Source organism: Pseudomonas sp. I3-I5, assembly GCF_022699445.1.
GTDB classification, from domain to species: Bacteria; Pseudomonadota; Gammaproteobacteria; order Pseudomonadales; family Pseudomonadaceae; genus Aquipseudomonas; species Aquipseudomonas fulva.
The window spans coordinates 4,180,001-4,636,337 of sequence record NZ_CP093940.1 but is presented as its reverse complement, the minus strand read 5'-3'; the positions used below and the strand labels follow the sequence as shown (position 1 = coordinate 4,636,337).

Annotated in this window: 410 protein-coding genes, 1 tRNA gene, 1 rRNA gene, 1 other RNA gene and 7 pseudogenes (2 of these 420 cut by a window edge); 213 read left to right on the top strand and 207 right to left on the bottom strand. The window is 62.1% G+C overall.

Translation table 11 applies throughout. The features are described from left to right. Both hexR and MOP87_RS20835 read left to right on the top strand, forming a co-directional pair. Positions 1–577: the 3' portion of a transcriptional regulator HexR gene (gene hexR, locus MOP87_RS20840; protein WP_023532857.1), read on the top strand. The gene continues 290 nt to the left of window position 1, outside the view; the window shows 577 of its 867 coding nt (coding positions 291–867); the start codon falls outside the window, past its left edge; it ends in the stop codon at positions 575–577. A gap of 122 nt (positions 578–699) precedes the next feature. After that, positions 700–918: a hypothetical protein gene (locus tag MOP87_RS20835; RefSeq protein ID WP_080992801.1), complete on the top strand. Its 219-nt coding sequence runs from the start codon at positions 700–702 to the stop codon at positions 916–918. On the opposite strand, the gene MOP87_RS20830 is transcribed toward MOP87_RS20835, so the two are convergent. Beyond that, positions 860–1,822, bottom strand: a complete 963-nt coding sequence (locus tag MOP87_RS20830) for a LysR family transcriptional regulator (protein WP_027913330.1) — start codon at positions 1,820–1,822, stop codon at positions 860–862. The two genes, MOP87_RS20835 and MOP87_RS20830, sit on opposite strands and share 59 nt — an antisense overlap. Before the next feature lie 190 nt (positions 1,823–2,012). On the opposite strand from MOP87_RS20830, the gene MOP87_RS20825 reads away from it, so the two are divergent. Continuing rightward, complete coding sequence (locus MOP87_RS20825) at positions 2,013–3,428, top strand: acetyl-CoA carboxylase biotin carboxylase subunit (protein WP_027913331.1); 1,416 nt, start codon at positions 2,013–2,015, stop codon at positions 3,426–3,428. 97 nt (positions 3,429–3,525) lie between these two features. Next, positions 3,526–5,334: a sodium-extruding oxaloacetate decarboxylase subunit alpha gene (gene oadA / locus MOP87_RS20820; RefSeq protein ID WP_196110271.1), complete on the top strand. Its 1,809-nt coding sequence runs from the start codon at positions 3,526–3,528 to the stop codon at positions 5,332–5,334. Positions 5,335–5,390: 56 nt separating this feature from the next. On the opposite strand, the gene MOP87_RS20815 is transcribed toward oadA, so the two are convergent. Both MOP87_RS20815 and MOP87_RS20810 read right to left on the bottom strand, forming a co-directional pair. Continuing rightward, positions 5,391–6,083: a GNAT family protein gene (locus MOP87_RS20815; RefSeq protein ID WP_242809954.1), complete on the bottom strand. Its 693-nt coding sequence runs from the start codon at positions 6,081–6,083 to the stop codon at positions 5,391–5,393. A 6-nt stretch (positions 6,084–6,089) separates the two neighbouring features. Further along, positions 6,090–6,536 (bottom strand): GNAT family N-acetyltransferase, encoded by a 447-nt coding sequence (locus MOP87_RS20810; protein WP_027913334.1) that lies wholly within the window; start codon positions 6,534–6,536, stop codon positions 6,090–6,092. 124 nt (positions 6,537–6,660) lie between these two features. Between MOP87_RS20810 and MOP87_RS20805 the strand changes: the two genes are divergently transcribed. After that, positions 6,661–8,190, top strand: a complete 1,530-nt coding sequence (locus MOP87_RS20805; protein ID WP_242809953.1) for a PLP-dependent aminotransferase family protein — start codon at positions 6,661–6,663, stop codon at positions 8,188–8,190. A gap of 49 nt (positions 8,191–8,239) precedes the next feature. Here the strand turns inward: MOP87_RS20805 and MOP87_RS20800 are convergent, their stop codons facing one another. The 4 genes from MOP87_RS20800 to aspA form a co-directional block, all read right to left on the bottom strand. Beyond that, positions 8,240–9,343, bottom strand: a complete 1,104-nt coding sequence (locus MOP87_RS20800) for a polyamine ABC transporter substrate-binding protein (protein ID WP_028686790.1) — start codon at positions 9,341–9,343, stop codon at positions 8,240–8,242. Beyond that, complete coding sequence (locus MOP87_RS20795) at positions 9,343–10,386, bottom strand: histone deacetylase family protein (protein ID WP_242809952.1); 1,044 nt, start codon at positions 10,384–10,386, stop codon at positions 9,343–9,345. The genes MOP87_RS20800 and MOP87_RS20795 overlap by 1 nt, the downstream gene beginning before the upstream one ends. Positions 10,387–10,535: 149 nt before the next feature. Beyond that, positions 10,536–11,528: an AraC family transcriptional regulator gene (locus MOP87_RS20790; RefSeq protein ID WP_028686789.1), complete on the bottom strand. Its 993-nt coding sequence runs from the start codon at positions 11,526–11,528 to the stop codon at positions 10,536–10,538. A gap of 177 nt (positions 11,529–11,705) precedes the next feature. After that, positions 11,706–13,130 carry an aspartate ammonia-lyase gene (gene aspA / locus MOP87_RS20785; protein WP_023532531.1) on the bottom strand — a complete coding sequence of 475 codons (1,425 nt, stop codon included), beginning with the start codon at positions 13,128–13,130 and terminating at the stop codon, positions 11,706–11,708. Between the two features lie 182 nt (positions 13,131–13,312). Here aspA and MOP87_RS20780 point away from each other — a divergent pair, with 182 nt between their 5' ends. The 5 genes from MOP87_RS20780 (at position 13,313) to MOP87_RS20760 (ending at position 17,007) form a co-directional block, all read left to right on the top strand. Next, positions 13,313–14,230 carry a LysR substrate-binding domain-containing protein gene (locus MOP87_RS20780; RefSeq protein ID WP_027913339.1) on the top strand — a complete coding sequence of 306 codons (918 nt, stop codon included), beginning with the start codon at positions 13,313–13,315 and terminating at the stop codon, positions 14,228–14,230. A 257-nt stretch (positions 14,231–14,487) separates the two neighbouring features. Continuing rightward, entirely contained in the window at positions 14,488–14,979 is a 492-nt protein-coding gene (gene purE / locus MOP87_RS20775; protein ID WP_023532690.1) for a 5-(carboxyamino)imidazole ribonucleotide mutase, read from the top strand. Between the two features lie 10 nt (positions 14,980–14,989). Further along, positions 14,990–16,072 carry a 5-(carboxyamino)imidazole ribonucleotide synthase gene (locus MOP87_RS20770; protein ID WP_049695281.1) on the top strand — a complete coding sequence of 361 codons (1,083 nt, stop codon included), beginning with the start codon at positions 14,990–14,992 and terminating at the stop codon, positions 16,070–16,072. Positions 16,073–16,180: 108 nt separating this feature from the next. Continuing rightward, positions 16,181–16,426 (top strand): GlsB/YeaQ/YmgE family stress response membrane protein, encoded by a 246-nt coding sequence (locus MOP87_RS20765; protein ID WP_023532347.1) that lies wholly within the window; start codon positions 16,181–16,183, stop codon positions 16,424–16,426. 47 nt (positions 16,427–16,473) lie between these two features. Next, positions 16,474–17,007 (top strand): DUF3299 domain-containing protein, encoded by a 534-nt coding sequence (locus MOP87_RS20760; protein WP_049695282.1) that lies wholly within the window; start codon positions 16,474–16,476, stop codon positions 17,005–17,007. 15 nt (positions 17,008–17,022) lie between these two features. On the opposite strand, the gene MOP87_RS20755 is transcribed toward MOP87_RS20760, so the two are convergent. After that, on the bottom strand, positions 17,023–17,928 hold the full coding sequence (locus tag MOP87_RS20755; protein WP_088522814.1) for a D-hexose-6-phosphate mutarotase: 906 nt from the start codon (positions 17,926–17,928) through the stop codon (positions 17,023–17,025). Between the two features lie 70 nt (positions 17,929–17,998). Beyond that, a complete protein-coding gene (locus MOP87_RS20750; RefSeq protein ID WP_003253317.1) occupies positions 17,999–18,397 on the bottom strand; it encodes an acyl-CoA thioesterase in 399 nt (132 codons plus the stop codon). Positions 18,398–18,749: 352 nt separating this feature from the next. Between MOP87_RS20750 and MOP87_RS20745 the strand changes: the two genes are divergently transcribed. The 8 genes from MOP87_RS20745 to MOP87_RS20710 all read left to right on the top strand — a co-directional run bounded on the left by MOP87_RS20745 (position 18,750) and on the right by MOP87_RS20710 (position 29,194). After that, positions 18,750–20,039 carry an MFS transporter gene (locus MOP87_RS20745; protein ID WP_023532734.1) on the top strand — a complete coding sequence of 430 codons (1,290 nt, stop codon included), beginning with the start codon at positions 18,750–18,752 and terminating at the stop codon, positions 20,037–20,039. Between the two features lie 158 nt (positions 20,040–20,197). Beyond that, positions 20,198–21,196: a phosphate ABC transporter substrate-binding protein PstS gene (locus MOP87_RS20740; protein ID WP_088522815.1), complete on the top strand. Its 999-nt coding sequence runs from the start codon at positions 20,198–20,200 to the stop codon at positions 21,194–21,196. Between the two features lie 137 nt (positions 21,197–21,333). Continuing rightward, positions 21,334–23,622, top strand: a complete 2,289-nt coding sequence (locus MOP87_RS20735) for an ABC transporter permease subunit (protein ID WP_242809951.1) — start codon at positions 21,334–21,336, stop codon at positions 23,620–23,622. Between the two features lie 71 nt (positions 23,623–23,693). After that, positions 23,694–25,310 carry a phosphate ABC transporter permease PstA gene (gene pstA, locus MOP87_RS20730; RefSeq protein ID WP_173645903.1) on the top strand — a complete coding sequence of 539 codons (1,617 nt, stop codon included), beginning with the start codon at positions 23,694–23,696 and terminating at the stop codon, positions 25,308–25,310. A 104-nt stretch (positions 25,311–25,414) separates the two neighbouring features. After that, complete coding sequence (gene pstB, locus MOP87_RS20725) at positions 25,415–26,248, top strand: phosphate ABC transporter ATP-binding protein PstB (RefSeq protein ID WP_027913346.1); 834 nt, start codon at positions 25,415–25,417, stop codon at positions 26,246–26,248. Positions 26,249–26,354: 106 nt separating this feature from the next. Next, the gene (gene phoU, locus MOP87_RS20720; protein WP_027913347.1) at positions 26,355–27,125 is read left to right on the top strand and encodes a phosphate signaling complex protein PhoU; all 771 of its coding nucleotides are present in this window, start codon (positions 26,355–26,357) and stop codon (positions 27,123–27,125) included. A 165-nt stretch (positions 27,126–27,290) separates the two neighbouring features. After that, on the top strand, positions 27,291–28,187 hold the full coding sequence (locus MOP87_RS20715) for a response regulator (RefSeq protein WP_242809950.1): 897 nt from the start codon (positions 27,291–27,293) through the stop codon (positions 28,185–28,187). A 110-nt stretch (positions 28,188–28,297) separates the two neighbouring features. After that, positions 28,298–29,194, top strand: a complete 897-nt coding sequence (locus tag MOP87_RS20710) for a M23 family metallopeptidase (protein WP_027913349.1) — start codon at positions 28,298–28,300, stop codon at positions 29,192–29,194. Between the two features lie 33 nt (positions 29,195–29,227). On the opposite strand, the gene MOP87_RS20705 is transcribed toward MOP87_RS20710, so the two are convergent. The 3 genes from MOP87_RS20705 to phoB all read right to left on the bottom strand — a co-directional run bounded on the left by MOP87_RS20705 (position 29,228) and on the right by phoB (position 32,819). Continuing rightward, the gene (locus MOP87_RS20705) at positions 29,228–30,568 is read right to left on the bottom strand and encodes a hemolysin family protein (protein ID WP_027913350.1); all 1,341 of its coding nucleotides are present in this window, start codon (positions 30,566–30,568) and stop codon (positions 29,228–29,230) included. Between the two features lie 139 nt (positions 30,569–30,707). Continuing rightward, complete coding sequence (gene phoR / locus MOP87_RS20700) at positions 30,708–32,015, bottom strand: phosphate regulon sensor histidine kinase PhoR (RefSeq protein ID WP_027913351.1); 1,308 nt, start codon at positions 32,013–32,015, stop codon at positions 30,708–30,710. A gap of 114 nt (positions 32,016–32,129) precedes the next feature. After that, entirely contained in the window at positions 32,130–32,819 is a 690-nt protein-coding gene (gene phoB / locus MOP87_RS20695) for a phosphate regulon transcriptional regulator PhoB (RefSeq protein WP_023532543.1), read from the bottom strand. Between the two features lie 172 nt (positions 32,820–32,991). Here phoB and MOP87_RS20690 point away from each other — a divergent pair, with 172 nt between their 5' ends. Then, a complete protein-coding gene (locus MOP87_RS20690) occupies positions 32,992–33,363 on the top strand; it encodes a hypothetical protein (protein ID WP_242809949.1) in 372 nt (123 codons plus the stop codon). A gap of 94 nt (positions 33,364–33,457) precedes the next feature. Here MOP87_RS20690 and ubiA read toward each other — a convergent pair whose 3' ends face one another. Continuing rightward, positions 33,458–34,348: a 4-hydroxybenzoate octaprenyltransferase gene (ubiA, locus tag MOP87_RS20685; RefSeq protein WP_028686782.1), complete on the bottom strand. Its 891-nt coding sequence runs from the start codon at positions 34,346–34,348 to the stop codon at positions 33,458–33,460. Continuing rightward, a complete protein-coding gene (locus MOP87_RS20680; protein WP_088522817.1) occupies positions 34,348–34,905 on the bottom strand; it encodes a chorismate lyase in 558 nt (185 codons plus the stop codon). Before MOP87_RS20680 ends, ubiA begins: the two co-directional genes overlap by 1 nt. Before the next feature lie 167 nt (positions 34,906–35,072). Between MOP87_RS20680 and MOP87_RS20675 the strand changes: the two genes are divergently transcribed. The 4 genes from MOP87_RS20675 (at position 35,073) to MOP87_RS20660 (ending at position 37,413) form a co-directional block, all read left to right on the top strand. Further along, a complete protein-coding gene (locus MOP87_RS20675; protein WP_023532601.1) occupies positions 35,073–35,240 on the top strand; it encodes a rubredoxin in 168 nt (55 codons plus the stop codon). Positions 35,241–35,254: 14 nt separating this feature from the next. After that, positions 35,255–36,403, top strand: a complete 1,149-nt coding sequence (locus MOP87_RS20670; RefSeq protein WP_027913355.1) for an FAD-dependent oxidoreductase — start codon at positions 35,255–35,257, stop codon at positions 36,401–36,403. Positions 36,404–36,592: 189 nt separating this feature from the next. Continuing rightward, a complete protein-coding gene (locus tag MOP87_RS20665) occupies positions 36,593–36,892 on the top strand; it encodes an HU family DNA-binding protein (protein ID WP_023532344.1) in 300 nt (99 codons plus the stop codon). 146 nt (positions 36,893–37,038) lie between these two features. After that, entirely contained in the window at positions 37,039–37,413 is a 375-nt protein-coding gene (locus MOP87_RS20660; protein WP_110606339.1) for a helicase, read from the top strand. Between the two features lie 32 nt (positions 37,414–37,445). Here MOP87_RS20660 and MOP87_RS20655 read toward each other — a convergent pair whose 3' ends face one another. The 6 genes from MOP87_RS20655 to exbB all read right to left on the bottom strand — a co-directional run bounded on the left by MOP87_RS20655 (position 37,446) and on the right by exbB (position 44,150). Beyond that, positions 37,446–38,849 carry an aminoacyl-tRNA deacylase and HDOD domain-containing protein gene (locus tag MOP87_RS20655; RefSeq protein WP_027913357.1) on the bottom strand — a complete coding sequence of 468 codons (1,404 nt, stop codon included), beginning with the start codon at positions 38,847–38,849 and terminating at the stop codon, positions 37,446–37,448. Positions 38,850–38,924: 75 nt separating this feature from the next. Beyond that, the gene (recG, locus tag MOP87_RS20650) at positions 38,925–41,003 is read right to left on the bottom strand and encodes an ATP-dependent DNA helicase RecG (RefSeq protein WP_128610025.1); all 2,079 of its coding nucleotides are present in this window, start codon (positions 41,001–41,003) and stop codon (positions 38,925–38,927) included. 3 nt (positions 41,004–41,006) lie between these two features. Continuing rightward, positions 41,007–41,933 carry a hydrogen peroxide-inducible genes activator gene (locus tag MOP87_RS20645; RefSeq protein ID WP_023532770.1) on the bottom strand — a complete coding sequence of 309 codons (927 nt, stop codon included), beginning with the start codon at positions 41,931–41,933 and terminating at the stop codon, positions 41,007–41,009. Positions 41,934–42,027: 94 nt separating this feature from the next. Beyond that, a complete protein-coding gene (locus MOP87_RS20640; RefSeq protein WP_027913359.1) occupies positions 42,028–42,759 on the bottom strand; it encodes an energy transducer TonB in 732 nt (243 codons plus the stop codon). Continuing rightward, positions 42,756–43,184, bottom strand: a complete 429-nt coding sequence (exbD, locus tag MOP87_RS20635) for a TonB system transport protein ExbD (protein WP_027913360.1) — start codon at positions 43,182–43,184, stop codon at positions 42,756–42,758. Before exbD ends, MOP87_RS20640 begins: the two co-directional genes overlap by 4 nt. 3 nt (positions 43,185–43,187) lie before the next feature. Beyond that, the gene (exbB, locus tag MOP87_RS20630; RefSeq protein ID WP_145278789.1) at positions 43,188–44,150 is read right to left on the bottom strand and encodes a tonB-system energizer ExbB; all 963 of its coding nucleotides are present in this window, start codon (positions 44,148–44,150) and stop codon (positions 43,188–43,190) included. Positions 44,151–44,315: 165 nt separating this feature from the next. On the opposite strand from exbB, the gene MOP87_RS20625 reads away from it, so the two are divergent. Beyond that, positions 44,316–45,167, top strand: coding sequence for an SDR family oxidoreductase (locus tag MOP87_RS20625; protein ID WP_242809948.1), 852 nt, complete (start codon positions 44,316–44,318; stop codon positions 45,165–45,167). Positions 45,168–45,227: 60 nt separating this feature from the next. Here MOP87_RS20625 and MOP87_RS20620 read toward each other — a convergent pair whose 3' ends face one another. The 5 genes from MOP87_RS20620 to MOP87_RS20600 form a co-directional block, all read right to left on the bottom strand. Next, positions 45,228–45,959: a hypothetical protein gene (locus MOP87_RS20620; protein ID WP_027913363.1), complete on the bottom strand. Its 732-nt coding sequence runs from the start codon at positions 45,957–45,959 to the stop codon at positions 45,228–45,230. Positions 45,960–46,016: 57 nt separating this feature from the next. After that, positions 46,017–46,397, bottom strand: a complete 381-nt coding sequence (locus tag MOP87_RS20615) for a RidA family protein (RefSeq protein WP_009684531.1) — start codon at positions 46,395–46,397, stop codon at positions 46,017–46,019. Between the two features lie 23 nt (positions 46,398–46,420). Then, positions 46,421–48,529, bottom strand: coding sequence for a bifunctional GTP diphosphokinase/guanosine-3',5'-bis pyrophosphate 3'-pyrophosphohydrolase (gene spoT, locus MOP87_RS20610; protein ID WP_027913364.1), 2,109 nt, complete (start codon positions 48,527–48,529; stop codon positions 46,421–46,423). A 59-nt stretch (positions 48,530–48,588) separates the two neighbouring features. Continuing rightward, entirely contained in the window at positions 48,589–48,852 is a 264-nt protein-coding gene (gene rpoZ, locus MOP87_RS20605; protein WP_012312123.1) for a DNA-directed RNA polymerase subunit omega, read from the bottom strand. Positions 48,853–49,089: 237 nt separating this feature from the next. After that, positions 49,090–49,962 carry a LysR family transcriptional regulator gene (locus MOP87_RS20600; protein WP_242809947.1) on the bottom strand — a complete coding sequence of 291 codons (873 nt, stop codon included), beginning with the start codon at positions 49,960–49,962 and terminating at the stop codon, positions 49,090–49,092. Between the two features lie 206 nt (positions 49,963–50,168). On the opposite strand from MOP87_RS20600, the gene MOP87_RS20595 reads away from it, so the two are divergent. Then, complete coding sequence (locus MOP87_RS20595) at positions 50,169–51,551, top strand: glutamine synthetase family protein (protein WP_242809946.1); 1,383 nt, start codon at positions 50,169–50,171, stop codon at positions 51,549–51,551. A 109-nt stretch (positions 51,552–51,660) separates the two neighbouring features. Continuing rightward, positions 51,661–53,201: pseudogene (locus MOP87_RS20590) on the top strand (APC family permease). Between the two features lie 63 nt (positions 53,202–53,264). Here MOP87_RS20590 and gmk read toward each other — a convergent pair. Beyond that, entirely contained in the window at positions 53,265–53,885 is a 621-nt protein-coding gene (gene gmk / locus MOP87_RS20585) for a guanylate kinase (RefSeq protein ID WP_197873936.1), read from the bottom strand. 13 nt (positions 53,886–53,898) lie between these two features. Beyond that, positions 53,899–54,762: a YicC/YloC family endoribonuclease gene (locus MOP87_RS20580; protein ID WP_027913369.1), complete on the bottom strand. Its 864-nt coding sequence runs from the start codon at positions 54,760–54,762 to the stop codon at positions 53,899–53,901. Between the two features lie 225 nt (positions 54,763–54,987). Between MOP87_RS20580 and rph the strand changes: the two genes are divergently transcribed. Then, positions 54,988–55,710 carry a ribonuclease PH gene (rph, locus tag MOP87_RS20575; RefSeq protein WP_023532860.1) on the top strand — a complete coding sequence of 241 codons (723 nt, stop codon included), beginning with the start codon at positions 54,988–54,990 and terminating at the stop codon, positions 55,708–55,710. Between the two features lie 22 nt (positions 55,711–55,732). Next, positions 55,733–56,101, top strand: a complete 369-nt coding sequence (locus MOP87_RS20570) for a DUF4870 domain-containing protein (protein ID WP_023532399.1) — start codon at positions 55,733–55,735, stop codon at positions 56,099–56,101. A gap of 34 nt (positions 56,102–56,135) precedes the next feature. Here the strand turns inward: MOP87_RS20570 and MOP87_RS20565 are convergent, their stop codons facing one another. Then, positions 56,136–56,915, bottom strand: coding sequence for an exodeoxyribonuclease III (locus MOP87_RS20565; RefSeq protein WP_023532406.1), 780 nt, complete (start codon positions 56,913–56,915; stop codon positions 56,136–56,138). An 80-nt stretch (positions 56,916–56,995) separates the two neighbouring features. Here MOP87_RS20565 and pyrE point away from each other — a divergent pair, with 80 nt between their 5' ends. After that, positions 56,996–57,637 carry an orotate phosphoribosyltransferase gene (pyrE, locus tag MOP87_RS20560; protein ID WP_027913370.1) on the top strand — a complete coding sequence of 214 codons (642 nt, stop codon included), beginning with the start codon at positions 56,996–56,998 and terminating at the stop codon, positions 57,635–57,637. Positions 57,638–57,739: 102 nt separating this feature from the next. Here pyrE and argB read toward each other — a convergent pair whose 3' ends face one another. The 4 genes from argB to coaBC all read right to left on the bottom strand — a co-directional run bounded on the left by argB (position 57,740) and on the right by coaBC (position 61,861). Beyond that, positions 57,740–58,648 carry an acetylglutamate kinase gene (argB, locus tag MOP87_RS20555; RefSeq protein WP_023532327.1) on the bottom strand — a complete coding sequence of 303 codons (909 nt, stop codon included), beginning with the start codon at positions 58,646–58,648 and terminating at the stop codon, positions 57,740–57,742. A 29-nt stretch (positions 58,649–58,677) separates the two neighbouring features. Further along, positions 58,678–60,069 carry a phosphomannomutase/phosphoglucomutase gene (locus tag MOP87_RS20550; protein WP_144435232.1) on the bottom strand — a complete coding sequence of 464 codons (1,392 nt, stop codon included), beginning with the start codon at positions 60,067–60,069 and terminating at the stop codon, positions 58,678–58,680. A gap of 119 nt (positions 60,070–60,188) precedes the next feature. Continuing rightward, a complete protein-coding gene (gene dut, locus MOP87_RS20545; protein ID WP_027913372.1) occupies positions 60,189–60,644 on the bottom strand; it encodes a dUTP diphosphatase in 456 nt (151 codons plus the stop codon). Between the two features lie 5 nt (positions 60,645–60,649). Next, entirely contained in the window at positions 60,650–61,861 is a 1,212-nt protein-coding gene (coaBC, locus tag MOP87_RS20540) for a bifunctional phosphopantothenoylcysteine decarboxylase/phosphopantothenate--cysteine ligase CoaBC (RefSeq protein ID WP_023532606.1), read from the bottom strand. A gap of 123 nt (positions 61,862–61,984) precedes the next feature. Here coaBC and radC point away from each other — a divergent pair, with 123 nt between their 5' ends. Beyond that, positions 61,985–62,665, top strand: coding sequence for a DNA repair protein RadC (radC, locus tag MOP87_RS20535; protein WP_242809945.1), 681 nt, complete (start codon positions 61,985–61,987; stop codon positions 62,663–62,665). A gap of 100 nt (positions 62,666–62,765) precedes the next feature. Here radC and MOP87_RS20530 read toward each other — a convergent pair whose 3' ends face one another. After that, positions 62,766–64,355, bottom strand: coding sequence for an ABC transporter substrate-binding protein (locus tag MOP87_RS20530; protein WP_242809944.1), 1,590 nt, complete (start codon positions 64,353–64,355; stop codon positions 62,766–62,768). A gap of 361 nt (positions 64,356–64,716) precedes the next feature. Here MOP87_RS20530 and rpmB point away from each other — a divergent pair, with 361 nt between their 5' ends. After that, entirely contained in the window at positions 64,717–64,953 is a 237-nt protein-coding gene (gene rpmB / locus MOP87_RS20525; protein WP_003253504.1) for a 50S ribosomal protein L28, read from the top strand. Positions 64,954–64,964: 11 nt separating this feature from the next. Further along, on the top strand, positions 64,965–65,120 hold the full coding sequence (rpmG, locus tag MOP87_RS20520; RefSeq protein ID WP_003253507.1) for a 50S ribosomal protein L33: 156 nt from the start codon (positions 64,965–64,967) through the stop codon (positions 65,118–65,120). Positions 65,121–65,203: 83 nt separating this feature from the next. Here the strand turns inward: rpmG and MOP87_RS20515 are convergent, their stop codons facing one another. Then, positions 65,204–65,563 (bottom strand): cupin domain-containing protein, encoded by a 360-nt coding sequence (locus MOP87_RS20515; RefSeq protein WP_028686773.1) that lies wholly within the window; start codon positions 65,561–65,563, stop codon positions 65,204–65,206. A 193-nt stretch (positions 65,564–65,756) separates the two neighbouring features. Between MOP87_RS20515 and MOP87_RS20510 the strand changes: the two genes are divergently transcribed. After that, a complete protein-coding gene (locus MOP87_RS20510; protein WP_023532569.1) occupies positions 65,757–67,250 on the top strand; it encodes an aldehyde dehydrogenase in 1,494 nt (497 codons plus the stop codon). A gap of 181 nt (positions 67,251–67,431) precedes the next feature. Beyond that, positions 67,432–68,571 carry an MFS transporter gene (locus MOP87_RS20505; RefSeq protein WP_242809943.1) on the top strand — a complete coding sequence of 380 codons (1,140 nt, stop codon included), beginning with the start codon at positions 67,432–67,434 and terminating at the stop codon, positions 68,569–68,571. Between the two features lie 10 nt (positions 68,572–68,581). Here MOP87_RS20505 and MOP87_RS20500 read toward each other — a convergent pair whose 3' ends face one another. Both MOP87_RS20500 and MOP87_RS20495 read right to left on the bottom strand, forming a co-directional pair. Further along, the gene (locus tag MOP87_RS20500; protein WP_242809942.1) at positions 68,582–70,135 is read right to left on the bottom strand and encodes a phospholipase D family protein; all 1,554 of its coding nucleotides are present in this window, start codon (positions 70,133–70,135) and stop codon (positions 68,582–68,584) included. A 58-nt stretch (positions 70,136–70,193) separates the two neighbouring features. Then, positions 70,194–71,624, bottom strand: a complete 1,431-nt coding sequence (locus MOP87_RS20495; RefSeq protein WP_242809941.1) for a PLP-dependent aminotransferase family protein — start codon at positions 71,622–71,624, stop codon at positions 70,194–70,196. Between the two features lie 176 nt (positions 71,625–71,800). On the opposite strand from MOP87_RS20495, the gene MOP87_RS20490 reads away from it, so the two are divergent. Then, positions 71,801–72,031: a DUF1127 domain-containing protein gene (locus MOP87_RS20490; RefSeq protein ID WP_027913378.1), complete on the top strand. Its 231-nt coding sequence runs from the start codon at positions 71,801–71,803 to the stop codon at positions 72,029–72,031. A gap of 6 nt (positions 72,032–72,037) precedes the next feature. Here MOP87_RS20490 and MOP87_RS20485 read toward each other — a convergent pair whose 3' ends face one another. Next, positions 72,038–73,330, bottom strand: a complete 1,293-nt coding sequence (locus MOP87_RS20485) for an FAD-binding oxidoreductase (protein WP_027913379.1) — start codon at positions 73,328–73,330, stop codon at positions 72,038–72,040. A 102-nt stretch (positions 73,331–73,432) separates the two neighbouring features. Here MOP87_RS20485 and MOP87_RS20480 point away from each other — a divergent pair, with 102 nt between their 5' ends. Beyond that, positions 73,433–73,786, top strand: a complete 354-nt coding sequence (locus MOP87_RS20480) for a YkgJ family cysteine cluster protein (protein WP_027913380.1) — start codon at positions 73,433–73,435, stop codon at positions 73,784–73,786. A gap of 22 nt (positions 73,787–73,808) precedes the next feature. On the opposite strand, the gene dadR is transcribed toward MOP87_RS20480, so the two are convergent. Next, the gene (dadR, locus tag MOP87_RS20475) at positions 73,809–74,297 is read right to left on the bottom strand and encodes a transcriptional regulator DadR (RefSeq protein ID WP_003258963.1); all 489 of its coding nucleotides are present in this window, start codon (positions 74,295–74,297) and stop codon (positions 73,809–73,811) included. 154 nt (positions 74,298–74,451) lie between these two features. Between dadR and dadA the strand changes: the two genes are divergently transcribed. The 5 genes from dadA (at position 74,452) to MOP87_RS20450 (ending at position 80,232) form a co-directional block, all read left to right on the top strand. Continuing rightward, entirely contained in the window at positions 74,452–75,756 is a 1,305-nt protein-coding gene (gene dadA, locus MOP87_RS20470) for a D-amino acid dehydrogenase (RefSeq protein WP_027913381.1), read from the top strand. Positions 75,757–75,836: 80 nt separating this feature from the next. Next, entirely contained in the window at positions 75,837–76,910 is a 1,074-nt protein-coding gene (gene alr, locus MOP87_RS20465) for an alanine racemase (protein WP_027913382.1), read from the top strand. Between the two features lie 94 nt (positions 76,911–77,004). Further along, positions 77,005–77,553, top strand: a complete 549-nt coding sequence (locus tag MOP87_RS20460; protein WP_023532512.1) for a cupin domain-containing protein — start codon at positions 77,005–77,007, stop codon at positions 77,551–77,553. A gap of 109 nt (positions 77,554–77,662) precedes the next feature. Further along, complete coding sequence (locus MOP87_RS20455; protein ID WP_225806663.1) at positions 77,663–78,112, top strand: c-type cytochrome; 450 nt, start codon at positions 77,663–77,665, stop codon at positions 78,110–78,112. A 263-nt stretch (positions 78,113–78,375) separates the two neighbouring features. Further along, the gene (locus MOP87_RS20450) at positions 78,376–80,232 is read left to right on the top strand and encodes an acetyl-CoA hydrolase/transferase C-terminal domain-containing protein (protein ID WP_111475527.1); all 1,857 of its coding nucleotides are present in this window, start codon (positions 78,376–78,378) and stop codon (positions 80,230–80,232) included. A gap of 60 nt (positions 80,233–80,292) precedes the next feature. Here MOP87_RS20450 and xpt read toward each other — a convergent pair whose 3' ends face one another. Together xpt and rep are read right to left on the bottom strand one after the other, a co-directional pair. Beyond that, positions 80,293–80,865: a xanthine phosphoribosyltransferase gene (gene xpt / locus MOP87_RS20445; RefSeq protein WP_023532789.1), complete on the bottom strand. Its 573-nt coding sequence runs from the start codon at positions 80,863–80,865 to the stop codon at positions 80,293–80,295. Positions 80,866–80,927: 62 nt separating this feature from the next. Further along, on the bottom strand, positions 80,928–82,937 hold the full coding sequence (gene rep / locus MOP87_RS20440; RefSeq protein WP_027913385.1) for a DNA helicase Rep: 2,010 nt from the start codon (positions 82,935–82,937) through the stop codon (positions 80,928–80,930). A 291-nt stretch (positions 82,938–83,228) separates the two neighbouring features. Between rep and MOP87_RS20435 the strand changes: the two genes are divergently transcribed. Beyond that, the gene (locus MOP87_RS20435; RefSeq protein WP_088522820.1) at positions 83,229–84,896 is read left to right on the top strand and encodes a bifunctional diguanylate cyclase/phosphodiesterase; all 1,668 of its coding nucleotides are present in this window, start codon (positions 83,229–83,231) and stop codon (positions 84,894–84,896) included. Positions 84,897–84,946: 50 nt separating this feature from the next. Here MOP87_RS20435 and MOP87_RS20430 read toward each other — a convergent pair whose 3' ends face one another. Next, positions 84,947–86,335: a NorM family multidrug efflux MATE transporter gene (locus tag MOP87_RS20430; RefSeq protein ID WP_027913387.1), complete on the bottom strand. Its 1,389-nt coding sequence runs from the start codon at positions 86,333–86,335 to the stop codon at positions 84,947–84,949. Positions 86,336–86,489: 154 nt separating this feature from the next. Here MOP87_RS20430 and MOP87_RS20425 point away from each other — a divergent pair, with 154 nt between their 5' ends. Both MOP87_RS20425 and MOP87_RS20420 read left to right on the top strand, forming a co-directional pair. Then, positions 86,490–87,416: a LysR substrate-binding domain-containing protein gene (locus tag MOP87_RS20425; protein ID WP_027913388.1), complete on the top strand. Its 927-nt coding sequence runs from the start codon at positions 86,490–86,492 to the stop codon at positions 87,414–87,416. A 155-nt stretch (positions 87,417–87,571) separates the two neighbouring features. Continuing rightward, positions 87,572–89,470, top strand: a complete 1,899-nt coding sequence (locus MOP87_RS20420; RefSeq protein ID WP_242809940.1) for a methyl-accepting chemotaxis protein — start codon at positions 87,572–87,574, stop codon at positions 89,468–89,470. Between the two features lie 38 nt (positions 89,471–89,508). Here the strand turns inward: MOP87_RS20420 and MOP87_RS20415 are convergent, their stop codons facing one another. Together MOP87_RS20415 and MOP87_RS20410 are read right to left on the bottom strand one after the other, a co-directional pair. Beyond that, a complete protein-coding gene (locus tag MOP87_RS20415; protein WP_145278797.1) occupies positions 89,509–90,903 on the bottom strand; it encodes a VOC family protein in 1,395 nt (464 codons plus the stop codon). Between the two features lie 136 nt (positions 90,904–91,039). Next, the gene (locus MOP87_RS20410) at positions 91,040–91,930 is read right to left on the bottom strand and encodes a LysR family transcriptional regulator (protein ID WP_049695297.1); all 891 of its coding nucleotides are present in this window, start codon (positions 91,928–91,930) and stop codon (positions 91,040–91,042) included. Positions 91,931–92,063: 133 nt separating this feature from the next. Here MOP87_RS20410 and MOP87_RS20405 point away from each other — a divergent pair, with 133 nt between their 5' ends. Both MOP87_RS20405 and MOP87_RS20400 read left to right on the top strand, forming a co-directional pair. Continuing rightward, complete coding sequence (locus MOP87_RS20405) at positions 92,064–93,554, top strand: aldehyde dehydrogenase family protein (protein WP_145278799.1); 1,491 nt, start codon at positions 92,064–92,066, stop codon at positions 93,552–93,554. A 159-nt stretch (positions 93,555–93,713) separates the two neighbouring features. Further along, positions 93,714–95,000 (top strand): FAD-binding oxidoreductase, encoded by a 1,287-nt coding sequence (locus tag MOP87_RS20400; protein WP_242809939.1) that lies wholly within the window; start codon positions 93,714–93,716, stop codon positions 94,998–95,000. A 29-nt stretch (positions 95,001–95,029) separates the two neighbouring features. Here MOP87_RS20400 and MOP87_RS20395 read toward each other — a convergent pair whose 3' ends face one another. Next, on the bottom strand, positions 95,030–96,457 hold the full coding sequence (locus tag MOP87_RS20395; protein WP_027913394.1) for a mechanosensitive ion channel family protein: 1,428 nt from the start codon (positions 96,455–96,457) through the stop codon (positions 95,030–95,032). Positions 96,458–96,691: 234 nt separating this feature from the next. Between MOP87_RS20395 and ycaC the strand changes: the two genes are divergently transcribed. The 4 genes from ycaC to MOP87_RS20375 all read left to right on the top strand — a co-directional run bounded on the left by ycaC (position 96,692) and on the right by MOP87_RS20375 (position 100,770). Then, complete coding sequence (ycaC, locus tag MOP87_RS20390) at positions 96,692–97,321, top strand: isochorismate family cysteine hydrolase YcaC (RefSeq protein ID WP_027913395.1); 630 nt, start codon at positions 96,692–96,694, stop codon at positions 97,319–97,321. Between the two features lie 113 nt (positions 97,322–97,434). Further along, positions 97,435–98,001 carry an antibiotic biosynthesis monooxygenase gene (locus tag MOP87_RS20385; protein WP_027913396.1) on the top strand — a complete coding sequence of 189 codons (567 nt, stop codon included), beginning with the start codon at positions 97,435–97,437 and terminating at the stop codon, positions 97,999–98,001. Between the two features lie 37 nt (positions 98,002–98,038). Continuing rightward, positions 98,039–98,857 (top strand): alpha/beta hydrolase, encoded by an 819-nt coding sequence (locus tag MOP87_RS20380; RefSeq protein WP_027913397.1) that lies wholly within the window; start codon positions 98,039–98,041, stop codon positions 98,855–98,857. 71 nt (positions 98,858–98,928) lie between these two features. Next, positions 98,929–100,770, top strand: coding sequence for an amidohydrolase (locus MOP87_RS20375; protein WP_049695298.1), 1,842 nt, complete (start codon positions 98,929–98,931; stop codon positions 100,768–100,770). Positions 100,771–101,055: 285 nt separating this feature from the next. On the opposite strand, the gene MOP87_RS20370 is transcribed toward MOP87_RS20375, so the two are convergent. The 6 genes from MOP87_RS20370 to MOP87_RS20345 all read right to left on the bottom strand — a co-directional run bounded on the left by MOP87_RS20370 (position 101,056) and on the right by MOP87_RS20345 (position 106,592). Then, on the bottom strand, positions 101,056–101,967 hold the full coding sequence (locus MOP87_RS20370; RefSeq protein WP_110606350.1) for a LysR substrate-binding domain-containing protein: 912 nt from the start codon (positions 101,965–101,967) through the stop codon (positions 101,056–101,058). 128 nt (positions 101,968–102,095) lie between these two features. Next, positions 102,096–102,893: an SDR family oxidoreductase gene (locus tag MOP87_RS20365; RefSeq protein WP_028686766.1), complete on the bottom strand. Its 798-nt coding sequence runs from the start codon at positions 102,891–102,893 to the stop codon at positions 102,096–102,098. Further along, a complete protein-coding gene (locus MOP87_RS20360; RefSeq protein ID WP_027913400.1) occupies positions 102,893–103,669 on the bottom strand; it encodes an alpha/beta hydrolase in 777 nt (258 codons plus the stop codon). Before MOP87_RS20360 ends, MOP87_RS20365 begins: the two co-directional genes overlap by 1 nt. 180 nt (positions 103,670–103,849) lie before the next feature. Beyond that, on the bottom strand, positions 103,850–104,425 hold the full coding sequence (locus tag MOP87_RS20355) for a PIN domain-containing protein (protein WP_242809938.1): 576 nt from the start codon (positions 104,423–104,425) through the stop codon (positions 103,850–103,852). Beyond that, positions 104,422–104,889 (bottom strand): helix-turn-helix domain-containing protein, encoded by a 468-nt coding sequence (locus tag MOP87_RS20350; protein WP_242809937.1) that lies wholly within the window; start codon positions 104,887–104,889, stop codon positions 104,422–104,424. The genes MOP87_RS20355 and MOP87_RS20350 overlap by 4 nt, the downstream gene beginning before the upstream one ends. A gap of 212 nt (positions 104,890–105,101) precedes the next feature. Then, positions 105,102–106,592 (bottom strand): YifB family Mg chelatase-like AAA ATPase, encoded by a 1,491-nt coding sequence (locus tag MOP87_RS20345; RefSeq protein ID WP_242809936.1) that lies wholly within the window; start codon positions 106,590–106,592, stop codon positions 105,102–105,104. A gap of 232 nt (positions 106,593–106,824) precedes the next feature. Here MOP87_RS20345 and MOP87_RS20340 point away from each other — a divergent pair, with 232 nt between their 5' ends. Continuing rightward, a complete protein-coding gene (locus MOP87_RS20340; RefSeq protein ID WP_110606422.1) occupies positions 106,825–108,834 on the top strand; it encodes a DUF4034 domain-containing protein in 2,010 nt (669 codons plus the stop codon). 35 nt (positions 108,835–108,869) lie between these two features. On the opposite strand, the gene MOP87_RS20335 is transcribed toward MOP87_RS20340, so the two are convergent. Then, positions 108,870–109,127, bottom strand: a complete 258-nt coding sequence (locus MOP87_RS20335) for an accessory factor UbiK family protein (protein WP_027913405.1) — start codon at positions 109,125–109,127, stop codon at positions 108,870–108,872. 363 nt (positions 109,128–109,490) lie between these two features. Between MOP87_RS20335 and glnK the strand changes: the two genes are divergently transcribed. From glnK to sutA, 3 genes are all read left to right on the top strand, one after another. Continuing rightward, the gene (gene glnK / locus MOP87_RS20330; protein WP_002555808.1) at positions 109,491–109,829 is read left to right on the top strand and encodes a P-II family nitrogen regulator; all 339 of its coding nucleotides are present in this window, start codon (positions 109,491–109,493) and stop codon (positions 109,827–109,829) included. A 47-nt stretch (positions 109,830–109,876) separates the two neighbouring features. Continuing rightward, positions 109,877–111,208, top strand: a complete 1,332-nt coding sequence (locus MOP87_RS20325; RefSeq protein WP_023532646.1) for an ammonium transporter — start codon at positions 109,877–109,879, stop codon at positions 111,206–111,208. 516 nt (positions 111,209–111,724) lie between these two features. Next, positions 111,725–112,054: a transcriptional regulator SutA gene (sutA, locus tag MOP87_RS20320; RefSeq protein ID WP_023532471.1), complete on the top strand. Its 330-nt coding sequence runs from the start codon at positions 111,725–111,727 to the stop codon at positions 112,052–112,054. Between the two features lie 77 nt (positions 112,055–112,131). On the opposite strand, the gene MOP87_RS20315 is transcribed toward sutA, so the two are convergent. From MOP87_RS20315 to MOP87_RS20290, 6 genes are read right to left on the bottom strand one after another with little or no spacing between them, the layout of a single operon-like run. Continuing rightward, positions 112,132–112,827 carry an HAD-IA family hydrolase gene (locus tag MOP87_RS20315; RefSeq protein WP_242809935.1) on the bottom strand — a complete coding sequence of 232 codons (696 nt, stop codon included), beginning with the start codon at positions 112,825–112,827 and terminating at the stop codon, positions 112,132–112,134. Beyond that, positions 112,827–113,723 carry a tyrosine recombinase XerC gene (xerC, locus tag MOP87_RS20310; protein WP_027913407.1) on the bottom strand — a complete coding sequence of 299 codons (897 nt, stop codon included), beginning with the start codon at positions 113,721–113,723 and terminating at the stop codon, positions 112,827–112,829. Before xerC ends, MOP87_RS20315 begins: the two co-directional genes overlap by 1 nt. Then, the gene (locus MOP87_RS20305) at positions 113,723–114,433 is read right to left on the bottom strand and encodes a DUF484 family protein (protein WP_023532867.1); all 711 of its coding nucleotides are present in this window, start codon (positions 114,431–114,433) and stop codon (positions 113,723–113,725) included. Before MOP87_RS20305 ends, xerC begins: the two co-directional genes overlap by 1 nt. A 13-nt stretch (positions 114,434–114,446) precedes the next feature. Then, positions 114,447–115,277: a diaminopimelate epimerase gene (gene dapF, locus MOP87_RS20300; RefSeq protein WP_027913408.1), complete on the bottom strand. Its 831-nt coding sequence runs from the start codon at positions 115,275–115,277 to the stop codon at positions 114,447–114,449. A 4-nt stretch (positions 115,278–115,281) separates the two neighbouring features. Further along, positions 115,282–116,529: a diaminopimelate decarboxylase gene (lysA, locus tag MOP87_RS20295; RefSeq protein ID WP_028686762.1), complete on the bottom strand. Its 1,248-nt coding sequence runs from the start codon at positions 116,527–116,529 to the stop codon at positions 115,282–115,284. Between the two features lie 9 nt (positions 116,530–116,538). After that, on the bottom strand, positions 116,539–116,754 hold the full coding sequence (locus MOP87_RS20290; RefSeq protein ID WP_033694875.1) for a lipoprotein: 216 nt from the start codon (positions 116,752–116,754) through the stop codon (positions 116,539–116,541). A gap of 244 nt (positions 116,755–116,998) precedes the next feature. Between MOP87_RS20290 and cyaY the strand changes: the two genes are divergently transcribed. The 3 genes from cyaY to rnk all read left to right on the top strand — a co-directional run bounded on the left by cyaY (position 116,999) and on the right by rnk (position 118,182). Next, on the top strand, positions 116,999–117,331 hold the full coding sequence (cyaY, locus tag MOP87_RS20285) for an iron donor protein CyaY (RefSeq protein WP_023532439.1): 333 nt from the start codon (positions 116,999–117,001) through the stop codon (positions 117,329–117,331). A gap of 1 nt (position 117,332) precedes the next feature. Continuing rightward, on the top strand, positions 117,333–117,554 hold the full coding sequence (locus MOP87_RS20280; protein ID WP_033694876.1) for a DUF1289 domain-containing protein: 222 nt from the start codon (positions 117,333–117,335) through the stop codon (positions 117,552–117,554). A 217-nt stretch (positions 117,555–117,771) separates the two neighbouring features. Next, complete coding sequence (gene rnk / locus MOP87_RS20275; RefSeq protein WP_023532559.1) at positions 117,772–118,182, top strand: nucleoside diphosphate kinase regulator; 411 nt, start codon at positions 117,772–117,774, stop codon at positions 118,180–118,182. A 32-nt stretch (positions 118,183–118,214) separates the two neighbouring features. On the opposite strand, the gene MOP87_RS20270 is transcribed toward rnk, so the two are convergent. Further along, positions 118,215–121,070, bottom strand: a complete 2,856-nt coding sequence (locus tag MOP87_RS20270; RefSeq protein ID WP_242809934.1) for a class I adenylate cyclase — start codon at positions 121,068–121,070, stop codon at positions 118,215–118,217. Between the two features lie 153 nt (positions 121,071–121,223). Here MOP87_RS20270 and MOP87_RS20265 point away from each other — a divergent pair, with 153 nt between their 5' ends. Next, the gene (locus MOP87_RS20265; RefSeq protein ID WP_027913411.1) at positions 121,224–121,676 is read left to right on the top strand and encodes a YaiI/YqxD family protein; all 453 of its coding nucleotides are present in this window, start codon (positions 121,224–121,226) and stop codon (positions 121,674–121,676) included. Between the two features lie 54 nt (positions 121,677–121,730). Here the strand turns inward: MOP87_RS20265 and elbB are convergent, their stop codons facing one another. After that, positions 121,731–122,390, bottom strand: coding sequence for an isoprenoid biosynthesis glyoxalase ElbB (gene elbB, locus MOP87_RS20260; protein WP_027913412.1), 660 nt, complete (start codon positions 122,388–122,390; stop codon positions 121,731–121,733). Positions 122,391–122,491: 101 nt separating this feature from the next. Further along, complete coding sequence (locus MOP87_RS20255; RefSeq protein WP_023532679.1) at positions 122,492–123,076, bottom strand: DedA family protein; 585 nt, start codon at positions 123,074–123,076, stop codon at positions 122,492–122,494. A gap of 213 nt (positions 123,077–123,289) precedes the next feature. On the opposite strand from MOP87_RS20255, the gene ppk1 reads away from it, so the two are divergent. Beyond that, positions 123,290–125,533: a polyphosphate kinase 1 gene (gene ppk1 / locus MOP87_RS20250; protein ID WP_027913413.1), complete on the top strand. Its 2,244-nt coding sequence runs from the start codon at positions 123,290–123,292 to the stop codon at positions 125,531–125,533. Here ppk1 and ppx read toward each other — a convergent pair. Next, positions 125,520–127,022: an exopolyphosphatase gene (gene ppx, locus MOP87_RS20245; protein WP_027913414.1), complete on the bottom strand. Its 1,503-nt coding sequence runs from the start codon at positions 127,020–127,022 to the stop codon at positions 125,520–125,522. The two genes, ppk1 and ppx, sit on opposite strands and share 14 nt — an antisense overlap. Positions 127,023–127,278: 256 nt before the next feature. Between ppx and trxA the strand changes: the two genes are divergently transcribed. The 5 genes from trxA (at position 127,279) to MOP87_RS20220 (ending at position 132,673) form a co-directional block, all read left to right on the top strand. Further along, positions 127,279–127,605: a thioredoxin TrxA gene (trxA, locus tag MOP87_RS20240; protein ID WP_242809933.1), complete on the top strand. Its 327-nt coding sequence runs from the start codon at positions 127,279–127,281 to the stop codon at positions 127,603–127,605. A gap of 225 nt (positions 127,606–127,830) precedes the next feature. Continuing rightward, a complete protein-coding gene (rho, locus tag MOP87_RS20235) occupies positions 127,831–129,090 on the top strand; it encodes a transcription termination factor Rho (protein WP_023532437.1) in 1,260 nt (419 codons plus the stop codon). Positions 129,091–129,321: 231 nt separating this feature from the next. Further along, positions 129,322–130,788 (top strand): 4-hydroxy-3-polyprenylbenzoate decarboxylase, encoded by a 1,467-nt coding sequence (gene ubiD / locus MOP87_RS20230; RefSeq protein WP_027913415.1) that lies wholly within the window; start codon positions 129,322–129,324, stop codon positions 130,786–130,788. Next, entirely contained in the window at positions 130,788–131,756 is a 969-nt protein-coding gene (locus MOP87_RS20225) for a CDP-6-deoxy-delta-3,4-glucoseen reductase (protein WP_242809932.1), read from the top strand. Before ubiD ends, MOP87_RS20225 begins: the two co-directional genes overlap by 1 nt. Positions 131,757–132,022: 266 nt before the next feature. Continuing rightward, positions 132,023–132,673 carry a gamma-glutamylcyclotransferase gene (locus tag MOP87_RS20220; RefSeq protein WP_242809931.1) on the top strand — a complete coding sequence of 217 codons (651 nt, stop codon included), beginning with the start codon at positions 132,023–132,025 and terminating at the stop codon, positions 132,671–132,673. On the opposite strand, the gene MOP87_RS20215 is transcribed toward MOP87_RS20220, so the two are convergent. Then, positions 132,674–133,657, bottom strand: a complete 984-nt coding sequence (locus MOP87_RS20215) for an NADPH:quinone oxidoreductase family protein (protein ID WP_242809930.1) — start codon at positions 133,655–133,657, stop codon at positions 132,674–132,676. 158 nt (positions 133,658–133,815) lie between these two features. On the opposite strand from MOP87_RS20215, the gene MOP87_RS20210 reads away from it, so the two are divergent. Continuing rightward, positions 133,816–134,220 (top strand): flagellar basal body-associated protein FliL, encoded by a 405-nt coding sequence (locus MOP87_RS20210; RefSeq protein WP_027913419.1) that lies wholly within the window; start codon positions 133,816–133,818, stop codon positions 134,218–134,220. A 71-nt stretch (positions 134,221–134,291) separates the two neighbouring features. On the opposite strand, the gene MOP87_RS20205 is transcribed toward MOP87_RS20210, so the two are convergent. Beyond that, complete coding sequence (locus MOP87_RS20205; protein WP_049695304.1) at positions 134,292–134,741, bottom strand: EVE domain-containing protein; 450 nt, start codon at positions 134,739–134,741, stop codon at positions 134,292–134,294. 178 nt (positions 134,742–134,919) lie between these two features. On the opposite strand from MOP87_RS20205, the gene MOP87_RS20200 reads away from it, so the two are divergent. After that, positions 134,920–135,072, top strand: a complete 153-nt coding sequence (locus tag MOP87_RS20200; RefSeq protein ID WP_023532702.1) for a hypothetical protein — start codon at positions 134,920–134,922, stop codon at positions 135,070–135,072. Between the two features lie 15 nt (positions 135,073–135,087). On the opposite strand, the gene MOP87_RS20195 is transcribed toward MOP87_RS20200, so the two are convergent. The 4 genes from MOP87_RS20195 to MOP87_RS20180 all read right to left on the bottom strand — a co-directional run bounded on the left by MOP87_RS20195 (position 135,088) and on the right by MOP87_RS20180 (position 136,471). Continuing rightward, on the bottom strand, positions 135,088–135,696 hold the full coding sequence (locus MOP87_RS20195) for a 5-formyltetrahydrofolate cyclo-ligase (RefSeq protein WP_242809929.1): 609 nt from the start codon (positions 135,694–135,696) through the stop codon (positions 135,088–135,090). A 78-nt stretch (positions 135,697–135,774) separates the two neighbouring features. Then, a non-coding RNA gene (gene ssrS, locus MOP87_RS20190) (6S RNA) lies at positions 135,775–135,954 on the bottom strand. Positions 135,955–135,971: 17 nt separating this feature from the next. Beyond that, a complete protein-coding gene (locus MOP87_RS20185; protein ID WP_023532287.1) occupies positions 135,972–136,292 on the bottom strand; it encodes a cell division protein ZapA in 321 nt (106 codons plus the stop codon). Continuing rightward, positions 136,289–136,471: a TIGR02449 family protein gene (locus MOP87_RS20180; protein ID WP_033693939.1), complete on the bottom strand. Its 183-nt coding sequence runs from the start codon at positions 136,469–136,471 to the stop codon at positions 136,289–136,291. Before MOP87_RS20180 ends, MOP87_RS20185 begins: the two co-directional genes overlap by 4 nt. 181 nt (positions 136,472–136,652) lie before the next feature. Here MOP87_RS20180 and MOP87_RS20175 point away from each other — a divergent pair, with 181 nt between their 5' ends. From MOP87_RS20175 to gcvH, 9 genes are all read left to right on the top strand, one after another. Beyond that, a complete protein-coding gene (locus MOP87_RS20175) occupies positions 136,653–137,207 on the top strand; it encodes a YecA family protein (protein WP_027913422.1) in 555 nt (184 codons plus the stop codon). A 19-nt stretch (positions 137,208–137,226) separates the two neighbouring features. After that, positions 137,227–138,561, top strand: a complete 1,335-nt coding sequence (pepP, locus tag MOP87_RS20170) for a Xaa-Pro aminopeptidase (RefSeq protein WP_028686758.1) — start codon at positions 137,227–137,229, stop codon at positions 138,559–138,561. Next, positions 138,558–139,757 carry a 2-octaprenyl-6-methoxyphenyl hydroxylase gene (gene ubiH / locus MOP87_RS20165; RefSeq protein WP_242809928.1) on the top strand — a complete coding sequence of 400 codons (1,200 nt, stop codon included), beginning with the start codon at positions 138,558–138,560 and terminating at the stop codon, positions 139,755–139,757. The genes pepP and ubiH overlap by 4 nt, the downstream gene beginning before the upstream one ends. Continuing rightward, the gene (locus MOP87_RS20160) at positions 139,754–140,236 is read left to right on the top strand and encodes a DUF4442 domain-containing protein (RefSeq protein WP_027913425.1); all 483 of its coding nucleotides are present in this window, start codon (positions 139,754–139,756) and stop codon (positions 140,234–140,236) included. The genes ubiH and MOP87_RS20160 overlap by 4 nt, the downstream gene beginning before the upstream one ends. 3 nt (positions 140,237–140,239) lie before the next feature. Continuing rightward, complete coding sequence (locus tag MOP87_RS20155) at positions 140,240–141,463, top strand: 2-octaprenyl-3-methyl-6-methoxy-1,4-benzoquinol hydroxylase (protein ID WP_027913426.1); 1,224 nt, start codon at positions 140,240–140,242, stop codon at positions 141,461–141,463. A gap of 142 nt (positions 141,464–141,605) precedes the next feature. Further along, positions 141,606–142,607: an extracellular solute-binding protein gene (locus tag MOP87_RS20150; protein WP_242809927.1), complete on the top strand. Its 1,002-nt coding sequence runs from the start codon at positions 141,606–141,608 to the stop codon at positions 142,605–142,607. 74 nt (positions 142,608–142,681) lie between these two features. After that, positions 142,682–144,304, top strand: a complete 1,623-nt coding sequence (locus tag MOP87_RS20145) for an iron ABC transporter permease (protein WP_242809926.1) — start codon at positions 142,682–142,684, stop codon at positions 144,302–144,304. 135 nt (positions 144,305–144,439) lie between these two features. After that, positions 144,440–145,522: a glycine cleavage system aminomethyltransferase GcvT gene (gene gcvT / locus MOP87_RS20140; RefSeq protein ID WP_104926625.1), complete on the top strand. Its 1,083-nt coding sequence runs from the start codon at positions 144,440–144,442 to the stop codon at positions 145,520–145,522. 51 nt (positions 145,523–145,573) lie between these two features. Next, positions 145,574–145,957 (top strand): glycine cleavage system protein GcvH, encoded by a 384-nt coding sequence (gene gcvH / locus MOP87_RS20135; RefSeq protein ID WP_028686751.1) that lies wholly within the window; start codon positions 145,574–145,576, stop codon positions 145,955–145,957. A gap of 93 nt (positions 145,958–146,050) precedes the next feature. Here the strand turns inward: gcvH and MOP87_RS20130 are convergent, their stop codons facing one another. The 3 genes from MOP87_RS20130 to MOP87_RS20120 all read right to left on the bottom strand — a co-directional run bounded on the left by MOP87_RS20130 (position 146,051) and on the right by MOP87_RS20120 (position 148,567). After that, entirely contained in the window at positions 146,051–146,365 is a 315-nt protein-coding gene (locus MOP87_RS20130) for a DUF2388 domain-containing protein (protein ID WP_027913431.1), read from the bottom strand. An 84-nt stretch (positions 146,366–146,449) separates the two neighbouring features. Then, positions 146,450–148,123 (bottom strand): GspE/PulE family protein, encoded by a 1,674-nt coding sequence (locus MOP87_RS20125; protein ID WP_049695305.1) that lies wholly within the window; start codon positions 148,121–148,123, stop codon positions 146,450–146,452. A 132-nt stretch (positions 148,124–148,255) separates the two neighbouring features. Further along, the gene (locus tag MOP87_RS20120; RefSeq protein WP_104926624.1) at positions 148,256–148,567 is read right to left on the bottom strand and encodes a hypothetical protein; all 312 of its coding nucleotides are present in this window, start codon (positions 148,565–148,567) and stop codon (positions 148,256–148,258) included. Positions 148,568–148,692: 125 nt separating this feature from the next. Between MOP87_RS20120 and MOP87_RS20115 the strand changes: the two genes are divergently transcribed. After that, positions 148,693–149,163, top strand: coding sequence for an Lrp/AsnC family transcriptional regulator (locus MOP87_RS20115; RefSeq protein WP_242809925.1), 471 nt, complete (start codon positions 148,693–148,695; stop codon positions 149,161–149,163). 5 nt (positions 149,164–149,168) lie between these two features. Here the strand turns inward: MOP87_RS20115 and MOP87_RS20110 are convergent, their stop codons facing one another. Next, on the bottom strand, positions 149,169–150,536 hold the full coding sequence (locus tag MOP87_RS20110; protein ID WP_104926623.1) for a CYTH domain-containing protein: 1,368 nt from the start codon (positions 150,534–150,536) through the stop codon (positions 149,169–149,171). A gap of 114 nt (positions 150,537–150,650) precedes the next feature. On the opposite strand from MOP87_RS20110, the gene argE reads away from it, so the two are divergent. Both argE and argA read left to right on the top strand, forming a co-directional pair. Continuing rightward, positions 150,651–151,793, top strand: a complete 1,143-nt coding sequence (gene argE, locus MOP87_RS20105; protein ID WP_242809924.1) for an acetylornithine deacetylase — start codon at positions 150,651–150,653, stop codon at positions 151,791–151,793. Positions 151,794–151,916: 123 nt separating this feature from the next. Beyond that, positions 151,917–153,218 carry an amino-acid N-acetyltransferase gene (gene argA / locus MOP87_RS20100; RefSeq protein WP_027913437.1) on the top strand — a complete coding sequence of 434 codons (1,302 nt, stop codon included), beginning with the start codon at positions 151,917–151,919 and terminating at the stop codon, positions 153,216–153,218. A gap of 59 nt (positions 153,219–153,277) precedes the next feature. Here the strand turns inward: argA and MOP87_RS20095 are convergent, their stop codons facing one another. Continuing rightward, complete coding sequence (locus tag MOP87_RS20095) at positions 153,278–154,654, bottom strand: glutamine synthetase family protein (RefSeq protein WP_023532636.1); 1,377 nt, start codon at positions 154,652–154,654, stop codon at positions 153,278–153,280. A 573-nt stretch (positions 154,655–155,227) separates the two neighbouring features. Between MOP87_RS20095 and MOP87_RS20090 the strand changes: the two genes are divergently transcribed. From MOP87_RS20090 to MOP87_RS20005, 18 genes are all read left to right on the top strand, one after another. Beyond that, a complete protein-coding gene (locus MOP87_RS20090; RefSeq protein ID WP_023532328.1) occupies positions 155,228–156,586 on the top strand; it encodes a glutamine synthetase family protein in 1,359 nt (452 codons plus the stop codon). Between the two features lie 48 nt (positions 156,587–156,634). Beyond that, on the top strand, positions 156,635–157,996 hold the full coding sequence (locus MOP87_RS20085; RefSeq protein ID WP_049695307.1) for an aspartate aminotransferase family protein: 1,362 nt from the start codon (positions 156,635–156,637) through the stop codon (positions 157,994–157,996). A gap of 160 nt (positions 157,997–158,156) precedes the next feature. Then, a complete protein-coding gene (locus MOP87_RS20080) occupies positions 158,157–159,254 on the top strand; it encodes a polyamine ABC transporter substrate-binding protein (RefSeq protein WP_027913439.1) in 1,098 nt (365 codons plus the stop codon). Positions 159,255–159,412: 158 nt separating this feature from the next. Beyond that, positions 159,413–160,507, top strand: a complete 1,095-nt coding sequence (locus MOP87_RS20075; RefSeq protein WP_027913440.1) for a polyamine ABC transporter substrate-binding protein — start codon at positions 159,413–159,415, stop codon at positions 160,505–160,507. A gap of 68 nt (positions 160,508–160,575) precedes the next feature. Then, entirely contained in the window at positions 160,576–161,718 is a 1,143-nt protein-coding gene (potA, locus tag MOP87_RS20070) for a polyamine ABC transporter ATP-binding protein (RefSeq protein WP_027913441.1), read from the top strand. Further along, on the top strand, positions 161,715–162,635 hold the full coding sequence (locus tag MOP87_RS20065; protein ID WP_027913442.1) for an ABC transporter permease subunit: 921 nt from the start codon (positions 161,715–161,717) through the stop codon (positions 162,633–162,635). Before potA ends, MOP87_RS20065 begins: the two co-directional genes overlap by 4 nt. After that, the gene (locus MOP87_RS20060; protein WP_023532426.1) at positions 162,632–163,522 is read left to right on the top strand and encodes an ABC transporter permease subunit; all 891 of its coding nucleotides are present in this window, start codon (positions 162,632–162,634) and stop codon (positions 163,520–163,522) included. The genes MOP87_RS20065 and MOP87_RS20060 overlap by 4 nt, the downstream gene beginning before the upstream one ends. A gap of 1,391 nt (positions 163,523–164,913) precedes the next feature. Next, positions 164,914–166,002 (top strand): efflux RND transporter periplasmic adaptor subunit, encoded by a 1,089-nt coding sequence (locus MOP87_RS20055; RefSeq protein ID WP_242809923.1) that lies wholly within the window; start codon positions 164,914–164,916, stop codon positions 166,000–166,002. Next, complete coding sequence (locus tag MOP87_RS20050; RefSeq protein WP_145278874.1) at positions 165,999–167,066, top strand: efflux RND transporter periplasmic adaptor subunit; 1,068 nt, start codon at positions 165,999–166,001, stop codon at positions 167,064–167,066. The genes MOP87_RS20055 and MOP87_RS20050 overlap by 4 nt, the downstream gene beginning before the upstream one ends. Next, the gene (locus MOP87_RS20045) at positions 167,063–170,116 is read left to right on the top strand and encodes an efflux RND transporter permease subunit (RefSeq protein WP_028686747.1); all 3,054 of its coding nucleotides are present in this window, start codon (positions 167,063–167,065) and stop codon (positions 170,114–170,116) included. Before MOP87_RS20050 ends, MOP87_RS20045 begins: the two co-directional genes overlap by 4 nt. Positions 170,117–170,496: 380 nt before the next feature. After that, positions 170,497–170,679: a sulfur starvation response protein OscA gene (oscA, locus tag MOP87_RS20040; protein ID WP_003248957.1), complete on the top strand. Its 183-nt coding sequence runs from the start codon at positions 170,497–170,499 to the stop codon at positions 170,677–170,679. Between the two features lie 49 nt (positions 170,680–170,728). Next, positions 170,729–171,736 (top strand): sulfate ABC transporter substrate-binding protein, encoded by a 1,008-nt coding sequence (locus MOP87_RS20035; RefSeq protein ID WP_027913446.1) that lies wholly within the window; start codon positions 170,729–170,731, stop codon positions 171,734–171,736. An 83-nt stretch (positions 171,737–171,819) separates the two neighbouring features. Then, the gene (cysT, locus tag MOP87_RS20030) at positions 171,820–172,638 is read left to right on the top strand and encodes a sulfate ABC transporter permease subunit CysT (protein ID WP_242809922.1); all 819 of its coding nucleotides are present in this window, start codon (positions 171,820–171,822) and stop codon (positions 172,636–172,638) included. Positions 172,639–172,649: 11 nt separating this feature from the next. Further along, positions 172,650–173,522 (top strand): sulfate ABC transporter permease subunit CysW, encoded by an 873-nt coding sequence (cysW, locus tag MOP87_RS20025; RefSeq protein WP_023532630.1) that lies wholly within the window; start codon positions 172,650–172,652, stop codon positions 173,520–173,522. A 3-nt stretch (positions 173,523–173,525) separates the two neighbouring features. Next, the gene (locus MOP87_RS20020) at positions 173,526–174,515 is read left to right on the top strand and encodes a sulfate ABC transporter ATP-binding protein (protein WP_145278878.1); all 990 of its coding nucleotides are present in this window, start codon (positions 173,526–173,528) and stop codon (positions 174,513–174,515) included. A gap of 156 nt (positions 174,516–174,671) precedes the next feature. Further along, on the top strand, positions 174,672–175,253 hold the full coding sequence (locus tag MOP87_RS20015; RefSeq protein ID WP_027913448.1) for an alpha/beta hydrolase: 582 nt from the start codon (positions 174,672–174,674) through the stop codon (positions 175,251–175,253). A gap of 61 nt (positions 175,254–175,314) precedes the next feature. Then, positions 175,315–176,145 carry a sigma 54-interacting transcriptional regulator gene (locus MOP87_RS20010; protein ID WP_145278881.1) on the top strand — a complete coding sequence of 277 codons (831 nt, stop codon included), beginning with the start codon at positions 175,315–175,317 and terminating at the stop codon, positions 176,143–176,145. Positions 176,146–176,321: 176 nt separating this feature from the next. Beyond that, positions 176,322–177,107 (top strand): MetQ/NlpA family ABC transporter substrate-binding protein, encoded by a 786-nt coding sequence (locus MOP87_RS20005; RefSeq protein ID WP_027913450.1) that lies wholly within the window; start codon positions 176,322–176,324, stop codon positions 177,105–177,107. Positions 177,108–177,233: 126 nt separating this feature from the next. Here MOP87_RS20005 and MOP87_RS20000 read toward each other — a convergent pair whose 3' ends face one another. Then, a complete protein-coding gene (locus MOP87_RS20000; protein WP_242809921.1) occupies positions 177,234–178,052 on the bottom strand; it encodes an alpha/beta hydrolase in 819 nt (272 codons plus the stop codon). 250 nt (positions 178,053–178,302) lie between these two features. Between MOP87_RS20000 and MOP87_RS19995 the strand changes: the two genes are divergently transcribed. Further along, a complete protein-coding gene (locus MOP87_RS19995) occupies positions 178,303–178,869 on the top strand; it encodes a sugar O-acetyltransferase (protein ID WP_028686743.1) in 567 nt (188 codons plus the stop codon). On the opposite strand, the gene MOP87_RS19990 is transcribed toward MOP87_RS19995, so the two are convergent. After that, positions 178,848–179,417, bottom strand: coding sequence for a DUF6436 domain-containing protein (locus tag MOP87_RS19990; protein WP_027913453.1), 570 nt, complete (start codon positions 179,415–179,417; stop codon positions 178,848–178,850). The genes MOP87_RS19995 and MOP87_RS19990 overlap by 22 nt on opposite strands. A gap of 123 nt (positions 179,418–179,540) precedes the next feature. Here MOP87_RS19990 and MOP87_RS19985 point away from each other — a divergent pair, with 123 nt between their 5' ends. Then, positions 179,541–180,467, top strand: coding sequence for an alpha/beta hydrolase (locus MOP87_RS19985; protein WP_145278885.1), 927 nt, complete (start codon positions 179,541–179,543; stop codon positions 180,465–180,467). Here MOP87_RS19985 and MOP87_RS19980 read toward each other — a convergent pair whose 3' ends face one another. Further along, positions 180,468–181,220, bottom strand: coding sequence for a DUF2059 domain-containing protein (locus MOP87_RS19980; protein WP_027913455.1), 753 nt, complete (start codon positions 181,218–181,220; stop codon positions 180,468–180,470). Positions 181,221–181,340: 120 nt separating this feature from the next. Between MOP87_RS19980 and MOP87_RS19975 the strand changes: the two genes are divergently transcribed. Continuing rightward, entirely contained in the window at positions 181,341–181,964 is a 624-nt protein-coding gene (locus MOP87_RS19975; protein ID WP_059183548.1) for a 2OG-Fe(II) oxygenase, read from the top strand. A gap of 47 nt (positions 181,965–182,011) precedes the next feature. Here MOP87_RS19975 and MOP87_RS19970 read toward each other — a convergent pair whose 3' ends face one another. Further along, a complete protein-coding gene (locus MOP87_RS19970; RefSeq protein ID WP_027913457.1) occupies positions 182,012–182,500 on the bottom strand; it encodes a transporter substrate-binding domain-containing protein in 489 nt (162 codons plus the stop codon). 203 nt (positions 182,501–182,703) lie between these two features. Next, positions 182,704–183,933 (bottom strand): phosphoglycerate dehydrogenase, encoded by a 1,230-nt coding sequence (gene serA, locus MOP87_RS19965; RefSeq protein WP_023532441.1) that lies wholly within the window; start codon positions 183,931–183,933, stop codon positions 182,704–182,706. A 171-nt stretch (positions 183,934–184,104) separates the two neighbouring features. Between serA and MOP87_RS19960 the strand changes: the two genes are divergently transcribed. The 4 genes from MOP87_RS19960 to MOP87_RS19945 all read left to right on the top strand — a co-directional run bounded on the left by MOP87_RS19960 (position 184,105) and on the right by MOP87_RS19945 (position 188,258). After that, the gene (locus MOP87_RS19960) at positions 184,105–185,502 is read left to right on the top strand and encodes an FAD-binding oxidoreductase (protein ID WP_242809920.1); all 1,398 of its coding nucleotides are present in this window, start codon (positions 184,105–184,107) and stop codon (positions 185,500–185,502) included. Between the two features lie 24 nt (positions 185,503–185,526). After that, the gene (locus tag MOP87_RS19955) at positions 185,527–186,192 is read left to right on the top strand and encodes a fumarylacetoacetate hydrolase family protein (RefSeq protein ID WP_027913459.1); all 666 of its coding nucleotides are present in this window, start codon (positions 185,527–185,529) and stop codon (positions 186,190–186,192) included. 162 nt (positions 186,193–186,354) lie between these two features. Beyond that, complete coding sequence (locus tag MOP87_RS19950; RefSeq protein WP_242809919.1) at positions 186,355–187,269, top strand: SdiA-regulated domain-containing protein; 915 nt, start codon at positions 186,355–186,357, stop codon at positions 187,267–187,269. A gap of 86 nt (positions 187,270–187,355) precedes the next feature. Beyond that, complete coding sequence (locus MOP87_RS19945; RefSeq protein ID WP_197874170.1) at positions 187,356–188,258, top strand: SdiA-regulated domain-containing protein; 903 nt, start codon at positions 187,356–187,358, stop codon at positions 188,256–188,258. Positions 188,259–188,321: 63 nt separating this feature from the next. Here the strand turns inward: MOP87_RS19945 and rpiA are convergent, their stop codons facing one another. Beyond that, complete coding sequence (gene rpiA / locus MOP87_RS19940; RefSeq protein WP_023532306.1) at positions 188,322–188,996, bottom strand: ribose-5-phosphate isomerase RpiA; 675 nt, start codon at positions 188,994–188,996, stop codon at positions 188,322–188,324. 133 nt (positions 188,997–189,129) lie between these two features. Here rpiA and ilvA point away from each other — a divergent pair, with 133 nt between their 5' ends. The 4 genes from ilvA (at position 189,130) to ptsP (ending at position 194,115) form a co-directional block, all read left to right on the top strand. After that, on the top strand, positions 189,130–190,644 hold the full coding sequence (ilvA, locus tag MOP87_RS19935) for a threonine ammonia-lyase, biosynthetic (protein WP_197874171.1): 1,515 nt from the start codon (positions 189,130–189,132) through the stop codon (positions 190,642–190,644). A 113-nt stretch (positions 190,645–190,757) separates the two neighbouring features. Beyond that, complete coding sequence (locus tag MOP87_RS19930) at positions 190,758–191,183, top strand: DUF2269 family protein (RefSeq protein ID WP_128610038.1); 426 nt, start codon at positions 190,758–190,760, stop codon at positions 191,181–191,183. 150 nt (positions 191,184–191,333) lie between these two features. Continuing rightward, entirely contained in the window at positions 191,334–191,813 is a 480-nt protein-coding gene (locus MOP87_RS19925; RefSeq protein ID WP_023532670.1) for an RNA pyrophosphohydrolase, read from the top strand. A 22-nt stretch (positions 191,814–191,835) separates the two neighbouring features. Further along, a complete protein-coding gene (ptsP, locus tag MOP87_RS19920) occupies positions 191,836–194,115 on the top strand; it encodes a phosphoenolpyruvate--protein phosphotransferase (protein ID WP_027913464.1) in 2,280 nt (759 codons plus the stop codon). A 57-nt stretch (positions 194,116–194,172) separates the two neighbouring features. Here the strand turns inward: ptsP and MOP87_RS19915 are convergent, their stop codons facing one another. Further along, positions 194,173–194,919 carry an NRDE family protein gene (locus tag MOP87_RS19915; RefSeq protein ID WP_028686736.1) on the bottom strand — a complete coding sequence of 249 codons (747 nt, stop codon included), beginning with the start codon at positions 194,917–194,919 and terminating at the stop codon, positions 194,173–194,175. Positions 194,920–195,046: 127 nt separating this feature from the next. Here MOP87_RS19915 and MOP87_RS19910 point away from each other — a divergent pair, with 127 nt between their 5' ends. From MOP87_RS19910 to MOP87_RS19900, 3 genes are read left to right on the top strand one after another with little or no spacing between them, the layout of a single operon-like run. Then, positions 195,047–195,829, top strand: coding sequence for a sulfite exporter TauE/SafE family protein (locus MOP87_RS19910; protein ID WP_028686735.1), 783 nt, complete (start codon positions 195,047–195,049; stop codon positions 195,827–195,829). Between the two features lie 16 nt (positions 195,830–195,845). Next, a complete protein-coding gene (gene lgt, locus MOP87_RS19905) occupies positions 195,846–196,652 on the top strand; it encodes a prolipoprotein diacylglyceryl transferase (protein WP_242809918.1) in 807 nt (268 codons plus the stop codon). Between the two features lie 50 nt (positions 196,653–196,702). After that, positions 196,703–197,674: a thymidylate synthase gene (locus MOP87_RS19900; RefSeq protein WP_242809917.1), complete on the top strand. Its 972-nt coding sequence runs from the start codon at positions 196,703–196,705 to the stop codon at positions 197,672–197,674. A gap of 144 nt (positions 197,675–197,818) precedes the next feature. Here the strand turns inward: MOP87_RS19900 and cadR are convergent, their stop codons facing one another. Further along, positions 197,819–198,262: a Cd(II)/Pb(II)-responsive transcriptional regulator gene (gene cadR, locus MOP87_RS19895; RefSeq protein ID WP_027913469.1), complete on the bottom strand. Its 444-nt coding sequence runs from the start codon at positions 198,260–198,262 to the stop codon at positions 197,819–197,821. Positions 198,263–198,342: 80 nt separating this feature from the next. Between cadR and MOP87_RS19890 the strand changes: the two genes are divergently transcribed. Then, complete coding sequence (locus tag MOP87_RS19890) at positions 198,343–200,601, top strand: heavy metal translocating P-type ATPase (protein WP_242809916.1); 2,259 nt, start codon at positions 198,343–198,345, stop codon at positions 200,599–200,601. Between the two features lie 21 nt (positions 200,602–200,622). Here MOP87_RS19890 and MOP87_RS19885 read toward each other — a convergent pair whose 3' ends face one another. Then, positions 200,623–201,987, bottom strand: coding sequence for a GTPase/DUF3482 domain-containing protein (locus MOP87_RS19885; RefSeq protein ID WP_110606372.1), 1,365 nt, complete (start codon positions 201,985–201,987; stop codon positions 200,623–200,625). Further along, a complete protein-coding gene (locus MOP87_RS19880) occupies positions 201,980–203,371 on the bottom strand; it encodes a DUF2868 domain-containing protein (protein ID WP_049695311.1) in 1,392 nt (463 codons plus the stop codon). The genes MOP87_RS19885 and MOP87_RS19880 overlap by 8 nt, the downstream gene beginning before the upstream one ends. A 54-nt stretch (positions 203,372–203,425) precedes the next feature. Between MOP87_RS19880 and MOP87_RS19875 the strand changes: the two genes are divergently transcribed. Continuing rightward, entirely contained in the window at positions 203,426–203,941 is a 516-nt protein-coding gene (locus MOP87_RS19875) for a dihydrofolate reductase (protein WP_028686704.1), read from the top strand. A 49-nt stretch (positions 203,942–203,990) separates the two neighbouring features. On the opposite strand, the gene MOP87_RS19870 is transcribed toward MOP87_RS19875, so the two are convergent. Beyond that, positions 203,991–205,382 (bottom strand): L-cystine transporter, encoded by a 1,392-nt coding sequence (locus MOP87_RS19870; RefSeq protein WP_023532302.1) that lies wholly within the window; start codon positions 205,380–205,382, stop codon positions 203,991–203,993. A gap of 241 nt (positions 205,383–205,623) precedes the next feature. Between MOP87_RS19870 and MOP87_RS19865 the strand changes: the two genes are divergently transcribed. Next, the gene (locus tag MOP87_RS19865) at positions 205,624–206,679 is read left to right on the top strand and encodes a haloacid dehalogenase-like hydrolase (protein WP_242809915.1); all 1,056 of its coding nucleotides are present in this window, start codon (positions 205,624–205,626) and stop codon (positions 206,677–206,679) included. A gap of 95 nt (positions 206,680–206,774) precedes the next feature. On the opposite strand, the gene ilvD is transcribed toward MOP87_RS19865, so the two are convergent. Further along, complete coding sequence (gene ilvD, locus MOP87_RS19860; protein WP_027913475.1) at positions 206,775–208,616, bottom strand: dihydroxy-acid dehydratase; 1,842 nt, start codon at positions 208,614–208,616, stop codon at positions 206,775–206,777. A 474-nt stretch (positions 208,617–209,090) separates the two neighbouring features. Here ilvD and MOP87_RS19855 point away from each other — a divergent pair, with 474 nt between their 5' ends. Continuing rightward, positions 209,091–209,747 carry a magnesium transporter gene (locus MOP87_RS19855; RefSeq protein ID WP_145278907.1) on the top strand — a complete coding sequence of 219 codons (657 nt, stop codon included), beginning with the start codon at positions 209,091–209,093 and terminating at the stop codon, positions 209,745–209,747. Positions 209,748–209,781: 34 nt separating this feature from the next. Here the strand turns inward: MOP87_RS19855 and MOP87_RS19850 are convergent, their stop codons facing one another. Together MOP87_RS19850 and MOP87_RS19845 are read right to left on the bottom strand one after the other, a co-directional pair. Beyond that, a complete protein-coding gene (locus tag MOP87_RS19850) occupies positions 209,782–210,978 on the bottom strand; it encodes a class I SAM-dependent rRNA methyltransferase (RefSeq protein WP_027913478.1) in 1,197 nt (398 codons plus the stop codon). Positions 210,979–211,044: 66 nt separating this feature from the next. Next, a complete protein-coding gene (locus tag MOP87_RS19845; protein ID WP_027913479.1) occupies positions 211,045–211,581 on the bottom strand; it encodes a type 1 glutamine amidotransferase domain-containing protein in 537 nt (178 codons plus the stop codon). Between the two features lie 190 nt (positions 211,582–211,771). Between MOP87_RS19845 and MOP87_RS19840 the strand changes: the two genes are divergently transcribed. After that, a complete protein-coding gene (locus tag MOP87_RS19840; RefSeq protein ID WP_173645904.1) occupies positions 211,772–212,590 on the top strand; it encodes an HDOD domain-containing protein in 819 nt (272 codons plus the stop codon). Between the two features lie 3 nt (positions 212,591–212,593). Further along, positions 212,594–213,406 carry a bifunctional DNA-formamidopyrimidine glycosylase/DNA-(apurinic or apyrimidinic site) lyase gene (mutM, locus tag MOP87_RS19835; RefSeq protein WP_027913480.1) on the top strand — a complete coding sequence of 271 codons (813 nt, stop codon included), beginning with the start codon at positions 212,594–212,596 and terminating at the stop codon, positions 213,404–213,406. A 68-nt stretch (positions 213,407–213,474) separates the two neighbouring features. Here the strand turns inward: mutM and MOP87_RS19830 are convergent, their stop codons facing one another. Beyond that, positions 213,475–213,726 (bottom strand): YfhL family 4Fe-4S dicluster ferredoxin, encoded by a 252-nt coding sequence (locus tag MOP87_RS19830; protein WP_023532594.1) that lies wholly within the window; start codon positions 213,724–213,726, stop codon positions 213,475–213,477. Between the two features lie 109 nt (positions 213,727–213,835). Continuing rightward, positions 213,836–214,315, bottom strand: a complete 480-nt coding sequence (coaD, locus tag MOP87_RS19825; RefSeq protein ID WP_023532462.1) for a pantetheine-phosphate adenylyltransferase — start codon at positions 214,313–214,315, stop codon at positions 213,836–213,838. A 199-nt stretch (positions 214,316–214,514) separates the two neighbouring features. Between coaD and MOP87_RS19820 the strand changes: the two genes are divergently transcribed. Together MOP87_RS19820 and MOP87_RS19815 are read left to right on the top strand one after the other, a co-directional pair. Continuing rightward, positions 214,515–215,180: a TetR/AcrR family transcriptional regulator gene (locus tag MOP87_RS19820; protein WP_027913481.1), complete on the top strand. Its 666-nt coding sequence runs from the start codon at positions 214,515–214,517 to the stop codon at positions 215,178–215,180. A gap of 37 nt (positions 215,181–215,217) precedes the next feature. Then, positions 215,218–216,075: a sulfurtransferase gene (locus tag MOP87_RS19815; RefSeq protein WP_242809914.1), complete on the top strand. Its 858-nt coding sequence runs from the start codon at positions 215,218–215,220 to the stop codon at positions 216,073–216,075. Between the two features lie 8 nt (positions 216,076–216,083). Here MOP87_RS19815 and MOP87_RS19810 read toward each other — a convergent pair whose 3' ends face one another. The 6 genes from MOP87_RS19810 to MOP87_RS19785 form a co-directional block, all read right to left on the bottom strand. After that, positions 216,084–217,076, bottom strand: coding sequence for a hydrolase (locus tag MOP87_RS19810; protein ID WP_028686698.1), 993 nt, complete (start codon positions 217,074–217,076; stop codon positions 216,084–216,086). 87 nt (positions 217,077–217,163) lie between these two features. Then, positions 217,164–218,564 (bottom strand): pitrilysin family protein, encoded by a 1,401-nt coding sequence (locus MOP87_RS19805; protein ID WP_242809913.1) that lies wholly within the window; start codon positions 218,562–218,564, stop codon positions 217,164–217,166. Continuing rightward, complete coding sequence (locus MOP87_RS19800) at positions 218,561–219,904, bottom strand: pitrilysin family protein (protein ID WP_049695317.1); 1,344 nt, start codon at positions 219,902–219,904, stop codon at positions 218,561–218,563. The genes MOP87_RS19805 and MOP87_RS19800 overlap by 4 nt, the downstream gene beginning before the upstream one ends. Before the next feature lie 70 nt (positions 219,905–219,974). Then, positions 219,975–220,577 carry a 16S rRNA (guanine(966)-N(2))-methyltransferase RsmD gene (rsmD, locus tag MOP87_RS19795; protein WP_027913486.1) on the bottom strand — a complete coding sequence of 201 codons (603 nt, stop codon included), beginning with the start codon at positions 220,575–220,577 and terminating at the stop codon, positions 219,975–219,977. Continuing rightward, positions 220,577–222,067, bottom strand: coding sequence for a pitrilysin family protein (locus MOP87_RS19790; RefSeq protein ID WP_027913487.1), 1,491 nt, complete (start codon positions 222,065–222,067; stop codon positions 220,577–220,579). Before MOP87_RS19790 ends, rsmD begins: the two co-directional genes overlap by 1 nt. Continuing rightward, on the bottom strand, positions 222,060–223,415 hold the full coding sequence (locus MOP87_RS19785; protein WP_027913488.1) for a pitrilysin family protein: 1,356 nt from the start codon (positions 223,413–223,415) through the stop codon (positions 222,060–222,062). The genes MOP87_RS19790 and MOP87_RS19785 overlap by 8 nt, the downstream gene beginning before the upstream one ends. 230 nt (positions 223,416–223,645) lie before the next feature. Here MOP87_RS19785 and ftsY point away from each other — a divergent pair, with 230 nt between their 5' ends. The 4 genes from ftsY to rpoH all read left to right on the top strand — a co-directional run bounded on the left by ftsY (position 223,646) and on the right by rpoH (position 227,817). Continuing rightward, a complete protein-coding gene (gene ftsY, locus MOP87_RS19780) occupies positions 223,646–225,151 on the top strand; it encodes a signal recognition particle-docking protein FtsY (RefSeq protein WP_140174935.1) in 1,506 nt (501 codons plus the stop codon). 2 nt (positions 225,152–225,153) lie between these two features. Beyond that, positions 225,154–225,825 carry a cell division ATP-binding protein FtsE gene (gene ftsE / locus MOP87_RS19775; protein WP_023532835.1) on the top strand — a complete coding sequence of 224 codons (672 nt, stop codon included), beginning with the start codon at positions 225,154–225,156 and terminating at the stop codon, positions 225,823–225,825. Continuing rightward, positions 225,822–226,850: a permease-like cell division protein FtsX gene (ftsX, locus tag MOP87_RS19770; protein WP_027913490.1), complete on the top strand. Its 1,029-nt coding sequence runs from the start codon at positions 225,822–225,824 to the stop codon at positions 226,848–226,850. The genes ftsE and ftsX overlap by 4 nt, the downstream gene beginning before the upstream one ends. A gap of 112 nt (positions 226,851–226,962) precedes the next feature. Beyond that, complete coding sequence (gene rpoH / locus MOP87_RS19765; RefSeq protein ID WP_023532728.1) at positions 226,963–227,817, top strand: RNA polymerase sigma factor RpoH; 855 nt, start codon at positions 226,963–226,965, stop codon at positions 227,815–227,817. A gap of 81 nt (positions 227,818–227,898) precedes the next feature. Here rpoH and mtgA read toward each other — a convergent pair whose 3' ends face one another. Further along, the gene (gene mtgA / locus MOP87_RS19760; RefSeq protein WP_027913491.1) at positions 227,899–228,609 is read right to left on the bottom strand and encodes a monofunctional biosynthetic peptidoglycan transglycosylase; all 711 of its coding nucleotides are present in this window, start codon (positions 228,607–228,609) and stop codon (positions 227,899–227,901) included. Between the two features lie 63 nt (positions 228,610–228,672). On the opposite strand from mtgA, the gene MOP87_RS19755 reads away from it, so the two are divergent. The 4 genes from MOP87_RS19755 (at position 228,673) to trmB (ending at position 230,927) form a co-directional block, all read left to right on the top strand. Further along, on the top strand, positions 228,673–229,044 hold the full coding sequence (locus MOP87_RS19755; protein WP_028686692.1) for a DUF423 domain-containing protein: 372 nt from the start codon (positions 228,673–228,675) through the stop codon (positions 229,042–229,044). A gap of 102 nt (positions 229,045–229,146) precedes the next feature. Further along, positions 229,147–229,347: a sulfur carrier protein ThiS gene (gene thiS, locus MOP87_RS19750; RefSeq protein ID WP_033728350.1), complete on the top strand. Its 201-nt coding sequence runs from the start codon at positions 229,147–229,149 to the stop codon at positions 229,345–229,347. A gap of 53 nt (positions 229,348–229,400) precedes the next feature. Then, entirely contained in the window at positions 229,401–230,195 is a 795-nt protein-coding gene (locus MOP87_RS19745; protein ID WP_023532295.1) for a thiazole synthase, read from the top strand. A gap of 9 nt (positions 230,196–230,204) precedes the next feature. After that, entirely contained in the window at positions 230,205–230,927 is a 723-nt protein-coding gene (trmB, locus tag MOP87_RS19740; protein ID WP_028686691.1) for a tRNA (guanosine(46)-N7)-methyltransferase TrmB, read from the top strand. A gap of 128 nt (positions 230,928–231,055) precedes the next feature. On the opposite strand, the gene MOP87_RS19735 is transcribed toward trmB, so the two are convergent. The 9 genes from MOP87_RS19735 to MOP87_RS19695 all read right to left on the bottom strand — a co-directional run bounded on the left by MOP87_RS19735 (position 231,056) and on the right by MOP87_RS19695 (position 237,610). Then, complete coding sequence (locus MOP87_RS19735; protein ID WP_023532330.1) at positions 231,056–231,382, bottom strand: DUF3392 domain-containing protein; 327 nt, start codon at positions 231,380–231,382, stop codon at positions 231,056–231,058. 9 nt (positions 231,383–231,391) lie between these two features. Then, entirely contained in the window at positions 231,392–232,567 is a 1,176-nt protein-coding gene (hemW, locus tag MOP87_RS19730; protein WP_027913495.1) for a radical SAM family heme chaperone HemW, read from the bottom strand. Further along, positions 232,564–233,160, bottom strand: coding sequence for an RdgB/HAM1 family non-canonical purine NTP pyrophosphatase (gene rdgB, locus MOP87_RS19725; RefSeq protein WP_242809912.1), 597 nt, complete (start codon positions 233,158–233,160; stop codon positions 232,564–232,566). Before rdgB ends, hemW begins: the two co-directional genes overlap by 4 nt. After that, entirely contained in the window at positions 233,157–233,591 is a 435-nt protein-coding gene (locus MOP87_RS19720) for a DUF4426 domain-containing protein (protein ID WP_242809911.1), read from the bottom strand. The genes rdgB and MOP87_RS19720 overlap by 4 nt, the downstream gene beginning before the upstream one ends. A gap of 18 nt (positions 233,592–233,609) precedes the next feature. Then, positions 233,610–234,230, bottom strand: a complete 621-nt coding sequence (gene metW, locus MOP87_RS19715) for a methionine biosynthesis protein MetW (RefSeq protein ID WP_023532733.1) — start codon at positions 234,228–234,230, stop codon at positions 233,610–233,612. Between the two features lie 7 nt (positions 234,231–234,237). Beyond that, on the bottom strand, positions 234,238–235,377 hold the full coding sequence (locus MOP87_RS19710; RefSeq protein ID WP_028686690.1) for a homoserine O-acetyltransferase: 1,140 nt from the start codon (positions 235,375–235,377) through the stop codon (positions 234,238–234,240). A gap of 88 nt (positions 235,378–235,465) precedes the next feature. Then, on the bottom strand, positions 235,466–236,056 hold the full coding sequence (locus MOP87_RS19705; RefSeq protein WP_023532686.1) for a YggT family protein: 591 nt from the start codon (positions 236,054–236,056) through the stop codon (positions 235,466–235,468). Positions 236,057–236,066: 10 nt separating this feature from the next. Next, the gene (gene proC / locus MOP87_RS19700) at positions 236,067–236,885 is read right to left on the bottom strand and encodes a pyrroline-5-carboxylate reductase (RefSeq protein ID WP_242809910.1); all 819 of its coding nucleotides are present in this window, start codon (positions 236,883–236,885) and stop codon (positions 236,067–236,069) included. Positions 236,886–236,923: 38 nt separating this feature from the next. Next, positions 236,924–237,610, bottom strand: a complete 687-nt coding sequence (locus MOP87_RS19695) for a YggS family pyridoxal phosphate-dependent enzyme (protein ID WP_027913500.1) — start codon at positions 237,608–237,610, stop codon at positions 236,924–236,926. A gap of 64 nt (positions 237,611–237,674) precedes the next feature. Here MOP87_RS19695 and MOP87_RS19690 point away from each other — a divergent pair, with 64 nt between their 5' ends. Beyond that, positions 237,675–238,670 carry a PilT/PilU family type 4a pilus ATPase gene (locus MOP87_RS19690; RefSeq protein WP_027913501.1) on the top strand — a complete coding sequence of 332 codons (996 nt, stop codon included), beginning with the start codon at positions 237,675–237,677 and terminating at the stop codon, positions 238,668–238,670. Positions 238,671–238,744: 74 nt separating this feature from the next. On the opposite strand, the gene MOP87_RS19685 is transcribed toward MOP87_RS19690, so the two are convergent. Next, positions 238,745–239,374: a C40 family peptidase gene (locus MOP87_RS19685; protein WP_027913502.1), complete on the bottom strand. Its 630-nt coding sequence runs from the start codon at positions 239,372–239,374 to the stop codon at positions 238,745–238,747. 166 nt (positions 239,375–239,540) lie between these two features. On the opposite strand from MOP87_RS19685, the gene MOP87_RS19680 reads away from it, so the two are divergent. Then, positions 239,541–239,960, top strand: a complete 420-nt coding sequence (locus tag MOP87_RS19680) for a TM2 domain-containing protein (protein WP_023532338.1) — start codon at positions 239,541–239,543, stop codon at positions 239,958–239,960. A gap of 56 nt (positions 239,961–240,016) precedes the next feature. On the opposite strand, the gene MOP87_RS19675 is transcribed toward MOP87_RS19680, so the two are convergent. The 3 genes from MOP87_RS19675 to MOP87_RS19665 form a co-directional block, all read right to left on the bottom strand. After that, entirely contained in the window at positions 240,017–240,715 is a 699-nt protein-coding gene (locus tag MOP87_RS19675; RefSeq protein ID WP_023532748.1) for an SPOR domain-containing protein, read from the bottom strand. A gap of 1 nt (position 240,716) precedes the next feature. Then, positions 240,717–242,453 (bottom strand): arginine--tRNA ligase, encoded by a 1,737-nt coding sequence (argS, locus tag MOP87_RS19670; protein ID WP_027913503.1) that lies wholly within the window; start codon positions 242,451–242,453, stop codon positions 240,717–240,719. A gap of 188 nt (positions 242,454–242,641) precedes the next feature. Beyond that, positions 242,642–244,861, bottom strand: coding sequence for a primosomal protein N' (locus MOP87_RS19665; RefSeq protein ID WP_088522831.1), 2,220 nt, complete (start codon positions 244,859–244,861; stop codon positions 242,642–242,644). 166 nt (positions 244,862–245,027) lie between these two features. Here MOP87_RS19665 and rpmE point away from each other — a divergent pair, with 166 nt between their 5' ends. The 3 genes from rpmE (at position 245,028) to MOP87_RS19650 (ending at position 247,513) form a co-directional block, all read left to right on the top strand. After that, on the top strand, positions 245,028–245,246 hold the full coding sequence (gene rpmE / locus MOP87_RS19660; RefSeq protein ID WP_023532368.1) for a 50S ribosomal protein L31: 219 nt from the start codon (positions 245,028–245,030) through the stop codon (positions 245,244–245,246). After that, on the top strand, positions 245,246–246,067 hold the full coding sequence (locus MOP87_RS19655) for a thermonuclease family protein (protein ID WP_110606385.1): 822 nt from the start codon (positions 245,246–245,248) through the stop codon (positions 246,065–246,067). Before rpmE ends, MOP87_RS19655 begins: the two co-directional genes overlap by 1 nt. A 177-nt stretch (positions 246,068–246,244) precedes the next feature. Continuing rightward, complete coding sequence (locus MOP87_RS19650) at positions 246,245–247,513, top strand: malic enzyme-like NAD(P)-binding protein (RefSeq protein ID WP_023532374.1); 1,269 nt, start codon at positions 246,245–246,247, stop codon at positions 247,511–247,513. Positions 247,514–247,720: 207 nt separating this feature from the next. On the opposite strand, the gene MOP87_RS19645 is transcribed toward MOP87_RS19650, so the two are convergent. Beyond that, positions 247,721–250,171 (bottom strand): penicillin-binding protein 1A, encoded by a 2,451-nt coding sequence (locus tag MOP87_RS19645; RefSeq protein WP_027913506.1) that lies wholly within the window; start codon positions 250,169–250,171, stop codon positions 247,721–247,723. A 175-nt stretch (positions 250,172–250,346) separates the two neighbouring features. On the opposite strand from MOP87_RS19645, the gene pilM reads away from it, so the two are divergent. The 11 genes from pilM (at position 250,347) to MOP87_RS19590 (ending at position 265,367) form a co-directional block, all read left to right on the top strand. Continuing rightward, positions 250,347–251,228, top strand: a complete 882-nt coding sequence (pilM, locus tag MOP87_RS19640) for a pilus assembly protein PilM (protein WP_110606386.1) — start codon at positions 250,347–250,349, stop codon at positions 251,226–251,228. Next, the gene (locus tag MOP87_RS19635; RefSeq protein WP_110606387.1) at positions 251,225–251,761 is read left to right on the top strand and encodes a PilN domain-containing protein; all 537 of its coding nucleotides are present in this window, start codon (positions 251,225–251,227) and stop codon (positions 251,759–251,761) included. Before pilM ends, MOP87_RS19635 begins: the two co-directional genes overlap by 4 nt. After that, positions 251,758–252,774: a pilus assembly protein PilP gene (locus tag MOP87_RS19630; RefSeq protein ID WP_088522832.1), complete on the top strand. Its 1,017-nt coding sequence runs from the start codon at positions 251,758–251,760 to the stop codon at positions 252,772–252,774. The genes MOP87_RS19635 and MOP87_RS19630 overlap by 4 nt, the downstream gene beginning before the upstream one ends. Continuing rightward, a complete protein-coding gene (locus MOP87_RS19625) occupies positions 252,698–253,963 on the top strand; it encodes a secretin N-terminal domain-containing protein (RefSeq protein ID WP_042138980.1) in 1,266 nt (421 codons plus the stop codon). Before MOP87_RS19630 ends, MOP87_RS19625 begins: the two co-directional genes overlap by 77 nt. Before the next feature lie 4 nt (positions 253,964–253,967). Continuing rightward, on the top strand, positions 253,968–254,486 hold the full coding sequence (gene aroK / locus MOP87_RS19620; protein WP_027913510.1) for a shikimate kinase AroK: 519 nt from the start codon (positions 253,968–253,970) through the stop codon (positions 254,484–254,486). Positions 254,487–254,585: 99 nt separating this feature from the next. Further along, a complete protein-coding gene (gene aroB / locus MOP87_RS19615; RefSeq protein ID WP_110606388.1) occupies positions 254,586–255,683 on the top strand; it encodes a 3-dehydroquinate synthase in 1,098 nt (365 codons plus the stop codon). Between the two features lie 15 nt (positions 255,684–255,698). Continuing rightward, positions 255,699–257,288: an AAA family ATPase gene (locus MOP87_RS19610; RefSeq protein ID WP_242809909.1), complete on the top strand. Its 1,590-nt coding sequence runs from the start codon at positions 255,699–255,701 to the stop codon at positions 257,286–257,288. A gap of 372 nt (positions 257,289–257,660) precedes the next feature. Further along, positions 257,661–262,106, top strand: a complete 4,446-nt coding sequence (gene gltB, locus MOP87_RS19605) for a glutamate synthase large subunit (protein WP_242809908.1) — start codon at positions 257,661–257,663, stop codon at positions 262,104–262,106. A 121-nt stretch (positions 262,107–262,227) separates the two neighbouring features. Beyond that, a complete protein-coding gene (locus MOP87_RS19600) occupies positions 262,228–263,646 on the top strand; it encodes an FAD-dependent oxidoreductase (protein ID WP_027913514.1) in 1,419 nt (472 codons plus the stop codon). 175 nt (positions 263,647–263,821) lie between these two features. Beyond that, positions 263,822–264,886 (top strand): uroporphyrinogen decarboxylase, encoded by a 1,065-nt coding sequence (hemE, locus tag MOP87_RS19595; protein ID WP_111475144.1) that lies wholly within the window; start codon positions 263,822–263,824, stop codon positions 264,884–264,886. 130 nt (positions 264,887–265,016) lie between these two features. Continuing rightward, on the top strand, positions 265,017–265,367 hold the full coding sequence (locus MOP87_RS19590; RefSeq protein WP_023532560.1) for a NirD/YgiW/YdeI family stress tolerance protein: 351 nt from the start codon (positions 265,017–265,019) through the stop codon (positions 265,365–265,367). Positions 265,368–265,440: 73 nt separating this feature from the next. Here the strand turns inward: MOP87_RS19590 and MOP87_RS19585 are convergent, their stop codons facing one another. Beyond that, positions 265,441–266,691, bottom strand: coding sequence for an MFS transporter (locus tag MOP87_RS19585; protein WP_028686679.1), 1,251 nt, complete (start codon positions 266,689–266,691; stop codon positions 265,441–265,443). Between the two features lie 108 nt (positions 266,692–266,799). Here MOP87_RS19585 and MOP87_RS19580 point away from each other — a divergent pair, with 108 nt between their 5' ends. After that, entirely contained in the window at positions 266,800–267,693 is an 894-nt protein-coding gene (locus tag MOP87_RS19580) for a LysR family transcriptional regulator (RefSeq protein WP_027913517.1), read from the top strand. 27 nt (positions 267,694–267,720) lie between these two features. Here MOP87_RS19580 and MOP87_RS19575 read toward each other — a convergent pair whose 3' ends face one another. Genes MOP87_RS19575 through MOP87_RS19470 form a run of 22 tightly spaced genes read right to left on the bottom strand, consistent with a single transcriptional unit; the run spans position 267,721 to position 286,635 of the window. Further along, on the bottom strand, positions 267,721–268,167 hold the full coding sequence (locus MOP87_RS19575; RefSeq protein ID WP_027913518.1) for a hypothetical protein: 447 nt from the start codon (positions 268,165–268,167) through the stop codon (positions 267,721–267,723). A gap of 15 nt (positions 268,168–268,182) precedes the next feature. Then, positions 268,183–268,614 (bottom strand): hypothetical protein, encoded by a 432-nt coding sequence (locus tag MOP87_RS19570; RefSeq protein WP_027913519.1) that lies wholly within the window; start codon positions 268,612–268,614, stop codon positions 268,183–268,185. A 21-nt stretch (positions 268,615–268,635) separates the two neighbouring features. After that, the gene (locus tag MOP87_RS19565) at positions 268,636–269,862 is read right to left on the bottom strand and encodes a beta-ketoacyl-ACP synthase (protein ID WP_027913520.1); all 1,227 of its coding nucleotides are present in this window, start codon (positions 269,860–269,862) and stop codon (positions 268,636–268,638) included. Next, on the bottom strand, positions 269,862–270,590 hold the full coding sequence (gene fabG / locus MOP87_RS19560; protein ID WP_027913521.1) for a 3-oxoacyl-ACP reductase FabG: 729 nt from the start codon (positions 270,588–270,590) through the stop codon (positions 269,862–269,864). The genes MOP87_RS19565 and fabG overlap by 1 nt, the downstream gene beginning before the upstream one ends. Next, positions 270,587–271,054: a hotdog family protein gene (locus MOP87_RS19555; protein ID WP_027913522.1), complete on the bottom strand. Its 468-nt coding sequence runs from the start codon at positions 271,052–271,054 to the stop codon at positions 270,587–270,589. Before MOP87_RS19555 ends, fabG begins: the two co-directional genes overlap by 4 nt. Then, complete coding sequence (locus MOP87_RS19550; RefSeq protein ID WP_027913523.1) at positions 271,051–272,244, bottom strand: beta-ketoacyl-[acyl-carrier-protein] synthase family protein; 1,194 nt, start codon at positions 272,242–272,244, stop codon at positions 271,051–271,053. The genes MOP87_RS19555 and MOP87_RS19550 overlap by 4 nt, the downstream gene beginning before the upstream one ends. After that, positions 272,241–272,726, bottom strand: a complete 486-nt coding sequence (locus MOP87_RS19545; RefSeq protein ID WP_088522835.1) for a hypothetical protein — start codon at positions 272,724–272,726, stop codon at positions 272,241–272,243. The genes MOP87_RS19550 and MOP87_RS19545 overlap by 4 nt, the downstream gene beginning before the upstream one ends. Continuing rightward, entirely contained in the window at positions 272,723–273,454 is a 732-nt protein-coding gene (locus MOP87_RS19540; protein ID WP_028686677.1) for a class I SAM-dependent methyltransferase, read from the bottom strand. Before MOP87_RS19540 ends, MOP87_RS19545 begins: the two co-directional genes overlap by 4 nt. Then, complete coding sequence (locus MOP87_RS19535) at positions 273,451–274,698, bottom strand: NAD(P)/FAD-dependent oxidoreductase (RefSeq protein ID WP_027913526.1); 1,248 nt, start codon at positions 274,696–274,698, stop codon at positions 273,451–273,453. Before MOP87_RS19535 ends, MOP87_RS19540 begins: the two co-directional genes overlap by 4 nt. Then, positions 274,685–275,842, bottom strand: a complete 1,158-nt coding sequence (locus MOP87_RS19530) for a sodium:proton antiporter (RefSeq protein WP_242809907.1) — start codon at positions 275,840–275,842, stop codon at positions 274,685–274,687. The genes MOP87_RS19535 and MOP87_RS19530 overlap by 14 nt, the downstream gene beginning before the upstream one ends. Then, on the bottom strand, positions 275,839–278,160 hold the full coding sequence (locus MOP87_RS19525; RefSeq protein ID WP_242810559.1) for a hypothetical protein: 2,322 nt from the start codon (positions 278,158–278,160) through the stop codon (positions 275,839–275,841). Before MOP87_RS19525 ends, MOP87_RS19530 begins: the two co-directional genes overlap by 4 nt. Continuing rightward, the gene (locus MOP87_RS19520; protein ID WP_242809906.1) at positions 278,150–278,764 is read right to left on the bottom strand and encodes an outer membrane lipoprotein carrier protein LolA; all 615 of its coding nucleotides are present in this window, start codon (positions 278,762–278,764) and stop codon (positions 278,150–278,152) included. The genes MOP87_RS19525 and MOP87_RS19520 overlap by 11 nt, the downstream gene beginning before the upstream one ends. Continuing rightward, on the bottom strand, positions 278,761–279,186 hold the full coding sequence (locus MOP87_RS19515; RefSeq protein ID WP_027913530.1) for an acyl-CoA thioesterase: 426 nt from the start codon (positions 279,184–279,186) through the stop codon (positions 278,761–278,763). Before MOP87_RS19515 ends, MOP87_RS19520 begins: the two co-directional genes overlap by 4 nt. Next, a complete protein-coding gene (locus tag MOP87_RS19510; protein ID WP_027913531.1) occupies positions 279,179–280,717 on the bottom strand; it encodes an aromatic amino acid ammonia-lyase in 1,539 nt (512 codons plus the stop codon). Before MOP87_RS19510 ends, MOP87_RS19515 begins: the two co-directional genes overlap by 8 nt. Continuing rightward, the gene (locus MOP87_RS19505) at positions 280,704–281,642 is read right to left on the bottom strand and encodes a glycosyl transferase (protein ID WP_049695324.1); all 939 of its coding nucleotides are present in this window, start codon (positions 281,640–281,642) and stop codon (positions 280,704–280,706) included. The genes MOP87_RS19510 and MOP87_RS19505 overlap by 14 nt, the downstream gene beginning before the upstream one ends. Next, positions 281,639–282,373, bottom strand: a complete 735-nt coding sequence (locus MOP87_RS19500) for a glycosyltransferase family 2 protein (protein ID WP_027913533.1) — start codon at positions 282,371–282,373, stop codon at positions 281,639–281,641. Before MOP87_RS19500 ends, MOP87_RS19505 begins: the two co-directional genes overlap by 4 nt. Next, positions 282,366–284,045 carry an AMP-binding protein gene (locus MOP87_RS19495; protein ID WP_027913534.1) on the bottom strand — a complete coding sequence of 560 codons (1,680 nt, stop codon included), beginning with the start codon at positions 284,043–284,045 and terminating at the stop codon, positions 282,366–282,368. Before MOP87_RS19495 ends, MOP87_RS19500 begins: the two co-directional genes overlap by 8 nt. Further along, complete coding sequence (locus MOP87_RS19490; protein ID WP_028686671.1) at positions 284,042–284,587, bottom strand: membrane protein; 546 nt, start codon at positions 284,585–284,587, stop codon at positions 284,042–284,044. The genes MOP87_RS19495 and MOP87_RS19490 overlap by 4 nt, the downstream gene beginning before the upstream one ends. After that, positions 284,584–284,838, bottom strand: a complete 255-nt coding sequence (locus MOP87_RS19485; RefSeq protein WP_027913536.1) for an acyl carrier protein — start codon at positions 284,836–284,838, stop codon at positions 284,584–284,586. Before MOP87_RS19485 ends, MOP87_RS19490 begins: the two co-directional genes overlap by 4 nt. Positions 284,839–284,847: 9 nt before the next feature. Continuing rightward, positions 284,848–285,120 (bottom strand): phosphopantetheine-binding protein, encoded by a 273-nt coding sequence (locus tag MOP87_RS19480; RefSeq protein WP_027913537.1) that lies wholly within the window; start codon positions 285,118–285,120, stop codon positions 284,848–284,850. Beyond that, entirely contained in the window at positions 285,089–285,907 is an 819-nt protein-coding gene (locus MOP87_RS19475; RefSeq protein ID WP_242809905.1) for a lysophospholipid acyltransferase family protein, read from the bottom strand. Before MOP87_RS19475 ends, MOP87_RS19480 begins: the two co-directional genes overlap by 32 nt. Next, positions 285,883–286,635 (bottom strand): beta-ketoacyl synthase chain length factor, encoded by a 753-nt coding sequence (locus MOP87_RS19470; protein WP_242809904.1) that lies wholly within the window; start codon positions 286,633–286,635, stop codon positions 285,883–285,885. The genes MOP87_RS19475 and MOP87_RS19470 overlap by 25 nt, the downstream gene beginning before the upstream one ends. Before the next feature lie 267 nt (positions 286,636–286,902). Here MOP87_RS19470 and MOP87_RS19465 point away from each other — a divergent pair, with 267 nt between their 5' ends. Further along, positions 286,903–287,676, top strand: a complete 774-nt coding sequence (locus tag MOP87_RS19465) for a ParA family protein (protein WP_027913540.1) — start codon at positions 286,903–286,905, stop codon at positions 287,674–287,676. 72 nt (positions 287,677–287,748) lie between these two features. On the opposite strand, the gene trxC is transcribed toward MOP87_RS19465, so the two are convergent. The 7 genes from trxC to MOP87_RS19430 form a co-directional block, all read right to left on the bottom strand. Continuing rightward, the gene (gene trxC, locus MOP87_RS19460) at positions 287,749–288,183 is read right to left on the bottom strand and encodes a thioredoxin TrxC (protein ID WP_236166772.1); all 435 of its coding nucleotides are present in this window, start codon (positions 288,181–288,183) and stop codon (positions 287,749–287,751) included. A 26-nt stretch (positions 288,184–288,209) separates the two neighbouring features. Beyond that, complete coding sequence (gene selO / locus MOP87_RS19455; protein WP_242809903.1) at positions 288,210–289,670, bottom strand: protein adenylyltransferase SelO; 1,461 nt, start codon at positions 289,668–289,670, stop codon at positions 288,210–288,212. A 121-nt stretch (positions 289,671–289,791) separates the two neighbouring features. Continuing rightward, on the bottom strand, positions 289,792–293,100 hold the full coding sequence (gene mscK / locus MOP87_RS19450) for a mechanosensitive channel MscK (protein WP_104926594.1): 3,309 nt from the start codon (positions 293,098–293,100) through the stop codon (positions 289,792–289,794). A 35-nt stretch (positions 293,101–293,135) separates the two neighbouring features. Continuing rightward, entirely contained in the window at positions 293,136–294,878 is a 1,743-nt protein-coding gene (locus MOP87_RS19445) for a potassium/proton antiporter (protein ID WP_023532459.1), read from the bottom strand. A gap of 193 nt (positions 294,879–295,071) precedes the next feature. Further along, positions 295,072–296,250 (bottom strand): choline ABC transporter ATP-binding protein, encoded by a 1,179-nt coding sequence (gene choV / locus MOP87_RS19440; RefSeq protein WP_023532472.1) that lies wholly within the window; start codon positions 296,248–296,250, stop codon positions 295,072–295,074. Further along, a complete protein-coding gene (choW, locus tag MOP87_RS19435; protein WP_173645905.1) occupies positions 296,247–297,095 on the bottom strand; it encodes a choline ABC transporter permease subunit in 849 nt (282 codons plus the stop codon). Before choW ends, choV begins: the two co-directional genes overlap by 4 nt. 82 nt (positions 297,096–297,177) lie before the next feature. After that, positions 297,178–298,125, bottom strand: a complete 948-nt coding sequence (locus MOP87_RS19430; protein ID WP_023532510.1) for a choline ABC transporter substrate-binding protein — start codon at positions 298,123–298,125, stop codon at positions 297,178–297,180. A gap of 440 nt (positions 298,126–298,565) precedes the next feature. Between MOP87_RS19430 and MOP87_RS19425 the strand changes: the two genes are divergently transcribed. Together MOP87_RS19425 and MOP87_RS19420 are read left to right on the top strand one after the other, a co-directional pair. Continuing rightward, positions 298,566–299,942, top strand: a complete 1,377-nt coding sequence (locus tag MOP87_RS19425) for an L-serine ammonia-lyase (RefSeq protein ID WP_088522843.1) — start codon at positions 298,566–298,568, stop codon at positions 299,940–299,942. A 447-nt stretch (positions 299,943–300,389) separates the two neighbouring features. After that, the gene (locus MOP87_RS19420) at positions 300,390–301,496 is read left to right on the top strand and encodes a GlxA family transcriptional regulator (RefSeq protein ID WP_023532694.1); all 1,107 of its coding nucleotides are present in this window, start codon (positions 300,390–300,392) and stop codon (positions 301,494–301,496) included. A 94-nt stretch (positions 301,497–301,590) separates the two neighbouring features. On the opposite strand, the gene MOP87_RS19415 is transcribed toward MOP87_RS19420, so the two are convergent. Then, the gene (locus MOP87_RS19415; RefSeq protein ID WP_027913547.1) at positions 301,591–301,848 is read right to left on the bottom strand and encodes a hypothetical protein; all 258 of its coding nucleotides are present in this window, start codon (positions 301,846–301,848) and stop codon (positions 301,591–301,593) included. A gap of 421 nt (positions 301,849–302,269) precedes the next feature. On the opposite strand from MOP87_RS19415, the gene MOP87_RS19410 reads away from it, so the two are divergent. Next, entirely contained in the window at positions 302,270–304,033 is a 1,764-nt protein-coding gene (locus tag MOP87_RS19410; protein WP_242809902.1) for a reprolysin-like metallopeptidase, read from the top strand. A gap of 303 nt (positions 304,034–304,336) precedes the next feature. Here MOP87_RS19410 and MOP87_RS19405 read toward each other — a convergent pair whose 3' ends face one another. The 4 genes from MOP87_RS19405 to choX all read right to left on the bottom strand — a co-directional run bounded on the left by MOP87_RS19405 (position 304,337) and on the right by choX (position 307,765). Continuing rightward, positions 304,337–304,822 (bottom strand): thioesterase family protein, encoded by a 486-nt coding sequence (locus tag MOP87_RS19405; RefSeq protein WP_049695328.1) that lies wholly within the window; start codon positions 304,820–304,822, stop codon positions 304,337–304,339. Between the two features lie 10 nt (positions 304,823–304,832). Then, a complete protein-coding gene (locus MOP87_RS19400) occupies positions 304,833–305,798 on the bottom strand; it encodes an L-carnitine dehydrogenase (protein ID WP_027913550.1) in 966 nt (321 codons plus the stop codon). 18 nt (positions 305,799–305,816) lie between these two features. Continuing rightward, positions 305,817–306,701: a 3-keto-5-aminohexanoate cleavage protein gene (locus MOP87_RS19395; protein WP_028686664.1), complete on the bottom strand. Its 885-nt coding sequence runs from the start codon at positions 306,699–306,701 to the stop codon at positions 305,817–305,819. A 119-nt stretch (positions 306,702–306,820) separates the two neighbouring features. After that, complete coding sequence (gene choX, locus MOP87_RS19390; protein WP_028686663.1) at positions 306,821–307,765, bottom strand: choline ABC transporter substrate-binding protein; 945 nt, start codon at positions 307,763–307,765, stop codon at positions 306,821–306,823. 142 nt (positions 307,766–307,907) lie between these two features. Between choX and MOP87_RS19385 the strand changes: the two genes are divergently transcribed. Continuing rightward, positions 307,908–308,864 (top strand): GlxA family transcriptional regulator, encoded by a 957-nt coding sequence (locus tag MOP87_RS19385; RefSeq protein WP_027913553.1) that lies wholly within the window; start codon positions 307,908–307,910, stop codon positions 308,862–308,864. Positions 308,865–308,952: 88 nt separating this feature from the next. Here the strand turns inward: MOP87_RS19385 and MOP87_RS19380 are convergent, their stop codons facing one another. After that, complete coding sequence (locus MOP87_RS19380) at positions 308,953–309,354, bottom strand: lysozyme inhibitor LprI family protein (RefSeq protein WP_027913554.1); 402 nt, start codon at positions 309,352–309,354, stop codon at positions 308,953–308,955. A gap of 285 nt (positions 309,355–309,639) precedes the next feature. Between MOP87_RS19380 and MOP87_RS19375 the strand changes: the two genes are divergently transcribed. From MOP87_RS19375 to MOP87_RS19345, 7 genes and pseudogenes are all read left to right on the top strand, one after another. After that, positions 309,640–310,617 carry a dipeptidase gene (locus MOP87_RS19375; protein ID WP_023532386.1) on the top strand — a complete coding sequence of 326 codons (978 nt, stop codon included), beginning with the start codon at positions 309,640–309,642 and terminating at the stop codon, positions 310,615–310,617. Between the two features lie 76 nt (positions 310,618–310,693). Further along, entirely contained in the window at positions 310,694–311,224 is a 531-nt protein-coding gene (locus MOP87_RS19370) for a DUF5943 domain-containing protein (RefSeq protein WP_023532428.1), read from the top strand. A 15-nt stretch (positions 311,225–311,239) separates the two neighbouring features. Continuing rightward, a complete protein-coding gene (gene dgcA / locus MOP87_RS19365) occupies positions 311,240–313,300 on the top strand; it encodes a dimethylglycine demethylation protein DgcA (RefSeq protein WP_027913555.1) in 2,061 nt (686 codons plus the stop codon). A gap of 206 nt (positions 313,301–313,506) precedes the next feature. Beyond that, positions 313,507–315,462, top strand: a complete 1,956-nt coding sequence (gene dgcB, locus MOP87_RS19360; protein ID WP_027913556.1) for a dimethylglycine demethylation protein DgcB — start codon at positions 313,507–313,509, stop codon at positions 315,460–315,462. Next, on the top strand, positions 315,462–316,694 hold the full coding sequence (locus tag MOP87_RS19355; protein ID WP_110606400.1) for an electron transfer flavoprotein subunit alpha/FixB family protein: 1,233 nt from the start codon (positions 315,462–315,464) through the stop codon (positions 316,692–316,694). Before dgcB ends, MOP87_RS19355 begins: the two co-directional genes overlap by 1 nt. Before the next feature lie 10 nt (positions 316,695–316,704). Beyond that, positions 316,705–317,475 (top strand): electron transfer flavoprotein subunit beta, encoded by a 771-nt coding sequence (locus tag MOP87_RS19350; protein WP_027913558.1) that lies wholly within the window; start codon positions 316,705–316,707, stop codon positions 317,473–317,475. Positions 317,476–317,794: 319 nt separating this feature from the next. Further along, a pseudogene (locus tag MOP87_RS19345) lies at positions 317,795–317,983 on the top strand (RHS repeat-associated core domain-containing protein); the annotation flags it as partial. Positions 317,984–318,523: 540 nt separating this feature from the next. Here MOP87_RS19345 and gbcA read toward each other — a convergent pair. Then, positions 318,524–319,816, bottom strand: a complete 1,293-nt coding sequence (gene gbcA / locus MOP87_RS19340) for a glycine-betaine demethylase subunit GbcA (protein WP_028686661.1) — start codon at positions 319,814–319,816, stop codon at positions 318,524–318,526. Between the two features lie 294 nt (positions 319,817–320,110). Between gbcA and gbcB the strand changes: the two genes are divergently transcribed. The 3 genes from gbcB to MOP87_RS19325 all read left to right on the top strand — a co-directional run bounded on the left by gbcB (position 320,111) and on the right by MOP87_RS19325 (position 321,943). After that, positions 320,111–321,211: a glycine-betaine demethylase subunit GbcB gene (gbcB, locus tag MOP87_RS19335; protein WP_028686660.1), complete on the top strand. Its 1,101-nt coding sequence runs from the start codon at positions 320,111–320,113 to the stop codon at positions 321,209–321,211. A gap of 202 nt (positions 321,212–321,413) precedes the next feature. Next, a complete protein-coding gene (locus MOP87_RS19330; protein WP_027913561.1) occupies positions 321,414–321,644 on the top strand; it encodes a hypothetical protein in 231 nt (76 codons plus the stop codon). Further along, a complete protein-coding gene (locus MOP87_RS19325; RefSeq protein ID WP_027913562.1) occupies positions 321,641–321,943 on the top strand; it encodes a cell division protein ZapA in 303 nt (100 codons plus the stop codon). Before MOP87_RS19330 ends, MOP87_RS19325 begins: the two co-directional genes overlap by 4 nt. Before the next feature lie 179 nt (positions 321,944–322,122). On the opposite strand, the gene MOP87_RS19320 is transcribed toward MOP87_RS19325, so the two are convergent. From MOP87_RS19320 to MOP87_RS19305, 4 genes and pseudogenes are all read right to left on the bottom strand, one after another. Next, positions 322,123–322,458 carry a hypothetical protein gene (locus MOP87_RS19320; RefSeq protein WP_027913563.1) on the bottom strand — a complete coding sequence of 112 codons (336 nt, stop codon included), beginning with the start codon at positions 322,456–322,458 and terminating at the stop codon, positions 322,123–322,125. Between the two features lie 87 nt (positions 322,459–322,545). Continuing rightward, a pseudogene (locus tag MOP87_RS19315) lies at positions 322,546–322,671 on the bottom strand (threonine aldolase); the annotation flags it as partial. A 133-nt stretch (positions 322,672–322,804) separates the two neighbouring features. After that, a complete protein-coding gene (locus tag MOP87_RS19310; RefSeq protein WP_125921859.1) occupies positions 322,805–323,542 on the bottom strand; it encodes a hypothetical protein in 738 nt (245 codons plus the stop codon). 85 nt (positions 323,543–323,627) lie between these two features. Then, the gene (locus MOP87_RS19305) at positions 323,628–324,668 is read right to left on the bottom strand and encodes a low specificity L-threonine aldolase (RefSeq protein ID WP_028686658.1); all 1,041 of its coding nucleotides are present in this window, start codon (positions 324,666–324,668) and stop codon (positions 323,628–323,630) included. A gap of 383 nt (positions 324,669–325,051) precedes the next feature. On the opposite strand from MOP87_RS19305, the gene MOP87_RS19300 reads away from it, so the two are divergent. The 7 genes from MOP87_RS19300 to fdhA all read left to right on the top strand — a co-directional run bounded on the left by MOP87_RS19300 (position 325,052) and on the right by fdhA (position 334,061). Further along, positions 325,052–326,305 carry a serine hydroxymethyltransferase gene (locus MOP87_RS19300; protein WP_023532571.1) on the top strand — a complete coding sequence of 418 codons (1,254 nt, stop codon included), beginning with the start codon at positions 325,052–325,054 and terminating at the stop codon, positions 326,303–326,305. 15 nt (positions 326,306–326,320) lie between these two features. After that, positions 326,321–327,571 carry a sarcosine oxidase subunit beta family protein gene (locus tag MOP87_RS19295; RefSeq protein ID WP_023532460.1) on the top strand — a complete coding sequence of 417 codons (1,251 nt, stop codon included), beginning with the start codon at positions 326,321–326,323 and terminating at the stop codon, positions 327,569–327,571. Between the two features lie 14 nt (positions 327,572–327,585). Further along, on the top strand, positions 327,586–327,921 hold the full coding sequence (locus MOP87_RS19290; RefSeq protein WP_027913567.1) for a sarcosine oxidase subunit delta: 336 nt from the start codon (positions 327,586–327,588) through the stop codon (positions 327,919–327,921). Next, positions 327,918–330,935, top strand: coding sequence for a sarcosine oxidase subunit alpha (locus MOP87_RS19285; RefSeq protein WP_028686657.1), 3,018 nt, complete (start codon positions 327,918–327,920; stop codon positions 330,933–330,935). Before MOP87_RS19290 ends, MOP87_RS19285 begins: the two co-directional genes overlap by 4 nt. Before the next feature lie 184 nt (positions 330,936–331,119). Then, positions 331,120–331,752 carry a sarcosine oxidase subunit gamma family protein gene (soxG, locus tag MOP87_RS19280; protein ID WP_027913569.1) on the top strand — a complete coding sequence of 211 codons (633 nt, stop codon included), beginning with the start codon at positions 331,120–331,122 and terminating at the stop codon, positions 331,750–331,752. Between the two features lie 11 nt (positions 331,753–331,763). Further along, positions 331,764–332,621 (top strand): formyltetrahydrofolate deformylase, encoded by an 858-nt coding sequence (gene purU / locus MOP87_RS19275; protein WP_028686656.1) that lies wholly within the window; start codon positions 331,764–331,766, stop codon positions 332,619–332,621. Between the two features lie 240 nt (positions 332,622–332,861). Beyond that, entirely contained in the window at positions 332,862–334,061 is a 1,200-nt protein-coding gene (fdhA, locus tag MOP87_RS19270) for a formaldehyde dehydrogenase, glutathione-independent (RefSeq protein WP_023532721.1), read from the top strand. A 66-nt stretch (positions 334,062–334,127) separates the two neighbouring features. On the opposite strand, the gene MOP87_RS19265 is transcribed toward fdhA, so the two are convergent. The 3 genes and pseudogenes from MOP87_RS19265 to MOP87_RS19255 form a co-directional block, all read right to left on the bottom strand. Beyond that, positions 334,128–335,039 (bottom strand): RHS repeat-associated core domain-containing protein, encoded by a 912-nt coding sequence (locus MOP87_RS19265; RefSeq protein WP_197874367.1) that lies wholly within the window; start codon positions 335,037–335,039, stop codon positions 334,128–334,130. Positions 335,040–335,201: 162 nt separating this feature from the next. Beyond that, a pseudogene (locus MOP87_RS19260) lies at positions 335,202–335,333 on the bottom strand (DUF3077 domain-containing protein); the annotation flags it as partial. Between the two features lie 847 nt (positions 335,334–336,180). Further along, positions 336,181–336,375: pseudogene (locus tag MOP87_RS19255) on the bottom strand (RHS repeat-associated core domain-containing protein); the annotation flags it as partial. 289 nt (positions 336,376–336,664) lie between these two features. On the opposite strand from MOP87_RS19255, the gene MOP87_RS19250 reads away from it, so the two are divergent. Continuing rightward, positions 336,665–337,240 carry a DUF2780 domain-containing protein gene (locus tag MOP87_RS19250; RefSeq protein ID WP_049695333.1) on the top strand — a complete coding sequence of 192 codons (576 nt, stop codon included), beginning with the start codon at positions 336,665–336,667 and terminating at the stop codon, positions 337,238–337,240. A gap of 102 nt (positions 337,241–337,342) precedes the next feature. Here the strand turns inward: MOP87_RS19250 and MOP87_RS19245 are convergent, their stop codons facing one another. Both MOP87_RS19245 and MOP87_RS19240 read right to left on the bottom strand, forming a co-directional pair. Further along, entirely contained in the window at positions 337,343–338,695 is a 1,353-nt protein-coding gene (locus MOP87_RS19245) for an APC family permease (RefSeq protein ID WP_088522852.1), read from the bottom strand. A gap of 217 nt (positions 338,696–338,912) precedes the next feature. Continuing rightward, the gene (locus MOP87_RS19240; RefSeq protein ID WP_145278938.1) at positions 338,913–339,794 is read right to left on the bottom strand and encodes an acyltransferase; all 882 of its coding nucleotides are present in this window, start codon (positions 339,792–339,794) and stop codon (positions 338,913–338,915) included. 182 nt (positions 339,795–339,976) lie between these two features. On the opposite strand from MOP87_RS19240, the gene MOP87_RS19235 reads away from it, so the two are divergent. Next, a complete protein-coding gene (locus tag MOP87_RS19235; protein WP_028686654.1) occupies positions 339,977–340,477 on the top strand; it encodes an ATP-dependent zinc protease in 501 nt (166 codons plus the stop codon). Between the two features lie 97 nt (positions 340,478–340,574). Here MOP87_RS19235 and MOP87_RS19230 read toward each other — a convergent pair whose 3' ends face one another. The 5 genes from MOP87_RS19230 to aceE form a co-directional block, all read right to left on the bottom strand. After that, positions 340,575–341,198: a glutathione S-transferase gene (locus tag MOP87_RS19230; protein ID WP_028686653.1), complete on the bottom strand. Its 624-nt coding sequence runs from the start codon at positions 341,196–341,198 to the stop codon at positions 340,575–340,577. Between the two features lie 2 nt (positions 341,199–341,200). Beyond that, the gene (gene msrA, locus MOP87_RS19225) at positions 341,201–341,866 is read right to left on the bottom strand and encodes a peptide-methionine (S)-S-oxide reductase MsrA (protein ID WP_028686652.1); all 666 of its coding nucleotides are present in this window, start codon (positions 341,864–341,866) and stop codon (positions 341,201–341,203) included. A gap of 153 nt (positions 341,867–342,019) precedes the next feature. After that, the gene (locus MOP87_RS19220; RefSeq protein WP_027913577.1) at positions 342,020–344,707 is read right to left on the bottom strand and encodes a GGDEF and EAL domain-containing protein; all 2,688 of its coding nucleotides are present in this window, start codon (positions 344,705–344,707) and stop codon (positions 342,020–342,022) included. A gap of 323 nt (positions 344,708–345,030) precedes the next feature. After that, entirely contained in the window at positions 345,031–346,692 is a 1,662-nt protein-coding gene (aceF, locus tag MOP87_RS19215; RefSeq protein ID WP_028686650.1) for a dihydrolipoyllysine-residue acetyltransferase, read from the bottom strand. A 13-nt stretch (positions 346,693–346,705) separates the two neighbouring features. Further along, complete coding sequence (gene aceE, locus MOP87_RS19210) at positions 346,706–349,351, bottom strand: pyruvate dehydrogenase (acetyl-transferring), homodimeric type (RefSeq protein WP_027913579.1); 2,646 nt, start codon at positions 349,349–349,351, stop codon at positions 346,706–346,708. Between the two features lie 384 nt (positions 349,352–349,735). Here aceE and glnE point away from each other — a divergent pair, with 384 nt between their 5' ends. The 8 genes from glnE (at position 349,736) to MOP87_RS19170 (ending at position 359,785) form a co-directional block, all read left to right on the top strand. Further along, a complete protein-coding gene (glnE, locus tag MOP87_RS19205; RefSeq protein ID WP_242809901.1) occupies positions 349,736–352,669 on the top strand; it encodes a bifunctional [glutamate--ammonia ligase]-adenylyl-L-tyrosine phosphorylase/[glutamate--ammonia-ligase] adenylyltransferase in 2,934 nt (977 codons plus the stop codon). Positions 352,670–352,824: 155 nt separating this feature from the next. Next, positions 352,825–353,874 carry a lipopolysaccharide heptosyltransferase II gene (gene waaF / locus MOP87_RS19200; protein ID WP_242809900.1) on the top strand — a complete coding sequence of 350 codons (1,050 nt, stop codon included), beginning with the start codon at positions 352,825–352,827 and terminating at the stop codon, positions 353,872–353,874. Continuing rightward, the gene (waaC, locus tag MOP87_RS19195; RefSeq protein ID WP_028686647.1) at positions 353,875–354,933 is read left to right on the top strand and encodes a lipopolysaccharide heptosyltransferase I; all 1,059 of its coding nucleotides are present in this window, start codon (positions 353,875–353,877) and stop codon (positions 354,931–354,933) included. It abuts the gene before it with no gap. Further along, the gene (locus MOP87_RS19190) at positions 354,933–356,057 is read left to right on the top strand and encodes a glycosyltransferase family 4 protein (protein WP_027913583.1); all 1,125 of its coding nucleotides are present in this window, start codon (positions 354,933–354,935) and stop codon (positions 356,055–356,057) included. Before waaC ends, MOP87_RS19190 begins: the two co-directional genes overlap by 1 nt. Continuing rightward, entirely contained in the window at positions 356,054–356,860 is an 807-nt protein-coding gene (rfaP, locus tag MOP87_RS19185) for a lipopolysaccharide core heptose(I) kinase RfaP (RefSeq protein WP_027913584.1), read from the top strand. Before MOP87_RS19190 ends, rfaP begins: the two co-directional genes overlap by 4 nt. Further along, entirely contained in the window at positions 356,860–357,594 is a 735-nt protein-coding gene (locus MOP87_RS19180; protein WP_027913585.1) for a lipopolysaccharide kinase InaA family protein, read from the top strand. Before rfaP ends, MOP87_RS19180 begins: the two co-directional genes overlap by 1 nt. Continuing rightward, complete coding sequence (locus tag MOP87_RS19175; protein WP_059183569.1) at positions 357,591–358,343, top strand: lipopolysaccharide kinase InaA family protein; 753 nt, start codon at positions 357,591–357,593, stop codon at positions 358,341–358,343. The genes MOP87_RS19180 and MOP87_RS19175 overlap by 4 nt, the downstream gene beginning before the upstream one ends. Beyond that, a complete protein-coding gene (locus tag MOP87_RS19170; protein WP_145278946.1) occupies positions 358,343–359,785 on the top strand; it encodes a lipopolysaccharide kinase InaA family protein in 1,443 nt (480 codons plus the stop codon). Before MOP87_RS19175 ends, MOP87_RS19170 begins: the two co-directional genes overlap by 1 nt. On the opposite strand, the gene MOP87_RS19165 is transcribed toward MOP87_RS19170, so the two are convergent. The 3 genes from MOP87_RS19165 to MOP87_RS19155 form a co-directional block, all read right to left on the bottom strand. After that, positions 359,758–362,556 carry a DUF6543 domain-containing protein gene (locus tag MOP87_RS19165; protein WP_088522857.1) on the bottom strand — a complete coding sequence of 933 codons (2,799 nt, stop codon included), beginning with the start codon at positions 362,554–362,556 and terminating at the stop codon, positions 359,758–359,760. The genes MOP87_RS19170 and MOP87_RS19165 overlap by 28 nt on opposite strands. A gap of 108 nt (positions 362,557–362,664) precedes the next feature. Further along, a complete protein-coding gene (locus tag MOP87_RS19160) occupies positions 362,665–363,375 on the bottom strand; it encodes a 3'-5' exonuclease (protein ID WP_027913589.1) in 711 nt (236 codons plus the stop codon). Further along, positions 363,372–365,309 carry a putative nucleotidyltransferase substrate binding domain-containing protein gene (locus tag MOP87_RS19155; protein WP_027913590.1) on the bottom strand — a complete coding sequence of 646 codons (1,938 nt, stop codon included), beginning with the start codon at positions 365,307–365,309 and terminating at the stop codon, positions 363,372–363,374. Before MOP87_RS19155 ends, MOP87_RS19160 begins: the two co-directional genes overlap by 4 nt. A 209-nt stretch (positions 365,310–365,518) precedes the next feature. On the opposite strand from MOP87_RS19155, the gene MOP87_RS19150 reads away from it, so the two are divergent. Further along, on the top strand, positions 365,519–365,971 hold the full coding sequence (locus tag MOP87_RS19150; protein WP_027913591.1) for a response regulator: 453 nt from the start codon (positions 365,519–365,521) through the stop codon (positions 365,969–365,971). A gap of 67 nt (positions 365,972–366,038) precedes the next feature. On the opposite strand, the gene MOP87_RS19145 is transcribed toward MOP87_RS19150, so the two are convergent. Then, positions 366,039–368,216 (bottom strand): malate synthase G, encoded by a 2,178-nt coding sequence (locus tag MOP87_RS19145; protein ID WP_027913592.1) that lies wholly within the window; start codon positions 368,214–368,216, stop codon positions 366,039–366,041. Between the two features lie 444 nt (positions 368,217–368,660). Here MOP87_RS19145 and MOP87_RS19140 point away from each other — a divergent pair, with 444 nt between their 5' ends. Continuing rightward, positions 368,661–369,179 (top strand): ACT domain-containing protein, encoded by a 519-nt coding sequence (locus MOP87_RS19140; protein WP_027913593.1) that lies wholly within the window; start codon positions 368,661–368,663, stop codon positions 369,177–369,179. Positions 369,180–369,424: 245 nt separating this feature from the next. Here the strand turns inward: MOP87_RS19140 and rarD are convergent, their stop codons facing one another. The 4 genes from rarD to MOP87_RS19120 all read right to left on the bottom strand — a co-directional run bounded on the left by rarD (position 369,425) and on the right by MOP87_RS19120 (position 373,027). Further along, positions 369,425–370,312 carry an EamA family transporter RarD gene (gene rarD / locus MOP87_RS19135; protein ID WP_049695338.1) on the bottom strand — a complete coding sequence of 296 codons (888 nt, stop codon included), beginning with the start codon at positions 370,310–370,312 and terminating at the stop codon, positions 369,425–369,427. Between the two features lie 62 nt (positions 370,313–370,374). Beyond that, complete coding sequence (locus tag MOP87_RS19130; protein WP_028686641.1) at positions 370,375–371,349, bottom strand: serine/threonine protein kinase; 975 nt, start codon at positions 371,347–371,349, stop codon at positions 370,375–370,377. A 96-nt stretch (positions 371,350–371,445) separates the two neighbouring features. Continuing rightward, positions 371,446–372,210, bottom strand: coding sequence for a TOBE domain-containing protein (locus tag MOP87_RS19125; protein WP_027913596.1), 765 nt, complete (start codon positions 372,208–372,210; stop codon positions 371,446–371,448). An 82-nt stretch (positions 372,211–372,292) separates the two neighbouring features. Further along, on the bottom strand, positions 372,293–373,027 hold the full coding sequence (locus MOP87_RS19120; RefSeq protein WP_028686639.1) for a ComF family protein: 735 nt from the start codon (positions 373,025–373,027) through the stop codon (positions 372,293–372,295). Between the two features lie 87 nt (positions 373,028–373,114). On the opposite strand from MOP87_RS19120, the gene bioB reads away from it, so the two are divergent. From bioB to MOP87_RS19075, 9 genes are all read left to right on the top strand, one after another. Then, a complete protein-coding gene (gene bioB / locus MOP87_RS19115) occupies positions 373,115–374,173 on the top strand; it encodes a biotin synthase BioB (RefSeq protein WP_023532484.1) in 1,059 nt (352 codons plus the stop codon). 1 nt (position 374,174) lies between these two features. Continuing rightward, positions 374,175–375,347, top strand: coding sequence for an 8-amino-7-oxononanoate synthase (bioF, locus tag MOP87_RS19110; protein WP_027913598.1), 1,173 nt, complete (start codon positions 374,175–374,177; stop codon positions 375,345–375,347). Beyond that, positions 375,340–376,071, top strand: coding sequence for an alpha/beta fold hydrolase (locus tag MOP87_RS19105; RefSeq protein WP_049695340.1), 732 nt, complete (start codon positions 375,340–375,342; stop codon positions 376,069–376,071). Before bioF ends, MOP87_RS19105 begins: the two co-directional genes overlap by 8 nt. After that, positions 376,064–376,882, top strand: coding sequence for a malonyl-ACP O-methyltransferase BioC (bioC, locus tag MOP87_RS19100; protein ID WP_059183576.1), 819 nt, complete (start codon positions 376,064–376,066; stop codon positions 376,880–376,882). The genes MOP87_RS19105 and bioC overlap by 8 nt, the downstream gene beginning before the upstream one ends. Positions 376,883–376,891: 9 nt before the next feature. Further along, positions 376,892–377,572 (top strand): dethiobiotin synthase, encoded by a 681-nt coding sequence (bioD, locus tag MOP87_RS19095; protein ID WP_027913601.1) that lies wholly within the window; start codon positions 376,892–376,894, stop codon positions 377,570–377,572. A 172-nt stretch (positions 377,573–377,744) separates the two neighbouring features. Further along, complete coding sequence (locus MOP87_RS19090; protein WP_027913602.1) at positions 377,745–378,041, top strand: hypothetical protein; 297 nt, start codon at positions 377,745–377,747, stop codon at positions 378,039–378,041. A 263-nt stretch (positions 378,042–378,304) separates the two neighbouring features. Then, positions 378,305–380,110 carry a phenylacyl-CoA dehydrogenase gene (locus MOP87_RS19085; protein ID WP_027913603.1) on the top strand — a complete coding sequence of 602 codons (1,806 nt, stop codon included), beginning with the start codon at positions 378,305–378,307 and terminating at the stop codon, positions 380,108–380,110. Positions 380,111–380,262: 152 nt separating this feature from the next. Further along, positions 380,263–381,546 (top strand): GGDEF domain-containing protein, encoded by a 1,284-nt coding sequence (locus MOP87_RS19080; RefSeq protein WP_028686634.1) that lies wholly within the window; start codon positions 380,263–380,265, stop codon positions 381,544–381,546. 122 nt (positions 381,547–381,668) lie between these two features. Continuing rightward, positions 381,669–383,447, top strand: a complete 1,779-nt coding sequence (locus MOP87_RS19075) for an acyl-CoA dehydrogenase C-terminal domain-containing protein (RefSeq protein WP_145278954.1) — start codon at positions 381,669–381,671, stop codon at positions 383,445–383,447. A gap of 310 nt (positions 383,448–383,757) precedes the next feature. On the opposite strand, the gene MOP87_RS19070 is transcribed toward MOP87_RS19075, so the two are convergent. Then, positions 383,758–384,681 (bottom strand): LysR family transcriptional regulator, encoded by a 924-nt coding sequence (locus tag MOP87_RS19070; protein ID WP_028686632.1) that lies wholly within the window; start codon positions 384,679–384,681, stop codon positions 383,758–383,760. A gap of 202 nt (positions 384,682–384,883) precedes the next feature. On the opposite strand from MOP87_RS19070, the gene MOP87_RS19065 reads away from it, so the two are divergent. After that, the gene (locus MOP87_RS19065) at positions 384,884–386,128 is read left to right on the top strand and encodes an aminotransferase class III-fold pyridoxal phosphate-dependent enzyme (RefSeq protein WP_145278955.1); all 1,245 of its coding nucleotides are present in this window, start codon (positions 384,884–384,886) and stop codon (positions 386,126–386,128) included. A gap of 143 nt (positions 386,129–386,271) precedes the next feature. Further along, a complete protein-coding gene (locus MOP87_RS19060) occupies positions 386,272–386,430 on the top strand; it encodes a YqaE/Pmp3 family membrane protein (RefSeq protein ID WP_012316587.1) in 159 nt (52 codons plus the stop codon). 37 nt (positions 386,431–386,467) lie between these two features. Here MOP87_RS19060 and MOP87_RS19055 read toward each other — a convergent pair whose 3' ends face one another. From MOP87_RS19055 to MOP87_RS19005, 11 genes and pseudogenes are all read right to left on the bottom strand, one after another. Continuing rightward, positions 386,468–388,294, bottom strand: coding sequence for a S9 family peptidase (locus MOP87_RS19055; RefSeq protein ID WP_242809899.1), 1,827 nt, complete (start codon positions 388,292–388,294; stop codon positions 386,468–386,470). Further along, positions 388,260–389,419 (bottom strand): annotated as a pseudogene (pqqE, locus tag MOP87_RS19050) (pyrroloquinoline quinone biosynthesis protein PqqE). The gene MOP87_RS19055 and the pseudogene pqqE overlap by 35 nt, the downstream one beginning before the upstream one ends. Beyond that, a complete protein-coding gene (gene pqqD / locus MOP87_RS19045) occupies positions 389,391–389,666 on the bottom strand; it encodes a pyrroloquinoline quinone biosynthesis peptide chaperone PqqD (RefSeq protein WP_023532357.1) in 276 nt (91 codons plus the stop codon). The pseudogene pqqE and the gene pqqD overlap by 29 nt, the downstream one beginning before the upstream one ends. Then, entirely contained in the window at positions 389,663–390,418 is a 756-nt protein-coding gene (gene pqqC / locus MOP87_RS19040; protein WP_023532576.1) for a pyrroloquinoline-quinone synthase PqqC, read from the bottom strand. The genes pqqD and pqqC overlap by 4 nt, the downstream gene beginning before the upstream one ends. A gap of 41 nt (positions 390,419–390,459) precedes the next feature. Continuing rightward, complete coding sequence (pqqB, locus tag MOP87_RS19035; protein ID WP_027913610.1) at positions 390,460–391,371, bottom strand: pyrroloquinoline quinone biosynthesis protein PqqB; 912 nt, start codon at positions 391,369–391,371, stop codon at positions 390,460–390,462. Between the two features lie 84 nt (positions 391,372–391,455). Next, positions 391,456–391,527 carry a pyrroloquinoline quinone precursor peptide PqqA gene (pqqA, locus tag MOP87_RS19030; protein ID WP_003243383.1) on the bottom strand — a complete coding sequence of 24 codons (72 nt, stop codon included), beginning with the start codon at positions 391,525–391,527 and terminating at the stop codon, positions 391,456–391,458. A gap of 127 nt (positions 391,528–391,654) precedes the next feature. Next, a complete protein-coding gene (gene pqqF / locus MOP87_RS19025; RefSeq protein WP_242809898.1) occupies positions 391,655–393,982 on the bottom strand; it encodes a pyrroloquinoline quinone biosynthesis protein PqqF in 2,328 nt (775 codons plus the stop codon). Between the two features lie 47 nt (positions 393,983–394,029). Beyond that, positions 394,030–394,836 (bottom strand): carbon-nitrogen hydrolase family protein, encoded by an 807-nt coding sequence (locus MOP87_RS19020; RefSeq protein WP_242809897.1) that lies wholly within the window; start codon positions 394,834–394,836, stop codon positions 394,030–394,032. Between the two features lie 13 nt (positions 394,837–394,849). Further along, positions 394,850–396,532 (bottom strand): NAD(P)/FAD-dependent oxidoreductase, encoded by a 1,683-nt coding sequence (locus MOP87_RS19015; protein WP_027913612.1) that lies wholly within the window; start codon positions 396,530–396,532, stop codon positions 394,850–394,852. 184 nt (positions 396,533–396,716) lie between these two features. Next, positions 396,717–397,178 carry an Lrp/AsnC family transcriptional regulator gene (locus MOP87_RS19010; RefSeq protein WP_242809896.1) on the bottom strand — a complete coding sequence of 154 codons (462 nt, stop codon included), beginning with the start codon at positions 397,176–397,178 and terminating at the stop codon, positions 396,717–396,719. Positions 397,179–397,277: 99 nt separating this feature from the next. Further along, entirely contained in the window at positions 397,278–398,402 is a 1,125-nt protein-coding gene (locus MOP87_RS19005; protein WP_242809895.1) for a Fic family protein, read from the bottom strand. Positions 398,403–398,685: 283 nt separating this feature from the next. Between MOP87_RS19005 and MOP87_RS19000 the strand changes: the two genes are divergently transcribed. After that, positions 398,686–399,651, top strand: a complete 966-nt coding sequence (locus MOP87_RS19000) for a tetratricopeptide repeat protein (RefSeq protein ID WP_027913615.1) — start codon at positions 398,686–398,688, stop codon at positions 399,649–399,651. Between the two features lie 71 nt (positions 399,652–399,722). Here the strand turns inward: MOP87_RS19000 and MOP87_RS18995 are convergent. From MOP87_RS18995 to rpsU, 5 genes and pseudogenes are all read right to left on the bottom strand, one after another. Then, a tRNA-Ile gene (locus MOP87_RS18995) sits at positions 399,723–399,799 on the bottom strand. Positions 399,800–399,815: 16 nt separating this feature from the next. Next, positions 399,816–402,773, bottom strand: a pseudogene (locus tag MOP87_RS18990) (EAL domain-containing protein); the annotation flags it as partial. A 339-nt stretch (positions 402,774–403,112) separates the two neighbouring features. Continuing rightward, entirely contained in the window at positions 403,113–404,960 is a 1,848-nt protein-coding gene (gene rpoD, locus MOP87_RS18985) for an RNA polymerase sigma factor RpoD (RefSeq protein WP_027913617.1), read from the bottom strand. Positions 404,961–405,027: 67 nt separating this feature from the next. Continuing rightward, positions 405,028–407,004: a DNA primase gene (gene dnaG, locus MOP87_RS18980; protein WP_027913618.1), complete on the bottom strand. Its 1,977-nt coding sequence runs from the start codon at positions 407,002–407,004 to the stop codon at positions 405,028–405,030. Positions 407,005–407,305: 301 nt separating this feature from the next. Beyond that, entirely contained in the window at positions 407,306–407,521 is a 216-nt protein-coding gene (rpsU, locus tag MOP87_RS18975; protein ID WP_003255575.1) for a 30S ribosomal protein S21, read from the bottom strand. Positions 407,522–407,725: 204 nt separating this feature from the next. Between rpsU and tsaD the strand changes: the two genes are divergently transcribed. Continuing rightward, the gene (tsaD, locus tag MOP87_RS18970) at positions 407,726–408,751 is read left to right on the top strand and encodes a tRNA (adenosine(37)-N6)-threonylcarbamoyltransferase complex transferase subunit TsaD (RefSeq protein ID WP_027913619.1); all 1,026 of its coding nucleotides are present in this window, start codon (positions 407,726–407,728) and stop codon (positions 408,749–408,751) included. A 3-nt stretch (positions 408,752–408,754) separates the two neighbouring features. Here the strand turns inward: tsaD and plsY are convergent, their stop codons facing one another. After that, positions 408,755–409,324 (bottom strand): glycerol-3-phosphate 1-O-acyltransferase PlsY, encoded by a 570-nt coding sequence (gene plsY, locus MOP87_RS18965; RefSeq protein ID WP_027913620.1) that lies wholly within the window; start codon positions 409,322–409,324, stop codon positions 408,755–408,757. 74 nt (positions 409,325–409,398) lie between these two features. Between plsY and folB the strand changes: the two genes are divergently transcribed. Together folB and folK are read left to right on the top strand one after the other, a co-directional pair. Beyond that, on the top strand, positions 409,399–409,755 hold the full coding sequence (gene folB, locus MOP87_RS18960; RefSeq protein WP_027913621.1) for a dihydroneopterin aldolase: 357 nt from the start codon (positions 409,399–409,401) through the stop codon (positions 409,753–409,755). Further along, on the top strand, positions 409,746–410,255 hold the full coding sequence (gene folK, locus MOP87_RS18955; protein ID WP_027913622.1) for a 2-amino-4-hydroxy-6-hydroxymethyldihydropteridine diphosphokinase: 510 nt from the start codon (positions 409,746–409,748) through the stop codon (positions 410,253–410,255). Before folB ends, folK begins: the two co-directional genes overlap by 10 nt. A gap of 93 nt (positions 410,256–410,348) precedes the next feature. Here folK and MOP87_RS18950 read toward each other — a convergent pair whose 3' ends face one another. The 11 genes from MOP87_RS18950 to MOP87_RS18900 form a co-directional block, all read right to left on the bottom strand. Beyond that, entirely contained in the window at positions 410,349–411,455 is a 1,107-nt protein-coding gene (locus tag MOP87_RS18950; protein ID WP_059183585.1) for a multifunctional CCA addition/repair protein, read from the bottom strand. 54 nt (positions 411,456–411,509) lie between these two features. Next, the gene (locus tag MOP87_RS18945) at positions 411,510–413,078 is read right to left on the bottom strand and encodes a SpoVR family protein (protein WP_027913624.1); all 1,569 of its coding nucleotides are present in this window, start codon (positions 413,076–413,078) and stop codon (positions 411,510–411,512) included. Continuing rightward, on the bottom strand, positions 413,075–414,346 hold the full coding sequence (locus tag MOP87_RS18940) for a YeaH/YhbH family protein (RefSeq protein ID WP_028686621.1): 1,272 nt from the start codon (positions 414,344–414,346) through the stop codon (positions 413,075–413,077). Before MOP87_RS18940 ends, MOP87_RS18945 begins: the two co-directional genes overlap by 4 nt. A gap of 138 nt (positions 414,347–414,484) precedes the next feature. Beyond that, a complete protein-coding gene (locus MOP87_RS18935) occupies positions 414,485–416,407 on the bottom strand; it encodes a PrkA family serine protein kinase (protein ID WP_027913626.1) in 1,923 nt (640 codons plus the stop codon). Between the two features lie 282 nt (positions 416,408–416,689). After that, positions 416,690–417,019, bottom strand: a complete 330-nt coding sequence (glpE, locus tag MOP87_RS18930; RefSeq protein ID WP_023532468.1) for a thiosulfate sulfurtransferase GlpE — start codon at positions 417,017–417,019, stop codon at positions 416,690–416,692. Continuing rightward, positions 417,016–417,900, bottom strand: a complete 885-nt coding sequence (locus MOP87_RS18925) for a symmetrical bis(5'-nucleosyl)-tetraphosphatase (RefSeq protein WP_028686620.1) — start codon at positions 417,898–417,900, stop codon at positions 417,016–417,018. Before MOP87_RS18925 ends, glpE begins: the two co-directional genes overlap by 4 nt. Beyond that, positions 417,900–418,280 carry a Co2+/Mg2+ efflux protein ApaG gene (gene apaG / locus MOP87_RS18920; RefSeq protein WP_023532682.1) on the bottom strand — a complete coding sequence of 127 codons (381 nt, stop codon included), beginning with the start codon at positions 418,278–418,280 and terminating at the stop codon, positions 417,900–417,902. Before apaG ends, MOP87_RS18925 begins: the two co-directional genes overlap by 1 nt. 172 nt (positions 418,281–418,452) lie before the next feature. Then, positions 418,453–419,253, bottom strand: coding sequence for a 16S rRNA (adenine(1518)-N(6)/adenine(1519)-N(6))-dimethyltransferase RsmA (gene rsmA / locus MOP87_RS18915; RefSeq protein WP_028686619.1), 801 nt, complete (start codon positions 419,251–419,253; stop codon positions 418,453–418,455). Beyond that, complete coding sequence (gene pdxA, locus MOP87_RS18910) at positions 419,250–420,239, bottom strand: 4-hydroxythreonine-4-phosphate dehydrogenase PdxA (RefSeq protein WP_027913629.1); 990 nt, start codon at positions 420,237–420,239, stop codon at positions 419,250–419,252. The genes rsmA and pdxA overlap by 4 nt, the downstream gene beginning before the upstream one ends. Next, the gene (gene surA, locus MOP87_RS18905; protein WP_088523757.1) at positions 420,236–421,561 is read right to left on the bottom strand and encodes a peptidylprolyl isomerase SurA; all 1,326 of its coding nucleotides are present in this window, start codon (positions 421,559–421,561) and stop codon (positions 420,236–420,238) included. The genes pdxA and surA overlap by 4 nt, the downstream gene beginning before the upstream one ends. Further along, positions 421,536–424,346, bottom strand: coding sequence for an LPS-assembly protein LptD (locus MOP87_RS18900; protein ID WP_027913631.1), 2,811 nt, complete (start codon positions 424,344–424,346; stop codon positions 421,536–421,538). Before MOP87_RS18900 ends, surA begins: the two co-directional genes overlap by 26 nt. Positions 424,347–424,476: 130 nt before the next feature. Here MOP87_RS18900 and MOP87_RS18895 point away from each other — a divergent pair, with 130 nt between their 5' ends. From MOP87_RS18895 to djlA, 3 genes are read left to right on the top strand one after another with little or no spacing between them, the layout of a single operon-like run. After that, a complete protein-coding gene (locus tag MOP87_RS18895; RefSeq protein ID WP_028686618.1) occupies positions 424,477–425,496 on the top strand; it encodes a phosphotransferase in 1,020 nt (339 codons plus the stop codon). Further along, a complete protein-coding gene (murU, locus tag MOP87_RS18890; RefSeq protein WP_027913633.1) occupies positions 425,493–426,164 on the top strand; it encodes an N-acetylmuramate alpha-1-phosphate uridylyltransferase MurU in 672 nt (223 codons plus the stop codon). The genes MOP87_RS18895 and murU overlap by 4 nt, the downstream gene beginning before the upstream one ends. A gap of 1 nt (position 426,165) precedes the next feature. Next, entirely contained in the window at positions 426,166–426,933 is a 768-nt protein-coding gene (gene djlA, locus MOP87_RS18885; RefSeq protein WP_027913634.1) for a co-chaperone DjlA, read from the top strand. A gap of 42 nt (positions 426,934–426,975) precedes the next feature. Here djlA and MOP87_RS18880 read toward each other — a convergent pair whose 3' ends face one another. Further along, on the bottom strand, positions 426,976–427,974 hold the full coding sequence (locus MOP87_RS18880) for an alpha/beta hydrolase family protein (protein WP_027913635.1): 999 nt from the start codon (positions 427,972–427,974) through the stop codon (positions 426,976–426,978). Positions 427,975–428,069: 95 nt separating this feature from the next. On the opposite strand from MOP87_RS18880, the gene MOP87_RS18875 reads away from it, so the two are divergent. The 9 genes from MOP87_RS18875 to trpE all read left to right on the top strand — a co-directional run bounded on the left by MOP87_RS18875 (position 428,070) and on the right by trpE (position 438,931). Then, positions 428,070–430,472, top strand: coding sequence for a sensor histidine kinase (locus tag MOP87_RS18875; protein WP_242809894.1), 2,403 nt, complete (start codon positions 428,070–428,072; stop codon positions 430,470–430,472). Then, positions 430,469–431,098, top strand: a complete 630-nt coding sequence (locus MOP87_RS18870; protein WP_058603047.1) for a response regulator transcription factor — start codon at positions 430,469–430,471, stop codon at positions 431,096–431,098. Before MOP87_RS18875 ends, MOP87_RS18870 begins: the two co-directional genes overlap by 4 nt. A gap of 291 nt (positions 431,099–431,389) precedes the next feature. Then, a complete protein-coding gene (locus tag MOP87_RS18865) occupies positions 431,390–432,514 on the top strand; it encodes an ABC transporter ATP-binding protein (RefSeq protein ID WP_027913638.1) in 1,125 nt (374 codons plus the stop codon). 40 nt (positions 432,515–432,554) lie between these two features. Further along, the gene (locus tag MOP87_RS18860; protein ID WP_023532618.1) at positions 432,555–433,589 is read left to right on the top strand and encodes an ABC transporter substrate-binding protein; all 1,035 of its coding nucleotides are present in this window, start codon (positions 432,555–432,557) and stop codon (positions 433,587–433,589) included. 60 nt (positions 433,590–433,649) lie between these two features. Beyond that, positions 433,650–434,897: an ABC transporter permease gene (locus tag MOP87_RS18855; RefSeq protein WP_027913639.1), complete on the top strand. Its 1,248-nt coding sequence runs from the start codon at positions 433,650–433,652 to the stop codon at positions 434,895–434,897. Positions 434,898–434,908: 11 nt separating this feature from the next. Then, entirely contained in the window at positions 434,909–435,736 is an 828-nt protein-coding gene (locus MOP87_RS18850; protein WP_023532438.1) for an ABC transporter permease, read from the top strand. Positions 435,737–435,890: 154 nt separating this feature from the next. Then, positions 435,891–436,565, top strand: a complete 675-nt coding sequence (gene rpe, locus MOP87_RS18845) for a ribulose-phosphate 3-epimerase (RefSeq protein ID WP_027913640.1) — start codon at positions 435,891–435,893, stop codon at positions 436,563–436,565. Beyond that, positions 436,562–437,380, top strand: a complete 819-nt coding sequence (locus tag MOP87_RS18840) for a phosphoglycolate phosphatase (protein WP_027913641.1) — start codon at positions 436,562–436,564, stop codon at positions 437,378–437,380. Before rpe ends, MOP87_RS18840 begins: the two co-directional genes overlap by 4 nt. A gap of 69 nt (positions 437,381–437,449) precedes the next feature. Then, positions 437,450–438,931, top strand: a complete 1,482-nt coding sequence (gene trpE, locus MOP87_RS18835; RefSeq protein WP_242809893.1) for an anthranilate synthase component I — start codon at positions 437,450–437,452, stop codon at positions 438,929–438,931. A gap of 245 nt (positions 438,932–439,176) precedes the next feature. Here trpE and estP read toward each other — a convergent pair whose 3' ends face one another. After that, on the bottom strand, positions 439,177–441,057 hold the full coding sequence (estP, locus tag MOP87_RS18830; RefSeq protein ID WP_242809892.1) for an esterase EstP: 1,881 nt from the start codon (positions 441,055–441,057) through the stop codon (positions 439,177–439,179). A 368-nt stretch (positions 441,058–441,425) separates the two neighbouring features. Here estP and MOP87_RS18825 point away from each other — a divergent pair, with 368 nt between their 5' ends. From MOP87_RS18825 to MOP87_RS18810, 4 genes are all read left to right on the top strand, one after another. Further along, positions 441,426–442,019 (top strand): aminodeoxychorismate/anthranilate synthase component II, encoded by a 594-nt coding sequence (locus MOP87_RS18825; RefSeq protein ID WP_027913644.1) that lies wholly within the window; start codon positions 441,426–441,428, stop codon positions 442,017–442,019. A 9-nt stretch (positions 442,020–442,028) separates the two neighbouring features. Continuing rightward, complete coding sequence (gene trpD, locus MOP87_RS18820) at positions 442,029–443,078, top strand: anthranilate phosphoribosyltransferase (protein ID WP_145278973.1); 1,050 nt, start codon at positions 442,029–442,031, stop codon at positions 443,076–443,078. Then, positions 443,075–443,908 carry an indole-3-glycerol phosphate synthase TrpC gene (gene trpC / locus MOP87_RS18815; protein WP_242809891.1) on the top strand — a complete coding sequence of 278 codons (834 nt, stop codon included), beginning with the start codon at positions 443,075–443,077 and terminating at the stop codon, positions 443,906–443,908. Before trpD ends, trpC begins: the two co-directional genes overlap by 4 nt. 136 nt (positions 443,909–444,044) lie before the next feature. Beyond that, a complete protein-coding gene (locus tag MOP87_RS18810; protein WP_027913647.1) occupies positions 444,045–444,749 on the top strand; it encodes a lipoate--protein ligase family protein in 705 nt (234 codons plus the stop codon). Here the strand turns inward: MOP87_RS18810 and crp are convergent. Then, on the bottom strand, positions 444,746–445,390 hold the full coding sequence (gene crp / locus MOP87_RS18805) for a cAMP-activated global transcriptional regulator CRP (RefSeq protein WP_027913648.1): 645 nt from the start codon (positions 445,388–445,390) through the stop codon (positions 444,746–444,748). The genes MOP87_RS18810 and crp overlap by 4 nt on opposite strands. 187 nt (positions 445,391–445,577) lie before the next feature. On the opposite strand from crp, the gene MOP87_RS18800 reads away from it, so the two are divergent. Continuing rightward, on the top strand, positions 445,578–446,000 hold the full coding sequence (locus MOP87_RS18800; RefSeq protein ID WP_023532673.1) for an OsmC family protein: 423 nt from the start codon (positions 445,578–445,580) through the stop codon (positions 445,998–446,000). Positions 446,001–446,036: 36 nt separating this feature from the next. Here MOP87_RS18800 and MOP87_RS18795 read toward each other — a convergent pair whose 3' ends face one another. The 5 genes from MOP87_RS18795 to hemJ all read right to left on the bottom strand — a co-directional run bounded on the left by MOP87_RS18795 (position 446,037) and on the right by hemJ (position 449,578). After that, on the bottom strand, positions 446,037–447,077 hold the full coding sequence (locus MOP87_RS18795; protein WP_027913649.1) for a hypothetical protein: 1,041 nt from the start codon (positions 447,075–447,077) through the stop codon (positions 446,037–446,039). A gap of 9 nt (positions 447,078–447,086) precedes the next feature. Further along, positions 447,087–447,734, bottom strand: a complete 648-nt coding sequence (gene coq7, locus MOP87_RS18790) for a 2-polyprenyl-3-methyl-6-methoxy-1,4-benzoquinone monooxygenase (RefSeq protein ID WP_027913650.1) — start codon at positions 447,732–447,734, stop codon at positions 447,087–447,089. A 65-nt stretch (positions 447,735–447,799) separates the two neighbouring features. Further along, entirely contained in the window at positions 447,800–448,138 is a 339-nt protein-coding gene (locus MOP87_RS18785; protein WP_027913651.1) for a histidine triad nucleotide-binding protein, read from the bottom strand. A gap of 64 nt (positions 448,139–448,202) precedes the next feature. After that, positions 448,203–448,985: an SDR family oxidoreductase gene (locus tag MOP87_RS18780; protein ID WP_027913652.1), complete on the bottom strand. Its 783-nt coding sequence runs from the start codon at positions 448,983–448,985 to the stop codon at positions 448,203–448,205. Positions 448,986–449,152: 167 nt separating this feature from the next. Then, positions 449,153–449,578 (bottom strand): protoporphyrinogen oxidase HemJ, encoded by a 426-nt coding sequence (hemJ, locus tag MOP87_RS18775; RefSeq protein WP_023532455.1) that lies wholly within the window; start codon positions 449,576–449,578, stop codon positions 449,153–449,155. 141 nt (positions 449,579–449,719) lie between these two features. Between hemJ and argC the strand changes: the two genes are divergently transcribed. Both argC and erpA read left to right on the top strand, forming a co-directional pair. Continuing rightward, positions 449,720–450,754: an N-acetyl-gamma-glutamyl-phosphate reductase gene (gene argC, locus MOP87_RS18770; RefSeq protein WP_027913653.1), complete on the top strand. Its 1,035-nt coding sequence runs from the start codon at positions 449,720–449,722 to the stop codon at positions 450,752–450,754. 132 nt (positions 450,755–450,886) lie between these two features. After that, positions 450,887–451,237: an iron-sulfur cluster insertion protein ErpA gene (gene erpA / locus MOP87_RS18765; protein ID WP_023532751.1), complete on the top strand. Its 351-nt coding sequence runs from the start codon at positions 450,887–450,889 to the stop codon at positions 451,235–451,237. 63 nt (positions 451,238–451,300) lie between these two features. Here erpA and MOP87_RS18760 read toward each other — a convergent pair whose 3' ends face one another. Together MOP87_RS18760 and MOP87_RS18755 are read right to left on the bottom strand one after the other, a co-directional pair. Then, positions 451,301–452,392 carry an anhydro-N-acetylmuramic acid kinase gene (locus tag MOP87_RS18760; protein ID WP_242809890.1) on the bottom strand — a complete coding sequence of 364 codons (1,092 nt, stop codon included), beginning with the start codon at positions 452,390–452,392 and terminating at the stop codon, positions 451,301–451,303. Positions 452,393–452,396: 4 nt separating this feature from the next. After that, entirely contained in the window at positions 452,397–453,818 is a 1,422-nt protein-coding gene (locus MOP87_RS18755) for a peptidoglycan DD-metalloendopeptidase family protein (protein ID WP_027913655.1), read from the bottom strand. A 213-nt stretch (positions 453,819–454,031) separates the two neighbouring features. Here MOP87_RS18755 and tyrS point away from each other — a divergent pair, with 213 nt between their 5' ends. Beyond that, complete coding sequence (tyrS, locus tag MOP87_RS18750) at positions 454,032–455,231, top strand: tyrosine--tRNA ligase (protein WP_027913656.1); 1,200 nt, start codon at positions 454,032–454,034, stop codon at positions 455,229–455,231. A gap of 564 nt (positions 455,232–455,795) precedes the next feature. Continuing rightward, positions 455,796–456,337: ribosomal RNA gene (locus MOP87_RS18745) — 16S ribosomal RNA — on the top strand (it continues 995 nt past the right edge of the window).

Sequence of the window (456,337 nt, the reverse complement as noted above, 5' to 3'; positions counted from 1 at the left end):
GATATTCGACACGACCTTGCATACCCTGATGGAGGTACGCGAGCACCTTGACCCACAGGCGCTGCAGCAGGCCGTCAGCGCCATGGCACAGGCGCAGCGTGTGGAGTTCTATGGTTTCGGCGCGTCCGGGGCCGTGGCAGCAGATGCCCAGCACAAGTTCTTCCGTTTGCTGCTCAGCGCGGCGGCGTACTCCGACCCGCACATGCAGGCCATGTCTGCGGTGACGCTCAAGCCTGGCGATGTGGCGGTGTGCATTTCGCAATCAGGCCGTTCGAAGGACTTGCTGATCACGGCCAACCTGGTCCGCGAAAGCGGCGCCAATCTGATCACGCTGTGCCCCAGCCAGACCCCGTTGGCCGAACTGTCCACGGTCAACCTGGCCATTGACGTTCACGAAGACACCGAGATCTATACGCCCCTGACCTCGCGCATTGCCCATCTGGTGGTCATCGACGTGCTGGCCATGGGCGTTGCCATGGCGCGCGGGCCAAGCCTGGTCAACCACCTCAAGAGCGTGAAGCGCAGCCTGCGTAGCCTGCGACTGTCGCCCAAGTCGATCAAGGCTCATGACGACTGAGGCCTGCTTCGGTTCTTCGAGTAGAAGCCATCATCGGTCACGACGCTGTCATCATCGCGCCTCCAAACGGTAAAACCGCTGGGTCAGTCTGAGCCTTCCGCATCCTTTCTGGGAATCAGGCAATGGCTCGTGACCACGACGGTATCTACCAACCTAACGCCAAGGCTCGCAAGCAGCAGGAAAAGGACCAGCGACGCATGGCGTATCGCCGCGCCATCGAAAGCTACTGTGACCAACGGCAGCTCCTGCGTGATGTCGCCGATTACCCTGACTTCGAAGGGCTCACTGCCTGGCAGACAGCGGCACCGACTGACCTGAAAATCGCTCGACCAATGCGCTGATCAGTGACCGCTCGCTGCGTATGAACGCCTGAAAGGCGAGTGCGACCGGCGATTGCCGCTTGGCCTTGGATTGAACGACGCACCAGCTGCGGTACAGCGGTAATTCTTCGACGGGCAGTTCGATTAGGTTTCTCGTGGCCAGCTCCATGTTCACGGCATGGCGGGTCAACAACGCGATGCCCAGCCCGGCGATCACGCATTCACGCTGGGCATCGGCCGAGGCCACTTCGAGGGTTTGCGTGAAGTGCACGCGCTTTTCCTTGAAATATTCCTCACAGGCCTTGCGTGTGCCTGAGCCTTGTTCGCGTACCAGCAGCGTGTGGGGCTCGAGGTCCTGCAGGCGCAGCTGCGGCAGCCTGCACAGGGCATGCTCGGGCGGTGCGACGGCGATGATCGGGTTGTTCAGGAACGGCAGGAAGTCCAGCCCCATGTCCTGCGGCACCATGGACATGATGATCAGGTCATCACGGTTATCGGACAGCCGCCTGATGGCCTGTGCCCGGTTGACCACGGTCAAGGTCAAGTTGACCTCCGGATGGCGCTGCTTGAATGCCGCGAACAGATGCGGCACGAAGTACTTGGCGCTGGACTCGATCGCCAGCTTCAACTGCCCTTGCAAAGACCCCTGCATGTCCGACAACTGCATATCCAGGCTTTCCAGACGCCCGAAGATGTCGTGACTGGCGCGTTGCAGCGCTTCGGCGGCTTCCGTGAGGTACAACTTCTTGCCCACGTATTCGAACAACGGCTGGCCAATCAGCTCTTCGAGTTGGCGGATCTGTAGACTAACGGCGGGTTGCGTGAGTGCCATCTCTTCGGCCGCGCGGCTATAGGAGCGAAGGTCACACACCTCATTGAAGATCTGCAACTGGCGCAATGTCATACGCATCAAGGACTTACGCATTTTATTCGTCTCGTCGGCAATACCTTGTAACTTCACTATAAGCTTTTGCTAATACTGCCCCTAACAAATATTGATTTTTGTTTATCGACCTACAGCGCTAGGGTGAATCTGCGACTGGCCAAACAACAACGGGTCACGCGCCGACCGGTAGAACCGTGTCGACTGTTCATACGGCTTTGGGAAGAATCCAGTGATAAAAAAAATCCTGATCGCCAACCGAGGTGAAATTGCAGTTCGGATCGTGCGCGCTTGCGCCGAAATGGGCATCCGCTCGGTAGCGATCTTTTCCGACGCCGACCGGCATGCGCTGCATGTAAAGCGTGCAGACGAGGCTTACAGCATTGGCGCAGAGCCACTGGCCGGTTATTTGAACCCGCGCAAGCTGGTGAACCTGGCCGTGGAAACGGGCTGCGATGCCCTGCACCCTGGCTATGGTTTTCTCTCGGAAAACGCGGAGTTGGCCGAGATCTGCGCCGAGCGCGGGATCAAGTTCATCGGGCCCGCTGCCGACGTGATTCGCCGCATGGGCGACAAGACCGAAGCGCGCCGCACCATGATCGCCGCAGGCGTTCCGGTCACCCCTGGCACAGAGGGTAACGTCGCCGACATTCACGAGGCGCTCAGTGAAGGCGACCGCATTGGTTATCCGGTCATGCTCAAGGCGACGTCGGGCGGTGGCGGCCGTGGTATCCGCCGCTGCAACAGCCGTGAAGAATTGGAGCAGAACTTCCCGCGTGTGATCTCCGAGGCCACCAAGGCATTCGGTTCAGCAGAAGTGTTCTTGGAAAAGTGCATCGTCAACCCCAAGCACATCGAGGCGCAGATTCTCGGCGACAGCTTTGGCAACGTCGTGCACTTGTTCGAGCGCGACTGCTCCATCCAGCGGCGTAACCAGAAGCTCATCGAAATTGCTCCGAGCCCTCAACTCACGCCCGAGCAACGCGCGTACATCGGCGACCTGGCAGTGCGTGCAGCCAAGGCGGTGGACTACGAGAATGCCGGTACCGTGGAGTTTCTGCTGGCCGATGGCGAAGTGTACTTCATGGAAATGAACACACGCGTGCAGGTCGAGCACACCATCACCGAGGAAATCACCGGTATCGATATCGTGCGTGAGCAGATCCGCATCGCATCGGGCCTGCCCCTGTCGGTGAAGCAGGAAGATATCCAGCACCGTGGTTATGCCCTGCAGTTTCGGATCAATGCCGAAGACCCGAAGAACAACTTCCTGCCCAGCTTTGGCAAGATCACCCGTTATTACGCGCCGGGTGGCCCAGGTGTACGTACCGATACCGCCATTTACACCGGCTACACCATTCCACCGTTCTACGACTCGATGTGCCTGAAGCTGGTGGTGTGGGCATTGACGTGGGAAGAGGCCATGGATCGCGGCCTGCGGGCCTTGGATGACATGCGCGTTCAGGGGGTCAAGACCACCGCGGCGTACTACCAGGAAATCCTGCGTAATCCGGAATTTCGTAGCGGTCAGTTCAACACCAGCTTCGTTGAGACCCACCCGGAACTGACCAACTATTCGATCAAGCGCAAACCCGAAGAGCTGGCCCTGGCCATCGCTGCCGCCATCGCCGCCCACGCAGGCATTTGAATACAGCTGCACGCTGCGAACCCAGATTGCCAGCCGGCGCCAACGCGTCTGTGCAGGCCGACTGAGGCGCGAAGCTTGCCGCGACGAGGAGATAACAATGTCCAAGAAGATTCACGTAACCGATACGATCCTGCGCGACGCCCACCAGTCCCTGTTGGCCACCCGCATGCGCACCGAAGACATGCTGCCGATCTGCGAGAAACTCGACAAGGTCGGTTATTGGTCACTGGAAGTCTGGGGTGGCGCCACCTTCGATGCTTGTGTGCGTTTCTTGAAGGAAGACCCGTGGGAGCGCCTGCGCAAGCTGCGTGCAGCACTGCCCAACACGCGCCTGCAAATGCTGCTGCGCGGCCAGAACCTGCTGGGTTACCGTCACTACAGCGACGATGTGGTCAGGGCATTCGTCGCCAAGGCCGCCGTCAATGGCATCGATGTATTCCGCATCTTCGACGCCATGAACGATGTGCGTAACCTGCGTGTGGCCATCGAGGCGGTCAAAGCCTCGGGCAAGCACGCCCAGGGGACCATCGCCTACACCACCAGCCCGGTGCACACCATCGAGGCGTTCGTGAATCAGGCCAGGCAGATGGAGGCCATGGGTTGCGACTCGATCGCCATCAAGGACATGGCCGGCCTGCTCACCCCGTTTGCCACCGGCGAGTTGGTCAAGGCACTCAAAGCCGAGCAGTCGCTGCCGGTCTTCATTCACTCGCACGACACCGCGGGCCTGGCTGCCATGTGTCAGCTCAAGGCTGTGGAAAACGGCGCTGATCACATCGACACCGCCATTTCCAGCTTCGCCTGGGGCACCAGCCATCCGGGTACCGAGTCCATGGTGGCGGCGCTCAAAGGCAGCGAGTTCGATACCGGGCTGGACCTGGAGCTGCTGCAGGAGATCGGCCTGTATTTCTATGCCGTACGCAAGAAATATCACCAGTTCGAAAGCGAGTTCACTGCCGTGGATACCCGCGTGCAGGTCAACCAGGTGCCAGGCGGCATGATTTCCAACCTGGCCAACCAGCTCAAGGAGCAGGGCGCGCTGAACCGCATGAACGAAGTGCTGGCGGAAATCCCGCGTGTGCGTGAAGACCTGGGCTTTCCACCGCTGGTTACCCCCACTTCGCAGATCGTCGGCACCCAGGCATTCTTCAACGTACTGGCCGGTGAGCGCTACAAGACCATCACCAACGAGGTGAAGCTGTACCTGCAAGGCGGTTACGGCAAGGCGCCGGGGGTGGTCAACGAGCAACTGCGTCGGCAAGCGATCGGCAGCGAAGAGGTGATCGATGTACGCCCGGCCGATCTGCTCAAACCGGAGATGACCAAGCTGCGTGCCGACATCGGGGCCCTGGCGCGCTGTGAAGAGGACGTGCTGACGTTCGCCATGTTCCCGGACATTGGCCGCAAATTCCTGGAAGAGCGCGAGGCCGGCACCCTGGCCCCCGAAGCGCTGCTGCCTATCCCTGAAGCCGGCGCCGTTTCCGCCCCGGGCGGAGAAGGCGTACCAACCGAATTCGTGATCGATGTGCACGGTGAAACCTACCGCGTGGACATCACCGGTGTAGGCGTCAAGGCAGAGGGCAAGCGTCACTTCTACCTGTCGATCGACGGCATGCCGGAAGAGGTGGTGTTCGAGCCGCTCAACGAGTTCGTCAGCGGCGGTAGCAGCAAGCGCAAGCAGGCCAGCGCCCCGGGCCATGTCAGCACCACCATGCCTGGCAACATCGTCGATGTGCTGGTCAAGGAAGGCGATACGGTCAAAGCCGGGCAGGCTGTGCTCATCACCGAGGCGATGAAAATGGAAACCGAAGTGCAGGCGGCTATCGCGGGCAAGGTCGTGGCCATCCACGTGGCCAAGGGCGATCGCGTGACGCCGGGCGAAATCCTGATCGAGATCGAGGGCTGAACCTGATCCCTTGACCATGGGTTAACCTCGGGGGAGCGCAATGCTCCCCTTTTTTATCAGGGTACGTTGCTACAAGGGCTTGCCAGGCGGCATGCCTCGAGCGTTCGCAACTGACCTGCCGGGCTTTGGTTCTCAGCGCTCAACCAGCGCTCGAAAGCGGCGGCCACCTGCGGCCACTCGTCATCGGTAATCGAATACCAGGCGGTATCCCGGTTGTGATCCTTAACCACCAGATGCTTTCGAAACACGCCTTCGAAAACGAAGCCCAATCGCTCAGCTGCGCGTCTGGAGCGAGCATTGGCGTTGTTGCACTTCCATTCGAGGCGTCGGTTACCGAGCGCAAAGCCAAGTCTTGCCAGCAGATACACCGCCTCGGTGCCCTTGGGCGTTCGCTGCATCGCGGCTCCGAAGGCAACGTGACCAATCTCGATGCGACCATGATCGGGCACGATCGACATCAAGCTGAGCAGCCCCTGCGCCTGGCCCGAGGTGCGATCGATGACGGTGAAGAACAGTGGGTCTGTACCCGCAGCGTTGGCTTGCAGCCAACGGTCGAACCCAGCGCGCTCGGCAAATGGGCCATAAGGCAGGTAGTCCCACAGCGCTGGATCGGCAGCCGCACCTTGCAGCACCTCCCATAGATCGTCGCCATGCCGTGCAGGCTCGAGTTTCTCCAGGCGAATGAAATGCCCATCGATAGGCTGCGCCGTGGGCGCGCTGGCCGGCTTCCAGTTCAATGCATCGCTCATGCTGGCCTAAACCCCTTTACGGAATTGAATGAACCCTGAGCGCTCGGCTACCCGCTCATACAGGTCGATGGCAGTGGAGTTGGTTTCATGGGTTAACCAGTGCACCTTGGTGCAGCCGTCCGCGCTCGCCGCCTGATAGACGTGCTGAATCAGTTGGCGGCCAATACCCAAGCCACGCTGCTCGCCAGCCACGTACAGGTCTTGCAGGTAGCAGGCATTCTCGATGCTCCAGTTGGAACGATGGTAGATGAAGTTGACCATGCCCACCGCTTTCTCATCCAGCCAGGCGAGCGCCGAGTGCGTGGGCTCGCGAGTATCGAGCAGACGCCCCCAGGTCGTGAGACTGACCGTCTCGGACAGTTCTGTCTTGTAGAACTGCAAGTAGGCCTGCCACAGGGCAAGCCAAGTGGCGTGGTCGTTGGCAGTTACCGGGCGTACGGTAATGTTCGTCATGGTCTATCCCTTGGCGGCTGGCACGTGTGCGCAGCCTGTTCGATTGCAGGTATAAGGGTGATGCTATGCACAAGATTGGCTCTCGGTAAGAGCCATTTACTCCGCTTTTGATAGAGCCAATGCCGTGAGCGAGTTGCATCACGATCTTTCCTTCGACCCTGCCGGGATCACGCTAGACCGCCGTCTGGGGCTCAGCCAGCAGTTGTATCAAGCCCTACGGGAACGCATGCTCGATGGTCGCCTGGGCAGCGGTACTCGGCTGCCTGCAACCCGGGAAATAGCCAGGATGTTGGGCATTTCGCGCAACAGCGTTGTCCAGGCCTACGAGCAGCTTCACGCGGAGGGTTTCATCGAGTCGCGGGTCGGTGATGGGACCTATGTAGGAACCTCGAGCAAACTGTCCACACACCTATCCACAGGCTTATACCCTGGGTTATCAACAAGTTTATCCACAAACTCTTCGTCTGATACTGAGGATTTATCCAGTTACAGCCGTGCTGATGCCGCCTTGCAACTGCTCGAAAAACATCATCTGGCACCCCCCAGAGGTGGCAAGCCACGAGCGTTTCGCGTCGGCCTGCCCGCGTTCGACCTATTTCCTTTCGACGTCTGGGCCAAGCTGCAAGCGGCTTTCTGGCGTAATCCGTCTCCAGCCAGGTTGAGCTATGGGGACCCGGCGGGTGAACCCGCCTTGCGTGAGCTGATCGCTACTTACATGCGCCGTTCGCGAGGGCTGAATTGTACAGCTGCACAAATTGTGATCACCCATGGCGCACAGGACGCTATCAGTCTTTGTTCACAGTTGCTGCTAGGCGCTGGCGATACCGTGGCTGTGGAAAACCCGGGCTATCGCGCCGCGGGCCATGCCTTTGCTTTGAGCGGAGCTGAGGTAAAGGGTATCGCCGTTGATGCACAGGGAATGGATTGCACCGAGCTCGAACGGCTGGAAAAATGTCGGCTGGCCTACGTGACTCCGGCTCACCAGTACCCGACAGGTGTCACCATGAGCCTGGCCCGACGCCTACAGCTGCTGGCTTGGGCCCGCCGTACCCAGGGCTGGATCATCGAAGACGATTACGACGGCGAGTACCGTTACAGCGGTGCGCCCCTGGCGCCCTTGGCTGCGCTGGACCAACATGGACGGGTCCTGTACGTCGGTACCTTCGGCAAGATCGCTTTCCCAGCCCTGCGCCTTGGTTATCTTGTGTTGCCGCCCGCATTGGCCAAACCCTTCAGCCAGGGCAGGGCGCTGGCCTCCCGGCATTCGGAAATCAGCAGTCAATGCGTGATGGCGGAGTTCATGGCGCGTGGGCATTTTCAGCGGCATATAAGGCGCATGCGCAAGGCCGCCCTTGCACGGCGCGACGCGATACTGGCCGGGTGGCCTACCGGCATCCTAGGCATGGGCGCCATGCCGGATATCGCAGCTGGCCTGCATGTCACACTGGCTGTGGATAACGTCAGCCGGGAAAGGGCGTTGGTGGCCCAGGCCGAAGCCGTTGGCGTGGAAGTGACGCCCTTGAGCCATTTTTGGCTGGATGACAGCACGTGCCCTGTGGATAAACGGGCAGGGCTGGTAGTGGGCTTTGCGGCAGTGCCTGAAAGGGAAATCGCCGAGGCCTTGCTGAAGCTACGCAAGGCCTGGCGGTCTTGAACGGCGCACCGTGAAGAGCGGCTGGGGCCACGACCCCAGCCGCAGGTGGTCATGATCCGGACTTGATGCGTGTCCATGCCCGTGTGCGTGCGCGCTCTGCATCGCGAGCCAGTGGCTTTAGCGTATACAGCTTGGTCATTGCATCGGCGGTTGGATACAAGTTGGGGTTGTTGCGAATCGCTGGGCTCACCTTGTCCGTAGCGTCTTTATTCGGGTTCGGATAGCCCACGAAGTCACTGATCGGCGCAATCACTTCAGGCCGGAGCAGGTAATTGATAAAGGCGTGAGCGTCCTGCGGATTGGCAGCATTTTTTGGAATTGCCAGCATGTCGAACCAGATCGGCGCCCCTTCCTTGGGCAGGCGCATGTCCACCACGACACCGTTGTTGGCCTCGCGGGCACGGTTGGCAGCCTGCGAGAAACTGCCGCTGTAGCCCACAGCGACGCAGATGTCACCGTTGGCCATGTCTGCCATGTACTTGGAGGAGTGGAAGTAGGTGACGGATGGGCGAATTTTCAGCAACAGGGCTTCGGCTTTCTTGTAGTCCTGCGGGTTTTCGCTGTTGGGCGGCAGGCCCAGGTATTGAAGGGCCAGCGGCATGATCTCGGAGGGTGAGTCGAGCAGGGCCACGCCACATTGCTTGAGCTTGGCGATGTTCTCTTCCTTGAAGATCAGGTCCCAACTGTCCACAGGTGCGTTTTCCCCCAACGCAGCCTTGACCTTGGCCGGGTTGAAGCCGATCAGTATGGTGCCGTACATGTACGGCACGGCAAAGCGGTTACCGGGGTCATTGGCTTCGATCAACTTCATCAGGGCCGGGTCCAGGTGCTGCCAGTTCGGCAGTTTGCTGCGATCGAGCGGCTGGAATACGCCGGCCTCGATCTGCTTGGCCAGAAACACGTTGGACGGCACCACCACATCGTAACCAGAGTTGCCGGTCAGCAACTTGGCTTCCAGCGCTTCATTGGTGTCGAAGATGTCATACACCAGCTTCACACCGCTGTCCTTCTGGAAGTCGGTCAGCGTCTGCGGGGTGATGTAGTCGAACCAGTTGTACACGCGCAGCGTGCGCTGTTCGGCCTGGGCGGGCAGGGTGCCTGCGCACAGTACCGCAGCGACGAGAGGGGCGAGTAGCTGTTTGATCGTGGCCATTATCGAGCTCCGGGTTGTGCGCGCTGGAAGCCTTCGAGCACGTTGACGGCGTTGATGCCGATTTCTTCCACGGCATAGCCACCTTCCATTACGAACAGGGTGGGCTTGCCGAGCTGCGCGATGCGCTTGCCCATCTCCAGGTAATCAGGGCTGTCGAGCTTGAACTGGGAGATCGGATCATCCTTGAACGTGTCCACCCCCAGCGACACCACCACTACCTCAGGCTCATACGCGGCGATGCGTTCGCAAGCGTCTTCCAGGGCTGCGCGCCAGGTCGACCATTCACTGCCCGCCGGTAGCGGATAATTCACATTGCAGCCCTCGCCGGCACCCGCCCCGGTTTCGTCGGCATAGCCCAGGAAGAAGGGGAATTCGTCCTGAGGATCACCATGGATGGAGGCGAAGAAAACATCGGCGCGGCTGTAGAAAATGTCTTGGGTACCATTGCCGTGGTGGTAGTCCACGTCGAGGATGGCAACCTTTGCCCGTCCTTGGTCGATGAAGGCCTGGGCAGCGATGGCTGCATTGTTCAGGTAGCAGTAGCCCCCCATGACGTCGCCTGCCGCGTGATGCCCCGGTGGACGACACAATGCGAACGCGGCGTGGGCACCCTGCTCGATGGCCGCTTGCGCCGTGAGCGCGACCTGGGCTGCGCTGTAGGCGGCCTGCCAGGTGCCTGCCGTGATCGGAGCACCTGCATCGAAGCTGTAGTAACCAAGCTCGCCGTGCAACCCTGTAGGCTTGACCGCCCGCAGCGTGCGAGCAGGCCAGGTATAGGGGAGCAGATCGCCCTCCTGGCCCATGGCCGCCCAGCGCGCCCAGGCGCCTTCGAAGAAGTCGAGATAATCGGCGCTGTGCACGCGCAGCAATGGCGTACGGCCAAAATCATCAGGGCCTTTGACCTCACCCAGCTCGCGTTTGCGGACTTGGGCCAGGACATGGTCGGCACGCGAAGGCATCTCGAAGCAAGGCATGAGCTTGCCATCGATCAGCTCGCAGCGGCCATGGTGCAGGCGGTGATCATCGGAATAGATCGTCAGCATTGTTGTTCTCCGGTGGGTACTGGCGTGCCTTCATTGTCACGAACGGGGCCGCTCAGCGAGAACATCTGAACCGGCCAAAAGGGGATAGATATGGCCAACGTCGAACACCTTCATCGTGTGAGGCAGCTACCCTAGGCCTACCAGCAGGCTTACCCGCGAAACCGAGTCGGCGCCACGCCACTCCAGCGCACAAAGGCGTGACGGAAACTGGCCGTCTCGCTGTACCCAAGCGTTTCGGCAATGCGGTGGATCGGCATGTGCCCGTCGGCGAGCAGTTCCTTGGCCCGTTCGAACTTCAACTCATCGAGCAATTGCTGATAGCTGCTGCCCAGCGCCTGCAGGTGACGGCGAAGTGTACGGGACGAGCAATTCATCTGCCGTGCCAGGCCCTCCAGGCCCGGCGCCGCTTCCAGTTGGTTGACAAGCAGTTGGCGAACGCGCCCCAACCATGCCTGCCGGCCGGTGAATTCTAGGTTCAGGCGTCGGCATCGCTCCTTCATGGCCTTGTGGGTGATCGGGTCGGCCAGAGGCAGTGGCGCGTTCAGCCAGTGCCGCTCGAAGGCGAAGGCGTTGTCAGGCGAGGCGAAGGTGATTGGGCACTGAAACAGGCGCCTGTAGCGCGCGTGGTAACCGGGGCGCAGGTGCTCGAAGCGCGCCCCGAGCAGCGGCAGATCATGGCCTAGCAAGTCGTCGCAGATGACCTTCAACGACACCAGGCAGAATTCGGCGTTGAAAGCGCTCAGCGCAGGACTATCCCGGTAATCGCTGGCGCTGAGCCAGACACGGTGGCCGTCGTCGAGCAGGCGCAAGGTGAAAACTGTTCCCAGCAGTGCCGGATACTGCAATGCCAGGCCCAGGGCGTCACCCAAAGTGGCACTGGACAGCAGCGCGTACCCCAGCATGCCGTAGGCAGACACGCGCATGCGCTGGCCCAACTCCAGGCCAATGTCCTCCCGGCGGGCCACGGCGTTGGCACAGACCTGCAGTTCCTGCTGGGTCGTGATGCGTGCATCGGCATGGCCAAGGTCCGCTGGGCCTATGCCGCTGCCGGCTAGCAGCTCCGAGGCCTCGCAGCCTTGGGCCTGAAAGACGTTGAGGATCAGCGAAACCGCGTTGAGGGTAGTCAGGTGGCTGTGCAGCATGCGGAGTGGTCCCGTGGGTCTGGGACGCATTATCGAGCAAGTTGTATGCCGAGTGTCGTCGATGGCTGCCAATCGGCACCGGGCGGGCAAAAAAAAGCCCGAAGCATACGCCCGGGCTTAGGAAAGGTTGAGAGGTGTCTAGTCCCTCGACCTGGTGAGACGGTTACAGCGTTCTGGTCAGGCCTTCAGCGGAACCAGACGCGGGGCGATCATGTTTTCCGGACGCAGGATGTCGTCGAGCATCGCGTCGTCCAGCAGCTTCTCTTCACGCACCAGTTCAAGCACACCGCGGCCGGTTTCCAGGGCAACGCGAGCGATACGGGTGGCGTTTTCGTAGCCGATGTAAGGGTTCAGGGCGGTGACCAGGCCGATCGAGTGCTCGACCAGTTCACGGCAGCGCTGTTCGTTGGCGGTGATGCCGACGATGCAATGCTCGCGCAGCATGTCCATGGCGCGTTGCAGCAGGCGAATCGAGTCGAAGATCTTGTAGGCGATCAACGGCTCCATCACGTTCAGCTGAAGCTGGCCGCCTTCGGCCGCGACGGTCAGGGCCAGGTCGTTGCCCATGATGGCAAAGGCCACTTGGTTTACGGCTTCCGGGATCACCGGGTTCACCTTGCCTGGCATGATCGAGCTGCCGGGCTGACGAGCCGGCAGGTTGATCTCGTTGATGCCGGTACGTGGGCCGCTGGACAGCAGGCGCAGGTCGTTGCAGATCTTCGACAACTTGACCGCGGTGCGTTTGAGCATGCCGGAGAACAGTACGAAGGCGCCCATGTCGGAGGTGGCTTCGATGAGGTCGGCAGCCGGTACCAGCGGCTGGCCACTGATGGTTGCCAGACGCTGTACAGCCAGGGCCTGGTAGCCCGGGTCGGCGTTGATGCCGGTACCGATCGCGGTGCCACCCAGGTTGATCTCGGTGAGCAGCTCAGGTGCCAGCGAGCGCAGACGCTGCAGGTCTTCGGTCATGGTGGTGGCGAAGGCGCGGAATTCCTGGCCCAGGGTCATCGGCACAGCATCCTGCAGCTGGGTGCGACCCATCTTCAGTACGTGGTCGAATTCCTTGCCTTTGGCGGCGAAGGCCTGGATCAGGCTCTCAAGGCTGGCCAGCAGGGCGTCGTGACCCAGCAGCAAGCCCAGGCGAATAGCAGTGGGGTAGGCGTCGTTGGTCGACTGCGCCATGTTCACATCGTTGTTGGGGTGCAGGTACTGGTACTCACCTTTCTGGTGACCCATGGCCTCCAACGCGACGTTGGCGATGACTTCGTTGGCGTTCATGTTGGTGGAGGTACCGGCACCCCCTTGGATCATGTCGACCACGAACTGCTCGTGGTAGTCGCCCTTGATCAGACGGGCGCAGGCTGCACTGATGGCAGCGTGCTTGGCATCGCTCAGGTGGCCCAGCTCACGGTTGGCGTCGGCAGCGGCCTGCTTGACCATGGCCAGGGCCACGACCAGCTTGGGGTAGTGCGACAGAGGAACGCCAGAGAGGTGGAAGTTGTTGGCAGCGCGCAGGGTCTGGATGCCGTAGTAGGCATCAGCAGGAACTTCAAGGGTGCCCAACAAATCTTTTTCGACGCGGAACGATGCAGCAGCGGACATGATAAATATCATCTCGAGTTTGACCCGGCACATGCCGGAATGGCGCCAATCCTAGGCCCTAAGGTGTTTTTGCGGCCAATGCTGTTGCACGCTAACCTATGCACAAACGGCATAGTGATAGATGTGACGCCGATTGATTTTCGAGCGTGTTCCATTTTGGTGCACGGCAGGGGAGCGGCCCGATGAACCTAGAAAGCAAATGGCTGGAGGACTTCAGTGCCCTGGCCTCGACCCGCAGTTTTTCCCAGGCGGCTGAGCGGCGCTTCGTCACACAGCCGGCCTTCAGCCGGCGGATTCGTAGCCTGGAGGCGGCCCTGGGCCTTACCCTGGTCAACCGATCCCGCACCCCCATCGAGCTGACAGAGGCGGGCCAGCTGTTTTTGGTAACGGCCCGCACGGTTGTCGACCAGCTGAGCGAAATTCTTCGCCATTTGCATCATCTTGAAGGTGGTCAGGGCGAAGTGATTCAAGTGGCAGCCGCGCACTCGCTCGCATCGGGCTTCTTCCCACGCTGGGTGGCCCAACTGCGCAACGATGGGCTGAACATCGCCACCCGGCTTGTTGCCACCAACGTCGGCGATGCAGTGCATGCCTTGAGGGAAGGCGGCTGCGACCTGATGCTAGCGTTCTACGACCCTGACGCAGCCTTGCAGATGGATGCCGAAATCTTTCCCTCGCTGCACATGGGCACCACCGAAATGCTGCCCGTTTGTGCCGTGGATGCAGAAGGCAAACCGTTGTTTACCCTGGAGGGTGAAACCAGCGTGCCATTATTGGCCTACAGTGCCGGTGCCTTCCTGGGTCGTTCGGTGAACTTGCTGCTGCGCCAGCGCAATCTGCGTTACACCACCGTCTATGAAACCGCCATGGCTGACAGCCTCAAGAGCATGGCCCTGGAGGGGATGGGGGTGGCATGGGTACCGCGCCTGTCCATGCGCGGCGAACTGGAGCGTGGAGAACTTGCGATCTGTGGTGGCAGCCAGTGGCACGTGCCGCTGGAAATTCGCCTGTACCGCTGCGCCTTGGTCCGCAAGGCCAACGTCCGTTTGCTGTGGCGCAAACTGGAGTCGACCGGCGTTCAGGGCGAGGCATCAATTTGAAGTGTATTTCAGATAATCCGCGATTCTTGTCGCTCTAGCCATAGCCGTTCGAGCGGGAAAACTTGTCCCGCGAGACAGCTTGCCCTTTGATCCGGCATGTGCTTATGGGGGTGGGCGCTCCCTCCATGAATACGCTACAATCCTGCGCCTTCGGCCGACCCGGTCGATTCATAATCCGTATGACGAGCCACGCCGGTCCACCTGCGTGGCTTGTTGCTTTTAGCGCGCCAGAAGGCGCTTGCAGGAGAGGCTCGACGATGAGTGCACTGGTTGGCGTGATCATGGGCTCCAAGTCCGATTGGTCCACCCTTAGCCACACCGCCGATATGCTGGAAAAACTCGGCATTCCTTACGAGGTGAAGGTGGTTTCCGCCCACCGTACGCCGGATCTGCTGTTCCAGTACGCCGAAGAGGCTGATGGCCGGGGCATCGAGGTGATCATCGCCGGTGCCGGTGGTGCAGCCCACTTGCCTGGCATGTGCGCGGCCAAGACCCACCTGCCGGTGCTGGGCGTGCCAGTGCAGTCGTCGATGCTTTCGGGCGTTGATTCGTTGCTGTCGATCGTACAGATGCCTGCCGGCGTGCCGGTTGCCACCCTGGCCATCGGCCGCGCGGGCGCAATCAATGCCGCGCTGTTGTCGGCCAGCATCCTTGGCGCCAAGCACCCTCAGTACCACGCGGCGTTGAAGCAGTTCCGCACGGAACAGACCGACACCGTGCTGGACAATCCAGATCCGCGTCAGGCTTGAGGTTCAACCCATGAAAATCGGTGTAATCGGTGGCGGCCAGTTGGGCCGCATGCTAGCACTGGCGGGTACTCCGCTGGGCATGAACTTCGCCTTCCTCGACCCGGCGCCCGATGCCTGTGCCGCCTCTCTGGGCGAGCACCTGCGCGCGGGCTATGGCGACCAGGAACACCTGCGTCAGCTGGCCGATCAGGTTGACCTGGTTACCTTCGAGTTCGAGAGCGTTCCGGCCGAGACCGTGGCGTTTCTTTCGCAGTTCGTGCCGGTGTACCCAAGTGCCGAGGCCCTGCGCATCGCCCGTGACCGCTTGTTCGAGAAAAGCATGTTCCGTGACCTGGGGATCCCCACCCCCGCGTTCGCCGACATCCTGTCCCAGGCAGACCTGGACGCCGCAGTGGCGAGCATCGGCCTGCCAGCGGTGCTCAAGACCCGCACCCTGGGCTATGACGGCAAGGGCCAGAAAGTCCTGCGCACCGCGCAAGACGTGGTCGGCACCTTTGCCGAACTGGGCAGCGTGCCGTGCCTGCTCGAAGGCTTCGTACCCTTTACCGGTGAAGTATCGCTGGTCGCGGTCCGGGCCCGCGATGGTGAAACGCGGTTCTATCCGCTGGTGCACAATACGCACGACAGCGGCATCCTGCACCTGTCGGTCGCCAGTCAGGCGCATCCGTTGCAAGCGCTGGCTGAAGACTACGTCGGTCGCGTGTTGCAACAACTCGATTATGTCGGGGTCATGGCGTTCGAATTCTTCGAGGTCGACGGTGGGCTCAAGGCCAATGAAATTGCACCGCGCGTGCACAACTCCGGGCACTGGACCATCGAAGGCGCCGAGTGCAGCCAGTTCGAAAACCACGTGCGTGCCATCGCCGGTTTGCCATTGGGTTCGACTGCCAAGGTCGGAGAGAGCGCCATGCTCAACTTCATCGGTGAAGTCCCCCCAGTGGAGCAGGTCGTGGCCATCGACGACTGCCACCTGCACCACTATGGCAAGGCGTTCAAGGCCGGACGCAAGGTTGGCCATGCCACATTGCGGTGCCAGGACATGGCCACACTCGAGCACAAGATTGCGCAAGTCCAGGCGCTGATCGGCAACTGATCGAGCGCCAATTCGAACTTCTGCATCCGGCTGGCCCTCTGAAGTGGCAACAAGCCAAAGCGCTGCCTAGGCTTTGGCTTGTTCCATCTTTACTGCAAGGGGATTGCCATGGGTATCATCGGAACCATCTTCATCGGCCTCATCGTCGGCCTGCTGGCTCGTTTCATCAAACCGGGCGACGACAGCATGGGCTGGATCATGACCATCCTGCTCGGTATCGCGGGCTCGCTGTTGGCCACCTATGGCGGTCAGGCGCTTGGTATCTACCAGGCAGGTCAGGCAGCCGGCTTCTTTGGCGCACTGGTAGGCGCCATCCTTCTTCTGGTGATCTACGGATTCATCAAGAAACGCTGAATACTGGTTAGAATGCCGGCAATTCATCCCGAGTTGCCGAGCATTCCATGCGTGCCTTCTTCATTGCCCTCCTGTTGTCGGCCAGCTCCCTGGCCCATGCCGAATTGCCCGAGACCGACTGGCTGGAACTGATGCCCAAGTCGGACCAGAAGGCGCTCGAGCAGATGCCCGAAATCGACCATAACTCTCCCGAAGCCATGGGCACCTTCACCGCCAAAGGTGGCTTGAAGCAGAGCAAGGGGCTGCCTGCGGTCATGTACTCGACGAAAACCGTGCCCGCCCTGAACGGCAAGAGCATTCGCCTGGGTGGCTACCCCGTGCCGCTTGAAAGCGATGCCAAGGGCCACAGCACCTTGTTCTTCCTGGTGCCATACCCAGGTGCATGCATCCACGTCCCGCCACCGCCACCCAACCAGCTGGTGTTGGTGCGCTATCCAAAAGGGCTGAAGATCGATGACATCTACACGCCGCTGTGGGTCAGCGGCACGCTGAAGGTGGAAAAGGTCAGCAACGACCTGGCCGACGCGGCCTATGCCTTGGACGCCGCGAAGGTGAGGGTAGTGGTGGACGCCGATCTTTGAGGCGTGTCCGAGTGGCTAGTCGCGCGGGGTCACTTCACAATCGATCCTGACCCCCAGCGAACTGCTGGCCCCGGGCTGCAACTGCACCACGTCGTCCCAGACGTTCGCCGTCTCGATGCACAGCATGCGTTGCCAGCCGTCATCGGCCATGTCCGGCAATTCCTTGGCCCGTGCGGTCCAGGGGTTCCAGATCACCGCCGAGCGGGATCCACTGCTGGTCAGGATGATCCGCCTGCCCCAGGCCGGGTCGACGATGCTCAGCGTTGGCGGCGTATCCAGATAGATCCGGTCCGTCTCGCCGGTAAACGCCAGCGCACCCTGCTGCAGGCGCTGTTGCCAGTCGGCCAGGGTTTCGATGTAAGCCAACCCCTCGACACCGTCGACCTTGGCCTGGCGCACATCACTGACGGCAAAATAATTGTGCAGGGCCTGGCTGATAGTGACCGGGCTATCGCCAAGGTTGCGGCTGGTCAGTTGCAGCGTCAACGCCTCGTCCAGCACGACCACCAGCTTCAGCGCCACGGTGTGCGGCCACCCGGGCAATCCACCTTGCGCTTCGGCCATTTCGAACTCGATCCGCAGGGTTTCGCCCACTTCCTCCAGGCTCAGCAATTGCCAGTCACGCGTGCGGACAAGGCCGTGGGCTGGCGCTTGTTCAGCGTGGTACATGGACTGGACGGTTTCAGGATTGCGCTGCAGGTCGCCAAACCATGGCCAGCACACAGGCGCCCCTGCCCGAACCGACTTCCCCTGGCGGAAAATGGCCTTGTCGCTCAACCACAGCAACGGCGGCTCGCCTGTGCGCTGGTAGCTGAGGACCTGTGCACCCTGGCGGGCGATCAGTAGTTCGGCGAAGCTGCTGCGGATACGCCAGCAGTGAAGCTCGCCATGTTGCTCGGTCGTTACCTGGAAGGTGGCCATTGCGTCATCTCATTGGTTGCCAGTGGGCCTTGGACCCGGGCGCAGGCAATGAGTTTACCGCCGGCAGGCCTCAGCGACGAGGGACGGAACGGGTGCGGCCGCTGCCATCGATTGCGACGAAGACGAAGACGGCTTCGGTCACCTTGCGCCATTCGCTGGACAGTGGATCGTCGCTCCATACCTCGACCATCATCTGGATGGAGCTGCGCCCGATCTCCAGCGTCTGGGTATAGAAGGACAACTGTGCGCCCACGGCCACCGGTACCAGAAACGCCATGCGATCTATCGCCACGGTAGCGACGCGGCCACCGGCAACACGGCTGGCCATGGCGGTACCTGCCAGGTCCATCTGGGCGACCAGCCAGCCGCCGAAGATATCGCCAAAGCCGTTTGTTTCGCGTGGCAGTGCGGTGATCTGCAAAGCAAGGTCACCCTGCGGAATTGGATCTTCTTGTTCGAGCTCAATCATGCGGTGGGGCCTCTGACCCGTGACGCTTTTCCTGGATGCGGCGCTTAGGCCGGTAAACGATTCAGCTGACAACATACTACGCCGATTCGTATGACGAGACGGCCGTGGGAAATGCTTCGAAACCGTCTGAGTATAGTGACCGGAGTTTTCGCACAATATCCCACGCTAGCAGGACACATTTCGTACGAAACGCCAGTATATAGAGCATCTACGCAAGCGACGACCATGCGTTCTTGCAGGTCGGTATGGATTGCGTGTCGCTTTCAGCCGCGTTCGGCAATTTGCTATCTTCGCCTTCGCCTTGAACAAGCCGCATCCCGTGTGGCCTTGCCCTATAAAGAGAATAACCGTGATGACTTCCGCGCCGAGCAGTATCGAGCAGGCCCCGCGGCCGCTGACCCGCAGTGACTACAAGACCCTTTCGCTGTCTGCGCTGGGCGGGGCGCTGGAGTTCTACGACTTCATCATCTTCGTGTTCTTCGCCACCGTGGTCGGCAAGCTGTTCTTCCCAGCCGACATGCCAGAGTGGCTGCGGTTGATGCAGACGTTCGGCATTTTTGCCGCAGGCTATCTGGCGCGGCCCCTGGGCGGCATCATCATGGCGCATTTCGGCGACCTGCTGGGCCGCAAGAAGATGTTCACCCTGAGCATCTTCATGATGGCCCTGCCCACCCTGATCATGGGCCTGCTGCCGACCTACGCGCAGATTGGCCTGTGGGCGCCGATCCTGTTGCTGTTGATGCGGGTGATCCAGGGGGCGGCCATCGGCGGGGAAGTGCCGGGCGCCTGGGTATTCGTCTCGGAGCACGTGCCGGCGCGCAATACCGGCTATGCCTGCGGCACGCTCACTGCCGGTTTGACGGCCGGTATCTTGCTGGGCTCGCTGGTCGCGACCTTGATCAACAGCGTCTACAGCGCCGAAGAAGTGGCCAGCTATGCCTGGCGAATTCCGTTTCTGCTGGGCGGTGTGTTCGGTCTGTTTTCGGTCTACCTGCGCCGTTGGCTGCATGAAACCCCGGTGTTCGCAGAAATGCAGCAACGCAAAGCCTTGGCCGAAGAGCTGCCGCTGCGGGCGGTGCTGCGCGATCATCGCGGGCCCATCGTGCTGTCCATGTTGCTGACCTGGATGCTGTCGGCAGGCATCGTGGTGGTGATCCTCATGACGCCAGCCTTGTTGCAGAGCATCTACCACATCAGCCCTACCGACTCGCTCAAGGCCAACAGCCTGGCCATCGTGCTGCTGAGCCTGGGTTGCATTGGCGCCGGTAGCCTGGCCGATCGCTTCGGCGCGGGCCGTGTGTTCGTGGTCGGCAGCCTGATGCTGTTGGTCAGTTCCTGGGCGTTTTACCACAGCTTGCCCACACGGCCCGAGCTGTTGTTCCCGTTGTATGCGGTGACCGGCCTGTGCGTGGGCGTGATTGGCGCAGTGCCCTACGTGATGGTCAAGGCATTTCCGGCTGCGGTGCGCTTCAGCGGCTTGTCGTTTTCCTACAACGTCGCCTATGCCATTTTTGGCGGCCTGACGCCGATGGCGGTAACCGGGCTTCTGAAGGTCAGCCCCATGGCGCCCGCTTACTATGTGGCTGTCCTGTGCATGGTCGGCTTTTCGGTAGGTCTGTACTTGCTCGCCAACAAGCGTTGAATCGCCTTGGCCACTGACACTTGCTCCCTGTAGCAGCGCTTCGACACGATGATGGCATTTCATCCAATTGTCACAATCAAGTCATATCGTGTTCATGCGCGCTGCAGATACTGGCCCCCGTTCCCTCTCTGCACCCCCATTCCAGCTAGGAGCAAGGCATGAAATTGAAGCGTTTGATGGCGGCCCTTACCTTTGCCGCCGCTGGCGTTGCAACCGCCAACGCAGTGGCCGCTGTCGATCCTGCTATCCCGACCTACACCAAGACCACGGGTGTTTCGGGCAACCTCTCCAGCGTCGGCTCCGATACCCTCGCGAACCTGATGACCCTGTGGGCCGAGGCCTACAAAAAGGAATACCCGAACGTCAACATCCAGATCCAGGCAGCGGGTTCGTCCACTGCGCCACCGGCGCTGACCGAAGGCACCGCCAACCTCGGCCCCATGAGCCGCAAGATGAAGGACGTCGAATTGCAGGCGTTTGAGCAGAAGTATGGCTACAAACCGACCGCCATTCCGGTTGCGGTCGACGCCCTGGCGGTGTTCGTGCACAAGGACAACCCGATCAAGGGTCTGACCATGGCCCAGGTCGATGCTATTTTCTCTTCGACCCGCCTGTGTGGTGGCAAGGCCGAGATCAAGACCTGGGGCGATGCCGGAGTAACCGGCGACCTTGCCAACAAGCCGATTCAGCTGTTCGGCCGTAACTCGGTGTCCGGCACGTATGGTTACTTCAAGGAAGAAGCCCTGTGCAAAGGTGACTTCAAGCCCAACGTCAACGAGCAACCTGGTTCCGCCTCGGTGGTGCAGTCCATCAGCTCGTCGCTCAACGGTATCGGCTACTCGGGTATCGGCTACAAGACGGCCAGCGTCAGGACCGTGCCGCTGGCCAAGAAGGAGGGCGGCGAGTTCGTCGAGGACAACGAGACCAACGCCCTGAACGGCAGCTACCCGCTCTCGCGCTTCCTGTACGTTTACGTCAACAAGGCGCCGAACAAGCCGCTGGCCCCGCTGGAGGCCGAGTTCGTGAAGCTGGTACTGTCGCAGGCCGGCCAGCAGGTGGTCGTCAAGGATGGCTACATCCCGCTGCCTGCCAAAGTCGTCGACAAGACCCTGGCCGACCTGGGCCTGTCCCACGCCGGCAACGTCGCCAAGCAGTAATCGAACCCTGCAGGGGCAAGCCGTTGGGCTAGCCTCTTCAGCACTCCCAGCCCGGGGCCAGCCTTACTGTGCTTCGGGCTTTCGTGCGTCACTGCATTGTCATGTTTTTGTCATACGGGACCGCTAGGGTGTGCCCCATGAATGATCTGGCCAACTCCACAATGACCCAAGATTCCCAGCCTGCACGCATCGATTTCAACACGCCGGAGTTGCAGCGCAAGCGACGCCTGCGTGCGCTCAAGGACCGCCTGACGCGCTGGTATGTGCTGGTGGGCGGGCTGGCTGTGCTGGCCGCGATCACCTTGATCTTCTTTTACCTGGCGTATGTGGTCCTTCCGTTGTTCCAGGGCGCGGAACTGACCAGCAGGCAGGCATTGCAACCTGCCTGGCTCAAAGAGAAGGCGGGCAAGCCGTTGATGATCGCCCTCGAGGAGCAGAACCTGGTTGGCATGCGGGTTTCGGACCAGGGCCAGGTGCTGTTCTTCGACACCAAGACCGGCGAAGCGCTCGAGCGCGTCGACCTGCCCATCCCTGCCGGCGTACAGGTCTCTTCGATCGGTACCGACCAGCCAGGCAGCTCGATGGTGATGCTGGGGTTGTCCAATGGCCAGGCGTTGGTGTTCACCCATACCTACAAGATCACCTACCCCGACAACAAAAAAACCATTACGCCGACCATCGACTACCCCTATGGCAAACAGCCTTTCGTGCTGGATGAACAGGCGCGGGTGCTGGAGCACGTCAGCGCCAGCGTCAATGGCGACACGCTGTTGCTGGCTGGCTCCACGGGGGCGCACCTGCAGGTCATCGCGTTGACGCGCAGCGAAAACATGATGACCGCCGAAGTCACGACCGAGCAGACCCGCATCGAGCTGCCGCAAATGACCGAAATGGTAAAGAACATCTTCATCGATCCGCGCCAGCAGTGGCTGTACGTGATCAATGGTCGCGCCACTGCCGACGTGTTCAGCCTGCGCGACAAGAGCCTCAACGGGCGCTACACCCTGGCGCAGAGCGCTGATACCGAAGTGACGGCCACTGCGCAGCTGGTAGGCGGCATTTCACTGATCATCGGTGACTCACACGGTGGGCTGGCCCAGTGGTTCATGGCCCGTGACCCGGACGGGGAATCCCGTTTCAAGCAGATTCGTACCTTCCAGCTGGGCACGTCGCCCATCGTGCAGATTGACGCCGAAGAGCGCCGCAAGGGCTTCATCGCCCTGGACGCAGAAGGCAAGCTGGGTGTTTTCCACAGCACGGCGCACCGCACCCTCTTGGTCGAGTCCGTGGCCCAGGGCCCAGGTATCCTTGCCCTGTCACCGCGCGCCAACCGGATCATGATCGAAGAGCCCGGCAGGTTGCTGCCATTGAAGCTGCACAACCCCCATCCGGAAGTGTCTTTCAGCGCGCTGTGGGGCAAGGTGTGGTACGAGAATTACGACGCGCCCAAGTACGTGTGGCAGTCGACCGCGTCCAATACCGATTTCGAGCCCAAGCTGAGCCTTTCGCCGCTGACCTTCGGTACGCTCAAGGCTGCCTTCTACGCCATGATCCTTGCCGCGCCGCTGGCCATTGCCGCCGCGATCTACACGGCCTACTTCATGGCCCCTGGCATGCGCCGCAAGGTCAAGCCGGTGATCGAACTGATGGAGGCGATGCCCACGGTCATCCTGGGGTTCTTCGCGGGGCTGTTTTTGGCGCCGTACCTGGAAGGCCACCTGCCAGGGGTCTTCAGCCTGTTCCTGCTCATGCCGGTCGGCATCCTGCTGGCAGGGTTCACCTGGAGCCGGCTGCCTGAATCCATTCGCCTGCGGGTACCGGATGGCTGGGAGGCGGCCATTCTTATCCCGGTCATTCTACTCACCGGCTGGTTTGCCCTTGGCATGAGCCCGTACCTTGAAAGCTGGCTCTTTGGCGGCGACATGCGCCTGTGGATCACCAATGACCTGGGTATCACCTATGACCAACGCAATGCACTGGTGGTCGGGATCGCGATGGGTTTTGCCGTCATTCCCAACATTTACTCGATTGCCGAGGACGCCGTCTTCAGCGTGCCGCGCAGCCTGACGCTGGGCTCCCTGGCACTGGGTGCAACGCCTTGGCAGACCCTCACCCGGGTAGTGATCCTGACCGCCAGCCCCGGCATTTTCTCGGCGCTGATGATCGGCATGGGCCGGGCTGTCGGTGAAACCATGATCGTGCTGATGGCCACCGGTAACACACCGGTGATGGAGATGAACCTGTTCGAAGGCATGCGCACGCTGGCTGCCAACGTAGCGGTGGAAATGCCGGAATCCGAAGTCGGGGGCAGTCACTACCGGGTGCTGTTCCTCGCCGCGTTGGTGCTGCTGATGTTCACCTTCGTCATGAACACCTTGGCCGAGCTGATTCGCCAGCGTCTGCGCAAGAAATACTCGTCGCTTTGATAGAAAGGTAGCGATCCGTGAAAAAGGATTCCCTCAAAGGCTGGTTCAAGAGCGGTGCCCCCGGTGTATGGATGAGTGGCGGCGCGGTGGCCATGGCGGTGATCATGACCGTTGGCCTGCTGGCAGTGATCGCCGTACGCGGCCTGGGGCATTTCTGGCCGGCCGATTTGATCCAGGCCACCTACGCCGTGCCGGGCCAGGCCCAGCAGACGGTCATCGGTGAAGTGGTACAGCAGGAAGAAGTGCCGCGTGCGCGCCTCAAGGGCGCCGGTTTGCCCGTGCCCGACCAGGGCCCGGAGTTCATGACACGCGAATTGATCAAGGTCGGAAACCGGGACCTCAATGGCAGCGACTTCACTTGGGTCGTGGGCGACTGGCTTGTCGATCAGCAGCGCCCCGAACAGCTGATGGCCCTGGAACGCCGCGAGTGGGGCAACTTCTATGGCTATCTGGTGAGCGTCAAGGAACAAGGCCGAGTGGTGGCGCAAGGGGCTGCGGCCTGGGGTGAGCTGCAAGCGCGCCTGGCCCGGGCCAGCGAGCTCAACAAGACGCTGCAAGCGCTGGAGAAGAAAGACATCGGTGCCATCAACCATGGCCTGGAGCGGTTGCGCCTGCAGGCGCGCAAACTCGAGCTCGAAGGCAAGCTGGACGCAGCGGCCCAGGCTGACATCGAGGCTGACCGCGCCGAGCTCAACAGCCGCTACAAAGCCATCGAAGATCGCCTGACCACGCTTCATCGGGATTTTGCCCGCGACACACTGGTGGCGCGCGATGGCAATGGCCGTGAAGTCGAGATCAACCTCAGCAAGGTGGTCCATGCCATCCAGCCCAACGGCATGTCGACCCTGGCCAAGCTGGGGGTGTACTTCGCCAAGGTGTGGGAGTTTCTCAGCGACGACCCGCGTGAGGCCAACACGGAGGGCGGTATCTTCCCGGCCATCTTCGGCACGGTGATGATGACCCTGATCATGGCCGTGATCGTCACGCCCTTTGGCGTGCTGGCAGCGGTCTATCTGCGCGAGTATGCCCGGCAGGGGCCGGTGACACGCCTGATCCGCATCGCCGTCAACAACCTTGCCGGTGTACCGGCCATCGTCTACGGCGTTTTCGGCCTGGGCTTCTTCGTGTACGTGCTGGGCGGCTCGATCGATCGCCTGTTCTTCGCCGAAGCCTTGCCGGCGCCCACCCTGGGCACGCCGGGCCTGTTGTGGGCGTCACTGACACTGGCATTGTTGGCCGTGCCGGTGGTGATCGTGGCCACCGAGGAAGGGCTGGCGCGCATTCCGCGCACCCTGCGCGAGGGTTCGTTGGCCTTGGGTGCCACCAAGGCCGAAACGCTGTGGAAGATCGTTCTGCCCATGGCCAGCCCGGCCATGATGACCGGCATGATCCTGGCCGTTGCTCGCGCCGCGGGTGAAGTCGCACCGCTGATGCTGGTGGGCGTGGTCAAGCTGGCGCCGTCGCTGCCGGTGGATGGCAATTACCCCTACCTGCACCTGGATCAGAAGATCATGCACCTGGGCTTTCATATCTACGATGTGGGCTTCCAGAGCCCGAACGTGGAAGCGGCGCGGCCACTGGTGTACGCCACGGCACTGCTGCTTGTGATGGTCATCGCGACACTGAACCTGTCGGCCGTGTGGATCCGTAACCACCTTCGTGAGAAATACAAGGCGCTCGACAGCTGAGCCAGGCGTCGAACGTTCAAGCGGCGTCGCCGACGCGAGGCGTCCGCTTCGTCCCAACGTGCTACTGGCGGCCATACGCCGGCAGCTCCCAATGGAGTGAGACCATGCAGCAACAACCGCCTAACCACGGCATCGACATGTCCGCCCTGGGCCGCAGCAAACAGGGCCTGCGCCTGGCCGAGGAAACGGTTGCCATCGAAGTGCCTGGGCTGAGCCTGTTCTACGGTGACAAGCAGGCCCTGTTCGATGTCAGCATGAATATTCCCAAGCAGCGCGTGACGGCGTTCATTGGCCCGTCCGGCTGCGGCAAGTCCACCTTGCTGCGCACCTTCAACCGCATGAACGACCTGGTAGACGGCTGCCGTGTGCAAGGCGCCGTCAACCTGTACGGCCATGACATCTACCGCAAGGGCGAGGACGTAGCCGAGCTGCGTCGCCGCGTGGGCATGGTGTTCCAGAAACCCAACCCCTTCCCCAAGACCATCTACGAGAACGTGGTCTATGGCCTGCGGATTCAAGGCATCAATAAAAGGCGGGTCCTGGACGAGGCCGTAGAGTGGGCCCTCAAGGGCGCGGCACTGTGGGACGAAGTCAAGGACCGTCTGCACGAGTCGGCGCTGGGTCTGTCCGGTGGGCAGCAGCAGCGCCTGGTCATCGCACGCACCATCGCGGTAGAGCCCGAGGTCCTGTTGCTGGACGAGCCTTGCTCGGCGCTGGACCCGATTTCCACGCTCAAGGTCGAAGAGCTCATCTACGAGTTGAAAACCAAGTTCACCATCGTCATCGTGACCCACAACATGCAGCAGGCGGCCCGGGTATCGGATTACACCGCCTTCATGTACATGGGCAAACTGGTGGAATTCGGCGACACCGATACCCTGTTCACCAACCCCGCCAAGAAGCAGACCGAAGACTACATCACTGGCCGATACGGCTGAAGAAGCACCGCGCACTGCTGCTCGCCGGGTGGAGGCACTCGGCGCAGGCAGGGGCACGCCTCGAACGACTTGAAGCTCGCAGCCAGCAGCTTCGCGGAGCCACAGCATGATCAACAAAGAAAGCCTGACGCATCATATTTCCCAGCAGTTCAACGCCGAGCTCGAAGAGGTTCGCAGTCACCTGCTGGCCATGGGCGGGCTGGTCGAGAAACAGGTCAACGATGCGGTCACTGCGCTGATCGAGGCCGATTCCGGCCTGGCTCAGCAGGTGCGCGAGGTCGACGAGCAGATCAACCAGATGGAGCGCAACATCGACGAGGAATGCCTGCGCATTCTGGCGCGTCGCCAGCCGGCGGCATCGGACTTGCGCCTGATCATCAGCATCTCCAAATCGGTGATCGACCTTGAGCGTATCGGTGACGAATCGACCAAGATCGCCCGGCGGGCCATCCAGCTCTGCGAGGAGGGTGAATCCCCGCGGGGCTATGTAGAAGTTCGGCACATCGGCGATCAGGTGCGCAACATGGTGCGCGACGCACTCGACGCCTTCGCCCGCTTCGATGCCGACCTGGCCTTGTCGGTGGCTCAATACGACAAGACCATCGACCGTGAATACAAGACAGCCTTGCGCGAGCTGGTGACCTACATGATGGAAGATCCCCGCTCGATCTCCCGTGTGCTGAGTGTCATCTGGGTCCTGCGCTCGCTGGAGCGCATCGGCGACCATGCACGCAACATCTCCGAACTGGTGATCTACCTGGTGCGCGGCACCGATGTACGCCACATGGGCCTCAAGCGCATGACCGCGGAGGTGCAGGGTCGAGCCAGTGTCGATGGTGAAATACCTAATGTTCCAGCCGAAGCGGACGATAAATAAAGTTCTCTCCGAGCATCGGCGCCCGGCTTGTGCCGGGCGTTTTCGTTAGTCCGCCTGGAGGTGCCAGAGACCATCGACCGGCTGTAGATGACCCGGCGTAACACACAGGTGGTAGCAAGTGGCCAGCAAATGGCAGTAGGCTAGTCGGGTTCAGAAGGAGTATCGATGAGTAAAGTGAATGTGCTGGTGGTGGATGACGCGCCATTTATCCGTGACCTGATCCGTAAGTGCCTGCGCAACGCGTTTCCTGGCATGACCGTGGAGGATGCCGTCAACGGTCGCAAGGCCATGGCCCTGTTGAGCAAGGAAGCGTTCGACCTGGTGCTGTGCGACTGGGAAATGCCGGAAATGTCGGGCTTGGAGCTGCTCACCTGGTGCCGTCAGCAACCTGAGCTGAAAGGCCTTCAGTTCATCATGGTGACCAGCCGTGGCGACAAGGAAAATGTCATCCAGGCGATTCAGGCCGGCGTGTCGGATTTCGTCGGCAAGCCGTTCACCAACGAGCAGTTGCTGACCAAGGTAAAGAAGGCCTTGGCCAAGATCGGCAAGCTCGACAGCCTCATGAGCCCAGGGCCTGCGCGGGCCAATGCCGCGTTCGCCAATGACTCGCTCAACGCCCTGACGGCTGGGCGGCCCGAAGCCGTCAAGGTGGCTGCGCCAGCACCTGTTCCTGCCAAGGTGGCCGCCACCCCTGGCAAACCCAGCGCAGCGACACCCGCACCCAGCGGTCGCGGCCAGGGCCAGCTGCGTTTGGCGAGCGGCATGCAGGCCTGCGTGATCAAGGCGTTGAGCCTGAAGGAAGCCCTGCTGGTCGTGCGGCGCAGTGAGACACTGCCGCAGGTACTCGAAGGCGCTGTGCTGAACCTGGAGCAGGGCGAAAACGCAGAGGTGGCGCGTTTGAACGGTTATCTGCACGCGGTGGCGGCCTTCGAGCCCAAGCCGGACAGCGACTGGCTGCAATTGACGTTCAAGTTCGTCGATCAAGACGCCCAGAAGCTGGATTACCTGTCCCGCCTGATCGCCCGCGGCACTGCCCAGAAGCATTTCACGCCAGGGGCCTGACGGGCCGCCGCAACAGCGAGCTGGCCAGCAGCATCCGACCAACTGTCATGGTGAACAGGGTGCCTGCTGCTAGGCTTGGACAGGTCCTCCACTGTCAAAAAGCCATCATCATGCATCTGCGCTTTCTGCTGCTGTGTACGTTAACCCTGGTCAGCGCCTCTAGCCTGGGGGTGACACTGCACCCCGTCACCGACGAAACGGGCAGGGTTTCCTATGCGCAGCGACCCGGCCCGGGCATCAAGCCCACGGTCGTGGATGAGTCCACCGTGGAAATCAACGAACACGACGTGCGCCTCAACGCGATCGTGTTTCAGGGCGGTGTGAGCTTCTCGGCCCGCAACGAATTGCCAGTCGCGGTGCAGGTGGAACTGCGCCTGGATAATCTGGTGAATGCGCAGGGTGGCGATGCGCCGCGAACCGTGCGGCGTCTGTTGCCGCCGCGATCGACGCAAGTACTCAGCATCGTCCGGGGACAGCCAGGCAAGTTGCTCAACTACCGTTCGACGCTGCTGCAGGCCATGGGCGACCCCGGCAAGCGCCCGCAAGGTTATCGTTATGCGTTTCCATGGGTGGGTGGGCCGTTTCGGGTGACCCAGGGGCCCAATGGCAGGTTCAGCCACTTCGGGCCCAAAGGGCGCTATGCAATGGACATCGCCATGCCCGAAGGCACGACCATTGTGGCGGCACGCGAAGGGGTGGTGGTGAGCACGCGTAGCGAGCAGAGCGGGCGAGGGGACAATCCCTCGGGCAACTTTGTCCGCATCCTGCACCCTGACGGCACCATGGGGGTGTACCTGCACTTGATGAGGGGGTCGATCGTGGTCGCGTCTGGGCAGCGTGTGCGCCAAGGGCAGGTGCTGGCCAGGTCGGGCAACACGGGTAACAGCACCGGGCCCCATCTGCACTTCGTGGTTCAGCGCAACGTGGGGCTGGCGCTCGAGTCGATTCCCTATCGGTTCGACCGGCCGATCAGTGGGCTGCCCGACTACACCGCAGGCAACCCCTGATCAGGGCTGGACCGAGCCAGGGGTTTTATAAGCTCAGTCCAGCTTGAGCACTTTGGCCAGCACGATCTTGGGGCCTTTCATCTTCTTGACGATGATGCGCAGCCCTTCGACCTCGAGCACTTCTTCTTCTTCCGGTACGCGCTTGAGCGTTTCGTAGACCAGGCCGGCCAGTGTTTCTGCCTCGATATGGTCCAGGTCCACGCCCAGCAAGCGTTCGACCTTGAACAGCGGGGTATCGCCGCGCACCAACAGCTTTCCTGGCTGATAGGCCAGGATGCCGCGCTCGGTCTTGCGGTGTTCGTCCTGGATGTCGCCCACCAGCACTTCCAGCACATCCTCCATGGTCAGGTAACCGATGACCTTGCCATCGGCCTCCTCGACCAGCACGAAATGCGCACCGCCCTTGCGGAACTGCTCGAGCAACTGGGACAGCGGCATGTGCCTGGAAACGCGCTCCAGGGGACGAGCCAGGTCTTCCAGGTCAATGGTTTCTGGCAGGTGCTCGAGTTCGGCGAGTTCGAGCAGCAGGTCCTTGATGTGCAGCAGGCCCGTGAACTCCTCACGCTCGGTGTCGTACACCGGGTAGCGGCTGAACTTGTGACGACGGATCAGGGCCAGTATCTGCTTGAGCGGGGCATGGGCATCAATGATGACCATGTCTTCGCGAGAGTTGGCCCAGTCCACCACCTCCAGTTCACCCATTTCCACGGCGGATGCCAGCACGCGCATGCCTTGATCGCTTGGGTCCTGGCCACGGCTGGAGTGCAGGATCAGCTTGAGCTCTTCCCGGCTGTAATGATGCTCGTGGTGCGGGCCGGGTTCGCCCTGGCCGGCAATGCGCAGGATGGTGTTGGCGCTGGCATTGAGCAGGTAGATGGCCGGGTACATCAACCAGTAGAACAGGTACAGCGGTACTGCGGTCCACAGCGACAACAGTTCCGGCTTGCGAATGGCCCACGATTTGGGCGCCAGCTCACCGACCACGATGTGCAGGTAGGAGATCACGAAGAAGGCGACGAAGAACGAGACGGCCTTGATCAGCTCGGGGGTATCGACGCCAAAGTAGGCCAGCAGCGGTTCGAGCAAGTGCGCGAAGGCCGGCTCGCCCACCCAGCCCAGCCCTAGCGAAGCCAGGGTGATGCCGAGCTGGCATGCCGAGAGGTAGGCATCGAGCTGGTTGTGAACCTTGCGCAGAATGCTGCCGCGCCAGCCGTGCTGCTCGGCGATGGCGTCCACGCGGGTTGCGCGCAGCTTGACCATGGCGAACTCGGCGGCGACGAAGAAGCCGTTGAGCAGCACCAGGACCAAAGCAAAAATGATCATGCCGAAATCGGCGAACAGGGAGGTGAAGCTGATACCAGGGGAAGGGTCCATGATGGAGTTTTTACGGGATCCGTCTTGAAGATGAGAAAAGTGCCGGCTCCAGCCGGCGCAAGGGATCAAATGTAGCGGCTAGGGCCGCAAAAGCAAAGGGCAGCCCATTGATCGGTGCTGCAAAGTGGCCCGAACGGCCTCAAACCGTGCCCGTGATCTGTTGCGCCGCTGCAAAATGGCAGGTGAAGGTGCTGCCGTGGCCTGGCACGCTGCTGATCTCCAGGCGCCCGCGGTGGCGCATCAGCACATGCTTGACGATGGCCAGCCCAAGGCCCGTACCACCGGTATGGGACGCACGGCTCGAATCCACCCGATAGAACCGCTCCGTCAGCCGTGGCAGGTGCTTGGCATCGATGCCGGGCCCTGAGTCCTGCACCGACAGATGGGCGCCCTGGGCATCGGCCCACCAACGAATGCGAATGCTGCCCTCGTCCTGCGTGTACTTGACGGCATTGAATACCAGGTTGGAAAAAGCGCTGCGCAATTCCGACTCGCTGCCTTTGAGCCAGATGCCTGGCTCGGCTTCCAGGGTGATGCGCTGATTGCGGGGCCCGGACAACGCCTGCGCGTCCTGCTTGATCGCATTGAGCAGGGTGTCCACGGCCACTGGCTGGTTGTCGGATGGGTAGTCGGTGGCCTCCAGCTTGGCCAACAGCAGCAGGTCGTTGAGCAGCGTTTGCATGCGCGAGCCCTGTTGGCTCATCTGCTGCAACGCTCGACGCCAGCGGGGGTTCACATCCTCGACGTTATCCAGCAGGGTTTCCAGGTAGCCGGCGATCACGGTCAGCGGCGTTCGCAGTTCGTGGGACACGTTGGCTACGAAATCCTTGCGCATCTGTTCGAGCTGGTGGATGCGGGTCACGTCCCGAACCAGCATCAGGTGCTCGTTGTTGCCGTAGCGTGTGATGTGCAGTTGCACCCGCATGCGATCATTGATGGGTGAGGGAATCTCCAGTGGCTCGACATAGTTCTCGGCTTCGAAGTATTCCTTGAAGCGCGGATGTCGCACCAGGTTAGTGACCTGCTGGCCGCCGTCCTGGGGTGTCTTGAAGCCCAGGAGCGTCTCGGCTGCGCGGTTCCACCACTCCAGGTTGCCGTGGCTGTCGAGCATGATCACCGCGTCACGTAGCGCCGCGGTGGACTCCTGAACCCTGTCGATCACTGCTTGAAGCCTGCCACGCACACGCTGATCCCGGCGTTGCAGATGGTAGATGCTGTCGAACACCTCGCCCCACAGGCCGTAGCCGTCAGGCGGTGCTTCGTCCGGTTGGTGATTGCGCAGCCAAGCATGCAGGCGCAGCAGTTGCTTGAGCGTCCAGCCCAGGTAGAGGGCCAGGCCAATGGCCAGGCTCCAGCCATAGTAGCCACTGATCAGGCCACCGATCAGGCAGAGGGTGATCAACAGCAGCAGGTGGCGGATCAGGGTCGCATGCCAGTTCTGGTTCAATTGGGGATCCTTCGAATCCAGCGATCAACAGCAAGTACGAACCTGCACGCAGAAGCGGATCGGTAGCGCGTTCACGTCCATTCGACGGCCTTGAGCCGAGAGCTGCGTTTCAGGTCAGACCTTGGTCGAAAAGCGGTAGCCTGTGCCGCGCACCGTTTGTACCAGATTTTCATAGGCCTCACCCAGCGCCTTTCGCAAGCGGCGAATGTGGACATCGACCGTGCGTTCCTCGACGTAGACATTGCCCCCCCAGACCTGGTCCAGCAACTGGCCGCGGGTATAGGCGCGTTCCTGGTGGGTCATGAAGAATTGCAGCAGGCGGTACTCGGTAGGCCCCATCTCGGCCGGCTTGCCATCGATGGTGACGCGATGGCTGATAGGGTCCAGCAGCAGTCCGCCGACCTCGATGGGTGTCTCGCCATCACTGGGGCCGGTGCGTCGCAGCACTGCCTTGAGGCGGGCCACCAGTTCACGCGGCGAAAACGGCTTGGTGATGTAGTCGTCCGCACCCACTTCCAGGCCTTGGATCTTGTTGTCTTCCTCGCCCTTGGCGGTAAGCATGATGATCGGAATGTCCCCGGTCAGCTCGTCGCGCTTCAGCCGCCGGGCCAGCTCGATGCCCGAGGTGCCGGGAAGCATCCAGTCCAGCAGGATCAGGTCCGGCTTACGGTCGACGATGATGGCATGGGCCTGTTGGGAGCTTTCTGCTTCCAGGCACTCATAACCTGCCATCTCCAGGGCCACGGCAATCATCTCGCGGATGGGCGCCTCGTCGTCGACGATCAGAATATTCCTGCCAGCCATGCTCAAAACCTCTCCTGGATTCGCTGTCTTGGCCCCGCATTAGATAACGGAATTATTGCAGCTGTGTGACAGGGTATTGGCGGTTCTCGCGACATTCAATGACTGGGCTAGGCTTCACAGGGCGGCGGTTGCGCCTGCAACCGAACCTTTTCCTCACGATACGGTGAATCCAATGACACGACATACGCTGAGCTGGATGGCCCTTTGCGCGGCCTTTTCGCTACCGGGCATCGCCTTGGCCGAGCCGGCCATGGAAAAGGAGGGCATGTGGGTGAATGACCAGGGCATGACGCTCTATACCTTCGACAAGGACACCGGTGGCAAGTCGATGTGCAACGGCGAGTGTGCTAGCAATTGGCCGCCCTTGATGGTCAAGGCCGAGGATCAGGCAGCCGAAGGCAAATGGACCGTGGTCATGCGTGATGACGGCAGCAAGCAATGGGCCTATGCCGGCAAGCCGCTGTATACCTTCGTCAAGGACAAGCAGGCGGGGGACAGGCACGGTGACGGGCTCAAGGACGTCTGGCACATTGCCAAACCCTGATGGGTTAGCCACACGGCCTCTCACCTGAACAGGTCGCCATGCGGTGTGAACCACGCGGACCTTGCTGAGGCGGTACCGCGCCTCAGCGCACCGCTCAACGCAGCGCGTAATCCAGTACCACGCCCATGAACACCAGCAACCCGGCCCAGTGGTTGTGCAGGAACGCCTTGAAGCATGCCTCTCGGTCCAGGCGGCGTGTGGACCAGAATTCCCAGACGAAACAGCACGCGGCGCCCAGCAGGCCCAGGTAGAACCAGCCGCCGAGGGCGAAGCTGCTGCCGGCCAGCATCAGGCAGCCCAGCGAAAGCCCCTGCAAGCTCAGGATGATCACCCGGTCAGCCTCGCCAAACAGGATGGCCGTGGACTTCACACCGATCTTCAGGTCATCGTCGCGATCGACCATGGCGTAGTAGGTATCGTAAGCCACCGTCCACAGCAGATTGGCGATGTACAGTAGCCAGGCGGCGGCCGGCAGCTCACCTCCGGCCGCGGTGAAGGCCATGGGAATGCCCCATGAATAGGCGGCGCCCAGCACCACTTGTGGGTAATAGGTGTAGCGCTTCATGAAGGGGTAGCAGAACGCGAGCGCGACCGCCGCGAACGAAAGCCAGACGGTTTCGCTGTTGGTGCACAGCACCAGCAGGAAACTCACGCCCACCAGGACGGCAAACAGCGTCAGCGCTTCGCGTGGGCGTACACGCCCACTGGCCAAAGGTCGATCAGCGGTGCGCTTGACGTGCCCATCCACTTTGCGGTCGGCAAAATCATTGATGCAGCAACCGGCGGCGCGCATGAGCACCACACCCAACCCGAAGATCAGCACATTGGCCAACGTCGGTGAACCCTGACCGGCAATCCACACCGCCGACAGGGTTGGCCAGAGCAGCAGATAAATGCCGATGGGCCTGTCCATACGGCTTAGCTGGACAAAGTCCCAAGCGCGCGGGTGAAGGCGGTTCAACGACTTGAGCAGTTGCACGTACATCAACGGGTATCCTCGCGTGCCGCCTGCCACAACGCCGGCAGAAATACTTCGGCGACGAGCAGGTCGAGTCCATCTCGGGAGAAGCGTGAACGGCGTCCCCACAGGCCTGGGCTTGCGACTTCAGCGGGCAGCCAGGTTTCGGGGTAATGGCATACCTGCAAGGGGTGGCGGGTGAACGCTCTGTCGCAGAACAGCAGCTCGCCCAGCGAGCGACTGCCGAGCGACTCGAGGTCCAGGCCGCCACGTTCCAGCGCCACACGGCTGGCCACGCTGCGGGCAAATACCCACGGCTGACCATGCCCGCGCAGGAACACCTCCCTGACCCAACCCTGGGCGCCGGGCGCGATGCCAAGGGCCAGGCATTCATCTTCGCGCAGCGGCTGCCAGCCTTCGAACAGTGGCGTTACGCAGAAATCGTCGCCGGACAGTCGAGTCAGCCGACGTGTGAGCGAGCCCTCATCGAATAACCAGTCCAGCATGGAGGTGGCGAGGCTGGCCTGCACCTGTGGATACGCTAGCCACGCGACAGCGGCTGCGTGCGGGGTTGGGTACGACACGTCGGTCTGCTTGTTACAACCAAAGAGGCCGCGAGCTTAGCATGAATGCCCCGACTGCTTGCATACTGCCGGCAGGGCCGCTACAAAGCCTTTCGATTGCACCTTGGCCCGTGAAGAGGCCGCAAGTTCAAACCCAAGCCGAGCCTGAACCGAGGAAACCCGTTCCGATGAAAAAGTGGCAATGTATTGTCTGCGGTCTGATCTATGACGAAGCCGATGGCTGGCCGGATGATGGAATCGCACCCGGCACGCGCTGGGAAGACGTACCCGAAGACTGGCTCTGCCCGGACTGCGGGGTTGGCAAGAGCGACTTTGAAATGATCGCCATCGGTTGATCGAGGAAACCCCTATGACGCCTCCTATAGTCATCATCGGCACCGGGCTTGCGGGCTACAACCTCGCCCGGGAATTGCGCAAGTTTGATGCGCTCACACCCGTGCTGATGATCACTGCCGATGATGGGCGGTCCTATTCCAAGCCCATGCTTTCGACCGGCTTTGCCAAGCAGAAGGACGCCGAGGGGTTGTGCATGGCCGAGCCCGGCGCCATGGCCGAGCAATTGAACGTCGAGGTGCGCACGCATACGCGCATAACGGGTATCGACCCAGGCCACAAGCGCCTGTGGATCGGCGAGGAGGCAGTGCCCTATCGTGACCTCGTCCTGGCGCTGGGTGCACAGACCATCAGCGTGCCTGTCGAAGGGGATGCCAGCGACCTGATGTTCCCGATCAACGACCTTGAAGACTACGCGCGCCTGCGTGCTGCGGCTGACGGCAAGCAGCGGGTGTTGATCCTGGGCGCCGGTCTTATCGGCTGTGAGTTTGCCAACGACATGCGTCTTGGCGGCTTCGAGGTCGACGTGGTCGCGCCCTGCGAGCAGATCATGCCCACCCTGTTGCACCCGGCGGCGGCACAGGCGGTACAGGGCGGGCTGCAGGGTATCGGTATTCGTTTTCATCTCGGGCCCGTGCTGACGCGCTTGCAGCGCCAGGGTGACGGCGTGTGCGCACAGTTGTCCGACGGCCAGGTCATCGCATGCGATCTGGTCGTGTCGGCCGTAGGCCTGCGCCCCCGAACGGACCTGGCTGCCGCAGCGGGCCTGCAGACGGGGCGGGGTATCCGTGTGGACCGGTTTCTGCGTACCTCTCATGCCAATATCCACGCCTTGGGCGACTGCGCCGAGGTGGACGGCATCAACCTGCTGTACGTCATGCCGTTGATGAGTGGTGTTCGAGCACTGGCGCAGACGCTGACAGGCACCCCCACTGCCGTCAGCTATGGGCCCATGCCCATCACGGTCAAGACGCCTGCCTGTCCTCTGGTGGTTTCGCCACCACCGAATGGACAAGTCGGGACGTGGCAGGCGGAGGGGGAGGGCAATGACGTCAAGGCGCTCTGCCATGCAGCCGATGGCCAGCTGATCGGGTACGCCCTTACGGGCAATGCCGTGATGGAACGACTGACCCTCAATCGCCAGCTGCCACCGGTTATGGCGTAAATGGCGCCCGAACTGTCGTGTATGCCTTTTTTGCGCATGCATTATGGCCGTACCGATACTGGCGCGGTACTCAAGCGCGTGCCATTCTCACACTCGTCTGCTGCGGCTTAGAGCCTGTGGCGCCTTGAACGCTGCCCACGAGGCGGCACGGCATAACAACAAGAATCCCGTCAAAGAGGCTTCATCATCATGCGCAAACCAGAACTCGCCGCTGTCATCGCCGAGAAGACCGACCTGACCAAAGACCAGGCCAACCAGGTGCTGAACGCGATCCTCGAAAGCATTACCCAGGCTGTGAACAACGATACAGTGACGCTGGTGGGTTTCGGCACCTTCGAGAAGCGTCATCGTGGGGCGCGGACCGGTAAAAACCCGCAGACGGGTGAGCCCGTCAAGATCAAGGCAAGTAACACGGTAGCCTTCAAGCCAGGCAAGAATTTGCGCGACAGTATCAACGTGCCTGCCAAGCCTGCCAAAAAGACGAAATAACCCAGGCCTGTCAGCGTCATGACGATCGAACGGGCGCTGACAGCGCCCGTTGCCGTTGCATGCGAAAAAAGATTCGTTGAGCCCCTGCAAAGCATATAAAGCGGATAAACTGGCGCTCACAGTCACTTTTTATACGAGACGCTTGAATGAAGTTCCGCTTACTTCTCTGGGTCATGGGCCTGCTGATGGCCAGGGCAAGCCGAAACAATCCGGCTTTCCAGCAGCAGCTCAAGGGCAAGGATCTGGTATTCCAGATGCAGACCCTCGATGGCAAGATCGCCCGTCATTTCATCGTCGCCAACGAACGCATCCGTAGCAAAAGTGGCGCGTTCGCGCAGCCTGCCTTCGCCATCGCCTTCAAGGACGCTGCCTATGGCTTCACTACCTTGCAGGCGCGCAACAAGCAGCTGGCATTCATGCAGGGCATCCAGGACAAGGCGATCCAGATCAAGGGCAACCCGGCTTTGGTGATGTGGTTTCAGGGCCTGATGAAGTACCTGAAACCAAAAAAGAAGCATTGACCGCGCAGGGGCCGAGCTAGCGTCCCTGTCAGTCAGTGCGGCGCCGCGAACTGAGAGGCAAGCTCGCGCAGCAAGGCCTCGGCATCGAGTACCTTGTTTACGGCATCCTCGGCCTTGTCGCGGGAAAGCCCGAGCCGCTCAAGCAATGCATCGGGAATCTCCTCTTTCGGGCCCGAACCGATACCCCGTGAGCGAAGCAATCGGGTGGCGAGGAAAACCAGGTTGGGAAAGGCTGCATAATCGCCGTCGTAGGTGGGGTCATGCTGGAAGCGCAGCGCCGTGGACAACTCCTCGGGCATGTCCCACAGCTTCATCAGCCAGGCACCAATCTGCTCGCGGCTGATTCCCAACAGGTGGCGCTCCACATAGGTGTGGCATAGATGTGGGTTGACCTCCAGGTGCCGGCAGATCAGCGAAAAATGCGGCGGAAACACATGCGCCAGCAGCAAGTACCCGAAATTGTGCAGAAGGCCGGCAAGGTAGGTGAGCCCTGCCTCGGGTCGTTCGGCACGGGGCATTGCACGAGTGAGGCCCTCGATGACAGCTGCCGTGTAGATAGAGTGCTGCCAGTAAGGCGTCGCTTGCTGAGGCTGGTCCTTGGGCAGGCTGAGCGTCTTGCCCATCGCCAGGCCCAAGGCCAGGTTGATCACCAGATCGAAACCCAGCACCCTGACAATCGCATCTTCGACCGAGCGTACCTTGCCGGGCGAGGCGTAATAGGGCGATGCCGCCCAGCTCACGACCTGCGCCGCCAGTGCCGGGTCGGTTTCCACCACGCCGGTGATATCGTCGATGCTGGCATTGGGGTCGACACGCAGCTTCATGATCTTCTGCGCGGTATCGGCCAGAGGCGGAATTTCAATGGTTTCTTCGAGCCGCTTCTGAATGCGTCGCGCAGTGAAGGCCTGAACTGCCTGGTTGATCTCGCGGGTGTCATCGTCCGGGCGGTCCAGGTTGAGGGTAATGGCCTGCACCTCCTGCCCGAAGGCACTGGCGCTGGCTTTGCTCAGCAGGCGTTTGAACGGGTCACGGTCGATGGCCAGCAGCAGGCCCTCTTGGCCTGACTGGATGAATACGGTCGCCGGTTCGAGCAGGCTTTTTTCGTACTGGCAAGGTGAGCTGGTCAGCGCCGGTATGCCCGGGAGAACCTTGAGATGGTGTTTTTCCAGCATTTGGCGCAAGCGGGGCACCGGCACAGCGGTGAGCGTGCGGCCGGTCAGCTCGGTAAGCCGGCTCAGGTCCAGCAGTTGGCTTTGCGGCAGCAGCACCATGAGTGCGCCCACCTCGTCGTCCAGTAGCACCGCCTGCACACAGGCCTGAGCCGGCGGGCGTGAATGTGCCAACACCTCACGGTAGGCGACGCCGAGCTTGTCGAGCAGCAACCGGATAACCGACGGTGTTTGTGGGGTTGCGGTGTCCAAGGCAGCTTGAGTCATGGTCCGTGTCCACTGATTCCTAAAAGCGAAGTATAACCAGCCTCGCCGGGAGGCTGGATCCATTGACCACTTGGGTCAGACTTGGCCGTACTGCTGCCCGTGACGCAGCCAGCGTTCAAGCAAGGGGCTGACATGTTCCGGCCAGCGGGCCACCAATGCCTGGGCTGCATCACGAACGGCCGGAAGCAGATCGGCATCGCGCATCAGGTCAGCGACCTTGAACTGCAGCAGGCCCGTCTGGCGCGTGCCGAGCATCTCGCCAGGGCCGCGCAGCTCCAGGTCCTTTTCCGCGATGATGAAGCCATCGTTGGTTTCGCGCATGATGCCCAGGCGTTCGCGGCCCACCTGTGACAAGGGCGGGTGATACAGCAGGACGCAGTGGCTGGCAGCGCTGCCACGGCCCACCCGCCCACGCAACTGGTGCAGCTGGGCCAACCCCAGGCGTTCCGGGTTTTCGATGATCATCAGGCTGGCGTTGGGCACATCGACGCCGACTTCGATCACGGTCGTGGCAACCAGCAGTTGCAGATCACCGGCTTTGAATTGGGCCATGATCTCGGCTTTTTCTGCCGGTTTCATGCGCCCGTGAATCAGCCCGACCCGCAACTCGCCCAGGGCGCTGCCAAGTTCCTCGTAAGTGCTCTCGGCGGCCTGGCAGGTCAACTCTTCAGACTCTTCGATGAGGGTACAGACCCAATAGGCCTGACGGCCTTCAGCGCAGGCAGCGCGTACCCGTTCGACCACTTCGAAGCGGCGGCTGTCGGCCACCAGCACCGTGTTGACCGGTGTACGCCCGGGAGGCAATTCGTCCAGCACGGACGTATCCAGGTCAGCATAGGCGCTCATGGCCAACGTACGCGGAATGGGCGTCGCCGTCATGATCAGCTGATGCGGACACAACTCGCCATTCACACCCTTTTTGCGCAAGGCCAGGCGCTGCTGGACGCCAAACCGGTGCTGCTCGTCGATGATGGCCAGGGCGAGGTGCTTGAACTTGACCTCTTCCTGGAACAGGGCATGGGTACCCACCACCATTGGCGCACCGGCGGCGATCTGCTCCAGTGCACTGGCCCGGGCCTTGCCCTTGAGCTTGCCAGCGAGCCAGGCGACTTCGATGCCCAGTGGCTCCAGCCAGCGCTTGAAGGTGATGTAGTGCTGCTCGGCAAGAATCTCGGTAGGCGCCATCAGCGCAACCTGGTAACCCGCCTCCAACGCCTGAAGGGCTGCCAGTGCCGCAACCACGGTCTTGCCGGCCCCCACATCACCTTGAACCAGGCGCAGCATGGGTTCGTGCTGGCTGAGGTCGTAGGCAATTTCATTGGCGACCCGCTGCTGCGCCCCGGTAGGCTTGAAGCCGAGATTGGCCAGGTACTCGTCCTGCAGGCGCGAGGGCTTGGGCAGCACCGGCGCGCGCAGGCTGCGCAGGCTTTCGCGCAGTCGCTGCTGCGACAGCTGGTGGGTCAGCAGTTCTTCGAACGCCAGGCGGTGCTGGGCCCAGTGGTGGCCTTCGGCAAGCTCATCGAGGTCGGCGTCAGCCGGCGGGTTGTGCAAGTAACGTATGGCATCGTCCAGCGGGGCCAGCTGATAATCGCGTGCAAGCTCCTCGGGTAGCCAGTCCGGCAAGCTGCGCGGCCCGAGCAGGGCGAGGCTCTGTTGGCAGAGCAGGCGCAGCCGTTGCTGGGTGAGCCCCTCGGTGGACGGGTAAATCGGGGTAAGCGTCTGTTCGACCGGCGGCGGCGGTTCGTCGCCGTTCAGCGCACGGTATTCCGGGTGATAGATCTCCAGGCCCGACGCGCCCGGCCGGGCTTCGCCGTAGCAACGCAGGTGGGTGCCGCGTTTGAGCCCTTCCTTCTGTGCGTTGCTGAAATGGTAGAAGCGCAGGCTCAGCACGCCGCTCCCGTCGCCGAGACGAACGACGAGGCTACGTCGTTTGCCCATGGTCACGTCCGCGCCGCTGACCACGCCCTCGATCACCGCATCCTGCCCCGGCCGGAGTTGCCCGATCGGCACCACGCGGGTGCGGTCCTGGTAGCGCAAGGGCAGGTGGAACAACACATCCTGCAGGTTCTCCAGGCCCACCTTGGCAAGCTTCTGCGCCATGGCGTCTCCGACACCCTTGAGTACCGTGACCGGTACCTTCGACAACTCACTCATGGCTCAGGCAGTTTGCTCAGTGGGCGTTTTGGCGACCGAGCACAGGCGGATCGAGTCGGCAAGAATCTCGATGGCTTTGGGCCGCGGGAAACTGGCGCGCCACGCGATCGCCACGGTACGAAATGGCGCTGGTGCAGTCAGCGGGCGCACCTCGATCACGCCCGGTGCATAGTGATGGCTGTGCACGGCCGACAGCGGCAGAATAGAGACCCCCAGCCCAGAGGCCACCATGTGGCGAATGGTTTCCAGCGAACTGGATTCGACCGTGGTGTGGCGTGCGCCTTCACCGCCCTTGTTCAAGGTGGGGCACGCCTCCAGCACCTGGTCGCGGAAGCAGTGACCCTCGCCCAGCAGCAACAGACTCTTGTCGTTTAGCGATGCCGCATCGATGGTTTTCTTCGCCGTCCATGGGTGGTCGGCTGGCATCAGTGCGCAGAAAGGCTCGTCGTAGAGCGGCAGGGTCAGCACGTCGGCCTCGTTGAAGGGGAGGGCGACGATCACCGCATCCAGTTCACCGTTACGCAGCTTCTCACGCAGCACATGGGTGAAATTTTCCTCGATGTACAACGGCATCTGCGGTGCCACGCGGTGCAGCTGTGGGATCAGGTGAGGAAAGAGGTAAGGGCCGACCGTGTAGATCGCGCCCACCTTGAGCGGAGCGGTCAATTGGTTTTTGCCGGCCTGGGCCAGCTCGCGGATGCCCTGAGCCTGTTCGAGAACTTTCTGAGCCTGGGCCACGATGCCTTCGCCAACCGGCGTGAGGCGCACCGCGCTCTTGCTGCGCTCGAAGATCAGTACGCCGAGCTCATCCTCGAGCTTCTTCACACCCACCGAAAGGGTAGGCTGGCTCACGTGGCAACGCTCGGCTGCATGGCCGAAGTGCTGTTCCTGGGCGAGTGTGACGATGTAACGGAGTTCTGTGAGGGTCATAACGTGCGTCCATGAAGTTGCGAGCCCAGCATAGCGGCTGCAATCGATAGACGCACGTTATCAGACTTGCCGATTTGTGACAGAAACAAAAGCGTCAGCGGCGGTCCAGTGAGTACACGAACGGCGCGACGACTTCGATCGTCCCGTTGTTCAGCAGCTCAGCCGGCGGTTTGGGCACCTTGCCCGCTCGCCGAATCATTTCCATGGTCGCCCGGTCCAGTGACGCGCTACCCGACCCCCCGGCCAGTGAATACGACACGACCTTGCCCTCGGCATCGACCACGAAGCGCAGGCGATTGATGCCCTGCAAGCCTCTGCGGCGCGCGTCTTCCGGGTATCGCTTGTACTTCGCCAGGTGGCGCAGCAGGTCACTCTGCCAGGTCGGCAGTGCGGTGCTGTTGGATGCGACGCTCGGTGCCGGTGCTGCGGATTTCTGCGGCGGCGTATTGCTGGGTGGTGCGTCTACCGTTTCCTTGGTAGGCGGCGCTTCCTTCGGCGGCTCAGGCTTTTTCTCAGGCTTGGGCGGCTGTGGCTTGGCCTTCGGCTTGGGCGGCTTGGGAATGGCGATTTTGGGTTTAGGGGCTTCCACTACCTTCGGCAGCGGGGGTTCTTCGACCGGCGCCGGTGGTTGGGGAACTGCTTTGGGAGGAGGTGGTGGCGCAGGCTCCGGCAGTGGTGCCAGCTCGACCATCATGGCTGCCGGGGGCAGCTCGATGGCCTGGGGCACCGACCAGTTGAGCATGAGCAGCACAGCGACGGCATGGACACCCAGCACGAGCGCCAGGCTGCCGCTGTAACGCGCCAGATTGTGCCGCGTCTTCGTCATTTCTTGGCTGCCGTCTCAAGACCTACCAGACCGACTTTGAGGTAGCCGGCCGCGCGCATGTTGTTCATCACTTCCATCAGGTCACCGTAATCCACGCCTTTGTCGGCCTGGAAGAAAATGGTGGTGTCCTTGTCACCCTTGGTCTTGGCATCCAGCATCGGGCCAAGGCGCTCGGGCGCCGGAACCGGGTCATCGCCGACATAGAGCTTCTGGTCGGCCTTGACGCTGACGAAGACAGGCTTCTCGGGCCTGGGCGCCGGCTTGGCCGTCGAGGCAGGCAGGTCGACCTTGATGTCGACCGTGGCAAGGGGCGCTGCGACCATGAAGATGATCAGCAGTACCAACATCACGTCGATGAACGGCGTCACGTTGATTTCGTGGTTTTCGGCGAGGTCGTCGCCACCTTCGTTCAGATGCAGGCCCATGGCTTACCCCACTTTCACCATGTGCGGGGCGGCGCGATCGCTGCCCTGATGGTCCAGGTCACGGCTGACCAGCAGCAGTACCTGGGCCGACGCGTCGGACACCTGCGCCTTGTAGCCGGCGATAGAGCGGGCGAAGACGTTGTAGATGACTACGGCGGGGATGGCGGCAACCAGGCCCAGTGCAGTGGCCAGCAGCGCTTCTGCAATACCCGGGGCGACCACGGCGAGGTTGGTGGTCTGGGTCTTGGCGATGCCGATGAAGCTGTTCATGATGCCCCACACGGTGCCGAACAGGCCCACGAAGGGCGCAGTGGAGCCGATGGTGGCCAGCACGCCCGTGCCGCTGCTCATGTTACGTCCGCTGGCGTGGACCAGTCGTTCCAGACGGAAGCTCACGCGCTCCTTGATGCCTTCCTTTTCACGGGCATTGGCCGACAGGCGCATTTCCTCGAGCGCATCGTGAACCAGGGTGTGGGCCAGGGTGCCTTCCTTGTTGGAGACTTCGCTGGCTTCCTTGAGGCTGGCCGATTTCTTCAGGCGGGCGATTTCCCCGCGCAGGCGGCGCTTGGCACCCATCAATTCGAAGCCTTTGGCGATCCAGATGGTCCAAGTGATGATCGAGGCGATGGCCAGGCCGATCATGACGGCCTTGACCACGACATCGGCGTTTTTGTACATGCCCCAGGGCGACAGGTCATGGGCCATGCCGAGCGAGGTATCTTCCACCAAGGCTTGCACGTTAGGGTCTGCAGCAACAGGAGCCGGTGCGACGGTACCCGGTGCCGCTTCGCCGGCCGGAGCGCTAGCGGGCGCTGCAGCGCTGGCCGCCGGGGCCGTTACCGGAGCGGTGGCATTGGGCTCATCGGCCATGGCGACCGGGGCCAGCGCCAGGCCGAGAATCAGCGCAGCGGTGGCGCGCCAGGCGCGCGATGGGGTTGGCGAAGCGGAAGGTTGGGTACGTGTCATGCTGGCCGGACCTGATGAAGATGATGGGTGAGCGTTCTTCAAGGCCTCGAGGCAGGCCGAGAACAATTTGGCCGCCATTATTGCAAGTAATTCTTGTTAACAAAAGTAATATTGTTGCTTTTTCTCCTGCAGGCGGGCTGAGTAATCGGCCCTAGAGGGCTTCAGATGTCTGACTTGAGTGTGTTGATCGTAGGATGTGGTGACGTCGGTAGTCGCCTCGCGCGACAAATGCTAGCGCGTGGTTGGCAGGTCAGCGGTTTGCGCCGTTCGGTGGCGCAGTTGCCTGAAGGTGTAGTGCCGATCGCGGCTGATCTGTCGGACCCGACCATTCCAGCCGCCTGGCCTGAGCAGGCACCTGACTACCTGGTGTATTGCGTGGCTGCCAGCCAGCATGACGAGGCAGGTTATGAGGCGGCGTATGTCCAGGGGTTGCGTCATGTGCAGCGCTGGCTGGCCGAGCGAGGGCAACGACCACGACGCCTTTTGTTCGTATCCAGCAGCAGCGTATTTGGGCAAAAGGGGGGCGAGTGGGTTGATGAGCAATCGGCCACCGAACCTGACGGCTACTCGGGGCGCATCATGCTCGAGGCTGAAAGGCTGGCGTTATCCGGTGCTGTCCCAGCCAGCGTGGTTCGCCTGACCGGCATCTATGGCCCAGGCCGCGAGTGGCTGTTGCGTCAGGTGCGTCAGGGTTATCGCGTCGCCGAGCAACCGCCTTTGTATGGCAACCGCATTCATGTAGACGATGCTGCCAGTCTGCTGGCATTCCTGCTGCAATGCGACAGCGAAGGCAAGGCGCTGGACGATTGCTACATCGGCGTGGACGACAGCCCGGCGCCACTGGCCGACGTCGTAACTTGGCTGCGTCATCAGCTGGGGGTCACGCAGTGGTCCGATGAAGAGCGAGTGCGTCGCACGGGCAGCAAGCGCTGCAGCAACGCCCGCGCACGGGTGCTAGGCTGGTCGCCGCAGTACCCCAGCTACAAGGAAGGCTACGGGGCAATCCTTGGGCAGTGATCGCCTGGCTGACGCTCAGGTAGCCTGCGTGCTACCTGAGCGCTGACTGGACGGGTAGGGTCAGTTGTGCTGCAGGAGCCACTGACGCTTGCCGGCGGCCAGCATCGGCATTTCATCCGGCTGGGCGCGGTTTACCGCCTGGAAGATTTCCAGCTGGTTGCCATTGCGCTTGATGATGAATGGCGCCCCGCGCTGGTTGCGCTCCAGCCATAGGCTGTCATTGCTGCCGCCCATCGTTGCGCAATCACCGGCCAGGCACAGGGCAAAGCGATCCGGACCAGGTAGGCCGGTGACGTTGCCGCTGTCGCTGAACGTCACGTTGGCACCCTTGCCTGGGCCCTCCATGATCGTCCAGGCGCCGCCGAGCCAGGCCTGATACAGCGCCTGCTCGAAGCTGCTGCCCAGTGGCGCATTGTTGCCACTGGGCGTCTTGGCGCGCTCGAAGCGCTGTTTGGCGCCCTGCTGGTCGACCGTTTGCAGTTCGTCGCCGTCCAGCGACAATTGCTCGGTGGCACCGCCTTCGAAGGTGGCCAGCCACTGCTTGTCATTGGCGCTGAGCTGACCGTCCGAGGCCTCGAACCCATTGCTGTAGCTGGCGCGCTGGGTGGCAACATCGAGCTTCCACTCGAACACCGGGCCATGCTCGTTCAGGGCCTGGCGAAGGTTGCCTTGCTTGACGGCCGCAGTGATGGCGTCCTGATTGATCCAGGTGCCGTTGAAGTCTTCAGGTTTGTGGCTGGCGCAGCCGCCCAGAACCAGGGCTGCCAGCGTGAGAGGCAAAGCTATGCGCATGACGGGAACCTTTCAGGAGAGAGAGGGCGGCGAGGGCAATGCTCGCCGCCTGGGGCATCACTCGATGACGAGGATGGCGTCCATCTCGACCTGCGCGCCTTTTGGCAGCGCGGCTACGCCAATGGCGGCGCGAGCGGGATAAGGCTGCTCGAAGTAGCGACCCATTACCTCGTTGACCTTGGCGAAATGGCTCAAGTCGGTCAGGAAGATGTTCAGCTTGACGATGTCCTTGAACGAACCGCCTGCGGCTTCGGCCACAGCCTTGAGGTTCTCGAACACCTGGACGGTCTGGGCCTCGAAGCCTTCGACCAGTTCCATGGTCTTGGGGTCCAGCGGGATCTGGCCAGACATGTACACGGTGTTACCGGCCTTGATCGCCTGCGAGTAGGTGCCGATGGCGGCAGGGGCCTTGTCGCTGTTGATGACGGTCTTGCTCATGATGACTCCTTGCGGTTGGCGGACTACGTACGCATGCGGGTGATGCGAACTACACCAGTCAGGGTACGCAGCTTCTTGATCACACGCGCCAGGTGCACGCGGTCGTGCACGCTGACCACCAGTTGGACCACGCTGATACGGCCGTCGCGTTCGTCCATGCTGATCTTCTCGATGTTGCCATCGGCCGCGTTGACGCTGCTGGCCAGCAAGGCGATCAGGCCGCGCTGGTGCTCCAGCTCTACGCGCAATTCGACGTTGAATTCGCCAGTGATGTCCTTGGCCCAGGAAAGCTGGACGCATTTCTCGGGATTGTGACGAATTTCACTGATGTTTCGGCAGTTCTCAAGGTGCACGACCATACCCTTGCCCGCCGAAAGGTGGCCCACGATCGGGTCGCCCGGAATCGGCGTACAACACTTGGCATAGCTGAGCACCAGGCCTTCGGTGCCGCGAATCGCCAGCGGGCCTTCAGGGGCCGGCAGTTGCTCGCCTTCTGCAGACAGCAGGCGGCGAGCGACCACGTAGGCCATGCGGTTGCCCAGCCCGATGTCTTCGAGCAGGTCTTCGATCAACTCCAGGCGGTATTCGCTGAGGATGGCCTGCACGCGCTCGCGCGGAATCTGTTCCAGCGCGCTGTCGAAACCGGTCAGCACCTTGTTGAGCAGCCGCTCGCCCAGGCTGATGGATTCGGAGCGGCGCTGCTGCTTGAGCGCATGGCGAATATGTGTGCGCGCTTTGCCGGTGACCACGAAATTGAGCCAGGCCGGATTGGGTCGGGCCCCTGGTGCGCTGACGATCTCTACCGTCGAGCCACTCTGCAACGGCTCGGAGAGCGGTGCCAGGCGCCGGTTGATACGGCAAGCGATGCAGCTGTTGCCGACGTCGGTGTGCACCGCGTAGGCGAAGTCCACGGCAGTGGAGCCCTTGGGCAGCTCCATGATGCGGCCTTTGGGCGTGAAAACGTAAACCTCGTCCGGGAACAGGTCGATCTTGACGCTCTCGATGAACTCCAGCGAGTTGCCTGCACGCTGCTGCAATTCAAGAATGCCTTTGACCCACTGCCTGGCACGGGCATGGTTGCCCTTGGGCTGCTCATCCCCATTGGCCTTGTACAGCCAGTGCGCAGCGATACCGTTGTTGGCCATCTCTTCCATTTCGCGCGTACGGATCTGGATTTCGATGGGCACGCCGTGCATGCCGAACAAGGTGGTGTGCAACGACTGGTAGCCGTTGGCCTTGGGAATGGCGATGTAGTCCTTGAACCGCCCTGGCAGCGGCTTGTACAGGTTGTGCACGGCACCGAGGACGCGGTAGCAGGTATCGACCTTGTCGACGATGATGCGGAAGGCATACACGTCCATGATCTCGTTGAAGGCGCGACGCTTGCCGCGCATCTTCTTGTAGATGCCATAGAGGTGTTTTTGTCGACCACTGATCTCGCCTTCGATACCGTCGGCAGCCAGGCAGTTGGCCAGCGACTGCTCGATCTTGGCGACGATTTCCTTGCGGTTGCCCCGTGCGCTCTTGACGGCGCGATGGATCAGCGACGAGCGCATCGGGTGCATGGCCTTGAAGCCAAGGTCTTCGAACTCGACGCGTACCGTGTGCATCCCCAGGCGGTTGGCGATGGGGGCGTAGATCTCGAGGGTTTCCTTGGCGATCCGGCGCCGTTTCTCGCCGGACAGCACTTCCAGGGTGCGCATGTTGTGCAGGCGGTCGGCCAGCTTGACCAGGATCACGCGAATGTCGCGTGCCATGGCCATGGCCATCTTCTGGAAGTTCTCGGCTTGCGCCTCGGCCTTGGTTTCGAAGTTCATCTGGGTCAGCTTGCTGACCCCGTCCACCAGCTCGGCAACCGTCTCGCCAAATTGCTGGCTGAGGGCTTCCTTGGCAATACCAGTGTCTTCGATCACGTCATGGAGCATGGCCGCCATCAGGCTTTGATGGTCCATGTGCATGTCGGCAAGGATGCTGGCCACGGCCAGCGGGTGCGTCACGTAGGGCTCGCCGCTGCGACGACGTTGCCCATCGTGCGCCTGTTCGGCGTAGAAGTAGGCGCGCCGTACCAGGTTGACCTGTTCGGGGCCCAGGTAAGTCGACAGCCGTTCGGCCAAGGCCTCTATACCCGGCATGGCTTAGCCTCCTGCCGAGATAGGGGGCCTTGCGCCTCGCGACGTCGACCGGGCATCAATCAGACAGCCTCGTTCGACTCGTCCTCGAACGCGGCAAAGACCGGATCCTCGGTGACAATTTCTTCAGCGGCGATGAATTCGTTGGTCACTATGCCTTCGGCGATTTCGCGCAGGGCGACGACGGTAGGCTTGTCGTTTTCCCATGCAACGCGTGGCTCTTTACCGCCGGTCGCCAGCTGGCGAGCGCGCTTGGTCGAGAGCATGACCAGCTCAAAACGGTTATCCACGTGTTCCAGGCAGTCTTCAACAGTTACGCGGGCCATGGTCTTCCTCAGTAGCAAATGCGGTAGGCGTGCAGCCCATTAGTGGGCAGGCGGACTCGATAGTATAAAAATTCACCAGCCAATAGGGAAGCGCTGTTTTGTCGAGCGTCGCCGTGCGGTGCGGTGCGAATCATTCAGGTACTTCGATGCATGTCCGCGTTTGCCAGGCCTGATCATACCGCTGGAACGCAGTGCAAGGACCGCCATAGACGCCTTGCAATGGCCCTGACAATAACCTCAGAGCATTGCGTCACGCAACCGTGGGGTGAGCTCCTCGAAGAGGGTCTGCACCGAGCGCAGCGCGCGGCAGTCCGGTCGGGTCAAGAGCCACAACTGGGTGTCGCAACCCGGCAACGGCCCGCTGAGTGCATCGACCCCTGGCAGGCTATGCACCATGTAGTCCGGCAGCGCTGCCACGCCCAGGCCAGCGGTGACCAGTTGGGCAATGGTGGACATACCGCTGCACTGGTAGCGCGGGCTCAGGCCAGGGTGTTGCTGGTTGCGCCAGACCACCGTCGGATGGTCCTGCATGGCGTCATCCGGCGCGATCCATGGCACCGCGCTGGCGCTTTCACCGAGGCGGTCGCGCCAGTGGGGTTGGCCGCATATCACATAGGAGGTCGAACCCAGTTTGCGCCCCACCAGGTGCTCGGGCGGCGTGTTGGTCAGGCGCAGGGCGATGTCTGCGTCTCGCCGGCTGAGGTTGGCGAACACATTGGAGGTGCCCATCTCCAGCGACAGCGCGGGGTAATTCTGCATGAAGTCGGCCAGTGCAGGCAGCAGCAGGCTGTGCATGACGGCCTCCGTGCAGGTCAGCCGCACGGTACCACTGACGACCTGTTCACCGCTGGTCATGGCAATGCGCGCCGCCTCGAGTGCCTGTTCTGCGCGCTCGGCCTGCTCGGCCAGGGCCTGTGCAGTGTCGGTGGGCAAGTAGCCTTTGCGGCTCTTGACGAACAGGGCCGTGCCCAGCGCTGATTCCAGGCGACGTATCGACCGGAAAACGGTCGACACGTCCACCTTGAGCAACTCGGCCGCCTTGGCCAGAGAGCGCCCGCGTTCCAACGCCAGGACCAGCGAAAGGTCGGCATGGGTAATTTGATATTGCATCGGTGCACGCTCTCGTTGCCGAATTGCCAATGTCTGTTGCGTCAGGGCCATTTTATAGTGAAACGACCCCCGGGAATCAATGCGCCCGCTGCGGTTACCGATCCCCACGATGGGAAAGTGAAAACAACAACAGCTGCAACCATCGTCGCCTACCAGGCGCCAGCCGTCTCTCCACATCGCCGCAGCCAAGCAAAGGATGTACAGCCATGACGTCGCTAGCCCCGTGCGCCCGCTTCTCACGCGAGATGAATGACTTCCTGCAGGCACACCCCGACACCCAATACGTCGACTTGCTGATTGCCGATATGAATGGAGTCGTGCGTGGCAAGCGCATCGAGCGGGCGAGCTTGCACAAGGTGTATGAGCGAGGTATCAATCTGCCAGCATCGCTGTTTGCGCTCGACATCAACGGCGCTACCGTGGAAAGCACTGGACTGGGCCTGGACATGGGCGATGCCGATCGCATCTGCCACCCCATTGCCGGTACGCTTGCGCATGAACCTTGGCAGAAGCGCCCCACCGCCCAGTTGCTCATGACCATGCACGAACTGGACGGCCAGCCGTTCTTCGCCGATCCGCGCGAAGTCTTGCGTCAGGTCGTGGGCCGGTTCGAAGCGCTTGGCCTGACCCTGCGCGTTGCATTGGCGCTCGAGTTTTACCTGATCGATCAGGACAACCTCAATGGGCGACCGCAGCCGCCGCGCTCGCCATTGTCCGGAAAGCGTGCGCATTCGACCCAGGCCTACTTCATCGACGACCTGGACGAGTACGCCGACTGTTTGCAGGACATCCTCCAAGCGGCAAAGGCCCAAGGCTTGCCTGTCGATGCCATCGTCAAGGAAAGCGCGCCTGCGCAGTTCAAGGTCAATCTGCATCACGTGGCCGACCCTCTGAAAGCCTGTGATCAAGCGATCCTGCTCAAGCGCCTGATCAAGAACGTTGCCTACGACCATGAAATGGACACGACATTCATGGCCAAGCCCTATCCCGATCTGGCGGGCAATGGTCTGCATGTTCACCTGTCGCTTGTAGAAAAACACAGCGGCAAGAACCTCTTTGCAAGCGACGACCCGCTCAGGTGCGAAGCGCTGCGCCATGCCATCGGCGGTGTACTGGAGACACTTCCCGCGTCGATGGCCTTCCTGTGCCCGAACATCAATTCGTATCGCAGGTTCGGCGCCCAGTTCAATGTGCCAAACGCTCCAGGCTGGGGCTTGGATAACCGTACCGTGGCCCTGCGTGTGCCCACAGAAAACAGCCACAGCGCCCGCCTGGAACATCGCGTGGCAGGTGCAGACGCCAACCCTTACCTGACGCTTGCGGTGATTCTTGCTGGCGTTCACCATGGCCTGACCCATCAGATCGAGCCGCAGGCGCCCATTGAAGGCAATGCCTTCGAGCAACTGGAACAGAGCCTTGCGAACAACCTGCGCGACGCGTTGCGCGCGCTGGAAGACAGCGAAGTGCTCAAGCGGTACATCAGTGCGCATTACATCGATATCTTCGTGGCCTGCAAGGACAGCGAGCTGGCCGAATTCGAGGTGTCGATTTCCGACCTCGAATACAACTGGTACCTGCACACCGTGTAGCGCCAAGGCGCCTGCATGAAGCCAGGGGAAGGTATTGCAGCGGGCTCTGAGTGGGCAGGCCTTGGCGAGAGGCTTGTTAAAAACAATTCCAACACTACGGCTGATATTCATGAGCGATTACACAGAAGCCGGCCGCCCACCCGATGTGGCGGCTGGCGAAAGCATCCAACAGGGTGGCAAGGGCCTGGCCAAAGGCCGGTTAGGGCTGTTGGCCAGCGTGGTGCTGGGCATCTCCACCATCGCCCCGGTCTACACCCTTACCGGCGCCTTGGGCCCGACCGTGCGCGAGGTCGGCGCTCACCTGCCGGCGGTGTTCATCGTCGGGTTCCTGCCCATGCTGCTGGTCGCCCTGGGCTATCGCGAGCTGAATTCGGCCGAGCCGGACAGCGGTACGTCGTTCACCTGGTCGGCGCGAGCCTTCGGCCCGATGATTGGATGGATCGGCGGTTGGGGGCTGGTGGTGGCGACCACCATCGTGCTGTCGAACCTGGCCGGTGTGGCAGTGGACTTTTTCTACCTGTTCCTCGGCCAGATCACAGGCAACCCTGGACTGGCGGCGCTTGCCGACAACTTGCTGATCAATATCGTGACCTGTTGCGTGTTCATCGCCTTGGCCGTGTGGATCTGTTGCCGGGGCATGACCACGACCATGACCGTGCAGTACGGTCTGGTGGCGTTGCAACTGCTGGTACTGGTGGGTTTCGCCTTCGCAGCATTCGGCGAAACGACGGCGCCACCGCCCCTGGCATTCGATTTCGCTGGTTCAACCCGTTCGGGGTCGAATCCTTCTCGGCGTTCGCCGCCGGGCTGTCGTTGTCGATCTTCATTTTCTGGGGCTGGGACGTATGCCTGACCGTCAGTGAAGAATCGGTAGGCAGCGAAGAGGTTCCGGGCAAGGCGGCCACCTGGACCGTGTTGTTGATTCTGGGGCTGTACTTGCTGACGGCCATTGCCACGTTGCAGTTCGCCGGCATCAGCGAGTCGGGGCTGGGCCTGAACAACCCGCGCATCCAGGAAAACGTGTTCGCCCATCTGGCCGGCCCGGTCATGGGGCCGCTGGCGATCCTGATGTCCATCGCGGTACTGGCCAGCACCGCTGCTTCCCTGCAATCGACCTTCGTTTCGCCTGCGCGCACCTTGCTTGCCATGGGCTATTACGGGGCGGTACCGCAGAAGTTTGCCAAGGTCTGCCCGCGCTCGCAGACGCCGCGTTACGCCACGGTATGCGCCGGGGTGGCCGCCGGGCTGTTCTACGTCACCATGCGCACGCTCAGCGAAAACGTACTGGCCGACACCATCACCGCCCTGGGCATGATGATCTGCTTCTATTACTCACTCACGGCGTTCGCCTGCGTCTGGTATTTCCGCAGCAGCCTGTTCGGCAGCCTTCGGCATTTGCTCATGCGCGGGCTATGCCCTTTGGTGGGCGGTGTCATCCTGTCGGTGATCTTCGTGCGCACGGCCATCGACAGCGCCTCGCCGGACTTCGGCAGTGGCTCGCACGTCGGCGGGGTCGGGCTGGTCTTCGTGATCGCGGGGATTATTTCCGTCCTGGGGATCGTGCTGATGCTGATGTCCCGGCTGCGAGCCCCCGCCTACTTCCTGGGAGCCACGCTGCGTCAGCACGCTACCTTGCCGTTGCAGGACTGACCAGGGCCACTACCTGCGACGTGCAGAAGATTGCGCGAGGGCCTTCCGGAAGGCCCGCGCGCGTCAGCCGATCAACTGCTCGAGCAGCGCCCCATGGCGGTGTTGCTGCTTCTTCAGGAGCAGGCGATTGGCGCGGAACACGGCTTTCAAGTCCGCCAGTGCCGTATCGAAAACATCGTTGATGATCACGTAGTCGTACTCGTCGTAATGCACCATCTCGCTGACGGCCTCTTTCATGCGCCCGGCGATGATCGCGTCGCTGTCCTGGCCGCGGCCATCGAGGCGCTCGCGCAATGCGGTCTGGCTTGGCGGCAGGATGAAGACCGACAACGCCTGTGGCATCAGCTTGCGTACCTGCTGCGCGCCTTGCCAGTCGATTTCCAGGATCAGGTCGAAGCCTTGGTCCAGCGTCTGCTGCAATGCACTGCGAGAGGTGCCATAGAAATTGCCGAACACCTCGGCATGCTCCAGAAAATCGCCCTGTTCGATCAGTGCCCTGAACGCGTCATGCTCGACGAAGTGGTAGTTCACACCATGCTGCTCGCCAGGACGCATGGCCCGGGTGGTGTGCGAGACGGAAACACGAATCTGCTTGTCGTCCTGGGTCAGGGCGTTGACCAGGCTGGTCTTGCCGGCGCCGGACGGAGCGGAAACGATGTAGAGGGTGCCGCTGGTGTGGTTCATGGTCGGTGTGGCCTTACTCGATGTTCTGTACTTGTTCACGCATCTGTTCGATCAGGACCTTCAGGTTGACCGCCGCCTGCGTGCTGCGGGGATCGAAGGCTTTGGAACCGAGCGTGTTGGCTTCGCGATTGAGCTCTTGCATCAGGAAATCCAGGCGGCGCCCGGCGGCACCTGCACCCTTGAGTACGCGCCGTACTTCGGCGACATGGGTGTCGAGGCGATCAAGCTCCTCGGCCACGTCGCTCTTCTGGGCCAGCAGGACCATTTCCTGCTCCAGGCGCTGCGGGTCGATTTCGGCCTGAAGGTCGTTGAAGCGATCCAGGATCTTCTGGCGTTGCGCGGCCAGCATCTGTGGCACCAGCGCTCGCAGCGTCGTGACCTCTTCGGCCATGCTGTCCAGGCGCTCGTTGATCAGACGGGCCAATTCCTGGCCTTCGCGCTGACGCCCGGCCTTGAGTTCGGCAAGCGCGTCGTTGAACAGCGCCATGGCTTGGGCATTGAGTGCCTGTGGGTCGCTGGCGTCAGCGACCAGTACGCCCGGCCAGGACAGCACTTCCAACGGGTTGAGCGGCGCCGGCTGCTGGATCAGCGCTGCCACTTGCTCGGCGGCGGCCACTAGCTGCGCAGCGCGCTCGCGGTCGACCTGCAACGGCTTGCCGCTGCTGTCCTCGTTCAGGCGCAGGGTGCATTCCACCTTGCCTCGGGAAAGGCCTTGGCGCAGGCCTTCGCGCACGCCACCTTCAAGGTCGCGCAGGGCGTCGGGCAGACGCAGGTGCGGCTCCAGGTAACGATGGTTGACCGAGCGCAGCTCCCAGACCAGGGTGCCTTGGCTGCCGGCGCGCTCGACCCGCGCAAACGCGGTCATGCTGTGCACCATGGGGGTACCTCGCATAAAGATTGGACATGGCAGCCTGCTGGCTGCGAGGCGCAGGATTGTAGCGCACTGGGGCCTTGCGACCCAATGCGCCAGTGCGCCTGAGCGACGGACAGGACCGTCGCAAATGCAGGCGCGCACGACCGTCAGCGACGATAGGCGTGTCCTCACTAGGCTACGGGCTCTATAATGCCTGCCAGATTCAATGTCCCAGTACAGGTATCCCAGATGAAACGTCCAAGTGGTCGCGCCGCCGATCAGCTCCGCTCGATCCGCATCACCCGCAACTACACCAAGCACGCCGAAGGGTCGGTACTGGTCGAGTTCGGTGACACGAAAGTCATCTGCACGGTCAGCGTGGAAAACGGCGTGCCGCGCTTTCTCAAAGGCCAGGGCCAAGGTTGGTTGACCGCCGAATACGGCATGCTGCCGCGCTCGACGGGCGAACGTAACCAACGCGAAGCCAGCCGTGGCAAGCAAGGCGGTCGCACGCTGGAGATCCAGCGCCTGATCGGCCGCTCACTGCGCGCAGCGCTGGACATGAGCAAGCTCGGTGACATTACGCTGTACATCGATTGCGATGTCATCCAGGCCGATGGCGGCACCCGTACAGCCTCCATCACCGGTGCCATGGTTGCCGTCTGCGATGCCCTGGCCGTGATCAAGAAGCGTGGTGGCCTGAAGGCGGGCAACCCGCTCAAGCACATGATCGCCGCCGTGTCGGTGGGCATGTATCAGGGTGAAGCGGTGCTCGACCTGGACTACCTGGAGGACTCGGCAGCCGAAACCGACCTGAACGTGGTCATGACCAGCGCTGGCGGTTTCATCGAGGTGCAGGGTACGGCAGAAGGTGCGCCGTTCCAGCCAGAAGACTTCAACGCCATGCTCGCCCTGGCGCAGAAGGGCATGGATGAGATCTTCCAGCTGCAGCAAGCCGCGCTGGCAGACTGAACCTGATCAGGAGGGTGCAGGCATGACCGATCCGAATCTTTCGATCATCCCGCCCAGTGCCGAGGTCAGGCAGTGGGCGATGCTCTGTCACCTTTCCGCGCTCCTTGGCCTGGTGATCCCGCTCGGGCACCTGCTGGGACCGTTGGTGCTGTGGCACCTCAAGCGCGAGCAGGACCCGTTCATCGATGCGCAAGGCAAGGAAGCGCTGAATTTCCAGATCAGCGTGACCGTGGCAGGGTTCATCTGCCTGCTGCTGATATTCGTGGTGATCGGGCTGGTGCTGTTTGCCGTGCTGTCAGTGGCGGTGATGATTCTGATCGTCATCGCTGCGGTACGCGCCAACGAAGGCAAGCCTTACCGCTACCCGATGATCTGGCGACCGATCAAATAGCCAAGTGGGGCTGCAAGGCAGCCCCACTGGTTGTTCAGATAGTCAGCGTCCAGTCGTAGTCGACGATCAATGGCGCATGCTGGGAGAAGCGCGGCTGGCGTGGCAAGCGCGCGTTGCGCACGAAGCGGCGCAGGCCTGGGGTTAGGATCTGGTAGTCGAACCGGTAGCCCAGGTTCAGCATTTCGGCCTGCTCGTTGTCCGGCCACCAGCTGTACTGGTCACCCTCACGGCTGACTTCGCGCAGGGCATCCACGTAACCCATCTCGCCGGTGATGGCATCCATCCAGGCACGCTCTGGCGGCAGGAAGCCCGGCGACTGCTGGCTGTCACGCCAGTTCTTGATGTCGAGCTTCTGCTGGGCAACATAGAACGACCCACAGTAGATGTACTCACGGCGCTTGCGACGCTGCTTGTCCAGGTACTTGGCGAAGTCGTCCATCAACTTGAATTTCTGGTTCAAGTCTTCATCCCCGTTCATGCCCGAAGGCAGGAGCAGGCTGGCAATACTGACTTTGTCGAAATCTGCTTGCAGGTAACGCCCGTAACGGTCGGCTGTCTCGAAGCCCAGGCCGGTGATGACTGCCTTGGGCTGCATGCGCGAATAAAGGGCCACACCACCTTGGGCAGGCACCTCCGCGTCGCAGGCATAAAGGAAATAGCCATCGAGCTGGAAAGCTGGGTCATCGAGTTCAAAGGCCGAGGCGCGGGTATCCTGAAGGCAGATGACGTCGGCATTCTGGGCTTGTAGCCAGCTGAGCAAACCACGCTCGGCCGCAGCCTGAATGCCATTAACGTTCACACTGATGATCCGCATAAATGGCCCCATAAATCTCGTGCGTGTATGATACCCGAGCTCAACCCATTTAGCTAAATCCGTGGTGTCCGGGACTTTCCATGCAGCCGTATCAGCGCGACTTCATCCGTTTTGCCATCGATCGCGGGGTCCTGCGTTTCGGTGAGTTCACTCTCAAGTCCGGGCGTACCAGCCCGTACTTCTTCAACGCTGGCCTGTTCAACACAGGTTCGGCACTGGCCGAGCTGGGGCGTTGCTACGCCGCCGCCATCGTCGACAGCAAGATCTCGTTCGACGTGCTGTTCGGCCCGGCCTACAAGGGTATTCCCCTGGCCGCGACCACTGCCGTCGCGCTGGCTGACCAGCATGGGCAAGATGTGCCCTGGTGCTTCAACCGCAAGGAAGCCAAGGATCACGGCGAGGGCGGCAGCCTGGTCGGTGCGCCTCTGGCAGGCGATGTGCTGATCATCGACGACGTGATCACTGCCGGTACCGCCATTCGCGAAGTCATGCAGATCATCAAGGCGCAGCAGGCCAACGCCGCTGGCGTGCTGATCGCGTTGAACCGCGAGGAGCGTGGCAATGGCGAGCTGTCGGCCATCCAGGAAGTGGAGCGCGACTTCGGCATACCGGTGGTCAGCATCGTCTCGCTGACCCAGGTGCTGGAGTTCCTGGCTGACGACCCGCAACTCAAGCAGCACCTGCCTGCGGTCGAGGCCTACCGGGCGCAGTACGGGATCTGACCCAGGGTCTGAAAGCGAAAAAGGCGACCTCGGTTTGAGGTCGCCTTTTTTGTGCCGCCAGTTCTGGCCTGTCGCCGGCTTGGCGGCGACAGGCCTGGCAGGTCAGGAAAGCGACTTGTGGTTGGTGATCAAGGTGCCCACGCCGCTGTCGGTGAAGATTTCCAGCAGCACCGCGTTCGGCACGCGGCCATCGATGATGTGCGAGCTGTTCACGCCGCCTTGCACCGCATCCAGGGCGCATTTGATCTTCGGAAGCATGCCACCGTAGATGGTGCCGTCGGCGATCAGTTCGTTGACCTGTTCTGTGGTCAGACCGGTCAAGACCTGGCCCTGCTTGTCCATCAGCCCGGCGATGTTGGTCAGCAGCATCAGCTTCTCGGCCTGCAGCGCTTCGGCCACCTTGCCTGCTACCAGGTCGGCATTGATGTTGTAGGACTCGCCATTGATGCCGACGCCGATGGGGGCGATCACCGGGATGAAATCACCCTTGACCAGCATGTTCAGCAGGTCGGTGTTCACGCTCACCACTTCACCCACATGGCCGATGTCGATGATCTCGGCGGTGGTCATTTCCGGCGTCTGGCGGCTGACGGTGAGCTTGCGTGCACGGATCAGTTCCGCGTCCTTGCCAGTCAGGCCGATGGCGCTGCCACCGTGCCGGTTGATAAGGTTGACGATGTCCTTGTTGACCTGGCCGCCCAGTACCATTTCCACAACGTCCATGGTCGCCGAATCGGTCACGCGCATGCCGTCGATGAAATGGCTTTCGATGGAAAGCCGCTTGAGCAGATCACCGATCTGCGGGCCACCCCCGTGCACTACCACCGGGTTGATGCCCACGGCCTTCATCAGCACGATGTCGCGGGCGAAGCCCGTCTTGAGCTCCTCGCTTTCCATCGCGTTGCCGCCGTACTTGATCACCAGCGTCTTGCCGACGAAGCGGCGAATGTAGGGCAAGGCTTCGGACAGAACTTCGGCTACGTGGGTGGCGGCATCGCGATCGAGGGTCATGCAGGGCTCCTGTGAGGCCAGATAGTCGGTCAGAACGGCAGTTGCAGGTCAGGTTCTACCCGCAGCAACTGAGTGCGGAAAACATCCTTGATACGCTGCAACTCGGCGTCGCTGTCGGCCTCGAAGCGCAGTACCAGAACCGGTGTGGTGTTGGAGGCACGCACCAGGCCCCAGCCCTGTGCATAGTCCACCCGCACACCGTCGATGGTGGTCAGGCGCGCGTCACCCCAATCGGCGTCGCGTTGCAGTGCATCAATGATGCTGAATTTACGTTCATCGGTCACATCAATATTGAGTTCCGGCGTGGAAATATCATCAGGAAAAGCGGCGAACACGGTTTCGGCGCTCTGTTCGGTCTTGCTGAGGATTTCCAGCAGGCGCGCAGCACTGTAGATGCCGTCGTCGAAACCGTACCAACGTTCCTTGATGAAGAGATGACCGCTCATCTCGCCAGCGAGCAAGGCGCCGGTCTGATGCATCTTCTTCTTCATCAACGAATGACCGGTCTTCCACATCAGGGCACGGCCGCCCAATCGTTCGATCAGGGGAATGAGGCGTCGGGTGCACTTGACGTCGAAGATGATTTCGGCGCCTGGGTTACGAGCCAGGACATCCTGGGCGAACAGCATCAGCAAGCGGTCGGCGTAGATGATGCTGCCGGCCTCGGTCACCACGCCGACGCGATCCGCGTCGCCGTCAAATGCCAGGCCGAGGTCCGCACCCGTGCGCTTGACCGTGTCGATCAGCACCTGAAGGTTCTGCGCCTTGCTGGGGTCGGGGTGATGGTTCGGGAAGTTGCCATCCACTTCGCTGAACAGCGCAATCACCTCGCAACCCAACGCTTCGATCAGTTGCGGGGCGATCACGCCAGCGACGCCGTTGCCACAGTCCACGACCACCTTGAGCCTTCTGGCCAGCTTCACGTCACTGACGATCCGCTGGAAATAGCGCTCCAGAATCGCTACCTGCTGCACGTGCCCTGTGCCCAGGGTCAGGTCATTGGCCTGCAAGCGGCCGAGCAGCGCCTGGATCTGCTCGTTGGCCAGGGTGTCGCCTGCAATGACGATCTTGAAGCCGTTGTAGTCCGGGGGGTTGTGACTACCGGTGAGCATCACGCCCGATTTGCCGCCCAGTTCGTGAGTGGCGTAGTACAGCGCCGGCGTGGGTACCAGACCAAGGTCGTTCACATGGCAGCCTGCTTCGACCAGGCCGCGGATCAGCGGCTCGACGAGCAGCGGGCCGGACAGGCGACCATCGCGGCCCACGCTGACCTGGGGTTCGCCCATGGCCAGGCTCTGTGCGCCGACGGCGCGGCCTATCCAGTAGGCGGTATCAGCGTGCAGCGTCTTGCCGACGATGCCGCGGATGTCGTAAGCGCGAAAAATACCAGGCGGCAAGTGGGCGCGGCCCGCCGGGGCCATGTCGTTCATCTGGAAAACCCCATCAGTCAGAAGCGCTCGGTTGCAGGCGCACGCAGAGCGCTTGGACGAAGGTTGCGGCCCGGAGTTCGCCATCCATGGCGAATTTGCTCATGTGCGGTTCAACGGGTGCCGGAGTGACCGAAGCCACCGGCGCCGCGCTGGCTTTGATCGAACGATTCGACGATCTCGAACTGCGCCTGTACCACGGGCACGAGCACCAGCTGGGCGATACGCTCACCGACAGCGATGGTGAAGGCGGTGGTGCCGCGGTTCCAGCACGACACCATCAGTTCGCCCTGGTAGTCCGAATCGATCAGCCCGACCAGGTTGCCCAGCACGATGCCATGCTTGTGGCCCAGGCCCGAGCGCGGCAGCACGAGTGCGGCAAGACCCGGGTCGCTGATATGGATGGACAGGCCCGTTGGAATCAGGACCGTCTGACCGGGTTCGAGCACCGTGTCCTGCGTGAGCAGCGCGCGCAGGTCAAGGCCGGCGGAGCCCGGAGTGGCGTACTGCGGCAACGGGAATTCGGTACCCAGGCGTGGGTCGAGGATCTTGGCTTGTAATGCGTGCATGTAACTTACTGAACCTGATTGAGCCGTTCGGCGATGAAGGCAACCAGCTGACGGGCGATCTTGCCCTTGCTGGTCTGCGCGAAGAGGGTCTGGTGCTGCTGGCGATCGATCACGGTCAAGGCGTTCTCTTCACTGTTGAAGCCGATGCTGGGGTTGGCCACATCGTTGGCGACGATCAGGTCGAGGTTCTTGTCCTTGAGCTTGCGCGTGGCGTAATCGAGCAAGTGTTCGGTCTCGGCGGCGAAGCCGACACTGAAAGGGCGGTCAGTGCGACCGGCCAGGGTGGCAAGGATATCGGGATTGCGCACCATCTGCAGCAGCATGCCATCGCCAGTCGTAGGATCTTTCTTCAGCTTTTGTGGCGCTATGACCTCTGGGCGGTAGTCCGCCACCGCCGCCGAAGCGATGAACAGGTCGCATGGCATGGCCGCCTCACAGGCTGCCAGCATGTCCCGCGCGCTGACCACGTCGATACGGCTGACCCGGTCGGGGGTAGGCAGGTGGACGGGACCGGTCACGAGGGTCACCCGAGCCCCGGCTTCGGCGGCCGCCTCGGCCAGGGCGAAGCCCATCTTCCCGGAGCTATGATTGGTGATGTAGCGCACCGGGTCGATGTTCTCCTGAGTGGGGCCGGCGGTGATCAGCACGTGCTTGCCGGTCAATGCCTGGCGCTTGAAGCTTTCGGCGGCGCACCAGGCTAGGTCGGTGGCCTCGAGCATGCGGCCCAGGCCCACGTCGCCACAGGCCTGGCTGCCCGAGGCAGGGCCGAACACCTGAATGCCTCGGCTCCTGAGCACTTGGAGGTTGGCCTGGGTGGCAGCGTCACGCCACATGGCCTGGTTCATGGCGGGGGCGACGGCGACGGTGGCGTCGGTGGCCAGCACCAGGGTCGTCAAGAGGTCATCGGCCATGCCCTGGGCCAGGCGTGCCATGAGGTCGGCGGTGGCCGGAGCGATCAGCACCAGATCAGCCCATTTGGCCAGCTCGATATGGCCCATGGCCGCCTCTGCTGCCGGGTCGAGGAGGTCCAGGTGCACCGGATGGCCGGACAACGCCTGCAAGGTCAGCGGCGTGATGAATTCGGCGCCACCGCGGGTCATGACGACACGCACTTGGGCGCCGTGCTCCAGGAGTCGGCGGATCAGTTCGGCGCTCTTGTAGGCGGCGATGCCACCACCGACGCCAAGAACGATGCGCTTGCGATACAGCCGCTGCATAGGGTTGCCTTTTTCCAGTGAAAGCGGGCGGCGACAGAAACTGCGTGCGGCAGAACGTCGCATGTACGAGGGCAAATAGATTAACACAGGGCCGAAATGGGCCGCAGCAAGGGCAGGGACGCGATGAGCATCAGGGAATGGCCGGTTCAGGATCGGCCAAGGGAAAAGCTGCTGCAGCGTGGGGCGGCGGTGCTGTCTGACGCCGAGCTGCTGGCTGTGCTGCTGGGGTCAGGCGTTGCAGGGCACAACGTGCTCGACTTGGCGCGCGGCTTGTTGGTGCGTTTTGGCGGCTTACGGCCGTTTCTGGAGGCCGATCGGCGGGCCGTCTTGCGCGAGCCTGGCATAGGGGAGGTCAAATACGCACAGCTGCAGGCATTGCTGGAAATCGGTCGTCGCTACCTCGATGAGGGGATCACCCGCGCAGCGGCGTTGGAGGACCCCCAGGCCGTACGACGCTACCTCAAGGCCATGCTGCGCCATGAACCCAGCGAGGTGTTCGGCTGCCTGTTTCTGGACACCAAGCACCGGCCACTGGCGTTCGAGATTCTGTTCAGGGGTACCATCGACCGAGCCAGTGTCTATCCGCGGGAAGTCGTGCGACGGGCATTGATGCACAATGCCGCGGCGCTGATCCTGTGTCACAACCACCCTTCGGGGAACAGCGAACCGAGCAAGGAGGATGTGCACCTGACCTTGTCGCTCAAGCGTGGGCTGGCCTTGATCGATGTGCGTGTGCTGGATCACATCATCATTGGCGACGGGGAGCCGCTGTCCATGGCCGAGCAAGGGTGGGTCGTGGCTTAGGGCACGCCGCTGTGGTAGCGGTGCTGTCCAGGACGACCTGTCATGACCGGGGAAGGGGCGCCTTCCCCCGTTCATGACAAGGGCGAGGCGTGGCCAGGGCTTACTTGGTCACGCTCACCTTGCTGAAGTCCAGCCGGCCGAACGGGTTGACCTGATAACCCTCGACACCCTGGCGCAGCAGGGCCGCCGCATTCGGATGCGCCAATGGCACCCACAGCGCCTGCTGCTGGATCAGGGTCTGCGCCTGCTGGTACAGCCGGCTGCGCACGCTCTGATCATTGGTGGTGCGACCGGCACTGATCAGCTGGTCCAGGCGATTGTCACAGAACCGCGCGAAGTTGGTCCCGGACTTGACCGCTGCACAGGAGAACTGCGGGGTGAGGAAGTTATCCGGGTCACCGTTGTCACCTGCCCAGCCCATGAACAGCAGGTCGTGCTCGCCGGCCTTGGCGCGGCGGATCAGCTCGCCCCATTCAATCACCCGAATGTCAGCCTTGATGCCCACCTTGGCGAGATCAGCCTGCAGCATCTGCGCGCCCAGGCTGGGGTTGGGGTTGAGCAGGCTACCCGAAGGACGTGTCCAGATCGTCGTGCTGAAGCCGTCCGCCAGGCCGGCCTTGACCAGCAAGGCCTTGGCTTTCTTCACATCCAGTGGGTAACCGGGCAGGTCCTTGGCATAGCTCCAGGTATTAGGCGGGTACGGGCCATTGGCCGCGATGGCCGAGTCTTCGAAAACAGCCTTCACGTAGGCCTGTTTGTCGAAAGCCAGGTTGATGGCCTGACGCACCTCTGGCTTGTCCAGGGGGGGGTGCTGGCTGTTGAGCGCGATGAATGCCGTCATGAACGCTGGCGTGCTGGCCACCTTGAGGCTGCTGTCCTGGCTGGCCTCGGCAATGTCCAGTGGCTTGGGCGACAGGGCTACCTGGCACTCATTGCGTTTGAGCTTCTGCAGGCGCACGTTCGCATCGGTGGTGATGGCGAAGATCAGCGGGTCGACGGCCGGTTTGCCGGCAAAGTAGTCAGGGTTGGCGTGATAGCGCACCACCGCATCCTTCTGGAATCGCTGGAAGACGAATGGCCCGGTGCCGATGGGTTGGCTGTTGAGCTTCTCGGGAGTGCCTGCCTTGAGCAACGTGTCGGCGTATTCGGCGGAGTAGATCGAGGCAAAGCCCATGCTCAGGGTAGCCAGGAAGGTCGCATCCGGGTGGGTGAGGGTAAAGCGCACGGTATTGGGCGCTGGTGCGTCGATCGTTTTGATCAGGCTGCCCAGTTGCAGCGACTGGGCATGGGGGTAGCCGCCGGGTGCCGTCTTGTGCCAGGCGTGGGCGGGGTAGAGCATGCGCTGGAAGCTGAACAGCACGTCGTCGGCATTGAGCGTACGGCTGGGCTTGAAGTAGCCGGTGGTATGGAATTTCACGTTGTCGCGCAAGGTGAAATCGTACACCAGGCCATCGGCCGACACCGTCCAGCTGGCGGCCAGGCTCGGCACCACTTTGCCTTTGCCGGCATCGAACTCCACCAGGCGGTTCATCAGGACATCGGCCGTGGCATTGGTGGTAGTCAGCGAATTGTACTGCACCACGTCGAAGCCTTCGGGGCTGGCTTCGCTGCAAACGCTCAGTGGCGCTGCCTGGGCTGCACCCACGGCAAGCAGGGATGTGAACAATAAGGAAAGAGCGGCGGCACGCATGGTGGCTCCTTGGCTGTCAGTGGCCCATCTGCCAGTGCAGTCTGGAAAAGGCCTACCCTAGTGTGACTGCCGGAAAATGACCACACTCTTTTTTACAATCTTGGCGACGAGCGGTCAGCGTCCGATAGGGCCTGCGGCCGTGCCGCCCGCGGCGGTTCGCCCCGGCTCGAATGTTGATCAGGTATTGTTGCAATCGAGTCTTTCTGGTATAAAGCAGCGCTCTTTTCTAGGGGCTCGGCCTGTCGCATCAGCGAATCCGGTCGATAAGACCTCCAGAATCACGGCGCCTCGGCGCCAAAGACTGAGAGATTAAGCGGCCAACCCATGCCGGGTTGGGCATGTGGTTTTAGAGGGCTGAGTCATGTCGAGAGTCTGTCAAGTTACTGGTAAGGGTCCAGTAACCGGGAACAACATTTCCCACGCAAACAACAAAACCCGTCGTCGTTTCCTGCCAAACCTGCAGCACCACCGTTTCTGGGTTGAATCCGAGAAGCGTTTCGTGCGTCTGCGCGTTTCCGCCAAAGGCATGCGCATCATCGACAAGCGCGGCATCGATGCCGTTCTGGTTGACATCCGTAAAGCTGGCGCCAAGGTTTAAGGGAGAGCATCATGCGTGAATTGATCCGTCTGGTTTCGAGTGCCGGTACCGGCCACTTCTACACCACCGACAAGAACAAGCGCACCACCCCGGACAAAATCGAGATCAAGAAATACGATCCCGTTGTTCGCAAGCACGTGGTGTACAAGGAAGCCAAGATCAAGTAATTGATCGGCGACCTGAAAAAAACCCGCCTCTGAACAGAGGCGGGTTTTTTTATGCCTGGCCGAAAGGGTGGGCAGGCCAGGGGTTACTTCTGCTCGAACAATGCATAGATCTTGCGGCAAGGCTCCAGCACTTCCCATGTCCCTTTGAACCCGGCGGGTATGACGAACCGATCACCCGCACGCAGTGTCTTGCTGGCGCCTTTTTCGTCACGCAGCACCGACACGCCCTGCACGATTTCGCAGTACTCATGCTCGGTGTAGTTGACCTTCCACTGGCCGACTTCCCCCTCCCAGACGCCAGCGGCAAACTGCCCGCAGGGGCTTGCATAGTGGTTGTACACGGCCTGGTCCGGCTCGCCCTTGAGAACCTTTTCAGCTGCGGGGCGATAGCGCTCGGCCTCGGTAATGGCCTGGGCGAAGTCGATGATGCTGTCGATGCTCATGAGGGGGCTCCTGTATGTTCAATAAAATTAACATCGCTGGGCGTTTGAGCCGATAGTGTCAAATATATTGATAGTTTGAAAGGGCTGGTTTAGGGTATTGCATGCCTGTGTGCGCCTGTCGCACGCCCGGACCCCGACAACGCCTGCAAGTCCTCAGTGCAGCGTTGCACCTAAACAAGAGGAGGAGTTTCGTATGACCACCCTGACTCGTGCAGACTGGGAACAACGTGCCCAGCAACTGAAGATCGAAGGCCGCGCCTTCATCAACGGCGAATACACCGATGCCGCATCCGGTGAAACCTTCGAATGCCTGAGCCCGGTCGACGGACGCTTCCTGGCCAAGGTTGCCAGCTGCGACCTGGCCGACGCCAACCGCGCGGTCGAAAACGCCCGCGCGACCTTTAATTCGGGCGTATGGTCACAGCTGGCTCCGGCCAAGCGCAAGGCCATTCTGATCCGCTTCGCCGACCTGCTGCGCAAGAACGTCGAAGAGCTGGCGCTGCTTGAAACGCTGGACATGGGCAAGCCAATCGGTGACGCCTCCAGCATCGATATCCCAGGCGCTGCCAATGCCATTCACTGGACAGCCGAAGCCATCGACAAGGTGTACGACGAAGTCGCTCCTACGCCTCACGATCAACTGGGCCTGGTCACCCGCGAGCCGGTAGGCGTGGTGGGTGCCATCGTCCCGTGGAACTTCCCGCTGCTGATGGCGAGCTGGAAGTTGGGCCCCGCATTGGCTACGGGCAACTCGGTTGTGCTCAAGCCTTCCGAGAAATCGCCGCTGACGGCCATTCGCATCGCTCAGTTGGCGGTGCAAGCCGGCATCCCGGCAGGTGTGCTGAACGTGCTGCCTGGCTATGGCCACACCGTGGGCAAGGCCCTGGCCCTGCACATGGACGTCGACACCCTGGTATTCACAGGTTCCACCAAGATCGCCAAGCAGCTGATGGTGTATGCAGGCGAATCGAACATGAAACGCATCTGGCTGGAAGCCGGTGGCAAGAGCCCGAACATCGTCTTTGCCGACGCGCCCGACCTTGAGGCCGCCGCCCAGGCTGCTGCCAGCGCCATCGCCTTCAACCAGGGTGAAGTGTGCACCGCAGGTTCTCGCTTGCTGGTGGAGCGCTCGATCAAGGACACCTTCCTGCCCATGGTGGTCGAGGCCCTCAAGGCCTGGAAGCCCGGCAACCCGCTGGACCCGCAGACCACCGTTGGTGCCCTGGTCGATACCCAGCAGATGAATACCGTGCTGTCGTACATCGAGGCCGGCCACAAGGACGGTGCCAAGCTGCTGACCGGTGGCAAGCGGACGCTGGAAGATACCGGCGGCACCTACGTCGAGCCGACCATCTTCGATGGCGTGACCAATGCCATGAAGATCGCCCAGGAAGAAATCTTCGGCCCCGTCCTGTCCGTGATTGCTTTCGACACGGCCGAAGAGGCGGTTGCCATCGCCAACGACACACCCTATGGGCTGGCGGCGGGCATCTGGACTTCGGACATTTCCAAGGCGCACAGGACGGCCCGCGCCGTGCGCGCCGGCAGTGTCTGGGTCAACCAATATGATGGCGGCGACATGACCGCGCCATTCGGTGGCTTCAAGCAGTCGGGCAACGGCCGTGACAAGTCGCTGCACGCGCTGGAGAAGTACACCGAGCTCAAGGCCACCTGGATCAAGCTGTAATTCCAGCAGCCTGTAGCAGGCAATTCGGCTTCCAAGGGCCTGGTATCGCTGTTGCGAGCTGAGCAGGGCCTGAGGCAGCTCGATTGCACGCGGGGCGGACACTCCACCACTGGCCGGGGCGGCTCATACCGTCCCGGCTTCGTTGTTTCTGTCATACAACAATGCTGCCTGGGAGGCCGTCATGCGTTGGGGAACCTATTTTGCCGTGCTGGCGTCGGTGCTGAGCGTCGGGCTCGCATTGGGTGTGAGCATGCCGTTGGTGTCCTTGCGTCTGGAGGCCTGGGGGTATGGCGGCTTCGCCATTGGCGTCATGGCCGCCATGCCTGCTCTGGGCGTGCTGGCCGGCGCCAGCCTAGCCAGCCGTCTTGCCGGGTGGGTAGGCGTGCCTGCGGCCATGCGCCTGTGCCTGTGGGGCGGGGCATTGTCCATCGGCCTGTTGGCCCTGCTGCCAAGCTACCCGCTTTGGTTGCTGCTGCGGCTGTTGATCGGCATGGCGTTGACCGTGGTGTTCGTGCTGGGTGAGAGCTGGATCAACCAACTGGTGGTCGAGCAGTGGCGCGGACGGCTGGTAGCCCTGTACGGGAGTAGCTATGCGCTGAGCCAACTGGCAGGGCCGTTGGTGCTGGGCATGCTGGGGTCGGACGACGACTTCGGCTTCTGGGCGGCGACCGGTCTGCTGCTGGTGTCGCCCTTGCTGTTGCTGGGCCGCGGTGGCGCGCCCTCTACGCAAGCATGCAATGTCACCTTTGCCGACCTGTTTGCCTTCTGCAGAAGGCTGCCCGTGATCGCCTGGGCCATCGCATTGTTCGCTTCGTTCGAAGCCATGATCCTGACCCTGCTGCCGATATACTGCCTGCAACAGGGCTTGAGCACGGAAATCGCGTTGTTCATGGTCAGTACGGTGGTGGTCGGCGATGCGGTGCTGCAGTTGCCCATTGGCGCACTGGCGGACCACATGCCGCGGCGCGCGCTGTTCACCGGTTGCGCCTCGGCATTGTTGGGGTCGAGCCTTGCCATCCCCCTGCTGTTGCACACCTGGGCGATCTGGCCTGTGTGGGTATTGTTCGGCGCAAGCGCCGGTGGGTTGTTCACCTTGTCGCTGGTGTTGATCGGTGAGCGCTACCGAGACGATGCCCTGGTGCGGGCCAATGCCCACGTGGCCCAGCTGTGGGGCATCGGTTGCCTGCTGGGGCCGTTGCTGGCCGGCGCAGGTAGCCAGTGGATCAGTGGGCACGCCTTGCCGCTGCTGATGGCAGCAGGCGCCGCTGGGCTTGTGGTGCTGACCCGGCGGCCCGGAGCGTTCGAGCCTGCGGCGGCGTGACTGCGCAGCGCTAGAGCATCTTTTCCAGCCCGACCGCCTTGCTGATCCAGGCATTGAACCGCCGCCACAGGCTACCAGGCTCTGACGTGAGCACCCGCCGCTGTCCGTCCTCCTCGGTCACCCAGACCAGCTTGCCGCCGACGAGCTCAGGCTGGTAGCTCAGGGCCGGTGCCATGCCCTGCACCGCCAGCGCACGGGTGTATTCGGCAAGTTCGGGGCTGTGGACCAACACGCCGACTTCGGTGTTCCACAACACCGAGCGCGGATCGAAATTGAACGAGCCAATGAACGTCTTGTGACGGTCGAACACGATCGCCTTGCTGTGCAGGCTGGAATTGGAGCTGCCATGAAAACTCAGCTTGCCCGCGCTGGGGTCCCCGGGTTGGCGGCGCATTTCGTATAGCTTCACCCCGTGCTCCAGCAATGCCTTGCGGTAAGGGGCATAACCGCCGTGTACGGCAGGCACATCGGTAGCCTCCAGCGAGTTGGTCAACAGCTTTACCGAAATGCCCGCGTCGGCGCTCTGAGTGAGGTAAAGCAGCCCTGGTTCGCCGGGCACGAAATAAGCCGAGACCAGAATCAGTTCGTGACGCACATCGCGCAGGTCAGGGCCAAGTTGCCGTGTCAGCAGCAGCTGTGGGTCAGGCTCGTCATCGGCCAGCACCTTGCTGGGTGCGTCCCACAGCGCCTGGGCATGGGCCCATATGAGTTCGTTGCGCCAGGTGTCCAGCCGCGGCTGGGATTGATAGGCCATCAGGCGGTCATACAAGACCTTGCGCCGAGTTCTGGCTTCGGCCAGCGAGACCTCCAGCCGATGGCGGCTGGTGCGCAGGTCGCTGGCATTGGGCTGGTGCCAGAGGAAGTCGGTGATCGGGCGGCTCAGGGCGCTGTTCCAGTACTGATCGAAACTGTGTCCCAACTGCTCTGCTATAGGGCCCACACCCAGCAGATCGATGTCGGTGAAGTTCAGGTTGGGCTCGGCATCGAAGTACTCGTCGCCCAGGTTTCGCCCGCCGACGATGGCCATGCTGTTGTCCACCAGGAACAGCTTGTTGTGCATGCGCCGGTGCTGACGCGACAGGTTGAGCAACCGGCCCATGGCGCGCGTGACCCCGGTGGCGCGTCCCAGGTGCAGGGGGTTGAACACGCGGATCTGGATGTTCGGGTGGGCGGCGAGGGTGCCCATGATTGCATCCAGGCCGTCACTGGTGGTGTCGTCCAGCAGGATGCGTACCCGCACCCCCCGGTCTGCCGCCCGCAACAGTTCATGGACCAGGGCGCGGGTGCTGAGCCCGTCATGGACGATGTAGTACTGCACGTCGATGCTGGCCTGTGCATTGCGTATCAGCTCGGCGCGCGCCCGGAAAGCCTCGTTGCTGTTGGGGAGCAGGCGAAAGCCGGAACGGCCTTCATAAGGTGCTGCCTGGCGCAACACCGAGCGGCCGAACGCCGAACCATCGGCCGGCAGGGCTTGGCTGGTTTGGCGCGGCGTATCGACGCTGGCGCAGCCGCCGACGCCGAGCAGCAGCGTCAGCAGCAAGGGTAGGGCTCGCTGGAGTTTCAACGGTGGATCGTCCTGTGCAGCAGGGCTTTGGGGTTGGACAGTGGCAGGCAACGCAAAGTTACGTCGCGACGATGTCCTCGTCCAGCAAGCGTTGGGCGGTCTCACCCACCTTGCGCACCGCCGCCTCGATTTGCGCTGTGGGCCTGGCGGCGAAGTTCATGCGCAGGCAATGACGGAACTTGCCGGAAGCGGAAAAGATGCTGCCCACGGCCACTTGTACGCCCTGTTCCAGTAAGGCGTGATTGAGTTGCAAGGTATCGAAATGTTCCGGCAATTCCACCCACAGCATAAAGGCGCCTTGCGGACGGCTTACGCGGGTGCCGGGTGGGAAATACCGGGTCACCCAGTCGCTCATCAACTCACGGCTGCGTTGGTACTGGCTACGCATCCGTCGCACATGGGGCTGGTAGTGCCCGTTGGCGATGAAGTCCGCCACCGCCAATTGAGGCTGACTGGCGGTGCTGCCTGTGCTGATGTACTTCATGTGCAGGACCCGCTCCAGGTAGCGTCCGGGCGCTACCCAACCGACACGCAGGCCGGGGGCAAGGGTCTTTGAAAATGAACTGCACAACAGCACGCGGCCTTGCATATCGAATGACTTGACCGTTCGTGGCCGAGGGTAGGTGTAGGCCAGGTCACCGTAGACATCGTCCTCGAGAATGGCCACGTCGTAGCGCTGTGCAAGCTTCAACAGGGCCTTTTTTCGAGCCTCGGGCATGATGTAGCCCAGCGGGTTGTTGCAACTTGGGGTGATCTGGATGAGCTTGATCGGCCACTGCTCGAGGGCCAGTTCGAGCGCCTCGAGGCTGATGCCCGTCACCGGGTCCGTGGGGATCTCCAGCGCCTTCATGCCCAGGCCCTTGAGCGTCTGCATGGCGCCATGGAAGCTGGGCGAGTCCACCGCAACGATATCGCCAGGCTCGCACACGGCGCGGATGCTGCACGACAGGGCTTCGTGACAGCCTGTCGTCACCACCAGCTCCGAGGGGGAGAGCCTGCAACCGGAGTCCAGGGCCAGGCGTGCCACCTGTTCACGCAAGGCCAGGTTGCCGTGGATATTGTCGTAATACAGCCCGGGCATGTCCTGCCGACGGCTGAGTCGGGCGAGGCTGCGCAACAGCGGCTTGAGGGTAGGGCTCTCGATGTCTGGCATGCCCCGTCCAAGCTGTATCACCCCTGGCTGCGGAGTACTGCGCACCAGTTCCAGTACCTGCTCCCACTGGGAGATGTCCACGGGGCGCTGGGCGGGTCGGCTGACCGCAGGCAAGGCCGGCAGGTGGCGGTGATCGCTCACGAAATAGCCGGATTTTGGCCGTGGCGAGACCATGCCACTGTCTTCGAGCATGCGGTAGGCCTGTTGCACGGTGCTCAGGCTTACCCCGTGCTCCACGCTTAGTGCGCGCACCGATGGCAGCCGCTGGCCGGGGCGATAGAGGCCCTGTTCGATGCGCGCGCCGAGTACCTCGGCAAGGTTCAGGTAGAGCGTCACGTCATACTCCTGGGCTGCGCCGGGTAACGCACCATACAGATTGATTGAAAAGGCTGCATTCAGTTACCTGGAAGCCCGATCTGTATCCAAATAATAACGCTTTTTTGGATCTGTATTGTCAGGCCATGCACCCTGCATGCTGTCCCCACATTGTCATCGAAAGGGAGACAGCAGCGATGGGAAGCTTGAGCGATGTGCGCATTGAACCGTCGGTAGGCGATAAAGAGGCCCTGCAGCGAAGCGAAACCCACGCTACGCCAAAGGCTTCGAGTCGCTTGCAGTTGATGCTGCGCCGCTGGCACACCCGCAGGGCGCTGCTCCAGTTGAGCGACCATGAATTGCGTGATGTGGGGCTCAGCTGGCAAGAGGCGCGCTCGGAAGGCCGCAAGCCGTTCTGGAGGCCTTGACCGCTTTCAGGCCAGCTCCTTGAGCCTGTGCCACAGCATGCCCAATGCCAGTAAAGGTGAGCGCAAGTGCTTGCCGCCTGGGAACGTCATGTGTGGCACCTTGGCGAACAGGTCGAAGCGCCCGCTTTGCTGGCCACTGATGGCCTCCCCGAGCAGCCGGGCGGCCAGATGGGTCGCGTTCAGCCCGTGGCCTGCGTAGGCCTGGGCGTAGTAGACGTTGGGCTGATCGGGCAGACGGCCTACCTGGGGCAGGCGGTTGGCGCCGATCCCGATCATGCCACCCCACTGGTAGTCGATGCGGACGTCCGCCAGTTGAGGGAACACCCGCAGCATCTTGGGCCGCATGTAGGCGGCGATATCCTTTGGGTCGCGCCCGGAATAATGGCAAGCGCCGCCGAACAGCAACCGGTGATCTGCGCTCAGGCGGTAGTAGTCCAGCGCCACCCGCTGGTCGCACACGGCCATGTTCTGTGGCAGCAGCGAACGTGCACGCGCTTCACCCAGCGGCTCGGTAGCGATGAGGTAACTGCCGGCGGGCAATACCTTGCCGCCCAGCTCACCGTGCAACCCATTGAGGTAGGCGTTGCAGCACAGGACCAGCGTTTGCGCCCGGACCCGGCCTTGGGCAGTGTGTACCTGCACCTGGGGGCCATAGTCGATGCGGGTCACCTCGGACTGCTCGTGGAGTTTCACGCCCAGGCGCGCGGCTGCCGCGGCTTCGCCCAAGGCCAGGTTGAGGGGGTGCAAGTGGCCAGAACCCATGTCCACCAGCCCGCCTGCATAGCGCTGCGAGCCCACCACGTCGTGAATGTCATCCTTTGCGACCAGCCGCAGTTCGTGGGCGTAACCCAGGCTGCGCAAGTGTTCGGCCTCTTCGGCCAGGCCCGCCATTTGCGCCGGCTTGTTGGCCAGGTCGCAATAGCCCCAGACCAGGTCACAGGCGATGGCGTGCTGCGCTACACGGTCGCGCACGATCTGCACGGCCTCCAATCCCATCCGTTGCATGTCGCGAACGCCCTGCTCGCCGATGACCGGCAGGAACTGCTCCAGGCCATGGCCGACCCCGCGGATCAACTGCCCACCGTTGCGCCCACTGGCGCCCCAGCCGATCTTGCGCGCTTCGAGCAGGATCACCGAGAAGCCACGCTCGGCCAACTCCAGGGCCGTGTTCAGACCAGAGTAGCCACCGCCGACGATGCACACATCGGCGGTGTGATCACCCTGCAGAAAGGCATGATCAGGGTGAGGCGCGCTGCTGGCGGCGTAATAAGAAGCGGCGTGCTGCGCGCTGTGGATCATTGGACGCGTCCTGGTGCATGGGCTGGAACGGGAGGATAAGCCGCAGGCCCAGGGCGGGCAACCGGCCTATAATGGGCGAACATTTTCAGCCTGTGCCTAGTCATGTCCTGCGATCGCCACAAAATCCACTTCCTGCGCGAACTCATCCCGTCGTTCGAATGCGAGCCCGGCTGCCATGACTGCTGCGGACCGGTCACTACCTCGGCGCAAGAGATGGCTCGGCTGCCGCGCAAATCCCAGGCCGAACAGGACGCTGCCCTGGAGCGCCTGGACTGCGTGCATTTGGGGCCCCAGGGCTGCACGGTATATGAAGAGCGGCCAATGATCTGCCGCCTGTTCGGCACCACCCCACGCCTGGCCTGCCCACGCGGTCGTGGGCCCGAACCCATGATCGACCCTGCGGCCGAGCAGCTGGTGCACCAGTTCATTGCTACCACCCGGCAAGTGCTGGTCTAGGCGTTCGCGGTAGAGCCCGGCGTCAGTCCGGGATTGGCAGGCAGAGGCTTTCCTTCACCTCCTCCATCACGATGTAGCTTTTGGACTCACGCACGTGGGGCAGCTTGAGCAGGATGTCGCCAAGCAGCTTGCGATACGAAGCCATTTCCGAAATGCGCGCCTTGACCAGGTAGTCGAAGTCGCCGGAAACCAGGTGGCATTCGAGCACGTGCGGCAGCTTGAGCACTGCCCGACGAAACTCCTCGAAGGTATCGCCAGACTTGTAGTCCAGGCTGATTTCCACGAACACCAGCAGGCTGCCCTTGAGGTGCTGTGGGTTCAGGCGCGCGTTGTAGCCCATGATGATGCCTTCACGTTCCAGCCGACGTACGCGCTCGGTGCACGGCGTGGTGGAGAGGCCGACCTTCTCGCCCAATTCGGTGAAGGAGATACGCCCGTCGTTCTGCAGGATGCGCAGGATGTTCCGGTCGATCTTGTCCAGCTCACGCTTACTTTGATGCTGGGTTCTCATAGGGGATGCCCCTCCGTGAAAGGCCATTGTGCCGAGAATTCTCGCCAATAATAGGCTTTTATATAGTGAATTGCACTGCTCACGAATTCCTATACTTCGCCCATCAATGGCAGTCCAACAACACACTGCGGCAGTGCGCGAGGGGAAAGAAACGATGCGAGTTCTGGTACTTGGTAGCGGCGTGATTGGAACCGCCAGTGCCTATTACCTGGCCCGGCAAGGGTTCGAAGTGACGGTGGTGGACCGCCAGCCAGCGGTGGCCATGGAAACCAGCTTCGCCAACGCCGGCCAGATCTCGCCCGGCTATGCCTCACCGTGGGCGGCGCCAGGGGTGCCTCTAAAAGCCGTGAAGTGGTTGCTCGAGCGTCACGCTCCGCTTGCCATCAAGCTGACCGGTGACGTGGACCAGTACCTGTGGATGGCGCAGATGCTGCGTAACTGCACGGCCAACCGCTATGCCGTGAACAAGGAGCGCATGGTGCGGTTGTCCGAGTACAGCCGCGACTGCCTCGACGAACTGCGCGCCGAAACCGGAATCGCGTACGAGAACCGTAGCCTGGGCACTACCCAGCTGTTCCGTACCCAGGCCCAGGTCGATGCAGCTGCCAAGGATATTGCCGTGCTCGAGCAATCAGGCGTGCCTTATGAATTGCTCGATCGCGATGGCATCGCCCGCGTCGAACCTGCCCTGGCCAGTGTGAAGGGCATCCTCGCCGGCGCCCTGCGCCTGCCTAACGACCAGACCGGCGATTGCCAGTTGTTCACCACCAAGTTGGCGGAAATGGCCCGGAACCTGGGCGTGGAGTTCCGCTTCGGGCAGGATATCCAGCGTCTGGATCATGCAGGTGACCGCATCAACGGTGTCTGGATCGATGGCAAGCTCGAAACCGCCGACCGCTATGTGCTGGCATTGGGCAGCTATTCGCCGCAGATGCTCAAGCCCTTGGGTATCAAGGCGCCGGTCTATCCGTTGAAGGGTTACTCCCTGACCGTGCCCATCACCAACGGCGACATGGCGCCTGCCTCGACCATCCTCGACGAGACCTACAAGGTCGCCATCACCCGTTTCGACAACCGTATCCGTGTTGGGGGCATGGCTGAAATCGCGGGCTTTGACCTGTCGCTCAACCCCCGTCGACGTGAAACGCTGGAGATGATCGTCAACGACCTTTATCCTCGCGGCGGTGATTTGAGCCAAGCCAGTTTCTGGACCGGACTGCGTCCCGCGACGCCAGACGGTACCCCCATCGTGGGTGCAACCGCCTTCAGTAACCTGTTCCTCAACACAGGGCACGGCACGCTGGGCTGGACCATGGCCTGTGGCTCGGGTCGCCTGCTGGCTGACCTGATCGCGCGCAAGAAACCGCAGATCAGTGCACAAGGGCTGGACATCTCGCGCTATGGCAGCAGCCGCGAAGTGGCCCGTCACGGGCATGGTTCGCCTGCCCATCAGCAGTAAGCCATCCATTGGGGTGCTCGCGAATGACCTGCGCGTGCCCCAGCTTCGATTTCAACCCGTATGACTTTTAAGGCAGCCGCATGCGCCCCGCCCGTGCCCTGATCGACCTCCAGGCCCTGCGCCATAATTACCGTCTCGCCCGTGAACTGACCGGCGCCAAGGCGCTAGCCGTGATCAAGGCCGACGCCTACGGTCACGGTGCCGTGCGCTGCGCGTTGGCGCTCGAGCCCGAGGCGGACGGGTTTGCCGTGGCCTGCATCGAAGAGGCACTGGAGCTGCGTGCGGCCGGCATCAGGAGCCCAGTACTGCTGTTGGAGGGCTTCTTCGAAGCCAGTGAGCTGCCATTGATCGTCGAACATGACCTGTGGTGCGTCGTGCATTCGGCCTGGCAGTTGGAGGCCATCGAGAAAAGCCCGCTGCACAGCCCACTCACCGTCTGGCTCAAGCTCGATACCGGCATGCACCGTGTAGGGCTGCATCCCAAGGATTATCGCGATGCCTATGAGCGCCTGCTGGCCAGCGGCAAGGTAGGGCGCATCGTGCTCATGAGCCATTTCGCCCGTGCCGATGAATTGGATGCTAAGGCCACGAGCGAGCAGATTGCCGTGTTCGAAACCGCGCGCCAGGGCTTGGCTGCAGAGTGCAGCCTGCGCAACTCCCCAGCCGTGCTGGGTTGGCCCCAGGCAGCCGGTGATTGGGTACGGCCAGGCCTGATGCTCTATGGCGCCACGCCGTTCGACATGCCTCAAGCACACGCCCAACGCCTGCAGCCGGTCATGACACTGCAGTCGCGGGTCATCAGTGTGCGGGAGCTGCCGGCCGGCGAGCCGGTGGGTTACGGCGCCACGTTCGTCAGCACGCGGCCCACCCGTGTAGGCGTGGTTGCCATGGGCTACGCCGACGGTTACCCGCGCCAGGCGCCCAACGGCACGCCGGTCATCGTTGCCGGCAGTCGAGCCCCGCTCATTGGTCGCGTGTCGATGGACATGCTGAGCATCGACCTGACCGACGTGCCCCAAGCGACGGTCGGCAGCCCAGTCGAACTGTGGGGCAAGCAGGTCCATGCCACTGAGGTGGCGAGCCAGGCCGGTACTATCCCTTACCAGATCTTCTGCAACCTCAAGCGGGTGCCCCGGGAATACGTGGGGGACTAAGGCGTCAGGGCGGGTGGTGTGTTGTAAATACTGAACGGCGTTGCCATGATATCGTTCACATCCACCCGCATACCCGTCTCAGGAGGCTCCAGCTTTGGACGTCGGCGAACGACTGCAAGCCATCCGCACGCTCAAGGGCCTGTCCCAGCGTGAACTCGCCAAGCGCGCGGGCGTTACCAACAGCACCATCTCGATGATCGAGAAGAACAGTGTGAGCCCATCGATCAGTTCGCTGCGCAAGGTACTGAGCGGCATTCCCATGTCCATGGTCGAGTTCTTTTCCGTCGAGCTCGAACCCGAGAGCCCTGCGCAAATCGTCTACAAGGCCCACGAACTGATCGACATCTCCGATGGTGCGGTGACCATGAAGCTGGTTGGCAAATCGCACCGTAACCGCGCCATCGCTTTTCTGACCGAGGTGTACCCGCCTGGCGCCGACACCGGCGCCGAAATGCTGACCCATGATGGCGAAGAGACCGGCATCCTGCTCGAAGGCCGCCTGGAGTTGGTGGTCGGTACCGAGCTGTTCATTCTCGAAGCAGGCGACAGCTACTACTTCGAAAGCACCCGCCCGCACCGTTTTCGCAACCCGTTCGAACAGCCAGCACGCTTGATCAGTGCCGCTACCCCCTCGAACTTTTGATCCAGCGCAGTGCATTGACGCGTCAATACCCCTTTCCTGTGTAGGGTCGTTTCCCGGCCTCGGGCTTGTCGTTATACTTTTCGGCGCTCGAGGATCCGTGGCCGCGAGCATGATTAGCCACCATGAGGGTGTTCGCGTGAATCAAGTCAAGAAGATGCTGGCCATCCCGGCCGCCGTACTGGCCCTGTGGGCAATCACCGCTACCGCTGCGACCAACGACGATATCGCCAAGCGCCTGGAGCCGGTCGGCAAGGTGTGTATCCAGGGCCAGGAATGCAAGGGCATGGCCGTGTCCGCCAGCACGGGTGCCGGGTCTGCCAGGACGCCGGATGACATCATCGCCAAGCATTGCACGGCCTGCCATGGCACGGGGCTGCTCGGCGCGCCGAAAGTGGGCGACAACGCAGCCTGGAAGGAGCGTGCCGACCACCAGGGTGGGTTGGATGGCATCCTGGCCAAGGCCATCACGGGCATCAACGCCATGCCGCCGAAGGGCACCTGCGCGGATTGCTCGGATGATGAGCTCAAGGCCGCTATTCAGAAGATGTCTGGCCTGTAAATACCGCAATGTGCCGCGTAGCAGTCCCAGTATTCTAGCTTCGCCTCTTGCCTTGCCGGGGCCGCTTCGCGGCCCATCGCGGCCGGTCCGGCGCCCCGGCGAGAGCGCTCAGGCACCGCGTACGCGTGGACCTACGCTGTGGCTGAAGACCACCGAGTTATCCAGACCCCAGGTGGCTGCGGCTTCCTCTTACCGTCCAGGCAACCAACCTGTCTACCTGCCTGTCGAACCTCCTGAACCCAAGCACGAACCAGGAGGCCTCGATGCACCTCAGCTCCATCGACCAGGCCGTCGAACAGATCCTGTCACGCCTGCCAACCCATATCCACATGGGCCTGCCGCTGGGCCTGGGCAAACCCAATGCTTTCGTCAACGCCCTCTATGCCCGCATCCGCGAATTGCCCGAACGCCGTCTGACGATCTATACGGCCCTTTCCCTGGGTCGACCGGCGCTCGGGGATGGCTTGCAGCGACGCTTGCTCGAGCCCTTCGTGGAGCGCGTGTTCGGCGACTACGAAGAGCTTCACTACCTGGCCGACCTGCGCAATGACAGCCTGCCGCCAAACATTCGCGTAGAACAGTTCTTCATGCAGCCCGGCAGCCTGCTTGCCAGTGAATCGGCCCAACAGGATTACGTCAGCAGCAACTACAGCCATGCCGCGCGAGACATCAATGCCAAGGGCCTGAACCTGATCGCCCAACTGGTGGCGGCTACGCCGGAGCGGCCCGTCCACCTGAGCCTGGCCTGCAACCCGGACATCACCCTGGACCTGTTACCCATGGTCGAACGCCGCCGCGCCGCTGGCGAGACCATTCTGATGCTGGGCCAGGTGCATGCGCAGTTGCCGTACATGCCCGGTGATGCCGAGCTGCCAATGGATGCCTTCGACCTGCTGTTGGACGAAGCCGAGCAGCGCCAATTGTTTTCGACGCCCAACATGCCGGTCACCACGCAGGACCACTGCATCGGCCTGCATGCCAGCAGCCTGGTGCGTGACGGGGGTACCTTGCAGATCGGGATTGGTGCCATGGGCGATGCGGTTGCCGCCGCGCTGCTCGCTCGCCAGAGCGATAACGTTGCTTACCGCGCAGCGCTCGACAGCCTTGGCGCGAGTACCGCGCAGGCCTTGATCGAGCGGGAAGGCGGGCTCGCGCCCTTCGAGCATGGGCTATATGGCTGTAGCGAGATGTTCGTCAACGGGCTGCTGGCGCTGGCCGAAGCAGGCTTGCTGCGGCGTGCTGTCGATGAGCAAGGGGTAGTCCTGCACGGAGGGTTCTTCCTCGGCCCGCAAGCGTTCTACCAGCGCCTGCGCGACATGAGCCTGGAGCAGCGTGCGCGGTTTGCCATGACCGGTATCGGCTTCGTCAATGAGCTCTACGGTGATGAACAGCTCAAGCGTGCTCAGCGACAGGACGCACGCTTCATCAATACGGTGTTCGGCATGACCCTGCTCGGCGCGGGTGTGGCCGATCAGCTCGAAGACGGGCGCGTGCTGAGCGGGGTAGGTGGGCAGTACAACTTCGTTGCCCAGGGGCACGCGCTGGAAGGTGGCCGCTCGATACTGCTGCTGCGCAGTTGGCGCGAAGCGGGTGGCGAGGTTTCATCGAACATTTTCTGGAACTACGGCCATTGCACCATTCCCCGCCACCTGCGCGATATCGTGGTGACCGAATATGGCATCGCTGACCTCAGGGGGCAGACCGACAGTGAGGTCATTGCGCGATTGCTTGCGGTGTGTGACTCCCGGTTCCAGCAAAGCCTCATCGAGCAGGCCAGGGACGCTGGCAAGCTGGCGGAAGATTTTCAGCTCGACAGGCGTTTTGCCGATAACACGCCGCAGCGCCTGGCCGCAGTCCGGGCGCAGCATCCACAGCTGTTCCCGGAGTACCCCATGGGGACCGACTTCACGGCTGAAGAGCAGGACTTGTTACGGGCGCTGAACTGGTTGAAAAGCAAGTTCAAGCTCAGCGAGGCGCTTGAGCTGGGCAAAGCCGCGCTGGACGCGCCAGGGCCCCAAGGGTATGAGCGGCATCTGGCACGGATGCAGCTTGACCAGCCTCAGGGGCTCAAGGAAGAGCTGTACCAACGGTTGCTGTTGGCAGGCCTGGCGGCGACCTGAAGACGACAGGGGCTGCCGCGCAGCCCCTTGTGGCCCGGATGTAAGCGAGCCAGTGCCGCCTCACTCGATGAAGCTGACCACACCGCCTTCCAGCGATTTCACCCGCGCCAGCGACTCCACGCGATAGCCTTGGCGATCCAGCTCGGCGCGCCCGCCCTGGAACGATTTCTCGATCACGATCCCCAGCCCTACCACGGTCGCTCCGGCCTGCTTGATGATCGAGATCAGCGCCTGGGACGCCTTGCCGTTGGCCAGGAAGTCATCCATGACCAGCACCCGGTCGCTGCTGCTCAGGTGGCGCGGCGAAATGGCCACGGTGTTCTCGGTCTGCTTGGTGAACGAATACACAGAAGCCGTCAGCAGGTTCTCGGTGAGGGTCAGCGACTGGTGCTTGCGTGCGAAGATCACCGGCACACCCAGCTTCAGCCCGGTCATCACCGCAGGCGCGATACCCGACGCCTCGATGGTGACGATCTTGGTCACGCCGGCATCGGCGAACAGGCGGGCGAACTCGTCACCGATCAGCTGCATCAGCGCCGGGTCGATCTGATGGTTGAGAAACGCATCGACTTTGAGAACCTGGTCGGAAAGCACGATGCCTTCTTCGCGAATCTTCTGATGCAGTGCTTCCACTATGGTATTCCTCGGAACAAAAATGGCCGCAAACAGCGGCAGTGTTTAAGAGTAATGGTTGATCAGCGTTTGAGCATCGCCCGGATGTCGGCCAGGGCATTGTTGCCGCGTGCGGCCTTGACCTCGACCGGGGCATCGTCCAGTCCTTCCCAGGACAGGTCTTCGGGGGGCAGCTCGTCGAGGAAGCGACTAGGCGTGCAGTCGATGATTTCCCCGTATTGCTTGCGTTTGGCGGCGAAGGTGAACGCCAGCGTCTGGCGTGCGCGGGTGATGCCCACGTAAGCCAGGCGGCGCTCTTCCTCGATGGTGTCGGCCTCGATGCTGGAGCGGTGAGGCAGGATCTCCTCCTCCATGCCCATGATGAACACGTAGGGAAATTCCAGGCCCTTGGACGCGTGCAGGGTCATCATCTGCACACCGTCGGCGTTTTCTTCCTCTTCCTGCTGGCGTTCGAGCATATCGCGCAGCACTAACTTGCCGATGGCGTCCTCGATGGTCATGTCACCCTCTTCGTCCTTCTCGAGGGTGTTCTTAAGCGCTTCGACCAGGAACCAGACGTTGCTGATGCGAAACTCCGCTGCCTTATCGCTGGCGGTCTGCTGGCGGATCCAGTTCTCGTAGTCGATGTCGCGGATCATTTCATGCAGGGCGGCGATGGGATCATCCAGCGCCACCTTGTGGCGCACGCCGTCCAGCCAATGCTTGAAGCGCTGCAGGCGCTCGGTGTAGCGCGCATCCAGGTGCTCGCCCAGCCCCAGTTCCTCACTGGCGGCATACATCGAGACACCCCGGCCGGTGGCATAGTTGCCGAGCTTTTCCAGGGTGGTCGAGCCGATTTCCCGGCGCGGCACGTTGATGACCCGCAAGTAGGCGTTGTCGTCGTCAGGGTTTACCAGCAGGCGCAGATAGGCCATGAGGTCTTTGACTTCCTGACGGCCGAAGAAGCTGTTGCCGCCGGAAAGACGGTAAGGCACTTGGTGGTGCTGCAACTTCAGCTCGATCAGCTTGGCCTGGTAGTTACCGCGGTACAGGATGGCGAAATCGCTGTAGGGACGGTTGGTGCGCAGGTGCAGCGTGAGGATTTCCATCGCCACGCGTTCGGCCTCGGCGTCCTCGTTCTTGCAACGGATCACCCGGATCTCGTCACCAACGCCCATCTCGCTCCAGAGCTGTTTCTCGAATGCGTGCGGGTTGTTGGCGATCAACACGTTGGCGCAACGCAGGATGCGGCTGGTGGAGCGGTAGTTCTGCTCCAGCATGACCACTTTCAGGGAGGGGTAATCCTCCTTGAGCAGCATCAGGTTCTCAGGACGCGCGCCGCGCCAGGCGTAGATCGACTGGTCGTCGTCGCCCACGACGGTGAACTGGTTGCGCATGCCGATCAGCATCTTCACCAGCAGGTACTGACTGGCGTTGGTGTCCTGGTATTCGTCGACCAGCAGATAACGCACGCGGTTCTGCCAGCGCTCGAGCACCTCGGGGTTTTCCTGGAACAACTTGACCGGCTGCAGGATCAGGTCGTCGAAGTCCACGGCGTTGAACGCCTTGAGCGTGCGCTGATAGTGGGTGTAGACGACCGCAGCGGTCTGCTCGCGCGGGTTGCGTGCCTTCTCAAGGGCCTCGGGAGGCAGGATCAGGTCGTTCTTCCAGGCACCGATCATGTTCTTGATTTCGTCGATGCCGTCGTCGCCGGAGTACTCCTTCTGCATGATGTCCGACAGCAGGGCCTTGATATCCGATTCGTCGAAGATCGAGAACCCAGGCTTGTAGCCCAGGCGGTCGTGCTCCTTGCGGATGATGTTCAGGCCCAGGTTGTGGAACGTGCAGACCGTCAGCCCTCGGCCTTCGCCCGGACGCAGCAGGCTGGCAACCCGCTCCTTCATCTCGCGGGCGGCCTTGTTGGTGAAGGTCATGGCCACGATGTACTGGGCGCGAATACCGCAGTTCTGGATGAGGTGGGCAATTTTGCGCGTGATGACGCTGGTCTTGCCCGAACCTGCACCGGCGAGCACCAAAAGAGGGCCGCCGACATAGTCACGGGCTTCCTGCTGCCGGGGATTGAGTCGGGACATGCTAGAAACCGGGGGTCGCCAGAAAATAGCCGCGCATTCTAACAGGCATGCGTGTTCGTGGCGTGACCGTCTGACGTTCGAGTCAGACTTTCGAAACGATCATTAGCGTCACTAATACTTGCGCCTGAAAAAATCGTATTTGCCGGTTTGTCCGCTTTCGCGCAGGATGCACGACAAAATACGTCGGACCAGGCTGTCCAAAACCGCTTTTAAGAGTGAAAATCATTTCCATTAATTGCGTTGGGCTCATTATCGGTCAACGTTTGCATCGTCGAGCTTTAAGGAGCCGTCTTGTCCGCGCCTGTCGAACCTATGCGTTTGCTGCTGTTGGCCAGTGAGCCCGAGTGGGCGGCCTTGCTGCACGCGTGCATGCCGGCCTTGAAGGGCACGGCCGTACTGCTCACGGCACCCGACTGGGATGCCGTCGACAGTCTGTTCAGCCGCGACCGGCAGGCCGTGGTGCTGACCACGCCGGCCTTGCGGCCAGCACCCGGTCGCTGTGACCTGCCGACCATCCTGCTGCTGCACAGCGAACCCGAGGCGGCGCCAGGCGGCGTCAGTGACTGGCTGGTGAGCGACCAACTCAATGGCGACAGCCTGCGTCGCTGCCTGCGCCACGTGCGCGAGCGAGGTGCACTGGTGGCCACCCTGCAGCGCTTGGCCGAACAAGACCCTTTGACCGGCATCGCCAACCGCCAGGGCTTTCAGGCCTTGCTGGCCACGCGCCTGGCCGACCATGACGGGCGCGGCGTTGCCTTGGGGCATCTGGACCTGGACAACTTTCGCCACGTCAATGACGCCTTGGGGCACCAGAGTGGGGATCGCCTCATTCTGCAGGTGGTGCTACGTCTGAAGCATCAGCTCGAAGCAGGCGACCAGCTGGCACGCCTGGGCAGTGACGAGTTCGCCTTGCTGATCGACACCCGCCGCGACCCAGGGCGGGCCGAGTGGATGGCCGAGCGCATCGTGGAGGCATTGGCCGAGCCCTACTGGGTCGATGGCGAAAGCCTGCTGCTCGGCTGCAGCCTGGGGCTGGCCCACGCCCGCGCCCAGGGCGGCGCCGACCCGCTGATGTGGCATGCGCACATCGCCATGCGCCAGGCCAAGGCCATCCAGGGCTGTACCTTCCATGTCTTCAACGAGCGCATCAATCGCCACGCACGCAGCCTGGCCGATCTCGAAAGCGAGCTGCGCCGGGCCTTGCGCCGTGACGAGCTGGAACTTCACTATCAGCCGCGCCTGAACCTGGCGGATGGGCGGGTCGTCGGTCTCGAAGCGCTGGTGCGCTGGCGCCACGCCGAACGGGGCTTGCTGCCGCCCAGTGAGTTCGTGCCGCTGGCCGAGCAGAGCGGGCTGATCGTGCCGCTGGGTTACTGGGTCATCGCCCGTGCTCTGCGCGACATGCAGGCCCTGAACACCCAAGGGCTTGCGCCATTGCACATGGCGGTCAACCTCAGTTTCCGGCAGTTCCAGGACAGCCAGCTGCTGGCGACCTTGAGCCGGCTGATCGCCGAGTACGGTGTCGATGCTCACTGGCTGGAATTCGAGCTGACCGAAACGGCCGTGATGCGGCGCAATGAGCGGGTGCGTCAGACCATGGATGCACTGGGGCGCCTGGGCGTGCGCTTCTCGCTGGACGACTTTGGCACAGGGTTTTCTTCGTTCGTGCACCTCAACAGCCTGCCGATCACCTTGCTCAAGGTGGACCGCAGTTTCGTTGCGCAGATGGAAATGCGCGAAGAGAACCGCAAGCTGGTGCATGCCATGATCAACCTGGCCCACAATCTCAACCTCGAAGTGGTGGCCGAGGGCGTCGAAAGCGAAGCGCAATTGGCGTTGCTGCGCGGGTTTGGCTGCAACCAGGTACAGGGTTTCCTGGTCAGCAAGCCCCTGCCGGTAGACGCGCTGATCCCGTTCCTGCGCCAGGCGTCCCATCGCCAGGTGGGGTTTGCAGGCTAGCCAGCCGCGCCCCCTTGGCCAATGCGCAAATCCACATCAAGTCGTTGACATCAGGCAGGTGTGGCCGTTGCGGCGCTTGTCCCGGCGTGGCGTAGCAACCGCCGCATGCGCCACTCGAAGCCGAAGGTCAGTGCCACCGAGGCGCACGCCAGCCCCAATGCCAGCCCCCACCAGACGCCCACCGCGCCCCCGCCGAAGACGAAGGTGAACAACCAGGCGCTGGGTGCCCCGATGAGCCAATAGCACACCAGCCCGATCAGGAACGTGGTCTTGGCGTCCTTCAACCCGCGAATAGAGCCCATGGCGATGGTCTGCACGCCATCGAAGAGCTCGAACCAGGCGGCGACCATCAGCAGCTGGACCGCCAGTTGGAAGATGGCGGCAAACGCCGGGTCGGCCCGGTCGATGAACAGCCCTACCAGTGCGTCTGGCAGCAACCAGAACAGGGCAGCGAAGGCGAACATCAGCATGGCTCCGAAGCCGATACCCACCCGGCCTGCGCTGCGCGCTGCGAGCAAGTTGCCCGCGCCGTAGTAATGGCCCACGCGCATGGTCACGGCATAGGACAGGCCAGTGGGCACCATGAAGGCGGTCGACACGATCTGCAGGGCGATCTGGTGCGCGCCCAACTCGGTACTGCCCAGCACGCCCATGCACAGCGCCGCGAAGGCGAACAGCCCTACCTCCACCATGTAGGTGCCGCCGATCGGCAGGCCCAGCCGCCACAGCTCGCCCAACGCTGGCAGCGATGGCCGTGACAGGCCTTTGCGCAGTGGGTAGGCCGCATAGGCCGGGTGCCAGCGGATATACAGCGCCAGGGCAATGGCCATGCCCATCGAGACCACCGCAGTGACCAGGCCGATGCCCATCAAGCCAAGCTTGGGCAGGCCGAACATGCCCTCGATCAGTGCAACGTTCAGCAAGTAGTTGAGTACGGTACCCACTAGGCTGATGACCATCACCGGCGTAGAGCGGCCCAGGGCGCTGGTGAAGCCGCGCAAGGCCATGAAGGTCAGGTAGCCCGGCAAAGCCAGCGGCAGCAGGGTGAGAAACTCGGCCGCCGAGGCCACGTTGTCAGGCTGTTGCCCGAAGAGCAGCAGGACAGGTTCGAGGTTCCACAGCACCAGCGCCGCGAACAGGGCCAGGCCCCAGGCCAGCCACAGACCGCTTTGCGCCAGCCGTGTGGCGCCCTCGATGTCATTGGCGCCCCTGCGGAAGGCTACCAGGGTGCCAACCGCCGCGATGACGCCCAGGCAGAAGATGGACACGAACGAATAGCCCGCCGCGCCCAATCCGCCCCCGGCCAGGGCCTGCGGGCTGATGCGTGCCATCATCAGGGTGTCGGTCAGTACCATGAGCATGTGCGCCAGCTGCGAGGCGATCAGTGGGCCTGCCAAGCGCAGTAATGCCTTGAGCTCGAGCGTAGGTGCGACGTGCATGGATGTGATCCTTGGCAAAGACAATGGCGGACGAAGGGCGATTCTGAGGCTTGGGTCAGCTTTTAACAAAAGGATAAATGCGATCATTGGCATGAGTTTTAATCATGGCGATATGATGCGCAGGTCGCCGCTTCTCCACCGAACAAGGAATCTCATGACCCGCAAGCTGCCGCCCCTGTATGCGCTGCGTGCATTCGAAGCCGCGGCGAGATTGAACTCATTCACCCGTGCTGGCGAAGCGTTGTCCATTACCCAAAGCGCGGTCAGCCGGCACATTCGCACGCTGGAGGATCACTTTGCCTGCCGCCTGTTCACGCGCAGTGGCCGCAGCCTGCAACTGACCGAAGCGGCGCGGGTGCTGCTACCGGGTGTGCGCGAAGGCTTTGCCGCGCTTGAGCGTGCCTGTGACACGTTGCGCGGTGAAGACGACATGCTGCGCATGAAGGCGCCGTCCACCCTGACCATGCGTTGGTTGCTGGCCCGGCTGAGCCGCTTCCGTCGGCTGCAGCCTGGCAATGAAGTGCAACTGACCAGTGCCTGGATGGACGTCGACCATGTGGACTTCAACCAGGAACCTTTCGATTGCGCGGTGCTGCTGGGCGATGGGGTGTTCCCGGCGGAGTGGGAGGTGCGCAAGCTGTTCCCCGAACTGCTGGTGCCGGTGGGCGCACCAGGGCTGCTGGATGACGGGCCTTGGTGCGCGGCGCGCCTTGCGAGCAGCGAACTGCTGCACCCCACAATGGACAAGCGCGACTGGCGAGTGTGGCTGGAACGCCTGGGCCTGGGTAGCAGGGTTTCGCTCAAGGGCGGCCAGGTGTTCGACACGCTGGAACTGGGCATGATTGCAGCGGCCCGTGGCTACGGTGTTTCGATTGGCGACCTGATCATGGTGGCCGAAGATGTGGCGCAGGGGCGCATGAGCCTGCCATGGCCCACGGCGGTCCCCAGCGGCTTGGACTACTACCTGGTATGGCCGCGGACCCGACCGGGCGGCGAGCGGCTGCGCCGCCTCAGTGCCTTCCTGCAAGCAGAGGTGGCTGCCATGGCGCTACCCGAGGTGGTGATCCTGCCAGCCCTTTGATTGCGAGCGCTATATCCCGGTCCGACACTCAAGTATTCAGCACCAACGCCGATCAAGTGGCACCAGCGTCCCGGAAGAGGGCGCGCTTTCCGTCAAATAAAAGCGGGCGGTCAGCGTGATCAGGATGATCCCGGCCTCTTGCCAGGAGCTTGTTCATGCCTCAACCGCGTGCCCGGATTGCCTCGCAACTCGGTATCGCCCTCGCCATCGTGCTGGCGCTGGTGATTTCCGGCAGTACCCTTTTTGCCCTGCGTTCACTGGACGATGCCAACCTCGCCACGCGTCAGGCCCACCTGGCCAGTGAGGCGCGCTTGCTGGCTGACCAGCTTGACACGTTCCACGGCTCGCTCAAGGACAATACCCAGCGCTTGAGCGGCTTGTTCGAGCGACGCTTTGCATCAGGGCTGTCGGTGCATGCAGGGCAGACCGTGCAGATCGCAGGGCAGGCAACGCCGGCCCTGTACCTGGGCGATCAGCTCTTGAACAATGACTTCCAGCAGGTGGACGACTTCCAGCAGATGACGGCCGGTATCGCCACGGTGTTCGTGCGCAGTGGCGACGATTTCGTGCGCATCAGCACCAACCTGAAGAAACAGGACGGCAGCCGCGCCATCGGTACCCAGCTCGACCGCCAGCACCCCGCCTACACCAAGTTACTGGCCGGGCAGCTGTACGTTGGCCGTGCCGTGTTGTTCGACCGCAACTACATGACGCGCTACGTGCCGATGACCGACGGTAATGGCCGGGTGATTGCGGTGCTGTTCGTGGGTTTCGATTACACCGATGCGCAGAACGCCCAGTTCGCCAACCTCAAACGCTTCCGCATTGGCCAGACCGGTTCATTGGCACTGCAGGATGAAAAGGGCCAGTGGCTGGTGGCGCCGGCCAATGCCGAGCAGCCGCTGTACAGTGCGACGGCGCCCTTTTCCGAAGGGCCCTGGACGGTGGTTGCGAGCATGCCCCTGGCGGAGATCCGCGAGGTAACCTGGAGCGTGGGCCTGCGCCTTGCCGTCGGCAGCGTGCTGGCCATGCTCATGGCCGTGGCTGCCACGCTGTGGTTGCTCAGGCGCAAGCTGCGCCCGCTGGATGACTTGGTACGGCAGGCCCAAGCGCTCGGAGCGGGTGACCTTAACGCACGGCTGAACGTGACCAGCCACGATGAAATCGGACAGTTGGCACGCAGCTTCAACACGATGGGTGAAGCGCTCTCAAACATGGTCGAGCACATCCGCAGTGCCTCCGAGCAAGTTAGCACCCGCGCCCGCTCGCTGTCAGGCCTGTCGGCTGGCGCCTGTGTGGGCATGGACCAGCAATCGGGCGAAATCACCAGCATGGCAGGCGCGGTGGAAGAGTTCAGCGCCACGTCCATGAACATCGCCGACAATATGGCTGGCACCGAGCGCATGGCCCGCGACAATGCCCAGCAGACCCGCGTGGGCCGCGGCGCCATGGAAGAAGCGTCGCACTCGCTCAAGCAGATCGCCGATGCCCTGGGTGGTACCGCCACGGTCATGAACAGCCTGGGTGCATGTTCGCAAGAGATCGGCAGCATCATCAGCGTCATCACCGCCATCGCTGAGCAGACCAACCTGTTGGCCTTGAACGCTGCCATCGAAGCGGCCCGTGCCGGTGAGCAGGGGCGTGGCTTTGCCGTGGTGGCTGACGAGGTGCGTGGCCTGGCAGCGCGAACCCGCCAGGCCACCGATGAAATATCCGGCATGATCACCAGCATCCAGCAGCAGACCGGGCACGCCATCACCACACTGGAGCAGAGTAACCAGCTGATGCAGGACGGCCTTGAGCGTAACGACAAGGTCGCGCAAGCACTTGCCCGCATCGACGAACAAAGCCGTGCGGCGGGTGAGCAGTTTGCCGTGATCAGTACGGCGACCCAGGAGCAAAGCAGCACAGCGACCGTGCTGAGCCGCAATTTGCAGAGCATCGCCCAGGCTAACGGTGAGCAGCGCGAGGTGGCCAACGAGCTGGCACTCACAGCGCGGGAGCTGGAAGGATTGGCTGCGCAGTTGCGTCAGGAAGTGGACCGCTTCCGCTGACACGCTGGGGCACCCACGTGCCCCTTCACTCTGTCGCCTTACAGCGATACCAGGTTCAATGCCTGGGCGCAGGCCTGCAGCGAGCGGCGCTCGCTTTGCGCATACAGCGCCAGTTCATCCTGCACCTGCAGCCCCAGCGCCGCTTCGAAGGCCGCGCGGTTGGCGTTGCTGCCGTACTCGGCCTGGGCATCGTCGCCCAGGTTGGACTGGAAGATCCCTGCGGCGCTTACCGGCAAGAAATCCTCGTACACCAGCGCCTCGAAATGCACGTGGTCTGCGTCGATCAGCCCTTGCAGGGTAGTTGGCCTGCCTTGCTTATCGCGCGCGGCCAGGCCTTTCTCGGTGGCGAAGTAGCGAAAATACGCCAGGCCCTGTTCACGCATCTGCGCCAGGTCGTCCGGGAAGGCGGCGAAGGTGTCGGTGAGTATCGCCATGTACCGTGCGGCATTGGCCTCGACGGGCGCACCCCCCAATGCGACACGCGTCGTGTCGAGCAGCTTGTCATAGAGCTGGCGCCCCTTCGGTGTCAACGCCGCGCCACGTTGCTCGATTTCCCCAAAGCGCGCGGTGTGGCTGCCTTCGCTACCGTGCTGACCGCAGAATGCGACCTTTTCCTGCAGGGCCTTGAAGCTGGTCTGGCGCAGCAGGATTGGGTGGCGGCGGGGAGGGGGGCCTTCGACCACGGCCTTGGGCGTGATGCCCTTGGCTGGCATGCCGAGCTGGATGGCATCGATGTCCAGGGTGCGCGGAGTCAGGTGGTTGATGTGCGGACCCCTGAACGCGACCACATCGGCAAGCAGGCGGTGCTGGTCGTGCAGCTGCTGGTATTGCTCGGCGGTGACGGTGGCGTCGTGGTGCCAGCGGAAGGTCTGCAGGGCTTGCTGTACGAAAGCCTGAGCATCTGCGGCATTCAAGCCGCCATCGCGTTCGTGCTGCTCGATCAGATGGAGTACGCGAGGGGTGAAGATCTGGCGTTTGGCCAGGATATCCTTGGCCATTTCCCGCAACTGCAGGTTGTCGATCAGCTCCAAGCGCAACAGCGAGGTGAAGACGCGGAACGGGCTGACGTGCAGCGACTGCTCGTGCACGGCACGGAACGCGGTGGAGTGCACCGGCACCCCAGCACTGCTGAGGTCGTAGTAGCCCACCGGCTGCATGCCCATGACCGCAAAAAGTCGCGCGATGGTCGCCAACTCCTGGGCCGTACCTACTCGGATGGCCCCGTGGCGTTCATGGTCCAGCCGTTCGAGCTCCCCGGTCCAGCGCAGCGCCTGCGTCACTTCTGGCTGCTCGGCCATCACCTGCTGGTTGATTTCGCTCACCAGCGCAAGCAGCGTGCCGTACAACGGCACTTCCTGTTTGTACATGAGCGACATGGCGGCAGAAAACTGCGCACGGATGCTGTCGGGGCTGACGAAATCATGGGCGGGCATCGCTGGATTCCTGGTTGATGGCTGACCTTTACATGAAAGCGGGGAATGCACCCGGTCTACAAGCGAAAAAAAGTAGGTGTGTCATTCCTTTTTTGATCGACGTAGGCGGGCTAGGGCGCTACGCCTGTCTAGAGCATCAGGCCTGCAACTGCTCACCGATCCAATCCACCAGCGCCCGCACCTTGGGCACTTCTGCGGCATGTTCGGCGTACGCCAGGTAGTGCGCGCCGGCACTGCGCATCGCATGGTTCCAAGGCATGACCAGGCTGCCTTCGGCCAACTCCTTTGCGACCAGGTAGCGCGGCACCAGCGCTACCCCGCAGCCGGCCTGGGCAGCGCTCAGTGCCATGTAGAAGGTGTCAAAGCGTGGGCCGTGGTAGGCGCTGACGCTTTGCAGGTCCTGCTCCAGGAACCATTCGTGCCAGGCTTCCGGCCGTGAAGTGCTTTGCAGCAACACCAGGTCGGTCAATGCCTCGGCACTGGCCAGGTCACGGCCGGCCAGTAACTCTGGCGAGCACACCGGCACCACTTCTTCACCGAACAGCTCGATGCAGCTGGCCCCCGGCCAGGTGCCCTGGCCGTAGAAGAACACGACGTCGGCCGAGCCCTGCAACAGCGAGAAGGGCTCCATTTCGTTGCGGATGTCCAAGTGAATGTTGCTGTGCCGCCGGCCGAAGCCCTTGAGGTGGGGGATCAGCCACCGCACACCAAAGCTCGGCTGCGTCGCGACCTTCAGGATCTCGGTCTGCTCCCCGTAGGTCAGCACATAGCGGCTGGACATATCGACCTGCGTGAGGATCTTGTTCACCTCGGCCAGATAGAGGCTGCCGGCTGGCGTGAGTTGTAAACGTCGGCGAATGCGCAGGAAAAGATGGTGACGCAACAGGTCTTCAAGCTGCGCGACCTGCTTGCTGACCGCACTCTGGGTCAAGTGCAGCTCTTCGGCGGCTCGGGTGAAGCTCAAGTGACGGGCTGCAGCTTCGAAGCACTGCAGGGCGGTCATGGAAGGCACCAGACGTTTTGACATAGCGTTCTCAAGGGCTCGAGTCATTACCTGACGGAATGATATGCGGAATAAAGGTCGTTTGTTGCGCTTAACTGATCGGATTAATACTGATCCACATCATATCCAACCTGTCCACCGATGTAGGAGAACACCAATGGTTGCTGCATTGCTCGAGCGCCTGGGGGTTGCTGCCCAGGCTTACACGCAAGGCGATTACGCTGTACACACGCCCATCGACGGCAGCCAGATCGCTTCGGTGACACTGCTCGGTCAAGCCGAGACTACCGCGCGCATCGAGCAGGCTCAGCAGGCCTTCGAGGCATGGCGCAGCGTGCCAGCCCCTCGCCGGGGTGAGCTGGTGCGCCTGTTCGGCGAAGTGCTGCGCGAGCACAAGGCAGACCTGGGTGAACTGGTTTCGATCGAGGCAGGCAAGATCACCCAGGAAGGTCTGGGCGAAGTGCAGGAAATGATCGACATCTGTGACTTTGCAGTGGGGCTGTCACGCCAGTTGTACGGCCTGACCATCGCCTCCGAACGCCCGGGTCACCACATGCGCGAAAGCTGGCACCCGCTGGGTGTGGTCGGTGTGATCAGCGCATTCAACTTCCCGGTGGCGGTCTGGTCCTGGAACACCGCCCTGGCCCTGGTGGCCGGCAACTCGGTGGTGTGGAAGCCCTCCGAGAAAACGCCATTGACCGCCCTGGCGTGCCAGGCGTTGTTCGACAAGGCGTTGAAAGCCTTCGGCGATGCGCCGGCAGGTCTCGCGCAGCTGGTCATCGGTGGCCGTGAAGCAGGCGAAGCCCTGGTCGATGACCCCCGCGTGGCCCTGGTGAGTGCCACCGGCAGCACGCGCATGGGCCGTGAAGTCGGGCCGCGTGTAGCCGCACGTTTCGGGCGCAGCATCCTGGAACTTGGCGGCAACAATGCCATGATCCTTGCACCCAGCGCCGACCTGGACCTGGCCGTGCGGGGCATTCTCTTCTCGGCAGTCGGCACTGCCGGGCAACGCTGTACCACGCTGCGCCGCCTCATCGTGCACCGTTCGATCAAGGACGAAGTGGTGGCTCGGGTCAAGGCCGCCTACGGCAAGGTGCGCATTGGCGACCCGCGCAAGGACAACCTGGTTGGGCCCCTGATCGACAAGGCCTCATTCGATGCCATGCAAGGCGCCCTGGCCAAGGCTCGCGACGAAGGGGGCCAAGTGTTCGGGGGCGAGCGTCAGTTGGCCGACCAGTATCCCAATGCCTATTACGTGTCGCCTGCCATTGCCGAAATGCCTGGGCAAAGCGAGGTGGTGCGCCATGAAACGTTCGCGCCGATTCTCTATGTACTGGCTTACGATGACTTCGACGAAGCCTTGCGGCTGAACAACGAAGTCCCGCAGGGCTTGTCGTCCTGCATCTTTACCACCGATCTACGCGAGGCTGAGCGTTTCCAGAGCGCGGCTGGTAGCGATTGCGGTATCGCCAACGTCAACATCGGCACCAGCGGTGCCGAAATCGGCGGGGCGTTCGGGGGTGAGAAGGAGACCGGTGGTGGCCGTGAGTCCGGTTCAGATGCCTGGAAAGGCTATATGCGCCGTCAGACCAACACCGTGAACTACTCCCGTGAGTTGCCACTGGCGCAAGGCATCGTGTTCGACTGATCAGCGTAATGGTGTAGAACCAGGGGCACGGCCCCTGGTGGGCGACCAAGCCCGCGGCCATCAGGATCGGTGTGCTTGCACCGCTATCTGGCCATGCGGGCTTGGCTGCGAAAGGCCGCATGGCGGTCTCGAACAAGAATAAATTGCGGGAGCCGGGCCATGTCCGAACTGCGTCAAGAATGCTTGTGGGAATGCGTCACCGTGCCGAGCGTGACTGTCCAGGCCGTGGCGGGGGAGTACCACGCCGATGTCTGCGTGATCGGCGGCGGCATTACCGGATTGTCAGCAGCCATTCACCTGCTCGAGCAGGGCAAGTCGGTGATCGTACTGGAGGCCTGGAAAGTGGGCCACGGCGGCTCCGGCCGTAATGTCGGTCTGGTCAATGCCGGTACCTGGATTCGCCCGGATGATGTCGAGGCCACCCTGGGTCAGAAACAAGGCAGCCGGTTGAACACGGTGCTGGGTCAGGCCCCGGCCGATGTGTTCGCCATGATCGAACGCCTGGGCATCGACTGTCAGGCGCGGCACCAGGGCACCCTGCACATGGCACATAACGCGACCGGCATCGCCGATCTGCAGGCCCGCCACGAGCAATGGCGACGGCGCGGTGCCGATGTCGAACTGCTGACCGGCGCACAGTGCCAGGAATATTGCGGCACCGACAAGATCGCCGCCGCCCTGCTGGACCGGCGCGCCGGCACCATCAACCCGATGGGCTACACTCAGGGCCTGGCAGCTGCCGTGGTGCGCCTGGGTGGCAAGCTGTTCCAGCAGTCCGCAGTCCAGGGCCTAAAGCGCGAAGGTGACAGCTGGCGTGTGCAGACTGCACGTGGTTCGGTTCGCGCCGAGAAGGTGGTGATCTCCACTGGCGCCTACACCGAAGGGGACTGGAGCAACCTGCAAAAGCAGTTCTTCAAAGGCTATTACTACCAGGTCGCCTCCAAGCCATTGCAGGGCGCGCAGGCCGACAAGGTACTCCCTCACGGCCAAGGCTCCTGGGATACCCGCACCGTGCTCAGCAGTATCCGTCGCGATGATCAGGGCCGTTTGCTGCTCGGTAGCCTGGGCCGGGTCGACAATAAACCCGCGTGGTTCGTGCGCAGCTGGGCCGACCGTATCCAGCGTCACTACTACCCGACGCTTGGCAAGGTCGAATGGGACATGCACTGGACCGGCTGCATCGACTTTACGCCCGACCACCTGATGCGTTTGTTCGAACCCGCCCCAGGGTTGGTGGCGGTCACCGGCTATAACGGGCGCGGCAATACCACTGGCACCGTCATTGGCCGGGCGTTCGCCGAGTTTCTGTCCAAAGGGGAAGCCGCCAACCTGCCGATACCGTTCTCGACCATGAAAGGCGTGAGCGCGACCTCACTGCGCACCGCGTTCTACGAGTCCGGGTTCTCGCTGTACCACGCCGGCCAGTGCCTGCGCGTGGTGCTGTAAGGCAACGCTCCGCAACGGCAGGTGACGCGTCATTTGTGCAGCCAGCTCAGGAAACCGCCTTTCTTGATGGAAGCAGGCTTGTGCAAGAGCAGCGAATCGCGACCCTGACGTCGGACGCGTTGCAGTTTGCCCAAGGCGGTCTGCACATCGCCGTGCTGCTGCAGATACGCTTTGACCCGTTGCTTGTCGATGCGATACAGCAGGCAACTGGTCAAGGTTCTGAACTCCACCAGCGAGTCGTCTTCATCGACGAGCCCGTCGATACCCAGTACTTCACCTGGGCCCATGCGTCCGGCCTCCAGGCGCTTGCCATCTTCCAGCACCGCCGCTGATACGACACCTCGCCCTATGACCAGCACGTGTTCGGACTGCTTGCCCACCTCCAGGATCGTTGTGTCAGCCAGGTACTCAACAGCGATCATGTGTTGGCTCAGTGCGTCGCGCTCTTCATCACTCAGCGCGCGGAACACCCGTACTTCGTCCAGCACCTCCCGTTGACGGCTTCGCGGCGCCGTCGCCAGGTCCTGGTTCCAGATGACCCCGTTCGCTTCCAGGTGCCGATGGGCCAGGTCGAACAACTGGTTGCGCGTAGCGTTCTTGGCGCTCATATCGGCGATGAAACCGCTGGCTTCGTATTCCACCGAATCGAGCGTCGCGGTTTTCACGGCCACCTTGGGGGCAGGTGAAGGAAGGAGCGCACGGGTACCGCGCAGCGCCTTTTCCAGCGCATCGAACACTTTGCCAGGGCGCACGCTTGCAGGCACGACCACGCTGATCGACACGCCATGCACATCAGTTGGACGGCTATGGTTGAGCAAGCGGGCCTTGGCAGCCACGGAGTTCGGGATGACCGCCAGGCTACCGCTGCTGGTGAGCAGCCGCGTGGCACGCCAGTCGATATCCAGCACCTTGCCCTCCGTGCCATCGATGGAAACGGCGTCACCGATCTGATAGGGCCGCGTGGTGTTGAGCACGATGCCGCTGAACACGTCCGCCAGGGTGCTCTGCAAGGCCAGGCCGATGACGATGGCCATCACTCCCGATGTGGCCAGCAGCCCTTTGACGGGCAATTGCAGTACATAGCCGGCCGCCGCCACCACCGCGGCGATGAAGATCAACGCCCCGAGCACATCCTGCAGCAACCGGCCGCCGTGGCTGCCGCGCGCCACCAACAGCAGGCCGAAAACCACCGTGACGGTGCGCGCGCCAAACAGCCACCAGGCGATGGCAAGCACCGTGGCCAACAAGTTACGGGCAACGTCGTCGGCCCAGGGCGCGGGCTGTAGCGGGCTCATCCCTGCCGCCACCAGCACCAGGCTGAAGAGCAGGAACAGGGTCAGCCGCGCGGCTATTCGCCAGGCATGGCGCTGTGCCGGGATCAGCTGCCAAACGATCAAGTCGAGCAGCAACAAGGTGGTGCCGAGCAGCAGTGGGGAGGACTGGATGAACGCCAGCATGATGGTCTCGGGACAGGGAAGGGCTGCCGGTAGTAATAGAGCAGGTTCACGCAGGAGGCAATGGGCATGGCGTTGCATAGAACCGGCCCTACAGGGCGCTGAACCATCGTTCACAAAATAGAACGCTAAAGCCAAAAAACGCTATCTACCGCCGAAAACTGGATGGTTTTAATCTTCTCCCATCAACGCGAAACACCCCACCTACTGCAAATCACGACTACTGGAGCTACCGCCATGACTCAATTCAAATACAACCGCCTGAACAAAGACGACGCTGCCGTTCTGCTGGTCGATCACCAGGCTGGGTTGCTGTCGCTGGTGCGCGATATTGAGCCCGACACCTTCAAGAACAATGTGCTGGCCCTGGCGGACTTGGCCAAGTTCTTCAACCTGCCGACCATCCTGACCACCAGCTTCGAGCAAGGCCCCAACGGCCCATTGGTGCCAGAGCTCAAGGCCCTGTTCCCGGACGCGCCTTACATTGCGCGTCCTGGCCAGATCAACGCCTGGGACAACGAAGACTTCGTCAAGGCGGTGAAAGCCACTGGCAAGAAGCAGCTGATCATCGCGGGTGTCGTCACCGAAGTGTGCGTGGCCTTCCCGGCCCTGGCCGCCCTGGAGGAAGAATTCGAGGTGTTCGTGGTGACCGACGCGTCCGGCACCTTCAATGCCATGACCCGCGATGCCGCCCACGACCGCATGAGCCGTGCTGGCGCGCAGTTGATGACCTGGTTCGGCGTAGCCTGCGAACTGCATCGTGACTGGCGCAACGACGTCGAGGGCCTGGCCGCGCTGTGCTCCAACCATATCCCTGACTACCGCAACCTGATGACCAGCTACAACGCCTTCAACGCCAGCAAGTAACCCCATCGCCGCGGGCACCCCGGCCGGTGCCCGCCGGGCCGCACACCTCGATAACGTTCAGCCCATCCACTGTTGCCCAGCGCAAGCGGGCAGGCTCAGCCCAAGGAATGCAGATGAACACCGCCGCCCAAGACAACCGCGACGTGGTTACCCTGGTGATCCAGCACAAGGTCCGCGCCGCGTCACTGAACGACTACGAAGTGTGGCTCAAGCATGCAGTAGGCACCGCCCGCCGCCAGGCGGGGCACTTGGACGTCAATGTCATTCGACCCGATGAGGGCGGTCTACACTTCACCACCGTGGTCCGGTTCGCCAACGCCGACCTGTTGCAGGCGTGGGTCAACTCAGCAGAACGCCAGGCGATGGTCCGGGACGTGCTGCCGCTGCTCGACGGTGGTGACAGCCCTCAGGTCCATGAGGACCCGGAATTCTGGTTCACACCACCCGGCACCCGCGCCGTACCACCACCGCGTTGGAAACAGGCGGTGCTGACGTACCTGGTGATCTGCCCGATGACGTTGGTGGTGCCGCACCTGCTGGCCCCGTTATTCGAACGTTTGCCACAACTGGCTGGCCCGGTCAGAGGCACCCTGATCGGTAACCTGTTTGTCATCTTGCCTGTGGTGTTCTACATCATGCCCTGGATCACCCGCCGTTGCGCCCATTGGCTGCGCGGCTGAACAAGCCTTTTTCCACGTACCACTAGGAGATACCGATATGAGCACGTTCCAAACGCGTGATGGCACTTCGATCTATTTCAAGGACTGGGGTACTGGCAAGCCGGTACTGTTCAGCCATGGTTGGCCGCTGGATGCCGACATGTGGGACACGCAGATGGAGTACCTGGCCAGCCGCGGCTACCGGACCATCGCCTTTGACCGCCGTGGCTTTGGGCGGTCGAGCCAGCCGTGGACCGGCTACGACTATGACACCTTCGCCGATGACATCGCGCAATTGATCGAGCACCTGGACCTGCGTGAGGTCACCCTGGTGGGCTTTTCGATGGGGGGCGGTGATGTCAGCCGCTATATCGGTCGCCACGGTACCGGGCGGGTGGCCGGGCTGGTGCTGCTGGGGGCCGTCACGCCTGTATTTGGCAAGCGCGCAGACAATCCGGACGGGGTGGACCTGTCGGTGTTCGAAGGGATCGAGGCCGGGCTGCGGGCCGACCGCGCCCAGTTCATCGCCGACTTCGCGGCCCCGTTTTACGGGCTGAACCAGGGGCAGCAGGTGTCCCAGGGCGTGCAGACGCAGACCTTGAACATCGCGCTGCTGGCCTCGCTCAAGGCCACGCTGGACTGCGTGACGGCGTTCTCGCAGACCGATTTCCGGCAGGACCTAGCCAAGGTCGACGTGCCGACCTTGGTGATTCACGGCGACGCCGACCAGGTCGTGCCCTTCGAGACCACCGGCAAGCGCGCTGCGCAGTTGATCGCCGGCGCCGAGTTGAAAGTGTATGCCGGTGCGCCGCATGGGTTCGCAGTGACCCATGCGCAACAACTGAACGAAGACCTGCTGGCGTTTCTCCAGCGCTGAGCCAGACAGGCAAGCGGCGTCGCGACGACGCCGCTGCGCCTGACCTATGAACTCCATTCCAAGGAGGCCCTATGGACGCCGATCTGATTCTGTTCAACGGCAAGCTGCACACCGTCGACCGCGAGAACCCCAACGCCACCGCCGTGGCCATCAAGGATGGCCGTTTTATCGCCGTGGGCAGCGATGCCGAGGCCATGGCCCACAAAGGAACGGCCACTCAGATTGTCGACCTGCGCCGGCGCACCGTCATTCCCGGGCTCAACGACTCGCACCTGCACCTGATCCGCGGGGGCCTCAACTACAACTTGGAGCTGCGCTGGGAAGGGGTGCCGTCGGTGGCCGATGCCCTGCGCATGCTCAAGGACCAAGCCGCACGTACGCCGACCCCGCAATGGGTCAGGGTGGTGGGTGGCTGGAACGAGTTCCAGTTCGCCGAAAAGCGCATGCCCACCCTCGAGGAAATCAACCAGGCTGCCCCGGATACCCCGGTGTTCCTGCTGCACCTGTACGACCGGGCGTTGCTCAATCGTGCAGCGCTCAAGGCTGTGGGCTATGACAAGACCACGCCCAATCCGCCTGGCGGGGAAATCCAGCGTGACACGTTCGGCAATCCCACGGGCATGCTGATCGCGCGGCCGAACGCCATGATTCTCTACGCCACGCTGGCAAAAGGCCCCAAGCTGCCACTCGAATACCAGGTCAACTCCACGCGCCAGTTCATGCGCGAACTGAACCGATTGGGGCTGACCAGCGCCATCGATGCCGGTGGCGGCTACCAGAATTTCCCGGACGATTATTCGGTGATCCAGGAGCTGGCCGACAAGGGTCAACTGACGGTGCGCATCGCCTACAACCTGTTTACCCAGAAGCCCAAGGAAGAGCTGGACGATTTCCGCAAGTGGACTGCCAGCGTCAAGCTGCACAGTGGCACCGATTTCCTGCGTCACAACGGTGCGGGCGAAATGCTGGTGTTCTCGGCGGCTGACTTCGAAGACTTTCTGGAACCGCGCCCGGACCTGCCGCAGACCATGGAGCAAGAACTGGAGCCGGTGGTGCGGCACTTGGTCGAGCAACGCTGGCCGTTCCGTCTGCATGCGACCTATGACGAGTCGATCACACGCATGCTCGACGTGTTCGAGAAGGTCAACCGCGACGTACCGTTCAACGGCTTGCCGTGGTTCTTCGATCATGCCGAAACCATCACGCCCCGTAACATCGAGCGGGTACGCGCCCTGGGTGGCGGCATTGCCATTCAGGACCGCATGGCCTTCCAGGGCGAGTATTTCGTCGACCGCTATGGCGCCCAAGCGGCGCAGCAGACACCACCGATCAAGCGCATGCTGGAGATGGGGGTGCCGGTAGGGGCGGGCACCGATGCGACCCGCGTGTCCAGCTACAACCCGTGGACTTCGCTGTACTGGCTGGTCAGCGGCAAGACCGTTGGCGGCATGGCACTGTATCCCGAAGGGTTGAGCCGGGACACGGCCTTGCAGCTGTTCACCCAAGGCAGTGCCTGGTTTTCCAGTGAGCAGGGCAAGAAGGGGCAGATCAAGGTCGGTCAGCTCGCCGACCTGGCGGCGCTGTCGCAGGATTTCTTCTCGGTGGAGGAAGAGGCGATCAAGGGTATCGAGTCGGTGCTCACCCTGGTAGACGGCAAGGTCGTGTACGGCGCCGCCGAGTTCGACAAGCTGGGGCCACCGCAGGTGCCTGTGTTGCCTGAGTGGTCACCGGTCGCCAAGGTGCCCGGCCACTGGCGCGTGGGCACCCCCTCGCTGGCAGCCATGGCACACCAGTGCTCGGGCCCGTGCGGTGTCCATGCCCACAGCCATGAAAAGGCCCGGCATTCCAGCGTGCCGGTCAATGACTTCCAGGGGTTCTGGGGCGCGCTGGGGTGCTCGTGCTTTGCCTTCTAGGCCGAGATGCTGAGGGCTGTGCAGCAACCCGTTGCAGCCAGCCTGCAAGTACAGCGCAGGCCTCAACCCGCTTAACTCTGTGAAAGCGGCCTTGCCGGGGCGACGAACCGACCGCAATGGGCCGCACAGCGGCCCCAAGATTTCAGCTTGGCAGCTCATCTTGCCGGGGCCGCTTTGCGGCCCATCGCGATCAGTGAGCGCCCCCATCACCAGCCGCCCACTCCCCCTGAAACTGTAGCGGCGGGACATTTTGGGCGCTCGCCATGGGCGTTGCAGGCTCGAACCTCAAGCCATGTCGCAAAGCGCAAATTCGTCCGCCAGGTGATCGATCAATGCCCGCACCGAAGGCAGCAAGCCGCGTCGTGAGGGGAAGATCGCGTGCACGATGCCACTGCGCGGGTACCAGCCTGGCAGCAACTCCACCAGGCGGCCCGCTGCCAGGTCGTCACGCACGGCCACCCGTGGCAGGTGCGCAATGCCGATACCCGCCACTACGAAATGGCGCAGGGCGAACAGGTCGTCGGTGACCATGCGCGGCATGTGCGGTATGACGATGCTCTGGTTGTTGTCACCGTCTCGGGACAGCTCCCAGTGATACTCCCGCTGGGCACTGCCCCAATGCAGGCTGGGCAGCGTGCCCAGTAGCTGAGGATCGAAACCGTCGGGCAATTGCGCCAGGTGGTGGGGATGGCCTACCAGGCACTGGGTGCTGTCGCTCAGCACCTTCATCACCATGTCCGTGTTTTCCAGCGGCGGAAAACGAACACGCAGGGCAATGTCGAAGCCTTCATGCAAGAGATCGACGCGCCGGTTGGTGCTTTCGATGAACAGCTCCACCTGCGGGTACTTGAGCATGTAGCGCGTCAACATCGGCCCGACCCAAGCGTTGAGCAGGGTGGTCGGGCAACTGATGCGCACCAGCCCTCGTGGTTCGCTGCGGTTGCGCTCGATGATCTCGGCCGCACCCTCGGCTTCGACGCGCATGGCCAGGCAGCGGTTGTAATAAGCCTGGCCGATCTCGGTCAGTGCGAAGTGGCGGCTGGTGCGCTGCAGCAAGCGCACGCCCAGACGCTCTTCGAGCTCGGCAATGCGTCGGCTGAGTTTCGACTTTGGCATGTTCAGCGCCCGACCCGCCGGGGCGAAGCCACCGTGCTCGACCACCTGCGTGAAGTAGTAGAGCGAGTTGAGGTCTTCCAAGAATGCGTCTCCACAGAACCCGCCAAGGGCGGCCTGCGCAGTTTAGCGTTCCTGGAAGCTGGATGCCGCATCTGGCGCTTGGGCCGCAGCGCGTGCGTGCTTGCCCTGGCCCGAGCGCCAGTGCAGGTTCAGTTCTGGACGCTTTGCACCGAGCCGCCATCGACCCGCAGGTTGCTGCCATTGATGAACGAAGCCCGCTCCGAAACCAGCAGCGCGATCGCGGCCGCGACCTCTTCTGGCTTACCTCGGCGCTTCTGTACGATGCCGGGTCGTTCCTCTTCCAGGAAGCTTTCGATGGCCTCCTCGAAGCTCACGCCTTTCTCTTCGGCGCGCTGCTTCATCATGCCATCGGTCATGTTGGTTTCAATAAATGCCGGCGATACCGTGTTGCACAGCACCCCATGCGCCGCTTCCTTGTAGGACAGGTTCTTGATGAACGCGGCCAGTGCGGCCTTGGCGACGTTGTACACCGCCTCTTCCCAGTAAGGCTGCACGGCATTCTCGGAGGTGATGCACACCAACCGCCCCCAGCCCCGTTTGCGCATCGCCGGAACGGTGGCCCGCGCCACGCGCACGGCGGTGAAGAAGTCGGTATCCCAGGCTTCCTGGTAATCCTCGTCCTTCATTTCCAGCGGGTCGCCTTTGGCGCCTGTTACCCCCGTGGTATGCACCACGATATCCACCTGGCCATAACGCTCTTCGGCTTGCCGGACCAAGTTATCCACCTCGTCCTGACTGGTCATGTCCGCCGCGATGAGCAAGGGCGCGCCACCCAGCGCCTTGACGGCATCTTCGAGCTTGTCCTGGTCGATGTCAGTCAACACCAGCTTCACACCTTCCTCGGCGAGGAGGTGGGCAGTGGCCAGGCCAATGCCGCCAGCTGCGCCGCTGATCAGGGCCACACGGTTTTTCAAACCTAAATCCATCAACGATCTCCCAGGGAAAGTTCAGCAGCGATTGGTCTTGCGAAATCAAGCATCGGCTCGGCCAATGCCTGAGGGGTCTGGTAAGGCATCAGGTGGCCCGCACCGGGCAGGGTAAGCAAGGTGCCGTTGGGGAAGTGCGACAAGGTGGTACGCCGCTGCTCTTGGGCGTCGGGCACCTGCTGGTCATCGGCGCCGCAGATCAGCAGGGCCGGATAGGGCAGCAGGCCGATGCGATCGCTCCAGTCCTCGCGACTGCCGTGATCGACCCAGGCACGCCAGGCGTCAAGGTTGACGGCCTGGGCGTCGGCGATGGCGACTTCGCGCAGCGCATCGGGCAGCCTGTGGTAGCTCGAGTCGTCGACGAAGGCTTCGGCTTGCTCCCGGCTGGCGGTGTAGGCCCGTTGCTGGTCGCGGTCTTCATCGCTCATCGGCTGGGGGCCGGGAGGCGATGGGGCCACCAGGATCAGGCCCCGAAGGTAGTCCGGGCGACGAGCGGCCAGCACGACCGCGACTTTGCCGGTCATCGAGTGGCCAACGAGGATGCAGTGCTTGAGCCCAAGCTCACGGATGCTCGCATCGACCTGATCGGCCATTTCTTCAACGGTATAGCCGGTGACGGCATTGGCATCGCCGTACCCGGGTGTGTTCAGGGCGATGCAGGCATGCGCTCGGTCTAGGTAAGGGACCGTGGCGGACCATGTTCGGTGCGAACCACCCAAAAAATGCATCAACACGAAGGTAACGGGACCGCGGCCTTGCTGGCTGTGTGGGAGCATCGAGCACCTGAAATCGTTCGCTTTGTAGATGGAAAGCGAAGCGGCTGGGGAAGTTCATTCAGGCATTGAGGGCGCTGGACAGCCTTGTTTCTGCCGGGGGGGCGGGGACCAGGGTTCGCCCCTCAACCACTCCCGGGACGGTACTGCAGGGCCTCAGCCAGGTGCGTCCGGTCAAGATGGTTAGATCAGCAGCTCGTGGTTCGAGAGGTGCTTGACGGTCTCTGGGAGCCGCTGCTTGAGGAGGATGTCCAGCAGCTCGCGGGGTGAGTAAACCGGATTGTTAAGGGCTGCGCGCTGCTTCTGGACGGCCTTGAGCACAGCTGCGTGATCAAGGTCCCAGATGTCGGAGAGGAATACATCGGGATGCAACGCCTCGATCTCAAAACGTTTCAGAATCTCGGTCGGAAAATCTTTGAGGTTGTACGTGACAATCACCGAGGCGCCACATTTGATCGCTGCTGCCAAGACGTGTCTATCGTCTTCGTCTGGAAGGTCAAGCCCCTGCACAAGTGGCTCGTAGTCATTTACCAGAGAGTCAGGAATCGCCCGATTCATGAGTCCGACTGTGCGATAAAGCTGTGTTTCTGACACGTCGGGACGGCTTCTTAACACGTTTCGTGTCCATTCATCGTGGATTTGCTCGGACCCGCGCGCGCGATACACGCCAGTCAGAGCCAGATGCATCAATAGGTCACGCAATGGTGCTGGATAAAGCACGCAGGCGTCGTAGATAACTGTAAAAGGTGAGTGCCTCATTGATAGCCCATATTAAGTTCTTGGGCTTGTGCAGCCAGTTCATCCATGGCGGCCTGGCTTGCTTTATCACGATCGGCCTTGTAGGCCATTAGGTCAGTAAATTTTACACGGCGGTGGCTGCCGGTTTTGGTGTGTGGGATTAGCCCCTCATCCAGCAGCTTGACCAGGTGAGGACGCGAGACACTGAGCATATCGGCGCCCTCCTGGGTGGTCAGTTCCGCATGGATAGGCACCACCTTTACGGTGTTGCCCAAGGCCAGCTCGTTGAGTATGTCGCCAAGCAATCTGAGCGCGAACGTTGGCAGTTCAACAGTCTGCCGTTGCTGGGCTTCATCTACCAACTCAATGCGCTGAGTATCCAACTTGGTTGAGACGAACGCGGCAATCTGGCGGCTTGACTCAATAGCCGCGGTGATCGCTTTTTCATCTGGAAGGATGGCTTGAGCGAGATCGGCGGTAGTCATGGGTTGTCTCCAGTCGTTAAAAAGAATTCCGGCGCCTAGTACGACAGATAGCCAACTTATATTCGAAACAAACGAAATGCACAATATTCGAAACAAACGAAACGGCGAGTAGTGCTTGGGGAGGAGCGTCTACCCACCTGGAGGTTGATGCGATGTACAGGAGGTGAGGTGCTCCGGCCTGGTCAAATGCTTCCAGCTACCGCGTTCGCCTCTCAACCACTCCCGGGACGGTACTGCAGGGCCTCAGCCAGGTGCGCCCGGCCAATTGCCGTGCATCCCTCGAGGTCTGCCAGTGTTCTGGCGACCTTGAGCAATCGGTGTGCTGCTCGCAGCGACAACGTCAATCGTTCACAGGCGCCTTCCAACCAAGCCTGATCAGGTGCTGCCAAGCTACAGTGCTGGCGCAGGCCATCGAGGTTGAGAAATGCATTGGCGCACCCTTGCCGACGTTGTTGCACCTCCCGGGCGTGCGCGACTTGAAGGGCGACGTCGGCGCTGCTTTGCCCGCAAGGCTGGTTGTTGAGCGTGGTGCTCTCGCGCGCCACGGTCAGGTGCAAGTCGATCCGGTCCAGTAGCGGGCCTGACAGTTTGTTGCGATAACGGGATATCTGCTCGGTGCTGCAGCGGCATCGCCCTGTAGGGTCGCCCAGGTAGCCGCAAGGGCAGGGGTTCATGGCAGCGACGAGCTGAAAGCGGGCGGGAAAGCGCACTTTATCCCGCGCCCTGGCGATTACGATCTCGCCAGATTCCAGGGGTTCACGCAGCACTTCCAGTACCCGGCGCTCGAATTCGGGCAACTCGTCCAGAAACAGCACCCCGTGGTGGGCCAAGGTGATTTCCCCGGGCTGCGGCCGGCTTCCGCCACCCACCAGCGCAGGTCCGGAGGCGGAATGATGAGGGTGGCGAAACGGCCGTTGTGGCCAGCTGTTCAGCGGGGTGTGCCCGCTGACCGACTGGATGGCGGCGACCTCCAGCGCTTCATGCTCATCCAGCGGTGGCAGCAGGCCCGGCAGGCGGCTGGCCAACAAGGTTTTGCCAGTACCTGGCGGCCCGGTGAAAAGCAGGTTGTGCGCCCCGGCAGCGGCCAGTAGCAGCGCGCGTTTGGCCGCCAGTTGCCCCTGCACCTCGCTCAGGTCGGGATAGGGGCAAGGGTTCAGGAGCAAGCCATTGGCGGCATAGGCAGCTAGCGGTACCTGTCCGTTCAGGTGGGCCACCAGCTCCAATAGATGGCCTACGGCATACACCACCAGGCCACTGGCAAGGCTGGCTTCCTCGGCATTTTCACGGGGCACTACCAGTGCCCGCCCCGCCTGGCGTGCGGCAAGCGCTGCGGGCAAGACGCCCTGTACCGGCCGCAACGCGCCCGACAGTGCCAGCTCGCCCAGGCATTCGAGCTCGGCCAGGGTGGCCACGGGCACCTGGGCATCGGCCGCCAGGATGCCCAGGGCGATGGCCAGGTCGTAGCGGCCACCGTCCTTGGGCAGGTCGGCCGGAGCGAGGTTTTGCGTGATGCGCCGGGCTGGGTAGTTCAGGCCACTGTTGACGATGGCACTGCGCACGCGGTCCTTGCTTTCCTTGACCGTGGTTTCGGGCAAGCCGACCAGTGTGAGATGAGGCAAGCCATTGGCCAGGTGGGTTTCAACGCTGACGGCCGGGGCCTGCACGCCTACCTGGGCGCGGCTGTGAACAAGGGCTAAAGACATGGGCGCTCCATTCGCTGCCAAGACCGCTTCCTGCGGATGGACCCAGCATAGCGAGCCGAGACGGGGCAAGGGATGCCAGTGTGCTTCTGATCATTTCTACCTGTGCACCGCCTAGAAATGGATCCAATAGTTTTGCGCAGCGGCCTTCTTTGGCTTAGTGTTGTTCAAGCAAACCACCGATGCCATGGGATGGCACCGCTTCGACCTTGAAATGGACTTGAGGTATTGCGCTGTGCAAACGCTCACCCACACCCGTGAGGTTATTCGCGAACTGGTTCAGACCAACGCGTTCGTCGAGCTCAATCGCTATTTCGATTCCCTGGAGGCTCGCTGGTACCAAGCGCCCCCGGGTGAGTTCCCGGCCTATCTCTCAGCCGTCGAGAGCCATCTGCTGGTCGACCCGGACCAGGGGGACAGGGCGCTGAGCCAAGTGCTTCGCGCCTGGATCGATGCTTGCCCCAGGGCCTATCACCCGCAGGTCGTCATGGGCTTCTACTGCCTTAGCCGTGCCTGCCAGGTGGACCAAGGCGGCGCCCGCACACCGGCACGCTGGCTGGCGATCGAGCAAATGTGCGAAACCGCCACTGCCCATTTACTCAGAGCCTTGGCCCGTTCGCAGCGGCCGGTCGCGGCTGCCATAGGCTTGCAGTTGCTCAGTGCCAGGTTTCGCGAGCCGGGCTGGCTGGTCGAGCTGTTCAATGAGCAGCCAGCCCGCTTCAGGCCCAGTACACATGCGGACGTGGAGGTGCAGGAGGCTGCCGCACCGTATTTGGTCAGGCATGGCGTGATGCCTTTGGCCGAGCTGCCTCGGATGTTGCCCGATGGACTTGAGCCGCGCACAGAGCGCCAGGAGCCGCAGGCCTATTGGCTGAGCCAGGCACTGGCCGCACGGCCGGGCTGCTTCGAGGCCATCAAGGCCCACGCGTTGTATCTATTGCAGGACCGACGTGGGCAAGTCGAGTCCATAGAACGGTTGGTCAACATGCCGGCTTGCCGGGGCTGGAGCGAGCCGTTGCGCAACGCGCTGCGATGGATGGCCGTGGAAGCACGCTTGAAACGCCCAAGTGCCGAACGCCCAAGCGCAGTGGCCAAGTACCAGCAATTGTTCGAAGACTGGGCCGTGCGCCCACTGCGGCCTAGGGAGACTGCCGTATTGCTGGCATGGCGCGGTGCGTTGCAGGCGAGCGTTTGGGGCGACCATGACAAGGCACTGGCCGATTTTACCCAAAGCCTTGCATGCCCTGCCGACCTGGGCGGCATCCAGGCGCTGGGACCACCGCTTCGGCATTTGGTCATCACGGCTTTGACACGCAGCACTGCGCACGAGCAGGCACTGCTCAATACCGCGATTCTTCGCCTGAGCGATGGCCGCTCCCACGCCGCTGCCTGCGCGCTGCGGGCCGCGGGACATCACTTTGGCTTGTGGGGCCTGGCGCGCAGCGGCGATCAAGCCAAACGCTGGCTGACGATTGCGATCAAGCGCCAGCGGGCGGGTCAGGCTCCCGGCCTGAAAATCCTGGAACTGGCCCGCTTGCTCTGGTCCCATGATCGGCATGAGGTTGCCTACTATTTGCTTCAAGGCGGTGCCGAGCAAGCCCTGTCAGGTGCGGCGTTGAGCCTGTTCGAGCTTCACCAGGGTGAGTGGAGCGATACCCCTGGGCGATACAGGGACTGTGAAGTGGCTGAGCAATGGTTGCTGCGCGCCGTCCAGACAGGGAGTCGCCAGGCCAAATACCGGTTGGCCTGCTTGCAGATGCAAGGGGGGACGAACCTGGGTGATCGAGAAAAAATGCTCGAGGTCAGGCGCCTGTTGATAGACGCCCTGGGCAATGCTCAGACCAATGCCTGCGCACGGTTGCACCTGGGCATATTGCTGCGCCAGTTTGGCCAGCCGCGTGAGCGAGCCGAGGCGGTCGCCTACTTGCTGAGCCTGGTGGAGCACCCGGACAGCGCTATTGCAGCACGTGCCAGTGCCGAGCTGGGGCTTGCCTGGATGCAGGGGCAAGGTACACGCAGGCAAAGCCGCTATGCAGCCATTGAGTGGGTGACCCATGCGGCGAGCCTGCGACCTGGCGACACAGCCATCGAAGACATTCACGCCGAAGTCCTCAATTCGCGCAACAGGGTACGGACGCTGTTCACGCAATACGGCGCCGCGTTGTTCCGGGGCACCCTACGCCCCAGCGAACTGCCGCCCAAACCTGGCCTGGATCGACCGGCCAGCAGGCTTGAAGCTCGCTGAAAGTCGATAGGAGGCTGGGTCACGCAGCTTTGGTGTCAGCGCTTGCCTTCCAGGCGCGCTTCGAGTTCTGCGACTTGTTGTTCCAGCGCCTCCAGGCGAGCCCGGGTGCGTGCCAGCACCACCATCTGACTGTCGAACTCCTCGCGGCTGACCACGTCGAGCTTGCTCAAAGCGCCTTGCATCAAGGCCTTGAACTGGCTTTCCAGCTCGGCCCGAGGCTGGGTGTTGTCGCTGCTGAACAGGCGCGAGGCCTGGTCGCTCAGGGCGTCGAGAAGGGCTTTGGGCGCGAGCATGAGGGTGTCCACCAGTGTCGAGAAATGGCGGCCAGTGTAGCACGCACCCTTGTGCCTCCCATGACGAGGCGGTGTTGCACGTTTTTCGCGCAAAGCCTGAACCAGCCTCGCACCGTATGGGTGCACAGGTTGAGTGCTGGCGATTAGCCAAAGCTGTAACGTCGGGCCAAACCCCTGATTTCCCTGGTGTTCACAGACCTGGCAAGGTTTCTGCAAAGTGCTAAGCGAGCCATGCACTGATGCAGTTCCTTGTGACCAGGCAGTGCGCATGCCGACGACGCGTTACAAAAGGCAACCGCTGCGCTTAGACTTGAGACGGGTTTGTTTTCCTGGGGCAAGTCCACCAAATCGGGAGAGAGTTTCATGAAGCTAGTCACAGCCATCATCAAGCCGTTCAAGCTGGACGACGTGCGCGAGTCACTGTCGGAAATCGGCGTGCAGGGCATCACCGTCACCGAAGTCAAAGGCTTCGGGCGTCAAAAGGGTCACACCGAACTGTATCGCGGTGCCGAATACGTGGTCGATTTCCTGCCCAAGGTGAAGATCGATGTTGCTATCGATGACAAAGACCTGGATCGGGTAATCGAGGCCATCACCAAGGCTGCCAACACCGGCAAGATCGGTGACGGCAAGATCTTCGTGGTGAATCTGGAGCAGGCGATCCGCATCCGTACCGGCGAGACCGATACCGACGCGATCTAAGCAGCAACACAAGCCTCACCAAACCCAACGCCCCAGGAGAAAACAACATGACTCTGCGTAAGATCGCAGGGCTAGGAGCCCTATTGTCCTTCGTCATGCCAGGGCTCGCCCTTGCAGAGGAGGCCGCGCCAGCACTCAACTCCGGCGACACCGCCTGGATGCTCACCGCCACGGCGCTCGTGCTGTTCATGACCATCCCAGGCCTGGCGCTGTTCTACGGCGGCATGGTGCGCTCCAAGAACGTGCTGTCGGTGATGATGCAGTGCTTCGCCATCACTGGCTTGATGAGCATTCTCTGGGTCGTCTACGGGTACAGCATGGCCTTCGATACCACCGGTATGGAGAAGGGCGTACTCAATTTCAACTCCTTCGTCGGCGGCTTCTCCAAGGCATTTCTCAGCGGCGTGACGCCTGACAGCCTGACCTCGGCCACGGCGCTGTTCCCTGAAGCGGTGTTCATCACCTTCCAGATGACGTTCGCCATCATCACCCCAGCCTTGATCGTGGGTGCCTTCGCCGAACGCATGAAGTTCTCGGCCATGCTGGTGTTCATGGGCATCTGGTTCACCCTCGTCTATGCCCCGATCGCCCACATGGTGTGGAGCGGTGACGGTGCCCTGATGTGGGATTGGGGCGTGCTGGACTTCGCGGGCGGCACCGTCGTGCACATCAACGCCGGTATCGCAGGCCTGGTCTGCTGCCTGGTACTGGGCAAGCGTAAAGGCTACCCGACCACACCCATGGCACCGCACAACCTGGGCTATACGCTGATGGGTGCGGCCATGCTGTGGATCGGCTGGTTCGGTTTCAACGCAGGTTCGGCGGCTGCGGCCAACGGCACTGCGGGCATGGCCATGCTGGTCACCCAGATCGCCACGGCTGCCGCGGCATTGGGCTGGATGTTCGCCGAATGGATCGGTCACGGTAAGCCCAGTGCGCTGGGTATCGCCTCGGGCGTGGTCGCTGGCCTGGTTGCCATCACGCCAGCAGCGGGCACGGTGGGGCCGATGGGCGCGCTGGTCATCGGGCTGGCATCGGGCGTGATCTGCTACTTCTGCGCCACCAGCCTCAAGCGCAAGCTGGGCTACGACGACTCCCTGGATGCGTTTGGCGTACACGGCATCGGCGGTATCGTCGGCGCCATCCTGACCGGCGTGTTCGCAGCCCCGGCGCTGGGTGGCTTCGGCGCGGTCACCGATATCGGCATGCAGGTCTGGGTGCAGGCCAAAGGCGTGATCTTCACCGTGGCCTACACCGCCATCGTCACCTACATCATCCTCAAGGTCCTGGACCTGGTGATGGGGCTTCGGGTCAACGAAGAAGAAGAATCCGTTGGTCTGGATCTGGCGCAGCACAACGAACGCGGCTACAACCTCTAACAACGACGCTGCAGAAATGTGCCCGGCTCGCCGGGCATTTTTTCGTCTTGTGTTTAAGGTCGGCCTGATCAAGCGTGCGCGCAGGGGGCTGGCAAGGCGCTCACAAGCGGCACCTGTTGCCATTTTTTTGATCACTTGCCCAGCATTTTCACGTGCGCAAACGGTTTATCCCGTCTATTTGTGACACGGGTACAAAACTTACAAAAGTTGGGGCATTCATGGCGCTTTGCTTTTTCTGCGAGCGCGCTAGAATGCGCGCCGAAGGGTGCTGGAACGTACATTCATCACCCCTACCGGCCTTTGCCAGGCTGGCTAAAAAGCGCGTGGCCCAGCAGGGGTCACAGGTTTTGTGCGGCACTGCCACGTGCAGGCCCACCCGGGTACAGCCGTCCGTCAGATGCGTTGGCCCAAAGGCCGTGGTCGAACCCACGGCCAGTGGAATTTTCACCAGAAGCTGCCGGTCTACGGCAGCACTGGTCTCTAACTAACCTGCTTTTGCACGTCATGAGGTAGAACATGAGCGACGACGATCTGGAAAATGATGACCTCGAGGTCGGTGATGAAGACGAGGCTGATGACGGCCTTGAAGCGGCTGCTGATGATGTTGCAGAAGACGCTGGCGACGACGACAGCAGTCCTGCACCCGCTGCCAAGGGCAAATCCAAGGCGGCTGTCTCGGTAGACGAGATGCCCAGCCTGGAAGCCAAGCAAAAGGAGCGTGATGCCCTGGCCAAGGCCATGGAAGAGTTCCTGTCGCGTGGTGGCAAGGTTCAGGAAGTCGAGGCCAACGTGGTCGCCGACCCACCCAAGAAGCCGGACAATAAATACGGCAGTCGCCCTATCTAAGCGATGCCTTCGAAAAACCCGCCGTCGCTGCGGGTTTTTTTATGCCTGGCTTGCACAGGGAGGTGCTGTCGGCAAGGTCATTGCCAGCGGGCGAGCACCTCGTGCAGTTGCGACAGGCGCTGAATTTCGGCGTCGGGTGCTTGCTCACCGGGCCACGCCTTGGCCTGGGGGTTGAACCAAACCGCGCGCAGCCCGGCGCGCTGAGCACCGGCAATGTCATCGCGAGGATGATCGCCGACGTGCACCGCTTCGCTGGCAGGCACGCCGCTGCGGCGCAGGGCCTCTACAAACGGGGCCGGGTCGGGTTTGCCGATGCCCAGGTCCTCCGCGCACAAGGCGAAGCGGAAATAATCGGCCAGCCCCAGCCGGCTGACATCGGCATTGCCATTGGTGATGACACCCAGGGCGTAATGCTGGCTCAGCAATTCCAGCATCGGTTGAACTTCCGGGAATATCTCGACCTTGTGCCTGGCCTGCAAGAACACTTCGAACCCCTGCTCGGCCAGTTGCTGTGCCTGCATCTGGCCGTAGCCCACGTCTTCGAGGGCGCGGGTCAGCACGCGGCGGCGTAAGGCGCTGATGCGGTGCTTGAGCTCGGGCTCTGCCAGGACGATCCGTTCCCGGATGGCGAACAGATGTTCGACAGGCACATCGCCCAGTAACGGGGCATTGGCTTGAAGCCAGTCGCGTAGCACGACTTCGGCACTGGCAATGACCGGCGCTGTGTCCCAAAGGGTATCGTCGAGGTCGAAGGTGATCAGCTTGATGTTCATCAGTCGTTGCCTTTGCTGCGTTTGGCCCTGGGATGGGCGCTGTCGTACACCGTTGCCAGGTGCTGGAAATCCAGGTGCGTATAGATTTGCGTCGTGCCGATGTCGGCGTGTCCGAGCATTTCCTGTACAGCGCGCAGGTCCTGGGACGATTCCAGCACGTGGCTGGCAAAGGAATGGCGAAGCATGTGTGGGTGCAGGTGCTGGCCCAGCTCGCGTTCCCCGGCCACCTTGACCCGCTGTTGCACGGCGCGTGGGCTGATGCGATTGCCTTGCCGGGTGATGAAGACGGCGCGATCCCTGGGGTTGCCGGCGCCGCGCAGGCGGTACCACGCCTGCAGCGCCTCCCGCGCCTTGCGCCCTACCGGCAGCACGCGGGCCTTGCCGCCCTTGCCCAGCACCTGTACCAGGCCACCGGCCAGGTCGACATGGTCGAGGTCAAGGTTGGTCAGCTCCGAAAGGCGAAGGCCCGAGGAATAGAACAATTCGAGAATGGCTTGATCGCGCAGGGCAATGAAATCATCGTCCACGCCGCCATCGAGCAGTTGCAAGGCACGGTCGGTGTCGAGCACCTTGGGCAATCGACGCTCCCCCTTGGGGGCGCTCAGGCCATTGGCAGGATCGTGCTGGCAGATCTTTTCGCGGTTGAGGTAACGGTACAGGCCCCGCACCGCCGATAGCAGCCTGGACAGGCTGCGCGAAGACTGGCCCTGGTGATGCTGGCGCGCGATCAGCTGGCGCAGGTGTTGAATCTGCAAGGCTTGCCAGCCACCAATAGCCTGCTCGCTGCAGTACGCCATGACCTTCTCCAGGTCCCGGCGGTAGCCCACAAGCGTGTGCTCGGAGACCTGGCGCTCATTGCGCAGGTGTGCGCAGTAAGCTTCCAGCTGGCGCTCCATCAGCGCACCGGGCGCAGGCTTTGGCTGACGCGGGGGACCACACGGCCCAGCACCTCGGCGATATAGCTCAGGAACAGTGTGCCGACACTGCTCTTGTAATGCTGCGGGTCGCGGCTACCAATGGCCAGCACCCCATGCAGCCCCTGGTGCTCCAAGGTCGCCACCGCGCTGGAGCCCACGTCGCGGCGTTGCTCCTCACCGAACAGAAACGCCAGCTCGTGCTCGCGCAGGCTGCCGCTGACGGTCTTGCCGCTACCGAGCAGCGGGCCGATCGCTTGCTGGGCTTCGGCGTTGCTGACCCAGCGCCCCACCGGCGCTACGTTGTCGCCAAACAGGATCAGGCTGACGAAAGGTACCTGGAACTCCTGACGCAGGCTGTCTTCGACGACCATCACCACGTCTTCCAGCGTGGTTGCATCGAGCAGGTCCAGGATCAGGCGTCTGGTCTTGTCGAACAACCGATCGTTGTCGCGGGCCACGTCCATCAACTGCGAAAGGCGGTGGCGCATCTCGATGTTGCGGTCGCGCAGCAACTTGAGCTGGCGCTCGACCAGCGAAACACTGTCACCGCGCTGGTGGGGAATGTGCTGCTCGACCAAGAGCTCATCATGCTCGGTGAAAAAGGTTGGATGAGCACGCAGGTAGGCGACCACCGCTTCGGCATCGAGCTCAGCGGCCTGCTGGGGTATATCCTTGGGGTGATCGGTCATGACGGTTACTCGCTTAGAATCGAACCTGTCCTTCGTAGACGCGTACGGCCGGGCCGGTCATCACCACCGGCTTGCCTGGCCCGGCCCACTCGATATGCAAGCGCCCGCCCGGCAGGTCAAGTGCGACGGGCGAGTCCATCCAGCCTTGGCTGATGGCCGCCACGGCAGCTGCACAGGCGCCAGTGCCACACGCCTGGGTTTCCCCAGCACCGCGCTCCCACACGCGCAAGTTGCCGCGATGGCGGTCAATGACCTGCAGGAAGCCGGCATTGACGCGCTGGGGGAAGCGCGGGTGGTGTTCGATCTTCGGCCCCAGCTGATGCACAGGGGCGCTGACCACGTCGTCCACGCGCAGTACGGCGTGAGGGTTGCCCATGGACACCGCGGCAATCGAATGCACCTGATCGTCTACCTCCAGCGGGTAGCTCACCGACTGCTCGTCGGCGACGAACGGGATGTCGGCAGGGACGAAGCGTGGCGGACCCATGTCGACACTGACCTGGCCGTCGTTCTGTACGTCCAGCACGATGATGCCGCTCTTGGTTTCCACGCGTATGCGCTTCTTGGCGGTCAGGCGCTTGTCGAGCACGAACCGCGCAAAGCAGCGTGCCCCGTTGCCGCACTGTTCCACTTCGGAGCCGTCGGCATTGAAGATACGGTAGCGGAAATCGACTTCCGGGTTATTCGGCGCCTCGACGATCAGCAACTGATCGAAGCCGATGCCCGTGTGGCGATCGCCCCACTGCTTGGCGTGCTTGGGCTGGATGTGGGCGTGCTGGCTTACCAGGTCCAGGACCATGAAGTCGTTGCCCAGCCCATGCATCTTGGTAAAACGCAGCAGCATGGGCTTACTCCGGCAGCAGGCTTTCGCCAGCGTACAATTCGGCGATGGTTTCGCGGCGGCGTACTTCGAAAGCCTGGTCGCCGTCGACCAGTATTTCCGCACAACGGCCACGGGTGTTGTAGTTGGAGCTCATCACGAAACCATAGGCGCCCGCTGACTGAACGGCCAGCACGTCACCCTCGGCAAGGTTCAGAACCCGGTCCTTGCCCAGGAAGTCGCCGGTTTCGCAGATCGGGCCGACCAGGTCATACGGGCGACCTTCGCCTTCACGCGGCTTGACTGCACAGATGCCCATCCAGGCCTGGTACAGGGCTGGGCGGATCAAGTCGTTCATGGCCGCATCGATGATGGCGAAGTCCTTGTGTTCGGTGTGCTTGAGGTACTCCACACGGGTCAGCAGTACGCCAGCGTTGGCCACGATGTAGCGCCCCGGCTCGAATACCAGCGCCAGGTCCCGATCGCCCAGGCGCGCGCGGATGGCCTGAATGTAATCGGCTACCAGCGGTGGTTCTTCGTCGCGGTAGCGCACGCCGACCCCGCCACCCAGGTCCAGGTGGCGCAGGTGGATGCCGCACTCTGCGAGGCGGTCGACCAGTACCAGCAAGCGGTCCAGCGCATCGAGGAAGGGCTCCACGGTGGTCAGCTGCGAACCGATATGACAATCGACCCCGACTACGTCCAGGTTGGGTAACTGAGCGGCCCGCACGTAGATGGCCTCGGCATCGGCGATGGCGATGCCGAACTTGTTTTCCTTGAGCCCGGTGGAAATGTACGGGTGGGTACCTGCATCCACGTCCGGGTTGACCCGCAGCGAGACGGGCGCAACCTTGCCCATTTCGGCGGCCACCTGCTGCAAACGCTCCAGCTCATCGGTGGACTCGACGTTGAAGCAATGCACGCCCACTTCAAGCGCGCGACGCATGTCTTCGCGGGTTTTGCCCACGCCGGAAAACACCACGCGGTCAGCGCGCCCGCCGGCAGCCAGTACGCGCTCAAGTTCGCCACCGGAAACGATGTCGAACCCTGCACCCATGCGCGCCAGTACATTGAGCACGCCCAGGTTCGAGTTGGCTTTCACCGCGAAGCAGACCAGGTGTTCGCAACCTTGCAAGGCATCGGTGTAGCTACGGTACTGGGCCTCGATGTGGGCACGCGAGTACACGTAGGTGGGGGTGCCGTGACGCTCGGCGATTGCCGACAGGGACACCCCTTCCGCGAACAGTTCACCGTCGCGGTAATTGAAGACGTTCATCCGATTCCCTTACTGCTCAGGCGACTGCTCAGGCTCGGACTGCAGCGTGTCTTGCTGCTCCTGGGTCTGTGCTGACTTGGCTTTGGTCTGGTGCTGGTGCGCCGAGTGGGCGTCTTTGCGGTCCTTGCCGTCATCGGGCAGGTACAACGGGCCTTTCTGGCCGCATGCAGAAACGAGGCAGGCAACAGCGACCAGCGCCGCGAGGGAGGAAATCAGGCGCTTCATGGATGAAATCCTTAGAAAAATGCAGTATTGAGCCCGAGTATACCGAGCGACCGGCGGCTTGCCTATGCAAGTACCGGCCCGCCGGGCAGGCTATTCTGGGTGCCGAGCCGCACTTGTTTGCCATCAGGGCCGCGTTGCAAGCGAAGTGGCCTGCAAGGACCCTGGCTAAACCTTTGCATTCATCGGCAAGCGCCCGTATCGTGCCCGGCTTGCCTGTCACGCCGCCAATTTCGAGGTTCCTGCAATGAGTTTGAGTGAAGCGCGTTTCCATGATCTGGTCGACGCTACCCAGCAGGCGCTGGAAGACCTGTTCGACGAAAGCGGGCTGGATCTGGACATGGAGAACTCCGCTGGAGTGCTGACCGTGAAGTTCGAAGGTGGAGCCCAGCTGATCTTCAGCCGCCAGGAGCCTCTGCGCCAGCTGTGGCTGGCCGATCGGTCCGGCGGCTTCCACTTCGACTATGACGAAGAGAGCGGCAAGTGGGTGTGCGAGAAGAGCGAAGAGCTGCTGGGTGAAATGCTTGAGCGCATCGTGTGGGAGCGAGCCGGCGAAAAGCTGGATTTCGACGACATCTGACATGAGCACTGCACCCGTTCGGCCCCCCAAGCCGCTTTACAGCAACGTCAGCCCAGCGGTGCCATCGCCGTGCATCAGCATCTGCCGCCTTGACGAACAGCGCGTGTGCACCGGCTGTCATCGGCATGTTGAACATATCCGCGAATGGCGCTCTGCCGATGATGAGCGCCGTCGGCAGATCTGCCGCGAGGCCACTGCGCTTCGCGACCTTAAGGCACACTGATAGCAAGGGCTTGAGTATTTGCCCCGCTGTGGTAGTGTCGGGGCTTGCGTCGATGACGCCAAAGCATTCGAAAACCCCGCCTTTGGGCGTAATGCTGGTCACTTAGGGCTGCTCTGCAGCCCAAACACTCTCAAGTGAACAGCACTACGCGCATAGGGCGGGGTTTTGCTTTATCTGTGCATCGAAAACTGCCTGTTCAAAGGAGTCTGACTGGATCATGAGCACCAAGCCTTCCCTTATCCTCACCCGTTTGGATGTACAACGTCTGGAGCGTCTGCTCGATAGTCTCGACGAAAGTACCCCTGGCGTGCTCGCGCTCAGCGGCGAGCTCGACCGCGCCGAGCAGGTGGTGGGGCATGATGAGGTGCCGGCAGGTGTGGTGACCATGAATTCGCGCGTGCATTGCCGCGAGCTAGCCAGTGGCAAGGACTACCATTTGACCTTGGTCTACCCCAAGGATGCCGGGCCAGACGGCAAGGTCTCGGTCCTGGCGCCCATCGGCTGTGCCTTGCTCGGGTTGTCGGTGGGTGAGCAGATCGACTGGCCGGCGCCAGGGGGCAAGACCCTCAGGCTAGAGTTGCTGGAAGTCGAGTATCAGCCGGAAGCGGCGGGCGATTTCGACCTGTAATGCTTTCAACGCGCCTGTGGCGTGGCCAGTGCCTAAGCCTGGCCAGCCAGCACCTGCTGTAGCCCCTCATTCAAGGCCTGCTCAAGTGTCCGCTTGTAGTTCAGGTAAACCTGCGTCGTGGCCTGGCGGCCATCGAGTAACCCGGAAACATCCAAGTCGGTGATGTAGCACCGATACAGGCCTGCACTTCGCCGCTGGGCGATGATTTCTCGTGCCACCACGCCATACAGGCTCGGCCCATGGTCGAGCTCGGAGAACTCCTGTTGTTCGCAGAACAAGGTCACGTGCGTGGCACCGTCGGTGTCGGCGTGAATCATGGCCTGGACGTCGTAGTAGGGCTGCACGTTCCCCGCATCCGGTGCCGCCCTCTGCTCCAGGCCCCGTGCCCTGGCCGATCCAGACCCAAGCAGCTGCGCGTACACGATGTCCAGGCGTGCTGCTTGCCTTGCACCATAAGGCAACTGCGCCTCGCGTCGGCGCAAGACCGAAGCCAGAAAGCGGTGCAGCGGCAGCAGAAGGTGAGGTTCGTCCTGCAACGGCACGCGCTGGTGCCACAAAGCGTTGCATTCATCCAGCACGTAGAGCTCGGCCCAGCTGTCGAACAGTCGATAGAAGACCTGGACGCAGTCGCGGCGGCCTTGCTCGAGCACAAGGCCCACATCGGTGTCCGGCAGGGCATTGGCATCCAGGCACACGGGGCTGTAGGTACTGCGCTCCTGGCCCATGAACGTGAGTAGCGCATCATGGTCGTCAAGGCTCGTGAGGACGACCTTGCCCTGGAGCCACTCCAGCACATGAACCTGGTGCGCCACCTGCACTAGGTAACGGCCGGGAACGTCCTGTGCGTGCAACTGCCGCGCAGTCTGGAAGAGCTCGGCCACACGCTGACTGATGGCCTGCGCCCGGTGCTGGGCAAAGCAGTGCGCCCGCACATTGGGCCAGCCGCTTGCCTGTTTCGGCAGGTTGATGAAATCGCGCAGGCATCGCATCAGCGCATGCTCGCCGTCGTAGCGATGTACCAGCACCTCGTTCCAGGAGTTGACCGTGACCTGGTCCACTGTCAATACCAGGTTTTCCCGCAGGCCACCGTAGCTGAGCGAGTCGGTACGCTCGGTGGTCAGCAGGATATCCAGCTCACGGTGGTGGGGCAGGGGGTCAATGCCCACGTTGATCAGCAGCAGCACATCCTCGGCGACGCTTGGCTGCAACAGGCTCACCTCGCTGACGGCGGGCAGCGGCAACACGATGAGCTGCTGCAGGCTCGCGAGCAGGCCCTGCAATTCAGGCTCTTTCAGATCGCTGATACCCGGATGAAGCGCCAGTCGTGTATGCCTGTCTATCACGCCATTGCAATGGGCCCAGACCAACAGCTCCACAAGGTGCCAGCAGCGCTTGATCGGGTTGGCGAGTTCCATTTCATGGCCATGCAGATTGCCGCTGTAGAGTGCCCAGGGGTGGCCACCTGGCGCTCTGCGGCTGGGTGACTGGGCCAGCGTCACAGTTTGCTCGGCCAGGTCGCAGGCACGGTCGCTCTGGAGGATTTCCACCTTGTCCGCACGGCGCTCGAATGCTGCCTGCAATCGCCGTCCCAACAGGTTGAGCTCGCGCAAGTCGGCGCGGCTGGTCGCGTCATGTGTGCGCGCGAACTGCACCAGGAACCGGTAGCTGCGGCTGAGCTCGGCCACCCGTTCTCGGCGCTCCAGGGTAACCTGGTGCACGCCCCAGCCAGGGCGACCATCGAGCAGGGCCAACTGCGCGCCTCCCCATCCCCACTCGTCGGTCAGGCTGCGCAGCAGGCGGCGTTGCCAGCCTTCGGCGCGGCCCTGTTCGCTGAGCTTGCTGTTCACTTTCAGGTACAAGCTGCGCCGCACCAGTTCCAACCGAGCCTGCTCACGGCGTTGCATCAGGTAGCGCTCGATCCGTCGGTAGACCATGACGTAAGGATCGAGACGGTCAAGGTCGAGCTGATTGGCGAAGACCGCTTGCTTGTAGTCCAGGCTCAGGCAACGCACGGCGGGGTATTCGCTGGCATAGGCTTCGGTCAGCAGCAACTTGAGCAAGGACTTGTGAGGGGCATCGATGCCCTTGAACAGCTGCCAAAGCCCGGCGCCGACGAATTCGTGGCCTGGGATCTGCGCCAGGTGACCCAGGTCCAGGGCTTCCCCAGGGCGTACGAAACGCTTTGCCAGCAGGGCCTGGGCGTAGGCCGGGTAACCGTTCTCCTGGTCGGGCGGCACCAGCCACCACAGCGGCGTCCGCCCTGCCAGCCAAAGGGTCGTGCGGTAGAACTCGTCCAACAGAAGATAATGCTGCGTAGTGCCGCAATCATCGGTGCCGAGTTGGCCTGTGCGCTGGCCTTGAGCGAACGCCTGGGTGTCAATCAGAAAGATGTGCGTATCGGCGCCCTGGCTCGCGGCCCAGGTTTCCAGCAACTGGCATTTGCGCTGTAGTGCCTCCAACGCTTCGCGCTCCAGGTCGCTGGTATGGCATACCCATACATCGATGTCGCTGTCCTCAGCCTGGGCAAGCGTGCCCAGGCTGCCGATTAGAAACAGCCCGTCGATGGGGCGTAGTGAGGTGTTGTCGCGGGCTTTGTAGCTGAAGGCGCGTGCCAGGCGCTGAGCTTCGAATACCTGATCGGCGCTTGGCTCGAAGTCGCAGATGCCTGCCGGCGTCGTCGACGAAACATAGCCGGGCAGTAGCGGATGATTTACATGGAACAGCACGGGCAGCACCGTCAGGACCTGCTGCTGGCGGGGGGACAAACCGGCCATTGCTCGCTGCAGGCGGCCTGCGTTGATCTGTAGGTAGCGCCCACGCAAGTTGGCCAGCAGCTTACGGTCGATCCCGTTGTCCAGGTCCAGTTGGATCTCGTCGGGACAATTCATTTTGCGCTCATCAGTCCGCTGAAGCTGGGGCGAGTGTAGCCTGAACGGTACGGCTCACACAGGCTCATTCAGTTCTGGGGCTATTTGCGCGAGTTCCTGCAACCTGTCGGGGTAGTGCATCATGACTGGCTAAATGACAACGTGAGGTCAATCATGCGTGTTTGGATCGATGCCGACGCTTGCCCCAAGGCTGCCAGGGACCTGATCGTCAAGTTCGCCCTCAAGCGCAAGTTCGAAGTGGTCATGGTCGCGGGCCAGGCGGTGGCAAAGCCAGCATTCGGCATCGTACGACTGATCGTGGTACCCAGTGGCATGGATGCGGCCGACGATTACCTGGTCGAGCATGCCGTACCCGGCGAGTTGGTCGTCTGCAGCGACGTGCCTCTGGCCGACCGGCTTGTGAAGAAGGGCGTAGCGGCGCTGGACCCGCGCGGGCGCGAGTTCGACGAGCGCAACATGGGCGAGCGCCTGGCTACGCGCAATCTGTTCACCGAGCTGCGTGAACAAGGCCAGTCAGGTGGCGGGCAGGGGCCTTATGGGGATCGCGACAAACAGGCGTTTGCCAATGCGTTGGACCGGATCATCGCTCGGCTGTCGGCGCTTTGATAGCCAATGGAGCGCCAATCGCCTGGTCAGGCGCTCCAGCCGGGCAAGCGGCGCTTACTCGTGGGTCAGTTCCAGCACCCGATCAACCAGCTTGTAGATCCCGCCAGCGGCTTCGCTGATGGTCTTTGCCGACATGTAGGCAGGGGTGGTCACCAGTTTGCGCTGCGGGTCCTCGACGATGTCGTGCACGTCGCATTCTTCGTGGGTACCGCCCATCTTGACGACGGCCTCGGCGGTGTCGGCGTCGTTGCCGATGGTGCAGACCACGCCAGGGCCATAGATCTTGGCAGCCAATGCAGGCGAGATACAGATCAGGCCAACTGGCTTGCAGGCGGCGGCGAACGCCTCGGCCAACCCCAGGACATCCGGATTGACAGTGCAGTCTGCGCCTTTCACGGCAAAGTCCGAGAGGTTCTTGGCTGCGCCAAAGCCGCCCGGTACGATCAAGGCGTCGAAGTCCTCGACGCGCGCCTCACGAATGTCTTTCACATCGCCACGCGCGATACGGGCAGATTCCACCAGCACGTTGCGCGACTCGGGCATTTCTTGGCCTGTCAGGTGGTCGATGACATGCATCTGTGCGATGTTCGGTGCAAAGCACTGCACCTGCGCGCCGCGTTGGTCCAGGCGCAGCAAGGTGATCACGCTTTCGTGAATTTCTGCGCCGTCATAAACGCCACAGCCGGAAAGAATCACCGCCACTTTTTTTGTCATGCTCATTACTCCAGGTCGAAGCGCTTGATACCCGTCAGGCTGGCAGCGCGGCGCAGTGCGGGATGGTCCATGTCTGTTGGAGTGTGCACAGGTGCAGGTGTTCAGTCCTGGGACTCGCGCGCAGCCCGGCGCTCTGCCCGCAGCGTGCGAAAGCGCCGGTGCAGCCACAGGCCTACGCCAAGCACCAGCAAGGCGCCCAGTACCCACAATTCGTAGCGCTTGATATTGCCCAGCAGGCCTTCGAGGATTGCGCCGAAATGATAGGCCGCAGCACCCAGGGCGATGGCCCAGATCGCGGCCCCGATGCCATTGAGCAGCAGGTAGCGCCGCGGCGGATAGCCCGAGAGACCAATCGCGACCGGCATTACCGTGCGAAGCCCGTAAACGAAGCGGAAGCTGAGCACCCAGATATCGGGATGGCGACGGATGTGGCCCAAGGCGCGGTCGCCCATTGCCTGCCAGCGAGGCTTGCGCGCCAGGATCTTGCGCCCATGGCGACGACCCATGAAATACCACAACTGATCACCGGCATAGCTGCCCATGAATGCCACCAGGCATACCAGCTTGATGTCCATGTAATCGCGGAACGCAAGAAAGCCTGCAAGGACCAGAATGGTCTCGCCTTCGAAGAAGGTGCCTAGAAAAAGGGCAAAGTAGCCGAAATCCTGCAGGAATTGTTGGAGCATTTTCTGAGGTGCTGGCGAAATGAACGCGCAGCCTACCCCTTCGCGTGCGTTCGGGAAAGTGTCCAAATGTGTCTCGACGTGAACAGTGCCCGCTACCACAATGTCTGCAACCGTGTGCCATGGCTTGCCCTGGCGTGTAACACAGGCGTCATAATGGGCGCTTATCTTGCCGCTCAATTGATGATAGGGCGTTAACGTCCTCAGGACCGCCAGATGAATAACGAAGTGCTTCCCCCTGTCTTGATCAAGGATGCCAAGGAGCTTCCAGAGGAGTTGGTGCAGACCCCGCCTGATCTGCCACCTGCGTCTCAGGTCGCTGTGGAACCTGCAGCGGAGTCAGCGGCGCCCACGCCGGCCCCCGCCCCGGCCATCGTCGTGCCTGGCCTGGACGATACCAGCCTGTACATTCATCGCGAACTGTCCCAGCTGCAGTTCAACATCCGCGTACTGGAGCAGGCGCTGGATGAAAGCTACCCGTTGCTCGAACGCCTGAAGTTCCTGCTGATCTTCTCGAGCAACCTGGACGAGTTCTTCGAGATTCGTGTGGCCGGGCTGAAAAAGCAGATCAACTTTGCCCGCGAGCAGGCCGGTGCCGACGGCTTGCAGCCGCACCAGGCCCTCACGCGCATCAGCGAACTGGTGCATATCGAGGTCGATCGCCAGTACGCGATTCTCAACGATGTGCTGCTTCCGGAGCTGGAAAAACACCAGATTCGATTCATTCGCCGCCGTCACTGGACACCCAAGCTCAAGACATGGGTGCGTCGCTACTTCCGCGACGAGATTGCGCCCATCATCACCCCGATCGGCCTGGACCCTACCCATCCATTCCCGTTGCTGGTGAACAAGAGCCTGAACTTCATCGTCGAGCTTGAAGGCGTCGATGCGTTCGGCCGCGATTCAGGCCTGGCCATTATTCCGGCACCGCGGCTGCTGCCACGGGTCATTCGCGTGCCTGAGGAGGTGGGTGGCACCGGTGCCAATTACGTCTTCCTTTCGTCGATGATCCACGCCCACGCCGACGACCTGTTCCAGGGTATGAAGGTGAAGGGGTGCTACCAGTTCCGCCTGACCCGTAACGCCGACCTGGCGCTGGATTCCGAAGAGGTCGATGACTTGGCCCGGGCGCTTCGTGGCGAGCTGTTCTCGCGCCGCTACGGCGATGCCGTGCGCCTGGAAGTCGCCGATACGTGCCCCAAGCACCTGTCGGACTACCTGCTCAAGCAGTTCAGCCTGAGCGAAAGCGAGCTCTACCAGGTCAATGGGCCGGTCAACCTGACGCGGTTGTTCAGCATCACTGGGCTGGACAGCCACCCCGAACTTCAATACGTACCGTTCACCCCGGCCATCCCGAAGTTGCTGCAGAACGCCGACAACATCTTTAGCGTGATCAGCAAGCAGGACATCCTGCTCATGCACCCCTTCGAGTCGTTCACGCCGGTCATCGACCTGTTGCGCCAGGCGGCCAAGGACCCGCACGTTCTGGCCGTACGTCAGACGCTCTACCGCTCCGGCGCCAACTCGGAAATTGTCGATGCGTTAGTCGATGCAGCGCGCAACGGCAAGGAAGTCACCGCCGTGATCGAACTGCGCGCACGCTTCGACGAGGAGTCCAACCTGCAGATGGCAAGCCGCCTGCAAGCGGCAGGCGCGGTGGTGATCTATGGCGTGGTCGGTTTCAAGACGCACGCCAAGATGATGTTGATCCTGCGCCGCGAGCAGGGCGAGATCGTTCGCTATGCGCACCTGGGGACCGGCAACTACCACGCTGGCAATGCCCGCTTATACACCGACTACAGCCTGCTCACCTCCGACGATGCGCTCACCGAGGACGTCGGCAAGTTGTTCAGCCAGCTGATCGGCATGGGCAAGACCCTGCGCATGAAGAAACTGATGCATGCGCCGTTCACCCTGAAAAAGGGCATGCTGGACATGATCGCCCGCGAAACCCAGTTCGCCCTGGACGGCAAGCCGGCGCACATCATCGCCAAATTCAACTCGCTGACCGATGCGAAGGTCATCAAGGCCTTGTACAAGGCCAGTCAATCGGGGGTGAAGATCGACCTGATCGTGCGTGGCATGTGCTGCCTGCGTCCAGGTATTCCAGGGGTTTCACACAACATCCAGGTGCGCTCGATCATCGGCCGCTTCCTGGAACACACCCGTGTGTTCTACTTCCTCAATGGCGGTGAAGAGCAGATCTACCTCTCCAGTGCGGACTGGATGGAGCGCAACCTCGACAAGCGGGTCGAGACCTGCTTCCCGGTCGAGGGCAAGAAACTCTTGCTGCGGGTGAAAAAGGAACTGGAGGCGTACCTGACCGACAACACTCACGCCTGGACCCTTCAGCCCGACGGGCGCTATGTGCGCAGCAGCCCGACGGGTAACCAGAACCCCCGCAGTGCCCAGGCGACCTTGCTGGAGCGCCTGAGCAACCCGGTCCTCAACGTACGCTGAGGACGAAGCCGACCCGGGCCAGCCACTCCGCTTCGTTGGCGAAGTCGGCCTGGGTCAGCTGGTTCTGCTCGAGCCAACCTTCCGGGAATACCACTTCCAGGCGGTTATCGGCCGCCTTGAGCTCGACTTTGGGCATCTGCTGCGTGCCCCGGATGTGATGAAACAGGATGGCAAAGCGCAGCAGCACGCACAGGCGCAGCAGCTTGACCCCATCATCCCCCAGCTCGGCATAACGGTCCTTGGGGATGTTGCGGCGGTGGCCGCGCACCAGCAAGGCCATCATCTGCTGATCCTCGCGCGAAAAGCCTGCCAGGTCGGAGTGCTCGATCAGGTACGCGCCGTGCTTGTGGTAATGATAGTGGGCGATGTCCAGGCCGATCTCATGGACCTTGGCTGCCCAACCCAGCAGGTCGCGCCAATTGCCGTCCTGCAGGTCCCAGGCTACGGCCACCTGGTCGAAGGCATGCAGTGCCTTGCGCTCGACCCGGGCGGCCTGGCCCTGATCGACGTGGTAACGCTCCATCAGCGAGTTGAGGGTACGCTCGCGTACGTCTTCATGATGATGCCGGCCAAGCAGGTCGAACAGCACACCTTCACGCAGCGCACCGTCGCAGTGGTCCATGCGCTGCAGCTCCAGCGCATCGAAGATCGCTTCGAGGATGGCCATGCCCGCCGGGAATATGGTGCGCCGATCCGGCTTGACCCCTTCGAAATCGATCCTGTCGACTTCGCCCAGCTTGAACAGCTTGCGCTTGACCCAGGCCAGCCCTTCGGCGTTTACCTCGCCATTGCCCAGGCCTGCACCCCGAATGGCGGCGCCGATGGCGCGAATGGTACCCGACGAACCGATGGCTTCATCCCAGGTCAGGCGGTGCAGGGCATGCTCGATGCTCATCAACTCAAGCCGGGCGGCCGTATAGGCCTGGGCATAGCGCGCAGGGGTGATCTTGCCGTCACGGAAATAGCGCTGGGTGAAGCTGACGCAGCCCATCTGCAGGCTCTCGCGCAACAGCGGCTCGAAGCGCTGGCCAATGATGAATTCGGTGCTGCCGCCGCCGATGTCCGCCACCAGGCGCTTGCCCGCGGTGTCGGCCAGCGTATGGGAAACGCCCAGGTAGATCAGGCGGGCCTCTTCGCGGCCTGAGATGACTTCTACCGGATGGCCAAGAATGGCTTCGGCACGCTGGATGAAGATGTTGCGGTTGCGCGCTTCACGCAAGGCGTTGGTGCCGACGATGCGCACCGAGCCTGCGGGCATGCCGTTGATCAGCTGAGCGAAGCGCTTGAGGCACTCCAGGCCGCGCTCCATGGCTTCTTCACTGAGCCTGCGCTCCTCGTCGATGCCGGCGGCCAGCTGTACCTTCTCGCCCTGCCGCTCGAGAATGCGGATTTCGGTGTGGTGGGCCTTGGCCACGACCATGTGGAAGCTGTTGGAGCCGAGGTCGATGGCGGCTATCAGGGACAGGTTCTTCGCGGTGGTATGCGGCATGATCTGGAAGTTCTCGGTCGTTAACCTGGCAATCGTGCCACGATAGCAGGCTGGTCGCCAACGCGTGGCACCTGGCCTGCGCGATGCGCTTGATATACGGCAATGTGCCATTCGATTCTATGAAGACGATGTGACAGTTTTGATTCGAGTGCTCTTGCACAACTATAGTTACACTCAATCGTCTGCGGCTTCCTGTCGACCGCGGGGGCGGCTATGATGGGCAACGTTTTCCGTGCTTACGACCTTGGAGATTTCCATGAGCGACAAAATCAAACACGTCACCGACGCCACCTTCGATGCTGAAGTGCTTCAGGCTCAAGGCCCGGTGTTGGTCGACTACTGGGCTGAATGGTGCGGCCCATGCAAGATGATCGCTCCGGTTCTGGATGAGATCGCCTCTACGTATGAAGGCAAACTGGTCGTCGCCAAGCTGAACATCGACGAAAACCAGGAAACCCCAGCCAAGCACGGCGTGCGTGGTATCCCGACGCTGATGCTGTTCAAGAACGGCAACGTGGAAGCCACCAAGGTCGGTGCCTTGTCCAAATCGCAGCTGGCAGCGTTCCTCGACGCCCACCTGTGATAAAAAAGCCCCGCAAATGCGGGGCTTTTCTTTTTCAGAGCACTAGACGCACAAAAAAGCAAGTGTTACATTCGGCCTCGCACTGCTTCTTCAGTGCCCTCTACATGCCGTCGCCGAAGCATCCCCAATTCGAATCAGTACGCGATCCTTTCGCCATCTAGCGGCGCGGCTTCATTAAGCCAGAAGCTTAATTCTCCCTTCTTACATGATTACGTCATTCCCCTTATGAACCTGACTGAACTCAAGCAAAAGCCGATTACCGATCTTTTGGAAATGGCCGAACAAATGGGCATCGAGAACATGGCCCGTTCGCGCAAACAGGACGTGATTTTCTCCCTGCTGAAAAAGCATGCGAAAAGCGGCGAAGAGATCTCGGGTGACGGCGTGCTGGAGATTCTCCAGGATGGTTTCGGTTTCCTGCGTTCTGCTGATGCGTCCTACCTGGCCGGCCCAGACGATATCTACGTTTCGCCTAGCCAGATCCGCCGCTTCAACCTGCGTACCGGCGATACCATCGTTGGCAAGATCCGCCCGCCGAAGGAAGGGGAGCGCTACTTCGCCCTGTTGAAGGTCGATACCATCAACTTCGACCGGCCGGAAAACGCCAAGAACAAGATCTTGTTCGAGAACCTGACGCCGCTGTTCCCCAACAAGCGCCTGAAGATGGAAGCCGGCAACGGCTCCACCGAAGACCTGACCGGCCGGGTCATCGACCTGTGCGCCCCGATCGGCAAGGGCCAGCGTGGCCTGATCGTCGCCCCGCCCAAGGCGGGCAAGACCATCATGCTGCAGAACATCGCAGCCAACATCACGCGTAACAATCCCGAGTGCCACCTGATCGTTCTGCTGATCGACGAGCGCCCGGAAGAAGTGACCGAGATGCAGCGTACCGTACGCGGCGAAGTGGTTGCCTCCACCTTCGACGAGCCGCCAACCCGTCACGTGCAAGTGGCCGAAATGGTCATCGAGAAGGCCAAGCGCCTGGTCGAGCACAAGAAGGACGTGGTCATCCTGCTCGACTCCATTACCCGTCTGGCACGTGCCTATAACACGGTCATTCCAAGCTCGGGCAAAGTGCTGACCGGTGGTGTCGACGCTCACGCCCTGGAGAAGCCCAAGCGCTTCTTCGGTGCCGCCCGTAACATCGAGGAAGGCGGTTCGCTGACCATCATCGCCACCGCGCTGGTCGAAACCGGTTCGAAGATGGACGAGGTGATCTACGAGGAATTCAAGGGCACCGGCAACATGGAACTGCCCCTGGACCGTCGTATCGCTGAAAAGCGTGTGTTCCCTGCCATCAACATCAACCGTTCGGGTACTCGCCGCGAAGAGCTGCTGACCGCCGACGACGAACTGCAACGCATGTGGATCCTGCGCAAGCTGTTGCACCCGATGGACGAAATCGCTGCCATCGAGTTCCTGGTCGACAAGCTCAAGCAGACCAAGACCAACGACGAGTTCTTCCTGTCGATGAAGCGCAAGTAAGCGTTTCAGGTCTAGATCGAATGGGGCCGCTTCGCAGCCCATCGCGGCTGGTCCGATGCCTTTGCAAGGCCGTTCCTACAGGGATAGCGTAATCCTGTAAGAACGGCTTTGCCGGGGTACCGGACCGGCTGCGATGGGACGCGACGCGGCCCTGATCAGTTTTGACCATTGCGCTCTGAACGGCGCTACACTCTGAACCCCCGACCGATACGGCCAACACGAGGCTCATGCATGCAGTATCGCGACTTGCGCGACTTCATTCGTGGCCTGGAACAGCGCGGCGAGCTCAAGCGCATCCAGGTCCCGATCTCCCCAGTGCTGGAAATGACCGAGGTCTGCGATCGCACGCTGCGTGCCAAAGGCCCTGCGCTGTTGTTCGAAAAGCCGACCGGCTTCGACATTCCCGTGCTGGGCAACCTGTTCGGCACGCCTGAGCGGGTGGCCATGGGCATGGGTGCCGAGTCGGTCAATGAGCTGCGCGAGATCGGTAAGCTTCTGGCGTTTCTCAAGGAGCCTGAACCCCCGAAAGGGCTCAAGGACGCCTGGTCCAAGCTGCCGATCTTCAAGAAAGTGGTATCGATGGCGCCGAAGGTGGTCAAGGACGCCGTTTGCCAGGAAGTGGTGCTCGAAGGAGAGGACGTGGACCTTGGCGCATTGCCGATTCAGCATTGCTGGCCGGGCGATGTGGCACCGCTGATCACCTGGGGCCTGACCGTCACGCGCGGTCCGAACAAGGACCGCCAGAACCTGGGCATCTACCGGCAGCAGGTAATTGGCCGCAACAAAGTGATCATGCGTTGGCTCAGCCACCGTGGCGGCGCCCTGGACTACCGTGAGTGGTGTGAAAAAAATCCCGGCCAGCCGTTCCCAGTGGCCGTGGCGTTGGGGGCAGACCCTGCCACTATCCTGGGTGCAGTGACCCCAGTGCCCGATACGCTTTCCGAATACGCCTTCGCGGGCCTGTTGCGGGGTAATCGCACTGAGCTGGTCAAGTGCCGCGGCAGCAATCTGCAGGTGCCGGCCACGGCCGAGATCATCCTCGAAGGGGTAATCCACCCAGGCGAGATGGCGCCTGAAGGCCCCTATGGGGACCATACCGGTTACTACAACGAAGTGGACAGCTTCCCGGTGTTCACCGTCGAGCGCATCACCCACCGGCAAAACCCTATCTATCACAGCACCTACACCGGCCGGCCGCCGGATGAACCGGCGATTCTTGGCGTGGCGCTGAACGAAGTGTTCGTGCCGATCCTGCAGAAACAGTTCCCGGAAATCGTCGATTTCTACCTGCCACCGGAGGGGTGCTCCTACCGCATGGCGGTGGTGACCATGAAGAAGCAGTACCCGGGGCATGCCAAGCGCGTGATGCTGGGTGTGTGGTCGTTCCTGCGACAGTTCATGTACACCAAGTTCGTTATCGTGACCGACGACGACATCAACGCCCGCGACTGGAACGACGTGATCTGGGCCATCACCACACGCATGGACCCCAAGCGTGATACGGTGATGATCGACAACACGCCGATCGACTACCTGGACTTTGCCTCTCCAGTGTCGGGGCTGGGATCGAAAATGGGCCTGGATGCCACGCACAAGTGGCCGGGCGAGACTACACGCGAGTGGGGGCGGGTCATCGTCAAGGACGAAGCCGTCACCCGGCGTATCGATGAGCTGTGGGATCAGTTGGGAATAGATTGATGCAGGTAACGTTGCAGCCGTCCGGAGCAGTGCTGACGCTAGAGCCCGGGGAACGGATCCTGGAAGGTGCGCGTCGGCTGGGTTATGACTGCCCCAACAGCTGCCGTAATGGCAACTGTCATGTCTGCGCTGCGTTGCTGGTCGAAGGCAGTGTGCGCCAGAACGGAGAAGTCCGGGACCATGGCGAATTGTTCACCTGCATCGCCGAGCCGCTCGAAGATTGCATCCTGCTATGGGACGGCGTGCTGGCCTTGGGCGAGCTGCCGGTGCGCAAGCTGACCTGCACGGTCAGTGAATGCCGTGAAGTGGGTGGCGACGTTTGGCGCGTGCGCCTGTTGGCGCCTGCGGGCAAGCCGCCGCGCTACCATGCCGGGCAGTATTTGATGATCGAACGTGAAGCGGGCAAGCCGACCGCCTTTTCGCTGGCCTCCGCTCCCCATGCAGGGCGCGAGCTTGAATTGCACGTGCTGGCGCGCGAGCCCAGCGCCGTGCAGTTGATCGAGCAATTGCAGCGCGAGCGCTTGGCTCGTATCGAAATGCCCTTCGGCGATACCCATCTGGCCGAACTGCCCGACGGCCCCTTGGTGCTGATCGCCGCCGGTACCGGCATGGGGCAGATGCACAGCCTTGTGGAACACTGCCGCGCTCAGGGCTTCAAACACCCTGTTCACTTGTACTGGGGCGTACGACGCCCGGAAGACTTCTATCAGATCGAGCATTGGGATCAGTGGCTGAGTCTGCCCAACCTGTCCCTGCACCAGGTGGTCAGCGACCTGTGTGGCTGGGAGGGCCGTTGTGGGATGCTGCACGAAGCGGTTTGCGAGGACATTGCCGACCTCAACGGCGTACACGTGTACGCCAGTGGCTCGCCGAACATGATCTACGCCACGCTCGATGCGCTGGTGGACGCCGGCATGGATGCGCACCGCATGCGTGCGGACGTGTTCGCTTACGCGCCTCGCGGCTGAAGCATCCCCTCGCGGTGCGCGGCGCCCGTCAGGCTGCCCGCGCCACCCCGTACGCACTTGACGCGCTGCACGGCCGGTCGTCGGCGCCTGGCGTGAAAAGCTCTGCATGCACTTGTTCAGCCCCTTGCCCTGACTTAGCTTATACACCGCCTGGCGCGACTGCCGTAAATGACTTGCCTGAGGGCTCTGGTCAACGACCCAGTGGCTAACGCATCAGGCTCGGCCACGTTACATGCTTTGTTCACAGGGAATCATAGCGGCAGCTTATGTCGGCGCTCGAACGTTCATCCTGGCAAGTCCCATACCCCCCTTCGCTCGATTTTGGTCAGCAACTGACCCACGAGCAACTGCATCACTCCATGCAAGCCGCCATGTCCAGTCACCAGGGCGGGCCAGTGTGGCTGTTCGCCTATGGCTCCTTGATCTGGCGGCCCGAGTGCAGCGCGGTGGAGCGTCGACGTGCGCGGGTGCACGGTTACCACCGGGGCTTGTACCTGTGGTCGCACGAGCACCGTGGCACGCCTGAAACCCCAGGTTTGGTGTTCGGTCTGGATCGAGGCGGCTCGTGCAGCGGCTTTGCCTACAGGCTGGACGATGCCACCCTCGATGCGTCGCTTCGTGCCCTGTGGCAGCGCGAAATGCCTTACCCGGCCTACCGCCCGCACTGGCTCAACTGCCGGCTCGACGATGGCAGCAAGGTACAGGCCCTGGGCTTCGTGCTGGAGCGGCATCTGCCTTGCTATGCGGGCAATCTGCCGGATAACGTGCTCAGCCACATACTGGCCAGCGCTAAAGGGCGGTATGGCACCACGCGTGATTATGTCGAGCAGACCCTTCACGCCCTGCGCAGCCATCACATGCCTGATCGCAACCTGGAGGCGCGCTTCAGGCGCTGTCATGACCTGCGCGAACGGTGATCAGGTGCCAGGCGGCACCACCACCAGCTTGCCGACCGCCTGGCGCTGGCCCAGTGTTTCGATGGCCGTACCCGCGTCGGCCATGGTGTAGGTTTGTGAGACGAGCGGCTTCAATTTGCCCTGCGCGTGCCAGGCAAACAGCTGCTTGAAGTTGGCTGCGTTATCCTCCGGTTGGCGCTGTGCAAACGCGCCCCAGAACACGCCCAGCACCGCCGCCCCCTTGAGCAGCACCAGGTTGGCTGCCAATTGGGGAATGCTGCCGCTGGCAAAACCTACCACCAACAGCCTACCGTTCCACGCCAGGCCCCTCACGGCGTGCTCGAACAGCTCGCCGCCGACCGGATCGTAAATCACATCCACACCCTTGCCATCGGTCAGGCGCTTGATGGCCTCGCGCAGATTTTCCTGGCTGTAGTCGATCAGATCATCAGCACCGGCGGCACGGGCCACCGCGAGCTTTTGCGCGCTGCTGGCAGCCGCGATAACCCGCGCCCCCATGGCCTTGCCGATCTCAACCGCTGCCAGGCCCACCCCGCCGGACGCACCCAATACCAGCAAGGTTTCGCCGGCTTGCAATCGACCGCGCTGGCGCAAGGCATGCATCGAGGTGCCGTAGGTCATACCGAATGCGGCGGCGGTAATGAAGTCCATGCCGGCTGGCACGGGCATTACGTTGTAGGCGGGCGCTGCCACTTGCTCGGCGAAAGCACCCCAGCCGGTCAGCGCCATGACGCGGTCACCCACCTTGAAGGCGTCCACCTTGGTGCCGACGGCTGCGACCGTGCCCGCCGCCTCTCCACCCGGAGAAAAGGGCAAGGGCGGCTGAAACTGGTATTTGCCTTCTATGATCAGGGTATCGGGAAAGTTGACCCCTGCCGCCTGCACGTCCAGCAGCACTTCGTTGGGCTTGGGCGTTGGGCTGGGCACGTCTTCCAGGACCAGGTCGCGGGCCGGGCCCAGGTGCTTGCAGAGCAGCGCTTTCATCGTGGCCTATTCCTTTGCGGGTAATGGCCGATAAGTGTAGGAGGGCCGCCAGTCGGGTCAACGAGCATGGCTTGTCCTGATGAGCCGGCATAAGCCCAGGCTTGGGTTTGAATGATGTGCTGGTTAAGCTGGCGCCACCTGAATAGAGGAGCGATTTCGTGAAAGCGTGGATATTGATGGTGTTGGCACTGGTGTTACCCGCCGCAGCCGTGGCCGAGGAGGCCAAGGAGGGCGCGCCCAAGGTGGCCTATATCACGCTGACACCGCCGTTCGTAGGTAACTATGCGCTCGATGGTGGTCCGCGGTTGCGGGTGTTCAAGGCCGATGTCGCGTTGCGAGTGACCGGGGATGAGGCCGCCAAGGCGGTACAGCACCATGAACCGCTGATCCGCAACCAGCTCGTCGCACTGTTTACCCAGCAGACCGTGGACAGCATGAGTAATGTGGAGGCCAAGGAGCATTTGCGCCAGGAGGCGCTCAAGCAGGTTCAGCAGGTGATGGAGACCGAGGAGGGCAAGCCGATCGTCGAGGACCTGCTGTTCAACAACCTGATCGTCCAGTGAGCGGCTAACCCGGTCTTCGGTCAGCCACTGAAGGCTGGGTTTCATGGGAATGTCGGAGCGGGGCAGGTGCCTCAATCCATCGGCAGGATGGCAGTCCATTGCTCGGCCGTTACCGGCATGACCGACAGTCGACTGCCCTTTTGCACCAGCGCCAGTTCGGCGAGGGCTGGCTGTTGTTTCAACCAGCCCAGCTCAAGCACGCGTGGCAATGTCCGCACGTGAGCCACGTCTACCGCGCTCCACGGGTTCTTGTCGGGCGTGGCCTTGGCATCGTGGTAAGGGCTCTGCGTGTCCAGCGCAGTGGGGTCCGGATAGGCTGCGCGGATGACCTTGGCAATGCCGGCGATGCCAGGTTGAGGGCAGCTGGAATGGTAGAAGAAGAACATGTCTCCCGCGCTCATCGCACGCAGGAAATTGCGCGCCTGATAGTTACGCACACCGTCCCAGCGGGCTTCGCCAAGGTGAGCCAAACCTTCGATGGACAGTTCGTCGGGCTCGGACTTCATCAGCCAATAGGCCATGTTGTTTGCTCCAGAAATGCTTTGAAATAACTCGTTCAATCAAACCGACGACTGGTTGACGTCAACGTTTGCGTGGTGGCTCAGGTTGTCGGAGAATGCGCCCCGTTTGAGGTGCGATGCTCAGGTACGACCCAGAAGTCGCCGAGCACTGAACAGTTTGCCTGGGGGGCAATCGTCGATGAATCAACGTAAAAAGCCGGACCTACTGTGGGTCCTGGTGTTCATCTTTGGCTTGGGTGTGGTTACCACCGGTTATGCGCAGGGGATTTGGGAGCGCAAGCTGGATAACGCCTACCAGATGCCGTACGAAGCCGGTCAGGCGCAACGCTGACCCTCCCGGCACCGCTCAGCGTGGTGCCACGTACCAGTGACGATCCGAGACCGTTCCCTGCAAAGGCACGTCCCAGCTGGCCTGTGCTAGCCGTTCGACCTTCTGGCACTCATGCGCCAGGCCTAGCAGCCGTGGTTTTTTCCAGGTCTGCCGGCGAGCCAGGTAAGCCAGGCTGCGATCATAGAAGCCACCTCCCATGCCCAGTCGCCCTCCCGCGTCGTCGAAGCCCACCAGGGGCAGCAGAATCAGGTCCAGTGCCCATACGGGGCGTTGACGCCTGCGGTCGGTGGTCGGCTCAGGGATTCGGAACCGGTTGGGCGTGAGTTTCTCGCCCTTCTCGAATCGCTGAAACACCATGCGGGTGCGTGGCCATGGATGCAGCACCGGCAAGTAGGTGCGCTTGCCGCGTCGCTGCGCCTCGCGCAGCAGCAATGCAGGGTCGATCTCGCCATCTTTGGGCAGGTACAAGGCGATATGCCTGGCCTTGCGAAAGAGCGGGTGCTGTGCCAGCAGACGGTACAGGCCCGCAGCGGCCTGACGCTGTTGCGCGGGCGTGAGCGCCCTGCGCGCATTGCGCAAGTGCCTGCGAAGTTGAGGGCGGGTGAGCGTCGCGGTGTCGGTCATGGCACGGGCGATCCGAGGGTGCTGGCCATTGCTGTTGGCCAAAACGATTTGCCCGCTGGGAGGCGGGCAAAGGAATTCGGGCTCCCCGATAAGACCGCTATCGGTGTAGCCCTTGAACCCGAAAGTTCAAGGTGGAGATTGCAGGGGACATTAAGGCTTTCCGTCGAGCGGACATGCACACCTGCCCCAGCGTGCAACCCCCGTGGTTGTGCGTATCGGCTCAGGGACATAACCGACTGGCGCATCCACCAGGGAGTGGCGCCAGTATAACAACCTCAGTTTTTTTTGGTACCCGTCTCGTCGGACAGCGCCTGGTCGACCCGGTCCAGCAAATCGCGCACCTGCTCGCGCGTGGCCCCGCCGGCCGGAGCAGCGCTGCGGTCTTCCTGGCGATGGAGCATCTCGTGGGTAATGTTCAACGCCGCCATGACCGCGATGCGGTCGGCACCGATCACCTTGCCGCTGCTGCGAATCTCGCGCATCTTGCTGTCCAGGTAGTGAGCTGCACTGACCAGGTTGTTGCGCTCTTCGGGCGGGCAGATGATCGAGTATTCCTTGTCGAGGATCTGCACGGTGACGCTATTGCTTGAACTCATGAGTCTTGCTCCAGGGCCTTGAGACGCAAGATCATCGACTCGACCTTGCGTCTGGCGATCTCGTTCTTTTCGATGAGGTGGGCGCGCTCTTCGCGCCAGGACTTTTCCTGAGCTACTAGGAGTGCATTTTGCCGTTTAAGTTGCTCGACACGCTCGATCAGCAGCTCGAATCGGCTCATCAGGGCCTGCAGGTCGTTCTCTTGCGTGGGTTGCACTCGATTCGCTCCGTCATTGACTCATCTTGCGATGATGCCTCTCCCTGGGCCGTGGCTGCCAGTGCCGATGGTCTTGGCGCGCCTGCCGGTGCTAGGATACAAGGCCTTCATTCTAGTCATTGCGCCCTCCGGCGCCTAGCAGCCCATGCCCAATACTCAATCGCCCTACGTTGCCTTCGCCATGCTGCTTTCCAGCAATGGCCACCCCGTCACACCCGCCGAACTGCACGGCCTGCTCATCGGCCGCAGCTGTGCGGGCGCCGGCTTCGATGCCGACGGCTGGCTGGCCGATGCGGCCCAGTTGCTGGAAACCGAACCGCAAGACGCTGTGCGTAATGCCCTGATTGGCCTGCAGGAAATGGTCAAGGGCGAGCTTACCAGCGACGATATGGCCATCGTGCTGCTGCTGCCGTCCGACGACGCTGCGCTGACCGATCGCGCCACCGCCCTGGGGCAGTGGTGCCAGGGCTTCATCACAGGCTTCGGCCTGAACGCCGGTGGCAAGGACCTGTCCATCGAGGCCAAGGAAGTGCTCCAGGACCTGGTGGCCATCTCCCAGGTCCAGGAAGCGCTGGAAGAATCCGAAGACGGCGAAAGCGACTACATGGAAGTGATGGAATACCTGCGCGTCGCGCCGTTGCTGCTGTTTTCCGAACTGGCCAAGCCTGCAGCGCCTGCGCCCAAGCCTTCTCTGCACTGAACCACGGGGTAGCCTGCCCATGAGCCGCATTCCCAAGGCCGAATATGCCCGCCGGCGCAAGGCGCTGATGGCGCAGATGGTCCCCAACAGCATTGCCATCTTGCCTGCCGCCGCCGTTGCCATCCGCAACCGTGATGTCGAGCACGTGTACCGCCAGGACAGCGACTTTCAATACCTCAGTGGTTTTCCCGAGCCCGAGGCGGTGATTGCGTTGATACCTGGCCGCGAGCATGGCGAATATGTGATGTTCTGCCGCGAGCGCAACCCTGAGCGCGAGCTGTGGGACGGCTTGCGGGCCGGCCAGGAGGGTGCGGTGCGCGATTTTGGCGCTGACGATGCGTTTCCCATCGCCGACATCGACGAGATCCTGCCGGGGCTGATCGAAGGCCGCGAACGCGTCTACAGCGCCATGGGCAGCAATCCCGAATTCGATCGCAGGTTGATGGACTGGATCAACGTGATTCGCTCCAAGGCCCGCCTCGGTGCACAGCCCCCGAACGAATTCGTTGCCCTGGATCACCTGCTGCACGACATGCGCCTGTATAAATCGGCGGCGGAAGTGAAAGTGATGCGCACGGCCGCCGAGATTTCTGCCAAGGCCCATGTGCGGGCGATGCAGGCTTGCCGCCCGGGCCTTCATGAGTACAGCCTTGAAGCCGAACTCGATTACGCCTTCCGCCAGGGCGGGGCAAAGATGCCGGCGTATGGGTCGATCGTCGCCGCAGGGCGCAATGGTTGCATCCTGCACTACCAGCAGAACGACGCGCCGCTCAAGGAGGGCGACCTGGTCCTGATCGACGCGGGCTGCGAAATCGATTGCTATGCCAGTGACATCACCCGCACGTTTCCCGTCAGCGGGCGGTTTTCATCCGAGCAGAAGGCTATCTATGAGCTTGTTCTGAGCGCCCAGGCAGCGGCGTTTGCCGAAATCGCCCCGGGCAAGCACTGGAACCATGCCCATGAAGCCACCGTGCGGGTGATCACCGAAGGGCTGGTTGAACTGGGCCTGCTCAAGGGCGACGTGCAGTCGTTGATCGAGAGCGAGGCGTACCGGGCGTTCTACATGCACCGTGCCGGCCACTGGCTGGGCATGGATGTGCATGACGTGGGCGATTACAAGGTGGGCGGTGAGTGGCGGGTGCTCGAGCCAGGCATGGCCTTGACGGTCGAGCCCGGCATTTACATAGCAGCCGACAATGAAAGCGTGGCCAAGAAATGGCGCGGCATCGGCATTCGGATCGAGGATGATGTGGTGGTCACCAGGCAAGGCTGTGAAATCCTGACATCGGGCGTTCCCCGCACCGTCGCCGAGATCGAGGCGTTGATGCACGACGCGCGTCAGGCCAGCCTATGACCCAGGTGAATCTCGCCATCATCGGCGGCGGGCTGGTTGGGGCCAGCCTGGCGCTGACCCTGCAGGCAGGCGCCAAGGCGCGTGGTTGGAAAATCCTTCTCATCGAACCCTTTGCCCCCGGCGACAGCTTCCAGCCCAGCTACGATGCGCGGTCCTCGGCACTGTCGTTCGGGACCCGCCAGATCTACGATCGACTGGGCCTGTGGCCTGCCATCGAGCGGCGTGCTGAACCGATCGCACAGATTCACGTCTCGGACCGAGGACGCTTTGGTGCCACCCGCCTGGACGCGAGGGAGGAAGGTGTTCCGGCCCTGGGCTACGTGGTCGAGAATGCCTGGCTCGGGCAATGCCTCTGGCAGGGCCTGGACAGGGATGTGGTCAGCTGGCGCTGCCCGGCCGAAGTGACGTCGATGCAGGCTATGGAGGGCGGTTACCGCTTGCGCCTCAATGACGACACGCACATTGACTGCGACCTGGCGGTGCTGGCCGATGGTGGGCGCTCGGGGCTGCGTGAGCAACTGGGCATTCACGTCTGCCACACGCCTTATGAGCAGAGTGCATTGATCGCCAACATCACCCCCGGCGAGCCTCACCGCGGCCAGGCCTTCGAGCGCTTCACCGAAGCCGGTCCCATGGCCTTGCTGCCGTTACCGGAAAACCGCTGCGCGCTGGTCTGGACACGGCAGGGCATGGATGCGCAGCGCCTGGCCGACATGGATGAGCGCAATTTCCTGCGTGAATTGCAGGGCGTCTTCGGTTACCGCCTGGGGACCCTTCGCCAGGTAGGCGTGCGGCACCTGTACCCGCTGTCGCTGATCGAGGCGCAGGAGCAGATCCGCCCCCACCTGGTTGTGCTGGGCAACGCCGCACACAGCCTGCACCCCATCGCAGGCCAGGGGTTCAACCTGTCGCTGCGGGATGTGCAGTCCCTTGCCGAGGCGCTGCTTGCAGGGCCGCAGCGGCCAGGCGACCTTGCGACCTTGCGGGCTTACGGTAAGCGCCAGCGCCTGGATCAAACGCTCACCATCGGGTTTTCCGATCAGGTAACACGGTTGTTCGGCAGCGGCCAGCCTTTGCTCGCCGCGGGCCGTAACCTGGGTTTGCTGGGCCTGGACCTGCTTCCACCGGCCAAAAGCTGGTTCGCCCGCCAGGCCATGGGCCTGGGTACGCGTTCCGATGTACGGGGCAAGGCATGAGCAACCCGCGCAAACTGGCCCGGCGTGCGCGCGTTCTGCGCTGGATGCTGAACCTGTATCCGCCCTACTTGGGCGCCGGTATCCGTGTGCAGCACATCAGCCCTGACATGCGCAGCATCCGGGTGGCGATGAAACTCACCCGCTGGAACCGCAATTACGTGGGCACCCAGTTCGGTGGCAGCCTCTATGCCATGGTCGATCCGTTCTACATGCTCTTGCTCATCGAACGGCTGGGGCGCGACTACATCGTCTGGGACAAGGCCGCCAGCATCGATTTCATCACCCCTGGCAAGGGCCCGGTGTATGCCGAGTTCCATGTCGATGACGCGCTGCTGGACGACATCCGCCAGCAGACCGCCACCGGCAAGAAATGCCTGCCCCGTTTGCAGGTCGATATCCGCGACGGCGCAGGTGAACTGGTGGCGCGGGTCGATAAAACCCTATACGTGCGGCTCAAGCCGCAAGCGAGGCTGGCGTAAGGCATGGAAACACGCGCAGATGTTCTGATCGTAGGTGCCGGTATGGTCGGCAGCGCGCTGGCGCTCGCCTTGCGCCATAGCGGTTTGCAGGTGCTGCTGCTCGATGGCGGTCCCCTGGCCGTCAGGCCGTTCGACGCCCAGGGGCCGTTCGAGCCGCGGGTCAGCGCGTTGTCGGCCGCCAGCCAGCGTATTCTCGACCGCCTGGGGGCTTGGGAAGGCATCGCACGGCGGCGCGCGACGCCCTATTCGGATATGCAGGTATGGGATGGCAGCGGCACCGGGCAGATCCACTTTTCCGCCGCCAGCGTGCATGCGCAGGTGCTGGGCCATATCGTCGAGAACAAAGTGGTCCAGGATGCCTTGCTCGAGCGCCTGCACGACAGCGACATCGGCCTGTTGCCTAATGCGCGCATGGAACAGCTGCGCCATTCCGGCGACGACTGGCTGATGACGCTGCACGACGGCCGGCAGCTGCGTGCGCCGCTGGTCGTCGCAGCCGACGGTGCTCATTCCGCGGTTCGCCGCCTGGCAGGTTGTGAAACGCGCGAGTGGGACTACTTGCACCATGCCATCGTCACCAGCGTGCGTTGCGCTCAGGATCACCAGGCCACCGCCTGGCAACGTTTCACCGACGATGGTCCGCTCGCCTTCCTGCCATTGACCCGCGACGGCAAACAGGACTGGTGCTCGATCGTGTGGTCAACCACGCCGGCCGAGGCCGAGCGGCTGATGGCGCTGGATGAGCCAGCCTTCCTCAAGGCGCTGGAGCGTGCATTCGAAGGCCGCCTCGGGACGGTGCTGCAGGCTGACCCGCGGCTGTGCGTACCGCTGCGCCAGCGACATGCAAAACGCTACGTGGAACCCGGCCTTGCGCTGATCGGTGATGCGGCCCACACCATTCATCCGCTGGCAGGGCAGGGGGTGAACCTGGGGTTCCTTGACGCGGCGGTACTGGCCGAAGTCCTGGTGGATGCCTGCAAGCGCGGAGAAAGGCTGGCCGATGTCAAGGTGCTGAGCCGCTATGAGCGTCGTCGCATGCCGCACAACCTGGCGCTGATGGCAGCCATGGAAGGGTTCGAGCGGTTGTTCCAGGCCGACAAGTTGCCGCTGCGTTGGCTGCGCAACAGTGGCTTGAAGCTGGTTGAGCAGCTGCCAGAGGCCAAGGCTGTGTTCGTGCGACAGGCACTGGGCTTGAGTGGCGATTTGCCGGATTTGGCCAAGGTGTAAAGGCTGCTCTTGGCGCGTTGGCGAGAGCGGATGCGTGGCGGGCCCTGGCACATTGCAACATCCAGTAACGGCAATGGGGGTGAGCCTTCAAATGGGATTCACTACCATCTGCGCCTCTCTAATCGATCGAGGAGCGCCTTCCATGTTGCCACGCAAGTCCCTACTGGCCGCCCTGGCCCTGAGCGTTGTCGGTGGTACCGTGCAGGCCGCTGACGAGGTCGTGGTCTACTCCTCGCGTATCGATGAGCTGATCAAGCCGGTGTTCGACGCCTACACGGCCGAGACCGGCGTCAAGGTCAAGTTCATCACCGACAAGGAAGCTCCCCTGATGCAGCGCATCAAGGCCGAGGGCGAGCAGGGTGTGGCGGATCTTCTGCTCACCGTCGATGCAGGCAATCTGTGGCAGGCAGAGCAGATGGGCATCCTGCAGCCGATCCGATCCGACATCATCGAGCGCAACATCCCGCCTCAGTACCGTGCCTCGTCCCACGACTGGACCGGCCTGAGCCTGAGGGCGCGTACCATCATCTACTCCACCGAACGGGTCAAGCCGTCGGAGCTCAGCACCTATGAAGCCCTGGCAGACAAGCAGTGGGAAGGTCGGCTGTGCCTGCGCACGGCGAAGAAGGTGTACAACCAGTCCCTGACCGCCACCCTGATCGAAAGCCACGGCGAAGCGAAGGCCGAGCAGATCGTCAAGGGTTGGGTCAACAACCTCTCCACCGACGTGTTCTCGGATGACAACGCAGTGATCCAGGCCGTCGAGGCGGGTCAGTGCGACGTGGGTGTTGTGAATACCTACTACTACGGCCGGCTGCACAAGCAGAATCCTAACCTGCCGGTAAAGATTTTCTGGCCCAACCAGCAAGACCGTGGCGTGCACGTGAACCTCTCCGGCATCGGCCTGACCAAGCACGCGCCTCATCCTGAGGCCGCAACGAAACTGGTGGAATGGATGACCGGTGAACAGGCGCAGAAGTTGTTCGCCGACCTCAATCAGGAGTTCCCGGCCAACCCTCAGGTCAAGCCTTCGGACGAAGTCGCCGCGTGGGGCGACTTCAAGGCCGACAGCATTGCGGTGGAAGTGGCCGGCAAGCGACAGGCCCAAGCCATCCGCCTGATGGACCGTGCCGGCTGGAACTGAGCGCCACATCCCGCTCGAGAGGCCTGCAAAGGTCTCTTCGTGGGTCGAGCTGCGGCCCGTCATAGAGATCTAAAGTGCCCTACACCCACCGTCGTCGCTGGTACCTCCCCGTCACCCTGATCGCTGGCCTAGTGCTGCTGCCCCTGAGCGTGCTGCTGTTGTCGTGGCAGTCGATCGACCTGCAGATCTGGTCCCACCTGCTCGACACGCAGATGGGGCGCTTGCTGGGTAACACCGCCACCTTGGTGGTGGGGGTCGGTCTGGGCGTCTCCTTGCTCGGTGTCAGCCTGGCCTGGCTCACCAGCCTGTGCGAGTTTCCGGGCCGCCGCTGGCTGGATTGGGCGCTGATGTTGCCGTTCGCCATTCCGGCGTACGTCCTGGCCTTCGTCTTCGTAGGTTTGCTGGACTTCGCCGGCCCAGTGCAGAGTGCCCTGCGTGAGGCTTTCGGGCCCATGCGCCTGCCACGGGTGCGCTCCACCGGCGGCGTGATCACCGTGCTGGTGCTGGTCTTCTATCCCTATGTTTACCTGCTGGCACGCACAGCGTTCCTTGCCCAGGGCAAAGGGTTGATGGAGGCCGCCCGGGTATTGGGGCTCTCCCCCTGGCAGGCATTCTGGCGTGTGGCCCTACCCATGGCGCGGCCTGCCATTGGGGCGGGTATCGCCTTGGCCCTGATGGAAACCCTCGCTGACTTCGGCGCCGTGGCGGTCTTCAATTTCGACACGTTCACGACCGCCATCTACAAGACCTGGTATGGCTTCTTCAGCCTGTCCAGCGCTGCGCAATTGGCCAGTTTGCTGCTGCTGGCCGTCATGCTGGTGCTGTACGGTGAGCGCCGTGCGCGGGGCGCCAACCACAGCGCCAGTGAACGCCCCAGAGGCCAGGCGCTGTACCGACTGCAGGGTGGCAAGGCGCTGCTGGCCAGCGGCTGGTGCCTGTTGGTCTTCGCCTGCGCATTTGTCATCCCATTGCTGCAACTGCTGGTGTGGTTCTGGCAGCGCGGGCGCCATGATCTGGATGATCGCTACATCGGCCTGGTGCTCCACACCCTGTATCTGGGCGGCGTTACAGCGCTGGTGACGGTCTGCGTGGCGCTGCTGCTGGCCTTCGCCCGTCGCCAGGCACCTACACCGGGTATCCGCATCGGCGTAGGGCTTGCCAACCTGGGCTATGCCTTGCCCGGCTCGGTACTGGCGGTGTCGATCATGCTGGCCTTCAGTTACCTGGACAGTCAGGTCGTCGCGCCGCTGTCCAGCTGGTTGGGAGGCGCTGGCAGGCCATTGCTGCTGGGCAGCCTTGCGGCGTTGCTGCTGGCCTATGTCATTCGCTTCATCGCCGTGGCCTACGGCCCGCTGGAGAGCAGCCTGGATCGGATTCGTCCCTCGCTGCCGCAGGCATCACGCAGCCTGGGTGTGGGCGGGGTAGGGCTGTTCATCAAGGTGTACTTGCCGCTGCTGTTGCCAGGCGCACTGAGCGCGTCGTTGCTGGTGTTCGTCGATGTGCTGAAGGAAATGCCGGCAACCCTGCTGATGCGCCCATTTGGCTGGGATACGCTGGCGGTACGGGTGTTCGAGATGACCAGCGAGGGTGAATGGGCGCGGGCGTCGCTGCCAGCATTGACGCTGGTGGTGGTAGGGCTGCTGCCGGTCATTGGCCTGATCCGCCGCTCGGCGCGCAGGCCCGGCCATTCCTACTAAGGGTGCCAGCATGCGCCCTTGCCGCTACAATGCGCGGCACTCGCGCAGCAGGCAATCAAAACAACGCTGTTCACACAGCTGAAGGCCATGAGCCCTCCACTGCTGCCGCTTCGCCACGCCCGGAAGGAGAAACCCATGGGACAGCGCACGCTTTTGTACGACCTGCATCTGGCGCTTGGCGCCAAGACGGTCGATTTCGGTGGCTGGGACATGCCGCTGCATTATGGCTCGCAGGTCGATGAGCACCACCAGGTGCGCAGTGACTGTGGGGTCTTCGACGTTTCCCACATGACCGTCATTGATATTCAGGGCGATGCGGCCACGGCCTGGTTGCAGCGGTTGCTGGCTAACGATGTCGCCCGGCTCGATCAGGTTGGCAAGGCACTTTACAGCCCCATGTTGCATGAGCAGGGCGGGGTGATCGACGACTTGATCGCCTACCGCACGGCGACGGGTTACCGCCTGGTCACCAACGCAGCTACCCGAGCCCGGGTGCTCGCGTGGCTGGACCAGCAGCGTGACGGGCTTGCCGTCGACGTTCAGGTTCGTCCGGACCTCGCCATTCTTGCCGTTCAGGGCCCGAACGCGCGCGAGAAGGTAGCTGCTTTGGTCAGTGCCTCGCGGGCCGCGCTGATACGCACGCTACGCCCCTTCGAAGGCGTGATGGACGGGGAGTGGTTCATCGCGCGCACCGGCTACACCGGCGAAGATGGCTTGGAGATGATCTTTCCGGGTGACCAGGCCGTGACCTTTTTCAACGACCTGGTCGGCGCCGGTATTGCACCCAGCGGCTTGGGGGCTCGCGACACGTTACGGCTCGAAGCCGGCATGCACCTTTACGGGCAGGACATCGACGAGCAGCACACGCCGTTGTCGTGCAACCTGGGCTGGAGCATCGCCTGGGAGCCGGCGAGCCGAAACTTCATCGGGCGCGCGGCATTGTTGGCGGAAATCGAGCGGGGCGTACAGGAAAAGCTCGTGGGTTTGGTACTGGAAGAGCGCGGTGTACTGCGTGCCCACCAGGTGGTCCGTGTGGCGGGGATTGGCGAAGGGGAGATCACCAGTGGTAGTTTCTCACCTACGCTGAGCAAGTCCATTGCCCTGGCACGCGTCCCCATGGCCACGGGCGACCGGGCCGAAGTGGAAATTCGTGGCAAATGGTACCCGGTGCGCGTGGTCAGGCCGACTTTCGTGCGCCATGGCAAGATTCTGATCTGATCCATCATCAAACGGCGGGCGTACCGCTGAGCCAATCGAGGAATTCAAGACATGAGCAATATCCCCGCCGAACTTCGTTTTGCCGAAAGCCATGAATGGGCCCGCCTGGAAACCGACGGTACCGTCACGGTAGGCATCAGTGACCATGCGCAGCAAGCGCTGGGTGACGTGGTGTTCGTCGAGCTGGCCGAGGTGGGCAAGGTGTTCACCGCAGGCGACGCGGCCGGTGTCGTGGAGTCGGTCAAGGCCGCTTCCGACATCTATGCCCCGGTCAGTGGCGAAGTGATCGCCGTCAACGAGGCATTGGCTGACAGCCCTGAGCAACTGAACGAGCAGCCCTACGACGCATGGATCTTCAAGCTCAAGCCGAGCAGCCAGGCTGATCTGGATAAACTGCTGGATGCGGCTGGCTACAAGGCCGTGATCGGCGAGTAAGCCGTCCGGCCATCACTGGCATGAGCACTCGCAGCCAGGGGGTGAAGACCTCCCGGCGCGAGCTTGCCAGCGATGGGGCCGGCGCTGTATCGATCAGTCGACTACTGCATGCTCGGCCAGAATGGCATTGGCCAGTTCCATGTCGGACGCGTGAAGGCCTGGATGTTCCGCACGCACCTGCTTGATTGCCGACTCCAGGAATGGCCCACGGATGGCGCCTTCACTGGCTACGAAGCTGCCGGCATCATCCTGCGCCGCCATCACCAACTTGTGGTCGCGCGAGGTCAGGTAGGTCGAGCCGGTGGTTGCCCCGGAGGAGATCACATTACGCCAGAAGGAATCGGCCATGGCCGAACCCATGGGCAGCGCGAGCAGGGCTGCGGCAGCGATGGCAGTGTTGAGACGCATGATGAGACACCTCGAAGGTGAGCGTTGAAGATGTGCGGTTGGATGCTCGCGGGCCTGCCAAGTTCCGGGACTTGCCGCTTCTGATCAGCTGCATGTACGCAGGACTTCTTCTGCCAGGGTTCGCCCACACGCAACCTTGGCTTCGCCGCAGCGGAGCAGGTCCACAAGACCATCTGCCTGGGCTTGGCGTCGCAATTGCGCAAGGTCTGTATCAGGGCCGATCAGAGCCCGCAGGTTGTCGCTAGGCTCGAGTAATTCGAACAAACCTGTACGCCCGTGAAAGCCCGTGCCGCGGCACGTTCTGCAGCTGGCTGCCTCGCGCCCCTGGCACTGGCTGCACACCGTACGCACGAGCCGCTGAGCCATCACCGCGATCAACGTCGCTTTGATCAGGTAGTCAGCCACACCCAGTTCTTGCAGGCGGATGATTGCGGCACAGGCGTCGTTGGTGTGCAGGGTAGACAGCACCAGGTGCCCGGTAAGGGCGGCCTGCACGGCCACCCGTGCGGTATCGGGGTCTCGTATTTCGCCAATCATGATGATGTCCGGGTCCTGGCGCAGCATGGCGCGCACGCCGTTGGCAAAGCCCAGGTCCAGTGCCGGCTGCACCTGAAACTGGTTGAACGCGGGTTCGAGCCGTTCGATGGGGTCCTCGATGGTGCACAGGTTCACCTGCGGGGTGGCCAACAGCTTGAGACTGGCGTACAGCGTGCTGGTCTTGCCTGAGCCTGTGGGCCCTGTGACCAGGATGATGCCCTGGCGCCGTTGCAGCAGGCCTTGCCAATGGCTCAATTGCTGCCCCTGAAGGCCGAGCCGATCAAAGCTCTCGTGCAACTGCTGCGGGTCGAACAGGCGCAAAACCAGCTTCTCACCAAAGGCAGTGGGCAGGGTCGACAACCGGAGCTCCACCTCGCTCCCGTTTGGCAGGCGGCTTTGCAGTCGGCCATCCTGAGGCCTGCGTTTTTCCGCGACGTCCATGCGCCCAAGGTGCTTCAGGCGGCTGATCAGGGCCACCATGACTGCGCCGGGGAACACGTAGACGGTGTGCAACAGGCCATCGATGCGATAGCGCAAGTGCCCTTGGTCGCGGCGTGGCTCCAGATGGATGTCGCTGGCGCGCTGGTCGATCGCGTAGTGCAGCAGCCAGTCGACGATATGCACGATGTGCGCGTCATCCGCACTGGCCTGCAGGTGGCGTTTGCCCAGCTCCAGCCACTGCTCGAGCTCGCCGAAGCGGTTCGATTGCTGATGATGCGCGCCCTTCACCGACTGGGCCAGGCGCTGGAAGGGTTCACCGGCCTGACGCAGTTGCACAGGGCTTGCGAGCACCCGCCGTACGGTTCGTCCAAGGCTCAGGGCAAGATCGGCCTGCCAGCGGCACTGATAGGGCTGTGCGCTGGCCACGGTGACGCTCGCGGCGTCAGCCGCCACGATGAGAATGCCGTGGTTTTGCGCAAAGGCCGGCGACACCAGCTCAGCCACCTGCTGCAGGTCGATTTGCAGCGGATCGATACGCAGATAGGGCAGACCCGCCTTGGCAGCCAGCCATTGGCAAAGCCGATCCAGGTCCAGTATCTGCCCCGGGTGGAGGCGGTCGACAAGGTTGCAGGCGGCCACCTGCTCCAGCGGATGATCAGCGGGGTGATCGACGGCCTGCTCAAGGACACGCACGCTATCGCTGGCATGCAGGCGCTGATCGATAAGCAGGGCTTCGAGCACCCGGTGCAGGTCGAGTGCCAGGGTATCTGGGTTATGCATGAGGCGTCCGTGCCTGATCAAGAAGACCTGATCAAGGCTAGCTCAGCCTTCGCCCAAGCCGGATCGGAAGGGTTTCAGGGTTTTGCCTGATGGTGACGCTTGCTCCGCGCCTCAATGCGTTGGCAGGCGCCGTTAGGCGTGCACTACTGACAGCTCCACACGGTGTTGCGGGGCCATGTGCACATCGGCCACACACACCATGTTGCGCAATTTCTGAGCAATCACCTCGGCGCGATGCCAGCTCAACCCGCCAATGCCGATGTCGATGGTCAACCAGTCATCCTGTTGAATGACCTGCATGCTGTGCGGTGTGAGCATTTGCAAGGCGAACTGATTGAGTATCCGGCACAAGCTGTCGGGCTCGGCTTCGGCCTGCAAGCGATACAGCACGGTGGTGTGGGCATTGTTGTTGGCCCATACATCGGCACGCGGCAGTGAGTTCATGCGTCATCCTCGTTGAATGCAGAAAGTTTTGCATGCCTAGGCCGGAATTTTTTCGCTAAGATTCGACCCAATGAGTCTTTTTTTGCATAGCTATTATCGATGCGGGTCGATCTGGAGAATTGTTCATGCACAACGCATTGGATGCTTACGACCGTCGTATCCTCGAGTTGCTACAAGAAGACGCTTCGCTGTCCAGCGCCCAGATCGCCGAACGCATTGGCTTGTCCCAATCGCCGTGCTGGCGACGGATTCAACGGCTCAAAGAGGAGGGGGTGATTCGCGGGCAGGTCACCTTGCTGGACCGCAAGAAGATCGGGCTGAACACCCAAATATTCGCCGAAGTAAAATTGAATGCCCACGGCCGTTCGAACTTCACCGAGTTCACGGAGGCGATTCGCGGGTTTTCGGAAGTGCTGGAGTGCTACGTGTTGATGGGCTCGGTGGACTTCCTGCTGCGTATCGTCACCCCGGACATCGAGGCGTACGAGCGGTTCTTCTTCGAAAAGCTCTCGAACGTGCCCGGCATTCAGGAGGTGAACTCGATCGTGGCCCTCTCAGAGATCAAGTCCACCACCAGCCTGCCGCTATCGGGCTGAGGGCATCACGCTTTGAGCAGATGTTTCCAACCACGGCTCTGATCGACGGCACGTGCCTGCTCGATGCGGGCTTCGAGTACCTCATTGCCGATCGGTTGCTCAGCCAGTTCGTGCAACTTCTTCATGTCGCCGTACAGGCGGTCCATTTGTGGTGCGTCCAGCACATGGCGGGCATGGTGCAGCCAGGCCATCAATTGCTCGATGCGCGGCAGTTGCTCTGCCAGGTCCTCGGGGCGCTGGGTGTACAGCGACAACTTCAGGGCGCGGCCTTCCTCGGCAATCAGGTGTGCAAGCCAGCTTGCCAGAAGCGCCTTGCCCTGGCGCTCGCCACGGCCCTTGCGTTCGGCAGTCCAGGCACGCGACAACAGCCAACGTGAGGTTTCCAGGGAGAACTGGCCCCAGCGAGGATCATCCAGCTCTTCTGCGAACTGCTCGGGCGCGGCGCGGCGGATGTCTTCGTCATCGTTGCCGGCTTGCACCAGTGGACGCCAGTCTTCGAGCAGGGCATCCAGGCGCGCGCGCAGGTCACGGGTAGCCGCGCGGGGGGCGGCCTGGCCCAGGCTGGCGGTGATTGCGCGCAGCTCGATGAGGTTCTGCACCCAGTCCTGCAGCGACCGCCAGTGGCCGCTGTGGCGGTATTGCTCGGCCAAGCGCTGGCTGTTGCCCAGCAGTTGCCAGGCCAACGCAGCATAGGCGTCGTCCAAGGCCATGTCCGCTTCGAGGTCGGCGACGCTCAGATCCAGCTCGAAACGCTCTGGCTCCAGCAGACGATAGCCGCGCTCGGCCTTGCTGATATCGCAGGGCATCAGCGCAACGCTTGTGGTCAGCTCGGCAGCCAGCTCCAGCAGCGCCGCCGGCTCACCTTCACGCAGCTCCAGTTCCAACTCGCATATCGCTTCCTTGCGCTTGCCGGCAATTACGAAGCCTTGGTCCAGCGCAGCCTCGATTACCACCTTGGCCTTGCCACGGCCCCAAGCGATTTCGGCATATTCGCGGGTGAAATCGGTGGTGAACAACGGTTTGATGGTCTTCTTGTCCAGGTCGGCCAGTTGCGCCGGCCAGCAGCTGTCATCCAGCTTCTTGAGGTCCAGCTTGACCTTGTCCAGTTGCCATTCGTGCTCGTTGCGCTCGGACAGGCCAGCCACACTGGTTCCGCGGCACTTGAGGGTCTGGATGACGGTATCGCCGTCACGGCGCAGGCGCAGGGCAACGCGTGCCTCGGCCAGCGCGCGCTCAGGCGTGTCGAAATACTGGTTCAGCAGTTCGCGGGTCTGCCAGCCAGACTTGTTGCGCTTTTTCAGCAGCGGGTGCTCGCGCAAGGCGGCGAGGGTCTCGGGGCTGGCGCGCAGCTTGAGTTCGGTTTCTTTGGGCATCACAGGCTCGAAAGGGGGCGTGGTCGATGCAGAGTCTACAGCAGTAGGCCGTCAACGGTTTATTCCAGACGGCGGATGGTCCTATGATGGGCAATGCTTCCGAGGAGTAAACGCATGCCGTTGCCGACGCTGAAAGACCAATTTGCCGCCTTGATCGCCGCGCCTTCGGTCAGTTGCACCCAGGCCTCGCTTGACCAGTCCAACCGTCAGGTCATCGACCTGTTGGCTACTTGGCTGGGCGATCTGGGCTTCACCTGCGACATTCAGCAGGTGACCCCCGGCAAGTTCAACCTGCTGGCCAGCCGCGGCAGCGGCCCGGGGGGCCTGGTGCTGGCCGGCCACAGCGACACCGTGCCCTATGACGAGCAGCTCTGGAGCAGCGACCCTTTGAAGCTGACCGAAGTCGAGGGTCGCTGGGTGGGGCTTGGTAGTTGCGACATGAAGGGCTTTTTCGCATTGGTGATCGAAGCCGTCATTCCGTTGCTGCAGCACGACTTCAAGCAGCCGCTGCTGATTCTGGCCACCTGCGACGAGGAAAGCTCGATGTCTGGCGCCCGTGCCCTGGCCGATGCTGGCCAGCCCCTGGGGCGCGCGGCGATCATCGGCGAGCCGACCGGGCTGCGGCCGATCCGCATGCACAAGGGCATTCTCATGGATCGTATCGACATCCTGGGACGCAGTGGTCATTCCTCGGACCCAAGCCTGGGCCGTAGCGCCATGGACGCCATGCATGCGGTCATGGGCGAACTGATGGGCCTGCGCCAGCAATGGCAGAAGGCCTATAACAACCCGCAGTTCACGGTGCCGGCACCCACCATGAACTTCGGTTGCATTCACGGTGGCGACAACCCCAACCGGATCTGCGGTCAGTGCGCCCTGGAGTTCGACCTGCGCCCATTGCCGGGCATGGACGTGGAGCAGTTGCGCGCTGCCATCCGTGCAAAACTGGTTCCGGTGGCCGAGCGCCATGACGTGCGTATCGACTACGCGCCGCTGTTCCCCGAAGTGCCGCCGTTCGAACAGGCGGCCGACAGTGAACTCGTCCAGGTGGCAGAACGGCTCACCGGCCACCGTGCCGAAGCGGTGGCATTCGGCACCGAAGCACCTTATCTTCAGCAGCTTGGCTGCCAGACCATCGTGCTCGGCCCTGGTGACATCGCCTGCGCACACCAGCCTGGCGAATACCTGGACATGTCACGTATCGAGCCGACCGTGTGTCTATTGCGTGACTTGATCGGGCACTATTGTCTGCATTAAACGTCCACCCCATTCATTCGTTTCTGCCTAGAGGAGACCGCGCGTGACCGCAAGCCTGTTCCGACGATGATCCTGAACGCCCCTGTAACGCCGTTCTCCGTCCACTTATCCACAGGCCCTGTCATGCACGATTACGTCAACTGGCTACGCCACGCTTCTCCTTACATCAACGCCCACCGCGACTGCACCTTCGTGGTGATGCTTCCCGGCGATGGGGTCGAACACCCTAACTTCGGCAACATCGTCCACGACCTGGTGCTGCTGCACAGCCTTGGGGTACGCCTGGTCCTGGTGCACGGCTCTCGTCCGCAGATCGAGAGCCGCCTGGCTGAACGTGGCCTGGCAGCGCATTACCACCACGGCCTGCGTATCACCGATGCCGCTACCCTGGATTGCGTCATCGACGCGGTCGGCGCGTTGCGCCTGGCCATCGAAGCGCGGTTGTCGATGGACATCGCCGCCTCGCCCATGCAGGGCTCGCGCCTGCGGGTGGCCTCCGGCAACCTGGTCACCGCGCGGCCGATCGGCGTGCTCGAAGGCGTGGATTTTCATCACACCGGCGAAGTGCGTCGGGTAGACCGCAAGGGCATCAGCCGCCTGCTCGACGAACGCTCCATCGTGTTGCTCTCGCCGCTGGGCTATTCGCCAACCGGCGAGATCTTCAACCTCGCCTGCGAAGACGTGGCCACCCGTGCGGCCATCGAACTGGGTGCAGAGAAGTTGGTGTTGTTCGGTGCAGCACCTGGTCTGTTGGATGAGCATGGCCGCCTGGTGCGCGAACTGCGCCCCCAACAGGTTGCGCCGCACTTGCAGCGCCTGGGCAGTGATTACCAGGCCGAGCTGCTCGATGCCGCTGCCGAGGCGTGCAAAGGCGGCGTGGCACGCAGTCACATCGTCAGCTATGCCGAGGACGGCGCGCTGCTGACCGAACTGTTCACCCGGGGCGGTGGCGGTACGCTGGTGTCCCAGGAGCAGTTCGAGATCGTGCGAGAGGCCACCATCGAAGACGTCGGCGGCCTGCTCGACCTGATCAGCCCGCTGGAAGAACAGGGCATCCTGGTGCGCCGTTCACGGGAAGTGCTGGAGCGGGAAATCGAGCAGTTCAGTGTGGTGGAGCGCGAAGGCATGATCATCGCGTGCGCAGCGCTGTATCCGATTGCAGAGTCCGATGCTGGCGAGCTGGCATGCCTGGCGGTGAATCCGGAATACCGCCATGGCGGGCGCGGGGACGAGCTGCTGGCGCGTATCGAAAGCCGGGCACGGGAGATGGGGTTGAGCACCCTGTTCGTGCTCACTACACGCACGGCGCACTGGTTCCGCGAACGCGGCTTCTCGCCCAGTGGTGTCGAGCGGCTGCCGGCGGCACGGGCTTCGCTGTACAACTTCCAGCGCAATTCGAAAATCTTCGAAAAGCCGTTGGGGTGAGGCGTTCTGCGCCTGCGCGCCTGAAATGAAAACGCCGCCTTCAAGGGCGGCGTTCTGGTTTACACGGTGTGCAGATACCAGTTGTACTCGAGGTCGGATATCGAATGTTCGAACTCCTCCAGCTCGCTTTCCTTGCACGCGACGAAGATGTCGATGTACTTCGGATCGATGTACTTGTTCAGGATTTCGCTGTCATCCAACTCGCGCAGCGCATCACGCAGGTTATTCGGCAGGCTCTGTTCCAGCTGCTCGTACGAGTTGCCTTCGATAGGCTCGCCCGGCTCGACCTTGTTGGTCAGGCCATGGTGAACGCCTGCCAACACGGCCGCCATCATCAGGTACGGGTTGGCGTCAGCACCCGCCACGCGGTGCTCCAGGCGCACGGCATCCGGGGATCCGGTCGGTACGCGCAACGCCACGGTGCGGTTGTCCAGGCCCCAGCTTGGCGCATTGGGCACATAGAACTGCGCGCCAAAGCGGCGATAGGAGTTGACGTTCGGGCACAGGAACGCCATGGACGCGGGCAGGGTCTCGAGCACACCGCCGACAGCGTGACGTAGCGCGGCGTTCTGCTCGGGATCCTCGCTGGTGAAGATGTTGTTGCCATCTTTGTCCAGCACGGAAATGTGTACATGCAGACCATTGCCTGCCTGCCCTGGGTAGGGCTTGGCCATGAAGGTGGTGTCCATTTCATGGTCGTAGGCGATGTTCTTGATCAGGCGCTTGAGCAGCACGGCGTAATCGCACGCCTTGAGCGGGTCCGGCACATGGTGCAGGTTGACTTCGAACTGAGCCGGGGCGCTTTCCTTGACAATGGCGTCGGCAGGGATGCCCTGTTCCTTGGCCCCTTCGAGGATGTCCTGCAGGCAGTCGGCATACTCGTCCAGGTCATCGATCAGGTAGACCTGGGTCGATTGCGGACGCTTGCCGGAAATGGGCGAGCGCGGCGGCTGTGGGCGGCCGTTCACGTTCTCCTGGTCAATCAGGTAGAACTCCAGCTCGAAGGCGGCGCAGATGGTCAGGCCCATGTCGTCGAACTTGCTCACCACCTGGCGCAGTACTTCACGCGGGTCGGCGAAGAAAGGTTCGCCCTCGAGCTCGTGCATGGTCATCAGCAACTGGGCAGTCGGGCGCTTTTGCCACGGCTCGTTGGAGAGGGTGTCGGGGATCGGATAGCAGATGCGGTCTGCATCGCCGATGTCCAGGCCCAGCCCGGTGCTTTCGACGGTGGAGCCATTGATATCCAGTGCAAACAGGGAGGCCGGCAGGTTGATGCCTTTCTCGTAAACCTTGTGGAGGCTGGTGCGCTCTATGCGCTTGCCACGCACCACACCATTCATATCTGCAATCAGAAGGTCAACGTAGAGAACCTCAGGATGTTCCTTAAGGAACGCGTTCGCTTCGTTAAGCTGAACGGCACGCGGGGGTACCGACATGATGCAACACCTTTGTTGTTAAAAATATCAATCAAGGGGGGCTTGCAGGACCAGTCAATCGAAAAGCCATACTGATGTCAAGCCAACCCCATGATGCCCTGAAATGGCACGTCTACGGCAGATTTGCTGCATATCGGGGCACGGCATTATCCGCTATTTCTCTGGAAAAGCGCTATCGCGAGCACTGCGTCGTTTATTTTTTACGCAGGTGTTGTGTAAAAAAATGAACGGCGCTAAGCTCCGATTCAACCCAAAACAGAATAATACGAGGGTCTCATGGTCCGCCTGCCGCGACCTGGAAGCGCTGCCAATGCAGTGCAATCAGGCTGTTCAGTCACGTTAGCCTGGCCTGCCAATCCCATGGCGGCAGTGCTCGCAATAATTGACGTCTGGCATGTTCGGCCCCGCCTTCATGGCACCTCATCTCCACGCTTCGCTTCTTTCTGCCATTACGAATCACTTAGGACACACGTCATTTCAGTGTATCCACCGTCCGCCTGCGCGGGGGTTTTGCTTTAGCCATCCACTGCATCCAGAATCAAGTCGCGGACCACCTTACCTCCTGAGGTATTTATGAGTAACAACCTCGACCAGCTCACCGATTGGTTGAAAGAGCACAAGATCACCGAAGTCGAATGCCTGATCAGCGACTTGACCGGCATCACGCGCGGCAAGATTTCGCCTACCAACAAGTTCATCGCCGAGAAAGGCATGCGCCTGCCCGAGAGCGTGTTGCTGCAGACCGTGACCGGCGACTATGTCGACGACGACATCTATTACGAGCTGCTGGACCCTGCAGACATCGACATGATCTGCCGGCCTGATGAGAATGCCGTGTTCCTGGTGCCATGGGCCATCGAGCCGACCGCGCAGGTCATCCACGATACCTATGACAAAAAGGGCAACCCCGTAGAGCTGTCGCCGCGCAACGTGCTCAAGAAGGTGCTCAAGCTTTACGCCGACAAGGGCTGGCAGCCCATCGTCGCGCCCGAGATGGAGTTCTACCTGACCAAACGCAGCGAAGACCCTGACTTCCCGCTGCAACCGCCAGTGGGCCGTTCGGGCCGGCCTGAAACCGGGCGCCAGTCCTTCTCCATCGAAGCTGCGAACGAATTCGACCCGCTGTTCGAGGATGTCTATGACTGGTGCGAATTGCAGCAGTTGGACCTCGACACGCTGATCCACGAAGACGGCACGGCGCAGATGGAAATCAACTTCCGTCACGGCGATGCCCTGCACCTGGCCGACCAGATCCTGGTGTTCAAGCGCACCATGCGTGAGGCGGCGCTCAAGCACAACGTGGCAGCCACCTTCATGGCCAAGCCCATGACCGGCGAGCCTGGCAGTGCGATGCACCTGCACCAGAGCGTGGTCGATGTGACCACCGGGAAGAACATCTTCAGCAATGAAGACGGCAGCATGAGCACGCTGTTCCTGAACCACATCGGCGGTTTGCAGAAATTCATTCCCGAAGCGTTGCCGCTGTTTGCGCCCAACGTGAACTCGTTCCGCCGCTTCCTGCCGGATACCTCGGCGCCAGTGAACGTCGAGTGGGGCGAGGAAAACCGTACGGTAGGCCTGCGCGTCCCGGATGCCGGCCCGCAAAGCCGCCGGGTGGAAAACCGCCTGCCGGGTGCGGATGCCAACCCGTATCTGGCCATCGCCGCGAGCCTGCTGTGTGGCTACATCGGCATGGTCGAAGGTATCGAGGCCAGCGCACCGGTCCAGGGCCGGGGTTACGAGCGTCGCAACCTGCGCCTGCCGCTGACCATCGAAGACGCCCTGGAACGCATGGAAATCAGCCGCGCCCTGGAGCAATACCTGGGCAAGAAATTCATCGCCGGTTACGTGGCCACCAAGCGTGCCGAGCACGAGAACTTCAAGCGCGTCATCAGTTCCTGGGAGCGTGAATTCCTGCTGTTCGCAGTTTGATCAACCTCGGCCCCGCAGACGCGCGGCCGTCCGTCAACGGAGAACCACATGAGCCTGAACAACCCGCAAACCCGTGAATGGCAAGCCCTCAGTGGCGAGCATCACCTCGCGCCTTTCAGCGACTACAAGCAGCTGAAGGACAAGGGGCCGCGCATCATCACCAAGGCGCAAGGCGTGCATTTGTGGGACAGTGAGGGGCACAAGATTCTCGACGGCATGGCTGGCCTGTGGTGCGTGGCCGTGGGGTATGGACGGGAGGAGCTGGTTCAGGCGGCAGAGCGGCAGATGCGTGAGCTGCCCTACTACAACCTGTTCTTCCAGACCGCCCATCCTCCGGCGCTGGAGTTGGCCAAGGCGATCACCCAAGTGGCGCCCGAGGGCATGAGCCATGTGTTCTTCACCAGTTCAGGCTCCGAGGGCAACGACACCGTGCTGCGCATGGTTCGCCATTACTGGGCACTCAAGGGCAAGCCGAGCAAGCAGACCCTGATCGGTCGGGTCAACGGCTATCACGGCTCCACCGTGGCCGGTGCCAGCCTGGGCGGCATGAGTGGCATGCACGAGCAAGGCGGCTTGCCCATTCCGGGCGTGGTGCATATCCCTCAGCCGTACTGGTATGGCGAGGGCGGTGACATGACACCGGAGGCGTTCGGGGTCTGGGCTGCGGAGCAACTGGAAAAGAAAATTCTTGAAGTCGGCGAGGACAACGTCGCCGCCTTCATCGCCGAGCCTATCCAGGGCGCCGGTGGCGTGATCATCCCGCCAGACACCTACTGGCCGAAGATCAAGGAAATCCTGGCCCGGTACGACATCCTCTTTGTGGCCGACGAAGTCATTTGCGGTTTCGGACGAACAGGGCAGTGGTTCGGCTCGGATTTCTATGACCTCAGGCCCGACCTGATGACCATCGCCAAGGGCCTTACCTCCGGTTACATCCCCATGGGCGGTGTGATCGTGCGTGACAAGGTTGCCAAGGTGCTTAGCGAAGGCGGGGATTTCAATCACGGCTTCACCTATTCCGGGCATCCGGTGGCTGCCGCGGTAGGCCTGGAAAACCTGCGCATCCTGCGCGACGAACAGATCGTCGAGAAAGCGCGCACCGAAGCGGCACCGTATTTGCAAAAGCGTTTGCGTGAGTTGCAGGACCACCCGTTGGTGGGCGAGGTGCGCGGTGTTGGCCTGCTCGGCGCGATCGAGCTGGTGAAGGACAAGGCGACACGCAGCCGTTTCGAGGGCAAAGGTGCTGGCATGATCTGCCGTAATTTCTGCTTCGACAATGGCCTGATCATGCGGGCCGTCGGCGACACGATGATCATCGCGCCACCTCTGGTCATCAGCCCGGCGCAGATCGACGAGCTGGTGGAAAAGGCACGCAAATGCCTGGACCTGACACTCGAGGCGATTCGCTGACAGCTAGCGATGTGACATTAAGTCGTTACAAGGGCCAGGTTTCCTTGAAACCGGGCCTTGTAACTTGCCAGACTAGCGGCTGCTTCAGTCGCCCACACGCGTGTACTGCGGGACCCGGCTTCTGAACGGATGGCTAATCGAACACTCTGGAGCATGACGCATGAAGAATATGGGCAAGACGTTGTTGGCCGCTGCGCTGATGGGCGCAGTGGTCGGGGCTGTACAGGCTGAAGACAAGGTACTGAACGTCTACAACTGGTCGGACTACATTGCTCCGGACACCATCGCCAAGTTCGAGAAAGAGTCGGGCATCAAGGTCAAGTACGACGTGTTCGACAGCAACGAAACCCTGGAGGCCAAGTTGCTGGCAGGTAAGTCGGGCTATGACATCGTGGTGCCTTCCAACAACTTCCTGGCCAAGCAGATCAAGGCGGGCGTCTACCAGGAACTCGATCGCACCCAGCTGCCCAACTGGAAGAACCTCGACGAGGATCTGCTCAAGGCCGTGGGCGATGCCAGCGACCCGGAAAACAAGCATGCCTTCCCCTACATGTGGGGCTCGATCGGCATCGGCTACAACCCCGAGAAGGTCAAGGCTGCGCTGGGCGTGGACAAGATCGATTCCTGGGACGTGGTCTTCAAGCCAGAGAACATCGCCAAGCTCAAGAGCTGTGGCGTGAGCTTCCTTGATGCCCCAACCGAAATGTTGCCAGCGGCCCTGCATTACCTGGGCCTGCCGACCAACAGCACCAAGAAGGAAGACCTCAAGGCTGCCGAAGACCTGTTCCTCAAGATCCGTCCGTCGATCACCTATTTCCACTCCTCCAAGTACATTGGCGACCTGGCCAACGGCAACATCTGCCTGGCTGTCGGCTACTCGGGTGACCTGGAGCAGTCCAAGACCCGCGCCCACGAAGCGGGGGACAAGGTCAAGCTGGACTACGTGATCCCGAAAGAAGGCGCCGGCACCTTCTATGACATGGTTGCCATGCCCAAGGATGCCGAGCACAAGGAAGCGGCCTACAAGTTCATGGACTTCCTGATGCAGCCGCAAGTCATGGCCGAAATCACCAATGCCGTGCGCTTCCCCAACGGCAACAAGGCCGCGACCGCCTTTGTGGACAAGGACATCACCAGCGACCCAAGCATCTATCCGTCCGCTGAAGTGAAAAAGAATCTGTACGCCATTGCCGCCCCTGAAGCAGCAGTGCAACGGGTAATTACCCGCAGCTGGACCAAGATCAAATCGGGCAAATAAGCCTGATGTAGCATTTTCGGACCGGGTATTCCCGGTCCGAAACCAGTGAAAGGCAATTGAGCATTGCGGCATCGAAGCTGCGAAGGTAAGTTGCGCGCCGGTTTTGCGTGTGCGGCAGCATTGTCGCTATCCAGACACTGATTGTGAGGACCACCCACTTGTCCAATTCTGTATTACGCAAGGCCGTGATGGCTGCAGCGAGCCTGACGCTGGCATGCAGCGTCCAAGCGGCGCCTACGGTGCATTTCTACAACTGGTCCGACTATATCGGCCCCGACACGCTCGCAGGCTTCGAGAAAGCCACGGGCATCAAGCCGGTGCAGGATGTCTTCGATTCCAACGAAACCCTGGAAGGCAAGCTGCTGGCCGGCAGGACCGGCTACGACGTGGTCGTGCCCTCCAACCATTTTCTGGGCAAGCAAATCAAGGCGGGCGCTTTCCAAAAGCTCGACAAGGCACTGCTGCCCAATTACGCGAACCTTGAACCTGCGTTGATGAAGCGCCTGGAGAAGAACGACCCGGGTAACCTGTATGCCGTGCCTTACCTGTGGGGCACCAATGGCATCGGGTACAACGTCGACAAGGTCAAAGAGGCGCTTGGCGTCGATACCATCGACTCCTGGGCGGTGCTGTTCGAACCCGAGAACATGAAGAAGCTGTCCAAGTGCGGCGTGGCCTTCCTCGACTCGGCGGACGAAATGCTTCCGGCCGTCCTCAACTACATGGGCCTGGATCCCAACAGCACCAACCCCAAGGATTACGCCAAGGCCGAGCAGAAGCTGCTGGCGGTACGCCCCTACGTGACGTATTTCCATTCGTCCAAGTACATCACCGATCTTGCCAACGGCAACATCTGTGTCGCGGCAGGTTTCTCGGGTGATGTGTTCCAGGCCAAGGCCCGCGCCGAAGAGGCGAAGAAGGGTGTGAACCTGGCTTATGCCATTCCCAAAGAAGGCGGCAACCTCTGGTTCGACGTGCTGGCGATTCCCAAGGACGCCAAAAACGTGGAGCAGGCGCATGCCTTGATCAACTATTTGCTGAAACCTGAGGTTATCGCCCAGGTCAGTGATTACGTCGGTTATGCCAACCCTAACTCGAAGGCTGGCGACCTGATGGACCAGGCCGTGAGGACTGACGCTGCGGTTTATCCACCGCAGGATGTGCTGGACAAGATGTTCGTGAACTCAGAGCTGCCGCCCAAAGTGCAGCGCCTGATGACCCGCAGCTGGACCAAGGTCAAGTCGGGCAAGTAATCCACCTCACCCGCGCGGCCTGCCTGGCAGGCCGCGCGGGCACAAAAAACTTGTTGGGAGTTTCACTCATGGCAGTTGCCTCCGGCGCCTATAAGAAAGCCCTCGAGGGTGGCCAGCAACCCAAGCAGGTGCTGGTCAAGATCGACCGGGTCACGAAAAAATTCGACGAAACGGTAGCGGTGGACGATGTGTCCCTGGAAATCCGCAAGGGCGAAATCTTCGCCTTGCTTGGGGGTTCCGGCTCCGGTAAGTCGACCTTGCTGCGCATGCTGGCAGGCTTCGAACGCCCCACCGAAGGACGCATCTTCCTGGACGGCGTGGACATTACCGACATGCCGCCCTACGAGCGGCCGATCAACATGATGTTCCAGTCCTACGCCCTGTTCCCGCACATGACCGTGGCGCAGAACATCGCCTTCGGCCTGCAGCAGGACCGCTTGCCCAAGGCCGAGGTCGACGCCCGCGTGGCCGAGATGCTCAAGCTGGTGCACATGACTCAGTACGCCAAACGCAAGCCGCACCAGCTCTCCGGTGGCCAGCGCCAGCGCGTGGCCTTGGCTCGTTCCCTGGCCAAGCGGCCTAAGCTGTTGCTGCTGGACGAGCCGATGGGTGCCCTGGACAAGAAGCTGCGTTCGCAGATGCAGCTGGAGCTGGTGGAAATCATCGAGCGCGTCGGCGTGACCTGCGTGATGGTGACCCACGACCAGGAAGAAGCCATGACCATGGCCCAGCGCATTGCCATCATGCACCTGGGCTGGATCGCTCAGATCGGCTCGCCGGTAGACATTTACGAAACCCCGACCAGCCGCCTGGTCTGCGAATTCATCGGCAACGTCAACCTGTTCGATGCCGAGGTGATCGACGATGCCGAAGGCCACGCCCTGATCGCCTCGCCTGAACTTGAGCGCAAGATCTACGTCGGGCACGGTGTCTCCACCTCCGTGGAGGACAAGCACATCACCTATGCACTGCGCCCGGAAAAGATGCTGGTCACCACTGTCCAGCCTGATTTCCAGTACAACTGGTCGCGCGGCAAGATCCATGACATCGCCTACCTGGGCGGGCATTCGGTATTCTACGTGAAGCTACCCAGTGGCAAGGTGGTGCAGTCCTTCGTCGCCAACGCCGAGCGCCAAGGCGCGCGCCCTACGTGGGACGATGAAGTCTTCGTATGGTGGGAAGACGACAGCGGCGTGGTACTGCGGTCATGAAGCTGCGCAAGCTCAAGCGAGCGTTCCGGCGCATCACCCCTGAAGGGCGGCACCTGGTGATCGGTGTTCCTTTCGTGTGGCTGTTCCTGTTCTTCATGCTGCCGTTCTTCATCGTCCTGAAGATCAGCTTCGCCGAAGCCGACGTTGCGATCCCGCCGTACACCGAGATCTACAGCTACGTCGAGGACAAGATCCAGTTGGTGCTCAACCTGGCCAACTACGGTTTGCTGACCGAGGACGAACTGTATATCTCGGCCTACCTCGGTTCGCTGAAGATGGCGTTCATCAGCACGCTGCTCTGCCTGCTGATCGGCTACCCGATGGCCTATGCCATCGCCAACGCCAAGAAGGAAACCCAGACCGTCCTGCTGCTGCTGATCATGATGCCGACCTGGACCGCGATCCTGATCCGCGTGTATGCCTGGATGGGCATTCTGAGCAACAACGGTTTGCTCAATGGCTTTTTGATGTGGACCGGGCTGATCGACCAGCCGCTGCAGATACTCAACACCAACCTGGCGGTGTACATCGGCGTGGTCTATTCCTACCTGCCGTTCATGATCCTGCCCTTGTTCGCCAACCTGGTGAAGCATGACCCAAGCCTGCTCGAAGCGGCATCCGACCTGGGGTCGAGCACCTTCAACAGCTTCTGGAAAATCACCGTGCCGCTGTCAAAAAACGGCATCATCGCCGGTTGCATGCTGGTGTTCATCCCCGTGGTGGGCGAGTTCGTGATTCCAGAACTGCTTGGCGGACCGGAAACCCTGATGATCGGTAAAGTGTTGTGGCAGGAGTTCTTCAACAACCGTGACTGGCCGGTAGCCTCCGCGCTTGCGGTGGTGATGCTGGCGATCCTGATCGTGCCCATTTTGCTGTTCAACCGCAGCCAGGCCAAGGAAATGGAGGGCAGGGCATGAAGCGCTTCGGTTTTTCCAAGCTGATGCTGGTGTTCGGCTTGCTGTTCATCTACTTGCCGATGGTGATTCTGGTCATCTACTCGTTCAACGCCTCCAAGTTGGTGACGGTGTGGGGCGGGTGGTCGGTCAAATGGTATGTCGGCTTGCTGGACAACACTCAGCTGATCGGTTCGGTGATGCGCTCGCTGGAAATCGCTTGCTACACGGCGGTAGCGGCTGTCGCGTTGGGCACCATGGCGGCTTTCGTACTCACCAGGGTCACCCGGTTCCGCGGGCGTACCTTGTTCGGTGGCTTGGTCACTGCACCGTTGGTCATGCCTGAAGTCATCACGGGTCTGTCGCTGCTGCTGCTGTTCGTGGCCATGGCGCAATTGATCGGTTGGCCGCAGGAGCGTGGCGTTGTCACCATCTGGATTGCCCACACCACCTTCTGCGCGGCCTATGTGGCCGTCGTCGTGTCGGCCCGGCTGCGTGAGCTGGACCTGTCGATCGAAGAGGCGGCCATGGACCTGGGGGCCAAGCCTTGGAAGGTGTTCTTCCTGATCACCATCCCCATGATTGCGCCTTCGCTGGCGGCAGGTGGCATGATGTCGTTCGCCTTGTCGCTCGATGACCTGGTATTGGCCAGCTTCGTGTCCGGGCCAGGCTCGACCACGTTGCCGATGGAAGTGTTCTCGGCGGTACGCCTGGGCGTGAAACCTGAGATCAACGCCGTGGCCAGCCTGATTCTGCTGTCCGTCTCGTTGGTGACATTCTTCGTCTGGTACTTCAGTCGCCGTGCCGAAGAGCGTCGCCGCAAGGCCATACAGCAGGCGATTGAAGAAGGTGCGGCGGCCAATGCGTCGCAGCCTCAGGTACGGCGCCCGGCGCCGGTAGCGCCGATCTGATCGAGGTATGGCTGCTCGTTACGCTTTTGGAGCGAGCAGCTGTTCCACACTTACGCTTGCGCCGTGCGGAGAACTGAATGTGGCCGCATAAACGTATCGTTTGTGACGAATTGCTACGGCGAGGTCACTGGACACTTAAGCGCCGAACTCTATTCATAATTCGCTGTGGCTCGATATGTGGGGGGAGGCTGTTCCTGTGCGACAAGCTTCCTCCAGTTGAGTCCTGGTTGGGATAAAGATCCAAATAGCTGGGAAGCTCGTCCAGACCTGGCGCTTGAAGGTTTAAACTCGAATAGCTGGGAGGCGGGGCCGGAACTACCGGTTGCGTTGTTAAATGCGAGCCACCAAATCTTCTATTCGTATGGACACGTGGAGGTACCAAGGTCACATCCGCTGATGAAAAGCTCTGTACAGGGTCATGCACGTTTCGTCGGTCGCTGCCTCCCACTGTAGTCGAGAACCGTGCTCCATATGACGAGTCGGCTCTGAGCGTACTCATATATTTTTCCCGGACGAATAAAGCGGCGACAAGCGATGACCCACCAATATAAACGCCGATCGCCACTCCGATAAGGTTATCGTCATTTTTCGAAGCACCGACGACAGCAAGGGCTGTGCCTGCTGTTAAGGACGCAGCGGCTGTGATCCAGCTTGCATACTTGATCAGGCTTCTCACCGCGAAGTGGCCTGATGGATCACTTTGATTGACAGGGTCACCCAGGCAGTAGGCATACGCATTGAGCATCCCCTGTCCAAAAGGGCTCAGGTTGTCAGGGGCGCCAAACCGCATGAGTGCCGGTCTATACAGTCGATAGCCGTTGCCCAGTGGATACCCATCCAATAGTGCATCCAGTCGCTCACCGTGATACGCCCATGGCGTGTCCGGTTCATTCAAACGGGCCCTTTGGCCGTAAGGCGTGTAGGAAAAGCGAGCCAGGCAGTTGGTGTGGGGCTCGGCCATTACGGTGTTGCCCCTGTCTACCGCGCTTACTGAAGGCGTCCGCTTATCGCCTGCAAGATGGCCTAGAAAGCGTGCCTGACCTCGGAACACCGAGCGTTTGACGTCGTCACCCAGTTCCGTGACGAGTTGGCCGGCTTGATAGAACGCGTGGACCCTGCCAGATTTGTCCATACCAACATCCCCGGATGAATAAGACCGACCGTCTGCAAGCAGTGGTAGGTTGGAAGTTTCGCGTCAGGCGACAGTATCGTGATCTTGAAAGCGTGGGCTACTGACAGAATTGCCAGGGTTTGCCAACACCTGGCCTGACGAAGCCACCCACGAGGCTGGAGGGGGCAGGGCGTCTGGCGTCTACAGCAAGAATTATGGAACCCTGGCCTGCTTGGCGAATCGCATGCATGAATCTTTTGCGCGCAAGAAAGGAGCCTCCATGACGTTGTCGCGTGCGCTACTGGTCACGGGCTTGGGGCTGCTGGGCATGCTCACCGGCTGCAGCAAGGAAGAGCTGCCTGAAACGCTGCCCCGTGTAGGGGTACAGAATGTCCAGTCCGCCGATTTCGCAGCCCGGGTGACGCTGACTGGCGACATCCAGGCGCGGGTGCAGACGGACCTCTCATTCCGCGTAGGCGGCAAGCTCATTTCGCGCAGTGTAGATGTAGGCGATCACGTAAAGACCAAGCAGGTACTGGCCCGGCTCGACCCTAAAGACTTGCAGAACAACGTGGCTTCGGCCAAGGCCGAAGTGTTCGCGGCACAGGCACGGGTGACCCAGACCCAAGCTGCCTTCGTTCGTCAGCAGAAGCTGTTGCCCAAGGGCTATACCAGTCAAAGCGAATATGATGCTGCCCAGGCCTCGTTGCGCAGCAATCAAAGCGCGCTGAAGGCTGCGCAAGCTCAACTGGCCAACGCAAACGAGCAATTGAGTTATACCGCGCTGGTCTCCGAAGCCGACGGGGTGATCACCGAGCGTCAGGCCGAGGTAGGGCAAGTGGTGCAAGCGACCATGCCCATCTTCAGCCTGGCCCGTGACGGCGAGCGTGATGCGGTGTTCAACGTGTACGAGTCGCTTCTGGCGGGCACGCCCAGTGATGCCAGCGTCGTGGTCAGCCTGTTGGACGATCCGAAGGTCCAGGCCCGTGGAGCGGTGCGTGAAATTACCCCCACTGTCTCGGCTCAAAGCGGCACGGTGCAGGTCAAGGTCGGATTGCAGGACGTTCCGCCTGCGATGCAGTTGGGCGCGCCCGTCACCGTGACCACCCAAGGGCGGGGCAAGCCGAGTGTCGAGCTGCCCTGGTCGGCACTGACCAAAGGCTTGAAGAAACCCGCCGTGTGGATCGTGGGCGAGGGGGACAAGGTGCAGTTGCGGGAAGTCGAAGTAAGCCGCTACCTGACCGGCACTGTGGTCATCGGCAAAGGTCTCGACGGTGGCGAAGTCGTCGTGGTAACCGGCGGGCAGCTGCTGCACCCCGGTATGAAAGTTGAAAAAGTACCCGCCAAAGCGCCGGAGAGCCCGCTATGAAGCCTTGGCTGACGTTGATGTGCGCCGGTATTTTGCTTGTCGGGTGCGGCAAGGAAGAGCAGCCGCCGGAGCCGGTTCGTCCAGTGCTGTCGGTAGTGGTGCAACCTCAGTTGCAGGCCCGCTTGGGCCGCTTTGCAGGCGTGATCGAAGCGCGTTACGAAAGTACCCTGGGCTTTCGTGTGGGCGGGCGCATCGCTCGCCGCTGGCTGGACGTCGGGGCCCAGGTCAAAGCGGGCGATACGTTGGCCACGCTGGATCCGACCGACCAGCAAAATCGGCTGCGCGCTGCCGAAGGCGATCTGGCCAGGGTGCAGGCGCAGTGGATCAACGCGCAGTCCGACGCCCGCCGGCAACAACAGTTGTACGACCGCGGCGTGGGTGCTCAGGCCCAGTTGGACATCGCCCAGACCAACCTGAAAACAGCCGGCGCCACGCTGGAGCAGGCTCGTTCCTCGGTCAGTCAGGCCCGTGACCAGCTGGGCTATACCACGCTGCGCAGCGATCATGCGGCGGTGATTACTGACTGGCAGGCCGAAGCCGGGCAAACCGTCACCGCTGGGCAGGCTGTGGTCACGCTCGCCAGGCCGGACGTGAAGGAAGCGGTGATTGACCTGCCCATCGGCATTGCCGAGCAGTTGACACCGGACCTGACCTTCACTGTCGCCTCGCAGCTCAACCCCGCCGTCAACACCACCGCCACCCTGCGCGAGCTCGAGCCCAAGGCCGATGCCACCACCCGCACGCGGCGTGCGCGGCTGACCTTGGCCAGCACCCCTGAAACGTTCCATCTGGGAACTGCCGTCAGCGTCACTCTCAGCTCGCAGGTTTCTCCTCGCAGCGAGCTGCCGGTCAGCGCGCTGCTGGAGCGCGATGGCAAGACACAGGTATGGGTCGTCGACCCCCAGCAGAAAACCGTCGCCTTGCGCGACGTGACCCTGATCGACCGAAACGAAGACCGCATCGTCGTCTCATCAGGCGTACAGCCTGGGGAGCGGGTGGTGATCGCCGGCGTCAATAGCCTCAAGCCTGGCCAGCAGGTCACCTTCGACGAGGATGCGCAATGAAAGGAAGCTTCAACCTGTCCGAATGGGCGCTCAAGCATCAGTCGTTCGTGTGGTACCTGATGTTCGTCGGTTTGCTCATGGGCATCTTTTCGTACTTCAACCTGGGTCGTGAGGAGGATCCGTCCTTCACCATCAAGACCATGGTGATCCAGACCCGCTGGCCTGGCGCTACCCAGGAAGAAACGCTGCTGCAGGTCACCGACCGGATCGAGAAGAAGCTCGAGGAGCTCGATTCGCTCGATTACACCAAGAGCTATACCCGGCCTGGTGAATCAACGGTGTTCGTCTACCTGCGCGACACTACCAAGGCAGACGACATACCGCAGATCTGGTATCAGGTCCGCAAGAAGATCCAGGACATTCGCGGCGATTTCCCCGAGGGCTTGCAGGGCCCCGGCTTCAACGATGAATTCGGCGATGTGTTCGGTTCCATCTACGCCTTCACCGCCGACGGGCTAAGCCTGCGCCAGCTGCGTGATTATGTGGAGCAGGCGCGGGCCGAGGTCCGCGAAGTACCCAATATCGGCAAGATCGAAATGGTCGGTATCCAGGACGAAGTGCTCTACCTGAACTTCTCCACCCGCAAGCTCGCCGCCTTGGGTATCGACCAGCGTCAGGTGATGCAGGCTCTGCAGGCGCAGAACAGCGTGACGCCAGCGGGCGTGATCGAGGCCGGGCCGGAGCGCATCTCCGTACGGACAAGTGGGCAGTTCGCCTCGGAAAAGGACCTTGAGAACGTCAATCTGCGCATCAACGATCGCTTCTTCCGCTTGGCAGACATCGCCGAGGTCGAACGCGGCTACACCAACCCGCCTGCGCCGATGTTCCGCTACAACGGCAAGACGGCCCTGGGCCTTGCCATCGGCATGCAGAAGGGCGGCAACATCCAGGAGTTTGGCAAGGCGCTCAAGCAAACCATGCAGCGCATCACCAACGAGCTTCCGGTAGGCGTCGATGTGCACACGGTGTCCAACCAGGCGACGGTGGTGGAGAAGGCCGTCGGTGGCTTCACCAGTGCATTGTTCGAAGCGGTGATCATTGTTCTGGCCGTGAGCTTCGTCAGCTTGGGTGTGCGTGCAGGCCTGGTGGTGGCGTGCTCGATCCCGCTGGTACTGGCCATGGTGTTCGTATTCATGGAATACAGCGGCATCACCATGCAGCGTATCTCGCTAGGTGCACTGATTATTGCGCTGGGGCTGCTGGTGGATGACGCCATGATCACCGTGGAGGTGATGGTCACGCGCCTGGAGATGGGCGAGAGCAAGGAAGACGCTGCTACTTTCGCTTATACCTCCACGGCATTCCCAATGCTCACCGGTACGCTGGTGACTGTCGCAGGTTTCGTACCGATTGGCCTCAACGCAAGTTCGGCAGGTGAATACACCTTCACCCTGTTCGCGGTCATTGCCGTTGCGCTGTTGGTGTCATGGGTGGTGGCCGTGTTCTTCGCCCCCGTGCTTGGCGTGCACATTCTCAACGCCCGCAAAGTGAAGTCCCATGATGACAAGCCGGGCAGGGTAGCCCGGGTCTTCGAGCATGGCCTGCTGTGGAGCATGCGCCACCGTTGGATGACCATCATCGGCACTGTGGTGCTGTTCGCCCTGGCCGTGTTCTGCATGCGCTTCGTGCAGAACCAGTTCTTCCCTGCTTCGGACCGCCCGGAAATCCTGGTCGATCTGAACCTGCCACAGAACGCGTCTATTCAGGAAACCCGCAAGGTGGTCGACCAGCTGGAGGCCACGCTCAAGGATGACGAAGACATCGATCACTGGAGCACCTATATCGGTCAAGGTGCGGTGCGCTTCTACCTGCCGCTGGACCAGCAACTGCAGAACCCGTACTACGCCCAATTGGTCATCGTCAGCAAAGGCCTGGAAGAGCGCGGTGAGCTCATCACTCGCCTGCAGAAACGTCTGCGAGAGGACTTCGTCGGTATCGGTTCGAACGTTCAGTCGCTGGAGATGGGGCCACCTGTGGGGCGACCGATCCAGTACCGCGTCAGCGGCAAGGACATCGAGCAGGTGCGCAAGCATGCCATCGAGCTGGCGACCCTGTTGGACAAGAACCCCAACATCGGCGAAATGATTTACGACTGGAACGAGCCGGGTAAAGTGCTGCGCATCGATATTGCCCAGGACAAGGCCCGCCAGTTGGGGCTTTCTTCGGAAGATGTGGCCAATGTGATGAACAGCATCGTCACCGGCGTGCCCGTTACCCAGGTCAACGATGATATCTACCTGATCGACGTGGTGGCCCGCGCCGTGGATAGCGAGCGGGGCTCGCCCGATACGCTGCAGAACCTGCAGATACTTACACCCAACGGCACTTCGATACCCTTGCTGTCATTCGCCACGGTGCGCTACGAGCAGGAGCAGCCTCTTGTGTGGCGGCGCGATCGCAAGCCTACGATCACGCTCAAGGCGTCGGTCAACGGGGATATTCAGCCTACGGACCTGGTGGCTCAGCTCAAGCCAGACATCGAAAAGTTCGCCAGCGAGTTGCCCACCGGCTACGAAGTGGCCACCGGCGGCACCGTGGAGGAGAGCGGCAAGGCACAGGGGCCCATCGCTAAAGTGATCCCGCTGATGCTGTTCCTGATGGCCACGTTCCTGATGATCCAGTTGCACAGCGTGAAGAAGCTGTTCCTGGTGATCAGCGTCGCGCCGTTGGGCCTGATCGGTGTGGTGTTGGCGCTGGTGCCGACGGGTACGCCGATGGGCTTCGTGGCGATCCTGGGCATCCTGGCGCTGGCGGGCATCATCATTCGTAACTCGGTCATTCTGGTCACCCAGATCGATGAATTCGAAGCTCAGGGGTATTCACCATGGGATGCCGTGGTCGAGGCCACCAACCACCGTCGCCGGCCAATCCTGCTGACAGCTGCGGCTGCCAGCCTGGGCATGATTCCGATTGCTCGCGAAGTATTCTGGGGGCCAATGGCGTACGCCATGATTGGCGGCATCATTGTGGCAACCTTGCTCACCTTGCTGTTCTTGCCAGCGCTCTACGTAGCGTCCTACAAGATCCGCGAGCCGCATCAGGAAGGTTGAGGCGCCTATCGCGCCGCTTGCCATGCGGGGCCGTTCTGCGGCCCATCATGGCCGCTTTGGCGCCCCGCAGACGCCGCGCCTACGAGGCGAACCTGCACCCCTCAACTGCACACCTAAGCCACGACCTGGAAGCCAGCGACCCTGCGCGTAAAAGCCGACTTTTCGGCGATGGACTCTACGCGCAAACACGTCAACTAGCGCATGGCCTGCGCTAATACGTCCATTGAGGAAGCGCATCCAGACAATCTTGTAAATGGTTATATAAAAATGCCCAAACAGTATTTTTAAGAATAATCCGCCCCCACTACTATTGCCCTCACGCCAGGCGCAAACCCTCATTCAAACCTCTGCCCGGCAATCTCACTCCAAGGAGAACGAGCATGAGTGCATCGCTGCGCAGTATCGACGGTCAGGACGAAGCCACCATCTTGCGTGAGATCCAGAGCGCGCTGCGCGATCTGCGCTTTGGCGCTGTGGAAATCACCGTGCACAACGCCCAGGTGGTGCAGATCGAGCGCAAGGAGAAGTTCCGCCTGCAGCAGCCTGGCAACAAGCCCGGCTGAACACGCCCCACCTTCCAGAACTAGAAAAATGCCAATCGGGAGCTTCACCATGTCCATCCGTCGTTATGCGCTTGCCGCTCTGGCCAGTGCTATTTTTGCCGGTTCCGCCATCGCCAAGGATTACGAACTGCTGAACGTGTCCTACGACCCGACCCGTGAGCTGTACCAGCAGTACAACGCCGAGTTCATCAAGCACTGGCAGCAGGCCCATCCAGGCGATAAGGTGAAGATCCAGCAGTCCCATGGCGGCTCGGGCAAACAGGGCCGTGCGGTGATCGACGGTCTGCGCGCCGACGTGGTGACCCTGGCCTTGGCCGGCGACATCGACGAAATCGCCAAGCTCGGCAAGACCCTGCCGGAAAACTGGCAGACGCGTTTGCCGGACGCCAGCACCCCCTACACCTCGACCATCGTATTCCTGGTACGCAAGGGCAACCCCAAAGGCATCAAGGACTGGGGCGACCTGATCAAGAAGGATGTGTCGGTCATTACCCCGAACCCCAAGACTTCCGGGGGCGCGCGCTGGAACTTCCTCGCCGCCTGGGCCTATGGCCTGAAAACCGGCGGTAGCGAGGACAAGGCAAAAGCCTACGTGCAGGAACTGTTCAAGCACGTGCCAGTCCTGGACACCGGCGCCCGCGGATCGACCATCACCTTCGTCAACAACGGTCAGGGCGATGTGCTGCTGGCCTGGGAGAACGAAGCCTTCCTGGCGTTGAAGGAAGACGGTGGGGCTGACAAGTTCGACATCGTCGTGCCGTCGCTGTCGATTCTGGCCGAGCCGCCCGTGGCGGTGGTCGATAAGAACGCCGAGAAAAAGGGCAATACCGAAATCGCTACCGAGTACCTGAAACACCTCTACAGCCCGGCCGGACAGAAGATCGCCGCCGAGAACTTCTACCGCCCGCGTGACGAGAAGGTGGCGGCTGAATTTGGCAAGCAGTTCCCCAAGCTGGACCTGGTGACCATCGACAAGGACTTCGGCGGCTGGAAGATCGCCCAGCCAAAATTCTTCAATGATGGCGGTGTGTTCGACCAGATCTATCAGGCACAGTAAGGGCCAAGGAACAACACACAATTCGGACGCCTACCACGGCCCGGGATGGTTCCCGGGCCACGTGCATTCAACCAGGGATCTCTATGTCACGTCGCATTTCCCCCGTCATACCCGGCTTCGGGCTGACGCTGGGATACACCTTGGTGTACCTCAGCCTGATTGTGCTGATACCGCTGGCGGCCATGTTCATCCATGCCTCGCAGCTGACCTTCGAACAGTTCTGGATCATCATCAGCGCGCCGCGGGTCATCGCTGCGCTGAAACTGAGCTTTGGCACCGCCCTGTTTGCCGCGATCATCAACGGTGTGATCGGGACGCTGCTGGCCTGGGTGCTGGTGCGCTATACCTTCCCCGGGCGCAAGATCATCGACGCGATGATCGATTTACCTTTCGCCCTTCCAACGGCAGTGGCCGGCATCGCGCTCACCGCGCTGTACGCGCCGGCGGGCTGGGTCGGCCAGTTCGCGACCGACCTGGGTTTCAAGATCGCCTATACCCCCTTGGGCATCACCCTGGCGCTGACGTTCGTCACCCTGCCGTTCGTGGTGCGCACGGTACAACCAGTGCTGGCAGACATCCCGCGCGAGGTCGAAGAAGCCGCTGCCTGCCTGGGCGCCAGACCGCTGCAGGTGTTTCGCCACATCCTGGCCCCGGCCTTGCTACCGGCCTGGCTCACCGGCTTTGCCCTGGCGTTCGCCCGTGGTGTGGGTGAGTACGGTTCGGTCATTTTCATCGCCGGCAACATGCCGATGAAAACCGAGATCCTGCCCCTGCTGATCATGGTCAAGCTCGACCAGTACGACTACACCGGCGCTACCGCCATTGGCGTGTTGATGCTGGTGGTTTCCTTCATTCTGCTGCTGCTGATCAACCTGTTGCAGCGCCGCATCGAAACCCCTTGAAGGAGGTCGGCATGTCCAGTTCTTCCCTGAATGCAACCGCCGCCGCCAACGCCGCCCGCCGCGGCAGCGCCACATCGCGGCGGTTACTCATCGGCCTTGGCTGGCTGGTGTTTGCACTGTTTCTGCTGTTGCCGCTGGTCATCGTGGTTTCCCAGGCCCTGAAGAATGGGTTCGGCACTTTCTTCGAAGCCATCTTCGAACCCGACGCGTTGTCGGCCCTGAAACTCACCCTGCTCGCCGTTGCCATTTCGGTGCCGCTGAACCTGGTGTTCGGGGTCAGTGCGGCATGGTGCGTGAGCAAGTACAGCTTCCGCGGCAAAAGTATTCTGGTCACCCTGATTGACCTGCCGTTCTCGGTGTCGCCCGTGATCGCCGGCCTGGTCTACGTGCTCATGTTCGGTGCCCAGGGCCTGTTCGGGCCCTGGCTGCAGGATCACGACATCCAGATCGTCTTCGCCCTGCCGGGCATCGTCCTGGCCACCATCTTCGTGACGGTGCCGTTCGTAGCCCGTGAGCTGATTCCGCTGATGCAGGAACAAGGCACCCAGGAAGAAGAAGCTGCCCGGTTGCTCGGTGCCAATGGCTGGCAGATGTTCTGGCATGTGACGCTGCCGAACATCAAGTGGGGCCTTATCTATGGCGTGGTGTTGTGTACAGCGCGGGCGATGGGCGAATTCGGCGCGGTGTCGGTCGTTTCCGGCCATATTCGTGGCGTGACCAACACGCTGCCGCTACACGTGGAAATTCTCTACAACGAGTACAACCACGTGGCGGCCTTCAGCGTGGCCAGCCTGTTGCTGATCCTGGCGCTCTTCATCCTGCTGCTCAAGCAGTGGAGCGAGAACCGTATTAACCGTCTGCGCCATAGCGCTGCGGAGGAATGATTCATGTCGATCGAAGTTCGTAACGTCAGCAAGCGTTTCAACAGTTTCCAGGCGCTCGATGATATCAACCTGGACATCAACAGCGGTGAGCTGGTAGCGCTGCTGGGCCCATCCGGCTGCGGCAAGACCACGCTGCTGCGCATCATCGCCGGCCTGGAAACACCTGATCAGGGCAATATCGTATTCCATGGCGAGGACGTATCTGGCCATGACGTTCGTGATCGCAACGTCGGATTCGTATTCCAGCACTACGCGCTGTTCAGGCACATGACCGTATTCGACAACGTCGCCTTCGGCCTGCGCATGAAGCCCAAGGGTGAGCGCCCGAGCGAAAGCAGCATTGCCCATAAAGTGCACGAGCTGCTGAACATGGTGCAGCTCGACTGGCTGTCCGATCGCTACCCGGAGCAATTGTCCGGTGGTCAGCGTCAGCGTATCGCCCTTGCCCGCGCGCTGGCCGTGGAGCCCAAGGTGCTGCTGCTGGACGAACCCTTCGGCGCACTGGACGCCAAGGTGCGAAAGGAGCTGCGCCGCTGGCTGGCCCGCTTGCACGAAGATATCAACCTGACCTCGGTATTCGTGACCCATGACCAGGAAGAGGCCATGGAAGTGGCTGACCGGATCGTGGTCATGAACAAGGGCGTGATCGAGCAGATCGGCTCGCCGGGCGAAGTGTACGAACAACCCGCCAACGATTTCGTCTACCACTTCCTGGGGGATTCCAACCGCCTGGCCTTGAGCGAGGGTCAGCATGTGCTGTTCCGGCCCCATGAAGTGTCGTTGTCGCGTCATGAAACCGAGGGCCACCATGCCGCCGAAGTTCGGGATATTCGCCCGTTGGGTGCCACCACGCGGGTGACCTTGAAAGTCGAGGGCCAAAGCGAGCTGATCGAAGCTGAGGTGGTCAAGGACCACGACAGTCTGACAGGGCTGGCAAGGGGCGAAACGTTGTTCTTCCGGCCGAAGGTCTGGCAGAAACTGCCAGCCATTTGAGGCAGTACGGTTGATGGGAATAACGCGGCGTCGCAAGGTCACGTCGGCTGGTTATTTACTTAAAGGTTATAAACAAATTTCTTTTTATTCCTTTAAGTATATATAGGCCACCTTATACTGGGTTTCCAAGCACGCAAGCTACTGGAGACCCACTTCATGCGTAACGAATCAGTTCGCTACCTGATCATCCCAGGCTGGCAGGGATCGCCGGACAATCATTGGCAAAGCCACTGGCAGCGTACGCTGCCCAACAGCGCACGCGTGGAGCAGCGCGATTGGCTGACACCGCTCTGCCAGGACTGGGTGAAGGCGCTGGATACCGCCATCGCTGCCGAGCCCGGCCCGGTGATCCTGATTGCCCATAGCCTGGGCTGCATCACGGTGGCGCATTGGGCCGAACAGGCCGCTGCCGCTCTGCTCGGTCGCGTGCGTGGCGCCTTGTTGGTGGCGCCGGCGGATGTCGAGCGACCAGGGTGCGCGCCGGCGCTGCGCAATTTTTCGCCCATCCCGCAGGCGCCGCTTCCCTTTCCGAGTCAGGTGGTCAGCTCGGACAACGATCCCGCTGTCAGCGTCCCGCGCGCCTTGCACATGGCCCAGCAGTGGGGTGCAGAAGCAGGGCTTCTGACCGGCGCCGGCCACATCAACGTGAAATCCGGCCATGAATGCTGGGAGCAGGGGTTCGCCTACCTGTATCGCCTGCAAGGCCGCATCGAACAACGCGCGCTGCGCCGCGCCTGAACGGCGTCCGTTTCCATCCGTCACACGCCCGGCCGCCGCAGGCCAGGGGCGGGAGCTCGTCATGACGTATCAGAACCCCTTCGGCCAGCCATTGCTGACATTCCCCGAACTCGACAAGAGCCCGCTGAGCATTCGCGCCAAGGCGCTGGTCTTCATCGACCCGCGTTCCCAGCGATTGCGCACGGAGCTGGAGCACCTGGCGCCGCTGCCGCTGCCGGTGCTGATCCGAGGCGAAACCGGCACCGGCAAGGAGTTGCTGGCCCGCCAGATTCACCGCGCCAGCGACCGCACCGGCCTGTTCGTGTCGGTCAACTGCGCCGCCATCAGCCCAACCTATGCCGATGCAGAGCTGTTCGGTTATAGCGCCGGTAGCCATGGCGGCACTGCCAGCAGCCGCGCTGGCTGGTTCGGATCGGCCAACGGCGGCACGCTTTACCTGGACGAGATCGCCGACTTGCCACAGGCCATTCAGACCAAGCTGCTGGCAGCACTGGAAAACCGCGAAGTCACCCGCGTAGGCGCACACCAGGCGCAGCCGGTGGATGTACGACTGGTGGCGGCCACGAGCATTGACCTGGCGCGGGTGGTGAAGGCAGGGCGCTTCAGCGAGCGGTTGTATCAATATTTGCGCGAGGGCGCCCTTGAATTGCCGCCGCTGCGCGAGCGGCCGGGGGACATCCTTGCGTTGGCGGAATACTTCGTTGGCATCTACAGCGGGCGTTTGCAGCGGCCCGTGCCGTTGATAAGCGAGGCTGCACAGAGCCTGCTCGAGCAGCATCCTTGGACCGGCAATACCCGTGAGCTGGAAAACGTCATCCACTTCGCCCTGCTGGTCAGTGATGGACCGGAAATCCTGCCCGAAGACCTGGACCTGCCCGACGTTCCACGCTAGAGGCAGCTCATAAGCAAACACGCTGGTGGCATTTTGGTTTTGGAATAAGCAACGAAATAAAAGATATTGTTCGGGAATAAAAATTATCGGTATTGTCCGCTTCACGCCCGTCATCGCATTGCGTTGGGCGCCCCATTTGCCATCTTCGATGGCTCAGATGCAGAACAAGGATCACCATGAAGAAGACCCTGCTGACCACTGCCCTGGCTGCCGCCCTGTCCTTTAGCGGCCTGGTCGCCGCCGCCGAAAAACTGGTGGTTGCCGCAACGCCGGTGCCCCATGCCGAGATCTTGGAGCTGATCAAGCCGACGTTGGCCAAAGAAGGTGTCGACTTGCAGATCAAGGTATTCACCGACTACGTGCAACCCAACGTGCAGGTTGACCAGAAGCGGCTGGATGCCAACTACTTCCAGACCCTCCCGTACCTGCAGAGCTTCAACGAGGGCAAGGGTACGCACCTTGAGACCGTGATCGGCGTGCATGTCGAGCCGTTTGGTGGCTACTCGAAGAAGGTCAAAAGCCTGGATGAGCTCAAGGAAGGCTCAACCGTTGCCATTCCTAACGAGGGCAGCAACAGCGGCCGCGCACTGCTGCTCTTGCAGAAGGCGGGGCTGATCACCCTCAAGGACCCGAAGAACGCCCTGGCCACCCCGAAAGACATCGCCGAGAACCCGAAAAACCTGAAGTTTCGCGAGCTGGAGTCGGCCATGTTGCCGCGCGTGCTGGATCAGGTCGACCTGGACATGATCAATACCAACTACGCGCTGGAAGCCGGCCTGAATCCTGCCAAGGATGCCTTGGTCATCGAAGGCAGCGACTCGCCTTACGTCAACTTCCTCGTGGCGCGTCCTGACAACAAGGACAGCGATGCCATTCAGAAGCTGGCCAAAGCCTTGACCAGCCCTGAAGTGAAGGCATTCATCGCCAAGAAATACCAAGGTGCCGTGCTGCCTGCATTCTGATGCACCGGCTGCCTTCGGGTGGTTTCCAATCGCGACCTGAGGGCGTCTCCACCTGAGCCCAACCCTATTGGGCTCAGGTTACCGCGTTGCAAGAATGGTCAGCTGCTTGAAACAGGCCAGCAGGCTTCAGCAGTGTCGCGGTAGCCAATTCAAGAGAAACTGGTTCACCACCTCAGGGTTTTCCAGGCACGAGATATGCCCCGCAACGGGGATCTGAGCGGCCAGGCAATTGATGATCTGCGCCATCTCGTTGGCTTCAGCCGGTGGCCTGGGGATGTCCTGGTCGCCACACACCACGATGGTTCGTTCGCTACAAAGGCCCCCTAATTGCGCCAGTGCGTCCGCTCGGCCAAATATGATGCGGCCCATTGGGTCATAGCTGTCGCGGATAGTGTCGGCGGACGTGGCCCTCAATGTTGCTCGAAACCGTTCACGCAGTGCTGGCACTGTATGGCCGCCGGGATGAAAGAAGATGGGTACGATGACGTCCAGCAGCTCATCGTCGAACGCACCTGCGGCAGACGCAGCATTCAACAAGGCGAAATACTTGCGTTTGGTGGCGTCCGGCTCTGCGCCCAGGTAGGTATCCATCAGCACCAGGCGGTCAACCCGCTCGGGATGCTCGGCGGCCAGCAGTGCCCCCCACATCCCCCCGACCGATAGCCCCACCAGGTGGCAGCGTTCAATCCCCAGCTTGTCGAGCAATTGAATGTGCTGACGCGCCAGATCAGAGGTGGTTCTGGTCGTAACCGGCGGAGCATCGGAGTCGCCGTGCCCCCAGAGCTCTGGAATGATGACTCGAAAATGCCGGGACAGCGCGTCGAGCTGCTCACTCCACATGTCAGCTGACCACAAATAGCTGTGGCCAAGGAGTACTGGAAAACCTTGGCCCTGGTCGATGTAGCTCAGCCGTGCGCCATCGATTTCCATGAATCTTTTATGCATAGGTCATTTCTCTTGAGAAAAAATGCATGCAGTAAGCGCGTAGGCCTGCTCGTTACATGCGCTTGTCTGATTAGTGGATGCACACCAGAACGTATCCTTTAGCAAACGCGTTGCCATCGGCGGGTTCTGATAGCGCGCTGCACAGCCGCTGCGGGGTTGAGCAGCACGCCGTTTTCATGCGACGCGTTGGGAAGTCTGGTTCATCGTGAGGTCTGACGATCAGTAGCATAACGAGCCGCCAGGAGTTTCCATGTCCAAAAGCGAAAAACAGAAAATGCTGACAGGCGAGCTGTATCACGCCACGTGCCCCGAGTTGCAAGCCGAACAGGCGGCCAACAAACACTGGATGCACCGCTACAACAACAGCGTGGAGCTGACGGCCCAGGCGCGGCATGCATTGCTGGCAGGGCACCTCGGCCATGCGGGTGAGGGTGTGGTGCTGCGTGCCCCTTTCTATTGCGACTATGGATACAACATCAGCGTGGGCCGCAATACGTTCATGAACTTCAATTGCGTGATCCTTGACGTGCTGCCTGTGCACATCGGCGAGGACTGCCAGATCGGCCCCAATGTGCAGATCTACACGGCCGACCACCCGCTCGACCCGCAGCTGCGGCGCACGGGCCTTGAGAGTGGGCGGCCGGTCAGCATTGGCAATAACGTGTGGATTGGTGGCGGTGCCATCATTCTTCCAGGGGTGTGCATCGGTGATGATGCAGTGGTCGGCGCAGGCAGTGTCGTTACCCGGGATGTTCCGGCAGGGGCGACGGTGGTGGGCAACCCTGCTCGCATACATCAGTCTGCCCAGGGGCAGTAACAGCCGATCGCCAGGGTGTTGGAGGCGCTGACAGGGCGGCCGTCGAGCAGCGCGGTGAGTATGGGCTCGATGAAGCTGTTGGCAGCGTTGCATACCGCGCCTTCGCTGTACGGGCCGAAGTAGGCCAGGTGCCCTTGGCGATCCCAGATGGCTACCGCGGGCGACGCTGGCATATGTTCACTGCCAGGCAGGTTGCTTAGTGGTTCCAGCGCAGCAAGGTCGTCCGGCAGATAGCCCCGTGTGCCGGGTTTGTGCAAGACGTGAAAGCTGACGCCCCGGTTCGTGAACTGCTTCATCAGGTCGGCCAGGTGCTGTTGGTTGCCAACGTTACACGGGCAGGCTGGGTCCCAGAAATGCACGACCCGCACGGGTCCGGGGCCGGCCAGTTCGGTAGGTAGCTGTAAGTGCGAGCCGTCGAACAACGTGGCCTGGTTGTCGAACGGGCGTAAATAGCGGACCTGGAAGGTCGTGTACGCCTGCCAGATGATGACCGTCCCGGCCACGACGCCGAGCATCATGCTCAGCCATTTGAGAGTTCGCAGGTTCATGAAAGGCCGATTGCTGCTCCCACGGGCAGTGGGAGGTGGGTTGCTGGTACGGCCAGCTTGCCACGGCGCGTCGATGAGCTGAATATCTCAGGTCAATACTTGCTTCACGCCGGACCCACCAAAATGCCTGCAAGCTTCCATCCAGACCTCCTGCGCACAAGCCTGGCCCCGCTGAATGCGCGTAATCCGCTGTGCACCCATGCGAAGGCCTACCAACGCTTCTATGGGCTCGATCTGCCTGTCCACAGCTGGCTTGGGCAGTTTGCGGTTGCCGGATTCGAGGTGGTTGCGCAGGTGTGGTGTCCACAGCAGCCCAAGGCTACCTTGCTGCTGTTGCACGGGTACTACGACCACATGGGCTTGTACAGGCATCTGGTGGCATGGGCATTGAAGCGCGGTTATGCCGTTGTCAGCTGCGATTTACCCGGCCACGGCCTGTCTAGCGGCGAACGCGCCAGCATCGATGATTTCGCGATCTACCAGCAGGTACTTGAGTGCCTGTTCGAACAGACGCGCAGCTTGCAGCTGCCTCATCCATGGCACCTGTGCGGGCAGAGCACAGGTGGGGCCATTGCCGTGGATCACCTGCTGCACAACCCACAGACAAGCCCCATCGATGGGCAGGTATTGCTGCTTGCCCCATTGGTACGCCCCTGTGCCTGGCGCTGGTCGAAGCTCAGCTATCACGTGTTGCGCCACTTCGTGAACGGCATCGAGCGGCGTTTCACCGAAAACAGCACAGACCCTGCATTTCTACCGTTTCTTGAAGCTGATCCGCTTCAGCCCAGGCGGCTACCAACGGCATGGGTTGGCGCACTGATCGATTGGATCACACGCATCGAGGCGGCGCCCGTCAGTACCCGGCAGCCCTTGATTGTGCAAGGAGAGGCCGATGGCACGGTCGACTGGCCTTACAACCTTCAGGTGCTGAGGGCTAAGTTCGCGCAGCCGCAGGTCATGATGCTACCCGGGGCCCGACATCATCTTGCCAACGAACTGCCTGCCATTCGACAGCGCTATTTCGACTTCATCGACCAGCACTTGGGTTGATCAATTCAGCTCGCCGGTACTTTGGCCAACCGCCAGGCCGGCGCGAATGGCTGCCAGCGCAGCTCGATAGTAGGCTTTGCCGTCGTTGGATTCGGCAAAGGTTGCAAACGCTTCGAGTTCTGCGTCCGTGAGGTCACGGTATACATACAGCAGGGTGTTGTTCAGGTCCTGGCCGATCTGCTTCATAAGGCGTTGGCGCTGGCCGTCGAGCAGACCTTGGGCCTGCCCACCGCCCAACAACCCCGGAATCATCGAGCTCAGGCTGTCGGCAGCCATGCCGGCAATGGCAAGGCTCACCTCGGCCCCTGCCTCACGGGCGGGTAGCGCCTGGGCCAGGTGCCCAATGATCAGCATGCGATCATCGCTGGCCTGAATCTTCGGGAGCCCATCGGCGTTCTTGGCCAACTCATCCTTGCGGGTAGCCCGCAATTCGGCCGCGACGATCTTGCGCCCTAGCGGCGACTGGAAAAAGGCCAGCGCCGGTGATGGATTGGGCAGTGCCGAGCGCAGTTGCGCCAGTGCACGGCGGTCCACGGCCTGGGCCTGGAAGCGCTGGTTGCTGTTGCTCACCAGCGCCTGGTAAACGGCAGGTGGCAAGCTGTTGCGGTAGCGCTGCTGGGCGGCGTTCAAGGCGTCGGTGAAATGGGCGCGTTGCTCGGGCCAGCCAGCGGTCTTGTACAGCTGATCCAGGCTATCTGCCCAGACAGGCAACGTGCAGCTCATCAGCAGAATCAGGGAAAACAGACGGCGCATTCAGGACTCCTGTCGGCAGAGGGCTATTGTCTGTGGGGCAGCGCCGGTTTGTCGAGATATCCACGCGCTTCTCAGCCAAGTGGCGCTGTGCGCCGACGGGGCGAATGGATATGATGCGCCATGCACATTTCCCCCCAACACCCAATGCTTGCGGCCGTCGTCGACGATTTGGCCACCCATGGCTGGTCCCAGCAGGCACTGTTCCTGCCGGCGGACCTGGTCGGCGCGCTGGCAAACGAATGCCGACGCCGTTATGCCGAAGGGGAGCTCAACCCCGCAGGGATTGGACGGGGGCCTTCCCAAGAGGTGCGCGAGGCCATCCGTGGGGATCAGATCCAGTGGATCGATCCAGGCCAGGCGCACGCCTGCGACCAGTACCTGGCAGCCATGGACCAACTGCGCCTGGCAATCAACCAAGGGCTCTTCCTGGGCCTGGAAGACTTCGAATGCCACTTTGCGCTTTACCCACCCGGCGCCTTCTACAAACGGCATCTGGACCGTTTTCGCGATGACGACCGGCGCATGGTTTCGGCCGTGTTCTACCTGAACGAAGACTGGACGCCCGCAGACGGGGGACAGTTGCGCATGTTCCTGGCCGATGGGGTGGAGCACGATGTTCAGCCCGTCGCGGGGTGCCTGGTGGTCTTCCTGTCCGGCGAAGTCCCTCATGAGGTGCTGCCGGCCGGTCGCGAGCGCCTGTCATTGACTGGCTGGTTCAGGCGCCGTGGCAATGATCCCTTCTGAGCGGGCGAGCATGCTGATCAGCACCTGCCACGGTTGACTGCGGCACGCTACCGAGTCGCTGCGGCCTGCTGCTCGTCGGCAAGCCACTTGTGTTCCAGTTCGGCCGTACGCCCGCTGTCCTTCAGGCGTTGCAGCGCGTTGTTCACGGCGCTTTCGAAGGCTGGGTTGTCCTTCTGGAACGGCACCACCAGCTGTTGCTTGCCAAAAGGCTGGCTGGTGTCGAGCGGGCTATCGCCTTGCGGTATTGCCGTGACAGGCAGCAACGCGATGTCGTATTTACCACTTTCAACGCCGGGCAGGGTTTGCGCCTCGGGTGCTTCGACGAACTCCACGCGCAGGTCGAGCTCCGAGGCCAGGGCCTGGCCGAACTCCACATCGAACCCTGTCAGGTGGTCATCCTGCTTGAAGGCGTATGGTGCGTTGTCACTCTGCACAGCGATGCGCAGTTCACCGCGATCGGCGATTTCGTCCATCAGCTCTGCCTGAGCCAATGGGCTGATCAGTACTGCCAGCAGTACCCCTATGGTCGAACGCATGAATGCCCCTTTTCGTTTAGCGAATGAATAACCGTCGCCACGGCTTTATTCCTCGCCATGGTCGAGCGCAGCCTATGACCTTGAAGTCGCGGCATCGTTTGACGTGCAGCCTGGTTTTTTTGTGCTCGCCGTCCGCCGCTGTGGTGGCCCCATAACGAAAAGGGAGGCCACCTGGGCCTCCCTCGATTCACGCTGGCCGCGTGTTAGAACAGTACGCGCGAGCGGATGGTGCCCTTGACCTGTTGCAGCTTCTCCTGCGCAAGGTCCGAGTATTCGGCGTCGACGTCGATCACCACATAGCCCACTTTCTCGTTGGTCTGCAGGAACTGACCCGAGATGTTAATGCCGTTTTCGGCAAATACCTTGTTGATTTCGCTGAGAACACCCGGGATGTTTTCGTGGATGTGCAGCAGGCGGTGCTTGCCAGGGTGAGCAGGCAGGGCCACTTCCGGGAAGTTGACCGACGACACGGAGGTGCCGTTGTCGCTGTACTTGACCAGCTTTTCGGCCACTTCCAGGCCGATGTTGGCCTGAGCCTCGGCAGTGGAACCGCCGATGTGCGGCGTCAGGATCACGTTGTCCAGGCCGCGCAGCGGGCTTTCGAACTCTTCATCGTTGGAGCGTGGCTCGACCGGGAACACGTCGATGGCAGCGCCGATCAGGTGCTTGTCCTTGATGGCTGCAGCCAGGTGATCAAGTTCGACCACGGTACCGCGGGCAGCGTTGATCAGGATGGAGCCCTTCTTCATCGCTCGGATTTCCTTCTCGCCGATCATCCACTGGGTAGATGGCAGCTCAGGCACATGCAGCGAGACGATATCGGCCAAGCCGAGCAATTCGTGCAGGTTGGTCACCTGGACAGCATTGCCCAGCGGCAGCTTGGTCAGCGGATCGAAGAAGTACACCTGCATGCCCAGGCTTTCGGCCAGTACAGACAGTTGGGTACCGATGGAGCCGTAACCGACGATGCCCAGTTTCTTGCCGCGAATCTCGAAGGAGTTGGCTGCGCTCTTGATCCAGCCGCCACGATGGCACGAGGCATTTTTTTCCGGAATGCCGCGCAGCAGCAGAATGGCTTCGGCCAGTACCAGCTCGGCTACCGAACGGGTGTTGGAGTACGGCGCGTTGAACACCGCGATACCGCGCTGACGGGCCGCTTCCAGGTCAACCTGGTTGGTACCGATGCAGAAGCAACCGACGGCGACCAGTTTCTTGGCGCAGTCGAAGATTTCTTCGGTCAACTGGGTGCGTGAGCGGATGCCGATGAAATGGGCGTCGGCGATCTTTTCCTTCAACTCTGCTTCGGGCAACGAACCAGTGAGGTATTCGATGTTGGTGTAGCCGGCAGCCGTCAGGGTATCGACCGCGTTCTGGTGTACACCTTCAAGAAGAAGGAACCGGATCTTGCTCTTGTCGAGAGAAGTCTTGCTCATCTGCGTAAACCTGTATCCCGGAGAAAAGTGGCGAGGGTGATGCCAGGCGCCCGTGGGCAGCTCTAGCATGAACAGCGGGGGCGCTATGCTAGCATACGCGACACAATCTGAGCTTATCCCGACAGGTGAAGAGTGCTCAGGGTGACCATGAATAAAGCGAGAGTTCAGGCGATGACCCAGCCCGCTGCATTGGATGAGTTGATGACCCTGGTCGACCCCGGCAAGGTGTTGACCGACCCCGAGTCCCTGCAAGCCTATGGCAAGGACTGGACGCGCCATTACCCGCCTGCGCCCAGCGTCATCGTCCTGCCCCGGACGATCGAACAGGTGCAGGCCATCGTGCGCTGGGCCAATGCCCATCGTGTGGCGCTCGTGCCTTCCGGGGGGCGTACCGGATTGTCCGCGGGCGCCGTGGCCGCCAGCGGGGAGGTGGTCGTCGCCTTCGATTACATGAACCGCATCCTGGATTTCAACGCCTTCGACCGCACCGTGGTCTGCCAGCCAGGGGTCATTACCCAGCAGGTGCAGGCGTTCGCCGAGGAGCAGGGCCTGTATTACCCAGTGGACTTTGCCTCCAGTGGCTCCAGCCAGATAGGCGGCAACATCGGTACCAATGCCGGTGGCATCAAGGTGATCCGCTACGGCATGACCCGCAACTGGGTCGCGGGCCTCAAGGTGGTCACCGGCAGCGGCGAGTTGCTGGAATTGAACAAGGGCCTGATCAAGAACGCCACCGGCTACGACCTGCGCCAGCTGTTCATTGGCGCCGAAGGTACGCTGGGGTTCGTGGTCGAGGCCACCCTGCGCCTGGACCGTGCACCGCGCAACCTCACCGCCATGGTGTTGGGCACGCCTGATTTCGACTCGATCATGCCGGTACTTCACGCGTTTCAGGGCAAATTGGACCTGACGGCGTTCGAGTTTTTCTCCGACAAGGGCCTGGCCAAGATCCTGGCGCGCGGTGACGTGCCTGCGCCCTTCGAAACGCCATGCCCGTTCTATGCCTTGCTGGAGTTCGAGGCCGGCACCGAAGCGGTGGCCAACGAAGCCTTGGCCACCTTCGAACACTGTGTCGAGCAAGGTTGGGTGCTCGATGGCGTGATGAGCCAGAGCCAGACGCAGCTGAAGAATTTGTGGAAGCTACGCGAATACCTGTCCGAAACCATTTCGCACTGGACGCCGTACAAGAACGACATTTCCGTGACCGTCTCGAAAGTGCCGGCCTTCCTGCGCGACATCGACGCCGTCGTCCAGGCGCATTACCCGCACTACGAGGTGATCTGGTACGGGCATATCGGCGACGGCAACCTGCACCTGAACATCCTCAAACCCGAGCACATGAGCAAGGATGACTTCTTCGCATCCTGCACCGAGGTCAATAAGTGGGTGTTCGAGATCGTCCAGCGCTACGACGGTTCGATCTCCGCCGAGCACGGTGTGGGCATGACCAAGCGCGACTATCTGGGCTACAGCCGTTCCCCTGAAGAAATCGCCTGCATGAAGGCGATCAAGGCGGTGTTCGACCCTGCGGGCATCATGAATCCGGGTAAGATCTTCGCACCTGAATAAAAAGCGGTATCCAGAGGAGTGGCCATGAACTACCAGCACCAGTATGCAGACGGCACGCGCATTCATTTTCCACTGGGCAAGGTGGTATGCATCGGGCGTAACTACGCCGAACATGCCAAGGAGCTGGACAATCCCATTCCGACCGAACCCCTCCTGTTCATCAAACCGGGCAGTTGCGTGGTGCCGGCCGAGGGCGGGTTCAAGATTCCTGCCGACCGAGGGTCGGTGCATTACGAGGTGGAAATCGCGGTATTGCTGGGCAAGTCACTGTCCACGCGGCCGAGCCAGGAAGAGGTGCTCGATGCCATTTCCGGCTTCGCGCCGGCCTTGGACCTGACCCTGCGGGACGTGCAGGCCAAGCTCAAGGAAAAGGGCTTGCCTTGGGAGTTGGCCAAGTGTTTCGACGGCGCCTGCGTGTTGCCGCCCTTCGTGTCTGCCGCCAGCTTCGAAGACATCACGGCCATCCCGGTGCGCCTGACGGTAAACGGCGAAGTCCGCCAGGACGGCTCCAGTGCAATGATGCTCAACCCGATCGTGCCGATGATCCAGCACATGGCTGCGCAGTTTTCGCTGCAGGCCGGCGACGTCATCCTGACCGGCACCCCAGCAGGCGTAGGCCCCTTCAACGTGGGCGATGACGTGGTTCTGGAGCTGCCAGGGATTAGCCGCTTCGAGAGCCGGGTGCTCTAAGCCGCTACCCACTCGGCTTTTCGCGGATGATCCGCCTTGGCCACGGCAGCGGTCAGGCGGCCCACCTCCGCGTCATCTGCGAATGCCCGGGCGGGTTGACTGTTTTTTCACACGTCTTCTGGATAATGCGCAGACCTTTGCTTCTTTCCCCAGGACGCCTCGATGCAATCAAACGCCCCTGCCTCCTTCAAGCGCCCGTTCTACCTGCGCTGGCCGTTCGGCTTGGCCGTGGGCGTGGTGATTACCTATGGCGTGGCCTTCGCCATGCATTGGGACAATCGGGCAGCGTTGTGGATCAAGGAAGGTTTCGAAAGCACGGCCGAGCGCAGTGAAAGCGTGTGGCTGCCGGACTACACGGTGGATATCGATGCCAAGCCCTTGCCGGCAATGGCCGACTACGAGGCATCGGACCTCGCGTACAACCCCAGTACGCGTACGCTATTCGCCGTCATGGGCAAGCAACCCTTCCTCACCGAGCTGAACCTGGACGGCGACGTACTGCGCAACATTCCCCTTAATGGCTGGGCAAACCCGGAAGGCGTCACGGTCATGGACGGCGGCTACCTGGCAATCACGGACGAGCGGCTGCATGACCTGACGGTGGTGAAAGTCGATGCCACCACTACCGTGCTCAACCATGCGGACTTCCCCAGCCACGACCTAGGGGAGTCGCCAAACGGAAACAAGGGCTATGAGGCCGTGGTGTGGGATGCGTCGAAGCAGCGGCTGGTCATCGGCGAGGAGCGGCCGCCGCGCCTTTACGAATGGAAGTCCAATGGGCAAGGCCAAGTGACGGGCGAGAAAACGCCGCTGCCCAGTGATTCGCTCGACCTGCGAAACCTGTCGGCGTTGGGTATTGACCCGCGAACGGGGCACCTGCTGGCGCTGTCTGCCGACTCCAACATGCTGCTGGAACTGGACGAGCAGGGTGAGCAGGTCAGCTTCATGACGTTGCTGGGGGGCTTCAATGGCCTGCAGCACACCATCCCTCGGGCCGAAGGTGTGGCAATGGATGACCAGGGCACCCTGTACATAGTCAGCGAACCGGCATTGTTCTACCGCTTTACCAAAGGCTAGGTTTTTCTTGCTATTAAAATGATGGCATTAAGCTTTATTTCAGTTGTTTGTGGTTAGATTCGCCATCCTCCGTCGAGTCTGCCTTCATGCACCGTTATCTGCGTCTGTCACTGGTTCCTGTCGTTCTAGGCCTGCTGTTGCTGGGCTGGGTCGGGCAGGAATTTCGTCTGTTCGAACGTGCCTGGTTCAACCTCACCACGTGGTGGCAGCCGGCGGAGCAAAGCATTGGCTTGAATCGCTATCAGGTGGTGGTCGAGGGGCGGCCGATCGAAGGGCTGGATGACGATGTCTCGGCGCTGACCTACGACCCTGACCGCAAGAGCCTGTTCACCGTGACCAACGCCCGCTCGGAGCTGATCGAGCTGTCGCTGGACGGGCGAATCCTGCGGCGCATCGCGTTGCACGGTTTCGGTGATCCCGAGGCGGTGGAGTACATCGGTCCCAACAGCTACGTGATTACCGACGAGCGCCAGCAGCGGCTGATCCGTGTGCGGCTCACCGAGGACACCTTGTCCCTGGACGCTACCCAGGCCGAGCAATTGACCTTGGGCATCGGCCTCAACGGTAACAAGGGTTTCGAGGGGCTGGCCTTCGACTCGGTGGGCAAGCGGCTGTTCGTGGCCAAGGAGCGCGACCCGATGCTCATCTATGAAGTGCACGGGTTTCCTCATGACGATCCGCAACAACCCTATGCCGTGAACGTTGTCCAGGACCGAAAGCGCGATTCGCGCCTGTTCGTGCGCGACCTGTCGAGCCTGCAGTTCGACGAGCGCAGTGGGCACCTGCTGGCGCTGTCGGATGAATCACGCCTGGTCCTGGAGCTGGATGTGCAAGGGCGGCCACTGAGCACCTTGTCATTGCGCAAGGGGTTCCAGGGGCTCAAAGCGACAGTCCCGCAGGCGGAGGGCATTGCGATGGACGAGACCGGGACCATTTACATGGTCAGTGAGCCGAACCTGTTCTACGTATTCAAGCAGCCGGCGCCATGACCATATCGGCGCTCGGCAAGCCCCGGACGGCGCAACCGTACCCGGGCATGCCGGCTTGTATGGTTACTCGGCCTTCAGGCTCTTCACGCCGTCGGCAGTGCCCAACAGCAGCAGGTCGGCAGGCCGTGCGGCGAACAGGCCATTGGTGACCACGCCCACGATGGCATTGATCTGGGCTTCCAGCTCCACCGGGTTGGTGATCTGCAGGTTATACACGTCGAGGATCACGTTGCCGTTGTCCGTGACCACGCCCTCACGGTAGACCGGGTCACCGCCCAGCTTGACCAACTGGCGAGCGACGTGGCTGCGCGCCATCGGGATCACCTCCACCGGCAACGGGAAGTTGCCCAGAACCGGTACCAGCTTGCTGCCATCGGCGATGCAGATGAACGTCTTGGCCACGGCGGCAACGATCTTTTCCCGAGTCAGGGCCGCGCCACCCCCCTTGATCAGGTTCAGGTGCTCGTCGCTTTCATCGGCGCCGTCCACATAGAACTCCAGCTCGCTGACGCTGTTGAGCTCGTAGACCGGGATGCCATGCCCCTTGAGACGCTGGGCCGTGGCTTCGGAGCTGGCGACCGCGCCGTCGAAGGCCGTCTTGTGCTGCGCCAGGGCGTCGATGAAGAAATTGGCGGTCGAACCGGTGCCAACGCCAACGACGCTTTTGTCATCGAGCTTGGGCAGAATGAAGTCGACGGCAGCCTGGGCAACGGCCTGTTTGAGTTGGTCCTGGGTCATGCGGGCTCCGAGAGGGGGCAGGGCGGATGTAAAGGCGACCAGTATAACGGCAAGCGCGGCTTGGCTGTGGTCGTCCGACATAACGCTGGGGTAGACTCCGAGCCCTTGTCCCGCGGCCAGTGATGCTTTCCCGATGCTCGAACAGTACGTCAAGAAGATCCTCACCTCGCGCGTCTATGACGTTGCCGTCGAAACCCCCTTGCACAGCGCCGGGCAGTTGAGCAAACGCCTGGGCAACCAGATTCTGCTCAAGCGCGAGGACCTGCAGCCGGTGTTCTCGTTCAAGATCCGCGGGGCCTACAACAAGCTGGCGCAGTTGACCGCAGAAGAGCTGGCTCGCGGTGTGGTCACCGCGTCGGCAGGCAACCATGCCCAGGGGCTGGCCCTTGCTGCGCGGGAAATGGGCATCAAGGCCACCATCGTGATGCCCAAGACCACACCTGAAATCAAGATCGAAGGTGTGCGCTCGCGCGGCGGCAAAGTGGTCCTTCACGGTGACTCGTTCCCCGAGGCATTGGCGTATTCGCTGAAACTGGTCGATGAAAAAGGCTTCGTCTACATCCATCCCTACGATGATCCGCACACCATCGCGGGCCAGGGCACCGTGGCCATGGAAATCCTGCGCCAGCACCCTGGTCGGCTGGACGCCATTTTCGTGCCGGTCGGCGGCGGCGGTCTGATCGCCGGCATCGCCGCCTACGTGAAGTACCTGCGCCCGGAAATCAAGGTGATTGGCGTTGAACCGGACGATTCCAATTGCCTGCAGGCCGCCATGGCCGCTGGTGAGCGGGTGGTGCTGCCGCAGGTAGGGTTGTTTGCCGACGGCGTGGCGGTGGCCCAGGTTGGCCAGCATACCTTCGACATCTGCCGCCAGTACGTGGACGAAGTCATCACCGTCAGCACCGACGAAATCTGCGCGGCGATCAAGGACATCTACGACGATACCCGTTCGATCACCGAGCCTGCGGGGGCACTGGGGGTGGCGGGTATCAAGCGTTACGTGGAGATGTACGGGGTCAGCGGCCAGACCCTCGTCGCCATCGATTCCGGGGCGAACGTCAATTTCGACCGCCTGCGCCATGTCGCGGAGCGGGCAGAGCTGGGTGAAAAGCGCGAAGCTATCATCGCGGTCACCATCCCGGAGCGCCCCGGTAGCTTCAAGGCCTTCTGCGAAGCGGTGGGCAAGCGCCAGATCACCGAATTCAACTACCGCAAACACACCTCCGATGAAGCGCACATCTTCGTGGGCGTGCAGACCCATCCGGAAAACGACCCCCGCGCGGCATTGGTGCAGCAGTTGATCGACCAGGGCTTCCCGGTCACGGACCTTACCGACAATGAGCTGGCCAAATTGCACATTCGCCACATGGTGGGCGGGCACTCGGCCGGGGCGAGCGATGAAATGGTGCTGCGTTTCGAATTCCCCGAGCGGCCAGGGGCACTGTTTAACTTCCTCGACAAGCTGGGCGGGCGCTGGAACATCTCGATGTTCCACTACCGTAACCATGGCGCGGCAGATGGCCGTGTGGTGGCGGGGCTGCAGGTCCCTGAGGACGAGCGCCACCTGGTGCCGGCCGCGCTGGCGCAGATTGGCTACCCCTACTGGGATGAAACCCAGAACCCGGCCTACACGTTGTTCCTTGGCTGAACGGCTAAGCTCTTACCCACGGGGCGCGCCGCTTCGCAGTGAACAGGCGGCGCAGCCTGGCGGCCTTGCTCGCTCGCAGCCCCCTGTAACGCAACCAGCCCAGGACGAGTGACATGGAACACCTCAACACCCTCAAAGCCTTGCACGTGATCGGCACCGCATTGTTGTTGCTGGGTGCTCTGGGCTTGGCGATCTGGACGATGCGCGCCCGCCGACAGGGTGGCGGGACGGTGTATGACAGGTTGATGCAGCGGCCTCTGGTCTTCGTCTGGTTGGTGATGGGTATCAGCCTGATCAGCATGCCGTTCACCGGTTGGTGGCTGGTGCACCTGGTGGGTTGGCCGCTGGGTCAGACCTGGCTACTGGCGTCGAGTGCGCTGTATACCGTGGGCGCGTTGGCCTGGGTATGGCTTGTGGTGCGCCTGAATCGGCTGCGCAGGACACCTGCACAGGGTGCTCGGCTAACACTGGCGTTGGCCGTGTTCAGTGCCGTGTGCCTGCTGTCCATCGCCGGATTGATGGGCGCCAAGCCCGTCTGATCCTCGCCAAGGTATCCACCGATTGCCTGTCGGCAAAGCCTGGTTCACAGACTTGCATAGCGCTGACGGTATATAAGCACCGCAGGCGCGTTGCTGCGCTCGCAGGCTTTGTGGAACAATGCGGTGACATGCGTTTGCGAGGTTGCTGCCGTGATCGACCCGGATGGTTTTCGCCCCAATGTCGGGATCATTCTCACGAATGATGCCGGGCAGGTGCTATGGGCTCGACGGATCAACCAGGATGCCTGGCAATTTCCACAGGGCGGTATCAACCCTGACGAGACGCCAGAAGACGCCCTGTACCGCGAGCTGAACGAAGAAGTTGGCCTTGAACGCGATGATGTGGAAATTCTTGCCTGCACCCGTGGTTGGTTGCGTTATCGTTTACCCCAGCGACTGGTGCGCACCCACAGCCAACCGTTGTGCATCGGCCAGAAACAGAAGTGGTTCCTGCTGCGTCTGATCAGCAATGAACAACGGGTGCGTATGGACCTGACCGGCAAGCCGGAGTTCGATGGCTGGCGCTGGGTGAGCTACTGGTACCCGCTGGGCCAGGTTGTGACATTCAAGCGCGAGGTCTATCGGCGCGCCCTGAAAGAGCTAGCACCGCGTCTTCTGACGCGCGACTGACGACGGAGTTCGACCCCGAGCCATGCTCAATACGCTGCGCAAGATCGTCCAGGAAGTAAACTCCGCCAAAGATCTCAAGTCGGCGTTGGGGATCATTGTCTTGCGTGTCAAAGAGGCCATGGCCAGCCAGGTCTGTTCGGTCTACCTGCTGGACCCGGAAACCAACCGGTTCGTATTGATGGCCACCGAGGGGTTGAACAAGCGTTCGATCGGCAAGGTCAGCATGGCCCCCAACGAAGGCCTGGTCGGGCTGGTGGGCACCCGCGAAGAACCCCTGAACCTCGAAGATGCCGCCGCACACCCGCGTTACAGGTACTTCGCCGAGACCGGCGAGGAACGCTTCGCTTCCTTCCTGGGCGCCCCGATCATCCACCACCGCCGCGTGGTGGGGGTCCTGGTCATTCAGCAGCGCGAGCGTCGCCAGTTCGACGAAGGCGAAGAGGCCTTCCTGGTGACCATGAGTGCGCAATTGGCGGGGGTGATCGCCCATGCCGAGGCCACTGGCTCGATTCGCGGCCTGGGTCGCCAGGGCAAGGGTATTCAGGAGGCGCGGTTCGTTGGTGTGCCTGGCTCGCCTGGTGCTGCCGTAGGGCGGGCGGTGGTGATGCTGCCACCGGCCGACCTGGAAGTGGTCCCGGACAAGACGGTCGAGGACATCGACGCCGAACTGCACCTGTTCCATGCGGCCCTCGAAGGTGTGCGCGCCGACATGCGCAAGCTGTCGGCCAAGCTGGCCACCCAACTGCGCCCCGAAGAGCGGGCGTTGTTCGATGTCTACCTGATGATGCTCGAGGACGCTGCCCTGGGCGGCGAGGTGCGGGAGGTCATCAAGACCGGCCAATGGGCGCAGGGTGCCCTGCGCCAGGTGGTGGGCGAGCACGTCAACCGCTTCGAACTGATGGACGACGATTACCTACGCGAGCGGGCCTCCGACGTCAAGGACCTGGGCCGACGCTTGCTCGCCTACCTGCAACAGGCCCGCTCGCAGTCGCTGGTGTATGCCGACAACACCATTCTGGTCAGCGAAGAGCTGACCCCGGCCATGCTGGGCGAAGTGCCCGAAGGCAAGCTGGTGGGCCTGGTCTCGGTATTGGGCTCGGGCAACTCGCACGTGGCCATTCTGGCCCGCGCCATGGGCATTCCGACCGTGATGGGCCTGGTCGACCTGCCTTATTCGAAGGTCGATGGCATCGAGCTGATCGTCGATGGCTACAAAGGGGAGGTCTTTACCAACCCAAGCGATGTGCTGCGCAAACAGTACAGCGACGTGGTCGAGGAAGAGCGCCAGCTGGCACAGGGCCTGGACGCCTTGCGCGAGCTGCCCTGCGTGACCCCTGACGGGCACCGCATGCCGCTGTGGGTCAATACCGGCCTACTGGCCGATGTCGCTCGCGCCCAGCAGCGTGGCGCCGAAGGGGTAGGCCTGTACCGCACCGAAGTGCCGTTCATGATCAACCAGCGCTTCCCCAGCGAAAAAGAGCAGTTGGCGATTTACCGCGAACAGCTGGCGGCTTTCCATCCACTGCCCGTGACCATGCGCACGCTGGACATCGGCGGCGACAAGGCACTGTCCTACTTTCCGATCAAGGAAGAAAACCCCTTCCTGGGCTGGCGTGGCATTCGCGTCACGCTCGATCATCCCGAGATTTTCCTGGTGCAGACGCGGGCCATGCTCAAAGCCAGCGAAGGCTTGAACAACCTGCGGATTCTGCTGCCGATGATTTCCGGCGTTCAAGAACTCGAGGAAGCGCTGCACCTGATTCACCGTGCCTGGGGCGAGGTGCGCGACGAAGGCACCGATGTACCGATGCCGCCGGTGGGCGTGATGGTGGAAATCCCGGCCGCGGTGTACCAGACCCGTGAACTGGCGCGACAGGTGGACTTCCTGTCAGTGGGGTCCAATGACCTGACCCAGTACCTGCTGGCTGTGGACCGTAACAATCCTCGGGTAGCCGACCTCTACGATTACCTGCATCCAGCCGTGCTGCAGGCGGTCAACACCGTGGTCCGCGATGCTCATGCCGAAGGCAAACCGGTAAGTATCTGCGGCGAAATGGCGGGCGACCCGGCAGCTGCCATCCTGCTCATGGCCATGGGCTTCGACAGCCTGTCGATGAACGCCACCAACCTGCCGAAGGTGAAGTGGATGCTGCGCCAGGTGAACATGAGCAAGGCTAAAGAGCTGCTGCAAGAGGCGCTGAGCCATGACAACCCGCAGGTCATCCACAGCTCGCTGCAGCTGGCGCTGAAGAACCTGGGGCTTGCACGAATGATCGGGCCCGGGGCCAACAAGCCGCTCTGAGCGCCATGTGTACCGGCGCCTAGTGAGTTGACCTGCATACAAGGTCGGCCTGGGTGATCAAACCGAGAGTTTCACCTCCCCGAGAAGGGATCCGAACGGGCCGAAGCTGCGTTCGATGAACTGCCTTTGGCCTCGATTATCGACAATCAGCACGGTACTGGCGCGTGTGCCGTAGTGCTGACTGGCGATGAACGCGCTCGACAACAGTTTCTCGGTGGCCAGGCCCACGCCTGTTTCCGGCAACAGGGCGTCGACCACAGGCTCGTCATCTGCCAACAGTCCCAATAGTCGGTCAGGGGCTGGTTTTTCCAACAACTCCGCCAGGCGGCTGCGCGCCTTGACCAGCTTCGGCCACGGGGTATCAAGCTGCGCATTGGAAAGCCCGTACACGCCCGCCTCAAGCAGACGTGGCACTGCTTCCCTGGCATTGACGTACCCCAGAGCATGCTGATCGCCAATGAGCAGGTTGAAGCCTGAATACTGGTCGGCTCGGCTTGCCACCTGATTCAGATAAGTTTCTACGGTTTGCTCACCCTTCAGAAAAGCGGCCACCAACTCGCCACGCGAATGCGATCCCAGTGGCTGTCTGGGGTCACGGATATTGGTCAACGCGGCGAACCTTCCCTGTGGGCCGACTCCCAGCCAAGTCCCGCCAGCCTCCAGGTCTCTGCCCGCGTACACCTGCGGTGCGTCTTCCCACGGTGCCAACGCCAGGGTAGGGCGGGCATAGAATTCATCACGGTTGGCTGCCACGATCAACGGCAGGGCATGCCCTGGCCGCCAGGCGAACACGATCAGGCACATTTTTCCGGTCCTGTGTTTTCTTCCACTGTACCCAGGCAGCGCGGCAGATCCAACCTGACACAGACTTCACTAGAGCCGCGAACCCAGCTTCCGTTACCATGCCGGATTGATTTTTCGGGGAAGCCGAATGGAATTCGTGCTCTATCTGGTCTTGGGTGCATGTGCAGGGGTGCTGGCTGGCCTGTTTGGCGTGGGCGGGGGCATCATCATCGTGCCTGTGCTCGTGGTCAGCTTCACGTTGCAGGGTTTTGACGCTTCGGTGTTGACGCACCTTGCGGTAGGCACCTCCCTGGCCTCCATCGTCTTCACCTCCATCAACGCCGTGCTCGAGCATCACCGCAAAGGCGCGGTGCAATGGCCGATCTTTGCCTGGATGACCCTGGGGATCCTGCTGGGTGCCGGTGTCGGGGCCAAGACGGCGTCGCTGATCCAGGGGCCCATGCTGCAGAAGATCATCGGCGTCTTTGCCTTGGTGATTGCCGCGCAGATGGCACTGGACCTCAAGCCCAAGGCCAGCCGCGGTGTGCCCGGCAAGGCTGCACGGGTGGCAGCGGGGGGCGTGATCGGCTGGGCCTCGGCCATTTTTGGCATCGGCGGCGGCTCGCTGACCGTGCCCTTCCTGACCTGGCGCAGCCTGCCCATGCAGCAGGCCGTGGCGACGTCGTCAGCGTGTGGCCTGCCCATTGCGATCGCCAGTGCAGTGGGGTTCATGGTGCTGGGCTGGCATGAACCCCAGTTGCCGCCGCACAGCGTGGGTTACGTCTACCTGCCGGCGATGGTCGGCATCGCCGTGACCAGCATGTTTTTCGCACGTTACGGGGCGCGGTTGGCTCACAGACTGTCACCGCGCCTGTTGAAGCGCCTGTTTGCGGCCCTGTTGTTCTGTGTAGGCCTGAGCTTTCTGATTTGAATCGAGAGGATGTTAAATGCTGCCTTACCCGCAGATAGACCCCGTGGCACTGGCCATCGGACCGCTGAAAATCCATTGGTACGGCCTGATGTACCTGATCGGCATTGGCGGGGCCTGGTTGCTGGCCACCCGCCGCCTCAACCGGTTCGACCCTACCTGGAGCCGCGAAAAGCTCTCCGACCTGGTCTTCTGGCTGTCGATGGGGGTGATCGTGGGAGGGCGGCTGGGCTATGTGCTGTTCTACGACCTGCACGCATACCTGGCCAACCCGACGCTGATCTTCGAGGTCTGGAAAGGCGGCATGTCGTTCCACGGCGGTTTCATTGGCGTGATGCTCGCTGCATTGTGGTTCGGCAAGCGCCACAACAAGTCGTTCTTCGAACTCATGGACTTCGTCGCCCCGCTGGTGCCGATCGGCCTGGGTGCCGGGCGTATCGGCAATTTCATCAATGCCGAGCTGTGGGGCAAGCCGACCGATGTGCCATGGGGGATGGTCTTCCCACCGTTCAGCGACCCGGCCCAGTTGCCGCGCCACCCTTCGCAGCTGTATCAGTTCGCCCTCGAAGGCGTGGCGCTGTTCGTGATTCTCTGGCTGTACTCGCGCAAACCTCGGCCCACCATGGCCGTTTCCGGAATGTTCGCGTTGTTCTACGGTATTTTCCGTTTCATCGTCGAGTTCGTGAGAGTTCCGGATGCCCAGCTCGGTTACCTGGCCTGGGGATGGCTGACCATGGGTCAGATTCTGTGCATCCCCATGATCGTGGCTGGCCTTGCGCTCATCTGGTGGGCTTATAATCGCAAGCCTACGGCGACACCCGCCTGATCACTCTCCCGGCAGGGGAGATCCCCCTGCCGTCTAGCTACAGGTAAGCCATGAAACAGTATCTGGACCTGGTCCGCGACGTTATCGAAAACGGCACGTTGCAGGAAAACCGTACCGGCATCCGCACCATCAGCCTGCCAGGGGCGATGCTGCGCTTCGACCTGCAGAAGGGGTTCCCCGCCATCACCACGCGCAAGCTGGCGTTCAAGTCGGCGATCGGCGAAATGGTAGGTTTCCTGCGCGGGGTTCGCAATGCAGGCCAATTCCGTGAGTTGGGTTGCAAGGTCTGGGACCAGAACGCCAACGAAAACGCCCAGTGGTTGGCCAACCCGTTCCGCCAGGGCCATGACGACCTGGGCGAGATCTACGGGGTCCAGTGGCGGCAGTGGCCGGGCTACAAGCGCATCCCCCTGAGCAATCGAGCCGCGATCGAGATGGCGGAGAAGGCCGGGTTCCGTCAGATTGCCCAGGATGAAGAGGATGGCGTGGCGTTTGTCATCCTGTACAAAGCCATCGATCAGGTCCGTCAGTGCCTGGACACCATCGCAAACGACCCTGGCAGCCGGCGCATCCTGTTCCATGGCTGGAACTGCGCCCAGCTCGATGAAATGGCCTTGCCGCCTTGCCATCTGCTGTACCAGTTCCACCCCAATGTGACAACGCGCGAGCTCTCGCTGACGCTTTATATCCGTTCCAACGATCTTGGCCTGGGTACGCCATTCAACCTCACCGAAGGGGCGGCATTGCTGGCGCTGTTCGGTCGGCTGACCGGCTATACCCCGCGCTGGTTCACCTATTTCATCGGCGATGCCCATGTGTACGAGAACCATCTGGACATGCTCAACGAGCAGCTCAAGCGCGAGCCGCTGGAAGCGCCGAAGCTGGTGATCAGCGATCGGGTGCCGGCGTTCGCCAAGACGGGCAAGTACGAGCCGCAGTGGCTTGAACAGATCGAGCCGAGTGATTTCTGGCTCGAAGGGTATGAACATCATGCCCCGATGACGGCTCCGATGGCGGTTTGAAGGTGGCGCCTTCATACCCCCGGTGAACGATCCCGGGAGCGGTCTTGCCGGCGCCCCGGCAAGGCCGCCCCGAAATTCGCTAGCCTTCAGATGCGGCGCAAGACAGTTGTTCTGGCAGGGTGACCGACAGGCTGGTCACGCCCACTAATGCCCATGGCTACGTCCAACATGTGAATGCTCGATATCCGGCACCGTCACCGCGCCGTTGGTTTCCAGCTGCTGCAAAATCGCGCATTGCGCGCCTTCTTCGCTACACCGTCTTCGCAAATCCATCAGTTGCGCCTGTAACGCCACCAATCCATCGAGCCGGGCCTGGACGTGCTCGATATGCTCGTCGATCAAGGCATTCACGCTGCCGCACGAGGCCTGGGGGCTGTCACGCAGCTGCAGCAGGCTGCGGATTTCATCCAGCGTCATGTCCAGCGTGCGGCAGTTGCGGATGAATGTCAGGCGCTCGACATGCGCTTGCGTATACATCCGGTAGTTGCCCTCGCTGCGCGCAGGCTCTGGCAGAAGCTTCTCGCGTTCGTAATAACGAATGGTCTCGACAGCGCAGTCTGTCGCCTTGGCAAGGTCGCCGATCTTCATGTTGGAAACTCCTGGCATTCGCTTGACCCTATAGTGGCTACAGGGTGTTCACTTGGCAACAGGCTCAATAAGGATGACCCATGAACAAGTCTGTCAGCCCCGAACACTCGCATCATCATGAGCACAATCATGACCATGCCCATGACGGCGTGGGCCATGGCGATCAGGGTCATGCCTGTTGCAGCACGCAGGCGGCGCCTGCTCATGTGCAGTTGACGTCCCGGCCCAGCAAGCAGGCTCAGCTCAGCCGTTTTCGGATCGAAGCCATGGATTGCCCGACCGAGCAGACGCTGATCCAGGACAAGCTGGGTAAGATGGCCGGCATCGAGGCCCTGGAGTTCAACCTCATCAGCCGCGTTCTTGGGGTCAGGCACACGCTCGATGGCACGTCCGAGATCGAACGGGCCATCGACAGCCTGGGGATGAAAGCCGAGCCGCTCGTGGGGGATGCCGATAGCGCTGCCGCGCCAGCGCCGCCGCCCAGACAGGCTTGGTGGCCGCTGGCGCTGTCCGGTCTGGCAGCCCTGGGCGCCGAAGTCGTGCACTTCGCCCAGCTCGCACCGCAGTGGGTGGTGGCCGCGCTGGCACTGGCGGCGATCCTGGGTTGTGGTCTGGGTACCTACAAGAAAGGCTGGATCGCGCTAAAAAACCGAAACCTCAACATCAATGCCCTGATGAGCATCGCGGTCACCGGTGCGCTGCTGATCGGCCAATGGCCGGAAGCAGCCATGGTGATGGTGCTCTTTACCGTGGCCGAACTGATCGAGGCCCGCTCGCTGGACCGTGCACGCAATGCCATTGGCGGGCTCATGCAGCTGGCGCCGGACATGGCAACCGTGCAACAGGCCGATGGCCAGTGGCGCGAAGTGGAAGTGCGTGAAGTCGCTGTCGGCGCGACGATGCGAGTACGGCCAGGCGAGCGGATCGGGCTCGATGGCCAGGTGATCAGCGGGCAGTCCAGCGTCGATCAGTCACCGATCACGGGTGAAAGCCTGCCGGTGGAGAAGGTCCAGGGCGACAAGGTCTTCGCCGGTACCATCAACCAGACAGGCGCACTGGAAATCCAAGCCACCGCAGTAGCTGGTCAGTCCACGCTGGCGCGCATCATCAAGGCCGTCGAGCAGGCGCAAGGGGCGCGGGCGCCAACCCAGCGCTTCGTCGACCGGTTTTCGCGGATCTATACGCCGGCAGTGCTGGCCCTGGCGTTGGCCGTGGCGATCATCCCGCCGCTCCTGCTGAACGGCACGTGGTTCGACTGGGTGTATCGCGCGCTTGTGCTGCTGGTAGTGGCATGCCCCTGTGCACTGGTGATCTCGACCCCCGTCACCATCGTCAGTGGCCTGGCGGCGGCAGCGCGCAAAGGCATCCTGATCAAGGGCGGGGTGTACCTCGAGGGCGGGCGCCACCTGGACTTCCTGGCCCTGGACAAGACCGGCACGATCACCCACGGCAAGCCGGTCCAGACAGACTTCAAAGCCCTGCAACCGGCGTTCGAGCATCGTGCGCAGGCCCTGGCATCGAGCCTGGGTGCACGCTCCGATCACCCCGTGTCCCGAGCGATAGCCCAGTTCGGCCAGGACAACGACCTGCCCCACCTTGAGGTCCGGGATTTCACCGCGCTGGCGGGCCGTGGCGTGCGTGGCAAACTCGAGGGTGAGGTGTTGCATCTGGGCAACCATCGTCTGGTCGAGGAGCTGGGATTGTGTTCACCAGAACTGGAGGCCCAGCTGGATGCCTTGGAACAGCAGGGCAAGACAGTGGTGTTGCTGCTCAACGCATCAGGCCCCCTGGCATTGTTTGCAGTGGCCGATACCGTCAAGGAAAGCAGCCGGCAAGCCATTGCCGAGCTTCATGCGCTGGGCATCCAGACGGCCATGCTGACCGGCGACAACCCGCACACCGCTGCGGCCATCGCGCGTACAGTAGGCATTGATCGGGCCGAAGGTAACCTTCTGCCAGCCGACAAGCTCAGTAGTATCCAGGCGCTGTACGACCAAGGTCATCGCGTTGGCATGGTCGGGGACGGCATCAACGACGCACCAGCGCTGGCCCGGGCCGAAATCGGCTTCGCCATGGCGGCGGCTGGCACCGATACCGCCATCGAAACGGCCGATGTGGCGCTGATGGACGACGACTTGCGCAAGATCCCTGCGTTCATCAGGCTGTCGCGGCATACCGCAGCGATCCTCAAGCAAAACATCGTGCTGGCCTTGGCGATCAAGGCGATCTTCCTGGGCATAACGTTCGCCGGGCTGGCCACCATGTGGATGGCCGTATTCGCCGACATGGGCGTTAGCCTGCTGGTGGTGTTCAACGGCCTGCGCTTGTTGCGCAAGTGACCGTCGACTCAAAGGCCAGGCCTAGAGCTGCTGCACCAGCGCTTCGAGCTGCTCCTGGCGCTGGGCCTGGTTCGGTTTAGCACCGGGATTGAGCGTGGACCATTGTGGATGCGCGCGAGCCCGCACCAGCGGTTCGGGCAGCTTGCCCTGACGCCAGGTCTTTTCATCCAGCTGGCCCAGGCGAATACTGTCCTGAGCGGCGTGCCCACGGTGGTCCAGTGCCACCATCAGTTGTTGCTGACGCAGGGCCAGCAAGCGCAGGACGGTATCGTCGACGGTGAGCTCGCGTTTGCCCTTGAGCTTGCCCATCAGGCGCGCGCCATAGCCGCGAGCCGTCTGCAGGGCACCGCCGGCGATGGCCCCGGCCAATGCTGCGACCCCCAGGGTCAGCCCACCTGCCAGCAGGTCCACCCCGGCACCGGCCGCCGCGCCTGCCGCCACCCCGCCGCCTACCCGCACCCCAAGCTGCTTCAGGGTCTCAGGATTGAACAGATCGTCTCCCCAGCGCCCGTCCAGCAACGGCAGGTCACTGGCGTGCGCATCGTCGCGCCGGAACGCATAGAGCTTGAGCAGGGCCTCCACGCAGCGCTGTTCACGCTGGCGTACGGCCTGGTGAAGCGCCTCGATGGCCTGTGCCTGGGCAGACGGTTCACCTTCCACGCTGCGCCGACAAGCGGCGCAGTCCAGCAGCAATTCGGCGATCAGACGCTTGCCGCCTTGCTGACGAGCTACCCGTTGGGCCTGCTGATCGTCGATCAGGCGCTGCAAGCTGGGGCGCGCCTCCTCCAGCAGCAGGGCCAGGCTCTCGTACAGGCGGCGCTCGCCATCTTCTGGCGGGGCCACGCTGTCGAATTTCACCAATGCATGAAGCCCAAGCCGGGCGAGTGCTTCACGCCACTGCGGTTCGCGATGCGGATGGCTGGAAACGAAGTTGAGCACCGGTAGAAGTGGCTTGCCGCAGCTTGCCAGCACGTCGAGTTCGTCACGGTACTTGGCCAGCACCGGCTCGCGGGCGTCGATGACATAGAGCCCGGCGTCGCTGGCCAGCAGCTGGCGCAGCACCTTGGCCTCCTGCTCGAAGCGCTGGCGGGCCTCGCTGCCCTGAAGAAACCGCTCCAGCCGCGCCGGGCCATCCAGGCGCTCGCCAGGGCGCTCAAGGCGTTCGAGGTAGTCGAGCAGGGCAATTGCGTCTTCCAGTCCCGGTGTGTCGTAGAGCTCCAGCAGAGGCTGCCCGTCCACGGACAAGCGAGCGCCTTCCACATGGCGTGTGGTGCTGGGACGATGCGAGACCTCCCCGAAACCGACGTCGCGCGTGAGGGTGCGTAGCAGCGAGGTCTTGCCCACGTTGGTGTGGCCTACCACGGCCAGCTTCAAGGGCTCAGTCATGAGCGTGCTCCAACCAGGCCAGCGGTAGGGTGTCGGCATAGGGAAGCCCCAGGCGATCCAGGGCTTCACGCCAGTCATTCAGGCGCCGCTCATCGCGAGGCTGATCAGCGGCGGCAGGCAACAGCCAGATGCGCGTACTTCCGGCATTGCGCGCCAGCTCGGCGAGCAAGGCCAGGCTGCCGCGATCCGGAGAGCGCTCAGGGTCAAGGGCAATGGCCAGGCGTGCGGGTGGAAAACGCCCCAGTTGTTCGAGCAGACGATGCCGCGACTCCCGGCTGTCCAGTACGCCGGCATCGGCGACGTTGGCGGGCAATGACGGCGGCCAGGGGCGCTGATCGTCCAGCTCGACGCCAACCAGCAGTGCGCCGGCATTTTCGATGAGTGACGGCTCGGCCTTGAACTGCGGCAGTGTGTCGGGTGCATCGTCTTGGACGCCCAGGCGCTCGCTGTTGGGCATCAGCCTGTCGCGCAGCGGCATGTAGCCTGGCAGGTTCGTGTCCAGCGCCAAATGTTCGCGCCCTTGCCGCCAGCGCCACAGGCACACGCCGGCCAAGAGCAGGCGCGGCAGCACGCCATAGACCAACACCACGCCCAGCAGCCAGCTGGCCCATGCCTGGCGCGTCATGGCCAGGGCCGGCGCGGTGTCGCCGCTGGCACGGATCATGGCCGGGTCAGGCACCGCAAAGCCCAGCAGCGCGGGCAGGGCGCCCAGGGCCTGGGTCATGGCGATGAAGGGTTCGGCCGCCAACAACGTGGTTTCCCAGACGAAGCCATAGCGCCGGGTGGCCAGCAATGTCAGCAGCACACCTACCGCGCTCAGCATGGCCACCAGCCACAGGCTGTGGACCAGCAAACCCAGCAACCAACGGCCCAGGCGTTGGCGTCCCAGCAGCACTAGCAAGGCCGGCGCCAGGTGGGCGGCACGGGCGTCGCGGGCCAAGCGTTCGCTCAACCACAGCCAAAGCCGCCCCAGCAGCGCGCCGTGCTCACCGCTCAGGAACAAGCCGATCAGCCAGCCCAGCAGCATGACCAGGTTCAGCCCCAGCAGGCTGCCCAGCGCCCAGAAGACATTCACCGGCCGCTGCCCGTCACCCAGGGCGGCCAACGCCAGGCCCCCGCCACTGAGCACCGCCATCACCAGCATCGCCAACAGCGCCAGGCGCGCCCCTTGCTTCCAGCGCCACAACGCGGCGGTCATGCCGTCGCGTTCGGCCAACAGCAGCGCACGGGTCTCGATGCGCAAGGCCAGGCTGCCGCCTTGCTGGCGAGCACGGCGGTTGGCTTCCTGATCCTCGAGGGGGCCGGCATGTTCCTCGCGCAGGCGTATCGCCTCGGTGAGCCAGCGCTTGTCCAGCAAAGAAGGTGCAGTCACAGGGTCTTCCATTGCACAGGTCGTGGCAGCAGCATAACTCACCCGTGCGGTGCTATTCTCGCTGGCATGAACACATTACTGCCCCTGAGCCTGATCGTGGCCTGCGCCGAAAACCGCGTGATAGGCATCGACAATTCCATGCCCTGGCATTTGCCGGGGGACTTCAAGTACTTCAAGGCCACCACCTTGGGCAAGCCCATCATCATGGGCCGCAAGACCTGGGACTCGCTGGGAAGGCCGCTGCCTGGGCGGTTGAACATCGTGGTCAGCAGGCAGCCCGGGCTGGAACTGGCCGGTGCCGAGGTTTTCGCTTCACTGGAAGAGGCGCTGGTGCGGGCCGATCAGTGGGCGCGCGAGCAAGGTGTCGACGAACTGATGCTGATCGGTGGTGCGCAGCTCTACGGGCAGGCGCTCGAGCAAGGGCTCGTCAGCCGCCTGTACGTGACACGGGTCGAGCTGTCGCCGCTGGGCGATGCCTGGTTCCCGGATTTCGATCGCAAGCAGTGGACGCTCACGTCCAGCCAGGCGCAGGCTGAGGAAGGCAAGCCGCGGTATCACTTCGAGGTGTGGGACAAGGCCTGAACGCCTGTTGCGCCAGGAAGGGAGCCGCGCTGTGCGGCCCCATCTGCACTCAGGTATGGCTCAATTCTGCGTGTTCATCATCGGCCAGTACCTGCTTGTCGGTTTCCTTGAGCAGCTGGCTGGTTACCACGCCTGCCGTCATCGAACCGTTCACGTTCAACGCCGTACGGCCCATGTCGATCAACGGCTCTACCGAAATCAGCAGTGCCACCAGCTCCACCGGCAAGCCCATGGCCGGCAGCACGATCAGCGCGGCGAAGGTGGCGCCGCCGCCAACCCCGGCCACCCCGGCTGAACTGAGCGTGACGATGGCCACCAAGGTGGCGATCCACAGCGGGTCGAAGGTATCGATGCCAACCGCTGGCGCGACCATCACTGCCAGCATGGCAGGATAGAGCCCGGCACAGCCATTCTGGCCGATGGTGGTCCCGAACGAGGCGCTGAAGCTGGCGATCGACTGCGGCACGCCCAGCCGGCGCGTCTGGGCCTCGATGTTCAGCGGGATACTGGCAGCGCTCGAACGGCTGGTGAAGGCGAAGGTCAGCACCGGCCACACCTTGCGGAAGAAGCGCAGCGGGCTGACCCCGATTGCCGCCAGGATGAGCGCGTGAACCACGAACATCAGCGCCAGGCCCAGGTAGGACACGACCACGAAGCTGCCCAGCTTGAGGATGTCTTCCATGTTCGAGCTGGCCACCACCTTGGTCATCAACGCCAGCACGCCGTAAGGGGTGAGTTTCATGACCACGCGCACCAGACGCATTACCCAGGCTTGCAAGGTATCGATGGCCGACAGTGCACGCTGACCCTTCTCGGCGTCGTCCCTGATCAACTGCAAGGCGGCCAGGCCGACGAAAACGGCAAAGATGACCACGCTGATGATCGATGTCGGCTTGGCCCGCGCCAGGTCGCCGACCGGGTTGCTGGGGATGAACGAGAGCAGCAGTTGCGGGATGTTGAGGTCGGCGACCTTGCCTGCATAGTCGCTGTGGATCACCTGCATGCGTGCGCTCTCCTGGGCGCCTGCCACCAAGCCTTCGGCACTGAGGCCAAAGAGGTTGGTCAGCAGGATGCCGATCAGGGCAGCGATCGCCGTGGTCAGCAGCAGCGTGCCGATGCTCAGGACGCTGATGCGCCCCAGGGAAGAAGCATTGTGAAGACGCGCCACGGCACTGAGGATGGAGGCGAAAATCAGCGGCATGACGATCATCTGCAACAGGCCTACGTAGCCGTTGCCGACCAGGTCCAGCCAGGTGATGGTGGTCTTGAGCACGGGGTGCCCTGCGCCATAGATCGTGTGCAGTACCAGGCCGAAGCCCACGCCCAGTGCCAGGCCCAGCAGCACTTTCTTGGCCAGGCTCCAATCGGTATGACGGGTCTGCGCCAGCCCCAGCAACAAGGCCAGGAACGCCAGCAGGTTAAGCAGCAGTGGCAGGTTCATTAAAGCTCCGGAAACGAGAGGATGAGTCGCCGCCTCTATGTGCGATTGCGAGTGGAAATGCTAACAGCCTGAAAACAAAGGAATTTATACCCAAATGGAATTTGTATAGTCGTAAATGGAATATCGAGACGTCGCGGATTGCAATGAACACGGCGTTTACGGGGGCATAAAGGTCGCAATCGAGCGTGACCGACGGGTCTCACTCGACTAGCGTCTGTCAGTCGTCTCAGGAGATTCGTACATGAACGTTGCGCTCAAAACCGCTGCCATTGGCCTATCCCTGCTGTTGAGCCTGAAAACCTTCGCTACCGAGCTTGATCATTGGCCAGCTGAAGCCGCCACACAGCTCGACCGCATGATCACCGCCAATGCCCACAAAGGTAACTACGCGGTGTTCGACATGGACAACACCAGCTATCGCTATGACCTGGAAGAGGCCTTGCTGCCCTTCATGGAGAACAAAGGGCTGCTGAGCCGCGACAAGCTGGACCCTTCGCTGAAACTCATCCCCTTCAAGGACAGCGCCGAGCACAAGGAGAGCCTGTTCAGCTACTACTACCGACTGTGCGAGATCGACGACATGGTCTGCTACCCCTGGGTGGCGCAAGTGTTTTCCGGCTTCACCCTCAAGGAACTGAAAGTACAGGTGGATGAACTCATGGCGTCTGGCAAGCCTGTGCCCAGCACCTATTACGAAGGGGGTCAGGTCAAGGCCATCGAAGTGCAGCCGCCCAAGGTCTTCAAGGGCCAGGCCGAGCTGTACAACAAGTTGATGGAGAACGGCATCGAGGTCTACGTGGTATCAGCCGCTTCCGAAGAGCTCGTGCGCATGGTCGCCTCCGACCCCAAGTACGGCTACAACGTGAAACCGCAGAACGTGATTGGAGTCAGCCTGCTGCTCAAAGATCGCGCCACAGGACAATTGACAACGGCACGCAAGCAGATCAGCGCTGGGCACTACGATGCCAAGGCTAACGAAGGGCTTGAACTGACCCCTTACCTGTGGACACCAGCCACGTGGATGGCGGGCAAGCAAGCGGCGATCCTGACCTACATTGATGAATGGAAGAAGCCCGTGCTGGTGGGCGGCGATACCCCGACCAGCGATGGCTACATGCAGTTTCATGGCGTGGATGTCGGCAAGGGCGGTCTCCACCTGTGGATAAACCGCAAGCCCAAGTACATGGAGCAGCTCGAGGGGATGATCGCCAGCCAGGCAGCTGCCCAGGCCAAGGAAGGGTTGCCGGTGACGGCAGACAAGAACTGGGTGATCGTGACGCCTGAACAGATTCAATGATGCAGGCCGTGGTTCCATGCTGTATAAGCCCCATCGCCGTTTCGGCAAAAAAAACCGGCGCTCAAGGCGCCGGTTCTTGTACAGCTGGACGGGTATCACAGCCCTTCGAGCATCGCCTTGTTGCGCACGGCACCTTTGTCGGCACTGGTCGCCAGCAGGGCGTAGGCCTTCAAGGCTGTCGTCACCTTGCGCGGGCGTACTTCAGCCGGTTTCCAGCCCTTCTTGTCCTGCTCGGCGCGGCGCTCGGCCAGCTCGTCATCGCTGACCAGCAGGTTGATCGAGCGGTTGGGTATATCGATCAGGACCTTGTCGCCGTCTCGTACCAGGCCGATGGCGCCGCCTGCGGCGGCTTCCGGCGAGGCATGGCCAATGGACAGGCCCGAGGTGCCCCCCGAGAAGCGGCCGTCGGTGAGCAGGGCGCACGCTTTGCCCAGGCCCTTGGACTTGAGGTACGACGTGGGATAGAGCATTTCCTGCATGCCCGGGCCACCTTTCGGGCCTTCGTAGCGGATGATCACGATGTCGCCGGCTTTTACTTCGTCGGCGAGGATGCCACGCACGGCGCTATCCTGGCTTTCGAAGATCTTGGCCGTGCCTTCGAACACGTGGATCGATTCGTCGACACCGGCGGTTTTCACCACGCAGCCGTCCAGGGCGATGTTGCCGTACAGCACGGCCAGGCCACCCTCTTGTGAATACGCGTGCTCGAAGCTGCGGATGCAGCCGTTCTCGCGGTCGTCATCCAGGGTTTCCCAACGCGTCGACTGGCTGAACGCGGTCTGGGTCGGGATGCCGGCCGGACCCGCCTTGAAGAAGGTGTGGACTGCTTCGTCGTCGGTCTGGGTGATGTCCCACTTGGCGATGGCTTCTTCCATGCTGCGGCTGTGCACGGTAGGCAGGTCGGTGTGCAGCAGGCCGCCACGGGCCAGCGAACCCAAGATGCTGAAGATACCGCCAGCGCGGTGCACGTCCTCCATGTGGTACTTCTGGATGTTGGGCGCCACCTTGCACAGTTGCGGCACCTTGCGCGACAGGCGATCGATGTCGCGCAGGTCGAACGCCACTTCGCCTTCCTGCGCCGCCGCCAGCAGGTGCAGGATGGTATTGGTCGAGCCACCCATGGCGATGTCCAGCATCATGGCGTTCTCGAACGCCTTGAAGTTGGCGATGCTGCGCGGCAGGACCGATGCGTCGTTCTCGCCGTAGTAACGTTTGCACAGCTCGACGATGGTGCGGCCGGCGGTCAGGAACAACTGCTCGCGGTCCGAATGGGTAGCCAGGGTGGAGCCGTTGCCCGGCAGGGCCAGGCCCAACGCCTCGGTCAGGCAGTTCATCGAGTTGGCGGTGAACATGCCCGAGCACGAGCCGCAGGTAGGACAGGCGCTACGCTCGTATTCGGCGACCTTTTCGTCGGAGGCCGTGCTGTCGGCGGCGATGACCATGGCATCGACCAGGTCCAGGCCATGGCTGGCCAGCTTGGTCTTGCCAGCTTCCATCGGGCCGCCGGAGACGAAGATCACCGGAATGTTCAGGCGCAAGGCGGCCATCAGCATGCCGGGGGTGATCTTGTCGCAGTTGGAGATGCAGACGATGGCATCGGCACAATGCGCGTTGACCATGTACTCTACCGCGTCGGCGATGATTTCACGGCTGGGCAGCGAGTACAGCATGCCGTCGTGGCCCATGGCGATGCCGTCATCGACCGCGATGGTGTTGAATTCCTTGGCCACGCCACCGGCGCGCTCGATCTCGCGAGCGACCAACTGGCCCAGGTCCTTGAGGTGCACATGGCCCGGCACGAACTGGGTGAAGGAGTTGGCGATGGCGATGATCGGCTTCTTGAAGTCTTCGTCCTTCATGCCGGTGGCACGCCACAGGGCGCGTGCACCTGCCATGTTGCGGCCGTGGGTGGAAGTCTTGGAACGATAATCAGGCATGAAACACTCCTGGCGGCTTAATCAGGTCACAGAAAGAGGAGTGAGCTTCTCTTGTCCTCTGTACCGCAGGCCGGTTGCCACTGGCACGGATGGGGCCGAAGACCGCGCGGGATCGCCGCGTGCTTGGCCAGAGCTCATAAACCCGCCGGGGGATGACTGGCGATGAATAGCCCGATTCTACACCGCTGGCGCCGGGAAGGCATGACGATGTGCCCAGGTGGCGTTTTTGGGCAAAACCCGAAGTTGTAGGAACCGTCTGAAACGATCCGTGTGAGGCTGACCTGCACCTGACTTGCCATTATCATTCGGCCGCCGCATGTGCGGCTTGACGAGATAACCCTCAATGGACCTTCCCAGTTACCGGTTCACCATGAACTGCAATCTGGCACTGAGCGCGCCGCCGCCAGGGCTGCCTAGGGCTTGAGTCTGCGAGGCTGAAGCCTGCAGGCGCCTGGTCGGCGCCTGGAGAACTTCATGCAAAACCCTATCGATAAAAACACCGCTGTTTGTGCCGTAGACGCTGCGCTCGATACGCAACGGCGGCAAACCACCGAAAGCTTCCACAAAGGCGCCTCCATCACCAATACTATCGGTGACCTGCGGCATGCGACCCTCGGGTTGCTGTACCGCAAGCGTGTGCTGTGGCTGGTGCTGCTGGTGTTCGGCAACCTGTTCTCAGGGGCCGGCATCGCGGCCTTCGAAGAAACGATTGCCGCGCACATCGCGCTGGTATTCTTTCTGCCACTGCTGGTGGACAGCGGCGGCAATGCCGGCTCGCAGTCGGCTACTCTCATGGTCAGAGGTCTGGCCACAGGCGAGGTCACGCTGAGCGACTGGGGAAGAATGCTGGGCCGTGAATTTGGCGTCGCGCTGCTGCTGGGCTGCACCATGGCGGTGGCCGTGGCATCGCTTGGGCTGCTGCGGGGCGGCCCGCAGATCGCCTTGATCGTGGCCAGCAGCATGGTGGTGATCGTGCTGGTCGGCAGCCTGATCGGCATGAGCCTGCCGTTTCTGCTGAGCCGGCTCAAGCTGGACCCTGCCACGGCCAGCGGGCCGCTGATCACCTCGATTGCCGACGCAGCAGGCGTATTGGTGTACTTCGGGATCGCGACCCAGGTGCTTGGGCTTTAAAACGATCGGGGGCCACCCAGGCCCCCGTCTTGGTTTAGCTGTTAGGCAGCAACCGGCAGGTAATGCTCTTGATGTAGCGGGTTTCACCAATCGCCGGGTGCACCGGATGGTCAGGGCCCTGACCACCGCGCTCGAGCAACTGCATGTTGCGGTCCAGGTGACGGGCACTGGTCAGCAGGATGTTGTGCAGGTCGTCTTCGGGTAGGTGCATCGAGCAGGAAGCACTGACCAGAATGCCGTCCTTGTTCAGCATGCGCATGGCCTGCTCGTTGAGCCTGCGGTAGGCAGCCTCGCCGTTCTTCAGGTCTTTCTTGCGCTTGATGAAGGCGGGCGGGTCGGCAATGATCACGTCGAAGCGTTCCTCGGCTGCCTTGAGTTCGCGCAAGGCTTCGAAGACGTCGCCCTCGATGCAGGTCAGCTTGTCACCGATACCGTTGAGCTGGGCGTTGCGTTCAACGCCATCCAAGGCAAAGCCCGAGGCATCGACGCAGAACACTTCGCTGGCGCCGAAGGCACCTGCCTGCACGCCCCAACCGCCGATGTAGCTGAACAGGTCGAGTACGCGCTTGCCCTGAACATAGGGGGCCAGGCGTGCACGGTTCATGCGGTGGTCATAGAACCAGCCGGTTTTCTGGCCTTCACGGACCGGGGCTTCGAAACGGACACCGTTTTCTTCCAGCGGTACCCAATCCGGGACTTCACCGTAGACGGTTTCCACATAGCGCTGCAGGCCTTCGGCATCGCGGGCTGCCGAATCGTTCTTGAACAGGATGCCGCTTGGCTTGAGCACCTGGACCAGCGCCGCGATGACCTCATCCTTGTGCGCTTCCATGGTTGCCGATGCCAGTTGCACCACCAGAATGTCGAAGAAGCGATCGACGACCAGCCCCGGCAGCCAATCGGAATCGCCGTAGACAAGTCGGTAGCACGGCTTGTCGAACAGGCGCTCGCGCAGGGACAAGGCCACGTTCAGGCGGTGCACCAGCAGCGATTTGTCCAGCGGCAGTTTAACGTCGCGTGACAGCAGACGGGCGCAGATCAGGTTATTGGGGCTCAGGGCAACGATGCCCAGTGGTTTGCCGTTGGCGGCTTCGAGCACGGCCTGCTGACCGGCCTGCAAGCCTTGAAGCGGGGTGGCGGCAACGTCCACTTCGTTGCTGTAGACCCACAGGTGGCCTGCGCGCAGGCGGCGGTCGGCATTGGCTTTAAGGCGAAGACTGGGCAGGGACATGACGTCGCTCCGGAAAAAAGAGCGGGAGTATAACCCCTACCCAGCCTTATTGCTGAGCGCCAGCGGTCAGGACGACAGGGCCTGGATCAGTGCCTTGTTGAAGGCAGGGATGTCATCGGGCTGCCGGCTGCTGATCAGGTTCCCGTCAACCACCACTTCTTCGTCGACCCACTCGGCGCCAGCGTTGCGCAGGTCATCCTTTAGGGTCTTGAAGCTGGTCATGCGCTTGCCCTGGGTCAAGCCGCTCGAAATCAGCAGCCAGCCGCCGTGGCAGATCACGGCAATCGGTTTGCCGGCTGCGTCATGGCTTTTGACGATTTTCTGGGCGCCTTCAACTAGGCGAATGGTGTCCGAGTTCTGTACGCCGCCTGGCAGGACCACGGCATCATAAAGCTCGCTGGCGCTGTCGAAGGTGCCGTCGACCTTGAACTCGTCCGCGGGCTCGTCGTGGTTCCAGCCGCGCACCGTGCCTTGCTTCTCGCTCAGCACGTGCACCTGCGCACCTGCCTGCTGCAGGGCGTCACGCGGGCCTGTCAATTCCACCTGTTCGAAGCCATCAGTCACCAGGATGGCCACGCGCTTGCCGTTCAATTCAGTACCCATGGGCCTTGCTCCTTTACTCGATGAATATGATAAACAGGCCCGTCCGCGCTTGTGAAAGTTCAAGTTCACTGATCCAGCGGTTAGTTCTGTGGGGTGCATCGCGGTAGAATTGGCAGTCCCATACGAGTGTGCACGCATGTCCCAAGAACTCACCGCCGAACAGATCCAGCAAGCCTTGCAAGGCATCACCATCCCGCCGCAGCCGCAGATCATGGTCGATTTGCAGTTCGAGCAGTACATGCCTGATCCGGACCTGGAAACCATCGCCAAACTGATCGCACAGGACCCTGGGTTGTCGGGCGCCTTGCTCAAGCTGGTCAACTCGGCGCACTTTGGCCTGTCCAACAAGATAGGCTCGATCCAGCGTGCGGTGAACTTGCTGGGTAGTCGTTCGATCATCAACTTGATCAACGCGCAGTCGATCAAGGGCGAAATGAGCGATGAAACCATCGTAACGCTCAACCGGTTCTGGGATACCGCGCAGGATGTGGCGATGACCTGCCTGACGCTGGCCAAGCGCACGGGTATTCAGCCTGCCGACGAAGCCTATACCCTCGGCTTGTTCCACGACTGCGGCGTTCCGCTGATGCTAAAGCGCTTCCCCACGTACATGGATGTGCTCGAAGAAGCCTATGCAAAAACCGACGAGCAGACCCGCGTCGTGGACACGGAGAACCGCGCCTTCAACACCAATCATGCCGTCGTCGGCTATTTCACGGCCAAGTCCTGGCGCTTGCCCGAACACCTGACCGGGGCCATCGCCAACCACCACAACGCGCTGGCGGTGTTTCGCGATGACAGCGCCCGCAACAACCAGAGCCAGATGAAAAACCTGTTGGCGGTGCTCAAGATGGCCGAGCATATCTGTGCCTCCTACCGGGTATTGGGCAACCAGTCGGTGGATCAGGAATGGAACGTAGTGGGGCCGCTGGTGCTCGATTACATAGGCTTGTCGGAATACGACTTCGACAACCTCAAACAGAACATCCGAGAACTAGGTGGGCACTGATACATGCCTGAGTTACCCGAGGTAGAGACCACCCGGCGCGGTATTGCACCGCACGTCGAAGGTCAGCGCGTCAGCCGCGTGGTCGTGCGTGACCGCCGCTTGCGCTGGCCGATCCCGGAAGACCTGGACGTGCGGCTCTCCGGGCAGCGCATCGTCACGGTCGAACGCCGGGCCAAGTACCTGCTGATCAATGCCGAAGTGGGCACCCTGATCAGCCACTTGGGCATGTCGGGCAATCTACGGCTGGTGGAGGCGGGCTTGCCGGCTGGCAAGCATGAGCACGTGGACATCGAGCTCGAATCCGGTCTGATGCTGCGCTATACCGACCCGCGCCGCTTTGGCGCCATGCTCTGGAGCCAAGACCCGCTCAACCATCAATTGCTGCTGCGGCTCGGCCCCGAACCGCTGACCGAGCTGTTTGACGGTGAGCGATTGTTCCAGCTGTCCCGAGGCCGTTCGATGGCGGTCAAGCCCTTCATCATGGACAACGCCGTGGTCGTTGGGGTGGGCAACATCTATGCGACCGAAGCACTGTTCGCTGCCGGCATCGATCCGCGCCGAGCGGCCGGTGGCATCTCGCGGGCGCGATACCTGAAGCTGGCCATCGAGATCAAACGCGTGCTGGCGGCCGCCATCGAGCTGGGCGGCACCACGCTGCGCGATTTCATCGGCGGTGATGGCCAGCCAGGGTACTTCCAGCAGACACTGTTCGCCTACGGGCGCGGCGGCTTGCCCTGCAAGGTGTGTGGCACCGAGTTGCGGGATGTGAAGCTTGGGCAACGCGCCAGTGTGTTCTGCCCGCGCTGCCAACGCTGAGGCCGTGCGCGCTTCGGGATGATCGCCATGGAGAGGCCGATGCGCGAGGATGCCGACGGCCGGCAGCGTCAGGCCTTGCCAGTGATCTTGAGGTACTTGGCCATCAGTTGCTCTTCGCTTTCCGGGTGCGCCTCATCCAGTGGGATGCAGTCGACCGGGCAGACCTGCTGGCACTGCGGCTCGTCGTAATGACCCACGCACTGGGTGCACAAGTTGGGGTCGATCACGTAGATCTCTTCGCCTTGGGAGATGGCCTCGTTGGGGCACTCGGGTTCGCAGACGTCGCAGTTGATGCAATCGTCGGTGATGATCAGGGACATGGGGGCTCCGGCCGGGGCTCAGCGCCCGGGCATGTTCAACGCAATGGGCACAATTGTGCCGCATTCGCGCCTGCAGTGCACGCAGGCGCGACGATCTGGAACAGCGGCTTTACTTCTTGAAGCGTTCAGTCAGCGCATCGGCCACGGCCGGGTGCACGAATTTGCTGATATCGCCCCCCAGTGCGGCTATTTCGCGGACCAGGGTCGACGAGATGAACGAGTACCGCTCCGACGGCGTGAGAAACAGGCTCTCGACGTCGGGTGCCAGTTGACGGTTCATGTTCGCCAGCTGGAACTCGTATTCGAAGTCCGACACTGCACGCAAACCCCGAAGGAACACATTGGCACCTTGCTCCTTGGCAAAATGCGCCAGCAACGAGGAAAAGCCGATGACTTCGACATTGGGCAGGTGCCTGGTGACCTCACGGGCCAGCTCCACGCGTTGTTCCAGCGGGAACAAAGGGTTTTTCTTGGGGCTGGCGGCCACTGCAATGATCACGGTGTCGAACAGCCGCGAGGCGCGCTCGACCAGATCGCCATGGCCTTTGGTAATGGGGTCGAAAGTACCCGGGTACAACACTCGGTTCATCGCGTCATCCTGGCTGGAGTGCGTTGGGGAGTCGGATGGTAGCGCAGCGACTGCGCCCGGCCAAGTCATGCGGCCGGCCAAGGCACTATACTTTGGGCCAGCCAATGGTGCGAGGGCACGGCGCTTTGATACGGTGCAACGCCTTGGCAATACCTCGTACCATGGCGGTTTTCACTGCTCCGTAGACAGGATGCTGGACATGGCCCGGCCCATCAAGACCCGCGAGAGAATCGTTCAGAGCAGCCTTGAGCTGTTCAATCAGTCGGGCGAACGCAGCGTCAGCACCAACCATATCGCGGCGCACCTGGGCATCTCGCCAGGCAATCTCTATTACCACTTCCCCAACAAACAGGCGATCATCGCGGTTTTGTTCAGCCAGTACGAAACGCACGTAGACAGTTTTCTGCGTCCGCCGCAGGGGCGCCCGCTGGCGGTGCAGGACAAGCGGTTCTACTTGCAGGCGCTGCTGGCTGCCATGTGGAACTACCGTTTCCTGCACCGGGACCTAGAGCATCTGCTGGGCAGCGATGCTGAGCTGGCAGCCCGTTATCGGCGCTTCTCCGCACGCTGCATGCGTCAGGGCAAGGCCATTTACCGCGGCTTCGTCGAGGCGGGTATTCTGGCGATGAACCCCGCGCAGCAGGAGTCGCTGACCATCAATGCCTGGATCGTGCTCACCTCGTGGGTGCGCTTTCTCAGCACGACCCGGGAGCATGCAACGCACCTGGGTGAAGAAGCGTTCAAGCGGGGCGTCTATCAGGTGCTGGCCCTTGAGCTGGGGTTCGTCACCGAGCCTGCGCGCAATGCCGTGCAGGCCTTGTGCAGCGAGTTTCACGTACCGTTCATTCAGGCGCTTGAGCACTAGCGCCCGGGCCCGGGATTACATCGATCAGGAGATTGTCATGTCACTTGCGCAGTTGATCACCCCGCAGCAGTTGGCCGGGCGGCTGGATTCACCCGGCCTTGTCATTCTCGACTGTCGTTTCGCCCTTGAGGATGTGGATTACGGTCAGCGCAGTTACGCCTTGGGTCACATCGAAGGGGCGCACTTTGCCGACCTTGAGCGAGACTTCAGCGGCCCGGTCAGCAAGGGTGTGACAGGGCGACACCCGCTGCCTGATCCAGAAAAGCTGGTAGCGCGCCTGCGCGAATGGGGCGTAGATAACGAGAGCGACGTGGTGCTGTACGACGACGGTACCGGTGCCTATGCGGCGCGAGGCTGGTGGCTGCTGGCCTGGCTGGGCAAACGCAGTGGCGTTGCAATCCTGGACGGCGGCCTGACCGCCTGGCACGCCGCGCACCTGCCATTGAGCCTGGATCCCCCGGCCCGGCGCGAAGGCAACTTCGGCGGCCAGCCCGATGAGGCCATGCTGATCGATGCCGAAAGCCTGGTTCAGCGCCTGGGCAGCTCAGACCTGACCCTGCTGGATGCGCGCGCATTGCCACGTTTTCGTGGCGACATGGAACCCATCGACCCAGTGGCAGGACACATCCCTGGCGCACGCTGCGCCGCCTTCACCGAGAACCTTGGCAGCGACGGCCGGTTTCTTCCGCCCGAGCAACTCCGGCAACGTTTCGAGCAGCAGCTGCAGGGACGCGCGCCTGAGCATCTGGTTGCGTACTGCGGTTCAGGGGTAACGGCGTGTCATAACCTGTTCGCGCTGGCATTGGCCGGTTACCCGCTCGGCAAACTGTATGCAGGCTCATGGAGTGAGTGGATCACCCGCCCTGAGCATGCAGTGGCAACGGGCGACCAGTAGGCCCTCCACTACAGGCCTTCGCGTAACCATTGCGGAATTCGGCGCTCCAGGTAATAGCCCGGTTTTCGCAGGCTGCCGTCGACGAACCCGACATGGCCACCCTGAGCGTGCAGCTCAAGCTCGGTCCCTGGGGCCAGCTCATCTGCCGTCGGCACGCTCAGAGGCGAGACGAAGGGGTCGTCGCTGGCCTGGATGATCAGGGTCCGGGTACGATTATGGCTCAGGTAGAAGCCACTTGAAGCGCGGCGATAATAGTCGTGCACATCCTGAAAACCGTTCAGCGGTGCAGTGACCTTGGCATCGAAATCCCAGAACGTGCGCAAGCCATGCAGTGGACCGAGCTGCTCCAGGATTGCCAGCCGTTCTGGGTGACCATGGTCTTTGAACAGGCGCTGCTTGACCTGCACATAGGCCAGCATCTCGCGCATGAAATGCGCCTGGTACACCTTCGAAAACCCCAGGCCGATACGATCGGCACACTGATCCAGGCGAAAAGGCACGGAAACGGCGACTGCCGCCTGCAACCGGCTGTTGTCACCCTGTTCGCCCAGGTATTTGAGCAGGACATTGCCTCCCAGGGAGTAGCCCACCGCGTACAGGGGCGCCAGCGGCCTTTTGGCACACAGGTGACTGACGATCTCAGCCAGGTCCTCACTGGCGCCGGAATGGTAGCTGCGGGGCAGCAGGTTCGGTTCCCCAGAGCAGCCCCGCCAGTTCGCCGCGACGCTCGCCCAGCCCAGTGCGTGCAGCGCCTGTTGCAAGCCTTTGACATAGGGTGAGCCCGATGACCCCGTCAACCCGTGAAGCACCAGCACCAGCGGCGCATGGGGCTGGTGCGGGCCATGCCAGTCAAGGTCGATGAAGTCCCCGTCCGCCAGCCAGATGCGTTCGCGCTCGCGTTGCAGCGTCGGCGTCTTGCGCCACAGCGGTCCCCACAATGTTTGCAGGTGAGGGTTGGAAAGGCCTTTGGCAGGATGAAACAGGGCGCTGGAACTTGGCATGCTGGGCAACTCGTGATGTGCCCGGCTAGAGTGCCATGAAACAGCGCTTGTATCAGCCTTCACTGACTCGCCTTACCCCGTGCTCGCCTATCGCTGGGCTGGCTCCGGCGCAGGCAAGGGGGACTGCTCAGCGTCGGGGCCGAGGGTGACGAATACCTGAGGTGCCTTTCGCCACCACACCTGCGCCACTTCACGAAGGTATGCAGGGGTCAATGAAGCAAGCCTGTCCAGATGGGTGGTCAGGTAATCGGCGGGCAAGCCCTGATGGCTGTGCGTGGCCAATGTCGCTGCCAGATGTGCGCTGTCGGCCAGTTGGCGGTGCAGCCGGGCAGCGATCTGATTGACGGCCATGTCGCACTCGACCTGAGTTGGCCCACGTGTGTGCAGGCAGTCCAGCATCCCTGCGACCAGTGCATGTGAAGCTTCCCGGTATCGGGGGGCGACGTCCCAGTGTATGTGCAGCAGTGTTCCAGCATCCAAGTGCCTGAGTTTGGTGGTGACCGTGTAGGTCAGCCCTCGCAGATGGCGCAGTTCCTGAGGCAAGCGCGCTTCGTGGTTGCCGCCCAGAATCTCGGTCAGCAACTCCAGTGCAGCATAGACCGGGTCGCTGGGTAGCACAGGAACGGCCACTGTCAGCATTGCCTGAGTTGCACTGCCAGGGTGCGTGATATGGTGTGACAGCGGCGACTGCTCAGCCAGCATGGACGGCGGCTGCGCTGCCCACTGCTGCGGCAAATCACGTGTCAGGTCATTGACCAGTTGCTCTGCGTCGTCCCGGCTAAGGTCGCCAACCAGCCCTATGTCGAGGTTATTGGCCGAGTAGGCCTTTGCATGAAAAGCCCGCACTTGGTCAGTGGTCAAGGGGCCGATGATCCCAGCATCGGCGTGCGACGCGTACGGATGGCCGCTGAAGACATGACCGGTGGTTGTATTGATCAGGCGTGCCAGCGGATTGAGTTTTTGCCGGCCTTGGTAGAGCGCTATTCGATCACGTATCTTCGTAACGTCCTCTGGGCGAAACGCAGGGCGAGCCAGCATCTGCGCCAGCGTTTGCGAAACTGCTCGCAGCAAACCGGGTGTGCTCAGGCACCTTAGCGTGATCGTGGCTTTTTCTTCGCTCAACGAGCGTCCCACGATGGCGCCCCTTGCAGCCATTTGCTCGGCAAATTGCGCCGCGCTCAGGGTTGCCGTGCCCTGATCAAGGCTGTAGAGCGTCAGCGCGGCCAGCCCTGGGTGATCGCCATCAAGTGCGCTACCTGCCCGGAATCGCAGCACCAGATCAATCATGGGGCGATCATGCGTAGCCATGAAACTGACCTTCGTGCCTTGCGCCGTCTCCCACCGCTCAGCCGTGGCCAGGAGTGCAGGAGGCTGGTCGAGTTCGACACGCTGGGTCGAGCTCAGCCTTGCCATCGCTTGCCGCGCCGTATCGATGGCAGGCCCTTGGCACAGCACAGGTGCTGGTTGGCGTATCTGATCGTCGTTCATGCTTGCGCTCCTGGTAGAAGAGAGGTGGTGGTCAGCCGCTCACGCCCCAGATAAGTGCGCGCTACCTGCTGCACCTGAGCACTGTCGATGATCGATATCAGGCGCGCATGTTCGTCGATCAGGCTTGCTGGTTGCCCTGTCGCGGCCATGGCGCCGATTTGCGAAGCTTGGGCCGTTGCGCTGTCGAGAGAGAAAAGCTGGCGGGCGAGCAGTCGCAGCTTTATCTGCTGCAACTGTTCAGCCGACAAGGCTTCGGTTTGCAAGCGTGCTATCTGCTCATAAGTCGCTTCAGTAGCTTGTTCGAGGGTCGCATTCAGTGTGTTCACGTAGGCTGAGAAGGTGATTACGGTGTCGCCACGTACAAGGGGGTCATAGGTTGCGGCAACGCCTGTCAGCAGGCCCCGTCCCCTGACAAGTTCGGCATACAGCCAAGCGCTGGAGCCCTCGGCCAGCACTTCACAGATCAGCTCGAGGGTTTTGCTCGTGAGTGCATCGTTGGCTGTGGCACAACTGGGGACGTTGAAGGACATCAGCAGGCCATGGCTAAGGCCGGGCAAGCTAACGGCCTGGCTGCGTTCCGCCATTGGAGCGTCTGAGCGGGGAAAAGGCGAGTCTGGCAGCTGACCGCGCTCCAGGTGCGCGAAGTACGTTTCGACCTGCTGTTTCAACGTTTCCAGTTCCACGTTGCCCACCACGACGAGCGTGGCGTTGTTAGGCCGGTAGCGGGTGGTGTACCACTGCCGCAGCGTTGGCAGGTCGATGTTCTGTAGATCTATCGCCGAACCGAAGCTTGGGGTCGCATACGGGCTGCTGCCGTGAGCCAGGGCCAAGTGACGGTCGTAGGCTTGCTGGATGGGCTGGGCGTCTACTTTCAGGCGTCGTTCGTCAGCGATCGCCTTGGCGCCTCGTGCCAACTCGGGCAACCCGAATGTGGCCGTGTCCATGGCATCTGCCAACAGTTCGAGCGCAACGGGCAGGCGCGATGCAGGCAACAACATGTCGAAAGAGGTGGCATCGAGGAGAGTACTGGCATTGGCCTGTCCCGCAAGGCGGGCAACGACTTTCGCGTACTGCCCAGGCTCAAGCTTGCGGCTGCCTTCGAAGATGACGTGTTCAAGCAAGTGCGAGAGGTTAGTCTGCCCTGCTGGCTCGTGACGGGTACCGACGTTGTACCAGAGCTGGACGGCGGCGAGGGCATTTCGGCTCTGCTGTCTCAGGTAGACGGACAGGCCGTTTTCAAGCGTGAAATGCTGCACAGGGGAGGGGCTGGCGCCTGCAAGAGAGGCAAGCGCCGCCGAGACATCATCGGCCAGTGAAGGCGCGGAGAGCGATACGGTCATGCTGAGGTGCTCGGATGGCTAGAGACCCGAGCAGCATCAGTCAACGTGGGGCGCCAGCTGCGCTAAATAGTTAGCCCCGTTGCCAAAGTGCGTAATGCACCTGTCCGGTTTTCTTCTCCCGGTGCAGTCGCCAGTTGGCAGGTAGCTGCAAGGTCGACGGAGCCGCTTCGCTCTCGGTATATACCCACGCTTGCTCGCTCAGCCACTGGTTCTGTTCGAGCAGGTTGCAGGTGTCTGCCAGCAACTGCTGATGAAAAGGTGGGTCCAGGAATACCAGGTCGAATTGCTTTTTGGCAGGGCCTTGCAGATAGCGCAAGGCATCGGTCTGAAGGATCTGCCCCCGTGGACAGCGCAGGATCTCGAGGTTGTGCTTGAGGTTGGCGATGGCGGCAGAATTGCTGTCCAGTGCCACGGCATCCTCGGCCCCGCGAGACAGGGCCTCCAGTACCAACGCCCCGCTGCCGGTGAAGGCGTCGAGCACGTGCGCGCCCTCAATATAGGGGGCCAGCCAGTTGAAAACCGTCTCGCGTACCCGGTCAGGTGTAGGGCGCAAGCCCTCACCATCGGGCACGGCCAGACGACGGCTGCGCCATTGGCCCGCGATGATGCGCAGGTGGCCCTGGCCCTTGCTCTGGCCCGGTTGCTGGCGGGCGGGAGGGTTGGATCTTGGCATTAGTGCTCCGGTACCCCGAGCGGTTGCCCGGAGGGTTTGTCAGTAGGGGCTGGCAGTGGCTTCTGCGGCACCTTCGGACCGACTGTGACGATGACCAGCTTGTCGGCGGACAAATGCTTGTTCATGGCGTCCTTGACCTGTTCGACGGTCAGGGCCTGGGACTGCTGCATGAAGTCTTCCAGCCAGCTCAATGGCAGGTTGTAGAAGCCGATGGCGCCCAGTTGCCCGACGATGCTGGCATTGCTCGCATTGGAAAGCGGGAAGCTTCCAGCCAGCTCGCGCTTGGCATCGTCCAGTTCCTGCTGGGTAGGGCCGCTGCGCAGATAGTCGGCCAGAATACCCTGAACCAGCTTCAATGTCCCTTCGCTGAGTTCGGCGCGGGTTTGCAGGTTGATCATGAACGGGCCGCGCACTTGCATCGGGCTGAAGGCCGAATAGACACCGTAGGTCAGACCGCGCTTTTCACGCACCTCACTCATCAGCCGCGTGCCGAACGCGCCGCCACCGAGGATCTGATTGCCCAGTGACAAGGCTGGCCAATCCTTGTCCTGGCGATCGATACCCAGCTCTGCGAGCATCAGGTGTGTCTGTTGGGACGGAAACTCGATGTGGGTGAAGCCTGCCTTGGGCGCTGTCGGCTGGGCTGGGGCAGGCAAGGCCGGGCCTTTGGGCAGGCCGGCTGAAACCTGCGCGGCAATTGCCTCGGCTTCGCTGCGGTTCAGGTCGCCCACCAGTGCAATGACGGCATTGCCCGGTGTGTAAGCCTTGGCATGAAACGCACGCAACTGCTCAAGGGTAATGCCGGTGATGCTTTGCGGTGTCCCATCGCTGGGATGCGCATAAGGGTGTTCGCCGTACAGGTGGGTGAACAGCGTCTTGCCTGCAAGCTTGCCGGGGTTCTGCTTATCGTACTCGAAGCCGGCCAGCATCTGGTTCTTGAGCCGTTTGAGCGCCTCGTCCGGGAAGGTGGGCTTGCCTGTGACCTCGGTAAACAGCTTCAAGGCCGGTTCGCGCTTGTCCTTGGCACTGAGGCTACGTAGCGAAGCGACGGCCATGTCGCGGTACGAGCCGTTGCCGAAATCCGCCCCAAGGCCCTCGAAGCCTTGGGCGATGGCAGTCACATCCTTGCCCTTTACGCCTTCGTTGAGCATGGCGTTGGTCAGGGCCGCCAGGCCTGGTGTGTCACCGTCCTGGCTGCTGCCGGCGGCGAAGGTCACGCGCAGGTCGAACATCGGGAGCTCGCGGGCCTCGACGAACAGCACCCGCGCGCCTTCAGCCGTATTCCAGTGCTGGATGTTCAGCTGGCGGGTGGTGGGCGCCTTGCCGTCAAGCTCGGCCAGGGACTGTAGCGTGTTGGCCTGCCGGGCTTGTGCATTGCCAGCCTTGGCAGCGTCCTCGGCCAGTGCCGGTACGGCCAGCGCAGCCGTCAATGCCCAGGTACAGATACCCGTAGCCAGCCAGTGGGGACGATGCAAGCGACGGTCACTCATGAGCGGACTCCTCGGGCAGTACATGGGCAACGCTCAGGCGTTCGCGGGTGAAATAGGTACGGGCAGCTTGCTGGATGTCCTGAGGGGTAACGCGCTTGAGTTCGTCCAGCTCGCTGTCGATCAACTTCCAGGACAGGCCGACGGTTTCCAGCTGGCCGATGGTGGTTGCCTGGCTGCTGATCGAGTCGCGGTCATACACCAGCCCGGCGATGACCTGGGCGCGCACGCGCTCGAGCTCTTCTGCCGTCGGCGGTGTGGTCTTGAGTTCATCCAGCAGTTGCCAGATGCCCTTTTCCACGTCTGCCAGGGTTTTTTGTTTCTGCACGTTGGGCGTGGCTGAAATCAGGAACAGGCTGTCGCCGCGCGTGAAGGCGTTGTAGCTGGACGAGGCCCCGGCCACCAGCTCCTGCCCGCGCTCCAGTCGTGCGGGCATGCGTGCACTGTAGCCGCCATCGAGCAAGGCCGAGATCAGGCGCAAGGCATGCACCGTGCGAGGGTCCTGGGCCGTGGGCAGGCCAGGTACGTTGAAGCCGTAGATCAGGCTCGGCAGCTGGGTGCGCACGTGCAGGGTCAGCTGTCGCTGGCCGGGCTCTGCCAGCTCCAGCGGCAGCTTGGCCGCAGGTGTGTCCCGGCGAGGAATAGCGCCGAAGTACTTCTGGGCCAGGCCCTTGACTTCGTCGGCGGTAACATCGCCCACCACCACGAGCGTGGCGTTGTTGGGTGCGTACCACGAGGTGTACCAGTGGCGCAGCTCCTCGACTTTCATGCGCTCCAGGTCAGCCATCCAGCCGATGGTTGGGGTGTGGTAGCCGCTGGCCGGGTAGGCCATGGCACGAAACAGCTCGAACGCCTTGGCATTGGGCTGGTCGTCGGTGCGCAGGCGGCGCTCTTCCTTGATGACCTCGATTTCACGGCTGAACTCGTCGGCCGGCAGACGCAGGCTGGCCAGGCGATCGGCCTCCAGCTCGAAGGCGACCGGCAAGCGATCGCGCGCCAGCACCTGATAGTAGGCGGTGTAGTCGTCGCTGGTGAACGCGTTCTCTTCGGCGCCCAGATCCCGCAGGATGCGCGAGGCTTCGCCAGGGCCGACCTTGGCACTGCCCTTGAACATCATGTGCTCGAGCGCATGCGAAAGGCCGGTCTGGCCAGGCGTCTCGTAGCTGGAGCCGACCTTGTACCAGATCTGCGAGACCACCACCGGGGCGCGATGGTCTTCGCGCACGACCACTTTGAGGCCGTTATCCAGGATGAATTCGTGAGTGGGTTGCACATCGGCGGCGAAGGCCGCAAGCGGGAGGCACAGCGTGCCGAGCAACAGGCCAGCGGCGCGGCGGGCTAGAGCATTCATACGGTGTTTAACCTGTTCGGCGGCCCGCTGGGTTTAGCGTCGGCAGGCCAGGAGGTGCTAGGATACTGATCCGGTTGCCTGGCGACCATGCCTGTCGCCGTTCTGGCCTGCAGGACATCAAGACAAAACGTTGCGCATGAACCAGCCGGCTTCTAGATAGTCTGTTCTGCGTAGAAAGAATTCCTGATGCGCCCTAGCGGGCCATCGCTACCCTGAGATAGCCGTCTTCCATGTTTGGTTCCAACGACGACAAAAAAGCGCCGGCCGAGGCTGGCGAGAAGAAAGGCCTGTTCGGCTGGTTCCGCAAGAAGCCGCAGCCACCTGCGCAAGCGGACGTGCCGACGGAAAAATCCCCTGCTGTCCAAGCGCCCGCGCCAGCGACACCCGATCAAACGGATGGGCCTGCACCGCTGGCCGAGCAAGCTGCCCCGGCCGTAGCGCCGACTGCGGAGCCGACACCCCCAGTTCAGGTGACGCCTGCGCCCTTGCCCGAGGTCGCTGTGCCCGTGGCACCCGCGCCGGTCGCCGACCCTGCACCACACGTGCCTGCACCTGCACCTGCACCTGCACCAACGCCTGCTGCTGTGCCTGAAGTGGAAGTTCCTGCCCCCGTGAGCAACCTGGTGCTGCCGGTTGCAGAAGAACCCGTGGCGCTGGTGCCCGATCTGCAAGCCAAGGCGCCACCAGTGATTCCGGATCGCCCGGCGCCTGCGCCGGCAGTCCAGCCCGTTGCAGAGCCGGCCAAGGTCGATTTGCACATCGAGGCCGAGGCTGCCCCGTCCGTCGAAGCCGCTCAGTCCGAGCCTGTGAAAGCAGGCTTTTTCGCCCGCCTCAAGCAGGGGTTGTCCAAGACCAGCGCCAGCATTGGCGAAGGCATGGCCAGCCTGTTCCTGGGCAAGAAAGTCATCGATGACGATTTGCTCGACGAGATCGAGACCCGCCTGCTGACCGCCGACGTCGGCGTGGAGGCCACGTCCACCATCGTTCAGAACCTGACGCAGAAGGTGGCCCGCAAGCAGCTGGCCGACGCCGACGCGCTGTACAAGTCCTTGCAGGAAGAGCTGGCCGCGTTGCTCAGGCCTGTCGAGCAGCCGATGGTCGTGGCGGCGCAGAACAAGCCTTATGTGATCCTGGTGGTAGGCGTCAATGGCGCCGGCAAGACCACCACCATCGGCAAGCTGGCCAAGAAGCTGCAGATGGAAGGCAAGAAAGTGATGCTGGCTGCAGGCGATACCTTCCGGGCCGCAGCGGTCGAGCAGTTGCAGGTGTGGGGTGAGCGTAACCGCATCCCGGTGATCGCGCAGCACACTGGCGCCGACTCCGCCTCGGTGATCTTCGACGCGGTGCAGGCAGCCAAGGCCAGGGGCGTGGATGTGCTGATCGCCGACACTGCCGGGCGCCTGCACACCAAGGACAACCTGATGGAGGAGCTGAAGAAGGTCCGCCGCGTCATCGGCAAGCTCGATCCCGATGCGCCGCACGAAGTGCTGCTGGTGCTCGACGCCGGTACCGGCCAGAACGCCATCAGCCAGGCCAAGTATTTCCACCAGAGCGTGGAGCTGACCGGTCTTGCGCTCACCAAGCTCGACGGTACCGCCAAGGGTGGTGTCATCTTCGCCCTGGCCAAGCAATTCAAGCTGCCTATCCGGTTCATCGGTGTCGGTGAAGGGATCGATGACCTGCGCACCTTTGAAGCCGAGCCGTTCGTCAAGGCCCTGTTCGCCGAGCGAGACTGACCATGATTCGATTCGAACAGGTTGCCAAGCGCTACCCCAACGGCCACGTGGGGCTGCACGAGCTGAGTTTCCGGGCGCGTCGGGGCGAATTCCTGTTCGTCACCGGGCATTCGGGTGCAGGTAAAAGTACGCTGCTGCGCCTGCTGCTGGCCATGGAGCGTCCCACCAGCGGCAAACTGATGCTGGCCGGGCAGGACCTGGGTCAGATCAGCAATTCGCAGATCCCGTTCCTGCGCCGCCAGATAGGCGTGGTGTTCCAGAACCACCAGTTGCTGTTCGACCGCACGGTCTTCAACAACATTGCCTTGCCCCTGCAGATACTGGGCTTGTCCAAGGCCGAGATCGCCAAGCGCGTGGACTCGGCGCTGGAGCGGGTGTCTCTGGTCGACAAAGGCGAGTTGTACCCTGCCGACTTGTCGACCGGCCAACAGCAGCGCGTGGGTATCGCCCGCGCCATCGTGCACCAGCCAGCCTTGCTGCTGGCCGACGAGCCAACCGGCAACCTCGACCCGCGCCTGGCCGCAGAGATCATGGGTGTTTTCGAAGACATCAACCGACTGGGCACAACGGTCTTGATCGCCAGCCACGACCTGGCCCTGATCGCGCGCATGCGTCACCGCATGTTGACCTTGCAGCGCGGCCGTTTGATCGGCGACGGGGAGGCCGGACAATGAGCACCACACGTTCACCAAAAGTTTCCGAGCGCGTCGCGCCCAAGCCTGCCGACCCCCAGCCTGCCAAGAAGCGTGGTGCAGGCGCCGACGATGACGGCCCGGACCTGCGTACTCTTATGCACGCCTGGCTTGAAAGCCATCGCGCCAGCCTGGCGGACAGCTTGCGGCGACTGGGCAAGCAACCCATTGGCAGCTTCTTCACCTGCATGGTGATGGCCGTGGCGCTGAGCATGCCCATGGGGCTGTCATTGCTGCTCAAGAACGTCGAGCAATTGGGCGGGTCCTGGCAGCGCGCCGCGCAAATCTCCCTGTACCTCAAGCTCGATGCCAACAGCCGTGACGGCGAGGCGTTGCGCGATGAAATCAAGGGCATGCCGGGCGTAGCAGAGGCGCAGTATGTGAGTCGCGAGCAGGCACTGCAGGAGTTCCAGCAGCAATCGGGCCTCGGCGAGGCGCTGCGAGAGTTGCCCGACAACCCACTGCCCGGCGTGGTCGTGGTGACCCCGACCGAAGTCGACAAGCCGGCTCTGGAAGCGCTGCGTCAGCGCCTGTCCGAGTTGCCGCGCGTCGATGTGGCGCAGCTGGACCTGGTATGGGTCGAGCGACTGGCGGCCATCCTCAAGCTTGGGGACCGGTTCGTATTCGGGCTGGCCGTCATGCTGATTTCCGCGCTGCTCTTAGTAATTGGTAACACAATTCGTCTACATATCGAGAACCGCCGTGTCGAGATCGAGGTGATCAAGCTGGTGGGGGGCACCGATGCCTACGTACGCCGGCCTTTCCTGTACATGGGGGCCTTGTACGGCCTGGGTGCGGGCCTGTTGGCCTGGGCTATCCTGGCGTTTGGCCTAGGGTGGCTGAACGAGGCCGTGGTGAGCCTTTCTGGTCTGTATGGCAGCGATTTTGCCTTGGGTGGCGTACCGGCCTCCGATGGTCTTTCGCTCTTGATCGGAGCGGTGCTGTTGGGGTATATCGGTGCATGGATTGCAGTCGCCCGCCACTTGAACGAGCTGGCGCCGCGATAGTTTTTATTTGCCAGCATTGGCCTGGGCGCGCCCGTTGGAACTTGTACCTGGGCCCCAGGTCTATGTAGGCAGCGCCTGAAAAGCGCGAGTTCAGTAAGTCGGAGGTTCTTTAATGACCACATCGTTGCAACCTGCGTATGCCCTGGTACCCGGTGCAAACCTGGAGTCCTACGTGCATACGGTCAACAGCATCCCGCTGCTGACTGTCGAGCAGGAGCGGGATCTGGCTGAGCGTCTCTATTACGAGCAGGACCTCGAAGCTGCTCGGCAAATGGTAATGGCCCACCTGCGGTTCGTCGTGCACATCGCCCGCAGCTATGCCGGTTATGGGCTGGCCCAGGCCGACCTGATCCAGGAAGGCAACGTCGGCCTGATGAAGGCCGTCAAGCGATTCAACCCGGAAATGGGCGTGCGCCTGGTGTCGTTCGCCGTGCACTGGATCAAGGCCGAAATCCACGAGTTCATCCTGCGCAACTGGCGCATCGTCAAGGTGGCGACCACCAAGGCCCAGCGCAAGCTGTTCTTCAACCTGCGCAGCCAGAAAAAGCGTCTGGCCTGGTTGAACAACGACGAAGTGCATCGGGTTGCCGAAAGCCTGGGGGTCGAGCCTCGTGAAGTACGCGAGATGGAAAGCCGTCTGAGCGGTCACGACATGGCGTTCGATCCGGCGGCCGAAGCCGACGACGACAGTGCCTTCCAGTCGCCAGCGCATTACCTGGAAGACCACCGTTACGACCCGGCGGTACAACTTGAAGACGCAGACTGGAGCGACAACTCCACCAGCAACCTTCATGAAGCCCTGCAGGGCCTGGATGACCGTAGCCGGGATATTCTGTACCAGCGCTGGTTGGCCGAAGAGAAAGCCACCCTGCATGAGCTGGCCGAGAAATACAGCGTGTCGGCCGAGCGTATTCGCCAGCTGGAGAAGAACGCGATGAACAAGGTCAAGGCCTTGATCGCTGCCTGATCGTTCTCTGTTCGACAAAAAGCCGCTGCCCTGCAAGGGGACAGCGGCTTTTTCATGCCTGCTCTGTATGCGGTGACAGGCTCAGGGCCTGCGTGATGTGTCCAGTTGCATCAGGTAGCTGGGCCCGCCCAGCTGGCTCATCTGGCGGCGAATCCAGCTCGCGCGGCTGGCCACGTAGGTGCTTGGCTTGCCAGCATTCCACTTGAGGGGGCTGGGCAGCACGGCGGCCAGTTGTGCGGCTTGCTGCCGGCTGAGTTGACTGGCTTCCACGCCAAAGTGATAGCGAGCGGCTGCCTGGGCACCGAATACCCCTTGGCCCCACTCGGCACTGTTGAGGTAGACCTCGAGAATGCGCTGCTTGGTCCAGAACAGTTCCATCAAGCCAGTGAACCATGCTTCCAGACCCTTGCGCAGCCAGCTACGCCCTGGCCACAGGAACAGGTTCTTGGCCACCTGTTGGGTCAGGGTGCTGGCGCCGCGCACGTTACCGCCACGCTCGTTGAAGGCCAGGGCTGCCTGGATGGCGGGTATGTCGAAGCCCCAGTGGCTGGCGAATTTCTGGTCTTCACCGGCAATGACAGCCACCTTGAGGTCATCGGAGATATGGTCCCAACTCACCCATTCGCGCTGCAGGTCAATCGGTTCGCCGCTTACCCACGATTGCACCTTACGCTCGAGCATCAACGCCGTGCCGGGCGGAGGTACCCAGCGAAACACCAGGACCAGCACGATACTCACGGCGGCAAACCAGAGCAGAGCGCGCAGAAGACGTCGGAGAAGGTTTCGCAGCATAGGGTGGCTTGGCCGGACGTTGGGGAAGGGCCATTATACAGACCCGATCCGAGGAGTCGTCCCATGCTTCGCAGCTTCCTGATGCTTGCCGCTTTTTTCGGTTTTACCGGCGTGGCCCTGGGCGCCTTTGCAGCCCACGGCCTGAAAAATCGACTCAGCGCTGACTACCTGGCTATTTTCCACACCGGAGTCACCTACCAACTGGTTCACGCGCTGGCGCTGTTTGGCGTGGCATTGCTGGCGGTCCATCTGCCTGGCCGGCTGGTGGGTTGGGCCGGTTATCTGTTCGTGCTGGGTATCGTGCTGTTCTCCGGCAGCCTGTACCTGCTGACACTGACGGGCATCAGCAAGCTGGGCATGATCACGCCCATCGGCGGCCTATGCTTCCTGGCAGGGTGGGTCTGCCTAGGGCTCGCCGCATGGCGACTGGGCTGACCGCCCAGTCCACATTAACGACTAATGGCGTGCGGTGGCCTTGGGTTGCGCGGCCTTTCGGCGCTAGAATGCGGGCCCCAAAGAACAATGGTGGCCGTGAGCATGCGTATCCAACTGAACGGTGAACCCTACGAATTGCCTGCTGGCGAAAGCGTCGCTGGGCTACTGGCACGCCTTGAGCTGGCTGGCCGCCGCGTGGCGGTTGAGCTGAATCAGGACATCGTGCCGCGCAGTCAGCATGACACCACCGCGCTGAGCGATGGCGACCAGGTCGAAGTGGTGCACGCCATCGGTGGCGGCTGACCGCTGTCGGCAACCCAACCGCAGGCCCAGCAACCTTTTCCCGAGGAACAACGATGAGCAACGTTCGCAGCGACAAGCCCTTCACCCTGGCCGGGCGCACCTTCCAGTCGCGCCTGCTGGTAGGCACCGGCAAGTACCGTGACATGGAGCAAACCCGCCAGGCCATCGAGGCCTCGGGTGCCGAGATCGTGACTGTCGCGGTGCGCCGCACGAACATTGGTCAGAACCCGGGCGAGCCGAACCTGCTGGACGTACTGCCGCCGGACCGCTACACCATTCTGCCCAATACTGCCGGCTGCTATGACGCCGTCGAGGCGGTGCGCACCTGCCGTCTGGCCCGGGAGCTGCTCGATGGGCACAACCTGGTCAAGCTGGAAGTGCTGGCCGACCAGAAAACCCTGTTCCCCAACGTGATCGAAACCCTCAAGGCCGCCGAAGTGCTCGTCAAGGATGGCTTCGACGTGATGGTCTACACCAGCGACGACCCGATCATCGCCCGCCAGCTGGCCGAAGCCGGCTGTATCGCCGTCATGCCCCTGGCTGGCCTGATCGGTACGGGGCTTGGCATCTGCAATCCTTACAACCTGCAGATCATCCTCGAAGAATCCAAGGTACCGGTACTGGTGGATGCTGGCGTAGGCACTGCCTCCGACGCCACCATCGCCATGGAAATGGGCTGCGAGGCGGTACTGATGAACTCGGCCATCGCCCATGCCCAGCAACCGGTACTGATGGCCGAGGCCATGAAGCACGCCATCGTGGCGGGTCGCATGGCATACCTGGCCGGTCGCATGCCCAAGAAACTCTATGCCAGCGCCTCTTCGCCGCTGGATGGTCTGATCAAGTAAGAGCCCCTGATGACTGATTCACAAGATCTGCCGAACGCCGCCGACGGCGACGCCCGCCCGCACCGCCGCATCAAGAGCTTCGTGATGCGTGCCGGGCGCATGACCGAAGGCCAGCAGCGCGGCCTGGACCAGGGTGGGCCGCTGTACGTCCTGCCGCTGGCGGACAGCCCGGTCGACTATGACCAGGTCTTCGGCCGCTCGGCACCGCGCACGCTGGAAATCGGCTTCGGCATGGGTCACTCCCTGTTGGAAATGGCGGCCGCTGCACCTGAGCAGGACTTCATCGGTGTCGAGGTCCATCGCCCAGGCGTAGGAGCACTGCTCAACGGCGTGCTCACCCAAGGGCTGACCAACCTGCGGGTATATGACTGCGATGCCATCGAAGTGTTGAATCGTTGCGTGGCCGACGACAGCCTCGACCGCCTGATGCTGTTCTTCCCCGACCCTTGGCACAAGGCGCGTCACCACAAGCGTCGCATCGTCCAGCTGGAGTTCGCCGAGTTGGTCCGGCGCAAGCTCAAGCCAGGCGGCGTGTTCCACATGGCCACGGACTGGGAACCCTATGCCGAGTACATGCTGGAAGTGATGAATGCAGCCCCTGGCTATCGTAACCAGGCAGCGGACGGTACCTACGTGCCGCGCCCAAGCGAGCGGCCGATCACCAAGTTCGAACGCCGCGGCGAGCGCTTGGGTCATGGTGTGTGGGACCTGAAATTCGAAAAGACCGCGTGAGGCGATGAACCGTACGCTGTGCTGATAGACAAAAAACCGCCTCGAAAGGGCGGTTTTTTTTGGTTGCTGAGCCGCTAGGCGGCCTTACGCTGAAGCGTTGCGCATAAGGCGCCTGGACTGCTACAGCTTCAGCCGCGACGATCCGCTACCACACCGATCAGCGCCAAGACCACCAGCAGCACAGGCGCCAACGCGTAGTTGTTGAACTGGCTCAGCCCCTTCAGGACCCAAGGTGTGGCGTAGATCAAGGCCGCGCCGCTGCCGATCATCACCAGCAATGCCATCAGCGGTACCCGCAGGGCCCCTGTCAGCCCTCCCAGGCGCTGTTCAGCCCAGGCCTTGATGTCCGTCCCGAACAGCACCAGCAGACAGCCTACCAACGCCAGAGAAATTTCCGACAAGTTGCTGCGGCTCCAGCGGGAAATCGTCGCGAGCAGGTCGAGTACCAAATCCATGGGTCATCCTTAGGTCAAGAAATACTGCAGCAAGTCATTGAGGAACAGTTGGCCCCTGGGCGTTGCCACCAGTCGATCCGGTTCGACCTGCAAAAGCCCTCTTTGTTCTGCAAGGCGACGGGCTTGGGCCAGCCGTGCGAGCGGCAATCCCGTGCGCTCGGTGAACAGCTGCGCTTCCACACCCTGGGTCAGGCGCAGCGCGTTCATCAGGAACTCGAAGGGCAATTCGTCATCGGGCAACTGTTTTTCGCCGGCCTTGAACGGCTTGGCCAGGTTCAGGTAGTCCTTGGGCAACCGGGTTTTCCAGGTGCGTACGATGCGCCCGTCGGCGTAGGTGAGCTTGCCATGGGCGCCGGCACCGATACCGATGAAGTCCCCGAAGCGCCAGTAGTTGAGGTTGTGGCGAGCAGCGCGCTCGGGCTGGGCGTAGGCAGACACCTCGTACTGGCCAAACCCGTTGGCCGCCATCAGGCCCTGGCCGGCCTCCTGAATGTCCCAGAGGATATCGTCCTCGGGCAGCTCGGGCGGCTGGTTCCAGAATACGGTGTTGGGTTCTACCGTCAGCTGATACCAGGACAGGTGCGTGGGCCCAAGCTCAATTGCCTGACGCAGATCGCCCAGGGCGTCGTCCATCGTTTGGTCGGGCAAGCCGTGCATCAGGTCCATGTTGAAGTTGTCGAAGCCTGCGGCCCTTGCCATGCCAGCGGCGCGGATCGCTTCCTCGCCGTTGTGGATGCGGCCCAGTGCTTGCAGCTTGGCCGGTTGGAAACTCTGCACGCCAATGGACAGGCGGTTGATGCCGGTCTGGCGATAGGCCTTGAACTTGTCCTGTTCGAACGTTCCCGGGTTGGCTTCCAGGGTGATCTCGATGTCCGAAGCGAACGGGATGCGTTGCTCGACGCCGCGCAGCAACCGGCCCAGGGCATCGGCGCTGAACAGGCTGGGTGTGCCACCACCGAAGAAGATCGAGGTGATGACGCGGCCCTGGACTGCGGCCAGTTCCTGATCAAGGTCGGTCAGCAGCGCCGCCACGTAGGCCGTTTCGGGCAGTTCAGGCCCGGCGGCATGGGAATTGAAGTCGCAGTAGGGGCATTTGCGCACGCACCACGGGATATGGATGTACAACGCCAACGGCGGCAGCTGGCTGATGCCGGGTGCCTGGATGAGCGGCGACGTCAGGGTCATGCCAGGCCCAGACGTTGACGCAGCAGCGCCATGGCGCGGGCACGGTGGCTGATCTGGTTCTTGTCAGCCGGGGTCAGGTCGGCGCTTGAGCAATCACGTTCTGGCACCCAGAACAGCGGGTCGTAACCAAAACCATGTTCGCCGCTCGCCTTGAACAGGATGCTGCCCTGCCACAGGCCTTCGCACAGGATTGGCAGCGGATCATCGGCGTGACGCACCAGCGCCAAGACGCAGACGAACTGCGCAGTGCGCTCGGCCTGCGGCACGTTCTTCAGCGCGTCGAGCAACTTGGCGTTGTTGGCGGCATCGCCCTGGCCATCGGCATAACGCGCCGAGTAGATGCCCGGTGCACCGCCCAGGCAGTCCACGGCCAGACCAGAATCGTCCGCCAAGGCGGGGAGCCCGGAAATACGCGCGGCATTGCGGGCCTTCAAGATGGCGTTCTCGACGAACGACAGACCGGTTTCTTCCGGCTCGACCTTGCTGAATTCGCCGATCGATCGCAATTGCACGGATTGACCGAGCATCGCCTGCAGTTCCTTGAGTTTGCCGGCGTTATGGCTGGCCAATACGAGTTGCTGGAAATTCATCATTCGCCTGGGAAAACGTCCTGGTTGAAGCTGAAGGAGTGACTGACACCACCGGCTTGGACGCCTAGCTCGAAGACGACGGTCTCAGGTTGTTCGATCGTGAATTGGGCGACGTACGACGCGGTGCCGTGGTCGGTCACCTGCTTGAAGGCCAGGGGCTGCTTGCGCCCGGTCAGGTCCTTGACCGCGCCGCTGACCACGGCCGTAATCGGCTTGCCGTCTCTGAGTACGGTAAGGCTCAGCACGCCCTGGTCACGGCTGCGGACCAGCCCCGTGGCCGCTGCGACCTGCGGGGTGAGCATGCTCGAGGTGAACGCGCCGTAGTGCACCGTGATATCGCCAAATACTTCTTTGCGAGCAGCGCGTGCAGTATCGGCTGCCACTACTGGCAACGCCAGACACAGGCCGATCAAAAGCAGGGCAAGGCGACGCATGGCGCAGATTCTCCTGGGTCAGACCGCGACTTGATGTGCCTGCAGGCCGGGGCTGCTGACGCGGTAGATACCGATTTCGCCAAGCAGGTTGGGCCACAGCCGGCCGCCCAGGCCGTTGCGGTGCATATGGTCCACCGCCAGCCGGTCCAGCACCTTGGCCTTGCGCTCGTGAACCAGCTCTTCGAAATCGGCGAAGGTGCAGAAGTGGATGTTGGGGGTGTTGTACCAGGTGTACGGCATGAAGTCCGAGACGGGCATGCGGCCTTTGGTCGCGAGGTACCACCGGCAGCGCCAGTGACCGAAGTTGGGGAAGGTGATGATGCACTGGCGACCGACGCGCAGCATTTCGTCCAGGATGCGGTCGGGGTACTCCACCGCCTGCAAGGCCTGGGTCATGATCACCACGTCGAAACTGTCGCTGGCGAAATTGCCCAGGCCTTTGTCCAGGTCCTGCTCGATGACGTTCACGCCCTTGGCCACGCAGGCGGCGATGTTGTCCCCGTCGATCTCCAGGCCGTAGCCGGTGACCTGCTTGCGGTCGCGCAGCGAAGCCAGCAGCTCGCCGGTACCACAGCCCAGGTCCAGTACCCGGCTGCCGGCGGGAATCCAGTCGTGGATGATTTCCAGATCGGCTCTCATGCTGTCCTCAGATGGCAATGCGGTTCATGTAGTTCGAGAAACCCTGCATGTAGCGAGGCGTGGGAATCAGGAAGGCATCGTGGCCGTAGGGCGAGTCGATTTCCAGGTAGCAGACGTCCTTGCGCGCCGCCATCAGGGCATCGACGATTTCCCGCGAACGGGCCGGCGAGAAGCGCCAGTCGGTAGTGAACGACATGATGCAGTAGCTGGCCTTGACGTGGGCCAGGGTCGCGGCCAGATCGCCGTTGTGAGCCGCAGCCGGGTCGAAGTAGTCCAGGGCCTTGGTCATCAGCAGGTACGTGTTGGCATCGAAGCGCCCGGAGAATTCTTCGCCTTGATAGCGCAGGTAGCTTTCGACCTGGAATTCCACGCTGTGGAAGTCGTAGTTGAGCTTGTCACTCTTGAGCTCGCGGCCGAATTTCTCACCCATCGAGTCATCCGACAGGTAGGTGATATGCCCGACCATGCGTGCCAGCATCAGGCCCCGCTTGGGAATGACGCCCTGGTCCTGGAACGAGCCGCCATGGAACTCGGGGTCGGTGAGAATGGCCTGGCGCGCCACCTCGTTGAATGCGATGTTCTGCGCGGACAGCTTGGGCGCCGAGGCGATATCGACACAATGGCGCACGCGTTCGGGATAGCTGATGGTCCACTGCAGCGCCTGCATGCCGCCCAAGCTACCACCCACCACGGCTGCCCACTGCGCGATGCCCAGGCGCTCTGCCAGGCGGACCTGGCTGTGAACCCAGTCTTCGACGGTCAGGATCGGGAAGTCGGCGCCATAGGCCTTGCCAGTGGCCGGGTTGATGCTGCTCGGCCCGGTGCTGCCATTGCAGCCACCCAGGTTGTTCAGGCTGACCACGAAGAAGCGATTGGTGTCGATGGGCTTGCCTGGGCCGATGCAGCTGTCCCACCAACCCGGCTTGCGGTCAGTGGCAGCGTGGTAACCCGCGGCATGGTGATGCCCAGACAGGGCATGGCAAATCAGTACCGCATTGCTCGCGCTGGCGTTCAGCGTGCCATAGGTCTCGTAGACCAGCTCATAGCGGTTCAGTGAACGGCCGCAGGCCAGAGCCAGCGGCTCGTCGAACCGGGCGGTCTGGGGTATGACCAGACCGACGGAATCTTCGGGAAAGACAGTGGACATCGACCCTGCTCACGCTTGACGGAGGCGTAAGTCTAAAGAGCACCACCCCCAGCGGCAAGCGAAGGCTTGTCGCCGGGGTGCTGTCGGGTCAGATCATCCGCCACAGCTCTTGCGGCATGCCAGCGTAGGCGGCCAATGGCGGCATGACGAACGACTGGATGACCTGGATGGCCAGGAACGCGAAGATCGGCGAAATATCCAAGCCCCCAAGGTTCGGCACGATACGGCGGAACGGCGCCAGCACCGGCTCGCTGATCTGATACGCAAGCTCGGCCGCCGGGTTGTGGCTGTTGGGCGCTATCCAGGAAACGATCACCATGACGATCATGGCCACCCAGAAGATTTTCAGGAACAGCGAGGTGATACCGATGATGGCCCACAACAGCAGGTGCAGCACATCACCGAAGGTACCGTAGGTCACCATCAGCACGAACCCCATCAGCAGGGCCTGTATGACCACGGCCAACAGCAGCGACGAGGTATCCAGCCCGGCGATGCTGGGTACGATTCGGCGGATCGGCTTGAGCAGCGGCTGGGTCGCGCGCACCGTGAACTGGCTGAGCGGGTTGTAGAAGTTGGCCTTGACCAGTTGCAGCACAAAGCGCAGCAGGACGATCACCAGGTACAGGCTGACCAGGGTTTGCACCACGAAGATCGCGGCGCCGGACAGTGCATTCATCTGAAACTCCTTATTTGCCCAGTTGCTCGGCCAGCTCTGCAGAGCGCGTGGCTGCAGCCCGCAGCGCCTGCTCCACGATGGCCTCGAAGCCACTGGCCTGGAACGATTTGATGGCGGCTTCGGTGGTGCCGCCAGGTGAGGTCACGCGGCGGCGCAATTCGGCGGCATCCACATCGCTGGCAACCGCCATGCGGGCGGCGCCCAGCGCCGTGTGCAAGGTCAACTCGGTGGCGGTCTCACGGGGCAGGCCGAGTTTTTCGCCAGCCGCCGTCATGGCCTCGATCAGCAGGAAGAAATACGCAGGGCCGCTACCGGAGACGGCGGTCACTGCATCCAGTTGTTGTTCCTGTTCGAGCCAGAGCGCCGTCCCTACCGCCGACAACAGTCGCTCGGCCTGCTGGCGTTGCTCGGCCGTGACTTCGGCTGTGGCGTACAGGCCACTGACACCCTGGCGCAGCAGCGACGGCGTGTTCGGCATGCAACGCACCACTGGGCGGCTGCCCACCCAGCTCTGCAGGCTGGCGCAGGTGATACCTGCAGCGATGGACACGATCAACTGGCCGTCCTTCAGGTCGGCGCGCAAGGCCTGGCACACGGTCTTCATCACCTGCGGCTTGACCGCCAGCACGATCACATCGGCGCCTTCGATGGCCTGTGCGTTGTGCTCGAAGGTTTCGATGCCCTGTTCGGCCTGAAGGCGGGTACGGGTTTCGGCACCGGGGTCGCTGGCGCGGATGTGCGACGCCTCCACGCCCTGGGCACGCAGACCACCGATCAGGCTTGCGGCCATGTTGCCGGCGCCGATAAAGGCAATACGTGTCTTGCTCATGTCAGGTCCTTGTTAGGAAAAGTGAGTTAAGCATGTCATCAAGCGTTGCCGTAGTCGCGGGCACCAAACAGGGCGGTGCCGATACGGACCCAGGTCGCGCCTTGAGCAATTGCAGCTTCCAGGTCATGGCTCATGCCCATGGACAGGGTGTCCAGGCCCAGCCCTAGCGCGTCCTGTAGCTGACGCAACTGGGCGAAGGCGGCTTCCTGGTCGTTGCGATCATCGGTAGGTTCGGGGATTGCCATCAGCCCCCGCAAACGCAGGTTAGGCAGGGCAGCCACGGCCGTCACCAGGGCGGGCAGTTGCGCGGGTGCGCAACCGGCCTTGCTGGCTTCACCGCTGACGTTCACCTGCAGGCAGATGTTGAGCGGCGCCAGGCCAGCTGGGCGCTGTTCTGAAAGGCGTTGGGCGATTTTCAGGCGATCCACGGAGTGCACCCAGTCGAAATGCTCGGCAATGGCCTTGGTCTTGTTCGACTGAATCGGGCCAATGAAGTGCCAGGTTAGAGGCAGGTCGATGAGTTGCTGTTGTTTCGTCAGCGCCTCTTGTAGGTAGTTTTCCCCGAAATCATGCACGCCCGCGGCATGGAGTTCGCGTATGGCGGCGGCCGGCTTGGTTTTGCTGACAGCCAGCAGCCGGACGTCGGCGGGATCACGCCCGGCAGCCTGGGCGCCCCGCGTGATGCGGTCGCGAATCGAGGAAAGGTTGTCTGCTAGGGTGGACATAGATCGACGCCGGCAACTGAAGGTTCGCCGCATTTTACCTGGTTGAAGGCAGATGGGGAGTCTCATGGAGGTGACAGACCTGCTGGCGCTTGCCTTGAAGGCAGGTGCCAGTGACATGCACCTGGCTGCAGGTCAGGCACCGGCGATGCGCGTGCATGGCGTGCTGCAACGCCTGCCGGTACCGATGGCAACGCCGGATGAATTGATGCGAAGCATGGAATCGTTGCTCGATGCCGACCCGTATCGACAGTGGGCTGCCGGTCACGACCTGGACGTGGCACTGGAGCTGCCCGCGCTCGGGCGGTTTCGCGTGAACCTGTTCAGGCAGATGAACGGCCCCGCGCTCACTGTCCGCTTGATCCCCGCGCGCATCGCCTGCGCTGAGGCGCTTGGCCTGGGCGAGATCGTCCGAACCACTGGCCGATACCGTGACGGTCTGGTCCTCATAGGCGGGCCGACGGGCAGTGGCAAGACGAGCACATTGGCAGCCCTGCTCGATCAGATGGGCCGCGAGCGTGCGCTGCACATCGTCACCCTCGAGGATCCGATCGAGGTCGTCCATGCCAGCCATCAAGGTGTGGTCAACCAGCGCGAAATCGGCCGCGATTGCTGCAGCTTTGCTCAAGGCCTGCGCAGCGCATTGCGCCAGGATCCCGACGTGATCGTGCTGGGCGAGTTGAGGGACCTGGAGACCATTCGTCTTGCACTGCGTGCCGCCGAAACGGGTCATCTGGTACTGGCAACCGTTCATACACGGTCAGCGGTGAACAGTGTCGACCGGGTGGTGGAGGTATTCCCAGCGCAGGAAAAGCCTTGGGTGCGCGCGATGCTGGCGGACTCGCTGCGAGTGGTTGTGGCGCAAGTGCTGGTCGGCCGGCGGGGCGGGGGCAGGGTCGCGGCGCGAGAAGTGCTGGTGGTGAACGATGCGGCCCGCAACCTGATCCGCGAAGGGCGCATGGCCCAGCTTCATTCGGTGATGCAGACCGGCGCGGCAGAGGGCATGCAAACCCTGGCCGGGGCCATGAAGCAACTTCAAGCGGGCGGGCTGCTCGCCGAGTGATGCAACCCGTGCCGCCGCCCATTACCCAAGGTGGGCAAGTGAGCGGCGGCGTACGAGATTGGGATGAGGTTCGATTAGCGCTTGGCCAGGCTTAGCTGTTGCTTTTCCTTGGGCAGTACGCGTTTGGCGACCACGTAGTGTTTCTGCCAGTAGGGCTTGCTCAGGTTATCGATGCTCACCCGCTTGCCGCGACGCGGCGCATGAATGAAGCGGTCATTGCCCAGGTAGATGGCAACATGGTTGACGCGGCGGCTCTTGATGTTGAAGAAGATCAGGTCGCCTGGCTTGAGGTCGCCCTTGGCGACCTTGGTACCGTGACCGCTGGCCATGGCGCTGGAGGTGCGAGGCAGGTTGACCTCGGCCACGTCGTTGAAGGCGTAGCGAACAAGGCCGCTGCAATCGAACCCTTTTTTCGGGCTGGTGCCGCCCCAAACATAAGGGGTGCCGAGCATGTTAACGGCACGATCGAGCACAGCGCTGCTTTGCTTGCTCGACGCGGCTGCCACCGTCTTGCCACGCGTGGTGCTGGCAGCGTTGCCAGGACGGGCGTGCAGGGTGGTCTGCTTGATAGGCGTGCGCTTTACCGAAGCGTTGGTGGTGTAGCCGGTAAAGCCGTTGGGAAGACGTTGCTCACGGTTGGTGGCGTGGGCGGCCAGGGGCAATAGTAGGCAGAGGGTCAGCCATGTCTTGATCAAAGGCGGCATAGATGAAGCTCTTATGAATAGTTGTGTGTTGGGCGCGCAACTTTATAACAGCTTTTTGTTCAAATTTTGATCCGTTGGTCGATTTTCGCTTACCATCCGTCGGCCTTGGCGGAAAAAGTCACAACTTTTTTTAGAAAATTTAATCAGCAACCCACGAGGGCCATGCATGAACACTTATCAACAGGGCGCGCCCTTCCATGACACCCACAGCAAGGTGATCGGCTATTTGCTGTGGATTTTCGGCTTCACCGGCTCGCACCGTTTCTACTACGGCAAGCCCATCACCGGGACAATCTGGTTCTTCACCTTCGGGCTGCTGGGCATTGGCTGGCTCATCGACCTGTTCCTGATCCCGGCCATGGACCGCGAAGCCGACCTGCGTTTCCACTCTGGCCGCATCGACTACAACATCGCCTGGATACTGCTGACGTTCCTGGGCATCTTCGGCCTGCACCGCCTTTACCAAGGCAAGTGGATCACCGCCATCATCTATTTCTGCACGGGCGGGTTGTTCCTGGTGGGCGTCTTGTACGACTTCTGGACATTGAACGGGCAGGTGTCCGAGCGCAATGCCGGCCAGCGCTGACCGTCAGACCCTCTGGCGCGGCCTGGACAGGCCGCGCCAACCGCGCTGCACCAAGGCTATTGGCGGGTCTGACGCTGTTGCAGCAGCAGGTTACTGAAGCCTGCGCCTGCCAGTTGCTTCTGGGCCACGGTCAACTGCTCGCGGTTGCTGAACGGCCCGACCAGTACCCGATACCAGGTTTCGTCCTTCACCGTACCGGACTCCACTTTCACGCTCTGCCCCAGCAGGATGATCTGCGCGCGCACCTTGTCCGCATCGGCCTGCTTGCGGAATGAGCCTGCCTGCAGGAAGAACTGCGTGGTTGCCGCCGGCTTGATCACCGGAGGGGCAGGCGGTGGCGTCTGGCCCAGCAATGCAGCCTGGGCGCGTGCGGTGTCGATCTTGGCGGCCTCTGCCGGGGTCACTGGGGTGACGGGCTGGGCTGGCACAGGTGGCGTTTTCTCGGGTACGGCCTCAGGCGGCACGATGACTTCCGACTCCGGCAGCAAGGTGTAGAAATCGTACTTGGGCTTTACCGGCTGTTGCGGTGTGGCCTGGGTCGACTTCCCGGCTTCGACCGTCTTTTCGGTTTTCTGCTGCTCGGGCTTGGTGCGCTTGATATCGCCGCCACCGGGTTCGAGCTTCATCAGGAACACGATGAACGCACCGATGGTCAGGCCGACTGCAAGCCATACCCAGCCGGGCATGGGCTGCTTGGCGGGCGCCGTCTGGCGACTGGCGCCACGTTTGGGAGCAGGTTTCTTCTTGGCAGCCACCTTACATGCGCTCCAGGGTTTCCAGGCCGAGCAGTTGCAGACCTTGCTTGAGGGTGCGCCCGGTCAGGGCTGCCAGACGCAGGCGGCTTTGTTGCTGCTCGGGCGTCTCGGCAGCCAGGATCGGGCAATTTTCGTAGAAGCTGGAGAACAGGCCTGCCAGGTCGTACAGGTAGCTGCACAAGACGTGCGGCGTACCCTTGTCGGCTACGTTATTGAGAATTTCTCCAAACTGGGCCAGGCGCGCGGCCAGGTCCTGCTCATGAGGCGCTTGCAGCACGATAGTGCCTTCGACTTCGTCAAAGCCCTTGCCCAGCTTGCGGAACACACCGGCCACGCGGGTGTAGGCGTAAAGCAGGTAGGGGGCAGTGTTGCCTTCGAAGTTGAGCATCAGCTCGAAGTTGAAGCTGTAGTCGCTGGTACGGTGCTTGGACAGGTCGGCATATTTCACCGCACCAATGCCCACCACCTCGCCGATGCGACGCAGGTCCTCTTCGGGCAGGCCTGGGTTTTTTTCCTTCACCAGCGCATACGCACGGTCCTTGGCTTCATTGAGCAGGTCGATCAACTTGACCGTGCCGCCGTCACGCGTCTTGAACGGGCGACCGTCGGCGCCGTTCATGGTGCCGAAGCCCATGTGCTCCATCTGCATGGGGTGGCCCAGGAAGCCGGCGCGGCGAGCGACCTCGAACACCTGGTTGAAGTGCAGCGCCTGGCGTTGGTCCACGAAATACAGGGCGCGATCTGCCTTGAGTACGTTGCTGCGGTAGCGCACCGCGGCAAGGTCCGTGGTTGCGTACAGGTAGCCACCATCGGCCTTCTGCACGATCACGGGGAGCGGTTCGCCCTCGCTGTTCTTGAATTCTTCCAGGAACACGCACTGAGCACCCTGGTCTTCGACCAGCAGGCCTTTGGCCTTGAGTTCGGCAACGACATTGGCCAGGTCATCGTTGTAGGCGCTTTCGCCCATCACGTCGGCCATGGTCAGCTTGACGTTGAGCAGTTCGTAGGTCTTCTGGCAGTGCGACAGCGAGATGTCCTTGAACCGTGTCCACAAGGCCAGGCAGTCCGGGTCGCCCGCCTGCAGCTTGACCACCAGCCCCCGCGCGCGCGTGGCGAAGGCTTCGGATTCGTCGAAGCGCTTCTTGGCCGCACGGTAGAAGTTTTCCAGGTCGGAGAGTTCGTCGCTGGTGATCGGGTTCTCTTCAAGGTAGGCCAGCAGCATGCCGAACTGGGTACCCCAGTCGCCTACATGGTTCTGGCGGATCACTTGATCCCCCAGGAACTCGAGCACCCGCGCCACGCTGTCGCCGATGATGGTCGAGCGCAGGTGGCCGACGTGCATTTCCTTGGCCAGGTTGGGCGCCGACAGGTCGACCACCACTGTCTGCGCTGGGCCAGCCTTGCGCGCGCCAAGCCGGGGATCGTCAAGCGCCGCGTCCAGGCGGGCCGCCAACGCGGCGGTGTTCTGGAAGAAGTTCAGAAAGCCCGGACCTGCGATCTCGACCTTGCTGATGTCGGCGCTGGCCGGCAGGGCCTGGATCAGTTTTTCGGCCAGGTCACGTGGCTTCATGCCGGCCGGCTTGGCCAGCATCATGGCAATGTTGCTGGCGAAATCGCCGTGGGTCTTGTCCCTGGCGTTTTCCACCTGGATCGCCGGCGACAGCCCGTCAGGCAACACACCGTCGTTGACGAGTTGGGTGAGGGCTTGCTGGATCAGCTGGCGAATGGTGTCTTTCATAGGAATCTCTTTTCGACCGCAAGCGCGGCGGGCGCCTGGATGCGCTGGTGGAAAAACTGAGCATTATCCGTGGCTGGGCGCGCGTTGCCAACCTTGGCAGGCATGTGCCCAGGCATGGAGCCGTCTGAAAACCGCCGTTGGGCCCGCCCGCAGCCTTGCCGTTCGCGGCTTGGCGCTTGAAACCGCCCTCAGTAAAGATCCACCGGGTCGACGTCTACCGACCAGCGCACCTGGCGCCCGCTCGGCAGTTGCTCCAGCACCAGCAGCCAGGCGCTGATGAGGCGGTGCAAGGGCGCGCGGGTGCTGGCCTGCAGCAGCAACTGAGCGCGAAAACGCCCGGCTCGGCGCTCCATGGGGGCGGGTACCGGGCCAAGCAGCTCGATGCCGGGCAGGTGCTGCTGCGCCATCAGGCGCTCGGCTGCCGTGCAGGCTTCATCCAGAAACGCCTCGGCCTGCCCCGGCTTGTGCGCTTCGGCGCGCAACAGGGCCAAGTGCGAAAAAGGCGGCAAACCGGCGGCGCGGCGTTCGTCGAGCGCCTGCTTGGCAAAGGCAAAATAGCCCTGCTCGGTCAGTTGAACCAGCAGAGGGTGGTCAGCCAAGTGCGTCTGGATGATGACCTTGCCGGGTTCTTCCGCCCGTCCTGCACGGCCTGCGACCTGCACGATCAGCTGGGCCATGCGTTCACTGGCGCGGAAGTCACCGGAAAACAGACCGCCATCGGCATCGAGAATGGCAACCAGCGTCACCCGGGGGAAGTGGTGCCCTTTGGCGAGCATCTGCGTGCCGACCAGCAGGCTTGGCTGGCCGCGCTGAATGGTTGTGAACAGTTGGTGCATCGCGTCCTTGCGCGAAGTGCTGTCGCGGTCCACGCGCAGCACGGGATAGTCCGGGAACAACACCTTCAGGCGCTCTTCGGCGCGCTCGGTGCCGGCCCCGACAGGGCGCAGGTCCACGTGCTTGCATTGAGGGCAGTGATGCGGCAGCCGCTCGTCGTAGCCGCAGTGGTGGCAACGCAGCACGCCGGAGCGCTGGTGAACCGTCATGCGCGCATCGCACCGCGGGCATTCGGACAGCCAGCCGCAATCGTGGCACAGCAGGGTTGGGGCGAAGCCACGGCGATTGAGGAACACCAGTACCTGTTGTCCCGCCTCCAGGGTCTGGCCAATGGCCTGCTGCAAGGGGCCGCTGATGCCGCTGTCCAGCGGCAGGCTTTTCACGTCCAGGCGCAACATGCGTGGTGCGCGTGCACCGCCTGCGCGTTGGGTCATGTGCAGCAGGCGGTAGCGGCCGCTCACTGCGTTGTGCAGGGTTTCCAGGGACGGGGTGGCCGAGCCAAGCACGATCGGCACGTTCTCCTGGTGCGCGCGCACCAGCGCCAGATCCCTGGCGTGGTAGCGCAAGCCCTCCTGCTGTTTATAGGAGCCGTCGTGTTCCTCGTCGATGATGATCAGGCCTGGGTTCTTCATTGGCGTGAACAACGCCGAGCGGGTGCCGATGATGATGTCTGCCTCGCCGTCACGCGCGGCCAACCAGGCATCGAGGCGCTCACGGTCGCTGACGTTCGAGTGCACGAGGGCAATGCGGGCGTTGAAGCGCTGCTCGAAACGCGCCAGTGTCTGTGGCCCCAGGTTGATCTCCGGGATCAGTACCAGGGCCTGCTTGCCTGCCTCGAGCGTTTCGCGGATCAGTTGCAGGTAAACCTCGGTCTTGCCGCTTCCTGTGACGCCCGCCAGCAGAAAAGCGCCAAACTGCCCGAAGCCGCCGAGCACGGCATCGAAGGCATCACGCTGTTCTTCGTTCAGTGGCAACTCCGATTGCGCCAGCCAGTGCTCACGCCGTTCTGCCGGGCGTTGGCGGCGTATTTCCACGCACACCAGCTCCTTGGCCAGCAGCAGATCAAGGCTGTCCTTGTTGAGGTTGAGCTTCGACAGCACACTGTGGGCCACCCCATGCGGGTGCTGAGCCAGGGTCTTGAGCGCATCACGTTGGCGAGGGGCGCGTGCGATGCGTGGGTCTTCAAGGCGAGCGCCCGGCGCTGCATGCCAGAAACGTTCCTGGCGCATCTCGGCAGGTTCACCCTGACGCAGTAGGGTAGGAAGCGCCCAGCTCAAGGTGTCGCCCAGGCTGTGCTGATAGTACTGGGCGGTCCATAGGCACAGCTTGAACAGCGACGCCGGAATGGGCGATACCGGGTCGAGCAGGGCGCTGGCTGGCTTGAGTTTGTCAGCCGGCACCTCGCTTTCGGCACACACTTCTACCAGAACACCGATCATCTCGCGCCGCCCGAACGGTACGCGCAGGCGCATGCCTGGCACCCATGTCTGGTTCGCCATGCCGACCGGCGCCTTGTAGTCGAACAGGCGGCGCAGCGGGGAGGGCAGGGCAAGGCGCAGGATGACGTCGGGCACGCTAATGGTCTCGGGGGGCGTTTCAGAACTGGCGAGCCTAGCAGACGACGGTCGGTACAAGCGACAACTTGCGCTGGCGCCATGCTCTGGTATTATTTGCCGCCTAATTACGTGCGGTATTCAACAATTGGTGTTGGATGGCGGCACGCAGCTCGAGGAAGTGACCATGAAAGCTGATATCCATCCGAACTACGAAGCAGTTGCTGTCACCTGCAGCTGCGGCAACAAATTCGAAACCCGTTCGACCCTGGGCGATACCCTGTCGATCGACGTTTGCAACCTGTGCCACCCTTTCTACACCGGTAAGCAGAAAGTCCTGGACACCGGCGGCCGCGTACAGAAGTTCGCCGATCGCTTTGGCATGTTCGGTGCCAAGAAAGGCTGATGCGCATGGCGAACCCTTCGGGTTTCGCAGCGTTGCAGAAAAAAGCGCCCCTTGTGGGCGCTTTTTTTATGCTCGCTTGTTGGGTATCCCAGGCGCAGGCTTTCTGCCCGGCGCCGTCACGTGCTCAATGGGTGGCCGTACGGCATGTGGTCGATGGTGACACCGTGCGCTTGGTCGATGGCCGCAGTGTGCGTCTGATCGGGATCAATGCCCCCGAAATCGGCCGCAAGGGACAAGCGGATGAGCCTCTTGCCCAGGCTGCCCGCAAACGCCTGCAAGCATTGATCAAAGCCAGTGACGGGCGCGTTGGCTTGGTACGCGGCAAGGAGGGCAAAGATCGGTACGGTCGCAGCCTGGCCAACTTGTACAGCCGTGAAGGGCATAATCTTGAGGCGCAGCTGCTCAGCGAAGGGCTTGCATACCGTATTGCCATTGCACCCAATACTGAGCTGAGCGGTTGCCAGCAGCGCGCCGAGTCAGTCGCGCGCCGGGCGGCTGTCGGTGTGTGGAAACGCTCACCGGTGATGCCTGCCCATGCAGTGCGTAAACCAGGTTTTGCGCTGGTGTCAGGCCGCGTCACCGCCATCGAACGCAGTCGTACGGGGGTTCGATTGACCCTCGACAGCGCCATGACGCTGCACATACCCGCTCGTCTGCGCCGTGCATTGCCCGCGGGTTTCTTCGATAACCTCAAAGGGCAAAAGGTCGAGGCCAGGGGTTGGATTCGCAGCCATTCACGTAAAGTGCCCTACATGTCGGGTCAGCGACGCTGGCAGATGACCCTTACAGACGTCAGCATGCTCGACCGCCTGCAAAGATAAAAGATGTAGACATTTCTACACCAGATTGTACACACTGAAGCCTGCATGCCCCGTGGGTTGTAGCATAAAGTCTTAGGCTAGAGGCCTTGACACGAGTGACCGGCCAGTCTTGTGACGGCTGGACTCTTTGCGTATCCTCGGCGGTCCGTCAGAACAGCCAATAGCGGAATGCCCAACATGTCAGACCTGAAAACCGCCGCTCTCGAATATCACGCTCATCCTCGCCCAGGGAAACTGAGCGTCGAGCTCTCCAAGCCCACCGCCACCGCCCGTGACCTCGCCCTGGCCTACAGCCCAGGTGTGGCAGAGCCTGTGCGCGAGATCGGTCGTGATCCGGAGCTGGCCTACAAGTACACCGGCAAAGGCAACCTGGTTGCAGTGATTTCCGATGGTACTGCCATTCTCGGTCTTGGCGATCTGGGTCCGCTGGCGTCCAAGCCTGTCATGGAAGGCAAGGGTGTTCTGTTCAAGCGTTTCGCCGGTATCGACGTGTTCGACATCGAAGTCGAGTCCGAGAGCCCGCAGGCCTTCATCGATACCGTGCGCCGTATTTCGATCACCTTCGGTGGCATCAACCTCGAAGACATCAAGGCGCCAGAGTGCTTCGAGATCGAACGCACCCTGATCGAGCAGTGCGACATTCCGGTTTTCCACGATGACCAGCACGGCACCGCCATCGTAACGGCCGCCGGTATGATCAACGCCTTGGAAATCGCCGGCAAAACCCTCGAAGACGCCAAGATCGTCTGCCTGGGCGCAGGTGCAGCGGCCATTTCCTGCATGAAGCTGCTGGTCAGCATGGGTGCGAAGGTCGAGAACATCTTCATGATCGACCGCAGCGGCGTCATCCACGCTGGCCGTGACGACCTGAACCAGTACAAGGCACAGTTCGCGCACGCCACCGACAAGCGTACGCTGGCCGATGCCCTTGAAGGCGCTGACGTGTTCGTGGGCCTGTCCGGTCCAAACCTGTTGAGCGCTGAAGGCTTGAAGTCGATGGCCGCCAACCCGATCGTGTTCGCCTGCTCGAACCCCGATCCTGAGATCGCCCCTGAGTTGGCACACGCCACGCGCGACGACGTGATCATGGCGACGGGTCGTTCCGACTATCCGAACCAGGTCAACAACGTGCTGGGCTTCCCGTTCATCTTCCGCGGCGCGCTGGACGTTCGAGCCAAGCGTATCAACGAAGAAATGAAGATCGCCGCTGCCATCGCGCTGAAAGACCTGGCCAAGCAGCCGGTTCCCAAGGAAGTATGCGAAGCCTACGGCGTGGACGGCCTGGAATTCGGTCGTGAGTACATCATTCCCAAGCCGCTGGATGCACGCCTGATTACTGTCGTCTCCGACGCCGTGGCCAAGGCTGCTATCGAGTCGGGCGTCGCTACGCTGCCGTACCCGAAGCATTACCCGCTCAAGAACGTTGATGACGTGTTCAACGGCTGATCGTCGTTCTGCACCAATAAACCCGGCTGTCATGGCCTGATGCTGTTTACGTAGGGCCGCGAAGCGGCCCAACGATATCAAGACAGTATCAAGCCATGACAGCCGGGTTTTTTCATGGCTGTAGAACAAAGGGGCAGCGGGAATTCGCCGGCATCGAGCCGTAATGCCAGGGCCGCCTTGCAGCCCTGTCAGGGTACCGGTCAGGTATCAGAAGAGATCCATTGGCGTTGCTTCATCGGCTGGAAGCGGGCTACCCGGTGCAGTCCCGTTACCCAGTTCGTCCACCGACGGTGGCGAGTCCTCTGCCTTGAACAGCTCGAAATAGGCATTGGGCGTGCTTGCCGAGGCAGCACGGCCACTGACGGGATCGACCCTCAGGCTCAGGATGCCTTCAGGCTGCGCGGGCGGGTGCTCAGGCCGGCCTTGGAGAGCCGGGCCCATGAAGCCCATCCAGATCGGCAGTGCGGCAGTGCCACCGTATTCCCGACGACCCAGGGTTTCGGGCTGATCGAAACCAACCCACACCGTGGTCACGTAATCGGCGTTGTAGCCCGAGAACCAGGCATCCTTCGATTCGTTGGTGGTACCGGTTTTGCCCGCAAGGTCGGTGCGTCCCAGTGCCAGCGCTCGGCGGCCCGTACCGCGTTTGATGACGTCCTGCAGCATGCTGGTGAGGATATAGGTGGTACGGCCGTCGATGATGCGCTCGGCCACTGCCGGGGCTTGTGGTGCGGGCGCCTGATCGAGCGAAGTGGAGGGCTCACCCGGCACTTGACCAGTGCTGATGGGCTGCTCGGGAGCGGCCAGCCCGGCATTGTCTTCCGAACCTTGAGGAACGCGTGGCGGATTGGCCGTGAACAGCGTCTCGCCATTGCGGCTCTCGATACGGTCGATCAGGTACGGCGAGATCTTGTAGCCGCCATTGGCGAACGTACTCCAGCCGGTGGCGATCTCCATCGGTGTCAGTGTGGCAGTACCCAGTGCCAGCGACAGGTTGCGTGGCAGGTCCTGCTTGTTGAAACCGAACTTGGCGATGTAGTCGATGGTGCGGTCGATGCCCATGGCCTGCAGCAGTCGGATCGAAACCAGGTTGCGCGACTTGTACAGGGCTTCGCGCATGCGAATCGGGCCGAGGAACGTATTGGTATCGTTCTTGGGGCGCCAGACCTTGTCCACCGATTCGTCGACGAACACGATGGGTGCGTCATTGACCAGGCTGGAGGCGGTGTAGCCGCTGTCGAGCGCTGCGCTGTAGATGAAAGGCTTGAAACTCGAACCGGGCTGGCGCTTGGCCTGCATGGCACGGTTATAGTTGCTCTGCTCGAACGAGAAACCGCCGACCAGTGCGCGGATGGCGCCGCTGGTAGGGTCCAGGGTGACGAGCGCGCTCTGGGCGCTGGGCACCTGGCTGAATTTGAACGACCCGTCATCCAGCCGCTGCAGGCGCACCAGGTCGCCGACTTGGGCAACGTCTGCCGGCGACTGGGGCGCACGGCCTTGGGCATTGGTGTTGATGAACGGACGCGCCCACTTCATCGTGTCCCAGGCTACGGTTTGTTCCTTGCCATTGCGGGTCAACACCTGAAGGCCGGTCTTCTCGACGCGGGTAACGATTGCCGGTTCCAGCCCCCCCAGTGTGCGCTGCCTGGCCAGTTCGTGAGTCCAGGCTGCCACGGTGCGGCCTGGGAAGCGTGCCTCGGGGCCGCGGTAGCCATGGCGTTGGTCGTAGTCGGTCAACCCTTTGAGGACCGCCTTGTTGGCGATTTCCTGCGTGTCGCTAGGCACGGTGGTAGTCACACGCAAGCCTTCGGTGTAGGCGTCGCTGCCGTAGCGGCCGACCATTTCGGCACGGGCCATTTCGGCGACGAAGGGCGCATTCACCTCAGGGGTGGGCACGTGATAGCGGGCGTTCAGCGGCTCGGCCAGGGCGGCCTGGTAGCTTGCCTCGTCGATCTTGCCGAGCTTGTACATGCGGCCCAGGATCCAGTCACGGCGCTCCTTGGCGCGGACCGGGTTGGCCAGCGGGTTGAAGCGTGACGGCGCCTTTGGCAGGCCCGCGATCATCGCCATCTGCGCCAGGCTCACGTCACGGATCGACTTGCCGTAGTAAACCTGGGCGGCGGCATCAATGCCGTACGCACGGTTGCCCAGGTAGATCTTGTTCACGTACAGCTCGAGAATTTCGTCCTTGGTCAGCTCGCGCTCGATCTGCAGTGCCAGCAGGATCTCGTTGGTCTTGCGCGAGAAACTGCGTTCGCTGGTCAGGAAGAAGTTCTTCGCCACCTGCATGGTGATGGTGCTGCCGCCGGTCTGGATGTGTCCGGTCTTGACCAACTGTGTGGCCGCGCGCATCAGGCTGCTGGGGTCGACGCCATAGTGGTTGAGGAAATTGTCGTCCTCGGCCGACAGAAGTGCCTGAATGAACTGTGGCGGAATCTCCGAGAAGCGGATCGGGGAGCGGCGCATTTCGCCAAATTCCGCGATCAGCTTGCCGTCGCTGCTGAACACCTTGAGGGGGATCTGCAACTGGATGCTTCTGAGCGAATCGACCGAAGGCAGGTTGGGGCTAAGATACAGAAACGCGCCGCTCACACCGAGTACGAGCGCGCAGATGGCTGCGACGGAAGACCACCAGAAGAACTTAAGCAGACGTATCAAGGCTTTTCGGTGTCCAGGTTGTGAATGGGTTGCACGCAGGCCCGGCGGGCCGGAAAACGCCGGGCATTATAAGCATTTTTCGCCACGCCGGGGTTACCGCCCGGGCTGCTCGTCGTCTGGCGGCGGCCAGGTCCAGGGGGTGCCCCAGGCAGCATCGAGCGCAAGGGAGGCCGCGATGCTTGGACGCTTCAGCAAGGATGCCGGTTCATTTACAGGGATTGAAATCGTCGAGAATGCGGTGCGGGTGGTTCAGTTGCGCAAGCGCAAGCGGCGCTTTGAGGTGCTGTGCCAGGCACAGGAACCCTATCAGCAGCCAGCCGACACCACCTGGATGGTTCAGCCAGCACATGCTGCAGCGGCGCTGCGCCGTGCCTTCGAGCGTCACGGTGTATGCCCGCATCGAGTGGCCATGGCGTTGGCAGCCGACCAGGTGATTTGCAAGCCGTGCCGCGTGCCGCGTCAGGCGTGCGAGGAGCAGATCGAAGCGCAGTTGCTCGCCGAAGCCGAGCGGCTACTGCCTTTTGCGCTGGATGACCTGGCCATGGATTTCCATGTGCTGGGTCCCTGCTCTGATGAGCCGAACAGTGTCGACGTGATGGTGGCGGCTTGCCGGCAGAGCACGCTGGCACTGGTGCAATCGGTGGCGAGGCACGCGGGGCTGCAACTGGAAGCCGTCGAGGTCGATACGATTGCCCTTACCCGGCTGTTACCACCTGCCTGTTCGGATCAATCCGCCGTGTTGCGGATCGATCTGCAAAACATCGCCCTGCATCGCTGGCAGCGCCAAGGCGTCTGCCAACGATGGGCGTGGACGTCGACTGAACCCATGTTGTCGGGTGAGCTGCCAGAGCAGGTCGTCTTGGCGCTCGTGTCGCAGGGCCTGCCGGCGGACCTGTGGGTGTCCAGCGGCGCCTGCATGACCCCTCGGCAGCTGCACGCGATGAGCGAACGGCTCAACGTGCGTTGCCGGCCGTTACCCTCACCCGGCGGGCTCGAGTGTCTCGGTGGTCCCATGCTGCTTGCCAGCACGCTGGCGGCAGGTGGGTTACGGGCATGATCAGGTTCAACCTGCTTCCTTGGCGCGAGCGGCAGCGGCAAGCGGCCATTCGGCGCTTTCGCAACCAGCTGTTGGCAAGCGCCTTGGCGGCCCTGTGCGCCGTGACGATGGTCGATCAGCTGGCGCGTCAACGGGCCCAGTTGCAGACGACCGATAACAGGCAGCGTGCGGCGGCATTGGCGGCCCTGAATGAGCCGACAGCGTCGAGGGCGCAGCTGCAGGACCAGTACGCCACGTCGTCGAGTCAGCTTGCCCGGTTTGAGACGCTGCGCGCTGAACAGCGCATCCTGGAGGGGCTGTTCACGGACCTTGAGCGCGCCCTGCCGACCACTGTGCAGTTGTTGGGCCTGCAACTCGAAGCCAGCCACCTGCAGATTACGGGCCTCGCTCCCTCTGGCGCCGTGATCGCCCAGTTCATGCGGGACCTGGGTCGCTCTGGCATGTTGATCGACCTGCAACTCAAGCAGATCAAAAGCCTGCCCCGTGCCGATCAGTTCCTGCTGACGGCACGCGTCGCTGCGTCCTGGTCATGAAACTGCAGGCGCACTTGGATCGAGCGGCGCTGCTCGGGCAGTCCGTGCGGGCCAAGCGCATGGCGCCAGTGCTGCTGGCCGTTTGCCTGTTCGCCTTGGGCTGCGCGATACGCCTGCCCGCAGCGCTGCAGCAAATGGACCAGGAGCAGGCCAAGTCCCAGGCACTGGATGAGCAGCAATCGGCTTTGAATGGAGAACGCGCAACGCTCGACAGCCTGCGCGCCTCGGTGGCAGGGGCTGAGCAACGCCTGCAGGTGGCCCTGTGGAACATGGCCGCCGGCCAGGACATGAGCGACCTGGTGGACCACATCTCGGCGTTGGGCCGTGCCCACGGCTTGCTCATCGAGCTGCTGCGGGTGCAAGAGGCGCAACCCCATGGTGAGTACCAACAGGTGCCGCTGGAGCTGCGGGTCAAAGGCGAGTATGCCGGCGTGCGGCAATGGTTATTGGAGTGGCTTGGCCAAGCTCGGCTGCTGCGCACTGGCGACATGAGCCTGGAGCCTGTCGCCGGGCAGCCTGGCATGGTGCAGCTACGGCTGCAGGTCGATGCCTTTCAGGCAACTGTCCCGACGCTGCAACCACAGACATTGGCCCAGCTGCCGGCAAGCGTGCCCGCGGCGGCACCACAGGTCGATCCGTTCAGGCCGCAGCAGGACCGGCTGCCTGATCGCGGGCTGGCAAGCGTGCCGCTGTCCCAGGTGCGCATGGTTGGCAGCCTGTCACGGGCACAGGCTAACGAAGCGCTGTTAATGGCGGCCGGTAAGGTTCATCGGGTGCGGCTGGGCGACCGGGTCGGGCGCGATCAAGGGGTCGTTACGCATATCGATTCGGTTCAAGTGGAAATCCGCGAACACTGGTTCATGGACGGTGCATGGCACGAGCGCGTTGCGTTTATCTCTATGGCAACACCTGTGGGCAAGGAGGCCCTGGTCCTGGATGAGCAAGACATGGAAATGGCTATTGGCAACCCTGCTGCTGCCGTTGACGGCAATGGCGGCCCCTTACCAGGGTGAGCGGCTGTCACTGAATTTTCAGGATGTCGAGGTACGCGCCGTGCTGCAGGTGCTTGCCGATCATGCCGGCATCAACCTGGTCGCCAGCGACGACGTACAAGGGAGCGTCACCTTGCGACTGGAAGATGTGCCTTGGGATCAAGCGATCGACCTGGTATTGCGCAGCAAGGGCCTGGGTCGACGCCACGAAGGCAACGTGCTGCTGATCGCACCGCTTTCTACCCTGAGCGCGCAGTCGTTCGAGGGCACCTCGAACCCACTCGACACGCAATCACAACCCATGCGTCGGGAACTGATGCGTATCCACTACGCCAAGGCCGCCGATTTGTCCGAGCTGTTACTGGCGAGCCTGTCTGAGGACGGCATTCTTGCCGGCAGGGGCAGCCTGGGCGTGGATGAGCGCACCAACACGCTGGTGGTCCACCAGCCGGCGAATCGACTCGCCGAGATTCGGCAACTGATCGCCCAATTGGATGTGCCCGTGCGTCAGGTAGCGATCGAGGCCCGTATCGTGGAGGCCAACGTCGACTACCAGAAAGGCCTGGGGGTGAGATGGGGCGGCGACCTGTACAGCGCCGCACCGAGAGCGGGCAAGGACCTGTTCGTTGACCTGGGCGTCGAGCGGGGCGGCAGCAGCCTTGGCGTTGGTCTGTTGCGCGGCGACGTGCTCCTTGACCTTGAGCTCAGTGCCATGGAAAAGAGCGGTGAGGGCGAGATCATCTCCCAGCCCAAGGTAGTGACCGCCGACAAGGAGACGGCGCGGATACTCAAAGGTACCGAGGTGCCTTACCAGCAGTCCAACAAGAATGGCGCGACAACCGTGTCGTTTCGCGAAGCCTCGCTTTCACTGGAGGTGACGCCGCAGATCACGCCGGATGACAGTGTCGTCATGACCGTGAGAGTGACCAAGGACGAACCTGACTACGTCAATGCCCTCAATGACGTCCCGCCCATTCGCAAGAACGAGGTCAATGCCAAGGTCAGGGTCGAGAACGGGCAGACTATCGTGATCGGTGGCGTCTACTCCACCACGCAAAACAATGTAGTGGACAAGGTGCCATTTTTTGGCGATCTGCCGTATGTTGGACGGCTGTTTCGACGCGATGTACTACAAGAGAAAAAATCCGAGCTGCTGGTCTTCCTGACTCCGCGTATCATGAGTGACCAGACGATTGCTGTGAGTCGTTGATTCTGTGCGAAATTTGATACTTGTGGGGCCCATGGGTGCTGGTAAAAGCACCATCGGGCGCCTATTGGCCAAAGAGCTGCGCCTGCCATTCAGGGATTCCGACAAGGAAATCGAACTGAGGTGCGGTGCCAACATTCCGTGGATCTTCGACAAGGAAGGCGAACCGGGTTTCCGTGACCGCGAGCAGGCCATGATTGCCGAATTGTGCAGCCTTGATGGCGTGGTCGTTGCCACCGGTGGCGGGGCGGTCATGCGCGAGGCCAATCGCCGCGCGCTGCACCAGGGCGGGCGGGTGATCTACCTGCATGCCTCGGTCGAGCAGCAGGTCGGCCGCACCGCTCGGGATCGCAACCGGCCATTGCTGCGTACCGCCAACCCGGAGGCGACCCTGCGCGCCTTGCTCGAAACCCGAGACCCGCTCTACCGTGAAATTGCCGACCTGGTGGTGCAAACCGACGAGCGGCCACCGCGAATGGTGGTGATCGACATTCTCGAGCGCCTGCAGCAGTTGCCGCCCCGTTAACCCGGGACTATTCTCGGCCTCCTGCGCCGAGGCGAGGCTCAACGATACCGCGTGGCTTGCCTGCCAAAGGCGCCGTGCACCAGCTCATTGTGGGGATACATGCAGACACTGAAGGTCGACCTGGGCGAGCGCAGCTACCCGATCTACATTGGCGAAGGCCTGCTGGACCAGCCTGAGTGGCTGACGCCGCATATCGCTGGCCGTCAGGTTGCCATCGTTTCCAACGAGACCGTGGCGCCGCTCTATCTGGAGCGCCTGAGCAAGACTCTGGGGGCTTACAGCGTACTGCCGGTGGTCCTGCCCGACGGTGAGGCCCACAAGAACTGGGAAACGTTGCAGCTGATCTTCGATGGCCTGCTGACGGCCCGCCACGATCGGCGCACCACCGTTGTAGCGCTCGGTGGTGGCGTGATCGGCGACATGGCCGGTTTTGCTGCGGCGTGCTATCAGCGCGGTGTGGATTTCATCCAGGTACCCACCACCCTGCTGTCGCAGGTGGATTCGTCGGTCGGCGGCAAGACCGGCATCAATCACCCACTGGGCAAGAACATGGTCGGGGCGTTCTACCAGCCCAACGCCGTGGTGATCGACACCACGACCCTCGGGACCCTGCCAGCGCGTGAGCTGTCTGCCGGGTTGGCCGAAGTCATCAAGTACGGTTTGATCTGTGACAAGCCTTTCATGGCCTGGCTCGAAGAAAATATGCCGGCGCTGCGCAGCCTCGACGCCGTCGCGTTGACCGAAGCCATCCGCCGCTCGTGCGCGGCGAAGGCAGCCGTCGTGGGGGCTGACGAGCGCGAGTCGGGTGTTCGCGCCACGCTCAACCTTGGCCATACCTTCGGCCATGCCATCGAAACCCATATGGGCTATGGCGTCTGGCTACATGGCGAAGCCGTGGCAGCAGGTACGGCCATGGCGCTGGAAATGTCCATGCGTCTGGGCTGGATCACGCAGGCCGAACGCGACCGCGGCATTGGCTTGCTGCTGGAGGCAGGCTTGCCGGTGGTGCCCCCGCAGGAAATGACCCCAGCGCATTTCATGGAACACATGGCGGTCGACAAGAAGGTGCTGGACGGCCGTCTGCGCCTGGTGCTGTTGCGCCAGCTAGGCGAGGCCGTGGTCACCGACGACTATCCCTATGAGATTCTCCAGGCCACGCTGTCGGCGGATTACCGCGCGATCGTGGCCCAGCTTTGAGGTTGTGACAGCGCAATGACCAGTTTGCACGCCGATGAGGCCTTTCTCGACCATTACCAACTGAGCCATGACCCGTTCGCACCGCGCGTACCGGGCTTCAAGTTCTTTCCCGCCCAGCGCAAGCCGGTTCTGGCGCAGCTGCACCACCTGGCTCGCTACAGCCACCTGATGCTGGTGGTCACCGGGCCTCTGGGCAGCGGCAAGACCTTGCTGCGCCAGGCGCTGGCGGCCAGCACCAACAAGCAGTCGGTGCAGAGCGTCGTGGTTTCGGCCCGCAGTGCCGGCGATGCTGCCAGTATCCTCGGCCAGATTGCGCAGTACCTGGATGTGGCCGAGCCGCAGGTCCAGAGCATCCTGTCCAAGATGGTGCAACTGGCCCTGACTGGCCAGGAAGTGTATCTGCTGGTGGACGATGCGGAACAACTGGACGAGTCGGCACTCCAAGCGTTGCTGGAATTGGCGGCAGGCGTTCCCGAAGGGCGTCCGCATGTATTCCTGTTCGGTGAGCCATCGCTGATCGCAGGGCTCGATGAGTTGAATATCGAGGAAGAACGCTTCCACATCATCGAACTTGCGCCGTACAGCGAGGAGGAAACCCGCGAGTATCTCGAACAGCGCCTGGTGGGTGCCGGCCGGGGTATCGAGGTGTTCAGCCGGGAGCAGATCGCCGATATCCATGAAAATGCCGATGGGTGGCCTGGCACTATCAACCAGGTTGCCCGTGACACTCTGATCGAAGCCATGATCGCCAGCCGCTCGACGGCAAAGCGACCAGCCATGGGGTTCAAGATGCCTAAAAAACACGTACTCGCGCTATCCGCCGTGGTCGTCGTCGCCGTGGCCGCGGCGGTGTTGATGCCCCGCAAGGGCGACAAGGCCCCTGAAGATGCACCCGCAGCCCAGGCCCAGTTGCCCCTTGGCGACGGCAATTCCAGCGCGGCAATCGAGTTCTCCGGCTCGTCCCAGCCCAAGCCCCTGCCGCTGGGCGGGCAGTCGCAACCGGTCATGCGTGAACCGTTGGCCCAGGCAGCAGGCATGGGCGAGGGCGAAGAAGGCAGCCCGGCGGGTGATACCGCGTTGCAACCGGGCAACCCGCCACCCACGGTAACCACCATCGCACCGCCACAGGGCGTGTCTGCTGGCCCAGCGCCGGCGCCTGCCCAGCCGGTGACCTCCACGCCCAAGCCGGTCACGCAACAGCCCAAGCAAACCACGCCGGCCAAGCCTGAGCCTGCACCTACCCAGGTGGCGGTGGCCAAGCCCGCGCCCAAGGTCGCCGAGAAAGCTGCTGAAAAACCAGCGTCAGGTGACAGCGGCAACAGCAGCTGGTACACCGGTCAGAAGCCGGGCAACTACGTGGTGCAGATTCTGGGGACCAGCTCCGAAGCATCCGCCCAGGCCTTCGTGAAAGCCCAAGGTGGCGACTATCGCTACTTCCGCAAGTCCCTGCAGGGCAAACCGCTTTACGTGGTCACTTACGGTAACTTCGCCAACCGCGATGCAGCTGTGGCTGCCATCAAGAACTTGCCAGCGAAGGTCCAGGCTGGTAAACCTTGGCCACGTACCGTCGCCAGCGTCCAACAAGAGCTGGCTTCGGCCCGCTGATACCTTCCGGGCAGCACCACCCCGCTGCCCTGTAGCCAAGCGAATTCTGGTTTTCGTCTAGCCTGCTGCGCCTGAGCGCGGCAGGCTTTTCTGTCCCGGGCTGCCGGCCACAAGCCGCCCATGCAGTCCTGGCTGAATCGCTTCAGAGTCCAGCGAAGTTGCCACATGGTTGGCGGCATCAATACATTCAAAAATGCGACATAAATTTTCAATGGTGAGACATGAAAATTTGTGAGTGTCGCTGTCGCTGTGCAACAATGGTTTTCCATGGCCACCGCAAAAAAGCTGGCGTTTGATCGGCGTGGATGGTAAGTGGTTGTTAAAAAAAGAGATTTGCCTCCGTTGAGGGGTGAACCTGGTGAGAATGTGTCTATGAAAACAGGTCTGTACCATCCCGAAGAATTCAAGGACAACTGTGGTTTCGGCCTGATCGCCCATATGACGGGCGAGCCCAGCCACCACCTTCTGCAAACCGCCATGCAGGCATTGACCTGTATGACGCACCGCGGCGGTATCAACGCCGACGGCAAGACCGGCGACGGTTGCGGGCTGTTGATGCAGAAGCCCGATCAGTTCCTGCGTGCCATGGCCCAGGAACATTTTGCCGTCGAACTGCCCAGGCAGTACGCCGTCGGCATGGTGTTCTTCAACCAGGATCCGATAAAGGCAGAAGCGGCCCGCGCCAACATGGACCGTGAAATCCGCGCGGCCGGCCTGCAACTGGTGGGCTGGCGCAAGGTGCCGATCGACACCAGCGTGCTGGGTCGCCTAGCCCTGGAACGCTTGCCGCAAATCGAGCAGGTGTTCATCGGCGGCGACGGCCTGAGCGACCAGGAATTGACCATCAAGCTGTTCAGCGCCCGCCGCCGTTCGTCGGTAGCCAATGCCCATGACGCCGACCACTACATTTGCAGCTTCTCGCACAAGACCATCATCTACAAAGGCTTGATGATGCCGCGGGACCTGGCTGCGTTTTACCCGGACCTGAGCGACGAGCGCCTGCAAACCGCGATTTGCGTGTTCCACCAGCGCTTCTCCACCAACACCCTGCCGAAGTGGCCGCTGGCGCAGCCCTTCCGCTTCCTTGCCCATAACGGCGAAATCAATACCATCACAGGTAACCGCAACTGGGCCATGGCCCGGCGTACCAAGTTCGCCAATGACCAGATCCCCGATCTCGAGGAGCTCGGCCCGCTGGTCAACCGCGTCGGCTCAGACTCGTCGAGCATGGACAACATGCTCGAACTGATGGTGACCGGCGGTATCGATCTGTTCCGTGGCGTGCGCATGCTGGTGCCGCCAGCCTGGCAGAACGTCGAAACCATGGATGCCGACCTGCGCGCCTTCTATGAATACAACTCCATGCACATGGAACCCTGGGACGGCCCGGCCGGCATCGTGATGACCGAAGGTCGCCACGCAGTGTGCCTGCTCGATCGCAATGGGCTGCGTCCGGCGCGTTGGGTCACCACCACCAACGGCTACATCACCATTGCCTCGGAAATCGGGGTGTGGGGCTATCAGCCCGATGAAGTACTGGCCAAAGGCCGCGTCGGACCCGGGCAGATCCTGGCGGTGGACACCGAAACCGGACAGATCCTCGACACCGATGCCATCGATGACCGTCTCAAGTCCCGCCACCCGTACAAGCGCTGGCTGCGTCAGCACGCCACGCGGATTCAGGCGACCCTGACCGACGACCAGGGTGTGGCCAGCTACGACGCTGACCAGCTCAAGCAGTACATGAAGATGTTCCAGGTCACTTTCGAGGAGCGTGACCAAGTGCTGCGCCCCTTGGGAGAACAGGGCCAGGAAGCGGTCGGTTCGATGGGGGACGACACGCCGATGGCCGTGCTGTCGCAGCGCGTGCGCTCGCCATACGATTTCTTCCGCCAGCAGTTCGCCCAGGTCACCAACCCGCCGATCGACCCGCTGCGCGAAGCGATCGTGATGTCGCTTGAGATCTGCCTGGGCGCCGAGCGCAACATTTTCCAGGAGTCGCCGGAGCATGCCTCGCGCGTCATCCTGAGCTCGCCCGTCATCTCGCCGGCCAAGTGGCGCTCGCTGATGAACCTGGAGCGTGACGGCTTCGAGCGCCAGCTGATCGACCTGAACTACGAAGAGGCCGTTGGGCTGGAAGCGGCTATCCGCAACATCGCCGACCAGGCAGAAGAAGCCGTGCGCGCGGGCAAGACGCAACTGGTACTCAGCGACCGCCACATCGCCCCTGGCAAGCTGCCGGTGCATGCTTCGCTGGCCGTAGGTGCAGTGCATCACCGCTTGACCGAGCAAGGCCTGCGTTGCGACAGCAACATCCTGGTGGAAACCGCCACCGCCCGTGACCCGCACCACTTCGCCGTGCTGCTGGGCTTCGGGGCTTCGGCGGTGTACCCGTACCTGGCCTATGAAGTGCTGGCCGACCTGATCCGCACTGGCGAAGTGCTGGGCGATCTGGACGAGGTGTTCAAGTACTACCGCAAGGGCATCTCCAAAGGCCTGCTCAAGATCCTGTCGAAGATGGGCATCTCCACGGTCGCCTCCTACCGGGGCGCTCAGTTGTTCGAAGCCATCGGTCTTGCCGAGGAAGTGGTCGGGCTGAGCTTCAAGGGTGTGTCGAGCCGTATCAAGGGTGCGCGCTTCGTCGATCTGGAAAGTGACCAGAAGCTGTTGGCTGCCGAGGCCTGGAGCGTACGCAAGCCGATTCAGCAAGGTGGCTTGCTGAAGTTCGTCCATGGTGGCGAATACCACGCCTACAACCCCGACGTGGTCAACACCCTGCAGGCCGCCGTGCAGCAGGGCGACTTCGCCAAGTTCAAGGAATACACCACGCTGGTCGATCAGCGCCCGGTGTCGATGATCCGCGACCTGTTGAAGGTCAAAGTGGCTGACCAGCCGTTGCCGCTGGAGCAGATCGAACCGCTCGACGCCATCCTCAAGCGCTTCGACTCTGCCGGTATCTCGCTGGGTGCGCTGTCTCCAGAAGCTCACGAAGCCTTGGCCGAGGCGATGAACCGCCTGGGCGCGCGCTCCAACTCCGGCGAAGGCGGAGAAGACCCGGCGCGCTATGGCACCCTCAAGAGTTCCAAGATCAAGCAGGTGGCAACCGGCCGCTTTGGCGTGACCCCTGAATACCTGGTCAATGCCGAAGTCTTGCAGATCAAGGTGGCCCAGGGCGCCAAGCCCGGCGAGGGCGGTCAGCTGCCCGGCGGCAAGGTCAACGGCCTGATCGCCAAGCTGCGCTACGCCGTACCGGGCGTGACGCTGATCTCGCCTCCACCGCACCACGACATCTACTCGATCGAAGACTTGGCGCAGCTGATCTATGACCTCAAGCAGGTCAATCCGCAGGCGCTGGTTTCGGTCAAGCTGGTGGCCGAGGCGGGTGTCGGTACCATCGCCGCTGGCGTGGCCAAGGCCTATGCCGACCTCATCACCATCTCGGGCTACGACGGCGGCACGGGTGCGTCGCCACTGACCTCGATCAAGTATGCGGGCGCGCCATGGGAACTGGGCCTGGCCGAGACTCATCAGACCCTGCGTGGCAACGATTTACGCGGCAAGGTGCGGGTGCAGACCGACGGCGGCCTGAAAACCGGCCTGGACGTCATCAAGGCGGCCATCCTGGGGGCCGAGAGCTTCGGCTTCGGCACCGCGCCAATGATCGCGCTGGGTTGCAAATACCTGCGTATCTGTCACCTGAACAACTGCGCAACCGGCGTGGCTACCCAGAACGACAAGCTGCGCAAGGATCACTACATCGGCACGGTCGACATGGTCGTCAACTTCTTTACCTTCGTTGCCGAGGAAACCCGTGAGTGGCTGGCAAGGCTAGGCGTACGCAGCCTTGGGGAGCTGATCGGGCGCACCGACCTGCTCGAAGTGCTGCCGGGCGACACCGAGCGTCAGCACCACCTGGACCTGACCCCGCTGTTGGGCAGCTCGCACATTGCGGCCGACAAGCCGCAGTTCTGTGAGGTGGACAGGAACCCGCCTTTCGACAAGGGCGAGCTTGCCGAGAAGATGGTCGAAATGGCCATGCCGGCGGTGCGTGACCAGGCCGGTGGCGAGTTCGCGCTCGACATCTGCAACTGCGACCGTTCCATCGGTGCGCGTGTGTCCGGTGAGATCGCGCGGTTGTACGGCAACCAGGGCATGGCCGGTACGCCGATCACGTTCCGTTTCAAAGGCACCGCAGGCCAGAGCTTCGGCGTCTGGAACGCCGGTGGCCTGAACCTGTACCTCGAGGGTGATGCCAACGACTACGTCGGCAAAGGCATGACTGGTGGCAAGGTCACCATAGTGCCGCCGGCCGGCAGCCCGTTCGAAACCCAGCACAGCGCAATCGTCGGCAACACCTGCCTGTACGGCGCCACCGGTGGCAGGCTGTTCGCTGCCGGTACGGCGGGCGAGCGCTTCGCTGTTCGCAACTCTGGTGCCCACGCCGTGGTAGAGGGCACTGGTGATCACTGCTGTGAGTACATGACCGGCGGCTTCGTCTGCGTCCTGGGCAAGACCGGTTACAACTTCGGCTCTGGCATGACGGGCGGCTTCGCCTACGTGCTCGACATGGACAACAGCTTCGTCGACAAGCTCAACCACGAACTGGTGGAAATCCAGCGCATCAGTGGTGAAGCGATGGAGGCTTACCGCAGCCACCTGGCGCGGGTTCTTGCCGAGTATGTGGATGAAACCGGCAGCGAGTGGGGGCGCGAGCTCTCCGAAAACCTGGACGACTACGTACGACGTTTCTGGTTGGTCAAGCCCAAGGCCGCCAACCTCAAGCAACTGCTGTCCAGCACCCGCGCCAACCCGCAGTAAACAGCTGCACGTGACCAACCCTGGGCGCTCGACCGGAGCAGCCCAGGGTTTGCCCGGCTCAAGTGATCGTCTTGCGGCTTGCAGCGTGTAGCGTGCGGCTGCTGTTAAGAGGTTTTGAAAAATGGCTGAACGTCTGAACAACGACTTCCAGTTCATCGAAGTGGGCCGCAAGGACCCGAAGAAAAAATTGCTGCGCCAGCGCAAGAAAGAGTTCGTGGAAATCTACGAACCCTTCAAGCCGCAGCAGTCCGTTGAACAGGCGCACCGTTGCCTGGGCTGCGGTAACCCGTATTGCGAGTGGAAGTGCCCTGTGCACAACTTCATCCCCAACTGGTTGAAGCTGGTGTCCGAGGGCAACATCCTGGCGGCCGCCGAGCTGTCGCACCAGACCAACACCTTGCCCGAAGTCTGTGGGCGCGTATGCCCACAGGACCGTCTGTGTGAAGGCGCCTGCACCCTGAACGACGGTTTCGGCGCCGTGACCATCGGCTCGGTGGAGAAGTACATCACCGACACGGCCTTCGCCATGGGCTGGCGCCCGGACATGTCCAAGGTCAAGCCTACCGGCAAGCGCGTGGCCATCATCGGTGCCGGCCCGGCTGGTCTGGGCTGCGCAGACGTGCTGGTGCGCGCTGGCGTGACGCCCGTGGTGTTCGACAAGAATCCTGAAATCGGCGGCTTGCTGACCTTCGGTATCCCTGAGTTCAAGCTCGAAAAGAGCGTGCTCAGCAATCGCCGCGAAGTCTTCACCGGCATGGGTATCGAGTTCCGCCTCAACACTGACGTGGGCACGGACGTGACCATGGAACAGTTGCTGGCCGAGTACGACGCGGTCTTCATGGGTATGGGTACCTATACCTACATGAAAGGCGGCTTCCCTGGCGAAGACCTGCCAGGGGTGCACGATGCCCTCGATTTCCTGATCGCCAACGTCAACCGCAACCTGGGCTTCGAGAAGTCGCCTGAAGATTTCGTCGACATGAAGGGCAAGAAAGTCGTGGTCCTGGGCGGTGGCGACACGGCCATGGACTGCAACCGTACCTCGATTCGCCAGGGTGCCCAGACGGTGACCTGTGCCTACCGCCGCGACGAAGCCAACATGCCGGGTTCGCGCAAGGAAGTGAAGAACGCCAAGGAAGAAGGGGTGAAGTTCCTCTACAACCGCCAGCCCATCGCCATCGTTGGCGAGGACAAGGTGGAGGGCGTGAAGGTGGTCGAGACCCGTCTGGGCGAGCCTGATGCGCGCGGGCGCCGCAGCCCGGAGCCAATCCCGGGTTCTGAAGAGATCCTGCCGGCCGATGCGGTGGTGATCGCGTTCGGCTTCCGCCCCAGCCCCGCCTCCTGGTTCGAGCAGCACGATATCCAGCTCGACAGCCAGGGCCGTGTCGTGGCGCCGGAGAAGAGCAGGTTCAAGCATCAGACCAGCAACCCGAAAGTGTTCGCCGGTGGCGACATGGTGCGCGGGTCGGACCTGGTCGTGACCGCGATTTTCGAAGGGCGTACCGCTGCAGAAGGCATTCTGGACTACCTGGAAGTCTAAGCGCCCTGGCAGGTAAGGTGGGGTCGCTGGGCGGCCTCATTTGCCTGGGGCAGACGCCCGGGCTTGCCCGGGAATGCTTGACCTGAAGCACGCAAAAAACAAAACGCATGGCCCCGACCGTGCCTTTTGTGTCGGTGTCTGAGAAAATGCCCCCACTATTTTTCCGGATGCCGACATGACTGCCCTGAAGAACGACCGTTTCCTGCGTGCTCTGCTCAAGCAACCCGTTGACGTCACCCCGGTATGGATGATGCGCCAGGCCGGCCGCTATCTTCCGGAGTACCGCGCCAGCCGCGCCAAGGCCGGCGACTTCATGAGCCTGTGCAAGAACCCGCAGTTCGCCTGCGAAGTGACCCTGCAGCCGCTGGATCGTTACCCGCTGGATGCGGCGATCCTGTTCTCGGACATCCTCACCATCCCGGACGCCATGGGCCTGGGCCTGTATTTCGAAACCGGTGAAGGTCCGCGTTTCCGGAAGGTGGTCAGCACCCCGGCCGACATCGAGGCGCTGCCTGTTCCCGACGCGCAGAAAGACCTGGGCTATGTGATGGACGCGGTCAGTACCATCCGCCGCGAACTCAATGGCCGCGTGCCGCTGATCGGCTTCTCCGGCAGCCCCTGGACCCTGGCCACCTACATGGTCGAAGGCGGCTCCTCCAAGGATTTCCGCAAGACCAAGGCCATGGCCTACGACAACCCACAGGCACTGCACCTGTTGCTGGACAAACTGGCGCAGTCGGTAACCACGTACCTCAATGGGCAGATCCTGGCCGGTGCCCAGGCCGTGCAGATCTTCGATACCTGGGGCGGCAACCTGTCGTCGGCGGCCTATCAGGAGTTCTCCCTGGCCTATATGCGCAAAATCGTGAGCGGCCTGATTCGCGAACATGACGGGCGCAAAGTCCCCGTCATCCTGTTCACCAAGAACGGCGGCCTGTGGCTGGAAAGCATTGCCGATGCCGGGGCCGATGCCCTGGGGCTGGACTGGACCTGCGACATCGGCGATGCCCGTCGCCGGGTAGGTGACAAGGTCGCCTTGCAGGGCAATATGGACCCGACCGTCCTGTATGCCCGGCCGCAGGCCATTCGTGCGGAAGTGGCGCGCATCCTGGCCAGCTACGGCCATGGCAGCGGCCATGTGTTCAACCTGGGCCACGGCATCACGCCGGAGGTCGACCCTGAAAACGCGGGCGCCTTCATCAATGCCGTGCACGAGCTGTCGGCGCAGTATCACCAGTGAACCGGTTGTGACAGCGCATTACGCTGCATGGCCCGACTGGGGCTGAATGCAGCGAGGCTGTCGCATTAAGTTTCAATTCAGCGGTGCTCGCTAGGCTGGTCCTACTCCAACACAGATAGGACCCGCCCCCATGAAAGCACGCTATCTTGCCCTGATCCTTGCCCCCCTGTTCAGCACCGCTGCATTGGCTTCAGGTGGCTACACCGGCCCTGGCGCGCAGTCGATTTCCACCGTGGCCGCTGCCAGCGAGGCCGCAGACGATACCCCGGTGGTCTTGCAGGGCTACGTAACCCGCAAGCTCGACAACGATGACAAATACGAATTCAAGGACAGCACCGGCACCATCACGGTCGAGATCGATGACGAGGATCTGCCAGCCACGCCATTCAATGACAAGACCAAGGTCAAGCTCACTGGTGAAGTCGAGAAACACTTGATGAGCCGCGAGGTGGACGTGGACCGTGTCGAGATCATCAACTGATCCAGCACTCCTGTCGCAGGCAGGCCGGTTCTTGGCGAGTCCACCGCGCCGTGAACCGGCCTGCCCCCAGCCTTCAGGCGGCCTTTGGCGCCAAGGTGCTCAGGCGCAACGCCACCATCAGGGCCACCGCCAGCAAGCTCCCAATGAACAGGCCAATACCATTCCAGCCCCAATGATGCCAGAACACCCCGCCCGCCGTGCCCGCCACGCTTGAACCGGCGTAATAGCAGAACAGATACAGCGAAGAGGCCTGGCCCTTGGCTTTCAGCGCCCGGCGCCCGATCCAGCTGCTGGCCACCGAGTGAGCCCCGAAGAAGCCGAAGGTGAAGACGAGCATGCCCAGGATGATCAGTGACAGCGGCTGGGTCAGGGTCATGAGCAAGCCGCCGCCCATGACCACGATGCTGGCCCAGAACACCTTGCGCCGCCCCAGCCTGTCAGCCAGTGCGCCCACCTGGGCCGAACTGTAGATGCCGGACAGGTAGACGACCGACAGCAAACCCACCAGGGCTTGGTTCATGTGATAAGGCTCGGCCAGCAAGCGGTAGCCGATGTAGTTGAACAGGGTGACGAAGGCGCCCATGAGCAGGAAGGCTTCGAGAAACAGCCAGGGCAAGCCGGCGTCCTTGAAGTGCATGAGGAACCCGTTGACCAGCGTGCGTGGGTTCAGGGTCTGGGGCTGGAAGTTGCGCGACTCGGGCAATGCCTTCCAGAACACGATCGCCGCCAGCAGCGCCAGGCTTCCCAAGGTGAGCAGTGCCGCGTGCCAGCTGACGAAATCGATCAGCACGCCAGTGATCAGGCGTCCGCACATGCCGCCGATGGCATTGCCGCCGATGTACAGGCCCATGGCCAGGCCGATGTGCTGTGGGTGGATTTCTTCACTGAGGTAGGTCATGGCCACCGCCGCCAGCCCGCTCAACGACAACCCGACCAGTGCCCGGGTTGCCAGGACCAGCTCCCAGGTCGGCATCACCGCGCTGGCTATCGTGGACAAGGCCGCGCAGCCCAGCGCCGCCACCATTACCGGCTTGCGGCCGATGCGGTCGGAAATCGGGCCTGTGACCAGCAGACCGAGCGCCAGCATGCCGGTCGAAACCGAAAGCACCAGGCTGCTCTGTGCAGCGTTGATGCCGAACTCCTTCGACAGCAAGGGCATCATCGGTTGGACGCAGTAGAGCAGGGCAAAGGTAGCGAAGCCGCCGCTGAACAGCGCCAGCACCGTTCTCATGAAGGCCGGCGTGCCTTTTTCGATCCAGGCGTCGTTCGAGGTCATGGGCTCGGGTTCGGGTTTGGTCGCTACAAGGGCTACAGCGGTTTTCACAGGCAAGTACCTCAGAGGCAGTGAAAAAATCATATAGCTGGCTAATAATTAGGTCCAATATATTGTTCGACCTAATTAAGACGTTTCACGACCTATGAGGGGTGGGTGATGGAGCTGCGCCATTTACGCTATTTCGTCGCGGTTGCCGAAGAATTGCACTTCGGCCGGGCGGCTCAGCACCTGGGCATTTCGCAGCCGCCGCTTAGCCAGCAGATTCTGGCGCTCGAGCAAGAACTCGGGGCGCGGCTGTTCGAGCGGACCAACCGCCGTGTCGAGCTCAGCGAGGCCGGGCGACTGTTTCTGGAAGAGGCTCGCCAGGTGCTGGCGCAGGTCGAAAAGGCCGCCGATGTCGCCCGGCGCGCACAGTTGGGCGAACTGGGTGAGATGAAGATCGGCTTCACCTCCTCGGCACCGTTCACATCGAAAATTCCCAAGGCGATTCATGCATTCCGGCAGCGCTTTCCTGCCGTGCACCTGAACCTCATGGAAATGAGCAGCCGCGAAGTGGCGCAGGGCGTATTCGACGAGTCCATCGAAGTGGGGCTAATGCGGCCCATGCCGCTGGCAGACGGCCTGGTGGCGACCGAGCTGTTTCGTGAGCCCTTGGTGGCAGTGATCAACGCCTCTCATGCGCTGGCCAACGGCGCCGAACAGGGTGTGCACCTGGCAGCGTTGGCCCACGAGCCCTTCGTGTTCTTTCCGCGTAGCTACGGCAGTGGTTTGTACGCGCAGTTACTGGAGCTGGCGCGCCAGGCGGGTTTCAGTCCCCACTTTGCGCAGGAGGCAGGGGAGGCCATGACCATCATCGGCCTGGTGTCGGCGGGGCTTGGGGTGTCGGTGCTGCCGGCGTCCTATCAGCGCATGCGCATTGAGGGCGTGGTGTATCGCACCTTGCTGGACGAGCAGGCCACCTCGGCGGTCTGGCTGGTACAGCGCCAGTCCCGCAGGTCAGCGATGGCTCAGGCGTTTGCCGAGCTGCTCACCGGGCAGGTTCAGGGGTGAAACCTGACCGTTGAGCAGAGCGGATCATCAGTTGACGCGGGCCAGGTCACCCTTGAGCGCAACACCGGCAATCACTGCACCGGCGTGGCATTCGTAAGTGGAAGCGTCCTTGCGTTCGTTGCGCTTGTAGTAGCTGGCGATGTTCGTCACCGCATTGGCGTTGGCCTTGCGGGCAGCGTCCTGCAAGGTCAGCAACGCGGACTGCAGGGCCCACTCGCAGGCAGCCTCGTCACTCTTGTTGAAGGCGTTGGTTTTCTTGTTGGTGACCGAGTTGGGGCTGATCACGGTGACCTTGCCGCGCGGCTTTACGCCGGCCAGGTAGAATTTGACCGAGCCATCGAGCTTCTTCTCGGCAAGCATCTGCTGCACCACCTTTTCGAACGGCAGGTACAACGCCGTGTCGCGGGCCTGGCTCAGGCCGGGCAGGGCAGCCAGCAGCAGGGCGGTAGCGGCGGTCAGGGTTTTCAAGCGCATCGGGTTCTTCCTTGGTCAGTGGTTGGATGAGGCGTTGCTGCGTTGCAGAAGCTGATCGGCGGACAGTGCGTTGAGCTGGCGCACGATGCTGCGGTCCAGGTTGTAGACCCAGCGGTTGTAGTTACGGTGGATCTTGCCGCCGTCATACCCCAGTTCGCGGCTGTCGCGATAATCGATGCGGAACTGGCTGGCGCTGTAGTGGATGTCCACGGCGGCGTAGAAGGTATTGCGCACGGTGATGTCAGCCTGAATGACCGAAGCGCCGACCGACCGGGCCGTCCAGCCACGCTCGACGATGGCCTTGAGGATCGCCTGCTGGACCTGCTGCTGGGTGTAAGGGGTGGCAGCAGCCAATTGTTCCGAGGGGTTGAGCACCGGTTTGGAGGTACAGCCGGCAATGCCGGCCAGTACCAGCCCTAGTGCAGCGGCGCGTAGCAGTGAGGACATTCCTTGCGCTCCTATCGAGGGTCAGGGCCAGCGGCGGAAGATCAGCGATGTGTTGACCCCGCCAAAGGCAAAATTGTTGTTCATCACAAACCCATGGTTCATATGGCGAAACTCACCCCGCAGGTAATCCAGTTCGCCGCAGCGAGGGTCTACCGCGTCCAGGTTCAGCGTGTGCACATAGCGGTCGCTGTTCATCATCTCGATGCTGAACCAGGACTCCAGTGCACCGCACGCCCCCAGCGTATGGCCCAGGAAGCTCTTCTGCGAACTGATGGGCATGCGTGGGCCGAACAGGCCGCTGGTGGCCAGGGTTTCGGCGATGTCGCCTTGCTCGGTGGCGGTGCCATGGCCGTTCACATAGCCAATCGCCTCCGGGGCCAGGCCTGCGTCTTCGAGCGCCAGCTCCATGGCCCTGCGCATGGTCGACTGTTCAGGCCGGGTCGTGTGCTGACCGTCGGCATTGCTGCCGAAACCGATGATCTCGGCATGAATCTTCGCGCCCCGCGCCTGTGCATGCTCAAGCGCTTCGAGCACCAGCATGCCGGCACCTTCGCCGATCACCAGGCCATCCCTGCCGCAGTCGTAGGGGCGCGGGCTGAGGTGCGGTGTGTCGTTCTTGAGGCTGGTGGCATAGAGCGCATCGAAGACCATGGCCTCGGTCGGGCACAGCTCTTCGGCACCGCCGGCCAGCATCATCGGCAAGCGGCCGTACTTGATGGCTTCGTAGGCATAACCGATGCCTTGGCTGCCGCTGGTGCAGGCACTGGACGTGGGGATCAGGCGCCCGGTCAGGCCGAAGAAAATGCTGATGTTGGCGGCGGTCGTGTGCGGCATCATGCGCACATAGGAGTTGGCATTGAGCCCGTCGGCCACCGAGTTGAGCAGCATGTTGCCGAACGCCTTGATCTCGTCGGTGCTGCCGGTGGACGAGCCGCAGGCCACGCCCATGCGGCCGTCGCGAATGCTCGGGTCGCCGAGCAGGCCTGCATCGGCAAGGGCCTGTTCGGCGGCGCCAACGGCCAGGCGGGACACCCGGCCCATGCTGCGAAGCTGCTTGCGCGTCCAGTGCGCCGGGACCTTGAAATCATCGATGGGCCCTGCCAGGCGCGTGTTCATTTCCTCGAAGCGGTCCCACTCGTCCATGCGGCGGATACCACTGCGTTGGCTGGCGAAATGACCGGCAATGGTTGCCCAGTCGTTGCCCAGCGAGGTGATGCCGGCCATGCCGGTGACGACCACGCGACGCATCAGCACAGCCCCCCGTTGACCGCCAGCACCTGGCGGGTAATGTAGCTGGCCTCCGGCGACATGAGGAAGTTGACGGCGCCCGCTACCTCTTCAGCGGTGCCCATGCGCCCGGCAGGGATCATCTTCATCAGTTCGTCTACCGGCACATGTTCGTCGAGCATGGCGGTGTCGATCAGCCCGGGCGCTACGCAGTTGACGGTGATGCGCCGCTTGCCCAATTCGATTGCCAGGGCCTTGGCCGCCCCGATCAGGCCCGCCTTCGACGCGCTGTAGTTGACCTGCCCGCGGTTGCCGATGAGCCCCGAAACCGAGGTGATGCAGACGATGCGACCCGGCGCACGGCGGCGGATCATGGGCATCGTCAGCGGCTGCAGCACATTGTAGAAACCGTCCAGGTTGGTCCGCAGCACCTGGTCCCAATCCTCGTCGGTCAGCGCCGGGAAAGCGCCGTCGCGGGTCAGGCCGGCATTGCACACCACGCCGTAATAGGCGCCGTGGGCCTCCACGTCGGCTTCGAGCGCTGTGCGGCAGGCGGCACGTTCGCCGATGTCGAACTGCAATACCCGCGCCTGCTGCCCCAACGCGCGCACTTGATCGGCCACCGCGTCGGCGTCGGCCCGGCCGCTGCGGCAATGCAGCACCAGGTCGTAGCCCGAGCGGGCCAAGCGCAGGGCGATGGCGCGGCCGATTCCACGGCTCGAACCGGTCACCAGAATGGTATCAGTCATGACAGGGGCTCCTCAGGGCCCGCTTCGGCCAGGTAGCTGGCCGCTTGCGGCGGGCGGTACACATTCAGGCGGGCGGTGGCGTGGATGCCGGGGCCGCGCAGGTGACATTCGAAAACGCCCATGCCGTTCTCGTCTTCGAGCGAACGCTGGGCGTGCACATGCAATTGGGCGCCGGCCGGAAAAGACTCGACATCGCACGAGTACTTGCGGGCACCGAGCAGGAAACCCAGCTCGACGGCTTGCCCATTGCGCCGTGCCCGACAGCCGGCATAGGCGGCCACGCTCTGGGCCATCAATTCGATGCCGAACCAGGCCGGCAGGCTGCCATCGGCGCGATTGAACAGTGCGCCGGGCCGTACGGTGGTGCGGGTGCTGATCTGCTCCTCGTCACAATGCTCGATGTGATCGATCAGGATCATGTCGCCAGCATGGGGCAGCAGCTCGGCCAGGGGCCAGGTGATCATGCGGTGTCTCCAAGAATCAGGCTGACGTTGTTGCCGCCGAAGGCGAACGAGTTGCTCATCAGTCGGCGTGGGCCATGGGTTGCCAGGCGCTGGCTGCCGTCGACCAGGGTCAGTTCAGGCAGGGCAGGGTCGGGCTGACCGTCCCACACGTGCGGCGGCAGCAAACCCAACGGGTTGTGCCTGCTCAGGCTCAGCCAGCAGAACGCTGCCTCGAGCGCACCGGCAGCGCCCAGGGTGTGGCCCGTCATCGGCTTGCTGGATGAGCAGGGCAGGCCGGCGCCGAACAGGGTATCGACGGCCAGGCTTTCCATGGCGTCATTATGGGGCGTGGCGGTGCCGTGCAGGTTCAGGTAATGGATGTGCGCGGGCTCAAGCCCCGCATTGTCCAGCGCTTTGCCCATGCACTGCAAGGCACCGGCGCCAGTTGGGTCGGGCGCGGAGATGTGGTGCGCGTCGGAACTGGCGCCCGCGCCGAGCAAGGCGATGCGCTCGCCTTGCGCTTCGGGTGTGCGGGTCATCAAGAACAAGGCGGCGGCCTCGCCGATATTGATGCCGTCGCGGTTGGCCGAGAGCGGATTGCAGCGGTGCTCGCTGATCGCTTCCAGAGCGCTGAACCCATTGAGCGTGAGGTGACAGAGGCTATCCACGCCGCCGCACAGCACTGCATCGCACACGCCCAGGTCCAGCAGGCGCCGAGCGCTCAGCAGTGCTCGGCCGCTGGAGGTACACGCGGTTGAAATCACATAGGCCGGGCCGCCGAGTTGCAGCCAGTCGGCGAGAAAGTCGGCCGGCGCGCTCAACACTTGCTGGTCATAGTGATAATCGGCCGGGAAGTGGCCGCCCGCCAGGAAGTGGCCAATGGCGGCACTGCCTTCGGCGATGCCCGAAGTGCTGGTGCCCAGGACCACCCCAACACGGTGGGCGCCGTATTGTGCGATCGCCTGGCGCAGGGCGGGCTCTATCTGCAACGCGGCGGCGTACAGCAGCTGGTTGTTGCGACTGTGCTGCTCCGGCAAGGGGACGGCTGGCAGTGGCTGCATCACGGCTCCCACCGGAGGCTGGCGCTCGGGGATCCAGCCTGCGGCCGGCCGCATTCCTGAGCAGTCGCCGGCGAACAGGCGTGCGGCGACCTCGGCCTGGCCATGGCCAAGGGCGCAGATCAGGCCCAGGGCATTGAGGTAGGCGGTCATGGTGTGTGCTCACGGGGCAGGGGGTCGACTACATAGCGCAGGCCTTGGTCCAAGTGCAAGTCGAAGGCGTGGGCCGTGCGGTAGGTCACTCGCCAGCGCTTGCCCAGCCAACGCTGCCCCTGCTCCTGCCGGGCCTGGGGATACGACCGGGCCAACTGGTCCTGTGGCGTGAGGGCGAACAGCACGGCGGCGAACAACTCGCGGGCCGCCGGGTCGGGTGGCAGCAAGCCGTCGGCCTGCCACTGCTGGCCGTCCAGCACTTGTCGCGCCTGGGGAATACCCAGCAGGTCGAGCAGCGACCAGCGCAGGCGGCCACCCTCGTCCTGGATCACCAGCAGCCAGTCCTGGCGCTGACCGGCCTGGGTACGCTCCACATGCAGTTGCTGCGGCAGGGCAAGCGCCGGGGGGGATGCGGGCAGCGGGGCCCTGGCGGCGCAGGCACCGAGCATCAGGCAAAGGACTAGCGCCATCCAGGTTTTCATGCGTGCTCCAAGGGCTTGCGAGCCACGACATTGACCAGCGTTTCATCGCGTTCGCCAACGGGAGGTGGCTTGCGCAGGCCCAGACGCTCCAGCAGGCCGAAGTCCTTGGCCCGGCTCCACCACAGGTAGGGATAGGACACGTTGTCGGACCCGAACGCGAACCCCTGCATGCGCAGCATGTGCAGATAACCTTCGGCGCTTTTCTGCACGTGCATGGGGTGACGGAAGAACCAGCGAATCACCCAGGTATCGATATAGGCTTGGGTGGATTCTGCGAACAGCAGGTAGCCGCCCGGTCTGAGTACGCGGTAGAACTCGGCCAGGGCCTTTTCCTGTTCGACCAGGTGATGAAAGGTCTGATGGCAGAACAGCACATCGATGCTGGCATCGGGGTAGGGCAGGCTGGCGCAGTCACCGCCAGACAATTCCACCTCGATGCCCAGCCGCTTGGCCTCGGCTGCGCTGAGGTCGAGGCTGTGCGGATCGGCGTCGGTGCCCAGCAGCCTGGAGGGGGCGAATACCCGCTGCAGGTGTTTGAACGACTTGCCCTGCCCGCAGCCGGCATCGAGCAGAACCGGCGCCTGGGGAAGGGCGCCTGCGAAGAGTCGGGCGAGGTCATCGATCGCCACCCGCAGCACGTGATGCTGCCAGGTGTGGCTGCTCAGGAAGCGAAACCCGATGCGGGTTTCTTCCACGTAAGTCTCGCTCAGGAACGGGCGCTGGGTCATGGGGTGTCCCTTGCGCACAGTTCAGCCAGGGTACGCAGCCGGCGCCGAGGCTCGGCGACGAACGGGTTACGTGTATCCCAGGCATACCCGGCCAGTATGGAGCTGATCATGGCGCGAATCTCCGGTGAGCTGCCGGGGTGATAGATCACATCCTGGAAGCTGCCGTCGTACCAGCCCTCCACGTAGACACGGAAGGTGTCGACGCCACGCTGCAGCGGCTCGGCAAATGCGCTCTGCCAGTCCACTGCCTCCCCTTGCAGTTGGCGATGCAGCAGGCCTGCAGCCATGCTGGCAGAGCGCATGGCGATGGTGACCCCGGAGGAGAACACCGGGTCGAGGAACTCTGCGGCATTGCCCAGCAGCGCATAACCCGGCCCATGCAGGGCTTTCACGTTGGCCGAGTAGCCGCCGATGGTGCGAGCCGGGGTGTCCCAGACTGCATTGGCCAGCACCTTGGCCAGGGCGGGCGCTTGCGCCACGAAGTGCTTCAGGCACGCATCGAGGTCGTCAGGGGCAGTGGCAAAGCGCTCAGCGGCAGCCACTACCCCCAACGAGGTGCGGCCATCACTGAAGGGGATGGTCCAGAACCAGATGTCACGGTGCTCGGGGTGGGTGGTGATGAGGATCTTGTCGCGGTCGAAGCCGGGGTGGTCGATGCGGTCTTCGATGTGCGTGAAGACCGCCTTGCGTACTGGGAAGGCGGACGGGGCTTCAAGGTCCAGCAGACGCGGCAGCACGCGGCCATAGCCACTGGCATCCAGGACGAACTGTGCCTGGAGCACGTACTCGCTGCCATCAGGCCGGCGCACACGCACCTGTGGCTGTAGCCCGCCCATGTCGGCGCTGACCACCTCATGCTCGTAGCGGATCTCCACGCCCTGCGCTTGGGCCTGGTCGGCCAGTATTTGGTCGAAGCGAGCACGCTGCACCTGGAAGGTGCTGGTCTTGCCTGGCGTGAAGGTCTGCCCGAAGTCGAAGGCGGTGTATTCGTCGCCCCATGCGAAAGCAGCACCATTCTTGTATTGGAAACCTGCCGCCTGCACGGCATCCAGCATGCCCGCCTCTTCGACGAAGTCCAGGCAGTGCGCCAGCAGGCTTTCGCCGATGGAAAAGCGCGGGAAGCGCTGACGCTCGATCACCAGCACGTCGTGCCCGCTGCGCTTGAGCAAGGCCGCCGCGATGGCACCGGAAGGCCCGGCGCCGATGACCAGGACCTGGCGTTGTTGGGTTTCAAGGGTTGGCATGCGGGCTCCTTGCCATGGGTTCTGTGTTGAGCGGAAGGCGATGAAGGCCGGCCAGCGCCGGCATCAGAGTGGCGACCAGGCTCATCAGCATGAGCGCGAAGTACACCGCTGGGGTAATCAACTGCTGGGACAGCAGCAGGTTGAGAAAAACGATTTCACTGAGGCCGCGAATGTTCAGCAGCAGGCTTTCGCGCCATTTGCCGTCAGCGCCGGGCGACGCAGCAGCCCAGCACAGGCCCAGCCAGTTGCCCAGCAACTTGCTGGCGATCGGAAGCACCAGCAAGGCGACTAGCTGCCACGCGTCCAACTGCCCCAGGGCCTGGTGGGCATCGATCTGCACCACGCCGTAGGTCAGGATCATGGGGACCGCCAAGCCCTGTTGCACGCGGCGGTTGTACCGCTCTGGCAGCGGCAATGCCGCCGCGACCTTGAGCCAGGCCAGGCACGCCAGGTAGCCAACCCCCAGGATCAGTGCGTTGAGCTTGTAGTGTTCGGCAATGAACAGCAGCACCAGGAACAACGCGCCATACAGCGAAGGCGCGCGCAGACCCAGCGCGTGCAACGGCCATGGCAGCAGCGCCGCCAACATCGGCAAGGCCAGTGTGCCGGGATCGAGGCTGCCTTGGCCCACACCTAGCAATAGCCAGCACGCCAGGTCGATCAAGATGGCAGCCTGCAACAACCGCCGGCTGGCCGACGGGGGATAGTCGATTGCCTGGAGATAGAGGTAGAGCACCGGTATGGCGGTGATTGCGAACACCAGGCCAAGTGCCAGTGCACCGACCCCGCTCAGGCCTATCACCCAGATCGCGCAGGCGATACCGCAGAGGAACGGCAGCAGAAAGCTGGGCACGGCAAGTTTCAGCGCCTGTCGGTCCGGGCGCAGCGCCAGCACGTCGATCAGGATATGACCGAGCAACAAGGCGAAACTGCCGCCGTAGAGGGCTTTTACCCATGCTGGTGCGATTAACGCAGTGCCCTCCAATTGCCAGTGCGGCGTTACCCACAGACCCATCAAGGCAGGGAGTACCAGTGTTGCCAGCAACAGATGGCTGACGATCGGGATCAGCCCGAGGCGCTTGCCCAGCCTGCTGGCCAGGGTGAAGAGCGCCAGCGCCAGCGCCCAGAAGACGGCGATCATCATGAGCGGTCGTGCGCTCCCTCGCGAGGCGCTGCCCAAGGCGCCAGCAGGAAGCTGAACACCAGGCCCAGGCTTACCGCCATGCCGAAGTTGCTGACTGCCGGCGTACTGGACAGGGCCAGCAGGCCGAACGACAGCCATGTGGTCAACGCAGCCAGCAAGGTTCCGAGCAGGCTCACCGCGGCGCCGCCGATGCGCTCATGCATGAGGATGGCGTAGTCGACGCTGATGGCCGTCACCAGCAGCAATCCGAACAGGCTGAACAGTGTCAACGGCTCGCCCAGCCAGCCGAGGCTCGCCAGGCTGCACAGAGCAGCCAACAGCGGCAGGGCAACGATGCGCAAAGAACCCCGCAACCCGAAAGGCACTGCCAGCAGCATCAGAATCAACGCACACGAAAGCAGTTTGAGTTCCGCTGCGCTGACCTGGGTGGCGGCGAACAACTGGTTCAGCTCGCCAAGACGATCAACCAGCTGTACACCGGGCAGGCCCTGCGCCTGCAACTGCAACAGGGCGGCGTCAGACAAGCCTTGCAGGCTGACGATGGCAGCCACGCCGTCACCTGTGCTGCCCAGCCACAAGGGCCGCCATGCCTCGCCCAACGGGCCTGCCAGCACGTCGTCGATACGCTGCAGTGGCAGTGCGCGCAGTTGCGCGACTTCAGCGGCCAAGGCCGCCTGGGGAACGCCGAGCGTCACCAGCGGCTGCCAATGCGCCGTTAGCGTGGCCAGGGCCTCGCGCACCTGTGCTTGCTCGGCAGGGGTTGCGACCAGCTGTCCGAGGCTCAGGTAGCCCTTGAGTTTGCCCAGCGCGACCAACTCATCGAGCTTGGCCCCAAGCTGTTGGGTGCGTTCGAGCAATTGCTGCTGGTCGGCAGCCCGCACCAGGTAGAACTGGCTGGTGGGCTGGTAACCGGTGATGCGTGCCACTGCCTGGGCTTGCTGCAACAGTTGCGGCGGCGTGCCCACCCATTGGCGGATGTCGTTGTGGGTCTGCAGGTGCCAGAGGCCGCTGGCGCAGAACAACAGCAGCAGGGCCAACAGCGCTGCGCTCGGCACTTTGCGCAGCAATGCCTCACGCCAGCGGGTGAGCGCCTGGGCGATACGCATTGGCCAATCGGCAGGTTGCAGCTGCGCCTTGCTCAGCAGGGCCGGGACCAGGCACACCGCACTGAGGTAGGCGCCGAACAGGCCAGCGGCGGAGAAAACGGCAATCTGGGTCAGCGCCGGGAACGGGGTGAAGGCCAATGCCAGGTAGCCGATGCAACTGGTGGCCAGGCTCAGGCTCATGCCTGGCAGGGTCAGGCGCACGGCCGTCCAGCTTTGCCAGGGCTTGAGGCTCCAGCTCTTGGTCAGGTAGTGCAGGGGGTAGTCGATCGCAACGCCGATCAGGCTGGAGCCCAGCACCAGGGTCATGACGTGCATCTGGCCGAACACCGCCACGCACACCACTGAACCGAACAGCATGCCGACCAGCACGGGTAGGAACGCCAGCAGCGCACGCACGCTGCGCAGGGCCAGCAATAGCAACAGCAAGATGCCCAGCGTTGCCCCGCCGCCTACCCAGGTGATCTCCCGGCTGGCTTGCTGCTGGCCGGCGGCCGCGTGCAGCAGGCCGCTGGCGGCCAGCAACTGCGCATCGACAGCGCTTGCCTGCACACGCGCCTGGGCCAGCAAGTCCGCGACCTGCAGGGGCAGGTGCATGTCGAAGGCATTGCCCAGGGTGCGCGCGCGCACCAGCACCCAATAATCCCCTTCGGCCTGGGCAATCAAGGCACCGCTGGCGGTGTCCAGTTCCACGTTCGCGGGCTTGGGCTGGGCATTCTGGATACGCCCGGTCAGGCCTAGCCAGTCATCCTGGCCTGGCACGAGGCTGAACCCTACGAAGGGATCGACCAGGCTCTGGACGCGCTGCGCCACGAAGGCGTCCGGCTCCTGCTGCAATTGTTGCCGGTCAGATGACGGCAGCATGGCCAGGCGGCCTTTGAGCAACTGATCACGCACTGCCTGCAGGTCGGTGTCCAGGCTCCACTGCACCTTTTCGAACAGGCCAGTGGCCTGCCACTGTTCCGCCAACCGTTGTGCCAGCGCCACTGCCTGTTGACGCTGAGCGTGGCCGACCAGAAGCAGCAACTCGCGGTTCAGCGGTTCCTGCATCCGCTGCTCGGCCTGTTGCACCAGCGGATCCTGGGTCGCTCCGGGTACCAGCGTCATCAAGTCGGCGGACAAGGGCGCGCCGCGGTGCCACTGCCAGCCGGCCACGGCCAGCATGATCAGCAGCAGGCAGACGAACAGGCGCGGCAACTGGCGTTCAGTCGGCAAAGTCACTGCGCTCCATGTCGCTCAGCTCGGCAGCGCCGGTGCTTTCAGGCAGGCGCAACACCGTGCTGTCGCCTTGGGTCTCGCTCAGCTCGATGCGCTGCACAAAACGCCCGCCGCTGATATCGATGCGGCTGAAGATTTGCTTGAGCAGCAACGAGCGTGGGATCAGACGCAGTTGCCACTGGGTTGAATCGCCGCTCAAGGCCAGTTCGAAATCACGCTGCAGCCCGGTGCTGTCACCTTGCAGCACGGCAAAGAACAGCTGGTTTTGCTGTGCACCGGCGCTGCGGCTCGGCAGCACTTGCCAGCCGCTCGGGTCGCGCCGGGCAATGCCATGGGCGTCGATCCGGTAGTCCTGACGCAGTGGCGTATGCAGCATCCAGAGCAGGCCATGATCACGGGCAAGCACGAACTCACCTTCGCTCAGCAAGGGCTGGGGCAGGGCACGCAGGTGTTTTTCCTGAATGAAGGGGCCCTTGACCACCGCAGGTGCGCTGAGCTGGCGTTGCAGGGCGTCCAGGTCGAAGGCTGCGCTCAAGGGGCTGACGATCAGCACCGCCAACGTTGCCAGCACGCAGGCCAGCCGTTTTAGCGCAGCACTCATGACAACACCTGCTGCACGGCGTCGAGCATGACCTGCGGCGAGGCCAGCTGCATCTCGCCGCTGTCGATGTGCACGGCCACCTGAACCGTACTGGCACGGGTCATGCGCTCGCCGGTCACGGCATCGCTGATCAGGTAATGCAGCTTCAGGCGGTTTTCCCATTCCACCAGGCTGGCCCGCACCACCAGGCGCTGACCGAACGTGGCGCCGCGCATGTAGCGCAGCTGCAGGTCGATCACCGGCCATGCATAGCCGCTGGCCTGCATCTGCACATAGTTGTGCGCCAGGCGGTCGAGCAGGGCGCACCGCGCCACTTCCAGGTACTTCACATAATGGCCATGCCAGACCACATGCATACTGTCGACATCGAAAAACGGCACGATGACTTCGGTGTCGACGTGGAAAACGCCAGGGTTACGCATGCAGCCTCCAGTGACGTTGGCCGATGCGCACCAGGCAGTGGCGCAGCTCGCCTTCCAGCGCCCGGTCTTCGATGACCGGCGCGAACTCCTGCAACAACGCCTCGTGCATCTGCGCCAGCGCAGGGGGCAGCGCGTGTGCCTGGGGCTGCTGGCTGCGCAGCCAGACGCCCTGGTTGGCGGCCAGCAACGCAGCGGCGGCGACTTGCTCGGTCAGCTCCAGGACCCGCAGGGCATCGCGGGCGGCAATGGTGCCCATGCTCACCTTGTCCTGGTTGTGGCATTCGGTGGAGCGCGAAAACACGCTGGCGGGCATGGTCTGCTTGAGCGCTTCGGCAGTCCAGGCGCTGGCCCCGATCTGCACAGCCTTGAAACCGTGGTTGATCATGGCGCGCTCGGCCGGTGCGCCCGACAGGTTGCTCGGCAGGCCGTGGTTGTAACGCACATCCACCGCCAGCGCGAGTTGTCGGTCGAGCAGGTCGGCCACGTTGGCGACGAGGGTTTTCAGGCTGTCCATGGCAAAGGCGATGTGCCCGCCGTAGAAATGACCACCGTGCAGCACGCGCTCGGCATCACCGTCGATGATCGGGTTGTCGTTGGCACTGTTGAGCTCGGTCTCGATGAAACCACGCAACCAGCCCAGGCTGTCGGCCAGCACCCCCAGGACGTGCGGCGCGCAGCGCAGCGAATAGCGGTCCTGCAGGCGGTGCAAGGGCGGCAGGGGTGCGTCGATCGCCAAGTCCTGGCGCAGCCAGGCGGCGACCTGCGCCTGGCCAGGGTGTGGCTTGGCGGCGAACAGGCGTTCGTCGAAATGCTCGGGGTTGCCTTGCAGGGCAACCACGTTCAGTGCGGTGATGCGGGTTGCCAAGTGCAGAAGATAATCGGCGCGGGCAAACGCCAGGCACGCAAGGCCGGTCATCACTGCCGTGCCGTTCATCAGGGCCAGGGCTTCCTTGGGCCTGAGCACCAGGGGCTGCCAGCCCAGTTCGCGGTGCACGTCGGCGCTGAGGCGGCGCTGGCCCTGGAACATCACCTCGCGCTCGCCCGAGAGCGTCGCGGCCACGTAGGACAGCGGGGTGAGGTCGCCACTGGCGCCTACCGAACCCTCTTCGGGGATCAGCGGCAGGACGTCGTGGGCAATGAAGTCGCGCAGGCGCTCGAGCAGTTCCAGGCGAACACCGGATACCCCGTGGCTGAGCGAACGCAGGCGTGCAGCCAGCACTGCGCGTGTGGCCGAGGCGTCCAGCAGCTTGCCGAGGCCGCAACCGTGGAAGGTGTAGAGGTGGCGTGGCAGCGCCTCGACGTGTTCCAGCGGCACGGCCACGACACAGGAGTCGCCGTAGCCGGTGGTCACGCCGTAGATCACCCCTTCCTTGTCGAGCAGGGTGTCGAGAAAGCGCGCCCCGCGGGCAATGCGCTCGCGGTAGGCGGCATCGCCCTGCAGGTGTGCCGTGGCACGGCCTTCGGCCAGCGCCACGACGTCTTCGATAGCCAGCGGCGATTCGCCGAACGTGACAGGTTCATGCGCTTGCATCGTCATCGGTCTTCCAGAAAGGGTAGAAATTGAACCACTGCAGGGGCGCGCGCGTGCAGTAGTGGCCCAGGCGATCGGCGTAGCGGGCGGCCCACTGGGCGATGACTTCATCGCGCTGGCCGCGTCGCCATTGCAGGCGTTCGGCAAAGGGCTCGAGGGTGACGTGGTAGCGGCCGTCGTGCTTGAGGCAGAACAGCAGGTTGAGCGGGCATTCGAGCATGCCCGCCAGCAACCAGGGGCCCTGCGGGAAGGCGGCGCGGTGGCCCAGGAAGTCCACCTCGACGGTACGCCCGCCATGCAGCGGCACGCGATCACCCGCGATGGCCAGCCATTCACCGCGCTCCAGGCGCTCGGATAGTTGCAGCATCACCGCAGGGTCCAGCTCGCTGACCTGGATGAGCCGCAGGTTGGTGGCGCCCGCCTCGCCCAGCAAGCGGTTGAAGCGCTCGGCATGGCGGGTGTGCACCAGCACGTTCATGGTCACCTGCTCGCCGATTTCGGCCAGGGCCCGGCAGACTTCCAGGTTGCCCAGGTGGGCGCCCACCAGCATCTGCCCGCGTGCGCCGCGCAGTTGCTGACGCAGGCCGGCAGGGTCGTGGATTTCGATATCCTCGATGCGCAGCTTGCCGTTCCACACGTCAAGCTTGTCCAGCAGGGCCTCGGCAAAGGCCATGAACTGACGAAAGACCTGCCATGAGCCAGGGGCAGGCGTCTGCCCGGCGTTCCACTGGCGCAAGCGTTGCTGGTACTGCCACGCGCTGCGGCGGGCACGGCGGCCGAACAGGAAGAAGTAGGCGACGATCAAGTGGATCAATGGGCTGAGCACGCGGCGGCCTAGCAACCGTACCAGGGCGGCGGTCAGCTTCATCAGCCAGAAGCTGCCCCGCTCCTGGTGGTCGGCCCAGTGCTGCGACGGTTCGCTCATGACCGCCACCGACGCCAGAGGATCGCCGGTGCGCGCACCAGCATGCCGAAGAACAGCTTGGCGTGCATCTTGGAAATCAGTGCGTTGTCGTGGACCAGGCGAAAATGCGACAGGCCATCCTGTGGATAATGTACCCGCGTCGGCAGCCAGCGCATTGGTTGGTTGCGCCAGGCCAGGCGCACGAGAATTTCCGGGTCGAAGTCCATGCGCTTGCCAAGTCGCACGGTGTCGATCAGGGCCAGCGTGGCTGGCAGCGGATAGACCCGAAACCCGCACATGGAGTCGGGAATCTGCAGCGACAGGCTGTTGATCCACACCCAGACGTGGGTTAGGTAGCGCGCGTACAGCCGCCCTTTGGGCACACTGGCATCGTACTGTGGATAACCGCACACCAGTGCCTGGGGGGCATGACGCGAATGTTCCAGAAACGTCTGCACATCGCCCAGGTCGTGCTGGCCATCGGCATCGACCTGCAACGCATGACTGAAGCCCAGTCGCGCTGCCTCGCGCAGGCCGGCCATGACTGCACCGCCCTTGCCCTGGTTGACGGGCAGGGTGACCAGAAACACGTTCGTCTGTTCGGCCAGCCGGGCGAGCACCTGCGCGCAGCCTGCGTCGCTGGCATCGTCGACCAGCACGCAGGGCAGGCCCGCGCGCAGCAAGTCGTCCACGACCGCCGGAACGGCCTGTTCATGGTTGTAGACCGGGATCACCGCGCAGGGCTTATGCACAGGCGTTCTCCAACAGAACCCGGCCGCTCGAGCACGGTTGACCGGCACAGGTGAAGGCGAAGTAAAGCTTACCGCGGGCCTTGTCCAGGCGAAGGCTCAGCGCCAGCTCATCGCCGGGCCGCACCAACTGCTGGAACTTGAGCACCTCCATGCCTGCAAAGCGCAGCGGCGACTCGGTCAGCTCAGCGGCCAGCGCGACGGCCCAGTCGATCTGGACCACACCGGGCAACACGGGCGTGCGGGGAAAATGCCCCGGGAAACAGGCAAGGTCCAGGGGCACGCCGAGCTTGAGCTGGAGTTCGTCACCCTCGCGGTGCTGCTCCAGCACATGCGGCGCCATGCTGCGAGGCGCCAGCAGCAATGCCTGCAGCGCAGCCTGGGTCAGCTTGCCCTGGCTGTTGAGCGGCAAATGCTGCACCAAGCGCCAGCGGCGGGGGAGTGCCAGCGCCTCACAGTGGCCTGCCAGGTGGCTGCGCAGGGCCTCGACCAAGGCCCGCCGCCCCTGGTTGCGCAGGGCGTGCAAGCCTGCGGGGGTCGGCACCAGCAGGGCGCCGAGGCTGGCCCGGCCGTTTTCGATCATGCCAAGGCGTGCTTCAGACACCCATGGATGTGTGCACAAGGCCTGTTCGAGCATGGGCAGCGAAATGCGCTTTTCTTCGAGTTTGACGATCCGATCCAGTCGCCCCAGCAAGCGAAAGCGCCCATCTGATGAGAATTCGACAGCGTCGGCGCTGTGTTCCACATGCCCCGCAGGGAGGTAGGGCGAGGCGATGCACAGCGCGCCCTGTTCATTCTGGCTGACCTGTACCCCGGCAAACGGCTGCCACAAGGGCTGCCCCTGGCGCCAGGCGATCCCGCCGGTCTCCGAGCTGCCGAGGATCTCTGCCGGCCATTGGCCGAGACGCTGGTGCAGGCGCTCGGCCGCATCGGCGGGCAACTCACCGCCCGACGAGAACACCTTGCGCACCGGTTGCAGGGCTGGCCAGTCGAGGTTTTCCCCCATGCGCTTGAGCAGCGCCGGGCTGGCGACCCAGGCAAAGGCCGGGTGGGCGCGGCTGGCCCGTTGCAGGTCTTCGGGGAACGGCAATTGACGGCGCTCGAAACCACGCCCGGCGCACAAGGGCCACAGCACGCGGAACAAAAGGCCGTAGATGTGCTGGGTGGCGACGCTGCCGATGATCCAGGCAGGGCCCAGGGCCTTGCCCCACAAGTGCTCCAGCGCGTTCACCTCGCTGGCCAGTTGCGTGAGCTGCTTGTCGATGCGCTTGGGCTCGCCGCTGGACCCGGAGGTACACAGGCTGATGCGGCACCGGGCCAAGTCCAGAACGGCAGGTGGCAAGGGCGCGTCGAACAGGTCGTCGGGCAGCGTATCCTCAGCCTGATCCGTGAGCCACAGGTCTACGTGGGCATTCCAGCGCTCGCGTGTGGCCGGTTGCAGGTCGGCCGGCAGCAAGACCTCAACCTCGGCCCGCCATGCACCGAGCAGGGCAGCGGCCAGTTGCGCGGCGTCCTCCAGGTGCACCGCCAATCGGCGAACACCCCGCGCACGCAGGCCACCGGCCAGGCGCAGTGCCTGCTGGCTCAGTTCGGCATGGTCCAGGACAGGGGCTTGGGTCACCTGGCGCGGCGCATCCAGCGGCAGCAGCAGGTGTTGGAGGTTGATCCAGTTCATGAGCGTCCTCGCACACGTTGTCTAATCAGCCATTCGAGGGCGAACAGCACGCCCATCGCGGCATAGGCGATGACGCCGTTGTAGAGCGTCCACCAGGCCAACGGCGCCCACAGCGTAAGCGCGGCCGCGATCAGGCCGTTGAGCAAAAAGAACAGGCACCAGGCCTGGGTGACCTGCCGGGTATAACGCACCGCGCGCGGTGGCAGCGCTGGGTCGCTCAAGCGTGCCAGGCGTTCGGCCACCGGCATGCCGTGCAGCAGGCTGCTACCGAACAGCCCCAGCATGAAGGTACTGATGAGCACCGGATACCAACGCAGCAGTGCCTGGCTGTCCGACAGCCCCAGCAGCCCACAGAACAGCAGGGCGGCAATTGCCATCCACAGGCTGCCGGGCCGACGAGGGGCGCTGAGCGCACGTGCCAGCCAAAGGCCGCCGAGCAGCAGGCCAAATTGCCAGGGGGCGTAGTGCGCCATGCCGAAATGCACGGCGAACGGATACAGCAGCCCGGCAATCAGCAGGCCGGCGCCGATCAGTCGCTTCATGCCTCCGGGTTCACCAGGCGGAACACGGCCTCGACCACGTCGTTGACGGTACGCACCGACTTGAACTCGTCAGCGGCTATCTTCTTGCCTGTCTGGCGCTTGATGTGATCGATCAGGTCCACGGCGTCGATGCTGTCGATTTCCAGATCCTGGTAAAGGTTGGCGTCCAGGCTGATACGCTCAGGCTCGAGCTCGAACAATTCGACCAAGGCGTCGCGCAGGATGTTGAAGATGTCTTCACGGGTTTGCATGATGCGATCTCAGGCGGCCTGACGGGCAGTGACGAACGCCGCCAGGGCGGCGACACTGCTGAAATGGTTGCGGGTGTCCTTGGCATCGGCGTCGATCTTGATGCCATAACGCTTCTGGATGGCCAGGCCGAGCTCGAGCGCATCAACCGAATCCAGGCCCAGGCCTTCGCCGAACAGGGTCTGTTCGTCGTCGATGTCCTGGATGCTGATGTCCTCCAGGCCCAGGGCGTCGATGATCAGTTGCTTGAGATCACGGTTGAGGTCTTGCTGTGGCGCGCTCATCGGCGGCGAGCTCCTTGATGTAGTAGTTGTGCAGGTAGTCGTTGAGCAGGCGGGAAGCTTTGGGTGCAGGGCCCAGCGCTGCGTAGGCGTCGGGATGCACGTCCGGGCCCACCGAAAGGGTGAAGTGCACACGCCTGCGAGGGATGCGGTACCAGGGTTCGTTCTTGGTCAGCGTGGTTGGGCTGACCTTGATGGTGACTGGGGTGATGACGCTTGCACCGCGTAGGGCAATCGCAGCCGCGCCGCGGTGAAAGGCCGGCGGCTGGCCTGGCGAGGTGCGCGTGCCTTCCGGGAAAATCACCAAGGTCTGGCCCTGCTGCAGCGAGGCGACGGCGGCGTCGAGCATGTCCATGCTGCCATCGTTGCCGATGTATTGCGCCTCACTGACCGGCCCGCGTGTGAACGGGTTGTCGAACAGGCTCTGCTTCACGACGCAGTTGGCCTGGCGTACCAGGCCGATCAGGAATACCACGTCGATCAGGGAGGGGTGATTGGCAATGATCATCTGACCCGGCCGGCCCAGGCGCTCGGCCCCTTCGATTTCGTACGTCAGCACGCCCATGGCGCGCATGAACTGCACGAAGCGCCAGAACAACCAGCTGATGGTGCGCCGGGCCCGCTCGCGGTGGCGCACCCGGCCACCGGGCAGGCAGGCCAGCAGCGGAAACACGAACAGCCGCAGGGTCAGGCAGCCCATGCCAAACAGTATAAAGCTCGTCGCGGTGGCCAACAGGCGCCAGATGAAGGCATCGCCTGACCTGCTCACGGCTGTCGGTGCCAGTTCCATGTACGACGCTTCCCTGTGTGAGTGAAATCGGTGCGGCCGTTGAGCATGGCCTTGAGCCAGGCCAAGCCGTGAGGCAGCCCAGGCACTGCCGGTGATGCGGCGACCTGGCCGGGCGCCAGCTGCCATTGCTGGCCTGGGGTCAGCAACAGGCCGAGCGCATAGGCGAATGGGACGTCGTCTATCCAGGGGCCATAGGCCGGCGGCGGCTGTTCTTCGGTAACGATCAACAGCACGGCTGGGGCACCATCAGCCATGAGCGCTGCGGCTTCCACCACGCCCTGCTCGAAACCATCCCCCGCGGCGGCCAGTGCCGTCATCTCGCAGGTGGAACCGCGCAGGATCGACCACAGGCCGATGACCGCGTTGTGCACCGAGAGGCTGAACTGGGTAGGTGACAGCGGCTGCCCCGCAGCCAGTTCGCCCAGAATCGAAAACGTACGGGGTGTTTCACCGTGGCGTGACACGAAGACCAGCGGCAGCGGCGGCTGGCCCTCTGCCAATGGCCAGGCCACCGCGAACGCCATGCGCGCCATGTGGCTCAGCCGACGGCGTTGCATGGCCGGCAGAAAGGCCACGTCAGGCGCACAGGCGTCAGCACCCGATGGCGAATTGCCACTGGCCCAGGCGTGCCAGTCGGCAGGCGCCGAAAGGCCCGGAGCCCATGCACGCCATTGGGTGATGTTGAAGGTGATCACGGTGGTTTTCTTCCCGCCCTGAAGGGCTTCCATGCCGAGCGAACGTGTCGGCGCCTGCCTGTCAGGGGTGGTGCGTTCATCGAGTGGCGCGCATTATCCCGGTGCGGCGGTGATGTAGCAATGGATTCGGATCCAAAGAGACAACGCCTTCAAGCGGATGTGGCGTGGTCCGATTGAATAGTTTCCTTTTTCCGACAGTCGGCACAGCGCCATGTCTGGTGCGCAGCCGCTGTAGCAGCGCTGGCCATGGGCACGGCGTCGCCACATACTCGGCAACTCGTCCCTATCCGGAGGTCAATCATGCGACGCGTGGTGTTCAATCAGAAAGGCGGGGTGGGCAAATCCAGCATCGCCTGCAACCTGGCAGCGGTAAGCGCCCATGAAGGCTACCGAACCTTGCTGATCGACCTGGATGCACAGGCCAACTCGACCCAGTACCTCACCGGGCTGGTGGGCGAAGACATTCCCATGGGCATCGCCGATTTCTTCAAGCAGAGCCTGTCCAGTGGGCCCGGGGTGAAGAAGAATAAGGTCGATATCCACCAGACACCGTTCGAAAACCTGCATGTGGTCACCGCCACCTCGGAGTTGGCCGACCTGCAACCCAAGCTCGAAGCCAAGCACAAGATCAACAAGCTGCGTAAATTGCTCGACGTCTTGAGTGAAGATTACGAGCGGATTTACATCGACACCCCGCCGGCCCTCAACTTCTATGCCGTCTCGGCGCTCATCGCAGCGGACCGAGTGCTGATCCCGTTCGACTGCGACAGCTTCTCGCGTCAGGCCCTGTACGGGTTGCTGGCCGAGATCGAGGACATCAAGGAAGACCACAACGAACACCTGGTCGTCGAGGGCATCGTGGTGAACCAGTTCCAGCCCCGTGCCAGCCTGCCGCAGCAGATGCTGGACGCGCTACTGGCCGAAGGCTTGCCGGTGCTGCCGGTGTACCTGGGCAGTTCAGTGAAGATGCGGGAGTCGCATCACGCCAGCCTGCCCCTGATCCACCTCGACCCCCGTCACAAACTGACCCAGCAATTCGTGGCGCTGCATGATTTGCTGGGTGGGGATGAGTAGGTGCAGCTTGATCAGACGTCTGCACGAGGGGCTACGTATCCCCTATGAGTCGCTGCTTGCAGGTACCTGAGGTCAAACCCCCTGGCTGCGCAGCCACTCCAGCAGTGGCTGAAGGGGAAGTGCCCCTGCCTGGCGCGCGATCTCGCGGCCGTTGCGCATCAGTATGAGGCTCGGGATCGAGCGAATGCCCAGTTGCCCGGCCAGGGAGCGGTTGGCTTCGCTGTCGAGCTTGGCCAGGCGGCAGCGGCCAGTCAGTTGGCGGGCCGCTTGTTCGAAGACTGGCGCGAAGGCCTTGCAGGGGCCACACCAATCGGCCCAGACGTCGATCAGCAAGTGCAGGTCGCCTTTGACCTGGCTTGCATAGCTGCTCTCGGTCAGCACGAACGGCGCCTGGAGCACCACTTGCTGCTTGCAGCGGCCACACTTGGGCGCATCGCCCAGGCGGTCGGCGGGCAAGCGGTTCAGGCCGTTGCAGTGAGGGCAAGGGACAATTAGCGGATCGGTCATTGCATCTCCGTTGGCGTCTGTGGGCTTCAGGACGAGCAACTGATTTCCAAGTGCTTGCCCCAGGCAGGTGGCGGCGCTGCATAGGCCTGCATTCCGGCCTGTTCCTCGAACGGGCGGCTCAGCACCTCATGCAAACGCCTGACCTCAGTGTAGTCGCCTGCCTCGGCCGCTTCGATAGCGTTCTGCGCCAGATAGTTACGCAGCACATACAGCGGGTTCACGGCGTGCATGCGCTCACGCCGCCCGGCAGCATGGTTCGGTTCACGTTCGCAGCGCGCTTGATAGTCGACAGCCCAGGCGTCGAAACCCGCCAGGTCGATGAAGGCCTCACGTACCGATTGCAGCGCGTCGGCCAGCGGTTGATCGCCCAGGCGGCGGAAGAACAGGTTGTAGTCCACACCACCGCTCTGCATGCGTTGCAGCAGACGCTCGACCAAGGCCATGTCTTCGTCCTCGGCGGTAGTCAGGCCGAGCCGGCGACGCATCAGGTCCAGGTAATGGGCCTGGTACAGGGGCAAGAACAGCGCCAGTGCCTGCTTGAGCGCTTCGACCTCGACCACCGTGGTCAAGGCCTGGGCCAGCGCGCTGAGGTTCCAATGGGCGATCGGTACCTGGTTGGCATAGCTGTAGCGGCCGCGGTCGTCGGAGTGGTTGCAGATGAAGTTGGCATCGAAGTCGTCAAGGAAAGCGAACGGGCCGAAGTCGAAGGTGATCCCCAGAATCGACATGTTGTCGGTGTTCATCACGCCGTGACAGAAACCGTACGCTTGCCAGCGTGCGATCAGCTCGGCATTGCGCTCGACGATGGTCTGGAACATGGCCAGGTAAGGCTGCTCGGCGTCTTTGCACTGCGGGTAATGCTCATCGAGTACATGGTCGATCAGCACGCGCTGCTGCTCGGGCTGCTGGGTGTAGTAGAAGTATTCGAAATGGCCAAAGCGGATATGGCTCTGGGCAAGGCGGGTGAGCATGGCGGCGCTTTCCTGGGTTTCCCGCCACACCGGGGTGCTGGAGCCGATCACACACAGGGCTCGGCTGCTGGGGATACCGAGGGCATGCAAGGCTTCGCTCGCCAGAAACTCACGAATCGAGGAGCGCAGCACGGCACGGCCATCGCCCATGCGCGAGTAGGGGGTCTGGCCGGCGCCCTTGAGGTGCAGGTCCCAATGTTCACCGGCATCGTTGACCACCTCGGTCAGTAACAGGCCGCGGCCGTCACCCAGGCGCGGGTTGTAGCCGCCGAACTGATGGCCGGAATACACCATCGCTCGTGGATCGGCGCCTTCCCAGAGCTTGTGGCCACTGAACAGTTCGGCGAACAACGGCAGCTCGGCCTGGGCCGGGTCGAGGTCGAGCAGCGCCATGGCCGATGCACTGGCGACCACCAGGCGAGGGTCTGCGATCGGCTCGGGCAGTACCTGGGTAGAGAATGCATCCCCCAGGCGGGCGAAGCGGTTGTCGAAGGTGAGCTGGTCGAGGGCTTTCACGGGGCTGCTCCTGAGTCGAGGTGGCAAGCGGCCGCTGCGTGGCCCTGTGCGGGCGGACCGGCCGTGAGCGAGGGCCAGGCCCTCGCGGGTTGAACGGGCGTCTCTGCCCTATGGAGTCCAATCACACCGGTTGAGTGCCATCGGATTTGGGCGAGTCCATCGGTATCAACTGTTGTTTGCCGGCTTTGGGGTCCATCAGGAACACCTCGACCTGGCGTACGGAGATCTTGATATCGTGCGCCTTGAACTCCCGGTTGATGTAGCGATTGATCTCGTCCAGCGTCGGGTTGCGATCACCCAGGTCACGGACGTGCATGCGCAGTTCGTGGTCCAGTGAGCTTTCGCCGAATTGCAGGAAGTACACCAGAGGTTCCGGGTCCTTCAGCACTCGCGGGTTCTCATGCGCACCCTTGAGCAGCAGGTCGCGGACCAGGTCCAGGTCCGAGCCGTAGTCGATGCCCAGTTTCAGGGTCACGCGGGTAACGGTATCGGTGAGCGACCAGTTGATCAGTTGCCCGGTGATGAACGTCTTGTTGGGGACGATGATGTCCTTGCGGTCGAAGTCGGTGATGGTGGTGGCGCGAATGCGGATCTTGCTCACCGTGCCCGACAAGTTGCCGATGGTGATGGTGTCGCCGATACGCACCGGGCGTTCGAACAGGATCATGATGCCCGAAATGAAGTTGGCGAAGATTTCCTGCATGCCGAAACCCAGGCCTACCGACAGCGCGGCGACCAGCCACTGCAGCTTGTCCCAGCTGACCCCCAGGGTGGAGAGGGTACTGACGATGCCGACGCCGACGATGGTGTAGGACAGCAGCGTGGTGGTGGCGTAAGCACTGCCTTGGGCCAGATTAAGCCGCGACAGTACCAGCACCTCCAGCAGGCCGGGCAAGTTGCCGGCCAGGGCGAAGGTAATGCCCACGATCACCAGTGCGCCGAGCAGGTCACCGAGGCTGATGGGGACCATGCTCGCCGCAGCGCCCGTACCGCTGGTGTATTCGTACAGCACGAAGTTGTTGAGGTAGGCGAATACCGAGAGCAGGTCCGACCACACCCAGTACAGGCCGGCGATGAAACCGCCGAGCAGGGCCAGGCGGATAAGGCGCAGGGACTGCTGATTGACCTGTTCGATGTCCAGCGTCGGTTCTTCGACGACGACTTCGCCATCGAGCCCTTCCTTGGCTGCAGCCCGCTTGCTGAGCGCGCGCTGGTAGGCCAGGCGTCGGGCGGCCACGGAAAGCCCGCGCACGAATGCCGCCTCGATCACCAGCCAGAACAGCAGCAGGTAGAGGGTGTAGATCAGGCGGTCGGTGAGTTTCAGCGCCGTGTAGTAGTAGCCGAAGCACACGGCGATGAACAGGGCGATGGGCAAGGCCGTGAAGGCCACGCCCACTGCTTTGCGAAACAGCGAGGTGTCGCGGTGGGCAGGGCTGCTCAGCAACAGGCGGCTGAGCAACCAGGCCATCAGTGCGTAGCAGGTCAGCACAACGCCAATCCCCAGCACGTCGTCGGCCAGCGCCGAGGGCTGGTGCTCGGCCACCGCCACCACCCCCACCAGTGCCAGCACCACAGTGCCCAGCCGCCGAACCCAGCCGCGCAAGAACTCCACTTGGGGCTTGTACCAGCGGAAGTGAATCTCGGCCACCCCGCCAGGCGAGAGGATGCGGTAGGCCGTATAGAACACCAGCCAGGCCTGGGCCAGTTGCCACAGTGCCGCGCCAAGGTTGGCGTTCTGGCCGCGAGCGTCGATCTGCAGGGCGTAGCTGCACAGCGCCAGGCCCAGGCTCACCGGCATCGCCAGCAGGATGTTGATCAGGATCGCCTGCGGGGTGTGCCACTGGCTGTCGCGACGGAAATGGCCGATGTCCTGGTGCACCTTGCCCAGGCGCTGGTACAGGTACTTGCGTCGCCACAGCAACGCGCCGATCACCAGCAACAGCGGCAGGAACAGCAATGGGCGCTGGCTCAACCCGTCAGCCAGCTCCTTGAGGCCCGAGCTCCACGGCAGGTCCGCCACCTGGTCGGCCAGGCGTTGCGGCACATAGGCCAGCCAGTCCCAGTCCAACGGCTTGTTGCTGGGTATCCAGAACATCTGCTCGTCCAGCGTGGTGCGCAGGCTTTGGGCAGTGCCCAGTAGCTGCTTCTGGTTCAGTTGCAGGGTAATGGATTCGTTGAGCAGCGCCGACAGCTCCCGGTTCAGGCGTTCGAGCAAGTCGCTGCGGGTGATGGCCACTTCCAGCAATGCCTTGCGCAATTGGGGGGTGACGGTTTCGGGGGGCTGTGCAGCCAGCAGTTTGTCCACGTAGCTGACCGGGCTGCTCATCTGCTCGCGCTGCTGATTGACTTCGAACTGGTACAGGCGCGTGTCGGCGATCTGGTCAGCCAGGTCACGGTCGAGCTTGAGGTGCGGCAGAGTCTGTTTCTGTTTGTACAGGATCTTGGACAGCAGCAGGCTGCCCTTGAGTACGCTGATCTGCTCGTCCAGCGCCTGATCGGCCTGGGTCAGGGTGTCGAGCTGCTGCTTGGTCCGCAGGTTCTGCTGGGTCAGTTCGTTGAGCCGGTCGGTGCTTCTGAGCAGGTAGTCGGACAGCTTGAGGTTGGCCGCGCTTTCGGTGGCCAGCAGGCTGCTGCCGCCGGCTTTCTGGGCTTCGATCGACTGCTGCGTGACGGTTTCCTGGGACTGGGCCAGGCGTTTATCGTTGATCAGGGTCTGCAGGTCCTGGATTTCCTGCTCCAGGCGTGCCGTGCGCTCGATCAACAGGTCATGGCGGGCATTGCCCAGGTCTTGCAGCACGCTGTTGCCGGCCAGCTCCTGGCGGCGTAATTGGGTGAGGGCGTTGAGCGAGGCCAGTTCGGCGTTGAGCTGGTTGCGCAGGTCGGCGCTGATGGGCTTGCCCGCATCCTTGCCGCTTTTGAGGATGCTGTTGATCTGCTGGGCCCGCGCCTGGCTGCTGCTGATCTCGGACTGAGCCCGTTCGGGACGGGTCTGCGAATTGATGATCAGGCTGTTGGCTTCGGACAGCGCCTTTTGCAGCTCGCCTTGCTGGGTGGTGCGTTCACTGAGCATCTGCTCGAGCTGCGGCACGCCAAGGCTGGCGTAGCGCTGGGCCACCGACTGCACCGAGCTCTGCTTGAGCCTTGCCAGCTCTTTCTGGCTGTCGCTGGTTTCCTTGGGCGCGCTGGCCAGCTGCTGCTTGAGGGCGGTCAGCTTGCGTTCGTTGTCTTCCTTGCTGGCCAGCAGGCTGAGGGTTTGCTCGAGCACTTGCTGCAGGGCCTTCTGATCGGCTTCGGGCAGCTTGCGCTCGGCGATCTTGTCCAGGCTTTCCTGGACGCTGGCGGTGGTGGGGGCTTCAGCGGCGGCGACCGCCAGGGGAAGGCAAAGGCACAGCCCGAGCAGGGCTGTGCGAAGGTGCAGGCGAAAGGACATAGGCAGACTACTTGTGGATCAGGCAGAAACGAAGTTTAGAGGAACAATCCTGGTCCTGGTCGCGATCCTTCCGGGAATCTGACGCCCACTTTCTGAATCTTGTTCCCGTCCATGGTCGCCACGGTCCAGATCGTGCCATGCCATTCGACCTGGTCGCCTACCACTGGCGCGCCTCCGACCTTCTGTCGGATGAACTGCGCCAGCGGCATGTGGGCATCCTGGCTGTCGACGTTGAGGCCGTAGAGCGACGCCACGGCGCCGAGTTCGGCATCGCCTTCGAGCACGAAGTCGCCGAAGAAGCGCAGGTCCAGGCCGCGTTGGGGCGCCTGGCTGAAGAGTTTGCCCAGTGCAGGCAGGTTGTGCTCATGGCCGATCACGCACAGCATGTCGTCCACTTCCAGCACGGTACTGCCCGAAGGGTGCAGCAGCTGTTCGCCACGGAACAGCGCGGCGATGCGCGTACCCTCAGGCATCTTCAGCTCCCTGAGCGCCGCTCCAATGCACCACTTTTCGGCGCCCAGGCGGTAGACGAACATCTCCCATTCGCTGGTGATGTGCACTTCCAGTGCCGAGCGAGAGATGGGCGCCGGGTCTGGCGGCACCGTCACCTTGAGCAGTTTGGCCATCCAGGGCAGGCTGGTGCCCTGCACCAGCAGCGAAACCAGGACGATGAAGAACGCCAGGTTGAAGAACAGCTGGGCGTCCGGCAGACCGGCCATCAGCGGGAATACCGCCAGGATGATGGGCACGGCGCCGCGCAGGCCTACCCAGGAAATGAAGGCTTTCTCGCGGTCGTGGAACGCCTTGAAGGGGAGCAGTGCGGCAACGACCGACAACGGGCGTGCGATCAGAATCATCCACAGGGCAAGGCCCAGTGCCGGCAGGGCGATAGGCAGCAGGTCGTGAGGCGTCACCAACAGGCCCAGCACCAGGAACATCCCGATCTGGGCCAGCCACGCCATGCCGTCGAGCATGTGCAGAATGCCGTGCCGGCTGCGGATCGGCTTGTTGCCCAGCACCAGCCCGCACAGGTAGACCGCAAGGAAACCACTGCCGTGCAAAGCGTTGGTCAGCGAGAAGACCACCAGCCCACCGGCCACGACCAGAATCGGGTAAAGGCCGCCTGCCAAGTTGATGCGGTTGACCAACTGCAACATCACCCAGCCGCCGCCCAGCCCCAGCAATCCGCCGATGCCGAACTCGCGCAACAGGTGGCCCAGCAGGCTCCAGTGCAGCCCGGTCTGGCCACTGGCGATCATGTCGATGAGGGTCACGGTGAGGAACACCGCCATCGGGTCGTTGCTACCCGATTCGATTTCCAGTGTGGCGGTGACCCGTTCGTTCAGGCCTTTACCGCCCAGCAGTGAGAAGACCGCTGCGGCATCGGTGGAGCCCACGATGGCGCCAATCAGCAGGCCCTGGATCAGGCTCAGGTCGAACAACCAGGCCGCCACCATGCCGGTCAGCGCCGTGGTGATCATGACCCCGACCGTTGCCAGCGAAAGCGCCGGCCACAAGGCGACCCGGAAGCTTGCCACCCGCGTGCGCAAACCACCGTCGAGCAGGATCACGGCAAGCGCGAGGTTGCCCACCAGGTAGGCGGTTGGGTAGTTGTTGAAAATGATGCCACCCCCGTCCACGCCAGCGATCATGCCGACGGCCAGGATGATGACCAGAATCGGGATGCCAAGCCGCGACGACAGCGAACTGACCAGGATGCTTGCCCCCACCAGCAATGCGCCGATCAGGAACAGGCTATTGATGGTACTGGCATCCAAAGGCAGGTACTCCGGGACAACGAGGAGGGAAGACGTGATAGCGCGGATTCGGTGTTTGCTAGCAGGTCGCGTGCCAACCGATTCTAACCTGATGAATTGGCAGCCTGTAAAGCGTTTCTGAAGATGTAGGCAAGCCAGCCCGCAGCGCGCGCCGCCTTTAAAGAAGAGGGCCGCGAATGCGGCCCTCGTGCAATCAACCGTGGTTCTTGCCCAGCAAGGCGTGATAAAGCTCGGTGTCTCCCAGAATCCCCACGACTTTGTCGTTTTCCTGCAGCACCAGCTTGTTGCCGGTCTGGTAGCGAATCTGCAGGGCCTCACGCATGCCGATATCGGCATGCACCAGGGTTGGCCTGCGGCTCAGGCCTTCCACTGCCTGCCCTGGCGCCCAGTTCTGCATCTCCAGCCCGTTCTGGCCTTGCCGTGCACGCTTGATCGAATTGCCTTCACCCAAGTCCAGCCACGAATCGCCACCGGGGTCCAGGCAGACCGAGCCGTTGACGCGCTTGCAGTTGTCGAGCGAGCGCATCAGGCTGCGTCCGCACAGTACGTTCAGCGGATTGGTATGGGCCACGAAGGTGCGCACGTATTCATCGGCCGGGTTGAGCACGATTTCCTCGGGCTTGCTGTACTGGATGATCCGGCCGTCCTTCATGATCGCGATCCGGCTGCCCAGCTTGAGCGCCTCGTCCAGGTCGTGGCTGACGAAGACGATGGTCTTGTTCAGCTGGCTCTGCAGGGTCAGCAATTCGTCCTGAAGGCCTTGGCGAATCAAGGGGTCCAGGGCCGAGAACGGTTCGTCCATCAGCAGGATGTCGGCATCCATGGCCAGCGCGCGTGCCAGGCCGACGCGCTGTTGCATGCCGCCGGACAATTCATCGGGCTTCTTGTTGCGCCACTGTGCCAGGCCTACCAGTTCGAGCTTTTCGTCGACCAGCTTGCGACGCTCCTTCTCGGGGCGGCCCTGCATTTCGAGGCCGAAGCTGATGTTCTCGCGCACCGTGAGCCAAGGCATCAGGGCGAACTTCTGGAACACCATGGCGATACGCTTGGTGCGCATCATCTTCAGTTCAGCCGGGGTGCAGTGGGCGATATCGATGTGCTTGCCTTCGTGCTCCACGAACAGCTTGCCGCGGCTCACGGTGTTCAGCCCGTTGATACAGCGCAGCAGGCTGGACTTGCCCGAACCGGAAAGGCCCATGAGCACGCAGATCTCGCCTTTCTGGATGTCCAGGTTGGCTTTCTCGACGCCGACCACAAGCCCGGTCTGCTTGAGAATCTCTTCGCGGGTCTTGCCCTGGTCCAGCAGCGACAGCGCTTCGCGTGGCTTGTTGGAGAAGATGACGTCGACGTCTTCGAATCGAATGATACTCATGCTTCACTCCTGGCCGGCAGCTCCGGTTGCTTGCAGATACGGTCGAGCATGATCGCCAGCAGCACGATTGCCAGGCCCGCTTCGAAGCCCAAGGAAATATCGGCGGTGTTCAGTGCGTTGACCACGGGTTTGCCCAGGCCGTCGGCGCCCACCAGGGCGGCGATCACCACCATCGACAGCGACAGCATGATGCATTGGGTGACGCCTGCGGCGATGCTCGGCATCGCATGGGGCAGTTCGATACGGGTGAGCAGTTGACGGCGCGAGCAGCCAAAGGCCTTGCCGGCGTCCATCAGTTCCTGGGGCACATCGCAGATACCCAGGTAGGTCAGGCGGATGGGGGCGGCGATGGCGAATACCACCGTCGAGATCAACCCAGGCACCACGCCCAGGCCGAACAGGGTAAGGGTAGGGATCAGGTAGACGAAGGTGGGGACCGTCTGCATCAGGTCGAGCACCGGCCGCATGGCGGTGTAGAACATCGGCTTGTGTGCGGCGACGATACCCAGCGGCACGCCGATGGCCACGCAGACCACGGTGGCGAAACTGACCTGGGCCAGGGTTTCCATGGTTTCCTGCCAGTAGCCCAGGTTGAGGATCAGCAGAAAGGACACTGCGACGAAGGCGGTCAATGCCCACTTGCGCTGGATCAGGTGCGCCAGGGCAGCGAATAGCGCGATGAGCACGAGCGGGTTGAACCAGGTCAGGGTACTGGTGACCCCATGGATCATGAACTCCAGGCCTTGGGCGATGGCGTCGAAATAATTCGCGCCGTGCTGGGTCAGCCACTCGACGAACGAGGACATGTACTGGCCCAGGGGTATTTTCTGATCGATAAGCATGATAGCGAGCTTCCACCTGCGTAGATTGAAATCAACCCGGGGCGGGCACGGTCCTGCCCCGAGGTAGCGCTACTGCGTAGTTCGGTTATTGCGTCAGCTTGGCCTTGGCCGCCTCGAGACCAGGTTTGCCATCCACGGTGGTCACGCCTGCCAGCCAGGTGTCCAGCTTGCCAGGATTGTCCTTGAGCCATTTGCGCGCGGCGGCGTCGGGCTTCATCTTGTCGTCCAGGACATAGCCCATCATGGTGCTTTCGTCCTTGAGCTCGAACGACAGGTTCTTCAACAGTTGGCCGACGTTGCTGCATTCCTGCGCATACCCCTTGCGGGTATTGGTGTACACCGTCGCCTTGCCGAAATCGGGGCCGAAGAACTCGTCCCCACCGGTCAGGTATTGCATCTTGAACCGAGTATTCATCGGGTGCGGCTCCCACCCCAGGAACACGATGGCTTCGCCACGTTTCTGCGAGCGATCCACCTGAGACAGCATGCCGGCCTCGCTGGACTGGACGATCTTGAAGCCGGCGTCCTTCAGGCCGAAGGCGTTCTTGTCGATCATGCTCTGGATGGTGCGGTTGCCATCATTGCCCGGCTCGATCCCGTAGATCTTGCCGCCTAGCTCATCCTTGAACTTGGGAATGTCGCTGAAATCCTTCAAGCCCTTGTCGTACAGGGCTTGCGGTACTGCCAGCGTGTATTTGGCGTTTTCCAGGTTGGCGCGCAGGGTTTCGACCGTACCGGCGTCGCGGTACTGCTTGATGTCGTTCTCCATGGTCGGCATCCAGTTGCCGAGAAACACGTCCAGGTCCTTGCCGGCCGCCAGCGACTTGTAGGTCACCGGCACCGAGATCATGGTGGTGTGCGTCTTGTAGCCCAAGGCGTCGAGCACAGCGCTGGTGGTGGCCGTGGTTACCGTGATGTCGGTCCAGCCGACATCCGAAAACCGCACCGTCTGGCACTGCTCGGGTTCTGCAGCCTGGGCCAGTACCGGTGCGGACAGCAACGCGACCAGCAACAGCGAGGGTGAACCTTTCATGGGTGGACTCCTGTGATTTTGTCTTCGGGTTCGCGTGGTTCGTCGGACGTTCTGAGGGTCCGATCGATCAGGCCTGCAGAGGGCAGGTTGCGTGGCCGTGCTTTACGAGTCGCTTTCGATAATCCTCCAGCGCCGAGCAATCGCCTACTGGTGGAGTCGTATCCAGTACGCAACGGGTCGCATCCAGTATGGGCAATGTCGCTTATGGGTTCTTCTACCCATCCTGCCGCTTTTTTGCGTCACCAAGGCGCCGGAAAGCGGCGCGCTGGGCCTGCAAAACAGGCGGCGCGGCTGGACAAGACTACGTCGGTTGCAGACGGCGAGCAGGGTGGCAAAAGCCCGATGATGCGTGCATTGAAGGCGGCCTGCAGTTCAGCCTAGCAGCTGCCCCGCCCTGCGCATTGCGCGCACAGACAAGCCCAGCAAGAGGTGATTCGACAATGGCCATCAGCGTGTTCGACCTGTTCAAGATCGGTGTCGGGCCTTCCAGCTCGCACACCGTCGGCCCCATGCGTGCCGGTGCCCTGTTCGTCCAAGGGCTGCGCGAGCGCGGCGAGCTGGAACAGGTAAAGCGGATCGAGGTGCGCCTGTATGGTTCGCTGTCGGCTACCGGCATCGGCCATGGGACCGACAACGCCACCATCATGGGGCTGATGGGCGAATGGCCAGACGCCATCGACCCTACCCAGATCGTCCCGCGTATTGCCGACCTGCGTGAAACCCAGGTGCTCAAGCTCGATAACCGCCTGCCCATCGACTTCATCTGGGCCCGTGACATGCTGCTGCTCGAGGAGAACCTGCCATACCACCCGAACGCCATGACCCTTGTGGCAGAAGGCGAGAAGGGCGAAATTCACCGCGATACCTACTACTCGGTCGGCGGTGGCTTCGTGGTCGATGCCGCCCAGGCCGCCAGTGGCGTGCTGGACGCCGACCAGACCGTGCTGCCTTACGATTTCAACAGCGCGGCTGAACTGTTGCGCCTGTGCAAGCAAAACGACCTGAGCGTGTCGCAATTGATGATGGCCAATGAACGGGTCTGGCGCAGCGAGGCGGAGATTCGCGCCGGCCTGCACACGCTTTGGGATGCCATGCAGGAGTGCGTCAACAATGGGCTCAAGTACGAAGGCACGCTTCCGGGCGGGCTGAACGTGCGCCGCCGTGCTGCCAAGCTGCACCGCAGCCTGCAGGAGATCGGCAAGCCCAACGTGATCGGCTCGACCATGAGCGCCATGGAGTGGGTCAACTTGTTCGCCTTGGCCGTGAACGAAGAGAACGCCGCAGGCGGGCGCATGGTCACCGCGCCTACCAACGGCGCGGCCGGCATCATTCCGGCGGTGCTGCACTACTACATGCGGTTCAGCGACGAGGTGGACGAGTCCAGCGTGGTCGATTTCTTCCTCGCAGCCGCCGCCGTGGGCATCCTGTGCAAGAAGAACGCCTCGATCTCAGGTGCCGAAGTGGGCTGTCAGGGTGAGGTAGGCTCGGCATGTGCCATGGCCGCGGCAGGGCTTGCCCAAGTACTGGGTGCTACCCCGCCCCAGGTTGAAAACGCAGCCGAAATTGCCTTGGAACACAATTTGGGCCTGACCTGCGACCCGGTAGGTGGTTTGGTGCAGGTGCCCTGCATCGAGCGCAATGCGATTGCTGCGGTGAAGGCCATCAACGCCGTGCAGATGGCGTTGCGCGGTGATGGCGAGCATTTCATCTCCCTCGACCAGGTGATCCGCACCATGCGTGATACAGGTGCCGACATGCACGACAAGTACAAGGAAACCTCGCGCGGCGGCCTTGCCGTCAGCGCCATCGAGTGCTGAGGCACTTCTTCGATCTGCAGTGTCATCGGCGCGTAATCAGCGTTGGCACTGCGCTCATCATAACGGTGCAAAGCACCACCTCGTGACCTTAAAACGTGCAAGACGATGCCTACCGTCAGTCGGATGTCGTGATCGGTGCAGGCATTGTCGGTGACACTCAAGAGTGTCGTTTCTGGGCAACTTGGGGACCACGTGTCACCAAAGTGCTCAGGGGTTACACGCATACCGCCTAGAACGCCTGTTTGAGCGCTGTAACAGACTTGTAGGAAAGTCCTGATTTTGATGACTGAGTAGGTCGTTTTCAGGTTTTTTCGGATAGCTGTTCAATTTCAGGCACGGCGTTTGCGTAGTGATAGACAACCAAGCCCCGTGGACGACCCTGGGGCAATAACAAGAAATCAGTGCCCGCCTGAGGCACACCCTGCATTTGTGTGAGGAGAAATCGCGATGACGTCGTACACCTCCGGGAATCCAACCCAGAACCGCACAACCCCCCAGTCCATCGGGTTTCTTCTCCTGGACAATTTCACGCTCATTTCCCTGGCGTCGGCGGTCGAGCCCCTGCGCATGGCCAACCAGCTGTCCGGCCGTGAGCTGTACCGCTGGCATACCCTGACCGTCGATGGCGGCCAGGTCTGGGCCAGTGACGGCCTGCAGATCACCCCCGATGCCGCCATGCACAGCGCGCCCCCCATGGACACGGTCATCGTCTGTGGCGGTGTGGGTATCCAGCGTACCGTGACACGTGAGCACGTGACCTGGCTGCAAGCCCAGGCTCGCCAATCGCGCCGCCTTGGAGCGGTGTGCACCGGCAGCTGGGCACTGGCCTGTGCCGGCCTGCTCGACGGCTTCGATTGCAGCGTGCACTGGGAGTGCCTGGCGGCCATGCAGGAGGCCTACCCACGGGTCAACATGAGCACCCGCCTGTTCACCCTCGACCGCAACCGCTTCACCAGCTCTGGCGGCACTGCGCCGTTGGACATGATGTTGCACTTGATCAGCCGCGATCATGGTCGGGAATTGTCGGCGGCCATTTCCGAGATGTTCGTCTACGAGCGCATCCGTAACGAGCAGGATCACCAGCGCGTACCGCTCAAGCACATGCTGGGCACCAACCAGCCGAAACTGCAGGAAATCGTCGCGCTGATGGAAGCCAACCTCGAGGAGCCGATCGACCTGGACGAGCTCGCCGTCTACGTATCGGTGTCGCGTCGGCAGCTTGAGCGTCTTTTCCAGAAGTACCTGCACTGTTCGCCTTCGCGCTACTACCTCAAGCTGCGTCTGATACGCGCACGTCAGCTGCTCAAGCAGACGCCGATGTCGATCATCGAGGTGGCGTCGGTCTGCGGCTTCGTGTCCACGCCACACTTCTCCAAGTGTTACCGCGAGTACTTCGGCATTCCACCGCGCGACGAGCGTGTTGGCTCCAATACGACCCAGCAGGTGGCGATGATGCCGATTCCACAGGCCATCACCCTGTCGCCCCACAGCGGTCCCATGGCGGCATTGAGTCAGGCGCGCAATGAGTCGACGTTTGCCAGTGTGAGGCTCTAAGGGTCCGGGGCGGCGTCTCAACCCACTCGCCGGCATGGCGCGGCCCCTGTAGGGGCCGGCTTGCCGACGATCACGCCTGCATCGCAGCGTTTGCTCAGGTGCGGTTATTGAATTGCGCCAAGGCTGGCAGCAGCTGTTTATCAATCGCCTGCCGCACGGCCGGTAACAAGGTGGCGCTGCCCGCGTACATCTGCTCGACCATCCCCTTGAGCGCCCGCGCGTTTGGTTCGGTGAGCCCGCGTACCACGGCCTCACATGCCTGCTCGGCACTGGCACCGGCCGGAATCTCGAACCCGCGTGCTCGCAGGTGGCCCGCCAGGTCGTCTTGATCAATCAAATCGGCATGCATCATGGCTGTTGTCCCTTTTATCGCATAGAGAGTGCTGCAGTGATCACGACCGATTCTGTGACGCCGCCGTCATGCTCGCAACCTCGAAAGGGCGGGGTGGCTGCTTTGGCTATGAACAGGTCGTTTCCGGCTAAATCCGCTGCCCAGGAACTGCGCACACTCTAGTCATCTACCGAAGCGGAGGGTTTGGTCACCCTCACTCGTGCACAGTGGATGTTGCTCGCTCTTGGCCCCGGACGCTCACGGCTTTCCGGGGTTTTTTTGTTTCTTGCCTCGCACAGCGCAGGCGTGCTGATACAAAACTAACCGCACCCTAGGCCTAGACGTTCGTTCAGGCGTATCTTCAGGCCTGATAAATTTGCCAGTTTACCGAGACTAGAAACCAGGCAGTAATTAGGCTTCAAGTGCCTTTGGAGCGTAAGCGATGAAATGCAGAGCCTGGTTTATTTCGATGGTGTTGTTTTTAACGGCGTGTTCAGGGCTGCCTGCACCAGATCGACAGGTGGACGCCTCTTCCGCTCAGCCGCTTTTTGACATGGCTAAGCCAAAAAACATGCAGGCCCTCAAACAGAGCAAGCGGACGTATCGCTTATTGAATGATGTGCTGAAAGATCCCGCCACAGAGGAGGTGCAGTGGGTGGATGTGGATGCTTCATTGATCAACGAAGCCACCAAAACGTTAAGTGTACGGTTGGCGCAAGGCAAGGCCATTACATTTCGGTTGCGGCGCAGCGATCCGCCCGCCCCGGGCATGGTGGGTTGGGTGGGGGACTCAGTGGCTGAGTTAGAGAAGAACGCGGACACGGACATTGATTTCAACCCATTGACCTGGATCTCGATAGTGCGAGACGGCGAGCAGCTGGCGGGCGCTATTCACATTGAGGGCGTGTCTTATGATTTGCACTATGTTGGGGCCGGGCAGCATGTAGTGGTCAAAGTCGACGAGGCCAAGCGGCCTTTTGAACAGGCAACTGATCTGGAGCACCTCCAGCAATATGCTGTTGCTGGCAAGGCCCCGCGCGCTGCCTCCAGCACGATCCGCGTGCTGTTTTTCGCAACCAATGAACAACGTGCCAAGAATCCGAGTTATCGCGCGACCATAGCCAGGGTAGTCCAGGATGCCAACCAGGTGATGATTAACTCACAGGTCCCGGTCACCGTCAGCATCGCGGGGTTCATAGAGCTAGACTACGCAGAGGGCGACAAGACCGGGGTTGAGCAATTCAAAGATTTCAGAACACCGGGGCGCGACCTGAATAATCAGGTGAGCCGCTGGCGCGACTATTTCTCTGCCGATGTGGTCACCCTTTACACCTCCTATCCGGGTACAGGTGGTGAAGCCGCTACCGGCGGGTATCTCATCGTCGGTGCAGTTGACGCCTTCGCTCACGAGATGGGGCACGTGCTGGGAGCTGGCCACGGGTGGAACGGGTCATCGGGGGGTTACCATCACGGTTATAAACGTGACAATCCGACATTCCACACACGTATGGTAACCACCTGGGGGTCCATACCTTATTTTTCTAACCCTAGGCTTTCTTATCAGGGCGTGCCTATAGGAACGATGGCACACCACGATGTGGCACGCACAATTAATGAAAACCGAGAGCGTGTTGAGAATACCTATGATCCCTTCCGGGGTGTCGAGCTCACCCTCTACAGTGGAACCAATCTCCAGGGCAGTTCGTGCCCAGTGAGTATTCGACTCACTAGCCCAGTCAACGTTGCGAGCCAATGCTCAGGCCAGGCGGTACGCTCTTTCAAGGTACGGGGGTATGAGGGGGGAGAGAAATTATGTTTCTACAATGGACCCGGTGATCGGCATGTCTGTTATCGCGGAGGGGCGTCATCTCCCCGAGAGTTCGTTGTGGTCGATATAGATAGTACCAATGTACCTCAAGGATTTGTCCGTACGTTCAAGGGGGGAGCGCTGGCAGGCCAAGTTGTTGATGCGCTGTACGGGAGTCACGGGGTACTCCTGTTCGCAGCAGCTGACTTCAAAAAACCGATTTGTGGGTTCAGCACGTATTTGGCCAATCATCTCATTGCTGATCTGCCAGGTTGTGTAAAGGGCGGAGGCTTGGCGCGATCTGCACGGGTCTTTAGTCAAGACGTGATCACCACCAATTATAAATGGTGTTTTTTAACCAAGACCGCACCCGTACGTTGTGCTTCGAAGGAGAGGTAAGAGGAAGATTTGATATCGCCAATTTCGACTCTACGCGGGGTATTCCACCCACTCTTAAAAGAACTCAATCTGGTAGTTATATGAATGGAAATGTCCATCGGTTTCAGAAGAGCATCGTCCCCAAATGACCATTCAATGGCACCCTGCGTAACGCTGCATTAATGCCCAACCGTTAGGGTTGTGTGCGTTTAGCAGGCAAAGGCTTGATGGATACTCAGGTTTACGCGCTGTAGCAGGAAAAAGCCCGTTTCTGGCACGGCCTGCCGCCTCGCCGCGGCATGGCCTGTGCCAGCCCTTCATGCGTCATTGGGCATTGTTGCCATTTGGTAACTGGATGGTTTTGCCCACGTGCTCAGGCTTGTGTACGTCTCGTTGCTGTGCGGTCACCCGCTCCAGGCGTTGCAGTGTTCGTGAACTAAAAGGTGTCGACCTCGGACCTGCTATGTCCACGTGCAGTAACAGTTGTTCGCTCGCAGCCAAGATTTCTTCAAGACCGTGCCGATGCAGACTGTGATAAACATGCAGACGTTTTTGATCAAAGCCGATGATTTGGGTCTGCACCCATACCTCAGTATCGAGTTTTACCTCCTGCAGGTAGTTAATGTGCGCCTCCAGGGTAAACAGCGAATGACCGTTCCGTCCACGGCTGTCGGCATCCAGCCCGATCTGCTCCATCAGCGCATCGGTGGCATAGCTGAAGATCAACAGATAGAAGGCATCGCGCAGATGCCCGTTGTAGTCGACCCAGTCTGCTTTGACTGGGGTGCGATAGGTGATCAGTGCAGGCATCGTGCTCTCCTCATTCGCTGAACGGCATGCCGTGTCTGGCTTTGCTGATCTTTACCGCTTCCAGCACCGCCAGCAGTGAGTCATCCCGGTAGCGTTCCAGCGCGGCGATGCTGCGATCACCCAATTGCTGCGACGTACCTTCCACCACATCGTCGATCAGCTTGTCGGTCAGCTCAGGCGCCGGAAGGTAGGTCCACGGCAGCTTCAATGCCGGCCCGAATTGCGACATGAAGTGGCGCATGCCGGCATCGCCCCCCGCCAGGGTATAGGTCAGGAAGGTGCCCATGAACGACCAGCGCAGGCCCGCGCCAAAGCGGATGGCGTCGTCGATTTCACCGGTGGTGGCGACTCCGTCGTTGACCAGGTGCAGCGCCTCGCGCCACAGCGCTTCGAGCAAACGGTCGGCGATGAAACCGGGGACTTCCTTGCGCACGTGCAGCGGGCGCATGCCAAGGGCGGTATAGACGGTGCTGGCCGCCTCGACGGCCTGCGGCGCGGTCCGCATGCCGCCGACGATCTCGACCAACGGCAGCAGGTACACCGGGTTGAAAGGATGCCCCACCACACAGCGCTCAGGGTGGAAGGCCGAGGCGTAGAACTCGCTGGGCAACAAGCCCGACGTGCTGCTGGCAATGATCGCATCGGGTTTGGCTGCGGCGCTGATCCGTGCATGCAGGTCGAGTTTCAGGTCCAACCGCTCAGGCGCGCTTTCCTGGATGAAATCAGCGTCGCGCACGCACGCTTCAACGGTGTCGACAAAGGCCAGTCGGGCTTGTGACGCGCCCGGCGCAAGGCCCTGTTTCTCCAAGGCAGGCCAAGCGTTGGCGATACGTTTGCGCAGGGCCTGTTCGGCGCCTGGCGCCGGGTCCCAGGCGATCACGTCCAGCCCGTGGGCAAGGGCGCGTGCAACCCAGCCGCTGCCGATCACGCCGCTGCCTAATGCCGCGAATGTCTTGATGTCAGTGATGAAGTTCATGCGGGTCTCCAGAAGCGATCAGCGACGGTTCAGGTTCATCTTTGCCCGGCCTTCGGCGGGGCTCAGCACACGGGCGCCCAGGCGTGAAATGATCTCTACCGCGCGCTCGACCAACTGGCCGTTGCTGGCCAGTACGCCACGGTCCAGGTACAGGTTGTCTTCCAGGCCGACCCGCACGTTGCCGCCGAGCAACACGGCCTGTGCGGCCATGGGCATCTGCATGCGGCCGATGCCAAACCCGGCCCAGGTCGCATTGGCGGGCAGGTTGTCGACCATGGCTTTCATGGTGGTGGTATCAGCGGGTGCGCCCCACGGGATTCCCAGGCACAGCTGGAACAAGGGGTTGTCGAGCAGGCCCTCTTTGATCATTTGCTTGGCGAACCACAGGTGGCCGGTATCGAAGATTTCCAGCTCTGCCTTGACCCCCAGTTCCGTGATGCGCCGGGCACCGGCGCGTAGTTGCGCGGGCGTGGAAACGTAGATGGAATTGCCGTCACCGAAGTTGAGAGTGCCGCAGTCCAGGGTGCAGATTTCCGGTAACAACGCCTCGACGTGGGCCAGGCGTTCGAGCGGGCCGATCAGGTCAGTGCCCTGCCCGAATGCCATGGGGTTTTCATCGGGCCCGATTTCCAGGTCGCCGCCCATGCCGGCGGTGAGGTTGACGATGATGTCCACGTCGGCTTCGCGAATACGCTCCATGACTTCGCGGTACAGGGCCACATCACGGCTGAAGCGGCCCGTTTGCGGGTCGCGTACATGGCAGTGCACCACGGTGGCGCCGGCCTTGGCGGCTTCCACGGCCGCTGCGGCGATCTGCTTGGGTGTGACTGGGACCAGATGGCTTTTCGAGGCGGTGTCGCCGGCGCCGGTCAGGGCGCACGTGATGATGACGTCGTGGTTCATAAGGGATCCTGTGCGATCTGTTGTGGGCTTTTCGCCGGCAAGCCGGCCCCTGCACGGTCCTGGACGAACCTCGGTGTGCAGGGAGCTGTAGGGGCCGGCTTGTTGGTGATGGGGCGGTATCAGTTGGCGGTAAGCTTGAGGTTGTCGGCGGCCGGCTTGCCATCGAAGGTGGTCACCCCCTCAAGCCAGCGGGCCTTGTCCTCGGGGTGATCCTTGAGCCATTGGCGCGCCGATTCCAGCGCGTCCTTGTGGTCGAGCAGTGGCTGCATCATGCGGCTCTCGTCTTCGGCACTGAAGCTCAGATTGGCCAGCAGGCGGTTGGCATTGGGGCAGCGCGCTGCGTAATCGGGCGCGGTTACGGTCCACACCGTCGCGCGACCTTCGTCAGGGCCGAGCGCATCCTGGCTATCGCCGAGGTAAACCATGTCGATGTTCACGTTCATGGGGTGTGGGGTCCAGCCGAAGAACACCACGGCTTCCTTGCGCCGTACTGCGCGGTCCACGGCGGCCAGCATGCCCGCTTCGCTGGACTCGACCAGCTGGAATTTGCCTAGGCCGAACTGGTTCTTGGCGATCATGGCCTTTATTTGGGTGTTGGCACCGGAACCCGGCTCGATGCCATAGAGCTTGCCGCCCAGTTCCTTCTCGAATTTGTGTATGTCGGCGAAGGTGCGCAGCCCCTTGTCCGCCAGGTACCTGGGCACTGCCAACGTGGCCCGGGCGTCTTCGAGGCTGGCTTTGTCCATGACTTTGACCTGCCCGGCCTCGATGAAGGGAGTGATGGTCTGGGTCATAATCGGGTTCCAGTACCCCAGGAACATGTCCAGGCGTTTGTCGCGAATGCCAGCGAAGATGATCTGCTGCGACGCGCTGGTTTGCTTGGTGGTGTAACCCAGGCCATCGAACAATGCCTGAGCGATGGCGCTTGTCGCGATCACATCGGTCCAGTTGACCACGCCCAGACGGACATTCTTGCAGGCAGCGGCATCGGCTGCGTAAAGCGAGGGGGTAACAAGGCTGGTCAGGGCCAAGGTCAACAGGCTGCGGCGGATCAAGCTGTGCATGGTGGCTCTCCATCGGCAGTACAGATTGTTATGGTGGCGGTCTCTGCGGACCGTGTGAACACGCTACGCTGGTGGCACTATTGAAAATCGCACGCCGGCGACCAACATTTGCACGCAGGCGACCTGTTCTCTGGAGCACGCCATGGCGCAGATCATCCACTTCCTGTTATTGCCCGGTTTCTCGGCCATGGGGTTCATCAGTGCCCTGGAGCCCCTGCGCGTGGCCAATAGGTTCAAAGCCCAGGCGTACCACTGGCAGGTGTTGAGCCTGGATGGGAGCGCCGTGAACGCCAGCAATGGCATGTCGGTCAATGCCGACGCAGCGCTGGGTGCGCAAACGCCCTGCGGTACGTTGCTGATCGTGGCAGGCTTCGAACCCCTGCGCTGCTACGCCCCCAAGCTCCAGCAAAGCCTGCGACGCCTGGCTCACGAGGGTGGCATGCTAGGCGGGATCGATACTGGTGCTGTGGTGCTGGCCGAGGCAGGCTTGCTCGATGGCCATCGTGCGACCGTACACTGGGAGGCGCTGGATGCGTTCAGGGAAAACTACCCCAGCCTGCAGGCCACCCAGGAGCTGTTCGAAATTGACCGGCAACGCATTACCTGTGCGGGCGGCACCGCTTCAATCGACTTGATGCTCGATCTGATTGCCCAGGCCCATGGCGCCGAGCTCGCCGTGCAGGTTTCCGAGCAGTTCGTGTTGAGCCGTATTCGACCGCGCCAAGATCATCAACGCATGCAGATCGCTGCACGCTATGGCATCAGCAACCGCAAGCTGGTGCAGGTGATCGGTGAGATGGAAAAGCACACCGAACACCCCCTTGGCACAACGGAACTGGCCGCGCGCGCGATGATCACCCGTCGCCAGATGGAGCGCCTGTTCAGGTTGCACCTCAACGACACCCCCAGCGGCTTTTACCTCGGCCTGCGCCTGGACAAGGCTTGCCAGTTGTTGCGCCAAACCCAGATGACGATCACCCAGGTCAGCGTGGCATGCGGTTTTGAACTGCCGTCGTACTTCACCCGACGTTACAAGCGCCGCTTCGGGCGCTGCCCGCGCGAGGAGCGAAGGGTCGTGAAGCCGTCACCGCCGAATTAGCCCTGCAAAATGTCGTTGCCCACACGTTGGAGCTTGAGGTTGGTGCGATGAATAAGCCGCAAACTTTTCCTGACCAGGCAGTCTCGCGCTACTGTTGCAGAATCGATTGCAGGTACTCGGACCGATCATCGGTGCGTTGCGCCACGCAGGTGTCCCAGGCGGCCTGGTAAGCTTTGCCGTTGGTTGGCAGGGTGAGGGTTTCCACCTTGCAATCGGCATCGCGAAGCTGCGTCCACAGCCCCTGAGCCTGCTTCAAGCGCTCGATCATTGTTGCTGCAACGCTGCCTTTGTCGTCGAACGCGTCATGAACGCGCTGGAGAAGTTCGTCATAGGCCGATTTCAGCTCCCGTTCGGAGGCTTGCTTGTTAAACGCTGCGCAGGCGTGGGCTTGCGCCTCGGTCTCGACGTTGTCGCACGGGGTATTTTCTTCCTCACCGGCCTGGGCTGCGGCCACCACGGCCAGCAGTACCATCCCTGCCATCGCTTTCATTCGTTGTTTCCTCCACCGGCTGACGAATCCTGACGATTCTCGCGCACTCTCGGCGCGTACGGTATCACCTGGGCAGATTGTTCATCAAAGGGCCCTCGATGGTCGTTATCGAGACTGTGTCTCATCGCCGCAGGCCGCGCCAGAGGCCGGCTTGTCGCGCATTGACGCTTTCGGCAAACCCCCTGTCGTTTTTGCATCGGGGCGCCTCGGGGCACAGGCATATGCTGGCCCCAAAGCGCCGGCACAAGGTTTGGCGCCAGCCCATTCAATAAAAGGGGACGCCTGATGAGCCCAGCCGAATTACACGCCGACAGCATCGTCATCGATGGCCTGATCATCGCCAAGTGGAACCGCGAGCTGTTCGAAGATATGCGCAAAGGAGGCCTTACCGCCGCCAACTGCACCGTGTCGGTTTGGGAAGGTTTCAAGGCAACCGTCGACCAGATCGCTGCAAGCCAGAAACTGATCCGCGAGAACAGCGACCTGGTGATGCCCGTGCGCACCACGGCCGACATTCGCAAGGCCAAGGAACTGGGCAAGACCGGTATCCTCTTCGGCTTCCAGAACGCCCATGCCTTCGAAGACCAGATCGGTTATGTGGAGGTGTTCAAGCAGCTGGGCGTGGGCATCGTGCAGATGTGTTACAACACCCAGAACCTGGTAGGCACTGGCTGCTACGAGCGTGACGGCGGCCTGTCGGGCTTTGGTCGCGAAATCGTTGCCGAAATGAATCGCGTCGGCATCATGTGCGACTTGTCCCACGTCGGCTCCAAAACCTCCGAGGAAGTCATCCTCGAATCGAAAAAGCCGGTGTGCTACTCCCACTGCCTGCCATCGGGCCTTAAAGAGCACCCGCGCAACAAGTCCGATGAAGAACTGAAGTTCATCGCCGACCACGGTGGTTTCGTTGGCGTGACCATGTTTGCACCGTTCCTGGCCAAGGGTATCGACTCGACCATCGACGACTATGCCGAGGCCATCGAGTACACCATGAACATCGTAGGTGAAGATGCCATCGGCATCGGCACCGACTTCACCCAGGGTCACGGCAAGGAATTCTTCGAATACCTCACCCACGACAAGGGCTACGCCCGTCGCCTGACCAACTTCGGCAAGATCATCAACCCGCTGGGCATTCGCACCGTGGGCGAGTTCCCCAACCTCACCGAAACCTTGCTCAAGCGTGGCCACTCCGAGCGCGTGGTTCGCAAGATCATGGGCGAGAACTGGGTCAACGTATTGAAAGACGTCTGGGGCGAATAAGCCGCTCTCAAGCTTCGAGCCCCTGCCAGCAACGCCGGGGCTACCCAATAAAAATTTTTTCTGGAGTTGAGTTTCCATGGCCAAGATCGCCCCGCAATTGCCAATCGAAGTCGACAGCGAGACCGGTGTCTGGACCAGCGACGCCTTGCCGATGCTGTACGTGCCACGCCATTTCTTCGTCAACAACCACATGGGCATCGAAGAAGTACTGGGCGCCGACAAGTACGCCGACATTCTCTACAAGGCGGGTTACAAGTCGGCGTGGCACTGGTGCGAGAAAGAAGCCGAGTGCCATGGCCTGGAAGGGGTCGCGGTCTTCGAGCACTACATGAAGCGCCTGAGCCAGCGTGGCTGGGGGCTGTTCGAGATCCAGGACATCGACCTGGACAAGGGCACGTGCAGCGTCAAGCTCAAGCACTCGGCCTTCGTCTACGTCTATGGCAAGTGCGGCCGCAAGGTCGACTACATGTTCACTGGCTGGTTCGCCGGTGCCATGGACCAGATTCTCGCTGCCCGCGGCAGCTCGATCCGCACCGTTGCCGAGCAGGTGTACGGTGGGTCGGAAGAAGGCCACGAAGATGGCCTGTTCGTAACGAAGCCGTTGTAAGCCGGAGATAGCGTCATGGCATTCGAAGCAATGTTCCAGCCGATCCAGATCGGCAAACTGACCGTCCGCAACCGCGTGCTCAGCACCGCGCACGCCGAGGTCTACGCCACTGACGGCGGCATGACGACCGACCGCTATGTGAAGTATTACGAAGAAAAGGCCAAGGGCGGCATCGGCCTGGCCATCTGCGGCGGCTCGTCCGTGGTGGCCATCGACAGCCCGCAGGAATGGTGGTCGTCGGTCAACCTGTCCACCGACCGTATCATTCCGCACTTCCAGAACCTGGCCGACGCCATGCACAAGCATGGCGCCAAGATCATGATTCAGATTACCCACATGGGGCGTCGCTCGCGCTGGGATGGTTTCAACTGGCCGACCCTGATGTCGCCCTCGGGCATCCGCGAACCGGTGCACCGTGCCACCTGCAAGACCATCGAGGTGGAAGAGATCTGGCGTGTGATCGGCAACTACGCGCAGGCAGCCCGCCGCGCCAAGGAAGGTGGCCTCGATGGCGTCGAGCTGTCGGCGGTGCACCAGCACATGATCGACCAGTTCTGGAGCCCGCGCGTCAACAAGCGTACCGACGAGTGGGGCGGCAGCTTCGAAGGCCGCATGAAGTTCGGCCTGGAAGTGCTCAAGGCCGTGCGTGCCGAAGTGGGCGACGACTTCTGCGTGGGCATGCGGATCTGCGGCGACGAGTTCCACCCCGATGGCCTCAGCCACGAAGACATGAAGCAGATCGCTGCCTATTACGATGGCACCGGCATGCTCGACTTCATCGGGGTAGTGGGCTCGGGTTGCGATACCCACAACACCCTGGCCAACGTCATCCCGAACATGAGCTACCCGCCAGAGCCGTTCCTGCACCTGGCAGCGGGCATCAAGGAAGTGGTCAAGGTCCCGGTCCTGCACGCGCAGAACATCAAGGACCCGAACCAGGCCACCCGGATTCTCGAAGGTGGTTATGTGGACATGGTCGGCATGACCCGTGCACACATGGCCGACCCCCACCTGATCGCCAAGATCAAGATGGGCCAGATCGACCAGATCAAGCAGTGCGTCGGCGCCAACTACTGCATCGACCGCCAGTACCAAGGCCTGGACGTGCTGTGCATCCAGAACGCCGCGACCTCGCGTGAGTACATGGGTGTGCCGCACATCATCGAGAAGACCACCGGCGCCAAGCGCAAGGTCGTCATCGTCGGTGCCGGCCCTGCAGGCATGGAGGCGGCGCGCGTGGCCGCCGAGCGTGGCCACGATGTGACCCTGTTCGAAAAACGCGACCAGATCGGCGGTCAGATCACCATCGCGGCCAAGGCGCCGCAACGTGACCAGATTGCTGGTATTACCCGCTGGTACCAATTGGAGTTGGCCCGCCTGAAGGTGGACCTGCGCCTGGGGACCGCGGCCGATGTAGACACCATTCAGGATCTGCGCCCGGACATCATCGTGCTGGCTGTGGGCGGGCATTCGTTCCTGGAGCAGAACGAACACTGGGGTGCGGCCGAAGGGCTGGTGGTCAGCAGCTGGGACGTGCTCGATGGCAAGGTCGCGCCGGGCAAGAACGTGCTGGTGTACGACACCATCTGCGAGTTCACCGGCATGTCGGTGGCCGACTTCATCGCCGACAAGGGTAGCCAGGTCGAAATCGTCACCGACGACATCAAGCCGGGTGTCGCCATGGGCGGCACCACCTTCCCGACCTACTACCGCAGCATGTACCCCAAGGAAGTGATCATGACCGGGGACATGATGCTGGAGAAAGTCTACCGCGAGGGCGACAAGCTGGTCGCTGTGTTGGAGAACGAGTACACCGGCGCCAAGGAAGAGCGGGTGGTCGATCAGGTGGTGGTGGAGAACGGTGTGCGTCCGGACGAGCAGCTGTACTACGCCCTCAAGGACGGTTCGCGCAACAAGGGCCAGATCGACGTGGAGGCGCTGTTCGCCATCAAGCCACAGCCGATCTTGAGCCAGCCAGGCGAAGGCTACCTGCTGTACCGCATCGGCGACTGTGTGGCCCAGCGTAACGTGCATGCGGCGATCTACGATGCCTTGCGTCTGTGCAAGGACTTCTGATCGCACCGCCTTTCTGAAAGCGGGACTGGCCCCCCTGTAGGAGCGGCCTTGTGCCACGAAAGGGTCGCGAAGCGGCCCCAGCATTTGATCAGTACCACGGATGCTGGGGCCGCTTCATAGCCCTTTCGCAGCACCAGGCCGCTCCCGCAGGGGCCCGCGCTGGCCTTCGGGGTGGCGCAAGAATCTAGCTGTTGTGGGAGCTTCCCATGTTGAACACCCTTCTACCCATCCTGCTGTTCGCCGCGCTCGGGCTTGCCGTGCTCGGTGCGCTGCGCCGTGTGAACATGTGGCGCCGAGGCCGACCCTCCAAGGTGGACCTGATCGGCGGTCTGCTGGCCATGCCGCGCCGCTACCTGGTGGACCTGCACCACGTGGTCGAGCGCGACAAGTACATGTCCAATACCCACGTGGCCACCGCTGGCGGCTTCGTGCTGTCGGCGCTGCTGGCGATCCTGGTGCATGGTTTCGGCCTGCAGAGCAAGATCCTGGGCTACGCCTTGCTGCTGGCCACGGTGATCATGTTCACCGGCGCCATCTTCGTCTTCAAGCGCCGCCTGAACCCGCCTTCGCGCCTGTCCAAGGGCCCTTGGATGCGCCTGCCCAAGAGCCTGCTGGTATTTGCTGCCAGCTTCTTCATCGCCACCTTGCCCGTGGCCGGTATTCTGCCGGCCAACACGGGCGGCTGGGTGATGGTCGGGATTCTGGGCCTGGGCGTGCTGTGGGGCGTGTCGGAGCTTTTCTTCGGCATGACCTGGGGCGGGCCCATGAAGCACGCCTTCGCCGGTGCCCTGCACCTGGCCTGGCACCGGCGCGCCGAGCGTTTCGGTGGCGGGCGCTCCACTGGCCTCAAGCCGCTGGACCTGGAAGACCCCCGTGCGCCGCTTGGCGTTGAAAAGCCAGTGGACTTCACCTGGAACCAACTGCTGGGCTTTGACGCCTGCGTGCAGTGCGGCAAGTGCGAGGCCATGTGCCCGGCCTTTGCCGCCGGGCAGCCGTTGAACCCGAAAAAACTCATTCAGGACATGGTCATCGGCCTGGCGGGCGGCACCGATGCCAAGTTCGCTGGCAGCCCCTATCCTGGCAAGCCGTTGGGTGAGCACGGCGGCCACCCCCACCAGCCTATCGTCAATGGGCTGGTCGATGCCGAGACACTGTGGTCCTGCACCACCTGCCGGGCGTGTGTGGAAGAGTGCCCGATGATGATCGAGCATGTCGATGCCATCGTCGACATGCGCCGTCACCTGACGCTTGAAAAAGGCGCCACCCCGAACAAGGGCGCCGAGGTGCTGGACAACCTGATCGCCACCGACAACCCGGGCGGTTTCGCCCCGGGCGGGCGCATGAACTGGGCGGCTGACCTCAACCTCAAACTGCTGGCGGACGTCAAACGTACCGACGTGCTGTTCTGGGTGGGTGATGGCGCCTTCGACATGCGCAACCAGCGCACCCTGCGCGCGTTCGTCAAGGTGCTCAAGGCCTCTGGCGTCGATTTCGCCGTGCTTGGCCTGGAGGAGCGCGACAGTGGTGACGTGGCGCGCCGTCTGGGTGATGAAGCCACGTTCCAGCAATTGGCCAAGCGCAACATTCAGACCCTGGCCAAATACACGTTCCAACGCATCGTTACCTGCGACCCGCACAGCTTCCATGTGCTCAAGAATGAATACGGTGCGCTGGGTGGCAACTACCAGGTGCAGCACCACAGCACCTACATTGCCGAGCTGATCGGTGCCAACAAGCTCAACCTGGGGCAGCACAAGGGCGGCAGCGTCACCTACCACGACCCGTGCTACCTGGGCCGCTACAACGGCGAGTACGAGGCGCCTCGCGAGGTGCTTCGCGCATTGGGCATCGAAGTTCGCGAAATGGAGCGCTCGGGCTTTCGCTCACGCTGCTGTGGCGGTGGCGGCGGTGCGCCGATCACCGACATCCCGGGCAAACAGCGTATTCCCGACATGCGCATGGACGACATCCGCACCACCGAAGCCGAAGTGGTCGCCGTGGGCTGCCCGCAGTGCACGGCCATGCTCGAAGGGGTGGTAGAGCCACGGCCGCTGATCAAGGATTTGGCCGAACTGGTGGCCGATGTGCTGATCGAGGAAGAGGCCCAGCCAGCGGCTGCCAAACCTGCGAAATCCAAACGTGAACCTGCGGAGGTGCATTGATGAGCGACATCATCCGCCGCGACCCTCGCGCCGAGTGGATCGCCCGTAACCGTCTGCATCCGCTGCATGCGGCCATGCAGACGCAACAAACCAGCTGGATGGGGCCCAACGGCCTCATGCGCAAGAACCCCCATGCCAGTGCGGCTGGCTTCATCGGCCCCAACGGCCTCAAGCGTATCGACCGCTCGGGGGGCCAGCAGGGCACCAGCGGTGGCGCACGGCGTAGCGCTGCGGCCGAAGTGCAGTTGCCGCTGCACCAGGTGGCAGAGCCTGCGTTCTACATTGCCGTGGTACCGGACATGATCGGCGGGCGCCTGGGTAGCCACGACCGCGACCTGCTGGGCCTGGCCCATGGGTTGGCGGGCAGCGACGGCGCGGTACTGGCCATCGTGTTCGGCGAGCACAAGGAAACCAACTTTGCCGCCGCAGGCGTGGACCGCTTGCTGGTCATCGAAGGCGAGGCGTACCAAGGGTATGCACCGGAGCAGTTGGTGCAGGGCCTGCGCGCTGTCGATAACCAGTTCACCCCGCGTCACTGGCTGCTGCCAGACAGCCGTTCCGGCGGTGGCGAGCTCGGCCGACGCCTCGGTGCTGCGCTGGGCGAGCGCCCGGCAACGCGTGTCTGGCAGGTCAAGGACGGCCAGTGCATCGGCCGCGCCGGTGCGGGGCAGCAAGACATGCAACGCGTGCTGCCACGCCTGATCCTGGCTGCGGCCGAATGTGCAGAGCCTGTGAGCGAAACCCGTCACGAGGCCTTGCCGGTCGAGCTGTCCGGCAGTGTGGCGCGCAGTATCTCGCGCATCGAGGACCTGGGCTCGGTGGCCGTCGACCCGGCCAAGATCGCCATGGCCGAAGCCGAGTTCATTGTATCCGGTGGCAACGGTGTCAAGGACTGGGCCCTGTTTCACAAGGCGACCACCGCATTGGGCGCGACCCAAGGTGCATCGCGGGTGGCGGTGGACGATGGCCACATGCCGCGTGATCGCCAAGTCGGCGCTACGGGGACGTGGGTAACGGCTCGTGTATACATGGCGGTGGGTATCTCTGGCGCTATCCAGCACCTGCAGGGCATCGGTGCCTGCGACAAGGTGGTGGCGATCAACATGGACCCCGGTTGCGACATGATCAAACGCGCCGACCTGTCGGTGATTGGCGACAGCGCGGCGATTCTTCAGGCACTGATCGACGCTGTGGAGCAGTTCCGCAACGGCGCCCAGCGTGACGCGGCATAAGGGCACGAGCATGAGTACGAAAGTCATCAGCCTGGTTTCGATCGGTGCGCACCCAAGCTCCGGTCGCGCGCGGCGCGCCGAGCAGGACTCACGGGCGGTCGAGTTGGGTCTGCAACTGGCCGGCGAAGACCTGCAAGTCGTGCATGCAGGGGATCCCCGTGAGGAGGCTTTGCGCGGTTACCTGGGCATGGGCCTGGAACACCTTGATGTGCTCGAGCAACCCGCCGGCGCCGATGTGCTGGGGGTGCTGGGCGATTACCTGCGCGGTGCCGGTGCGCAACTGGTGCTTACCGGCAGCCAGGCCGAGACGGGGGAGGGGTCGGGCATGCTGCCGTTCCTGCTCGCTGAAAAACTGGGCTGGCCGCTGGTGGTGGGGCTGGCCGAGGTGGAATCCATCGAGAACGGTACTGCCCAAGTGTTGCAGGCGTTACCGCGCGGTCAGCGCCGGCGTTTGAAGGTACGCCTGCCCATGGTGGCGACGGTGGATAACGCCGCGCCCAAGCCGCGTCAAAGTGCCTTCGGACCAGCGCGCCGTGGTGTGCTGGCGGCGCAGGACGTACAGGTGGTGGACGATGAACTGCTGGGCGAAGAGGCCCTGCAACCGGCCCGCCCACGGCCCAAACGGCTGAAGGTTATCAAGGCCAAAAGCGGCGCCGACCGCATGAAGGCCGCCACGGCCAAGGCCAGCGGGGGCGGGGGCAAAGTGTTGAAGGACGTCACGCCGCAGGAAGGTGCCGAGGCCATTGTGAAACTATTGGTGGAGGAAGGCGTACTGCGCTGATGGGCATGCCTGGCGACTGAACCCGCCAGGCATCCCGCGCAGCGGCTGGCATCGGCTGTGCCGGTGATCGCGGGCAAGCCCGCTTCCACCGGGGAGCACAGCGGGTGACGCGCGCCGTGCAAGACCTGTCATTTTTGCCAGTACCCCAGCGCTGCATGCCCGTCTATCCTGCACGCATGCCACGCGAGTTCGGGGAATCATGCCGACCTTTCTCTACAGCGCCAACCGACGACATCCCGTATCAGACACCGGGCGCCAAGGTCATCGGGCTTATTCGCCCTATGGCACTGGGAACGAACTCTCGGAGCCAAGCCTTGCCTTTTGTGGAGAGTTGCGCGATCCGCTGACGTTCAGCTACCCGCTGGGGAATGGACACCGGCACTACAAGCCATCGCTCATGCGCTTCCATTCACCCGACATATTGAGCCCATTCGGTAACGGCGGCTTGAATGCCTATGCCTACTGCGTGGGTGATCCAGTCAACCACAGCGACCCTACTGGGCAAAAGCCAGAGGAATATGTGCTGCCAGTCCTGAGCATCTTCACCAACCTCATGGGCGTCTTTATCAGCGGCCTACGTTTCAGGTCTTTCCATAAACGGATCAATTCGGCTTCCCAAACTGCCGTGGAAGCTCTTCAACCGCTGATACCCAAGCCAAAGCGGGCTGATTGGGTGTTATCGAGTATCAGCGCCCTATCGGGTACGGCGGGGTTGACCATTGGGGTGACCAGAGCGGTCGACCCGGACAGCAAATGGCAAACCTGGGCGCTTGCAGCGCTGACGATAGTGTCGCTGGGCACCTCTACCTATGAAGCGTGGAGGCTGGCTCAAGCGAAACCGTGGCGACTAAACGTGCCCGAACTCGTTAACCTGCCGTTGGCCGAGCGATCAGTGAGTGCCCCTGACAGGGCTTCAGGGAGACGCAGGCACTCTGCAGACCCTGGCACCTCGGAAAGGATGCGGACTCAGGCTGCAACTATAAGATCTACTTAATGCCGGCTTGAAGAAAGGATAGCGACAGTTGCCGCTATCCCGGCTTCTAGCCAGTTACTGCGCCTGCACTTCCTTCAGATACGGCGCAGGCTCCGCCCCCAGGTTGTTCAGCAAGCGCCCGCTGTACCAGTCGATGAAGTTCACCACCCCAAACTCATACGTCTTGGAGTAAGGACCAGGCTGGTACGCCGTGGAGTTGATGCCACGTTGGTTCTCTTCGGCCAGGCGGCGGTCCTGGTCGTTGGTGGCGTCCCATACCTTGCGCATGTTTTCTGGGTTGTAGTCCACGCCTTCGACGGCATCCTTGTGCACCAGCCACTTGGTGGTGACCATCGTTTCCTGGGCACTGATCGGCCATACGGTGAACACGATCATGTGATCGCCCATGCAGTGGTTCCAGGAGTGCGGCAGGTGCAGGATGCGCATCGAGCCCAGGTCCGGGTTCTTGATGCGGCCCATCAACTTCTTGCAGGCCTGCTTGCCATCCATGGTCATCGAAACCGTGCCCTTGAGCAGCGGCATGCGTACGATACGGTTACGCAGGCCATGGCTCTTGTGCAGGTACGGGATCTTCTCGGCCTCCCAGGCGGCAGCAGAGGCGGCCACGTGGTCCTTGAATTCCTGGCTGGCGCGCGGGTCGTTGGTGTCGTCCCACTCCAGCAGGGTCTGCAACAGTTCCGGGTGCGAGCCATTGCAGTGGTAGCACTCGCGGTTGTTCTCCAGCACCAGCTTCCAGTTGGCCTTTTCCATCAAGGTGGTCTGCACCGCCACCTTGGCGTTTTCCATGTCGTACGGTTCCATGTAGTGGTCCAGGGTGGCCAGGAACTCGTCGATGGCTGGCGGGTTTTCCGCCAGGCTGATGAAGATGTAACCGCCAGCGACCTTCACGTTCACAGGCTTCAGGCCGTACTGGTTCATGTCGAAGTCAGCGCCCATCTCGGTGCCGGCGAACAGCAGGCGGCCGTCCAGCTCGTAGGTCCACTGGTGGTAAGGGCACACCAGCTTGGCCACCTTGCCTTTTTCGCTGACGCACAGGCGCGAGCCGCGGTGACGGCAGACGTTGTGAAACGCATGCACCTTGCCCTCGGTGCCGCGCACGACAATGATCGGGTTCTTGCCGATCTGCAGCGTGAGGTAATTGCCTTTCGCCGGGATCTCGCAGGTCATGCCAGCGATCAGCCACTCCTTGTGGAAAATCTCCTGCATGTCGATCTGGAACAGACGCTCGTCGGTGTAGAAAGGCTGGGGCAGCGAGTAGGTGCGCTCGCGGTTTTGCAGCATCTCGGCGGTCGCCTTGCGTGCAGGTTCAAGTGGATCGCCCAGGCTCAGGGTTGCGGTGACGTCCATCGTGTATTCCTCGGGGCCGTGCGCGGCCGGCAAAAGGTGGCTAATCGTTGTTGTGGTGCCGCAAGGCTGTTAACCATGAACAGCGTGTTGTTTTGCGGTGGAGTGTGCGTGCGAAGGCGGCGTGAACCGTATCCATGGGCGACATGGCCGATTTGAATTACGACGCCACAACCCTTGTCGTGCGGGGCTGGTCGCGATAAGTACGCCGATGTCGCTGGCAGGAATGTTCAAGGTCGCAAGCTTGAGCATCATCCGAGCCATAAAAAGGCCAACTGTCGGCTGCTGGAGATGAACATGTCCGAAACCTTCCTCAATCCGGTCACTACCCAGACCTGGGCCAACGGCCGCCACATCGTGCGCTGCGTCAAGGTCATCCAGGAGACCTGGGACGTGCGCACCTTCTGCTTCATGGCAGACCAGCCGATCATGTTCTTCTTCAAGCCTGGGCAATTCGTGACCCTGGAGCTGGAAATCGAAGGCAAGCCGGTCATGCGTTCCTACACCATATCCAGCTCGCCTTCGGTGCCCTACAGCTTCTCCATCACAGTCAAGCGCGTACCCGGCGGGCTGGTGTCCAACTTCCTGCATGACACCATGCACGAAGGTGCCGAGCTGCCGGTGCACGGACCTGTGGGGCTGTTCAACGCCATCGACTTCCCCGGCGCCAAGGTGCTGTACCTGTCTGGCGGCGTGGGCATCACACCGGTCATGTCGATGGCCCGCTGGTTCTATGACACCAACGCCAATGTCGACATGGTGTTCGTACACAGCGCCCGTTCACCCAAGGACATCATCTACCATCGCGAACTGGAGCAGATGGCGTCCCGCGTGCCCAATTTCGGCCTGCACATCATCTGCGAGAAGCATGGCCTGGGCGAACCCTGGGCGGGCTACCGTGGCTACCTGAACCAGCGGCTGATGGAGCTGATTGCGCCGGACTACATGGAACGCGTGGTGTTCTGCTGCGGCCCGACCCCCTATATGACGGCGGTCAAGCGCATGCTCGAAGCGGTCGGCTTCGACATGAGCAATTACCACGAGGAGTCGTTCGGGGCGACGCCAGCCGAAGCCAAGGCCGATGCAGTGGAACATGCCGAAGCGGCCGCCGATGCGCCGGAAGTGGACGCAGCCGACCTCAACCTGGTCGAGTTCATCGGCAGTGACAAAAGCATTCGCATCGCGCCGGGCGAAACCGTGCACGCAGCGGCGGCGAAAGTCGGGCTGATGATCCCTAAAGCCTGCGGCATGGGGATCTGCGGTACCTGCAAGGTGTTGAAGCTGGGCGGCGAAGTGGAGATGGAACACAACGGCGGCATCACCGAGGAAGACGAGGCCGAAGGCTACATCCTGTCATGTTGCAGCGTACCGAAAGGGGATGTGCGCATCGATTATTGAATCCAGGGCACAGCTTGGATCTGTCGGGGGCTGCGGTGCAGCCCCACGTCTTTGACTGACCGATGGTTGACTCAGGTCGGAACAAGAGGGGGGTTACCCTGTCAATGTGCGGGGCACAACCCTTGTAAATCCGATATTTAATGGCGATGGGCAACGGTTTTCTTTATCGTGTGCGCCCCTCGCAACAACCTGAGATAGACCCATGCTTGAAGCTTCCCTGAATCAACTCGAGCAACTGGTCAGCGACCTGATGCAAAAGAACGCTCAACTCACCGAGCAAAACAACGTCCTCGGCCAGCAACTGGCCCAGGCAAACGAAGAGAACGAAACCCTGCAGCTGTCGTTGATGGAGCAGGAAGAAAAGAACGGCGCCACCGCCGCCCGTATCCAGGCGTTGGTCGACCGTGCCAGCGCGGGTGTCGTCAACGCATGAGCCTGCAAGCGCAGCCGGTCAATGTCGTGTCGATCCTGGGCAACGACTATTCGATCAAGGCGCCCGAAGGCCAGGAAGAGACCTTGGCGCACGCGGTGCGTATGTTGAACACTGCCCTGGCCGAGACCAAGCGTTCGTATCCGACCCTGATCGGCGACAAGCTGCTGGTACTGGCAGCCTTGAACCTGTGCTCAAAGCAGGTCGAACTGCAGAAGGAACATCAGCGGACCCTTGCCCGGACCCAGGCACAGATCGACGCCACGGTGGATGCGATCGTTCGGACCATCGCCGAGCAGTGACAGGCCGTTGGCCAAGCTACGTGGGAGCGGCTAACCCCGCCCCCACGCTTCACGTTTTCTCCAGCCATTGAATGACTGAAGGTGTAGGTGGTCCTGCTTGCAAAGCAATGGCTTCACTGGCAACCACACCAAGCGCCCTGCTTTCGCTCAGTCCGGAGCAGGAGGCGGCATCTGGATTATCAAGTCTTAAGACTCAGCACGTCGAACAGGTCGTAATGAACTTCCTGGACAGTCCAACCCGAATCAGACTTGGTGTACTGTGTTTCCACACGTTTTTTTTCGTACACCTCGCCTGAACTCACCAGGCCTTCACGCACGGTGAAAAGTATATCGGGATCGAGTACTTCCACCCGCTCTGCGATGTCACTGTTATAGATGACGTGAACGGTAAGGTTCCCCGGGGTGTCGCGGGTCCACACCTTCTCCGTGACGACCTGGCCATTGATCCGGTCGCCAACCTTGATGCACTTGGCAACATCAGCTTCGCTGAGCACTGCCTGATTTTTTTCGTTCATCGCGTTTCTCCATGTCACAAGAGTGGTTACCCGGCCAGGTGTAAGCAGCCTATCGTCCTGTCCGGCAGAGAGAAACTGGCAGAAGTATCAGGTGCCAGCGATGGCCTGGATGTCTGCCGCCAGCTCACGCACACGTTCTTGCTCGGTGTCCCAGGAACACATGAGCCGCGCATCGCCGCTGCCGATGAAGGTGTAGAAGCGCCAGCCTTTGCCGGATGACGCGTTCACTTCACCAGCGGCCCACGGCCGCTGGTGCAGCAGTCACCTAGCGCCGCGTGCTCAATCGGGGTTTACAACGCCCTGCACTTTGCCCGGGCCCAGGAGCATCAACGGTTTCGAGTCGTCTCTAATGAGTTCCCCCTCCGATAAGCGACCAACGATCAGGCTCACGTAACCACTGCCCTTTGCCCAGGCCCAGGAGCATCAACGGTTTCGAGTCGTCTCTAATGAGTTCCCTCTCCGATAAGCGACCAACGATCAGGCTCACGTAACCACTGCCCTCAAACGCCATGAAATCGCCGGGTACACCGAGCGGGCCAGCACTGGTATCGACTGGGTATTCCAGGTGCCGGTCACCGCCAAGGTTCACGATGAACTTACGCGTGCCGTCTGCCAGGTGATACAGCGTCCTGTGATGAACCGTCTCCCACGTGCTTGGCAGCATGATCACCGTACCTTTGGGTGCGTACAGGGCCGCCTGGTGTTTCTCGCCGAGCACGAGAGCATCCGTGGGGCATGGCAACGTTTTAAGAGCAGTGGCTTTAGGGTTGTTGGTTACGAGCTTTTGCTCGATATGGTGGTAGCTACCATCGACAATGACTATATCGAGTGGGCCGCTCCAGTCTATGGCTTGCTGGCGGGTAACTTGCGCGGTGTAGAACTGGGTCGAGCCATCGTCGACGTTTTGCGCTTGCACACTAAGAACCGCAGTGTCCGATGCTTCATCCAATTCGATGTAGCGTACCCAGACGCGGTGATTCAAGGCAGGTTCCGGAAAAATGCTGCCGAAGCTAGCTTGCAACAGTTTTTCCGGATCCACTGGTACAGAGCTGTATGGGCGATCAGGTGCGTTCAGAGATTTCATGGCGGATACTCTTAGGACTAGAGGGCCCAAGGTACCCAGGCGGTGCACCACGCCCAACTGGCAAATCTGCTAGTCGCAGTCGATCTTAGGCTGCCACGATTCGGCGTATGGCCGATGCCAGGGCCTCGACCCGTGCCGCCTCGGTATCCCAGGAGCACATGAAGCGAGCGCCGCCATTGCCGATGAACGTGTAGAAGCGCCATCCTTCATCCCGCAACGCAGTCAGTGCAGGCTCGGGAAGTTGCAGAAACACGCCATTGGCCTCTACTGGGAACATCGCCTCGACGCCAGGCAGATCCTGCACCAGCGAGGCCAGCAGCTGCGCACAATGGTTGGCGTGCTGCGCATGCCGCAACCACGCGCCGTCTTCCAGCAAACCGACCCAAGGTGCCGACAGGAAGCGCATCTTCGAAGCCAATTGCCCAGCCTGCTTGCAGCGGTAATCGAAGTCTTCGGCCAGCTCGCGGTTGAAGAACAGAATCGCCTCGCCCACGGCCATGCCGTTCTTGGTGCCGCCAAAACACAGCACATCCACTCCCGCTTTCCAGGTCAGCTCGGCAGGCGAGCAGCCCAGGAAGGCACAGGCATTGGAAAAGCGTGCGCCATCCATGTGCAGGTGCAGGTTCAGCTCCCGGCAGGTCTCGCTGATCGCCTTGAGTTCGTCGGGACGGTAAACAGTGCCGACTTCAGTGGCCTGCGTGAGCGTGACCACCCGCGGTTTCGGGTAGTGGATGTCCAGCCGCTTGAGCGCCACTTCACGGATGCTGTCGGGCGTGAGCTTGCCGCCGACGCTGCGTGCCGTCAGCAGCTTGGACCCGTTGGAAAAGAACTCCGGCGCGCCGCACTCGTCGGTTTCGACATGCGCGGTCTCGGAGCAGATCACGCTGTGGTAACTCTGGCACAGCGAGGCCAGGGCCAGGGAGTTGGCGGCGGTGCCGTTAAAGGCGAAGAACACTTCGCAGTCGGTTTCGAACAAGGCCCGAAAGTATTCCGAGGCGCGCGAAGTCCATTGATCGTCGCCGTAGGCGCGGTCGTGGCCGTGGTTGGCTTTTTCCATCGCAGACCAGGCCTCCGGGCAGATGCCGGAATAGTTGTCGCTGGCGAATTGTTGGCTCTTATCTGTCATGACACTGTCCTGTGAACGACGCAGAACAGCACTCTAAACCATCGATTCAGCGGTTGACTATACAACCCGGATACCCGTGCGTTTTCAGGTCGTGTGTTCAAGGAATCCTCGACATTCGAATGTGGCCAACCTCGCCGAAGCGCCACACGGGTGAGCGTTGCCCTTTGAGCAGACGGGGGCTTGGCTCGGCTGGTTTTCAGGCCTGTGCCTCCCACCGGGCGCCGTACGTGTGGCCAGTGTGATCCGGACGCTGACCAATGTCGTAAACGCGCCATTGCAAGGCGTGCGCAGGCATCTGGCACACCCCGGCCAGCCCTACCATCGCCACAAAGGGTCAGAGTGAACCCTCCGAACAAAAAATGATCGCTGCCGGGAGATACAAGATGTTCAGCAAGCAAGACCAGATCCAGGGTTATGACGATGCACTGCTGGCGGCGATGAGTGCCGAAGAGCAGCGTCAGGAAGACCACATCGAGCTGATCGCCTCGGAGAACTATACGTCCAAGCGCGTGATGCAGGCCCAAGGCAGCGGCCTGACCAACAAATACGCCGAAGGCTACCCAGGCAAGCGTTACTACGGCGGCTGCGAGCACGTCGACAAGGTCGAAGCGCTGGCCATCGAGCGCGCCAAGCAGCTGTTCGGTGCCGACTATGCCAACGTTCAGCCGCACTCCGGCTCCTCGGCCAACAGCGCGGTGTACCTGGCGCTGCTGCAGCCTGGCGACACCATCCTGGGCATGAGCCTGGCCCATGGCGGCCACCTGACCCACGGCGCCAAGGTGTCGTCCTCGGGCAAGCTGTACAACGCCGTGCAGTACGGCATCGACACCGATACCGGCCTGATCGATTACGACGAAGTCGAGCGACTGGCGGTCGAGCACAAGCCTAGAATGATCGTCGCGGGCTTCTCGGCCTACTCCAAGACCCTGGACTTCCCGCGTTTCCGCGCCATCGCCGACAAGGTCGGGGCGCTGTTGTTCGTGGACATGGCCCACGTGGCCGGCTTGGTCGCTGCGGGCCTTTACCCGAATCCGATCCCGTTCGCGGATGTGGTGACCACCACCACCCACAAGACCCTGCGCGGCCCGCGTGGCGGCCTGATCCTGGCCAAATCGAACGAAGAGATCGAGAAGAAACTCAACGCTGCCGTCTTCCCGGGCGCCCAAGGCGGCCCGCTGATGCACGTGATCGCCGGCAAGGCGGTGTGCTTCAAGGAAGCGCTTGAGCCTGAGTTCAAGAGCTACCAGAAGCAGGTCATCGAAAACGCCCAGGCCATGGCCCAGGTGTTCATCGATCGCGGTTATGACGTGGTCTCCGGTGGCACCGACAACCACTTGTTCCTGGTCAGCCTGATTCGCCAGGGCCTGACGGGCAAAGATGCCGACGCTGCCCTGGGCCGCGCGCACATCACCGTCAACAAGAACGCCGTCCCCAACGACCCGCAATCGCCCTTCGTGACCTCGGGCCTGCGCATCGGCACCCCGGCGGTGACCACCCGCGGCTTCAAGGTCGCCCAATGTGTGGCCCTGGCCGGCTGGATCTGTGACGTGCTCGACAACCTCGGTGACGCTGACGTCGAAGCCGATGTGGCCAGCAATGTCGCGGCGCTGTGCGCAGATTTCCCTGTTTACCGCTGAGTGGAGTCCCACACCATGCAACGTTACTCGGGCTTCGGCCTTCTCAAGCACTCCCTCAGCCACCACGAGAACTGGCAGCGCATGTGGCGTACGCCGACACCGAAGAAGGTGTACGACGTGGTCATCGTCGGCGGTGGTGGCCACGGCCTGGCCACGGCCTACTACCTGGCCAAGGAACACGGCATCACCAATGTCGCGGTGATCGAAAAAGGTTACCTGGGCGGCGGCAACACCGCCCGTAACACCACCATCGTGCGCTCCAACTACCTGTGGGACGAGTCGGCCCACCTGTATGAGCACGCCATGAAGCTGTGGGAGGGCCTGTCCCAGGACCTCAACTACAACGTCATGTTCTCCCAGCGCGGCGTGTACAACCTGTGCCACACCCTGCAGGACATGCGTGACTCCGAACGCCGGGTCAGCGCCAACCGCCTCAATGGGGTCGATGGCGAACTGCTCAATACCGCCCAGGTCGCAGCCGAGATTCCGTACCTGGACTGCTCCAAGAACACCCGTTACCCGATCCTGGGTGCCACCGTGCAGCGCCGTGGCGGCGTCGCCCGCCACGACGCCGTGGCCTGGGGCTACGCCCGTGCCGCCGACGCCCTGGGCGTGGACTTGATCCAGCAGACCGAAGTGACGGGTTTCCGCAAGGAAAACGGCGCAGTCATCGGCGTGGAAACCAACAAGGGCTTCATCGGCGCCAAGCGCGTGGGCGTGGTCACGGCAGGTAACTCCGGTCATATGGCCAAGCTGGCCGGCTTCCGCCTGCCGCTCGAATCGCACCCATTGCAGGCACTGGTTTCCGAACCGATCAAGCCCATCATCGACAGCGTCATCATGTCCAACGCCGTGCACGGCTACATCAGCCAGTCGGACAAGGGCGACCTGGTGATCGGTGCGGGTATCGACAGCTGGGTCGGCTACGGCCAGCGTGGTTCGTACCCGGTGATCGAGCACACCTTGCAGGCCATCGTCGAGATGTTCCCCAACCTCTCGCGTGTGCGCATGAACCGCCAATGGGGCGGCATCGTCGACACCTCGCCGGACGCCTGCCCGATCATCACCAAGACCCCGGTCAAGAACATGTTCTTCAACTGCGGTTGGGGTACTGGCGGCTTCAAGGCGACCCCAGGTTCGGGCAACGTCTTCGCCGCGAGCCTGGCCAAGGGCGAGATGCACCCCCTGGCCGCGCCGTTCTCCATGGACCGCTTCTACAACGGCGCCCTGATCGACGAACACGGCGCTGCCGCCGTCGCCCACTAACCGGAGACACCGTCATGTTGCATATTTTCTGTCCCCACTGCGGCGAGCTGCGCTCCGAAGAAGAGTTCCACGCCTCTGGCCAGGCGCACATCGCCCGCCCGCTGGACCCCAACGCCTGCTCCGACCAGGAGTGGGGCACGTACATGTTCTACCGTGACAACCCGCGCGGTATTCACCACGAACTGTGGGACCACGTTGCCGGCTGCCGTCAGTATTTCAACGTCACCCGTAACACCGAAACCTACGAGATCCTGGAAACCTACAAGATTGGCGAGAAGCCGCAAGTCAGCGCCCGTGAACACACACCGGCGCGCTCGGCTGCTGTAAACGAACGGGGAGTCAACGTATGAGCCAGACCTATCGCCTCGCCAGCGGCGGCCGTATCGACCGCAGCAAGGTGTTGAACTTCACCTTCAACGGCAAGACTTACCAGGGCTATGCCGGCGACAGCCTGGCGGCGGCTTTGCTGGCCAACGGCGTCGACATCGTCGGCCGCAGCTTCAAGTACTCGCGTCCGCGCGGCATCATCGCCGCAGGCACCGAGGAGCCGAACGCCATCTTGCAGATCGGCTCCAGCGAAGCCACCCAGATCCCCAACGTGCGCGCTACCCAGCAAGCCCTGTATTCGGGCCTGGTCGCCACCAGCACCAATGGCTGGCCGAACGTCAACAATGACGTCATGGGTATCCTGGGCAAGGTAGGCGGCAGCATGATGCCGCCGGGCTTCTACTACAAAACCTTCATGTACCCCAAGTCGTTCTGGATGACGTACGAGAAGTACATCCGCAAGGCAGCCGGCCTTGGCCGCGCGCCGCTGCAGAATGATCCGGACAGCTACGACTACATGAACCAGCACTGCGACGTGCTGATCGTCGGTGCAGGGCCTGCTGGCCTGGCGGCGGCCCTCGCGGCTGCGCGCAGCGGTGCTCGCGTGATCCTGGCCGACGAGCAGGAAGAATTCGGTGGCAGCCTGCTGGACACCCGTGAAACCCTCGACGGCAAGCCGGCCGCTGAATGGGTCAGTGGCGTCATCAAGGAGCTCGAAGGCCTGCCGGAAGTGACCTTGCTGCCACGCGCCACGGTCAACGGCTACCACGACCATAACTTCCTGACCATCCATGAGCGCCTCACCGACCACCTGGGCGACCGTGCTCCGCTCGGCCAGGTGCGCCACCGCGTGCACCGTGTACGGGCCAAGCGTGTGGTGCTGGCCACCGGCGCCCACGAGCGCCCGCTGGTGTACGGCAACAACGACGTGCCAGGCAACATGCTGGCCGGCGCCGTTTCGACCTATGTTCGCCGCTACGGCGTAGCGCCTGGCCGCAAGCTGGTGCTGTCGACCAACAACGACCATGCCTACCGTACCGCGCTGGATTGGCACGATGCAGGTTTGCAGGTGGTGGCCATCGCCGATGCCCGCCACAACCCACGGGGCTCGCTGGTCGAAGAAGCGCGTGCCAAGGGTATTCGTATCCTCACCTCCAGTGCTGTCATCGAAGCCAAGGGCAGCAAGCACGTCACGGGTGCTCGGGTGGCCGCCATCGATGTGCAGGCTCACAAGGTCACCAGCCCTGGCGAAACCCTCGAATGCGACCTGATCGCCACCTCCGGGGGCTATAGCCCTGTGGTTCACCTGGCTTCGCACCTGGGCGGCCGTCCGGTATGGCGTGAAGACATTCTGGGCTTCGTGCCGGGCAATGCCCCGCAAAAGCGTGAGTGCGTTGGCGGCATCAACGGTGTCTATCCGTTGGGCGATGCCATTGCCGACGGCTTCGAAGGCGGCGTGCGTGCAGCCACCGAAGCAGGCTTCAAGGCGACCGTAGGCACCTTGCCGAAAACCGTCTCGCGCAAGGAAGACGCCACCCTGGCGCTGTTCCAGGTGCCACACGACAAGGGCACCGCACGTGCGCCTAAACAGTTCGTCGATCAGCAGAACGACGTGACGGCCGCTGCCATCGAGCTGGCTACCCGTGAAGGCTTCGAGTCGGTCGAGCACGTCAAACGCTACACCGCGTTGGGCTTCGGTACCGACCAGGGCAAACTGGGCAACATCAACGGCCTGGCCATTGCGGCGCGTTCGATGGGCATCACCATTCCGGAAATGGGCACCACCATGTTCCGCCCCAACTACACGCCGGTGACATTCGGCGCGGTGGCGGGTCGTCACTGTGGGCACCTGTTCGAGCCCGTGCGCTTCACGGCCCTGCATGCCTGGCACGTGAAGAATGGCGCCGAGTTCGAAGACGTTGGTCAGTGGAAGCGCCCGTGGTACTTCCCCAAAGCCGGTGAAGACATCCACGCCGCCGTTGCCCGCGAATGCAAGGCGGTGCGTGACAGCGTCGGCTTCCTGGACGCCTCCACCCTGGGCAAGATCGATATCCAGGGCCCGGATTCGCGTGAGTTCCTCAACCGCGTGTACACCAACGCCTGGACCAAGCTCGATGTGGGCAAGGCGCGCTATGGTCTGATGTGCAAGGAAGACGGCATGGTGTTCGACGACGGCGTAACCGCCTGCGTCGGCGACAACCACTTCATCATGACCACCACCACTGGCGGCGCGGCGCGCGTGTTGCAATGGCTGGAGCTGTACCACCAGACCGAGTGGCCAGACCTGAAGGTGTATTTCACCTCGGTGACCGACCACTGGGCGACCATGACCTTGTCCGGGCCGAACAGCCGCAAGCTGCTCAGCGAGCTGACCGACATCGACATGGACAAGGAAGCCTTCCCGTTCATGACCTGGAAGGAAGGCAACGTCGGTGGTGTGCCAGCCCGTGTGTTCCGTATCTCGTTCACCGGTGAGCTGTCGTATGAAATCAACGTGCAAGCCAACTACGCCATGGGCGTGCTGGAGCAGATCGTCGAGGCAGGCAAGAAGTACAACCTGACCCCGTACGGCACCGAGACCATGCACGTGCTGCGTGCCGAGAAGGGCTTCATCATCGTCGGCCAGGACACGGACGGCTCGATGACGCCGGACGACCTGAACATGAGCTGGTGCGTGGGGCGCAACAAGCCGTATTCGTGGATTGGCCTGCGCGGCATGAACCGTGAGGACTGCGTGCGTGAAAACCGCAAGCAGCTGGTTGGCCTGAAACCGATCGACCCGAACCAGTGGCTGCCCGAAGGCGCTCAGCTGGTGTTCGATCCGAAGCAGCCCATCCCGATGGACATGGTTGGCCACGTCACCTCCAGCTACGCCGCCAACTCCCTGGGCTATTCGTTCGCCATGGGTGTGGTCAAGGGCGGCCTCAAGCGCATGGGCGAGCGTGTCTACTCGCCTCAGGCCGATGGCAGCGTGATCGAGGCGGAAATCGTGTCTTCGGTGTTCTTCGATCCGAAGGGTGAGCGGCAGAACGTTTGACTCCGGGCCCCTGGGGAGCAGGCCAGGCCGGGTCGCAGGCCGGCCGGCTCCTACAGGCGCGGTGCAGACACCGAGGTTCATGCACGCTCAGTAAGCGCCGGCTCGCCGGCGATGAGGCTGGCAGAGCTTGCTGGACCGGGTGTCTGCATCCCATCGACGAACAAGAATTCAAGGCAGGTATGAAATGAGCGCTATCAACGTCTTCGAGCAAAACCCCGGCGCCTCGGCCAAGGCCGAGTCGCCATTGCACCACGCCGACCTGGCAAGCCTGGTGGGCAAGGGCCGCAACAACGCTGGCGTGACCCTGCGCGAGCGCAAGTTTCTCGGCCACCTGACCCTGCGTGGCAACGGTCATGATCCAGCCTTTGCCGGTGGCGTACACAAGGCCCTGGGCCTGGAGTTGCCGGTGGCATTGACCGTCGTGGCCAACGGCGATCTGTCGCTGCAATGGGTCGGTCCTGATGAGTGGCTGCTGATCGTCCCGGGTGGGCAGGAAGTGGCGATTGAACAAAAGCTGCGTGCTGCCCTTGAAGGGCAACACATCCAGGTGGTCAATGTCAGCGGTGGGCAGAGCCTGCTGGAGCTGCGCGGCCCGAACGTGCGCGACGTGCTGATGAAGTCCACCAGCTACGACGTGCATCCGAACAACTTCCCGGTCGGCAAGGCTGTCGGCACGGTGTTCGCCAAGTCGCAGCTGGTGATTCGGCGTACTGCCGAAGACACCTGGGAGCTGGTCATCCGCCGCAGCTTCTCCGATTACTGGTGGATGTGGCTGCAGGACGCATCGGCCGAGTACGGGCTGGCCATCGAAGCTTAAGGAGAACTGCCATGAGTCGGGCACCGGATACCTGGATTCTCACCGCCGACTGCCCGAGCATGCTCGGTACCGTCGACGTGGTGACGCGTTACCTCTTCGAGCAACGCTGCTACGTGACGGAGCACCATTCCTTCGATGATCGGCTGTCCGGGCGCTTCTTCATTCGCGTGGAGTTTCGCGTGCCTGACGGCTTCGACGAAGACGGGTTGCGTGCAGGCCTTGCCGAGCGCAGCGAGGCGTTTGGCATGGCGTTCGAGCTGACGGCTCCCAACCATCGCCCCAAGGTGGTGATCATGGTGTCCAAGGCCGACCATTGTCTGAACGACCTGCTGTATCGCCAGCGTATCGGTCAACTGGGCATGGACGTGGTGGCGGTGGTCTCCAACCACCCCGACCTCGAGCCGTTGGCACACTGGCACAAGATTCCCTACTACCATTTCGCGCTCGACCCGAAGGACAAGCCTGCACAAGAGCGCAAGGTGTTGCAGGTGATCGAACAGACGGGCGCAGAGCTGGTTATCCTCGCGCGCTACATGCAGGTGCTCTCGCCCGAGCTGTGCCGCCAGCTCGATGGCCGCGCGATCAACATCCACCACTCGTTGCTACCGGGGTTCAAGGGTGCCAAGCCTTACCACCAGGCGTACAACAAGGGTGTGAAGATGGTCGGGGCCACGGCGCACTACATCAACAATGACTTGGATGAAGGGCCGATCATCGCCCAAGGTGTTGAAGTGGTGGACCATACCTATTACCCCGAAGACCTGATCGCCAAGGGGCGAGACATCGAGTGCCTGACCCTGGCACGGGCGGTGGGATACCACATCGAAAAGCGGGTGTTTCTCAACGCCAATCGCACGGTCGTTCTTTAGCGTTTTTGCTGGCCTCCTCGCCGCTTGGGTCGCGGCGAGGCTCGCCTCTGCCTCTCCCTGTGTGTGCGCCTTATCTTCCCGCGACAAACCTGCCGCTAAAAGGCATCTCCCTGTCGCTCCCAGTCAGTGCATCGGGCCCCATCCGGCCCACAATTCCCCCATTCCAGAAACACATGCCGCCCATGGATGGCGGCGCGTTCAACCACCGCTGCATAAATACAAATCAAGCGAGGTAAGAGCATGTCTGGCAATCGTGGAGTGGTATATCTCGGCGCCGGCAAGGTCGAGGTGCAGAAGATCGACTACCCGAAAATGCAGGACCCGCGCGGCAAGAAGATCGAGCACGGCGTGATCCTGAAGGTGGTCTCCACCAACATCTGCGGCTCTGACCAGCACATGGTCCGCGGCCGCACCACTGCCCAGGTCGGCCTGGTTCTGGGCCACGAAATTACTGGTGAAATCGTCGAGAAGGGCAGTGACGTCGAGCGCATGCAGATCGGCGATCTGGTCTCGGTGCCATTCAACGTCGCCTGCGGCCGTTGCCGTTCCTGCAAGGAAATGCACACCGGTGTCTGCCTCACCGTAAACCCGGCCCGCGCCGGTGGTGCCTACGGTTATGTGGACATGGGCGACTGGACCGGTGGTCAGGCCGAATATGTACTGGTGCCATACGCCGACTTCAACCTCCTGAAGCTCCCTGAGCGCGACAAGGCCATGGAAAAGATCCGTGACCTGACTTGCCTGTCCGACATTCTGCCAACCGGTTACCACGGTGCCGTGACTGCAGGCGTAGGCCCAGGCAGCACCGTCTATGTTGCAGGTGCCGGCCCTGTGGGCCTGGCTGCCGCTGCTTCGGCTCGCCTGCTGGGCGCTGCCTGTGTGATCGTGGGCGACCTGAACCCTGCTCGCCTGGCTCACGCCAAGTCCCAGGGCTTCGAAGTGGTCGACCTGTCCAAAGACACCCCGCTGCACGAACAGATCGTGGACATTCTTGGCGAGCCGGAAGTGGATTGCGCCGTCGATGCCGTCGGCTTCGAAGCCCGTGGCCACGGCCATGAAGGTGCCAAGCACGAGGCGCCGGCCACTGTTCTTAACTCGCTGATGCAGGTAACCCGAGTTGCCGGCCAGATCGGTATCCCTGGCCTGTACGTGACCGAAGACCCGGGCGCTGTAGACGCGGCTGCCAAGATCGGTGCACTGAGCATCCGTTTCGGACTGGGCTGGGCCAAGTCGCACAGCTTCCACACCGGGCAGACGCCAACCATGAAGTACAACCGCCAGCTGATGCAGGCGATCATGTGGGACCGCATCAACATTGCCGAAGTGGTGGGTGTGCAGGTGATCAACCTGGATCAGGCGCCGGAAGGGTATGGCGAGTTCGATGCAGGTGTGCCGAAGAAATTCGTGATCGACCCGCACAAGATGTGGGGCGCGGCGTGACGGGCTTCGCAACGGTATAAGAAAGCGCCACGCATGGGAGTGCGTGGCGTTTTGCGTTTGGCTGGATCATTCGCCCTGAGTCGTTCTGGGGTTACCACGGATATGAGTGGTAAGGTCCTGAGGATCCAATGCGCTCTTCAGCAGTCTTCCACCCTCGTTCAACATACCGCGCTGTCGTTCCACCAGTGTGTTGAGGTGCAGTCCACCCGCTTCCGTCGGAAGTAGATCTTGTAACGTTTGCAACGTCCGTAGATCTTTTTCATTGGCTTTATATCGGGCCAAATTTTCCTTCAATATGGCCCCTTTTCCACCGCCCAGATCCTGGTTTACCGGTACGCGGTTAAGCGTTCGAGTTTCATATCGGTAGAGGGTATCCGGCTGCCAGGTTTTTGAGTAATACTTGCTGTTCCCTTGTTTCACGATCTTCGTCGAGGGCGGCACGTTGCTACCCGCTGTAAGCCTGATTACAGTCGTTGTGGGCTGTCGCTTGATTTGTTTGAAAATTTCAATAACGAGCGTGACATGGCCTGAGGGATCGACCGCGTTCACCGGGTCGTTCGTACAGTAGGCGTAGCTATTCAGGCCGCCTTCGCCAAAGGGGCTGAGACTGTCTGCTGCGATAAATCTGCCAAGGCTAGGAGAGTAAGCGCGGTATCCTTGCCCCAGTAGATAGCATCTGGCAGTTGGTTCCAACGCCTCACCATTAAAGCCTGTCGCCACTCGCGTTGAAGGCAAGGTGGGATCATGTCCGTAAGCTGAATAGCTGTGGGGAGGCTCCTCATCGTCGCTCAGCACAGAGAGCACAGAACCCTTGTCGTCGGTTGTCAGCAGCCCGGCGGTTGTTGTGGCCCCCGTGAGTTGTTCTGCCAAAGGCGCTTCAGCGCCGCGCAGGATCGTACGAGTGACGGCGTCCTCCCGGACGGTACTCAGCTTGTTGCCTTGGTAGAATAAAAGCGAACTGTTCGGTGCTTTGCTCATGGTTCAACTCCCTGCCGTGCGGGGTGAATGGAGGTTGCTCTAAGCCCATTCTGAACAGCCACAGGGATTTAGGTACTGGCAGAAATGACAGCTTTGGAAGCTCACACGGAACCTGTAGGAGCGGGCCCGCCCGCGAAGAGGCCAGCCCGCCCTAGCCATCACTCAGCGCATCATCCCCAACTCCGCATCGTCCAACAGCGCCTTGGCCAGCGCGCTTAGATAATGCGAAGCCCAAAGCAACTGCGGCTTGTTGTCCATCAGGCCGTCAATGGTCAAATCCCGTGCATATACGATTTTAAGCGTGAGGAATGACCTGTAGTGGGGCCACAACCAGCCTGCTGTCAAACAAGAAGGCGGCAGCTGTACATGGGTTGACAGACCGGTAGGTCAAACAAAACCCGGCGCACGTGAAGTGCCCCATGCACAGCTGCCATAGAGGTTAAGCCATGTGTTTGACGAAGGCGGCCTGTTAAAGCCGGTCGCTGATTTTGCAACGACCGGCCGAGACTAGAGCCCATCCCGGATCACCGCAACGGCTTAAACGGCTTGGAAGCATATTTCTGAAACGTCCTACAAGTAAGCGGAAAAATCGGAAAACTGGCGGCGTTAGGCGCGCTGATCCGCTGGTCCGGTTGGGCATTACCTAATATAACAATCTGTCTTCACGGATCTTTGCGTTCGCTTCTGGTGGGTGACTACCGCTGTCGGCATTCGAAGAGCTCCAGGCTGGACGCGTGGACTCAATTTCACGTCTGAAGTGATCAATTGAATTTTGCTCGTCGCGCATTAGTGCTCTTCCCGCTTTCGCTGCACCATCCTTAATTTTTTTGATGTTGATGTTAATATCACTTACGTAGTCATCAAGGACGCTACGCGCTCGGGAAGAACCATGTGAACTGCTAACCCCTGGTAAGCTCGAGAGCTGCTCAGGATTTGTACTGATAGACAGGGTTGGGACCTCTGAAGCTCGAGGTGGTTTGTGCTTTGGCTGAGGAGCAGTGCCTGCCGGCTTTATTGTTGGTTGTTTACCCGGTCGGGGTGTAGAAGTATTAAGCGATTTTTTGACGAGCGCCAGTTTGGCTGTCGGCCCGAGTCCCTTGTATCTCGGGAGTAGACCGACTTTAGTAATCGGCCTCGGCATATGTCCCGTAGGATCCTGAAAATTAACCGGATCACCAGCGCAGTAGTTGTATGCATTAATCCCGCCTTCGCCAAAGGGGGACAGACTGTCAGGACTTAGAAAACGTAGAAGTGACGGTGCATAGCTACGATAACCGACGCCCAGCTGATAATACTTTGTGAACTGCTCTATGGCCTGGCCGTTGAATCCAAGTAAGATTTTTGCTGGCTGGAGTGTTGCGCAGAAGCCATAGGCAGAATAACGTGCGGTCCGACGTCTTTTTCATACGGGTGTGCTCCTGTCAGAATGCGCATAGCTCTCGCTCTTTTAAAGCGGCTGCTCTGAGTATCCCGGTGATCTCCGTATGCCGCTACTGGCAGAAGTAACAGGTGATGGATACGGTACGGGTGAACATCTGCGTCGACAGTCGGATAGGAACAAATCCCCCAAACCCCAGTCGAATGCCTCGTTTCCCAGGCCATCCCGGCCTACGAGGTCCCTCCCGATGAAAGCATTCACCCTGGCGACCCTGATGACCCTGGCCGCAAGCCCGGTGTTCGCCTTCAACCTCAGCGACGCCGCCAACGCCGTCTCTGCCATGCAGAACCAGAAGCAACAAGGCCAGGTGCAGGCTCCTGCGGCCCAGGCCAATCTGCTCAATACCCTGGGCAGCCAATTGAACATCACCCCCGAACAGGCCGTGGGCGGGGCGGGGGCGATGCTAGGGATGGCACGTAACAACCTCAGCACTGAGGAATATGGCCAGTTGACCAAAGCGGTGCCTGGGCTGGACCTGTTGGCTGGGGCCAATGCGCTGGGTGAGTTGGGCGGGTGGGGTGAAATACTGGGCAAGAATAGCGAAAGCCAGTCGGCATTGAGCAACGCGCTGGGCAACAACGTGGAAAACCGCAGCGACTTGTACAGTGCATTCAAGGCGCTGGGGATGGATGCCGGGATGATCGGGCAGTTTGCGCCGTTGATTCTGCAATACCTCGGCCAACAGGGCATTGCAGGGTCGTTGTTGCAGAACCTGGGTAGCTTGTGGACCGCACCAGCGCCCTTGAACCAGCCTTCGGTCTAGGGCACGGTATGGACAATCCAGGTAGATGGTGAAGGCTGGCGCGGCCCTTTCGCGACACGCGTCCGCTCCACAACAGCCAGCGCAGGCCGCCAGATCATTGGATCAGGCAGCTTCGCTGAAATCCACCAGCCGCACCGGGCGGCGGAAGCCGGCGGTCAGGACGGCCAGGTAGGCAAGGCCCAGCGCGAACCAGCACAGCCCGATCACCAGCGTCAGCGCCGACAGGCTGGTCCACAGCCACAGCGTCAGCCCCAACCCCACCAGTGGCACCACGCCATAGCTCAGCAACCCCTTGGTATTGCGCTGGCTGGCATCGTCCATCAGGTGGGTCTTCACCACCGCCAGGTTCACCGCCGAGAACGCCACCAAGGCGCCGAAGCTGATCAGCGAGGCGAGGGTGGACAAGTCGATTACCAGCGCCAGCAGTGAGAACGCCGATACCACCGCGATGGCGAATACCGGTGTGCCGAGGCGTGGCGACAGGTGGCCGAAGGTGCGCGGGGGCAGCACCCGGTCCCGGCCCATGGTGTAGAGGATGCGCGACACTGCGGCCTGGGAGGCCAAGGCCGAGCCGAGGCTACCGGCGACATAAGCGGCCGTGAAGAAGTTGGCCAGGAACTGGCCGCCCGCCTTGAGCATGACCTCGTTTGCAGCAGCATCGGCATTGGCGAAGGTGCTGCCCGGCAGCACCAACTGGCTCACATAGGCCAGCACGGTGAACAGCAGGCCGGCGAACAGCGTGGTGAGGATGATCGCCCGAGGCACATCACGCCGAGCATTGCGGCTTTCCTCGGCCAGGGTGGAAACGGCATCGAACCCCAGGAACGACAGGCACAGCACTGCCGCGCCGGCCATCATCGGACCAAAGCCGGGTGCGCTACCGTCACCTTGCAGCGGCGCCAGCCAGTCGATGGGGTGGCCGTCGCTGAGGGACTGCCAGGACAGCGCGATGAACACACCAATGAAGACGATCTGCGCGCCCACGATCAGATTGCTGGTCTTGGCCACCGAGCTGATACCAACCACGTTGAGCACGGTCACCAAGCTGATGCAGGCGAGTACGAACGCCCAGGCCGGCACCGCTGGAAAGGCGATATTCAGGAACAGGCCGATGAGCAGGTAGTTGATCATCGGCAGAAACAGATAGTCGAGCAGCAGCGACCAGCCCGCCAGAAAGCCTACGTTCTGGCCAAAAGCCATGTGGGTGTAGGAGTACGCCGAACCCGCGACCGGGAAGCGTTTGACCATAAAGCTGTAGGACGCGGCTGTGAACAGCATGGCCATCAGCGTGATCAGATAGGCGGTTGCCGTACGGCCACCGGTTAGCTCGGTGACGATGCCGTAGGTAGTGAAAATGGTCAGTGGGACCATGTACACCAGGCCAAAGAACACCAGGGCAGGGAGGCCCAGAACACGACGCAGTTGGGGCGGGGCGGAGCTTGATGGGTGGGTCATCGGTCGATCCAGACATTTTTGTAGTTGTGCTGTGATCGATCTTTATCCACAAAAGGGGTGTGTGACAAGAAGTATCAGGGGCCGAATAGACGCCGGACTCTCATTGGCAGGGTGTCCAAGCGTCCAATGCGCCTATCGCCTGGATGCCCCGCGCGCCGTCATGACCCCGCAGGACCCAGCATGCCGGCGCCATAGCCATTACAGGCAACAACGTCCCTTATTCCCAACGCAACTGCTCGATCCGTTCATCCTTTTCCAGCCACAGCTGGTTTACCCACGCCTGTACTGTCTGGCGGAAAACAGGATCGCTCTCGTAGTCGCCGGCCCACAACGCTGGGGCGAGCTCACGCACCTGAATGTCGATAATTACCCGGCTGACACTGCCATTGAGCAAGTCCCAGAAACCTGGCGCCTTGTCGCCGGGGTAGACGATTGTGACGTCCAGCAATGCATCGAGCTGCTCACCCAGCGCTGCGAGTACGAACGCCACGCCTCCGGCCTTGGGCTTTAACAGATGGCGGTAGGGTGATTGCTGCTCCTGGCGCTTGGCCTCGGTGAAGCGGGTGCCCTCCAGGTAATTGACCACGGTCACCGGTTGGCGCTTGAACAGCTCGCAGGCAGCCTTGGTGATTTCCAGATCCTTGCCCTTGAGCTCGGGGTGCTTCTCCAGAAAGGCTTTGCTGTAGCGTTTCATGAAGGGATAGTCCAGGCCCCACCATGCCAGGCCCAGCAGCGGCACCCAGATCAATTCCTTTTTCAGGAAGAACTTGAAGAAGGGTGTGCGCCGGTTGAGGCTCTCGATCAAGGCGGGAATGTCCACCCAGCTCTGATGATTGCTGATCGCAAGGTACGAGGTGTCACGGCGCAGGTTTTCGATGCCGCGAATGTCCCATTGTGTGGGGGTGCACAAGGCAAAGATGGCTTTGTCGATTTCCGACCAGGTTTCGGCCACCCACATTACAGCCCCTGATGCATGGTCTCGCCCACGACCAGGTAGCACCAGTTTGAACAAGGCGAACACCAGCAGGGGCCCGATCAACACCAAGGTATTGAGCAGCAGCAAGGTGGCTGTAAGTATGCCGGTCAGCACGCGACGCATAAGGAGACTCTTTCTGTCAGAACCATAACGATCGGCAATGATAAGCAGGGTTGCGAACTACGCCAAACCTCCAATGCCCGGCGGCACGGACAAATGTTTCACATTATGTTGGTTAGGCTTTGGACCGCGAACCTGGGCTGCCTGTGCGGTCTAACCCGTAAATCGATCAAGGAAGCTTGCTTGTGAAATCACTGTTTGCCGTGCTGACCCTGTTGACGCTACCGGTGATGGCCGCCGAGCCTACGCTGTACGGGCGTTACGAGAATATCGCGCTGCCGGAGATTGGCCAGACGCTCAAGGCCAAGATGGATACTGGCGCCTATACGGCGTCACTGTCTGCCAAGGACATCGAGCTGTTCACCCGCGATGGGCAGGAGTGGGTACGTTTCCGTTTGGCAACCAAGGATGCCGACGACAAGGTTTACGAGCACCAGGTCTCGCGCATCAGCAAGATCAAGGGCCGTGCCGATGATGAGGATGAGGGCGATGCACCCGAGAGCGCCAAGCGGCCAGTGGTGGACCTGGAACTGTGCCTGGGAGACGTGAAGCGAACCGTGGAGGTCAACCTGGTGGATCGCAGCAACTTCAATTACCCACTGTTGGTGGGTGCCAAGGCGTTGCGCGAGTTCAAAGGCGCGGTGAACCCTGCCAAACGATTTACCGCTGGCAAGCCTGACTGCTGATTATCGTTGCATGAACGGGCGCATCGCCGCTGACGCACGCCTACAGGGGCGCCGGATCGCTTCTACACGAGCCGGCTTGACGGCAATAGCCTTCTGTTCAGGCATCGGGTGCGGTGGCGACCATTGACGGCCGTGTGCTCACCTCGGCGTACCAGGCCGCCAGCCCAGGCTGGCGCTCACGCCAGCCAAACGCTGGCTGACGCAAGTCCAGGTACCCCAATGCGCAAGCCACGCCGATTGCTGCCAAATCGAATCCCGACATCAGCTCCGCCAGGTGGGCCTGTTCGAGGTTGGCCAGGCTGCGGCGGATCTTGTCCCCCTGCGCCTCCAACCACCCATCCCAACGTTTCTCGACGGGTCGCACGAACGTTTCGTAGCGGCTCGAGACGGCTGCATCCAGAATGGCATCCGCCTGGGAGGCCAGCGTCATGCGCCGCCAGCGAGCCGAGCCTTCCCGGGGCAGCAGTGGCAACCCCACATGTTGCTGATCCAGGTACTCGCAGATCACCCGGCTGTCATGCAGCACGGTTCCGTCGGCCAGGCGCAGCGCCGGAATCTTGCCGATGGGATTGCCGGCGTTGAGCTGCTCGTCACCGTTGACTGGGCTGATGTTCACAGGCTGCAGTGCCACTCGGTCCAATTGGCCGGTTTCGTGCAATACCACCATGACCTTGCGCACGAATGGCGACAGGGGCGAGTGGAACAGGGTCATAGTGCTCATGCTCAATTCCCTTGCAAGCTGGCCGGCATGCACACGCCCGTCCCGCCGATACCGCAATAGCCGTCCGGGTTCTTGGCCAGGTATTGCTGGTGGTAGGCCTCGGCGAAGTACACAGTGGGTGCTTTGTCGATTTCGGTGGTGATCTGACCGAAGCCAGCCTTGTCCAGCTCGGCCTGGAAGGCCTCGCGGCTGGACTGGGCCTGCTCGAGCTGCTCTGGGCTCGTGCAGTAGATGGCCGAGCGGTACTGCGTGCCGACATCGTTGCCCTGGCGCATGCCCTGGGTCGGGTTGTGCAGTTCCCAGAACATGGCCAGCAGTTCACTGTATCTCACTTTGCTCTTGTCGAAGACCACCAGCACAACTTCGGTGTGCCCGGTCAGGCCTGAGCAGACCTCTTCGTAGGTAGGGTTCGGAGTAAAGCCGCCGGCATAACCCACCACGGTACTGACCACACCCTCACGCTGCCAGAATCGACGCTCTGCGCCCCAGAAACACCCCAGGCCGAAAATGGCGAAATCCACATCTTCGAAGAATGGCCCGAGCAGCGGCGTTTCCTCGAACACGTAGTGGAACTCGGGCAGGCTCATCGGCGTTTCGCGGCCAGGCAGGGCCTGCTCCGCAGTGGGCATGACGTTTTTGTTCACCAGTATTTCCGAACGCAGGACCATGGCCGTTCCTCTGTGTCTATTCAGTTGGATAGCTTCAGGGCCATCGCCGACAAGTCCGTTCCCGATCACATGACCTGCGTGATCCTGGTGGGGACGGGCCTGCTCGCGATGTAGCCCGAATGGTTTCAAGTGTGCCCGAGCTTTGCGCCGCTGTCAGGCGGCTGGACCTCGCGGATAGCGTTGCAGGCGCTCTGCCAGCTCTCGCCCCGGAATAGGTCGGTCAAACAGATAGCCCTGCCCGATGTCACACCGGTGTCGACGCAGGAAACCCAGCTGCGCAGGGGTTTCAATGCCTTCGGCTACCACCTTCAGCTTGAGGTTGTGGGCCATGGCGATCACCGCCGAGGTGATTTCCATGTCGTCCTGGTTGTCGGGGATGTCCTTGATGAAGCTGCGGTCGATCTTGAGGATGTCGATCGGGAATTTCTTCAGGTAGCTGAGCGAGGAATAACCGGTGCCGAAGTCATCCATGGCCAGGGTCAGGCCCAAGGCTTTGAGCTCGTCGAGTTGCCGATGGGTGTCCTCACTGGCTTCGAGCAGCAACCCTTCGGTCAGCTCCAGCTCCAGTTGGTGCGCAGGCAAGCCTTCTTCCCTGATGATGCTGCTGATCGAGGCGACCAGATCAGGGTCGGAAAACTGCTTGGGCGACAGGTTGATCGCGACGTGCAGATTGCCAAGCCCCGCTGCACGCAGTTCGTTGCTCATGCGGCACGATTGGCGCACCACCCATTTGCCAATGGGGATGATCAAACCGGTTTCTTCGGCCACGCTGATGAACTGGTCAGGCCGGATCATGCCCCGCTCGGGATGGTTCCAGCGCAACAGTGCCTCCAGGCCCAGCAGCCGGCCGCTGCGCAGGCACAGCTTGGGCTGATAGAACACGTCCAGCTCGTTCTGGGTCAATGCGCGGCGCAGGTTGTTTTCGACGAACAGTTTGTAGCTGGCCTCGGCGTTGAGGACCTCGGTGAACACCTGCACCTGGTGTTTGCCGTTGGCCTTGGCCTTGTGCAGCGCCAACCCGGCATTCTTCATCAGGCTAGTGGGGTCGGCACCATGCTGGGGAGCGCTGGCTAGGCCCACCGATGCTGTGACATTGATCAGCTGGTTATCGACGAACATCGGCTTGTCGAGGGTGCGCAACAATTGCTGGGCAACCCCCTGGCCAGCCTCCAGGCTGGTGTCGTCGAGCAGCACGGCGAATTCGTTGCTGGCAAAACGGGCCAGGATACCGCCGGCATGCAGGCTGTTGCGCAGGCGCCTGGCCAGGCTGATAAGCAACTTGTCGCCCGTGTGATGGCCGAGACTGTCGTTGATGCGCTTGAAATTGTCGATGTCCACCAGCAGCAGGCACATCGGATTCTGCACATCCCGGGCGAAGCATTCGTCCAGGCTGCGGATGAACGCCGGACGGTTGCCCAGGTTGGTCAGGTTGTCGGTGTAGGCCAGCCGCTCGATGCGCTGCTGGGCCAGCTTGCTCTGGGTGACGTCTTCGTAGATGCCGATGTAGTGGGTCAGCTCGCGGTTGTCACCATACACCTTGGAGATCGACAGCTGCCCCCAGTAGGGTTCCAGGTTCTTGCGCCGGCTCTTGAATTCACCCTGCCAGCTATTACCCATGGCCAGGCTCGAAGGCGAATCGAACAGCAGCTCGTTGAGGTTCTCAAGGGCGGGCAGTTCACCCAGGTGACGTCCTTGCACTTCCTCGGTGCTGTATTGGGTGATGGCGGTGAAGCTCGGGTTCACATACTCGACCTGCCCATCCCGGTTCACCAGCAGGAAGGCGCTGGCGCTCTGCTCCACGGCGCGTTGGAACAGGTGCAGCGCACTGGCCGCCGCGCGGCGGTTGTGATTGGTAATGACCTGGGCGAACTGGTCGGCCAGCTCGCCGGCAAAGGCGATCTCATCGGACTGCCAGGCCCGTGGCTGGCCGGCCTGTTCCAGGCACAACACGCCCACCACCTGGCCATCGACGCGAATGCTGGCATCGAGCATGGCCTTGTTGCCAGGCCCCAGGCTCTGCATCAACGCACGTGTACGGGGATCGTGCCCAGCGTTGTGCGCATCGATCGCACGGCTGGCATGCAGGGCCTCGAGGTAATCCGGGAAATGGCTGGCGTCGATTGCCTGGGGTTGCCGGTGCGCTTGCACATCGCTGTACCAGGCGGTGATCGGCTCAAGCCGATGGCCTTCCAGGTGCCAGATACCGGCGCAGTCGATCTTGTAGATCTCACAGGCGCTACGGGTGATCAGTTCGGCGGCTTCGAGCAACGAGTTCTCGGCGCTGTAGCGTTGACGGGCCAGGCGCAGGATCAGGTCTTGCTGGCTGCGTACGCGCTCCAGGTGCTCGAGCTGCTCACGTTGGGCACGCTGGTTCAGTTGCAGGGCCAGTTGCAGGCGGTTGTTGCGTGACTCCAGGTCGCTGGCGGTCTCGCCCGTGTCTTCCGGGTGATCGTCCAGTACGCTCAGGTAGCCGCACAGCAACTGCCGGGCGTGCTGTTTGAAGGCTTCGCCGACCTCCAGCATGCGCACGGAAGCGCCTGGCGTGTGCAGGGTGTAGCGCACGCGGTAGTAGCCGCGTTGCGACAGTTGCAGCTGGATGTCGTCATGCAGCCGGTAGCGGGCCTCAGGTTCCATGAGGCTGGCGTAAGGGGCATCGACCAGCGCGCAGAGGTCACTGGCATGAACGCCGAACTGGCGCTCGCAGGCCGGGTCCAGGTAGAGCAACGACCAACTGGCTTCATTGAGCCTTTCGAAGCGCAGCATGCCCAACCGCGAGGGCACGGGTAACTGCGTGACGACCTCGCCCGTCACACGGTTGCCAGCATCGGGTTGGCTTTTCATCGAAAACTCGCTTGAAGAGGGAACGCGCGCGTTGGACCGCGTCGAATCTGGCAAGGTTGCATCATGTCCCTATAGCTGGCAAGCGGCCATGTACGAAGCTGTAACAAGGTTATCGGCCGAGGGTACGGAATCTGTAGGACGGCTGTTCAGAGCGGCTGTGCAACGATGATCGGCAACGCCGACGCGCACCGGGGCCATCATGTCCCCGCACAGCGCCCACTTTGCGCCAGGCAAAAAAAGCCCCGTCAATCGACGGGGTTGAGGTACGAGCGTGGCAGCTCGAAAAAGAGACTGCCCCTCACCGGGAGGGGCAGTGCGCTGCCTTACAGCAGCATGGTGCGGATATCGCCCAGCACATCGCCCAGACGCTTGGTGAAGCGCGCAGCGGCAGCGCCGTTGATCACACGGTGATCGTACGACAGCGACAGCGGCAGCATCAGCTTGGGCTGGAAGGCCTTGCCGTCCCAGACAGGCTGCATGGTCGCCTTGGAGACGCCCAGGATGGCCACCTCAGGGGCGTTGACGATCGGCGTGAAGCCGGTGCCGCCAATATGGCCGAGGCTGGAGATGGTGAAGCAGGCGCCCTGCATCTCGTCCGCCGACAGCTTCTTGGTACGCGCCTTCTCGGCCAGTGCAGCCGCTTCGGCAGCCAGCTGCAGCAGGCTCTTCTGGTCGACGTTCTTGATCACCGGTACCAGCAGGCCGTCGGGCGTGTCCACGGCAAAGCCGATGTGCACGTATTTCTTGCGGATGACCGCTTTGCCGCTTGGTGCCAGCGAGCTGTTGAAGTCTGGCAGTTCCTTGAGCAGGAAGGCGCAGGCCTTGAGCAACAGCGGCAGGACGGTCAGCTTGACGCCGGCCTTTTCGGCGACGGCTTTCTGGGCCACGCGGAAGGCTTCGAGCTCGGTGATGTCAGCCGAATCGAACTGGGTGACGTGAGGCACGTTCAGCCAGCTGCGGTGCAGGTTGGCAGCACCGACCTGCATCAGGCGGGTCATGGCCACTTCTTCGACTTCACCGAACTTGCTGAAATCGACCACCGGAATCGGCGGAATGCCAGCGCCGCCGGTTGCACCGGCAGCTGCCGGCGCTTCCTTGGCCTTCTGCATCATGGCCTTGACGTAAACCTGCACGTCTTCTTTCAGGATGCGGCCATGTGGGCCGGTCGCTGCCACGGCACCGAGCTCTACGCCAAATTCACGGGCCAGCTGACGCACGGCTGGGCCGGCGTGCACCTTGGCGTTGTTGCCGGCAGCCGGGGCGGTTGCGGCTGGCGCAGGGGTAGCGGCAGCCGGGGCAGCAGCAGGGGCGGCGGCAGGGGCAGCGGCGGCGGGTGCGGCCTCGGCCTTGGCCGGTGCAGCGGCGGCCGGAGCCTGCGCCGCGGCAGGCGCTGCGCCTGCGATTTCAAGCTTGAGGATCAGGTCGCCTGTGCCCACTTCGTCGTCAAGCTTGGCAATGACTTCCTTGACCACGCCAGCAGCAGGCGACGGGATTTCCATGGAGGCCTTGTCGGACTCCAGGGTGATCAGCGATTGATCGGCTTCGACGGTATCGCCTGCCTTGACCAGCACTTCGATGATCTTGGCCTTGCCCGACGAGCCAATGTCCGGCACGTGGATGTCCTGCACGCTGGCAGCAGCCGGGGCGGCAGCAGGCGCTGGCGCTGCTTGGGCAGCAGGCGCCGGTGCGGCCGCTTCAGCCTGTGCGGGCTTCTGCTCGGCGGCAGGTGCCTCAGGGGCCGCATCAGCGGCTCCCTCGGCTTCCAGAACCAGGAGCTCGTCGCCTTCTTTCAGGCGATCGCCCAGCTTGACCTTCAGTTCCTTGACGATACCGGCCTTGGGCGCCGGAATCTCCATGGAGGCCTTGTCGGACTCCAGGGTCAGCAGGCTTTGATCAGCCTCGATACGATCACCGACCTTGACGAACAGCTCGATGATTTCACCTTCACCGCTGCCGATGTCAGGTACGCGAATGAGTTCGCTCACTTAAAAATACTCCTCAGCAGTCCAATGGGTTGCGCTTGTCCGGGTCGATGCCGAACTTGACGATGGCGTCAGCCACAACCTTGGGTTCGATCTCGCCACGGTCAGCCAGCGCTTCCAGGGCAGCCAGTACCACGAAGTGACGGTCTACTTCGAAGAAGTGACGCAGCTTCTTGCGGCTGTCGCTGCGACCGTAACCGTCGGTACCCAGGACCTTGAACTCTTTGCTCGGCACCCACTGGCGGATCTGCTCGGCGAACAGCTTCATGTAGTCGGTGGACGCGATGACCGGCCCCTTGCGGCCGCTCAGGCACTGCTCGACGTAGGTCTGCTGTGGCTTCTGGCCAGGCTTGAGACGGTTGGCACGTTCCACGGCCAGGCCGTCGCGACGCAGTTCGTTGAAGCTGGTGACGCTCCACACGTCGGCCCCGACGTTGAACTCTTCACGCAGAATCTTCGCCGCTTCGCGCACTTCGCGCAGGATGGTGCCCGAACCCATCAGCTGCACGTGGTGTGCGGCTTCGCGGGTGTCTTCCTCGAGCAGGTACATGCCCTTGATGATGCCTTCCTCGGCACCGGCCGGAATGGCGGGCTGCTGGTAGGACTCGTTCATCACGGTGATGTAGTAGAAGATGTCCTGTTGCTCTTCGGTCATCTTCTTCATGCCGTCCTGGATGATCACCGCCAGCTCGTAGCCGTAGGTCGGATCATAGGTGCGGCAGTTCGGGATGGTACCGGCCATCATGTGGCTGTGACCGTCCTCGTGCTGCAGGCCTTCGCCGTTGAGTGTGGTACGGCCGGCGGTGCCGCCGATCAGGAAGCCACGGGTGCGGCTGTCGCCAGCGGCCCAGGCCAGGTCGCCGATACGCTGGAAGCCGAACATCGAGTAGAAGATGTAGAACGGCAGCATCGGTTGGTTGTGGCAGCTGTACGAAGTACCGGCAGCGATGAACGACGACATGGCGCCGGCTTCGTTGATGCCTTCCTCGAGGATCTGGCCTTTCTTGTCCTCGCGGTAGAACATCACCTGGTCCTTGTCGACCGGCTCGTAGAGCTGACCCACCGACGAGTAGATGCCCAACTGGCGGAACATGCCTTCCATGCCGAAGGTGCGGGCTTCGTCAGGGATGATGGGCACGATGCGCTGACCGATTTCCTTGTCCTTGACCAACTGCGCCAGGATGCGCACGAAGGCCATGGTGGTGGAAATTTCACGGTCGCCCGAGCCGTCCAGGATCGCCTTGAGGGTTTCCAGAGGCGGGGTCGGCACGCTGAAGCTCTTGGCGCGGCGCTGAGGCACGAAGCCGCCCAGGGCAGCACGGCGCTCGGCCAGGTAACGGGCCTCGGCCGAACCTTCTTCGGGCTTGTAGAACGGCAGGTTCTCCAAGTCCGCATCCTTGACAGGGATATCGAAGCGGTCACGGAAGTGACGCAGGCTGTCGACATCGACCTTCTTGGTGTTGTGCGCGGTGTTCTTGGCTTCGCCGGCACCGGTACCGTAACCCTTGATGGTCTTGGCCAGGATGACGGTAGGCTGGTCCTTGTGGTTGACCGCCTGGTGGTAGGCTGCATAGACCTTGTACGGGTCATGGCCGCCGCGGTTGAGCTTCCAGATCTCGTCGTCGGACAGGTCTTCGACCATGGCCTTGAGCTCTGGGGTGTTGAAGAAGTGCTCACGCACGTAGGCGCCGTCTTTGGCCTTGTAGTTCTGGTACTCGCCGTCGATGACTTCGTCCATGCGGCGCTGCAGGGCACCGTTGGTGTCCTTGGCCAGCAGCGGATCCCAGAAGCGACCCCAGACCACTTTGTTGACGTTCCAGCCACCGCCGCGGAACACGCCTTCGAGTTCCTGGATGATCTTGCCGTTGCCGCGAACCGGGCCGTCGAGGCGCTGCAGGTTGCAGTTGATGACGAAGATCAGGTTGTCCAGCTTCTCGCGGCCGGCCAGGGCGATCGCGCCCAGGGATTCTGGCTCGTCGCACTCGCCGTCGCCCATGAAGCACCAGACTTTCTGCTTGCCTGCTGGAATGAACCCACGGGCTTCCAGGTACTTCATGAAGCGTGCCTGGTAGATGGCCTGGATCGGGCCCAGACCCATCGAAACGGTCGGGAACTGCCAGAAGTCAGGCATCAGCCAAGGGTGTGGGTACGAGGACAGACCGTTGCCATCGACTTCCTGGCGGAAGTTGTTCATCTGCTCTTCGCTGATGCGGCCTTCCATGAAGGCGCGGGCGTAGACGCCCGGCGAGGCGTGGCCCTGGTAGAAGACCAGGTCGCCACCGTGTTCTTCGGTCGGTGCCTGGAAGAAGTAGTTGAAACCGATATCGTACAGGGTGGCGCTGGAGGCGAAGCTGGAGATGTGTCCGCCCAGGTCCGAGTCTTTCAGGTTGGTGCGCACGACCATGGCCAGGGCGTTCCAACGCACCATCGAGCGAATGCGGCGTTCCATGAACAGGTCGCCAGGCATGCGTGCTTCGTGGGTGACAGGGATGGTGTTGCGGTATGGCGTGGTGATCGCATACGGCAGCTGGGAGCCACTGCGGGTGGCCAGCTCGCCCATACGGGTCATCAGGTAATGAGCGCGGTCTTCGCCTTCTTTGTCGAGGACCGACTCCAGGGCATCCAGCCATTCCTGGGTTTCGATTGGATCGAGGTCTTGCATGGCTTGCTCCAGGGCGGAAAGGCAACCAGAATCGATTGCCTGAGATTGCGACTGGCCTTATGGGCAGACGTCGTGAATTCTTGGATTACCGGGATCTTCGTCCGGCGCCGTGTAGTTTTACTACATTTGCTTTCGCATTTCATGCTTTTGCACGACAGGCACAGTAGTAAAACTACATTTGTGCGACGTTTGGTCGCATCCTGGCTTGTGAGGAAAAACGTTCATGTTGGTTGGCAATGTTCCACGAACGGGTAACTGTTGATGTTCCATGCCACGAATTCGAATTTTTCAGCTATTTCCAACTTTTGTATGACAGTCCAACCGTGGTCCGGCTTTCCCTTGGCCGCCTTTCCTCATCCATTTCACGCCGATCAAGGATAGCCCATGCGCCTGCCTTTGCCTCGCCAGTTGCCTGCCGTTCTTCAACCACTGACCCTGCGCAACCAACAGTTTCTGCACGAGGCGGTGGCCGCACACCCGGAACTGGACCTGGGCAGCTGGAGCGAGCAGCATGCTCGGCAGTTCGATCAGGTGGCGGCGGTCAGTGACTTCGTGCTCGCCCAGGTGCAACGTGACCCGGGGCTGCTGTTCGGCCTGATGGGCAGCGGCGAGCTGGAACGGGCCTACGGGCAGGGCGAGCTGCGCGGCCATGTGGCCAAGGTTGCCCAGGCGGCGCAAAGCGAGGACGAGCTTGCCCGTAACCTGCGTCGCGAACGCAACCGCCAGCAGGTACGCATCATCTGGCGTGACATCACCCGCCAGGCCGATCTCGGTGAGACCTGCCGCGACCTCTCCGACTTGGCCGACGCCGCCATCGATGAGGCCTACCAGTGGCTGTATCCACGCCACTGCCAGCAATTCGGCACGCCGATCGGCAACCGCAGCGGCCAGCCACAACACATGGTGGTGCTGGGCATGGGCAAGCTGGGAGCGGGGGAGCTGAACCTTTCCTCGGACATCGACTTGATCTTCGCATTCCCCGAAGGCGGCGAAACCGAAGGCGTGAAACGCTCGCTGGATAATCAGGAGTTCTTCACCCGCCTGGGGCAGCGCCTGATCAAGGCCCTGGACCCGGTCACGGTCGATGGCTTCGTGTTTCGCGTCGACATGCGCCTGCGCCCGTACGGGTCGTCCGGTGCGCTGGTGCTCAGCTTCAACGCGCTGGAGCAGTATTACCAGGACCAAGGCCGCGACTGGGAACGCTACGCCATGATCAAGGCCCGGGTAGTGGCAGGCGATCAGGCTGCCGGCGCCCAGCTGCAGGAAATGTTGCGCCCGTTCGTCTACCGACGGTACCTGGACTTCTCGGCCATCGAGGCCCTGCGCACCATGAAGCAGCTGATCCAGCAGGAAGTGCGGCGCAAGGGCATGGCGGACAACATCAAGCTGGGCGCAGGCGGCATTCGCGAAGTGGAGTTCATCGCCCAGGCCTTCCAGCTGATTCACGGCGGCCGCGACCTCAGCTTGCAGCAGCGGCCCTTGCTCAAGGTGCTGGCTACCCTGGAAGGCCAAGGCTACCTGCCCCCTGCCGTGGTCACCGAGCTGCGAGAGGGTTATGCATTCCTGCGCTACACCGAGCACGCCATCCAGGCTATCGCCGACCGCCAGACGCAAATGTTGCCGGAAAACGAAACCGATCAGGCCCGAGTCGCCTACATGCTGGGCTACGCCGACTGGCAAGCCTTCGAGGCTCAACTTGGTCAGTGGCGTGAGCGCATCGACTGGCACTTCCGGCAGGTCATCGCCGATCCCGATGAGGAGGAAAGCGAAGGCGAGTTGGTGGTCGGCGGTGAATGGTCGCCGTTGTGGGAGCAGGCCCAGGATGAAGAGGCTGCTGGCCGTCAGCTGGAGGAGGCCGGCTTCACGCTGCCAGGCGAGGCCTTGCGGCGCCTGGCGGCCCTGCGCGCCAGCCCGCAGTTGCGTTCGATGCAGCGCCTTGGGCGCGAGCGGCTGGATGCCTTCATCCCGCGATTGCTGGCCCAGGCGGTCGAGCACGAGAACCCCGACCTGGTGCTCGAGCGGGTACTGCCGCTGGTCGAAGCCGTGGCCCGGCGCTCTGCCTACCTGGTCCTGCTCACCGAGAACCCCGGTGCCCTGCGCCGTCTGCTGACCCTGTGCGCCGCCAGCCCATGGATTGCCGAGCAGATCGCACGCTACCCCTTGTTGCTCGATGAGTTGCTCAATGAAGGCCGCCTGTTCAGCCCGCCACTGGCACCGGAGTTGGCCAGCGAATTGCGCGAGCGCCTCACGCGCATTCCAGAGGATGATCTGGAGCAGCAAATGGAGGCGTTGCGTCACTTCAAGCTGGCGCACAGCTTGCGCGTGGCGGCCTCGGAAATCAGTGGCAACCTGCCGTTGATGAAAGTCAGCGACTACCTGACGTGGCTGGCCGAGGCCATCCTCGACCAAGTGCTTGCCTTGGCCTGGCGTCAGACCGTTGCCCGCCACGGTCAACCCATGGGCAGTGACGGCATCCCCTGCGACCCGGGATTCGTCATCATCGGCTATGGCAAGGTCGGTGGCCTTGAAACGGGCCATGGGTCGGACCTGGACCTGGTGTTCATCCACGATGGCGACCCTCAGGCCGAAACCGACGGTGCCAAGCCCATCGACAGTGCGCAGTTCTTCACGCGGCTGGGGCAACGCATCATTCACCTGCTGACCACCCAGACCAACTCGGGCCAGTTGTATGACGTGGACATGCGTCTGCGGCCCTCGGGTGCCGCGGGCTTGTTGGTCAGCTCGCTGGGCGCATTCGAGCGCTACCAGCAAAGCGAGGCCTGGACCTGGGAGCACCAGGCACTGGTCCGCGCGCGCGTGCTGGTGGGTTGCCCGCGGGTTGGCCAGGCGTTCGAGAAGGTGCGGGCGCACGTGCTGGGGCAACCGCGCGACCTTGAGAAGCTGCGTATCGAAGTGAGTGAAATGCGCGCCAAGATGCGCGCCAGCCTGGGCACGAAGGCCACTGTGGCCGGCACCGCACCCAACGCCTTCGACCCGGGTATGCCCTTTGACATCAAGCAGGATGCGGGCGGTATCGTCGATATCGAATTTATGGTGCAATACGCCGCTTTGGCCTGGTCCCATGACCATACGGCCCTGGTTCGATGGACCGATAACATCCGCATTCTGGAAGAGCTGGAGCAAGTGGGGTTGATGCCTGCTGCCGACGCGGTGCTGCTGCGCGAGGTATACAAGGCGTTTCGCGCTGCCTCTCACCGCCAGGCGCTGCAGAAGCAGGCCGGGGTGATCGATGCAGCGCAGTTTGTCGATGAGCGCCGCCAGGTGCGGCGTATCTGGAGCGAGCTCGGCCTGAGCTGAACCCTGTGGCGGCGGCTCGTCAGGGTGACGATCCGCCGCGATTGGGGCGTGAAGCAGCCCCGGTGTTACACTGTCGGCCACATAGCCTGAATATAAAGAGGGGAGGCCAGGCTGAATCGCAGCCTGTCGCCTCCCCGAGCGTTTCTGGACCTAGCATGAGAATACTGATCATTGGCCCCAGCTGGGTCGGCGACATGGTGATGGCGCAGACCTTGTTCCAGTGCCTGAAACAGCAGCACCCCGACTGCGTGATCGATGTGCTGGCCCCCGAATGGAGCCGGCCAATCCTCGAGCGCATGCCCGAGGTGCGCCAGGCCTTGAGCTTCCCGCTCGGCCACGGTGCGCTGGAGCTGGCCACGCGGCGGCGCCTCGGCAAGTCGCTCAGTGGTCAGTACGACCAGGCCATCTTGTTGCCCAATTCGCTGAAATCGGCGCTGGTGCCGTTCTTTGCCGGTATCCCCAAGCGCACCGGCTGGCGTGGCGAAATGCGTTTCGGTTTGCTCAACGATGTCCGCAAGCTGGACAAAGCGCGTTACCCGCTGATGATCGAGCGCTTCATGGCCCTGGCCTATGCCCCGGGCGCCGAGCTGCCAAAGACCTACCCCCAGCCCAGCCTGCAGATCGAGCCACACAGCCGTGAGGCGGCCCTGGCCAAGTTCGGCCTGGAGCTGGACCGTCCGGTGCTGGCGCTGTGCCCAGGCGCTGAATTCGGCGAAGCCAAGCGCTGGCCGGCCGAGCACTACGCCGCCGTGGCCGATGCCATGATCCGCCAGGGGTGGCAGGTCTGGCTGTTCGGCTCGAAAAGTGATCACCCAGTGGGTGAGCAGATCCGCGAACGGCTGATCCCTGGCCTGCGCGAAGAGTCCGTGAACCTGGCCGGTGAAACCTCCCTGGCCGAGGCGATCGACCTGATGTCCTGCGCAGACGCTGTGGTCTCCAACGATTCCGGGTTGATGCATGTGGCGGCGGCGCTCAATCGCCCGCTGGTCGCCGTATACGGCTCGACATCGCCTGGCTTCACGCCGCCGCTGGCCAGCCAGGTCGAGGTGGTGCGCCTGGGCATCGAATGCAGCCCTTGTTTCGATCGCACCTGCCGCTTCGGTCACTACAACTGCCTGCGTCTGCTCGAACCCGGTCAGGTCATCGCCGCGCTGACCCGTCTGGGCGGTGCGAACATCATCGACGTGCTGACCGAGGTCGACTAAGTGCGGGTACTGATCATCAAGACGTCCTCGCTGGGCGATGTGATCCACACGCTGCCAGCGCTCACCGATGCAGCCCATGCCATACCCGGCATCCGGTTCGACTGGGTCGTCGAGGAAGGCTTTGCCGAGATACCCAGCTGGCATCCGGCGGTCGATCAGGTCATTCCGGTGGCCATCCGTCGCTGGCGCAAACACCTCTGGCAGACCGTTCGCAGCGGCGAGTGGAAGGCCTTCAAGCAGCGCCTGCGCGAACGCCAGTACGACTTGGTGATCGATGCCCAGGGCCTGGTCAAGTCGGCGTGGCTGACCCGCTACGTGAAGGCGCCGGTCGCAGGCCTGGACCGGTATTCGGCCCGTGAGGGCTGGGCCAGCCGCTTCTACGACCGACGCCTGTCGGTTGCGGTCGGCCAGCATGCCGTCGAGCGCGTGCGCCAGCTGTTCGCCATGGCGCTGGCCTATGACCTGCCCGAGGGCATTGGCCGTTACGGCCTGGACCTTGAGCGCTTGCAGTTGCCGCCGGCAGCGCCCTATGTGGTTTTCCTGCACGGGACCACCTGGACCACCAAGCACTGGCCCGAGGCCTACTGGCGCGAGCTGGCCGAGCGCATGGGCCGGCGCAGGCTGGAAGTGCGCCTGCCCTGGGGCAACCCGGCCGAGAAGGCCCGGGCCGAGCGCATCGCCCAAGGCTTGAACCATTGCCAGGTACTGCCCAAGTTGAACCTGGCCGGCGTCGCACGTGTGCTGGCCGCTGCAAAGGCCTGCGTCGCCGTCGATACCGGCCTGGGCCATTTGGCGGCAGCCCTCGATGTACCGACGCTTTCGCTGTTCGGCCCTACCAATCCGGGCCTGACCGGCGCCTATGGACGGACCCAGATCCACCAGGCCAGTGACTGGCCGTGCGCACCCTGCTTGCAGAAGAAGTGCACCTACAAACCGAGCGCCGAAGACCTGCGCCGGTACGATCTGAACCGCGAGTGGCCATTGTGTTTCACTCGCCTGAATCCCGAGCATGTAGCGAGCCGCCTGAGCGCGCTGCTGCTGGCTGAGGATGTCCGTTGATGCAACTGGCTTTCGTACTTTACAAATACTTCCCCTTTGGCGGTCTGCAGCGCGACTTCATGCGCATAGCCCTGGAGTGCCAGCAGCGCGGCCACCAGATCCGGGTCTACACACTGATCTGGGAGGGCGACATTCCGCCGGGCTTCGAAGTGCTGGTGGCGCCGGTCAAGGCGATCTTCAATCACCGGCGCAACGAGAAACTCACCGCCTGGATGCAGGCCGACCTGGCCAAGCGCCCGGTAGACCGGCTCATCGGTTTCAACAAGATGCCAGGGCTGGATGTGTACTACGCCGCCGACGGCTGCTTTGAGGACAAGGCGCAGAACCTGCGCAGCGACCTGTACCGCCGCTGGGGCCGCTATCGGCATTTCGCCGAATACGAGCGGGCGGTGTTCGCCAAGGATGCCGGCACCCAGATCCTGATGATTTCCGAGGTGCAGCAGCCGCTGTTCATCAAGCACTACGGCACCCCGGTCGAGCGTTTTCACCTGCTGCCACCGGGCATTTCCCAGGATCGTCGGGCGCCGCCCAACGCTGCTGAAATTCGCGCCGACCTGCGCAAGGAGTTCGACCTGGCCGAGGATGCGTTGCTGATCGTGCAGATCGGTTCCGGTTTCAAGACCAAGGGCGTGGACCGCAGCCTCAAGGCGTTGGCGGCATTGCCCGCGCCCTTGCGCAAGCGCACCCGGTTGCTGGTGATCGGCCAGGACGACCCTAAGGTCTTCCAGTTGCAGAGCGCGACGCTGGGCCTGGGCGACCAGGTGCAGTTTCTCAAGGGGCGCAGCGATATCCCACGCTTCCTGCTGGGCGCCGACCTGCTGATCCACCCGGCTTACAACGAGAACACAGGCACCGTGCTGCTTGAAGCCCTGGTCGCCGGCCTGCCGGTGCTGGTTTCGCACGTGTGCGGCTATGCCCACTACATCGCCGAGGCCGACTGCGGTTTGGTGCTGGACGAGCCGTTCGAGCAGGAGCAGCTTAACCGCTACCTGCAGCGTATGCTCGATGACCCCGCGGCGCGGGCCGATTGGTCGCGCAACGGCCTGGCATTTGCCGACACGGCCGACCTTTACAGCATGCCGCAGCGTGCCGCCGATGTAATCCTAGGGCAGGAGGGGGCATGAAATTGATCGTGGCAGAGCCCTTCAAGCGGCTTTGGGCTGGGCGCGATGCCTTCGAGGCGGTAGAAGCGCTGCAGGGCGAAGTCTATCGGGAGCTCGAGGGGCGCCGCACCCTGCGTACGGAGGTCGCCGGCGAAGGCTTTTTCGTGAAGATCCACCGCGGCATTGGCTGGGGCGAGATCTTCAAGAACCTGCTCACGGCCAAGTTGCCGGTGTTGGGCGCCGGCCAGGAGTGGCAGGCCATCGAGCGCCTGCACCAGGTTGGCGTGCCAACCATGACGGCCGTGGCTTTCGGTGAGCGGGGCGGCAACCCGGCCACTCAGCATTCGTTCATCATCACCGAGGAACTGGCGCCGACCGTCAGCCTGGAAGACTTCAGCATCGACTGGATCAGGCAGCCGCCTGCGCCACGCCTCAAACGTGCCCTGATCACGCGCGTGGCCGAGATGACCGGTGGCATGCACCGTGCCGGCGTCAACCACCGGGACTGCTACATCTGTCACTTCCTGCTGCACACCGACCGGCCCGTGACGGCCGATGATTTCAAGTTGTCGGTGATCGACCTGCACCGCGCCCAGACCCGCCCAGCCATCAGCCGCCGCTGGCGCAACAAGGACCTGGCTGCCCTGTATTTCTCAGCCCTGGACATTGGCCTGACCCAACGCGACAAACTGCGTTTTCTGCGCAGCTACTTCCAGCGCCCGCTGCGTCAGGTCATGAAGGACGAAGCTGCACTGCTCGCCTGGCTTGAGCGCAAGGCGCAGAAACTCTACGACCGTAAACAACGCTATGGGGATGCACTCTGATGGCCAGTTGGACACTGGCGCCAGGTTACGCGCACCTGGCGAATGATTTCGGCAGCCTCGAGGCGGTATTCGCCCTTCAGGGCGAACGCCTGACCCGGGATCCGCTCAGCGAAGTGGTGCGTGTCGAGCGTGAAGGCGTCAACTATTACGTCAAGCGCTACACCGGTGCTGGCAAGCACATGCGCCGCTACCTGGGTCGCCCACGTATCAAGGCTGAATGGCAGAACCTCAAGCAGTTCGCCAAGTGGGGCATCCCCACGGCCGATGTGGTCGCCTGGGGGCTCGAACGCAATGGCCTGGCGTTCGGCCGTGGCGCAATGATCACCCGCGAGCTGCCCAACACCGAGGACCTCTCGGCACTGGCCGACCGCAACGATGCCCGCCTGGCCGATCGCGCCTGGGTGGACCACATCAGCCGCCAGCTGGCACGCCACACCCGGGTCATGCACGAGCATCGCTTCGCCCATAACGATTTGAAGTGGCGCAACCTGCTGGTCGATGACCAAGGGACGCTGTTCTTCATCGATTGCCCCACGGGTGACTTCTGGCGTGGGTTCATGTGGCGCCATCGCCTGATCAAGGACCTGGCCTGCCTGGACAAGGTCGCCAAGTACCACCTTTCGGCAACCCAGCGCCTGCGCTTTTACTTGCAGTACCGAGGCCGCGACCGGCTCAATGCCCGTGACAAGAAGCGCATTCGTCAGGTGCTGGGCTTTTTCGAGGGAAGGGAATGACCGACTATATGGCCAGCGCAGACCGTGCGTTGCTCCAGCGCCATGGCCTGGACGACTTCGAGGCGCTGTGGGCGCTCGAACTCGACGCGGTGGACGAGCCCAATACCGGCCGCGGCGGCTGGAGCAGCGTGTACCGCCTGGAACTCGAGGGCAAAGGGTATTACCTCAAGCGCCAGAGCGACTACCTTACCCGTAGCCTGCACAAGCCCTTTGGCGAGCCGACCTTCGCTCGCGAATTTCGCAATATCGTTCGCTATCAGAAGCTGCACATTCCTGCATTGGAGGCAGTGTTCTACGGTGAGCGCAAGCAAGGTGGCAAGCACCGGGCACTGTTGATGACCCGCGCGCTGGACGACTGGCGCGACCTCGACAGCCAGTTGCTGCAATGGCCCGAACTCGATGCATCGGTACGCGATGGCATGCTCCAGGCCTGCGGTCAGTTGGCGCGCACGCTGCACGGTGCTGGGCAGGTACATGGTTGCTTCTACCCCAAGCACATCTTCCTGCGTAAGCGCAAAGAAGGCTGGGAGGCGCAGTTGATCGACCTGGAGAAGACCCGGCCCTTGCTCTTCGGCATGCGCGACCGCCTCAAGGACCTCGAGCCCTTGCTGCGCCGGGCACCGGTATGGAGCGACGGCGAGATACGCACATTGCTGGCAGCCTACCTCGCACAACCCATCGACAGCACGCTGGTCCAAACCTGGGTCAACCGCCTGGTACAACGCCGTCATCACAAGGAGGCTCGCTGATGCAGCTTTCCGAGCTGAAGGACACAGGGCGCAGCCCATCGCTGCCGCTTGCCATCAACCTCGCCGATGCCGCCGGTAGCGCCGAGCTGCAGTTGCTCAGTCTACTGCGCGTGCTGCCGGGCCAGCGTTATGTGGGGGCCGGGGTATGGCGTGGCAGGCCGGTACTGGCCAAATTGCTGGTGGGCAGCAATGCCGCGCGCCAGTTCCAGCGTGAGCTGCAAGGCGTGAAGCTGCTCGCCGCGCAGGGGCTGACTACGCCGGTGCTGCTCGCCGATGGCCTGGTGGAGGGTGAGGGCGGCTGGCTGTTGTTCGAGTACCTCGATGGCGCGCAAAGCCTGGCCGATGCCTGGGCGGCGGTCGAGCACCTGCCTGTGCTCGCCGACGAGCAGCAGCAGGTGCTGGGCGAGGCCCTGGCGGCTGTGGCGCAGATGCACAAGCAGGGGCTGTGGCAGGAGGACCTGCACTTGGACAACCTGCTGCGTCATGCAGGCAAGCTGTACCTGATCGATGGGGCCGGTATCAAGGCTGAAACGCCAGGCCAGCAGCTTTCTCGCCCTCGCGTGCTGGAAAACCTTGGTGTGTTCTTCGCGCAGCTACCCAAGCGCCTGGAGCCGTACACCGAGGAGCTGCTGGTGCATTACCTGTTGGCCAATGCCGAGCATGCATTGCCGATGGAGGCGTTGCAGAAGCACATAGACAAGATCCGCGTCTGGCGCCAACGCGACTTCCTGAACAAGGCCGGCCGCGATTGCAGCCTGTTCAGTGTGGAGCGCAGCCTGACGAGCCTGCGGGCTGTGGTCCGTAGCGAGGCCCAGGCCCTGTTGCCGGTGCTTGAGCAGGCGGATGAGCTGATCGACCGTGGGCACCTGTACAAGACTGGCGGCGCAGCCAGCGTGGCACGGGTCGAGGTGGATGGCCGCAAGCTTGTCATCAAACGCTACAACATCAAGAACACCCTCCACTGGCTCAAGCGCTTCTGGCGACCGAGCAGGGCCTGGCACTCGTGGATCGAAGGGCATCGCCTGTCGTTTCTCGACATCGCTACCCCGCGCCCGCTGGCGGTGCTGGAGCAGCGAGTACTGGGTTTGCGCACGCGCGCCTACCTGGTGACCGACTACATCGACGGCCCCGACCTCATCGAATGCTTTGCCCCCTTCGTCGAGCAGGGCGATGCGCCGGCCGAACAGGTGGAGGCCTTGGTGCAGCTCATGCAACAGCTGATCCGCGAGCGCATCAGCCACGGTGACTTCAAGGGGCACAACCTGTTCTGGGAGCGGGGCCGGTGGTCGCTGATCGACCTGGACGCCATGTGCCAGCACGGTAGCCAGGGCAGCTTCGCGCCGGCTTTCGCTCGGGACCGGGCGAGGCTACTTCGCAACTGGCCGGCTGAGAGTGCCTTGTACCAACGGCTGGATCAGGTGCTGCCTACAGTGACGGCATAAGCGGCAGGCAGTGCCAGCCAGTCGCTGCTTCGCCCCGGTTGGCGCACGCGTATACGCCATTGACCGTCGTGCCAGCGCAGGATTGCCCATGCGGTGGTGGTCGCAGCGGGCTGTCCGGGTATCAGCAGATGGTAGTGATCCGCCAGCAGGTGGGCACGCACGGGCAAGGCATGGCCACCGGCGAGCAAGTAAGGTTGGCCGTCGCTTTCGTACAGTTCCTTCGCCCCTTCCAGTGGGATCCCGTCTGGGGGCGCGGGAAGCTGACAGAGCTCCAGCAATGCGTTGAGGTCTGGCAGGCCGTCGTGCCACAGCACGGGTGAGTCGACGATCCATTCACCTTCAGCGTTCCGTCTGACCGCCACCTTGCTGTAGGCATCGGTTTTCCTGGGGTCTATGGCACGCCAGCGATAACCGTCGAACGCCACCTGATAGTACCGGCCTTGCTTGTCCTGGATGTAGTAGAGGGCCAGTCCCGCACGTTCGGATGGCTTTTCATACACGCCTTCGCTATGGATGCCGTCGATTCGGTAACGCAACTTGGCGGTGTCCGGACGTACCTGGAAGGTAGGCGGTAGCATCAAGGGTGGGTTGGGAGGCATGGCGCGAATGGCGCGCCTGATCACTGTCGTGCCGCCGATGCTGTTGACCCCGTCGCTCATGTGGGTAAAAGCCTCCACCATATGCTTGAGCACGCCTACCCGATCTTTCTTTTCCAGCGCTTCAAGGCTGTCCAGCACGCTCAGCACCGCGCGGGCGAATGCCAACGGCGCCAGGCCACGTACCGGAATCACGAAGCTGAGCAAATCGAGTATTATCCACAACGCATGCAGGCTGGCCTCGCCCAGCAGCTCCAGTTTGGTGTTAGTGCTGGCATCGACCGTCGACATGAGCGCGCGGACCTCTGCCAGATAACAGGCGTGCAAAAAATTGCCGGAGATGACCGGGCGACTCAGACGCTGAGCGAGCCCGCCCTTGGTCAGCAAGCGCTCGATGGTTTTGCGCCGGGCCAAGGGTATGCGGTCCATCACGTAGGTGCGTAGATCCGGGTTGGCGCGGAGCGATCGGATCAGCGCACGCGCATTGGCGTATTCGCGCCAAGGCCTGCGATCCGGTGCATCTGGCGCATACACCAGAAAGCGCTGCATTTGCGGTGTTTCAGGCGTGATCAGCAGTACCCCCTGTACGGTGTGCCCGGCAATCAGCAACTGCCGTACACTCAGGCGGTTCTCTTGCACCAGGGGGCGCCAGTCGCTGTCGGGGTAGTTGAGCACGGTCCTGCTCCAGCGATAGCCCTGCTCAAGCGGGTCGGGCATGAAGTGGCCGGCATAGCGGGCTTTGGCGGCTTCAGCCCGCATGCGAGCACAGTTGATTCGCGCATGTGCATCCCGTCGCCACTGGCCTTGCTCCAGATCGATCAAGTGGCTGCGTAGAAAGCGTGAATAGCTGTCGCCGACATTGAGCTCACGGACCATCTGCCGAGCCTGCGCAGGGGACAAGCCTTGAATGTTTGTCTCGTCCTTATGGTGGACTCGAGCGGTCAGCCAGTAGTCCAGGTCCAGCAAGCCCACATTCACCAACGCCAACTGATCCAGACTGTAGGTTTGCCTGACCAACTCCACGGTGTCCCCTGTCTGCGGCCGGCTAGCGATGGGTATATAGCTGCTGGGCTGAGCTGGAGGCATCACCGGGCCGGTCTGACGGGCAATGGTGACGCTGATGAAGATCTGTTCGGGTGCCAGATCGAGTTGGTGGTCCAGTCTCAATCGCTCGCTGAGGCGAGCGCGGGTCCACTGCAGCAGGCTGTTGCGTTCGGTGAACTGTTCAAGCGTAGGAATGCCCGACGCTGCGGCCTGATCGATGGCCACGATCAGCTCCTGCATCGTCTGCATGATATGCGTGAGCCCTTGGGTAGAGGTCTTCTTGAGCCAGGCAGGAGCGTGCTTTTCAAGCAGCAGGCCATAACGCGTCGGCAGCGCTGCCTTGCTGGTCACCCAAGGCAGCAGGTCTGCGGCCGTTGCCAGGCGTTCGGCGAACCCAGTTTGATCCACGGGTTGGCTGCCCCATACCGCGTTCAATCGCGCTCGCTGGGCATCGATCAAGGCCTGAATCTGGACTTCCACTAGATCGTCGGGCAGCCAGTCGTAACGCAGTCGTTGTGCGTTATGGGCGCGGTCGGCATCACCAGGCGCCAGTAGCTTGAGCATCGGCTGACTTTGCAGGGGATCATCCAGCCGCTCGCACAGCTCAAGGTGCAGGCTCTGGACATCGGCGAACGCTTCGATGCCGTGGGAGAGGCTGCATAACAAGGCTGGGCCGCCGGCCGCATCGCCCGTCATCATCTGTCCCTCGATACTGCCTTGTACAAGCAGTATGGCGCCGGGCAAGTAGGCCCGCCAGTTGGGTCTTGAGCAATCGAGCAGCAGCCGATAGAGCTGTGGGCGCTTGGACGCTTCGATGCCCTGGCGAGTCCAGGACATGGGTTGGTCAAGGCACATCTGTAATAGCGATGCTGCCAGAGGCTCCAGTGTTGCGTCAGCGATGCGCAGGTCCATTTCGGCCTGAAGCTGTTGTCGCCGAAGCGCAATGAGCCGAGCACGGCGGTTGCTGCCTGCTTCGTCCGGCAGGTTCCAGTAGTCTGCCAGCGCGCCGAAGAATTGTTGCCGGCCCGCCAGTGGTGAAAGCTGCAGGTCTGGTAAGGGCAGGGGAGCCAGTAGGGCAGTGATTTCAGCGTCGAATGACTCGAAATGTTGCAAGGGTGAGACGGATGACATGGTGCGAACTCCTTTAGAGAGATCGCGAGCCTGGGCGATATGGCAGGGGCATGCGTGCTAGCCCGCTACCGCCATCACGTAGTAAGGGCCGGCTGCCTGACCCGTTGCCTATAGGCCGTGGCGCTGGGCCATCCGACGTCGCCAGTTCTGCAGGCATTGCTCAAGTTGCGCCGGGCTCTGGATGTGCTGGCGGCGCGCCTGGCTCAAGAGAATCAACGCCAGCTCTGCGGTCACCTGTGCGTCGGCGCTGGCGTGATGACGCGCTTGTACCTGCAGCTCGAAACGCGCTACCCAGTCATCGAGACCGGCTTCTCGCAACACCGTGTCGGGATTGAGCATGGGTGCCAGCTCGGCCACATCGAGGAAGGGTATTTGCAGACGATGACCCAGGCTCTGTCGGAGGGCCCGTGCCAGCATGCGCTCATCGAACGGCGCATGGAAAGCCAGCACCGGGCTGGTGCCAATGAACTCGAGCAGGTCAAGCAGTGCGTGCCCTGGGTCGCAGCCCGCTGCCAGGGCGCTTGGGCCCAGGCCGTGTATCAGGACGCTGGGGTTGGTCTTCTGCTCAGGTCGGTACAGGGTCCGCTCGAACTGCTGCGAGAAGTCCACTGCCCCGTCCTCGATGGCCACTGCGCCTATGGACAGGACTTGATCGCGGTTGGTGTTCAGGCCACTGGTTTCCAGGTCAAGTACCACCCAGCGCTGCTCGCGCAGGGTGCAGGTGCCAAGCGCGGTGGGTAGGGGCAAGGCCGCCAGGCGTTCGCGCTGCGAAAGCGCCAGTTGCGGAGCTTGGGGGCGCAGCCATGCGAAGAAGCTCACAGCTGGTACCTCATGGCCAGGCTGCTTTGCAGCCGCTGAGCCTGGCGCAACGACTCGCGCAGGATGCGCCGGTCCAAGTGGTTGAGGCTGTCTGGGTCCAGGCGGTTGGAGTAGGCCAGGTTGTCGCGTGCCTGGCGTTGATGTTGCTGCATGCGGGTCTGCTGGATGAAATGGTACGCCTCTTCGTAGGCGGCGCCGTCCAGGGGATCGATCACACCCTTGACCACCAGTTGGCGGATGCGCTCCAGGGTATTGCAAGCACCGATCCCATGGGCCAGCGCCAGCACACGTGCGCCATCGACGAAGGGCGTCAGGCCCTGAACCTTGAGGTCCAGGGTGCCAGCCTTGTCAGTGCCCTGGCGTGTCAGCACGAAGTCGCGCAGACGCCCCACAGGCGGGCGTTGGCGCAGGGCGTTGTCAGCCAGCATGCGTTGGAAGATACGGTTGTCGGCTATCTGCGTCAGCAATGTGCTGCGCAACGCCTCGCACGTGTGTTCGTCGCCCCAGACTACTCGCAGGTCGAAGTAGATGCTCGAGCCCAGGAGGTTCTCCGGGCTTGCGTCACGCACGAAGCCGGCAAAGCGCCGTGACCACTCACTGTGGGACAGGCATAGCGCAGGGTTGCCGGCCATGACATTGCCCTTGCACAGGGTAAAACCGCACTGCGCCAGGCATTGGTTGATGTACTGCGCCAACGGTAGCAGCCGCGCCCGGATGGCCTGCGCTTCGGTGTCATCGGCTGCGTCGAAGAGGATACCGTTATCCTGGTCGGTGTGCAGGGTCTGCTCGCGCCGCCCTTCACTGCCAAAACAGAGCCAACTGAACGGCACCCCCGGATCGCCACGTTCTGCCAGCGCCAGTTCGATGACCCGGCATACCGTGTGGTCGTTGAGCAAGGTGATGATCTGGGTGATCTGCGTAGAGGAGGCACCGTGGGCGAGCATGCGCTCGACCAACTGACTGATTTCGCCTCGCAGGGAAACAAGCGTGTCCAGGCGCGGCGCATGACGAATGGTACGCGCCAGGTGCACAAGGTCCACCCGCTGCAGGGAAAACAGATCGCGCTCGGACACCACCCCACACAACCGCCCGCTCTCCACCAGGCACACGTGCGCGATATGCCGCTCGGTCATCGCCATGGCCGCATCGAAGGCACTCGCCTGGGGGCTCAGGTAGAACGGTGCGGCGGTCATGTGCCGTGCAATGGGTGCACCCAGATCGGCATCGGCTGCGGCAACCACCTGGCGCAGATCGCGCAAGGTGAAAATGCCCGTCGGCTGGCGCTGCCCATCGACGATCACGATCGAGCCAACCTGCTGCTCATGCATCAGCCGCACGGCTTCGCGCAGCGGTGTCTCGGGGGCGCAGGCCACGGGGTGACGCATGGCCAATTCGCCTAGCGGTGTATTGAGGGAATACTGGGTGCCCAGGGTTTGCACCGCCTGTTGACGGACCTGTTGGTTGACCTGATCCAGAAGACTGCTGACCCCTCGCAAGGCGAAATCGCGGAACACCTCGGAAAGGGAAAAGACGCGGATGAATGCCGCCTTGTTCAGTTGCAGGCAGAAAGTGTCGTCACCGGCCAGGTGCTCCGTACGCGTGGCTCGCTCGCCGAGCAAGGCTGCCAGTGGAAAACACTCGCCGTGGGTAATCTCGAACGTGGTTTCGACGCCGGGTTTGACCAGGTGCTGCCGCTCACCAACCACGCGGCCCTGCTTGACGATGTAGAAGTGCTCGACCGGCCCGTCGCTTGGCTTGATGATGCTTTCGCCGCTGGCGTAGAAGCGCAGCTGGCACTGCTCGACCAAGTAGGCCAGATGGCTCTGCTCCATCTGGTTGAAGGGCGCAAAGCGCTGCAGGAATTGCAGGGTGCCCTGGATGTTTTGCAGCACTGCCGTTCTACCCGCTTGCTGGTAGGCGTCTTTTTTGCTCATCGACCTGACCGTATCGCTACGCCGAACTATATATATCTATCTATAGGGTCGGCTTTGTTGTTTTCGGCATTCATGGTCGGCCTGCAGAGGGCGTGGTGCCCATTGGACGTAAGTCTAGGGCACGAACACGTCAATAATCCGACGAAAGGTAAATTGTGTGTCGGAGAATCTGCGGTCTTACCAGTAGAGCGAATGGATACGAGACGACCATGTCCGAGCACACCGACATCTTGAGCGACGCAGAGCGTGCGGCACTCGCTGCTGTGAGTGCGCCGCCGCCTGCCCGGCCGGTAGTGCTCGTGGTCGACGATAATCCGGTCAACAGCGAAGCCTTGATGTTGTATCTCAAAAGCAAGGGTATCGACGGCATGACGGCCGATGGCGCCCAGGAGGCGCTGTTCAAGCTCCATTGGGAGCCTCGCATCGCGCTGATGATCACCGACCTGCGGATGCAGCCCGAGGATGGGCTGTACCTTATCCACAAGGTGCGCGAGATGCAGGAAGCGGACCGGGCTGCGCTTTCGATCATCGTGGTATCAGGCGATACCGATGTGAAAGAGGCCGTTGATGTCATGCACCTGGGGGTTGTGGACTTTCTGTTGAAGCCCGTCGACCTGGCGAAACTGCTCGAACTGGTGAAGCGCGAATTGAAGCTGGCCTGATGTGCAAGCGGGGCCCGAAGGCCCCGCCGATCAACGCTGCAAGCAGCTCACGCTATACGCCGGTCGTTCAGATCCCGTTGCGTGCCTTGAACTCACGGCGACGGCGATGCAGCACAGGCTCGGTGTAGCCGTTAGGCTGCTTGGCACCTTCGAGCACCAGCTCGACTGCCGCCTGGAAGGCAACGTTGTCGTCGAAGTTGCCCGCCATCGGGCGATACAGCGGGTCGTTGGCGTTCTGCTTGTCGACCACTGCCGCCATGCGCTTGAGGCTTTCGAGCACCTGCTCCTGGCTGACTACACCATGTCGCAGCCAGTTGGCCAGCAACTGGGCGGAAATGCGCAAGGTGGCGCGGTCTTCCATCAGCCCCACGTTGTTGATGTCGGGCACTTTGGAGCAACCCACACCCTGATCGATCCAGCGCACCACGTAGCCCAGGATGCCTTGGGCATTGTTGTCCAGCTCGTTGCGGATTTCCTCGTCCGACCAGTTGGGGTTGGTCGCCAGCGGAATGGCCAGGATGTCATCGACCGAAGCCGGTGTGCGCGAAGCCAGCTCGCGCTGGCGCGCCTGCACATCCACCTTGTGGTAGTGCAGGGCGTGCAGGGTGGCTGCCGTCGGCGAAGGCACCCACGCGGTATTGGCACCGGCCAGCGGGTGAGCGATCTTCTGCTCCAGCATGGCGGCCATCAGGTCGGGCATGGCCCACATGCCCTTGCCGATCTGCGCACGCCCTTGCAGGCCGGTGGCAAGGCCTACATCGACGTTGTTGTTCTCATAGGCGCCGATCCACTTCTCGTTCTTCATGGCGCCTTTGCGCACGACCGGGCCTGCCTCCATGGAGGTATGGATTTCGTCGCCCGTGCGATCGAGGAAGCCCGTATTGATGAACACCACGCGCTCGGCAGCGGCCTTGATGCAGGACTTGAGGTTGACCGTTGTGCGGCGCTCTTCGTCCATGATGCCGACCTTGACGGTATTGCGCTGCATACCCAGCAGGTCTTCGACCCGGCTGAATATCTCGGCGGCGAACGCCACTTCCTCCGGGCCATGCATCTTCGGCTTGACGATGTACACACTGCCGGTACGGGTATTGCGGCGGCTGGTGGTGCCGTTGAGGTTGTGCAGCGCCATGAGGTTGGTGAACAGACCGTCCTGGATACCTTCCGGGACTTCGTTACCCTGCGCGTCGAGGATGGCCGGGTTGGTCATCAGGTGACCCACGTTGCGTACGAACAGCAGCGAGCGACCATGCAGCGTGACGCTGCCCCCGTTCGGCGCTGCGTACTCGCGATCGGGGTTCATGGTGCGGGTGAACGTCTTGCCGCCCTTGCTGACGCTTTCGGCCAGGTCACCTTTCATCAGCCCCAGCCAATTGCGATACACGATCACTTTGTCGTCGGCGTCGACTGCCGCCACGGAGTCTTCGCAGTCCATGATGGTGGTCAGTGCCGATTCCATCAGGATGTCCTTGACGCCTGCGGCATCGGTGCTGCCCACCGGGGTACTGGCATCGATCTGGATTTCGAAGTGCAGGCCATTGTGCTTGAGCAACACGGCAGTGGGGGCGTTGCTGTCGCCGTGGAACCCGACCAGTTGGGCGTCGTCACGCAGGCCCGTGTTGCTGCCGCCTTTGAGGGTGACGACCAACTGGCCGGCCTCGATGCGATAGGCCGTGGAGTCGACGTGCGAGCCAGCAGCCAGTGGTGCCGCTTCGTCGAGGAAGGCACGGGCGAAGGCGATCACTTTGTCGCCACGTACCTTGTTGTAGCCTTGCCCCTTTTCGGCGCCGCCTTCCTCGCTGATGGCGTCGGTGCCGTAGAGCGCATCGTACAGCGAGCCCCAGCGGGCATTTGCGGCGTTCAGGGCAAAGCGTGCATTCATGACCGGTACCACCAACTGCGGACCGGCCATGTGGGCGATTTCTTCGTCCACGTTTTGCGTAGTGGCCTGGAAATCGTCGGCTTGTGGCAGCAGGTAACCGATTTCCTGAAGGAAAGCCTTGTAGGCCGGGGCGTCGTGGGCCTGGCCTTTGCGGGCCTGGTGCCAGGCGTCGATCTGGGCTTGCAGCTCGTCGCGCTTGGCGAGGAGGGCTTTGTTCTTTGGAGCGAGGTCGTTGATGATCTTTTCAGCACCTGCCCAGAACTGCTCGGCGATGATGCCGGTTCCGGGGATGGCTTCGTTGTTCACGAAGTCGTACAGGACTTTGGCGACCTGAAGGCCACCGACTTGAACGTATCCAGTCATTGCTTGCCTCACTCTGCTCAGCTATTTCGCTCTTTTGTATTGAGCCTGTAGCGCTTCTCCTCGCACGGCACCAGTGCATGCCTCCGGTACAAGCCCGGACGCGGCTGGGTGCGGTTTGCCTGCCTGACAGCAAGCAACGTGCATTCTTCACAGGCGCCTCGACAGACCTTCAAACGACGTTGTGTAGTCCGCGCCCACGGATACTACATGAAGCAGCCGGCTGGGCACTATCAGACTAAAAGCGCCGTCAGGCGACCTGTTGGTCGCACAGGATCCTGCAAGGAAGCGCCATGTTCGCAAAAAACGGAGTGATTGTTCCAGATAAATCTAAAAACAGTACACGATTTATAAGGAGGATTGCCCTGCGGCAGGTTGACGCGCCTTGCCTATACTGTGGCGACACCTTGGCGCTGTATGGCCTGAACCCCACTCGAGGAACATTCCGTGGAACATCTTGTGCTCACCGTGATCGCCCCGGACAAGGCCGGCCAAGTCGAGCGGATCGCCCAGTGCATCGCCGACTTCGAGGGTAACTGGCTGGAAAGCAGCATGTCGCGCATGGCTGGGCAATTTGCCGGCATCCTGCGGGTGGCAGTGCCGGCGGATCGGTATGACGCGTTGGTGGACGCGCTCGGGGCATTGTCCGCACACGGCATTCGCGTGCAACTGGCCGAAAGTGGCAGCGAGCCTGCCCATGCATCCAAACCCTTTGGCATGGAGCTGGTAGGTAACGACCGGCCAGGGATCGTGCGGGATATCACCCGTGTGCTGGCCGAGCTGAATGTGAACGTCGAACGGATTGCCACAGAGGTACGCCCGGCACCGATGAGCAACGAACCCCTGTTTCATGCCGAGGCCCTTCTGGCATTACCCGCGTCCCTGCCGCTGGAGCAGCTGCAGCAACGTCTGGAAGCGCTGGCCGATGACTTGATGGTGGAGTTGCGGTTGCGCGCGGATGAGTAAATGCGGCTCGCCACTGCCGCAGACTCTGGCAGAGGTTATCCCGATTTAGAGAGGACGGCCTTGTGGATAAGCTGGGGCTATCGGGCCCCAGCGCCCGGCTTGCAAGGGCTGCAGAGATTTGATCGAAAATTGATCAATGCAGAGGGGTTGTGCACAAACGGCGGGGACGAGGGTGTGGATAAGCTCTGGAGATGTCTCTGCAGGCCATGTATATCAAGGCGTACAGAGACATGATCGTTTTTTGATCAGCGACTTTTACGCAAACTCCACCACGCATCGACGCTGTACAACGCCAGCCCTGCCCAGATGAACATGAATGCCGTAAGCGTGCTTGGGGATAGATGCTCGTCGAACAGCCAGATGGCCTGGAGCAAGACCAGCGTTGGCGCCAGGTATTGCAGAAAGCCCAGCGTGGTGTAGGGCAGATGCCGTGCGGCAGCGTTGAAACACACCAGCGGCACCAGTGTCACGGGGCCTGCAGCCATCAGCCACAAGGCCTCGCTTGTGGTATAGAACTCACCTTGCGCGCTCATCGCGCCGGGGTGCAGCAGCAACCACCCAAGCGCCAGCGGTACCAGCATCCAGGTCTCGACAACCAGGCCGGGCAGGGCCGCCACGGGGGCTTGCTTGCGAATAAGCCCGTAGAACCCGAAGGTCAGCGCCAGTGCCAAGGATACCCAGGGCAGGCTGCCCACCTGCCAGACCTGTTGCATGACGCCGAGCGCGGCCAGGCCGACCGCCAGCCACTGCAAACGGCGCAAGCGCTCGCCGAGAATCAGCATGCCGAGCAGCACGTTGATCAGCGGGTTGATGTAGTAGCCAAGGCTGGCCTCGAGCATGCGTCCGTTGTTCACCGACCAGACATACGTCAGCCAATTGGCTGCGATCAATGTGCCGCTCAATGCCAGGATGGCCAAGCGCCGCGGGTTGTCGCGCAGGTCGCGCCACCAGCCGGGGTGTTTCCAGAAGGCGAGCAGTATCGAGCCGAACAGCGCTGACCACAGCACACGGTGGACGATGATCTCCACGGCGGGGACGCTTTGGATGGCTTTGAAGTACAGGGGGAACAGGCCCCAGATGATGTAGGCACTCAGGCCCAGTAGATACCCGCGACGCGGGTTTGCAGCGTGCATGCAGAGTCCTTGCTTAAGATGCTGATTAACGGCAGCTATTGTAGACAGCGCCGACGGTCGATCTAGAACAACTTGAGTGGGGCTTCATCGAGGGCGGCCATTTGCTCACGCAGCGCCAGAATCTGATCACCCCAGTATCTAGGCTGACCGAACCACGGGAAGCTGGGCGGAAATGCCGGATCGTCCCAGCGACGCGCCAGCCAGGCACTGTAGTGGAGTTGACGCAGGGCACGCAGCGGCTCGATCAACGCCAGCTCACGCGGGTCGAAGTCGTGAAATTCGTTGTAGCCCTCGACCAGCTCGGCCAACTGGCCCTGACGCTCATCCCGATTGCCTGCCAGCATCATCCACAGGTCCTGTACCGCAGGGCCCATGCGGCAGTCGTCCAGGTCAACCACATGGTAGATCTCGTCGCGGTGCATCAGGTTGCCCGGGTGCAAGTCACCGTGCAGGCGGATGACCTGGTGCGGGGTGCGGGCATAGATGGCTTCCACTCGAGCCAGTACATCGCGCGCGACCGATTCGAAGGCGGGCAACAGTTCCCGGGGCACGAACCCGCCTTTTAGCAGTGTGTCCAGTGAGGCGTGCCCGAAGTTATCCACAGCCAACGCTTCCCGGTGTTCGAACGGCCGGCTGGCAGCCACGGCATGCAGGCGTCCGATCAACTGGCCCAAGCGGTACAACTGATCGAGGTTGCCGGGTTCAGGGGCATGCCCACCACGGCGCGGGAACAGCGTAAAGCGAAAGCCGCCGTGTTCGAACAGCGTGTTGCCTTGATGCTGCAGGGGCGCTACCACCGGCACTTCGCAGCCGGCCAATTCGGCCGTGAAGCGGTGTTCTTCGACGATGGCTGCATCGCTCCAGCGACCGGGTCGATAGAACTTGGCGATCAAGGGCTGCTCGCCCTCGATGCCCACTTGGTAGACGCGGTTTTCATAGCTGTTGAGTGCCAATACCCGCGCATCGCTGAGAAACCCCAATGATTCCACGGCGTCGAGCACCAAGTCGGGGGTGAGTGTGGCGAACGGGTGGGACATGATGACTCCGGCGGTAGGCAGCGTGGCCCCCATGTTACCGCGTTGGCCACCGAGGCGCCGCAGGGCACTCGGCCATGTGCCAAACGCCGTTACAGGTCAGGCCGGGATACCAATCACCACATCGGCGGCCGAGAACTGCGCACGCAGGGCGCTGCCAACGGTCACCTGGTGCTCTGCCAGCCAGGCCGGTTCGGCGAAGGCGCACAGGGTCTGACCATTGCCAAGCGCAAGGCGCACCTCGTGGGGGCCATCGGTGCCCGTCAGAATCGAGTCCACGGTCACCTGCAGGCAATTGTGCTGTTGATCCGCCTCGTCGCTGTGGCCCAGCAGGCGCACCCAACCTGCCTTGAGCAAGGCCACCACCGTCGTGCCCAAGGTCAGCCCAAGGCGCTCGGTGCTGTCATGAGTGATCAAGGCTTCGATCTGCAGCCCCCCACTCAGTGCAAGGCCGACCCGGTCATGCCACCCCACGCGATGAAGGGCGCTGACCTGGCCTTGCAGCTGATTCCGGGCGCTGGTGCGCAGCATCAGGCGACCGAGCAGGTCAAGGTCGCTCACATCATCGGTGGCTTCGAGCAACTGAGCTTGCAAGGCTTGCAGGCGCTGATACAGCCGCAGCACCCGTTCGCCTTCGGCAGACAGGCGTGCACCGCCGCCGCCGCGCCCGCCAGTGCTGCGCTCTACCAAGGGGCTGCTGGCCAGGTTGTTGAGTTCATCGATCGCATCCCAGGCAGCTTTGTAGCTCATGCCGGCAGCCTTGGCGGCGCGGGTGATGGAGCCCTGCTCGGCAATGTGCTGCAAGAGGGCCACGCGCTGTGGGCGGCGGGTAATGTGATGGGTCAGTGGGGCAGGTAAGGGCATGGGCATCCGACCGGTTCGGTGATGGGCCAGTGTACGGGGTGGGCGTAGCGTACCACTGCGTCGCCGCCACTGGCCTGCACGCTCATGCATAGCCGGGCTTGGGTGTGCGTGCCAGGCAGTAGACGTCTACACGTGCGGCACCTGCCTTGCGCAGGACCTGTGCAACAGCCTGCGCCGTCGCGCCGGTGGTCAGTACATCATCGACGAGCGCGACATGCTGGCCGTGCAGGCCACCGCATACGGCGAACGCCTGACGCAGGTTGCGCCATCGAGCCTTGGCGCTCAGATGCTGCTGGGCCGTGGTGTGGCGGGTGCGTACCAGCAGGTGTTCGACGAAGGGCACTGCCAGTTGCCTTGACCACCAACGCGCCAGCATCGCAGCCTGGTTGAACCCCCGTTCACGCAGTCGGCGCCGTGTCAGGGGTACAGCAAGCAGCACGTCGGGGCGGGGCAGGCCTTCGGCATAGTGATGGCTCAGCGCATGACCGGCAATCTCAGCCATCAGGCGTCCCAGCGGCCACTGACGGTTGTGCTTGAACCGACTGATCAGGGTGTCCACCGGAAATGTGAAATGCCAGGGTGCCAGAACCCGTTCGAATGCTGGCGGCCTGCGGTTGCACTGTCCGCATTCCATGCCTGCCATGGCCAGAGGCAGGGCGCACCGTGAGCAGTGGTCATCATCCAGCCAGGGCAGTTGTTGTTCACATGGCTCGCATAGCGCGTAGGGCTGGAGCGCAGTGGCACCGCATAGTGCGCATATTTGGTTAACTAGTGACCAGTTGTAGACCAGCTTCTTAAGCTTAAGTTGACAGTTCATGGGCCTTCCCTGACTATTTCGGCTATCCGTGAAGCGCGGGCGTTCTCCTTGCCCGGCGCCTGCTAGAGCCTAAACAAGGAAACGCCGATGAGCGCCAGTACAACTGCAACAACACGTCACGACTGGTCCCTGGCCGAGGTCAAGGCGCTGTTCCAACAGCCGTTCAACGACCTGATCTTCAACGCCCAGGCTGTACACCGTGCGCATTTCGACGCCAACCGGGTGCAAGTCTCAACCCTGCTGTCGATCAAGACCGGTGCCTGCCCCGAAGACTGTAAGTACTGCCCGCAGTCCGGGCACTACAACACCGGCCTGGAAAAGCAGAAGCTGATGGAGGTGCAGAAGGTGCTCGAGGAGGCCGCGCGCGCCAAGGCCATTGGTTCCACGCGCTTTTGCATGGGCGCTGCGTGGAAGCACCCTTCGGCCAAGGACATGCCCTATGTGCTGGAGATGGTCAAAGGGGTCAAGGCCATGGGCCTGGAAACCTGCATGACCCTCGGCAAGCTCGACCAGGAGCAGACCCAGGCGCTGGCCCAGGCGGGCCTGGACTATTACAACCACAACCTCGATACCTCCCCCGAGTTCTACGGCAGCATCATCACTACGCGCACCTACGCCGAGCGCTTGCAGACCCTGGCCTATGTGCGCGATGCCGGCATGAAGATCTGCTCTGGCGGCATCCTCGGCATGGGCGAGACGCTCGATGACCGCGCAGGCCTGCTGATTCAACTGGCCAACCTGCCTGAGCATCCGGAGTCCGTGCCGATCAACATGCTGGTCAAGGTGGCCGGTACGCCGCTGGCCGACGAGGCCGACGTCGATCCGTTCGACTTCATTCGCATGCTGGCAGTGGCCCGTATTCTCATGCCCAAGTCGCACGTGCGCCTGTCGGCAGGCCGTGAGCAGATGAACGAGCAAATGCAGGCCTTGGCATTCCTGGCCGGTGCCAACTCGATCTTCTACGGTGAAAAGTTGCTGACAACGGCCAACCCGCAGGCCGACAAGGACATGCAGCTGTTTGCACGCCTGGGAATCAAGCCTGAAGCCGGTGAAGAGCACGCCGATGAAGTCCACCAGGCTGCGATCGAGCAGGCGCTGGTCGAGCAGCGCAACGATGCGTTGTTCTACGATGCAGCTTCGGCCTGACATGGCCTTCGACTTGGCCGCGCGGCTGGCCGACCGGCGCGCGGCGGACCTCTACCGACAGCGCCCCTTGCTGGAAAGCCCACAAGGGCCGCTGGTAGTGGTCGATGGCCAGCCGCTGCTGGCTTTCTGCAGCAACGATTACCTGGGCCTGGCAAGTCATCCTGAAGTGCTCGCGGCCTGGCAGGCAGGTGCTGATCGCTGGGGTGTGGGTGGGGGGGCTTCGCATCTGGTCATAGGCCATACCACGGCACACCATCAACTTGAGCAAGCATTGGCCGAACTCACCGGGCGGCCGCGAGCGCTGCTGTTCTCCACCGGCTACATGGCCAACCTGGGGGTAATCACCGCCTTGGTGGGCAAGGGCGATACGGTGTTGCAGGATCGCCTGAACCACGCCTCGCTGCTCGACGGTGGCCTGCTCAGCGGCGCGCGTTTCAGTCGTTACCTGCACAATGATGTCGGCAGCCTGAGCGACCGCCTGGCCAAGGCCACGGGCAATACATTGGTCGTGACCGATGGCGTGTTCAGCATGGACGGTGATGTGGCCGATTTGCCGGCGCTGGCCCAGGCGACGCGTGCGCGCGATGCCTGGCTGATGGTGGACGATGCCCATGGCCTGGGCACCCTGGGTGTGGGCGGCGGAGGGGTCGTCGAGCACTATGGCCTGGGCGTGGACGATGTCCCGGTACTGGTCGGTACGCTGGGCAAGGCCTGCGGTACGGCGGGTGCGTTCGTGGCTGGCAGTGAAGCGCTGATCGAGGCGCTGATCCAGTTCGCCCGGCCTTACATCTACACCACCAGCCAACCGCCCGCCTTGGCCTGCGCCACCCTCAAGAGCCTTGAGCTGGTGCGGACACAGCCTTGGCGACGCGAGCACTTGGCGGCACTGATCCAGCAATTTCGCGAAGGCGCAGAACAACTGGGCTTGCGCCTGATGGAGAGCCAGACGCCGATCCAGCCGATTGTCATCGGTGACAGCGCGCAAGCGCTTCGTCTGTCGCAGCTACTGCGCGAGCGCGGTCTGTTGGTGACCGCTATCCGGCCACCTACGGTGGCGGTCGGAAGTGCGCGATTGCGCGTTACCTTGAGCGCTGCCCACACAGCAGCTCAGGTGCAGCTATTGTTGAATGCATTGGCAGAGTGTTATCCACAGCTGGAGCGCGCCGATGCGTAACCGACTCGTACTGCTACCAGGCTGGGGCCTGGGCACCGCTTCTCTTGAGCCGCTTGCAGCCAGCCTGCGCGCCCAGGACCCTGGGCTTCAGGTGACGCTGATGCCCATGCCGGAGCTGGATCACTGTGACGTCCAGGGTTGGGTCGAGCACCTGGATCGCAATGTACCCAACGATGTGTGGCTGGGGGGGTGGTCGCTGGGCGGTATGCTGGCCAGTGCCCTGGCCGACAAGCGCGGCGACCACTGTTGCGGCTTGCTCACCCTGGCCAGTAACCCTAGTTTCGTGGCCCGTGCCGATTGGCCTCACGGGATGGCCAAAGACACCTTCGGGACGTTCCTGGATGGTTGCCGCAGCCATCCGTCGGTCACGCTCAAGCGCTTTCGCACGTTGTGCAGCGAAGGGGCCATGCAACCGCGCACCTTGCTTCGCCAGCTGGGCGTAGGCGTTCCAGACACCGATCCGCTGTACCTGGCTACGGCGCTACAGGTACTGGCCCAGCTCGATACCCGAGCAGCGCTGGAGGCATTCGCCGGCCCGCAGCTTCATCTTTTTGCCGGCGCAGATGCCCTGGTGCCAGCCGAAGCTGCGCAGGCGTTGAGCGAGCTGTTGCCCGACGTGGAAGTGGGCCTTGTCGAAGACAGTTCCCATGCGTTTGTGCTCGAGTACCCACAAGAACTGGCCAGCGGTATCAAAAGTTTCCTGCATGAGAGTGGCGATGACTGATCTTTCCCAGCCAGGCTTGCCTGGCGCCTTGCCCGACAAACGCCAGGTGGCCACGTCGTTTTCGCGTGCGGCAGCCAGCTATGACAGCGTGGCAGCCCTGCAGCGTTCGGTCGGTATGAACCTGCTGACGATGCTGCCATCTGACCTCGAACCGACTCGCTGGCTTGATCTGGGCAGTGGCACGGGCCATTTCAGCCGGGTGCTTGCCGAGCGTTACGGGCCTGCAAGCGGTGTTGCCGTGGACATCGCCGAAGGCATGCTGCGTCATGCTCGCGATCGAGCCGATGGCGCCCAAAGCTACATCGTCGGCGATGCCGAGCGCTTGCCGCTGGGGGAGGGGTGCGTCGATCTCGTCTTTTCCAGCCTGGCCGTCCAGTGGTGCAGCCATTTTGCCCAAGTGCTGGAAGAAGCTTCGCGTATTCTGCGACCAGGCGGCGTCCTGGCTTTCAGCAGCCTGTGCGTGGGTACGCTCGATGAATTGCGCGGCAGTTGGCAGGCCGTGGATGGCCAGGTGCACGTCAACCGCTTCAGGCGCTTCGACGAATACCAACGTTCATGTGCCGCCAGTGCCCTCGAGACGCAGGTACTGCAACAGTTGCCGCATGTATTGCATTATGCACACGTGCGCACATTGACCCATGAACTCAAGGCGCTGGGGGCGCACAACCTCAACCCGGGTCGTCCTGCCGGGCTCACCGGGCGCGCCCGCATACAGGGTATGCTCCAGGCGTACGAGGCCTACCGCCAGCCCCAAGGGCTGCCTGCCACTTATCAAGTGGTCTACGGCGTGCTGCGCAAGCCTGTGGCATAGGAGTACTTCATGAGTCAGGCGTATTTCATTGCCGGAACTGACACCGATGTCGGCAAGACCACCATTGCAGCCGGTCTTCTACACGCAGCGAAGTTGCAGGGGTTGAGCACCCTGGGGGCCAAGCCGGTGGCATCCGGCTGCAGCATGACGGCCAAGGGCTTGCGCAACAGCGACGCCCTGGCGCTGATCGACGAGAGCACCATCAAGCTCGCCTACGAGCAGGTCAACCCATTCGCCTTCGAGCCAGCCATCGCCCCCCATGTCGCCGCGCGGGAAGCCGGTGTGACGCTGGCGGTGGCGCAGCTGCTGGCGGATATGCGCACGGTGTTGCAGCACCAGGCCGATTTCACCTTGATCGAAGGCGCAGGCGGCTGGCGGGTGCCGCTTTCGGGCCTGGCGAACCTGTCGGACCTGGCCGTTGCATTGCAGCTGCCGGTCATCCTGGTGGTCGGGGTAAGGCTGGGCTGCATCAGCCACGCGCTGCTCAGTGCCGAAGCCATCGAACGTGACGGACTGCAGCTCGCCGGGTGGGTGGCGAACATCATCGAGCCAAAAACGTCGCGGCTCGAAGAGAATCTGGCCAGCCTGGCCGAACGGCTGCCGGCGCCTTGTCTGGGCCGAGTGCCCAAGCTCAAGCAAGCCACGGCGGACAAGGTGGCCGAGCATTTGCAACTGGACTTGCTGGATTAACCAGCGCGTGTCTGCGGTAGCGGCGGGGTCAAGCGTGTGCAAGGTTAACTGACGCTGGTATGGTCAAGGCCTATCAAGTGGCACTGAGCCATTAGCGATTTAAACGGGCTTTTTGGTAGCTGGCCTGCTTTAATGAGGCCTCACCGTCATCCAATGTCGATGGAGTCCTGACATGGAAATCACCGGTAGCTCCGCCTTCTACGCAGGCCTTGGTGCCATTCACAATGGTCAGAATCGCGTTGACCAGGCCGCCAGCCAGGTCGCCAACACCACCGCCGAACGTTCCGCCACCAGTCAGTCGAGTGATTTTCAGGCCGAGCGGCTGCGTGCCGTGGATAGAAGTCAGCAAATGGACCTGGCCACCAGCACCGTGCAAATGGCGCTGGGCAGAACCGAAGTCGAGCTTGGCGCCAAAGTCGTCAAGGCATCCGACGAAATGCTGGGTCGTATCATCGACACCTACGCCTAACGGTCGATAGCGCGTTCCCGCCTGCCACACACCGCCCAGAGGCTTGCACTGCCTCGTTTTCTTTTCTTCGCCAGAAGCGTCCCCGTCCTCACGGGCGAAGTGGCGTGGGCGTTGATGGCGGATTCGCCATTTTTCGTGGCGTAAATGGCACCTCTGGCCCTTCTTGACATCCGCCAGCGGTAAACGTAAGTTTCAAACAACTGTTTGATAGACCCTGCCGCGTGCGCCGGTCCCCCACAGAACTCACCTAGAGGTTCATCGCGATGCCTGACTACAAAGCCCCCCTGCGTGATATTCGCTTCGTGCGTGATGAGCTACTCGGCTACGAGGCGCACTATCAGAGCCTGCCAGGTTGCCAGGACGCCACGCCCGACATGGTGGACGCGATTCTCGAGGAAGGTGCGAAGTTCTGTGAGCAGGTACTGTCGCCGCTCAACCGCGTAGGCGATCAGGAAGGCTGCACCTGGAGCGAGGCGGGCGTGAAGACGCCGACCGGTTTCAAGGAAGCCTACCAGCAGTTCGTCGAAGGCGGCTGGCCGAGCCTGGCGCACGATGTGGAGCACGGTGGTCAGGGGTTGCCCGAGTCGCTGGGCCTGGCCCTGAGCGAAATGGTGGGCGGTGCCAACTGGTCGTGGGGCATGTACCCAGGCTTGTCCCACGGCGCAATGAATACCATCTCGGCCCACGGCACTGCCGAACAGCAGCACACCTACCTGACCAAGCTGGTTTCGGGTGAATGGACCGGCACCATGTGCCTGACCGAACCGCATTGCGGCACCGACCTGGGCATGCTGCGCACCAAGGCCGAACCCCAGGCCGATGGCAGCTACAAGGTCAGCGGTACCAAGATCTTCATTTCGGCCGGTGAGCACGACATGGCCGAGAACATCGTGCACATCGTGCTGGCACGCCTGCCCGATGCACCGGCTGGCACCAAGGGTATTTCCCTGTTCATCGTGCCGAAGTTCCTGCCCAACGCCGAAGGCGCAGCGGGTGAGCGCAATGGTGTGAGCTGCGGCTCCATCGAGCACAAGATGGGTATCCATGGCAATGCCACCTGCGTGATGAACTTCGACGCAGCCACCGGTTACCTGATCGGCCCGGCCAACAAAGGCCTGAACTGCATGTTCACCTTCATGAACACGGCACGCCTGGGGACTGCGCTGCAAGGCCTGGCCCATGCCGAAGTGGCCTTCCAGGGTGGCTTGAAGTATGCCCGCGAGCGCCTGCAGATGCGCTCGCTGACCGGGCCCAAGGCGCCTGAGAAGGCCGCCGACCCGATCATCGTCCACCCGGATGTACGTCGCATGCTCCTGACCATGAAGGCCTTCGCCGAGGGCACCCGTGCGATGGTCTACTTCACGGCCAAGCAGGTGGACATCGTCAAGTACAGTCAGGATGAGGAAGAGCGCAAGAAGGCCGATGCCCTGCTGGCGTTCCTGACCCCAATCGCCAAGGCCTTCATGACCGAAGTCGGCTTCGAGGCGGCCAACCATGGGGTTCAGGTCTACGGTGGGCATGGCTTCATCGCCGAGTGGGGCATGGAGCAGAACGTTCGTGACAGCCGTATTTCCATGCTGTACGAGGGCACCACGGGCATCCAGGCCCTGGACCTGCTGGGCCGCAAGGTGCTGATGACCCAAGGCGAGGCCCTCAAGGGCTTCACCAAGATCGTGCACAAGTTCTGCCAGTCGCAGGAAGGCAACGAGGCGGTCAACGAGTTCGTTCAGCCCCTGGCTGCGTTGAACAAGGAATGGGGCGAGCTGACCATGAAGGTGGGCATGGCTGCCATGAAGGACCGTGAGGAAGTGGGTGCGGCATCGGTGGACTACCTCATGTACTCCGGCTACGCCTGCCTGGCTTACTTCTGGGCCGACATTGCCCGCTTGGCTGCCGAAAAGCTGGCAGCAGGTACCAGTGAAGCGGCGTTCTACACCGCCAAGCTGCAAACGGCACGCTTCTACTTCCAGCGCATCCTGCCGCGTACCCGCACGCATGTGGCTGCCATGCTGTCCGGTGCTGACAACCTGATGGCCATGGACGAAGAACACTTCGGCCTGGCTTACTGAGTCACCTCAGGTCGTATGCGAACCGTCTGCTCCGGCAGGCGGTTTTTTTATGTCTGGCGCAAGGCAACGGTAAAGGCGCTCAAGTGTCCAGGTGAATGGCCGATCAACTAAGGGCACAATGCCACTATTGGTCTGCCAGGTTGGAATTGCCCTTGCTTCGCCTTAACGCTGTCCGCCCAAGCCATTTCGTACCCTCTCTCGTCTTGCTGGGGGCAGGCCTGGCTGCGGCTTACGTCAAGGACCTCAGCGTTTTCTTCACATCGCTTTTCAATGTGCTGCCAACCCTCGTGCTGTTGATGGGCGGCGCCTATTGCGCGGTGTACAGGCGCCAGCGGGAGCTGTTTCTGATGCTCACGGTCTACATCGCCTATTTCCTGCTCGATACCCAGACTGACTTCTATCGAGACAACGGCCGCGTTCGTGAAGATGCTGCCGTGATCTTCCACCTCGTGTGCCTGCTGTTACCGGCGTTGTATGGCCTTTATGGCATCTGGCAGGAGCGCACGCACCTGCTCCAGGACCTGGTCGCCAGGTGTGCGGTGCTGTTGGCCACGGCCGCAGTGGCGGCCGGCTTCGAGCAAAGCTTTCCCGAGGCACTGCTGGCCAGCCTGGCGGAAATCCGCTGGCCGATCTTGCACGGTCAGTGGATGAGCCTGATTCAGCTGGCCTACCCGGTGTTCATGGGCATGCTGGCGTTACTCGTCGTACAGTACCTGCGTGCGCCCAGGCCCCTGCATGGCGCCTTGATCGTGGGCCTGGTCGGTATTTTCTGGATGCTGCCCAAGACGTTCGTGTTGCCTTTCACGCTGAACATCATGTGCAGCCAGGTCATGCTGATGATTGCCACGGCAGTCGCTCACGAAGCGTACCAGATGGCGTTCCGTGACGAGCTCACCGGGTTGCCGGGCCGTCGCGCGCTCAATGAGCGCCTGCAGCGACTAGGGCGCTCCTATGTGATCGCCATGGCCGACGTGGACCATTTCAAGCGCTTCAACGACACCCATGGCCATGATGTGGGCGACCAGGTATTGCGGCTGGTGGCCAGCCGGCTTGGCAAGGTCAAGGGGGGAGGCCGCGCCTACCGCTATGGCGGCGAAGAATTCGCCGTGGTGTTCGCGGGCAAGACGGCTGACCAGTGCGTGCCGCATCTGGAAGCGGTTCGAGAAGCGATTGCCGGCTATGCCATGCACTTGCGTGACCAGAGTGCTCGTCCGCTGGATGACAACACCGGCCGCCAGCGCCGCACAGGCAGCAGTGGCGACACGGTTACCGTGACCATCAGCGTAGGTGTGGCCGAACGGCAGGGCGATAACCGCAGCGTTGAAGAGGTGCTCAAGGCTGCCGATCAGGCGCTGTACGCTGCCAAGGCCGCGGGGCGTAATTGCTTGATGGTGCACGGCCTGAGAAATCGTCGGGGAGCAGTGCGGGAAGCGTGACCATAACTGACTACTTAGTCTCTTGATGACCCTATGTGTCGTAAAAGTTGTTCGGTTACACTGGTTCCACTACCCGTGCTGCGATGCTCATCGCCGCCCGTCCTGACCAGCGAGAGGTTGTCATGGCTGAATATAAAGCGCCCCTGCGCGACATGCGCTTCGTACTGAATGAAGTCTTCAACGTGGGCCAGCAGTGGGCGCAGCTGCCGGGCTTGGCTGAGTTGGTCGATGCCGAAACGGCCATGGCGGTGCTTGAGGAGGCAGGCAAGGTCACTGCACGCAGCATTGCACCGCTCAGCCGCGCTGCCGACGAGGAAGGCTGCCGCTGGGACAACGGCGCGGTGCATACGCCTGCCGGGTTCATCGAAGCCTACGACACCTATGCTCAAGGCGGCTGGGTAGGCGTGGGTGGCGACCCTGCCTTCGGCGGCATGGGCATGCCCAAGGCGGTATCGGCCCAGGTCGAGGAGATGGTCAACGCAGCCAGCCTGTCGTTTGGCTTGTACCCCATGCTCACCGCAGGTGCCTGCCTGTCGATCAACGCCCACGCCGACGAGGCGCTCAAGCACACGTACCTGCCGAACATGTATTCAGGTGTGTGGGCAGGCTCCATGTGCCTGACCGAACCTCATGCAGGTACTGACCTTGGCATGATCCGCACCAAGGCCGAGCCCCAGGCTGACGGCAGCTACCATGTGACCGGCACCAAGATCTTCATCACCGGTGGCGAGCACGACCTGACCGAGAACATCATTCACCTGGTCCTGGCCAAGCTGCCGGACGCACCGGCAGGCCCCAAAGGGATCTCCCTGTTCCTGGTCCCCAAGTTCCTGGTCAACGAAGACGGCAGCCTGGGTGCTCGCAATCCGGCGACCTGCGGGTCCATCGAGCACAAGATGGGTATCCAGGCCTCGGCCACCTGCGTAATGAATTTCGACGAGGCGGTCGGTTACATTGTGGGGGAGCCCAACAAGGGGCTGGCCGCGATGTTCACCATGATGAACTACGAGCGGCTCGGCGTTGGCATCCAAGGGCTCGCTTCGGCCGAGCGCTCTTATCAGAACGCTGTCGAATACGCCCGGGATCGCCTGCAAAGCCGTGCACCGACCGGGCCCCAAGCCAAGGAAAAGCCTGCTGACCCGATCATCGTGCACCCGGATGTGCGGCGCATGTTGCTGACCATGAAGGCGCTGACCGAGGGCGGACGGGCGTTTTCCAGCTACGTGGCCATGCAACTGGACAGCGCCAAATACGCGCAAGACAGTGCCGTGCGCAAGCGCAGCGAGGAGCTGGTCGCGCTGTTGACCCCGGTGGCCAAGGCGTTTCTGACCGACCTGGGCCTTGAGTGCACCTTGCACGGTCAACAAGTGTTCGGTGGGCACGGGTATATCCGCGAATGGGGTCAGGAGCAGCTGGTGCGCGATGTGCGTATTACCCAGATCTACGAAGGCACCAACGGTATCCAGGCGCTGGACTTGATGGGCCGCAAGGTGGTGGCCAGTGGTGGCGCGTACTACCAGCTGTTCTCGAACGAAGTGCGTGAGTTCATTGCCGGTGCCGGTGCTGGCATGGCTGCGTTTACCAGCCCCTTGGAAGCGGCGCTCGACCAGCTCGATGGCGTGACCGACTGGGTGCTGCAACAAGCCAAGGGCAACCCGAACGAAATCGGGGCGGCGTCGGTTGAATACCTGCATGCCTTTGGCTATGTCGCCTATGGCTACATGTGGGCATTGATGGCCCAGGCTGCACTGGCAGGCGAGGGTGATGAAGCGTTCTACCAAGGCAAGCTTGGCACGGCACGCTTCTATTTCGCTCGCTTGCTGCCCCGCGTCGATTCGCTTATCGCCTCGGTCAAGGCGGGTAGCGAATCGCTGTACCTGCTGAATGCGGAGCAGTTCTAGGACTGGCGCAGGCGATGAAGACGACTGTAGCGCAAGGGCTCGGCGCCAGGGTGGTCGCCATGACAAAGGGTGGTGATAGGAATGATTACCCTTTGTAAGCCTTTTCCTACAACACGTGGTGACTTTTCACCACTGTTCTCAGATTGGATCCAGGGTTATCTTTCTTCCATGGACGTTGCGCAGGAAGCGCATAGGACAGATCAAGGAAGACGACGAAGGATTTCCTGCCAGGATGGTGGGGCGATACGGATGTCACAGGGAAACAGTCTGAAGAACCCCGCCTCGGCGGGGTTTTTCTTGTGCGTCACGTTCAGCTCAGTGCATCCAGTGGCGAAGCCACCGGTCCGCGCAGGTTGGTTTCTTCTTCGAGCAGGCCACGCAGAAGCTCGATAGAGGCCTGTTGACGCTGAGCGTCACGAAACACCAGCCCTACCTTCAAGGGCACCCTGGGTTCACTCAATGGTTTCCACAGCAGCCCTTGCTGCGCCTGTTCGGCTTCCTTGGCACGGCCCGGCAGGATGGTCGCCAATGAGGTGTGTGACAGGCTGTCGAGAATGCCTGCCATGTTATTCATTTCTGCCTGAACCTGCGGGCGACGACCTTGGCTGGCCAGCTGGGCCTGCCAGATCTGGCGCATCTGGAACTCCTCGCCCAGCATCAGCATGGGCAATTCCGCCGCCTGGTGGATCGACACCTTCTTGAAGTCCTTGAGCGGGTGGGTCGCTGGGATGACCAACTGCAATTCGTCCTCGTACAACAACACGCCATGCAGCCCAGGTTGGCGCGCGGGCAAATAGCTGATGCCGATATCCAGCGTGCCACTGATCAGGCGCTTCTCGATTTCCAGACCCGACAACTCATAGATCTGCACCACTAGGTGCGGCTGGGCCTTGCGCAGTCGTTCCAGAAGCTGCGGTACCAGGCTTGGCCGAACCGTTTGCAAAACGCCGATCGCCAAGGTGCGCAGTGCCTGGCCTTTGAAGTTTCGCATCGCTTCGTGGGCCCTTTGTAGGCCGTCGAGCAGGGGCAGGGCATGATTGTACAAGGTGTGCGCCGCCAGTGTAGGCAGCAGGCGCTTGTTACTGCGCTCGAAGAGGCTCAGGTCCAGGCCATGCTCGAGTTGGCGAATCTGCTGGGACAGGGCCGGTTGAGATAATGACAGACGCTCGGCGGCGCGCCCGACATGGCCTTCTTCATAGACCGCGACGAAATAACGCAGTTGACGAAAATCCATAAGTTCTACTTATTGAAAATACTGCTAAATCGAAATGTCGGAATCGGCATCCGGCGCCTAGTCTATCGCTGTATAACAACGGGTTACAGGCTTTGTGCGGACCCCACCGTTACCGCAGCCTGACTTCGTATCCATAGGTACGGCATTCAGTTGAATCAAAGCCGTTCCAGCCCTGCCCATCATCCTAGCGTGCAGAACTTCGATGAATCTGTTCAACCTTCGCCGTCCAGCGCGTGCTGTCGGGATTGAAACATTGCATGAGCCAGCACGTGCTCGGCCTCGTCTCGATACAGCGGCGATGGGCTCACCTGTTTTCGTCAGAGGGCAAGGCGCCTGGCTTTGGGACGACCAAGGCCGCGCGTGCCTGGACTTCAATCAAGGCGACGGGGTCAACACGCTGGGGCACAGCCCAGAGCCCGTGGTGAAGGCGGTGGCGAGCCAGGCTCAAGCCTTGATCAACCCGGGCGTGGGGCGCTCGCACGAGGGCGTTCTGGCGTTGCGCGACCAGCTCTGCCAAGCAACCGGGAGTGACCGTGCCCTGCTTTTCGACAGCACGGCTCAGGCACATGAAGGTGCTGTGCGCCTGGCTCGCCAGTGGGGTGAGCGCCATCGCCACGGTGCTGGCCATATCATCGTTGCCCGCCAGGGCGGCGAAGCCGCGTATGGTGCGCCTGTGGCCAGCCGTGCAAGCCATTGCACACCCGAACACGCCCCTCTCAGCCATGTGCCGTTCAATGACCTGGCCGCACTGCACGCGGCCGTGGAGTCGCGCACGGTAGCCGTCGTGCTGGAACCGTTGCAAAGCCAGGGTGCAATCGTTGCTGCAACCGAGGAATACCTCAAGGGCGCTGAGGCCCTTTGCCGCGAGCTGGGCATTCTGCTGATCCTTGATGAAGCGCACACCGGCATAGGCCGCTGCGGTGCGTTGCTGGCCGAAAACCTGTACGGCGTGCATGCCGACATGGTGGTGCTAGGTGGCGGCCTGGGTGGAGGCGTTCCACTGGCCGCCTTGCTGGTACGCAGCAGCGCTGGCTGCACGCCGATGGCAGGCCTGCCGGATGCCTGGTACAGCAATGCGTTGACGGCCGCAGCAGGCCTGGCAGTCCTGAAAACGGTGCTGAGTGCGGGCTTCATCGAGCACGTGCAGGACACTGGCCGCCATCTACGCGAGGGACTTAGCCGCTTGGCGGGGCGCTTTGGCCAGGGCCAGGTCTGCGGGAGCGGGCTGCTGTGGACATTGCAGCTCAACGAGCCCCTGGCACGGGCGCTTGAGCGTGCGGCGTTGCAAGAGTGCCTGCTGGTCGGTGCGCCCCAGGCCGATGTACTGCGGCTCTCGCCGTCGCTTACCGTGACCCGCGGCAACGTCGACGAAATGCTGTTGCGCCTATCGCGCGCGTTCGCGCGACTGCACGCGGCCCAGGTCTCGGGGCGCAAGATGCCCGCCTAGTCCACCCACGTACAACCGAACCGTCTGGCGTTTCTGCGCACCGCCCTGGGTCTGTCACATTCGATCCAGGGCGTTTTTTTTGCCTGTGGAACCTCTGCAAGCGGCGGCGAGTCTGTGATGTAACCCCTTACGGAGAGACTCGCATGGACATTATTCGGATCATCATCGCAATCATTCTGCCGCCCTTGGGCGTGTTTCTGCAGGTGGGGTTTGGCGGAGCCTTCTGGCTGAACATCCTGCTGACCTTGCTTGGCTATATCCCAGGCATCGTGCACGCGGTGTACATCATCGCCAAGCGTTGAATTCCCTGCGGCTCACGGGTAGCCGTGAGCCGCAGGTTCAATGCTGCTCAAGCACCTTGCAGTAGAATCGCCATTCCTGTTCGAGCGCATGCTCAAGGTTACGGGCCTTGCGAAACCCGTGCCGCTCCCCCGCGTAGAAATGTGCCTGGGCCTCGATGCCATTGGCGTTGAGCGCTGCGAGCATGGCGCGGGTCTGCTCCGGCACCACGACCGCATCCAGTTCCCCTTGAAAGAACACCACCGGCACCTTGATTCGCTCGGCATGCAGGAGCGGCGTGCGCTGCCGGTAGCGCTCGGCATCCTGTTCCGGATCACCGATCAGCCAGTCCAGGTAGTCACCCTCGAACTTGTGCGTGGCACGCGCCAATGCAACCGGGTCGCTGACGCCATACAGGCTCGCGCCTGCCCGGAATACCTCCCTGAACGCCAGTGCGCAGAGGGCGGTGTAGCCGCCGGCACTGCCGCCACGGATGAACACTTTGGTCTTGTCGATCAGGCCATCGGCCGCCAGGCGCTCGACGGCTGAGCAAGCATCTTCCACATCGCTTTGCCCCCAACGCAGGTGCAACGCATGGCGGTACGCGCGGCCATAGCCGCTACTGCCGCGGTAGTTGAGGTCCGCAACGGCGAAACCTCGTTGCGTCCAGAACTGGATCCTCGGGTCGAGCACCGGATAGCAGGCCGAGGTCGGGCCACCATGAATGAAGACGATCAGCGGCGATGGCGTAGTGCTGCCTGCCGCCGGATAGAAAAAGCCATGGGCCAGCGCATTTGCGGTTCCGCAATGAAATGAGTGGGGCACGCTGACCCGATGCGCCGGCATTACCTCGGCGCCCCCAGCCAGTATGCTCACTTCGTGGGTGTCACGCGCAATCGCAATGACCGCCGCAGGGCTGATGGGCGAGGCGGCGATGGCATACACGCAGGTGGCGTCCATGGCCAGGTGCCGAAAGCGGGTGTAGGCGCTGGCGAATCGCTCAGTGCGACCATCGGGCGTGCGCAGACCCAGTTGTCCGAAACCTGCTTCGAACCAAGTGGCCAGGTAATGCTGCGGCCCGAGTGCCAGCCAGGTACTGGCGCCCAATTGCCAGGGCGCTGCAGCATGGTCGGCAGGCTCGCTTGCCAGCGCTTGCCAGCCGTCGTCACGCTCGCCCCATGGCTGCCAGAAACCATCGCGATCGGACAGGCAGTACAGGCGGTTGGCCTCATCGAATCGGGGCTGCTGCAGCGATTCATCGCCCGCTGCCACCGTTTGCGCTGGCCCCCATTGGCCGCTGGCCTCGCGACGGCAGGTCATGAGTCGCGTTACCGTCCACGGCTGCGCCGGGCGATCCCATTCGATCCAGGCCAGGCGCTGCCCGTCCGGGCTGACCGTGGGCGAAGCGTAGAAATCGGCGCCTTCGACCAGCACCTGACGTGTGCCCTCGGCCAAGGCCACCAGACGGTGCTCCACGGTTTCGCCATGGCGCTCCTCCACGGCCAGGGCCTGCCCGCCATGCCATTGCACATCGCCATAACGGCAGGCGGGGTCATGGGTAAGGGCGCGCGGCGGCGTGTTGTCCAAAGGTTGGGTGTAAACCTGCTGGTCCTTTTCGTTGACGAACACCAGTCCGTCCCCGCCCAGGCAGAAACTGCCCCCGCCATATTCGTAGACACGGCTGCGTACACTGAAGCCGTCGGGGGTCAGGCAGCGTGCCTGGTGATGATGCCAGTGCCAAATGCGGCAAGCGTCGTCGGCAGGCCGAAACTCGACCCAGAACAGGCCGGCGTCACCGACCTTGAGTTCGGCGAAATCGGTGCCGGCGGCGACAGCCTGGGCGGCGGTGAACTCAGCCTCGGGCGATGACACGGGAGTTTCGTTCATTTCGGAAAGTCATCTGTTCTATGGCGAGGTCGGCGCTTTGCGCCTGCTCGCGGGCCTTCAGGATCAAGTCATGGTCGGGCGACTTGGCGCATACCGGGTCGGCATTGCTGGCATCACCGGTGAGCATGAAGGCCTGGCAGCGGCAGCCGCCAAAGTCCTTCTCCTTCTCATCGCAGGAGCGGCAGGGTTCCGGCATCCATTGGTAGCCACGGAAGCGGTTGAAACCGAACGACTCATACCAGATGTGTCGCAGGTCATGGTCGCGCACGTTGGGGAACTGCACCGGCAACTGACGGGCGCCATGGCACGGCAGCGCGGTGCCGTCGGGAGTGATGGTCAGGAACAGATTGCCCCAACCGTTCATGCAGGCCTTGGGCCGCTCCTCGTAGTAGTCCGGCGTGACGAAGATCAGCTTGCACGGGTGCCTTCGGCTTTGAGCTTGTCGCGGTACTCATTGGTGATCCGCTCGGCCCGCTCCAGCTGATCACGGGTGGGCAGCAGCCCGACCCGGTTCAGGTGCGCCCATCCGTAGAACTGGCACGTGGCCAGTTCTACGAAATCCGCATCCAGGGCGATGCACAGCTCGATGATGCGGTCGATCTTGTCGATGTTGTGCCGATGGGTAACGAAGTTGAGCACCATGGGGTAACCGTGGGCCTTCACGGCGCGGGCCATTTCCAACTTTTGTGCGAACGCCTTTCGGGAGCCGGCCAGCAGGTTGTTCACTTGCTCGTCGCTGGCCTGGAAGCTGATCTGGATATGGTCCAGGCCGGCCTGCTTGAAGGCGGCGATGCGCGCCTCGGTCAAGCCGATACCGGAGGTGATCAGGTTGGTGTAGTACCCCAGCCGGCGGGCCTCGGCGATCAGCTCGGCGAGGTCCTGGCGAACCAGAGGTTCGCCCCCGGAGAACCCAATCTGCGCGGCGCCCATCTCGCGGGCCTGGGCCATGACCTTGAACCACTGCGCAGTGCTCAACTCCTGGCCCTGGGCTGCGAAATCCAGAGGGTTGGAGCAATAGGGGCATTGCAGCGGGCAACGATAGGTCAGCTCGGCCAGCAGCCACAGCGGCAGGCCGACTTCGGGCGTGGGCGGCAGATCAGGCAAGCTCGATCCAGTGTTCGGCACGGGCCACCTCCATGAACTGCTCGATATCGTCGGCCACTTCCGGCACATCGGGGAATTGCTGCTGGAGTGCGTCGATGATGGCTGCCACATCGCGCTGACCGTCGATCAGCCCTCCGATCAGGCTGGCGCTTTCGTTGAGCTTGATCATGCCTTCAGGGTAGAGCAGCACATGGCCTTTCTGGGCAGGCTCGTACTGGAAGCGGTAACCCTGGCGCCACCTGGGCACTTGCTGACGATCGAAATTCATAGGGTGATCCCTTTATGCCATACCCGTTCCTGGGTAACGGAGTGATAAGGCGGCCGGTTCAGCTCGTAGGCCATGCTCATGGCATCGAGCATGCTCCACAGGATGTCCAGCTTGAACTGGAGGATTTCCAGCATACGCTGCTGCCCAGCCCAGGTGGTGTAGTGCTGCAACGTAATGGCCAGGCCATGCTCAACGTCGCGGCGAGCCTGGCCAAGGCGCGTGCGGAAATACGCGTAGCCTGCCGGGTCGATCCAAGGGTAGTGCTGTGGCCAGCTGTCCAGGCGCGATTGGTGGATCTGCGGGGCGAAAAGCTCGGTCAGCGAGCTGCTGGCCGCTTCCTGCCAGCTGGCGCGACGGGCGAAATTGACGTAGGCGTCCACGGCAAAGCGCACCCCCGGCAATACCAGCTCCTGTGAGCGCAACTGCTCGGGGTCAAGACCAACCGCCTGGCCCAGTCGCAGCCAGGCTTCGATGCCGCCATCCTCACCAGGTGCGCCATCGTGGTCGAGCAAGCGCTGTATCCACTCCCGGCGCACCTCGCGATCCGGGCAGTTGGCCAGGATGGCGGCGTCCTTCATCGGGATGTTGACCTGGTAATAGAAGCGGTTGGCTACCCAACCCTGGATCTGTTCGCGGGTAGCACGGCCTTCATACATGGCCACGTGGTAGGGGTGGTGAATGTGGTAGTAGGCGCCCTTGGCGCGCAGGGCCTGCTCGAACTCGGCAGGGGACATCGGCAGTGCATCGCTCATTCGGCTGGCTCCTGGAAGACTTGAGGTGGCGGGCAGGCCCGTTACAACTCGATGCTCATGCCGTCGAAGGCCACTTCCACACCGCGGCGCAGCACTTCGGCACGCTCGGGGGAGTCTTCGTCGAGAATCGGGTTGGTGTTGTTGATGTGGATAAGCACTTTGCGCTGGCGTGCAAAGCCGTCGAGCACCTCGAGCATGCCGCCGGCGCCGTTCTGGGCCAGGTGGCCCATTTCACGGCCGGTGCGCGTGCCCACACCGCGGCGCTGCATTTCGTCGTCTTCCCACAAGGTGCCATCGACCAGCAGACAGTCGGCGCCTTGCATCATCTCCAGCAGTTGCTCGTCCACCTGGCCAAGGCCGGGGGCATAGAACAGCTTGCCACCGGTGCGAGTGTCCTCGACCAGCAGGCCGAGGTTATCGCCTGGGTGCGGGTCGAAGCGGTGTGGCGAATAAGGTGGCGCCGCACTGCGCAGCGGGAAAGGGGTGAACCGCAGGTTGGGGCAGGCCTGGATGACGAAACTGCCCTCAAGCTCGATACGGTTCCATTGCAGGCCGCCGTTCCAGTGGCTGAGCATGGTGAACAGCGGAAAGCCGGTGGTCAGGTCCTGATGGACCATGTCGGTGCACCACACCGGGTGCGGGCAACCTTCGCGCAGGCTGAGCAGGCCAGTGGTGTGGTCGATCTGGCTGTCCAGCAGGATGATGGCGTCTATGCCGGTGTCGCGCAGACCCCGGGCAGGCTGCATGGGCGCGAAGGCCTGAAGCTGTGCGCGAATGTCTGGCGAAGCGTTGCACAACACCCAATGCACACCGTCGTCGGACAGGGCGATGGATGACTGGGTGCGGGCAGTGGCCCGCAGGGTACCGTCCCTGAAGCCCTTGCAATTGACGCAGTTGCAGTTCCACTGCGGAAATCCGCCACCGGCGGCCGAGCCGAGAACCTGGATATACATGGGTGCTCTCTATGCTGTGCGGAAAGTCATGCCTGAAAAACGAAAACGCCCCGGCAGGCCGAGGCGTCGTACCCTAAGCCGTGCTTAGCGGTTGGCGAAGTACATGGTGACTTCGAAGCCGATACGCAGGTCAGTGTATGCAGGTTTGGTCCACATGGGATTACTCCTTCCGAATGGGTTTGAGGAACGCTTGACTACTACTTGGGTACCGCCATAGGCAGGAGGTTCCCTGAATCAGGGTTGCGCTATCTTACAAGAAAACCGTTCATCCGAAGACTGTGTATCAGGAAAGTAGCGTTGCACCAGGTGCAATAATCTCGCGCTGCTTGGCCTGAAAGTCAGGTGGCGCGGCAGCGGTGGCCAGACAGATCCAGGGCGCCTGCCCATTGAGCAATGCGTCCTGCAGCCTGTCCAGATCATGCTGCCGCACATTGAGGATAGCCCTGCGTACGCCATCCAGCGTCCAGGGTTGTGTAGCCAGGTGTGTCTGCCAGGCCCACTCCACGACCTCGGCGTTGCTCATCACCGCTTCATCGAACTGATCGGCCAGCAGTTGCTGCGAGGAAAGATCGAGCGTGACGCGCTCGCGCAACAAGGTGACCACCTGTTCCAGGATCATGGCCGGGCTGGCGTGGGGCGATTGCACGCCGATCATCAGCCCGTGCACGCCCTCCACCTGGCGCATGGCGCTGAACACCGCATAGCCCAGTTGCAGTTCGACCCGCAAACGTTGATAGACAGGGCCTTGAAGCAGGTGAGCCAGCAGCCTGCCCGCTGCCTCCATGCCCGCTGGCAGAGGGTAGAACAACAGCAGGGCATGCTCGCTGCCGTACCCGTCCACCGTGTGCCAACGACGGGCGGGCGGTGGGACGGGAACAGGCGCGCGGCCATGGCCAGGCAGGCCTTGCAGGACGGCTGCCAGTGCCCGCTGTGTATCTGTATCGAAACCCACAGCCAACCCATGCCAGGTGGCCTGTTGCCAGAGCCTGTCGAGTTGGGCCTGGCTTTGCCGTGACACGGTCTCCGCCTGCACGTCGAGGCCTACCACGGCGTTTGGCAACTGCTCGAGCAGTGCCCTGATGGGCATGGGCTCATTGGGTGGTACCGCGCGGTCAGCCCAGCAGTCGGCCGGCGGGGCCTTCAACAATGGCAGGGCAATCCCCATGGCGGTGACCACGGCCGAAGCTACGCCTGCGCAGCGCAGCGCCCATCCCTGGCCGGCCCTGGCGAAACTCAGCTGTACCGAAGCGCGTTCGCAGCGCGCTTTGAGTGGGGCCAGGGCTTGATCCAGAACGGCATGCAGTGATTCCTTCAAAGCAAGGGGTACCTGCCAACGCACAAGCAGGGCTGCGTGCTGACGCGTGGCAGGCAAGGCGCCGCTGATGCTCAGTCCACCGGGTAAGGACCACTCACCGGTCTCAGGCAACGGTGTGTGCAGCAACGGCTCGCTCACAGGGAGCTGCCAGCGACCCTGGTCCGAATGGGGCAGGCTCGCCAGAAGCGCAGCAAAAGCGCGCTGGCCCTGTGTGTCGAGCGCGGTAAAGGGAAGCCCTGCGCTGTCCCTGCGTGCCAGCTCCATGGCGCTGGCGCTGTGCTCACGACGCCTTTGCAAGCGCCCGAATTCTCGATTGAGCTGCGCCAAGTCCGCGTTCTGCATGTATCCGAACCAGCCGTGAAGCAGGGCCATGGCCTGCCCAACAGCCACACCGGTGCCTGGCGTCAGATCGATGTGCCAGAGCAATTGCCCGGCGAAGGCGTAGAGCGTTTCAACCTTGATGGCCTGCAACCCGCAGTGCTGGCGCGCGGCAGCGAGCCACATACCGGGCCGGCTGTCGTTCAGGCAACTGATCAGCAGCGCTAGGGCATGCTCTGCGCCGGCCGGCATCTGGTCATGAGCGAACAGTTGCGGGTTGCAGCGTGTGCCCAATGGGGGTGGAGGGCGCTGCAGCTCGCGCGTGCCGCTGGCGAACAGTTGCGCGGGGGGCACGGCCAACTGTTCCAGTTCATCCAGGGACTGAGGGCCGCTCACCGCCAGCACCATCTGGCCACCCTGGTAATAGCGTCGGTGAAACTCCCTCAGTGCTTGCTGGAAGGCGGGGTCTTGCAGCGGTAAGGTGTAACGGTTACCGGCCTGGAAGGCGCGCAACGGATGACACGGCGCGACGGACTGCAGCAAGGCATGATGCGCCTGGGCCTGACGACTGCGCGACCAGGCGATGAATTCGGCGTGGATCACTTCGCGCTCGTCGCGTTGGCGGGCGATGGCCAGGCCCGGCTCGGCCAGCATCTGGCACAGCCGCATCAAACCGCCCGCCAAGGCTGTGGGCGGGGTTTCGAAGAAGAAGTCCGTCGTCCGCTCGCGGGTGCTTGCATTGACCTGGCCGCCGAGCGCCTGCACGTAGCGCATCAGGCCATTTTCGAGGGGATAACGCGTTGTCCCCAGAAAGAACAGGTGCTCGAGAAAATGCGCCAGCCCAGGCCACTTGGCAGGGGCGTCGTGGCCGCCCGCGTGCACCCTGAGCGCCGCCGCGGCGCGCTTGAGACGAGGGGCGTGGCGCAGGGTGAGCTGCAGGCCGTTGGCAAGGGTGAGCTGGCGGATGGTGTCAGGCATGGAGGCTCCGTATGGTCCGACCATGCTAGCCTGCAAGCGCTGCGCTGTCAGTGATCCTGCCCAGGCGTTCGTCCGTGCAAGGCCTGACGCAGGTCGGTGAGGTAGGGGAATGCTCGACGGCCCTGCACCACGGCTTGCTGTTCCAGCTCGGCCAGCAGCAGGCATTCTTCATGGCCTGCCATGCCCAACACGCCGCCATCCGGGCCGACGATGCTGCTTTGTCCGCAATAGTCGATGGCGCCTTCCGTGCCGCAGTAGTTGGCATACACCAGGTAACACTGGTTTTCCTGGGCCCGGGCCCGCACCGTCACCTGGCAAACGAAGTCGTAAGGCTTCATGTTGGCCGTCGGGACCAGGATGAGCTCGGCGCCGGCCAAGGCCAGCCGACGGGCATTTTCCGGGAACTCGATGTCGTAGCAGATCAGCAGGCCGACTTTCCAGCCGTCCAGCTCGACGACCGGAAAATGATCCGGCCCCTGCGTGAACATCATGCGATCAAGCTCACCGAACAGATGCGTCTTGCGGTAGTTGCCCAGGGTGCGGCCATCGGCAGCGATCAGTTGCGCGCTGTTGAAAACGGCACCGTTTGGGTCGCGTTCCGGGTAACCGTAGGCGATGGCGATACCGTAGGTCTGCGCTGTCTGCATGATGTGCTGCGCTGACGGGCCATCGCAGGCTTCGGCCAGTTGCTGCACCTGGGCCGAGCCGATGTTGTAGCCGGTCAGAAGCATTTCCGGGCAAACCAACAGTGACGCGCCCTGGCCGGCCGCCAACTGCGCCTGGTCGCGCAGCCGCTGCAGGTTGCCGGGCACATCCAGCGGGCCAGGCAGCGCTTGGAACAAGGCTATGCGCATGACAGCTCCTGGGTCAGTCGGCCAGCGCGATCGGGCCGATCTCGTCGAACACATCGCCTGGCCCCGGATTCTCGGGGTGGGTATGCCCGCCGAAGTGATTGATGATACCCCACACCGCATTGAGCGACGTCTGCACGGCGCCCTCCACCCAGGCAGGCGTCCAGGACACGTCGTCGCCGGCAATGAAGATGCCGCGCTGCTCGGCGGGCATGTCCTTTTGCATGAAGTGGGCATACATGCGTTGGTTGTAGCGGTAATGACCGGGCAGAGCGCCTTTGAAGGCGCCGAGGAAATATGGGTCCGCTTCCCACGACACCGTGATCGGATCGCCAATGATGTGGCCGGCGATGTCGGTCTTCGGATAGATCTTCTTCAGCGCGTCCAAGGCCAGCTGCACGCGTTTCTCGACCGGGTGTGGCAGCATTTTCAAGGCATCGCTCATCCAGGCATAGGACAGGCAGATGACCCCCGGCTTGTCGTCGCCGTTATCGAACAGGTACGTGCCGCGGGTCAGGCGGTCGGTCAGGGTCATGCTCAGCAGGTCGCGGCCGGTTTCCGGGTCCTTGTCCTTCCAGAACGGCCTGTCGACCATGACGAAGGTTTTCGACGACTGCATGTAGCGGGTGCGGTCCAGTGCCATCCACATTTTCTGGGAGAACAGCGATTCTTCGCAGTCGATCTGGGTGGTCAGCAACCACGTCTGGCAGGTGGCGAGCACGGCGCCGTACTGGCGGGTATCACCCCAGTTGTCGGTGACGGCCAGGCGGCCATCGGCAGCGCGCTGGATCCGCTTGACCCCGGTGCGGGGTGCGCCGCCATGCAGGGACCGCAAGCTGGTGCCCTCGGGCCAATGGGCGCAGCGCTCGGGCCGATGACGCCAGATACCTTGCGGTACCTGCTCCACGCCGCCCACGATCAGATGCTGATGATCATCGCAGTTGGTCATGACCACCCGGAAGATTTCCAGCATCGAGTTGGGGAAGTCAGAGTCCCAACCGCCTGTGCCGAAGCCTACCTGGCCGAACACTTCGCGGTGCAGGAAGCTGAGCTTGGCGAACGAGCGCGAGGTGGCGACGAAGTCGTAGAACGTGCGGTCGTCCCACAGCGGTACGAGTTTGTTCCACAGCGCCTTGAGGCGTGGTACATCGCGATCACGGATCGCTTGCTGGATATCGGCGAATTGCGCACCGCTTTCCAGCGCGTCAGCCCAGGCGTCGGCCACTTCATGAAACAACTGGGGAAGATCGGCAGGGGTTTCGGCGTAGTAGGTCTGGCCTTCGAGGTCGATCACCGTGCTGCTGGAGGCCGAGCTCAACGGGTTAGGGAAGGGCTTGGTCTGCAACCCTAGCTTGTCCACGTAGTGATAGAACGCCGTGGACGAGACCGGAAAGCGCATGCCACCCAACTCGGCGACGATGCCATCGGTGCCATTGAAGGCTTGCGAGCGCAGCCGGCCACCCAGTTTCGAGGCTTCGTACACCACTGGCTTGAGCCCCAGTTTCATGAGCTCGTAGGCGGCCACCAAGCCGGCGATTCCGGCGCCGATGATCGCGACTTCCTCGCCGTGACGTTGCGCCGGAATCGTGCCCAGGCCTGCCGGATGCTCCAGCCAGTCATCGAAGGCGAATGGAAAATCCGGGCCGAAAATGGTGATGGGTTTCTTGCCGTCGTCAGGGTGCCGGTTGTTCTTGTTCATTGAAGGACCTTGCCAGAGCGGCTGCGCGATGTGCTGAGCCTGAGTATAGGAGACGTCTGGCGGTCATTTTAGAGAGGGGGCGTTTCGTTATTAAGAAGCAGAATGAGGTCGAAATGTCTCAGGGTTGGTCATAGTGACGTGTCAGGTGAGCACTTTGACGATTTCGGCGTCATGAGCCTGGGTTTCAAAGCGCCTGACCGCGATCCACCTTGCTGCTGAGGATGATCGACGTGGTGGTTTTTTCGACGCCCTCGACGTTGCCGATCCGGTCCAGCAACTGGTCCAGTTGTTCCGGTGACTCCGTGTGCAGCCAGGCCACGTAGTCGAACTCGCCGCTCACTGCGCACAACTGCCGCACAGCGGCCATCGTGCTTAGTCGTTTGACGACCTCTTTGCCCGAGCGTGGCTGCACCTTGATGCCCACATACGCTTGTAGCCCACCGCCCATCCCCTGCTGCCCCAAGCGCACGCCATAACCGGAAATCACCTTGTTCTTCTCCAACCGCTCAAGCCGTGAGTTGACCGTGGTGCGAGCGATGCCCAACTGGCGCGCGAGCATGGCTACGCTTTCGCGGGCATTGATCTGCAACAGGGCGATCAGCTGGCGGTCGATTTCATCCAGGGCGAACGGGCGAGGGTCTGGCATGGCGTGGCTCGGCGAGCGAAAGGGGGGAGGTAGCCTAGCTAGGCTGTGTGGGTGGGGGCAAGGAGGATTGCCCCGCTGCGCTCAGACGTTCATTGAGGCTCACTGGGCTATTTGGTAACGCGTACTGCGGCCGCCACCGGGCAGGCGTTCGATGCAGCCTTTTTCCAGAAGATCACTGAGGTGGCGAGTAGCAGTGGCTTTGGAAACTTTCGCTACGGCTTGGTACTGCGCTGCGCTGATACCTTGCTCGAAGCCGCGCTCGCCATCGTCGAGCAGACGGTTGAGTACTTTTACCTGCTCTGCGGATAACCCCTGGCCGCGGTGCGCCTGCCAGAATCGCGCCTTTGCCAGTACTCGATCAATACGTACGAGAGCCTTTTCCAGGCTGTTGAGCAAGGTGGTCAGAAACCAATACAGCCAACGGGTGATGTCCAGTCCACTTTTCTGACTGGCTTCCAGGATGCGGTAATAACCGGCGCGGTCGTCGAGAATGCTCGCGGACATCGCATAGAAACGGATGGCTTGTCGTTCACCTTGCGCCAACGCCAAGTCGGTGAGGGCGCGGGTAAGGCGGCCGTTACCGTCATCGAACGGGTGCAGGGTAACGAACCAAAGATGCGCGATACCCGCACGCAAGAAAGGGTTCAGGCTGGCATCGCGGCGACTGCACTCGAACCAGACGAGAAAATCCGCCACTTGTGTTTCCAGGCCAGTTCGCGCAGGTGCTTCGAAGTGGACCGTCGGGCGGTCGAGCCGACCGGAAACCACCTGCATGGGCTCATGGCCGCGCAATGTGCCGATATGCAGAGGTCTTGACATCAGCGGGTCATCGCTTGGAAACAACCAGCGGTGCCAAATGAAGAGCCGTTCTGTGTCTAGCGTTTGTTCATACCCCTGAGTGGCATCGAGCAGCAATGCTGCCAGGCCTTCTGATCGCGGTGTGGCTGATTGGCTTTCCTCGTTCAACCCTAAGCGCTGCGCCAGCGATGAGCGCACGGAACCAACATTCAGTTGCTCGCCCTCGATGGCGGAAGAGGTGATTATGTTCTGCAGCATGGCATCCAGGCTGCTCTGCACTTCAGTGTCGTGCCCTGCGGCATCGAGCATCCCCAACAGACGGCCCTGCGCCTGACTGCAGGCGTGCAGCAGTGGGGCGAGTGTTTCAGTTTGCCAAGTAAACCCTGGCCAACCGGGCTGCTGCCAGATCCATTGCGGGTCATTCATAGGTTACGTTCACGTGAGCCGATTAGGGAGCCTATTCGGCTCATTAAATGAGCCGATAATGCCGCCTATTCGGCTCACTGTCCAATGCATAGCGGGGAACATAGTGGCCTCAAGGGCGGTTTCAACACGGGCATCGGGCCCATGACGTGATATGAAATGCAAAAAAGCCGCACAGTTGCGCGGCTTCGGAGAAGGTGGTTCGAACCTGCCCAGCAGAGCCATTACCTTGTTGGCTTTTCTATACGCCCTTAACATGGCAGACCCTCGCAAGGCAGGAAACACCATGTGGTTCACGAATAAAAAAACGCTCAGTGCCGAGCAGGCGACTGCGCTCAATGACCAGGGCTGGGCGGCGTTCCGAGCACAGGATCTGGACGCTGCGCAGCAGTGCTTCGAGAACCTTGCCAAGGCGTGTCCCGACGACCCGCGCTGGATGAATGGCGTTGGCGCGGTGAGCCTGGCACGTGATGATCGCGCCAATGCTCATCGACACTTCCAGAGGGCCGCCGACCGTGATTATCCCGGCAGCCACTACAACCTGGGCATCATGGCCTACCAAGACGGTGATCACGACGTTGCCCGCCGACACTTCCAGAGGGCTGCCGAGCACGACTATCCGGGCAGCCACTACAACCTTGGCAGCATGGCCTTCCAGGAGGGTGACCACGACACCGCCCGCCAATACTTCCAGAAAGCCACCGAGTACGACTGTGTCCGTAGCCACTTCTACCTGGGCAGCATGGCCTACCAGGATGGCGATCACGATGCTGCCGTCGAACACCTCAACAAGGCTGTGCGCCACGATCATCCGGAGGCGTTGAACTTGCTGGGTGACGTCCATCTGCATGCAGAGCGTTATCCGCAGGCTGAGCAGGCCTACCGGCGCGCGGCCGAGTTGGGCAATGTCGACGGCTACAACAATCTTGGCCTTCTTTACTTGCAGCTCGAAGACTATCAACAGGCCAAGCAGGCGTTGTTGCAGGCCTTGGAGTCCGACCACGTCTACGCCCAGCACAACCTGGCTGTGGCCTATCACCGACTGGGCGAGCTCGAGGCGGCCGAGCGCTGGTACCTGATTTCCTTCTCAGAGCACGGCAACCTGCAGTCGCTGGAGAACCTTGGGCATGTCTATGGTGACAGTGGGCGTGAGGTCGAGGGCCAGGCGCTGGTCGCGGCCTCCGACAAGCTCTACGAGGATCAACCGCTCAACGATTACGAGCAGGCGTTGATCGACCGGTTGCTGGCCTGAGCCACGGTGACCTTGCCGCTAGCGCCGCCGACCCAGAAAGCCGAAAGCCGCGCAGTGCGCGGCTTTGGGTATGGTGGGCCCACACGGACTCGAACCGTGGACCAAAGGATTATGAGTCCTCTGCTCTAACCAACTGAGCTATAGGCCCTCAGTAGGAGGCGCGATTATAACGAGGGTTTCGCACCTGTGCCATCCGAAAGATCCGTTAGTGCTATACGAAGAAATTGCGCAGCGAATTCCTCTGGCAGCAAGGGCAGGCTGACGATGTAGCCCTGGATCTGCTCGCAGCCTTCGGTAGCCAGAAATCGCTGCTGGGCCTGGTTCTCGACGCCTTCGGCAATGATGGTCAGCTGCATGCTGCGGCCCAGCGCGATGATGGCGCGGGCGATAGCGGCATCGTGGGGGTCGTCGGGCAGGCCGCGGATGAAGGATTTGTCGATCTTGAGGATGTCCAGCGGCAGCCGCTTGAGGTAGCTCAACGACGAATAACCGGTGCCAAAATCGTCGATCGCCAGTTGCACGCCCAGTTTCTTCAACTGGTGCAGAACCGCGAGGGCTTCTTCGGCCTGGCTCATGATGAAGTTCTCGGTGATCTCCAGCTGTAGATCGCCGGCCTTGAGTTGGTGTTGCTTGAGCAGTGCCTCGATGCGCCGTGCCAGGTTGGGTTGGCGAAGCTGCGCGCCGGCCAGGTTGATCGACAGCGGGCCAAAGGGTTCGTAACGCTGTTTCCAGGCTTGCATCTGGCGGCAGGCCTGTTCCAGTACCCAATCGCCCAGTTGCAGGATGGTGCCGTTTTCCTCTGCCAGGTGGATGAAATGCTCCGGTGGCACTTCGCCAAATGTCGGGTGGCTCCAGCGGATCAAGGCTTCGGCACCGACCAGGGTCTGGGTTTGCAGGCTGAGCTTGGGCTGGAAGCACAGGCTCATCTCGTTGCGTTCGATGGCCCGGCGCAGTTCGTGCTCCAGGGCAACACGCTCACTGGCCTGGGCGGTAAGGTCGCGGGTATAGACTTCCACTCGGTTGCGCCCCTTGGCCTTGGAGCGGTACATGGCGGCATCGGCGTTGCGGATGAGCGTGGCGACATCGCTGCCGTCGTGTGGGTAGAGGCTTATGCCGATGCTGGCGCTGGTGAAGAACTCATGCTCGCCGGCCTGGAAGGGGGCGTTGAAACACGCCAGCAGCTTGTTGGCGATGGTGCTCGCGTCACTGGGCTTGTGCAGGCCAGGCAGCAGGATGATGAATTCGTCGCCCCCCAGGCGCGCCACGGTGTCCACGTCGCGCACCTGCTCTTTGAGGCGCTGTGCGATGCCCTTGAGCAGCAGGTCGCCTACCGGATGGCCGAGGCTGTCGTTGATGTGCTTGAAGCGGTCCAGGTCCAGAAACAGCACGGCGCCTTGGCGATTGGACAGTTGTCCACAGGTCAGCACGGCCTGGAGCCGATTTTCGAACAGGGTACGGTTGGGCAGGCCAGTAAGGGGGTCGTGATGTGCCTGGTAGTCCAGCTCGGCTTGTGCGTGCTTGATGCTGGAGATGTCGGCGAACACTGCCACGAAGTGCGTGATCTCGCGCTCGGCATTGCGCACGGCACTGATGGTCAGCCAGCTAGGGTACAGCTCGCCGTTCTTGCGTTTGTTGTAGATCTCGCCCTGCCAGTGCCCTTCATCGGTCAGTTGATGCCACAGGGCAGCGTAGAAGGCGCTGTCATGCTGGCCCGAGGCGAGCAGGCGGGGGGTCTGGCCCAGCGCTTCGATCTCGCTGTAGCCGGTGATCTCGCTGAAGGCACGGTTCACCGCACTGATGCGCTGGTCGATGTCGGTGATCAGCACGCCCTCGGCCGTGTTTTCGAACACTGTGGCGGCCAGTTGCAGTTTTTCCTGCATCAGGTGGCGCTCGGTAATGTCCCGGGCGATGGTCAACATACAGTCGGTGCCGGCGATTGGCAGCGGGCGCGCAGACAATTCGCACAGGCGAATCTGCCCGTCGCTACGGCGGATATGGCAGGTGAAGTCGCGTACGAAGCCTTCTCGGTTGAGCTGGTCGAGCAGACGCTTGCGTTCATTGAGGTCTACCCAGATGCCAAGGTCCAGCGACGTCTGGTCCAGAGTCGGGTGCAGGGCGTAGCCGGTCAGGCGGCAAAACCCGTCGTTGACCTCCAGCAGCAAGCCATCGTGCTGACGGGACAGCAACAGGCCGTCTGGTGAGGCATGAAACGCCTTGGCGAACTTTTCTTCGGAAATCTGCAGTTGTTGCTGGGTTTCCTTGAGCTGGCTGATGTCCCGTACGGCGACCACCAGCGCAGGTGTGCCGTCGAGTTCGAAGGTTTCAGCAGACGTAAGCCCTGTAAACACCTGGCCGTTGCTGCGCCTGAAGCTCATTTCCAGGTTGCGGATGCCGCCCAGGTGCAGGCGCTCCAGCAAGCGAGGGCCTGAACCCTCGACTGCCCATAGATTGAGCTCGGTCGCCGTCCGGCCGATGACCTGGCCAGGCGTCAGGCCTATCTGCTCCTCGAACGCTTCGTTGACCTCCAGCAAGCAGCCGTCGCTGTGGCGGGCGATCAGCAAGATGTCCGGGCACTGCTGGAACACCGAGGCAAACTTCTGCTCGGACAGACGCAGCGCATCTTCGGTGCGCTTGGTTTCACTGATGTCGATCATCAGGCCGCGCATGACGGGCTGGTGACCATGCTTGATCATGCTGACGATGTTGCGCACCCACAACGCTTGGCCATCGGCACGAATCACCCGGTAATCCAGGCTGTGGTCGCGCCCGGCGGCAGTTTCGCTTTCGCAGTAGGCCTGGGCCCATAACGCATCGTCAGGGTGCACGATGCTGCGCCAGAAACCGGGCTTTAGCCAATTGCTCAGGGGGTAACCGAGCAAAGCTTCGGCATGGGGCGATACATAGCTGTACGTGAAATCGTTCACGTCCGCTTCCCAGGCGATGGCTGAAAGGCTCTCGACCAGACCACGGTAATGGTACTCGCTGCTGCGCAGCTCCTGTTCCAGTGCGATGCGCCGGGAGATTTCGGAGCTCAGGCGCCGGTTGATACGCATGACCGTGGCCAGCACCAGTACCAGCAACAATACGGTGGGTACGCCGTACACCACCAGATCGGACCAGAACATGCGGGCAGTGCCGTGCTGTGCGGAGGCTTGCGGGGAGTCGGGTTGCGCCGTGGTTGGGCTGGGCATCGCCACGGCGACGTACTCGGCGACCGAACTTGGCTGTTGCACTTGCGCAACGCCCGTCGTGGTCCACAGGCTCAGGGTCACCAGCAGGATTGCCGGCATCAGGGGCATAGCGGCCTCTCGCATTCAAATGGTCTGAGTCGAGTGTAGACGGCCAATCACCTCTGGGATGGGTGTCAGGGAGGTTTTTTCAGGCTTAACAGGGCCTTGGAGACGGATGGCCAGTGGTGTGCGAAGCCTAGAAAAAACCCCGGCCTGGGCCGGGGTTAGTCATCACTCGTCGAGGAAGGAGCGCAGGTGCTCGCTTCGAGTCGGGTGACGCAGCTTGCGCAGCGCCTTCGCCTCGATCTGACGGATCCGCTCGCGGGTCACGTCGAACTGCTTACCCACTTCTTCAAGGGTGTGATCGGTGTTCATGTCGATGCCGAAGCGCATGCGCAGGACCTTGGCTTCACGTGCCGTGAGGCCCGACAGGACATCGCGGGTCGCTTCCTTGAGGCTCTCGACCGTGGCCACGTCGATCGGGGACTGCATGGTCGAGTCCTCGATGAAGTCACCCAGGTGCGAATCTTCATCGTCACCGATCGGGGTTTCCATGGAGATCGGCTCTTTGGCGATCTTCAATACCTTGCGGATCTTGTCCTCAGGCATTTCCATGCGCTCGCCCAACTCTTCCGGGGTCGGCTCACGACCCATTTCCTGCAGCATCTGCCGGGAAATGCGGTTGAGCTTGTTGATCGTTTCGATCATGTGCACCGGAATACGAATGGTGCGTGCCTGGTCGGCGATGGAGCGAGTGATCGCCTGACGAATCCACCAGGTGGCATAGGTCGAGAACTTGTAACCGCGACGGTATTCGAACTTGTCCACAGCCTTCATCAAGCCGATGTTGCCTTCCTGGATCAGGTCCAGGAACTGCAAGCCACGGTTGGTGTACTTCTTGGCGATGGAGATCACCAGACGCAGGTTCGCCTCGACCATTTCTTTCTTGGCGCGGCGAGCCTTGGCTTCGCCAATCGACATGCGACGGTTGATTTCCTTGATTTCGGAAACGGTCAGGCCGGTTTCGGTCTCAAGGTCGATCAGTTTCTGCTGGCACGCAACGATAGCTGCGTCCTTTTCACCCAAGGCCGCAGCCCATTTGGTGTTGCGCTTGGCAAGGTCACCGCTCCAGGTCTGGTCGGTTTCGTTGCTCGGGAACATGCGCAGGAAGTCGGCACGCGGCATGCGGGCATCACGCACGCACAGCTGCATGATGGCGCGCTCTTGCTGACGCAGGCGGCTCAGTGCGCCGCGAACGCGCTCGACCAGCACTTCGAACTGCTTGGGTACCAGCTTGATCGGCATGAACAGATCGGCCAGTGCCTGCAGGGCAGCAATGCTTTCCTTGTGATCACGGCCGTTCTTCTTCAGGACCTTGTTGGTGGCCTGAAGCTGATCGGATACCGCGCCGAAGCGTTGGGCCGCAACGACAGGGTCCGGACCGCTTTCGGTCTCTTCTTCGTCGTCGCTGTCGGACTCTTCTTCTTCGTCCTCGGACTCTTCCTTCGCAGCGGCAGTCTTGGCGCCTGGAATCGGCACTTCCTCTGTCGGTGCTGCGATGTTGTCATCGGGATCGATGTAACCACTGAGGACGTCCGACAGACGGCCACCTTCGGTGGTGACGCGGTCGTACTCGCCGAGAATGTAATCGACAGTGCCCGGGAAGTGGGCGATGGCGCCCATGACTTCACGAATGCCTTCCTCGATCCGCTTGGCGATTTCGATCTCGCCTTCACGGGTCAGCAGCTCGACCGTACCCATTTCACGCATGTACATGCGTACCGGGTCGGTCGTGCGGCCGATATCGGTCTCAACTGCCGCCAACGCAGCAGCGGCTTCTTCGGCCGCGGCTTCGTCGGTGTCGGCTTCCGCCAACAGAAGGGCATCCGCATCCGGAGCACTCTCGAATACGTTGATCCCCATGTCGTTGATCATGCGGATGATGTCTTCCACCTGTTCAGGATCTGAAATATCCTCAGGCAGGTGGTCGTTGACCTCCGCGTAAGTCAGGTAGCCCTGCTCACGACCGCGGGTGATCAACTCTTTGATACGAGACTGCTGTTGCGCTTTTCCGGACATAACACCCTATCCACTGAAGGTCTTGGCGGGCAAAAAACAAGCCGAGGATTATACCCGAGCATGGACCTCACGCGCCAGATGAGGTCGGGTTTTGTGCGGGAACATTCCGGCTCAACAAGGCGAGAAGCTGGGTTTTTTCCTCGCTGGTCAATTCGCTTTGACGGGATTTCCTGAGCAGTTGTTCCAGGCTTCGCTCACGTTGGCGAGCGGACAAGCTAGTAATGGTGTCGAAAAACTGTTGTTCAAGGTTGTCGGCCACGATCAACCATTCCTTCTCCGCCAAGGCCCGCAGCAGGCGACCTTGTTCGGTGCCATGCCAGCGTGCGATCAGCTGCATTGAGCTTAGCCCAGGATTTTTCTGTGCAGCTTCGATCAATGCCACCAGCAGTTGGCTGTAGAGCTGTTCTTCGTCGGCAAAATGGCTGGCGTCCTCCACCTTGCCGGCCAACAGCGGATGGTGCAGCAGCGTACGCAGCGCCGCCAGCGTAGGCGGTTCGACCGGTGCCGGCACGCGGGGCGGGGGCTCGTCACGCTGCCACGGCTTGCCGCCCTTGCGATGCTTGTCCCAGGGTTTGTCGCTCCAGGGTTTCTTGCCGCCGGCCTTTTTTGGCGTCCAGGCTTGTTCCTGATGGGCGCCAGCATAATCGGGCTGCGGCATGTCGCCGTAATCAGGCGTGTAGCTGACCATGGCATCGTAGTCATAGCCTGGATCGTAGTCTGCGCTGGGCGCCGCGGGGGCCTGCTGGGCCAGTTGCTCGACCTGCTGCGGATCGAGCCCGGTGATGTCCCGCAGGCGGTTGCGCATCAGCTGACGCAGGTTGGCACCCGGAATTTTTTCGATCAACGGTGCAGCCAGGGTCGCCATGTGCGCCTTGCCTTCGAGCGAGCGAGGGTCTGCCTCGATGCTCAACTGCTCGAAAAAGTAATCGGCCAGCGGTTGGGCGTGCTGATTGATGCGGGCCATGAAGGCGTCGGTGCCTTCGGCGCGGACCAGGCTGTCCGGGTCTTCGCCTTCGGGCAGGAACAGAAAGCGCGCGCGCCGGCCGTCCTGCAAGTTCGACAGGGCGGACTCCAGCGCCCGCCAGGCCGCCTTGCGCCCGGCCTGGTCGCCGTCGAAGCAGAACAGCACGCTCGGGACCACGCGAAACAGGCGCTTGAGGTGCTCTTCGCTGGTGGCAGTGCCCAGGGTGGCCACGGCGTTGCGCAAGCCCTGCTGGGCCAGGGCAATCACGTCCATGTAGCCCTCGACCACGATGATTTCGTCGAGGTTGCGGTTGTGCTTGCGGGCCTCATACAGCCCGTACAGCTCCTGGCCCTTGTGGAACACGGGCGTTTCAGGGGAGTTCAGGTACTTGGGCTTGTCGTCGCCTAGCACCCTGCCGCCGAAGGCGATGATACGGCCACGGCTGTCACGAATCGGGAACATCACCCGATCGCGGAAGCGGTCATAGCGTTTACCGGTTTCGGCATTCTCGATCAGCAGGCCGGCATCGATCATGACCTTCTGCTGCAGCGTGTCGGCACCCAGGTGCTTGAGCAGGTTGTCCCAGCCCGGCGGCGCGAAACCCAGGCCAAAATCCCGCGCCACTTCGCCGGATAAGCCGCGGCCCTTGAGGTATTCCACCGCCGCCTTGCGGGTCGGATGACTGCGCAGGGCCTGGCGGTAGAACTCCGAGGCGGCGTCCAGCAGCGGATACAACGGGGAATCGGTCGGCTGGCGCGGTTTCTGGTCGCGCCGGCCTTGCTCGCGCGGGACTTCCATGCCTGCCGCGCGTGCCAGTTCCTCGACGGCCTGGGGAAAATCCAGGTTGTCGTGGTCCATGACGAAGCCAAGGGCATTGCCACCGGCGCCGCAACCAAAGCAGTAATAGAACTGCTTGTCGGGGCTCACGGTGAAGGACGGGGTCTTTTCCTTGTGGAACGGGCAGCAGGCAGAATAATTCTTGCCGGTTTTTTTCAGTTGGACACGGGAGCTGACCACGTCGACGATGTCGAGGCGGTTGATGAGGTCGTCAATGAAACTCTGGGGAATCAGCCCGGCCATGGCAGTCTCGTCAATCTGGCAACTGGCAAGTCTAATCGCTCACGCGCCGAATGCAGCGGGTGATGCTTGAAGCTATGCGGGGAATAAGTGCTCGTCGCCGGCCCATAAGGCCCGTCAGTCGGACGTGCACGCCTGGCCTACAGCACAATGACCAGTTCTGACGTTTCAGGCAGGTTGCCCGCATGCACGGTGCTTGAACAGGTGCATGGAGCCTTGAGCAAGTTGCTCAAGTTTGAAACGACCACTGCCATCGCCCGGCGGTTAACCGGGCAGGGCAGAAGCTTTGCGATGAACGTCTGTATTAGTACAGACGAACGGCGCGGCGCTGTTCGCGCTGAACTTTCTTGGCGTGACGTTTGACAGCGGCAGCTGCCTTACGCTTACGCTCTGCGGTCGGCTTCTCGTAAAACTCGCGGCTACGAACTTCAGCCAGTACACCGGCTTTTTCGCAGGAGCGCTTGAAACGACGCAGAGCTACGTCGAAGGGTTCGTTCTCTTTAACTTTGACGGCTGGCATCCAGGGCTACCTTAATTCATTACCGGGGTAGACGCGCTCCTGGCAAAACAAAGGTGTGCTGGAGAACGTCGGTTTTCAAGGGTTGCGGATGTTAACCCTTAGCAAGCCGGAATGCAAAGCCTCTGATCGAAAACCGCTGGCCGGCACCTTGCACGGGGACTATCATGCGCGCCTTCGAATTCAGCCCCCACAAGGGACGAGCCCATGCTAGTACTGGGATTGGAAACATCCTGCGACGAAACCGGCGTCGCATTATACGACAGTGAGCGGGGCCTGCTGGCCGATGCGCTGTTCAGTCAGATCGACCTGCACCGCGTATTCGGCGGCGTGGTGCCCGAGCTCGCATCGCGCGATCACGTCAAGCGCATGCTGCCGCTGATCCGCCAGGTGCTGGACGAAGCGGGCTGCGTGGCCACCGAAATCGACGCCATCGCCTATACCGCAGGCCCCGGGCTGGTCGGCGCACTCCTGGTCGGTGCCTCCTGCGCCCAGGCCCTGGCCTTTGCCTGGGATATCCCGGCCATCGGTGTACACCACATGGAGGGCCACCTGCTGGCGCCCATGCTGGAAGAAAACCCGCCGGCGTTTCCGTTCGTCGCCTTGTTGGTTTCCGGCGGTCATACCCAGCTGGTGCGCGTCGATGGCATCGGTCAATACGAGTTGCTCGGCGAGAGCCTGGACGATGCGGCCGGCGAGGCGTTCGACAAGACCGCCAAGCTCATTGGGCTGAACTACCCCGGTGGGCCGGAAATTGCCCGGCTTGCCGAGCGCGGCACGCCGGGCCGGTTCGTGTTCCCACGACCGATGACCGATCGGCCAGGCCTGGCAATGAGTTTCAGTGGCTTGAAAACCTTTGCCCTCAATACCTGGCAGCAGTGCCGGGAGGCTGGCGACGACAACGAACAAACCCGTTGCGACGTGTCCCTGGCGTTCCAGCAGGCGGTGGTAGAGACTCTGACCATCAAGTGCAAGCGGGCGCTCAAGCAGACGGGCCTCAAGCGGTTGGTCATCGCCGGGGGTGTCAGCGCCAACAAGGCCCTGCGCGCTTCGCTGGAAGACATGCTTGGCAACCTCAAGGGCAATGTCTATTACGCCCGTCCGCAGTTCTGCACCGACAACGGAGCCATGATCGCCTATGCCGGCTGCCAGCGACTGCTGGTGGGGCAGCAGCAGGACCTGGCGATCAGTGTGCAGGCGCGCTGGCCGATGGAGCAGCTGCCGCCCCTGTAGGGCTCAGAAGTGCCGCTCGCGGCCTGCAAACAGGTCACGCAGGTTACTGCGATGGCGCCATACGATCAGGACGGTCAGTACTGTCATCGGCAGCAGGGCCTCGGGCTGGCGCCAGGCCAGCAATGGCAGGGTCAGCGGTGTTGCGATCAGCGCAGCCAGGGAACTGGTCCGGGTGAGGTACAGGGTCAGCAGCCAGGCAACGATGGCCAGCAATGCGGCAGGCAGGTACAGGCCGACCAGCATGCCGGCCGCGGTCGCGACGCCCTTGCCACCGCGAAAGCGAAAGTACACGGGGAACAGGTGGCCCAGCACTGCGCAGATACCGATCCAGGCCTGCGCGTGCAGGTCCAGCCCGGCAAGGCGGGCGAGCATTACCGGCAACAGCCCCTTGCACAGGTCGCCAAGCAGGGTCAGGATCGCCATCTTGCGCCCTGCCAGGCGCAGCATGTTGGTCGCGCCGGCATTGCCCGAACCACTGCAACGCGGGTCCGGGCTGCCTGCAAGGCGGCTCAGGACAATGGCGAAGGACAGCGAGCCGAGCAGGTAGGCGAGCAGCGCCAGTAACCAAAACATGCTAACTATTCCGGGCGAGGACGCCCTGATTCTAACGGCGCCAGTCGCCCTTGTCGTGCTGTGGAGAGAAGTGCTTGGACAGAGTGTTCATCGAAGGCCTGGAAGTCGATACCGTGATTGGTGCCTATGACTGGGAGCGGGATATTCGCCAGTGCCTGCGGCTTGACCTGAGCTTTGCCTGGGACAACAGGCCTGCGGCCGCGGGCGACGACCTCGCCCTGGCGCTCGATTACGCGAGCGTTTCGACGCGTATCCAGGGGTTCGCCGAGCAGGCACGCTTCGAGTTGGTCGAAACCTTCGCCGAGCGCCTCGTTGCCGTGTTGATGGACGAGTTCGGCATTCCTTGGGTACGCCTGAAGCTCACCAAGCCGGGCGCAGTGCCGGCAGCGCGTGGTGGTGTTGGCGTGGAGATCGAGCGCGGATGTCTCTGAGCACGGTATACCTAGGCCTTGGCAGCAACGTCGATCGGCACACCCACCTGTGTGCCGGCCTCGATGCGCTGGCCGCCATCCTGACCGACATGCGCTGCTCGCCAGCCTTCGAAAGCCAGGCGGTGGGCATCAAGAGCGGGCCGTTCATCAATTTCGTGGTGACCGGGCAGACGACGTTGCCGTTGATCGAACTGGACCGGCGGCTGAAATTCATCGAGGCCGACAATGGCCGGTATGCCCCTGATCGACTCGGCCTACCCCTGGATATCGACGTGCTGATGTATGACGACCTGCATGGCACTTTCGACGGGTTGGTGCTGCCCCGGGCCGAGATTCTGAAAAATGCCTTCGTGCTGTGGCCGTTGTCGCTGCTGGCGCCTGAACTGGTGCACCCGGGTGTAGGCAAGACCATGGCGCAGGTATGGCAAGAGGCGCAGATCGATCAGGTGCTGGCGCCAGTCGCCTTCGAGTGGCGTGGGTTGCAACTGACGCCTGGCTGATGGAGGCTCGTACTGTCGGATGCAAGTCCCGGTATGTCAGCCATCTGCTGCTGGGGTTGCCGCGCAGGTCGAGCGAGCTGCGCGGCATCGTCGCTAGCTGCCCTTGTAGGCATCGAGCGCCTGCAGGCGCTCATTTTTCAAGGCCTCACCCAATGCCTGGCCAGTGAGACCATCCTGAACCAGCGGCTTCACATCCACGGCCCGGGCAGCGGCCATAGCCCCTTGCAAGTAGTCTGCCTGCCGGTAGTCTGTCCGCCCGTTGCCCTGCGCGATCGCCCTGCACGCTGCTAGAAAGTCCTCGAAACGTTGCGGTCTGCGGTAAACGTCGAATGTTTGCAACAGATCCAGCAGCGCCTGGGCAGGCAGCTCAAAGGCCTGATTGGCCTGCTCCAGGCACTGGCTGGTCAGCATCGACAGCTCCTGGCATTCTCGCGGGGTTTTCAGGCGCTGATTGAGCGCTTTGATCGACGCGGTGGGCAAAGGATGCAGCAGACAGGCCCAGCGTATGCGCAAAGCAAGCTGAAGCTTGGCTGCCTGTTCCAGTGAGGCCAGGGTCTGGGGGTGAGGCTCCAGTTCCGGCAGCAGCACTTGCAGGGCATTGCACGCTCGCAGGACTTCGAAGAATACCTGGGGGTGCGCTTCCATCAATGCCCGCTCGATTTCCTTCCAGGTGCGTTCTGCCGTCAACGCCAGCAACTCACCCGACGCGCTGATGTGCTGCATCAACCCCAGCGTGTCGTTGGCCACCTTGAAACCCAAGGGCGCATAGCGCGCAGCAAAACGGGCCACGCGCAATACACGCAGAGGATCTTCGGCGAACGCCGGAGAAACGTGGCGAAGCAGGCGTCGATCGAGATCGGCCTTGCCCTGGTAAGGATCGTAGAGCGTACCGCACGCGTCCTCGGCCATCGCGTTGATGGTCAAGTCGCGGCGTATCAGGTCTTGCTCCAGTGTGACGTCCGGGCTTGCGTGAAAGGTAAACCCACCGTAGCCCCTGCCGCTCTTGCGCTCGGTGCGGGCCAGCGCATATTCCTCACCGGTCTTGGGGTGCAGGAACACCGGAAAGTCGGCGCCTACCGGGCGAAATCCTTCGGCAAGCATGTCTTCAACCGTGGCGCCTACCACAAGCCAGTCGATATCACTGACCGGGCGCCCGAGTAGACGGTCGCGTACAGCGCCCCCCACTTTGTAAATGTGCATAGGTAACTCCCCCTGATTGCCGACAGCATAACCTGCCGGCCGCCAGGGGGCGCATCACAGGTGGTGAATGACCGCCATGTCCAGGCGTCCGTAGTCGGAGCCTTCGCCGTGCTCGCCACGGGGCGGCATATGATGGGTTTTCATCACCTGGTCGCCTTGCACGGTCTCCAGGTGAATATCGAACCCCCACAACCGATGCAGGTGTTTGAGCACCTCTTCGGTCGAACTCCCCAAGGGCTTGCGGTTGTGTTGCTGGTGACGAAGCGTCAGTGAGCGATCTCCGCGACGATCAACACTCCATATCTGCACGTTCGGCTCGCGATTGCCGAGGTTGTATTGGGCAGCCAGTTGTTCGCGGATGGTGCGATAACCCGCATCATCGTGTATGGCAGGCACGTAAAGCTCGTCCCGCTGGTCATCGTCCAGGATGCTGAACAGTTTCAGATCACGCATCACCTTGGGCGACAGGTACTGAAGGATGAAACTCTCGTCCTTGAAGCTGCTCATGGCGAACTTGAGGGTCGAAAGCCAGTCGCTGCCGGCAATGTCGGGGAACCAATGGCGATCTTCCTCCGTGGGTGCCTCGCATATGCGCCGAATGTCGGTGTACATGGCAAAGCCCAGTGCGTATGGATTGATACCGTTGTAATAGGGGCTATCGAAACCTGGCTGGAAGACCACGCTGGTATGGGACTGAAGGAACTCCATCATGAAGCCTTCGGTGATCAGCCCCTCGTCATACAGATCGTTCATCAGCGTGTAGTGCCAGAAGGTCGCCCAGCCCTCGTTCATCACCTGTGTCTGGCGCTGCGGATAGAAATACTGGGCGATCTTGCGCACGATACGCACCACCTCGCGCTGCCAGGGTTCGAGCAGTGGCGCGTTCTTCTCGATGAAGTAGAGGATGTTTTCCTGGGGTTCGGCGGGGAAACGCATGTCGTCCCGCTCACTGGCCTTGTCGGCACTCTTGGGAATGGTGCGCCACAGGTCGTTGATCTGCCGTTGGAGGTGCTCCTCCCGGTCCTTCTGGCGGCGACGTTCTTCCTCGGCGGAAATGGGGTAGGGACGCTTGTAGCGGTCCACCCCGTAGTTCATCAGAGCGTGGCAAGAGTCGATGAGGTCTTCCACCGCATCGATCCCGTGACGTTCCTCGCACTGGGCGATGTACTGCTTGGCAAACACCAGGTAATCGATGATGGAGCTGGCATCGGTCCAGGTGCGGAACAGGTAATTGCCCTTGAAGAAACTGTTGTGCCCGTAGCAGGCATGAGCGATCACCAGGGCCTGCATGCACATGGTGTTCTCTTCCATGAGGTAGGCGATGCAGGGGTCGGAGTTGATGACGATTTCGTAGGCAAGCCCCATTTGCCCGCGGCTGTAGGATTTCTCGGTACTGAGGAACTGTTTGCCGTAGGACCAGTGGTGATAACCCAGCGGCATGCCGACCGAGGCGTAGGCATCCATCATCTGCTCGGCGGTGATCACCTCGATCTGGTTGGGGTAGGTGTCCAGGGCGTAACGTTCGGCCAGGCGGCCGATTTCCCGGTCGTAGGTCCGGATCAGGTCGAACGTCCACTCTGAGCCGGTGGAGATGGGCTGGCGTCTCTGTGCTCTGGCGGTCATGTGGCTAACCTGCGCTGGAAGAGTTCACGGAAGACCGGGTAGATATCGCCGGCCGATACCAATTGCTGCTGCGCGAACGTGTCGGGGAAGGCATCGCCGATACGTTCGTACTCGTACCAGAGCGCCTGATGTTCACGTGGGGTGATTTCCACGTAAGTGTAGTACTGAACGTGCGGCATGATCTGCCGGGTGAGGATGTCGCGGCAGATGGGTGAGTCGTCGTTCCAGTTGTCGCCGTCCGAGGCCTGGGCCGCGTAGATGTTCCAGTCACTGGCCGGGTAGCGTTCGGCCATGATTTCCTGCATCAGCTTCAAGGCACTGGAAACGATGGTGCCGCCGGTTTCGCGACTGTAGAAGAACTCCTCCTCATCCACTTCGCGCGCGCTGGTATGGTGCCGTATGAACACGACTTCGATCCGGTCGTAGTTACGCTTGAGGAACAGATACAGCAGGATGAAGAAGCGCTTGGCAATGTCCTTGGTGGCCTGGGTCATCGAACCCGAGACGTCCATCAGGCAGAACATGACGGCCTTTGAACTGGGGTTCGGTTGTTTCACCAGCAAGTTGTACTTGAGGTCGAAGGTGTCGAGGAAGGGCAGACGGTTGATACGCGCCTTCAACCGCTCGATCTCCTGCTCGATTTCCTGGATGTCGGTGAAGTTGTCAGGCTCCTCGACGCGCAGGCGGGCAAGTTCTTTCTGGGCTTCGCGAAGCAGGGCACGGCTGCTGCCGGTCAATGCGATCCGCCGGGCATGGGCCGAGCGCAGTGTACGTACGATATTGATGCGTGACGGGTTACCCTCGCTTGCGATACCTGCGCGCACGTTCTTGAAGGTATCTGCACCCGTCAGGTGACGCTTGACCAGGTTTGGCAATTCCAGGTCCTCGAACATGAACTCGAGGAACTCCTCCTGGGTGATCTGGAAAACGAAGTCGTCCATGCCGTCACCGGCGTTGCCGGCCTTGCCACGGCCACTGCCGCCACCACCACCCTGCGGACGGGGAATATGCTCGCCGGCGGTGAATTCCTTGTTACCCGGGTGTACGACGGTCTGCTTGCCGCCACGGCCATGGTGCAGCACCGGCTCGTCGATATCACGGCCAGGGATGCTGATCTGTTCGCCGTGCTCCATATCCGTGATGGAACGGCGACTCACCGCTTCTTCAACGGCCTTCTTGATGTGATCACGGTACCTGCGCAAAAAGCGCTGGCGGTTGACCGTGCTCTTGTTCTTGCCATTCAGGCGTCGGTCGATAACGTAGCTCATGGTTCCTCCTGCGGGGAGCAGCTGCAAGCCATAAGCTTCAAGCTGCAAGAAAGAGCAGCCGCCGCAGCTGCGGGCACTGGCGCCGAACGGGTGCCCGGCGCCGGCCAGCGTGAAGCCTGCGGCTTGTCGCTTGCCGCTTTATTGCGATTTCCTGACCCGCAGGTACCATTCCGACAGCAGACGCACCTGCTTGTCGGTGTAGCCACGCTCCACCATGCGCGTGACGAAGTCGTTGTGTTTCTGTTGATCCTCTTTGCTGGCCTTTGCGTTGAAGCTGATGACGGGCAGCAAGTCTTCGGTGTTGGAGAACATTTTCTTCTCGATCACCACCCGCAGCTTCTCGTAGCTGAGCCAGCTTGGGTTCTTGCCATTGTTGTTGGCACGGGCGCGCAGTACGAAGTTGACGATCTCGTTGCGGAAATCTTTGGGGTTGCTGATACCCGCCGGTTTCTCGATCTTCTCCAGCTCTTCGTTCAGGGCGATGCGGTTGAGAATCTCGCCGGTTTCCGGGTCGCGGTATTCCTGGTCCTGGATCCAGAAGTCGGCATACAGCACATAACGGTCGAAGATGTTCTGGCCGTACTCGCTGTAGGACTCCAGATAAGCCGTCTGGATTTCCTTGCCGATGAACTCGATGTACCGGGGGGCGAGGTATTCTTTCAGGTAGCGCAGGTAGCGTTCGCGTACCTCGGCCGGGAATTGTTCCTGCTCGATCTGCTGTTCAAGCACGTACAGCAGGTGCACCGGGTTGGCCGCCACCTCATGGGGGTCGAAGTTGAACACCTTAGACAGGATCTTGAAGGCGAAGCGGGTCGACAGGCCGTTCATGCCTTCATCGACGCCGGCCGAGTCGCGGTATTCCTGGATGGACTTGGCTTTGGGATCGGTGTCCTTGAGGTTTTCACCGTCATACACCCGCATCTTCGAATAGATGTTGGAGTTGTCAGGCTCCTTGAGGCGCGAAAGGACGGTGAACTGAGCCAGCATTTTCAACGTGTCCGGGGCACAGTGGGCCTTGGACAGCGAACTGTTGACCAACAACTTGTCGTAGATACGGATCTCGTCGCTGACCCGCAGGCAGTACGGTACCTTCACGATGTAGATACGGTCGATGAAGGCTTCGTTGTTCTTGTTGTTACGGAAGGTGTGCCATTCGGATTCGTTGGAGTGCGCCAGCAGGATCCCGGAATAGGGGATGGCGCCCAAACCTTCCGTACTGTTGTAGTTGCCTTCCTGGGTGGCGGTCAGCAGTGGGTGGAGCACCTTGATGGGCGCCTTGAACATCTCGACGAATTCCATCAGGCCCTGGTTGGCGCGGCAAAGCGCGCCTGAATAGCTGTAGGCGTCGGCGTCGTTCTGCGGGAATTCTTCGAGCTTGCGGATATCCACCTTGCCCACGAGCGCAGAGATGTCCTGGTTGTTCTCGTCGCCAGGCTCGGTCTTGGCGATGGCAATCTGGTTGAGGATGGACGGATAGAGCTTGACCACCTTGAACTTGCTGATATCGCCGCCGAATTCCTGCAAGCGCTTGGTGGCCCACGGCGACATGATGGTGTTCAGGTAGCGCCGCGAGATGCCGTACTCTTCCTCGAGAATGGCCCCGTCTTCAGTGGCGTTGAACAACCCTAGCGGTGATTCGAAGACCGGCGACCCCTTGATGGCGTAGAAAGGCACCCGTTCCATGAGTTGCTTGAGCTTTTCGGCCAGGGAGGATTTGCCGCCACCCACGGGGCCGAGCAGGTACAGAATCTGTTTCTTCTCTTCCAGGCCTTGGGCGGCATGGCGGAAGTACGACACGATCTGGTCGATGCACTCTTCCATGCCATGGAAGTCGGCAAAGGCCGGGTAGCGCCGGATGACCTTGTTGGAAAAGATGCGCGACAGCCTGGAGTTGGTAGAGGTGTCGATCAGCTCTGGCTCACCGATGGCCAGCAACAGGCGCTCGGATGCCGATGCGTAGGCGCTACGATCCTCCTTGCACAGTTCCAGGTACTCCTGCAGCGAGAGTTCTTCCTGGCGCGTGGACTCGAAGCGTTGTTGGAAGTGGCTAAAAATACTCATGACGTCACCTCGCTCGATACGTTGAGACGACGCCGGATCAGTCAGCTGATGCTGGCATGCAAGCGGCACTGCCGATTGCCATATACCCCCCAAACACCCTATAGCGCTACCGATGACCCGCACGCCGGTGTACCGGCTCTCCCCTTTTTCCGGATGGCCTGCGCTTAAGGATAGTTGGTAATCGGCAAGGTCAAGGGCGTGGGTGACGGAAGTTGCCAGCGACCGTTCGTCAGAACGGTCTCAAGCCCGCACATGACGCGGGCTGCAGTGACGATGAAAAATTTATTCTTCAGTGCCTTGGGCGGTTTCGGCAGGGTAGGTGGAGCGCCACAGCTCAAAGCCACCATCGACGCTGTAGACGTCGGAAAAGCCTTGCCCTACCAGGTAGGCGGCCGCGCTTTGGCTCGAATTGCCGTGGTAGCAGACGACCAGCGTCGGTGCGTCCAGGTCGGCATTGCGAATGAAGTCGGCGACCGAATGGTTGTCCAGGTGGCGGGCACCGGTGATGTGACCTGCTGCGTAAGCCTGCGGGTCACGAATGTCGACCACGACGGCACCTTGCGCACGCAGGGCCAGGGCCTGTTCGGGGGGGATGCGCTTGAATTCGCTCATGGGGTTGGCTCTGTTCCGGGTTGATCGTTGAGGGTTGAAGTTGGCGCCGCAGGGCGCAGTGTGCCGTCATCGGCACAATCGCAATGGTGGTACTGGCCGTTATCGACGTTGTACAAGGTCATGGACCCGCCCCATACGCAGCCAGTGTCCAGCGCGATGACGCCGGGTTCCTTGACCTGGCCCTGCAAGGCGGCCCAATGCCCGAATATGATCTTCACGTGGCGAGAACGCCGGCCTTTGTGGGCGAACCAGGGCTTGTACCCTTTGGGTGCGCTGTCCAGCCCTTCCTTGCTCTTGAATTCGAGTTTGCCTTCTGCGGTGCAGAAGCGCATGCGCGTCAGGTAATTGGTAATGACCCGCAGGCGTTCGACACCCGCCAAGTTCTTGCTCCACTTGGCGGGCTCGTTGCCATACATGCCGTCCAGGTACAGCGGCAGACGGCTGTCATCGCGCAGTACTTCTTCGACTTCGCCAGCCAGCTCCAGGGCTTTGCCCAGTGTCCATTGCGGCGGAATGCCCGCGTGTACCAAGGCGATGCCGCGCGGTTCATCGTAATGCAGCAGCTTTTGCTGGCGCAGCCAGTCGAGCAGCTGGTCGGCGTCAGGTGCCTCGATGATTTCACGCAGCGTGTCGCTCTTCTTGAGGCGTTCGACGTTGCGCCAGGCCGCAAGCAAGTGCAGATCATGGTTGCCCAGCACGCAGGTCAGCGATTGGCGAATCGAATACAGGTAGCGCAGCGTCTCAAGCGACTCAGGCCCACGGTTCACCAGGTCGCCAACCAGCCACAGCTTATCCACCGCCGGGTCGAAGCGCACACGTTCAAGCAGGCATTTGAGCGGCTGCAGGCAACCTTGCAAGTCACCGACGGCGTACGTGGCCATCAGTGCAGCGCCCCAGGTACTGCCAGGCGGAACGGCGCGATCTGTGCGTCGAAGCGCTTGCCGTCTTCGGCGAACATCTCGTAGCTCCCCTGCATGGTTCCCACGCGGGTGGTGATGACGGCGCCACTGCTGTAGGTGTGGCTCTGGCCCGGCTCGATCGTAGGTTGTTGACCAACCACGCCAGAGCCTTGCACCTCTTCGACCTCACCATCACCGTTGGTGATCAGCCAGTGCCGGGACAGCAGCCTGGCTTTGAGCGAGCCATGGTTATGGATGGTGATGGTATAGGCGAAAGCGAAACGGCTGCTCTCGGGGTCGGATTGTTCTTTGAGGTAACGGGTCACGACGCTGACGTCGATCTGATAGCGAGGGTCGGTCATGCAAGGGCCTTGGGGAACTGACGCAATGATGCAGTCTAGGCCATAGGGAGGGGAGAGGGCCAGCGGCGCGATGGGCACGTGCGCTGGCGGACTGACCCGCAAGCAGGCGCCGGGCATCGGGGCGGCGATCTGCTTGCAGGTGCTGACTGCGTTCAGCGGGGCAGGGGGACGGTCAGGCCGTCTGATCAGCCAACTGGTCGGCCAGGCGCACGAAAGCCGCCAGGTCCAGTTGCTCGGGGCGCAGGCTACCATCCACCCCAGCGGCCTCGATGGCGGCGCTGTCGAGCAAGCCTTTAAGGGTATTGCGCAGGGTCTTGCGACGTTGGTTGAACGCATCGCGCACCACCCGCTCAAGCAACTGCGGGTCCTTGGCCGGATGAGGCAGCACGTCATGCGGCACCAGCCGGACGATGGCCGAGTCCACTTTCGGCGGCGGGTTGAACGCGCCGGGGCCTACGTTGAACAAGTGTTCGACGCGGCAGTGGTACTGGACCATGATCGACAGCCGACCCCAATCACCGCCCCCAGGCCCTGCGGCCATGCGCTCGACCACTTCCTTCTGCAGCATGAAGTGCATGTCGCGGATCAGGCCGGCGTGGCTGAGCAGGTGGAAGATCAGCGGGGTGGAGATGTTGTAGGGCAGGTTGCCCACCACCTTGAGGCTACGTGCCGGTACCCCCAGCTGGTTGAAGTCGAACTTCAGGGCGTCGCCTTGGTGCAGGCGGAAATTGCCGCTGCCTGCAAACTTGTGCTGCAGGATCGGCACCAGGTCCTTGTCCAGCTCCACTACATCCAGTTGCGCGCCGCTGCCCAGCAGGCCTTCGGTCAATGCGCCCTGGCCGGGGCCGATTTCAAGCAAATGCTCGCCTGGCTTGGCATTGATGGCACGCAGGATGCGGTCGATGATGCCTGCATCGTGCAGGAAGTTCTGCCCGAAACGCTTGCGCGCCCGGTGTTGGTATTGCTCGTTCATGGTCGGTTCTCGGCCATCTGGTAGGCGGTGTCCAGGGCAACGCGCAGGCTGCCGGTATCGACCTTGCCGGTGCCGGCCAGGTCCAGGGCCGTGCCATGATCAACCGAGGTACGGATGATCGGCAGGCCCAGCGTGACATTGACCGCAGCGCCGAAGCCCTTGTACTTGAGGACGGGGAGCCCTTGGTCGTGGTACATCGCCAGCACCGCGTCGCAGTGCTCCAGATATTTGGGGGTAAACAGGGTATCGGCCGGCAGTGGCCCGCGCAGGTCCATGCCTTCGGCACGTAGACGGGTCAGGGTAGGCTCGATGATGTCGATTTCCTCGCGGCCCAGATGGCCACCTTCGCCCGCATGGGGGTTCAGGCCGCATACCAGGATGCGAGGGTTGGCGATGCCGAATTTGTCGCGCATGTCGGCATGCAGAATGCGTGTCACGCGCTCGATGCGCTCGGCAGTAATGGCCTCGGCGATGTCACGCAGCGGCAGGTGGGTGGTGACCAGGGCGACGCGCAGGCCGTGGGTGGCCAGCATCATTACCACTTGGGCGGTATGGGTCAGCTCAGCCAGAAATTCGGTATGCCCCGAAAAAGGAATACCGCTTTCATTGATGACGCCCTTGTGCACGGGCGCTGTGATCATGCCGTCGAAATGGCCGTCCAGGCAGCCTTGTCCGGCACGGGTCAAGGTCTGCAACACGAATGGCGCATTGGCCTGGTCCAGCTGACCAGCCACCACTGGGGCAGACAGCGGCGTGTCCCACACATACAGGCTGCCGGCGGGTGCCGGTTGGCTCGGCCATTGCCCTGGCATGACAGACAGCAAGCTAACGTCCAGCCCCAGCTGGGTGGCCCGCTCGGCGAGCAGGTCACGGCTGGAGATGGCAATCAGAGGGTGGGGCTGGGCGTCGGCAGCGAGCAGCAGGCATAGGTCAGGCCCTATCCCCGCCGGCTCGCCGGGTGTGACGGCGAAGCGCAGGGGCTTCACTGAGCAGCCTGGTCAGCGCCAGGCAGCTTGATTTCAACGTAGGCTTCGTCGCGGATCTGGCGCAGCCAGGTCTGCAGCTCTTCGTCGTACTTGCGGTTGCGCAGCACACTCAGGGCTTGCTGTTCACGGGCCTGTTCGGTGCTGTCGGTAGCGCGGCGGCCCAGCACTTCCATCACGTGCCAGCCATATTGGGTCTTGAACGGCTTGGTCACCACGCCTTGCTGGGCGTTGGCCATCTGCTCGCGGAACTCCGGCACCAGGGTGTTCGGGTCTACCCAGTTGAGGTCACCGCCGTTGAGCGCCGAGCCCGGATCTTCCGAGAAGCTCTTGGCCAGGGTGGCAAAGTCTTCACCGTTTTCGATGCGCTCGTAGATCTTTTCAGCCAGTTGCTGAGTGGCGGCTTCGCTGCGCACTTCACTTGGCTTGATCAGGATGTGGCGCACGTGCACCTCATCGCGCAGCACGTTCTCGCTGCCACCACGCTTTTCCTCAAGCTTGAGGATGATGAAGCCGTTGGGGATGCGAATGGGCTGGGTAATTTCACCCACCGGCATGCTGCTCAGCATCTTGGCAAAGTCCGGAGGCAGTTGACCAGCTTTGCGCCAGCCCATCTCGCCGCCTTCGAGCGCGTTCTCACTGGCCGAGTTGGCGATTGCCATCTGACCGAAGTCCGCACCTTGCTTGAGCTGCTGGTAGACATCGCCCACTTTGCGCGCAGCCTTCTGGATGTCGCTGGAGTTGGCCGCTTCCGGGGTTGGGATCAGGATGTTGGCCAGGCGGTATTCTTCGGACATCTGCATCTTGCCCATGTCCGAATTCAGGAAGTTCTTCACTTCCTGCTCCGACACCTGGATGCGCTCGGCCACCCGGCGTTGACGCACGCGGCTGATGATCATCTCGCGCTTGACCTGCTCGCGAGCATCGTCGAACGACAGGCCGTCATGGGCCAGGGCCGCGCGGAACTGGTCGATGGACATGCCGTTGCGCTGGGCAATGGTGCCGATCGCCTGGTTCAGCTCCTCGTCGGTGATGCGGATGCCCGAGCGCTCGCCGATCTGCAGCTGCAGGTTTTCGACGATCAGGCGTTCCAGCACCTGCTGCTGCAGGGCGCCGCTGGGCGGCACGCTGCCGCCGCGCTTGGCGATGGTCTGCTGAACTTCCCGCACGCGCTGGTCCAGTTGGCTTTGCATGACCACGTCGTTGTCGACGATGGCCACCACCCGATCAAGCGGTTGCACCGCGGCATGCACCGCGCCACTCAGCAAAGCGACGCCCAGCAGCACTGGGCGCAGTCGATCAATAAGCTTGTTCTTCACGTTCACGGTAACCTTGAATGCCTTGGCCGAGGAAGGATTCGACCTTGTTGCCAACGACGCCGCCGAGGCCCTTGAGAACGACCTGCAGGAATACACCATGGTCGCCTTTTTCGTTCTGCGGCAGTGCCTGGCTGAAGTCGTCGAAGTCGAGCCAGTAACGGTTGATCAAGCGCAGCTTCCAGCAGCAGTTGTCGTACTCGAAACCGCCCATGGCTTCCAGGGTGCGGTTACGGTTGTAGTCATGCTGCCAGCGAGCGATGACGCTCCACTGCGGGACGATCGGCCAGATGACCGAGAAGTCGTGCTGCTGGATCTTGTAGTAGTCCTTGATGTAGTTCGGGCTACCCGGGGTGCCGTAGTCGCCACCACCCACTTTCCACGTACCGGTGGCCGAGTCGTAGGCGATGGTGTCGTTACGGTAGCGATAACCGAGGTTGACGATCTTGTTCGGGTTGTCTTCAGGCTGGTAGTGGAACATTGCACTGCCCGAGCGGGTGCTGTGACTGTCCGGGTCCCAGTTGAAGTCCGAATTGAAGCGCCAGTCGCGGTTGAAGTAGTAGTTGTACACCAGCGCGTACGGCGAGACGTCCGACTGCGAGTCCTGGCGGTCACGGTAGTCGAGGCCCGGCAACTGGACCTTGCGGTCCTTGAAGTAGTAGGCCTGGCCGATGCTGAAGTTCTGGCGCTCGAAGCCATTGTCTTCGATCCAGCGGGTGGTCACGCCCAGCGAGAGCTTGTTCTCGTCGCCGATGCGGTCGCTACCGCTGAAGCGGTTGTCACGGAACAGCGAGTCATAGCTGAACAGCGTCTCACCGGTGTCGAACAGCGGGATGTCCTTCTGATCCTTGTAGGGAACGTTCAGGTAGTACAGGCGCGGCTCGAGGGTCTGCTTGTAGTTGTTGCCGAACAGCGAGGTGTTGCGGTCGAAGTACAGGCCGCTGTCCACGCTGAAGATCGGGACGCTGCGGTTGACCGAGCTGCTGTAGCTGCCATAGGCACCAGGGTTGGCGTTGGCAAGGCGAACAGCGTCAGCCTTGCCTTGGCTATCGAGGTCAAGATCGTACTGGGTGTAGGCATACTTCAGCTTCGGCGTCAGGTAGCCATAGCTGGCCTGCATGGGGTAGCTGATCGATGGCGCTACGTTGAGGCGCGTGCCGTTGGCCCGTTCGATACCCTGGATGTTCTGGTCCAGACGACGACCGTCGGCGCCAGCGGTGAGATCCAGATTACCGTCCTTGTCGAACACCGGGCCGTTCTTCAGGTCACGATCGAAGCGCGCCGCTTCGGTTTCGTAGGCCATGGTCAGGCCGCCCGGCTGGTACGGCAGCACACCGTTGAGGGTGATCTGCGGCAGGCGGTCGTAAGGCGTGATCTGCGAGATGGTCGCTGCCTCGTAGGCATGCACGTTCAACCGCGCGGTGTAGCTGTCGCCGCGATAGGTCAGGGCGCCCTGCTGATCGAGGAAGTCCTTGTTCTCGACGCCGATCTGGTCCGACTCAAGGTCCTGGAAGTAGAACGGGTCGCTGATGTCGGTGTAGTTCACCTCGGTCATCAGGCGCTCGTTCAGGCCACCCTTGTGCTGCCAGTTGACCATGTAGCGCTGGTCTTTGTAGTCGGTCTGGTCCTTGCGCTCGTCGCTCTTGTCGTTGAGGTAGGCGCCGCCGAACTGGCCTTCGCTCGAAGGCGTCAGGTAGCGGAACTCGCCTTCCATCAACAGGCCACGCTTGGTCATGTAGCGCGGGTACAACGTGGCGTCGTAGTTGGGCGCCAGGTTGAAGTAGTACGGGGTGACCAGCATGAAGCCAGTGTCGCTGCTGGTGCTGAACGACGGCGGCAGGAAGCCGGACTGGCGGCGGTCGTCGATCGGGAAGTAGATGTACGGTGTGTAGAACACCGGGAAATCCTTGACCCGCAGCGTGACGTTGGTGGCAGTGCCGAACCCGGTGGCCGGGTTGAGGGTGATGTTGTTGCCCTTGAGCTGCCAGGCGTTGCTGCCCGGTTCGCAGGTGGTGTACGTACCGTCCTTGAGGCGGATGATGGCGTTCTCACCGCGCTTGGCGTACAGGGCACTGCCGCGAATGTGCGACTTGTGCATCACGTATTCGGCGTTGTCGACCTGGGCTTCGCCGGTGTCGAGCTGGATCTGCGCCTGGTCACCGACGACCAGCGAGCCGTTGTCACGGATCTTGACGTTGCCCTTGAGCTCGCCACGGTTCTCGGCCTGATACAGGTTGGCCTCGTCGGCCTGGGCCTGCATGCTGCCCTGGCGCATGACCACGTCACCGGCCAGGGTCGCAATCTGCTGCTCCTGTTGGTACTTGGATACCTTGGCGTTGATGTAGGTCGGCGACTCGTCCTTGGGCGTGGTGTCCGCCATGCCGGGGCGCAGCGGCTCGACATAGGCACCGCCGCAGTACGGGCCGGTTTCGGCCAGCTGCGCGGCGGTCAGCTTGTCACGCGGGACCCAGTCCAGGTGGCTGTAGTCCTCGCTGCGCGACTTCAGCCCACGGCCCTTGGCCTCGGTGACCAGCATCGGCCGGTCGGCCTCGGCTTCACCCGTCGCTTCGGTGCCGGTACCGCCAGCAGCGGCGGCACCCTCGTGCACCGGGCGCGGTGGCAGGTTGGTGACGGCGGTTTTGGGCTTGCAGTCCCAACCACCGGAGGCGGACACTTGGCAGTCGAATTGTTCGGCTGCCATGACGTGCGACATGGCCAGAGGTTGCAGGGCCAGCAGACTGCCGGTGACGAGCAACGGAAACTTTCTACGAAACGCGGGGGATTTCAATGCCATCTTATTAGTCCGGGCTTCCTGCGTGCCATCTGCCCGCGTGTGGGGCCGCACGCCTCTCGATGGTCTGAAAAAGATGCTGGATAATAAAGCATGACCCGCTTGACGGCTAGGGCCGTCGGAGACCCTTGTAATGCCTGAACACGATGTACGCCTGCAGCAACTGTCCGCGTGGCTCGACCAGCAACTCCAAGACCTTTTCCTGCGCCAGGCTTGGGGCCCGGTGCCGGCCGGCGGCCTGACGCCTGCCAGCAGCGATGCGAGCTTTCGCCGTTATTTTCGCTGGGAAGGCGCAGGGCACAGTTTCGTGATCATGGATGCACCGCCGCCACAGGAAGATTGCCGACCGTTCGTCGCCATCGATCACCTGCTTGCCGGTGGTGGTGTGCATGTGCCGCTGATCCATGGCCAGGACCTTGAACGCGGTTTCCTGTTGCTGGGCGACCTGGGCCGCCAGACCTACCTGGATGTCATCGACGCCGACAATGCCGATGCCCTGTTCGCCGATGCCATCGATGCCCTGCTGGCCTTGCAGGCGCTGCCCATGGATGCACCGTTGCCCCGCTATGACGAAGCACTGCTGCGCCGGGAGGTGGAACTGTTCCCCCAGTGGTACGTGAAGCATGCGCTTGGCCTGGCGTTCGACGAGGCGCAGGCAGCGGCGTGGCAGCGATGCAGCCAGTTGCTGATCGACAGCGCCCTGGCCCAGCCGCAGGTGCTGGTACACCGCGACTTCATGCCGCGCAACCTGATGCAGAGCGACCCTAACCCCGGCGTGCTGGATTTCCAGGATGCCGTTTACGGCCCGGTCACCTACGACATCACCTGCCTGTTCAAGGATGCGTTCCTCAGTTGGCCGCAAGCGAGGGTCGAAGGTTGGCTGCACGACTATTGGCACAAGGCCAAGGCCGCCGGTGTTCCAGTGCAGGCCACGTTCGAAGCCTTCCAGCGTGCCAGCGACTTGATGGGGGTACAGCGCCACCTGAAGGTGATCGGTATCTTCGCCCGTATCTGCCACCGTGATGGCAAACCGCGTTATCTGGCCGACGTACCGCGCTTCTTCGCCTATATAGAAGAAGTGATCGGCCGGCGGCCGGAGCTTGCCGAGCTGGGCGAGCTGATCGCTGGCCTGCAAGCAGGAGCGCGTGCATGAAGGCGATGATTCTGGCAGCAGGCAAAGGCGAGCGCATGCGCCCGCTGACCCTGCACACGCCCAAGCCGCTGATACCGCTGGCGGGGCGCCCGCTGATCGAATACCACCTGATGGCGCTTGCGGCGACAGGGGTCACCGACGTGGTGATCAACCACGCCTGGCTGGGTCAGCAGATCGAGGACCACCTGGGCGATGGCAGCCGTTACGGCCTGCGTATCGCCTATTCCCCGGAAGGCGAGCCGCTGGAGACCGGAGGCGGTATTTTCAAGGCCTTGCCCTTGCTGGGAGATGCGCCGTTCCTGCTGATCAACGGTGATATCTGGACCGAGTACGATTTCTCCCATCTACAGGCGCCGCTGCAAGGGTTGGCTCACCTGGTGCTGGTGGACAACCCCGGGCATCACGGCCTAGGCGATTTTCGCCTGGCCGGCACTCAGGTGGTCGATGGGGACGGTGCACCCGGCACGTTGACCTTCAGCGGTATCTCGGTGTTGCATCCGGCGTTGTTCGAAGGCTGCACACCTGGCGCCTTCAAGTTGGCGCCCTTGCTGCGCCAGGCCATGGCCAGCGGCCAGGTGAGCGGTGAGCATTTTGCCGGGCACTGGGTCGATGTGGGTACCGTGGAGCGCCTGGCCGAGGCCGAGCGTCTGCTGGGCGAGCAGCGCTGAGATGTGGTGGCCAGGCACGTTGATCGGGGCTGGGGCAGGGTTTGCCATCGCCAGCATTCCGGGTGCCCTGCTCGGTGCACTGCTGGGGCAGATGATGGACCGTCACCTGCGCCTGCAAGGCTGGGACGATGTGCGCGAGCGGTTAGGCGGGCGTCCGGCGCCAAGGGACGAAGAATTGCTGTTTGTGCTGCTGGGGCGCCTGGCCAAAAGCGATGGGCGTGTGGTCGAGCAGCATATCCAGCAGGCTCGGCAGGAAATGGCCCGGCTGAACCTGGATGAAGCGGCCAGGTTGCGGGCGATCGATGCTTTCAATCGGGGCAAGGGTGGCAAGGAACGGTTGGGCAGCTATCTGCGCCGGATCCGCCAGCAGCCTCATGCGGCCGAAGGCACCTTGCGCGCCAGCTGGCGCATGGTCTGGGCCGACGGCAAGATGGGCAACAAGGAGCGTGAGCTGCTGCTGGACTGGGGACACAAACTGGGCATGAGCCGGCGCCAGGTGCAGGCCATGTCCCAGGAGTACGAACCTCGTCGAACGGCTGGCATGGCAGGGGTCGGCATGACCTATGCGGCAGCGATGCGCCTGCTTGGCGTGGACACCGATACCGACGGCGCACTTGTCAAACAGGCTTATCGCCGACTGGTCAGTCGTCATCACCCGGACAAGCTGGCCGGCACTGGCGCCAGCGAGGCGCAGCTGCGCGAAGCCACCGAGCGAACTCGCGAGCTGCACCAGGCCTACGCGCTGATCCGTAAGCGCCGGGATCTCTAGCCGGCACCGAGCGCCGGCAGTGATCCTGCCCTGCCTGCGAAATCAGGGCTGCATCCAGCCCCGCACGCGACGAAACAACTGTTCCTGGTCGGCGGCCTGATTGCCCGGCATGGCGATCAGGGACAACTGGCGGTATTGACTGTCTTTCTGCCGCTTGCTGGCCTGCAGGCGCTGCATCGCAGCGTTACGGTCTGCGCTGCGGGTCACGTAGTAGATGTCGGCCGTGGGCACTTTCAGGGTAGGCGTCAGGCTTTCCAGGTCATGCTCGACGCGGGCAGGGGTCTGGGCGGCCACCATGACCAGCTTCTGCACCTCTGGCGGCTGCTTTTCGCTCAGGTAACGGGCTGCCCAGTAGGCGCCGCTGCCATGACCGATCAACACGATACTGCGAGCATTGTGTTGCTGGGCGAACGCGACGGCGGCGTCCAGGCGGGCGAAAATGCGCTCGGCATCGGCAGGGTCGGCCTGCTGGCTGGCGGCTTCGGCGTCGGTGCCTTGAGCCGCTTCGGGCTCGGCAGCGGTGGCTTGCGCCACGTTGGCGTTGGCGTCGGCAGGTTCGTCCTTGGCAGGCGCCGTTTGCCCGTCGGCCTGAGCAGGCGCGGTGGCAGGCTTGGTTTCCACACGTGCCAATGGGCTGTCGAGCAGCAGGTCAGGCAGGCTCACGCTCAGGCTGTGCCAGCCCACATCCGGAAATTTCTGGCGCAGCGGGCCCACGGCGTTGGGCCAGTCTGCCGTTTCGCCAGCACCCGGCACGATGATCACCGCGCCCTGTGGGTCGCTGTCGTTGGCGGCCTTCCACAACGCAAGGAAACTGTCAGTACCGGCTTGCAGGGTTTGCTGCTCGGCCTTGGGCACGCGGCGTTCGAGTGCCTGGGCGTCCTCCTGGCTGCGCTCGATCAGGGGCGGGCGCGAGGGCGCAGCTTCGGTGGCTGCCGGCGCTTTCTCAGGCGGGGTCGCCGGTGCGTCGTCAGCCAGCGCAGCCACAGGAAGGAGCGAGACCAGGCAGCACATTGCCAGCGTCGTGCGATAGAGTGTGAACATGTCTCAACCCAAGGCAAGAATGATACCGGCAGCGTAATGGTATTTGCCCGTTACGGCCACGGTCGATGGCCGCCCCTGTGTGGACGAACGTGTAGATGAAGCGATTGCATCGCCTGTTGATGATCGGCTGCCTGTGGCTGCCGCTGATGGCCGTGGCAAGGCCTGAGGCGGTGCCAGAGGTCGCGCTGGAGCCGACGCAGCAACAGTGGCTCGACAGCCACCGCAGCCTGCGCGTTGGGTTGGTACTGCAAGCCCCCTATGCCCAGTTCGACCGCCGCCTGCAGCAACTGTACGGCGCTAACGTGGAGCTGGTAAGCAGCCTGGCCAAGGTGCTGCATCTGGACCTCACGTGGCGCCATTATCCAGACCAGGCCAGTCTCGAACGGGCCTTGCAGGCAGGGGAGATCGACTTCGCACCAGGCTTGACTCAGACACCGGCCACGTTGCGCCTGTGGTTGTTCAGCGACCCCTACATGCGCGTGCCGCAGCTGATCGTTGGGCCACGCAACGCGGCGCTGGGCGTTGAGCTGGAGAAACTGGACGCAGCCCAGCGCGTGGCCGTGCGCATGCCAGGGGCACTGGCCAACTACCTGCGTGCCAACTACGGCAACCTGAACCTGCAGGGAGTGCCGAACGACCGTGAAGCCTTGCAACTGGTGGTCGGAGGGCAGGCCAGCTATGCCGTCCTGGACGAGGCCCAACTGAGTCGCCTGTCCCGTGAAAGCGAGTTCAGCGAACTGGCGGTCGTGGGGGATATCGGCCTGCCGCAACTGCTGCGCATGGGTTCTCGGCCAGACTGGCCACGGTTGGCCGAGGTGTTGGAGCGTGGCTTGCAGGCATTGCCGGCCAAGGAACTGGAACAGCTGCATCAGCGCTGGTTGCAGCCCAGGTATTCCAGGATCAGCGAGTCGCCAGGGTTCTGGCAAAACCTGGCCTTGTTGCTGGGGCTGTTGCTGATCTGCGCATTGATCACCTTGGTATGGCAGCGCCGCCAGCAGAGTCAGCTGGAGCGCAGCCTGTTGGCCACCCGTGAGCGACTGGTAGAGCGGCATGCGCGCGATGAAGCCTCGCGCCTGAGTCAGTTCGCCATCGATCAGAGCACCGTGGGTATTCTGTGGGTCAATTGGGACAGCCATGTGCGCTATGCCAACCCGGCCGCTGAGCGCATGCTGGGCTATGGCGAAGGCGCCTTGCTGGAAAGGCCTTTGGGAGACTTCGAACCCTCGCTGAGCATGGAACGCTGGCTGGACCTGTGGAAAGGCGCGCGTTCAGGCGACAGCGGTGCCGGGCAGTTCGAAACCCGATGCCTGCGTGCTGACGGTTGCCTGCTGCCAGTGGAGCTGTCATTGAGTTTCCTGCGATTTCGCGATGCGGAATACCTGGTGGTGTACATGGCTGATGTCACCGAGCGCCATCGCGCCACGGCTGCCTTGCGCGAAAGCGAGGCACGCCTCAAGGGGATCGCTGGCAACGTGCCAGGGTTGGTGTTTCGCCTGGAGCGGGACCCGGCTGAAAAGGGGCTTGAATTTCCCTATGTCAGCGAGGGGAGTGAGGCATTGGTGGGTTATACGCCTGGCGAGATCCAGCACCCACAGATGGGGCTGCGCAACCTGGTGCACCCCGACGACCGCGCCGATTATCACCGGGTGCAGGACCTGGCGCTGGCCAATGAGCAGGACTGGGCCTGGCAGGGGCGCATCCTGACGCGTCAGGGCGAGCAACGCTGGGCCGACATCAAGGCCAGCACCCGGCGCCTGGGTAATGGCCAACTGGTCTGGGATGGGGTGGTCTGGGACATCACCCAGGGCAAGCGCGCCGAGCAGGCCCTGGCCCGTTCCCAGGAGCAACTGCGCGAACTTTCGGCGCACCTGGAAAGCGTGCGCGAGGAGGAAAAAGCCCGAATCGCCCGCGAGGTGCACGATGAGTTGGGCCAGATGCTGACCGTGCTCAAACTCGAAGTGTCCATGTGCGAACTGGCCTTTGCCGAACTGGACCCCGGCCTCAATGAGCGGCTGACGACCATGAAGCGTCTGATCAGCCAGCTGTTTCAGCTGGTACGCGATGTCGCCACCGCGCTGCGCCCGCCCATTCTGGATGCGGGGATTGCCTCGGCCATCGAGTGGCAAGCCCGACGCTTCGAGGCGCGCACCCAGATTCCTTGCCTGGTGCAGGTTCCTGACCAGCTGCCGGCATTGAGCGACGCCCGGGCAACGGGCCTTTTCCGTATCCTTCAGGAAGCGCTCACCAATGTGATGCGCCACGCCCAGGCGCACAGCGTGGAAATCGAGCTGGTGCGCGAGGCCGGGCATTTGCGCATGACGGTCAGTGATGACGGGCAGGGTTTCTGCCCCGACCAGCCGCGCCCCAGCTCCTTTGGCCTGGTCGGGATGCGCGAGCGGGTATTGATGATGGGCGGCAGCATGGTGCTGCACAGTGAGCCCGGCGACGGCACGCGCTTGAGCGTAGCCATTGCCCTGGAGCAGGAGGAGCGAACGTGATTCGAGTGCTGGTGGCCGAGGACCACACCATTGTCCGGGAGGGGATCAAGCAGTTGATCGGGCTGGCGAAGGACATGCAGGTGGTAGGGGAAGCCGCAAACGGCGAGCAGTTGCTCGATAGCCTGCGGCACACCCGGTGTGACGTGGTGCTGCTGGATATTTCGATGCCGGGCGTGAGTGGCCTGGAAGCGATCCCGCGCATCCGTGCCCTGCACGATGCGCCTGCGATCCTGATGCTGTCGATGCACGATGAGGCGCAGATGGCGGCCCGCGCCCTGAAGGCCGGCGCGGCTGGGTACGCGACCAAGGACAGCGACCCGGCCTTGTTGCTGGCGGCGATACGTCGGGTAGCTGGGGGCGGGCGTTACATCGATCCGGCGCTGGCCGACCGCATGGTCTTCGAAGTGGGCCTGACCGAATCCAGGCCGTTGCACACCTTGCTGTCGGAACGAGAATTTTCGGTGTTCGAACGCCTGGCCCAAGGCGCCAACGTCAATGACATCGCCCAGCAACTGGCGTTATCGAGCAAGACCATCAGCACCCACAAGGCGCGCTTGATGCAGAAGCTGAAAGTGAATTCGCTGGCCGAGCTGGTCAAGTATGCGATGGAGCACAAGCTGATCTGATTGCGACATTCAGGGCCGTGCCATCGCTGTCGTGAGCCGGTGCGTAGACCAAGGCTGCCGGCACGCACGCAGCGCCGGCGCTTGCATGGGCGCGGTCGTGCGCTCAAGGACTGACGGTCGAACGCCTCAAACTGTGTGGGCTTGTGTTCTGAAAGCGCCATGCTTGTAGGGCGTTCCCTACAACAAATCTTCCATCCGGACGATGGCATTCTCTCTGGGCGCCCGATTTCCGGTGGGATGCGGCTCTTCTACGCTTTGCCTCACGCAGTCATCCAACAATAAGGTGCAGGCATGAGCGAGGCGAAGTCGAACGCTGCCACCGGCGAAACGCTGGTCAGCTTCCGTGGTGTGCAGAAGAGCTACGACGGCGAGTCGCTGATCGTCAAGAACCTCAACCTCGACATCCGCAAGGGCGAGTTCCTCACCCTGCTAGGGCCTTCCGGGTCCGGCAAGACCACCAGCCTGATGATGCTGGCCGGCTTCGAAACCCCCACAGCCGGGGAGATTCAGCTGGCCGGTCGCTCCATCAACAATGTGCCCCCGCACAAGCGCGATATCGGCATGGTGTTCCAGAACTACGCCTTGTTCCCGCACATGACCGTGGCCGAGAACCTCGCCTTTCCGCTGACCGTGCGCAACCTGAGCAAGACCGATATCACCGAGCGAGTCAAACGGGTATTGAACATGGTTCAGCTCGACAGCTTCGCCAAGCGCTATCCGGGCCAATTGTCCGGTGGGCAGCAACAGCGCGTGGCCCTGGCGCGGGCGCTGGTGTTCGAGCCGCAGTTGGTGTTGATGGACGAGCCACTGGGCGCGCTGGACAAGCAACTGCGCGAACACATGCAGATGGAGATCAAGCACATCCACCAGCGCCTGGGCGTGACCGTGGTGTACGTGACCCACGATCAGGGCGAAGCGCTGACCATGTCCGATCGGGTGGCGGTGTTCCACCAAGGGGAAATTCAGCAGATTGCCGATCCTCGCACCTTGTATGAGGCGCCCAGCAACACGTTCGTCGCCAACTTCATCGGTGAGAACAACCGCCTCAACGGCACCTTGCTGAGCCATGACGGTAACCGCTGCCAGGTGCAGCTGGCGCGCGGCGAGCGGGTCGAAGCCTTGGCGGTCAACGTGGGCCAGCCAGGCGAAGCGGTGACCCTGTCGATCCGCCCGGAGCGGGTACGGCTCAACGGCCACAGTGAGCACTGCGCCAACCGCTTTTCCGGCCGTGTGGCCGAATTCATCTACCTGGGCGACCACGTGCGCGTTCGCCTTGAAGTGTGTGGCAAGGCCGACTTCTTCGTGAAGCAGCCCATCGCCGAACTCGACCCGGCCTTGGCCGTGGGCGATGTGGTGCCACTGGGTTGGGAAGTGGAACACGCCCGTGCACTGGATCCGATCACCGAAGCCCATTGATGGTTTGCAGCACCAACCCTGAACTGTGGAGAGAATAATAATGCGCAAGCAGTTGAAACTGACCGCCCTGGCCCTGGGGCTGTTCGCCGCTGGCCAGAGCATGGCTGCGGACCTGACCGTGGTCTCGTTCGGCGGCGCCAACAAGGCCGCCCAGGTCAAGGCGTTCTACGAGCCGTGGGAAAAGGCCGGCAAGGGCAAGATCGTCGCTGGTGAGTACAACGGTGAAATGGCCAAGGTCAAGGCCATGGTCGACACCAAGAGCGTCTCCTGGAACCTGGTGGAGGTGGAATCACCCGAACTGGCCCGAGGCTGCGACGAGGGCATGTTCGAAGAGCTCGACCCGGCGCTGTTTGGCAATGAGGCCGACTACGTGCCAGGCGCGATTCAGCCTTGTGGTGTCGGCTTCTTCGTTTGGTCGACGGTGCTGGCCTACAACGCCGACAAGCTCAAGACCGCCCCGAGCAGCTGGGCTGATTTCTGGGACACCGAGAAATTCCCAGGCAAACGCGGCCTGCGCAAAGGTGCCAAGTACACCCTGGAATTCGCTTTGATGGCCGATGGTGTGGCGCCCAAGGACGTGTACAAGGTGCTGGGCACCAAAGAGGGCGTGGACCGCGCCTTCAAGAAGCTCGACCAGCTCAAGCCGAGCATCCAGTGGTGGGAAGCCGGCGCCCAGCCGCCGCAGTACCTTGCCTCGGGCGACGTGGTCATGAGTTCGGCCTACAACGGGCGCATCGCTGCGGTGCAGAAGGAGAGCAACCTGAAGGTGGTGTGGAACGGCGGCATCTATGACTTCGATGCCTGGGCCATTCCCAAGGGCGCCAAGAACAGCGACGAGGCGAAAAAATTCATCGCCTTCAGCGTGCAGCCTGAACAGCAGAAGATCTATTCCGAAAACATCGCCTATGGCCCGGCCAACAGCAAGGCGGTCGACCTGCTGTCCGAAGAGGTCAAGAAAGACATGCCGACCACGCCTGAGAACATCGCCAACCAGGTGCAGATCGACGTGGCGTTCTGGGCGGACAACAGCGAGCAGCTGGAGCAACGTTTCAACGCCTGGGCGGCGAAGAAGTAAACGTCCAGTGCAAGGGGCTGCGCTGCGGCCCCTCTTTCAGTGTGTATCGTGGAGTTCGCCATGGCCATTGCAGTGCCCCTCAACGAAGGCGCCGGTCCCAATCTCAAACAGCGCCTTAAACACGCCGAGCGGGTCAACCGCTGGAAGGCCCAGGCGCTGATCGCGCCCCTGGCGCTGTTTTTGCTGCTGGTGTTTCTGGTGCCGATCGCAGCCCTGTTGTACAAGAGCGTCGGTAACCCGGAAGTGGTCGCCGGCTTGCCGCGCACGGTCGATATCATTACACAGTGGGATGGCAAGGGCTTGCCGGGCGAGGACGTCTACCAGGCGTTGAGCCAGGACTTGGCCGAATCGCGCAAGAACCAGACCCTGGGTGACCTGTCCAAGCGCTTGAACATGGAGCTGGCCGGCTACCGCAGCCTGTTGGCCAAGACCGCGCGGGCGCTGCCCTTCAAGACCGAGCCTGCCTCCTACAAGGACGGCTTGCAGGCGCTGGACGAGCGCTGGGGCGACCCTGCCTATTGGCAGGCGATTCGCCGCAATACCAGTACCCTGACACCCTTCTACCTGCTGGCGTCGCTGGACCACCGCATCGACGACCTGGGCGAGTTGGCCAAGGCCACGCCGGACCAGGCTATCTACCTGGACATTTTCACCCGCACCCTGTGGATGGGCGTGGTGATCACCGCCATCTGCCTGGTGCTGGCCTATCCGCTGGCTTACCTGCTGGCCAACCTGCCGACACGCCAGAGCAACCTGTTGATGATCCTGGTTTTGCTGCCGTTCTGGACCTCGATTCTGGTACGGGTGGCAGCCTGGATCGTGCTGCTGCAGTCAGGCGGGCTGATCAACAGCGCGCTGATGGCCATGGGCATCATCGATCAGCCGCTGGAGCTGGTCTTCAACCGTACCGGCGTGTACATCTCGATGGTGCACATCCTGCTGCCGTTCATGATCCTGCCGTTGTACAGCGTGATGAAAGGCATCTCCCCGAGCTACATGCGCGCGGCCATCTCGCTGGGCTGCCATCCCTTCGCGAGCTTCTGGCGGGTGTACTTCCCGCAGACCTATGCCGGGGTAGGGGCAGGGTGCTTGCTGGTGTTCATTCTGGCCATCGGCTACTACATCACCCCGGCGCTGCTTGGCAGCCCGAACGACCAGATGGTCAGTTATTTCGTGGCGTTCTACACCAATACCAGCATCAACTGGGGCATGGCCACCGCGCTGGGCGGTCTACTGCTGCTGGCCACCGTGCTGCTGTACCTGATCTATAGCTGGCTGGTCGGCGCCAGCCGCCTGCGTCTGAGCTGAGGAGCCTTGTCATGCTGAGCCCTTACATGTCGCCCATCGAGCGGGTCTGGTTCTACAGCCTGCGCATTCTCTGCGGCCTGATATTGCTGTTTCTGATCTTGCCGGTGCTGGTGATCGTGCCCCTGTCGTTCAACAGCGGCAGCTTCCTGGTCTACCCCCTGCAAGGCTTCTCGCTGCAGTGGTACCAGGACTTCTTCGGCTCGGCCGAGTGGATGCGGGCCTTGAAGAACAGCATCATCGTAGCTCCGGCGGCGACCGTGCTGGCCATGGTCTTCGGAACGCTGGCGGCCATCGGGCTGACCCGCGGTGACTTCCCCGGTAAGTCCCTGGTAATGGCCCTGGTGATATCACCGATGGTGGTGCCGGTGGTGATCATTGGCGTGGCCAGCTACCTGTTCTTCGCGCCTCTGGGCCTTGGCAACAGTTTCACCTCGTTGATTCTGGTGCACGCGGTGTTGGGTGTCCCGTTTGTCATCATCACCGTGTCGGCGACGCTGCAAGGCTTCAACTACAACCTGGTGCGCGCGGCTGCCAGCCTGGGTGCTTCGCCGCTGCTGGCGTTTCGCAGGGTGACCTTGCCGCTGATCGCACCAGGGGTGATTTCCGGGGCCTTGTTTGCGTTCGCCACATCCTTCGACGAGGTGGTGGTGACCTTGTTCCTGGCCGGGCCAGAGCAGGCGACCCTGCCACGGCAGATGTTCAGTGGCATTCGCGAGAACCTGAGCCCGACCATCGCGGCTGCGGCAACCCTGCTGATCGGTTTTTCGGTGGTGCTGCTGCTGACCTTGGAATGGCTGCGGGGGCGCAGCGAGAAGCTGCGGACCCAGCAACCGGCCTGACAGCGCTGTCTGCGCTGGCTTGTCAGCCCTTGTGGCGGCAGACAAGCCAGCGCCTGTTGCAACCGCTGCTCGCCACGCGTTGATACCAATCAGCCTTCACCCCGTTGCCTGAGTTACAATGCGCGCCACTGTGATTCTGCCCAACAGGTGCGCCATGCAGCCCTACGCTATTGCTCCCTCCATTCTTTCCGCCGACTTCGCCCGTCTGGGCGAGGAAGTCGATAATGTCCTGGCCGCAGGCGCCGATATCGTCCACTTCGACGTGATGGACAACCACTACGTACCCAATCTGACCATTGGTCCCATGGTCTGCTCCGCACTGCGCAAGTACGGCGTGACCGCACCGATCGACGTGCACCTGATGGTCAGCCCTGTTGACCGTATCATCGGCGACTTCATCGAGGCCGGCGCCACCTACATCACCTTCCATCCCGAAGCGACCCAGCACATCGACCGTTCGTTGCAACTGATCAAGGACGGCGGCTGCAAGGCCGGCCTGGTGTTCAACCCGGCCACCAGTCTGGACGTCCTGAAATACGTGATGGACAAGGTCGACATGGTGCTGCTGATGAGCGTCAACCCAGGCTTCGGTGGTCAGAAGTTCATTCCGGGCACGCTCGACAAGCTACGTGAAGCGCGCGCGCTGATCGACGCCAGCGGCCGCGACATTCGTCTGGAAATCGACGGTGGCGTCAACGTGAACAACATCCGCGAGATCGCCGCCGCCGGTGCCGATACGTTCGTGGCCGGGTCGGCGATCTTCAACGCCCCTGACTACCAGCAGGTCATTGCCCAGATGCGCAGCGAACTGGCACAGGCCCGCCCATGAGCGGCTTCGAGCAGCTGTTCCCAGGAGCGCTGCCCAGGCTGGTGATGTTCGACCTGGATGGCACCTTGGTCGACTCCGTCCCGGACCTGGCCGCAGCGGTGGACCGCATGCTGCTCGAACTCGGCCGACCCGCCGCGGGCCTCGATGCCGTGCGCCAGTGGGTAGGCAATGGCGCGCAGGTGCTGGTACGTCGTGCGCTGGCGGGTGACATCGACCACGCTGGAGTGGATGATGCCCTGGCCGAGCAGGCCTTGGCGCTGTTCATGGACGCCTACGCCGAAAGCCACGACCTGACGGTCGTGTACCCAGGTGTGCAGGACACCTTGCGCTGGCTGCGCAAGCGGGGCGTGGAAATGGCCTTGATCACCAATAAGCCGGAGCGCTTCGTGGGGCCTTTGCTGGACCAGATGAAGCTGGGCAGCTATTTCCGCTGGATCATCGGCGGAGACACCCTGGCGCAGAAGAAACCGGACCCAGCAGCGTTGCTGTTCGTGATGCAGATGGCCGGCGTGACGCCGCAGCAAGCGTTGTTCGTCGGCGATTCGCGTAGCGATGTGCTGGCAGCCAAGGCAGCTGGCGTGCAATGCGTTGGGCTGACCTATGGCTACAATCATGGGCGGCCTATCGAAGAAGAGTCGCCCAGCCTCGTGATCGATGACCTGCGGGCTTTGTTGCCCGGTTGCGTAGACCCTGCCACTGGGATAACGTTGGCGGACCTTCAAGCCTCAGACCAAAAAGGGTCCAACGTGGCGGTTACCGGCAAATTCTGGATGAAAGTCATCAAGGCCCTGGCCCGATGGCGTTGGCGCGCCTGACGCCTGCCTGCCGGCGCATGCCGGCCCATCCGTTTGCCCGAACCAACGCTGTTTGCCACGAGGCTACTCATGATCCGCGAAGAATTCCTGCGCCTGGCCGCTGCCGGCTATAACCGCATCCCCCTGGCCTGCGAGACCCTGGCCGACTTCGATACGCCCCTGTCGATTTACCTGAAACTGGCTGACCAGCCCAACTCCTACCTGCTCGAGTCGGTGCAGGGCGGCGAGAAATGGGGGCGGTATTCGATGATTGGTTTGCCGTCGCGGACCGTGCTGCGCGTCCATGGCTACCACGTGACCATCCTGCAGGATGGTGTCGAGGTCGAAAGCCATGACGTCGAGGACCCCCTGGCGTTCGTCGAAACCTTCAAGCAGCGCTACAACGTGGCCGACGTTCCCGGGCTGCCGCGCTTCAACGGTGGACTGGTCGGCTATTTCGGTTATGACTGCGTGCGCTACGTGGAGAAGCGTCTGGGCGCGAGCCCCAATCCGGACCCGCTAGGGGTGCCGGACATCCTCCTGATGGTCTCGGACGCCGTGGTGGTGTTCGACAACCTGGCTGGCAAGATGCACGCCATCGTGCTGGTGGACCCTGCTCAGGAACACGCTTACGAGCAGGGCCAGGCGCGCCTGCAAAGCCTGCTCGAAACGCTTCGCCAGCCCATTACGCCACGCCGCGGGCTGGACCTGAGCGGGCCTCAGGCCGCCGAGCCTGCATTCCGGTCAAGCTATACGCGCGATGACTATGAGCATGCCGTCGGCCGTATCAAGGAATACATCCTGGCCGGGGATTGCATGCAGGTGGTGCCGTCGCAGCGCATGTCCATCGACTTCAAGGCAGCACCCATCGACCTTTATCGCGCCTTGCGTTGCTTCAACCCGACGCCGTACATGTATTTCTTCAACTTTGGGAACTTTCATGTCGTCGGCAGCTCCCCTGAAGTGCTGGTGCGGGTCGAGGACAACCTGGTCACGGTGCGCCCCATTGCCGGTACTCGCCCACGCGGAGCAACGGAGGAGGCCGACCGCGCGCTGGAAGACGACTTGCTGTCGGATGACAAGGAAATTGCAGAGCACCTGATGCTCATCGACCTGGGGCGCAACGATGTCGGCCGCGTATCGTCGACAGGCAGCGTGCGCCTGACCGAGAAGATGGTGATCGAGCGTTATTCCAACGTCATGCACATCGTTTCCAACGTCACCGGCCAGTTGCGCGAAGGGTTGACGGCGATGGACGCACTGCGTGCCATTTTGCCTGCCGGTACGCTGTCCGGCGCGCCCAAGATCCGTGCGATGGAGATCATCGATGAGCTGGAGCCGGTCAAACGCGGGGTTTATGGCGGTGCAGTGGGGTATTTCGCCTGGAACGGCAACATGGACACGGCAATCGCCATCCGTACCGCTGTGATCAAGGATGGAGAGCTGCACGTACAGGCCGGCGGTGGCATTGTCGCCGACTCGGTGCCAGCGCTGGAGTGGGAAGAAACCATCAACAAGCGTCGGGCCATGTTCCGCGCGGTGGCATTGGCCGAACAGACCACTTCGCGGTAGGTGGCAGTCGCTTGAGATATCGCAGCCCATGCCCTTGTAGGCGCGGCCTTGTCGGGGCGCCGGACCGGCCCCGACAAGTTGTGCTGCGAAGCTGACATGCTGGGTCTGCTGCGCAGCCCGTCGCGGCCGGTCAGTCGCCCCGACAAGACCGCTTCTACAGAACGGTCCATGAGTGGCCTCGACAGGCGCCACAGCAGCCTCAGGATTTCGATAAGCGTCAAGTGTTGATCAGGGCTGGTCCTCTGCTAGAAGTCCACGCTAATGCCGAGGCTCACGCCTTGTTGCTTGAGCTCATCGCTCTTGCGCCAGTTGTACCCGGCACGCACATTCACGCCTGCCACCACTTCATGACTGACCCCAACGCTGGCTCGGGTCAGGTTGCTATGGGGGGTATACCCGTCGAGCGTGAAATCATTGTCCGGCAGAGCGGTGAACTTCAGGCGTACGTCCTGCTGGTCATGCTCGAACTCGTGCTCACGGGCCACCTCGCCAAATACACGGGTAGCAGGCAATACCTGCACGCTACCCAGCAGGCCCAGGCCCAGCCGCCGTGACGTGCGCTCCTGGTCATCGAACCCCAGCGCGGTCGCACGATCACTTCTTTCGTCATAGCCATCGACCTTGACCCTGGCATAGTCGGCGCTCAGGAAGGGCGCCAGCTGCCAGCGGGCACTGTCCGGCGCCAGGTTATAGCCCAGTCGGCCAGACACGGCCCATGTCTCGCCCTGGGTATCGCCTTTTTCACTACGCTCGCTCACCCCCAGCGCGAAGGTGCGTTTCAGATCGTCATAATCCAGGTGCCCGACGGTCAATGCCGCATCTGCCCACCAGCGGTTCTGACGGTACTGCGCGAAGGCACTGGCCAGGTAGCTGTCGAGTGTGTAGTCCGAATCATGGCTGCCCACTTCCAGCTTCTGCCGGTACACGCCGCCAGCCAGCCCCAGCCGCCAGGCATCGTCAACCCGGTAGCTACCGCCGACGGTCAAGTTGTAACCGTGGCCGTCACCACTGGCGGCGCTGCGTTGCCCGCCGAAGTCCAGGTCTTGGGCACCAGCGGCGATGAAAGGCTGCCATTGACCAACAGCTTGCCACGGGGCTTGCCATTGGTTGCGCAGCTCATCCTGATGAGCTCTGACGCTGGCGTGGGCCATTTCGGGCAGCAGGGTAAGCTCCCAAGGGGCGGCCAGAACGGAGTAGGCGTAATCGGCGATCAGTTGCTGGCCAGCAATGGTCGGGTGCACGGCGTCGTTGAACAATAACTTCATAGGGTCTGGCGTGCTGCCATTGGCGCCGTACACCGGGTTGCCGACGCAGCTTTCGCCGCTGTAGCACGTACCGATCAGGTTCTGGTCGCTGCCCAGCCCGAACTGAGCGGGATTGGTGAGGGCCTCGCTCAGCAACAGTGGGACATTCAAGGGGATGACCTGAGCGTCGATTTGCCTGAGCTGGCTGACCAGTGCCTGGTTGAAGGCACCGGACAGCAATGACAGAGGATTTTGCTGTGGCGTACCGCTGAAGTTGGGCGTCTGGCCAAGATCGGGCAACAGCCAGACCATGATGTAGCGGGCACCACCCTGTTGCAGGGCCTGAGCACTGGCGGCCAGGCGTGCGCCGGCAGCCACGGCGTCGGCTGGGCTGTTGACCAGGCCCTGCAGGAAGTCGTTGCCGCCGCCTGTCACGTAATACAGTGCATTGGGATCGGCGCGAAGGCCGGTGGCCAGATAGCCAGGCTTTTCCCGAAGCACCAGGCCTGCGCCCGGGCGCCCGGGTGGGATGACCGTGCTGGAGGTGGTGGTGATGGAGTCCAGGATCTGCCGAGTGGTATAGCCCCCAACCGCCCAGTTGTTACCATCGGGCAGGCCCAGCGCCGCATTGACTGGCGATGTGGAAGGCCCAAGCGCATTGGCGTCCAGGCCCAGGCGAGCGCCCAGGATCATCGGCGACACCGGTGCATAGCTGCCATCGGCGTTGCGGTTGGTGAAGCGAAGGCCTGCGAACTGGCCGGCGTCGCTCAGGCTGTCACCGAACACGATCAATGAAGCGTATGGGTCAGGGGATGCGAATGCCTGGCCGCAGGCCAATGCCAGGGAGGCGGCGGTGACGCGCAATAACGGTACGTTGAGCATCGATAAACATCCTTTTCTTTGTTTTTATCAGGACAACCTCATCGACCTTAGCAAAACGGCGTGCATCGCACCTGATGCCATTCGTTTCCCAGTGTTTACGGGCATATTGCGCCCGTCGCCCCGGTAGGCTACTGTGCCGAGACGTATGAGCGAGACCTACCCTGTGTTGATCGTCAGCAAACTCTTGATGCGCGTTATCAAGGCCCACGCCCGTTGGCGTTGGCGCGCCTGACTTTATCCTCTGCCGGTTCGTCCGGCCCGCCCTTGTTTGCCTTCCTGTCTCAACGTCATTAGCGGCTAAGTTGCGCCTGCGACAGGTGCAGGAAGGTTCGAATCATGAAGTCAGTAGGTTCAAGAGGTTTCATTCGATGTTACTGATGATCGACAATTACGACTCATTCACTTACAACGTCGTCCAGTACCTGGGCGAGTTAGGGGCTGATGTACGGGTCATTCGCAATGACGAAATGACCATCGCCCAGATCGAAGCCCTGGCGCCGGAGCGCATCGTCGTCTCGCCTGGGCCCTGTACGCCGAGCGAAGCCGGTGTGTCCATCGAAGCCATTCTTCATTTCGCCGGTAAATTGCCGATTCTGGGCGTGTGCCTTGGGCATCAGTCCATTGGCCAGGCGTTCGGTGGCGATGTCGTGCGGGCACGCCAGGTGATGCACGGTAAGACGAGCCCGGTCCACCATCGCGACCTTGGCGTATTCAGCGGCCTGAACAACCCCGTGACCGTGACCCGCTACCATTCGCTTGTGATCAAGCGTGAGACGCTGCCTGAGTGCCTGGAAGTGACGGCCTGGACCGCACACGAAGATGGCTCGGTCGACGAGATCATGGGGGTACGGCACAAGACGTTGAATATCGAGGGCGTGCAATTTCACCCCGAGTCGATACTCACCGAGCAGGGCCATGAACTGTTCGCCAATTTCCTCCAGCAGACTGGCGGCCACCGCTAAGGAACGAATATGGATATCAAGAGCGCGCTGGGTCGCATCGTCGGCCATCTGGACCTTTCCACCGAGGAAATGCGCGGTGTAATGCGCCAGATCATGACCGGCCAATGCAGTGATGCGCAGATTGGCGCATTTCTGATGGGCATGCGCATGAAAAGTGAAAGCATCGACGAAATCGTTGGCGCGGTGTCGGTCATGCGGGAGTTGGCTGACAAGGTCGAACTCAAGACCCTGGATGGGGTGGTCGACATTGTGGGTACCGGCGGCGATGGCGCCAATATCTTCAACGTGTCTACGGCATCGGCCTTCGTCCTGGCCGCTGCCGGCTGCACCGTCGCCAAGCATGGCAACCGGGCGGTGTCCGGCAAAAGTGGCAGCGCAGACCTGCTGGAAGCTGCTGGCATCTACCTGAACCTGACACCCGTTCAAGTGGCCCGCTGCATCGACAGCCTGGGTATCGGCTTCATGTTCGCCCAGAGTCACCACAGCGCCATGAAACATGCCGCTGGGCCGCGTCGCGATCTGGGGCTCAGGACCTTGTTCAACATGCTTGGCCCGCTTACGAATCCGGCAGGTGTGAAGCATCAGGTGGTTGGCGTCTTCACCCAGGCGCTCTGCCGTCCTCTGGCCGAGGTGCTGCACCGCATGGGCAGCAAGCATGTGCTGGTGGTGCATTCCAAGGATGGGCTGGACGAGTTCAGCCTGGCTGCGCCCACCTTCGTGGCTGAATTGAAAAATGGCGAGATTTCCGAGTACTGGGTTGAACCGGAAGACTTGGGCATGAAGAGCCAGAGCCTTCATGGCCTGGCGGTCGAGGACTCGCAGGCGTCTCTGGCGCTGATTCGTGATGCGCTGGGTCGACGCAAGACCGAGAACGGCCAGAAGGCCGCCGAGATGATCGTGCTTAATGCCGGTGCAGCCCTTTACGCCGCAGATCACGCCATGAGCCTGAAGGCCGGCGTTGAACTTGCCCACGACGTGCTGCACACCGGGTTGGCCTGGGAAAAACTGCAAGAGCTGGGTGCGTTTACAGCCGTATTCAAGGTGGAGAACGAAGCATGAGCGTGCCAACGGTGCTGGAAAAGATCATCGCCCGCAAGTTCGAAGAAGTGGCTGAACGCAGTGCCCGCGTAAGCCTTGCCGAACTTGAGCAGTTGGCCAAGGCGGCCGACGCGCCCCGTGGTTTTGCCAACGCCATGCTGCGCCAGGCCGCGCGCAAGCAGCCAGCGGTGATCGCTGAAATCAAGAAGGCCTCTCCTAGCAAAGGTGTGATCCGGGAGCATTTCGTCCCTGCAGACATTGCCGTCAGCTACGAGAAGGGCGGCGCAACCTGCCTGTCGGTGTTAACGGACGTCGATTATTTTCAGGGGGCGGATGACTACCTTCAGCAGGCGCGAGCAGCCGTATCACTGCCGGTGATCCGCAAGGACTTCATGGTCGACCCTTATCAGATCGTCGAAGCCCGTGCCTTGGGTGCAGATTGCGTGCTGCTGATCGTGTCGGCGCTCGACGATGTGAAAATGGCCGAACTGGCGGCCACGGCCAAGTCGGTCGGGCTCGATGTGCTGGTGGAAGTGCACGATGGTGATGAACTGGAGCGCGCGCTCAAGACGCTGGACACGCCGTTGGTGGGGGTCAACAACCGTAACCTTCACACTTTCGAAGTGAACCTGGAGGCCACGCTGGACCTGCTGCCACGCATCCCCGCGGATCGGCTCGCCATTACCGAAAGCGGCATTCTCAATCAGGCCGATGTGCAGCTGATGAAAATCAACCGCGTCTATTCATTCCTGGTGGGTGAAGCGTTCATGCGGGCTGAGAACCCGGGGATCGAGCTCCAGCGCTTGTTCTTCCCTGATCAAGTGAAAAAGACCATCCAGCAACTGGACTGAATGAACCAAGCCGGCCATGTTGCCGGCTTTTTCATGGCTGCCATTTGGCTCATGGGCGCCCCAATGCCAGTCGTGCAGAGGCTGTGACGCTTACGATGATGGCCGCAGCCTGCGTAACTCAATTGAAGGTGAAGCAATGACTGACCAGCCTCTGGCCCTTACCGTCGAGCAAGGGCTGTCTACTGAACAGGACCTGCTGGCCGCCGTTTGCCGGGGCGAGCGCGATAACGGTGTGTTGTTCTGGCGCCCCATTGATCAGGCGCTGGTGATGCCTCGCAGGATGAGCCGGCTGGAGCACTTTGAAGCGGCGAGTTCGCAACTGGCTGGCACTGGATGGCCAGTGCTGCTGCGCGAGACCGGCGGCGAGCCTGTACCGCAGTCCCATTCGACGGTAAATATTGCCCTGGTCTATGCGGCCCCGCGCAGTGAGGGCGATCAGGGGCGTATCGAAAAAGCCTACCAGCGCTTGTGCCTGCCGCTGTGCGAGGTGCTGCAGGCGTGGGGGGGTGTCGCCTCGGTTGGCGAGATCGAGGGCGCATTCTGCGATGGCCGCTACAACGTCAACCTCAATGGCCGCAAGTTGGTGGGGACCGCCCAGCGCTGGCGCCAGAGCGCCGCAGGCAAAGGCCCGGTGGTGCTGGTACATGGGGCATTGCTGTTGGACAACGATCGCGAGGCGATGGTAGCCGCCGTCAACCACTTCAATACGTGCTGCAACCTCGAACAGCGATGCCGCCCCGATGCCCACATCGCCCTGCATGAGGTAGTACCGGCGGCGCCGTGGTTTGCACAGCTGTCGCAAGCGTACGCGCAGGTGCTGGCTGAGGTGCCCATCAGCTAGCGGGTGCCGTGTACCACCATGGTCTTGCCATTGACCTGGACCAGGCTGCGTTCTTCCAGGTCCTTCAGGACGCGGCCGACCATCTCCCGTGAACAACCGACGATTCGCCCGATTTCCTGGCGGGTGATCTTGATCTGCATGCCGTCTGGATGGGTCATGGCGTCGGGCTGCTTGCACAAGTCGAGCAAGCACCGGGCAACTCGGCCGGTTACATCGAAGAAAGCCAGGTCACCGACTTTGCGGGTAGTGTCGCGCAGGCGCTGGGCCATCTGGCTGCTGACGGCATAGAGCATGTCTGGCTCATGTCGTACCAGTTCGCGGAACTTGTCGTAGCTGATTTCGGCTACTTCGCATTCGGTCTTGGCCCGAACCCACGCGCTGCGATGCTGCTGCGACTCAACCGGTTCGAACAGCCCCAGCTCACCGAAGAAGTCACCGCTGTTGAGGTAGGCGATGATCATCTCATGGCCGTTTTCGTCTTCGATGAGGATGGTGACCGACCCCTTGATGATGAACGACAACGTCTGCGCGCGTTCACCTGCACTGATGATGTTGCTCTTGGCGCTGTAGCGCCGGCGTTGACAGTGCACCAGCAATTTGTCGATGTTCTTGATCTTTGGGGGTAGGGCAGAGGCTACCATCGCGAAATCCTGTTCTGTGCAGTCCATGGGCATCCATGGCAGCTGGCTGGAAAAACGCCATTCGATTGGCGCCAGCTTATCAGACACTACAAAATGTTTCGGCATTAAAGCGAGTCCTTACATGCTTTTCCCACAGCGGCACAACGACTAAGCTGACACCCTTTTTGCGAAATCAGGAGTTCGGGTGATGAAGGCACGTATCCAGTGGGCCGGTGAGGCAATGTTCCTTGGCGAATCCGGCAGCGGTCACGTCGTGGTGATGGATGGCCCACCCGAAGCCGGCGGCCGAAACCTGGGCGTCAGGCCGATGGAGATGCTGTTGCTGGGCCTGGGTGGATGCAGCAGTTTCGATGTGGTCAGCATCCTGAAGAAATCGCGCCAAGCGGTGGAGAGCTGCGAAGCGTTTCTTGAGGCCGAGCGCGCAGGTGAAGACCCGAAGGTATTCACCAAGATCCACATGAATTTCGTGGTAAAGGGCCGGGGATTGAAAGAGGCGCAGGTCAAGCGTGCCGTCGAGCTTTCGGCCGAAAAATACTGTTCAGCGTCGATCATGCTCGAGCGTGCCGGGGTCGAGATCACCCATGGCTACGAGATCGTGGAACTGGGTTGAGCAAAGGGCGCGAGCTGCGTGGCGTACCGGCGACCGTCAATGGCGCAGTGCTGGCAGCGTTGCGTATAGCCAGCCTGGCAGTGCGCTTCTGACCGACTGGCTCAACGGCTCCCGGTGTTTCTGGTAAAGCAGGCCCAGCCCTATGACGCCCAGGCCGATCAAGCTGACCAACACCGGGAACAGCAATGATTCGGCAAATACGTCATACGCCAGGTACCCCAGGTAGGCGGCAACGCCAAGTGCGCCGAACACCATGAAAACGGGCCTTCGCAGCAGCACTGCCACCCCCATGAGCACAAGGTTTATCAGGCAGTAGGTGGCTTTTCCCCATTCACTGCCGCTGTCGAGCATGGTCAGCCCACCCCAGAAGGCCGCCAGACCGGCAAGATAGCCCCAGTGGGCATAATCATGCCGTGTTCTGCCATCGACCAGCAGAAACACCAGCAAGGTCGCCAATCCGAACCACAGGGATACCTCCCGGCGTTGTTCCCAACTGAATGGCGCGCCGACTACCCACTCGGTAAGGTCCATCGACATGAACCACAGGGCAACGGCAATGGGCATGACGATAAACGGGTAGGGAACTAGGCGGAGCATCATCACACCTGCAAGAACGGTAGCGGCCTCCATGGCCAGCCAACCGCCTTGTACCTGGGTGTAGTACTGGTGGTAATCGGCTTGCACGTCATCGAGCGGCCACCAACCGAGCAATCGCTCCAGTGCGAAAACGGCCAGTGGCACGATACTGACCGCGGCTGCGGCCAGTACGCCGGCCGCAACGGGTTGTTTACGCTTCTGAAGGCTGAGTGCGACCAGGGTCAGCAACCCGATGTAGGCACTGGCCACGGCCAGCAACGCGGTGTCGCCGATGCGTAGCCATGCTTCATTGAGCAGCCAGCCCATGGCCCCCATGACCAGCAGTGCGCCGAAGTAGAACGCGCCATGGGCCAGCTGCAGGCTGCCCGTCGCACTATGCCGCTGGCTGAGAAAGGCTTGCAGGGCCTGTTCCTGGTCTGGCTGGAGAATCCCCGCCTCGACCGCTCGCGCCAGGTCCTTGGCGTCGAAACGTGTTGTCATGGCGAGCCTTCAGATGCGATAGGTGCTCTTTGTCATGACCTTGGCCAGCAGGCTCATGCCAAAACGCACAGGCGCAGGGAAGCGGTAGCCACCGGCTTGCAGTGCCGCATCGGCGTGCTGTTCTTCGTCGACGCGCATCTGCTCAAGGATGGCCCGGGATTTTTCATCTTCGGCAGGGATCTGCACCAGGTGCTCATCCAGGTGCTTGCAGACCTGGTGCTCGGTGGCTGCCACGAAGCCCAGGCTCACCTTGTCACTCACCAGCCCGGCAAAAGCGCCAATGCCGAATGACATGCCGTAGAACAGCGGGTTCAGGACGCTGGGGTGGCTGTTGAGTTGACGGATCCGTTGTTCGCACCAGGCCAGATGATCGATTTCCTCATCCGCAGCGCGCTCCATGGCCTTGCGCACTGACGGCAGCTTGGCCGTCAAGGCCTGGCCTTGATAAAGCGCCTGGGCGCAGACTTCGCCGGTGTGGTTGATGCGCATCAGCCCTGCCACGTGGCGTGCCTGCCGATCTTCGAGTTCGACGGCGGGTTTGACGATAGCCGGGGACGGGCGAGAGGGTTGGCCGCTGAACGGCAGCAAGGTGCGCATGGCGGTGTCGGCCTGCAGCAACAAGCGGTCGAGCGGGGAATAGTGACGTTCGGTAGCCATCGGGCACCTCCGCAAGAATGTGCCCGACAGTTTAACCCAATCGCGCTCGAGTCGCTTGCGGTGGATCAGCCCGGTGGCCAGTTCATCTGGCGCTGGCCGAGCACGTGCATGTGAATGTGGTAGACCGTCTGGCCACCTTGTTCATTGCAGTTCATGACCACGCGAAAGCCTTCCTCGCAGCCCAGCTCCTTGGCCAGGCGCTGGGCCGTGAACAGAATGTGCCCAGCCAGGCCCTTGTCTTCTTCGGTCAGGTCGTTGAGGGTGCGGATGTGCTTTTTCGGAATGACCAGAAAATGCACCGGGGCCTGGGGGGCGATGTCGTGAAATGCCAGAACCTGGTCATCTTCGTAGATGATCTTCGCCGGGATCTCTCGGTTGATGATCTTGAGGAATAAATCGTCCACAGCACTTGCTCCATGGTGAGGGTCCGGGCCGAGTGTACTCAGGCCGGAGCCGCTCGCCCAGCGACTATTCCATACCGGCTGGGCAATAACGCCGGTGAATCACACCTGCCAGCTTGCGCACCAGCCAGTTCGGCAGCAGCCGCGGGGCGATCGCCAGCCAGCGATTGCGTCGCCCCGGCAGGATCAGGGCGCGGTTGCGGGCGAGCGCGCGAACGGTGTACAGCGCCACTTCCTCGGGGCTGAGGCAGCGGCTTTTGCCTTCGAGCCGGGCTATGCGGCGCCGTGAGGAACGTACCGGTCCCGGGCACAGCACGGAGACCTTGATGCCTGTGGGTTTGAGTTCTTCGCGCAGGGCCTGGGAGAAATTCATCACGTAGGCCTTGCTGGCGGCATAGGTGGCCATCCAGGGCCCAGGGGCCACACCGGCCAGCCCGGCAACGTTGAGGATCTGGCCGCCGCCCTGTACCGCCATCAGATTGCCGATGGCATGACACAAGCGGCTCAGCGCCAGCACATTGACTTCGAGCAGGTCCTGTTCGTCGGCCCACTCATGGGCCAGGAATGGCCCGTAGGTGCGGTGACCGGCGCAGTTGACCAGCAAATCGATGCGTCGCTCGCCTTCTTCGAGCTCGAGAACGAACCCCGACAGCCTCAGCGGTTGGCTCAGATCGCACGCACGCAACAGCACCTCGACGCCGAAACGCTGGGCAAGCTCGATGGCGACCGGCTCCAGCGTTTCACGGTGGCGTGCGACCAGGATCAGGTTGCGCCCGCGCCGTGCCAGGGCCTCCGCCAGGGCCAGGCCCAGGCCGGTGGAAGCGCCGGTGATCATGGCGTAACGGGTCATGCAGGGCTCCTGGGGCCGAAGAGGGCATCTAGTGTACAGCTTGGCAGTGGTGGATGCTGCGTTTTGCTGGGCCGCCCAAGCCTGGGAATGAGCCGCTGCAGGGCCTGTCAGTGGCGCTTATGCCGATCGGCCGTTAGCGCTGCACCGCCCAGTGCTGGGCAACACCCTCAGAACGGTTTGACCACCACCAGGATGACGACCGCCAGCAGGATCAGCACAGGTACCTCGTTGAACCAGCGATAGTAGACATGGCTGCGGGTGTTGGTGCCGGCAGCGAAGCGTTTGCGCTGGGCGCCACACACGTGGTGGTAGCCGGTCAGCAGAAGCACCAGGGTGAGTTTGGCGTGCAGCCAACCCTGGCTCAGCCACCCAGGCGTGAGGTAGAGCATCCAGGCACCGAATACGTAGGTGGCGATCATCGCCGGGTTCATGATGCCTCGGTACAACTTGCGCTCCATGGTCACGAACCGGTCCTGGCTGATGCTGTCCTGGCTCTGGGCATGGTAGACGAACAGCCGTGGCAAGTAGAACAGGCCGGCAAACCAGCATACGACGCTGACAATGTGCAGCGCTTTGATCCATAGGTAGAGCATCGGGGCATTCCTTCAGGTATTCACGGTCGTCAGATAGTAGTGCCCAGGCGCCCTCAGGGACACCTGAAGTGTTGTGACAGACGCATCACGCCCCTATCATCGTGCGTTTTCCAGACGGCTCGTTGATAAGGGGCAAGCGTTATGATCAAGGTCGGTATCGTCGGCGGCACGGGTTACACCGGCGTCGAACTGTTGCGTCTGCTGGCTCAGCACCCACAGGCCGAGGTGGCGGTCATCACGTCGCGCTCGGAAGCGGGTGTAGCAGTGGCCGACATGTACCCGAACCTGCGCGGCCATTACGACGGCCTTGCATTCAGCGTGCCCGACAGCAAGGCGCTGGGCGCGTGTGACGTGGTGTTTTTCGCCACCCCGCATGGTGTCGCTCATGCCTTGGCGGGCGAGCTTCTGGCCGCGGGCACCAAGGTCATCGACCTGTCGGCCGACTTCCGCCTGCAGGACGCAGTTGAATGGGCCAAGTGGTACGGCCAGCCTCACGGCGCGCCTGATCTGCTCGACGGTGCCGTGTATGGTTTGCCCGAGGTCAACCGCGACAAGATCCGCCAGGCACGACTGATCGCGGTTCCGGGTTGCTACCCAACCGCCACTCAACTGGGTTTCCTGCCGTTGCTGGAAGCTGGCTTGGCCGATGCGTCGCGCTTGATCGCCGACTGCAAGTCCGGTGTCAGCGGTGCCGGACGTGGTGCGGCCGTGGGGTCGCTGTTCTGTGAAGCCGGTGAGAGCATGAAGGCCTACGCGGTCAAAGGGCATCGTCACCTTCCGGAAATCAGCCAGGGCCTGCGTCTGGCTGCGGGCAAGGACATTGGGCTGACCTTCGTCCCTCACCTGACGCCGATGATCCGCGGCATCCATGCCACCTTGTATGCGACCGTCGCCGACACATCGGTCGATCTTCAGGCGCTGTACGAGAAGCGCTACGCCAACGAGCCCTTCGTGGATGTGATGCCCGCGGGTAGCCACCCCGAGACCCGCAGCGTGCGCGGCGCCAACGTCTGCCGCATCGCTGTTCATCGTCCGCAAGGCGGTGACCTGGTCGTGGTGCTGTCGGTCATCGACAACCTGGTCAAAGGCGCTTCAGGGCAGGCCGTGCAGAACCTGAACATCGTGTTCGGGCTCGATGAGCGGATGGGGCTGAGCCATGCCGGCCTGTTGCCGTGAGCTGAAGAAGGCTTGCGGCAGGCTGCACTGATTCGCGACCTGCCCGTCGCCTATTGTTGACCGATTTTCTCGGGAAAGCGGATAATGGCCGTCATCGAGTTTTATGACGGCCACCGCGCCGGGAGAATCAACATGAGCGTCGAAACCTTCACCCCTACGGTTTTGGAATTTACCCACGGTGCTGCGCTGAAGGTGAAGAACCTGGTGTCCGAAGAGGGCAATGACCGGCTGAAACTGCGTGTATTCGTCACCGGTGGCGGTTGCTCGGGTTTCCAGTATGGCTTCACGTTCGATGAAGAAGTGGCCGATGACGACACCATCGTTGAGCGCGAGGGTGTTTCGCTGGTAGTGGACCCGATGAGCTTTCAGTACCTGGCCGGTGCCGAAGTGGATTACCAGGAAGGCCTGGAAGGCTCACGCTTCATCATCAAGAACCCTAACGCCGCCACTACCTGTGGCTGTGGCTCTTCGTTCTCGATCTGACGACATGCCCTCGTCAAGACGCCGCGCTCAAGCGCGGCGTTTTTCGTTGGGCAGATCAATGGCTCAAGCCGGATAGATGGCGCCCAGAACACGCAGGCCTTTGGCCGCTGTAACGCTGGGACGGTTGGCAGGTATGCCTTCGAGGCAGCAATGCGCCAGCCAGGCGAACGCCATGGCCTCGACCCAGTCAGGGTCTACTCCCTGTTCAGCGGTGCTGGACACCTTCACGCCAGGCAGGCCTGTTGCAAGGCGAGCCATCAAGGCGCCATTGTGCGCGCCGCCCCCACACACCAAAAGCGTCCTGGTGCCCTGCTGTGCGGTGCTCAGCGAATCGATGATGCTTTGTGCACTGACCTCCAGCAGCGTTGCCTGGACGTCTTCGTCGCGATAAGCAGGCAGGGCAGCGAGGTGGCTGTCCAGCCAGCGCAGGTTGAAGACTTCACGGCCTGTACTCTTGGGCCCACTGCCGGCGAAGAATGGGTCGGCCATGAGAGAGGCCAGCAGGGCAGGTTGCACAGCCCCACAGGCCGCCCAGGCGCCGTCGGCATCGTATGCCTGGCCGCGCTTGCGCTCGATCCAGGCGTCCATCAGGACATTGCCCGGGCCGCAATCGAAACCTCGGACCGGTTTGTCCTTGGCAATCAGGCTGAGGTTGCTGAAACCGCCTACGTTCAGGATGGCCAACGGCTGTTCGAGATGGCCGAACAGCGTTTCGTGGAACGCTGGGACGAGCGGCGCGCCCTGACCGCCGGCTGCTACGTCACGGCGACGAAAGTCAGCCACGACCGTGATGCCTGACAGCTCCGCCAGGAGCGCCGGATTGCCGATCTGCACGGTGAAACCTCGGGCAGGCTCATGGCGAATGGTCTGGCCATGGCTGCCGATGGCGCGAATGTCGGTGGGCTGCAAGGCGTGGTGGTCGAGCAAATCGAGTATGCCTTGCGCTGCCACCGCCGCCCACGCGTTTTCAGCGAGGGCGACCCGCGCCACTTCATCCGGCCCAGACGTGCACAGGTCAAGCAGCGCTTGCCGCAATTCCGTTGGCATGGGCAGGTAATGGGTGGCGAGCAGTTCGACGTGCTCGCCTTGCTCGATCAGGGCGATGTCCAGTCCATCCAGGCTGGTCCCTGACATCACGCCTAGGTAGAGGCCCATGGGCTCACCGTTTGTTCATGGCAAGTAGCGTGGCTTTTTCCTGATCCATGCGTGCGATCAGCGGCTGGCTTTGCTGCAGGAAACGCTGGCGCTCGTTCTTGGCGATCGGGTCGGACATCGGCACTTTCTGGCTCAGCGGGTCGACGTGCACGCCGTTGACCTGGAACTCGTAGTGCAGGTGAGGCCCGGTAGAAAGCCCCGTGGTCCCGATATAACCGATGATCTGGCCCTGCTTGACCGAACCCCCGGTCTTGATGCCCTTGGCAAAGCCCTGCATATGACCGTACAAGGTCTTGTACCGATTGCCGTGCTGGATGATCACCGTATTGCCGTAGCCGCCGCGCCGGCCGGCGAGCTCGATGCGGCCATCACCCGCAGCCTTGATGGGCGTGCCTCGCGGGGCTGCATAATCCACCCCCTTGTGGGCGCGGATCTTGTTCAGAATCGGGTGCTTGCGCCCGGCAGAGAAGCGAGAGCTGATGCGCGCAAAATCCACGGGTGTGCGAATGAAGGCCTTGCGCAGGCTGTTGCCATCGGCCGTGTAGTAGCTGGTGTTGCCTTGCTTGTTGGTATAACGCACGGCCGTGTAGGTTTTGCCGCGGTTGGTGAAGCGCGCCGAGAGGATATTGCCGGTCCCGACCACTTTGCCGTCCATCACCTTCTGCTCATAGACCACGTCGAACTCGTCACCTTGGCGAATATCCTGGGCGAAGTCGATGTCGTATCCCAGCACCTTGGCCATGTCCATGGTCAGGCTGTGGGACAACCCGGCGCGCTGTGCCGATGCGGAGAGCGAGCTCTTGATGACGCCATGGGCGTAGGCAGTGCGCACCACGGGTTTGCTGATTTCACGATTGAAGGTGTAGCCCTTGGCCGTCTTGGTCAGGCGGATGGTTTCCAGGTTGCCGACCTTGCTGTGCAAGCTGGCCAGCTGGCCTTGCTTGTCCAATTCGAACTGCAGGACCTGGCCGTGCTTGAGCTGGCTGAACTGCTTGGCCTGCTTGCTGCTGGCAAGAATGTCGTGGACGGCATTGGCCGGCAGTCCGACCTTGGCGAACAGCGTTGACAAGGTATCCCCGCTGGCAACGGTGACTTCCCGGTGGGCAGGGTCCTTGGCGGGCTGTGCGGCAGCTTCTGCCGGAGGGGTTTGCTGTTCGGCTTTCTGGGTGGATGCGGCCGCCTCATCGATCTGCGCAAACGGCGAGCCCTGCTCGCCGGATGCCTGCACCAGCGGCGCGGCGCGGGATTCGTCTTTCAGTTGCTCGGCTGGGGTTTCCAGCTCGAGGTTGAGGGTGGTTTTTTTGGCTTCCACGTCGCTGGATGGGAATACCAGCAATGCCAGGCTAAGCAGGGCGGCAATGCCGCTGGCGGCCAACAGGTGTGTTTTCGGATAAAGCGGAGGCGCTTTAGGCGGTTCGTTGGTCATGGGTAAGGAGACTTTGAAAAAGGTGAAATGGAATAGATGAATGACATGATGAAGATGAAATAACTGTATAAAATATAACCAAAACCATTTTCACGCAAGGGCGCGTAGACGCTGCGAGCACGTCCCCAGGTCACATTCCTTTGCAAAACTTGTATTTGACGGCCGATCTTGTATGGTTGGCTCCCCCTGAATCTGAGCCTTGCGGGTTTGTCTATGAAGTCGGTTGAAGAGCAGCTGGCGCTTATCAAGCGCGGTGCGGAAGAAGTACTGGTGGAGTCCGAGCTGGTTGAAAAACTCAAGCGTGGTCAGCCCTTGCGCATCAAGGCCGGTTTCGACCCTACCGCACCTGACCTTCATCTCGGTCACACGGTACTGATTAACAAGCTGCGCCAGTTCCAGGAATTGGGGCATACCGTGGTGTTCCTGATTGGTGACTTCACCGGCATGATCGGCGACCCCAGTGGCAAGAGTGCCACGCGTCCGCCACTGACCCGTGAGCAGGTGCTGGACAATGCCGAGACCTATAAACAGCAGGTCTTCAAGATTCTCGATCCGGCCAAGACCGAGGTCGCGTTCAATTCCACCTGGATGGATGCACTGACGCCCGCCGACTTCATCCGTCTGGCGTCGCAGTACACGGTCGCCCGTATGCTGGAGCGTGACGATTTCGACAAGCGCTATACCACCAATCAACCCATCGCCATTCATGAGTTCCTCTATCCGTTGGTGCAGGGCTATGACTCGGTCGCGCTCAAGGCGGATGTCGAGCTGGGCGGTACCGACCAGAAGTTCAACCTGCTCATGGGGCGCGAATTGCAGCGTGCCTACGGTCAGGAAGCTCAGAGCGTCGTGACCATGCCCCTGCTTGAAGGGCTTGATGGCGTCAAGAAGATGTCCAAGTCCCTGGGTAATTATGTCGGCATCCAGGAAGCGCCGGGTGTGATGTACAGCAAGCTCGTGTCGATTCCGGACACCTTGATGTGGCGTTACTTCGAGCTGCTGAGCTTCCGCTCCATGGAGGAGATCGATCAGCTGCGTATGGATGTGGCCAATGGGGCGAACCCTCGGGACATCAAGATCCAGCTGGCGGAGGAGATCGTGGCGCGGTTCCATGGGGAAGAAGCCGCAGCCAACGCTCATCGTGGCGCCGGTAATCGTATGAAGGAAGGCGAGTTGCCGGAAGACCTGCCCGAAATCGAAGTGACTGCAACCGAGGCGCTGCCGATTGCTGCAGTGCTCAACCGTGCCGGGCTGGTCAAGAACTCGGCGCAGGCGCGGGACCTGCTGGGCAGTGGGGCTGTGAAGGTCGATGGCGTCGTGGTTGACCGTGAGTTTGTAGTGGCACTGGGTGCGACCCATGTCTGCCAGGCGGGTAAGAAGTCGTTTGCGCGCGTAACGCTCAAAGCAGAGTAAGACGTTCGTTGTGCGTCTCTATATAAGCGGGGGAGGCCGAAGGGCGTCCCCCGCTTTGCTTTTGATTTATATGAAATTAAAGGTTGACGCGGTTTCGAATCCCCTTATAATGCGCCCCACTTCCAGCGACATCGGAACGCGAAACTCCTTGAGATTCAATGAGTTAGCTAGTTCGGGTTGTGCTGAAAGGGCTACGATCGAATAGATCGGCGGCGGTTGAGAAGAAGGTTGACAGCGTGTTGAAACGCTGTAGAATTCGCCTCCCGCTACGAGAGATCGAAGCGAGTCAAGTGGTTGAAGTTGAACGAGTTTCTCGAAACAAACTTCAAAATAAACGCTTGACAGGCAGTGAGGAAAGCGTAGAATGCGCGCCTCGGTTGAGACGAAACACTCTCAGCCAAACGCTCTTTAACAAATCGAATCAAGCAATTCGTGTGGGTGCTTGTGAGTACGGACTGATAGTCAGAAAGATTATCAGCATCACAAGTGACCATGCGAGAAATCACATAGTCATTTGAGATTGCTGAGCCAAGTTTAGGGTTTCTTAAAAACCCAAGCAGTATTGAACTGAAGAGTTTGATCATGGCTCAGATTGAACGCTGGCGGCAGGCCTAACACATGCAAGTCGAGCGGATGACAGGAGCTTGCTCCTTGATTCAGCGGCGGACGGGTGAGTAATGCCTAGGAATCTGCCTGGTAGTGGGGGACAACGTTTCGAAAGGAACGCTAATACCGCATACGTCCTACGGGAGAAAGCAGGGGACCTTCGGGCCTTGCGCTATCAGATGAGCCTAGGTCGGATTAGCTTGTTGGTGAGGTAATGGCTCACCAAGGCGACGATCCGTAACTGGTCTGAGAGGATGATCAGTCACACTGGAACTGAGACACGGTCCAGACTCCTACGGGAGGCAGCAGTGGGGAATATTGGACAATGGGCGAAAGCCTGATCCAGCCATGCCGCGTGTGTGAAGAAGGTCTTCGGATTGTAAAGCACTTTAAGTTGGGAGGAAGGGTTGTAGATTAATACTCTGCAATTTTGACGTTACCGACAGAATAAGCACCGGCTAACTCTGTGCCAGCAGCCGCGGTAATACAGAGGGTGCAAG

Excerpts from the sequence above, each read along its gene's own strand:
- MOP87_RS20835 (WP_080992801.1), top strand. The coding sequence starts at position 700 with ATGGCTCGTGACCACGACGGTATCTACCAACCTAACGCCAAGGCTCGC.
- MOP87_RS20830 (WP_027913330.1), bottom strand. The coding sequence starts at position 1,822 with ATGCGTAAGTCCTTGATGCGTATGACATTGCGCCAGTTGCAGATCTTC.
- oadA (WP_196110271.1), top strand. The coding sequence starts at position 3,526 with ATGTCCAAGAAGATTCACGTAACCGATACGATCCTGCGCGACGCCCAC.
- MOP87_RS20815 (WP_242809954.1), bottom strand. The coding sequence starts at position 6,083 with ATGAGCGATGCATTGAACTGGAAGCCGGCCAGCGCGCCCACGGCGCAG.
- MOP87_RS20810 (WP_027913334.1), bottom strand. The coding sequence starts at position 6,536 with ATGACGAACATTACCGTACGCCCGGTAACTGCCAACGACCACGCCACT.
- MOP87_RS20800 (WP_028686790.1), bottom strand. The coding sequence starts at position 9,343 with ATGGCCACGATCAAACAGCTACTCGCCCCTCTCGTCGCTGCGGTACTG.
- MOP87_RS20795 (WP_242809952.1), bottom strand. The coding sequence starts at position 10,386 with ATGCTGACGATCTATTCCGATGATCACCGCCTGCACCATGGCCGCTGC.
- MOP87_RS20790 (WP_028686789.1), bottom strand. The coding sequence starts at position 11,528 with ATGCTGCACAGCCACCTGACTACCCTCAACGCGGTTTCGCTGATCCTC.
- aspA (WP_023532531.1), bottom strand. The coding sequence starts at position 13,130 with ATGTCCGCTGCTGCATCGTTCCGCGTCGAAAAAGATTTGTTGGGCACC.
- MOP87_RS20780 (WP_027913339.1), top strand. The coding sequence starts at position 13,313 with ATGAACCTAGAAAGCAAATGGCTGGAGGACTTCAGTGCCCTGGCCTCG.
- purE (WP_023532690.1), top strand. The coding sequence starts at position 14,488 with ATGAGTGCACTGGTTGGCGTGATCATGGGCTCCAAGTCCGATTGGTCC.
- MOP87_RS20770 (WP_049695281.1), top strand. The coding sequence starts at position 14,990 with ATGAAAATCGGTGTAATCGGTGGCGGCCAGTTGGGCCGCATGCTAGCA.
- MOP87_RS20765 (WP_023532347.1), top strand. The coding sequence starts at position 16,181 with ATGGGTATCATCGGAACCATCTTCATCGGCCTCATCGTCGGCCTGCTG.
- MOP87_RS20760 (WP_049695282.1), top strand. The coding sequence starts at position 16,474 with ATGCGTGCCTTCTTCATTGCCCTCCTGTTGTCGGCCAGCTCCCTGGCC.
- MOP87_RS20755 (WP_088522814.1), bottom strand. The coding sequence starts at position 17,928 with ATGGCCACCTTCCAGGTAACGACCGAGCAACATGGCGAGCTTCACTGC.
- MOP87_RS20750 (WP_003253317.1), bottom strand. The coding sequence starts at position 18,397 with ATGATTGAGCTCGAACAAGAAGATCCAATTCCGCAGGGTGACCTTGCT.
- MOP87_RS20745 (WP_023532734.1), top strand. The coding sequence starts at position 18,750 with ATGACTTCCGCGCCGAGCAGTATCGAGCAGGCCCCGCGGCCGCTGACC.
- MOP87_RS20740 (WP_088522815.1), top strand. The coding sequence starts at position 20,198 with ATGAAATTGAAGCGTTTGATGGCGGCCCTTACCTTTGCCGCCGCTGGC.
- MOP87_RS20735 (WP_242809951.1), top strand. The coding sequence starts at position 21,334 with ATGAATGATCTGGCCAACTCCACAATGACCCAAGATTCCCAGCCTGCA.
- pstA (WP_173645903.1), top strand. The coding sequence starts at position 23,694 with ATGAGTGGCGGCGCGGTGGCCATGGCGGTGATCATGACCGTTGGCCTG.
- pstB (WP_027913346.1), top strand. The coding sequence starts at position 25,415 with ATGCAGCAACAACCGCCTAACCACGGCATCGACATGTCCGCCCTGGGC.
- phoU (WP_027913347.1), top strand. The coding sequence starts at position 26,355 with ATGATCAACAAAGAAAGCCTGACGCATCATATTTCCCAGCAGTTCAAC.
- MOP87_RS20715 (WP_242809950.1), top strand. The coding sequence starts at position 27,291 with ATGAGTAAAGTGAATGTGCTGGTGGTGGATGACGCGCCATTTATCCGT.
- MOP87_RS20710 (WP_027913349.1), top strand. The coding sequence starts at position 28,298 with ATGCATCTGCGCTTTCTGCTGCTGTGTACGTTAACCCTGGTCAGCGCC.
- MOP87_RS20705 (WP_027913350.1), bottom strand. The coding sequence starts at position 30,568 with ATGGACCCTTCCCCTGGTATCAGCTTCACCTCCCTGTTCGCCGATTTC.
- phoB (WP_023532543.1), bottom strand. The coding sequence starts at position 32,819 with ATGGCTGGCAGGAATATTCTGATCGTCGACGACGAGGCGCCCATCCGC.
- MOP87_RS20690 (WP_242809949.1), top strand. The coding sequence starts at position 32,992 with ATGACACGACATACGCTGAGCTGGATGGCCCTTTGCGCGGCCTTTTCG.
- ubiA (WP_028686782.1), bottom strand. The coding sequence starts at position 34,348 with ATGTACGTGCAACTGCTCAAGTCGTTGAACCGCCTTCACCCGCGCGCT.
- MOP87_RS20675 (WP_023532601.1), top strand. The coding sequence starts at position 35,073 with ATGAAAAAGTGGCAATGTATTGTCTGCGGTCTGATCTATGACGAAGCC.
- MOP87_RS20670 (WP_027913355.1), top strand. The coding sequence starts at position 35,255 with ATGACGCCTCCTATAGTCATCATCGGCACCGGGCTTGCGGGCTACAAC.
- MOP87_RS20665 (WP_023532344.1), top strand. The coding sequence starts at position 36,593 with ATGCGCAAACCAGAACTCGCCGCTGTCATCGCCGAGAAGACCGACCTG.
- MOP87_RS20660 (WP_110606339.1), top strand. The coding sequence starts at position 37,039 with ATGAAGTTCCGCTTACTTCTCTGGGTCATGGGCCTGCTGATGGCCAGG.
- MOP87_RS20655 (WP_027913357.1), bottom strand. The coding sequence starts at position 38,849 with ATGACTCAAGCTGCCTTGGACACCGCAACCCCACAAACACCGTCGGTT.
- recG (WP_128610025.1), bottom strand. The coding sequence starts at position 41,003 with ATGAGTGAGTTGTCGAAGGTACCGGTCACGGTACTCAAGGGTGTCGGA.
- MOP87_RS20645 (WP_023532770.1), bottom strand. The coding sequence starts at position 41,933 with ATGACCCTCACAGAACTCCGTTACATCGTCACACTCGCCCAGGAACAG.
- MOP87_RS20640 (WP_027913359.1), bottom strand. The coding sequence starts at position 42,759 with ATGACGAAGACGCGGCACAATCTGGCGCGTTACAGCGGCAGCCTGGCG.
- exbD (WP_027913360.1), bottom strand. The coding sequence starts at position 43,184 with ATGGGCCTGCATCTGAACGAAGGTGGCGACGACCTCGCCGAAAACCAC.
- exbB (WP_145278789.1), bottom strand. The coding sequence starts at position 44,150 with ATGACACGTACCCAACCTTCCGCTTCGCCAACCCCATCGCGCGCCTGG.
- MOP87_RS20625 (WP_242809948.1), top strand. The coding sequence starts at position 44,316 with ATGTCTGACTTGAGTGTGTTGATCGTAGGATGTGGTGACGTCGGTAGT.
- MOP87_RS20620 (WP_027913363.1), bottom strand. The coding sequence starts at position 45,959 with ATGCGCATAGCTTTGCCTCTCACGCTGGCAGCCCTGGTTCTGGGCGGC.
- MOP87_RS20615 (WP_009684531.1), bottom strand. The coding sequence starts at position 46,397 with ATGAGCAAGACCGTCATCAACAGCGACAAGGCCCCTGCCGCCATCGGC.
- spoT (WP_027913364.1), bottom strand. The coding sequence starts at position 48,529 with ATGCCGGGTATAGAGGCCTTGGCCGAACGGCTGTCGACTTACCTGGGC.
- rpoZ (WP_012312123.1), bottom strand. The coding sequence starts at position 48,852 with ATGGCCCGCGTAACTGTTGAAGACTGCCTGGAACACGTGGATAACCGT.
- MOP87_RS20600 (WP_242809947.1), bottom strand. The coding sequence starts at position 49,962 with ATGCAATATCAAATTACCCATGCCGACCTTTCGCTGGTCCTGGCGTTG.
- MOP87_RS20595 (WP_242809946.1), top strand. The coding sequence starts at position 50,169 with ATGACGTCGCTAGCCCCGTGCGCCCGCTTCTCACGCGAGATGAATGAC.
- gmk (WP_197873936.1), bottom strand. The coding sequence starts at position 53,885 with ATGAACCACACCAGCGGCACCCTCTACATCGTTTCCGCTCCGTCCGGC.
- MOP87_RS20580 (WP_027913369.1), bottom strand. The coding sequence starts at position 54,762 with ATGGTGCACAGCATGACCGCGTTTGCGCGGGTCGAGCGCGCCGGCAGC.
- rph (WP_023532860.1), top strand. The coding sequence starts at position 54,988 with ATGAAACGTCCAAGTGGTCGCGCCGCCGATCAGCTCCGCTCGATCCGC.
- MOP87_RS20570 (WP_023532399.1), top strand. The coding sequence starts at position 55,733 with ATGACCGATCCGAATCTTTCGATCATCCCGCCCAGTGCCGAGGTCAGG.
- MOP87_RS20565 (WP_023532406.1), bottom strand. The coding sequence starts at position 56,915 with ATGCGGATCATCAGTGTGAACGTTAATGGCATTCAGGCTGCGGCCGAG.
- pyrE (WP_027913370.1), top strand. The coding sequence starts at position 56,996 with ATGCAGCCGTATCAGCGCGACTTCATCCGTTTTGCCATCGATCGCGGG.
- argB (WP_023532327.1), bottom strand. The coding sequence starts at position 58,648 with ATGACCCTCGATCGCGATGCCGCCACCCACGTAGCCGAAGTTCTGTCC.
- MOP87_RS20550 (WP_144435232.1), bottom strand. The coding sequence starts at position 60,069 with ATGGCCCCGGCGGGCCGCGCCCACTTGCCGCCTGGTATTTTTCGCGCT.
- dut (WP_027913372.1), bottom strand. The coding sequence starts at position 60,644 with ATGCACGCATTACAAGCCAAGATCCTCGACCCACGCCTGGGTACCGAA.
- coaBC (WP_023532606.1), bottom strand. The coding sequence starts at position 61,861 with ATGCAGCGGCTGTATCGCAAGCGCATCGTTCTTGGCGTCGGTGGTGGC.
- radC (WP_242809945.1), top strand. The coding sequence starts at position 61,985 with ATGAGCATCAGGGAATGGCCGGTTCAGGATCGGCCAAGGGAAAAGCTG.
- MOP87_RS20530 (WP_242809944.1), bottom strand. The coding sequence starts at position 64,355 with ATGCGTGCCGCCGCTCTTTCCTTATTGTTCACATCCCTGCTTGCCGTG.
- rpmB (WP_003253504.1), top strand. The coding sequence starts at position 64,717 with ATGTCGAGAGTCTGTCAAGTTACTGGTAAGGGTCCAGTAACCGGGAAC.
- rpmG (WP_003253507.1), top strand. The coding sequence starts at position 64,965 with ATGCGTGAATTGATCCGTCTGGTTTCGAGTGCCGGTACCGGCCACTTC.
- MOP87_RS20515 (WP_028686773.1), bottom strand. The coding sequence starts at position 65,563 with ATGAGCATCGACAGCATCATCGACTTCGCCCAGGCCATTACCGAGGCC.
- MOP87_RS20510 (WP_023532569.1), top strand. The coding sequence starts at position 65,757 with ATGACCACCCTGACTCGTGCAGACTGGGAACAACGTGCCCAGCAACTG.
- MOP87_RS20505 (WP_242809943.1), top strand. The coding sequence starts at position 67,432 with ATGCGTTGGGGAACCTATTTTGCCGTGCTGGCGTCGGTGCTGAGCGTC.
- MOP87_RS20490 (WP_027913378.1), top strand. The coding sequence starts at position 71,801 with ATGGGAAGCTTGAGCGATGTGCGCATTGAACCGTCGGTAGGCGATAAA.
- MOP87_RS20485 (WP_027913379.1), bottom strand. The coding sequence starts at position 73,330 with ATGATCCACAGCGCGCAGCACGCCGCTTCTTATTACGCCGCCAGCAGC.
- MOP87_RS20480 (WP_027913380.1), top strand. The coding sequence starts at position 73,433 with ATGTCCTGCGATCGCCACAAAATCCACTTCCTGCGCGAACTCATCCCG.
- dadR (WP_003258963.1), bottom strand. The coding sequence starts at position 74,297 with ATGAGAACCCAGCATCAAAGTAAGCGTGAGCTGGACAAGATCGACCGG.
- dadA (WP_027913381.1), top strand. The coding sequence starts at position 74,452 with ATGCGAGTTCTGGTACTTGGTAGCGGCGTGATTGGAACCGCCAGTGCC.
- alr (WP_027913382.1), top strand. The coding sequence starts at position 75,837 with ATGCGCCCCGCCCGTGCCCTGATCGACCTCCAGGCCCTGCGCCATAAT.
- MOP87_RS20455 (WP_225806663.1), top strand. The coding sequence starts at position 77,663 with ATGATTAGCCACCATGAGGGTGTTCGCGTGAATCAAGTCAAGAAGATG.
- MOP87_RS20450 (WP_111475527.1), top strand. The coding sequence starts at position 78,376 with ATGCACCTCAGCTCCATCGACCAGGCCGTCGAACAGATCCTGTCACGC.
- rep (WP_027913385.1), bottom strand. The coding sequence starts at position 82,937 with ATGTCCCGACTCAATCCCCGGCAGCAGGAAGCCCGTGACTATGTCGGC.
- MOP87_RS20430 (WP_027913387.1), bottom strand. The coding sequence starts at position 86,335 with ATGCACGTCGCACCTACGCTCGAGCTCAAGGCATTACTGCGCTTGGCA.
- MOP87_RS20425 (WP_027913388.1), top strand. The coding sequence starts at position 86,490 with ATGACCCGCAAGCTGCCGCCCCTGTATGCGCTGCGTGCATTCGAAGCC.
- MOP87_RS20420 (WP_242809940.1), top strand. The coding sequence starts at position 87,572 with ATGCCTCAACCGCGTGCCCGGATTGCCTCGCAACTCGGTATCGCCCTC.
- MOP87_RS20415 (WP_145278797.1), bottom strand. The coding sequence starts at position 90,903 with ATGCCCGCCCATGATTTCGTCAGCCCCGACAGCATCCGTGCGCAGTTT.
- MOP87_RS20410 (WP_049695297.1), bottom strand. The coding sequence starts at position 91,930 with ATGTCAAAACGTCTGGTGCCTTCCATGACCGCCCTGCAGTGCTTCGAA.
- MOP87_RS20405 (WP_145278799.1), top strand. The coding sequence starts at position 92,064 with ATGGTTGCTGCATTGCTCGAGCGCCTGGGGGTTGCTGCCCAGGCTTAC.
- MOP87_RS20400 (WP_242809939.1), top strand. The coding sequence starts at position 93,714 with ATGTCCGAACTGCGTCAAGAATGCTTGTGGGAATGCGTCACCGTGCCG.
- MOP87_RS20395 (WP_027913394.1), bottom strand. The coding sequence starts at position 96,457 with ATGCTGGCGTTCATCCAGTCCTCCCCACTGCTGCTCGGCACCACCTTG.
- ycaC (WP_027913395.1), top strand. The coding sequence starts at position 96,692 with ATGACTCAATTCAAATACAACCGCCTGAACAAAGACGACGCTGCCGTT.
- MOP87_RS20385 (WP_027913396.1), top strand. The coding sequence starts at position 97,435 with ATGAACACCGCCGCCCAAGACAACCGCGACGTGGTTACCCTGGTGATC.
- MOP87_RS20380 (WP_027913397.1), top strand. The coding sequence starts at position 98,039 with ATGAGCACGTTCCAAACGCGTGATGGCACTTCGATCTATTTCAAGGAC.
- MOP87_RS20375 (WP_049695298.1), top strand. The coding sequence starts at position 98,929 with ATGGACGCCGATCTGATTCTGTTCAACGGCAAGCTGCACACCGTCGAC.
- MOP87_RS20365 (WP_028686766.1), bottom strand. The coding sequence starts at position 102,893 with ATGGATTTAGGTTTGAAAAACCGTGTGGCCCTGATCAGCGGCGCAGCT.
- MOP87_RS20360 (WP_027913400.1), bottom strand. The coding sequence starts at position 103,669 with ATGCTCCCACACAGCCAGCAAGGCCGCGGTCCCGTTACCTTCGTGTTG.
- MOP87_RS20355 (WP_242809938.1), bottom strand. The coding sequence starts at position 104,425 with ATGAGGCACTCACCTTTTACAGTTATCTACGACGCCTGCGTGCTTTAT.
- MOP87_RS20350 (WP_242809937.1), bottom strand. The coding sequence starts at position 104,889 with ATGACTACCGCCGATCTCGCTCAAGCCATCCTTCCAGATGAAAAAGCG.
- MOP87_RS20345 (WP_242809936.1), bottom strand. The coding sequence starts at position 106,592 with ATGTCTTTAGCCCTTGTTCACAGCCGCGCCCAGGTAGGCGTGCAGGCC.
- MOP87_RS20335 (WP_027913405.1), bottom strand. The coding sequence starts at position 109,127 with ATGCTCGCGCCCAAAGCCCTTCTCGACGCCCTGAGCGACCAGGCCTCG.
- glnK (WP_002555808.1), top strand. The coding sequence starts at position 109,491 with ATGAAGCTAGTCACAGCCATCATCAAGCCGTTCAAGCTGGACGACGTG.
- MOP87_RS20325 (WP_023532646.1), top strand. The coding sequence starts at position 109,877 with ATGACTCTGCGTAAGATCGCAGGGCTAGGAGCCCTATTGTCCTTCGTC.
- sutA (WP_023532471.1), top strand. The coding sequence starts at position 111,725 with ATGAGCGACGACGATCTGGAAAATGATGACCTCGAGGTCGGTGATGAA.
- MOP87_RS20315 (WP_242809935.1), bottom strand. The coding sequence starts at position 112,827 with ATGAACATCAAGCTGATCACCTTCGACCTCGACGATACCCTTTGGGAC.
- xerC (WP_027913407.1), bottom strand. The coding sequence starts at position 113,723 with ATGGAGCGCCAGCTGGAAGCTTACTGCGCACACCTGCGCAATGAGCGC.
- MOP87_RS20305 (WP_023532867.1), bottom strand. The coding sequence starts at position 114,433 with ATGACCGATCACCCCAAGGATATACCCCAGCAGGCCGCTGAGCTCGAT.
- dapF (WP_027913408.1), bottom strand. The coding sequence starts at position 115,277 with ATGCTGCTGCGTTTTACCAAGATGCATGGGCTGGGCAACGACTTCATG.
- lysA (WP_028686762.1), bottom strand. The coding sequence starts at position 116,529 with ATGAACGTCTTCAATTACCGCGACGGTGAACTGTTCGCGGAAGGGGTG.
- MOP87_RS20290 (WP_033694875.1), bottom strand. The coding sequence starts at position 116,754 with ATGAAGCGCCTGATTTCCTCCCTCGCGGCGCTGGTCGCTGTTGCCTGC.
- cyaY (WP_023532439.1), top strand. The coding sequence starts at position 116,999 with ATGAGTTTGAGTGAAGCGCGTTTCCATGATCTGGTCGACGCTACCCAG.
- MOP87_RS20280 (WP_033694876.1), top strand. The coding sequence starts at position 117,333 with ATGAGCACTGCACCCGTTCGGCCCCCCAAGCCGCTTTACAGCAACGTC.
- rnk (WP_023532559.1), top strand. The coding sequence starts at position 117,772 with ATGAGCACCAAGCCTTCCCTTATCCTCACCCGTTTGGATGTACAACGT.
- MOP87_RS20270 (WP_242809934.1), bottom strand. The coding sequence starts at position 121,070 with ATGAATTGTCCCGACGAGATCCAACTGGACCTGGACAACGGGATCGAC.
- MOP87_RS20265 (WP_027913411.1), top strand. The coding sequence starts at position 121,224 with ATGCGTGTTTGGATCGATGCCGACGCTTGCCCCAAGGCTGCCAGGGAC.
- elbB (WP_027913412.1), bottom strand. The coding sequence starts at position 122,390 with ATGACAAAAAAAGTGGCGGTGATTCTTTCCGGCTGTGGCGTTTATGAC.
- MOP87_RS20255 (WP_023532679.1), bottom strand. The coding sequence starts at position 123,076 with ATGCTCCAACAATTCCTGCAGGATTTCGGCTACTTTGCCCTTTTTCTA.
- ppk1 (WP_027913413.1), top strand. The coding sequence starts at position 123,290 with ATGAATAACGAAGTGCTTCCCCCTGTCTTGATCAAGGATGCCAAGGAG.
- ppx (WP_027913414.1), bottom strand. The coding sequence starts at position 127,022 with ATGCCGCATACCACCGCGAAGAACCTGTCCCTGATAGCCGCCATCGAC.
- trxA (WP_242809933.1), top strand. The coding sequence starts at position 127,279 with ATGAGCGACAAAATCAAACACGTCACCGACGCCACCTTCGATGCTGAA.
- rho (WP_023532437.1), top strand. The coding sequence starts at position 127,831 with ATGAACCTGACTGAACTCAAGCAAAAGCCGATTACCGATCTTTTGGAA.
- ubiD (WP_027913415.1), top strand. The coding sequence starts at position 129,322 with ATGCAGTATCGCGACTTGCGCGACTTCATTCGTGGCCTGGAACAGCGC.
- MOP87_RS20225 (WP_242809932.1), top strand. The coding sequence starts at position 130,788 with ATGCAGGTAACGTTGCAGCCGTCCGGAGCAGTGCTGACGCTAGAGCCC.
- MOP87_RS20220 (WP_242809931.1), top strand. The coding sequence starts at position 132,023 with ATGTCGGCGCTCGAACGTTCATCCTGGCAAGTCCCATACCCCCCTTCG.
- MOP87_RS20215 (WP_242809930.1), bottom strand. The coding sequence starts at position 133,657 with ATGAAAGCGCTGCTCTGCAAGCACCTGGGCCCGGCCCGCGACCTGGTC.
- MOP87_RS20205 (WP_049695304.1), bottom strand. The coding sequence starts at position 134,741 with ATGGCCTATTGGCTGATGAAGTCCGAGCCCGACGAACTGTCCATCGAA.
- MOP87_RS20200 (WP_023532702.1), top strand. The coding sequence starts at position 134,920 with ATGAATCAACGTAAAAAGCCGGACCTACTGTGGGTCCTGGTGTTCATC.
- MOP87_RS20195 (WP_242809929.1), bottom strand. The coding sequence starts at position 135,696 with ATGACCGACACCGCGACGCTCACCCGCCCTCAACTTCGCAGGCACTTG.
- MOP87_RS20185 (WP_023532287.1), bottom strand. The coding sequence starts at position 136,292 with ATGAGTTCAAGCAATAGCGTCACCGTGCAGATCCTCGACAAGGAATAC.
- MOP87_RS20180 (WP_033693939.1), bottom strand. The coding sequence starts at position 136,471 with ATGAGCCGATTCGAGCTGCTGATCGAGCGTGTCGAGCAACTTAAACGG.
- MOP87_RS20175 (WP_027913422.1), top strand. The coding sequence starts at position 136,653 with ATGCCCAATACTCAATCGCCCTACGTTGCCTTCGCCATGCTGCTTTCC.
- pepP (WP_028686758.1), top strand. The coding sequence starts at position 137,227 with ATGAGCCGCATTCCCAAGGCCGAATATGCCCGCCGGCGCAAGGCGCTG.
- ubiH (WP_242809928.1), top strand. The coding sequence starts at position 138,558 with ATGACCCAGGTGAATCTCGCCATCATCGGCGGCGGGCTGGTTGGGGCC.
- MOP87_RS20160 (WP_027913425.1), top strand. The coding sequence starts at position 139,754 with ATGAGCAACCCGCGCAAACTGGCCCGGCGTGCGCGCGTTCTGCGCTGG.
- MOP87_RS20155 (WP_027913426.1), top strand. The coding sequence starts at position 140,240 with ATGGAAACACGCGCAGATGTTCTGATCGTAGGTGCCGGTATGGTCGGC.
- MOP87_RS20150 (WP_242809927.1), top strand. The coding sequence starts at position 141,606 with ATGTTGCCACGCAAGTCCCTACTGGCCGCCCTGGCCCTGAGCGTTGTC.
- gcvT (WP_104926625.1), top strand. The coding sequence starts at position 144,440 with ATGGGACAGCGCACGCTTTTGTACGACCTGCATCTGGCGCTTGGCGCC.
- gcvH (WP_028686751.1), top strand. The coding sequence starts at position 145,574 with ATGAGCAATATCCCCGCCGAACTTCGTTTTGCCGAAAGCCATGAATGG.
- MOP87_RS20130 (WP_027913431.1), bottom strand. The coding sequence starts at position 146,365 with ATGCGTCTCAACACTGCCATCGCTGCCGCAGCCCTGCTCGCGCTGCCC.
- MOP87_RS20125 (WP_049695305.1), bottom strand. The coding sequence starts at position 148,123 with ATGCATAACCCAGATACCCTGGCACTCGACCTGCACCGGGTGCTCGAA.
- MOP87_RS20120 (WP_104926624.1), bottom strand. The coding sequence starts at position 148,567 with ATGAACTCACTGCCGCGTGCCGATGTATGGGCCAACAACAATGCCCAC.
- MOP87_RS20115 (WP_242809925.1), top strand. The coding sequence starts at position 148,693 with ATGCACAACGCATTGGATGCTTACGACCGTCGTATCCTCGAGTTGCTA.
- MOP87_RS20110 (WP_104926623.1), bottom strand. The coding sequence starts at position 150,536 with ATGCCCAAAGAAACCGAACTCAAGCTGCGCGCCAGCCCCGAGACCCTC.
- argE (WP_242809924.1), top strand. The coding sequence starts at position 150,651 with ATGCCGTTGCCGACGCTGAAAGACCAATTTGCCGCCTTGATCGCCGCG.
- argA (WP_027913437.1), top strand. The coding sequence starts at position 151,917 with ATGCACGATTACGTCAACTGGCTACGCCACGCTTCTCCTTACATCAAC.
- MOP87_RS20095 (WP_023532636.1), bottom strand. The coding sequence starts at position 154,654 with ATGTCGGTACCCCCGCGTGCCGTTCAGCTTAACGAAGCGAACGCGTTC.
- MOP87_RS20090 (WP_023532328.1), top strand. The coding sequence starts at position 155,228 with ATGAGTAACAACCTCGACCAGCTCACCGATTGGTTGAAAGAGCACAAG.
- MOP87_RS20085 (WP_049695307.1), top strand. The coding sequence starts at position 156,635 with ATGAGCCTGAACAACCCGCAAACCCGTGAATGGCAAGCCCTCAGTGGC.
- MOP87_RS20080 (WP_027913439.1), top strand. The coding sequence starts at position 158,157 with ATGAAGAATATGGGCAAGACGTTGTTGGCCGCTGCGCTGATGGGCGCA.
- potA (WP_027913441.1), top strand. The coding sequence starts at position 160,576 with ATGGCAGTTGCCTCCGGCGCCTATAAGAAAGCCCTCGAGGGTGGCCAG.
- MOP87_RS20065 (WP_027913442.1), top strand. The coding sequence starts at position 161,715 with ATGAAGCTGCGCAAGCTCAAGCGAGCGTTCCGGCGCATCACCCCTGAA.
- MOP87_RS20060 (WP_023532426.1), top strand. The coding sequence starts at position 162,632 with ATGAAGCGCTTCGGTTTTTCCAAGCTGATGCTGGTGTTCGGCTTGCTG.
- MOP87_RS20055 (WP_242809923.1), top strand. The coding sequence starts at position 164,914 with ATGACGTTGTCGCGTGCGCTACTGGTCACGGGCTTGGGGCTGCTGGGC.
- MOP87_RS20050 (WP_145278874.1), top strand. The coding sequence starts at position 165,999 with ATGAAGCCTTGGCTGACGTTGATGTGCGCCGGTATTTTGCTTGTCGGG.
- MOP87_RS20045 (WP_028686747.1), top strand. The coding sequence starts at position 167,063 with ATGAAAGGAAGCTTCAACCTGTCCGAATGGGCGCTCAAGCATCAGTCG.
- oscA (WP_003248957.1), top strand. The coding sequence starts at position 170,497 with ATGAGTGCATCGCTGCGCAGTATCGACGGTCAGGACGAAGCCACCATC.
- MOP87_RS20035 (WP_027913446.1), top strand. The coding sequence starts at position 170,729 with ATGTCCATCCGTCGTTATGCGCTTGCCGCTCTGGCCAGTGCTATTTTT.
- cysT (WP_242809922.1), top strand. The coding sequence starts at position 171,820 with ATGTCACGTCGCATTTCCCCCGTCATACCCGGCTTCGGGCTGACGCTG.
- cysW (WP_023532630.1), top strand. The coding sequence starts at position 172,650 with ATGTCCAGTTCTTCCCTGAATGCAACCGCCGCCGCCAACGCCGCCCGC.
- MOP87_RS20020 (WP_145278878.1), top strand. The coding sequence starts at position 173,526 with ATGTCGATCGAAGTTCGTAACGTCAGCAAGCGTTTCAACAGTTTCCAG.
- MOP87_RS20015 (WP_027913448.1), top strand. The coding sequence starts at position 174,672 with ATGCGTAACGAATCAGTTCGCTACCTGATCATCCCAGGCTGGCAGGGA.
- MOP87_RS20010 (WP_145278881.1), top strand. The coding sequence starts at position 175,315 with ATGACGTATCAGAACCCCTTCGGCCAGCCATTGCTGACATTCCCCGAA.
- MOP87_RS20005 (WP_027913450.1), top strand. The coding sequence starts at position 176,322 with ATGAAGAAGACCCTGCTGACCACTGCCCTGGCTGCCGCCCTGTCCTTT.
- MOP87_RS20000 (WP_242809921.1), bottom strand. The coding sequence starts at position 178,052 with ATGCATAAAAGATTCATGGAAATCGATGGCGCACGGCTGAGCTACATC.
- MOP87_RS19995 (WP_028686743.1), top strand. The coding sequence starts at position 178,303 with ATGTCCAAAAGCGAAAAACAGAAAATGCTGACAGGCGAGCTGTATCAC.
- MOP87_RS19990 (WP_027913453.1), bottom strand. The coding sequence starts at position 179,417 with ATGAACCTGCGAACTCTCAAATGGCTGAGCATGATGCTCGGCGTCGTG.
- MOP87_RS19985 (WP_145278885.1), top strand. The coding sequence starts at position 179,541 with ATGCCTGCAAGCTTCCATCCAGACCTCCTGCGCACAAGCCTGGCCCCG.
- MOP87_RS19980 (WP_027913455.1), bottom strand. The coding sequence starts at position 181,220 with ATGCGCCGTCTGTTTTCCCTGATTCTGCTGATGAGCTGCACGTTGCCT.
- MOP87_RS19975 (WP_059183548.1), top strand. The coding sequence starts at position 181,341 with ATGCACATTTCCCCCCAACACCCAATGCTTGCGGCCGTCGTCGACGAT.
- MOP87_RS19970 (WP_027913457.1), bottom strand. The coding sequence starts at position 182,500 with ATGCGTTCGACCATAGGGGTACTGCTGGCAGTACTGATCAGCCCATTG.
- serA (WP_023532441.1), bottom strand. The coding sequence starts at position 183,933 with ATGAGCAAGACTTCTCTCGACAAGAGCAAGATCCGGTTCCTTCTTCTT.
- MOP87_RS19960 (WP_242809920.1), top strand. The coding sequence starts at position 184,105 with ATGACCCAGCCCGCTGCATTGGATGAGTTGATGACCCTGGTCGACCCC.
- MOP87_RS19955 (WP_027913459.1), top strand. The coding sequence starts at position 185,527 with ATGAACTACCAGCACCAGTATGCAGACGGCACGCGCATTCATTTTCCA.
- MOP87_RS19950 (WP_242809919.1), top strand. The coding sequence starts at position 186,355 with ATGCAATCAAACGCCCCTGCCTCCTTCAAGCGCCCGTTCTACCTGCGC.
- MOP87_RS19945 (WP_197874170.1), top strand. The coding sequence starts at position 187,356 with ATGCACCGTTATCTGCGTCTGTCACTGGTTCCTGTCGTTCTAGGCCTG.
- rpiA (WP_023532306.1), bottom strand. The coding sequence starts at position 188,996 with ATGACCCAGGACCAACTCAAACAGGCCGTTGCCCAGGCTGCCGTCGAC.
- ilvA (WP_197874171.1), top strand. The coding sequence starts at position 189,130 with ATGCTCGAACAGTACGTCAAGAAGATCCTCACCTCGCGCGTCTATGAC.
- MOP87_RS19930 (WP_128610038.1), top strand. The coding sequence starts at position 190,758 with ATGGAACACCTCAACACCCTCAAAGCCTTGCACGTGATCGGCACCGCA.
- ptsP (WP_027913464.1), top strand. The coding sequence starts at position 191,836 with ATGCTCAATACGCTGCGCAAGATCGTCCAGGAAGTAAACTCCGCCAAA.
- MOP87_RS19915 (WP_028686736.1), bottom strand. The coding sequence starts at position 194,919 with ATGTGCCTGATCGTGTTCGCCTGGCGGCCAGGGCATGCCCTGCCGTTG.
- MOP87_RS19910 (WP_028686735.1), top strand. The coding sequence starts at position 195,047 with ATGGAATTCGTGCTCTATCTGGTCTTGGGTGCATGTGCAGGGGTGCTG.
- lgt (WP_242809918.1), top strand. The coding sequence starts at position 195,846 with ATGCTGCCTTACCCGCAGATAGACCCCGTGGCACTGGCCATCGGACCG.
- MOP87_RS19900 (WP_242809917.1), top strand. The coding sequence starts at position 196,703 with ATGAAACAGTATCTGGACCTGGTCCGCGACGTTATCGAAAACGGCACG.
- cadR (WP_027913469.1), bottom strand. The coding sequence starts at position 198,262 with ATGAAGATCGGCGACCTTGCCAAGGCGACAGACTGCGCTGTCGAGACC.
- MOP87_RS19890 (WP_242809916.1), top strand. The coding sequence starts at position 198,343 with ATGAACAAGTCTGTCAGCCCCGAACACTCGCATCATCATGAGCACAAT.
- MOP87_RS19885 (WP_110606372.1), bottom strand. The coding sequence starts at position 201,987 with ATGACTGAGCCCTTGAAGCTGGCCGTGGTAGGCCACACCAACGTGGGC.
- MOP87_RS19880 (WP_049695311.1), bottom strand. The coding sequence starts at position 203,371 with ATGGAAGACCCTGTGACTGCACCTTCTTTGCTGGACAAGCGCTGGCTC.
- MOP87_RS19875 (WP_028686704.1), top strand. The coding sequence starts at position 203,426 with ATGAACACATTACTGCCCCTGAGCCTGATCGTGGCCTGCGCCGAAAAC.
- MOP87_RS19870 (WP_023532302.1), bottom strand. The coding sequence starts at position 205,382 with ATGAACCTGCCACTGCTGCTTAACCTGCTGGCGTTCCTGGCCTTGTTG.
- MOP87_RS19865 (WP_242809915.1), top strand. The coding sequence starts at position 205,624 with ATGAACGTTGCGCTCAAAACCGCTGCCATTGGCCTATCCCTGCTGTTG.
- ilvD (WP_027913475.1), bottom strand. The coding sequence starts at position 208,616 with ATGCCTGATTATCGTTCCAAGACTTCCACCCACGGCCGCAACATGGCA.
- MOP87_RS19855 (WP_145278907.1), top strand. The coding sequence starts at position 209,091 with ATGCAAAACCCTATCGATAAAAACACCGCTGTTTGTGCCGTAGACGCT.
- MOP87_RS19850 (WP_027913478.1), bottom strand. The coding sequence starts at position 210,978 with ATGTCCCTGCCCAGTCTTCGCCTTAAAGCCAATGCCGACCGCCGCCTG.
- MOP87_RS19845 (WP_027913479.1), bottom strand. The coding sequence starts at position 211,581 with ATGGGTACTGAATTGAACGGCAAGCGCGTGGCCATCCTGGTGACTGAT.
- mutM (WP_027913480.1), top strand. The coding sequence starts at position 212,594 with ATGCCTGAGTTACCCGAGGTAGAGACCACCCGGCGCGGTATTGCACCG.
- MOP87_RS19830 (WP_023532594.1), bottom strand. The coding sequence starts at position 213,726 with ATGTCCCTGATCATCACCGACGATTGCATCAACTGCGACGTCTGCGAA.
- coaD (WP_023532462.1), bottom strand. The coding sequence starts at position 214,315 with ATGAACCGAGTGTTGTACCCGGGTACTTTCGACCCCATTACCAAAGGC.
- MOP87_RS19820 (WP_027913481.1), top strand. The coding sequence starts at position 214,515 with ATGGCCCGGCCCATCAAGACCCGCGAGAGAATCGTTCAGAGCAGCCTT.
- MOP87_RS19815 (WP_242809914.1), top strand. The coding sequence starts at position 215,218 with ATGTCACTTGCGCAGTTGATCACCCCGCAGCAGTTGGCCGGGCGGCTG.
- MOP87_RS19810 (WP_028686698.1), bottom strand. The coding sequence starts at position 217,076 with ATGCCAAGTTCCAGCGCCCTGTTTCATCCTGCCAAAGGCCTTTCCAAC.
- MOP87_RS19805 (WP_242809913.1), bottom strand. The coding sequence starts at position 218,564 with ATGAACGACGATCAGATACGCCAACCAGCACCTGTGCTGTGCCAAGGG.
- MOP87_RS19800 (WP_049695317.1), bottom strand. The coding sequence starts at position 219,904 with ATGACCGTATCGCTCTCCGCGCCTTCACTGGCCGATGATGTCTCGGCG.
- rsmD (WP_027913486.1), bottom strand. The coding sequence starts at position 220,577 with ATGCCAAGATCCAACCCTCCCGCCCGCCAGCAACCGGGCCAGAGCAAG.
- MOP87_RS19790 (WP_027913487.1), bottom strand. The coding sequence starts at position 222,067 with ATGAGTGACCGTCGCTTGCATCGTCCCCACTGGCTGGCTACGGGTATC.
- MOP87_RS19785 (WP_027913488.1), bottom strand. The coding sequence starts at position 223,415 with ATGAATGCTCTAGCCCGCCGCGCCGCTGGCCTGTTGCTCGGCACGCTG.
- ftsY (WP_140174935.1), top strand. The coding sequence starts at position 223,646 with ATGTTTGGTTCCAACGACGACAAAAAAGCGCCGGCCGAGGCTGGCGAG.
- ftsE (WP_023532835.1), top strand. The coding sequence starts at position 225,154 with ATGATTCGATTCGAACAGGTTGCCAAGCGCTACCCCAACGGCCACGTG.
- ftsX (WP_027913490.1), top strand. The coding sequence starts at position 225,822 with ATGAGCACCACACGTTCACCAAAAGTTTCCGAGCGCGTCGCGCCCAAG.
- rpoH (WP_023532728.1), top strand. The coding sequence starts at position 226,963 with ATGACCACATCGTTGCAACCTGCGTATGCCCTGGTACCCGGTGCAAAC.
- mtgA (WP_027913491.1), bottom strand. The coding sequence starts at position 228,609 with ATGCTGCGAAACCTTCTCCGACGTCTTCTGCGCGCTCTGCTCTGGTTT.
- MOP87_RS19755 (WP_028686692.1), top strand. The coding sequence starts at position 228,673 with ATGCTTCGCAGCTTCCTGATGCTTGCCGCTTTTTTCGGTTTTACCGGC.
- thiS (WP_033728350.1), top strand. The coding sequence starts at position 229,147 with ATGCGTATCCAACTGAACGGTGAACCCTACGAATTGCCTGCTGGCGAA.
- MOP87_RS19745 (WP_023532295.1), top strand. The coding sequence starts at position 229,401 with ATGAGCAACGTTCGCAGCGACAAGCCCTTCACCCTGGCCGGGCGCACC.
- trmB (WP_028686691.1), top strand. The coding sequence starts at position 230,205 with ATGACTGATTCACAAGATCTGCCGAACGCCGCCGACGGCGACGCCCGC.
- MOP87_RS19735 (WP_023532330.1), bottom strand. The coding sequence starts at position 231,382 with ATGGATTTGGTACTCGACCTGCTCGCGACGATTTCCCGCTGGAGCCGC.
- hemW (WP_027913495.1), bottom strand. The coding sequence starts at position 232,567 with ATGACCCTGACGTCGCCGCTCATCCAGGCACCCGGCATCAGCCAGCTG.
- rdgB (WP_242809912.1), bottom strand. The coding sequence starts at position 233,160 with ATGATGAATTTCCAGCAACTCGTATTGGCCAGCCATAACGCCGGCAAA.
- MOP87_RS19720 (WP_242809911.1), bottom strand. The coding sequence starts at position 233,591 with ATGCGTCGCCTTGCCCTGCTTTTGATCGGCCTGTGTCTGGCGTTGCCA.
- metW (WP_023532733.1), bottom strand. The coding sequence starts at position 234,230 with ATGAGAGCCGATCTGGAAATCATCCACGACTGGATTCCCGCCGGCAGC.
- MOP87_RS19710 (WP_028686690.1), bottom strand. The coding sequence starts at position 235,377 with ATGTCCACTGTCTTTCCCGAAGATTCCGTCGGTCTGGTCATACCCCAG.
- MOP87_RS19705 (WP_023532686.1), bottom strand. The coding sequence starts at position 236,056 with ATGAATGCACTGTCCGGCGCCGCGATCTTCGTGGTGCAAACCCTGGTC.
- proC (WP_242809910.1), bottom strand. The coding sequence starts at position 236,885 with ATGAGCAAGACACGTATTGCCTTTATCGGCGCCGGCAACATGGCCGCA.
- MOP87_RS19695 (WP_027913500.1), bottom strand. The coding sequence starts at position 237,610 with ATGTCCACCCTAGCAGACAACCTTTCCTCGATTCGCGACCGCATCACG.
- MOP87_RS19690 (WP_027913501.1), top strand. The coding sequence starts at position 237,675 with ATGGAGGTGACAGACCTGCTGGCGCTTGCCTTGAAGGCAGGTGCCAGT.
- MOP87_RS19685 (WP_027913502.1), bottom strand. The coding sequence starts at position 239,374 with ATGCCGCCTTTGATCAAGACATGGCTGACCCTCTGCCTACTATTGCCC.
- MOP87_RS19680 (WP_023532338.1), top strand. The coding sequence starts at position 239,541 with ATGAACACTTATCAACAGGGCGCGCCCTTCCATGACACCCACAGCAAG.
- argS (WP_027913503.1), bottom strand. The coding sequence starts at position 242,453 with ATGAAAGACACCATTCGCCAGCTGATCCAGCAAGCCCTCACCCAACTC.
- rpmE (WP_023532368.1), top strand. The coding sequence starts at position 245,028 with ATGAAAGCTGATATCCATCCGAACTACGAAGCAGTTGCTGTCACCTGC.
- MOP87_RS19655 (WP_110606385.1), top strand. The coding sequence starts at position 245,246 with ATGCGCATGGCGAACCCTTCGGGTTTCGCAGCGTTGCAGAAAAAAGCG.
- MOP87_RS19650 (WP_023532374.1), top strand. The coding sequence starts at position 246,245 with ATGTCAGACCTGAAAACCGCCGCTCTCGAATATCACGCTCATCCTCGC.
- pilM (WP_110606386.1), top strand. The coding sequence starts at position 250,347 with ATGCTTGGACGCTTCAGCAAGGATGCCGGTTCATTTACAGGGATTGAA.
- MOP87_RS19635 (WP_110606387.1), top strand. The coding sequence starts at position 251,225 with ATGATCAGGTTCAACCTGCTTCCTTGGCGCGAGCGGCAGCGGCAAGCG.
- MOP87_RS19630 (WP_088522832.1), top strand. The coding sequence starts at position 251,758 with ATGAAACTGCAGGCGCACTTGGATCGAGCGGCGCTGCTCGGGCAGTCC.
- MOP87_RS19625 (WP_042138980.1), top strand. The coding sequence starts at position 252,698 with ATGAGCAAGACATGGAAATGGCTATTGGCAACCCTGCTGCTGCCGTTG.
- aroB (WP_110606388.1), top strand. The coding sequence starts at position 254,586 with ATGCAGACACTGAAGGTCGACCTGGGCGAGCGCAGCTACCCGATCTAC.
- MOP87_RS19610 (WP_242809909.1), top strand. The coding sequence starts at position 255,699 with ATGACCAGTTTGCACGCCGATGAGGCCTTTCTCGACCATTACCAACTG.
- gltB (WP_242809908.1), top strand. The coding sequence starts at position 257,661 with ATGAAAACAGGTCTGTACCATCCCGAAGAATTCAAGGACAACTGTGGT.
- MOP87_RS19600 (WP_027913514.1), top strand. The coding sequence starts at position 262,228 with ATGGCTGAACGTCTGAACAACGACTTCCAGTTCATCGAAGTGGGCCGC.
- hemE (WP_111475144.1), top strand. The coding sequence starts at position 263,822 with ATGACTGCCCTGAAGAACGACCGTTTCCTGCGTGCTCTGCTCAAGCAA.
- MOP87_RS19590 (WP_023532560.1), top strand. The coding sequence starts at position 265,017 with ATGAAAGCACGCTATCTTGCCCTGATCCTTGCCCCCCTGTTCAGCACC.
- MOP87_RS19580 (WP_027913517.1), top strand. The coding sequence starts at position 266,800 with ATGGAGCTGCGCCATTTACGCTATTTCGTCGCGGTTGCCGAAGAATTG.
- MOP87_RS19575 (WP_027913518.1), bottom strand. The coding sequence starts at position 268,167 with ATGCGCTTGAAAACCCTGACCGCCGCTACCGCCCTGCTGCTGGCTGCC.
- MOP87_RS19570 (WP_027913519.1), bottom strand. The coding sequence starts at position 268,614 with ATGTCCTCACTGCTACGCGCCGCTGCACTAGGGCTGGTACTGGCCGGC.
- MOP87_RS19565 (WP_027913520.1), bottom strand. The coding sequence starts at position 269,862 with ATGCGTCGCGTGGTCGTCACCGGCATGGCCGGCATCACCTCGCTGGGC.
- fabG (WP_027913521.1), bottom strand. The coding sequence starts at position 270,590 with ATGACTGATACCATTCTGGTGACCGGTTCGAGCCGTGGAATCGGCCGC.
- MOP87_RS19555 (WP_027913522.1), bottom strand. The coding sequence starts at position 271,054 with ATGATCACCTGGCCCCTGGCCGAGCTGCTGCCCCATGCTGGCGACATG.
- MOP87_RS19550 (WP_027913523.1), bottom strand. The coding sequence starts at position 272,244 with ATGACCGCCTACCTCAATGCCCTGGGCCTGATCTGCGCCCTTGGCCAT.
- MOP87_RS19545 (WP_088522835.1), bottom strand. The coding sequence starts at position 272,726 with ATGAAAACCTGGATGGCGCTAGTCCTTTGCCTGATGCTCGGTGCCTGC.
- MOP87_RS19540 (WP_028686677.1), bottom strand. The coding sequence starts at position 273,454 with ATGACCCAGCGCCCGTTCCTGAGCGAGACTTACGTGGAAGAAACCCGC.
- MOP87_RS19535 (WP_027913526.1), bottom strand. The coding sequence starts at position 274,698 with ATGCCAACCCTTGAAACCCAACAACGCCAGGTCCTGGTCATCGGCGCC.
- MOP87_RS19530 (WP_242809907.1), bottom strand. The coding sequence starts at position 275,842 with ATGATGATCGCCGTCTTCTGGGCGCTGGCGCTGGCGCTCTTCACCCTG.
- MOP87_RS19520 (WP_242809906.1), bottom strand. The coding sequence starts at position 278,764 with ATGAGTGCTGCGCTAAAACGGCTGGCCTGCGTGCTGGCAACGTTGGCG.
- MOP87_RS19515 (WP_027913530.1), bottom strand. The coding sequence starts at position 279,186 with ATGCGTAACCCTGGCGTTTTCCACGTCGACACCGAAGTCATCGTGCCG.
- MOP87_RS19510 (WP_027913531.1), bottom strand. The coding sequence starts at position 280,717 with ATGCAAGCGCATGAACCTGTCACGTTCGGCGAATCGCCGCTGGCTATC.
- MOP87_RS19505 (WP_049695324.1), bottom strand. The coding sequence starts at position 281,642 with ATGAGCGAACCGTCGCAGCACTGGGCCGACCACCAGGAGCGGGGCAGC.
- MOP87_RS19495 (WP_027913534.1), bottom strand. The coding sequence starts at position 284,045 with ATGAACTGGATCAACCTCCAACACCTGCTGCTGCCGCTGGATGCGCCG.
- MOP87_RS19490 (WP_028686671.1), bottom strand. The coding sequence starts at position 284,587 with ATGAAGCGACTGATCGGCGCCGGCCTGCTGATTGCCGGGCTGCTGTAT.
- MOP87_RS19485 (WP_027913536.1), bottom strand. The coding sequence starts at position 284,838 with ATGCAAACCCGTGAAGACATCTTCAACATCCTGCGCGACGCCTTGGTC.
- MOP87_RS19480 (WP_027913537.1), bottom strand. The coding sequence starts at position 285,120 with ATGAGCGCGCCACAGCAAGACCTCAACCGTGATCTCAAGCAACTGATC.
- MOP87_RS19475 (WP_242809905.1), bottom strand. The coding sequence starts at position 285,907 with ATGGAACTGGCACCGACAGCCGTGAGCAGGTCAGGCGATGCCTTCATC.
- MOP87_RS19470 (WP_242809904.1), bottom strand. The coding sequence starts at position 286,635 with ATGGAAGCCCTTCAGGGCGGGAAGAAAACCACCGTGATCACCTTCAAC.
- MOP87_RS19465 (WP_027913540.1), top strand. The coding sequence starts at position 286,903 with ATGCGACGCGTGGTGTTCAATCAGAAAGGCGGGGTGGGCAAATCCAGC.
- trxC (WP_236166772.1), bottom strand. The coding sequence starts at position 288,183 with ATGACCGATCCGCTAATTGTCCCTTGCCCTCACTGCAACGGCCTGAAC.
- mscK (WP_104926594.1), bottom strand. The coding sequence starts at position 293,100 with ATGTCCTTTCGCCTGCACCTTCGCACAGCCCTGCTCGGGCTGTGCCTT.
- choV (WP_023532472.1), bottom strand. The coding sequence starts at position 296,250 with ATGAGTATCATTCGATTCGAAGACGTCGACGTCATCTTCTCCAACAAG.
- MOP87_RS19430 (WP_023532510.1), bottom strand. The coding sequence starts at position 298,125 with ATGAAAGGTTCACCCTCGCTGTTGCTGGTCGCGTTGCTGTCCGCACCG.
- MOP87_RS19425 (WP_088522843.1), top strand. The coding sequence starts at position 298,566 with ATGGCCATCAGCGTGTTCGACCTGTTCAAGATCGGTGTCGGGCCTTCC.
- MOP87_RS19420 (WP_023532694.1), top strand. The coding sequence starts at position 300,390 with ATGACGTCGTACACCTCCGGGAATCCAACCCAGAACCGCACAACCCCC.
- MOP87_RS19415 (WP_027913547.1), bottom strand. The coding sequence starts at position 301,848 with ATGATGCATGCCGATTTGATTGATCAAGACGACCTGGCGGGCCACCTG.
- MOP87_RS19410 (WP_242809902.1), top strand. The coding sequence starts at position 302,270 with ATGAAATGCAGAGCCTGGTTTATTTCGATGGTGTTGTTTTTAACGGCG.
- MOP87_RS19405 (WP_049695328.1), bottom strand. The coding sequence starts at position 304,822 with ATGCCTGCACTGATCACCTATCGCACCCCAGTCAAAGCAGACTGGGTC.
- MOP87_RS19400 (WP_027913550.1), bottom strand. The coding sequence starts at position 305,798 with ATGAACTTCATCACTGACATCAAGACATTCGCGGCATTAGGCAGCGGC.
- MOP87_RS19395 (WP_028686664.1), bottom strand. The coding sequence starts at position 306,701 with ATGAACCACGACGTCATCATCACGTGCGCCCTGACCGGCGCCGGCGAC.
- choX (WP_028686663.1), bottom strand. The coding sequence starts at position 307,765 with ATGCACAGCTTGATCCGCCGCAGCCTGTTGACCTTGGCCCTGACCAGC.
- MOP87_RS19385 (WP_027913553.1), top strand. The coding sequence starts at position 307,908 with ATGGCGCAGATCATCCACTTCCTGTTATTGCCCGGTTTCTCGGCCATG.
- MOP87_RS19380 (WP_027913554.1), bottom strand. The coding sequence starts at position 309,354 with ATGAAAGCGATGGCAGGGATGGTACTGCTGGCCGTGGTGGCCGCAGCC.
- MOP87_RS19375 (WP_023532386.1), top strand. The coding sequence starts at position 309,640 with ATGAGCCCAGCCGAATTACACGCCGACAGCATCGTCATCGATGGCCTG.
- MOP87_RS19370 (WP_023532428.1), top strand. The coding sequence starts at position 310,694 with ATGGCCAAGATCGCCCCGCAATTGCCAATCGAAGTCGACAGCGAGACC.
- dgcA (WP_027913555.1), top strand. The coding sequence starts at position 311,240 with ATGGCATTCGAAGCAATGTTCCAGCCGATCCAGATCGGCAAACTGACC.
- dgcB (WP_027913556.1), top strand. The coding sequence starts at position 313,507 with ATGTTGAACACCCTTCTACCCATCCTGCTGTTCGCCGCGCTCGGGCTT.
- MOP87_RS19355 (WP_110606400.1), top strand. The coding sequence starts at position 315,462 with ATGAGCGACATCATCCGCCGCGACCCTCGCGCCGAGTGGATCGCCCGT.
- MOP87_RS19350 (WP_027913558.1), top strand. The coding sequence starts at position 316,705 with ATGAGTACGAAAGTCATCAGCCTGGTTTCGATCGGTGCGCACCCAAGC.
- gbcA (WP_028686661.1), bottom strand. The coding sequence starts at position 319,816 with ATGGACGTCACCGCAACCCTGAGCCTGGGCGATCCACTTGAACCTGCA.
- gbcB (WP_028686660.1), top strand. The coding sequence starts at position 320,111 with ATGTCCGAAACCTTCCTCAATCCGGTCACTACCCAGACCTGGGCCAAC.
- MOP87_RS19330 (WP_027913561.1), top strand. The coding sequence starts at position 321,414 with ATGCTTGAAGCTTCCCTGAATCAACTCGAGCAACTGGTCAGCGACCTG.
- MOP87_RS19325 (WP_027913562.1), top strand. The coding sequence starts at position 321,641 with ATGAGCCTGCAAGCGCAGCCGGTCAATGTCGTGTCGATCCTGGGCAAC.
- MOP87_RS19320 (WP_027913563.1), bottom strand. The coding sequence starts at position 322,458 with ATGAACGAAAAAAATCAGGCAGTGCTCAGCGAAGCTGATGTTGCCAAG.
- MOP87_RS19310 (WP_125921859.1), bottom strand. The coding sequence starts at position 323,542 with ATGAAATCTCTGAACGCACCTGATCGCCCATACAGCTCTGTACCAGTG.
- MOP87_RS19305 (WP_028686658.1), bottom strand. The coding sequence starts at position 324,668 with ATGACAGATAAGAGCCAACAATTCGCCAGCGACAACTATTCCGGCATC.
- MOP87_RS19300 (WP_023532571.1), top strand. The coding sequence starts at position 325,052 with ATGTTCAGCAAGCAAGACCAGATCCAGGGTTATGACGATGCACTGCTG.
- MOP87_RS19295 (WP_023532460.1), top strand. The coding sequence starts at position 326,321 with ATGCAACGTTACTCGGGCTTCGGCCTTCTCAAGCACTCCCTCAGCCAC.
- MOP87_RS19290 (WP_027913567.1), top strand. The coding sequence starts at position 327,586 with ATGTTGCATATTTTCTGTCCCCACTGCGGCGAGCTGCGCTCCGAAGAA.
- MOP87_RS19285 (WP_028686657.1), top strand. The coding sequence starts at position 327,918 with ATGAGCCAGACCTATCGCCTCGCCAGCGGCGGCCGTATCGACCGCAGC.
- soxG (WP_027913569.1), top strand. The coding sequence starts at position 331,120 with ATGAGCGCTATCAACGTCTTCGAGCAAAACCCCGGCGCCTCGGCCAAG.
- purU (WP_028686656.1), top strand. The coding sequence starts at position 331,764 with ATGAGTCGGGCACCGGATACCTGGATTCTCACCGCCGACTGCCCGAGC.
- fdhA (WP_023532721.1), top strand. The coding sequence starts at position 332,862 with ATGTCTGGCAATCGTGGAGTGGTATATCTCGGCGCCGGCAAGGTCGAG.
- MOP87_RS19265 (WP_197874367.1), bottom strand. The coding sequence starts at position 335,039 with ATGAGCAAAGCACCGAACAGTTCGCTTTTATTCTACCAAGGCAACAAG.
- MOP87_RS19250 (WP_049695333.1), top strand. The coding sequence starts at position 336,665 with ATGAAAGCATTCACCCTGGCGACCCTGATGACCCTGGCCGCAAGCCCG.
- MOP87_RS19245 (WP_088522852.1), bottom strand. The coding sequence starts at position 338,695 with ATGACCCACCCATCAAGCTCCGCCCCGCCCCAACTGCGTCGTGTTCTG.
- MOP87_RS19240 (WP_145278938.1), bottom strand. The coding sequence starts at position 339,794 with ATGCGTCGCGTGCTGACCGGCATACTTACAGCCACCTTGCTGCTGCTC.
- MOP87_RS19230 (WP_028686653.1), bottom strand. The coding sequence starts at position 341,198 with ATGAGCACTATGACCCTGTTCCACTCGCCCCTGTCGCCATTCGTGCGC.
- msrA (WP_028686652.1), bottom strand. The coding sequence starts at position 341,866 with ATGGTCCTGCGTTCGGAAATACTGGTGAACAAAAACGTCATGCCCACT.
- MOP87_RS19220 (WP_027913577.1), bottom strand. The coding sequence starts at position 344,707 with ATGAAAAGCCAACCCGATGCTGGCAACCGTGTGACGGGCGAGGTCGTC.
- aceE (WP_027913579.1), bottom strand. The coding sequence starts at position 349,351 with ATGCAAGACCTCGATCCAATCGAAACCCAGGAATGGCTGGATGCCCTG.
- glnE (WP_242809901.1), top strand. The coding sequence starts at position 349,736 with ATGCGCCTGCCTTTGCCTCGCCAGTTGCCTGCCGTTCTTCAACCACTG.
- waaF (WP_242809900.1), top strand. The coding sequence starts at position 352,825 with ATGAGAATACTGATCATTGGCCCCAGCTGGGTCGGCGACATGGTGATG.
- MOP87_RS19190 (WP_027913583.1), top strand. The coding sequence starts at position 354,933 with ATGCAACTGGCTTTCGTACTTTACAAATACTTCCCCTTTGGCGGTCTG.
- rfaP (WP_027913584.1), top strand. The coding sequence starts at position 356,054 with ATGAAATTGATCGTGGCAGAGCCCTTCAAGCGGCTTTGGGCTGGGCGC.
- MOP87_RS19180 (WP_027913585.1), top strand. The coding sequence starts at position 356,860 with ATGGCCAGTTGGACACTGGCGCCAGGTTACGCGCACCTGGCGAATGAT.
- MOP87_RS19175 (WP_059183569.1), top strand. The coding sequence starts at position 357,591 with ATGACCGACTATATGGCCAGCGCAGACCGTGCGTTGCTCCAGCGCCAT.
- MOP87_RS19170 (WP_145278946.1), top strand. The coding sequence starts at position 358,343 with ATGCAGCTTTCCGAGCTGAAGGACACAGGGCGCAGCCCATCGCTGCCG.
- MOP87_RS19165 (WP_088522857.1), bottom strand. The coding sequence starts at position 362,556 with ATGTCATCCGTCTCACCCTTGCAACATTTCGAGTCATTCGACGCTGAA.
- MOP87_RS19155 (WP_027913590.1), bottom strand. The coding sequence starts at position 365,309 with ATGAGCAAAAAAGACGCCTACCAGCAAGCGGGTAGAACGGCAGTGCTG.
- MOP87_RS19150 (WP_027913591.1), top strand. The coding sequence starts at position 365,519 with ATGTCCGAGCACACCGACATCTTGAGCGACGCAGAGCGTGCGGCACTC.
- MOP87_RS19145 (WP_027913592.1), bottom strand. The coding sequence starts at position 368,216 with ATGACTGGATACGTTCAAGTCGGTGGCCTTCAGGTCGCCAAAGTCCTG.
- rarD (WP_049695338.1), bottom strand. The coding sequence starts at position 370,312 with ATGCACGCTGCAAACCCGCGTCGCGGGTATCTACTGGGCCTGAGTGCC.
- MOP87_RS19130 (WP_028686641.1), bottom strand. The coding sequence starts at position 371,349 with ATGTCCCACCCGTTCGCCACACTCACCCCCGACTTGGTGCTCGACGCC.
- MOP87_RS19125 (WP_027913596.1), bottom strand. The coding sequence starts at position 372,210 with ATGCCCTTACCTGCCCCACTGACCCATCACATTACCCGCCGCCCACAG.
- MOP87_RS19120 (WP_028686639.1), bottom strand. The coding sequence starts at position 373,027 with ATGAACTGTCAACTTAAGCTTAAGAAGCTGGTCTACAACTGGTCACTA.
- bioB (WP_023532484.1), top strand. The coding sequence starts at position 373,115 with ATGAGCGCCAGTACAACTGCAACAACACGTCACGACTGGTCCCTGGCC.
- bioF (WP_027913598.1), top strand. The coding sequence starts at position 374,175 with ATGGCCTTCGACTTGGCCGCGCGGCTGGCCGACCGGCGCGCGGCGGAC.
- MOP87_RS19105 (WP_049695340.1), top strand. The coding sequence starts at position 375,340 with ATGCGTAACCGACTCGTACTGCTACCAGGCTGGGGCCTGGGCACCGCT.
- bioC (WP_059183576.1), top strand. The coding sequence starts at position 376,064 with ATGACTGATCTTTCCCAGCCAGGCTTGCCTGGCGCCTTGCCCGACAAA.
- bioD (WP_027913601.1), top strand. The coding sequence starts at position 376,892 with ATGAGTCAGGCGTATTTCATTGCCGGAACTGACACCGATGTCGGCAAG.
- MOP87_RS19090 (WP_027913602.1), top strand. The coding sequence starts at position 377,745 with ATGGAAATCACCGGTAGCTCCGCCTTCTACGCAGGCCTTGGTGCCATT.
- MOP87_RS19085 (WP_027913603.1), top strand. The coding sequence starts at position 378,305 with ATGCCTGACTACAAAGCCCCCCTGCGTGATATTCGCTTCGTGCGTGAT.
- MOP87_RS19075 (WP_145278954.1), top strand. The coding sequence starts at position 381,669 with ATGGCTGAATATAAAGCGCCCCTGCGCGACATGCGCTTCGTACTGAAT.
- MOP87_RS19070 (WP_028686632.1), bottom strand. The coding sequence starts at position 384,681 with ATGGATTTTCGTCAACTGCGTTATTTCGTCGCGGTCTATGAAGAAGGC.
- MOP87_RS19065 (WP_145278955.1), top strand. The coding sequence starts at position 384,884 with ATGAATCTGTTCAACCTTCGCCGTCCAGCGCGTGCTGTCGGGATTGAA.
- MOP87_RS19060 (WP_012316587.1), top strand. The coding sequence starts at position 386,272 with ATGGACATTATTCGGATCATCATCGCAATCATTCTGCCGCCCTTGGGC.
- MOP87_RS19055 (WP_242809899.1), bottom strand. The coding sequence starts at position 388,294 with ATGAACGAAACTCCCGTGTCATCGCCCGAGGCTGAGTTCACCGCCGCC.
- pqqD (WP_023532357.1), bottom strand. The coding sequence starts at position 389,666 with ATGAATTTCGATCGTCAGCAAGTGCCCAGGTGGCGCCAGGGTTACCGC.
- pqqC (WP_023532576.1), bottom strand. The coding sequence starts at position 390,418 with ATGAGCGATGCACTGCCGATGTCCCCTGCCGAGTTCGAGCAGGCCCTG.
- pqqB (WP_027913610.1), bottom strand. The coding sequence starts at position 391,371 with ATGTATATCCAGGTTCTCGGCTCGGCCGCCGGTGGCGGATTTCCGCAG.
- pqqF (WP_242809898.1), bottom strand. The coding sequence starts at position 393,982 with ATGCCTGACACCATCCGCCAGCTCACCCTTGCCAACGGCCTGCAGCTC.
- MOP87_RS19020 (WP_242809897.1), bottom strand. The coding sequence starts at position 394,836 with ATGCGCATAGCCTTGTTCCAAGCGCTGCCTGGCCCGCTGGATGTGCCC.
- MOP87_RS19015 (WP_027913612.1), bottom strand. The coding sequence starts at position 396,532 with ATGAACAAGAACAACCGGCACCCTGACGACGGCAAGAAACCCATCACC.
- MOP87_RS19010 (WP_242809896.1), bottom strand. The coding sequence starts at position 397,178 with ATGCCAGACCCTCGCCCGTTCGCCCTGGATGAAATCGACCGCCAGCTG.
- MOP87_RS19005 (WP_242809895.1), bottom strand. The coding sequence starts at position 398,402 with ATGAATGACCCGCAATGGATCTGGCAGCAGCCCGGTTGGCCAGGGTTT.
- MOP87_RS19000 (WP_027913615.1), top strand. The coding sequence starts at position 398,686 with ATGTGGTTCACGAATAAAAAAACGCTCAGTGCCGAGCAGGCGACTGCG.
- rpoD (WP_027913617.1), bottom strand. The coding sequence starts at position 404,960 with ATGTCCGGAAAAGCGCAACAGCAGTCTCGTATCAAAGAGTTGATCACC.
- dnaG (WP_027913618.1), bottom strand. The coding sequence starts at position 407,004 with ATGGCCGGGCTGATTCCCCAGAGTTTCATTGACGACCTCATCAACCGC.
- rpsU (WP_003255575.1), bottom strand. The coding sequence starts at position 407,521 with ATGCCAGCCGTCAAAGTTAAAGAGAACGAACCCTTCGACGTAGCTCTG.
- tsaD (WP_027913619.1), top strand. The coding sequence starts at position 407,726 with ATGCTAGTACTGGGATTGGAAACATCCTGCGACGAAACCGGCGTCGCA.
- plsY (WP_027913620.1), bottom strand. The coding sequence starts at position 409,324 with ATGTTTTGGTTACTGGCGCTGCTCGCCTACCTGCTCGGCTCGCTGTCC.
- folK (WP_027913622.1), top strand. The coding sequence starts at position 409,746 with ATGTCTCTGAGCACGGTATACCTAGGCCTTGGCAGCAACGTCGATCGG.
- MOP87_RS18950 (WP_059183585.1), bottom strand. The coding sequence starts at position 411,455 with ATGCACATTTACAAAGTGGGGGGCGCTGTACGCGACCGTCTACTCGGG.
- MOP87_RS18945 (WP_027913624.1), bottom strand. The coding sequence starts at position 413,078 with ATGACCGCCAGAGCACAGAGACGCCAGCCCATCTCCACCGGCTCAGAG.
- MOP87_RS18940 (WP_028686621.1), bottom strand. The coding sequence starts at position 414,346 with ATGAGCTACGTTATCGACCGACGCCTGAATGGCAAGAACAAGAGCACG.
- MOP87_RS18935 (WP_027913626.1), bottom strand. The coding sequence starts at position 416,407 with ATGAGTATTTTTAGCCACTTCCAACAACGCTTCGAGTCCACGCGCCAG.
- glpE (WP_023532468.1), bottom strand. The coding sequence starts at position 417,019 with ATGAGCGAATTCAAGCGCATCCCCCCCGAACAGGCCCTGGCCCTGCGT.
- MOP87_RS18925 (WP_028686620.1), bottom strand. The coding sequence starts at position 417,900 with ATGGCCACGTACGCCGTCGGTGACTTGCAAGGTTGCCTGCAGCCGCTC.
- apaG (WP_023532682.1), bottom strand. The coding sequence starts at position 418,280 with ATGACCGACCCTCGCTATCAGATCGACGTCAGCGTCGTGACCCGTTAC.
- rsmA (WP_028686619.1), bottom strand. The coding sequence starts at position 419,253 with ATGAACGAGCAATACCAACACCGGGCGCGCAAGCGTTTCGGGCAGAAC.
- MOP87_RS18900 (WP_027913631.1), bottom strand. The coding sequence starts at position 424,346 with ATGGCATTGAAATCCCCCGCGTTTCGTAGAAAGTTTCCGTTGCTCGTC.
- MOP87_RS18895 (WP_028686618.1), top strand. The coding sequence starts at position 424,477 with ATGCCTGAACACGATGTACGCCTGCAGCAACTGTCCGCGTGGCTCGAC.
- murU (WP_027913633.1), top strand. The coding sequence starts at position 425,493 with ATGAAGGCGATGATTCTGGCAGCAGGCAAAGGCGAGCGCATGCGCCCG.
- djlA (WP_027913634.1), top strand. The coding sequence starts at position 426,166 with ATGTGGTGGCCAGGCACGTTGATCGGGGCTGGGGCAGGGTTTGCCATC.
- MOP87_RS18880 (WP_027913635.1), bottom strand. The coding sequence starts at position 427,974 with ATGTTCACACTCTATCGCACGACGCTGGCAATGTGCTGCCTGGTCTCG.
- MOP87_RS18875 (WP_242809894.1), top strand. The coding sequence starts at position 428,070 with ATGAAGCGATTGCATCGCCTGTTGATGATCGGCTGCCTGTGGCTGCCG.
- MOP87_RS18865 (WP_027913638.1), top strand. The coding sequence starts at position 431,390 with ATGAGCGAGGCGAAGTCGAACGCTGCCACCGGCGAAACGCTGGTCAGC.
- MOP87_RS18860 (WP_023532618.1), top strand. The coding sequence starts at position 432,555 with ATGCGCAAGCAGTTGAAACTGACCGCCCTGGCCCTGGGGCTGTTCGCC.
- MOP87_RS18855 (WP_027913639.1), top strand. The coding sequence starts at position 433,650 with ATGGCCATTGCAGTGCCCCTCAACGAAGGCGCCGGTCCCAATCTCAAA.
- MOP87_RS18850 (WP_023532438.1), top strand. The coding sequence starts at position 434,909 with ATGCTGAGCCCTTACATGTCGCCCATCGAGCGGGTCTGGTTCTACAGC.
- rpe (WP_027913640.1), top strand. The coding sequence starts at position 435,891 with ATGCAGCCCTACGCTATTGCTCCCTCCATTCTTTCCGCCGACTTCGCC.
- MOP87_RS18840 (WP_027913641.1), top strand. The coding sequence starts at position 436,562 with ATGAGCGGCTTCGAGCAGCTGTTCCCAGGAGCGCTGCCCAGGCTGGTG.
- trpE (WP_242809893.1), top strand. The coding sequence starts at position 437,450 with ATGATCCGCGAAGAATTCCTGCGCCTGGCCGCTGCCGGCTATAACCGC.
- estP (WP_242809892.1), bottom strand. The coding sequence starts at position 441,057 with ATGCTCAACGTACCGTTATTGCGCGTCACCGCCGCCTCCCTGGCATTG.
- MOP87_RS18825 (WP_027913644.1), top strand. The coding sequence starts at position 441,426 with ATGTTACTGATGATCGACAATTACGACTCATTCACTTACAACGTCGTC.
- trpD (WP_145278973.1), top strand. The coding sequence starts at position 442,029 with ATGGATATCAAGAGCGCGCTGGGTCGCATCGTCGGCCATCTGGACCTT.
- trpC (WP_242809891.1), top strand. The coding sequence starts at position 443,075 with ATGAGCGTGCCAACGGTGCTGGAAAAGATCATCGCCCGCAAGTTCGAA.
- MOP87_RS18810 (WP_027913647.1), top strand. The coding sequence starts at position 444,045 with ATGACTGACCAGCCTCTGGCCCTTACCGTCGAGCAAGGGCTGTCTACT.
- crp (WP_027913648.1), bottom strand. The coding sequence starts at position 445,390 with ATGGTAGCCTCTGCCCTACCCCCAAAGATCAAGAACATCGACAAATTG.
- MOP87_RS18800 (WP_023532673.1), top strand. The coding sequence starts at position 445,578 with ATGAAGGCACGTATCCAGTGGGCCGGTGAGGCAATGTTCCTTGGCGAA.
- MOP87_RS18795 (WP_027913649.1), bottom strand. The coding sequence starts at position 447,077 with ATGACAACACGTTTCGACGCCAAGGACCTGGCGCGAGCGGTCGAGGCG.
- coq7 (WP_027913650.1), bottom strand. The coding sequence starts at position 447,734 with ATGGCTACCGAACGTCACTATTCCCCGCTCGACCGCTTGTTGCTGCAG.
- MOP87_RS18780 (WP_027913652.1), bottom strand. The coding sequence starts at position 448,985 with ATGACCCGTTACGCCATGATCACCGGCGCTTCCACCGGCCTGGGCCTG.
- hemJ (WP_023532455.1), bottom strand. The coding sequence starts at position 449,578 with ATGCTCTACCTATGGATCAAAGCGCTGCACATTGTCAGCGTCGTATGC.
- argC (WP_027913653.1), top strand. The coding sequence starts at position 449,720 with ATGATCAAGGTCGGTATCGTCGGCGGCACGGGTTACACCGGCGTCGAA.
- erpA (WP_023532751.1), top strand. The coding sequence starts at position 450,887 with ATGAGCGTCGAAACCTTCACCCCTACGGTTTTGGAATTTACCCACGGT.
- MOP87_RS18760 (WP_242809890.1), bottom strand. The coding sequence starts at position 452,392 with ATGGGCCTCTACCTAGGCGTGATGTCAGGGACCAGCCTGGATGGACTG.
- MOP87_RS18755 (WP_027913655.1), bottom strand. The coding sequence starts at position 453,818 with ATGACCAACGAACCGCCTAAAGCGCCTCCGCTTTATCCGAAAACACAC.
- tyrS (WP_027913656.1), top strand. The coding sequence starts at position 454,032 with ATGAAGTCGGTTGAAGAGCAGCTGGCGCTTATCAAGCGCGGTGCGGAA.